The organism is Bradyrhizobium sp. USDA 4449 (assembly GCF_054056275.1).
Window position 1 is genome coordinate 1,934,940 of sequence record NZ_JBSRYD010000001.1, and the last position, 457,728, is coordinate 2,392,667.

Consider the following 457,728-nt stretch of genomic DNA (forward strand, 5'->3'; position numbering starts at 1 on the left):
CCTCGGTGAACTTGGTCGCCTCGACCTTCAGGAATGGCGCATTCGCGAGCTTGGCAAGCCGTCGCGCGATCTCCGTCTTGCCAACGCCGGTCGGCCCGATCATCAGGATGTTCTTCGGCAGCACTTCCTCGCGCAGCGAGCCCGTGAGCTGCTGCCTGCGCCAGCGGTTGCGCAGCGCGATCGAGACGGCGCGCTTGGCGTCGGTCTGGCCGACGATGAAACGGTCGAGTTCGGAAACGATTTCGCGGGGGGAGAAGTCTGTCATGGGACCCTAGCTAGGATTGGAAACCGGCGGGGACAAGCCGCTTTTTTGACTGTCAAATGATCGGCGGACCGGATTGCCATTGCTTCACGGCCTCGACCGGATGAATGAGCATCAGGACGTTGAGCGTCAGATTGTCGCGAATATGCAGCGCCAGCATGATCTCGAAGGCAAGCCCGAGCGCGACGGTCGCCGTGACGGGCAGCACGCGTGCGGTGAGGAACCCCAGCACCATGAACAGCGTGTCCGAGACCGAATTGACGATGCTGTCGCCGTAATAGTCCAGCGAGATCGTACCGGCGCGGTAGCGTTCGATGATCACAGGCGAATTCTCGACGATCTCCCAGGCGCCCTCGATCAGCATCGCGATGATCAGCCGTGCGGGCCGGCCGAGCCGCCGCGACAACAAGAGCCACGTCAGTCCATAGAACAGGAAGCCGTGGAGGACGTGCGAAAAACTGTACCAGTCGGCGAAGTGCTGGGAGTTCTCCGAACTGTTCACCACGCCGTGCCACAACTTGACGTAGCCGCAGGTGCAGATCGGCACCCGGCCCATCGCGAACAGGATCGAGGCCTGCAGCGCCAGCAGCAACAGCGCGATTCCGACCCAGTAGGCCGCGGGGATCGCCGTCCTGGTGCTGGCGGGCGCGAGGATCATGCCCAAAGAGCGGTGCGCTCCCTCTCCCGCTTGCGGGAGAGGGTTGGGGAGAGGGTGTCTCCGCTCGCGAGGGCCGCCAAGAGGCGAGAGCCCCCACCCGCGCCTTCGGCGCGACCTCCCCCGCAAGCGGGAGAGGTTAGACCGAGCGCGCCGCTACGCTGTTCATCCATCGATGGATCCTTCAACCGGCCGTCAGCGCTTCGATGGTGACGTTGCGGTTGGTGTAGACGCAGATATCGGCGGCGATGTCGAGGGAGCGGCGGACGATGGCCTCGGCGTCCTTGTCGGTGTCGACAAGGGCGCGGGCCGCCGCCAGCGCGTAATTGCCGCCGGAGCCGATCGCCATCACGCCGGCCTCGGGCTCGAGCACGTCGCCGGTGCCTGTCAGCACCAGGGAGACGTCCTTGTCGGCCACGATCATCATGGCCTCGAGCCGGCGCAGGTAGCGGTCGGTGCGCCAGTCCTTGGCCAGCTCGACCGCGGCCCGGGTCAATTGTCCCGGATATTGCTCGAGCTTGCTCTCGAGCCGCTCGAACAGGGTGAAGGCGTCGGCGGTGGCGCCGGCAAAGCCACCGATGACGTCGCCCTTGCCGAGTTTCCGGACCTTTTTGGCATTGGACTTGATCACGGTCTGGCCGATCGAGACCTGGCCGTCGCCGCCGACCACGACCTTGCCGCCCTTGCGGACCGTCAAAATCGTGGTGCCGTGCCAGACCGGCGAGCTGTTCTGCGAATCTTGCATCATAACCCTCATTGTCCTGGCTGATTTAGGCGGTCATGGCCGAGGGGACAACAGGCGCACAACGGCCGTTCCGGGCCGAATTCGCTCACCATAGGCAGAAGTAGAGGCCCGGTCAGCCGTTCCCGCAGTAGCGAAGGCGTCATTTGGCTGTTAAGAGACTGGCGTTTTCGGCTCCCAAGCTAGGATGAAAGCCAGCTTTCAATGCGCACCGCGACGATCAAGCGCAAGACCAAGGAAACCGACATCGAGGTCAGCGTGAACCTCGATGGCTCCGGCGTGGCCAATATCGCGACCGGCATCGGCTTTTTCGACCATATGCTCGATCTCCTCGCCCGCCATTCCCGCATCGACCTCACGGTCAAGGCGGTGGGCGATCTGCACATTGATTATCACCATACCACCGAAGACACCGGCATCGCGCTCGGCCAGGCGATCAAGCAGGCGCTCGGCAACATGGCGGGCATCACCCGCTATGCCGGCGTGCACATGCCCATGGACGAGACGCTGACGCGTGTGGTCATCGACATTTCGGGCCGCCCGTTCCTGGTGTTCAGGGCTGACTTCCCCCGCGACACGATCGGTCAGTTCGACACCGAACTGGTGCGCGAGTGGTTCCAGGCCTTCGCCATCAACGCCGGCGTGACTCTGCACGTCGAGACCCTATATGGCGATAACAGCCACCATATCGCCGAGTCCTGCTTCAAGGGCCTGGCGCGGGCGCTGCGCACCGCGGTTGCGATCGATCCCAGGACGGCGGGCGAAATCCCGTCCACCAAGGGCTCGCTCGGCGGCTGACATCGCCGTCTCGGCGGCCACGCGCTGCCGGCGGCATTGAGTTGAATTCTCGAGCACGGGGCATCGAAAATGCCTGTCTACACAGTTCACGCTCCCCACCCCAGGCGGGGTCGATCTGCGCGCGACCGACAAATTCGTGTTCGTGCGCGACGGATTCCATTTCTGGGCGATGGTGTTCGGTCCGATCTGGCTGCTCTGGAACAGGCTTTGGCTGGCCCTGATCGGCTGGATCGTGTGTCTCGCCGCGTTCGGTGCCGGGCTATCCAGCCTCGGTGTCGGCCGCCGCTCGATCTTCTTTGCCAACATCATCGTCGCACTGCTGATGGGCTTCGAGGCCTCGAGCCTGCGCCGCTGGACGTTGTCGCGCGGCAATTGGCGGCAACTCGACGTCGTGGTCGCCGACGATGAGGACACCGCCGAGCGTCGCTTCTTCGAGCGCTGGAGCAAGTCACAGCGCGGCATCGTCCATGATCGATGGGCCGTCGACCGCGGCGGCCCGCCGCCGACCCGGAACGTGCCGGGCCAGCCATTTTCCAGCCCGCCTCCGATGCCGGCCGGCGGCATCATAGGATTGTTTCCAGAACCGGGAGGGTCAAGATGAGCGTCGCCATCATCGATTACGGTTCCGGGAATCTGCATTCCGCAGCCAAGGCATTCGAGCGTGCCGCGCGCAGCCTCGAAAATCCGCAGAAGGTTTTCGTCACCAGCGATCCCGATCAGGCCTATGAGGCCGATCGTCTGGTGCTGCCGGGCGTCGGCGCCTTTGCCGATTGCCGGCGCGGGCTCGATGCGGTCAACGGCATGGTCGAGGCGATCACGGAAGCCGTGCGCGTCAAGGCACGGCCGTTCTTCGGCATCTGCGTCGGCATGCAGCTGATGGCAAGCCGCGGCAAAGAGCATGTCGTCACCGAAGGCCTCAATTGGATCGGCGGCGACGTCGAGAAGATCACGCCGCGCGATGAAAGCCTGAAAATCCCGCACATGGGCTGGAACACGCTCGACGTGCTGCAAGAACATCCGGTGCTGAACAAGCTGCCGCTCGGCCCCAAGGGCCAGCACGCTTACTTCGTGCACTCCTACCACCTCAACGCCGCCAACGAGGCGGACGTGCTCGCGCGCGCCGATTATGGTGGTCCCGTCACCGCGATCGTCGCGAAGGACACCGCGATCGGCACGCAGTTTCACCCCGAGAAGAGCCAGCGTTTTGGCCTGGCCCTGATCTCGAACTTTTTGCGATGGAAACCGTGATTCTCTTCCCTGCCATCGACCTCAAGAACGGCCAGTGCGTGCGCCTCGAGCAAGGCGACATGGCGCGCGCGACCGTGTTCAATCTCGATCCCGCCGCCCAGGCGCAGAGTTTCGTCGCGCAGGGCTTTGAGTATCTCCACGTCGTCGATCTCGACGGCGCCTTCGCCGGCAAGCCGGTCAATGCGCAGGCAGTCGAGGCGATGCTGAAGACGATCAAGATTCCGGTGCAGCTCGGCGGCGGCATTCGCGATCTCGCGACCGTCGAGGCCTGGCTGGCGAAAGGCATCACGCGCGTCATCATCGGCACGGCGGCGGTGCGCGATCCTGAACTGGTCAAGGCTGCAGCCAAGAAATTCCCAGGCCGTGTCGCCGTTGGCCTCGATGCGCGCGACGGCAAGGTCGCCGTCGAAGGCTGGGCCGAGACCTCGCAGGTGACGGTGCTGGAGATCGCGCAGCGCTTCGAGGATGCCGGTGTTGCCGCCATCGTCTTCACCGATATCGCCCGCGACGGCCTGCTCAAGGGCCTGAACCTGGACGCGACGATTGCGCTGGCAGACAGCATCTCGATCCCCGTGATCGCCTCCGGCGGCCTCGCCTCGATCGAGGACGTCAAGGCGATGCTGACGCCGCGCGCGAAAAAGCTCGCCGGCGCGATTGCCGGCCGCGCGCTCTATGACGGCCGGCTCGATCCCGCCGCCGCCCTCGCCTTGATCCGCGACGCGCGCAGGAGCTGACACATGTTCAAGGTGCGCGTGATCCCCTGCCTCGACGTCAAGGACGGCCGCGTCGTCAAGGGCGTCAATTTCGTCGACCTCAGGGACGCCGGCGATCCCGTGGAGGCCGCGATCGCCTATGACGCCGCTGGCGCCGACGAGCTGACCTTCCTCGATATCACCGCGACCCACGAGAACCGCGGCATCATGCTGGACGTGGTCCGGCGCACGGCGGAGGCCTGCTTCATGCCTGTGACCGTCGGCGGCGGCGTGCGTGAGGTCAACGACATCAAGACGCTGCTGCGCGCGGGCGCCGACAAGGTCTCGATCAACAGCGCCGCGGTGTCGCGGCGTGAGTTCGTCAAGGAAGCCGCCGAAAAGTTCGGCGGGCAATGTGTCGTGGTCGCGATCGATGCCAAGCGGGTGAAGCGCCCGGGCGGCTCCGAGCGCTGGGAGATCTTCACCCATGGTGGCCGCAACGCGACCGGCATCGACGCCATCGAATATGCCCAGGAAGTGGTCGCGCTCGGCGCGGGTGAAATTCTGCTCACCTCGATGGACCGTGACGGCACAAGGCAGGGCTTTGACATTCCGCTGACCCGGGCGATCGCCGACAGTGTTCCCGTTCCCGTGATCGCCTCGGGCGGCGTCGGCAATCTCGACCATCTCGTCGACGGAATCCGCGACGGACGCGCCACCGCCGTGCTGGCCGCCTCGATCTTCCACTTCGGGGAATTCACCATCCGTGAAGCCAAGGAGCATATGGCCCGGCGCGGACTACCCATGCGCCTGGATGCCTGACGACTCCAGGTCATAAAAGTGCTACATCATCCGCGGGGACTGGCCCGACCGGCCAGACGGCGTTTCGAGTGTTCAGTATGCCGCGTTTCACGATCCACGATCTCGCCGTCACCATCGAGGCCCGCGCGGCCTCCGGTGGCGAAGGCTCATACACCCGCAAGCTTCTCGACAAGGGCGCCGAACATTGCGCCAAGAAGTTCGGTGAGGAAGCAGTCGAAACCGTGATCGCAGCAGTCGAAAACGATCGCGCGCATCTGATCGCGGAGAGTGCCGACCTGCTCTACCATTTTCTTGTGCTGCTCAAGGCGCGCGGCGTAAAGCTGGAAGAGGTCGAAGCCGCGCTGGACAAGCGGACGAACATGTCCGGGTTGGAAGAAAAGGCGTCGCGTAAAAACGGCAACTAGCCGAGGTGGAGAGATCGCGTCATGGATATCCGCGCACCGGAGCAGCAGTATAATCCATACCGCATCTATACGCGCGAGCAGTGGGCGCGACTGCGCGACGACACGCCGATGACGCTGGAGCCGGGCGAGTTCGACCGGCTGCGTTCGCTGCATGATCGCCTCGATCTCAAGGAGGTCGAGGACATCTATCTTCCACTGTCGCGCCTGCTCTCGATCTATGTCGATGCGATGCAGCGCCTGTATTACGCCGAACGCCAGTTTCTCGACATCCGCGACCGCAAGGTGCCCTACATCATCGGCGTCGCCGGCTCGGTCGCCGTTGGAAAGTCCACCACCGCTCGCGTGCTCCAGGCGCTGCTGGCGCGATGGTCGCCGCGGCCGAAGGTCGAGCTGATCACCACCGACGGATTCCTCTACCCGAAGGCTCTGCTGGAGCAGCAAGGCATCCTGCAGAAGAAGGGTTTTCCCGAGAGCTACGACCTGCCGCTGCTGCTCAACTTCCTGTCCGACATCAAGTCGGGCCGGCGCCACGTGCGCTCTCCGGTCTATTCGCATTTGACCTACGACATCGTGCCGAACGAATGGGCGGAGATCGACCAGCCCGACATCCTGATCGTCGAGGGCGTCAACGTGCTGCAAACCGGCAAGCTGCCGCGCGACGGCAAGGCGGTGCCTGTGGTTTCCGACTTCTTCGACTTCTCGGTCTATATCGACGCCGACGAGGCGGCGCTGCGGCGCTGGTACATCAAGCGGTTCCTGGCACTGCGCGACACCGCGTTCACCAACCCAAAGTCCTACTTCAACCGTTATGCGCTGCTGTCGGACGAAGAGGCCACCGCGACCGCGACTGCAATCTGGGAGCGCACCAACCTTGCCAATCTCGAGGACAACATCTTGCCGACCCGTCCCCGCGCGACGCTGATCCTGAAGAAGGGCGCGGATCACGCGGTGGAAAGCGTGGCGTTGAGAAGGTTGTAGGCGCGGCGGCCGCGGCCTTTGAAATTTCGGGCCGAGTATCTTTTGTTACCGACCGACGAAGGGTATTCAGCTATGGTTCCGAAAACGCGAGGGCCTCCATGGTTGATCGTCTCAGAAGCGCAGCGGAACAGCTCGAAGCACCGACGTGCCCGGACTGCCATATCGAAATGAGATGGTACCGCTCAGAACTCCTGGCCGACGAACCCACCCCTGTGATCGCCCATCTTTTCGTGTGCCCCCATTGCAAGCGCGCGGCGCAGGCAGATACCGTGTTCAAGGGCACCAGACCGTCGCCTGACAGGCTTTCGGCACCGCGGTTTCTTGCCGCTTAGCCTAGAGCATGATCCGGAAAAGTGTGAAGCGGTTTTCCGAAAAGATCGTGCTCAAACAAGGAGCTGAAGCGCGATGACGATTCGACCCGATCTCATCGCGCTTTAGTGGCACTGTCGATCCCAGCTACACCGCCAACTGCCGCGTCCGAGCCAGCCCGGCCAGCGCCTCGTTCAGCTTCTCGCGATCGAGCGGCTTGATCAGAAATCCGTTCATGCCCGCCTCGAAGCAGGCGGAGCGATCTTCCGCCAGCGTGTTCGCGGTGAGGGCGAGGATCGGTGTGTGGTGGCGGCCGGTCGCAGCCTCGTGCGCGCGGATGCGCTTGGTTGCCTCGATGCCGTCGAGCTGCGGCATCTGGATGTCCATCAAGACCAGATCATAGGGGCTGCCGGCAGAGTGGGCCGCCAGCCAGGATTCCAGGGCGGCCTCGCCATGAACAGCGATGACGACTTGGTGACCGAGCTTGGTCAGCAGCGACCGCATCAGCATCGCGTTGATCTCGTTGTCCTCGGCGACCAGGATCGACAGGCCGCCGGCCGGCATTCTGCCAGGCGCCGGCTCGACCGGCTCCGGCGCGAGGTCGGGCGAGGCGACGTCCGGTGTCAGCGCGAGACGTGCGGCGAGCGAGGCTGCACGCAGCGGCTTCACCAGGAAGCCGGTGAAATCAGGCGAGAGCTTGTCGTGGCGCGAGCTCGGCGTCAGCAGCACCAGCCGCTGCGCCGCATGGGCGCGGGCGGCCTCGCCGAGGCGATCGGCCACATCAGGGCCGAGCGCGCGGTCAACCAGTACAGCATGCCACGAGCGCTCCGGCAGCAGCGCTTCGGCCTCCGCCGCATCCGTCACCAGGCAGGTCTGGCCGCCCCAGCGTTCCAGCCGCCGCGCGATCAGCGACGCCTCGATGCCGTCGGCCAGCAGCAGGATCGACTTGCCGGTGAGGTCCGGGTTCGGAAACGCGGTCCGTCCGGCGTCGGCTTGCGAGGGCGCGAGTGGAACCGCGACCTCGAAGGTCGAGCCCTTGCCGGGTTCGCTCTCCAGGGTGATGCGGCCGCCCATGCGCTTGACGATGCGCTCGCTGATGGCAAGGCCCAACCCGGTGCCGCCATAGGTGCGGGAGACGCGGTCGTCGGCCTGTTCGAACTCGCGGAAGATACGCGACTGCGCTTCCGGCGCGATCCCGATGCCGGTGTCGCGGACCAGGAGGCTGATCTCGTTCGGCCGGATGCCTGGCTCGACGATCAGTGCGACGCCGCCTGATGCGGTGAACTTGATCGCATTGCCGGCGAGGTTGAGCAGCACCTGGCGCAGCCGTGCGGCATCGCCGGTGACCTCGAGCGGCAGTCGCTCGTCGACGTAAGCCGCGATCTCGAGGTTCTTCGCCTGCGCGCGCGGCGCCAGCAATTCGGTGACCTCTTCGATCAGGGTCGAAAGCGCAAACGCGCGCTGCTCGAGATCGAGCTTGCCGGCTTCGATCTTGGAATAGTCGAGCAGCTCCTCGATCAGCGCCATCAGCGCTTCGCCTGATGTCTTCACGGCGCGGGCGTAAGTCGCCTGCTCCGGCGTCAGATTGGTGTCGAGCAAGAGGCCGCCCATGCCGATGATGCCGTTGAGAGGTGTGCGGATCTCGTGCGAGGCCATTGCGAGGAAGCGCGATTTGGCACGGTTGGCGGCGTCGGCCTGGTCGCGGGCGTCGGCCAGCGCGCGTTCGGTCTCGGTGCGATCGGTGACGTCGCGGCCGACGCTCTGCAATTCGGCGGGCTGGCCGGCATCGAGACGCACAAAGCCTTCGCGCCAGGCGATCCAGCGGGCGCCGAGCGGGGTCGAGATCCTCTGGTCATGGATGCGCGTGCCGTTGCTCTCGCGCGCGCTGTCGCCCTGCTCCAGCACGTCGAAGTCGAACCGCGTGCCCACCAGCGCGCTGCGCGCCTGTCCGGTCAGCGCGCAATAGGCGTCGTTGGCGAAGGTGATGCGGCCCTGATCGTCGCGCAGCACGATGAGATCGCCCTGCTGCTCGAACAGGCTGCGCGCGCGTTCTTCGGCTTCCTTCAGCTCCCAATTGCGGTCGATCAGTGCCTCGTTATGGGCCGCGAGCTTGCGCATGCGCTTGTTGACGAAGCGCAGCCGCATGCTGAGCGTGGCAAGGCCAAGGCAGGCCAGTGCGAACAGGAAGCTCGCACCGATCGCGAAAGTATTGGGATCGTAGCCGGAATTCTCCGAGCGGCTGCCGGTGACGAAGCCGTAGGCACCGCCGAACGTCGCCGAGAAGATCATGAAGGAGCGGATCGCGAAGGCGACGCGCGGATGCTGTCGCCTGAAGCGGCGCATGTGCACCTTGATCCGGAACGTCCGACCCATCGCCACCGACCCTTGTCCGAAACCCGCCACCGCCATGCGCGACGATGTCTTGACCACCTTGCGAACAGCTTGAGGCTTTGGGGTCGCCTCGAAACAGGGTTGACGAGGTGTTAACGTCTCTTAGAGCGAAGCGGCCTGGAGATGGTGGTGGCCGCCGCGGGCCCCGACGATCAAGGCTGCGGCTTCCCTCTGCGAGAACGTCTTCGAGCGCACATAGATGCGGTAATCGGCCGGGCCTTCGCTGCCGAGATAGATCGTGGGGCGGTTGCCGCCGCCTTGCCCTGCTATGGCGACCAGCTGCGTGGACGGATTGCCCTGGCAGGCGCCGGGCTCATCGCTTTCGCCATCGTCGACGACGGCAAAGTCGGCCGCGTCGGCGTCGTCGGTGATCTGCACCCGCACCGTCGCCTGCGCGGGATCGTCGGTGAAGGCGATCTGGATGCCGGCGGTCCAGAACAAGGAGGTGAGCTCGACGGAGGTATCGCCGACGGCGACGCAAGGGTGCGAGATCGATCCGATCTCGTTGCGGGCGAATACCGCAGCCGCCAACAGGGGAACCACCGAGGCCAGGATCTTGAAACGCAACATGACACGCTACTCGCCGGGCCCTTAGAGGAACGTTTGGGCCTCATGGTTTGCAGATCGTAAAGGAAACTCGTTACCGCCGGGTTGACGCGCGGGATGATCACGCCGGCTGGCGCACATCCTCCGCGAGTGCGCGGTAGGACAGCGCCTCGGCCAGATGCAGCCGGCCGATCTTGTCAGCGTTGTCGAGATCGGCAAGCGTGCGCGCCACCCGCAGCACGCGGTGATAGCCGCGCGCCGACAGCCGCATGGTATCGGCAGCATCGCGCAACAGCTTTTGACCCTGGGCGTCCGGTTTGGCGATGTCTTCGAGCACCGCGGCCGGTGCCTCGGCATTGGTGCGCACCTTGGGCAGGCCGGCTTCGGCATAGCGTGCGCGCTGGATGTCGCGCGCCGCCGCCACGCGCGCCGCGACCTCGGCCGAGCCTTCCGCCGGCGGCGGCAGGATCAGATCGGCGGCGGTGACGGCCGGGACCTCGATGCGCAGATCGATCCGATCCATCAGCGGGCCGGAGATGCGGGCCTGGTAATCGCCGGTGCAGCGATCGACGCGGCCGCGCTTGCAGGCATAGCCCGGCTCGAACGCATTGCCGCAGCGGCAGGGATTCATCGCCGCGACCAGCATGAAGCGGGCAGGGTAGGTGACGCGGTGATTGGCGCGCGAGACCGAGACTTCGCCGTTCTCCAGCGGCTGGCGCAGCGAATCCAGTACGCGCGGATCGAACTCGGGCAGCTCATCGAGGAACAGCACGCCCTGATGCGCCAGCGAGATCTCGCCGGGCTTTGCGCGCGCGCCGCCGCCGGTCAGCGCCGCCATGCTGGCGGAATGATGCGGCGAGCGGAACGGCCGCCGCGATGTCAGGGCGCCGCCTTCGATCTCGCCGGCGACGGAGGCGATCATCGAGACCTCGAGCAACTCGCCCGGCGACAGCGGCGGCAGGATCGAGGGCAGCCGCGCCGCGAGCATCGATTTGCCGGCACCGGGCGCGCCGATCATCAGGATATGGTGGACAATTAAAATTCTTTAATGTATAAATTTCAGATGGTTACCGAAGCTGTCCGTCCCCAAGCCTACTCTTACATCCGAATGTCCACCGTCGTTCAGCTAAAGGGCGACAGCCTACGTCGTCAGCGCGAGCTGTCCCGCAGGTACATCGAGAAGCACGGACTCGAACTCAACAAGGATTTCGACGACACCGGAAAATCCGGCTTCACCGGCGAAAACATCGAAACAGGAAAATTCGGTGAGTTCCTGAAGGATGTTCGGAATGGCAAAATCGCGAAAGGGTCGTATCTCCTCGTCGAGTCGTTCGATCGGATGAGCCGCCAAGAGCCGATTGTCGCCCTAAAGCCATTCATCGAAATCGTAGAAGCTGGGCTGGTGCTAGTCACACTGGACGATGAACGCGTCTTCAAAGGCAAGATCAGCTTTGAGGACCTGATCATTTCGATTGCCAAGATGAGCCGAGCGAACGAAGAATCAGCCCGGAAGAGCGAGCGCCTTTCGCACGCCTGGAAAGCAAAAAGGGCCAATGCTGGCCAGAAGAAGCTCACGGCTCGCTGTCCAAGCTGGCTTCATCTTACTCCCGACCGGATGGCGTTCGAGATCATCGAGGACCGTGCCGCAACCGTTCGAAGAATTTTCAAGGAAGCTGCGTCAGGGTACGGCACATATACAATTGTGCGTCACCTGAACAATGATGGCGTCCCAACCTTCATGGGCAAAGGAGGCTGGCAAAGCTCGACGGTCAATAAGATCCTCAGCAGTCCTGCAGCGATCGGAACGTTCCAGCCCAATCGCTTGGAGGGCAATAAACGGATTCCCGATGGAGAGCCGATCCTCAATTACTTTCCTCAAATCGTGAAACAGGACGTATTCGAAGCGGCCCAGCGCGGCCGGCTTGAACGCTGGCGCGAAGCGCGACCCGACAAGAAGAAGGAGGCGGGGCCGCGTGGCGGGCGACACGGTAAGCAGTACTCAAATCTGTTCTCGAAGCTGGCCGTCTGCGACTACTGCGGCGAGTCCATGTACTATCAAAACAAGGGTGCACCTCCCAAAGGGCGAACGTATCTCGTGTGCTCTAACGCAGTTCAAGGTGGCGGTTGCCGGATGACGGGCCGGTGGCGCTATGACCAGTTCGAAAAGACATTCCTCTCGTTCGTCGAGCAACTTGATCTGGCGTCGCTGGTCCAGTCCAGTGAGCATTCGAATAAGCGGAGTGAGTTGGCGCTCAGACTTGAGGCCGCCGAAGGCAAGATCAAACTTCTTCAAGAGAGGGTGCGGCGTGCCATCGAGACCAGCATGGCACTGGGGGACTTCCGGAGTGACTTGCTGGCGGAGAGCATCAAGATTGGCGAGGAGGAGCTGACAGAGGCAAAGAAGCAGCAGCAGCAACTCCGCCACGAGGTTGCGATCCTCGACCAGACGGCATTGACGTATTATCGCAGCCCCGATCAGGTCGCGGAGCTGATAGAACGAGTGCGGGCCGCCAGAGGCGGGGATGTTTACAAGCTCCGCGCCCAGATAGCCTCGAGGCTACAATCGTTGATCAGCGAACTGCGCCTGACTGTTGACCCCGATACTCAGCGCTTTGAGGTGGTTTTCCGAGATGGCCAAGGAATGACACTGTTCGTCGATCCTGAAGAACCGGCAAAGTTCGTCCAGAAGGTCAGCGGGAAGGCACCGGTTTACGACGTGCTTTCCGCTGATAGCACCGTCGCACAGCTGCCAGCCGATGAACCGGCGATCGACGAGAAATAATGATTCCCGAACGGGTCACTCAGAGAACTTAAATTCCTCCGCTGGAAAACCCCAGCGGGTCGGGTGAGGAGAGCCGACATTTCTTAAGCCGGCCGAGGGAGCGCCGGCGCCAAATCTGATCATCGAGAGAAGATAATCCACTTTCTTCTTTCTTTACGCAAAAATATATGGCAAAAATCGTCGATAGCGCACGAATCAAGGATTCTCGATGCCTGCCATCCGAACCCGCCTTCGCAAGGTGCTGCCCCGTGGTCTGTTTATCGATCTGGACGACATGATTCGGGCCGGCTCGCTCAAAGCTCACGAGGTCGTCCGCGATCACGCTGGATTGAAGAAGAAGCGCAACGCACGTGGAGCCGAAGGGCAGCTACGCTTCCGGATCCTTGAAGAAGACTTTGAGGCGACGTGCGCGCTTCATGGAGGCCGCCTGCTTGATGGCGGCGTGATGCCGAACACCGATCTCAAGATTCATCAGCCCTTTATGCGCTTCGAGCAAAACGGGCAGGGGGTCATCTTGGCCCTGGCCACGATGCCGGCGACTGGCGAGCTGCCGGCAAAAAACAAATCACGCTTTGCCGGCGTCACGATCAATTACGATTTATCGCTGCGGCTCGATCTCGACGGCACTGGACCTAAGGTCGGCGATATCTTCGCAGTGTTATTGGTAGCGCGCGATCGAGAGCGAGCCGGAAAGATTGAGGAGATTGCGCTCGGCGTGATCGAGTCAAACTTCGAGAGCTATCTTTACTATGAGGCACTCGATGGTGTGCTTGCCGATGCCGCCGACGCGGAGCGTGACGATCAGAGGACGTCGCCGACGGCGGAGACCGAGGCGCCGCGTGTGACCTTGAAGAAAGTGGTCAAGCGGTTTGTGCCGCCCGAAACTCCGAAAGAGGAGGATGAGGGTGGCGCCGAAGGCTAGCAACGCTTTCTCTGAGCTAAAAACTCCTTGGTTGGTGAAACGATGCGTGTTGGTACCCCTGGATTCATTCCCGAGCGGTTGACCGAAGTGCGGGCAGCGCGGCGGTTAACGAGCATGTCTGCGCTTGCCCGGCGTCTGTGCGTGAGCGCGAGCACGGTGGCACGTTGGGAGGATGGGTCGAGCGCTCCCGATGCGGATGCGATGACGGCGCTGACCACGGCACTGCAGGTCCGTCGCGAGTACTTCCTGCGGCCCGTTATCGATAATCCGAGGGCGATTTTTTATCGGTCGCTGTCGACGACACTCGTGCGCGATATCGATTATCAGGAATCGCAGCTTCGTTGGCTGCAGGAAATCAGCTCGATTCTGCAGCATTACGTCGACTTGCCGGCGATCGATATCCCAAATGTCCTTGGTGATGCCAGTTACAAGCAGCTTCGCAATGAAGACATTGAGCGAATCGCGCTCGATTTACGGCGTCATTGGAAGATTGGCGAGGGGCCTTGCACGGACATCGTACCCTTACTTGAGCGGGTCGGCATGGTGGTCGGCTCAATTGAGATGGGTACATCAAAGCTTGATGGGGTTTGTACCTGGTCGGTCACCGAAGATCGTCCGCACATCTTGTTGGCGACCGATAAGATGTCATTCCCGCGCCGGCAAATGGATGCAGCCCACGAAATGGCGCATGCGGTGCTCCACAAGAATGTTTCGCAGGAGGAGCTGAAGCGCGATTTGAAGCAGATAGAGGCCCAGGCCTTCCGGCTTGCAAGCGCCTTTCTGTTGCCGTCGACCACCTACCCGTACGAGGTAAAACGTACGTCGCTTGCGATGTTGCTATCGCTCAAGGAAAAGTGGCGTGTCTCGATCAAAGCCCAAATAAAACGGCTGTCCGATCTGGAGATCATTCCGGAGGGTTATCAGACGGATCTCTACAAGCTTTACTCCGCCAAAGGCTGGAACCGCGAGGAGCCGCTCGATCAGGAATGGCCGCTCTCAGAGCCGCGAAGCTTGGCGAACGCGATGAATCTGATCGCCGATTCCGGTGTGTGTACGAAGGCCGATCTCCTTGCAGTCGAGTTCACGATGTCGGCTGGCGATGTTGAAAATCTAATCTCCCTGCCGCCGGGCTGGTTCACGTCCCGCGCGGCCGATGTTGTGCAATTAAAGCATGGCCTAACGCGTAGCATATCCTCGACAGATAGCCCCGGCGTCGTCGTGCCCTTTGGTCGTATCAAAGATCGGTAGCTTGAAGCGAAGGAAAAACAACTGCTACTCTATCAGGAACCTGCAATGCGAGAGACTAAAGATCGTGCGTGATAGGATACAAACGTGTCGTCCTCGCCACATCGGTACCCGAAAGTCCCGGGCGGGTAAGATAGTTCTTGACCGTCTGAGGGTAGAATTTCCGCCCGGTCGCCGTGGTAACTCCCGCATCGTTTAAGTGGCGCGCAATCTCGCTGTAAGATCGTCGCAATAGATCCGCATCCAATTTCGCCCTGAGTTGGGATGCAAATTCGTCAGCGGCCTTGCGATTCTTCGCGGCCAAATTCCTTCCGTTTGATCCAAGAATTTTGCCTCGGCGTTTCGCCTCGGCCAAAGCCGCCTTCGTTCGTTCGGAGATCAGCCGGCGTTCCTCCTGTGCGAGCGCCGCGAATATGTGCAGCTGGAAATCAGTGGCATTGGGCATTTCAGCGCAGACCAAGCCGATACCCTGTTCAAGGATACTGGCGATAAAGCTGACCCGGCGGGAGAAGCGGTCGAGGCGGGCAATGACGATTTTTGCGTTCTCGCGTTTGGCCAGCTGGATCGCTCGTTGCAATTCCACACGCGAATCGTCCCTGCCCGATTGGACGTCACAGAATTCGGCGATGAGTGTGCCGGCGCCCGCTACGAACTCGGATATCTTGCGGTGCTGAGCTGCCAATCCGAGCCCAGACTTACCTTGGCGCTCAGTAGATACGCGGAAATATGCGATGAATTTAGCCATATGGCGCCCAATCGAATGGTCGCCACCGCCATCAAGGAAACGCACAAACCGGACAACAGGCTGATAGGACGGCTGGTCGCAGACCTAAGATCTGGAGTTCCGGAAGCACCGTCCGGTTCAATTACTACTCGGAAGCTGGATCGAGCGCTGGAACTAGGGATTTCTACATAAGACCCGTCCCTCTGCGAAAAAGCGGGGGACTTCTCCAACAACCGGTTGGCCGCAACCGATGCTCGATGAAATACTCAGGAGGAGGCATACAGTGGCCACGATGACCGGGATAGATCCCAAGCGCAGCGCTAATATGGCGCGGATCGGTCCTCGGGACACCAAGCCCGAGATCGCCGTCCGTCGCGCGCTTCACCAGCTGGGCTACAGATTCAGGCTCCACCGGACCGATCTTCCGGGAAAACCTGACGTTGTTCTCCCTCGCCACCGGACGATTTTTCTGATTCATGGGTGTTTCTGGCATCGGCACCCGGGCTGTCGATTCGCCTACATGCCCAAATCCCGCGTCGATTTCTGGCGTCGGAAGTTTGACGGCAATGTGGAGCGAGACGCACGGGTCCGGAAAGCGCTTCAGGAGGGCGGATGGAAAGTTTGGATCGTGTGGGAGTGCGAAACCCGCGATCAGGGGGCGTTGAACCGTCTGCTGGAAAACGCGCTTCGGGACACCGAGTAACGGCGCCCCGAGCGATCGCCGCAAAACTCAAGCGCTTTACCTCTGACGCGGCAGCCAAGCCACGGGTACTCGACCTATTTGCGGGCTGCGGTGGTCTGAGCCTGGGGTTTCAAGCAGCGGGGTGCCAGATCGTCGGAGCGATGGAAATTGACGAGTTTGCTGCGCGCTCGCACGCGGTGAACTTCTGCACGGGGCAGCCTCAGGAGGTGATCGACCATCACGCGAAACCTCGGGACATTACAAAGATCGATCCTGAAGCGCTTGTCGAAGACTTTGGTCTTGGGCCAATCGAGCAGGCAGTCGACGTGATTATCGGTGGCCCGCCCTGTCAGGCCTACGCTCGCGTCGGCCGCGCCAAGCTGCGGGAAGTCGCGGAGCATCCAGAGGCGTTCAAAGTCGATCCTCGCGCGAACCTGTATTTAAGGTACCTCCACTACATTGAGGCTCTGCAGCCGCTCGCACTGCTCATGGAGAATGTGCCCGACATTCTGAACTACGGCGGTCACAACATCATGCAAGAGATCGTTGAAGCGCTCGACACAATGGGCTACGTCGCGCGCTATTCGCTCATCAACAGCGCGCATCATGGCGTGCCGCAGATGCGCGACCGAGTGTATATGATCGCATTCCACAAGTCGCTCGGAGCACAGGTCACATTTCCGGCCGCTACACGTTTCTGTAAACTCCCCTCGGGGTATGAAGGCACTCGTGCCGTCGCCCTTAAGTTCATCGAAGATCTGTTTGGTGGCACTGCCTACGTCGCGCCGGATACTGGAAACCGAAGCTTGCCGCCGGCAGTAACTGCGGCAGCAGCTATTGGTGACCTTCCTCCAATAACACTTCATCGAGAGGGAAAGCTCCGACGTGGCGCACGTCGCTTTACCGAACTCGTGCCCTATCGAAACATTCGATTCGATCGACTTTCTGAATATGCGCGTGAGATGCGTACATGGCCGGACTTCGATGCTGGCGAAGGTGTGTACGATCATGTGTTGCGCTACCTACCTCGGGACACAGCGATTTTCGAAGCTATGCAAGAGGGCGATGAATATCCGGCGGCGCACCGTGTGGCGAATAAGCTCTTCGAGCAGGAAGCTCGGCGGCAGCACATCAAGCTAGACAGCGCAGCGTGGAAACGGCTTCATAGGGAAATGGTCCCACCATACGACCCGAGCAAGTTTCCTAATCGATGGTGGAAGCTCCGTAAGGACAAGCCGGTGCGCACGCTCATGGCCCACATCGGCAAGGATACGTATTCGCATATCCACTATGATAGCGCGCAAGGCCGGGTCATCTCAGTGAGAGAAGCAGCGCGTCTGCAGTCGTTTCCAGACGGTTTCGTCTTCTCTGGCACGATGAACCCGGCATTTCGTCAAATAGGCAATGCCGTGCCACCGATCATGGCACGTGCATTGGCCGTGCAGATAGTAGCGGATCTACGGGCAGCTATTGCGAAGGAAGACCATGTCGTCGAGCGAGCGGCAGCAGCAATTTGAGCAGGCAGTGCGTGCAGTGCCGGGCATCCGACCGGATGCGCGGATCGCGAGTAATTTCGGTTTCTCCAACAGCGCACGTGTATTGGAGGGCGGGCTTTTCGCTTGCACGAACAACCTTCAAACTTATTCAGAGAACTTGTCTGCTGGAACGATAACAGCGCTCCAGCAGATGGTGTTCTTATGTGTGCTTACGTTCCCGCCTCAGGACGAAGTCTATTTCGCCATTTCGGTCGGGGGTGAGAGCTCCAAGCTGAACGACGGGCTCCTCAAACTCTTCCGTGAAGGACAAGCGAGAAACAGCGCCCTTGTCGCTGCTTCAAAGAAGCCGGGGAGCATCAGCAACAACGTCAAGTTCTATATCACAGATCACGGAAATCTGTTCTTTCACAATTACGACTTCAAAGAGTCGCTCTCAGAAGCTAAGCAGAAGGGTGATCTCGACCCAGACTGCCAAGCTAAGATAGATGCTATCCACTTCGCCATCTGGCCACCAGCAGCCTCTGCGCGACGCAGCCTGCTTGCGCGGCAATTCGTCGGTTACCTCGGCAACCTTGTTGGGCGCGAAAAAGTCCACGAAATCCGGGTGTGGGATGAGGCAGGGGCAGTTAGTCCCGGGATGCGCCGAATGCCCTCGACCATACCAATCGAAGAGATTGAGAAAGCGGTGGAGGCCCTTGGCGGCTATTATCGCGGTGGCGAGGTGCCCCGAATCCACGCCGCGCTTAACTTTCTCCAGCATAAGCACTTCATCATCCTCTCTGGACTCTCCGGAACAGGGAAGACGCAGCTAGCGCTCAAGTACGCGCGTGCGGTGCATCAAGTGGGTGTCAAGGAACCGGACCCGTTCCTCTTCGTCTGCGCCGTGCGACCCGAGTGGACCGACCCTACAGGCCTCACCGGCTATTACGATGTGCTGTCGAATCGATACGTTGTGCCGCCCTTTTTAGAAGCGGTGCTGCTCGCCACCGCGCACCGAGATTCGCCGGTGTTTGTCATACTCGACGAGATGAACCTTGCTCGTGTCGAGTACTATCTGTCGGATATTCTCTCAGCCATCGAAACTGGAGAGGCATTGCAGCTGCATTCGAGTGGCGTACCACTTGAAGGGTCGACCGGAACCAGCGTTCCTGCCGAATTGCCCGTGCCTCAAAACATCTACTTGATCGGAACGATCAATATCGACGAAACAACGAACCCGGTGAGCGACAAGGTGCTCGATCGAGCGATCGTCATCGACATGTCGACCGTGGATGTGCCTGGATTTATCGCAAATTTGCGGGTCCGCGAACCAACTCTCGTCGATGCATGCAATGCGTGCGAAGCGAATCTCAGAACGGCCCACGACATTATGGCTGCCCACGGCCTCGCCTTCGGCTATCGCGTTGTCGAAGAGGTGATCCGTTATCAGGCGTTTACGGCGAACCACCTGAAGCAGAACGCGACAGCCGTTCTCGATGATCTCATGGTCCAGAAGGTCCTGGTGAAGCTGCGGGGAGCCGATCGGCAGCGGTCACTTCTGACAGGGCTTGTTAAGGCGAGTGCGTCCCTGCCGCGATCGCAGGCGTTTCTAAACAGGTTGCTCGCTGATCTCGATGAGTTCGGGTCGTTCCAAGCAAGCCGGTGATCTATGACGGCGCTCGTCCTGGTCGATGAAGCAACTAGCACTACATGGCGGGTCTGGCCTGACCCCGAATCGATAACGCCGGGAGCCGTCCACGAGACCGGAAGCTATCTCTTTGAACTTCGCGATTGCGCAGAGGCTCTCCAGACGGATCTCGTCATCGACGATTTTCCGCTTGAGGCGCTACGGGCATCCACGCCGGATGCGGCACGCTGGCGCTGGTCACCGGGCTTTCATGCCGGCACAGTCGAAGTCGAGCTACGAGTGCAAGGACGGACACCACGCCGGCTTGAAATTATTACAGATCCCGATTGCCGAAAGCTCGCCCGAGCTGAATTTGACACCATGGTGCAGGAGATCCTTGCGGACACCTTTGCCCTGTTCTCGGTCAGTGCCTTCCGCAAGAGCGTCGCCCGGGGTTTCGGCGAAAAGCCGCCGGCGATCGCCCGCCTAGAGTTTCTGCGCTCGCGGATCGACGAGCTCGAAACAGTGATCGGGGCTATTGTGAAGAGCCCACGGCGAAGGCTCGCAGCGGAACAGGAGGTGTTGCCGTATCATCGCGCGACACGTGCAAGTGGCCTCGAGATAGTACGTTCGCTACACTCCGGCCGCGTCCTGAAAGAGCGAGCACAACCATCTCGTCTACCCAAGGCGCTTAAGGGCTTCCTTCCAGAGCAGATACGCACGCGCAGAAGAGTCAGTTCACTCGATCTGCCCGAGCATCGGCAGATGGGGGCCTGCCTACGGTTCTGGAGCACTTGGCTCGACGCTGCGGCGGAGCGGATCGAGCGAGGGGCGGTCGGTATGGACACTGAAAAGCGCCGTAGGTGCGCTGTCTGGGCGCTGCGTTGTCGCCGACTGGCGAGGCGAGTTGCCAGTCTCGCGACCGCTCCGCCTTTTGCAGAGGCTCGCGAAGATCGCCCCTACCTGACGGTCTCTGCAATCTTTCGAAATGACCCCGCCTACCGCCTTTTCTATCGGCTTTGGCAGGACATGAATCTCGGCATCGCATCCATATTCGGCGACTACCTCGATCTTTCCATCGCACGTACGTACGAACTTTATGAGCTATGGTGCTTCTTGCGCCTCGTTCATGCAGCCGTCGAGGAATATGGAGCGAGCGGCGTCGAAACCAAAGACCTGTTTATCACGGATGCCTCAGGCGGGCTTACGGTAGCAAGCGGTGCTGTAACCGTTTCCGTGGGAGAAGGGTTCAAGCTCTGTTTTCAGAAACAGTACAGGGAATTTTGGCTCGAAGCGGACGGTCGGGGGTCCTACAGCCGCACGATGACGCCCGATGTCGTCGCTGCGCTCAATCCGGCCGGTGAGGACAGAGTGGAGCGACTGATAGTTCTCGATGCCAAGTACCGTATCGATGAGAGCCTGAACGAGGCGCTGAACTCGATCCACACGTACCGCGATGCGCTTGTTCGAGAGGTGGAAACGGGAAAGATCGAAGGGATCGTGTCTGCCACCTACCTTCTGAGCCCCAGTGCACCGGCTACAAGTGCTTCGTATCATGAGACTGCTCTACCGGGCCGTCTATTTCACCCCGAATACCGGTCGACATTTCGATTTGGTGCACTGACGATGCGGCCGGGAATGAGCACCGACGAGGTGCGCGCTGCTTTGCGTCTTGTCATCGCTGATAGCGCCAAGTGATGGCATAACATCGATCTTGCGAGTCGAATTCAGCGATCGATTATAGCCGTTTGAGTGATCACAGCGCTACATGCGGCTGTCATGGCCGATAGCGAGCGCCCTGGGTCGACTGCTTGGTTGCAATGACGCTGTCTTGTGTAGTAACGGATGTGAAGCTAATCTGACAAGATGCTTAACAGGCGGGGGCGCTATTGGGCATCGAGCGAATCCACACGTACCTTGTGCATCCACACAAGGGCTCCAAGGACAAGCCAAACATCGGCGGCACCACCGTGTCGCTGAGCGGCAAGCTGTTCCGCCTACTCGATAACATCTTCTCGAACTCTGATGCGGAGCTGAATATCCAGATCGCGTTCAATCAGAGCGCAGATGGTAAGCAGCAGAATGCATGCCGGGACCTGCTGATTGCATATGTTCAGAAACCGACGCTTCCGAACGGGCGGCGGCTTGCTGAGCGGCTCGCGAGCGTATCAGACCAGCGCACCGGGCTCGGTTTGCTGTTTCTCATTGTTGGGAAGGAAGGACGAAACCACAAGATCGTCATTTCCAGATTTCCGACCGACACAGCAATTCTTGCAGAGGAGAAGCGCGCTTCGCTAACAGTCGAATTCCTCGAACGCGTATTCATGAAGAGCGCAAACTCATACAAGGCCGTGGCGTACGTGGACTCTTCTTCGGGTTCCGGCAGTTTCTGGCTTGGGCGCGCCGTTGACAAACAGATCAATAGTCCGCTGACGGAGGTGTCGAACTATTGGATCGTCGACTTTCTGGATTCAGGTTTTCAGGTCACTGGTGCAGCGGGAACCAGACGCCTCGCGGCGGCAATTCGCGAAGCGGCCAAGAAGGTCGACGACATCGACATCAAAACCGAGATTGTAGCGGCGGCGACTCTAGCTCGCGGCCTTCGCGGAAGGCGTACGAGTATCGCTGAGTTCTTAAGCCAGTTTCATCTTTCGCCAGCCGCAACGGACGCCATTCTAAGCGAGCTGAAAGGAGATAGTGTAGCGACAGAACAATTTCAGTTTGATGCAGAGGAGTTCAGGACGCAGGTAGGGTTTCGATCTGTCGAACTTAACAACGGCGGAATGCTTACCGCTGAAGCCAACGAATTCGACAACGTGTTTCGCAAAGAGGAAACTGGTCGAGGAAACGTTCGGTTCTCGACCGAAGGGCGGATTGTGAACGATAAACTTAGGAAGTCGCGATGAATCTCGCTGACGCTTACAGTGCGCGATACCACGTGGCGCTAGCACCCGTTGCAAAAGCGTTGGAGGCGCATTTGGGTGATCTGCTCGGAAGTGAGCCCCGAGTGGATCGAATTTCAGCACGTGCCAAGTCGATTGATCGGTTCTTGGCGAAGGCTGAAGCGGTTGTGGAAGGCAAAATTAAATACGCTGATCCGCTGCTCGAAATTCAAGATCAGCTGGGCGCCAGAATTGTTACTTTCTACAGGCCTGACGTAGACCGCGTGGCAGAGCACGTTCTCAAATACTTCCGAGCAATTGAATCGAAGGACTTGGTGCCCGATTCAGAATGGGAGTTTGGATACTTTGGTCGGCACTTTGTGTTGGTTGTTCCGTCCGACGTAATCGACGGGTCTATCGATAAATCGCAAGTACCGCGATTTTTTGAACTTCAAATCAAAACATTATTCCAGCATGCTTGGTCGGAAGCCAATCACGACCTTGGATACAAGCCAGGGCTGACCCCGCTCAATTCGGATGAGAAACGGCGACTGGCGTTCACTTCAGCGCAGGCATGGGGCGCGGATCGCGTATTCGATGAACTCTTTCGCGAACGCCAGCAGAGAGACGAAGCGCCACATTGAGGGCTCGCCTCTTATTCCGTCAATGGCAGACCAGCGTTTATGTTTGACGACTGCTCAAGACGGCGCATTCCCCAGCGTCCGCTCTGCTGCTAATTGCAGACCATAGCGCCTTCATCTGCAATGTCGCAGATGGGCCAGAACCGGGCTCGTGCGCCGCAACAAAGTCCGGGCTCATTCAATCACCTCGTCCGCGCGACCGATCAGCGTGGCAGGCATTGTGAGACCGAGAGACTCCGCCGTCTTCAGGTTGATCACCATGTCATAGTCAGTTGGCTGCTCCACCGGCAGTTCCGCGGGCTGCGCCCCTTTCAGGATTTTATCGACGTAAGTTGCGGATCTGCGAAAGATCGCCGGGATATTGGGGCCGTAGGAGATCAACGCGCCTGCCTTTGCCATCAAGCCAATGAACACCATCGTTGGAAATCTCCCCTGGGTCGCATTTTCCGCGATCTGTGCGCCGGCATTGAGCATCATTGGGTCATTGTTTATAACGATGCCGGTGACCCCGGAAGGCTGGATGGATGCAAAAGCCGAATCAAGATCTTGAGACTGCCTGATCTCGATGATCTGAACTTCCAGCTTGAGTCGTTCGGCAGCAGCCTTGCTCTGTGCCACGTACAATTTCGCGAGACCGGCATCGCTGGGATTTACGAAGACAGCAACCTTCTTCAGTCCTGAAACGGCTTCGTTCAAAAGCTCCACTCGTTTTGCGGCAAGGTCGATCCCCATGTTGGAGAAGCCGGTAATGTTGCCGCCCGGCTGTGCAAGACTCGCCACGAGGCCGCTGCCGACCGGATCGGGCACGACAACGGAAACAATTGGAATGGACTTCGTCGCCCTCTGCGCAGCAAGCGCCGCTTGTCGGGTGACCGCAACTATCAAGTCGACATTTTGAGCAACAAGCGCCGCGGCGTTCTCAGCAAATCGATCGTAGCGTTCGGCGGCATACGTATTGATGAGCCTTATGTTCTTGCCTTCGACATAGCCAAGATCCTGTAAGCCATGGCGCACCTCCCCAAGAAACAAGGCCTCTTCCTGTTCGCTGCCGGCATGCCATAGAATTCCAACGGTAGGGAGCAGCCTGCTTCGCTGCGCGCGGGCAATGTGAGGCCAAACCGATGCTGCACCTAGGCCTGCAATGAGTGCGCGCCGTTGCATTTCCGGTTACTCCCTTTCTTGTCAGTCAGTTCTTATCGCCTATCAGCACTGCAGCTCATCAGGCCGCGTGCGAAATCAGCATTGGAGCGTTTCTAGCTATTATCGTACCAACTGCCTGCTCCGCGTCAATTCTCAACGACTTTGGCTAATAGCTCATGCGGGGAGCTCCAAACAACCGCGAGGCTCGAAGGAACCAATGTCCGAGTTGGGTCAAAAGGCGGCCAAGGCGACATGGGTAGAGCCGCAGTTTTATGCGGAGGTCGAGTACCGCGCCATCACGTCGGAAGGGCTGTTGCGCGCCAGTTCGTTCAAGGGGCTGTCGAGGAAATCAGGGCGTCGGTGAGTGCATTATCGAGGAAGGTCGGCTGACTGCGCCAGAGCGGACCAGAATTGCTCAATCTGAGCTCTTCGCATTTTGACCCCCTCCGGAAGTCGAGCGGTCAAGTTTGTTGCAGCGCGGTACCGCGATACTTGTGCGAAATTCGATGCTAGGCTTTGGCAGGTTCTCGCCAAGGGAGACCAAACTCGTGAGAAGGCGCGAGTTCATCAGCTTGGTCGGCGGTGCGGCTGCGTCACCGGTTCTCCAGGCTGTCAGTCTGCGCGCCCAGCAGACGGCAATGACGCGCGTTGGAATCGTCACCATCCAATCTCCGACGTCAGCGCCTTATGTCGCACTCCGTCAACGCCTGCGTGAACTTGGATACATTGAAGGTCAGAACCTCACTCTGGACTTCGTGAACCCGACACGGCAATCCGAAGGTAGCGCTGGAGCGATTCAGGAGCTCATTCGTCGAAAAGTCGATATTGTCCTGGCGATCTATCCGGCCACAATGGCAGCCGTCGTCGCAGCGGCACCCGGCACGCCTGTCGTGATGGTGGCGGTGGATTATGATCCGCTCGCGCTCGGCTACGTTAAGAGCCTCGCTCAGCCAGCAACAGAAGTGACCGGCCTGTACTTGCAACAAATCGATCTCGCTAAAAAGCGCGTGGAGCTTCTGACGCAGGCTCTGCCGGACGTCCATGCGGCGACTGTGTTCTGGGACACCGTGTCGGAGGACCAATGGAAGGCGACAGCCAGTGCTGCGCCGGAATTTGGGTTGCTGCTTGCCGATGTCCAATTGCTGGATCAGCCCTATGACTACGAAAAAGCGCTTGCAAAGGTGCCGCCCGATTTCCGCAGCGTTGTTATTTTCCCGGCATCGCCGGTGTTTTACCGCGACCGGGAACGACTCGCAGAATTTACAGTTCGGCAGAAGGTCGCAACAATATTTGCATTTCGCGAATGGGTCGATGCGGGTGGCCTATTTTCCTATGGTGTAGACTTCCCTGCAATGTTCAGACGAGCCGCAGAATTTGTTGACATGATCGCGAAGGGCAGCAAACCGGGTAACTTGCCAGTTGAACAGCCGACCAAATTCGAACTGGTTGTCAACCTGAAAACTGCTAAAGCAATTGGAATTGCAATTTCGTCATGGATCCTCGTGCGAGCCGACGCCGTGATCGAATAGAACCTTGTTTGCTGCTGCGGCGCAATGGTCTTTTCGTCGCCCATCAGCGAAGTAGCTTAGCTGGATTTGCTGACGCTCAGTTCTTCGCATTTGGCCCATAGCTGCTCTCGGCGATACGTGCCCATCGCGGCGCAGCAATTGCCAGAGCGCCCTCTCTTGGTAGTCTCAACTGCTCATCATTTAGCGAGGGTTCGAGTGAAGCGGCGGGAGTTCATTGCAGTGTTAGGTGGTGCTGCGGTGTGGCCAATTGCAGCGCGCGCCCAGCTTGCACAGAAAATGGCGCGTATCGGAGTTGTCAGCATCGGTGGGTCGACTGCTGACATGATGGGGCCGCTGCCGCCCAATCGCACCGTGCGTGCACTCCTGCGCGGAATGGCGGAACTGGGTTATGTTTACGGCCGCGATTTCGTGACCGAGCCGCGCGGCACCGACCGCATCGCGACAGTAGGTGAACTGGCTAGTTCCCACGTCGATGTCATTGTCGCCACCGGCGGCGGAACGGCGCTTTCCGAACTCAAGCAGGCGACGACGACGATTCCTATCGTTATGACGGCTGCTTCCGATCCCGTGCGCCAAGGGTTTGTCCAGAGCTTTGCCCACCCGGGTGGAAACTTTACCGGGATGAGCATGCAGACGCTGGAGCTCACGGGCAAACGTCTGGAGCTGCTCAAGGAACTCGTCCCGGCCGCCGAGGTTGTGGCCGTGTTGTGGGATTCGACCGACAGCGGTTTGTGGCCAGCAGCCTCAGCTGTCGGCCAGGCACGAGGCTGGAAGCTTCTGTCAGTCGAGATTCGCGATATCACGGAAATCAAGGCAGCCTTCAAGACAATGTCCAACGCGGGCGCCGGCGCACTCCTCATTCCGGCATCGGAGCTTTTCTTCAGCCGGGCCAGCCACATTGTCGAACTGGCCGCGTTGAACCGCATTCCAACAATGTATGAGCTGAGGCCATTCGTCGATGTTGGTGGCCTCGTCTCTTTTGGCGCCGATATCGAGCATATCTGGCGGCGTGCGGCCACCTACGTTGATAAGATATTGAAGGGCGCTAGTCCCGCCGAATTGCCAATCGAACAACCGACGAAATTCGAGCTTGTGATTAACAAGCGAACAGCGGCAACGCTCGGTCTGATCATGCCGCCCTCGATCCTGATCCGCGCCGACGAGGTGATTGACTAGCCACCCAACACGTTGCTGCAAATGCTCAGGTCTCCTCCTGGCCCATCGCTGCCGTATCCCACGGCGGAGTCTATGTCGGCTGTCAGAGGTAGACCGGACCTGCCGGGTCAAACCGTCCAAGTTATTCAGCGGCACCTTGCGCAGCATCCGACGTGGGCTCCCCTGATTGGCACTCTCAAGGTATTGACTGCTAAGGCTGCGAGGAACAGGCTTTTCACCTCATCGCCCGAGTCCTGACCTCAATGCTAACGCGAGAAGAATATCTCGAACGGAGCAAGGAAAACGCTCTCGCACTTCTCCGCGACGGCCGCATACGCGAGGCCGTTTCTTCGATGATGATGGATATCCTCAAACAGCCCGAGCCCCTCAAGGCCTCATGAAATCCATGCACTCGGCATCTGTGTTGCCGCGGCTGGCGATAGAAGGGCGGTGCGGGAATACATTGAAGGCTTTATCTGATATCCTTGGCAAGCGAACCTTGTCGATAGCGGCTCCGACGACTGGCAGCTTGCCGCCAACGTGGTGAGACAAGGATGATCTAAGCCCGCGTTCGAGCTAGTTCGAGAGCCTGTATCCGGCGTTCGCCGCCCTGATCGAGGTAAACCCTGCAAAGGTCCCGTCCTTCGGCGCACGTTCCGGCGGCGACGGCAGTTTGGCTTCCGCCGGAGCGACCAGCATCAGCGTGAAGGCCGTGGACGACATGATGGCTTGTTCGCTTCCCGATGCCAATCTGGTGCGGTCGGGTGGTCAGCGCGACTCCGCCGCAGGGGGCTTTTTGCGCGCGACCTGATTGAGCAATCCGGTCGGACCGCCGTCGTTCCTCCTGGCCGGGCAACGAGAACTCGGAAGCACGAATGTTGCAGACTCGCGCTCCGGAAAGCGTATGATCTGTTTCTGGGGTCAAGGGATGACTGCGCCAACAAACGAGCGGCCGATGTGTCCGGTATGCAAGCACCGGATGACCTTGGCACGCATCACTCCCGGCAAACGCGGATTCGAGAAGCGCACGTTTGAATGCTCGACGTGCGAACGTATTGAAGTGGTTTCCTTTGCTGTGGATCCTATGAAGACAGATGCGGTCGGCTGGCTCGCAGGCGAGTTGAAGCGGCCTCAATGAAGTTTGGTTGCAGATTTGCGTGAGGGAAGTGGTCTGATGGACGAGGACTTCTGCAGAGAGCAGCTACAGCGCATTCAGGCTCTGGCCGAGCGAGCCGATCCTTTCACGAAGCGGCGTCTGCTGGCGCTGGTTAGCCGATACGACGCGAAAGCAGACGGTTCGTCGAGAGGCTCGACGATCGGCCAGCCACCGCCTGTGCGCACTGCGCCACCGGCATCGATCTTCAGGGGGTCTGGCGAGGGATGATGATAGAGCGGCTGCCGGAGTGCCGCCTGAATGTCCGTAAATGCTAATGTATCTATCCCATACGGAAGAGTTACGGAGTATCCGCCCGCTTATTGCGATACATCATGGGGTTCTTAAGAGCGGTGCGATTTCAGCCGCCTTCTTTTCCAGATACGAGCCATGGCATGGCGAATAGCCGCCGGACTCAACACCCACCCACTCCGCCGGCAGTAAGCAGGTCAAGGGTCCTGACCCCGACCCATATTGTCCTACAGAGTCTATGTCGGCCTGAAGCTCTTGGGCTAGGAAATTCTCCAGCCCGATCTTGATAGCCAACTGAGTCAGGCCCTGATCAGTCAGGTCATCGACCTTAGAAGCAGCGGCTTCCTTTAGCTTTATGGCATTGTTGAGCATCTTTCCATTGAGTGCGCCCAACTGATCCGCGTAGAATCCGCTCGACGCATTGGCGATAGCCAGCGAAGCGACAAACTGCTTGACACACGCGACCGTCGAAGCTGCGCCCCTCTTTGCTGCAAGTTCTTCTTTAGCGGTACGAATGCGAAACTGTTCGCTTTTCGATGTTGCTCCAGCTTCGGCAAACTGCAATCGGCCCATCACCTTATCTTGGTAGAGACCCACGACCTCACGACATTGGGCGAATGCCTGAGCAAAGACTGGTTTAGCCAAGATCGCCGTGTTCATCCACTCAGCAAAGTCCACTACCGATCTATCAGGGCCGCCGATAGCGGGGCGGGTCACGGAAGCCTCTCCGGCTGGACTGCTACAAAACTCTCTAAACCCCTCAAATCTCGCATCCGACGGAGTAATACCGGCCGCTATTAGAGCTTCGAGGGTCGAGCCCTGCTGCTGACGAAGCTGATTATCAATGCAGATGCGATAGGCGGGTGGAAGAGCATTCCAGGACCGAGATGCAATGTTTGGCGGTTGCGCAGACGCAAAGGTCCCACAAAGCGCAAGAGATAAGAGCAGCGGAATCGATCGGTTAAAATGCATGAATGCCTCCGTTGAGCGCATTTTGTCGATTTAAAGCGGTGGGTCAATAAGCGACATCCTGATCACTTTGGCGCATGGACTGGCGCCAAGTGGTTGCGGCTAATCTGCGGAGGATTCGACGAGAGCGTGGCTTCTCGCAGGAGACGCTTGCCTATGAGGCTGACGTCAACCGCACCTACATCAGCAAGTTGGAGAAGGGCTCGACGTGGGTCGGCCTGGAGGTTCTCGTGAAAATCTCAAAGGTGCTCCAGGCCGAGCCGGCCGACTTCCTCGAGCGCCCCGCCCGTAGGGCCGCTAAGAAGGCCTAAGGGAGCTTGACTAAGTTCAGGCGGGACCGCTTCTGGCCCGGACCGCGTCGTGGAAAACCCTCCTCGGAATCAACCGAAGGAGGGTCTGACCAAATCCGATGGATAACGTCAGCGCTAATTCTTCGCCGCCTTCTTATCCTTCGCCCTGAAGTTCGCCTTGACCGCGCTCGCACAAGAGGACAAGGCGTCGTCTAGGCCGCCAGCCACCGCGAGGGTCTTGATCTGTTCCAACTGCTCGACCAAATCATCCCATGCGGCGTTACCGGTGCCAACAGCCTTAAGAGTCGATTTCCCGCGCTCCAGCTCCAGAGGCTGCTTTCCGTAACGAAGCTGGAAGAAGATTCCGCCATTCGCGTCGACCCAGAACTGCTCGCGAGAGATCCGCTTTCCCTCGCGAAAGAGCCCGATCTTCGTGATCTGCTGATCGATGCTGGACGTGAACTTGTTGCGCCTCTGAAGGACCGGAGTGTTGGCGGTCGGCTTCTGAACGGAAACTAGAGAGATCGTCGCTCGTGCCATGATGGGCTCCTCATTGTTCATGGAGCCGCCGTCTTCTGAATTCGGCACTTGGGCAACAGTGACATAGCAGCCAATGCCTATACTGGGTTAACCGATTGGGATTTGCGCGAGTTTCTGGGAGGTCTTTTCAAGCGATTAAGCAGACATTTGCGCGTCCGCTTTCGGCAGCCAACCGGACTCTCTAAAACGCCTGCCTGACAGCTGCTTTTGACCCATTTCGGACATCCTCCTCGCCCATGGGCATAACTTTCAGCTAAGTATCTCGCTCGGAGAGACAGCCAGTTCAATCACTCTGGGTGCTTCGCTCGCGGTGTTTTTGGGCGTATTGGTTCACGCTTGCGCTGCGTAGGATTGGATATTCTTAGTCAACGTTTCTAACAAGCTGTCGCGGAGCGCATCACGGGAGTTTCGCATCCAGACTGCCGCTAAAGGTAAGCGGCTTACGCTAGCCGATCTCTCGATCTTCAAAGGAAGGTAGGAAACCCCTTTGATCGCCATGCGAGACGCCCACCGCGGCACAATCGCGACACCCAGACCTGCTGACACAAGATTTATAATGGTCTGTTTTTCGTCCGCGACCTGAGCAACGCGGGGTTCATACCCACTTTCCTCGAACACCTTAATCGTCAGATCGTGGCTATGGGGCCTGGATCGGCGGTCCGGAACGATGAGCGGCTCATCTGCGATATCCTTTACGGAGACTTTCTTTCGGCGGGCCAATGGGTGCGCAGATGTCATCGCCACAACTGGTGTTTCGTAGAGCAGATGTCTGTACACAAGATTAGGGTCGCGGCCTCTCGGGGGGCGGACGAAAGCAAGATCCAAACGACCTGAAAGCAACCGAGGCAGAAGCCGAATGGTTTTGTCCTCCAACAGCTGGACTTCGACGTCAGGTCGCTCTTTTCGGAAGTCATTGAGTAGGAGAGGGATTAGGCCGGCCGCAGCACTATCGATTGCGCCAACTCTCAGCTTCGCAGCCTTCGCACGAACATCCTCTCGGAAGCGGGATTGGATTGCGTCCGCAAGGACAATGAGCTTGCGAGCGTCGCGCACCAGTTGCTCTCCGTCTTCGGACAGAGCGATACTCCGCGTGGTACGCAAAAATAACTTCGTCCCCAAGTCTTCCTCGAGAAGCCGCACGTGGCGTCCAAATGCAGATGGAAGGATTTCTAGCCTCCGAGCAGCCCGGCCAAAATGGAGTTCTTCGGCTGCGACTACGAAGCATCGCAATTGATAGAGGTCCATGTGCGCTCTCCGTCGCCCACATTATATCAAATGTTTATATAATCCTACATCAATAGGCCCGCGCGCTAACAGGTCTTAAGACGTCAGCAGATCAATAAATCTGGGAACGGAGACGCCTTATGACCAGTTCGCTGGAACGGCAAGTCTTGCGCAAAATCTCGTGGCGCATAGTGCCGTTTATCATGTTGCTCTACTTCATCTCCTTTATCGACCGCGTGAACATCGGATTCGCGTCGTTGACGATGAACAAAGACCTGGGGTTCTCTTCCTCAGTGTTCGGTTTTGGAGCAGGCATTTTCTTTCTCGGTTATTTCATATTCGAAGTGCCATCGAACATCATCTTAGATCGCGTCGGCGCTCGTCTCTGGATCGCGCGTGTCATGGTCACATGGGGCATCATCTCCGTTGCGTTTGCCTTCATCCAGGGCGAAAACAGCTTCTATACGTTGCGCTTCCTGTTGGGCATTGCCGAGGCAGGCTTTTTCCCGGGCATCATTCTCTACCTCAGCTACTGGTTTCCCGCTCGTCGAAGGGCGCAGGTCGTTTCTTTCTTCATGGCGGCAGCCCCTATTTCGACAGTTCTTGGCTCGCCGTTGTCTAGCGCGCTACTAGAAATGGACGGCATTTTGGGCCTGAAGGGATGGCAGTGGATGTTCATCCTCGAGGGAATTCCTGCTGTTCTTCTCGGCTTCGTCGTGCTCGTCTATCTAACGGATCGCCCTGAAAAGGCCGGCTGGCTCGCCGACGATGAGCGCAAGTGGCTCGTCGACACGATGAACGCGGAACATTCCGCTAAGGGATCGAAGGCGCATCACAGCATTTGGCGGGGGCTCGCGGATCTGCGCGTCCTTGCGCTGTCGCTGATCTACTTCGGAACCTCGGCGGGCCTTTACACGCTTGGTATTTGGGCTCCTCAGATCATCAAACAATTTGGCCTCTCGACCATGAGCGTGGGTCTCCTCAACGCTGTACCGCCGACTATGGCAATCCTCGCGATGATCCTCTGGGCACGTCATTCCGATCGCACAGGTGAAAGAACTTGGCACGTCGTCATTGCCTGCCTTATCGCCACCGTCGGTCTTGCACTCGCCGGTGTGGCGACCTCCGTCACAGCCGTCGTGTTAGCACTCAGCCTCGTGAACGTAGGCATCAGTTCTGCGAAGCCTCCGCTCTGGAGTATGCCCACGATGTTCCTGTCCGGTTCGGCTGCGGCCGCCGGAATCGCCACGATCAATTCTATCGGTAACCTCGGAGGTTTTGTTGGTCCCACAGTGATCGGCTGGATCAAGGACACGACAGGAAGCTTTCTCGGCGGTTTGTATGTCGTGGCGGGCCTGTTGTGCTTGTCTGCGGTCCTCACTTTAGTACTCGCAGGCTCACAGCGCGTGTCTAAAAGTGTCGCGGGCTCAACGAACTCATGAACTTCGATGACTTCAACCTGGATACGACAAACCCCCACAGGAGATTCGACGATGAAGACGTACAACATTGCAGCGATGGGCGGGGACGGAATCGGCCCTGAAGTTGTAGATGCGGCGATCGAAGCGCTGAAGGTCTGCGCTGAACGCGATGGTGGCTTCCAGCTGAATTTCACCGACTTCGACTGGGGATCCAACTATTACAAAAAACACGGCGTGATGATGCCGGAGGACGGCGCCGCCCAACTGAAAAAGTTCGACGCGATCCTGTTCGGTGCGGTCGGCGCACCCGATATTCCCGATCACATCACGCTTTGGGGTCTTAGGTTGGCGATATGCCAGCCGCTCGACCAATACGCAAACGTTCGGCCGACCCGCATTCTGCCGGGTATCACCAGCCCGTTGCGCCACGTTTCTGGCCCGGAGCTCGATTGGGTCATCGTTCGCGAAAACTCCGAAGGTGAATATTCCGGCGTAGGAGGTCGAGCCCACCGCGGACTACCCATTGAAGTGGCGCAGGACGTGTCCGTGATGACGCGGCCGGGCGTCCAGCGAATCATCCGATATGCCTTCGAATTGGCACAGTCACGTCCACGCAAGCTGCTCACCGTGGTTACGAAGTCAAACGCGCAGCGGCACGCCATGGTTATGTGGGACGAGATTGCAGCTGAGGTTGCGAAGGAATTCCCTGACGTGACCTGGGATAAGATGCTGGTGGATGCCATGACAATGCGAATGGTGATGAAGCCGCAGACGCTAGATACCATCGTAGCAACCAACCTTCATGCCGATATCCTTTCAGACCTTGCGGCGGCCCTCGCTGGATCTCTCGGAATAGCGCCGACCGCGAATATCAATCCTGAGCGCGATGCACCCTCGATGTTTGAACCGATCCACGGCTCCGCCTTCGACATCACCGGAAAAGGTGTCGCCAATCCAGTGGCAACGTTCTGGACCGCAGCGATGATGCTTGAGCATCTCGGTGAGAAGAGGGCGGCCGATCGGCTGATGAAGGCGGTGGAGCGCGTGACGGCGAATCCAAAGTTGCACACGCCAGATCTCGGCGGCAACGCAAAAACGAGGCAAGTGACTGAGGCCGTCTGCGAGGCGCTTCGTACCGCGAACGACTGAAAGTAGATGTCAGTGTCACCACGTCACGTATTAAGATCGATGTTCGATGCGGCGGTCGACGCTGCATCGCCATCCCTGCGCCTCCCCGCTCATCTGCCCGCTCCGCCTAAGGGGCGCACGATCGTCGTTGGAGCGGGCAAAGCCTCGGCGTCCATGGCCAAGGCGCTGGAAGATAATTGGTCGGGGCCTCTCACTGGTCTCGTCATTACGCGGGATCATCATAATGTGCCCTGTAAGCGCATTGAGATCGTCGAAGCCTCGCATCCGGTCCCCGACGTAAGGGGCATGAAGGCGGCGGAGCGCATACGAAGGATGGTGGAGGGGTTAGGCCCCGACGATCTCGTGATCGCTCTGGTCTCGGGAGGTGGATCAGCCCTTCTCACTCTTCCACCCCCTGGACTTACTCTCGCAGATAAGCAGGCTGTGAACGCAGCGCTGTTGCGCTCGGGTGCTTCGATCGGCGAGATGAACGTCGTGCGCAAGCACCTGTCGGCGATCAAAGGCGGACGTCTGGCGGCATCGGCGTACCCAGCTCAAGTTGTGACCTTGGTCATTTCGGACGTACCCGGTGATGACCCAGCCCTGATTGCATCTGGACCTACAGTTGCGGATCCTTCGACGTTCGCAGACGCGGCTGTGGTCCTGAAAAAATATGGTATCGATGAACCAAAATCGGTGATCGACCATCTGGGGCGCGCTGAGGACGAGACGCCGAAGCCAGGCGATGCTCGGCTCGCCACTGCCCGGATAACGACCATTGCGACACCCCAGCTCTCGCTCGAGGCGGCAGCCGACGTGGCTCGAAGAGCCGGCTTAACGCCGCTGATCCTGGGCAACTCACTAGAAGGGGAAGCGCGGGAAGTCGGCCGCGTGATGGCCGGTATCGCCAGGCAAGCAGCCGTATGGGGCCAGCCAGTGCGCCCTCCCGCCGTACTGCTATCTGGGGGCGAAACGACTGTGACGATTAGGGGCACCGGTCGTGGCGGTCGCAACGTCGAATTCCTGCTCTCTCTCGCGGTGGAGCTGGATGGCTTCCAGAATGTATTCGCGCTGGCGGGGGACACCGATGGGGTGGACGGCGCGGAGGAAATTGCCGGGGCATTTGTCGCGCCAGATACGCTGGCCCGCGCGGCAGCCCTGGGCATCGATGCCAAGGCATCGCTGGCTAACAATGACGGCCACGGCCTCTTCGAAGCCTTAGGCGATCAAGTCATCACTGGCCCAACTCGCACCAACGTCAACGACTTCCGCGCAATCCTGATTACCGCGGGTAACCATGGGACGGCCGGAAGGCCGCAGTAGCCATGCGCCGACAACGCAATGCCAAGATCGTCGCCACACTAGGTCCGGCGAGTTCGACGCCTGAAATGATCCGAGCGTTGTTCGAAGCCGGAGCTGACGTGTTCAGGCTTAACTTCAGCCACGGCACGCACGAAGACCATCGCGAACGCTACGACGTTATCCGCGCTCTTGAAAACGAGGTAGGCCGGCCTATCGGAGTGCTGGCTGATTTGCAGGGCCCCAAATTGCGGCTCGGCACGTTCGCCGATGGCCCTGTCCAGCTTGCCAAGGGCGAGACATTCGCGCTCGACTTGAACGGGGGCCCCGGCATCCAGCAACGGGTCAGCTTGCCGCATCCGGAAATCTTTCAGGCGCTAAGGCCCGGTGTGCAGTTGCTCCTTGATGACGGCAAGGTGCGGCTGGAAGTCGAAACTTCCGACGGGGAGGCCGCCCAAACGCGGGTCGTGGTCGGCGGCAGGCTGTCGGACCGAAAAGGTGTGAGCGTCGTTGGAGCTTTGCTGCCGCTATCCCCCCTGACGAAAAAGGATCACCTCGATTTAAAGTACGCGCTCGACCTTGGCGTTGACTGGATCGCGCTGTCGTTTGTGCAGAAGCCGGAAGACGTTCAGGAACTTCGAAGCATTGTGGGCGAGCGCGCCGGCATCATGTCCAAGCTGGAAAAGCCAGCTGCCGTCGAGCATCTCGACGACATTGTCGCACTGTCGGACGCGGTGATGGTCGCGCGTGGCGATCTCGGGGTCGAAATGGATCCTGAGCAAGTGCCGCCCATCCAGCGCAGGATCGTTCGCGCCTGCCGGCAGGCCGGCAAGCCCAGTATCGTCGCCACCCAGATGCTCGACTCCATGATCAGCGTGCCCACGCCAACGCGCGCGGAAGCCTCTGACGTGGCATCCGCGATCTATCACGGCGCAGATGCAGTGATGTTGTCTGCCGAGTCTGCGTCCGGGCAGTTCCCACTCGAGGCAGTGGCCATGATGAACAGGATCATCAAAGTCGCGGAGAATGACCATAGCTATTACCGGTCTATGAACGATGCCGCTCGACCGGCACCCAGCGCCACAATACCCGACGTGATTTGCTCAGGGATACGCGAAGCAACCCGTCTGCTCCCGGTCGCGGCCGTCGTGACCTACACGACGTCCGGATCAAGCAGCCTCAGGGCGTCACGGGAGCGACCTTCGGCTTCGATCCTCAGCATGGCCACAACCATGAGAACAGCACGTCGCCTGACCCTCGGATGGGGCCTTCATTCGATCGAAGCCCCCCCGGTCTCCTCGGTTGATGAAATGAGCATGCGGGCCTGCGAAACGGCTATCCGCGAAGGCTTCGCCAAAACAGGCGACACCATCGTTGTCGCGACCGGAACGCCGATCGGGGTGTCCGGAACCACCAATACCCTCAAAATCCTGACGGCCTAGCTGAAGTCGCAAGAGGTAACAATGACTGCAATCACTTCGGTTCGAGCTCGTGAAATCCTGGATAGCCGCGGCAATCCTACCGTTGAGGTTGACGTTGTGCTGGAAGACGGTTCGCTCGGCCGGGCCGCGGTACCATCAGGTGCGTCTACCGGTGCGCATGAGGCGGTTGAACTGCGGGACGGGGACAAGGCTCGCTATCTCGGAAAGGGCGTGACCAAGGCCGTGGCGGCGGTCAACGGTGAAATCTTCGAGGCATTGAGCAACATCGACGTCAAGCAGCAGGTCCAAATCGATGAGATTATGATCGCGCTGGACGGGACTGCGAACAAGAGCCGGCTCGGCGCAAATGCGATCCTGGGCGTGTCGCTCGCCTGCGCGAAAGCGGCCGCAGAATCGCTGGCTATGCCGCTGTATCGCTACGTCGGAGGCATCTCGGCCCGGGTGCTCCCGGTGCCTATGATGAACATCATCAATGGTGGCGTGCATGCCGACAATCCGATTGACTTTCAGGAGTTCATGATCCTCCCGGTGGGCGCCTCCAGCTTCTCCGAAGCGCTGCGCTATGGAGCCGAAGTTTTCCATACGCTCAAGTCGGAGCTGAAGAAGGCCGGCCACAATACCAATGTCGGTGACGAGGGAGGCTTCGCTCCAAATCTTCCATCAGCCGATGCCGCGCTCGAGTTCGTCATGAACGCGATCGGCAAGGCCGGGTTCAAGGCTGGCAGCGACATCATGCTGGGGCTCGACTGCGCCTCCACCGAGTTCTTCAAGGGTGGCAAGTACGTCTATGAAGGAGAGGGCAAGACCCGTTCGATTTCTGAACAGGCGAAATATCTTGCGGACCTTGTCGCGCGCTATCCCATCGCGACGATCGAGGACGGCATGTCGGAAGACGACATGGATGGCTGGAAAGAATTGACCGACCTGATCGGCAGGAAGTGCCAACTTGTCGGGGACGATCTTTTCGTCACCAATGTCAAACGCCTGGCTGAAGGCATCAGGGCGGGTCGCGCCAACTCGATCCTCATCAAGGTCAACCAGATCGGGACACTGACCGAGACTTTGGCAGCGGTCGAGATGGCCCACAAGGCCGGTTACACGTCCGTGATGTCGCATCGTTCCGGCGAGACCGAGGACTCCACAATCGCGGATCTCGCAGTTGCTACCAATTGCGGACAGATCAAGACCGGCTCGCTATCCAGGTCCGACCGGCTCGCAAAATACAATCAGCTTATCCGCATTGAAGACGAACTCGGTAAATCGGCGATCTATTCGGGGAAATCAACAAACCTCCCTAGAATGAGCTGACCGCGTCACTGCGATCAGCGCCAACCCAGCTAGTTTGAAGTCCCTACTCACCTTTGCAGGGCGGCTCATATAACCGGACGTGTAGCACGAGAAAAAGCACTGGGGATCGCATGGGCGACGTTGAGGACACCGAGCGACAAGGGACGATGGCCGTCTACTGCGTACAGATGGCGATACGTTGCTTAATGGCGGCAGAGCATATGCCGATCGATGTAGATCGGGCGAGGATGATGGAAATTGCGGAGCGCTGGTCGACGCTTGCTAGCGAAGCCGAGTCCCGGAGGACATAAGCAATGCCGCGCCCAGACGGCGAAACGTGCGGGTCTCTGCCCAAAGGATCATAATGTCCTCTAATGACCCACTTCAGACATCAGGACACGCCTCATTTACGGTTGCGAAGCTGGTTTCCGCCCTATCAATGTACTCGCTTTGGCCGATATGATGTTGCTCCCCGACTCTGAAGGATACCCATGAAGCGGCGAGAACTTCTTGGTGTTATTGGCGCAGCGGCGGCTTGGCCGCTCGGGGTTTGGGCGCAGCAGCCCAAGAACGTACCTCGAATTGGCTTTTTGGTGACGGGCTCGATCGAATCTCCCGAGGCACGCGCAGCCCTCAAAGCGTTCAATCAAGGACTGCGCGAATTCGGCTATATCGACGGTCAGAACGTGTTCGTAGAGGTTCGAGCTGCGGACTTGAAGGTCGAACGGTTTCCGGCTCTGGCGAGTGAACTGATCGGTCTTAACGTCGATCTCATCGTCGCATCGAATACGCCCGCCGCGCGAGCCGTACAACAAGCTACCACCACTATTCCCATCGTCGTGCCGGTTATGGGCGATCCTGTGGGAGACGGGCTGGTCGCTAGCCTCGCTCGACCGGGAGGGAACATCACCGGGCTGACCTTTCTCGGCCCGCAGCTTGTTCCCAAGCGCCTAGCCCTGCTGAAGGAAGCGCTACCTTCTGCTTCGCAGGTGGCCGCTCTTTGGCATCCCGGCGCCTATGGCGAGCGCACGATGAATGACATGATGGCGGAAGCAAAAGAGGCGGCACTGACCCTGGGAGTGCGGCTTCGACTTGTTGCGGTGCACGGTCCCGACGATTTGGATCGCGCATTTTCTACGATCACGGGAGAACCTGCGGATGCCATTCTGATATTTCCGAGCCCGATGCTTTTCAATCAGCGAAGACGCATTGTCGACCTCGCGCAACAGCATCGGCTGCCTATAGTGGCTATGGGAAAAGAGTTTGTACAACTCGGTGGGTTCATGTCTTACGGAACGGACATCATGGACTTCAACCGGCGATGCGTTGCTTATGTGGACAAGATACTGAAAGGCGCGAAGCCGGCTGACCTGCCGGTTGAACAACCCACCAAGTTTGAACTTTTCATCAATCTCAAAACTGCAAGGACGTTTGGAATCGACATTCCACCTTCGCTTGTCGCTCGTGCTGACGAGGTGATCGAATAGTCCGCCGCGGCTGCGAGGGCCGCTTATGGCCCGTGGCTGACCGCAGCGCAGAGCGTTGCCGCGTCTGCTTCCGAAGGGTGACCGGCCCAAATCCTGCTGGCCAGCGAGGGCAATTCGCTCTCTGAGACATGGCGTGCTCCTTGTCTTTGGCGCCCCTTGCCAGCTTCGCTTGCTGGCAGGGCGGGAGCACGGCCGGACCATCCCATTAGCGGACATTTTTGGGCCCGCCCGTCCTAGTCGATCCAATAACCTTGTGATTTGATGAGGGAAAGCTGGGCAAGCGAGGACTCGGTGTCAAACGATAGGACAGAACGGCGGCTGGCGGCGATCCTTGCGGCTGATGTGGTTGGCTACAGCCGGCTCATGGGCATGGATGAAGAGGGTACCTTAGCTCGTCTAAAGACCCTGCGGCGCGACCTTGTAGACCCGGCCATATCCTTGCATCGAGGACGGATCGTCAAAACGATGGGCGACGGGCTTCTAGTCGAGTTCGCTAGCGCGGTAGACGCGGCGCGCTGTGCGGCCGAAGTCCAACGGGACATGGCGCGCCAAAATGCCGAGGTCGCTCCAGACGGGCGGATTGACTTTCGTATCGGCCTGCACATCGGTGACATCATCATCGACGACGCTGATATCTTCGGCGATGGCGTGAACATCGCCGCTCGGCTTGAGGGTATTGCCGAGCCTGGAGGCATCTGCTTGTCGGACGATGCGCAGCGTCAAGTTCGCGCCAAGATCGACCTCGGATTCGAGGACATGGGTCTGCAAGACTTGAAGAACATCGCCGAGCCGATACGGGCGTGGCGCGTCCGACTCGATGGCGTGAAGTCCGCGCTAACGCCAAGCATAAAGGCTCCCTTGGCGTTGCCAGACAAGCCCTCAATTGCTGTTTTGCCCTTCCAAAATATGAGTGGCGATCCCGAGCAGGAATACTTTGCGGATGGCATGGTCGAGGACATCGTCACTGCTTTGTCCCGATTCAAGTCGTTGTTCGTCATCGCACGCAACTCAAGCTTTACCTACAAAGGCAAGGCGGTCGACATCAAGCAAGTTGGACGTGAACTTGGCGTTCGCTACGTGCTTGAGGGAAGCGTACGAAAATCCGGGACGCGCTTGCGGATATCAGGACAGCTTATCGAGGTGGCTACCGGCGCCCACGTTTGGGCCGACAAGTTTGACCGCGAATTGAATGATATATTTGTACTCCAGGACGAGATTACAGAGAAAGTTGCCGCTATCATCGAGCCGAATATTACGCGAGCAGAAATTGAACGCGCAGCCCTCCAGCGCCCAGGCAACTTGACTGCTTACGATCTTTATCTTCGTGCGCTGCCTCAATACTACACGATGAGTGAGGAAGGGTTCGCGCAAGCTATACTTTTGTGCTCTCGTGCTCTCGAAATAGACCCTCGTTACAGCGCGGCGGTTCGGCTCTTGGCGGATATGCATGGTCTAAAGCCTGCCCAAGGATGGTCAAAAGACGTAAAATCCGATTACGCTGATGCCATGCGCTTTGGCAGGCGAGCCTTAGAGATTGATGGCGCAGATCCCGACACGCTAGCTATGTTTGGGAGGGGCCTAGCCGCTTTCTCAAATGATTATGACACAGCAAAGGGAATGGTTGACCGCGCTGTTGCGCTGAACCCGAATTCGGCGCGTGCGTGGTCCGAGCGGGGGTGGACCTATCGTTATATGAAGAAGGCTGACGAGGCGCTTGTGAGTTTCGAGCGTGCAGTACGTCTTAGCCCAGTAGATCCGAAAATCTACGACACACTGACTGGAGTGGCGAGCACGCTCATCATTATGAGGCGAGATGATGAAGCAGTTGAAAACTCGAGAAGGGCTCTGGCGCTCAACTCGCGTTTCACATCGGCTTATCGTTGCCTTGCCGCAGCCTTGGCTCATCTGAATCGTGAAGCCGAGGCAAAAGAGGCTGCGTCTGCTCTGCTCGAAATCGAGCCCTCATTTCGCATAAGCGCGTGGGCCAACTACGGGGGACAATGGCAAGGTGAACGATTTCTGGAAGGACTTCGCCTCGCAGGACTGCCAGCATGATTATTCAGAATGGGCTGAGGTCCGCTTATGGCCTGTTCAGAGACATGGCAGGGCGATGCAACGAGGTCCGCTCGTCAGGCTAAAGCAGACGACTTGCGACAGCGCGCGTCGGTGTCGTCAACAGTCTACTCAAGATTCTGCGGTGACGCTTGACTCTTTGTTCTTACTTCGTTCTATTGGGCAAAATCCCAGGTGGACCATGCCCTCACTCGAATTCCTTCGATCGGAGATCGAGCATATGCGCTCGCAGATTGGCCGCCAGCGCAAGGAGATCCTTCAGCTTCAGCGCGCTGGTATCTCGACCGCATCGGCCGAAGCGCTTCTCTCCCGAATGCAGGCAAAGGTAGAAGGGCTTTGCACTGAACGGGATCGACTTGCGAATGAGGAGAAGGCGAGGAGACCCACGTACGCCTCCGGTAAATCTATGCCGAGCTATCGGCGTCTGCGAGAACCATCCCGACCGGGCCTGGAGTGGAGAGCTCGGTTACCGGTGCGGAGCCGGTGAGCCGTGCGCATGTAATCGCTCGTCAGACATCGATGCTGGGATCGAGGAGCCCGACTTCAGCCGATTACAGCGAGATTAGCGGGACCCAACCGCGCCGCGACAGCCAAGCAAGGGCCCCGGAACAAACGACAGAGATCACACCGGACCAGAACCACGAACGTCCGCGTGCGGCGCTAATCGAACGCAAATACAGAAACGCACCGAGCAGCGTTCCGTAGTTCCTCCTGAAGTCACCATTGAGCTTGGCAATCTTTGATAGCTCAGAAGACGTTTCGTCTGTCACGGTGCTGGCTCCTATGGCGACTACCAGCACCCCATAAACCACTGTTTTGCCCGACGGCGCAAGCGATTTTTCGGTAAAACAAAAATGATCTTACCGGGGATAGCTCGGAGCAAATCAGCAACAGCAACCGATAATTCTCCCAACCTGCGGAACCCAACGAACAGCCCGTCTAAATATCTCCATCGTGCAGCCAAAGCTGCATCCCATTCGCACGAACGGAGATATCATGGCTCAAAGGCCAACACGCTGGAAAAATCCGGCTCTTAACCTTCCAAACCTTACAAGCATCGAAGAACGCCTTATTGGCAACTATCCCTCGCACCTTCGAGGAATGGCCACGAATCGGTATGGCGGTAACAACCTACAACACGAGCGCGGGCTGCGAGGTGGGACTTACGGAGCGGCAAGCCCAGTTCGCGTCTACACTGAAGATCAACGGAAGCGCTACGAGGCCGATCTCCGTCAACGGGGGGACCTACCGTGAACGATCTAAGTGCGAACAGCGCAAACACGAATTCAGAAATCGACGCGGGTCCTATATCGCGTGCTGAGTTCTTGTTGCGTCTTCCTCCGGCTCCTTCGTTGGGCGCCAAGGCTTTGGCGAGATACAAGCGGCGACTCCAAAACGCCATTAGCACCGACCTGATCGCATGGCTTCGAGAGAACGATCCGACGGACTTCGCCGAATTGATGGATTTGCGTCGCGCTCTGTATAGCCTGTCGTCCAAAGGAAGTTATCGCGTATTTCTATTCGGACTCACCCAAGCCGGAGAGCGCAAGATCAAACTGGTCGGCCCCAAGAGCGCCGTCATGATCGTGAGCGAGAAGTCACGCCACTATCTATTGCGTGTACTTTGCCGTCTCAGGAAGGCACGTGGATGGCCGCCAATCAGATACTGATACCTGCGACTCAACGGGAAGAGCGCGACGTTCTGGCTACCATCATCAACGCAGTGCCATTCGACAATCCTGTCGCCGTGACTCTAACGATGAAGAAGCGTGCTGGACCGAGAGTCGCCGACGACATCGTCGCCTCTGAAAACCTGCGGCTGTTCCGGGTTCGTTTAGAGAATAGGGTTCTGGGTCGCGCGGCCAAGGTCCACGGCAAGCGACTGCGCATGATTTGCGTGTTGGAAATGAGTGCTGACCATCGTTTGCATTACCACTGCATCTTTGAGCGACCACGCCACTGCTCATTCGAGCGATTCAGGGCGATCATCAGAGACCAATGGCCGAAAACTGATTTCGGCTATCACCAGGTGGACATCCAGGACCGGCCCGATTCCGGTTGGACCGACTACCTCCTAAAGCTGCGACAGAAGCGCTCGCTGCTTGACTCCATAGATTGGACCAACTGCCAACTGTGACTGCTGGGCGAAAGGCCCCTCTCAGGCAACCGATCATTTCGAACAGTACGGAAGGCGTCTCATGTCGAGGCGCTTTAATAGCTAACTGTACTCCAACAGAAGCAACCAGCGTAATGAGTTGACCATAGGATGCCGAAGGCGCAGTCTTTGAAGGCTTAAGATCACCGGCTTGATCAGAAAACCGCAGGTGGCGGGTGACCCGAAAAAAGCTGAGCTGCTCTGATCGGAAGAGCGGGATTATCGAAGCCAAGGCTCCAGGATATCGCCGCAGAAATTTAATCACTGAACTCAATCGGCCTTAGGGCTCGGTAGGGAACGAAACCGCCTAATTGATGTTTCACGAGTCTTATCCAGAGGAGGACATCGGTATGGATTGGAATCGTGTCGAAGGTAACTGGAAGGAAATGAAGGGCAAGGTTAAGGAGCAGTGGGGTAAGCTCACTGACGACGATCTTGACGTCATCGCAGGCAAACAAGACCAATTGGAAGGTCGTTTGCAACAGCGGTACGGTTACGCGAAGGACCAGGCGAAGAAGGAAATCGACGCCTGGTACGGACGCCAGAAGTGGTGAACAGTAAGGGCCCTGCCTAGGCGGGGCCTTCCTTCTTATGGAGCTATTCGGGGAGACAGACCGTGACCACACCAACCGAAGAAGAGATACGCGCGAAAGCGTATCAGCTCTGGAAGGAAGCTGGCGAACCCGAAAGGCAAGCAGAGGCATTCTGGCATCAAGCCGAAGAAGAACTAGGCCGGGAGTCAACCGAACCCGGAGAGCTACCTCCCGGTATGACAGACAATCTGCCAATCTGATTGGGCGGTGAGGTTCTAAGACCCCTAGTCCTTCGTGTGGCTTGCGGCATTTCGTTTCCTAAGTGCTGCAAAACGACTTTCGCATGACGCCTGCGTTCTTCCGAGCGCCTTGGCGACAACGGTCCAAGGCGAACCTTTCGAACGTAATTCCCACAACTTGGCTTCGTCTTCCGAAGACCACACCTTGGCGCCATTTGGCGAAGGCGTAACTTGAGTTACGGGCATTGGCTGTGACCTGAAAAGCGACCAGCGTACGCCGCAAAGCAATCTTCAACCGTTCACTTTGGAACACTGCGCGGAGGCGAATGGGAATGCTTGGCTACCAGCTTCCTTAACCAGTTCCCTTTATCTTCGACAGGCCAAGGGACAGGTGGAAGCATGACTGGTAAGTGCGCGGGGTGTGCAAGCGGAACTGAATTGCCGTTCGCGTTTAAGATGGCATTTCAACCGATCATTGATGTCACTCAAGATCGAATTTGGGGCTATGAAGCGCTCGTACGTGGCCCAAATGGTGAAGGTGCGCACAGCGTCCTCAGCCAACTAACTGATGATCAGATTTATCGGTTTGATCAGGCCGCGCGAGTCATGGCGATCGAAACGGCTGGAAAGCTGTTCAACGATCCGGCAGCACGTCTCTCGATCAACTTCATGCCGAACGCGGTATACGAACCAAGAGCGTGCATCCAGAAGTCGCTTGAGGCAGCCAGAAGGGCGAATTTTCCCTCCCGCAACTTGATGTTCGAATTCACCGAGAACGAGCGGATGAACGATCCCGCCCACGTGGAAAACATTGTCGCCAGCTACAAAAAGCTCGGGTTTCTGACGGCCTTAGATGACTTTGGGGCGGGGTATGCCGGGCTGAATCTTCTTGCACGCCTGCAACCGGATCTGATCAAGATTGACATGGAACTTCGTAAGCATGCGGCGTAGGCCGCGGGCGGGCTGGTTTGTCCGGTTAGCGGCTAAACCTCGGGCTTTTCGGCCTTCGGCTTAACGATCGCCGCGAGTACCTGGCGGCGTTCTTCAATAATCCAAGGAGCGTCCTTGTGGATTGCGATCAGCTCTTTGAGGTTCTCGATCCCGTCATCGGTGAACGCCATCACCCCGTCTTCACCGACGCCGACGACCCATAGCTGGCCATCCTCGGTGTCCATTTCTTCGGCGACCTCGAACAGCCATTCCCCGTCTTCGCCGAGCATCTCAGCAACATGGCTGAGAGTGAACACGTGGCTAACCTTGTTGACGTGTCCCATCAAGCCGCCTGTGCCGCAAGGCCTTGCTGTTGCGCTGTCTTCCAGTTCCAGGGCAGCAGCTCATCGAGCCTGTGGGCGGAGTGGGTGGCGATGCGAGCGAGTACATCGGCGAGCCAGGCCTGAGGATCGACGTCGTTCATCTTGGCAGAGACGATGAGGCTATACATGGCGGCGGCTCGGCGCCCTCCGCGGTCGGACCCACAGAATAACCACGACTTTCTGCCCAATGCGATGCCGCGCAGCGCTCTTTCGGCTGCATTGTTCGAGAGGCAGACGCGGCCATCGTCGAGGAAGCGGGTGAAGGAGGTCCAGCGCTTGAACATGTAGTTCATGGCCTTGGCCAGATCGTGACCGCGGGTGAGCTTGGCGCACTGCTCGCGCATATAGGCTTCCAGATCGGCGACCAGCGGCGCGCTCTGCGCCTGGCGAACAGCTCTTCGGTGATCGGCGCTTTGGCCATTGATAGAGCGCTCTATCTCGAACAGAGCGTCGATGCGGCGCACGATCTCCATGGCGACGGGCGAGATGACGATCTCCTGCTTTCCGGCCGCTTTGCGCCGCGCGTTCTCCTCAAGATCCGCCATGGCGAAGAACGGCCGCCGGGCATGGACCCAACAGGCCGCTTCCCTGATAGGCCCAGGACTTCGCTGGGGCTCGTAGAGTTTGGTGTATCCACCGAAGGCGTCGGCCTGCAGGATGCCGCTATAGTTGGTCAGATGCGCCTGCGGATGCTCGCCCCTTCGATCGCGCGAGTAATAAAACATTGCTGCCGGCGGATCTGAGCCGCCGAAGGGGCGGTCGTCCTTCACATAGACCCAGCATCGAGCGACATCGCACTTGCCCAAGGCCAACACGGGCACGGTGGTGTCGTCGCCGTGGAGGCGTTCAGCTGCCATGACGTGGGCTTCCAACAGGCGCGATAGCGGCTCCAATACCGTGCAGCAAGCCCCAACAGCGTCGGCTGCGGTCGACAGACTGACGGGCACGCCCTCCAGCGCGTAACGCTCAGTCTGCCGGTTCAGAGGCTGATGCTGGCCGAACTTCTCATAGAGGAGCATGGCCAGCAGGCTCGGCCCCGCCCATCCTCGCGGAATCACATGGAATGGCGCCGGTGCCTGACTGATTTTCTCGCAGTCCCGGCAGGTGAACTTTTCCCGCACCGTCTCGACCACTTTCCACTGGCGCGGTATTGATTCCAGGGTCCGGGTCACATCCTCACCAAGCTTGCGCAGGCGATTGCCGCCGCAGCATTCACACGTCGTTGGCGAATCGATCACCACGCGCTCGCGGGGAAGATGATCAGGGAAGGTATTGCGTTCGGGACGCGTGCGCGTAAATCCGCGCACGGTCGTTGTCCTGGCGACAGCTCTCTCGGCCGCAAGCTCGTCTTCGGTGGCGCTGGATTCCAGCTCTTCAAACGTAAGCGCTAACTGGTCGATCAGACGAGACGAGCGTTCTGATCTTTGCCCGTGGACCTGGCGCTCAAGCTTGGCGATCCGCAGCTTCTGGCGGGCAATCAGCGCACTGTCTTCCGACGCCTTGGCACGGGCGACCGCAAGCTCCGCTGCAATATCCAGAGCCTTCGCGCGTTCGCTCGCCAACGCCTCTTTCAGAGCGGCTATGTCTTCGGGAAGAGCGTCGCGAGGCGTGTCCATGCAACCAGAGAATCACAAATTCAGTGCTTTGTGGTGCCCCAAAATGCGCATGATCTCATATTTTATTTCGCTCAGCCGGCGCTCTGCGGTCGCCATGTTAGTTGCGGATTCCTCCAGTCGATCCCTTCCAGCATATAAGCCATCTGAGCCGCTGAGATCGATACCGCATCTCCCGACGTCGCAGGCCAGATAAACTTGCCGCGGTCCAAGCGCTTGGCATACAGCGACATGCCTAACCCGTCGTGCCAAAGAATCTTGAGCAGATCACCGCGGCGGCCGCGGAAGATGTAGAGATCCCCCGCATGCGGGTCACGCTTCAAACTCTCCTGGACCGCGAGCGCCAGGCTTTGCATGCCGCGGCGCATGTCTGTGTGACCGGTGGCAATCCAGACCCTGACGTTGCTTGGGATCGGAATCATCACCGCCTCAGAAGCTCGAGGACCCGCTGCAGTGCTTCAGTGTCCACGTCACGGTCAACGCGGACCCGACAGCCGCTAAGCTCGATCTCGATTATGCCTACCTTCGCGCGCTCTTTAGCCGGCGATGGCCTTGTCTGCGCGACCACGGCCGATGCCGGAGTTGGTGTCGAAGTGATCTCCACAGGAACAAGCAATGGCGCTGCATCCCCGCCCAGCCGACCCTCGCGCGCCAACCGTCGCCACGTGAACAACTGGCTCGTGGACAACCCGTTGCGCCGCGCCGTCGCCGACACCAACCGGGAACCATCATAACTCTCAGCAACGATCCGCTGCTTCTCGTCCACTGTCCAACGACGGCGGGCGCCAGTCGAAACTACTTCCAATCGGGAGACCTTCGAAATAGGCGTATGGTCAGTCATACGCCTATGTCTTCATCCTCCGTCCTCAGCGCGCAAGGCGGCCCTCGCCGGAGCGATACGGAACTTCTAAGGGACATCCATATCAGTCCGTCGAAACAGGTGATCGTGTCCGGCCTGACATCAATTGCTCGCCAGCTAGGTATCACCGTGCTTGCCGAGGGTGTTGAAATCGAGGCTGAACTAACTGTGCTGCGCGCTGCTGGTATCAAGCTTTTCCAAGGATACTACTTCGCAAAGCCGGCGTTTATGTCTCTGCCGACAATAACTAGCTCAAGCGGGAAGCTCGCGGTCGGCTGATATCTTCAGAGCGGTGACGCTAAGTTCTTGCACCTTGCGAGCCACAAGTCGTTGGCGTTCGACATCGGTCTTGGGCATCAACGATGATCGTCAACGACGGCAAGCCGGCTGCAGGTTGAGTTTGCTCATCAACGAACCGATACCATCCGTTCGGCAGTCTTGGGTCTCAGCAACCTTGGTGGTGGAAAGATCATTCCGGGGTGTGCTTCTGGATCGCTCGGGTTTCGGCTTGCTCGCACTGGGTCGCGTGTCATGCGGATCGTGCCAGTGGCGAGGAATGAAGTCTGGAGCCTTGGCCTTCGCTGGTTCCTTTGGCTGAGGCTGAGCGGAAACGGAAGGCTCGGGAGGAGGTGTGAAGGCAAGCTCGGCCTTGCCGACCGTCGGCTGGACGTCAAGCGCGCTGACTAGCGATAGCCGATCGGCCTTATTGCCAGCTACAGCAGGATAGGTGATTAGAGGTATCGGCACCGCAGAAGGCTTGGACGTGGCGGCAGCAATAGCCCCAACGCCACCTACACAGACTAGTCCAAGTAAGACGATCTTGATCACAACGATGTCCCCACACCGAGGCATCAAGCCTAGACGACTTTTGGCCCGGATTAAGGCGACTTGATTGTGTGGTTAATGCTCGGCACTCACCACCCGTGGCTTCGGCTGGTAGCGTATGATGTTGCCGATCTTGATAGCGGTGTCGGTAGCACCCGGATCGTATTTTCTTCTGCGTACTAACGGTCGACGAGAACGTGATGACAACGGTCTAATTGAATGTCATCAAGTGCAGAGATCCTATTCGAGTTGTAAGGACGTCAGAGCGCTCGTTCATTTTGAACAAGCCAAAGGCGATACACCGCATTTGTAATCTGAACTTTAGAAAATATGTGACCGACCCCTTGGTCAATCACGGCTTGTTCAACAGACAACCTTAGCAATTTGGCTGCAAACAAAACCCGCAGCCCGGAATTGATAAAATCAATATCCTGCACCGACACGAAGTACTTCGCTGCTAGCACCCCTCCACGGATTGCGATCATGCGCTTAATGCCAACAAACGAATGGCCGATGAGGGATTCCGCTTCGTCAAAATTTTCGATGAGACGTTTCTCAAACGCCTGGTCGTAATCGGCAAGATCGTGATCATCTTTCAATTTGGGCACCTTCCTAAGGACTTTCGAGCGAGTTACGTTTGACCGCCCGTGATCATTGGCCGCACTTAATCTTCAAGCCCATATTCCCGCCGAGTCAGCCAGATTAAGCGCTGGGGCGGATCGATAAAACCGCGAGGCTGCTCGAATACTCGCTTGATTTCGGAGCTCGGCTGGAATGTGGGCCTCAAATGCCCAACTCCTGGGATCGTAATTCCCTGATAGTAGGCATCGCTTCGCCCTTGAAGCTCGCTATACGGCCGTCGTCGCGGCTTGATCGTGGCAATCGCCGCATGAGTTGTGCAAATAGTGTCCGAGACCAAATCCGGAAACAGTTGCTGCAACTTACCAATGGCAGCTAAGACGCTGTCGGTCGGGGGGGCGCTGTTCGGTGCAAAGTGCTGCTTGCTACCATTCTCGACGTTGGCCCGGCTGCACGGAATTCCACACGTAGTCAGAATATCCGCAAAATGCTGCGCACTTTGTACGTTGGGATTGTCCCGCAGGCCGAGAGCCCTGCCGTGCCAACCAGCACAGAGTATTTGACGGAGACGCTTCAAATCCCCGGAGCGCTTGCGGAGATAGCGTCGCTCGTCTTCGGAAAGCTGCATGCAAGAATCAACGTACACGGAGAAGGAGTCGAAGTCCCCGACAGACTTGATGCAATGAGGATCGGAATCTAGATATTTCTCAAACAGCTCACGCACCGTTACGAACTGTTCGACCGTTTCCCACGGCACTGTCGAAAATGCACAGTGCTTATATTCGTCGTGCTCAAAGAGGATGTCGGGTTTCCGCTTCCAATCATATTCCATATTCACGCGCCGGGTGACCTCCTTCGGGACGAGGTCTACATCAAACTCAACGATCTCACGTATTCCTGTAAGGCTCTCGAACGTCAGAACATCATCAGGCTTGCGGTCGAAAAACATCCGAACGATTTCCGCGTTCCGAAGCTCATCGGTATGGAATTTATCGTTCAGTCGCAGGCCACCTTTCGCCAGGACGATATTCATCGGTTGATCGACAGTTCCTTCGACTAGGGTGGCTTGACCGCGGGTCCTCCAGCCAAGCGGGCATCGAATCTGATGCTTTATTTCGACGACGCGCGGGTCACCGGTTAGTGACTCTCGAGCAGCGCTAAACGCGCTGGCGGCAGGACGCTGAAGCGCGGCATCGATATCGGTGTTCGTAGCGTTCGTAAGGAATCCATCGGTCGTACAGCTAAACACACAGACACGATCTGGCAGCGCATTTAGGATTTCACCAATGACAGCGCGAACAAAGGACGTGATGTATGCAGCGAAATACGGATTCGTTATCTTGCTCGGCGGTAGCGGAGCCATGTCCATCGAACGGCTGTCATACACGCGTTTCTCACGCAGGCCCTGTGCCGTCTTTCCATAGGTCGAGTTGCTCAGTTCCTTCCAGAACAAGTCATCAAGCGATTTCTTTGGATGCTTCCGGCGCTCCGCAATACAATGTTTGATGTAGTCGGAAAAAACGGGGTTGCTGCTGTCCGACGCGATCACCACACCGTGCCGAATTTCGAGCGTCGCCCCGAGCGAGTGAGCCAACGCAATTTCCGGCGCAGCGCAGAACGATTGACCTTTGCGTGGAAATACAAGGCCATTGTCGGTCCTGACGGGCAAGGACGGAAATCGAACACTGTCAGGGAATTCAAAATCGACGAGAGCATAACCTAGAGTGCGGATGCCGAAATCAGCAACATCGAGGGTATGCTTAAATTGTTTCCAGTCGGGCGTACCGATCAGTGCCATGCCAGTGGCATATGCACTCGATAGATCATAGTCCGTCCAGTCGTCCAAGAACGCTGGCCCAAACCAGTACTGTTCATTTCTCCCACCGTGATAGGACTCAGTCGCAAGGGCCTCATAGAGAGCGTAGTTGAGTTGGGCTACTTCGCGGTTTTCGGTTTGATACCGGTTGAGCCGCTTCTTCCATCGCTTTTCCTTTACGGTCTCCCGGCCAAGGATTGCGTCAGGATCTCGCGCCCCGTCTTTCCAACTCTTGAGCAGCAAGTCGACGCCGATCGCGGTTAGGGTGACCGGCAGCCGAACCTTCCCGAGGTGCTGCTCGCACAAACGAATAATCCGCTGGGCATATTCCGCGCAGATGACGGCATCTTGAATCGCGTACCGCCGGAACAGGGGCCATTTCTCGGACCGCAGTCTGTCCATCCGCCCTTTGATATCGCGCTCCGTTGCGGGATCATCGCTCAGCACGACCTTCGGTATTCCGAGGATGTCACCGATAGAGGCGAGCGACTGCGAGCCAGCTGGCGCAAGAAGGAAGGTATCGCGAAGCAACACCTTTAGTTCGACATCACCATTATCGGCTTGGACCAAGAAGTCGAAGCTGGCGTCCGTCGAAACAAACGAGCTACGAACCGCCGATGCGATCTTCTTAATGGTATCGAAATCACTGAATGCCGGAAGGTCAGCCTTTGTGTAGTGGCCAACGAGGTAAATCGTGTGCGGCAGCAAGGCGCTCGAATCAGGCGGACGAGACCCAAGCGCGAAGACGATCAGCTCGCCCATCGACATCCGTTCCCCGTCAGGCGGAACGGCTATCCCAGACCAAGCTTCCCCGGAGGGCAGAAGGCAGTGGAACTGGTACGATAGGACGCGGTACTTCGCTCGACCCTCACGAATATCGTCGCGGGTGGAGCTTGATTCGGGTGTCACGTACTCGGTATCGAAACCGATGATCGCATAATCTGTCGCCCCCGAAACTTTCCTCTCCGGCTTCGGCAGAAACCTGCGCGCGTCGATTGAAACCGTGCAGGCCTCCGAAGAAACTTCCGGCGGCGTCAGATTAAGCGTGACAGAACCCGGGATGGATTTGAGCTCCTTGGGACTACGTTTTTGCATTCCGGGCAACGAGGTTACGCTTCAGTAAATGTATGACCTCTTCTCCCATAGCAGACATTTACTGAAGTTCACGGGGGGGGGGCGAGGGCCAGGGCACAACCTTCAGTAATTGAATGAACTCCTCTCCCATAGAGCAGATTTACTGAGGTTTCCGACGCATCGGACCACATCCGGACAGTGGCACAATTGTCCACCATTTGAAGATGAGGTGGCCAATCAATCTTAGATCAAAAGGACATCACTTAAGCAAATGATGCCCGCCGGCAGCTGCGATCTCCAGCGCCCGCTTGGCGCTCTCCTGGCCCTTGATGTCGCGCAGATCGAGCGGCGAGGTTGCCGCTTCATGCACTTTCGGCACCGGCCGCGACAGCACCTGGGTGCCCTTGAAATGGTTGGCGATCTGGATCAGCGAATGTGCGGCGACGATCTGGATGTCAGGGCTCGCCCACGCGGCCTCCGATCCGCAGGCCGCGGGACAAATCAAGCCCTCCTCGCGCACATTGGCCCCGATCGCAGCGGGCAGAACACCGGCCACAGGCGCGATCGACCCGTCGAGGCCGAGCTCGCCAAGCACGGTGAAACCGGTCAGCGCATCCGGCGGGATCGCGCCGATCGCCGCCATCAGGCCCAGTGCAATCGGCAGGTCGTAATGGCTGCCTTCCTTCGGGACGTCGGCAGGCGCGAGATTGACGGTGATCCGCCGCGCCGGCAGCGCCAGCCCCGAGGCGATCAGCGCCGAGCGAACCCGCTCGCGCGCCTCCGACACCGCCTTGTCCGGAAGACCGACAATGGCGAACGCGGGCAGGCCTGGCGCGACCTGCACCTGCACGTCGACCGCGCGGGCCTCGATCCCTTCAAAGGCGACTGTCGAAACCCGCTGGACCATATGCTGCCCCCTCGCACAGCTTGGGGTAGCAGAGCCCGACGATCCTGGCAAGAACAATACAGGAACGGCGGCGGCGCCGATCCCTAACCGGTCGTAAACAGGCTCCAGACACTACGCCTCGAATGCGAGCGGCTCTCCTCAGCACATTCCAACGAATGTCCGCTACTCCTGAGCCTGCGGGATGGGCCGTGATCCAACGGGTGAACAATTCAAATGCTTGCAAATCGCCGGAGAAGCGAACGACGGGTGTGCACCAGGCTTGCCAAGATCCATTTTGGCGCCGGCTCGCTGCCACGGGACTGCACGATCACTGACATCTCGGACGGAGGTGTGAAGGTCGTGGCGGAATTCATCGAGGTGCCGCCGCAATTCACCATCATCTTCGCGCCGGATTATTCCCGTCAGTGCCGCCTGCGCTGGCGCATCGGTTGCGAATTCGGTGCGGAATTTACCGACTGAGCCCAACAGGGGCGCGTCCTTAACCGGACTTTAGGGTTAATCGGCAAAGCATCTCTGATCAGTCCGCCGGCGGTGATCAGAGTATGTCCAAGCGTTCGTCCCTTGCCTTTTCCCCGGCGAGATTCCTGCTGCCCGCGCTCGCGGTGCTCGCCCTCGGTGGCTGCCAGACCACAGGCCTGGAGGACGTGACCGGCGCGCTCGGCGGCCGGTCCGAGCCTGTCGCCACGGCCGACGCCAAGCCCGATATGAACGCCCTGCGCGAGCGCTATCGTGCCAATCCCGGCGATCCCAACGTTGCGCTCGACTACGGCAAGGCGCTGCGCGAGACCGGCCAGCGGGCCCAGGCGGCGGCGGTCATGGAGCAGGCCGTCCTTCTCCATCCCAGCAACAAGGCGCTGCTCGCCGGCTACGGCCGCGCGCTCGCCGACAACGGCAATTTCCAGCAGGCGTTTGACGTGCTGGGCCGCGCGCATACGCCCGAAGATCCCGACTGGCATATCCTGTCGGCTCAGGGCGCCGTGCTTGATCAGCTCGGCCGCAACGAGGAAGCGCAGCAATATTACGCAAGCGCGCTGAAGATCGTGCCGGACGAACCGTCGGTGCTGTCCAATCTCGGCCTGTCCTACATGCTCCAGAACAACCTGCCGCGCGCCGAGGAAACCATGCGCCGCGCCTATCAGCGCGATCCGGCCAATCCCCGCGTGCGGGCCAATCTCGCGCTGGTGCTGGGGCTGGAGGGCAAGCAGACGGAGGCCGAGACCATCGTGAAGGCCGATCTGCCGCCGGACCAGGCCGCGGCAAAGGTCACGGCGCTGCGTCAGTTGCTGTCGAAGAAGCAGCAGCAGCACGCGGAGAAATGATCTCCGCCGCTTTTGTTCGCTCGAAAACGCTCCCGTGCTTTACGACGCCTTGCGATGCGGCGCTGATGCGCGTCCGCTCTTGCCCTTCAGCTTCTTCAGGAGAGGTCCGAGCAGCGAACGCTTCGGCTTCTTCACCTCGCCGCGCCCGGCGAGCCGGTTGGCCATGGTCTGGAACAGCTCGGTGGTGCGGTGGCTCGTGGAGACCTCCGCGATCATCTGGCCGTTATTCGCAGCGGTCGAGAACAGCTTCGAATCGAACGGGATCACCGCGAGCGGCTGCCCCTCCATCGTCTTGGCGAAGGATTTGACGTCGATCTCGGCCCGCTTGTGCATGCCGACCTGGTTGATGCAATAGAGCGGGGGCCGGTCGTTCGGCCGCGCCGCCTTGAGCACGGTCAGCATGTTCTTGGTGTTGCGCAGGTTTGCGAGGTCAGGCTCGGCCACGATGACGATGTCGTCGGCGTTGACCAGGGCGCGCTTGGTCCAGGCCGACCATTGGTGCGGCACGTCGAGCACGATGCATGGCGTCGTCATGCGCAAGGTGTCGAAGATCGCGTCGAACGCTTCGGCGCCGAAATCATAGACGCGGTCAAGGGTGGCGGGTGCGGCAAGCAGGCTGAGGCGCTCGGTGCATTTGGCGAGCAGACGCTCGATCAGCGCCGTATCCGGCCGGTCCTGCGACAGCACCGCGTTGGCGATGCCCTGCGCCGGATCCTGGTTGTAGTCGAGACCGGCGGTACCGAAGGCGAGGTCGAGATCGATCACGACGGAATCGAGCGCCAGATCGCGCGCGATGGTCCAGGCCACATTGTGCGCGACCGTCGACGCGCCGACGCCACCCTTGGCGCCGACCACCGCGATGATGCGGCCGGTGATGATGGCCTCGGAAGCCGAGAACAGGCTGCAGATCGAGCGCACCACGTCGATGGTCTGGACCGGGCCGATCACGTAGTCGTTGACGCCGCGACGCACCAGCTCGCGATAGGGCGCGGTGTCGTTGGGATTGCCGATCACGACCACGCGCGTGCCGGGATCGCAGACGCCGGCGAGGTCGTCGAGGCCTTCGAGAATGTCACGCGTGCCGTCGGATTCGATCACGATGACGTTCGGTGTCGGCATCGTGTCATAGACGTCGATGGCTGCGGCCAGACCGCCGCTCCTGGCGGTGAGATGCGCCTTGGCGAGACGGCGGTCCTGCCCGGCCGCGGTGATCGCGGCGAGCGTCTGCTCGGTCTCGCAAAAGGCCTGCACCGAGATGCGGGGAACCGGCGCAATGTGTTCGTCGGGGCGCTGCCGATCGTCCGCCTCGTCGTCGTGAATCCCAGTCATTTGCCTGTATCGCTGAGTTTGGCCTTGTCGGCCTCGGGATAGGTGGTCGCGGTCGCGTTGCCCTTGCGGTAGCGGTCGAAGGCGATGTCGCGCCGCGCGGTGTAAGCGGGCGTCTCCGCGCGCGGCTGCTCGAGGTCGGCGGGGTTGTCGATCATCGCGGCGAGATTGCGCTGGGTGGCGCAGCCGAGATTGAAGTAGGGCCTGTTCTCGTTGTAGCCGGGATCGACGATGGACGGTCCCATGTCCTCGGGCCACAGCCCGCAGGGGCCGGCGACCGCAGTGATCTTGGAATAGCTCAGCCGGATGGTCGGCAACAGGCCGGGATCTTCGGGGCGATAGGGATGCTGGACGATGGCGCGCGACGGCACGCCGCCACTGCCGAGCACGGCACGGATCTCGTGATAAGTCGCTGCTGCTGCGCGCGAATTCGCGGTGTCGATGGGCACGTCGACGACGACGGAGCCGGTGCCTTCGCGCACCCAGTCGCGGGCGATGCCCATCACGTCCGCGGCTTGCGGGGCCGAAAGACCGCCTCTCGCCTTGCCGACGAAGATCACGATCGAGCGCGTGCCTTCCTGCACCGCGATCGGGTGGCGCATGCGGTAATCGGTCGGCACCGTCTGCGTGGTGACGACGTCGCCGGTGGTGTTGCAGGCTCCCAGCATGACGGAAAGCCCGGTCAGCGCGAGCGCGATGCGCGACTTGCGAAATCGATCTTCTGTCGTCTTCGTCATCGCCTGGTCCCCTCCTACCGCTATCCCGGTCCCCAAACCGTTCGTTCGTGTCAGTCGATGATGAAGCCGAAATCGCCGCTGATGCCGTCGATCGGATCGACGCGGCGCGCGATGCCGTAGAGGCGGTTCATGCGGCCGAGCAGCGCCGACTGCGCATCCGAAGAGGGTGCGAACCCGTCGTCGGGCCGCGACAATTCCTTCTGGGCGACCGCGCGCACCACATAGGGGGTCACGATCACCATCAGCTCGGTCTCGTTGTTGACGAAGTCCTGGCTGCGGAACAGCGCGCCGAGGATCGGGATCTGGTCGACGCCGGGCAGGCCGTTGACGGCCTGCTTGGTCTGCTGCTGGATCAGGCCGGCCATTGCCATCGAACCACCGGAGGGAATTTCCAGCGTGGTCTCGGCGCGGCGGGTCTGGACCGAGGGAATGGTGATCGAGTTGGTCGAATTCGCGGACAGCGCCTGCGACACCGTGATCGCGTTCTGGCTCGACAGCTCCGAAACCTCGGTCATCACGCGCAGGCTGATGCGGCCCTCGCTGAGCACCACCGGCGTGAAGTTCAGGGAGATGCCGAACTTCTTGTAGGTGATCTGGGTGGTGCAGACATGCGTGGCCGGATCGCAGGCGTAGCCGCCGGGGATCGGGAATTCGCCACCGGCGATGAAAGTCGCTGACTCACCCGAGATCGCGGTCAGGCTCGGCTCGGCCAGCGTCCGCATCACGCCCGCGCTCTCCATCGCGCGCATCGTGGCGTTGACCGTGGCGACGCCCTTGGCAAGCCCTGTGACGCCGAGGCCGTTGCTGCCGACCAGCGGTCCGCCGCTGGCAGTGAACGGGTTGGAATTGTTGAAGTTCACCACCGCGGTGCCGGCATTCAGGCTGGCGCTGAGGTCGACGCCCAATTGCTTGACGATGTCGCGGCGGACTTCGCCGACGACGACTTTCAGCATGACCTGGTCGCGGCCACGGACCACGATGTTGTTGACGACCTTGTCGCTGCCGCCGACGAGCTTCGCGGCGACGTCGCCGGCCTGCTGGGCCTCGACCGGGCTCGACACCGAACCGGTCAGCATCACGCTGTCGCCGACGCCTTCGATCTGCACCCCCGGCAGCGACTGATGCAGCGCCGCCCGCATGCCGTTGAGATCGCGCTTCACCGCGATGTCGTAGGAGGCGACCTGCTGGCCGTCGGCGCTGAAGAACACCACGTTGGTCTGGCCGACCTGTCCGCCGATGATGTAGGCGCGCTGCGACGACCGGATCACCGCATTGGCGATCTTGGGATCAGCCACCAGCACGTCCTTGACCTCGCGCGGCAGGTCGATGACCACAGATTTGCCGATTCCAAGCGACAGCGAACGCGTCCGTGCGGGCGCGACGGTCGCGGCCGGCGCCACGCCGAGGTCCGGCGCCTGCATCGGCGCCTGGTCTCCGACCGGCGCATCCGCGGCGCGGACGAGATCGGGGCCTGCGACCAGCCCCAGCATCATCATCGCCCCTGCCCAGAACGAGCCAGCGCGCTTCCCCCGAATGCGCAGGCCCATCCGATAATCCCCGTAATTCATCATGTCTCCATCACTTCTGTGACGTTAGTTGTCGCGTCTGCACGCCGTAGCGGATCACGTTGACGCCGCTCTGACGCTGCTTGAGCGCCTGGTCTTCGGGCGCGCCGTCGGTGGCGCTGGCATCGGCGATGCTGCGCAGTGCGAGCGTCAAAGTTCCGCCCTGGCGCGAGGCCGACAGCGTAGCGACCTGCTCGGGCTTCAGCTCCAGCGTGACGGTCTTGCCGATCACGGCGGTCTGGCCGTCCTTTTCCTTCGGCGCCTGGTCGATCGCGAGCACGCGGATATTGGACAGGACGACCTCCGACAGGATCAGGTCATTGCCGCCGGTCGCACCGCTGGTGTCGGGGTTCTTCAGGCGGCGCGTCAGCACGACGTCGACGCGGTCGTTTGGCAGGATGAAGCCGCCGGCGGCGGTCTCTGCCGAGATCTCGGTGGATACGGCCCGCATGCCCGAGGGCAGGATCGCGGCCATGAAGCCGGAGCCGTCCGCCCTCACCAGCTTCTGCTCGCGGATCGGCTCGCCCTGCATCAACGGCACGCGCGCGATCGACCCGGCGATCTCGGTTTGTGCGTTGGGCCTGCTGTCGCGCCGGACGAAGGCGCTGCTGGCGGTCGCTTGCGGCCAGGTCTGCCATTGCAGATCCTCGGCCTTCACGGCCTGGCCGAGCTGGATGTCGGATTTGGCGACGAGCACCTCGGTCGTCGGCAGCTTCTCGGCCACCGGAGCGACCGGCGCGGGCTTGTTGTCGTAGCTGCTCGCCAGATACGCAGCGACGCCGCCGGCGCTCAGCGCGATGACGAGAACGACAATGCGTGCGGTGTTCATACGCTTCTACTCTCACGCGGGGCACTCGAACCGCACGTAGCGTGTTCCCCCGCGTCGATGAGTAGGGAGTAAAAGTATAAGGGGTGTTGCGAGGCCGAGTGTGATGCCCTGTGACGGTGCGGGTTTTGGGCGGATGGTGAATGCCGCGTTATCCCGGTCGGTCAGTGGCCCCGTAGATTCACGCAGGCGAACTACGACCTTCGGAGGAAGCGCGGGAGCGTCATGGTGAATGGGTGGTTAGTAAAGGAGGTGCGTCGCGAGATGGAAGCAGCGCGCCACAACATCAGTGTCGTCCCGGCGAAGACTGCGCGCGTCCGGGACGACGTGGAGAGAGAGACGAGGCTCCCCAACGCCATCATTGCGGAACTACCTCGTCCGCTTCTGCTCGATCACGTCCCAGATTTTCGCCGCAACGTCGGGGCCGCCAAGGCGTGCGATGGCGCGAATGCCGGTCGGCGACGTCACATTGATCTCGGTGAGATTGCCGTTGATGACGTCGATCCCGACGAACAGGAGGCCGCGCTCGCGCAGCGCCGGGCCGACGGTGGCGCAGATCTCGCGTTCGCGCGGCGTCAGCTCGGTCTCCTTGGCGGCGCCGCCGCGCACCATGTTGGAGCGGAGATCGTCGGCCGCCGGCACGCGGTTCACGGCGCCTGCGAACTCGCCATTGACCAGGATGATGCGCTTGTCGCCGAGCTTCACCTCGGGAATGAACTGCTGAATCACCCAGGACTCTTTGAACGTCACCGAGAACATGTCGAACAGCGAGCCGAAGTTCATGTCTTGCGGCATCACCCGGAACACCGCGGCGCCGCCATGGCCGTGCAGCGGCTTCATCACCACGGCACCGTATTTGTCGCGGAACGCGTTGATCTCATCTAAGTCGCGCGAGATCAAAGTCGGCGGCATCAGCTGCGGAAAGTTCATCACGAACAGTTTTTCGGGCGCGTTTCGCACCGCGGCGGGATCGTTGACCACCAGCGTCTTTGGGTGAATGCGTTCGAGCAGATGCGTCGAAGTGATATAGGCGAGGTCGAACGGCGGATCCTGCCGCAGCAGGACGACGTCGAAGCCGTTGAGCGCTTCGCGCCTGGGCTCGCCGAGGGTGAAATGATTGCCGGGCTCGTCGCGCACCGTCAGCAGCTGCACCGGCGCGACGATCTCCTCGCCGACCATCGAGAGCTTGTCGGGCGTATAATAGGACAGGCCGTGGCCGCGCTTCTGCGCCTCCAGGAGCAGCGCGAAGGTGGAATCGCCCTTGATGTTGATGCGGGCGATGGGGTCCATCTGGACGGCGACGTTCAGTTTCATGGGCTGCCTTTCAGGTCGAGGCGTCGAATGCCGCCAACACATGGCGTGGAAGTGACCGCGGCGCAATCAGCATGGCGTCGAATCGCAGCTCGAATTCCGCATGCTCGGGATGCGCTGCGAGCCAGCCCTGCGCGGCATCGATGATGCGCTGCTGCTGGCGTGGCGTGACCGCATAGGCGGCCTCGTCGAGGCTGGCGCGCGCCTTGACCTCGACGAAGGCGATCAGGTTGCGGCGGCGCGCCACGAGGTCGATCTCGCCATGCGCCGTGCGGTAGCGTTTGGCGAGGATGCGGTAACCCTTGGCCATGAGAAAGGCGGCGGCGCGGCTCTCGGCCGAGATGCCGGTGCGGAACGCGGCGACACGCTCGGGCGAGGCGACCTTTGGCTCCGGTTTGGGTTCTGCGACGCCCCTAGTCTTCGCCATCGCCGCCCCGCAAATCCTCGTGCGGACTCTTGGCGAGTTCGAGCGCGCGGGCATAGATCTCGCGGCGGGGCCGCCCAGAAAGCGCGACGGCATGCGCGACGGCGTCCTTGACGCTGTTCGTGGCGAGCTGCGCGCGCAGGAGATCGTCCAGTGCATCTGATGTCAGCACGTCGGCGTCGGCCGCGGGCGGTGCGATCACCAGCACGAATTCGCCGCGCGTCTCCAGCGCGTCGGCTTCGCCCGCGAGCTCACTCAGCGTCGCCCGCGAAATCTCCTCGTGCAATTTCGTCAGCTCGCGGCAAATCGCGGCTTCGCGCGTCCCCATGATCTCGGCGAGCTCGGCAAGCGTGTCCTGCACGCGATTGCCGGATTCGAACATCACCAGCGTGGCATCGATGCGCGCGAGCTCGGCCAGGCGCGATTTTCGCGCGGCCGATTTGGCGGGTAGAAAGCCCTCGAAGAAAAAACGGTTGGTCGGCAGCGCCGCAACCGACAGCGCCGCCAGCACCGACGAAGGGCCGGGCAGCGCAAAGACCGCGTGGCCGGCGGCACAGACCTCGCGCACCAGCTTGTAACCGGGGTCGGAGATCAGCGGCGTCCCGGCGTCCGACACCAGCGCGACCGAGCCGCCTGCCGCGAGTGCCTCCAGGATCTTCGGCCGCGCAGCCTCGGCATTATGCTCGTGATACGGCTTGAGCTGCGCAGAGATGTCGTAACGCTCGGTCAGGCGCCGCGTGATGCGGGTGTCCTCGCAGGCGATGACGTCGACCCCGGCCAGCGTCTGGAGCGCCCGCAAGGTGATGTCGCCGAGATTGCCGATGGGGGTCGCGACCAGATAGAGGCCGGCCGCGGGCTTCGGAGCTGACAGCCGATGGGCGTCGATGGAGAAACCGCGCGAGGCGGTGTCCGCAGCTTCAGTCGTATTTATCGGAGCCGGCTTTGCGCGCATAATGAATCGAACTTAGGCATGATCCCGGTGGCTGGGAACCAGTCCCCGGAAAAAGATCATATTGGGAGAGGGACTGGAATGTGATCCATCCGGCATCACATTCGAGGGGGAATGAAGCGTCAGCGCCATATTCGCGGCGGAAACCGCGCCTTGATGCTGCGTGACGGACGGCAAACAGCTGGCCGGAACGAAGGGCAGCCGCGTTAAGCGGTCATTATCCTTTTGTTTTGGTTAACTATTTGTGGACAACATGCCTGAATCCGCGGCTTGTGTTGCGGACAAGAGTGAAGTGACGGGCCGCCTGCGGCCGGTCAGAAGAGAAGCTGCCATGGTGGGCCCGCGTGATCCGAAGTCTCCCGTTCAGGGGCCCCTGATGCCAGGGGCGACCCGGCGGAGTACGCTTGGCCTGCTGCTCGGCACGCCCTTGCTCTCGGCCTGCGCCGGCGTGCAGCAGAGCCTCAGCCAGTTTTCCAGCCCGTTCTCCAGCTCCTCGCCGCCTCCGGCCCAGCCGGCCGGTCCGCCACAGCAGGCGACGACCGCGGGCACCGGCGGCGTGAAGGTCGGGGTGATCCTGCCGCTCTCGGCCGCGGGCAATGCCGGGCTTGCGGCGCAATCCATGCGCAACGCCGCCGAGATGGCGCTGGCCGAGTTTCAGAACCCGAATATCCAGCTCCTGATCAAGGACGACAATGGCAGCCCGCAGGGCGCGCAAGCCGGCGCGCAGCAGGCGGTCGACGAAGGTGCCGAGATCATCCTGGGGCCGCTGTTCGCGCAGTCGGTGCCGGCGGTGGCGCAGGTCGCGCGCGCGCGCGGCATCTCGGTGATGGCGTTCTCCACCGATTCCAGCATCGCCGGCCGCGGCGTCTATCTCCTGAGCTTCCTGCCGGAGTCCGACGTCAACCGCATCATCGAATATTCCGCCGGCATCGGAAAACGCGCCGTTGCCGTGCTCGTGCCCGACAATGCCTATGGCAATGTCGTCGAAGCCGCGGTGAAGGCCACGGTGCCCAGGCGCGGTGGGCGTGTCGTCGCGTTCGAAAGATACGGCGCCGATCGAGCCACGCCGGCGCGCAACGTGGCACAGCAGCTCGGCAGCGCGGACGCATTGTTCATTGCCGATGACGGCGATGCCGTCGTTTCGGTCGCAGACGCGATGACCGCAGCGGGCGCGAATCTGCGCAACATCCAGCTGCTCGGGACCGGCCTGTGGGACAGCCCGCGCGTCTATGCGAGTCCGGCGCTGCAGGGCGGCCTCTATGCCGCGCCGGATCCGGCCGGCTTCCGCGCGTTCTCCGGCCGCTACCGCACCAAATATGGCGCCGAGCCGATCCGCACCGCGACGCTCGCCTATGATGCCGTCGCGCTTGTCGCAGCGCTTGCGCGCACGCAGGGTACGACGCGCTTCTCGGCCGACGTGCTCACGAATCCATCTGGTTTCGCGGGCATCGATGGCCTGTTCCGGTTCCGTGCGGATGGCACCAATGAGCGCGGCCTTGCGGTGATGAAGGTGACGACGGGCGGCGGTGTCGCGGTCGCGGGCTCGCCGAAGAGTTTTGGGGCGTAGTCCTACGCCGCGAGATCCGCGACCACGGCGTCCAGCACCGGAAAACCGCTGCTCGTCACCCGCAACCGTCCCGCCGCATCGACCGTGATCGCGCCTTCCTCACGCAGCAGCGCGATACGTCTGGGATCGAGCGGACGGCCGGACAAGGCCTTGTAGCGCTCGGGGTCGATGCCTTCGGCCAGGCGCAATCCCATCAGCAAGAATTCGTCGGCCCGCTCCTCGCTGTTGAGGAGATCGTCGGTGACGATTCCATCGCCGTTGCCCTCGACCCGCATCAGCCAGGCTTCGGGACGCTTCTCGGTGGCGGTGGCGTGCCTGATGCCGTCGATGTCGAGGCGGCCATGGGCGCCGGGACCGATGCCGGCATATTCCTCACCGCGCCAGTACACCAGATTGTGCCGGCACTCGGCGCCGCGTCGCGCGTGATTTGAGATCTCGTAGGCGGGCAGGCCGAGCTTGTCGCAGGTCTCCTGCGTCACGTCGTAGAGCGCGCGCGCGACCACTTCGTCCGGCGTCTTCAATTTGCCCGCCTGGTGCAGGCCGAAGAACGGCGTGCCTTCCTCGATCGTCAATTGGTAGAGCGACAGATGCTCGGCCGCTTCATCGATCGCAAGGCGCAGCTCGTCCGCCCACATCGCCGGGGTCTGGTCGGGACGGGCGTAGATCAGGTCGAACGAATAGCGATCGAACGAGCGGCGCGCGATGGCGACGGCGTCGAGTGCCTCGCGCGCACTGTGCATGCGGCCGAGCGCTTTCAACGAGGCATCGTCGAGCGCCTGCACGCCGAGCGAGACCCGATTGACACCGGCAGCGCGATAGCCGGCGAAGCGCGTGGCCTCGACGCTGGTCGGGTTTGCTTCCAGCGTCACTTCGACGTCGTTGGCAACGCGCCAGTGCTTGCCGATCGCATCGAGCACCGCGCCGACGGTGGCGGGCTGCATGAGCGATGGTGTGCCTCCGCCGAGGAAGATCGAGCTGACTTCGCGACCGGGCGAGCGCTGCGCAGTCGTTTCGATCTCGCGCGCGAAGGCGGCCGCAAAACGCGCCTGGTCGATGGCGGCGTGGCGGACGTGGCTGTTGAAGTCGCAATAGGGACACTTCGACAGGCAGAACGGCCAGTGCACGTAGACGCCGAACGCATCTTTATCAGCGCGGCTCAAGGCAGATCTCCGCCAGTTTCACGAAGGCCCGGGCGCGGTGCGACAGGCCGAGGCCGAGCGGCGGCAGGCCATGCTTCTCGATGCTGGTCATCTCACCGAAGGTGCGGTCGTATCCGTCGGGCAGGAACATCGGATCGTAGCCGAAGCCGGCGGTGCCGCGGGGTGGCCACACCAGCGTGCCGTCGACGCGCGCCTCGACCTGTTCGAGATGATCGTCGGGCCAGGCGACGCAGAGCGCCGAGACGAAATGCGCTTTGCGCTTGTCCGGCGTGGTGGCGCCGCGCTCCTGCAGCAGGCGCTCGATCTGCGCCATGGCGGCGGCAAAGTCCTTGGACGGACCGGCCCAGCGCGCGCTGTAGATGCCGGGCGCGCCGTCGAGCGCGTCGACGACGATTCCGGAATCATCGGCAAAAGCCGGTAGCTTGGTCGCCTGCGCGGCCGCGATTGCCTTGATCGCGGCGTTGCTGCGGAAATCGCTGCCGGTCTCGTCAGGCTCGCCAAGGCCGAGCTCGCCGGGCGACACCACCTCGATGCCGTGAGGCGCGAGCAGCTCTTTCATCTCGGCGAGCTTGCCGGGATTGTGGGTCGCGATGACGAGCTTTCCGGTGATTCGGCGGTGCATGGGGCTATTGACTACGCGACAGCCAGTTTCTGCAAGTCCACCAGACGCGCGATGCCTTTTTGCGCCAATGCGATCAGCGCCAGGAACTCGTCCTGCGTAAACGGCTCGCGTTCCGCAGTGCCCTGAACCTCGATGATGCGGCCATCACCGGTCATGACGAAATTGGCGTCGGTTTCGGCGGCCGAGTCCTCGGCATAGTCGAGATCGAGCACCGGCGTGCCCTTGTAGATGCCGCATGAGATCGCGGCGACGTTGTCGCGCATCACGTTGGCCTTGATCATGTTGCGCGACTTCATCCAGTTGATGCAGTCGGCGAGCGCGACCCAGGCCCCGGTGATCGAGGCGGTGCGGGTGCCGCCGTCGGCCTGGAGCACGTCGCAATCGACGGTGATCTGGCGCTCGCCGAGCGCTTCGAGATCGACGATGGTGCGCAGGGAGCGGCCGATCAGGCGCTGGATCTCGACGGTGCGGCCGCTCTGCTTGCCGGCCGAGGCCTCGCGGCGGGTGCGTTCCGAGGTCGCACGCGGCAGCATGCCGTATTCGGCGGTGACCCAGCCGCGACCCTGGCCCTTCAGCCACGGCGGCAGGCGGTCTTCCAGCGTGGCGGTCACAAGCACGTGGGTGTCGCCGAATTTCACGAGGCAGGAGCCTTCCGCATATTTGACCACGCCACGCTCAAGCGTTACGGGGCGCAATTCGTCGGGCGCACGGCGGCTTGGCCGCATGGGAAATCCTCCAAAACTCGCAAGGTCAGGCTGTTCGCGGTGCTTGTAGGTGGGGTGAGGGTGGGCAGCAAGGCTTTTTCGCCCCTGATATCTGCCCCGCAAACGCCCCGCTTGTCAGACGCGCCCGGGATGGACAAATTACGAGGAACTGACAGGAGTTAACGTCTGTGGCCCATCACGATCCGATCCATCTGATCGCGCCGCGCGCAGGCCTCGCCCAGCTCAACGAGCGTTCCCGCGACATCTTTCGTCAAATCGTCGAAAGTTACCTCGCGACCGGAGAGCCGGTGGGCTCGCGCAACATCTCGCGCCTGATCGCGATGCCGCTGTCGCCGGCTTCCGTGCGCAACGTCATGGCCGATCTGGAACAGCTCGGTCTGATCTACGCTCCGCATACCTCCGCCGGCCGGCTGCCGACGGAACTCGGCCTGCGCTTCTTCGTCGACGCCCTGATGCAGGTCGGCGATCTCAACGAGTCCGAGCGGCAATCGATCCAGAGCCAGCTCGCCACCGTCGGCCACGCCCAATCGGTCGAGGCGGCGCTGGATCAGGCGTTGACCCGGCTCTCCGGCCTGACGCGCGCCGCGGCGGTGGTGCTGACGCCGAAGTCCAATGCGCGGCTCAAGCACATCGAATTCGTCCGGCTGGAACCCGAGAAGGCGCTGGTCATCCTGGTCGGAGACGACGGCCAGGTCGAAAACCGTGTGCTGGCGCTGCCGCCGGGGGTTCCCTCCTCGGCCATCACGGAAGCCGGCAATTTCCTCAATGCGCGGATTCGCGGGCGGACGCTCGCCGAGGCGCGGCTGGAGCTGGAAACCGCGCTCGGCGAGGCCCGCGCCGAGCTCGATCAATTGACGCAAAAGGTGATCTCGGCCGGGATCGCGAGCTGGTCGGGCGGCGAGAACGAGGACCGCCAGCTCATCGTGCGCGGGCACGCCAATCTGCTGGAAGATCTGCACGCGCTCGAGGATCTCGAGCGTGTCAGGCTGTTGTTCGAGGATCTCGAGACCAAGCGCGGCGTGATCGACCTGTTGGGGCGCGCGGAAACCGCCGAAGGCGTCAGAATCTTCATCGGCAGCGAGAACAAGCTGTTTTCGCTGTCCGGCTCCTCCACCATCATCTCGCCCTATCGGGATGCCGCCGGCCACATCGTCGGCGTTTTGGGCGTCATCGGGCCCACACGGCTGAACTATGCCCGTGTGATCCCGACCGTGGACTATGCCGCCCGCATCGTCAGCCGCCTGCTGGGCGGGCTGACCGGCATTGAGCCGATCACGGGCGCTTGATTTTCGGCGTCCGAAGCACGATATCCGGGCCAGCAAACCTCCCCTTGAGACGAGTTCGAGAAGCAGCCGATGACCGATCCCACCCGGCAACCCGAAGACACGGCCGCGCCGACCGGCGAACCCGTGGTGTCAAAGCCCTACATCATGCCCGACGATCCCGAGCCCGGCTCGGTCGAAACGTTGCAAAAGGAAGCTGCCGAGGCGCGCGACCGCATGCTGCGGACGCTGGCCGAGATGGAGAACCTGCGCAAGCGCACCGCCAAGGAGGTCGCCGACGCCAAGCTCTACGGCATCACCGGCTTTGCCCGCGACGTGCTCGACATCGCCGACAATCTCCAGCGCGCGCTCGATGCCGTTCCGTCCGAAGCGCGTGCTGCGGCCGATCCCGGCCTGATCGCGCTGATCGAGGGCGTCGAGCTCACCGAGCGCTCGCTGCTCAATGCGCTGGAAAAGCACGGCGTGAAGAAGCTCGATCCGCAGGGCCAGAAGTTCGACCCGAACTTCCATCAGGCGATGTACGAGGTGCCTGACGCATCGGTGCCCGCGGGCACCGTCGTGCAGGTCATGCAGGCCGGCTACACCATCGGCGAGCGCGTGCTGCGTCCGGCGCTGGTCGGCGTCGCCAAGGGCGGCGCAAAGCCCGCGCCCGCGGCGAACAGCAACGAAGCGAACTGAACGATATCGAGGAGCGCGCTCGCGCGCGTCTCCTCCTCTTCCTCAAGGTCTGGCAGAGGTGAGCGCTTTATGCGCTCACCGCGATATCCGCGGACTGAATCCGCTTCACGCCGGCCTTGGCCATGTCGGCCCAGGCCTTCGCGAGCGAGCCCTGATTGTCGATGCCGCGGCAGGCGTCTTCCACGACGTAGACTTCAAAACCAGCCTTGCGCGCATCGAGCGCAGTCCAGGCGACGCAGAAGTCCGTGGCGAGGCCCGCGACAAAGACGCGCTTGATCTTGCGGGACTTCAAATAGGCGGCGAGCCCCGTCGTTGTCTTGCCGTCGGCTTCGACGAAGGCCGAATAGCTGTCGACATCCTTGTGGAAGCCCTTGCGGATGATGAGCTCGGCCTGCGGGATCGAGAGGTCTTTCGACAGCGAGGCGCCATCGGTGCCCTGCACGCAATGGTCGGGCCACAGCACCTGCTTGCCATAGGGCAGGTCGATGGTCTCGAACGGCTTCTTGCCGGAATGCGCTGACGCGAACGAGACGTGGCCGGGCGTGTGCCAGTCCTGCGTCATCACCACGTTCGAAAATGCTTTGGCCATCTTGTTGATCACAGGCACGACCTGCTCGCCTTCCTTCACCGCGAGGCTGCCGCCCGGCAGGAAGCAGTTCTGCACATCGATCACGAGCAGCGCGGATGCATCGTCCGGCTTGATCGAGGCTGCTGCGAAAAGTGCCGATGGCGCGAGGCTCGCGAGCGTGGTGGTCCCCAGCGCGGCCAAGATCTGTCGTCGATTAATCATCGTCCGCCTCCCTCAAGGTTGATCCGGTGGAGGCAAGCCTAGTTCCGTTCGTGTACAAACGAAAGCCCGAAAATGCAGCCGGCCCTGGTGAGGGGATGGGCGCTACCCCTTCGGCTGGATGCCGTCGCGGACGGCGCGGAAGCGGGTGAAGGCGTCGGACCACTGGTCGCGCGGAGCGCTGGCGATGATGCGCAGCGAGGTGCCGCCGCCGAACCGGATCCATTGCACGACCGTGACCGGGGTCTTGTCCTTGCCGCTGACGCCGTCGATCCGGGTCTCAAAGCCGGGCTGGCTGTTGATGCGGATCGGCTCGGACATGGTGACGCGGGACTCGCGCAGGCCGGGGATCTGGAGCGCGGCCTCCTGGGCGAAGCGGGCGCGGTCGTCGGCGGCTTGCGGAGTGGCGCCGATCAGGCCGAGGATCATGAACGGCTTCGATTCATAGCCCGCGCTCTCGTCACCGTCGGCCAGGATGATGCTCGAGCCCGGCACCAGCGTGCGGATGTCCTTGAAGCCGGCGAGATCGGTGATCTTGAACGGCATCAGCCCGAGCTGCTCGTCAGCCGACACCTCCTTGCGCAGGGTGGCGGTCGCAAACATCTGCCGCACCGCCTCGTCGGTGTAGATCTTCGAGGCGTTCTCCGGGACCTGCACCGCGACATAGCCGGAGAAGCCAGTGCCCGGCACGATCATCGAATAGCGCTTCACCAGCGTGTCCCCGGCCTTGCCGCTCTCGGTGGTAACATAGGCAAGGCCCGCCGGTGTCTCGATCTTCTCCGGCTTGACGCCGTTGACGCCGCCCGGATTGGCGTTGAAGGCCGTTGCAACCTCGTTATAGGCCGCCGGCGGCAGTTCGGTGACCAGCACCTTGACGCTGCCGTCCTCGTTCTCGAAGCCCGGGAAGGTCTTGGCCTTGCTCAGCCCGACCAGCGGCACCATGCCGAGACGCAGACCCGGCGGATACACGGCGTCGGCAGCAAGCGCCGGAAGCGCGGAGACAACGAGAAGGGCGAGCGCGGCGAGGGGGCGGATCAGCTTCATGGGCACTCTGATTGGTTCATATTGAGGCCGTACGATGGTCGGCCGTTGGCCGCCTTGTCGCGCGAAGCGGCCCCGTGACGAGGCCGTCCGGCCGGTCCGCCTTTTAGCGGGTTTGGTGCGCCGGCAACAGGGCCGGGCCGATCACGGCAGCGGAGACGGCCTGAGCACTGAACCTGTTAACAAATCCTCACCCGCAAGGGCGGTGAAGCCCGGATATGATCTTCCAAAACCCAATGTTTTCACGGTCCAAACTTGCGTTCGGTCCTTGCGGGCTCCTCCCCCCCTCCTATATGAGCCTCAACCATCGCAATATCGCGAATGTTTGATCTTAGGGGGTTTCGGTTCGGGTGCCTTCTGGGCCCAGCCAACCTGCCGCAAAAAGAAGGATATCAGGACCATGGGAAAGGTCATTGGGATCGACCTCGGCACCACGAATTCGTGCGTCGCCGTGATGGACGGCAAGAACGCCAAAGTTATCGAGAATTCCGAAGGCATGCGCACGACGCCTTCGATCGTCGCCGTGACTGATGACGGTGAGCGCCTCGTCGGCCAGCCCGCCAAGCGCCAGGCCGTGACCAATCCAGAGCGTACGTTCTTCGCAGTGAAGCGCCTCATCGGCCGCCGCTACGACGACCCGATGGTCGAGAAGGACAAGAAGCTCGTTCCGTACAAGATCGTGAAGGCTTCGAACGGCGACGCCTGGGTCGAGGCCGACGGCCAGACCTACTCGCCCTCGCAGGTCTCTGCGTTCATCTTGCAGAAGATGAAGGAGACCGCGGAAGCCCATCTCGGCCAGAAGGTCGACCAGGCGGTCATCACCGTTCCCGCTTACTTCAACGACGCCCAGCGCCAGGCGACCAAGGACGCCGGCAAGATCGCGGGCCTCGAGGTGCTGCGCATCATCAACGAGCCGACCGCAGCCGCGCTGGCCTATGGCCTCGACAAGACCAAGGCCGGCACGATCGCCGTGTACGATCTCGGCGGCGGCACGTTCGATATCTCCATTCTCGAAATCGGCGACGGCGTGTTCGAGGTGAAGTCGACCAACGGCGACACCTTCCTCGGCGGCGAAGATTTCGACATGCGGCTGGTCGGCTATCTCGCCGACGAGTTCCAGAAGGAGCAGGGCATCAACCTGCGCAACGACAAGCTCGCGTTGCAGCGCCTGAAGGAAGCCGCTGAAAAGGCCAAGATCGAGCTGTCGTCGACGACGCAGACCGAGATCAACCTGCCCTTCATCACCGCGGACCAGACCGGTCCGAAGCATCTGACGATGAAGCTCACCCGCGCCAAGTTCGAGGCGCTGGTGGACGACCTGGTTCAGAAGACCGTCGAGCCCTGCCGCAAGGCGCTCAAGGACGCCGGCGTCACCGCCGGTGAGATCGGCGAAGTCGTGCTGGTCGGCGGCATGTCGCGCATGCCGAAGGTCCAGGAGGTCGTGAAGCAGCTGTTCGGCAAGGAGCCGCACAAGGGCGTCAACCCGGACGAAGTCGTGGCGATCGGTGCCGCGATCCAGGCCGGCGTGCTCCAGGGCGACGTCAAGGACGTGCTGCTGCTGGACGTGACCCCGCTGTCGCTGGGCATCGAGACGCTGGGCGGCGTGTTCACCCGCATCATCGACCGCAACACCACGATCCCGACCAAGAAGAGCCAGGTGTTCTCGACCGCCGAGGACAACCAGAACGCGGTCACCATCCGCGTCTTCCAGGGCGAGCGTGAAATGGCGGCCGACAACAAGATGCTCGGCCAGTTCGACCTGATGGGCATCCCGCCGGCGCCGCGCGGCATGCCGCAGATCGAGGTGACCTTCGACATCGACGCCAACGGTATCGTCAACGTCTCGGCCAAGGACAAAGCCACGGGCAAGGAGCAGCAGATCCGCATCCAGGCGTCCGGCGGCCTTTCGGAAGCCGACATCGACAAGATGGTCAAGGACGCCGAGGCCAATGCCGCGGCCGACAAGCAGCGCCGCGAGGCGGTCGACGCCAAGAACCATGCCGATGCGCTGGTGCACTCCACCGAGAAGGCGCTGGCCGAGCACGGTTCGAAGGTCGCCGAGACCGAGCGCCGCGCCATCGAGGACGCCGTCAGCGACCTTAAGGAAGCGCTGAAGGGCAGCGATGCCGAGGCGATCAAGGCCAAGACCAACACGCTGGCGCAGGCCTCGATGAAGCTCGGCGAAGCCATGTACAAGCAGCAGGCTGAGGCCGATGCGGCCAAGGACGCTGCGAAGGACGACGTTGTCGACGCGGAATTCACCGAAGTCGACGACGACAAGAACAACAAGAAGTCCGCTTAAAGCCCGAGAGGGTATGATGCGGACGGCTTGGACCCCACACGCTACGTCGGCCTCCCCCCTAAGGGGGGAGGCTTTCGTGTCGGGGCAGACGGGCGATGCGCCCGTTACGATCAATCAATTCCCAGCACTTATGCTCAACGCTCCCATGCGGTCCGCTGCCACGACGCGGAAGGCCGCCCATATCGTCGCGTGGCGACGTCGTTTCGCTCCGACTTGAATCGCGATCGGATAGACCTGAGTCAGACATGTCCACGTCCACCAAGCGCTGCTACTACGAAACCCTCGAAGTCGAACGCACGGCCGACGAGAGCAAACTGAAATCGTCGTTCCGCAAGCTGGCGATGAAGTTTCATCCGGACCGCAATCCCGGGGACGAGACCAGCGAGGTCAAGTTCAAGGAGATCAACGAGGCCTACGAGGTCCTGAAGGACAAGGACAAGCGCGCGGCCTACGACCGCTTCGGCCATGCCGCGTTCGAGCAGGGCGGTCCCGGCGGCGGTGGCGCCGGCTTCGGTGCGGGCTTCGCCTCCTCCTTCTCCGATATTTTCGAAGATCTGTTTGGCATGGCCGGCCAGCGGGGCCGCGGCGGCCGCGAGCGTGGCGCCGACCTGCGCTACAACATGGAAATCACCCTCGAGGAAGCTTTTGCCGGCAAGACCGCGCAGATCGAGATTCCGGTCTCCGTCACCTGCGAGGCCTGCTCGGGCATCGGCGCCAAGGCCGGCACCAAGCCGAAGGCCTGCTCGACCTGCGGCGGCGCCGGCCGCGTGCGACAGTCGCAAGGCTTCTTCACCCTCGAACGCACCTGCCCCGCCTGCCAGGGCCGCGGCCAGATGATCGAGGACGCCTGCCCGTCCTGCTCGGGCCAGGGCCGCGTCACCCGCGAGCGCACGCTGTCGGTCAATATCCCGCAAGGCGTCGAGGACGGCACCAGGATCAGGCTCGCCGGCGAAGGCGAAGCCGGCGTTCGCGGCGGCCCGCCCGGCGATCTCTACATCTTCCTGTCGCTGGCCCAGCACCAGTTCTTCCAGCGCGACGGCGCCGATCTGCATTGCCGGGTGCCGATCTCGATGGTGACAGCGGCGCTCGGCGGCGAATTCGAGGTGCCGACCATCGACCAGACCAAGGCCAAGGTGAAGGTGCCTGCCGGAACCCAGTCCGCCCGTCGATTCCGCATTGCATCAAAAGGCATGCCGGTCCTGCGCTCCCGCCAGATGGGCGACATGTACGTTCAGGTCGTGGTTGAGACCCCCCAGAACCTCACCAAGAAGCAGCAGGAATTGCTGGTCGAGTTCGAAAAGCTCTCCTCCGGCAACACCCAGCCGGAATCCGAGGGCTTCTTCGCCAAGGTCAAGGATTTCTTCGGCAATCGGGCGAACTGAGCCGGCTTGACCGTATCGGCTTCGGCCTATACGTCTTTATGACCTTTTTCTGACACGCCGCTGTCACGCGGTCCCGTCCGGTCCTGACATGCCATTGCCATCGTCCGCGCGTGCGTTGAAGAAGCCCCGTCTAGATGACGAGGTGCGCTTTCTCAGATCGTGGATCGAAAAGCCCCTCCACATGGGCGCGGTGATGCCGTCGGGCAAGCTGCTGGCCCGGACCATGGCTCACTATGTCGATGTCGATTCCGACGCTCCGGTGGTCGAGCTCGGGCCCGGCACCGGCGCCATCACCTCGGCCCTGGTCGAGCGCGGCGTCGACCAGAAGCGTCTGGTGCTCGTCGAATACAATCCCGGCTTCTGCGCGCTGCTGCGCGACCGCTATCCGCAGGCGACTGTGGTGCAGGGCGACGCCTATCGCCTGCGCGACACGCTCTGGAACGTTCTGAGCGCGCCGGCCTCGGCCGTTGTCTCCGGCCTGCCGCTGGTCACAAAACCGATGCTGACCCGGCTGCGGCTCATTCGCGATTCCTTCATGGCGCTGGCGCCCGGCGCGCCCTTCGTCCAGTTCACCTATGCGGTGGTGCCGCCGATCCCGAAATCGCTGCCCGGCGTGTCCACAGAGGCTTCGGAACGGATCTGGATGAACCTTCCGCCGGCCCGCGTCTGGGTGTATCGCAAGGACTAATTCCGCCGGCTTTCTTCTCTGCGCGGCGGGCTTGTTTCGCCGAACGTAGGGAAGCGGATGTCCGCACCGAAAATCCTGGTCATTCCCGGCTCGCTGCGCACCGGCTCGCACAATGCGAAGCTGGCGGCGGTCGCCGCCTATGAGTTCGCCCAGGCCGGTGTCGACATCACCCGCATCTCGCTCGCCGATTTTCCGCTGCCGATCTATGACGGCGATCTCCAGGCCAAGTCAGGCATCCCGAAGCACGCCATCAATCTCAAGCGCATGATCGGCGCACATCATGGCGTGCTGATCGTTTCGCCCGAATACAACGCCTCGGTGCCGCCGCTGCTGAAGAACGCGATCGACTGGGTGAGCCGCGTGCACGATCTGCACGAGGCGCGCGGCGATGTCTTCCGCAACCGCGCCTTCGCACTCGCCGGTGCTTCGCAGAGCCGGTTAGGTGCCGCCCGTGCGCTTCAGGCATTGCGGCTGATCCTGACGTCCTGCCAGGCCAATGTGATCGCCAGCCAATTCACGCTCGCCTTTGCCGACCAGGCCTACGACGATATGGACAGGCTCAAGAGCCAGACCGATAGCGACGGGCTGAAGGAGATGGTGCGGCAGTTGATCGACATTTCCCAACGCATGATGTGAGGTGACATGACGCACGCCGAAATCGCCCCCAAGGACCGTCTGATCGTCGCGCTCGATCTGCCCAGCGTCGAGGCCGCGGAGGCGATGATCGCCGGGCTCGGCGACAGCGTCACCTTCTACAAGATCGGCTATCGGCTCGCTTATGCCGGCGGCTTGCCGCTGGTCGCCAGGCTTGCCGACAAGGGCAAGAAGGTCTTTCTCGATCTCAAGCTGCACGACATCGGCAACACGGTGGCGCAAGGCGTTGAAAGCATCACCAGGCTGGGCGCAACCTTCCTCACCGTGCATGCCTATCCGCAGACCATGAAGGGCGCCGTCGAGGGCCGCGGCTCCTCGAAGCTGAAGCTTCTCGCCGTTACGGTGCTGACCTCGTACAATCAGGACGATCTGCACGCCGCCGGGTTCCGGCTCGGCGTCTCCGAGCTCGTCGAAGCGCGCGCGGGGCAGGCACAGACGCTCGGCATCGATGGCCTGGTATCGTCGCCCGAGGAGGCGGTAGCCTTGCGCAAGATCGTCGGACGCAAGATGCATCTCGTCACGCCAGGCATTCGTCCGGCAGGATCGGCCGCCGGGGACCAGAAGCGCATCATGACGCCGGGCCGTGCAATCGCCGCGGGCGCGGATTATCTCGTCGTCGGCCGGCCGGTGGTGGAAGCCGCCGATCCGAAGGCGGTCGCGGAAGCCATCCAGGCCGAGATCGCGCAGGCACTCGAAGCATGATCCGCAACAGTGTGAAGCGGTTTTTTCTCGCGACAAACGCGGAACGCGTTTGCGCGGAGATCATGCTCAAATAGAACCACCAACAACCAGGGAGAAGAACAATGGCAAAAGGCTACTGGATCGGTCGCGTCGACGTGAGCAATGACGAGGGCTACAAGCCCTACGCTGTCGCCAACGGTCCGATCTTCAAGAAATGGGGCGGCCGCTTCGTCGTCCGCGCGGGCAAGTTCACCACTGTCGAAGGCGCCAGCCGCACCCGCAACGTCGTGATCGAATTTCCGGACTATCAGACCGCCATCGCGTGCTACAACTCGCCGGAATACCAGGCCAACATCAAGGTGCGGCAGCCGCACTCGATCGCCGACCTCATCATCATCGAAGGTTACGACGGACCGCAGCCGTCGGACGGTTGAGGCGTCCTCTCTTGCCGCCCCCTGGAGAGGAGCATGCCGCGGGCTCATGGGGCCTCGGTTGCCGGAACTGCATCCCGCCGCTACAACGGCGCTGAGAGGATCACACCATGTCAGACATGCGCTTGATTGTTGCCGGAGCCGGTGGCCGGATGGGCCGCGCCCTGGTGCGGGCGATTGCCGACAGCAAAGGCGCGGTGCTGGCTGGCGCGCTGGAGGCGCCGGGCTCGGAGCTCTTAGGCAAGGATGCCGGCGTGCTCGCCGGTCTGCCTGAAAACGGCATCAAATTGTCCGCCGACCTCTGGGCGATGTCCAAAGACGCCGACGGCATCCTGGATTTCACTGTGCCGGCCGCAACCATCGCCAACGTCGCGATCGCGGCCGAGCGCGGGCTGGTCCACGTCGTCGGCACCACCGGGCTTTCGGCCTCGGACAATGCCGTGATCAAGAGCGTCACCAACCGCGCCGTCGTGGTGCAGTCGGGCAATATGAGCCTGGGCGTCAATCTCCTCGCCGCCGTGGTCAAGCGCGTCGCCAAGGCGCTCGACCAGAGCTTTGACATCGAGATCGTCGAATCCCATCACCGTATGAAGGTCGATGCGCCCTCCGGCACCGCGCTGATGTTGGGCCAGGCGGCAGCGGCCGGTCGCGGCATCCCGCTCGACGAAGAGCATTCTGAACGCGGCCGCGACGGCATCACCGGCGCGCGCAAGCCGGGGGCCATCGGCTTTGCCTCCCTGCGCGGCGGCACCGTCGCCGGCGAGCACAGCGTCACCTTCCTCGGCCCGTTCGAGCGGCTGACCCTGTCCCATCTCGCCGAAGACCGCATTCTGTTCGCGCACGGCGCGCTGAAGGCGGCGCTGTGGGCGCATGGCAAGAAGCCGGGGCACTACTCCATGGCCGACGTGCTCGGCCTCGCGGACATCTAACCGATAACCCGAACGGAAGCAGTCAATGAGCGAACGTCTTCTCGTGCTCGTGCGGCACGGCCAGAGCGAATGGAATCTCAAGAACCTGTTCACCGGCTGGAAGGATCCTGATCTCACCGAGCTGGGCATGAAGGAAGCCTCGGAGGCCGGCCGCAAATTGAAGGCGGAGGGCCTCGTCTTCGACGTCGCCTACACCTCGGTGCTGAGGCGCGCGCAGCACACGCTCGATCTCATTCTCGGCGAGCTCGGCCAAAGGGACCTGCCGACTTCGAAGAACCTCGCGCTGAACGAGCGCGACTACGGCGATCTCTCCGGCCTCAACAAGGACGACGCCCGCAAGAAATGGGGCGAGGAGCAAGTGCTGATCTGGCGCCGCTCCTACGACGTGCCGCCGCCCGGCGGTGAAAGCCTGAAGGACACGCTGGCCCGCGCGCTGCCTTATTACGTGCAGGAAATCCTGCCCGGCGTGCTCAACGGCAAGCGCACCCTGGTCGCCGCACACGGCAATTCGCTGCGTGCGCTGATCATGGTGTTGGAGAAGCTGTCGCCCGAAGGCATCCTGAAGCGCGAGCTCGCGACGGGCGTGCCAATCATCTATCGGCTCAACGCGGATTCGACCGTGGCGTCGAAGCTGGATCTGGCGGGCTAGGTTTCGCCGCAGGCGCAAAATTGGAGGATGGGTTACGCTGACGCTAACCCACCCTGCGGCAGCGGAGCTACTGCAGCCCCAGCTGCCCGGCTTCCCAGCCCAGCATCGCCTGTTTCCGCGTGATGCCCCAGTGATAACCGGTGAGCGTGCCGCTCTTGCCGAGCGCGCGATGGCAGGGCACGACGAACGAGACCGGGTTCTTGCCGACCGCGGCACCAACGGCGCGCGACGCCTTGGGCCTGTTGATGTTGCAGGCGATGTCGGAATACGACACCGCGCGGCCCATTGGAATCTTCAACAGCGTCTCCCACACCCGCACCTCGAAATCGGTGCCGATCATCACCACGCGCAGCGGCTGGTCGGGGCGCCACAGTTTTGTGTCGAAGATGCGTGCCGCGAGCGGCGCGGTGCCCTCGTGGTCCTCGACATAGGTTGCGTTCGGCCAGCGCCGCATCATGTCGGCGAGCGCGATTTTCTCCTCGCCGTGATCGGCGAAAGCGAGACCCGACAGCCCGCGATCAGTCGCGATCACGATCGCCGTGCCGAATGGCGAGGGATGGAAGCCATAGCGAAGCGTCAGCCCCGCGCCGCCGTTCTTCCATTCGCCCGGCGACATCGCTTCGTGCGTGACGAAGAGGTCGTGCAGCCGGCCGGGACCCGACAGCCCTGAGTCGAGTGCCGCGTCGAGGATGCTTGCGGAGTCGCGCAGCAGGCCCTTGGCGTGGTCGAGCGTCAGCGCCTGCATAAAGGCCTTGGGCGTGATCGAGGCCCAGCGGCGGAACAGATGGTGCAGCTCATCCGGCGTGACGCCGGCCGCATCCGCCATCGCCTCGATGGTCGGCTGCGCGCGCCAGTTCTCCGAGATGAACGCGATCGCCCGGCGCACGGAATCATAATCGCGTAGCGCGGCGTTCTGGGTGCCCGGCTTTGCCAGGCGCTGGTCATGTATGGCGAGTGTCATCATGACCGGAAATGTAGGCGCGGCGAGGCGTCGAAACCACCCGATTTCTGACTGCGTTCAAGCCACCGGATTGTAGGTCGGGCCGCGCTTGGCGGCGTTCAATGCTTCGATCAAGCCTTTGTAAAAGCTTGCCTTTTCATCAGGTCCGAGGAACCTTGCAATCTGGATCTGGCGGCCGCGCGAGATCAGATAGAGATGCTCGATACCAAAGTCCTCGTCCACCTCCATGTCGAGGCGAACCCAGAGCGGATTGAAGGTCCATTCGGCGACCTGACCGCGATGGCTGACCCGCCGCACCCGCAACTCCGACGTCGTGACCGTGATCTCCTCGCGCGCCCGCGCGCTGCGGAAATTGGCCTTGAAAGCCCACCAGACCACGAGCACGTCGAGGCCGAAAAAGCCGAACACCGGCCAGGCACCCTTCATCAGGAAGACAATTCCGGTGACGAAGCTGACGACGCTCAGGAACAGCATCACGGCCAGGAAGCCGGTGCGGTTCAGGGAGCGGTGCGGCGTCAGCAGCGCAGAGAAGATCTGCACGTCATGACCTTCAGAGTCTGCGCGCTCAATTTGGTTGCCTGTGCTCATCGTCCCTCAGTATATCCCGATCATGACGAAAATCACCCGCAAGCCGGCCCCGGGCAAAGTGGCGCTGCCGAAGAAAAAGGCAAAATCGGCTACCGCGAAGCCGAAGCCCACGAAGAAATCGGCCACGGCCAGCAAATCGTCCAGGGCGATAAAACCCTGGACACCGGCGGAGATCCACGAGGTCTTCAGCCGTTTCCGCAAAGCCAATCCCGAGCCGAAAGGCGAGCTCGAGCACGTCAATCCGTTCACGCTGCTGGTCGCCGTGGTGTTGTCTGCACAGGCGACCGACGCCGGAGTCAACAAGGCGACACGCGAATTGTTCAAAATCGCCGACACCCCGCAGAAGATGCTCGAGCTCGGCGAAGAACGTCTGCGCGACTACATCAGGACCATCGGTCTCTACCGCACCAAGGCGAAGAACGTCATCGCGCTATCGGCCAAGTTGATCGGCGATTTCGGGGGCGAGGTGCCGCGCACGCGCGCCGAGATCGAGTCGCTGCCGGGCGCGGGACGCAAGACCGCCAATGTCGTGCTCAACATGGCCTTCGGCGAGCACACCATGGCGGTCGACACGCATGTTTTCCGCGTCGGCAACCGCACTGCCCTTGCGCCGGGCAAGACGCCGCTCGAGGTCGAGCTCGGTCTCGAAAAGGTGGTTCCGGCCGAGTTCATGCTGCACGCCCATCATTGGCTGATCTTGCACGGTCGCTATACGTGTCTCGCGCGCAAGCCGCGTTGCGAGGTTTGCCTGATCAACGATCTCTGCCGGTGGCCGGAGAAGACGGTGTGATGGCGGTGGCCTCTCCCCGCGAGCGGGAAGAGAGAGCGCGCCGTCACCGCATCTGCCGCGCGGGCTCGATCAGCCCCGGCCGCGGTCCTGATAGCCGCTTGTGCATGTGGACCATGAAGGCCATGCCGAAGATCGGCGTTGCCAGGTTCACGACCGGGATCGAGACGAAGGCCGCAATGAAGAGGCCGGCGGTGAAGATGGTCGCGGCATTGTCGCGGCGCATCGCCTTGGCATCCTCGGGCGAGCGGAAGCGCATCGCAGCGAGCTCGAAGTATTCGCGTCCCAGCAGCCAGGCTGCGGCGAGGAAGAAGATCAGGAAGCCGGCGCCGGCCAGAAACACCAGCGGCAACGCGACGAGATAGACCACAATGGTCAACAATGCGGTCTTGATGCCTTCGAGGATGGCCTGATTGAACGGCAGCGCCATGCCCAGCCGCTCGGTGGGATAATATTCGCGCTCGACGATATCGGCGACGTCGTCGACGAAAAAGCTCGCGACCAGCGAAGTGATCGCCGGCATCAGGAATACGCTGCCGAACACGACGCCGAAGCCGGCCGCGATCGAGATGATCCAGGCCAGCACCTCCAGGGACGAATGCCATCCCGGCCCGAGCAGGCCCTCGAGCCACACCTCGCCGTAGGTCGCGAACCAGCTCAGCAGCCGCTGCAGTCCGATCGCCAGCACTGTGACCAGCACCAGCGCCAGCCCGATCGATCGCCACAGGATCGAGCGCATCGGCGGCGACATCATTTGCGACAGCGCCTTGACGGCGGCATCCAGCATGGGAACCTCTCACGAAATCACCAGCGAGAGGTAGACACCCAGGGCTGTTTCGGCAAGGGACGCTGACTTGCCCAAACTGCGGCGTGTATCGTCTCTGCCAATTGATCTTTGACAAACGTCTCTCGCCGGCCGGCCAGAGGGCCTATTCATGCCGATGCGCGTGCTTCCTCATCCTGGCCGGCTTCCCTTCGCCCGTCGGGATCATCACCACACGCCCATAGCGCACGCCACGCTCCGCGATGATGTGATCGGCGAAGTGCCTGACCTCGGCGGCGTCGCCGCGCAGGGCCGTCATCTCCATGCAATTGAAGTCGTCGAGATGGACGTGCAGCGTCGCGAGCGCGAGGTCGTGATGGCCGTGGAATTCCTGCACCAGACGCTTTGAGAGATCCCGCGCGGCGTGGTCGTAGACATAGACGAGGCCTGCAACGCAGGGGCCGCTCTGCGCCGCGTCCTCGCTCGCTTGCTGCAGCCCGGCGCGCGCGAGATCGCGGATGATCTCGCTGCGGTTCTGGTAGCCGCGCGCCTCGGCCGCGGCATCGATCTCCGCCAGCAAATCGTCCTCGATCGTGATCGTAATCCGCTGCATCGGGTCCTCTCCGCCGGCTGCCGAATGGACCCGTTCTACACGGATTTTGACGTTCTCACAGCCGCGTCGCACGCAGCCTCAGCGCATTGCCGACCACGCTCACCGAGGACAGCGCCATCGCCGCTGCCGCGATGATCGGCGACAGCAGCACGCCGAAGGCCGGGTAGAGGATACCGGCGGCAATAGGAATGCCGGCGGCGTTGTAGATGAAGGCGAAGAACAGGTTCTGCCTGATATTGCTCATCGTCGCCTGTGACAGTTTTCGCGCACGCACGATCCCGGTGAGATCGCCCTTCAGCAGGGTGACGCCGGCGCTTTCCATCGCCACGTCGGTGCCGGTGCCCATGGCAATGCCGACCTCGGCCGCAGCCAGCGCCGGCGCATCGTTGACGCCGTCGCCGGCCATCGCCACGCTGCGGCCGGCCTTCTGCAGCTTCGTCACCACGGCGCTCTTCTGGTCCGGTAGCACTTCGGCCTCGACATCGGCAATGCCGAGCCGCCGTGCCACGGCTTGCGCGGTGGTGCGGTTGTCGCCGGTGAGCATGATCACCTTGATGCCCTCGGCGGCGAGCGCCTTCAGCGCTTCCGGGGTCGAGGCCTTGACCGGATCCGCGATCGCAAACAGGCCGGCAGGTGCGCCGTCGATTGCCATGTTGATCACGGTCGCGCCGTCGCCACGCAGGCGTTCGGCTTCACTGTCGAGCGCCTTGGTCTCGATGCCGATCGACGCCAGATATTTGGCGTTGCCGAGGACGATGCTCTTGCCATCGACCTTGCCCGTGGCGCCCTTGCCCGTCGGCGAATCGAAATGTTCGACGCGGCCCAATGCAAGCTGCTTCTCCTTTGCGGCGCGCACGATGGCATCGGCGAGCGGATGTTCGCTGGCGCGCTCGACGCTGGCTGCAAGCCGAAGGATGGCGTCTTCGGCAAAGCCTGCTGCCGGCACGATCGCGACGACCCGTGGCTTGCCTTCGGTCAGCGTCCCCGTTTTGTCGACCACCAGCGTGTCGATCTTCTCCATCCGCTCCAGCGCTTCGGCGTTCTTGATCAGCACGCCTGCCTGCGCGCCGCGGCCGACGCCCACCATGATCGACATCGGGGTCGCCAGGCCCAACGCGCAGGGGCAGGCGATGATGAGGACGCTGACGGCGGCGACGAGGCCGAAGGCGAGCCGCGGCTCCGGCCCGAGCCAGGCCCAGGCGGCAAAGGCGGCGATGGCGACAGCAATCACCGTCGGCACGAACCAGCCCGCAACCTGGTCGGCCAGCCGCTGAATCGGCGCGCGCGAGCGCTGCGCATCCGCGACCATCTGCACGATCTGCGACAGCAGCGTCTCGCGCCCGACCTTGTCGGCGCGCATGATGAAGCTGCCGGACTGGTTCAACGTGCCGGCGATGACCTTGGCGCCTGGCTCTTTGGTGACAGGCATGGATTCGCCTGTGACGAGTGATTCATCGAGCGAGGAGCGCCCCTCGAGAATGACGCCGTCGACCGGCACCTTTTCGCCCGGACGAACGCGCAACCGATCGCCGGGACGCAGCGCGTCGATGTCCACCTCGCGCTCGTTACCATCGGCATCGACGCGCCGCGCCGTTTTTGGCGCAAGCTGCAACAGCGCCTTGATGGCGCCCGACGTAGCGTCGCGAGCGCGGAGCTCCAGCACCTGGCCCAATAGCACCAGCACGGTGATGACGGCGGCCGCTTCGAAATAGACGGCGACCGCGCCCTCATGGCCGCGGAAGGTTGCCGGGAAAAGCTGCGGCGCCGTGGTGCCGATCAGGCTGTAGACATAGGCAACGCCGGTGCCCATCGCGATCAGCGTGAACATGTTGAGGTTGCGCGTGCGCAGCGATTGCCAGCCGCGCGCCAGGAACGGCCAGCCGGCCCAGAGCACCACGGGCGTCGCAAAGGCGAGCTGGATCCAGTTCGACACGACAGGGTCGATCCAGTTGTGCGGACCTGCGAGATGGCCGCCCATCTCCAGCACAACAGGCGGCAGTGCCAACGCGCCGCCAATCCAGAACCGGCGCGTCATGTCCGCCAGTTCCGGATTCGGTCCGGTTTCGAGGCTCACCACATCAGGCTCGAGCGCCATCCCGCAGATCGGACAGCTGCCGGGTCCAACCTGGCGGATCTCCGGATGCATCGGACAGGTGTAGATGGTGCCCTCCGGCATCTCCGGCTCGGATGCTTTCTCCCTGGCGAGATACTTTGCGGGGTCGGCCGCGAATTTGGTGCGGCACCCGGCCGAGCAGAAATGGAAGGTCTCGCCGTGATGTGTGAGGCGGTGCTTGGAGGTCGCGGGATCGACCGTCATGCCGCAGACCGGGTCGAGGACCTTTGTCGCGGTCGCGTTGTGGTCATGAACATCATGATGGGCATGGTCGGCGCGATCGCCATCTCCGCCGCAGCAGGACGAGGCGGCCGGCCCGGGAACCACTGAATTCGCGGAACAACCGCATCCGGACTGCGTCTTCCCATTGTGGTGTGTGTGGTTCGCGTCGTTCATTCCTGCACTCCGGCCTTGTAACCCATACCCGGTAGGGGTATATAGGCCGCATGCGCAAGGACATCAAGGCATCCGTCGGAAAACGCCTCGGCCGGATCGAGGGCCAGGTTCGCGGCCTCCAGAAAATGGTCGAGGAGGACCGCTACTGCATCGACATCGTCACGCAGATATCGGCCGTGCGCGCCGCACTGCGGCGGGTCGAGGAAGAGGTTTTGAAGGACCACGTCGCCCATTGCGTCGAGCACGCGATTGCGAGCGGCGACAAGGCCGATCAACGGGAAAAGATCGCGGAGTTGATGGCGGTGATCGGGCGGGCGGAGCGGTAGGGCGCGGTTCTCGCCGCCGCCATTGCAATAACGGTTGCTGATGCGCGATCGCGCAACATTCAGCGCTGTCGTCCCTGCGAACGCAGACGACAGTGGAGCTAAGCCGCCCGCTCTCGTGCACGTCCCCGGCGCCGTGGCCGGTACATCGCGAGCTTTTTCAGCAACGCGAACTGCTCTGAGCCAGGTTCCACAGCCTCCCCGCTCACTTGCTCAGCCGGAACTTCAGCCGGCGCTTCTTCGTCAGCCGCTTCAGGAACGAGCGGCGGCGAACGGACCGTTTCTGGAAACACACCGAATGAGCCCGCTACCTCCTCGAGCGGCTTTTGCTTGTCGGCCCAGTGCAGGGCCGTGTAGTCGAAGCCGTGCACGATGGTGGGTTTGACGACTTCGAAATAGGGCGAGATGTCGAAGTCGCGGGGCATGTAGAGCGAGGAATCGCGGATGTGCAGGATCTCGCGGCGGGCGGCGCGGCTGCCGGCCTTGGTGATCTTCGGCAGGATCGGGTAGCGTACCGCATCGAAGGCCTGTGCGATCAGCGCCGAGCAGATGATCTTGGTTGGATCGCCGGAGCCGATCGCGATCATGCGCCGCCGCCAGCGCTGCGGCACCGGCAGCGGGATCAGGAAGCGCATCAGATCGATGATGTTTTTGGTATCGTAGCCGAACCCGATGCGGTTGATCGCATAGCGGCACACCGTGGTGCGGTCCTCATAGGACAGTCCGACCGGACGGCAGAGGCGAGTGTGATACGGGAAGTATTTGGAAAGGGGCGCAGAGGTGACGCCCTCGCCGATATTGGCCTCGATCAGCACATGCGGCTCGCCGTCGTGCTCGACCGCGCCCTCGATGGGGCCGACATAGAGCGCCGCATGCGACCAGGTCGACTGCGTCAGATATTTGATGATGCCGGAGATACGGTTGTTACCCTCGACCAGCATGACGTCGCCGGGCTGGATCACGCCGCGCAAATGCTCGGGGTCGCTCGGCGTGAACGGCTCATAGCCCGGCACCTCTTTCGAGAGGTACGCGGCTATCACCTTGCCGACTGAATCTAGGACCGTCCCCATGAACTCCCCCGGGGCCTTTCTGGCCATCTTTTTTCCATCTGTATCATGGTCCCAACCTGTTGCAATTCGGTTCATGGCTCCGTGAGGTCAAGCACGATTGATTCACCATGACGGTTGCTGCGCAACATCAGATGCGGCAAGGTTCTGGGGCTGTTCCCATCCGCCGCAAGTCTCCGGAAACCATGACATGACAATCACGCGCCGCGGCTTCCTCTCGGTGTCGGCGGCTCTTGCTGCGGCGCCGGTCCTGCGCGCAACGGCCGGGCCCTTGCCGCGCGAGGCTGACATTGTCGTGATCGGTGCGGGAGCGGCCGGCATCGCTGCAGCGCGGCGTATCATGGCGGCCAATCGCAGGGTCGTGGTGGTGGAGGCAACGTCGCAGATGGGCGGCCGCTGCATCACCGACAGCATGACCTTCGACGTGCCGTTCGATCGCGGCGCACGCTGGATGCACAATCCTGATAGCAACCCGATGATCCGGCTGGCGCGCGGCGCGGGGCTCGATGTGTCGCCTGCGCCGTCGGGCCAGAAGATGCGCATCGGCCGCCGCAATGCGCGGGCCGGCGAGACCGAGGAGTTTCTCGCGGCGCTCGTGCGCGCCAACAGGGCCATCGACGAGGCTTCGCGCGGCAAGCTCGATACCTCCTGCGCTGCGGTGCTGCCGAAAGATCTCGGCGATTGGGCAGGGGCTGCGGAGTTTGTGCTCGGCGCAAGCTTTGCCGGCAAGGACCTGAAGGAGCTGTCGGCGATCGACAAGGCGCGTGCGCAGGACCGCAATGCCCCGATCGCCTGCCGCCAGGGTCTTGGCACCCTGATCGCCAGGCTCGGCGAGCAGGTGCCAGCAGTGCTGTCGACGCCGGCAAGCCGGATTCTCTGGAGCAACCGCGACGTCAGCGTGGAAACGCAAGCCGGCAAGATCGCCGCGCGCGCCGCCATCATCACGGTCTCCACCAATGTGCTCACGTCAGGCGCGATCAAATTCGCGCCTGACATTCCCAAGCGCACGCTGGATGCGGCCTCCAAGCTCGGTCTTGGCAGCTACGATCACATCGTGCTGCAGCTGCCGGGCAATCCGCTCGGGCTGTCGCGCGACGATATCCTGATCGAGCAGAGCAATTCGACGCGCACCGCGCTGATGTTCGCCAATATCGGCGGATCCTCGCTGTGCTCGATCGACGTCGGCGGCTCGTTCGGACGCGACCTCTCGGAGCAGGGCGACAAGGCGATGGCCGCCTTCGCCAAGGAGTGGATCGCGAAGCTGTTCGGCAGCGAGGCGGCGGCCGCCGTGCAGAAGACCGCGGCGACGCGCTGGAACGCCTCCCCCTACGTCATGGGCGCGATGTCGGCGGCGTCACCCGGCGGCCAACTCTCGCGAAAGATTTTGACCGAGCCGATCGGCAATCTGTTCCTCGCCGGCGAAGCCACGCATGAGACGCTGTGGGGCACCGTCGACGGCGCCTGGGACAGCGGCGAGCGCGCCGCGGACGCCGCGCTCCGCAAGATCGGTGCGCTCAAGGCCGAGCCGGCCGACGTGCCGACGCAATCGACGAAGAAGCGTCGCGCGCCGCGGCGGTAGGACAGAGGCAGCGAAGCCGCACAAACTCCGCCGTCGTCCCGGCGCAGGCCGGGGCTCATACTCCGGAGCAATAGTGTTGCGAAGTCTCGTCGTTTCCAGCTCGCCTTGCAATGGCTCACCGGGATCATGGCGGAGCATGACGCGGCCCGAAAACCGCGTCACGCTTTTCGGCGTCATGCTCTCAACGTGCCGCCGGTCTTCTTCGTGACCTCGGCCACGATCTTCGCGGCCACGGCCTCGATCTCCTGGTCGGTCAGCGTCTTCTCGCGCGGCTGGATCGTCACCGCGATGCCGATCGACTTCTTGCCGTCGTCGATGCCCTTGCCCTCATAGACGTCGAACACAATGACGCCGGTGATCAGCTTCTTGTCGACGCCTTGCGCGGCGCGCACGATGTCGCCGGCCTTCACAGCGCGGTCGACGATGAAGGCGAAGTCGCGCGACACAGGCTGGAACGCCGACAGCTCGATGAGCGGCTTGGCGCGTGTCGGCTTCTTTTTCGCCTCCGGAATCCGGTCGAGGATCACCTCGAACACGACAACGGGGCCGTCGGCGCCGAGCGCTTCCAGCGCGCGCGGATGCATCTGGCCGAAATGGCCGAGCACGTTCTGTGGTCCGATCTGGATCGTGCCGGATCGGCCCGGATGCAGCCAGGCTGGACCGCCGGCGACGATTTGCAGAGCCTGCATCGGCGCGCCGGCTGCGGCCAGCACCGCGAGCGCATCGGCCTTGGCGTCGAACACATCGGCTTGCGCCGAGCCCGACCAGTGCCGCCCCAGCCCGTCCGACGAAGCGAGGCCCCGGCGCACACCGCTCGCCGCCACGAACTGGTCTTGCGGGCGGTCACCCCTGAACACCTGTCCCACCTCGAACAGCATGACGTCGCCATAGCCGCGATCGGCATTGACCTGCGCGGCTGCGACCAGTCCCGGCAACAGGCTTGGGCGCATGTCGGAGAGGTCGGCGGCGATCGGGTTCGCGACTTCGAGCTCGCGCTGGCCGCCGCCGAACAATTGTGCCGCCGGCTTGGTGATGAACGACCACGTCACCGCCTCGATCATGCCGCGGCTCGCCAGCGCCCGCCTTGCGCGACGGGTGCGAAGCTGAAGCGGCGTCAGCACCGATTTGCGCGCGTCCTCGCCGCGCTCGAACGGCGTCATCGGCACCTTGTCGACGCCGTAGATGCGGACGACTTCCTCGACGATATCGGCCTTGCCGTGCACGTCGGTGCGCCATGACGGCACCGCGACCTTCACCACCGGGCCCGGACCCGCCATCATGAAGCCGAGCCGGCTCAGGATGAGCTTCATCTCGACCTGCGGCACCTCGATGCCGGAGAGGCGCTTCACCTCGGTGAGCGGGAAGTCGATGATGCGGTCGTCGCCAAAGGCGTTGCCGACCACGACGTTCTCCGACGGCGTGCCGCCGCACAGCTCCATCACCATCTTGGTGGCAAGCTCGAGCCCGGGCACCATGAATGCCGGATCGACGCCGCGCTCGAAGCGATAGCGCGCGTCCGAATTGATGCCGAGCTTGCGGCCGGTCTGGGCGACGTTGATCTCGTTCCACAGCGCCGATTCGATCAGCACGTCGGTGGTGTTCTCATCGCAGCCCGAGGCTTCGCCGCCCATGATGCCGGCAAGGGATTCGACGCCCTGCTCATCCGCGATCACGCAGATCGACGGATCGAGATTGTAGGCGCGGCCGTCGAGCGCGAGCAGCGCCTCGCCCGCGCGGGCGCGGCGCACCACCAGATTGCCCGCGACCTTCTTGGCGTCGAACACGTGCAGCGGGCGCGCGCGGTCGTAGGTCATGAAGTTGGTGATGTCGACCAGCGCGTTGATCGGACGCAGCCCGATCGCGGTCAGCCGCTTCTGCAGCCATTGCGGTGACGGGCCGTTCTTGACGCCGCGCACGAGGCGCAGCGCGAACCCCGGACACAGCGCGGCATCCTCGATCGTGACCTTCACCGGGCAGGGGAATTCGCCCTTGACCGGCTTGATCGAGGGATCTTTGAACTTGCCCATGTCGGCAGCTGCGAGATCGCGGGCGATGCCGTGTACGCCGGTGCAGTCCTGTCGGTTCGGCGTGAGGTTGATCTCGATCACGGGATCGCCGAGCGCGGCCCATTCGGCGTAACCCGCGCCGATCGGCGCGTCTGCCGGCAACTCCATGATGCCGTCATGGTCGTTGGAAATCTGCAGCTCGGCCGCCGAGCACAGCATGCCGCGGCTCTCGACGCCTCTGATGGTGCCGACGCCGAGCGTGATGTCCTTGCCGGGAATGTAGGTGCCGGGCGCCGAGAACACGCTGACGAGGCCGGCGCGCGCATTCGGCGCCCCGCACACGACCTGAACCGGCGCGCCGCCGTCCCCGGTGTCGACCATGCAGACGCGCAGGCGATCGGCGTTGGGATGCTGCTCGGCCGAGATCACCTTCGCAATGGTGAACGGCTTCAGCACCTTCGCCTTGTCCTCGATGCTCTCGACCTCGAGCCCGATCATGGTGAGCTTGTCGGCCAGCTTTTCCAGCGGCTCGTCGGTGTCGAGATGATCCTTCAGCCAGGAGAGGGTGAATTTCATGGCTTTTTTTTCCCCACGGAGACGGTCTGCTCCCTCTCCCGCTTGCGGGGGAGGGCTGGGGTGGGGGCTCTCTCCGCGATGGTAGTCGCGATGGTTTCGAGAACGCCGCCACAATTGGTCGTGATGTCGAGATTGCTGAAGCGGATTACTTTGAATCCCTTCGCCTCGATCGCCGCTGAGCGACGAGCGTCGGCGCGCTCGCCTTCATCCGAGAAGTGTTGGCCGCCATCGAGCTCGATGACGAGCTTGGCCGCGTGGCAGATGAAATCGGCGACGTAGCGCTCGATTGGCACTTGGCGGCGGAAGCGCGCGCCATTCAGCCGGTTGCCGCGCAGCTCTGACCACAGGATGCGCTCTGCGTCAGTCGAGTTGCTTCTGAGCGCACGTGCGTTGGCGCGCAGTTTGGCCGACACTTTCCAGTCCGGATGCTTGGGATCGACCATTGGCAGCCCCATTGCGGAGAAACCCTCTCCCCAAACCTCCCCCGCACGCGGGGGAGGGAGCTCGACCTGTCGAGCGGGCAGAGAATGTGTACCCATGAAACAGAGGCCACGCCCTCGCTCCATCCGTTCCCTCCCCCGCTTGCGGGGGAGGGTCAGGGAGAGGGCTGTCTCCGCGAAGGGAACGGAGAGAATCTGCGTGAGAGCGAGCGTCACGAGCTCAGCCCTCCCGCCAGCGTCGGCACCTCCAGCGGCTTGAAGCCGTAGTGGTCGAGCCAGCGGACGTCGCTGTCGAACAGCTGGCGCAGATCGGCGATGCCGTATTTCAGCATGGCGATGCGGTCGATGCCCATGCCCCAGGCGAAGCCCTGGTACACGTCGGGATCGATGCCGCAGGCGCGCAGCACGTTCGGATGCACCATGCCGCAACCGAGGATCTCCATCCAGTCCTCGCCTTCGCCGAAGCGGATCTCGTTCTTGTCGCGGCGGCACTGCAGGTCGACTTCCAGCGACGGCTCGGTGAACGGGAAGAACGACGGGCGGAAGCGCATGTTGAGGTGGTCGACCTCGAAGAACGCCTTGCAGAACTCGTGCAGGATCCATTTGAGGTGGCCGAGATGCGAACCCTTGTCGATCACGAGGCCTTCGACCTGGTGGAATTGCGGCGTGTGGGTCGCGTCCGAATCGATGCGATAGGTGCGGCCCGGGCAGATCACGCGGATCGGCGGCTTCTGGGTCAGCATGGTGCGCACCTGCACCGGCGAAGTGTGAGTGCGCAACAGCATGCGCGAGCCGTCCTCCTTGGGATGGAAGAAGAACGTGTCGTGCATCTCGCGCGCCGGATGACCTTCGGGGAAATTCAGCTTGGTGAAGTTGTAATCATCGGTCTCGATGTCTGGACCTTCGGCGACCGAGAAACCCATGTCGGCGAAGATGGTGGTCAGCTCGTCCCAGACCTGGCTGAGCGGATGGATGCGGCCGGCCTCGGCCTGCGCATCGCGCAGCGGCAGGGTGACGTCGACGGTCTCGGAGGCCAGCCGCGCATCGAGCGCTGCCGACTTCAGCACGTCACGCCGTGCGGCGAGCGCCTCGGTGACCTTGTCCTTGGCCTGGTTGATCGCCGCGCCTTGCGTCTTGCGTTCGTCGGGCGGCATCTTGCCGAGCGTGGCGAGCAGCGCCGAGATCGAGCCCTTCTTGCCGAGGGCTGCGACGCGTACGGCTTCAAGGGCGGCTTCGTCGCCCGCGGCGGCGATCTGGTCGAGGATGGACGTTTCAAGCGTTGCGAGGTCGGACACAGGCAAATCCTTGGCTCCAAATTCGGCTGGGTTGTCGCCGCCCGAAGGCCGTAACGTCAAGCAAAAAGCCGGTCATTTCGGCACCTCGAACGGCTGGGTTGAACCTCGCGCGGGGGCCCGGCACCAAGGGAGGATCAAGAGGAGACCTGCGATGCTTTCGAAACGCGATCTGGCTGCCCTGGCCATCGTTCTGTCCGTCGCCGCCACGCCTGCGCGCGCCATGGTCTGCATGGACAAATCCATGACGCTGGACGAGGTCGCGGACACCATCAGCAGCCGGAAGAGCTGCGAAAGCGCGATGAAGGTCTTTAGGGATTGCGAACTGACCGCGAGCGGCGATGTTCAGCTCGGTGCCGCCGTCGAAAAGAAATGCGAGGCGGACTTCAAGCCTGGCCTCAGTGCTGCGCAGACCCAGGCGTACAAAGGCGAGATGCACGCATGCGACGTCAAGTACCGGAACAAGTCCGGCACCATGTATCTCTCGTTTACGGCATTCTGCCGGGCGGAGGTGGCCCAGCGTTACTCGCAACGCGCGCTGAAGGCTGCGGGCGCGAACGCCCGCTAGCGCTGGCGCTATCAGGCCGCGAGAGCGGCCTTGGCCTTCTCGGCGATCAGCTGGAACGATGCGGGCTCGTGGATCGCGAGATCCGAGAGCACCTTGCGGTCCACGGTGATGCCCGACTTGGCGAGACCGTCGATAAATCGGCTGTAGGTCAGGCCGAACGGACGGACAGCGGCGTTGAGACGCTGGATCCAGAGCGCGCGGAAGGTGCGCTTCTTACGCTTGCGGTCGCGGAAGGCGTACTGCTGGGCCTTCTCGACGGCCGGCTTGGCGGCGCGGATGGTGTTCTTGCGGCGGCCGTAGAAGCCCTTGGCGGCCTTGTAGACTTTCTTGTGCTTGGCGTGGGCGGTCACACCGCGTTTGACGCGAGACATGACGAAATCCTTCAGAGATGACTTGGTTTTTCGGATCGCCGCGCATTAACGCGGCGCAGATGGCAATGATCTTCGACGATCTTGGACGCGATCAGGCGTTCGGCAAGAAGTACTTCTTGACGTTGTCGCCGTCGGTCTTGAACAGCACAGCGGTGCCGCGAAGCTGACGGATCTGCTTCTTCGTCCGCTTGATCATGCCGTGACGCTTGCTGCGATGGGCGAACATCACTTTGCCGGTGGCAGTCACCTTGAAGCGCTTTTTAGCGCCCGATTTGGTCTTCAGCTTGGGCATTTGGCTCTCCTAATGGCCACAGAATTCCGCCCGCAAAGGCGGCTGGCCGTCAAAAATGCTCGTTAGAGCGTTGATTGTGCTCAGGTTTTGCGAATAAGCGCATAACCCGCACGAAACACCGCCACGGCAGCCCTTAATCAGCCGGGCGATGAAGGCTGGGCTTATGACAGAGGAAAGGCCGGATGGCAACGATGAACCGCGGGAACCGCCGCGCCGACTATTTGGAGTTACCCATTATTCACGCCGTCCCGTCCGGAGCAGGACCAAAATGGCCCATTTTTCTCAATCGATTTTGTCTGTTGTGGTCAATCCCCGCCACCTCGCGTTGTTCGCCGTGGTTGCCGCGGCCGTTATTCCCTCGACCGCCGATGCCCGCATCGGCGGCTATGACGGCGTCTGGAATGTCACTTTCGCCACCACCCGCGGCGCCTGCAGCTCGGGCTATAGCGTCCCCTTCACCGTCACGGGCAGCCGCGTGTCCTCCGCCGGCGGCGGCCGGGTCTCCGGCACGGTCAATCGCGGCGGCGCCGTCGCGGTCGCGGTGTCGGTCGGCGCCTCCCATGCCACCGGCGGCGGCCGTCTCGGCGGCTTAGCCGGGGCCGGATACTGGAGAGGGGTCATCTCCGGCGACCAATGCAGGGGCACTTGGCAGGCTTCGCGAACCTGAAAACACAAACGGCCCGCCGGACAATCCGGACGGGCCGTTGAATTCTCGGCCTTGAAAAGCTGCGCTCAGCGCGGCGCCAGCACCATGACGACCTGGCGGCCTTCGAACCGGGCGTCCTGCTCGACCTTGGCGAGCTCGGCGACGTCGGTCTTGATCTTGTCCAGCAGCTTGGTGCCGATTTCCTGGTGCGCCATTTCGCGGCCGCGATAGCGCAGGGTGATCTTGACCTTGTCGCCTTCTTCGAAGAACCGCAGCATCGCGCGCATCTTCACGTCGTAGTCGTGGTCGTCGATCATCGGGCGGAGCTTGATCTCCTTGATCTCGACAGTCTTCTGACGCTTGCGGGCCTCGGCGGCTTTCTTCTGGGCGGAATACTTGTACTTCCCGTAGTCCATGATCTTGCAGACGGGAGGGCTGACATTTGGCGAAATCTCAACCAGATCCATGCCGGCTTCCTGGGCCATCTTGATGGCAAGCATGGTCTCGATGATGCCTTTGTTCTCACCGGCCTGATCGATCAGCTGGATCTGCGCGTTGCGAATATCATCATTGATGCGCGGCCCATCTTTGCTGGCAACGGGCGGGGCTCTATTGGGACGGCGAATGGGTGGTTCTCCAACATTGTGAAAGGAAGCGGCTATTTTGCAGGAAGATGCTGATGGCGGCAAGCAAGTCGCCGTTGCGAGCAGCGAAAAACCCTCAAATGCGAGGCATTTTGGCCACGCTTTTCGGCACGGTGCACGACATAGACACCTTGCCCCTGTTCCGCAAGCGTCCCAAAGGGACAATAGCAATATTGGGTTGCTTCGCGAACGCGCCCGAACAGCTCAAACCGCACAGCCGGAGTAAACGTTCCATGACCACAGCAATTCCCGATGCCGTGCTCGACTTCATCGAGGTGGGTGAGGGCGCGTCCGCGCGCAGGATCGCGGTGCGCCACCGTACGGGTCAAGGATCTGGCCAAGGTCCCGGCGTGATCTGGCTCGGCGGTTTCAAGTCGGACATGCAGGGCGGCAAGGCAGTGGCGCTGGATGCCTGGGCCGCAGAGCATGGGCGTGCCGCCGTCAGGTTCGACTATTCCGGGCACGGCGAATCCAGCGGCGAATTCGCCGATGGAACCATCGGCAGCTGGCTCGAGGACAGCGTCGCGGTGTTCGAGCGGTTCTGCGCCGGTCCGCAAATCCTGATCGGCTCCTCCATGGGCGGCTGGATGGCGCTGCTGCTGGCGCGCGAGATCAGGAAGCGTCAGGAGAAGGCGCAAGCCAAGGCCTCGCTCGCGGGCCTCGTGCTGATCGCGCCGGCGCCCGACTTCACGGAAGAGCTGATGTGGAAGACCTTCTCGCCCGCGGTGAAGAAGGAAATCGAAACCAAGGGCTTTTGGCTCAGGCCATCCGAATATGGCGACGGCACGCCGTATCCGATCACACGCAAGCTCATCGAGGAGGGCCGCAACCATCTCGTGCTCGGCAGCGCCATCGATCTCGGTTGTCCCGTCCGCATCCTGCAGGGTGCCCAGGACCCTGACGTCCCGTGGCAGCATGCATTTGCGCTGACGCATCGGCTGCCGGCTGACGACGTCGTGCTCACGCTGATCCAGGACGGCGACCATCGCCTGTCCCGTCCGCAAGACATCACGCGCATTCTTGCCGCAGTGGCGGAGATCGGGTGATTGTTTTCTTCCTTCTCTCCTTGCGGGAGCGATGATCGACGACTGGTTTGTCGCACGGCCACGGATTTCCGATGGGACATCAAGGGAGAGGGAGCGCAGCGGAGCAAACTGCTGATGTCTGTGACTCCAGCTAAGGCGGCGGTGGTTTCGCCATCGGCTTGCGTTGCGCCAGCGCGGCGACGGTCGCGGTGCCGATCGGGCCCTTCTCGTCGTAAAGCCAGCATTCGCCGATCGCGACGCCATCCGTGGCTTGATGGTTGACCACGTCGAAACCGATCCAGTTCGTCACCGGCAATCGGTGCAGATAGATCGTCACGTCGCTGTTGATATAGCCGAGCCCCTTGTCGCCGGCATTGGCAAATGGGCTTGCGAAATCGGCACCTGTGGCGACGTGGACGAACGGCGTCATCCGCACGCCTGCAACGAGCTCGCGCACCTCACTCATCCAAAGTCGCCGCGGCCCGAGCGAGCCCATATGGCCGACGATGGGTCGCGTCGTCCATTTGCCGTTCATGCCGAGCCGGGGATCGGTCGGCTTTGGAATCTCCGATGGCTTCGGCACGTCCCAGTTCGGCGGCGACCAGACATTGCCGTCAGGATTTTGCGTCCGCCGCAACAGCTGGCACGAAGCACGCGCCATGCTGACGCCGCCGGAGACAAACTCGGCTTCCACAACGCGGATGCGCAGGCCGTCTCGCACCAGCCGGGTCGTCACTTGGATCGGCTTGTCGATGGCCGGCAGCCGAAACATGTCGACTGTCAGCCGCGCCGGCACGAATTCTGGGCCCGAATGGCGCTCCTCGATGGCAAAGCCGAGCAGGCCGATGATGACGCGGCCGTGCAGCGATTTCGGATCCCAGGGGCCATTGGCCACTTCCGTCGGATGGAATGTATCGCCGTCGCGGGTGAAGAAAGGGATGCTTGTTGTCATGATCGGCGACTTTGCGGGAATGGGTGGGGAAATCAAGGGCGGCGAGCGCGAGAGCTAGGACGCGGCTTGCCACTCCAGACGAACGTTCTCATCGTGCTCGTTGCTCAATGCAGCTCTCTTCATCGCTTCGAGCTCATCTCGAGGCAGCAACTGCGCCACCGCCCACACCGCAGCCCCGCGCACCAGCGGGCTCGCATCGTCAAGCAATCGCCGCGCTGCCTCCGCCAGTGCGGCCTCGCCGGAATTGCCGATCGCGATCAGCACATTCCGCACAAAGCGGTCACGGCCAATCCGCTTCACGGGTGATTTCGTGAACAGCGCGCGAAATGCGGCATCGTCGAGTCGCGAAAGCTCGGCCAGACCAGGCGCACGCAATTCATCACGCGCAGCGAGTTTGGCCTCGCGTCCCTCCTGCGCAAACTTGTTCCAGGGACACGCGGCGAGGCAATCATCGCAGCCATAGATACGGTTGCCGATGGCCTTGCGGAATTCCGGCGGGATCGGTCCCTTGTTCTCGATGGTGAGATAGGAGATGCAGCGCCGCGCATCGAGCTTGTACGGCGCGGGAAATGCCGCGGTCGGGCAGATCTCGAGACAGGCCCGGCACGAGCCGCAATGATCGATCTCGGCGGGATCGCGCGGCAGCTCGAGCGTGGTGTAGATCGCGCCGAGGAACAGCCATGAGCCGAATTCGCGCGAAACGAGATTGGTGTGCTTGCCCTGCCAGCCCAGATGCGCGGTCTGCGCCAGCGGCTTCTCCATCACCGCCGCTGTGTCGACGAACACCTTCACTTCGCTCGGCGCGATCGCAACCAGCCACCGCGCCAGTGCCTTGAGTCGCTTCTTGATGAGGTCGTGATAGTCGTCGCCCCTCGCATAGACCGAGATCGCCCCACGCGTGCGCTGTTGCAGGATCGCGAGCGGATCCTGGTCGGGTCCGTAATTGACGCCGAGCATGATGACGCTGCGCACGTCCGCCCACAGCCCGCGCGGATCGACGCGGCGCTCCGGCTGGTTCGCGAGCCAGTCCATGTCGCCATGGCCGCCCGAGGCGATGAATTCGAGGAAGTTCGCGCCGGCCTTGTCGATCGTGCCGGGCTCGGTGACGCCAATGCAGTCGAAGCCGAGCGCGTGCGCTTCGCGCGCGAGCGCCGCCTTCAGTTCAGTCGGATCGGGGTTCAGAAATCCAGGTCCACGTAGGTCCGCGACGCCGGCACGCCCGCCAGCCATTCGCTCAGCAGCGGGCGGAACGACGGGCGGGATTTCACCCGCGCGTACCACGCCTTTGCCGCGTCGTCCTCGCTCCATGGCACGTCGCCCAGATAGTCGATCGCCGAAAGATGCGCCGCGGCGGCGAGATCCGCGTAAGTGAGCCGGTCGCCGGCGAGGAAGTTGCGCGTCTGCGCCAGCCAGCCGATATAGGCCAGATGATAGCGCACGTTGGCCTTGGCGGCGCGCATCACGTCCGCCGAAGGCGGGCCGCCGCCATTCTCCTCGCTCATGAAGCGCTTGTAGATGCGCTCGGTCACGAGCGGATGCGAGACTTCCTCGAAGAACTTTTCGTTGAACCAGGTCATCAGCCGGCGCACCTCGACGCGCTCACCGATCGTCTCAGGCATCAGGCGCTTGGGTCCCATTCCGGCCCCATAGGCTTCGTCGACATATTCGGCGATGATGGCCGCACCCGGGATCGGCGGCTGCTCGTCGTCCAGCAGAACGGGCGTGGTGCCGGCCGCATTGAGCAGCAGAAATGCCTCGCGCCGTTCCCAGCTGCGTTCCTCGACCAGTTTCAGCTCGAGCCCGTATTCGCCCGCGATCAGGCGAATGAAGCGCGAATGTGGACAGAACGGATGATGAAACAGCGTAAACATGAAGCCTTTGACTATTTGATGGTGCTTAAGAATCCATCAATGTTTGTGCGGCGCCACAGTAGTCTTTCAAAACCGCGCGGCAAGGGCGCGATAGCGCATTTTGCGATTGCGAGCGAGAGGCGAATAGGCGAGAAGAGCCCCGCTTTTCCAGCGGAAATGGACCGTAAATATGTCAGACGCAATACGGGCAGTGATCCTCGGCATCATCGAGGGTGTGACCGAGTTCCTTCCCGTGTCCTCGACCGGCCATTTGCTGCTTGCGGAGCGCTTCTTCGGCCTCGGCGAGGGCGCATTCTGGGATTCGTTTACCGTCCTGATCCAGCTCGGCGCGATTCTCGCGATCGTCGTGCTGTACTTCAAGAAGCTGTGGGACGTCGCGATCGGCATGTTCACGGGCGATGCCTATGCGCGCCGTTTCGTGGTCGGTCTGCTGGTGGCATTCCTGCCGGCTGTCGTCGTCGGCCTCCTCGCCGGCAAGTATATCAAGAGCCTGCTGTTCAATCCGTGGGTCGTGTGCTTCTCGCTGATCGTCGGAGGCGCCATCCTGTTGTGGGTCGACCGGATCGAGCTCAAGGCGCGCGAGTATGACGCCACGCGATTTCCGCTGCTGATGTACCTCTATATCGGCATCGCGCAGTGCATTGCGATGATTCCGGGCGTTTCGCGTTCCGGTGCCAGCATCGTCGCAGCAATGTTTTTGGGCGCCGACAAGCGCGCGGCGGCGGAGTTCTCGTTTTTCCTCGCCATCCCCACCATGATCGGTGCGTTCGCCTATGATTTCTACAAGAGCCGCGCCGAGATGACGATGGACCACATGGGCATCGTCGCGATCGGCTTCGTGGTGTCGTTCGTCACGGCGATCATCGTGGTGAAGACGTTCCTGGAATACGTCACCCGCCACGGCTTCGTGGTGTTCGCCTGGTGGCGCGTCATCGTCGGCACCCTGGGACTGATCGCGCTGGCGCTCGGCCATTAAGTTCCCGGCAAGTTGCCGACGGGCCTCAACGCAATATCAGCTTTTCGCCGCTAGTCAGTTTCCGGGAGCGGGGCGGCCCGCAGGTGGAGCTGAACGATGACGACTGTCAGCGGCTGGGGGCGCTTCCCGGTCGTCGATACCGAAGTGCTGCGGCCGCGCTCGTTCGAGGCGGTGGCGGACGCCGTCGTCGCCGGCTCGGTGGCGCGCGGCAAGGGCCGCGCCTATGGCGATGCCGCGATCGGCACGGTCAGGACCATCGGCATGACCGGGTTCGACAGGATCAGGTGGTTCGATCCGGCGACCGGCCGCATCCGCCTGGAGGCCGGCGTGCTGCTGTCCGACCTGATCGATACTTTTGGCCCGCGCGGCTTCCTGCCCTTCGTCGTGCCCGGTACGCGGTTCGTATCGGTGGGCGGCGCCATCGCCGCCGACGTGCACGGCAAGAACCATCATGGCGAAGGCGGTTTCGGCCGCTATGTCGACAGCATCCTGCTGCGCACGGGTGCAGGCGAGACCATTGAAGTCTCGCGCGAGCAAAATCCCGATGCCTTCTTCGCGACGGTGGGCGGCATGGGCCTCACCGGCGTGATCCTCGAAGCCACGATGCGGCTGCGCCGTGTCGAGACCGGCTGGATCCGTGAGCAAGTGGTTTCCGCATCCGATCTCGATGCCGCGATGCGCGCGCTCGAGGCGAGCGAGTCTGCGACCTATTCGGTGGCGTGGATCGATTGCGTGGCGCGCGGGCGCGATCTCGGGCGCTCGCTGATCTATCTCGGTGAGCACGCAAGCGCCGATGAGCTTGCCGAAGGCGCGGATCGTTTTGCCGTTGGCAAGAAGCCTGGGCTCGCCGTGCCGATCGACCTGCCCGTGATGGCGCTCAACCGCGTCACCGTCCGCGCCTTCAACGAGCTCTATTACCGCATGGGCGCGCGACGTGCAGGCAGCGACCATTTGGTCTCGCTCTATCCATATTTCTTTCCGCTCGACAGCGTCGCCGACTGGAATCGCATCTATGGCCGGCGCGGCTTCCTCCAGCATCAATGCGTGATCCCGGAAGCCGGCGCGCGCGGCGTGCTCGGCGATATCCTCGATCGCGTCTCCAAGCGCGGCGATGCGTCGTTCCTCGCGGTGCTGAAAAAGCTCGGGCATGGCGACGGCCTGCTGTCGTTTCCGCTGCCCGGCTACACGCTGGCGCTGGATTTCCCGGTCAACGGCGACATCCTCAGTTTCCTCGACGAGATCGATCGTCTCGTTGTCGCCGCCGGCGGCCGGCTCTATCTCGCCAAGGACGCGCGGCAGTCGCGTGCGACGTTCGAGGCCGGCTACCCCGCGCTGTCGCGCTTCAAGGCGATTCGCAAAGCGCTCGATCCCGCCGGAAACATCCGCTCCAAGCTTTCACAGCGTCTGTTCGATGAGGTTAGGCCGTGACATCACGCAGGTCAGTTCTGGTGCTCGGTGGCTCCTCCGACATTGGTCGCGCCGCGGCGCGCGCCTTTGCCAAGGCGGGTTACGACGTCGGTCTCGCCGGCCGCGACGTCGCGGCGCTTGAGCCTGACGCCGCAGATCTGCGCGCGCGCTACAATATCGAAGCCGGCCTCTTCAAATTCGACGTGCTCGACGCCGCTTCGTTCGATGGCTTTGTCGCAAGCCTTCCCGCGCTGCCTGACGTCGTCATTTCGACCGTCGGCCTTCTGGGTGTGCAGCAAAATGCCGAGAGCGATCTTGGGCACGCCACCACGATCATGCGCTCGAACTATGAAGGACCATCGCTGATCCTCGGCCTGTTCGCCGAAAGGTTCTTAGCTCGCGGCAATGGCACCATCGTCGGCGTGTCCTCGGTCGCCGGCGATCGCGGCCGCGCCTCGAACTATGTCTACGGCTCGGCCAAGGCCGGTTTCTCCGCCTTCCTCTCGGGCCTGCGCGCCCGTTGCAGCCGCAGCGCCGTGCACGTCGTCACGGTGAAGCCCGGTTTCGTCCGCACGAAAATGACTGAGGGTATGAAGCTGATCGGCCCGTTGACCGTCGATGCGCCTGTCGTCGGCGATGCGATCCTGAACGCGGTCGAGAAGAAGACCGACGTCGTTTATGTCAGTAGCAAATGGCGTCTCGTGATGCTCATCATCAAGACGCTGCCTGAGGCGGTGTTCAAGAAGCTGAAGTTTTGAGCTGTCGCCGACTGACGCTCCCTCTCCCGCTTGCGGGGAGGGACGCGGGAGAGATGAAACCGACTCACACGCCCATGCGCTGGAACTGGCCCTGCGGGCGGAAACGCCAGAGATATTGCGGGGCGATCGCTTCCAGCGAATCCGCCGCGATGCCGAGGCCTTCCAGCGTCAGGCCGGCGGCCTTCGCGGCTTCCGAGACGACATTGTCGCGCTCGAGCAGCGTGACCTGGTCCGGCGTCAGCTTGAAGGCACCAGGCGCGAATTGCAGGAAGGCGGCCTTGAGGCGCGCAAGGCCAAACGACAACGGCACCAGCGTCGGCTTGCGCTCGGCGATCGCGACGATGGCCTCGATGATCTCGCGCATCGTCAGCACCTCAGGACCGCCGAGCTCGTAGGTCGCACCCGCCCTGGCCTTGCCGTCGACGGCGTCGGCAATCGCGGTGGCGACGTCGCCGACATAGACCGGCTGCATCTTGGTCGCGCCGCCGATCAGCGGGAGCACCGGCGACATCCGCGCCAGCGCCGCAAAGCGGTTGGTGAACTGGTCCTCGGGACCGAACATCACCGAGGGGCGGACAATCGTGGCCGACGGCACTGCCGCGCTCACCGCGGCTTCACCGGCCGCCTTGGCCTTGGCATAGCGCGACGGCGATTCGGCATCGGCGCCGAGCGCCGAGACATGGATCAGGCCGGCGCCCACGGCCGCCGCCGCCTTGGCGACGGTCTCGGCGCCCTTGGCCTGGACGGCGTCGAAGGTCTGGGCGCCGCCTTCAGTGAGGATGCCGACGAGGTTGATCACGACCTGCGAATCACGCACCGCCGCCTCGACCGACGCCGGATAGCGCAGATTGGCCTGCACGGTGTGGACCTGGCCGACCTTGCCCGAGGGCTGGAGGTATCCGGCCAGTTCCGGCCGCCGCACCGCGACCCTGACACGGTAATCCCGCCGGCACAGCGCGCGGACGACATTCCGGCCCAAAAACCCCGATCCGCCGAAAACCGTGACGAGAGTTTCCAGATTCGATGCCATGGAGGTCCATTCCTGCGGAAGAGTGCGAGATATCAGGCTTGTATCGGGGTGGTGTGCGATGCGCAATCGGCATCCCGAACCATGAATTGACAACGGCGTCACCGAACCGTAGTAACCGCCTCCGTGCCCCAACGGCATGCCCAGGTGGTGGAATTGGTAGACGCGCTGGCTTCAGGTGCCAGTGGCTTAACGGCCGTGAAGGTTCGAGTCCTTTCCTGGGCACCATCGTTCTTCGATGTTGTTGATTTCGCTGAAGTCCCTGTTATCCAAGGGTGATCGACCGTCTCAACTGGTACACAGAGACGGTACACATGCTTCTGCGAATGGCCTCACCTATCCGCCGCGACGGCTCCTCCGTTCACTACCTCCGAAAGCGCGTTCCTTCCGATCTGATCGACAAGGCGGTCGGCTTGGTGCTGCACGTCCCCGTGGGCGATGCGGCTGCTGCGGTGCAGGTTGGGCGCAACGGCACAATCAAGTTGTCGCTGCGCACCCATGACCCTCGGGAGGCTAAAGCACGTCAGGCCAAGGCACTCGCCTATCTCGACGACATGTGGCGGTCGCTGCGGGATGGTCCCCGCCGCTTGAGCCACAAGCAGGTCATCGCTCTGGCTGGAGACTTCCGGCGGCGAGCACTTGCGAGGTTCGACGAAGAGCCCGGCTCGGCGGGTGTATGGGCGCGGCTGCTCGAACTGTCGGCGGGCTGGGATGAAGCAGCCCGGCTACGGGAAGCAGCTCCCTTCGTAGAGGAACACCTTGCCCGGCATGCTTTGAACGTCGATAACGACACCAAGGCTGCTCTTACCCGCGAAATGTTCAAGGTGGGTACGGAGATCGCTGGGGTTCTGAAAGGCCGCGCGGAGGGCAGCTACGGGCCAGACGAAGGGGCAAACAGGTTCCCTGTGTTGCAGCTTGACGCGCCAAAGGATGCCGCAAGCGTCTCTCTCCGCGAGTTGTTCAAGGGCTGGAAGCGAGAGGCGCAGGCCGCTGGGAAGGCCGAAAAGACGTTCGACGAGTACGGTGCCGCCGTTGAGCGGTTTGTTGCCTTTCTCAAACACGACGACGCAACGCGCGTTTCGCCGAAGGATGTCGTTGCCTACAAAGACATGCGGCTCGCGACGATCAACCCCCGCACGGGTAAGCCGCTTTCCGACAAGACGGTCAGGGATGGCGATCTCGCAGCTCTCAAGGCTGTCTTCAAATGGGCTGTCGGCAATCACCACATTCCGAGCAACCCCGCCGTAGGCATCACTGTGATGCGCAGCAACCCCGAGAAGACCCGGTCCAGTGGCTACCTGGACGAAGAGGCCATTGCCATTCTCACGGCTGCGCTGGCCTACAAGAGTTCAGGCCGCGAACTGGACAAGACCTCCGCAGCTAAGCGATGGGTGCCGTGGCTTTGCGCATTGGCCGGGGCTCGCGTCGGGGAGATGGTACAGCTTCGCCGTCAGGACGTACGGCGATGCGGCTCGCACTGGACGATGACAATCACTCCAGAGGCTGGGCCGGTGAAGAACAAGAAGAGGCGTGACGTTCCACTTCACCCGCAGCTCGTTGAGCTTGGCTTCATCGCCTTCGTTGAAGCGTCAGCGGACGGTTATCTTTTCCTCAGGGCGAACGGGAAGGAAGAGGTGCGCGGACGCCTCAATGCCATCAAGAACAGGCTCTGCGAGTTTGCGCGATCCATCGTCGATGACGAGCGCATCCGCCCCAATCATGCATGGCGGCATCGGTTCGTAACGCTCTCCCGCGAACATGACCTGTCTCAGGAGCTGCGCCGAATGATCTTGGCGCAGGGCGGGAAAGGCGTTGACGAAGAGGTCTACGGAGAACCGGCAGGGCTCTACCGCGAGATATGTAAGCTGCCTCGCTACGAGCTGTGACAGCATCACGACTGGCGAAGCTGCCTGAACGTCAACTCCGCGATGGCGACCGCGTTGCTAACGCCGCTTGTCCCGATTTCAATTACCTTCCGAGCGACGATCTCACAAATCGGATCGTTTCGATCCACCAAGTCCAGTTTGCGAAGCGCGTGATTGAACGCCAACTCAAGCGTATGCTGTTGTTCTCGCGTTAGATTGAGGTTGCCCATTAGGCGCGTGATCGGCATGGCGCACTCCCTTGATCGGGCGGGAGCACAACGGTCTCTCAGTCATCGGTAAGAGCCATAGGACCGAACGATGATGGAACGAGTGTGCGTCTTAGTGGAACTCCCGTCAACGGGTGCAAAAACACTGATCGGGCAGGGAAGATGCACTTAGAGTTGGCCGCCTAAGCAGCCCAACTCCTCAGCGCCGCTTCGGCTCCGGCCGGGTCTTCCTTGATACGATAGATCGTCTGTCGGCTCAGACCCGTTGCTGCCGCGATCTGCCCGACGCCTGCGGACTGCTCAAGCATGTTGCGCACCGTTTCAAGCTGGTCCGTGTTGAACGTTGGCTTCCGTCCCCGGTATTTCATCTCGCCCGCTGTCGCCTTGGCGAGCGCGATACCGCCGCGCTGGGCTTCCTTGATGGCCTCGGCGTTCGCCTGTGCGGTAGCGGCCATGAAGGCAATGAGCGCATCCCTCACGGCCTGCTGCATGGGGTCCTTCGTTGCGCCGTCGAAGGTGAGCCCGTTGATCACCGTGCGGATGACGACGCCACGCCGCATGAATTCCCTGATGGTGTCGCACACGTCACCGTAGTTGCGCCCGAGGCGGTCGATCCAGCGAACCACGAGGGTGTCGCCAGTGCGGAGGATGTCGAAGAGCCGCTTGCCTTCGGGACGTTCGGCAAGGCGGGTGCTGATCCCCGACACGCCATGGTCCGCGACGACGCGGTCGATCTTGAAGCCTGCGGCCTCCGCACCTGTCCGCTGATGCTCGACGGTCTGGTCGGTAGTGGATACTCGCGCGTACAAGATCGTAGCCATGGACGTCCCCGTTGTCCGTTAGGGTAATGTCCGTTGTGTATCGTGTCCGTTGAGCTAAGTCAACCCTAACGGACGCATTTTGGACGCTGTCCCGATTGTCCGCACGGGCATACCCTTACGGACCCACGATGTCGGGTCCACAACTGGAACCGAGCGGTTCAGGCGGGAATTGTTGATAGTCACCGGCAGCGACCGTTTGGGCGTCGGTGGCTGAGAGACTGATCGCGCTCCCGCCTGCACAAGCAAGGGTGCTACGCCATGCTGAGACGGCGTCGTGTCAAGCAGAGCAGAACATTGGAAGAGCGGCTCGCAGACGAAGCGGAGCGCATGCGCCAACAGGCCGAGCACGCCGCACCCGGCGAGCGAGAGCGTTTGATCCGTAAGGCTCGCCAAGTCGAGATCACAGTACACTTGACTGAATGGTTGAACTCGTCGGGCCTCCAACCTCCCAAGGGTTAGACTGAAGCGCATTGCCTCAGACGAAGCTCCGCAATCCCGCAGGTCACCTGAGCACGACCCCCGTGGGGGAAGCCCGCCACAAGATGGGATCGAGTGGGGGCTTCACAGTTTTCTGCTCAACTATCGGGGTTCTGGTGGAGCGAGGGCTTGCGCGATGCGCTGCCGGGCGCTGGGGGTCTTCAGCGGCACGCCCCCATGACAGCGACCATCGCCCCACCGAACGTCGGGGTTCGTGTATCCTGGTCCCCGCGCCGTCTCGATAGCTGCTTGCCTGATGAGGGCGCGTGAGATCGCAACGATGTTCGCAAGCCTGATGTCGAACGGGTTGCCGTTGCGGTGGCGAACTACATGGTTGCCTGAGCTACCGAGCAGGAAGCGCGCCGCTGCGAAGCCCGTCCCTCGTCCCTTGCCAGCAGCGTAGAGGGTCCCCCGAGCAACCCTGAGACTTGTCAGCTTCCAGCGTTGGAGGGCGGCCCAGCCCGTGGGGCAGAGCACGACGGTGTAGCCGGTGGGGACGGTCCCGACGAGGACGACCGGCTGGCCGTCCAGTTCTGCTTGGGTCACCGCACCGGGCATCATCGTTGCTGGGATGCCGGCCAAATTGCCATTTGTATTCAATGGCGTATCTCGTGTTTTGGCTGGTAGAGTGTCCAATCTGGACAGTCTTTAGAAATCATTATTAATTTCAGTGGCTTCCGGGGCAGTCTGTGGCTTGGCGGGCTCCAACAGTGCCTTGGCGAACTCTTGAACGAGTGCCCTCCGTTTGCCCCAGCAGTGGACCCCTCGGGCTTCCGCAAGGGCCAGCGTAAGGGCATCCCGAACGCGCACCTCAGCGGGACTGATGTCCCTTCTTTGGTCGCGTGCTCCGGCGTTGTCGTCGCGCCCTGACCGCATCTTGGCTGCGATTTTCGGGAACGCCTTCTTCATCCAGTTCTCGATGGAGGACTTCGACGCGAGGCCCCCAAGGTCCTTCGCGATCTCTCGGTACGACTTCAAGCCGCGCCGACCAACGCGATTGCGCCCTTGTCGCATGTACAGCTCGAAGACCCTGCGCTTCTCACTCTGACGGGTCAGCCGTGCGCCGTTGCGGGTGTTCGCCATCGCGGCTTGCCACTGGGCGTCCGCTTCGTTCAGCTCCTCGATAGTGGCCTCTACGGCATCGCGGCCGAGTTGCCTCTGAGCCAAGAGCCGGTGCCATCCGTCGATGAGGACGAGCACTCCGCCCACGTCTGCAAGCCGGAGCGGGGTCATGTTCGCGCCGTGCACGTAGTGGGTGACGTAGTCCCTCACGAGTGCGCCGTTGATCTGATCACGCACCTGCCAATCAGCTCGTGTCGCGATGTCAGCAATCGGGACCACGACGATGGGATTTGGCTCGGAAGCCACTTCCTCGCACTCGAAATCGTACTTTGGTGGCGCTGCGGTGATCTTGCCGGTGTTCCACGGAGCGACCTTCCCGGCTCCGGTCGGTTCATTTGAAGAGTTCTGTTGTGTGTTGTTCTGTCGCATGTTCAGGAATGCTTGAAGCGCCCCCAAAAGGTGCCCGTCCTGAACGGCTGAAATCATCAGCCACGGACGCCTATGGGTGCGCGGGTGGATTGGGTTGAAGTGTTTCCCGGAAGGGGCAACCTATTCGCACGAGGCAAATTGGCGCCGCTTCCTTCTCCCAGACATGCAACCTATTACTCACCGTGCGGCACGGTGCCCCATTGTTTCATCGCGTTGATGGTTCGAACGGCATGTGGCTTCTACCTCGCACAGGTTCGCAAGGGGGTGGGGTTTGTATCAATGGTTGTCCGCTCGACCCACAGGACCGGCGCAACAGCGGACGCGCCAAGATCGACGCGATGAGCCACAAGTGGCGACGTGGCCTAACAGGAGCGTGGCCGCCAATTGAGGAGGCCTTACTTCTTCATGGCTTTCTCTATTGCCTCAAGCGCTTTGGTGGAACGGTCTAGGACCGCAGTGCTCTTGGCAAGAACCATGTAGCTCTTGGCGAGCATTTCGAGTTGGTAACGCGAATATTGATCACGCGCCGCTTCCGCCAGCCTCTCGTACTTGGCTGCGAGTTCCCCATAGTCTTGCGGCGTCATCATGCCGAGCAACGATAAGGCCAGTTGACCGTTCCTAGAATCAGGAAAGCGGACATTGCCAGATTGGTCAGATATCCGCTTGCGGTTAACATCGGAAACGATGCGGCCCATTTCCAATCGACGCGATGGACCAAAACATGACACTTCTCGCATCGTTTATCCGCCGCACCGAGCTGACATCGACGGGCAATAGGATGCCTTAGCGGCCCTCGTCAGCCTCCTCGATGGCCCTGATGATCAGTTCGCGGTGCTCGCGCATGACCTGAAGATTGGCCTCGAAGACCCTCATGGTCTCCTCTGCAAGCTTCGTGTCTTGCCCGTTGCAACGCAAGCTCGCGATCAAGGCCACTTGCTCCCTGACCACACGTTCAGCTTTTGCTACGTGTTTATCGGCAACAGATAGATGTTGCCTCTCAAGAAAACGCCGCTCGCCTGCAGCCTTCCTCTTTATGCTGGCCGCTGTTTGCATCTCAAAGCTGTAGTGCTGAGGCGATGGCTTTTTGATCTCATGCTGGGTGATCTTCGGGATTTTGGGTCGAGGATTATCACAAAGCACTTTGCGGCCCAGAACGATGGCCGCCCGCGCCAAAGCCAAATGACGCGCCTCTAGCTCTTTCTCGAATCGGGAAAGACGGAAAATTCGGACAGCGGGCAACATAGCAACGCTCCCGACGTGCAGGCGGGCGCGTGACCCGTCTCCCTGTTAACGGGACACGATCAACCGCCGTTTGCGAAGGCATTCTACTGGAACCGGTACACTCTAGACCAGAGGCGGATGGGGCTGGCTGCTCTCTTGCGGCGCCTTCGCCGGAACGGCACCCCCCTTCCAACGTTATCCGCCATGGCACAAGATGGTGAGACACTCTTCGCACGTGCCCAAGCCGCTATACTGCGTTCCAAGCAATTAGCGGAGGCTATTTCTGCATCGCACAAGCGCCTGCTGGAACAGATTGCCGCAAGACGAGCGGTGCGCTTCAATCCCGCTGATCGGAAGATGGGGTATCCGCAGGATTTTCCTGAAAAGCGCCCTGCCTTTCAGGGTTTTTCGGCCCAAGATGACGATAATGAGATCTAGTGCTTGCGGCGCGAACGATAGTTGCTCTCACCTCACGGGCCGCCCTTCTGGCTCGTACTAGGTGCTCTATCGCCTCTTCCTTGACGCGATAGCCGTCCTCAATAGCCCGGTCGGCCCGCTTGAGCAGATCATCCATCACTGCAAAAGGCGCCGCGGAATAGATCGTTCCTATTCCGGGTAGGGACGAGGATTGCTCCCCGCCCCACCTTCCTCAAGTCCATGGTGGGTCATTCTCGACTGAGCGAGCCGATCCTGTTGCCATCTGATGTCCGCTCCTGCATCGCTGGACGATGACAACTGCTGAGGGCGATTGACTCGGACACGTCACTGGTACACAACGCGGCCTCGACGGTTCGAAAACCTGAGTGATTTCAAGGCCTGCGGTCGCGAAACGCCCAATCCTTTCCTGGGCACCATTTGTCCCTTGGGGCGCAGTCCCAAGGTCGGCAGCGGGGCTCCGTCGGTAGTGCCAATGCGCCCGATGCGCAACAATGTTGCGGTATCAATCCAGGAATCGATTTGCGCTTCGTAAGCCGCCCCTCTTTCATTGCCGCGGCGATGGCAACATTGGTCTCGACGGGTCCGTGAGGATCAGGATTCCGCTCGCCAAAGGGGCTCGAGACGATGGCAACGCGCGGCATCTTTTGATGCAACTGGGTCCTGACCCGGCAGCGCCTGAGGGTCGACTATCCGATGTCACGTAATGTACGCGAGGTCAGACCGTAGAATTTCAGATGAACCCGATTCATCTGCTCGACTGACCCGAAGCCGCATCTGGCCGCAACCGTCTTGAGCGGCAAAGTCGAGGTCCGAAGATGGTGACGTGCCGTATCGGCACGAAGCCGTTTGACCGTCTCGGCGGGCGGCACACCGATCAGCGTTCGATATTTGCGTGCGAATGTTCGCTCGCTCATGCCCGCCTGCGCCGCAAGCACGGGAACGCTCAGGTCGCGGCTGATATTGCCCAAGATCCACTGGTGAAGCTTCGCAAAGGCTCCCGCCTTTTCGTGGTCAATGGTCTCGATGAATTCGCTGAATTGCGACTGGTTGCCGGGTCGCTTGACGTAGAGGACCATCCACTTGGCCGTGACTGCGGCGGCTGCTTCGCCGTGATCGTCAGCGACGAGCGCGAGCGCGAGGTCGATGCCGGCGCTTACGCCTGCGGAACTCCAGATTTTGCCGTCGCGCACATAGATGGCATCGCGGTCGATGGTGACATCGTGGAAGTTCCGTTGGAGCTTGTCGCAATCGGCCCAATGCGTTGTCGCTCGCTTGCCCGCAAGCAGCCCGGCCCGCGCAAGCACGCGTGCACCGTTGCAAACGGAGCAGATCCGCTCCGCCTCGTCCATGTGGCTCCGCAACCAGTCGATCAGGAGGAGGTCCTGCGACGCGGCTTCAACGCCCTTTCCTCCGACCACCATAACCGTCGTTCTGGGCATCAACGCGGACGGCAAAGGCTCAGCCTCGATCGAAAGTGACAAGGAGCCCTGCACCCGAGTGGGACCGGACGACACGACGGAGACCCGGTAATCGATCGGCAGCCCTGTTGCGGCATCCCGCGCATGTTCGCTCGCCGAAAGGAACACCTGCATCGGGCCGGCGAGATCGAGCACTTGGAAGCGCTCAAACGCCAGAAAGACAATATGCCGAGGGGTTGCCGAGGCCGGTGTGAGCATTGGCAGGAAATACGAGAAGTTTGGCAAATATGCCAGTCGCAATCGGCGTAATTCGGATCAGGCTTGAACCGAGCGAGGATGGAAGATGATCTACGAGTTGCGCACCTATCGCACCCTGCCGGACCGGATGCCGGCACTGCTGAAGCGTTTTGAGACGCGGACACTGAAGATTTGGCAGCGGCTGGGCATTCGCCAGCTTGGCTTTTGGCGGACCACGGTCGGACCGTCACACCTTGATCTCGTCTACATCCTTGTCTGGGACTCGCTCGCGGAGCGGGAGCGTCTGTGGGGTGCCTTCGTGGCGGACCCCGAATGGCAGGAGGTCGCCGCTACCTCGGAGGTCGACGGGCCGATCCTCGCGAATATCTCGAGCTCCTTCATGAGCCCCACGAGCTTCTCGGCCCTGCAATAACAGTGGCCTCGGACGGGAGCGTATCGTCTGCGATGTCTCCGGAGCCATCGTCGTGAGGGACACCGGATTCGGTCCCCATCGAGCTGCTTCCAATCATCGGAGCTGGCCGGACGGCGATATCGACATCGCCGCCACGCGGGGGACCGGCTCTCACACCACCCGCTTCCCCGTTCTCTCCGCCACCGATTTCTGCACGAAATACATCGCGACCAGCGTGATAACATTGGTCATGACGACGACGTATCCGATCCGCTCGAAATGGAGCAGAGAGCCGTCGGGTTGCTGCGAGATGATCGCGGCCGCGAGCACCGAGCCGAGGCCGCCGGAGAGCTGTTGCAGCGAGGCGCTGACCGCGCTGAACGAGCCGCGCTGGCTCTGGTCGGGGATCGCCGACATCAGCGCCTGCGACGGGATCATGCGCGAGAAGATACCGACGAACAGCAGCACGTTGACGGCGATCGCGGTCACCAGCGAGACATGGCCGAGATGGGTGTAGATCAGGACCATCAGGACGGTCATCACGCAGCCGAACACGAAAGTCGGGTATTTGCCGAAGGCGTCGCTGGCGCGGCCGACCATCGGGCCCGTGACGATGCTGAACAGGCCGGAAACCAGATAGATCGTCGGCAGATGCACGATGTCGATGCCGACATTGTTCACGGTGAAGGCGCTGGAGAACGGCATCAGCATGTAGCCGCCGGTCGCCAGCAATGTCGTGACCGAGAAAGCCAGCGTGTAGCGCGGCTCAAACATGGTGGCGGCCAGATGGTGGAACGGATTTCGGTCCTGCTTCAGCTTCAGATGCGCGTCGACCGGCTCCATGGCGAAGGCGATGATGGCGATCGCCAGGATCGACAGGCCGACGATGGCAAAGAAGCAGACATGCCAGCTCCAGTGGTTGGCGAGAAACAGCCCCGCCGGCACGCCAAGCACCTGGCTCGCCGCAAAGGCGGTCTGGACGAAACCCATCACACGGCCGCGCAAATGCAGCGCGAACAGATCGGTGACGATGGCGAGCACGATCGAGCCGATCACGCCGCCGAACAAGCCGGTCACGATGCGGCCGAGCAGCAGCACGTGGTAATTTTGCGCGAATGCGCAGAGCGCGGTGCCGAGCGTGAAGCCGACATAGAAGAACAGCAGCAGGCGCTTGCGGTCGAAGCGATCGGCAAAGCCGGCGGCCAGGATGCCCGACAATCCTGCGCTGAACGCGTAGGCCGACACCGCGACGCCGAATTGCCCGGCCGTGATGTCGAGCGAGGGCATCATGATGGCGCCGAGCGGCGACATGATGATGAAGTCGAGGATGATGGTGAACTGCGCGAACGCGAGCAGCGCCACGAGAAGCGACTGGTAGCGCGTAAAGCCGCGCTGGCGTTCCTGCTGATCGTCGATCGGCGCGGCGAGCGTCTGGTCTGTCATGGCACCTGAGGCTGTGGTGGGAAGCTGGGCTCAGATGGGGTGCCCGCCGCCGATTACCACCGGCACGAGCCTCATGTTCCGCTGGTATATTCCGCGCGCTCCGGATTGTGGGATCCGTGCAACAGCCGGCCACGGGCTTCCCCGCCGGCCGAATTAAGCCGCTTTTAGCCAATGCCGCCTAGGCTCGCGGCCGTCCTTTTCCCGCTTCCTCCCCCAGTCCCTGGGCCGGCCGTGTCGCGGCAAGTCGGAGCGTTTTCGGATGGAGCAGCCAGCCTGGCAGTACGATCGGAGTGAGGCCGTGCCGGATTCTGTCCCGCCGCCGGCTCGCACGCTCATGATCGATCTCGAAGGCGCCCTGCTGCGCTCGGACTTGCTGATGGAGGCGCTGTTCTCGGCCCCTGCCCGCATGCTGGCGCGCTTCGGCGCGCGCGGACGTCCGGGCGTGGCTGTTCTCGCGGAGGTTCTGTCACGCGCGAAGCTCGACCACGCCCATCTGCCCTATGACGCCGATGTGCTGAACCGGGCGCTGGCGGCGCGGGCGCGGGGGGCGAAGATTTATCTGGTCGCGGGCCGCTTCCCCGATCAGGCCGCCGGCATTTCGGCGCATCTCGGCTTCGACGGGGTCGTGACCCCTGCTGATCTTGCCGCCGGCGACAATCTGCCGTTCGACCGCGCTGCGGTCGAGCGCATCGACCACGTCGATCGTGATCGCGCCAGTCTTCGCACCTGGGCGAAAGCGCTGCGCCTCTATCAATACGCCAAGAACACGCTGGTGTTCGTGCCCGTTCTCACCGCGCATCAGGTGAACATCGCGACACTCGGCGCCACCTTGCTGGCATTCCTGGCGTTCTCGGCCTGTGCGTCGGGCGCCTATCTGATGAACGATCTGCTCGATCTCGCCGCCGATCGCCAGCATCCGACCAAGCGCCACCGCGCGCTGGCCGCGGGGACGTTGCCGATCTCGTCGGCGCTGGCGGCGATCCCGGTGCTGTGGCTGTTCGCCTTCGGGGCCAGTCTTTGCATCTCCTCGACGTTCCTCGGCGTGCTCGTCGCCTATCTCCTCACCACCATCGCCTATTCGCTGGTGCTCAAGCGCAAGATGCTGGTCGACGTCGTCACGCTCGCCGGCCTCTATTGCCTGCGCATCGTCGCCGGCGCGGTCGCGGCCGGCGTCATGCTGTCGGAATGGCTGATGGTGTTCTCGCTGTTCGTGTTCACCTCGCTCGCGTTGATCAAGCGCTTCAGCGAGCTCAGCCTGCGCCAGGGCGAAGGCCTCGCCGCTCCCTCCAACCGCGACTACCGCATCAGCGACCTCCACATCATCGCCGCGATGGCGGCGGCGAGCGCCATGAATGCCGTGACGGTGTTTGCGCTCTACGTCTCGTCCACGGCGGTGACGCCGCTCTACAGCCGCCCATGGCTGCTGTGGCTGCTCGCGCCGCTGCTGCTCTACTGGTTCGGCCGGGCCCTGATGATCGCGCATCGCCGCGAGATGCCCGACGACCCCATCATCTACGCCTTCCGCGACGGCGCCAGCCGCACCACGGTTGCGGCGATGGTCTGCATCATGCTTGCGGCGATCTGAGCCATCGCTGCTTGCGCAGGTCCCCCCCAGGGGCTAAATCGCGGACCATCCGAAGAGCTTACGATACCGACGCGACCGATTCGACTGAGGGTTTGAAACGCCATGACCGTACGCCTGCATCGCGGCGACCTGCCTGACCTCTCCCGCTACACCGGCGCGGTGGCGATCGACACCGAAACCATGGGGTTGAACCCGCACCGCGACCGGCTCTGCGTGGTCCAGCTTTCGCCCGGCGACGGCAGCGCCGACGTGGTGCAGATCCCCAAGGGTCACATCGATGCGCCGAACCTGAAGGCGCTGCTGGCCAACCCCGGCATCACGAAAATCTTCCATTTCGCCCGCTTCGATGTCGCTGTGCTGTACCAGAGCTTCGGTGTCATGACCGGGCCGATCTACTGCACCAAGATCGCCTCCCGCCTGACTCGCACCTATACCGATCGCCACGGCCTCAAGGACCTCGTGCGCGAGGTGCTCAATGTCGACCTCTCCAAGCAGCAGCAATCCAGCGATTGGGGGTCCGACAGCCTGACCGAGCCGCAGCTCGCTTACGCCGCCTCCGACGTGCTGCACCTGCATGCCCTGCGTGAGCGGCTCGATGCGATGCTGGTCCGGGAGGGCCGCACCCAGCTGGCCATGGCCTGTTTCGACTTCCTGCCGACCCGCGCCCTGCTCGACCTGCAGGGCTGGGAGGAAGAGGACATTTTCGCGCATTCCTGAGCCGTTGACGCGGAGCATGACCCGGGCCGCCGCCCCGTTTCGGACACTTTCCTGCGGCCAGTCGCAGGCTGCATATTCCTGAGGTCGCGGGTACAATGGGGCGCCCGCGATTGGAGCCATCTGACCAGGCAAGCGATGCCCCCGGAGCAGCGGTGAACTCGGCCCAGTTTCCCATCTACGACGCCGCGCTCGCGGCGAAGTTTGCCCAGGCGGCGCGCCACAGCCGCCTGGTGCGGATTCTGCGCATCGCGGTGCCGGCGACGGTGGTTCTGGCCATGGCCTCGATCGTCGCGGTCTCGACCTTCCTCAACCCCTTCACCATGATCCCCGTGAAGGTCGATTCCGGAAACATGGTGGTGACCGGGACCAAGATCACGATGGAAACGCCGCACCTTTCCGGTTTCACCCCGGATCAGCGGCCCTACGAGCTCTGGGCCAAAACCGCCACGCAGGACATCACCGACCCCGACCATGTCGACCTCAACGCCCTGCGCGCCAAGGTGCTGATGGAAGATCAATCGACGGTGTTCCTCGATGCCCGCACCGGCCGCTTCGACAACAAGCAGCAGCAGCTCGATCTGCACAAGGACATCTTCCTGCGCACCTCCACCGGTTATGAGGCGCGGCTGAACTCGGCCTTTGTCGACATGAACAAGGGCACGGTTTCCTCGGATGAGCATGTCGACGTCAAATTGACCAACGGCACGCTGACCGCGGACAGGCTGCGGATCACCGGAGGCGGTGAGGTCGTTCGTTTCGAAGGCAATGTCGTGATGCATCTGGACAAGATCAGCACGGATGAGCCCGCTCCCGCGCCGGTCGAGCCGCCCCCGCCACCAGCGGCGAAATCCCGGAGCAAGTCCGGCAACGCAAGATGATTTTGATGACTCATTTTTCTTCGCGTCACGACACCAGGCGTCACGCCATCGTCGCGGCGATGGCGCTTGCCGGCGCCGCGCTGATCACGGCGGGTGCTGCCGTCGCGCAAAGCACGATGCAAGGCGTGCCCAATGCGATGCAGGGCTTTTCGCAGAATCGCGATCAGCCGATCCAGATCGAGGCCGCCTCGCTCGAGATGCGCGACAAGAAGAAGGAAGCCACCTTCTCGGGCAATGTGAAGGTCGTGCAGGGCGACACCACCATGACCTCGAAGACGCTGGTGGTGTTCTACGAATCCTCTGGCGACAAGCAGGCCGCGCCGCAGACGGCTCCAACCGCGGCGCCGGCCAAGGGTCAGAAGAGCGCGCCGCCGATGCAGGCGGCGGCGCCGGGCCCCGGCGGCGCCTCGTCGATCAAGCGGCTGGAAGCGCGCGGCAATGTCGTCGTCACCCAGAAGGACCAGGTGGTGACCGGCGAGACCGCCGTGTTCGACACCAAGACCAACCTCATCACCATGCTGGGTGGGTCCGGGGGCCAGGTGGTTCTGACCCAATGCCAGAACGTGTTGCGCGGCGACCGCCTCATGGTCGACATGACCACCGGCGTTTCGCGGGTGGAATCCGACAGCGGCAAGGTGCAGGGCCTGTTCATCCAGTCCCAGGGCGGCGGGAACGGCAAATGCGGAACGCCCGTGGCTCCGGGCGCGGGTTCGCCTCTGCAACTGCCCGGTGGAAGTAAACAGAAGTGAATTCAATCACTTGTCGCTGATGCTGATGATCCGAGGTTGAAGCGTGCCCGGTGAGGCTGTATCTAGCGCGCAGGGCTTTCGAAGCGGGGTCGGCCGCTTTTCGGGCGTGTTTCACTGGGCATGAGACATCCCTTCACTCACGCTGCGTCGGCGAATCGAATTGCTGGCGTGGCAGATTGCGTGAATGTCGCGCAGAATCCGTAGAAGGCTGGAAGGCGGGGATGGTCGATCTGTTCAGCATGTTCCGTCGTCGCCCCGCCAAGCGCGGCCCGCGGGGATTCGCCCGTCGGGACATCACGGCGCTCGGGGACAGCATCGGCGGGCTGGTGGCGAGTCCTGTCAGGGATGCGCCGCCGCTTGCCCGTGACCAGCCCATTCAGGCCTCGGACCCCTATGGCCTCGAGGCTCCGCCGCGGCCGCGGCCAGCGGTTGCTCAACCGCCTAAGGCCAGGCCCGCCGCCCAGTCCAACGGCACGGGCGGACCGCAGCTGTTGCGGCGGCCGGGCTTCCTGGCTGTGCATAGCGTGGAAAAGAGTTTCGGCAGCCGCCAGGTCGTGCGCGGCGTCAGCATTTATGTCCGGCGCGGCGAAGCGGTCGGCCTGCTCGGCCCGAACGGCGCCGGCAAGACCACCGTGTTCTACATGATCACAGGCCTGATCAAGGCCGATCGCGGCGCGATCGAGCTCGACGGCCACGACGTCACCAAGCTGCCGATGTATCAGCGCGCGCGCCTCGGCATCGGCTACCTGCCGCAGGAAGCCTCGATCTTTCGCGGCCTCACCGTCGAGCAGAACATCCGTGCCGTGCTCGAAGTGGTCGAGCCCTCGCGCAAGGAACGCGAGCAGCAGCTCGACGCGCTGCTCGACGAATTCAACATCACGCGCCTGCGGAAATCGCCGTCGATCGCATTGTCCGGCGGTGAGCGTCGCCGCGTCGAGATCGCGCGCGCGCTGGCCACGCGTCCGAACTACATGCTGCTCGACGAGCCCTTCGCCGGCATCGATCCGATCGCGGTCGGCGACATTCAGGACCTCGTCCGCCACCTCACCAATCGCGGCATCGGCGTGCTGATCACCGACCACAATGTGCGCGAGACGCTCGGCCTCACCGATCGCGCCTATATCGTCTATGCCGGTGAGATCCTGACCGAGGGAAGCCCGGACGAGATCGTCGCGGATCCCGATGTTCGCCGGCTTTACCTTGGCGAGGAATTCCGCCTCTAGCCGTTTTTTCCGTCTCGTCAAGGCGTGTACATCGGGCCGGGACTAAGATAAGCAAGAATCGGACCAATTTTGGGAACGGTTCTTGTTAGATGGCGCTTTCGCAGAGATTAGAGTTCCGGCAATCGCAGTCGCTGGTCATGACGCCGCAGTTGATGCAGGCGATCAAGCTGCTGCAATTGTCCAATCTCGATCTCACGACCTTCGTGGAGGAGGAGCTCGAGCGTAATCCCCTGCTGGAGCGGGCCAATGACGAGGCTCCCGGCGGCGACGCCGCGGCCGAGGCCGCCCGGTTCAGCGACACCGATGGCGACGAATCAGGCAGCCAGGGAGACGGTCTCGGCGGCGACGACGGCTTCGGCGGTGGCGGCGACGCCTTCGAACCCGGCCAGGAAGAATGGATGAGCAAGGATCTCGGCACCCGCGCCGAGATCGAGCAGACCCTGGATACGGGCCTGGACAACGTGTTCTCCGAGGAGCCCGCCGAGGCGGCGGCACGCAACGCCCAGGACGTCGCGCCGACGACCTATACCGAGTGGGGCGGCGGCGCCTCGGGTGACGAGGACTACAATCTCGAGGCTTTCGTCGCGGCCGAGATGACGCTGTCCGACCACCTTGCCGAGCAGCTCTCGGTCGCCTTCACAGGCGCGGCGCAGCGCATGATCGGGCAGTATCTGATCGACCTCGTCGACGAGGCCGGCTATCTGCCGCCCGATCTCGGCCAGGCCGCCGAGCGGCTTGGCGCAACGCAAGAGGACGTCGAGGGCGTCCTTGCCGTGCTGCAGAAATTCGATCCGCCCGGCGTCTGCGCGCGCAATTTGAGCGAATGCCTGGCGATCCAGCTCCGCGAGCTCGACCGCTACGATCCCGCGATGCAGGCCCTCGTCGAGCATCTCGATCTCCTCGCCAAGCGCGACATCGCCGCCTTGCGCAAGCTCTGCGGCGTCGACGACGAGGACATCGCCGACATGATCGGCGAGATCAGGCGCCTCAATCCCAAGCCCGGCATGAAGTTCGGCTCGGCGCGGCTTCAGACCGTGGTGCCCGACGTCTATGTCCGGCCGGGTCCTGACGGCGGCTGGCATGTCGAGCTCAACAGCGACACCCTGCCGCGCGTGCTGGTGAACCAGACCTACTATTCCGAGCTGTCGAAGAAGATCGGCAAGGACGGCGACAAGTCGTATTTCACCGACGCGCTGCAGAACGCGACCTGGCTGGTGCGCGCGCTCGACCAGCGCGCCCGCACCATCCTGAAAGTCGCGACCGAGATCGTGCGCCAGCAGGACGGCTTCTTCACCCACGGTGTCGCGCATCTGCGGCCGCTGAATCTGAAAGCCGTCGCCGACGCCATCCAGATGCATGAATCCACGGTGTCGCGCGTCACCGCCAACAAATACATGGCGACAAATCGCGGCACATTCGAGTTGAAATATTTCTTCACGGCCTCGATCGCGTCCGCCGACGGCGGGGAGGCGCACTCGGCCGAGGCCGTGCGTCACCACATCAAGCAGCTGATCGATTCGGAAGAGCCGTCCGCGATCCTGTCGGATGATACCATCGTGGAACGATTGCGCGCCTCGGGCATTGATATTGCCCGCCGCACGGTCGCGAAGTACCGCGAAGCCATGCGCATTCCGTCCTCGGTGCAACGCCGTCGCGACAAGCAGAGCGCTCTTGGTAACGTCCTTTCCACCCCGATGTCCGATCGCTCTCGCAACACCGAACCGGCCTGATTGCGCTGGCACAGAATCGCGCTACTCTCATTCTCCCATCGCGACCGATCCAAGCACGCGCATGATCCGGAAAGGTGTACAGCGGTTTTCCCTGCCGACAAACGCCGTAGGCGTCTGCGGGGAGATCATGCGCAGGGGAACGACCCCAGCTCCGATGCCGCGTCATCGGAGCTGGCCGATTGAACCAAGCGAGGCATCACATGACTCTTCGGATCTCGGGCAAGAGCGTTAGCGTCGGCGAGGCCCTTCGCGGCCGCGTCACCGATCGGACGGAAGAGGTCCTGCGTAAATATTTCGACGGCAATTATTCCGGCCACATCACGCTCAGCAAGGACGGGTTAGGCTTCCGCACCGACTGTGCGCTGCATCTCGATTCCGGAATTACGCTGGAGGCCGATTCGAACGCGCAGGACGCCTATGCCAGTGCCGACCAGGCGCTGATCATGATCGAGAAGCGGCTCAAGCGCTACAAGAGCCGGCTCAAGGACCGCTCGGCCCGCAAGGCCCATGTCGCCTCCGCGGCGCTGGCCGCGCTGGATGCCACGGCTTACGTCCTGGAGGCGCCGGGCGAAGGCGACGACGAGGACGAAATCACCGGCTACAACCCCGTGATCATCGCAGAGGCCACGACATCGCTGAAGCGGCTCTCGGTCAGCGAGGCAGTCATGGAACTCGACCTCAGTGGGGCGCCCTGTCTGGTATTCCAGCATGGTTCCTCGGGCCGGGTGAACATCATTTATCGCCGGGCCGACGGCAATGTTGGCTGGATTGATCCGCCGGGTGACAAATCGGGCGGCTAGACCGGCGAAAGGGCACTCCCGTATCAACCACAGGCCTTAACAATGACGGGGGCAAAGCCGCACGCGGGAGTTGGCACCGGGATTGCGTTGGAGTAGAAGCGCCCCACATCAGGATCGGGGCTAAGTCCCCCTCCTGCTTCACCTTCTTGACGCCGGCCGGGCTCGGTTCAATCGAGGCGGCCAATTCGGAACCTGACGGTTTAACTCACCTCGGAAACCTTCCATGCCGATTACCGATCTGGTCGCACCCGAGGCGATTCTCCCGGCATTGAAGGTCAACAGCAAGAAGCAGGCGCTGCAAGAGCTCGCGGCCAAGGCTGCCGAGCTGACCGGACAAAACGAACGCTCGGTGTTCGAGGTGCTGCTCCAGCGCGAGAAGCTCGGCACCACCGCGGTCGGCTACGGCGTCGCCATTCCCCACGGCAAGCTGCCCAAGCTCGAGAAGATCTTCGGCCTGTTCGCCCGCCTCGATCGCCCGATCGATTTCGAGGCGATGGACGGCCAGCCGGTCGATCTCGTCTTCCTGCTGCTCGCCCCTGAAGGCGCCGGCGCCGATCATTTGAAGGCGCTGGCCCGCATCGCCCGCCTGCTGCGCGACCAGGACATCGCCAAGAAGCTCCGCGCCTCGCGCGACGCCCAGGCGATCTATTCGGTGCTGGCCCTGCCGCCGGCCAGCGCGGCCTGATCTCTCCCTTCTACATCGAACGTTAGCCCCGGCACCTGCGACTTATGTCACGGCGGGGCCGCGAAGCGGTCCGCGAGGCTTCTCCTCGTGCGGACCCGCATCCTGCGAACGGCATGGATTCGATGCGGAGATCTTGAATCATGAGATGCGGTTCGACAGTGCGCGTCTTCGCTGTGCTTTGCACCGTCACGATGGTCGTGACGAGCATGGCCCGTGCCGACGAGGCGTCGAACGATCGCATCATCGCGGAAACATCCGGAATCATCGCGGCCGACCAGGGCAATGCCGCGGCTTATGAGAAGCGCGGCGAAGCCTATTTCGGCAAGCGCGACAGGGACCATGCCTTCGAGGATTGCAGTGCGGCGATCCGGCTGGATCCGAATTTCGCGCGGGCCTACCAGTGCCGCGGGCGCGCTTACTCCGTCAAAGGCGACCGCGATCGCGCGCTGGCCGATTTCAACGAGGCCATTCGCCTCGATCCGAGCTACGGACCGCCTTACACCTGGCGCGGTATCGAATATTACAACAGGCGCGAATTCGATCTGGCGATCACGCATCTCACCGAGGCGATCGAGCGCAATCCCGCGCAGGCGTATCTTGCCCTCATAAGCCGGGGCGAATCGTATGCCGCGAAGGACGATAACGACCATGCCGTCGCCGATTACGAGGAGGCGATGCGTCGTAACCCTGCTGCCGCCTGGCCCTACGAGCTGCGGAGCCTGATCCGTTTCAACAGGGGCGAGATCGACGCCAGTCTCGACGATTGCGGTACCGCGGTTCGCCTGGAGCCCAACAGCGCCGGCGGCCACTATTGCCGGGCCACCGTCCTCCTCAAAAAGGGCGATACCGAGAACGCCATCAGGGAGCTTGATGACGTCATCAGGTTCAGCCCGACTTTCGAAAAGGCATATTTCGTCCGCGCCGCGGCCTGGCGCAAGAAGGGCGATGATCGTCGCGCCATCGCCGACATGGATCAAGGCATCCGGCTTCAGCCGGGAAATTCGATGGCCTGGCAAAACCGCGCAAGCACGTATCGCGATCTCGGAGACAACACCCGCGCGCTCGCCGACTATGCGGAGGCGCTGCGGCTGGATCCTGCAAACCGGATCGCCCTGGTCAATCGCGCCCTCCTCTATATGACGCTGTCCGACCGCAAACATGCGCGCGAGGATTTCAACAGCGTGCTCGCGCTGCCGCCGAACGACAAATGGGCCTACGACACCGCGCGCGAAGGGCTTGGGTTTCTGAAGTGATGCGGGAGTGGGCGCGAGCTCCCGCCTCGCACTTCGTCATTGCGGAGCGCAGGCGCCGCCTGCGCGCGTCAGCACACCGTCGGCAGCAGGCGCCGGACTTCGTCGAGCAGTTCGGGAATCGCCGTCTTGTCGGCCGCGAGATGCTTGAGCAGCGCACTCTGGAATAGACCGTCGAACAGCGCATAGAGGGCGGCGGGCGACGACACCGGTCGCTTGCCGCCGAGCTCGGCGTAGCGCGATGCGATGCGCCAGATCATCGACTCCAGGTTCTTGTCGATCTCGAGCACGTCCTTGCGAAACGCCGCCTCGAACATCGCCTGCGAACGCAAATCGTACCAAAGCCGGTGCATGCGGGCTTCGTTCTGCAGCGTGGCCGCAAGCTTGGCGAGGAAACCTTCCGTCAATTCGTCGCGGCTCGTCGCTGTTGCGACGACCTCGTCATATCGGGTCACGCACTTCGCCTTGTAGTGGCGGACGCAGCAGCAGATCAGGTCCAGCTTGTCGCTGAAATAATAGTGGAACACGCCGTGCGTGAACGCCGAGTTCTGCGCGATCTCGCGCAGGCTGGTGCGTGCGAAGCCGAGCTCTCCAAGCGTTTCGAGCGCGGCTTCGGCGAGCTCGATGCGCCGTGCGTTGAACTTCTCGTCGCGCAGCACCTCGGCCGCTTCAGCCACACGCCGGGCCGCGCCCGTCACCTGCCGCGCCATCTCGTTCCTTCCCCAGTCCCATTCTTTCAACGACTTATGCCGGCTCGACCGCCTGACAACTCCATCCCCTCACAACCATCTTCTTTGACGACTGTCAAATTCGTTCTTGACAAGTGTCAAGTTTCTGGCGGAGGTTCCGCTTCAAGAATTTGGACAGTCGTCAAGACGTCCGGTCATGGAGGAACGCTTCGCTGGGTGCGGCCGAAGGCCTGCGCCCATCGACCTGGCGCGCCTGTTGGCGCAGCCCGAATCGATCACCAGCAACGGAGGAGTGCGTCATGAGTGGGAAGAGTCTTGCAGGCAGGAAAGCCCTGGTCACCGGCGGTGCCCGAGGGATCGGCGCGGCGATCGCGCAGGCGTTGGCGCGCGCCGGCGCCGCGGTCATGATCGCCGATATCCTCGAGGATGCCGGCAGTGCGACCGCAAGCGCAATCGCGAAGGAAGCAGGCGTCACGACCGGATTCGCCCAGCTTGACGTCGCCGATGACGCCCAATGGGAGCGGGCGGTTGCCAAGACCGTCGCAACCCTCGGCGGCTACGACATCCTCATCAACAATGCCGGGATCGAGATCACCGCCCTCGTCAGCGAGGTCAAGGCCGAGGACGCACGCCGGATGTGCGACGTCAACATCGTCGGCACCGTACTCGGCATGAAGCACGCTTTCCGCGCGATGCGGCCGGGCGGACCGGCGGGCAAGGGCGGCGCGGTCGTTAACATCGCCTCTGTCGCCGCGACGATCGCCTTCCCGAGCATCGCGGTCTATTCCGCCACGAAGTCCGCGGTTGATCGCATGACGCGGGTCGGAGCGATGGAAGCCGGCAAGCTCGGTTACGGCGTGCGCGTCAACTGCATCTATCCCGGCTTGATACCGACCGACATGGGCCTGCAGCTGGCGAACGACATCGTCAAGATCGGTCTCGCCGCCGACGTCAACGCCGCGGTCGGCTCAGTGGTGGAGCAGACGCCTCTCGGCAAGCTCGCGGAGGTCGGCGACATCGCCGATGCCGCGGTGTTCCTGTGCTCGAACGAGGCGCGTTTCATCACCGGCATCGGACTGCCGGTCGATGGCGGCATGGGCATGTAGCAAACATCTTCACAACGAGAATTTCGGAGGAACACAATGAGTGCGAAGAAGCCCGTCATCGTCTATGGCGCTTCCGGCTACACCGGCCGTCTCGTCTGCGAATACTTGCGCGAGTACAACATCCCCTTCGTCGCCGCCGGCCGCAGCGCCGAGAAGCTCAACGCTGCAATGAAGGCGAACGTGGCCGGCATCGAGACCGCCGACTACGAGGTGGTGGAAGTGCCGCATACCGTAGGCGCGCTGACGGAATTGTTCAACGGCGCCTCGGTGGTGCTCAACACGGTCGGCCCCTTCGCCAGGTTCGGCGGCGAGGTGGTGCAAGCCTGCTGGGCTTCCCGATGCCACTACACCGACACGACAGGCGAGCAGGACTGGCTGATCACGCTCGAACAGGAGTGGGGCACGAAGTTCGCCAATGCCGGCCTGCTGCTGGCGCCCGGCATCGCGCAGATGTACACCACCGGCGAAATCGCAGCTCAGCTGTGCCTGGAGACGCCAGGCCTCGATACGCTCGATATCGCCGTGTTCTGGGGCGGCAGCCCGACCATCGCCTCGACGCAGACCATCCTGGTCAATGCGGCGATGGCCAAGGCCTACTACCTTGAGCAAAACAAATACGTCGAGCATCAGCCTGATGCCGGCCTCACCAACCTCGTCATCCCCGGCCAGCACGAACTGGCGCTGGCACTCCCCTGGGGCGGCACCTCGCACCCGGTGTGGTTCAAGCGTGATCCCCGCGTGGCCAACGTCAAGGTGTTGGGCGGCGTGTTCAACCGCGCGCTGATGCTGGGGGTGCCACAGATCGTCGCCGCCGCGCTGGACGCGACCAAGGACATGAAACCCGACGATCGCTACGCCGCGCTGGCGCAGACCGCTGCGGGCGTCATGAACACCATGCCGCCGCGCGAGAACCCGCGCGTCAACAAGTCGTTGGATTCGGTGCATGCCTCCGGCCCGCTCGGCCGTGCGCACTGTGTCATCAACGGCAACAGCAACTACAAGCAAACCGGCATGCTGCAGGCCTATGCCGCCGCGCATCTGCTGCAGCAACCGCCGAGGCGCGTCGGCTTCGCCTCCGCCTGTCAGGCATTCGGCCACCACGAGCTGCTCGGGCAATTGCGCAGTTTCGGGCTGGTCGGCAAGCCTGTCCTGACTGTGCACGATTAGCCAAATCGCGGGTGGCGCGGTTCTCTGCGTCACCCGCTTCCGTCTGCAGGATTCGACCATGCGCTTCATCGATTACCTCGATAAAGGTGCCTCGCTGGGCCCCGACGCGCCGTGCCTCACCATGGACGGACGCGATCTCAGCTATCGCGACGTGCAACGCTTGAGCTACCGCGTCGCGCGCGGACTTGCAGCATCGGGCCTCGCGGCGGGCGAGAAGGTTGCGATCCTCGCTGGCAACGACCCGCTGGCCTTCGCCTGCGTGTTCGGCATTTCGCGCGCCGGTGCGGTCTGGTGCCCGATCAATCCGCGCAACGAGGCGGCCGAGAACAAATTCATACTCGATCAATTCGACTGCTCCGCACTGCTGTTTCATTCGAGCTTCGCTCCGATGGTCGAGGCGGTCCGGTCCGACCTGCCGAAGCTGCGCGTGCTCGTCTGCCTCGATGCCGAGCTGCCGTTTGCATCTTCCTGCGACACCTGGCTCCGCAACGTTTCGGACGACGACTACCAGCGGGCGCCGGTCGACGACCTCGCGATGATCCCGGGCACCGGCGGAACCACCGGCAAGCCCAAGGGCGTCATGCTGTCGGGCCGTAACATCGAGGCCATGACGGCCCTGACGCTGATCGGCTACCCCTTCAAGGGCCGCCCGGTCTACCTCGCATTGGCGCCGCTGACGCACGCCGCCGGCGTGCTGTGCTTCCCGATCATGACGCTCGGCGGCCGCATCGTGATCATGCATCACCCCGACATCGCCGAATTCCTCGCTCTGATCGAGCGCCATGGCGTCACCCACACCTTCCTGCCGCCGACCGTGATCTACATGCTGCTCGATCATCCCGGACTCGATTCCGCCAACCTCGAATCGCTGCAATGCTTCTGGTACGGCGCGGCGCCGATCTCGGCCACGCGGCTTGCGGAGGCGCTTCGACGCATCGGGCCGATGGCGCAGTTGTTCGGTCAGACCGAAGCGCCGATGATGATTTCGATGATGGCGCCCGACGAGCATTACAATCCAGACGGCACGATCGCGATGGACCGACTGGCGTCGGCCGGGCGGATCAGCCCGCTGGTGCAGGCCGGCATCATGGATGGCGAGGGCCATCTGCTGCCATCTGGCACACGCGGGGAGATCGTGGTGCGCGGGTCGCTGGTGATGGAGGGCTATTACAGGAACCCGCAAGCGACCGCCGAAGCATCTGCGCACGGATGGCACCATACCGGCGATGTCGGCTACATCGACGGTGACGGCTACCTCTACATCGTCGACCGCGCCAAGGACATGATCATCACCGGCGGGTTCAACGTCTATTCGATCGAGGTTGAAAACGCATTGCGCGCGCACGAGGCGGTGCAGGATTGCGCCGTGATCGGCCTGCCGGACGAGAAATGGGGCGAGCGGATCGTCGCGGTGGTGCAGCCCCGCGCCGGCCAGAGCATCGATGCGACGGCACTTGCGGCCTTCGTCAAGCAGCAGATCGGCAGCGTCAAGACCCCGAAGCAGATCGAGATCTGGGACGATCTGCCGCGCTCCAAGGTCGGCAAGGTGCTGAAGCCGGACATTCGTGCGCGGATGGCGGGTCGCGCGACCAGCTAATCCATAAGCCGCTCCAGCACGTCGCGCAGCAGCCCTTGCAGAAGATCGAGCTTGTAGCCCGTCATCGGCAATGGCTTGGCCCCCGAGGTCGCCGCTGTCGCCGCTTCCGCGATCGATGCCGCATTGGCGATCTTGCCGTGAAGCGCGACTTCCGCGGCGGTGAGCCGAAGCGGCACGGGCGCAACACCACCGGCAGCGAGCCGCACGAGCCGGAAGCTGCCGTCGGCGATCACGACGCGGGCGCAGAGTTCCACCAGCGGCCATTCCGCAGAGGTCCGGCTGATCGCGCGCCTGTAGGAAGCGCGCTCGCCCTGAACCGGAGCCGGAAGCGCAATGCTCTTGATCATCTCGCCCGCTGCGAGTGCATGATCGGCGTGCGAGATCGAGCCATCGCCGAGCAGGCCGGCAATGGTCAATCCGCTGCGCCGGTCCGTCACGATGGTCGCATCATAGGCGAGCAGAGCCGCCGCCATGGTGGAGGGATGCGGCGCGACACAAGGCCCGAGATCGAAGGCGACGCCGTAGAGATGATTGCCAGACCGGGCAGGGCAGGTGCTGCCGCTTTTCTTCAAGCAATCGATGTCGGCCCGGCGGAAATACCAGCAGCGCGAACGCTGCGCGAGATTGCCGCCGAGCGTTGCAACCTGGCGCACCTGTGGCGTGGCGAGGCCTCGCGCGCTCGCCGCAATGCCGGGATAGCCGGCGGCGATGCGCGCGTCCGACGCGATCGTGGCGATGGTGGCAAGCGCGCCGATCTGGGCTGATCCGCCGGCGTCCCAGGTGATCGCCCTGGAGCCGCTGGCCGAGATATCGATCAGCGTGCCCTGCGACACGCCGCTGCGGCGGCGTTCGCTGAAGTCGGTGCCTCCGGCGCGGAATTCAGGCGTGGGCTCGGCGCTCGTGACGGCGACACTCATGCTGCATCCCTCCCTTTCAGCGCGGCCAGCAGGCGATCGGGCCGGAACGGAATTTCGGTCAGTCTCACGCCGATCGCATCGCGGATGGCGTTGGCGATCGCGGGCGAAGTCGGCACGGTGGCGACTTCGCCGATGCCGACGCTGCCGCCCGGCACGTGCTCGAAACCGGCCTCGTCGAAATGCACCTCCAGTTTCGGCATGTCGCCGATGCCCGGAATGCGGTAATCCTCCATGCTGCCGCTCAGGATGTGGCCGCTCGAAGGATCGGTCTCCCGCGCCTCATAGAGTGCGTAGCCGATGCCCTGGATCACGGCGCCTGCGGCCTGGCTTCGCGCCAGCATGGGCGCGGCGAGCTTGCCGATCGCGAGGCCCGTATAGGCGTTGAGCACGCGCACATGGCCGAGCCAGGTATCGACCTCGACCTCCATTACCTGCACCGAGCTCGGCACGCCGGCGCCGACCACCATGTGGTTCATCAGGCGCAGCACCCAACCGAACACCCGGCCCAAGATGCCCGCCTCGTGCAGAGCGGGCCTGACGCCGGGCGGCGGCTTGCCGTCCTCCTGGCGCTTCGCCGACACGGCGATGTCAGGAGACGCCGCGATCATCTCGCGCCACGGCGCGTTCGAGCCCGGAGCAGGTGTGCGCGAGGCGGTGCGCTTGATTTCCGCTTTCAGCCTGTCGATCGCGAGCAGGGTCGGCGGCACCACCGAGGCGGTGACGCGGCTGCCGCCGGACCCCGGCCCTCGCGGCAGGTTCGAGCGGCCGATGCGAACGTCCACATCCTGCGGCTCGAGATCGAACGCCTTCGCGACGGTGTTCGCGATCACGCTGCGCGTGCCCGTGCCGATATCCTGGACCGCGCAGCTTGCGACGATGCGGCCGCCCTTGACCGCGAGCTCGACCGAGGAGCCGGTCTGCCAGAGATAGAGCCAGTAGCCGGTGGCGACGCCGACGCCGCGCCGGTAGCGGCCTTCTTGCGAGCCGGCCGGCATGCGGTTCTTCCAGACGTCGAGGCCGGCGGCCCAGTCGTACAGTCGCTGGCGGTTGGGGTCGGTATCCCAACGCTTGCGCAACTGGATCGGATCGACCTTCATGCGCAGCGCCGCCTCGTCGACCGCCTGCTCCAGCGCAAACGACATCGGCGGACCCCCGGGGCCGCGGAACGGCGCGCCCGGCGGCAGGTTGCTGAGCACGTCGAAGTCGACGAGCTCTTTTGCCTGGGCTGGATAGATCAGCCGGGCCAGGCCGGCGATCATCGAGTTCACGGCGGCTCCGGTATCGGCATGGGCGGTGAGCGACAGCGCCTTGAGGCGGCCTTCCGCCGAAGGCAGCAAGGACAGCTTCAGCTCGGCGGCCGGACGATAGCCTGTAACGGAAAGCTCCTCTTCACGATCGAAGGCGACACGCACCGGCGCCTTCGCGGCGCGCGCAAGCTCGATCGCGGCGATGGTCTCCAGCCCAACGCTGCCCTTGGAGCCGAACCCGCCGCCGACATGATCGGCGATCACACGCACCTTGTCGTGCGGCAGGCCATAGCGCTTGGCGATCTTCTCCATGCTCTCGTGAATGGCCTGGGTCGAGATGTGCACGGTGAGTTGATCGCCATCGAACCTGGCCACGGCGGCATGGGGTTCGAGGCTGGCGTGCTGTTGCGTCGAGACGCGGAAGGTTTCCTCGACCAGCAGCGGATTGCGTTGCGCCCGCGCCTCGTCAAGCCAGTGCCTGGCCTGCCTGGCTTTCTGCGAGAACGGCGCCGAAGGCCCGCGGACATTGCCCTTCCACGACACCGGAGCGCCGCCGGCGCCCTCGGAGACGTTGCCGGCACGCTTGCGGTCCTGCTTTTCGAACACCACGGGCGCATCGTCGCGTCGCGCTGCATCGAGCCCGATCACCGCCGGTAATGGCTCGGGCCTGAAGGTGATCGCGGCGATTGCCTTCAGTGCGGTGCGGCGATCCCTGGCCGCGACGGCTGCGATCGGCGCGCCGACGAACCGGATCATGTTGTCATCGTCGAGCAGCGGAACGACCGCGGCAACACCGGGAATAGTGCGCGCCGGCGCCAGATCGAGCCCGGTGATCCTCGCATGCGCGACGTGCGCGCGCAGGATGACGCCTTCGAGCTGGCCGTCATGGTGGATGTCGACGGTGTAGCGGGCCAGCCCCGTCACCTTGTCGCGGGCTTCGAGCCGCGGCGCGACCGGATCGTTGCCGTCGAAGCGGCCCGCGCATGCTTCGGCGACGGCGCGATAGATGCCTTCATAGGCGCCGCAACGGCAGAGATGTCCCGAGAGCGCGGCGGCGATTTCCTCGCGCGAGGGCGTCGCCGTGCCCTTGGCCGCGCGCCAGCTGTCGTGGAAGGCGGTGGCTTCGACGACAAAGCCCGGCGTGCAGAAGCCGCATTGCAGGGCGTCGTGCGCCATGAACGCCTTCTGCACCGGATGCAATCCGGTTGCTCCGACCCCCTCGATGGTCGTCAGCGATTTGCCGGCGGCCGCCTGCGCCGGCAACAGGCAGCTCACGACCGGCATGCCGTCGAGCAGCACGGTGCAGGCGCCGCAGACGCCGGAGCCGCAGACGAGCTTGGTGCCGGTGAGGCCGCCGTCGCGGATCACGTCGATCAACAGCGCCTCCGGATCGTCGGGCAGCACCAGGGGCGTTCCATTGACGGTCGTGGTGGTCATTTCCGAACTCCCGTTTTGCGTGGGGACTTCTTCGCAGGCAGCGCCATCGCGCCGGCGATCAGCATGCGCAGCATGGTCTCGAGCTGTTTCAGGAACGCGTCGACCGGCTGCATGGCAGGGAAAGCGGATTTGGTGCCGTGGATCGCCATCTCGACGCAGCGCGCGAGCTCGCGCACCGTGATGCCGCTTTCGAGCGCGAGCTTTCGCTTGCGGCACACCCGCGCGATCGTGGTTGCGATCTCGTCGGCGAAACGGCTGGCGTAGCTCTGGTAGAGGTCGCGCGCCTGCGCGAGGTGCTCGGAAAACAGCTCCTCGATGTGGGGCGAGTCCTTGAGGGAGGCGAGCAGCGACTGCATCCGCGCGCCGATCTCGGCGACCAGGATGTCGGCAAGCTCGAGGCCGGCTTCTTCCGCCGCCTTTGCTGCCGCGATTTCCGCAGCGAGTCCCTGCTCGTAGAGGCGCTCGAGCACGGCGCGAAACAGCGCCTCCTTGGAGGCGAAGTGATGATAGAGCGCCTGCCGCGTCAGTCCGGCTTCCTCCGCCGCCTGCTCGATCGAGGAACGGCGGAAACCGTGGCGCCGGAACACGCGCATGGCGGCGTCGAGGATACGGTCCTGGGGAGGGGTCCTGGGAGGAGCCTTGGCCTGCATTTTGTCAGATTTGACGAACGTGAATGAAATGCCAAATCACGGACCGATGACGGTCTCGTGCGCGCATGAGCCGAGGCCGCCGCACACGGGTGGGGACATCGCCGAATTCGTGATCACCCTAGTATGTCGATCGCCATAGTGGCGTCAGGCGCTGGCCGCCTTCGTCAAGCAACGGATCGGCAGTATCAAAACAATGAAGCAGATCGAGGTCTGGGACGACCTTCCGCGTCGAATGTCGGCAAGGTTCTGAAGTCGGATGATCGGTGCGCGGCTGGCGGGTCGTTTCGGCGGCTAGCTACGGCGTCAACGTCGCGCGGGCCGTGCTTGATGCATGCCAGCGAAAGCGGACATTCAGGCTAGCCACTCAGTGGAGAGTTAAGGAAGTGGCGCCTAGGAAGGATTCGTTGACCCGACACTTATCTAATTGACCTTACTATCAATTTCGGCAAGCTGTCGAGCGCTTCTTACACAGTCGAGATGCACAGTAGAACATGCTACTGGTTGTCCAAGAAAAGAAAGCAACCAGAGAGGCAGGAAGCATGACGACCACCAATCCACAAAGCATAACGGGCAGCTGGTTAAAGGGGTTTGCGCTGGACATACACACGCTGAGTAGCGTGAAAGTGGGCGTGAACGAGGCGGGTCATGACGTATTCGATACCAAACGATCCGAGTTGGGCCAGTTGCTGTACCGGCTCAAATACTCCGGCGACCTCCAAGCGGCCCAGGAGATTATCGATACCGCTGCCGCATATCTTCAGCCCAGTCTTTCAAAATTTGACCTGATTGTCCCGGTTCCCCCGTCGGCACATCGAGCGGTTCAGCCGGTCCTAACAATAGCGAACGGGCTCAGCGCAAAGCTAAAACTTCCATTGAGCCAGTGTATAACTGCCACGCGCCCGACGGCTCAGCTGAAGGGTGTGACTGACCCCGAAGAACGGAAGAAGCTACTCGATGGCCTCTATACCGTCGATGCAAAGCAGACAGCCGGTAAGAACATCTTGCTCTTCGATGATTTATTTAGATCTGGTTCGACGATGAACGCAATCACCGATGTACTGCGAAAGGATGGAAGGGCGTCGAACGTCTACGCCCTCACAATAACAAAGACCCGGAGCAACCGTTGACTACAGTCTTTCTTGGAGGATCACGGAAAATAACGAGGTTACCGGCGACCCTCGCGCAGCGATTGGAAACAATCATCGCCAGCGGCTTCGACATCATCGTCGGCGACGCGCCGGGCGCAGATAAAGCTTTGCAAAAATATCTGCTGGATGCGTCGTATAAAAAGGTGACCGTTTATTGCTCCGGCGATGAATGCCGTAACAATCTCGGTGAGTGGCACCAGAAATTAGTAAGTCCGGGCAAAGAGACGAAGGGCTTCAAGTTCTTTGCAGCGAAGGACCGGGAAATGGCATCGAGCGCCGATATCGGCCTTATGGTTTGGGACGGGCAAAGTCCAGGCACAGTTCTCAACGTTCTTCGGCTAATCAAGGCCGGAAAGAAGGCTGTGCTTTTCGACACACCGCAACGGGCTGCGTTTAATTTTACTACGTTAAACGATTGGTCGGCCTTTATTGCAGGATGCGACCAGCGCTTTGTCGATAGCCTGCGCGAGCGAGCGGTCGGCGATGAACGCAAACTATTGTCCGGGTCGCTCCAGACGGACTGGCTCGATCAGGCGGCGGCAGGGGCACCTTCAGACGATGTGACATCGCCTGAGCAGGCGGAGGGGCCCGCTAAGTCCCCCATCACTGTCGAATTGGGCGCAACTGCTAAGGTCGAAGTCAAAGCAGAAATTCCTAAGGAATCTCTGGGTCGGACACTGGATGCTCTCGTCGATATCATTCGACCGTTTACTGAGGCTCGTGGTCTGCGAGCCGACCAGCTTAGGCTGCAGCGTGCGGAAGTAGCTTATGAGATCGCACAGATTGCTAAGAGAGCCGCTGAGCTGAACAAAGAAGAGCTTTCACCACCACCCGTCAAATTCCTTGTTCCGTTTTTGGAGCATGCCTCACTAGAGGATATGGACACGGATTTGCATTCTCGCTGGGCGGCACTTTTAGTCTCCGCTTCAAAAAGCTATCACGCTAGACATCTGACCTACATCGACATTCTCAGTCGCTTGAGTTCAGACGAGATAGCCTTACTAGACGAGGTCTGCGCGAGAGACCCGAACTTTCCTCAGAAGTGGCAACCCGATAATCACTTGCAGCAGAATCGTCGCATTGCCGAGAAGGTTGCGGTGAGATTCAATGTGCCCGATGCCTCAACAGAAAAGAGTCGGGCTATCTTTCAAAAATTGCTAGCTGATCAGCCATTCACGTATGGCCGCATTTTGCATGCGATTACAGGGGGCCTCCCGAACCTCGAGGCCTTCTATTCGGAGTTTGGCGATCCCGGAAAAGCGAAATACGAGTCGTTGGAGATCCTAGAGCGAGAGCGATTGATCGAGTTTGGTCGCTCCAAGCCATCGGGAGCTGCAGCAGAGGTTAGCTGGTTCTCCGTCAGCAATTTGGGCTTAGACTTCGTTAAGGAGTGCTCGCCGCCACAAGCAGCAACGAGCAAAGAACTTAGAAGCTCAGCCTCGCACGCTTAAAGGAAACCATCGCCTGCGTGACGACGCGGGGCTTCTTTCACGCACCTTGTGTATACGTCCATCCAGATTTCGTATGTCTCAGCGACCATAGACTCGAGCTCATCGAAGCCATATAGCGGAACGCCTTGATCCATATGCACGACGGGAACACGAGGTCCCTTCTCTGGAGCCGAGAATTGAAAAATTGCTAGCTTCACATGAGCAAAATCCGGGTCCGAAAGACGAATGCGCTCATGCATCGTAGAAAACACAAACCTACGCGCTTGATGCGTCAGTCGTGTAGTGGTTCGTCGAGGATCGAAGACTGGAATCATAGGCTCGCCCTCTCTAATTACGAAGAAGGAGTACCAGAAAACGAGCTTAGTTCCTGTGCCTCCCGAGAGTGAATGCACCTCCATGCTGCGTCCGTCCAACTGAGTGAGCTACTTTGAGGTTGGCCGCCAGTTCTTCAGCAGATCGGCATTCGGCAGCAATCGCTCGGGCGATTAACGAAAAGGGAGGACGATCAACTGGTTTGAGAAATCCAGTCTGCACATTCAGAATTTCCGCCAGCGATTTGCGAAGTGGGACATAGCGATATGGTGGGTGAGATACTTTGAAGCAGCCCCAAGGCGAGTCCCGCTCTGGGTTTGTCGACCACGAAGTGCCAGGGCGCGCCCTTAGCTACTAGTTGTCCAGGGGTTAATGCCCCGTATTGCGCCATGATGCGGCAAATGTGCCGCCGAACGGTTGGCTCGTCTGGCAGCGGGATGTCCTCAGTGGCGCCCGTTACGATATTCCGCCGTTGAGCACGAAAAGAGATAGGCCTCTCGCGTGCTGCCTTGAACGACTGATACACGGCGGGATGGACAGGTCCAAATTCCCATGCCTCAAAGTAGCCCGACACGAGCGGCTGCTTTCGCTCTATGAGAAAAAGGGCATGCGCAAAGTAGAGCAGCTTTTGGAGGGCGAGATTAGTGATCGGCCTTCCGTTCCGATGCCCCTCATCAAGCATCAGGTTGGCAATTGCTCTTGGGTCATACGGCTGGTCGATCACAGCTCGCTTCTATTCCAGTTGGATTCCCCGGCCACCATCCGAGTGGATATTCCCCCAGGTTTCTTCGGCAGGAAGACACGTTAGCAAAATGTCAGATCGCGGGAAGCGGATGAGGCGTCGGTATCTGGCGAAGTTTGAAATAAAGCTGCTTCGCTCGGTCCAGCCGACCTCCTTCCGCCTTTTCCGGCTTCCGCCGGGCTGTCTCCGCCCACGGATCAGGGAAGCGCTCATAGGCGAGGAATGCAGCCGTGGCAGCCAATTCTAGTTCCACGGCATCAGCGTTTGCCATTTCGTGCGCAAGACGCACGCGAGCAGGATGCGAAGAGGGATCGCTCGGCATCTGGGTGTGAAAGGTTGAATACAGTCCACCCCAAGCGGCGACAGACTCATTTTCTACGATAAGACGTAACGCCGCAGCGTGTTGAGTTGCTGAAGCAAGCAGCTCTGAATAGGGACCGTAGTGCTTATAGCGAAACGGAAACCCCGATCCGACGCCAGCCGCTTCGAGAAAGAACGCGATCTTCTGAAGCTTCGTGCGGCCCACAATGTGGCCACCTGCATCACGAACGATGGCTGCCGCGCCATGCGCTAGATCTATCCCGGCCATTTCGATATCCCCGCATCCACAATTTCCGTCGCTTTCTTTCTGGCCTCTTCATCGCCGTCGGCGTGATAGAGGCGGAACGCCTTGTAAGTCTTCAGAGCGGCCACAACGTTCGACCGCGTTGACAGGTCCGCCAAATGATCGCCTTCAGTTCGAATATTGATTTGACTGAGCGGCCCTTTCGCTCCCTCAGTAAGCTCCTTGTAGGGTGATCGCTCCACCTCATCGATTAGAATGCGTGGAGGATCATCAGGCGATGAAGCCGACCATTGATCCAAGCACTTTACAATCTCGTCTCGTATGCCCGCACATACTTCATCGGCCTCCGACGACGAGGCTGCGCCATCGCCTTTGTCATGCGCAATCTTCGCTCGTACATCGATGCATTTATACAATTTGCGGTCGCGCAGGCGGGCGGACAGATTTGCGATCCACCTATCGCTGCTCTCAGCCATCAGTGAAAGCCCGCCCCAAATTACGGTATCATCAAGAGATAGCGCGCAATCTATGTCGTCGGGCGTCTGTGCAAATTTAACCAATGGATGAGACTTCGGAAGACCAGTCTTCTCGACCGATCCATTCTTGATCAGAGTGATAATCCGAATGAGAAGCTCAGTGTAGATTTTTTCAGCACCGCGTGTCGCTTTATGAAAATATACAGTTGGATAAAGTTGAAATAAACCGAGTACGTAGGCTTCAGCAGCGAAGATTGCCTTACGACCGAGAACAAATGTCTGGACAGGTTTGAGCGAGGTCTCGTCAACACCGTGCTGAACTTCGCCTATCTCAATATTGGCCATCAGCCATTCGAAATCGATGCCAGCATGATGGCTGCCGACCATAAGACGATCACGCCGCATGTAGTCGAGGCGATCAGCATCGAACTGACTTGAAACGACGGCGGAATAGATGGTTGGCGCACCACTTCCGCTCACCATATCGGCGACGTCGTTAGCGAATCCGCTTCCCATATCACGCAACACTTCCGATACCTCACCGCTCCGAATGAGTATGTCACTCACTGCCTCATGGTTCGCCATCTTCAGATCAAAGCGCTCGCCGATCTTTTCGAAGGCATGACTGAATGGGCCGTGACCCAGATCATGTAGCAACGCAGCAGCTAAAGCTTGATCCCCCCGGGCATTAGCGGGGACATACTTTTCGATTACGCGTAGCAATCTTCGCGCGGTGTGAAACACTCCGACACTGTGGAGCAGCCTTGAATGGGTTGCCCCCGGATAGACGAAGTCCGAAAAGCCGAGCTGCTTGATCCGGCGCAACCGTTGGAATGGACGGGTCTGTAGAACACGCCATAGGACTCCCTCGACCTGCGACCTCTCAACATCGAATTCAATTAGGTCGTGCAAAGGGTCGCGAATACGCTGCTGCTTTGGCATTCCGGCGAATCACCTCTGGGAGCAGCGAAGTTGTATCATAGAACAAAACAAGAACATGTCAATTCTTATTCTGATCCTGCTCTTTTACGATGGACGACGGTTTCTTCGGGGAGCGCACCCCGACCTCGGCAGACGTTCCATTACGATCGCATGGGAGAAGTGACCTCGGGCAGCAGCATGTTGCCTCCCCCAAAGGTCCCGCTCAAGTTCTGAGATAGCACTCAAGTCTGCGCTTCGGGGTCAGAAGCACCCAATCAAAGCACCTTCTATCCTGCCGGCGCCTGATCCCTTCGGATTCTTGCGGCCCCACTTGCCGGGCGAGTTCTCCAAAAATATGGTGACAACGCTCTAAGGTTTTCGCGGACCGTCATCGAAAGAGAAATAGCTATGAAGCGCTGCGCCCCCTAACCTCTCGCGCAGCCAGCAGGGGGCTGAAGGGCCCGTGAGGTCGATCGAGGCAATATTAAGCAGCGTCGACTCTGAAGGGGGTGCGTGTCCAAAACAAAACGGGCACGCCTTCGTTCGAAGGCATGCCCGTCAAAACTCTCTTCGTGCGACGCTTGTAGCGCTCAGTGCACGCTGACGGCTTGCAGCTCGTTGCTCCAGGCGTTGGCGATGGCGGCTTCGCGGCTGTCGGTCAGCATGATCGGCGTGCCGTCGGCGGCATGGAGTGCGAACAGCTTGAGGCCGGGCGCGATCTTCGGGGCTTCGGGGAACAGGCCGGGCACATCCTCGGAGCGGATCTGCTTCACATAGGCGATGTGGCCTTCACCGAGGTTCGCCAGCGTCTCGGGCGAGGCGTTCCTGGCTTCATATTCGAACACAACTTGACCTTCACTCATGGTCTCGACTCCTTCAGGAAAACTAAGCGGTCGAGTCCGCTACTCGTTCCATTATTCGTGCTCATTGATAGCGATTGTCTTAACGATCCTCTCCGGTTCAGGCCGGGCCAGGTCGACCGACAACAACCCGTTCTTCAGATCCGCACCCAGCACCAGCATCCCCTCCGCCAGCACGAAGGTGCGCTGGAAGTGGCGCGCGGCGATGCCGCGATGGATGTATTGCCGGGTCTTGTCGTCCTGCTGCCGCCCGCGAATCACGAGCTGGTTTTCCTCAATGGTTACATCGAGTTGGTCGCGGGTGAATCCGGCGACCGCCAGCGTGATGCGCAACCGCTCGGGCTGGCCGTCCGATCGCTCACACCTCTCGATATTGTAGGGAGGGTAACCGTCGGCGCCCTTGACGACGCGATCGAGCACGCGCTCGATTTCGTCGAAGCCCAGAAGGAACGGACTGGAAAGCGTTGGAACACGAGACATAGTTTACAAAGTCCTCTCGAAGCGACTTTGGTGTGTCGGGGCCCGCGGTGGCGCCCCTTGGTCAGCAATATGGGCATATCGCGGTGGGGGTTCAAGCAGCTAGCCCAGGGCTGTGGATTCACTTCTTACGGGTCGCGTTGCGATGGTGAATTTTCCGGGCAATTTTTCCCAATGAAAACAGAGCCCGCTTTCCTGTGCATGGGGTTGTTTTCGCGGCCTGGGCTGCAGGACCTTTCGGAACCGGTCAGGCCTCGATCCGCTTCCGCCCGTCGCCGCTGAACAAATGCAGCTTGGAGCGGACTGCGGCGACGCGGATCTTCTGGCCGATGGCAGGCGCCTCGGTTCCGGGAATGCGGACGATGATGTCACCGGGCGGCAGTTCGCCCGGAGTGGCGGCCACGCGCTGCGCGTCCTGCGCGCGTGAGCCGTAAACGAAGGTCTCGGCGCCGACACGCTCGATCGCTTCCACCGCCAGCGGCAGCGCAACGCCGCCTGATGGTGTCTGGTCGGTGATGACGAAGTCTTCGGGACGGATGCCGAGAATGCCGGCGTCCCCCGCATTGCCGAGCTGCGACTTGATCTCGTCCGCTCGCGCCGACATCAGATTCATCGGCGGCGCGCCGATGAACGAGGCGACGAAGGTCGTGGCCGGCTTCTCGTAGATCGCGAGGGGATTGCCGACCTGCTCGACCTGGCCGCCATTCATCACGACGAGAACGTCGGCGAGCGTCATCGCCTCGAGCTGGTCATGGGTGACGTAGATCGACGTCGTGTTGAGCCGGCGCTGCAATTTGCGGATCTCGACGCGCATCGCGATGCGCAGCTTGGCGTCGAGGTTCGACAGCGGCTCGTCGAACAGGAACACTTTGGGCTGACGCACGATGGCGCGGCCCATGGCGACGCGCTGGCGCTGGCCGCCGGAGAGCTGGCGCGGCTTGCGGTCCAGCATCGGTGCGAGCTCGAGCACGCGCGCGGCTTCCTCGACGCGAGCCTTGACCTCGGCCTCCTTCATGCCGCGGTTGCGCAGGCCGTAAGCCATGTTGTTGAACACGCTCATGTGCGGATAGAGCGCGTAGTTCTGGAACACCATCGCGATGTCGCGGTCGGCGGGCTCGACCTGGTTGACGATACGGCCACCGATGTCGATCTCGCCGCCGGTGATGGTCTCGAGCCCCGCGACCATGCGGAGCAGCGTCGACTTGCCGCAGCCGGAGGGACCGACCAGCACGCAGAACTGGCCGTCGCCGACCTCGACGTTGACGCCTTTGATCGCCTCGAAGCCGCCGGTGTAGGTCTTGCGGACGTTGCGCAGGGTGACGTTAGCCATGGGTTTTTCCAGCGAATAGCGAATGGGGAGTGGCGAACAGGGAAGTTGCGTATGCGAGAGCGCTCAAAGGGCTTTCCATTCGCCATTCGCTACTCACCACTCGCCTCCTCACTTTTCCGTCTCGACCAGACCGCGCACGAACAATTTCTGCATGGCGACGACGACGAACACCGGCGGCAGCATGGCCAGCACGGCGGTCGCCATCACGATCGGCCATTCGGTCAGCGCATCGGTGGTGGTGATCATCTTGCGAATGCCGACCTGGATGGTCTGCATGTCGTCGCGCGTGGTGATCAGCAGCGGCCAGAGATATTGGTTCCAGCCGAGAATGAAGAGGATCACGAACAGCGCCGCCATGTTGGTGCGCGACAGCGGCAGCAGCGTATCCCAGAAGAAACGCAGCGGTCCGGCGCCGTCGATGCGCGAGGCCTCCAGCAATTCATCCGGCACGGTCATGAAGAACTGGCGAAACAGCAGCGTCGCCGTCGCCGACGCGATCAGCGGCAGCGCGAGGCCCGCATAGCTGTCGAGCATGTGCAGGTCCGCGACGATCTTGTAGGTCGGATAGATGCGCACCTCGACCGGCAGCATCAGCGTGATGAATATGATCCAGAAGATCGCCATCCGGAACGGGAAGCGGAAATAGACGATCGCATAGGCCGAGATGATCGAGATCGCGATCTTGCCGACCGCGATCAGGAGCGCCATGATCAGCGAGTTCAGCATCATGTTGGCCACGGGCTCGCGGGTCGAGCCGCTCGTGCCGACGAAGATGGTTTGGTAGTACACCTCGAAGAAATGGCCGCCGGGCAGCAGCGACATCTGCCCGTTGGCGATCAGCGCGTTGTCCTGGGTCGAGGCGACGATCGCGATGTACACGGGGAATGCGACGATCGCGATCCCGATCCAGAGAATGACGTGAGCGACGTAGCGTCGAAAGCCCTCCTGCTCGACCATCAGTAGGTCACCTTGCGTTCGACGAAGCGGAACTGGATTCCCGTGAGCACGATGACCAGGATCATCAGGATCACCGATTGGGCCGCCGAGCTGCCGAGATTTCCGCCGAGCAGGCCGTCGGAGTAGACCTTGTAGACCAGCGTCACCGTCGACGTGCCGGGGCCGCCGCGGGTCATGGTGTCGATGATGCCGAAGGTGTCGAAGAAGGCGTAGACGATGTTGACGACGAGCAGGAAGAAGATGGTTGGCGACAGCAGCGGAAATGTCACGGTCCAGAACCGCCGCATCGGGCGCGCACCGTCGATTGCGGCGGCCTCGAACACGCTCTTCGGGATGGCCTGCAGCCCGGCGAGGAAGAACAGGAAATTATAGGAGATCTGCTTCCAGGCCGCGGCGACGATGATCAGCGCCGCAGCCTGATTGCCGTCGAGGAGCGGATTCCAGTCAATCCCGGCGGCGCGCAGATAACGCGAGATCACGCCGAGCGAGGGATGCAGCATGAAGATCCAGAGCACGCCGACGACCGGCGGCGCCACCGCGTAGGGCCAGATGAGCAGCGTGCGGTAGAGCATCACGCCGCGCAGCGGCTTGTCCGCCATGACGGCGAGCAGCAGCGCAAACGACAGCGACGACACCGCGATCGCGAACGAGAAGAAGAAGGTCCGGACGATGGACTCGAAATAGGCGGGGTCCTTGAACAGCTCGATGTAATTATCGAACCAGACGAAGCTCGTTGATAGACCGAAGGCATCCTGCAGCAGGAAGGACTGCATTACCGCTTGCAGCGCCGGCCAATAGAAGAAAATCAGGACGACGGCGAGTTGCGGGGCAACCAGCACGTAGGGCAATAGCTTTGATTTGAAAATGGCTTGCTTTTGCATGATCTGAGCCGAGTGGCAGGCCGGCGTCCCGGCCCGCCACTCATCGCCTCACTTGACGGCGGTCTTTTCGAACTGGCGCAGCATCGTGTTGCCGCGCTCGACGGCGGCATCCAGCGCCTGCTTGGCGGTCTTCTTGCCGGCGAGCGCCTGCTCGATCTCTTCCGCCCAGACATCGCGAAGCTGCGCCATGTTGCCGAGCCGCAGGCCGCGGGAGTTCTCGGTCGGCTCCTTGTTGGTCAGCTCGAGCAGCGGCGTCTCGAGATAGGGCTGGTCCTTGTAGAAACCTTCGGCCTTGGCCTTCTCATAGGCCGCCTTGGTGATCGGGAGATAGCCCGAGGCCTTGTGTATCCAGACCTGGCGATCGGTGTCCGACAGGAAGGTCAGGAATTTCGCCACGCCCTTGTATTCGTCGGCCGATTTGCCGCCCATGATCCAGAGCGAAGCGCCGCCGATGATCGAGTTCTGCGGTGCGTCCTTGACGTCGGGATAATAGGGCATCGGCGCGGCCGTGAAGTTGAACTTGGCCTGCGCCTTGATGTTGGCGAACAAGGACGAGGAGCTCAGGAAGATCGGGCACTCGCCGGAGGTGAAGCGGCCTTCGCCGGTGTTGGTGCGCCCGGCATAGTCATAGGTCTTGTCCTTCTGCAGCTCGATCAGTTTCTCCAGATGCCTGATCTGGACCGGCCCGTTGAACTTCAGCACGGTGTCGAAGCCGTCAAGGCCATTGGCCTTGCTGGCGAGCGGCACGTTGTGCCAGGCCGACAGCTGCTCGAGATTGACCCAGGTGACCCACGCGTTCGAGAACCCGCAGGTCGGATGGCCGTTGTCGTGCAGCTTCTTGGCCGCCTCGAAGGTTTCAGGCCAGGTCTTCGGGATCTCGACATTGGCCTTCTTGAGTTCGTCCAGGTTGACCCACATGACTGTCGACGACGAGTTGAAGGGGAATGACAGCATCTCGCCCTTCGAGGTCGAGTAGTAGCCGGTGATCGCCGGCAGGTAGATCTTGGGATCGAATTTCTCGCCGGCGTCGGCCATCAGCTTGTAGACCGGCTTCACTGCACCGGTCGCAGCCATCATGGTCGCGGTGCCGACTTCGAACACCTGCATGATGTGCGGGGCGTTGCCCGCGCGGAATGCCGCGATGCCGGCGTTCATCGTATCAGGGTAGCTGCCCTTGTACGTCGGGATGACCTTGTAGTCGCTCTGCGATGCATTGAAGTCGTTGGCGAGCTTGACGATGACGTCGTTGTTCGCGCCGGTCATGGCGTGCCACCACTGGATTTCAGTGACGGCAAGCGCCGGCGAGACGCCCATGCCAACCGTGACTGCAAATGCGGCAGCCGCTCCAAAATGTCGAAGAGCCATCTAGAAAACCTCCCTCAGGCGTCAAAAAGAAGCGCTTGCGCTAGCAGCGCCACATGACGTTCACATGACTGTGTAAGCGGCCGAAACGAAAGCGGCAAGCGCTGCAGAAGGGAAGCCATCAAATAGGCGAAGAGGCGGTTGGGCAGCCTCCTCCGTTCGCAGTGCACATGCGTGCATGCGCCGCACTGCGGCATTGGATGACGTGAGTCGAAATCGAGCAGCTCGAAAACCTCTCCCGCTTGCGGGAGAGGTCGGTGCGAAGCGCCGGGTGAGGGCTTTCTCCTCAAGGGAATGTCCCGCTGCGGCGAGACCCTCTCCCGCGCGCGGGAGAGGGAGCGCACCACTCAGCGCTTGCGCTCGGACCCGCAGACCGTGCCCTTCTCGACCATCGCGCCGATCTCTGCCTTTGAGTAGCCGAACTCGGCCAGCACCTCCCGGGCGTGCTCGCTGAATTTCGGCGGCAGGCGGCGCAGGCTCGGCTTGCTGCGATCGAGCCGGATCGGCGAAGCCACGCCCTTGTACCAGTCCTTCTCGATGACATCGCCGCGCGCGATCGTGTGCGGGTTGGTCAACGCCTGGTCGATCCTCTGCACGGGACCCGCGGGCAGGCCGGCCGCGAGCAGGCGATTGCACAGCGGCTCGGCCTCGTGCTGGCTGAACACGGCGGCAAGCTCGGCGCGCAGCGCCTCGCGATTGGCGATGCGGTCCTTGTTGCGGGCGAAGCGCGGATCGGTGCCGAGCTCCACCTTGCCGATCTCCTTACAGAGCTTGCGGAACGTGCCGTCATTGCCGACGCCGATGAAGATGTCGTCGGTCTTGGTCGGGAAGATCGCGTAAGGCACGAGGTTGGGATGCTCGTTGCCCGTGAGCGAGGGCGGCTTGCCATGCATGAAATAATTCGCGGTGTGCGGATGCATGATGGCAAGGCCCGTTTCGTACAGCGTCGTCTCCAGGAACTGGCCCTTGCCCGAGCGCTGCCGCTCCGACAGCGCCATCAGGATGCCGATTGCGGCATAGAGCCCGGTGGTGATGTCGACCAAGGGCACGCCGATCCGCATCGGGCCGCTCTCTTGCGAGCCGGTGGCGGCGATCATGCCGGTCATGGCCTGGATGATGGCATCATAGCCGGGATTGCCGCCGCGCGGGCCGTCGGCGCCGAAGCCGCAGATCCGGCAATGCACGAGGCGCGGGAATTTCTGGCTGAGCACATCGTTGCCGATGCCCCATTTCTCCAGCGTGCCCGGCTTGAAATTCTCGATCAGGACGTCGGCCGTCTCCAGCATCCTGAGCAGCACGACGCGGCCACCTTCGGAGGCGAGGTCGAGGCCGATCGAGCGCTTGTTTCTGTTAATGCCGACGAAATAAGCGGCGTCCTCCTCGTGGAAGGGAGGGCCCCAGTCGCGCACCTCGTCGCCTGCGGGCGGCTCGACCTTGATGACGTCGGCGCCATGGTCGGCGAGGATCTGGGTGCAGTAGGGGCCGCCGAGCACGCGCGTGAGATCGACGACGCGCAGTCCGCTCATTGCGCCCAAAACGGCTTCAGTCATGCCTTCACATCCCCTGTGTCGATGTTGGCCACAGGCCTAGCGAGGTTCGTGCGCCCCAGCAATGCCTCGCTGCGGAGGGGGATATGCACGCGCGCGCCGCATCCCGCGGCACGGCAAAAACGGGCGGAAGCGGCCGGCCCAAGGGACCTCGCGCGGGGATCCCGGGCCAGCCATTCCACCGTCGGATCAGACGACCGTCAGGCGGACGTCGACATTGCCGCGCGTCGCGTTGGAATACGGGCACACCTGATGCGCCTTCTCGACCAGCGCCTCGGCGTCCGCGCGGGACAGGCCCGGCAGCGAGACGGCCAGATCGATGTCCAGGCCGAAGCCGCCGGCCGAGCGCGGGCCGATGCCGACGGTCGAGGTCACGGAGGCGTCGGCGGGAACCTTCGGGCCACCCTGCGACGACACGAACTTCATCGCGCCGATGAAGCAGGCGGCATAGCCGGCCGCAAACAGCTGCTCGGGATTGTTGCCGGCGCCGCCGCCACCGCCGAGCTCCTTCGGCGTGGTGAGCTTGACGTCGAGTGCGCCATCGAGGGTCGCGGCATGGCCGTCGCGGCCGCCGGTGGCTTTTGCGCTGGTCTTGTAGAGCACGTTCACGGACATTTTCGTCTTCCTTGGGATGTTCGGGTTGGCGTGCGATGTATATTGCAAACAATTAGATTGTGCGCAATCGATATTCGCATGCCTCACATTTAATTGTTTGCAATTGAATGTCCGCCGGCCCGGCCCCACAATGCGGGTCAGTCTCGCGAGATTCTGCATGGCCCGGAAATCATCGACCCTCGATCCGCAACGCCTCGACAACCAGATCTGCTTCGCGGTCTATTCGGCCGCGCATGCCTTCAATCGCGTCTACAAGCCGCTGCTCGACCGCCTCGGACTGACCTATCCGCAATATCTGGTGATGCTGGTGCTGTGGGAGCGCGATGACGTCCCGCTCAAGGACATCGGTGAAAAGCTGTTTCTGGATTCCGGCACGCTGACGCCGCTCTTGAAGCGGCTGGAAGCAGCCCATCTGGTCAAGCGAACGCGAAGCAGCGAGGACGAGCGTCAGGTGCTCATCGCGCTGACTCCGCAAGGCCATGCGCTGAAAGACAAGGCGCGCAGCGTGCCGCAGTCGATCCTGGCGGCGTCGGATTGCTCGGTGTCGGAACTGGTCGCGATGAAGGACGAGATTGTGGCCTTAAGGGACCGGTTGAATGCGGTGATTGGGGCGTAGGGGGCTAGCAGAGCCGCAAGGAAAATAGAAGCTGAAACAGCCCGTCTTCGCCCTTCAGGCTCCTCGTGGCTGCGCCACGCGTAACCCCGAAGGGCGAAGCGTGGTGGAGCCAGGCGGGATCGAACCGCCGACCTCTTGCATGCCATGCAAGCGCTCTCCCAGCTGAGCTATGGCCCCTTTAGTCCAGATGGGACGATCCTGGGGGGATCCGTCCCGGCCGTCGAGCCGTCCAAGCGACTCGCGCGGTGCACCCTTTTTCACAGATCAGGGCTGATCTCAAGTCTCTTCATCACCTCCGACGTCACCAATGATGTCGGTCACGTCCTCATCGCCCTCTTCTTCGTCGGCAATGAAGGTCGAATCATCGTCATCGTCGTCGTCGAGCGTATCGTCGACCTCGATATCGTCCTCGGATTCGGGGACGACAGCCTTCACCTTGCCGGTGTTCTCCTCGGCATCGGCCTCCTCGAGCGAGACCTCTTCGACCTCGGCCGGCTCCGGCGTGGCGTCCGCGGCGGCTGCGTGGCGGGCCTCGGCGCCGCGTCCGGCGCGGGCGGGCGCAAGGGGCGCGATCGGCACCACCTCGCCGGTATAGGGCGAGATCACCGGATTCTTGTTCAGGTCGTAGAACTTCTTGCCCGTGGTCGGGCAAATACGTTTGGTTCCGAGTTCGGACTTGGCCACGGCAGAGGAATCCTGGGAATGTCTGAAAAGCGGTGCTTCACTTGGCTAGTTGGCGGCCCGCTGTCAATAGCGCATTACGAGAGAAAGACATGCTCGTGACGGCGGGGAGGGCATGTGGTACCTGCCCGCAGCCGCTATCAGGCGTATCCAAGGACACAATCTTGACCCATTCCGACAAGCTGGCGCCGCTCAAATCGCGCTCAAGCGGTCCCCTGACCGGAAAAGTACGGGTGCCCGGGGACAAGTCGATCTCCCACCGTGCCCTGATCCTGGGCGCGCTCGCGGTCGGCGAGACCCGGATTACCGGCCTGCTCGAGGGCGAGGACGTCCTCAACACCGCCAAATCCATGCAGGCCCTCGGCGCCAAGGTCGAGCGCACCGGCGATTTCGCCTGGAGGGTCCAGGGTGTCGGTGTCGGCGGCTTTGCCCAGCCCAAGGCAGCGCTGGATTTCGGCAATTCGGGCACCGGCTGCCGGTTGGTCATGGGCGCCGTCGCCGGCTGCCCGATCTCGGCCGTGTTCGACGGCGATGCCTCGCTGCGCAGCCGACCGATGCGCCGGATCCTCGATCCGCTCGAGAAGATGGGCGCCAGGGTCGTGTCCGGCGGCGAGGGCGGCCGGCTGCCGCTGACCGTGCAGGGCGCGCGCGATCCGTTGCCGATCAGCTACAAGACCCCGGTTGCCTCGGCCCAGATCAAGTCGGCGGTGCTGCTGGCGGGCCTCGCCGCGCCGGGCACCACGACCGTGATCGAGAGCGAGGCCAGCCGCGACCACACCGAACTGATGCTGAAACATTTTGGCGCTGACATCACCTCGGTCCGGGAAGGCCAGCACGGGCGGCGCATCACGCTCGCGGGTCAGCCCGAGCTGCATGGCGCCACCGTCATCGTGCCGGCTGATCCCTCATCTGCGGCATTTCCCATCGTCGCGGCGCTGATCGTCGAAGGCTCAGATGTCGTCCTCTCAGACGTCATGACCAATCCGTTGCGGACCGGCCTTTTCACGACGCTGCGTGAAATGGGCGCCTCCATCGAGGAAAGCGAAGTGCGTGGCGACGCCGGCGAGCCGATGGCGCGCTTGCGCGTGCGCGCCTCGAAGCTGCGCGGCGTCGACGTGCCGCCGGAGCGCGCGCCGTCGATGATCGACGAATATCTGGTGCTGGCCGTTGCGGCGTCCTTTGCCGAAGGCACGACCATCATGCGCGGCCTGCAGGAGCTGCGCGTCAAGGAATCCGATCGTCTCGAAGCCACCGCCGACATGCTTCGCGTCAATGGTGTGAAGGTGACGATCTCCGGCGACGATCTGATCGTCGAAGGCCGCGGCCATGTGCCTGGTGGCGGCACCGTCGCCACGCATATGGACCATCGCATCGCGATGTCCGCGCTGGTGATGGGCTGCGCCTCCGACCAGCCGGTGACGGTCGACGACACCGCCTTCATCGCCACCAGCTTCCCGGATTTCATTCCGATGATGCGTTCGCTTGGGGCCGAGTTCTCATGATCATCGCCATCGACGGACCCGCGGCCTCGGGCAAGGGCACGCTCGGCAAGCGCCTGGCCCATCATTACGGCTATCGTCATCTCGATACCGGCGTCATCTATCGCGCCGTCGCGTACGAATTGATGCAGTCCGGCCGGGATCTCCGGGACGAGGCGGCGGCGGTCGCGGCTGCGCTGGAACTCGACCCGGAAAAATTCGGCAATCCCGCGCTGAAGACGCAAGCAGCCGGCGAGGGCGCTTCGATCGTCTCGGCGATCCCAAGGGTCCGCGAGGTCCTGCTCAATTTCCAGCGGCAATTCGCCGCCGATCCGCCGGGCGCCGTGCTTGATGGCCGGGACATTGGAACGGTGATCTGTCCCCATGCCGACGTGAAGATCTTCGTCGTGGCCGATCCCAAGGTGCGTGCCCGCCGCCGCACCATGGAGGCCAAGGCGCGGGGTGAGGAGGCGGATGAGGCGGCCGTGCTCGCCGACATCATTCAGCGCGACGAACGGGACAAGAATCGGCCGATAGCGCCTTTGAAGCCGGCCGCGGATGCTTACTTGCTAGATAACTCCCAACTGGATATAGAAGGCGGCGTCCGGGCCGCCATCGACATTATCGAGGCCGTCCGAGCGGGCCGGTTGCGGGGTTAAGCCGCTGCCGTCATTGGAGGAAGTGCCCGCTCCCGCTCTTTAAGGTCGATACTCTCGGTCCCTGTTTGGGGCCGACGCGATCCAGGTTCCGGACGACAGATTTCAACGTATCGAACGTGCGGGCCCAGCCGGCCCGCTTCCGCTGTTTCGGTCGCAAGATCGAGCAGCGAGCGGTCGCTCGAAGGTCTTGCGGACCTTCCGACACTGCGCGCGCGATACGCCCATGAACCCAACGGCCGGCAAGACATCCGCAACTGGAGAACAAATGGCTTCGACTTCCGCTGATACCTATAGCCCGTCGCGTGACGATTTCGCCGCGATGCTCGACGAGTCCTTCGCAGGTGGCAACCTGCAGGAGAGCTCCGTCGTCAAGGGCAAGGTGGTTGCAATTGAAAAGGACATGGCCGTCATCGACGTCGGCCTGAAGACCGAAGGCCGCGTTGCGCTGCGCGAATTTTCCGGCCCCGGCCGTGACAGCGAGATCAAGGTTGGCGACGAGGTCGAAGTGTTCCTCGACCGCATCGAAAACGCGCTCGGCGAAGCCGTGCTGTCGCGCGACAAGGCGCGCCGCGAAGAGAGCTGGGGCAAGCTGGAGAAGGCCTTCCAGAACAACGAGAAGGTCACGGGCGTCATCTTCAACCAGGTCAAGGGCGGCTTCACGGTCGACCTCGACGGTGCCGTGGCCTTCCTGCCGCGTTCGCAGGTCGACATCCGTCCGATCCGCGACGTTGCGCCGCTGATGAACAACGCGCAGCCGTTCCAGATCCTCAAGATGGACCGTCGCCGCGGCAACATCGTCGTTTCCCGCCGTACGGTTCTCGAAGAGACCCGCGCCGAGCAGCGTCAGGAGCTGGTGCAGAATCTCGAAGAGGGTCAGGTCATCGACGGCGTGGTCAAGAACATCACCGATTACGGTGCGTTCGTTGATCTCGGCGGCATCGACGGCCTGCTGCACGTCACCGACATCGCGTGGCGCCGCGTCAACCACCCGACCGAGGTGCTCTCGATCGGCCAGACCGTGAAGGTCAAGATCATCAAGATCAACCACGAGACGCACCGCATCTCGCTGGGCATGAAGCAGCTGCTGGACGATCCGTGGCAGGGCATCGAAGCCAAGTACCCGCTGGGTGCCCGCTTCACCGGCCGTGTCACCAACATCACCGACTACGGTGCGTTCGTTGAGCTCGAGCCGGGCATCGAAGGCCTGATCCACGTCTCCGAGATGTCGTGGACCAAGAAGAACATGCACCCCGGCAAGATCGTGTCGACCTCGCAGGAAGTCGACGTGCAGGTGCTGGAAGTCGATTCCGTCAAGCGCCGCATCTCGCTCGGCCTCAAGCAGACCATGCGCAACCCGTGGGAGGTCTTCGTCGAAGGGCACCCGACCGGTTCGGTGGTCGAGGGCGAAGTCAAGAACAAGACCGAATTCGGTCTGTTCCTGGGCCTCGAGGGCGACGTCGACGGCATGGTCCACCTCTCCGACCTCGACTGGAAGCTTCCGGGCGAGCAGGTGATCGACAACTACAAGAAGGGCGACATGGTGAAGGCCGTGGTGCTCGATGTGGACGTCGAGAAGGAGCGTATCTCGCTCGGCATCAAGCAGCTCGAAGGCGACCCCTTCGCCGAGCCGGGCGATGTCAAGAAGGGCGCGGTCGTGACCTGCGAAGTGCTCGAGGTGAAGGAAAGCGGTATCGAGGTGAAGATCGCCGGTACCGATTTCACCACCTTCGTCAAGCGCTCGGAGCTCGCGCGTGACCGCAACGACCAGCGCGCCGAACGCTTTGCCGTCGGCGAGAAGGTCGATGCCCGCGTGATCCAGTTCGACAAGAAGGCCCGCAAGGTCCAGGTGTCGATCAAGGCGCTCGAAGTCGCCGAAGAGAAGGAAGCCATCGCGCAGTACGGCTCCTCCGATTCCGGAGCTACGCTCGGCGACATCCTGGGCACCGCGCTCAAGAACCGCGACAACAAGTAAGCGAAACGCACGTTTTGCCGACATCAAAGCCCCGGCCTGCGCCGGGGCTTTTTTGTTGCGGCTCGCAAGGGGCTGCGCGGGGCCTTGTTTTCTTCAAATTGCGCCGCAATTGGTGTATCCAGACGAGCGTTGGTCACGTCGTGACGGCACGACCCAAGCGGTCCCTTCACCTGGAGATATCTCGATGTCGCTCGATTCGGACATCATCGTCGATCGCCGCAGGATTCGCCGCAAGCTGACGTTCTGGCGCGTCGTGGCCGCGCTGATCGCGATCGCTGCGGTCGCGGCTTTTGCGCTGGTCGCGACGCCAGGTGCGCGCGCGGTACCTTCGCCTCCGCTGGCGCCATCGCCCGTGTGCAGATCGACGGCCTGATCCGCAGCGATGCCGAACGTACGCGGGCGCTGGAGCGGCTGGAGAATTCGCAGGCTGCGGCCGTCATCGTTCACGTCAATTCGCCTGGCGGCACCACCGCCGGCTCCGAGCAGCTCTACGACTCGCTGATGCGGCTGAAGGCGAAGAAGCCGCTGGTCGTCGTGGTCGAAGGCCTTGCCGCGTCCGGCGGCTACATCACCGCGATCGCGAGCGACCACATCATCGCCCAGCAGAGCTCGCTGGTGGGCTCGATCGGCGTGCTGTTCCAGTTCCCCAATTTCAGCGAGCTGTTGAAGACGATCGGCGTCAAGGTCGAGGAGGTGAAGTCCACGCCGCTGAAGGCCGCGCCCAACGGATATGAGCCGACCAGCCCGGAAGCCCGGGCCGCGCTGGATGCGCTGGTGAAGGATTCCTATGCCTGGTTCAAGGATCTGGTGAAGCAGCGCCGTGGCATGGATGACACGCAGCTCGAAAAAGTGGTCGACGGCCGCGTCTTCACCGGCCGCCAGGCGATCGATCTCAAGCTGATCGATCAGCTCGGCGACGAGAAAACCGCGGTGACCTGGCTCGAGGAACAGAAGGGCGTCAAGAAGGGTCTTTCCGTGCGCGACTACAAGCTCGAGCCGCGCTTTGGCGACCTGCCGTTCATCAAGGCGGCGGCCTCAGTGACGCTGGAAGCGCTTGGATTCAGTGCGATTGCGCATCAGATCGAGCAAACCGGCGTTGCGCAGGCGGTCGATCGCGCCGGGCTGGATGGAATGCTGGCTTTGTGGCAGCCGGCCGCGTCGAACTGACCGAAAAATTTGGAACCGCGCGAGCTCGTGACCTTTTTCCCGTTCAGCGGGTGGCCGTGCAGCCTGCTTTTTCGGCATTTGTCACGCATTTTCACGACGCCGGGCGTTCATTTAGCGACTTGACAGATCAAGGCATTTTCACGGAAATGGTCATCCGCACGCTTCCGGGTCCTATCTCTCGATGATCAAATCCGAACTTGTTCAGCGTATCGCCGAGCACAACCCGCATCTGTACCAGCGGGATGTCGAGAACATTGTGAATGCGATTCTCGAGGAGATCGTAGCGGCACTCGCGCGCGGCGACCGCGTCGAGTTGCGCGGCTTCGGCGCTTTCTCGGTCAAGCACCGCCCCGCGCGCGCCGGCCGCAATCCACGCACCGGCGCCCATGTCCCCGTCGATCAGAAGAGCGTTCCGTTCTTCAAGACCGGCAAGGAAATGCGCGAGCGCCTCAACCGGGACCATCCGGATCCGGGCGCCCCGGACTAACGCTGCCGTCCGGGCTTTACCTGATGGCCGCAAGATGCGGCAGCAAGCTTGATTCAAGACGAGCGCTCGCGATGCGAAAGTTCCTGACCGCGCTGATCGTGATTCCGCTGGCCCTGATCCTGGTGACCTTTGCAGTCGCCAACAGGCATGACGTCACGGTCTCGTTTGATCCCTTCATGGCGGCTGATCCGGCCTTGTCGCGCACCATCCCGTTGTTCCTCCTCCTGATCGTGGTGGCTGCCTTGGGTGTCATCGTCGGCGGCTGTGCCGTCTGGTTCGGCCAGCGGCACTGGCGGCGCGCTGCGCGCCGGCATGAGGCGGATGCCAGGGCTGCCCGGGTCGAATTGGCCGATCTGCGGGCCCAGGCGGCCCCGGCCAAGCCCGAGGCCCAGCGTCTCCCGGTACCCTCCGGGATGGGCCTTTATGGGCCTGTCGGGCGAGACAAGCAGCGCGCGACGTTGTAGAAGCGGCCCCAACCGAAAAGCCCGTTTCCTGGCCGCCATTTGCGGCCTCCATTTGCATTGAGACCATGTCCCTGCTCGTCAAGATCTGCGGCCTGTCCACGTCGGAGACGCTCGAAACGGCGCTCGACGCGGGTGCCGACATGGTGGGGTTCGTGTTCTTTCCGCCGTCGCCTCGGCATGTATCGCTGGAGACGGGGCGTGAGCTCGGCCGCCAGGTGAAGGGACGCGCGCACAAAGTGGCGCTCACCGTCGACGCCGACGATGCCACGCTCGACAACATCATGGACGCGCTGTCGCCCGACATCTTCCAGCTTCACGGGCAGGAGAGCGTGGCGCGGCTGCGCGACATCAAGCAGAGGTTCGGCCGTCCGGTGATGAAGGCCGTGCCGGTCGCATCAGCCTCCGATCTCGCCGTGCTGCCTGGCTACGCCGCACTCGCCGACCGTCTCCTGTTCGACGCGCGCGCGCCGAAAGACGCAACTCGTCCCGGCGGATTGGGCGCCCCCTTCGACTGGCACCTGCTGGAAAATCTCGATCTGAAACTGCCCTACATGGTTTCGGGCGGGCTTCACGCCGACAACGTTGCGGAAGCCGTCCGCGTCACGCGCGCCGGCGGCGTCGACGTGTCCTCCGGCATCGAGAGCGCCCCGGGCGTCAAGGATCCGGAGCTGATCAAGGCCTTCATTCGCGCCGCGCGCGCCACCCAAGAGTTGAGCGTTCGATGAACATCGCCAAACCAAATTCCTACCGCAGCGGCCCCGACGAGCGCGGCCATTTCGGCATCTTCGGCGGACGATTCGTCGCCGAAACCCTGATGCCGCTGATCCTCGATCTGGAGAAGGCCTACACCGCGGCCAAGGCCGACCCGGCGTTCCAGGCCGAGATGAACGGCTATCTCAAGAACTATGTCGGCCGGCCCTCGCCGCTCTATTTCGCCGAACGCCTGACCGAGCATCTCGGCGGCGCCAAGATTTACCTCAAGCGCGAAGAGCTCAACCACACCGGCTCGCACAAGGTGAACAATGTACTCGGCCAGATCATGCTGGCGCGGCGCATGGGCAAGAAGCGCATCATCGCCGAAACAGGCGCCGGCCAGCACGGTGTCGCCACTGCGACGCTGTGCGCGCGCTTCGGTCTCGAATGCGTCGTCTACATGGGCGCCGTCGACGTCGAGCGGCAGCAGCCCAACGTCATCCGCATGGAGATGCTGGGCGCGACGGTGGTCCCGGTGCAGTCGGGCACGCGCACGCTGAAGGACGCGATGAACGAGGCGCTGCGCGACTGGGTCACCAACGTGCACAACACCTTCTATTGCATCGGCACGGTGGCGGGTCCGCATCCCTATCCGACCCTGGTCCGCGACTTCCAGTCGATCATCGGCAACGAGACCAAGACGCAGATGCAGGAGATCGAGGGCCGCCTGCCGGATTCGCTGGTCGCCTGCATCGGCGGCGGCTCGAACGCCATGGGCCTGTTCCACCCGTTCCTCGACGATCCCTCCGTCGAGATCTTCGGCGTCGAAGCCGCGGGCCACGGGCTCACGCAGCTGCATGCAGCCTCGATCGCGGGCGGCCGCCCCGGCGTGCTCCATGGCAACCGCACCTATCTGCTGATGGATGCCGACGGCCAGATCCAGGACGCCCATTCGATCTCGGCCGGCCTCGACTATCCCGGCATCGGCCCCGAGCATTCCTGGCTGCATGAGGTCGGCCGCGTCAATTATCTCTCCGCGACCGATGACGAAGCGCTCGCCGCATTCCAGCTGCTCTCGAAGCTCGAAGGCATCATTCCCGCGCTCGAGCCCGCCCACGCCATTGCCAAGGTGATGGAGCTCGCGCCGAAGCGGCCGAAAGACCACCTGATGGTCGTCAATCTCTCCGGCCGCGGCGACAAGGACGTCCCCCAGGTCGGCGACATCCTGAAGGGCAAGAGCAAGTGATGAGCGTGTCGCGCCTTCTTCACCTCTCCCCGTCGGGGAGAGGTCGGCTGCGAAGCAGCCGGGTGAGGGGTCTTTCCGCTCATTCGAACCTTCGCGATGTCTGGATGAGCTCGAGGACGCCCTCAATATTTTCGTACACATCCGTGTTCGAGACGCGAATGACGAGGAAGCCGCAGGCCTCAAGCACTTTGGTCCCGGCTTCATCGCGCTCGATCTCGGACGGGCTGGAATGCGTTACGCCGTCGACCTCAATGATGAGCTTTCCGTCGAGGGCCGCGAGATCGACGACGTACCGGTCGACCGGATGCTGGCGGCGAAACTTCCACCGGGCGAGCTGCCGGTTGCGGAGCGCCTGCCAAAGCTTTGCTTCCGCGCTCGTCTGCGACTCGCGGAGCCTTCGCGCTCTAGACTTGAATCTTTCCATCCCCCTCACCCGGCTGCTTCGCAGCCGACCTCTCCCCGGCGGGGAGAGGTATTAGCACAGCGGCCGCGAAAACATGACCACGCGTATCGACACCCGCTTCGCCGAGCTTAAAAAGCAGGGCCGCGCGGCCTTCGTCACCTATGTGATGGCCGGCGATCCCGATCCCGCGACGTCGCTCGAGATCGTCAAGGCGCTCTCGAAATCGGGCGCCGAAATCATCGAGCTCGGCATTCCCTTCACCGATCCGATGGCGGATGGTCCGTCGATCCAGGCTGCCGGACTTCGCGCGCTCAAGGTCGGCATGACGCTGAAGAAGACGCTCGATCTCGTGCGCGACTTCCGCAAGGAGGACAACATCACGCCGCTGGTGTTGATGGGGTATTACAATCCGATCTACATTTACGGCGTCGACAAGTTTTTGGCTGATGCGAACGCATCAGGCGTTGACGGCCTCATCATCGTCGATTTGCCGCCTGAGGAAGACGATGAGCTCTGCATTCCCGCGCTGAAGGCGGGGCTGAACTTCATTCGATTGGCGACCCCGACCACCGACGACAAGCGCCTGCCTGCGGTGCTCGCGAACACATCGGGATTTGTCTATTACGTCTCCATCGCCGGCATCACTGGTGCAGCGGCGGCGGACTCGAATACCGTCGGCCAAGCCGTCGCCCGCATCAAGCAGCATACCAAGCTGCCGATCTGCGTTGGTTTTGGTATCCGCACGCCGGAGGCGGCGCGCGCCATTGCCGAGAAGGCCGATGGCTCGGTGGTCGGCACCGCGCTGGTCGATGCGCTCAACAACAGTCTCGATGCGGAAGGGCGGGCGACCGCCAAAACCGTTAACGCGGTGGCTGAGCTGACGGCGGCCCTGGCCCAGGGCGTGAGGGCTGCGAAACAGGCGGCCGAATAGGCCATAATTCCGCTTTAGCTCTTTAGTTGAGCATGATCTTGTCGGAAAACCGCTTCACACTTTTCCGGATCATGCTCTAACGCGGACGACACGGCGGCTTGCCGGGTAGCAGCCCGGCCGCCATATATCTCTTCAGGCGGCCCCCAGCGGGTCAGCACATCGGAGCAAACCATGAACTGGCTTACCAATGTGGTGCGGCCGAAGATCCGCAACATGCTGCGGCGGGAGACGCCGGAGAATTTGTGGATCAAGTGCCCGGATTCCGGACAGCTCGTGTTCTACAAGGACGTCGAGGCCAACCAGTTCGTCATCCCCGGCTCGAACTACCACATGCGCATGGGCGCGGTGGCGCGGCTGAAGTCGATCTTCGACAACGAGACCTGGTTCGACGTGGCCTTGCCCGATGTCACGCCGGATCCGCTCAAATTTCGCGACGAGAAGAAGTACGTTGATCGCATCAAGGATGCGCGTGCCCGCACCAATCTGAACGATGCGGTCAAGGTTGGCTACGGCAAGCTCGAAGGCGCTGGTGTCGTCGTCGCCGTGCAGGATTTCGATTTCATGGGCGGCTCGCTCGGCATGGCCGCAGGCGAGGCCCTCGTGCGCGGTCTCGAGCTTGCGGTCGAGAAGAAGTCGCCCTTCATCGTGTTCGCCGCCTCAGGTGGTGCGCGCATGCAGGAAGGCATCCTGTCGCTGATGCAGATGCCGCGCACCACGGTTGCCGTGCAGATGCTGCGCGAAGCCAAGCAGCCCTACATCGTCGTGCTGACCAATCCGACCACGGGCGGCGTCACGGCGTCCTATGCGATGCTGGGCGACGTGCAGATCGCCGAGCCCGGCGCGCTGATCGGTTTTGCCGGCGCGCGCGTGATCGAGCAGACCATCCGCGAGAAGCTCCCCGAGGGTTTCCAGCGTGCCGAGTATCTCAAAGAGCACGGCATGGTCGACATGGTCGTGCATCGCCATGAACTGCGTCCGACCCTGGCGCGACTTTGCCGCCTGCTGACCAGGGCGCCGGCGCATGAGAACGCGTCCAGGCCGACGCAGCCTGTCGTCAGCCCCGCGCAGAGCGTCTCGGCGGCTGAGACGGCGCCGGCTGCGCCCCACGCGTGAACGCGACCTCGGACAGCACAAGGCAGTCGCTCGATGAGGTGATCGGGCGGTTGTCGGCCTTGCATCACAAGCGCATTGATCTCGGGCTGGAGCGGATGTACCGCCTGCTCGAGCGGCTCAGCCAGCCCGAACGCAAGCTGCCGCCGGTGATCCATGTCGCCGGCACCAACGGCAAGGGCTCGACGGTGGCCTATCTGCGCGCGACGCTGGAGGCCGCTGGCCTGCGCGTCCACGCCTACACCTCGCCCTATCTGGTCCGGATCAACGAATGTTTCCGGCTCGGCCGCGCCGGCGGCGGCGTGCTCGTCTCCGACGATGAATTGCGCGCGGCGCTTGAAGAGGTCGAGCGCGTCAATGCCGGCGAGCCCGCGACACTGTTCGAACTCAAGACCGCGGCGGCGTTCCTCTTGTTCGCGCAAAATCCTGCCGATGCGGTTCTGCTCGAAGTCGGCCTCGGCGGCCGGCTCGATTCGACCAATGTGGTCGATATGCCTGCGGCCTGCGTGATCACGCCTGTCAGCATGGACCACATGGATTTCCTCGGCGACACGCTGGCGTCGATCGCCACCGAGAAGGCCGCAATCATCAAGCGCGGCGTGCCCGTGATTTGCGCCGAGCAGTCGCCAGAGGCCATGGCTGTTATCGAGGCGCAGGCCAAGCAGATGCGAGCCCCGCTGTTTACCGCAAACGAAAGCTGGCACGTCAATGTCGAGCATGGGCGTCTGGTCTATTCAGACGAGCATGGCCTGATGGATCTCGCCGCGCCGCGCTTGTTCGGCCGCCATCAGTTCGACAATGCCGGCCTTGCGATCGCGACGCTGCGCGCGGTCAAGGCGTTCCGGGTCAATCAGGCTGCCTTCGAAGCCGGCATCGTCGGCGCCGAATGGCCGGCGCGGATGCAGCGCCTCACTTCCGGTGAGCTGCTCGCTCTCGGTCCGCAGGGCAGCGAAATCTGGCTCGATGGTGGGCACAATGCCGAAGGCGGCCGCGTCGCAGCCGCCGCGCTCGGCGATCTCGAGGAGCGGGTGTCGCGACCGCTGGTCGTGATCGCGGGCATGATGGCCAATAAGGACGCGCAGGCGTTTCTCGCCAATTTCGCAGGTCTCACCCGTCACATCATCGCCGTGCCGATTCCGGATGCCGAAAACGCGATGCCGGTGGACCGCCTTGCGGATGCCGTACGCAGCCTCGGCATGCGCGTCGAGATCGCGCCCGGCATCGAGGCCGCACTGCGCGCATTGTCGAAGCTCGCCTACGAGGTGCCGCCGCGCATCCTCATAACTGGCTCGCTCTATCTCGCCGGCCACGTTTTGGGTCTCAACGGCACGCCTCCTGCATGACTCGCGTGTCCCGGACGCGCAAAGCGCGAGCCGGGACCCGGAAGCCGCATGGGCCCCTGCTCTGCGGCGCATTACTGCGTGCTGCGCCGCATCAGGGGCACGAGAGGGGGAGAGCAACAATGCGCTTTGCCGCGATTGCCGACGTCCACGGAAACTATCTCGCGCTGGAGGCGGTGCTATCAGACATCCGCGCACTCGGCATCTCTGACATCGTCAATCTCGGCGACATGCTGAGCGGCCCGCTCGACGCGCGGCGCACCATCGAGATTCTGATGCCGCTCGACACCATGCATGTGCTCGGCAATCACGATCGCTATCTGCTCGATCGCCCACCGGAGAAGATGGGCTCCTGGGATCGCCCAGCGCATGCGCAGCTCAATGCGACGCAGCTCGACTGGCTGCGTGCGCAGCCGATGACGCGTGTGTTCCGTGACGAGGTCTTTCTCTGTCACGCGACGCCCGGGGATGACGAGGTCTATTGGCTCGAGACGGTGCACCCTGACGGCACGGTCGCGCTATCGCCGCCGGGCCGGATCGAGCAGTTCGCGCAAGGCATCACGCAATCGCTGATCCTCTGCGCCCATACGCACCTCGCCCGCGCCGTGAGGCTTCGCGATGGCCGCATGATCGTCAATCCCGGCAGTGTCGGCAGCCCCGGCTATCGCGACACGCATCCGTTTCCGCATGTCGTCGAGGCCGGCACGCCGCACGCGCGCTATGCGATTCTGGAGCTGACGAATGGCAATTGGCAGGTCACGTTCCGCAACGTCGCCTATGATCACGAGACGATGGCCGCGCTGGCACGCAGCAACAATCAGCCGGAGCTCGCGAACGCGCTGGCGACGGGCTGGATCGAGTAGGGCAAAGCAAAACGGCCGGCGATGAGCCGGCCGTTCAGAACACTTCGTCGCGCCGCGTGGATCAGACCGCCGAGGTGATCCACTGCTGAAGCTTCGCCTTCGGTGCGGCGCCGACCTGGCGGGAGGCCATCTCGCCGCCCTTGAAGATCATTAGGGTCGGGATCGACATCACGCCGTATTTCGACGCGGTCTTCGGGCTCTCGTCGACGTTGAGCTTCACGATCTTGACCTTGTCGCCCATCGCGCCGGCGATCTCGTCGAGCGCGGGTGCGATCATGCGGCAGGGGCCGCACCATTCGGCCCAGAAATCGACGACGACCGGGCCGTTCGCCTTGAGCACTTCGGCTTCGAAATCGGTGTCAGAAACCTTGCCAACGGCCATTGGAGTACCTCACTCGCTTGAAAGAATGGGCGCATGGGAATCGCGCCCGGGATCATGCCGTCAACCTATGAACGGCCCCTTGCCGGGTCAAGGACGCTCACACCGAGATGAAGGGATGCCAGCGCCGCGTCCAGCGCGGGGGCAGAAATCTCCATATATTCAAGGGCCTCTGTCCAGAGCAGGACGGCACGGATGGTCTTTTGGGGATAAAGCCGCGACAGCACCGCCCGGTACAGCGCAAGCTGCCTGACATAAGCAGCGGGCGCCTCGGCCGCGCTCTTCGGCGCGGTCTGGTTGGTCTTGAAATCGACGATCAGAACCTCGTCCGGCGTCACCACCAGCCGGTCGATCTGTCCCGACACCAGCGCCGGGGCGCGGCCCGGCCGCTCCAGCCGGCCGACGATGGCGGCCTCCGCCCGGCTGCCGGCGGCAAAGACGGCTGCGAAGCGCGGCTCGGCGATCAGGGCGAGCACCTTGTCGGCCAGCGCGGCACGATCGGCCTCCGGCCATGCGGCGGCATTGCGGCTCATAAAGCCGAGCGCGGCCGCACGCCGCCGCTCAATGGCGATATCAGGGAGGGACTGCAGCAACCGGTGAACCAGCGTGCCGCGCTGCAGCGCCAGCGCGCGCGACTGCACCGATTCGCCCGATCGCACGCTGCGGCCTTCCTCGGCCGGCTGGCCGGACGGGCGCACCGGATCGTCGTCGACCGTCTCCTGCGCCGCCGGTGTCCGCAGCCAATCCGGCAGCGTGACCGTGTGGTCGACGGAAGTCGCCGGCGTGCCGAGCGCTACGACATCTTCCGGCCGGGTGAAGCGGGTCACCTTGCCGAGCGGCGTCTCGATCGTCTGCTTGTCCAGGCCGGAGCCTGATAGCCCGGTGTCGATGAGGTCATACCAGCTCAGCTTGCGGACCGAGCGCATGTTGCCCGGCAGGCAGCCGCCGACGATCAGCCGGTCGGCCGCGCGCGTCATCGCGACATAGAGCAGGCGGCGATATTCATCCTCGGTCTCCTCCAGCATCGCCCTGCGCGCGTCGGCGACCGGCTTGGGATCATCAGCCTTGCGCCCGGCCCAGACCACGACTTCGCCGCCATTGCCGCGCGGCACGTGGATCAGCCTGACACGCTGCGAGTCCGCGGGCGACGATGTGGTGTCGACCATGAACACGACGGAAGCTTCCAGGCCCTTGGCGCCGTGCACGGTCATCACGCGCACCTCGTCGCGCGAAATCTCCATGTCGCGCTTCACCTCGGTGTCGGCCGAACGCAGCCAGGCCATGAAGCCCTGCAGCGAGGCCGGTGCCTTGCGCTCGCAATTCAGCGCCAGCTCCAGAAACTCGTCGAGCGCGTCATTGGCCTCGTGGCCGAGCCTGCGCAGGATGCGCGCGCGACCGCCATCGCCGCCGAGCAGCCACGCATAGAAGGCGAACGGCGTCTCCTCGCGTGCGCGAATCTCGCAAGCTTCCAGGCGCCGCAGCACGGCCGTGAATTTTTCGTTGTCCGCGGCGTGTTCGCCGAGCGCCCGGCGCAGCGATCCCTTGCGGTCATGGGCAAGCGTAAAGAGATCGTCGTCATCGAGACCGAACAGCGGGCTCTTCAGCGCCACCGCCAGCGCGAGGTCGTCTTGCGGCAGCAGCAGCGCGTCGGCGAGGTTCATCAGATCGATGATCGCGATGTGTTCGGTCAGCTTCAGCCGGTCGGCACCGGCGACGGGGACGCCGGCGTGCTTCAGTGCCTGGATCACCGCGTCGAAGGCATTGCCGCGCCGGCGCACCAGGATCAGCATGTCACCGTAGCGCAGGGGGCGGCGTTCGCCTTCGTGCCCGGTCAGCGTGCCGCTCTCGACCAGCCGCTTGATCTCGGCCTGGATGCGGCGCGCGAGTTTTACTTCGGGACTGGTGACGGCGACGCCGTCGAACGGCGCGCGCCAACCCTCGATCTCCTGCCGGTCGTCGGCTTCGGCGAGGTCCCAAAGCTCGATCACACTGGGGCCGGCATCGGCGAGCGCATTGTGCAGGGGATGGCCGATCTCGACGGAATGAATGCTCTTGTAGATCGCGGGCTCGCGGAAGACGTGGTCGACCGAGTGCAGGATCGCCGCGCCCGAGCGGAACGAATAGGTGAAGGCAACCGGATCGAATTTCAGCCCGGCCGCGGTGAACTTGCGGTGCAACTCGCGCCGGCGCGCATCGAACTCGTGGGGCGCCGCGCCCTGGAACGAGAAGATCGACTGCTTCTCGTCGCCGACGGCGAACACGGTGCGGTTCAGTCCCTCGCGGGCGCCTTCTCCGGTCGTGAATTCCGAGATGATGTGCGCGACGATGTCCCATTGCCGCGGGCTGGTGTCCTGCGCCTCGTCGATCAGGACGTGATCGACGCCGCGGTCGAGCTTGTAATGCACCCAGCCCGAGGAGATGCGGTTCAGCATCGCCAGCGTCTTGTCGATGAGGTCGTCATAGTCGAGCAGGCCGCGTTCCAGCTTCTCGCGCCGGTAGTTTGCGGCGGCGGCGGTCGCGATATGCAGCAGCGCGGCGGTGCGGTCGCGCATGGTCACCGCGCGGCGCTTCTCGACCAGTCCACAGAGGCGCGATGCCTCATTGTCGAACAGGCGCGCGACGGACGGATTGTGCTCGCCGAACTTCTTGGTCAGGACGGCCTTGCGCGGCAGCTTTTCGTCGGTGAGGAAGACGCCGAGGTAAGCGTCGACCTGCGCCGCGCCGGAAAACGCTTTTGCCTCGCGGAGCCGGCTCGCCTGGTCGTTGTCGGACTTGCTGCCGTCCTCCAGCGCAAAGGCGATGTCGTCCCAGCGCGAGCGCGGCAAATAAGGGCCGTCGAGAATCTCGGCCTCCACATCGTCGATGCGGTCGCCCGCATCGACGCCCAGCACGGCCGCCATCTGCTCGGCTGCCGCGCCTGCGTTGCCGGCTTCATCGGTCCAGGCCATGAAATGGTCGCGGCTCAGGCACGCTTCGCGCACGACCTCCTTGAACGTCACGTCGGCGGCGCTCGCCATCGCGGTCAGCAGCGCGCGGCCGGTGACGCTGTCCGGATCGCGCGCGGCCTCCAGCAATACCTTCAGATTGGCGCGCTCCATCATCTCGGACTGGTCGCGGTCGTCCATCACGGCGAACCGCGCCGGCACATTGGCCTCGAACGGGAACTGCTGGAGCAAGCGGGTGCACAGCGCGTGGATGGTCTGCACCTTCAGGCCGCCCGGCGTCTCCAGCGCGCAGGCGAACAGCTTTCGCGCATCGCGGCGCAGCTTTGCATTGGGATGCGAGATGCCGACGGCGCGGATCGCGGCATCGAGTCCGGTGTCGTCAAGCGTGACCCAATGGCCAAGCGTGGTGAACACGCGCTCGGCCATGTTGGCGGCGGCTGCCTTGGTGAAGGTGATGCAGAGGATCTTTTCCGGTGGCACGCCGGACAGCAGCAGACGGATCACCCGCTGCACCAGCACATGGGTCTTGCCCGAGCCCGCATTGGCCGACACGAAGGCCGACGCGGTCGGATCGGACGCACGCTGCTGCCGCGCGCGCACCTCGTCGGGGATGGGACGGGGCAGCTTCACCATTCCTCGATCCCCAGACCGCCGGCCGCGGACCATTCCTTGATCCGGGCGAGATCGTCATAGGCGCCGTAGCGGTTGGTCCACATCGGCAGGTTCAGCGAGGTGTAGGGCTGGTTCTCGTCCTCGAAGGCGCGGATCAGCGCCTCGAGCTTGGCCCGCGCTTCGGCGGCTGCGGTGTCCGGCGGCTGCGGCTCATCGCCTTGCTTGTATTTGAGCTCCAGGATGCGTTCCTCGCCCGGCGGATTGTTGCCGCTCAGCCGGACATAGACGAGCTGGCTCACCGACGCGCCGGCATCGATGCCGGGAAAGCCGCCCTCGCGCAGGATCGCGGCTTCCAGCGTCAGCTGTGGCGACAGGCCCATGCGGACCTGCTTGCCGGTCGGCGGCTGGCCGGTCTTGTAATCGAGAATGGCGTAGCCGCCGCCCTGGCGCCGCTCGATCCGGTCGGCGCGGGCGGAGAGGCGGAAGCTGCGCCCGTGATCGAGCGGGATCGAGATCTCGCCGCGGGTCTCCGCCGTGATCGCCTCGATCGCGTCGCGGCGCGCGGTCTCCCATTCGGCGAACCAGTGCGCGATCCGCTGGAAGCGCGGCCACCACAGCGCGCGCGCTTCGGGCCGCTCCATCAGCGGCGCAAAATGCTTCTCGCCGATCGCGCGCAGCACGCGGGCGGGATCGGGAGGCAGATGTGCGGCGAAAGTCTCGGTGAACTCACCGAGCGCCTCGTGGATCGCCGAGCCGCGGTCCGCCGCCGACAGCGGCATGTCGACGGGATCGAGCGCATCGAGCCGCAGGATGTGCTTGGCGTAGATCGTGTAGGGATCGCGCAGCCAGTCCTCGATCGCGGTCACCGACATTCTCAGTGGCCGGGTGGCGCGCGGCGGGCGCGGCTCGGGCTGCTTGATCGGCTTGACCTCGGCGGGCTGGTCCAGCGCGGCCGCGAATTGCACGTATTTTTCGCCGGCGCGGACAGCCGCTTTCCAGAGCTCGTCGCCGGCGACCGCCTCCAGCCGATGCAGGAAGCGCGAGGCCACCGCCGGCGCGCCGCCGGCCTTGGCGGAATGCGTGAGGATCACCTCGTCGCCGCCGAGCAGCTGCGCGAAGTCGTGGGCGGAGAGGCCGATGCGGCGCTCCGGCAGGTCGAGGCCGAGCTCGTGCCGCATCGGCCGGCTCAGCCAGGGGTCGATGCGCGGCGCCGGCGGCCAGACGCCCTCGATCAGCCCGCCGATGATGATGCGGTCGGCCTGCATCAGGCGCGATTCCAGCGGGCCATAGATCTGCAGGCGCGCGCCGGGCTTGTCGCGTCGCCGCACCGCGCGATCACTGAACGCGGTCTGGAACGTCTCGGCATAATCAGGCAACGTCACCATGAGCCCGCTGGTCGTGCCGCCGCGCAGGAGATCGTCGAAGGCGCCGGCGAGCGCGATGCCTTCGCGCTCCTCGAAGGCGAGCGGAATGCCCTGTTCGTCGCGCGACAGCTCGATCATGATCTCGCGATGCCGGTGCGCGAGCTCGGCGAAGTCGAACGGTTTTGGTGATGCGAGGCTCTCGATCGGCGCCAAGGCCTGCCGTAACGCGTCGATCAGCGCCTGGACGCGGTCGAGATCCTCGGCCCTGAGACGTGCGCGCGGCTCGGCCTTGTGCAGCGCGGAGGCTTCGCCGCGCCCCAGCTTCGTCAGTTCTTCACGAAAGCGATTGAATTCCCGCAAAAGACCGCCGGTGCCCGCGGGAGGGCGTGTACCGCGCAACACCGCAAGCTCGAGGTCTTCGATCGCGGCCTTCCATGCACCGCGTGCGCGGCCGAGCCGGCACAACGGATGTTTCAGGATCGCCAGCAGCGTCGGCGGCTCCAGCCCCTTGGTTGCGGCTTCCGCTGCGAGGCGAGCAAACACACCGGCGGCGGTTTCCATCAGCACGTCGCCGCCGGAATCATCAAATGCGAGATTCCATCTCGTCAGCGCGGCCATCACCCGTCGCGCCAGCGCGCGGTCGGGCGTCACCAGCGCCGCCGATTTGTCGAGATGCCGCGCCTCGCGCATGGCAATGGCGATCGCGAGCGCTTCCATTTCAGGGTTTGGTGCTTCGACCACCGCGAGATTTTTCATCCCGCCCGATATCCTTGCAGCGACATCCGGTCGCTTGAGCCGGTCGTGCCAGACTTCGGTCTTCGCCGACGGCCGCATCGATTCGGATGCGAGCAGGTCGCGGCCGCCTTCGGCGGGCGGCTGGAGAATCTCGACATCGCCGCGCTTGATGCCGAGACGATCCAGCAGCGCATGCATGGCGTATTGCGGATGGTTCGACGCCGGATGCTCCGCGAACTTGCCGAGCGAATCGCGCACCCCCCCGATGCTGCGCCAGGAATCCTCGTCGAGATCGGTGTCCAGGCCCGGCAGCACCACCGCGCCATGCGGCAGGGAGGCCACCGCGTGGAGGAATTTTGCGGTAGCCGGCATCGAGCCGGTCGAGCCCGCTGCGATCACGGGCCCGTGGAGATGCGCGGTGAGGCGCTTCGCTTCCGCCGCGATCAGCAGGTCGCGCCGTGCCGCGGGCTCGATCCGGTTGATCTCGGCGAGATGGTTCGGCCATGTCTCGCTGGCAATGTTCAAGAACTCGAGTGAATGCTGCCAATATTGATCGAGCTGATCTGGCACCAGTCCTCGGAGCTTGCTCCATTCGACGCCGCGCGTCACCATGTCGTCGATCAGACGGGCGAGGTCGCCGGCCAGCGCCAGCGTCGAGGCGGGGCCGCCGACCACCAATGGCGCCAGCACCGGGCCCTTGGCCCACGCCGCGACCAGCTGCGCCAAGGTCAGCCGCCGTTCGAGCTCGCCGAGCCGCGGCGGAATGTCGAGCGGCGTTGCGCCGGAAAACTGTTCGCCCTCGTCCGCGAAAGCGAGCTCGTCCTCGTCGATGTCGCCGAGCGCCACGATGCGCGGCAGCACCACGGCATCCGCCGCCATCTCGTCGAGAAATATCTCGCGGACGACGCGCATGGCGCGCCGCGTCGGCAGGTAGAGCGTGGCATCCGCCAGCCGCGCCGGTTCCTTGCGCGCCTCGAATCCCTCGACCAGCCGGCCGTCGAGCAGGCTTGCGACGATCGTGCGCAGGAAGGGAACTGAAAGGGGAACGCTGAAGACGCGCATGGGCCGCCTGATTCGGGGATCAGGGCAATATAGGCAGGCGCGCTCGAATGGTCATGGGTGGGGATGAAATCGTCCCCGCTGTTCGCTGCCCTACGCCACGCTCTCCAAAAACGCCTCTTCCGCGGCATGCACCGCATCGGGCGTGCCGACATGCATCCAGACTCCGTCGAGGCGGAGGCCGAACAGGCGCTCCTGCTCATTGGCGCGGTCGAACATCTTGGTCAGCGAGAACTCGCCTTGCGGTGCGCCGTCGAAGATCGTCGGCGACAGGATGGCCGCGCCCGCATAGACGAACGGAACGATCTCTTTTTCCTTGCGCTTGCGCAAGGCGCCGTCGGGCAGCATGCCGTAATCGCCGCGGCCGCTATAGCCGATGCTGGTCGCGGTCGGCGCCATCAGCAGCAGGATGTCCATGCGTGCGGCATCGAAATTTTCCGCGAGCCGCGTCAGATTGGAGCGCACGCCGTCGATCCACAGCGTGTCGGAATTGACGTGGAAGAACGGCGCATCGCCGAGCAGCGGCAGCGCCTTGACGACGCCGCCGCCGGTGCCGAGCACCTGGTCGCGCTCGTCCGAGATTGTCACGCGCGGATGCTGGCGTGTTGCGGTGTGATTGATGATCTGGTCGGGCAGATAGTGCACATTGACGACCGCCTCCGTGACGCCGGCGCGACCGAGCTTGTCGAGCACGTGGTCGAGCAGCGGCTGGCCGGCCACCGGCACCATCGGCTTCGGCATTTTGTCCGTCAGCGGCCGCATGCGCAGGCCGAACCCTGCGGCGAGCACCATGGCTTTGGTCGGTTTGACGGACATCCTAAAGCTTTCTCGAAACCTCTGATTTCGCGTTTGCAGCAACCCTAGCACGATCACGGATGGGCCGCACCGCCTCTCGACCGCCTTAGCCGCCCGCCGTGACGGTTGTACGACGTGTGTTGCCCTCACGCCTCGACGGCTGTGGAACGCGCCGTTTTCTTCCTGTCACCCGGCTTGAGGAAATTGACGCCGATCTGGTCGCCATTCACCCAGGCCAGTTCGCAGCGCCGGTACGCCAACCCGGTGGACGACAGCAGCAGGAAAAATTCCTTCAGGTGCAGGCCTTCGACCGAACCGTCGATGGTCAGCTTGGCGCCGGTCTCGGAGACGTCCTCCATGGTGCATTCGCGCCGCCATGTGCCGTCGATGCCCATCATCTGGGCCGAAATCCCGCGTTCGAAAACAACCCGGCTGTTCCCGCGCTGGTCCGTCTTGACCGCCATCCGCCCTTGCTCCAGCCCCGTATTTGTCCGGCTGCCCGCGGGCGATGATACCGGTGTGATGGCTAACAGCCGGTAAACCGCTCCCACTCAGGATCGCGGCGGCGGGACGTTGGCGAGATACCAGTCGCGCAAATGTTCGAGCGCCGGATGCGCCAGGGAGCGCTGGAGATAGGTCCAGATCCGCGGCTGGTGACGCAGATAATGCGGCTTGCCGTCGCGGCGATTGAGCCGGGCGAAGGTGCCGAGCAGGCGTGTGTTGCGCTGCGCCGACATGATGGCATAGAGCTCGGCAAAGCCGGCCGGATCGAAGCTCGCATCGCCTGCCCGGCGCGCCTTGATGTAGCGCGACAGCAGCGTCAGCTCGAGGGTCTCAGGCACGTCGATGCGTGCATCCTGCAGCAGCGACACCACGTCATAGGCGTGCGGCCCGAGCACGGTGTCCTGGAAGTCGATCACGCCGACACGCGCCACGCCGCTACGATCGCCAAGCCAGATCAGATTCGGCGAGTGATAGTCACGGATGATCCAGGTCTTCGGCGCGGCCAGCGGCTTCTTCAAGAGCTCGCGCCACATCGCAAAAAATTCCGCGCGCGTCTCGTCGCTCAGGGGCGCGTTGCGGTCGGGCAGGTACCATTCCGGCATCAAGCCGATCTCGATCAGCAGCGCCTCGGTGTCGAAGGCGGGAATGGTGTAGGTCTGCCCGTCCACGGGCAGCGTCTCCGGCAGGGTCTTGCCGTGCAGCACGGCCAGCACGTCGGTTGCGGCTTGGTAGCGCTCGGCGATCGGGCGCGGCGGATCGCCTTCGATCACGCCTTCGCTGCCGAAATCTTCCGAGATCAGAAAGCCGTGCTCGAGGTCGCAATGATGGATCGCGGGCGCCGAGATTCCCGCCGCGCGCAAGCCTTCGTCGATGGCGACGAAGGACTTGACGTTCTCGGCAAGGTGCACCGCGGCGCTGTAGGACTTTCCGTTGTAGATCGCCGCGCCATCGGGGCGTTGCGGCGAGTTCATCAGGATGACGACGCCATCGTCGCGGATCAGCCGCGCATAGGAGCGTGTCGAGGCGTCGCCGGGCATGCGCTTGCGCGTCGCATCCGAGTAACCCGAGAAGTCGAGGAATTCGCGTAACGCCTTCAGCCGCGCGATGGCGACAGCGGCCCTGCCATGGCCGGTGATGTCGGCGGCCCGCGCATTCGCGCCCAGCGCCGGGCGATGCGTCAGCGCGATATCGATGCGGTCGGCGGGCATCGCCGACGGGGCGCGCTCGGGCCATTCGATCAGCGCCAGCGTCGCCTCCGGCAACGGCGAGAGCCCGATCTCCTCGAGCTCGCTCTCGTCCTCGACGCGATAGAGATCGGCATGCATCACGGGAAAGGCCGGCAGCTCGTAACTCTGCACCAGCGTGAAGGTCGGGCTCGGCACTTCCAGCTCGTCGTCGCCGGCGAGATAGCGGATCAGGCTACGGGCCGCGGCGGTCTTGCCGGCGCCGAGATCACCCGTCAGCGTGATGGTATCGCCCGGCCCGACCAGCAGCGCGAGATCGGCCATCAATTGCGCGGTGGCCGTCTCGTCGACAAGCGCGACGGAGAATGTGGCCGGTTCGCTCATTCGGCGGCGTCGCGGTGCGCCGCCTGGTCGGTCGGGAAGTCGCAGATCACGACCGTGCCCTTGCCGACGGCCGAATCCACCTGCACCTTGCCGCCATGCAGCTCGACGAAGGAGCGCACGAGCGACAATCCGAGCCCGGCGCCGCGATGACGCGAGCCCTGGGAGCGGCTTTCGAACCAGTTGAACACCTTGTCCTTCATGTCGGCGGGTATTCCAGGTCCGGAATCTGTCACAATGAAGACCACGCTGCGCTCGGTGCGGCGCGCGCTGATCCCGACGGTGGAATCCTGCGGCGAGAAGCCGACGGCATTCGCAAGCAGGTTATAGAGCACCTGCACCACGCGCTTCTCGTCGCCGACGAAGCTGCCGACATCGGGGGCGATCTCGACCTTGAGGCGGATGCGGTCGGTGGCGAGGCGGTCCTGGATGCCTTCGGCGGCGAGCTCGATGGTCTTGCTGACGTCGACCGGGCCTAGCTCCAGCTTCATCGCGCCGGCATCGATGGTGGCGAGATCGAGGATGTTGTTGGTCAGCGCCAGCAGCGCATTGGTCGATTTGGTGACGTAGTCGAGATATTCGGCCTGCTTCGGCGTCAGCGGTCCGGTCGAGGGGTCGCTGAGGAAATGCGCGAAGCCGATGATGGTGGTGAGCGGCGAGCGCAGCTCGTAGGAGACGTGATGGACGAAATCCACCTTCATCTGGTCGGCCGTCTCCAGCGCCTCGTTGCGCTCGCGTAGCGCGCGCTCGACATTCTCGGTGTCGGTGATGTCGAGGAAGGTCAGCATGGTCGCGCCGTCATGCAGCGGACGGATCATGCCGTCGAGCACGCTGCCATCCTTGCGCTCCAGCTTCAGCGGCACGTCGGCGCGGTTCTCGATCGAGGTGATGGCCTCGCGGATCTGGCGCCAGACCACCGGGTCGTCGAACAGCTGATGACACCAGCCTTCGACCGTCTGGATATGCGGCTGCTCGCGCATCGAATCGTTGGACAGCTTCCACATCCGCAGGAAGGCCGGATTGAACAGCTGCGCCCTGCCGTTGCTGCCGAACACGGCGACACCCTCGGCGAGGCTGTCCAGCGTCTCGCGCTGGACCCGGATCATGCCGTCGAAGCGGCGGGCGAGCTCGAGGCTCGCGGTGACGTCGTCGAACAGATAGGTGACGCCGCCTTCGGGGTTCGGCGTGGTGACGACGGAGAGGGCGCGGCCGTCGGGCAGGTACCAGGTGTCCTTGGCGGCCTCGACGGCACGGTAGGCCTCGTGCAGCTTGGCCTTCCAGGCGCGGAAGTCCGGCTGCTCCGGCAATTTGCGCGCGGCGCGAAGCTGGTCGAGCACGCTGGAATCGTCTGGATTGGCGTCGAGGAAGCTGCGGTCGAGGTCCCACAGCCGCCGGTAGGAATCGTTGTAGAAGGCGAGCCGCCGCTGGCCGTCGAACACGGCCACACCTGAGGAGAGCTGGTCGAGCGTGCGGCGATGCGCCTCCGCCATCCGCACCAGCGCGGCGCTGAGCGCATCCGCCTCGCTGGCATCGATCGCGACGCCGACACTGCCGTTGCCGACATTGACGGCGCGTACGTCGTACATGCGCCGCTCGCCGCCGGTCACGATCGGCAGGCGCGAGGTGAAGCCCGCGGTGTCCTTCAGGCTGCGTTCCATGGCGGCGCGGTCGGCGCTGTCGAGCAGCTCGAGCTTGCGCTCCTGGGCATCGATGATGCTGGTCGCTTCCGTGGCGCGCACATAGGCCGGATTGGCAAAAGTCAGCGCGCCGTTCTCGCCCTTGGCCCAGATCGGCCACGGCGCGGCAGAAGCGAAGCCGCGCAGCATCTCGGTTTCGTCGGAAAGCGCCCTGTAGCGCAGATTGGTTTCAGCCAGATCGCGCCGCAAGCCGGAGAGTTCGCGGATCCGGACAATGGCCTGGCCGCCGATGGCGCGGCCGAGCGCTTCCAGCGTATGGCCGTTGGCCGTGCTCAGCGTGAGCTGGAAGCCGTCGCCGCGTTCGCGCAAGCCATCGACGGCGTGATCCATCTGCAGCGCCGGTTCCGGCGGCAGCCAGGTTCCGAAGGCAAGCACGCGCTGCGGCGACGAATCGCGCGGCAGCACCATGGAGATGTCACCCGAGATCTGCGCGCGATCGTCGCCGGCGGGCCAGGAGATCAGGATCTGCGGTTCGGCAAACAGCAGCGCACCAAAGCGGTCCGCCTGCAGCTGAAGTTCCCTGATTCGCCCGAGCAGCGCCGCTTCGTTCTTCGCGGTACGGACCCGCGTGCGCATCAAGAGGATCGCGGCCACGACCGTGAAGCCGAGCAGAGCCAGCGCGGTGGCCAGCACCGCGAGTTCCTGCCGGTTGAAATCCAGCAATATCGAGAGTGTGTCGACGAGGTCGGCGGCATCAGCCGGCTCAGCCGGCAGTAGCGCTGCGAGAGCGCCTCCCAACAAGCTGTTCCGCGCCAAGGATGTGCACGACAGCAGCGTCCGACGCATCGACACGATCACGCCTGACATAGTTGCCCCAAGACCGCACGAATTGACGCGCGCGGCGACCCCCGTCGCGCGCGAATCAAACGACAATACCCTCACCGCGACTCCACCGGTAAGAGTCCAGATCGTGAACGCAAACGCGGTCCCAAAAAAATGCGGAGCGCGGGGTTCCCGTCACAGTCGTTCTGCGGGTGAGAAGGCGCGTCAGCTGCTGACGGACGAGACTCGATCGCGCTCCAACACCGGTGCGTTCCCTGCCCCCACAAGGGGGGAGGGAACGGAAAGAGCGCCGCTGTGGATCGATTCGACGCGACGTCTGTCCGCGCTATCGCCCCGTCGAGCCGAACCCGCCGGCGCCGCGATCGGTCGAGGACAGCGTCGCCACCGGAACCAGCGCGGCCTGCAGCACCGGCGCGATCACCATCTGCGCGATGCGCTCGCCGCGCTTGATCACGAAGGGCGAGGGGCCGTGATTGATCAGGATCACCTTGATCTCGCCGCGGTAGTCGGCGTCGACGGTGCCCGGGGAGTTCAGCACCGTGACGCCGTGCTTGGCGGCAAGTCCCGAGCGCGGCCGCACCTGGGCCTCGTGTCCCGGCGGCAACGCGATTGCCAGCCCCGTCGGCACCAGCGCATGCTGGCCTGCTGCAAGCGTCATCGGCTCGCCCTCCGGCACCGCCGCCATCAAATCGAGGCCGGCGGCTTCGGCTGTTTGATAAGCCGGCAGCGGCAGGCCTTCGGCGTGGGGCAGGCGCTGCAGTTCGACCGTGACTTTGCTGCTCAAGAGGCGGGCTCCAAGGGTTTGTCCAAGGGTTTGTCGGCGGATTTGTCGGTCCCGCTTTCGGCGATATGCGCGACCAGTTCGATGGCGACCTGTTCCTTGGTCATGACAGGCCAGGAATCAACTGTGATCTCGCCGTTGTTCTCAGCATTCTTGCTGATGAGGTGCACGGTGTTGCGGTCGCCGCCCATCACGCCTGACGCGGGCGAGACGTCGTTGGCGACGATCCAGTCGCAGCCCTTGCGCGCGAGTTTTGACTTCGCGTTGTCGATGAGGTGCTCGGTCTCGGCGGCAAAGCCGATCACCAGCGGCGGGCGCTTCTCGGCGAGCTTCGAGATCGTCGCGAGGATGTCGGGGTTCTCGACCAGCTGAAGCGGCGGCATGCCGGCCGACGTCTTCTTCAGCTTCTGCTCGCCCTCATTGGCGACGCGCCAGTCCGCGACCGCGGCGGCGAAGATGGCGATGTCGGCGGGAAGCGCTGCCTGCACCTGCTCCAGCATCTGCCGCGCGGATTCGACGCGCTTGACCTTGACGCCGGCGGGATCGTCGAGATCCACCGGGCCACTCACCAGGATCACTTCGGCGCCCGCGGCTTGTGCTGCGGCGGCAATGGCAAAACCCTGCTTGCCCGAGGAGCGGTTGGCGATGTAGCGCACCGGATCGATCGGCTCGTGGGTCGGGCCTGCGGTGATCAGAACACGCTTGCCGGCGAGCGGGCGCGGCACCGGCGGCCGCAGCAGTTTCTCGGCCGCATTGGCGATCTCGATCGCCTCGGACATGCGTCCGATTCCGGCCTCGCCTGCCTCGGCCATCTCGCCGGAGTTCGGCCCGATCAGCAGAACGCCGTCGCGCTGCAGCTGTGCGAGGTTGCGGCGGGTCGCGGCATTGTTCCACATCAGCGGGTTCATCGCCGGCGCCAGCAGCACCTTGCGGTTGGTCGCGAGCAGGATCGCGCTGGCGAGATCATCGGCATGGCCGTTCGCCATCTTCGCCATCAGATCGGCGGTGGCAGGCGCCACCACGATCAGATCGCAGTCGCGCGCGAGGCGGATATGGCCGGCGTCGAACTCGCTCTGGGGATCGAACAGATCGGTGTAGACGCGCTCATGGGAGAGGGCGCTGACCGAGAGCGGCGTCACGAACTGCGCGGCGGCCTTGGTCAGCACGCAGCGCACCTCGATCCGCCGCTCCTTCAGCCTGCGGATCAGGTCGAGCGACTTGAAAGCCGCGATGCCGCCGCCGATGATCAGCGTGATGCTGGCCTCGGGGACGGCGCCTGGGCGTAGGGTCGCAGGAGCAGGCGATGCCTCGGGCGGCACCGCGAACGGTGTCAGCGCCTGCTCGCGGCCCTCGATCAGCTCCCTGAGGATGACCCGGACTTCTTCCTCGACCGACCTGTGGTTCCTGGCCGAGCGCAGCCGCAAATAGGTTTTGACGGCGTCGTCGAGCTTGCGGATGGTCAGGCTTGCCATGGCGCCCTCCAGCACGGAATGATAGCGATGCTATCACTGACATGCTTGCAGTGCAATCAAGCTTTTGGCGATCATAGATTCCGGACAGCGATCAGGATGCCGATGAAGGTCACGGCGATGATCCAGACCGCCACGGTGCGCCAGCGGTTCTTGCGGCCCTCGCTGCGCCCCATCGCGGCGATGCTCTCCGGCGAGAGCCTTAACCCTTCCCGCGTCATGGTCTCCAGCTGCTCGAGCACCGCGACCGAGCGCTGCGCGATATCGGGCAGGCGCATCAGCACCTTGGCGAGATCGCCACCGCCGGCGAGCGCGCCCTGCACGCGGCCAACAGGTCCGAGATTGCGCTCGATCCATTCGCGCACCACGGGATCGGCGACCTTCCAGATGTCGAGCCTGGGATCGAAGCCACGCGCCACGCCTTCGACCACCACCATGGTCTTCTGCAGCAGGATCAGCTCGGGCCGCGTCGTCATGTCGAACAGGCCGGTGACCTCGAGCAGCAGCGTCAATAGCCGCGCCATCGAGATTTCCTCGGCGGTGCGGTTGTGAATGGGCTCGCCGATGGCGCGGATGGCCTGCGCGAAGTTCTCGACCGAGTGATGCGAGGGGACGTAGCCCGCCTCGAAATGCACTTCGGCGACGCGGCGATAGTCGCGGGTGATGAACCCCAGCAGGATTTCAGCGAGGAAGCGTCGCTCCTTCATGCCGAGCCGGCCCATGATGCCGAAATCGACCGCCACGAGGCGGCCGGCATCGTCCAGGAACAGATTGCCCGGATGCATGTCGGCGTGGAAGAAGCCGTCGCGCAGCGCGTGGCGCAGGAAACTCTGGATCACCTTGCGGCCGAGATCGGGCAGATCGACCTGTGCTTCTTCCAGGCGCTTGTGATCGTTCAGCGCGATGCCGTCGATCCACTCCATCGTCAGCACGTTGTGCGTGGTGCGATCCCAGTCGACCTCGGGCACGCGGAAATCAGGATCGTCGCGCGTGTTCTCCGCCATCTCCGACAGCGCGGCAGCTTCGAGGCGCAGGTCCATCTCCATCGCGACCGAGCGCGACATGGTGTTGATGACCTCGACGAGCCGCAGCCGCCGCGCCTCGGCGGAATAAGCCTCGGCCTTGTGCGCGACATAGAAGAAATCGGAGAGATCGCGGCGGAAGCGGGCGGACACGTTCGGCCTGAGCACCTTGACCGCGACAGGCTTGCGGATGCCGTCGCGCATCACCTCGCCACGATGCACCTGTGCGATCGACGCGGCCGCTACGGGCGCACTGAGACTGACGAAGACATCGTTCAGCGGCCGTTCCAGCGACGTTGCGATGGCGGCTTCGGCTTCCGCTTGCGAAAACGGCGGCAGGCGGTCTTGCAGGCTTTCGAGATCATGCGCCATCACGACGCCGACGACGTCGGGTCGCGTCGCCAGGAATTGCCCGAGCTTGAGATAGGCCGGGCCCATCCGGGTCAGGGCGCGCGACAGCCGCGGACCATGCTTCGGACCGCGCCGCTCGACGAGGCGCGCAAGCTTCAGCGCAAGCTGGCCGGGCGGCGGCACCAGGCTCGGATCGACGGAGCCGAACACGCCTTCGCGCGCAAAAACGAACGCGGCGCGGATCAGGCGCGAAATGTGGGTGATGGCAGAGATCACAAACGCCAGCCCGAATGCAGTGCGACGATGCCGCCGGTCAGGGTTTGAAAGCTCACGCGCGAGAAGCCGGCGGCGCGGATCATGTAGGCGAAGGCGTTCGGCTTCGGAAACTTGCGGATCGATTCGACGAGATATCGGTAGGATTCGGCATCGCCCGTGACCATGCGGCCGAGCGGCGGGATCACCTTGAACGAGAACAGATCATAGAGCTTGTCGAGGCCGGGCATCTCCACAGTGGAGAATTCCAGGCACAGGAAGCGGCTCCCGGGCTTGAGCACGCGATAGGCCTCGCGCAGCGCCTTGTCGATTTGAGGGACGTTGCGAATGCCGAAAGCGATCGTATATGCGTCAAAGCTGCGGTCGGCGAAGGCGAGCGCTTCGGCGTTGCCTTCGACGAAATCGACCTGCGTCCCGAGATGGCGCTTGGCGGCACGCTCGCGGCCCACCGCCAGCATGTCGGAATTGATGTCGCAGACGGTGGCGTGGAAGCCCGCGCCTGCCGCCTTGGCGGCGCGGAACGAGATGTCGCCGGTGCCGCCGGCGACGTCGAGCAACGCAAAAGCCCGGTCGCCGCGGGGCGGGGCCAGCGTGTTGATCATGATGTCCTTCCAGACCCGGTGCAGGCCGCCGGACATCAAATCGTTCATCAAATCATAGCGGGACGCCACGCTGTGAAACACATCGTTTACCAGCGTCTGCTTGTCCCCCAGGGGAACGTCCTTGAAGCCAAAATGCGTGGTTTCGCCCGGCCGATCCATTAGTCTACTCCACTGGGCGGACCATAGCCCGCCCGCCGCAATGGCGCTATCACACCGCCCTCATAAGGTGAATGCCTGACCATGCCTGAATTGCCCGAAGTCGAAACCGTTCGCCGCGGCCTTCAGCCGGTCATGGAGGGCGCGAAGATCGTGGCGGCCGAGGCCCGCCGGCCGGATCTCCGCTTTCCGTTCCAGCCCGATTTCGTCGCCCGGCTCCAGGGACAGATCGTCACGGGGCTCGGCCGCCGCGCAAAATATCTCATGGCCGATCTCGCCTCCGGCGACGTGCTGCTGATGCATCTGGGCATGTCGGGCTCGTTTCGCGTCATCAAGCCCGACAACGAGGCTGTATCAGGCGAGTTTCACTATCCGAGGGGCAAAGACTCCGCGCACGACCACGTGCTGTTTCGGATGTCCTCGGGCGCCGACATTATTTTCAACGATCCGCGCCGCTTCGGTTACATGAAAGTGATCGCGCGCAATGCGCTCGAGGAAGAGCCGCTGTTGCGCGGGCTCGGCCCCGAGCCGCTCGGCAACGAATTCGACGCGGCGATGCTGGCGCGCGCCTGCCGGGACAAGGCCACCAGCCTGAAGGCAGCACTGCTCGACCAGCGCGTTGTCGCGGGCCTCGGCAACATCTATGTCTGCGAAGCCCTGCACCGCTCGCATCTGTCGCCGCGCCGGATCGCCGCGACGCTGTCGACCAGGGCCGGACAACGCAAGGGCGTTGCCGGGGGCGAGCCGACGGATCATGCCGAGCGACTGGTCCGCGCCATCCACACCGTGCTGAACGATGCGATCAAGGCCGGCGGCTCGTCACTGCGCGACCACCGCCAGACCTCGGGCGAGCTCGGCTATTTCCAGCATTCCTTCAAGGTCTATGACCGCGAGGGCGAGACATGCACCACGCCGCGCTGCGGCGGCACGATCAAGCGGTTCACCCAGAACGGCCGGTCGACCTTCTGGTGTTCGAAGTGTCAGAAGTAGCAGGCCATGCAGACGCCGCAGCTCGAGACCGAACGGCTGATCCTACGTCCGCTCGCGTCGTCCGACGCGCCTGCGATCCAGCGCCATTTCGACAATTGGAACATCATCCGGCATCTCTCGACCGTCGTGCCCTGGCCTTACCCAGCTGACGGGGCGAAGGCCTTCATCAAGCTGCAGCTCGACAAGGTCTCGGCCGGCGAGGAGATTCATCTCTGGGTGCTGGTGTTGAAGGGCGGCGACGGCGAGGCGATCGGCAACATACACCTGCGGCCCGGCGCCGAAGGGTTGAAAGGCAATCGCGGCTTCTGGCTGGCCGAGCCCTACTGGCGGCGCGGCTTGATGACGGAGGCGATCGCCGCGGTGAACGATTTCGCCTTCCTCACCCTCGGCCTCGATCATTTCTACGTCTGCAACGCCGCCACCAACCAAGCCTCGCGCCGGGTCAAGCAGAAGACCGGCGCGGAGTTCGTCGGCTTCATCGAGCTGCCGCATCACGGCGGACAGTCGAGATCCGAGCGTTGGATCGTGCGGCGTGAGGCTTGGTTGCGCGGCAGGGTGTGAGGCCCGGCCCAGAGCTGGACGAAATTCGACATGAACGAAGCCGTTTTCGTCGCACGGCCGTTTTCGCACGAGGAGACAAATGCCTGCATGTCGCCACCGGCCGCCATGGCTCGGAAGCGCGTCTACTGTGCATGGGGTTGTTTTCAAAAAACGCGAAGCGAAGCGATCCGGCCGGGCTGCCGGCCGGATGGCTTCGTCGCCCAGGCGTTCACCGGACAGCGAAGAGCCCTCTCCCGGCCAGAGCGATCGCCCCGCTCAGGAGGGAAGAACGCTGGTCTCGTCGGCCGAAAGCTCGCCGGCCGCATGCAGCATTCCGCCGGCCGCCGACAGACCCTGATCGATCGGGAGATGGCCGGCGGAAAGATCGAGGCGCGCCTCGATCCAGCGCCACAGGCCGCGGATCTCCTCGGTCGACTTGCCGTTCGGCGCGAACTCTCTGACGGCGAGGCCGGAGGCGAGCGAGTCCTGGTGGTCGTTGCGCATCGCGATCAGCGGACGTGCGAGCACCTCAGTGAGATCGAGCGCGGCTTCCTCGGCGAGCGTGTTGGCGGCGTTGTCGATGCGCTGGCCGCGGATCGGCGTCTGGTTCAGCACGAAGCTGAAGGGGCGCCTCCAGGCGCGCGCGACGCTGACGGTGGAGACGGTCGCCTCGATGTCGGCGACGCTCGGGCGTGCCGGGATGAGGCAGAGATCGGAATGGCGGATCGCGGCGGTGGTCGCGGCGGAAAGGCCGGCCGCGGTGTCGACGATCGCGAGCTGCAGGCCACTTTCGGCCAGCATCTTCAGCCGCGGTGCGAAATCGGCGGCGTGATAGATCGGCTCGACGACGACATCGTCATTGTTGCGGCGGCGCTGCCAGCTGGAGAGGGTGCCCTGCGGATCGGTCTCGATCAGGCGGACCGTGAAGCCGGCCTGCTTGGCCGCCAGCGCAAGGCCGATGGCAAGCGTGCTCTTGCCGCTACCACCCTTGTTGGGTGGCCAGTACGATCGTGTGCATGGAAAATCGAATCCTTTGGAGTGCTTGGGTCTTAAAAGGGTAACGCCACGCGAACGTGCATCGAATTTCGATGCTGAGCTCTTCTCGCTCAGGACGTGCCCTGCCCGATCCAAAGGGGACCGCGGATGTCCGAATCAACTGATACGATGATGGCAGAATCGGGAATGCCGGCTAATCCGTACCAATACTGGACCGGTAATTGCGCCTGTGGTGGCGCTCAACCTACTTTCGCACGCAGATGACGCGCACCACGGCGGCCTTTGCATCCCTCGAGGTGCCGTTTGCGGTGACCGCGTTCGCCTTCAGGAAATCGCGCACCGTGTCCGCGGACACCATCACCGCTTGTGACGCGGGCGCGGCGGTCGCAGGACCTGCGACCATCGCCGGCTTCAACAGCGCGACGCCGGCGAACTTGCCGTCGCCGTCAATGGCCGGGCTGCCGGAGAAGCCGACGGCCGGCGGTGGAGACAGCGCGGAATCGCTGGATGTCACCTGCGCCAGCGCGCTTGTGATGCTCGACACGCCGGCTGCGCCGCCTTGGTTTTGCGGATCGGCGATGCCGACGACATCGACAACGGTGTTCGCCGCGCCGCCGGCGAGGCTGAGCGGCGTCAGGCGGCGGGCGCCATAGATGTGCAGCAGCGCGAGATCGTGCTCCTTGTCCTCGGCGATGCGGTCGGCATTGCCGTAGCCGCCGATGGTGATGGCGAGACAGGAATCGGTGACGAGACGATCCGCCAGAATCGCGCCGTCGTCGCTGACGACGACGCCGGTGCCGTATTCGACGGCCTTGCGTGGCGGCGGTCCGGCTTGTGGGCCCGATGGAAACGCGTTGAACGCGCTCGACATCGCGATCACGACCGGCTCGACCGTGTTCTCGGTCGCCTGGTCGTACAGGATCGTCATGATGCGGACTTCGTCGCCCTTGAAGGTGCCGCGCACATAAAACTTCTTCAGGCCCTGCAACCCCGACAGCACGAAGAAGTCGGGCTTCACCACGGTGTAGTCGACCTTGCGGCCGGCCGGCTCCTTCTTCTCGGTTTCGGCGAGCTTTGCCGTGGACGGGTTCGCCTCCTTGTGGCGGCTCAGCAGCACCTGCACCGTGCCGGTCGGCGAGGTCCATTTCGAGCCGTTGGCGTCGGTGACCTGCTGCGGCACCAGTTTGGAGGGGATGCCGAGCCGCGCGCCGCTCGTCATCTCTGTCACGATTTTCCAGCCGACGCTGTCCTGCTTGCGCCGCGCCGTTTCGGCGAGCGCCGCGCGCTCCTGCGGATTGAGCACGCCGGTCGGCTTGCCGCCCTTGGCCTTCTGGTACTCCTTGATGGCGTCGACCATGCGTGAGCTGACATCGCCAGTAATGGCGCCGTTATATTCGCCGACCCAGGCGAGGTCGGATTGCAGCGACAGCCGCTCGGCCTGCGCCATCGCGTCGGCCGTTTCCGCCGGCGTTTGCAGGGCGGGCGGCTTGATCGGAACGGTCTGGACGACCTTCGGCCTGGTGCCGGGGAGTTGTGGCGCCGTCATCTGGGCGCTGGCGCCTGTGGCAGATGCCAACATCAGTGTTGCCGCAAGCATCGATCTCATGACAAATCCAGTCGGCCCATTGAACGCGCTGCGATTGAAGGACATCTCGTTGGTCGCGAACAATGTTGGGGTGGTTCAGGAGTAAGAGAAGGTGCTGAGCCCGGACGAACTCGAACGCTATGCCCGCCATATCGTGCTGCGCGATGTCGGCGGCCCCGGCCAGGCCGCGCTGAAGCGGGCCTCGGTGCTGGTGATCGGCGCCGGCGGTCTCGGCGCGCCTGCTCTGATGTATCTGGCCGCCGCCGGCGTCGGAACGCTTGGCGTGGTCGATGACGACGTGGTGTCGCTGTCCAACCTTCAGCGCCAGGTGATCCACACGACACCTGATATCGGCCGGCACAAGGTCGAGAGCGCGGCCGAGCGGATCGCGGCGCTCAATCCGCATGTCCGCTTCGTCGGCCACGCCACCTGGCTCAATGCCGACAATGCGCTGAGCCTGATCGGCGACTACGATCTCGTGCTCGATGGGTCCGACAATTTCTCGACGCGCTATCTGGCCTCCGACGCCTGCTTCTTCGCGAAACGGCCGCTGATCACGGCGGCGCTCGGCACCTTCGATGGTTCACTCACCACCATCCGTGCGCATGAAAAGGACGAACAGGGCGAATTCAATCCGACCTATCGTTGCCTGTTTCCGGAAGCGCCGCCGCCGGGTGCCGTGCCGGCCTGCGCGGAGGCCGGCGTCATGGGCGCGCTTGCCGGCGTGATGGGATCGATGATGGCGCTGGAGGCGATCCGCGAGATCGTCGGTTTCGGCGACGGCCTGGTCGGCCGCCTCCTGATGATCGACGCACGCGCGATGCGCTTCGAGACGCTGCGTTACGCGCGCGATCCGGCCAATCCGCTCAACGGCGATGGGCCGGTGATGTCAGATCTCACGGCCCATCGCACCTGAGCGCGACAGGTCTTTGCGCACCCTCAGAGCATGCTCGGCAGCACGCGATCCGGCGGCTTGTGGGCGTCGAGGAAGGTGCGGATATTGATGATCACTTTCTCGCCCATCTCGACGCGGCCTTCGATCGTGGCCGAGCCCATGTGCGGCATCAGCGTCACCTTGCCGGCTTTCGCAAGCCGCACCAGCTTTGGGTTGACCGCAGGCTCGTGCTCGTAGACGTCGAGGCCGGCACCGCCGATCTCGCCGCCTTCGATCAGCTTGATCAGCGTGTCTTCGTCCGTCACGCCGCCGCGCGCCGTGTTGACGATGTAGGCGTCTTTCCGGATCAGCTTCAGCCGACGCGCCGAGAGCAGATGATAGGTCGCCGGCGTGTGCGGACAGTTCACCGAGATGATGTCCATCCGCGCCAGCATCTGGTCGAGGCTTTCCCAGTAGGTCGCCCCAAGCTCTTCGGCGATGACGGGCGCCACGGGACGGCGGTTATGATAGTGGATCTGCAGGCCGAAGGCGCGGGCGCGGCGCGCGACCGCCTGGCCGATGCGGCCCATGCCGATGATGCCGAGGCGTTTGCCGCCAATGCGGTGGCCGAGCATCCAGGTCGGCGACCATCCCGCCCAGGGTTTTCCCTCCGTCAGCACCATGGCGCCTTCGATCATCCGGCGCGGCACGGCCAGGATCAGCGCCATGGTCATGTCGGCCGTGTCTTCGGTCAGGACTTTCGGCGTGTTGGTGACGGTGATGCCGCGAGCATGCGCGGCCTCGACGTCGATATTGTCCACGCCGTTGCCGAAATTGGCGATGAGGCGGAGCTTGCAGTCGGGTTGATTGACGATCTCGGCGCCGATGTGGTCGGTAACAGTCGGAACCAGGATGTCGGCGGTGCGTGCGGCTTCGGCGATCTGCTCGGCCGACATTGGTGTGTCGTCGAGATTGATGCGTGCGTCGAACAGCTCGCGCATCCGGGTCTCGATCGAGTCCGGCAGCTTGCGCGTCACCACGACGAGGGGCTTTTTCTTCACCGACATGTCCTGCCCTCATGAGGCGTTGCAGGCCGCCTCTGTCGCCAAAGGCCGGCCGTTGAGGCCTCATTAACCCGGTTGTTCGACACTGTCCTGGCCGTGTCGTCCCCGGCGTTTCCTTCAAGCCGTCCCCTACTTTCCGGCGGGAAAATCGGGGCAAACTGGTTGTTCAGATGTCCGTCCTCTCTAGCAGAAGGCCGGGCCAAGACAAGTTGGCTTAGGGAACACCCGCGTGGGCGGGAGGGAATTGCGCGGCAGGTTTTGGAATTCGGGGTGAGGACCTGGTTTAGCCGGTTCCTCGACGGGAGACAGGTTGATGGCGTTGGGGCGTTTTTGTTCGGTGATGGCGCTCGTTTGCACCTGGTGGAGCGCCTCGGTCGGCCCCGGGCATTCGGCGAAGGACGCCGCGACGCCCCAGACCGCCAGCGGCCTGCCGGTGCCGCGCTATGTCAGCCTCAAATCGGATCACGTGAATGTCCGGGCCGGTCCAACCAAGGACAATGACGTGGCGTGGGTCTATACCCGCGCAGGCCTGCCGGTCGAAATTACCGCCGAGTTCGAGAACTGGCGCCGGGTGCGCGATTCCGAAGGTGCCGAAGGCTGGGTCTATCATTCGCTGCTGTCGGGTCGTCGCACTGCGGTCGTCACCATGAAGCACAAGGACGAGCTCGCGCCGATCTATGACCGCGCCGATGCCGACAGTGCAGTGGCCGCAAAGCTCCAGGCCGGCGTCGTCACGCAGGTGAAAAAGTGCACCACCAGCTGGTGCCACGTCACCGGCAACGGCTTTGACGGCTGGATCCAGCAGGAGCGCCTGTGGGGCGTCTATGCGGACGAGCAGGTGAATTGACGGCCTGAAACGACAATGGCCGGGCATGGGCGAGCGCAGCTCGTCCTTCGGACCGCTTTGGTCCGGCCATCACGATCTCAGATTTCGGCGAATCTCAGCGCTTCTTGCGCAGGCGGACGACCATGTCGATACGCGCGATCTCGTAACCATCAGGCACCTCCGGCATCTTGGACAGCGCCAGATGCGGATCCTCGATATCGACCAGCTCATGGCTGTTCTCGAGGTAGTAATGGTGGTGGGTGGTGACGTTGGTGTCGAAATAGGTCTTGGTGCCATCGACACTGACCTGGCGCAGCAGGCCGGCATCGGTCAGCTGGTTCAGGGTGTTGTAGACGGTCGCGAGCGAGACCGGGACCTTGGCCAGCGTCGCTTCCTCGTAGAGCATTTCAGCCGTGAGGTGGCGTGCACCCTTGCCGAACAGCAGCCAGCCCAAAGCCATGCGCTGGCGCGTCGGGCGCAGGCCGGCAGACTGCAGCATTTCATTGACGTCGTGCCAGGGGCAGCCGGTCAGGGCCGGCTGACGGCCCGCCAGAAGGGCCGCATGGGCGTCTTCGTCGTGATGGATCGCGTTGTTTTCGCTCATTTCCAGAATTCGGGCACGCGTGAACACTATCTGTCCGCAATATATGGACAGATAGATGCAGATGCAAGTTTCTCGCAACTAGAGCGGTTCTAACCCGAGGGGAACCGCTCGTACCTGCCGTCATTCTACCTTCATGGGACGGCTTTGCTACCCGAAAAGGCCTGTGTTAGAGAGCGCGCGGTTCCGCCTAACCGATTTGGCGCAGCCAGGTTTTGGGTGTCCGGCCACCGGTCGATCCGGCTCTCGGGACTGGCGCCTCGGCAATTGGTGTTGCCTCCAGGCAGCACGGGGCTCATTTTGCCAGAAACGCCACGCGATCGGGGTTAGAACAGAGGCTTCCGCATGCTGAACAGGCGCAACGGTTACGACTACGAGGATTTGCTGGCGTGTGCTCGCGGCGAGATGTTCGGGCCGGGCAATGCTCAGCTGCCGCTGCCGCCGATGCTCATGTTCGACCGCATCACGGAAATCAACGACAATGGCGGCGAGTTCGGCAAGGGCGTGGTGCGCGCCGAGCTCGACGTGAAACCCGACCTCTGGTTCTTCGGCTGCCACTTCAAGAACGATCCCGTCATGCCCGGCTGCCTCGGCCTCGACGCGTTGTGGCAAATGGTCGGATTCTATCTGGGCTGGACCGGAGGCGAAGGTCGAGGCCGTGCACTCGGTTTGAACGAATTAAAGTTCAGCGGCCAGGTGCTGCCTGAGGCCCGCAAGGTTGTGTACAACGTCGATATCAAGCGCGTGATGCGCTCAAAGCTCGTGCTCGGCATCGCCGATGGATGGCTTTCGGTCGATGACCAGATTATTTATCGCGCGAAGGATCTGAAGGTCGGCCTGTTCAAGCAGGGCACGAGCCTGGGCTAACGCGCATCACCAAGAAGACAACGATAGAGGCGAGGGTGTCATGAGGCGGGTTGTGGTCACCGGGATGGGTATCGTCTCGTCGATCGGAAACAACACCCAGGAAGTGCTTGCGAGCCTTCACGAGGCGAAGTCCGGGATTTCACGAGCCGAGAAATATGCCGAGCTTGGCTTCCGTTCGCAGGTGCAAGGTGCGCCGACGCTCGATCCCTCGACAGTGGTCGACCGCCGCGCGATGCGCTTCCTCGGTCAGGGCGCCGCGTGGAATCATGTCGCGATGGAGCAGGCGATTCAGGACTCTGGTCTGTCGCCCGACGAGGTCTCCAACATCCGCACCGGCATCATCATGGGTTCCGGTGGCCCTTCGGCGCGTACCATCGTCGAAGCCGCTGACATCACCCGCACCAAGGGGCCGAAGCGCGTCGGTCCCTTTGCCGTGCCGAAGGCGATGTCGTCCACCGCGTCGGCGACGCTCGCGACCTGGTTCAAGATCAAGGGCGTGAACTATTCGATCTCCTCGGCCTGTGCGACGTCGAACCATTGCGTCGGCAACGCCTATGAAACGATCCAGATCGGCAAGCAGGACGTGATCTTCGCCGGCGGGTGCGAAGAGCTCGACTGGTCGCTGTCGGTGCTGTTCGACGCCATGGGCGCGATGTCCTCGAAGTATAACGACACGCCCGCCACCGCCTCGCGTCCCTACGACCTCAACCGCGACGGCTTCGTCATTGCCGGCGGCGCCGGGGTGCTGGTGCTGGAAGAGTTCGAGCATGCCAAGGCGCGCGGCGCACGCATCTACGGCGAGATCGTCGGCTATGGCGCGACCTCGGACGGCTACGACATGGTCGCGCCGTCGGGCGAAGGCGCCGAGCGCTGCATGCGCATGGCGATGTCGACGGTGAAGACCAAGGTCGACTACATCAATCCGCACGCCACCTCGACGCCGGCCGGCGATCCGCCTGAGATCGACGCGCTGCGTCGGGTATTCGGCGCCGGCGAAAAGTGTCCGCCGATCTCGGCGACCAAGGCGCTGACCGGCCACTCGCTGGGCGCCACCGGCGTGCAGGAGGCCATATACTCCCTGCTGATGATGAACAACGGCTTCATCTGCGAGAGCGCGCACATCCAGGAGCTCGATCCCGTGTTCGCGGACATGCCGATCGTGCGCAAGCGCATCGACAACGTCAAGATTGGCACCGTTCTGTCGAACTCGTTCGGCTTCGGCGGCACCAACGCCACGCTGGTGTTCAGCCGGATGGACGTGTGACGGCGTCGTTGTCGCATCGTAGATTTTCTCGTCATAGCCGGCAAAAGCGCGAAGCGCGTCTTCGCGCTTTTGCTTGGGCATGCCGAAAGCGGAGGTGATCCCGAGATGGAAGGTTTGATGAAAGGCAAGCGCGGTCTGGTCATGGGCATCGCCAATGATCATTCGATCGCCTGGGGCATGGCGAAGACGCTGCATGCTCACGGCGCCGAGCTTGCCTTCACCTTCCAGGGCGAGGCCCTCGGCAAGCGCGTCAAGCCGCTCGCGGAATCGCTCGGCGTGGAATTGGTGCTGCCTTGTGACGTCGAGGACATTGCCGGCGTCGATGCGACGTTCGACGTCTTGCGTGAAAAATGGGGCAAGCTCGATTTCGTCATCCACGCCATCGGCTTTGCAGACAAGAACGAGCTGAAGGGTCGCTACGCCGACACCAGCCGCGAGAATTTCTCGCGCACCATGGTGATCTCCTGCTTCTCGTTCACGGAGGTCGCAAAGCGCGCGGCCGAGCTGATGACGGACGGCGGCAGCATGATCACGCTGACCTTCGGCGCCTCGGAACGCTCGATGCCGAATTACAACGTGATGGGCGTGGCCAAGGCGGCGCTGGAAGCGTCGGTGCGCTATCTGGCCTCCGATTTCGGGCCCCGCGGCATCCGCGTCAACGCGATCTCCGCGGGCCCCATCCGTACGCTCGCCGGTTCCGGCATCGGCGAAGCGCGCGCGATGTTCGCGTTCATGCAGAAGCATTCGCCGCTGCGCCGCGGCGTCACGCTCGACGAACTCGGCGGCTCGGCGCTGTATCTGCTGTCTGATCTCTCGGGCGGCGTGACCGGCGAGATCCATTATGTCGATTCCGGCTACAACATCGTGCTGATGCCGCGGCCGGACGATTTGAAGGCGGAAGGTTAACCCGCCGCGATCGTCTCCGCGCGCTGGAAGGCGGGCCGCGCCATGCAACGCGCGATATAGGCGTCGAAGGCCGGCCGCGTCGGCACCATCTTGAACAGGCGCACCGCGAAATTCAGCCCCGATCCGATCGTGACGTCGGCGGCGGAAAATTCCTCTCCGAGAATCCAGGGCCCCTTTTCGAGCGCGGCCTCCAGGACATCGAACACTTGCGTCGCACTGCCCCAGGCCGCAGTCGAGGTCGGCACCTCGATCTTGGTGAAGATCTGGATGATCGCCGGCTCGATGCAGCTGGGCGAGAAGAACAGCCATTGCAGATAGCGCGCGCGGCGCGGATCGGTGATTGCGGGCGCGAGCTTCGTCTCGGGGTAACGGTCGGCGATATAGGCGCAGATCGCGGCGGCCTCGCCAAGCGCGGCTTCGCCGTCGGCGAGCGCCGGCACCTTGCCCATCGGATTGACCTTCAAATAATCCGGGGCCTTCTGCGCACCCGTCGAAATGTCGGTCAGCACCCGCTCGTAGGGCAGGCCGCTCTCTTCCATCAGCCAGAGCGTCGAGAACGAACGCGAGCGGGGCGACCAATAGAGCTTGATCATGGGAGCGGGCCTTTCCTCTTCCACCGGTAGCACTTCATCATGAACCCGTTCGACGGCTCGACCTCTTCGTTCTCGAACACAAAGCCTTCGCGCTCGTACCAGCGCCAGGCCTTTTCGTTCTCGCGGACGCAGCGCAGATACATCTCGTCGGGCAATTGCGTGCGCGTGAAGGCAAGCAGTTTTCGTCCGAGCGATTGTCCCTGATAGACCGGCCCGACGAACAGCATGTCGAGATAGAGCTTCGGCAGATGCAGCGCGAGCATCGCGGCGATGGTGCCGTGATCGTCGGCGACGAACAGGCTCCAACCGTTTTCGATCTCGCGCCGGATGCGCGCACGCAAATTGGCCAGCAGGAATTGGCTGGCCTCGGCGAGCCCGGTCGAGACCCAGCTTTCCATCCAGACGCGGCCGATCTCGTCATATTCCTCACTGCGGGCGGGGCGGATGATCGGATCCGACATCGTGGTCTCTCAAGCCTTCTGGCTGCGCACGGCGTGGCGCGGGCGTGCCTTGCCGGCCGACAGGCATACGACTTCGGAGATTTGCAGCAGCTGGCGGGCCAGCGGGCTGGTCTTGCGCCAGACCATGCCGATGGTGCGCGACGGTTCGGGGTCGCGGAAGCGCGACAGCGAGACCGAGGCCGATCGCGTCTCCACCGACACCGCCATCTCGGGAATAAGCGTAACGCCGATGCCGGCGCTGACCATCTGGACCAGCGTCGACAGCGAATTCGCATCCAGCATCTCGCGCGGCGGCGCCGACTGCATGTTGCAGAACGACAGCGCCTGGTCGCGGAAGCAATGGCCTTCTTCGAGCAGCAACAGCCGCATCTCACGCATCATCTCGCGTGATGGCGCCGGCGTGCCGGCATCCGTGCCCGGCCGCACCAGCAGGAATTTCTCCTCGAACAGGGCGACCTCGGTGAGCGAGGGTTCGGAGACCGGCAGCGCGACGATCGCGGTATCGAGCCGGCCTTCCAACAGTTCCTGGATCAGCCGCGGCGTCATGGTCTCGCGCACCCGGATGTCGAGCTCCGGATGCATGCGCGTGAGGTTCTTGGTGATCTTGGGCAGGAGATACGGCGCGATGGTCGGGATCATGCCGATGCGCAGCCGGCCCGCAAAACGGTCCTGCGAGGCGCGGGCAAAGTCGCCGAGCTCATCGACCGAGCGCAGGATATCGCGGACGCGCTGGGCGAGCTCCTCGCCGAACCGGGTCAGCGCCACCTGGCGCGCGCTGCGCTCCAGCAGCAGCCCGCCGAGCGCCTCCTCCAATTCCTTGATCTGCATCGACAGCGCCGGCTGCGAGATGGAACAAGCCTCCGCGGCGCGGCCGAAATGGCCATGGCGCGCCAATGCGTCGAAATATCGCAGCTGGCGCAGCGTCAGATTGATCATCAGAAAAACCTATCGCAGCGATCATTAAAGTCAACTTCCCCTGATCGAAGGCGGCGCCTAGAGTGGTTCGACCTGGTCAATGGCGCTGATGCGGCGCACCAGAGGAGGTATTCATGGACGACACTTCGAAGTGCCCGTTTTCGGGCGGCAAACGCGTGCCAGCAAACCGCGACTGGTGGCCCACCAATCTCAGCATCGAGATGCTGCACAAGAATTCCAGCCTGTCCGATCCGATGGGCAAGGAATTCGACTATGCCAAGGAATTCAAGACGCTCGACCTGAACGCGGTCATCAAGGACCTCACCGCCCTGATGACGGATTCGCAGGAATGGTGGCCCGCCGATTTCGGTCATTACGGCGGCCTGATGATCCGCATGGCCTGGCACAGCGCGGGGACCTATCGCATCACCGACGGCCGCGGCGGCGCCGGTGCCGGTCAGCAGCGTTTCGCGCCGCTCAACTCCTGGCCCGACAATGCCAACCTCGACAAGGCGCGCCGGCTGCTCTGGCCGATCAAGCAGAAATACGGCCGCAAGATTTCCTGGGCCGACCTGATGGTGCTGGCCGGCAACGTCGCGCTGGAATCGATGGGCTTCAAGACCTTTGGCTTCGCCGGTGGCCGGGCTGATGTCTGGGAGCCGGAAGAGCTCTATTGGGGTCCGGAAGGCACCTGGCTTGGCGATGAGCGCTACAGCGGCGAACGCCAGCTCGCCGAACCGCTCGGCGCCGTGCAGATGGGTCTCATTTACGTCAATCCGGAGGGCCCGAACGGCAAGCCGGATCCGGTCGCCGCGGCCAAGGACATCCGCGAGACCTTCTTCCGCATGGCGATGAACGACGAGGAAACCGTCGCGCTGATCGCCGGCGGCCACACCTTCGGCAAGACCCATGGCGCGGGTGATCCGTCGCTGGTCGGACCCGAGCCGGAAGCCGGCGCGCTGGAAGATCAGGGCCTCGGCTGGAAGAGCAAGCATGCTTCGGGCCTCGCCGGCGATTCCATCACCAGCGGTCTCGAAGTGACCTGGACGACGACGCCGACGAAGTGGAGCAACAACTTCTTCGAGAACCTGTTCAAGTACGAATGGGAGCTGACGAAGAGCCCCGGTGGTGCGAACCAATGGGTGGCCAAGGGTGCCGAGGCGATCATTCCGGATCCGTTCGACAAGTCGAAGAAGCATCGCCCGACGATGCTGACCACCGACCTCTCGCTACGCTTCGATCCGGCCTATGAGAAGATCTCGCGCCGCTTCCTCGAAAACCCCGACCAGTTCGCGGACGCGTTCGCCCGCGCCTGGTTCAAGCTGACCCACCGCGACATGGGTCCGGTCCAACGCTACCTCGGCCCGCTGGTGCCGAAGGAGACGCTGATCTGGCAGGATCCGATCCCGAAGGTCGATCACGAGCTGGTCTCCGATCAGGACATCGCGTCGCTCAAGAGCAAGATCCTGGGTTCGGGCCTCTCGGTGCCCGAGCTGGTGTCGACCGCCTGGGCGTCGGCCTCGACGTTCCGTGGTTCGGACAAGCGCGGCGGCGCCAACGGTGCGCGTATCCGCCTTGCCCCGCAAAAGGACTGGGAGGTCAACCAGCCGGCCCAGCTCGCCAAGGTGCTCGGCAAGCTCGAAGCGATCCAGAAGGACTTCAACGCCTCTTCAGGTGCCAAGAAGGTCTCGATCGCCGACCTGATCGTGCTCGGCGGTTCTGCCGCGGTCGAGAAGGCCGCCAAGGATGCCGGCGTCGACGTGAAAGTCGGCTTCACGCCGGGCCGCATGGATGCGTCGCAGGAGCAGACTGACGCCGCCTCCTTCGCGCCGCTGGAGCCGCGGGCTGACGGCTTCCGCAACTATGTCGGCAAGAAGCATCAGTTCATGCGGGAAGAGGAAGCACTCGTCGATCGCGCGCAGCTTCTCAAGCTCACCGGTCCCGAGCTGACGGTGCTCGTCGGCGGCCTGCGCGTGCTCGGTGCCAATGCGAACGGGTCGAAGCACGGCGTCTTCACCTCCAAGGTCGGCACGCTGTCCAACGACTATTTCGTCAACCTGCTCGACATGGGCACGGCGTGGACACCTGTTGCCGACGGCTCCTATGAGGGCCGCGACCGCAAGACCAATGCGGTGAAATGGACCGGCTCGCGCGCCGATCTGATCTTCGGCTCGCACTCGCAGCTCCGCGCCTTCGCCGAGGTCTATGCCTCGTCGGATGCCAAGCAGCAGTTCGTGCAGGACTTCGCCAAGGCCTGGACCAAGGTGATGAACCTCGACCGCTTCGACCTCGCGGCGTGAGGTGTTGCTCCACCTCTCCCGCGTGCGGGAGAGGTCGACGCGCGAAGCGCGGCGGGTGAGGTTTCTTTCCTCATCGGGAATCGCTCCGCGGAGAAACCCTCTCCCCGCCCCTCTCCCGCAAGCGGGAGAGGGAGCACAGCTCTCTCAGCGAACACAAACAAAAAGGGCGGCCTCTCGGCCGCCCTTCGTGCTTCTGAGTTGGCTTTGAGCGACTACTCGCCGGCCGCTTCGCGCGGGGCCTTCTCGCCCTCGCCGCCCCTGTCCTTGCCTTCGAGGTCTTCGCCGGTGGTCTGGTCGACGACCTTCATCGAGAGGCGGGTCTTGCCGCGATCGTCGAAGCCGAGCAGCTTGACCTTGACCTTGTCGCCTTCCTTGACGACGTCGGAGGTCTTCTGCACCCGGTTGGCCGCGAGCTGGCTGATGTGGACGAGACCGTCCTTGGAGCCGAAGAAGTTCACGAAGGCGCCGAACTCCATCACCTTGACGACGGTGCCGTCATAGATCTGGCCGACTTCCGGATCGGAAGCGATCGACTTGATCCACTTGATCGCAGCCTTCATCGCTTCGCCGTCGGAGGAGGCGACCTTCACGGTGCCGTCGTCCTCGATGTTGACCTTGGCGCCGGTCTTCTCGACGATCTCGCGGATCACCTTGCCGCCGGTGCCGATCACTTCGCGGATCTTGTCGGTGGCGATCTTGAAGGTCTCGATGCGCGGCGCGTATTCGCCGAGTTCGGCGCGGGCGTTGGTGAGCGCCTTGGCCATCTCGCCGAGGATGTGGATACGACCATCCTTGGCCTGGGCCAGCGCGACCTTCATGATCTCCTCGGTGATGCCCTCGATCTTGATGTCCATCTGGAGCGAGGTGATACCCTGTTCGGTACCCGCGACCTTGAAGTCCATGTCGCCGAGATGATCCTCGTCGCCGAGGATGTCGGAGAGAACCGCGTAGCGCTTGTCTTCGAGGATCAGGCCCATCGCGATGCCCGCGGTCGGCCGCTTCAACGGCACACCGGCATCCATCAGCGCGAGCGAGGCGCCGCAGACCGAAGCCATCGAGGACGAGCCGTTCGATTCGGTGATCTCCGACACCACCCGCGTGGTGTAGGGGAATTCGTGATGCGGCGGCAGCACGGGGTGGATCGCGCGCCAGGCGAGCTTGCCGTGGCCGATCTCGCGGCGCTTGGTGCCGCCGAGGCGACCGGTCTCACCGACCGAGTAGGGAGGGAAGTTGTAGTGCAGCAGGAACGTCTCTTTGTACGTTCCCGACAGCGCGTCGATGTACTGCTCGTCCTCGCCGGTGCCGAGCGTGGTCACGACCATCGCCTGGGTCTCGCCGCGGGTGAACAGCGCCGAGCCGTGGGCGCGGGGCAGCACGCCGACTTCGGCGACGATGTTGCGCACGGTCTTCGAGTCACGTCCGTCGATGCGCTTGCCGGTGTCGAGGATGTTCCAGCGAACGATCTTCGCCTCGAGCTCCTTGAACACGGCGCTGATGCGCAGCTTGTCGTATTTCGGCTCCTGCCCTTCGGGGAAGTAGTGGGCGATCACCTTTTCCTTGACCTTGCCGACCGCCGCGTAGCGATCCTGCTTGACCGGAATGGCGTAGGCGGAGCGCAGCTCCTGCTCGACGAGGCCGAGCATTTCCTTCTCGAGCGCGGAATTGTCGATGACGGTGACCTCGCGCGGCTCCTTGGCGGCCTTCTCGGCGAGCTCGATGATCGCCTTGATGACCGGCTGGAAGTGGCGGTGACCGAACATCACGGCGCCGAGCATGATGTCTTCGTTCAGCTCCTTGGCTTCCGATTCCACCATCAGCACGGCGTCGGCGGTGCCGGCGACGACGAGGTCGAGCTGGGTGTCGACCATCTCGTCGAGCGTCGGGTTGAGGATGAACTCGTCGTTGGCGAAGCCGACGCGGGCGGCGCCGATCGGGCCCTTGAACGGCGCGCCCGACAGTGTCAGCGCGGCCGAGGAAGCCACCAGCGCGACGATGTCGGGATCGTTCTCCATGTCGTGCGACAGCACGGTGGCGATCACCTGGGTCTCGTTGCGCCAGCCGTCGACGAACAGCGGACGGATCGGACGGTCGATCAGGCGGGAGACCAGCGTCTCCTTCTCGGTCGGTCGGCCCTCGCGCTTGAAATAGCCGCCGGGAATGCGGCCAGCTGCGTAGGTCTTTTCCTGGTAATCGACGGTCAGCGGCAGGAAGTCGACGCCTTCACGCGGCGCCTTCGCCGCAACGACGGTGGCGAGCACCACGGTCTCGCCATAGGTGGCGATGACGGCGCCGTCGGCCTGGCGTGCGATCTTGCCGGTTTCGAGCTTCAGTGGGCGTCCGCCCCAGTCGATCTCGACTGAATGCTTATTGAACATAGAGGTCTTCTTTCATGGGTTCTCGAAAGAAGGGACGGCTCGAAAAACAAAAACCATGTCAAGATTGCAGGACGCTGATCGGAGCGGGCGATCAGCGTCCTGCGATCCTGCCATGGTTTTTGGATGTCGGATGGCGTCCATCCTTTCGGGTCATACGGGCACCTTGCCCGTTGCGCCCAGCCGCCGGATTGCTGCTGGACTGTCAGTCGGCACGTTCACGAACACCGAACCGCGGTCTTCGCGGATCATGCCCCGGATGCGGAGCCTCATTGGCCCGCACCGGACGCACGCGTGAGCCTCGATCAAAAACCTTAAAACAAGCGCTTTCGCTCGAAACCACGCGCTAAAACGCGCGCCGGTGGCGCGCGCAAGAACTCTTAACGACGAATGTTGTGCTTCTCGAGCAGCGCCTTGTACCGCGCCTCGTCCCGCTTCTTCAGGTAGTCGAGGAGCGAACGGCGGGTCGAGACCAGCTTCAGGAGGCCACGACGCGAATGGTTGTCCTTCACGTGGGTCTTGAAGTGGTTGGTCAGGTTGTTGATGCGTTCCGACAGGATCGCGACCTGAACCTCCGGCGAGCCGGTGTCGCCGGCCTTGGTGGCATTCGTCTTGATGACTTCCGCTTTGCGTTCTGCGGCAATCGACATCGTCAATTTCTCTCGTTGCGACCGGTTGAGGCAGTCAAGCCGGTCAGGTTGAACACACGCTTGGGGATGATTTCGCCATTGCCAACTTCGGCAAGCGCCAAAAGACGGCCTGCCACCGTGACATAGACTGTGCCGCTACTTGTGGGCGCATCCCGTCCGCGCAACAAAACGGCTTGGCCCCGATGGAGCCTTGCCGCATCAGCCCGAGTGACGGCCAGTGCCGGGATGTCGTCCAGCGCGGTCTCAACAGGCATCAGCGCGTCGGCGAGGTTTCCCTCACCGGACGCGGCTCTATCGCACAAAGCCTCCAACTGATCCAGCGGAATCATGTCATTTTCGTCAAACGGGCCGACCAGGGTTCGCCTGAGCGCGCAGATATGGCCGAAAGTGCCAAGAATCCGGCCCATATCGCGGGCCAGCGCGCGGACATAAGTCCCCTTGCCGCACTCGGCCTCGAATACAGCTCGATCGTTATCTGGTTGATCTACAAGGGTTAAATGGTGAATTTCGACCGGACGCGCAGCCAGCTCCACCACCTCGCCGTCACGGGCGAGATCATAGGCCCGCTCGCCCTGGACCTTGATCGCCGAATAGCGCGGCGGAACCTGCTCGACCACACCGGTAAATCGAGGCAGCAGGGCGAGGATGGCCTCACGGGTCGGGCGCTGGTCCGATGTTGCGGTGACCTGGCCCTCGGTATCGTCGGTATCGCGCTCCTCGCCCCAGCACACGGTGAAACGGTAGCGCTTGCGGCCGTCCATGACGAAGGGAACAGTCTTGGTGGCTTCGCCGAGCGCGATCGGCAGGCCACCTGATGCGAGCGGATCGAGCGTGCCGGCATGGCCCGCGCGCTTGGCGTTGAACAGGCGCTTGAGCACGGCAACGGCCTGCGTCGAGGTCATCCCGATCGGCTTGTCGAGCACGACCCAGCCGTGCACGTCGCGCCGGTCGCGGCGCGGCTGATTGCCCTTCGGCTTGCCCGCGCGCGGATCGTTGTTGACGCGACGCGTCTCGTGATGCGGTTGAGCATTGCCCCCGGCATCTGCAAAATTATTTCGCTGCAGGTCGCGCGTATCGGCCTCGTCGCTGTCGATCGCGCCGTGAGCGGGGTCCATCATCATTGCTCTTCTTCCCGATCCGTCTCCGGATCCTGTTCCGGATTCTTGTCCAAGTCCTTCTGCACCGCAGGTGTTCGCAAAAGCTTCTCGATCCGTTCCGCTTCGTCGAATCGCTCGTCGACGCGGAAGCGAATGTCAGGTGCAAATTTCAGGTTAACGCGCCGCGCGACCTCGCCGCGCAGGAATTTCTTGTTGCGCTCGAGCGCAGCGATGACGAGCTCGGTGTCGCGGCCACCAAGCGGCATCACGTAGATTGTCGCGAGCTTCAAATCAGGCGACATCCGCACCTCCGGCACGGTGATGATGTGACCTTCGAGGTCCGCATCATGCACGCTGCCTTGCGCCAGAATCTCGGCTATCGCGTGGCGAACCTGCTCGCCGACGCGCAGCTGACGCTGCGAGCCGCCGGGCGCGGAAGTCTTTTTCTGATGATGGCGCGGCATGGTCGAAAATCACCTCGTCGTGCCCGCGTTGGGACACGAGCATTGTCGTTTGTCCTGTGAAACGAATGAGGCGCGGATGGCCGGATAAAATCCGGCCATCGCACTCCCGCAATTTCAGCTCAAAAAGATCCGGACGCTTCGGTAAGATTTGGACTTACAGGGAGCGCTGGATCGTCTCCACGCGATAACACTCGATGACATCGCCTGCGCGCATGTCGTGGTAGTTCTCGAAGGCCATGCCGCATTCCTGACCGGACTGGACTTCCTTCACTTCGTCCTTGAAGCGCTTCAGCGTCGACAGCTTGCCTTCGTGCACGACGACGTTGTCGCGGATCAGGCGCACATTGGCGCCGCGTTCCACGGTGCCATCGGTGACGCGACAGCCGGCCACCTTGCCGACCTTGGAGATGTTGAAGATCTCCAGAATCGAGGCATTGCCCAGCATGGTTTCGCGCAAGGTCGGCGCGAGCAGACCGCTCATCGCCTTCTTCACGTCGTCCACGAGGTCGTAGATGATGTTGTAGTAACGGATCTCGATGCCGTTGCGCTTGGCGGCGGCCGCCGCCTCCTTGTTGGCACGAACCGAGAAGCCGATGATCGCGGCGTTGAAGCCCTCCGCGAGCGTCACGTCGGATTCCGAGATGCCGCCGACGCCGGCATGCAGGATGCGGGCAGCGACCTCGTCGGTGCCGAGCTTCTCCAGCGAGCCGAGGATCGCTTCCAGCGAGCCCTGCACGTCGGCCTTGATGATCAGCGGGAATTCCTTGCGGCCCGCCGTCTTCAGCTGCGACATCATCTGCTCGAGCGAGCCGCGCATGCCGGAGATCGAAGCAGCCGCGTTCTCGCGCTTCTGGTGCGCGCGGTAGCTGGTGACCTGACGAGCGCGGGCTTCGTTCTCGACCACCGCGAGACGATCGCCGGCTTCCGGCGGACCGTTGAAGCCGAGCACCTCGACCGGCACCGAGGGACCGGCTTCCTGCACCGTCTCGCCCTGATCCGAGATCAGCGCGCGGACGCGGCCCATCTCGGCACCGGCGACGATGATGTCGCCGACGCGGAGCGTGCCGCGCTGGACCAGCACGGTCGCAACCGGACCACGGCCGCGGTCGAGCTTGGCCTCGATCACGGTACCTTCGGCCGGACGCTCCGAATTGGTCTTCAGCTCGAGGATGTCGGCCTGCAGCGCGATCATCTCGAGCAGCTTGTCGAGATTGGTCTTGTTCTTGGCGGACACTTCGACGTCGACGACGTCGCCGCCGAAGGATTCCACCTGCACCTCGTGCTGGAGCAGCTCGGTGCGCACGCGCTCGGGCTTGGCGTCGGGCTTGTCGATCTTGTTGATGGCAACAATGATCGGCACGCGGGCCGCCTTGGCGTGGTTGATGGCCTCGACGGTCTGCGGCATGACGCCGTCATCGGCCGCAACCACCAGCACGACGATGTCGGTGACCTTGGCGCCGCGGGCGCGCATCGCGGTGAACGCGGCGTGGCCGGGCGTGTCGATGAAGGTGATCTTCTTGCCGCTTTCGGGCGACAGCACCTGATAGGCGCCGATATGCTGGGTGATGCCGCCGGCTTCGCCGGAGACAACGTTGGCATGGCGGAGCGCGTCGAGCAGCGAGGTCTTGCCGTGGTCGACGTGACCCATCACCGTCACCACGGGCGAACGCGTCTCGGTGTCGGTGGAATCGTCGACGGCGTCGAACAGGCCTTCTTCAACGTCCGACGCGGCGACGCGCTTGACGGTGTGGCCGAGCTCTTCGGCGATCAGTTGCGCGGTATCGGCATCGATCACGTCGGTGATCTTGTGCATCGCGCCTTGCTTCATCAGCATGCGGATGACGTCGACCGCGCGTTCGGACATGCGGTTGGCGAGTTCCTGGATGGTGATCGCTTCCGGGATGACCACCTCGCGGACGAGCTTTTCCTTCGGCTCGTTCGCGGCATGACCCTTCAGGCGCTGGGTGCGGCGGCGGAACGAGGCGATCGAACGCTCGCGGACCTCGTCGGCATTGAGCGCGGTCACGACCGTGAGGCGGCCGCGTTCCTTTTGCGGGCCGGGCTTGTGCGTGGGCTTGGGGGCGACCACGGGACGTGCGGCGCCGCCGGGGCCACGGCGGATCTGGCGCGGACCATCGTCCTCGTCCGGTCCGGCTGCGACGGCCGGCGTGCGACCCACAGGGCCTCCCGGCCTCGCGGGGGTGGTTGCCGGACGGGCGGTGGTCGTCGCGCCGGGTCGGGTGGTGGTCGGCGCGGGGCGCGGAGCGCTGGGGGTTGCCGGGGCGGCTGCCGCAGGACGCGCGGCCGATGCCGGCTGCTCGCCTTCGCCAAAGCGCTTCTTGGCTTCTGTCTCGGCCTTGCGCTTGGCTTCGTCCTCGTGACGGTGGCGCTCTTCCTCGGCCTTGCGGCGCGATTCAGCGGCTTCGCGCTCGGCGCGCTCGGCGGCCTCGCGGACGGCGCGGCGCTGCGCCTCTTCCTCGGCCTGGCGACGCTCTTCGATTTCGCGCACCTTGGCATCGGCCAGCGCACTGGCGCGGGCGGAGCGTTCGTCCTCGGTCAGCGTTCGGAGCACGACGCCGGAGCCGGAGTTGCGGGGCGGAGCCGGGCGCGCGGGAGCGGGTGTCGGCGCGGCCGGCGCCGGCTTCGCGACAGCCGCGGGCGCCTGCGGCTCCGGGCTGCCGTCGATACGGCGCTTGCCGCGCTTCTCGACCACGACCTGCTTGCTGCGGCCATGGCTGAAGCTCTGGCGCACAGTGCCCGTTTCGACGCGCGGCTTGAGCGATAGCGTCTTGCTCGGAACGCTCAGCTTCTTGTCGTCTGGGGTCTTGGTATCAACCATTCAGCAGTCCTAATCCTGATTTATTCAGTGTTGTGCGTTGCCGCACCGTCCTATCGGGTCGTCGTGTCTCTCAGAAATCCTAGCCGGGCTTTTCGGCAGTCTTGTCAGCGTCCGCCATCCGGTATCGGACCAGCATCTGGCTACGCGACAGGAATGACTTGCTCGCCGGGCCTGCGAGCAGGGCAGCATGTATCACATTTGACCGGGTAAGTGCCAAATCCAATTCTTCAGATTTCAATGCGGTGATGACCGGAATCGAGGGCTGGACCCCGTCATTTCCGGCTTTTTGCCGCGCCAGCATGTCCAACTTGCGGATTCCGTCCCCGGCCCCGTCGCTGGCATGGATCAGGACCTCGGCCGTGCCTTCCCGCAAGGCGCTTTCGACCTTGCCGAAACCGGCGACGATCTGCCTCGCCTTGGCGGCGATCCCAAGGGCTTCGGTCACGCTCCGGACCAGGAGCGCCTCGATGTCGGCGGGAAGCGTCGGAGAAACGCGCAGGTCGCGTTTGAAGGCTTTGGTAAATTGGTGACGCCGGACCGCTTCCGCAACCACTTGCCGCGACGCCGTGACCCACATGCCCCGTCCGGGCAGCTTGCGCTTGAGATCGGGAACTATATCCCCGGTGGGCGATACGACGAAGCGGATGAGCTCGTCGATCGGCCGGACTTCGCGGCTGACCGCGCACATGCGCATGGTCGCGGACCTTTCGGCCCGCGGTCCATGGTCAAGTTCGTTGTCAGTGCTGGCAAGCATCCGGGCGACATTCTCCTTCGTCCTTAAGCCGGCTGATCTTCGGCGGCGTCAGCCTCTTGGGCCGGCTTGGCGAGGTCAGCCTCGGTGATCCAGCCGGCCTTGACGCGGGCCTGCATGATCATGGCTTCCGCGTCGTCGCGGGAGATGCCGAGGCCGTCGAGCGCGCCGGCAAACTTGGCCTGCTCGCCGCCGTCCTTGCGCTCGGTCCAGCCGACCAGATCGTCGGTGGCGCAGCCTGCGAGGTCTTCGACCGTCTTGATGTCGTTCTCACCGAACTTCACCAGCATCTTCGAGGTCACGCCGGGCACGTCCTTGACGGCGTCCTCGACGCCGAGTTCCTTGCGCTTGGCCTCGATCTCGGCTTCCTGCTGATCGAGATATTCGCGGGCGCGGCTCTGCAGTTCCTGCGCGGTCTCCTCGTCAAAACCCTCGATACCTGCGAGTTCCTTGAGGTCCACCATCGCGAGTTCCTCGACCGAGGTGAAGCCTTCGGAGGCGAGCAGCTGGCCGACCACCTCGTCGACATTGAGCGATTCCATGAAGACGCGGGTGGAGTTCTCGAAGTCGGCCTGGCGGCGCTCCGATTCCTCCTGCTCGGTCAGGATGTCGATATCCCAGCCGGTCAGCTGCGAGGCCAGACGCACGTTCTGGCCGCGGCGGCCGATCGCCAGCGAGAGCTGGTTGTTGGTGTCGGGCACCACGACCTCGATGCGCTCGCGGTCCTCGTCGATGACGACCTTGGAGACCTCGGCCGGCGCCAGCGCGTTGACCACGAAGGTCGCGATGTCCGGCGACCAGGGGATGATGTCGATCTTTTCGCCCTGCAATTCGTTCACCACGGCCTGCACGCGCGAGCCGCGCATACCGACGCAGGCGCCGACCGGATCGACGGAGGAATCGCGGGAAATCACGCCGATTTTCGCGCGCGAGCCCGGATCGCGGGCCACCGCCTTGATCTCCACGATACCGTCGTAGATCTCAGGCACCTCCTGCGCGAACAGTTTCGCCATGAACTGCGGATGGGTGCGGGAGAGGAAGATCTGCGGGCCGCGGGTCTCGCGGCGGACATCGAAGATATAGGCGCGGACGCGGTCGCCATTGCGGAACACTTCGCGCGGCAGCATCTCGTCGCGGCGGATGATGGCCTCGCCGCGGCCGAGATCGACGATCACGCTGCCATACTCGACGCGCTTGACGACGCCATTGACGATGTCGCCGATGCGGTCCTTGAATTCCTGATATTGCCGGTCGCGCTCGGCCTCGCGCACCTTCTGCACGATCACCTGTTTGGCCGACTGCGCGGCGATGCGGCCGTATTCCAGCGGCGGCAGGGTGTCGGCGATGGTGTCGCCGACCTGGGCGCCGGGGTTGGCACGCTGCGCGTCGACCAGCGAAATCTGGTTGGAATGGTTTTCGACCTTGTCGACCACCAGCATGTGCCGCGACAGCCGCAGCTCGCCCTTCTTCGGATCGATCTCTGCGTGAACGTCCGTCTCGCTGCCGTAACGGGCGCGCGCTGCCTTGGCGATGGCATCTTCCATCGCCGCAATGACGATGCCGCGATCGATCGATTTTTCGCGAGCGACGGCGTCGGCGATCTGGAGCAATTCAAGTCGATTGGCGCTGACTGCCATGGCTAGTCTCCTTCGTCAGGCTCGATCTCGCCGCGCCGCGCGCGTTCGGCGGCAAGGCGATGTTTCTTCGTATTGGTCGGGGCCGGCTTCTTCTGCTTTTGCGGCCTGGTGTTCCTGGTGGTCTTCGCGCTGATCTCGGCGTGGGGCGCCTGCGGCGGCTCGATACCGAGATCCCGGCGCATCCGGCGCTCCTCGGCCTTGCCGCGGCGCATGGATTCCGCGATCAGCTCATCAGTCAGCACCAGCCGTGCCTCGCCGATATCTTCCATCGTCAGCAGCACATCGGCGTTGTCGGTCGCCTTGGCGTCATCGCGATGCAGGTGCACGCGGTCGCCTTCGACGGCGCCAAGCGTGCCACGGAACCGCTTGCGGCCTTCATGGGCGACGGCCATTTCGACCTTCACCAGATGCCCGGAATAGCGCTCGAAATCAGAGCGGCGCACCAGCGGACGGTCGATCCCGGGGGAGGAGATTTCCAGCCGGTAGGCGCGGTCGATGGGATCGGCGACGTCGAGCACGGGTGACAGGGCCCGCGAGATCGCCTCGCAATCCTCGAGCTGCATCGAGCCGTCCGGCCGCTCGGCCATGATCTGCACGGTACAGCCAGCCTCGCCGGAGATGCGGATCCGCACGAGGCGGTAGCCCATGCCCTCGAGCACCGGGCCTGCGACCGCCGACACCCGTGCCGCCACGCCCGGCTCGACCACGAGCCTCGGCTCGGCCAGCAACTCGGCATCGGTGGAACCTGCGGTCGGTTCGGTCATATCAGGGGTCAAGGCGCGCGTTGGTTAGAGCTTGGGTTAAGGCTTGATTAAGACTGCATGGCCGCTTCGGAACTTTCCCGACTGCATCGGGCCGTCTCTTCCGCCACGCCGCGTTCAGGTAATAAAAAAGAGCGGGTCCTTTCGGGCCCACTCTCACTACGCGGATCGTATGAGAAGATGAATTGGCGCTGATATAGCTCTTTCCGCCGGCCCGGACAAGGCCCCCTCGCAGGCCGATGCGCGCTTTTTGCACCTCAGTCGGCGCCCCCTGGGTGCGCCGACAGGCGCCCCGAGGAGCAACGCTTCGTTCACAAAGCGGGCCTAAATTCCGCGCTCGTGGGGCGGCTCGAGGCATGGCGCGCCCACGGCGTGCCAGATTCGAGTTGCGTTTCATGACCGTTGCCACGTCACTCATTCCCGGACTGGACGATATCGTCAGACGCGGCGATCCACGGCGTCGCGGCGAGATCGCGAGCGCCATCGCGGCGCTGTTCTTTCAGGACGCCGCGAGGCTCCGTCCCGAGCTGATCGATCTGTTCGACAATCTCCTGATCGATCTCGTGCCGCATGCGGAGCTTGCCTCGCGCGTCGATCTCGCCGAGCGTTTCTCGCTGCTGGACAATGCACCGCCTCATCTTGTCCGCCAGCTCGCCCGCGAAAACGAGATCATGGTGGCGGCGCCGGTGTTACGCCGCTCGCCCGTGCTCGACGACGCCGCGCTCGTCGAGATTGCCCGGCTGAAGGGCCAGGGCCATTTGCTCGCGATGACCGAGCGGCCGACGCTGTCGGCCGACGTCACCGACGTGCTGGTCGAACGCGGCGATCGTGACGTCGTACGCCGGGCGGCCGGCAATGCCGGTGCGACGTTCTCAGCCGGCGGTTATTCGGAATTGATCAAGCGCGCCGGCCAGGACGGCGTGTTGACGCTCAAGATCGGCCAGCGCAAGGATCTCTCTGGCGAGCATCTCAAGCAGCTTCTGGACGGCACGCTCGACGTCATTCGCCGCCGGCTCTCCACCGTGGCCAATCCGGTGCGCCAGGCCGAGATCAAGCGCGCCATGATCGCGATCGAGGAAGCCGCACTGACGGACGGCCCGCGGCGCGATTTCTCGGCCGCACAACGCACCGTGCTTGGCCTGCATCGCGGCGGCCATCTCGGCGAGAGCGCGCTGCTCGGATTCGCCAAGGCGCACAAATACGAGGAATCGGTCGCAACGCTCTCGGCGATGTCAGGCGTCAGGCTCCCGATCCTTGACCGTTTGATCTCGGGCGATCGCTACGACCCGATCCTGATCCTGGGGCGGTTGCTGAACCTCGGCTGGCCCACGGTGCGCGCGCTCATCCTGATGTGGAATGGCCCGAATCGCACGCCGGCCGATGCCGATCTCGAGCAGGCGCGTGTGAACTTCACCCGCTTGATGCCGACCACGGCCGAGCGCGTCGTGAATTTCTGGCGCAACCGGCAGACGATCTAGAGCATGATCCGGAAAAGTGTGAAGCGGTTTTCCGAAGAGATCATGCTGCAACAAGCAGCTAGCGCGCGATGACGATTCGGCCCGATCTCATCGCGCTTCAGCGCCTGCGAAAGCGTAGATAAGCCGCCTTGCGGCCCTCGCGCGCGGCTTTTCGGCCATAGCGTGTCATGGTGTAGCCGGGCCAGGGCTGACGGAAATCATCGGCGCGTTCCGCAAGCCACAGGAAATCCGGCGCGCGCGCGAGATGCGACAGCGTCCAGGCGCAGTAATCGTCGATATCGCAGACGAAGCGGAATTCACCGCCGGCCTTGAGCACGCGCGCCATGGCGGCGATCGTTCTGTCCTGGACGAAGCGCCGCTTCCAGTGCCGCCGCTTCGGCCAGGGATCGGGATGGATCAGATCGATCCGCGACAGCGAGGCATCAGGCAGCCAGGCCAGCAGCTCGGCGGCGTCGCCCGCGAACAGGCGGATGTTGGCGATGTTCGCGGCCTCGATCTGCGCGAGAATCTTTGCCATGCCGTTGACATAGGGCTCGCAGCCGATGAAGCCGGTCGTGGGGAAGCTCTGCGCCTCCGCCGCGAGATGCTCGCCGCCCCCGAAGCCGATCTCGAGCCGGACATCTTGCACTGCGGGGTCGAAAATATCGGCGGCGGTCGCCGGCTTCTCGCTCGTGATGTCGAGCGCGAGATGCGGCAGCAGATGGTCGACCAGCTCGGCCTGGTGCTGCCTGAGCTTGTGGCCCTTGCGCCGTCCGAAGAAGGCGCGCTCGCCGTCCGCGCGATCGGGATCTGATTTGCGTTCGCTCATCGCAGCGTCTGGTACAGGCGATAGAGCAGCCGTGCGCGCGGCTCGAGCGATGAAACGTAGATCTGCTCATAATGGGTGTGTGCGCCCTTGCCGTCGACGCCGAGCCCGTCGAGGGTGGCGGTGTGCGGCGCCGTGAAATTGCCGTCGGAGCCGCCGCCAGTGCGGGTGTCGATCAGCTCGAAGCCGATCTCCGCGGCGAGCGTTTTCGCATGCTCAAACAGCGCGGCGCCCGCATTGCCCTTCTCGTAAGGCGGGCGGTTGAGCTCGCCGGTGACGGTGACGGTGACGCCGGCGGTTTTCGACGTCAGCCCCAGAATCTTTCCGACGAATTCCTCCGCGTCGCCGATGCCAGGCACGCGCAGATCGACTTCGGCATAGGCCTCTTCCGGCGTCACGTTGGGCCGCGTGCCGCCGCGCACCACGCCGACATTGACGGTGACGCCGCGCTTCAGGTCGTTCATCCCTTCCAGCGTCTGGATGACATTGGCGAGCTCGCGGATGGCGCTGCGGCCGTCTTCCGGGCGGGAGCCGGCATGCGCCGGCACGCCTTTGATGAACACCTCGAATCGTCCAACGCCCTTGCGCCCGGTGACGATCTTGCCGCCGTCCCGCGCCGGCTCCGTCACCAGCACGTATTTGGCCTTGCGCCCCTCCTGCTCGATGATCGCGCGCGAGGTGGGGCTGCCGATCTCTTCGTCGGACGTGAACAAATGGGTGATGCCGAGCGGTGGCCGCTCGGGTGCAGCGCAAAGCTCGCGAAAGGCGTGATAGGCGATGTAGGCGCCGCCCTTCATGTCGTAGATCCCCGGGCCGAACGCGCTGTCGCCTTCGATCTTGAAAGGCAGGCGCGCAATGAAGCCCATGGGATGCACGGTATCGAGATGGCTGAGCACCAGGATACCAGGCCGGTCCTGACCCCAGGTCGACCGCACCAGGAGATGATCGCCGCAGCCATCGACGCCGGCGACGCGTTCGAGCGTCACGGGCAGATCGCGATAATGATCGGCAACCACGGAGGTCAGCTTGTTGACCTGCTCTGGCACTTCGGTCGGCGTCTCGATCTCCACCCAGCGGCGGATACCAGCGAGGATAGTTTGGCAATCGAACGGATTGGAGTTCGCCATGGAGGTCTCTGTGCCTTCGAATCGCATCACTTAAGCGGAGGCGGCGCAAAGCGCATCCGCAAATGACGACATAGGCCAGATTTGGCGCAGCCTCAAATCGGAATGAAACAGCGTCAGCGCTTGTCCGGGCCTTCGCGGGCGGCAATCTGCTCGACGAGATCGACGATCGAACGGCGCAGCTTCGAATCGGTGATTCGGGTGAACGCCTTGGTCAGTGCGAGCCCTTCTGAGGTCGCGAGGAAGTCCGAGACATAGGAGGGCGAAGCACCTTCGGCGAAACCGTCCGGTCCGGCGACGCCGCTCGGTCCGCCCTCGAACAGGAACGACACCGGCACCTGCAGAATCTCCGCAATCTGCTGGATGCGGCTGGCGCCGACGCGGTTGGTGCCTTTCTCGTACTTCTGAATCTGCTGGAAGGTCAGGCCCAAAGCTTCACCGAGCTTCTCCTGACTCATGCCCAACATGATGCGGCGCATACGCACGCGACTGCCGACATATTTGTCAACAGGGTTGGGCGCTTTCGACATGTCCTCAGCCCTCCAAACACCACCCGCGGCGCAATCAAAACGTTTGCCTCAGGCGACAGCGACGTCAAAACTTCACCCTGATTGGGGAAACATTGCGGAGAAATTTAGCAATGCACCGCTGTCTTGTGCAGCCGGTGCAGAATGGGGAGCCGCCGTGCAGTCTGTCAACCGTGGGACTGCCGTTCTCAAGGGATTCCGGCCGCTGCGCCGATCTCGGTGTGATCAGGGGAGCCGTTTGGCGAAACGTCGTCGCACCGCCAGAATGACGGCCAGTGCGACAAGCATGGCTGCGGGGATGTCGCCTATCCTCGCATAGATCGTGGGCGGGATTGCCGTGGGCAGATTTGCATCCAAAATGCCCTCGACCCCGAGGCCGAGGCTGGCCACCGTGCGTCCCACCGGATCGATCACTGCCGAGATGCCGGTGTTGGCCGAGCGGACCAGCGGCAGTCCAAGCTCGACGGCGCGCATCCGCGCCTGCTCCAGATGCTGGTACGGACCGGTCGAGATGCCGAACCAGCCGTCATTGGTGAGGTTCACCATCCAGCCCGGGCGCTCGTCACGCGTGCCGACCTCATCGGGGAAGATCGCCTCGTAGCAAATCAGCGGCAGCGCGGGCGGTGCGCCCGGCACCGGCAGCACGTGCCGCACCGTACCGGGAATGAATCCGCCACGGACCCGCGTCAATTGCTCGAAGCCAAGCTTCTCCATCGTGTCCTGGAACGGGAGATATTCGCCGAACGGAACCAGATGCAGCTTGTCGTAGACGGCGAGCACGCTGCCGTCATGGTCGATCAGATAGATCGAATTGTAGGCGCGCGTGATCGGCCTGCCCGGTGGCAGATCGGGCGCACGCACCGATCCGGTGATCAGCACCGTGCCCTTGGGCAGCAACTCGGCGATCTCGGCCATCGCATCGGCTTCGCGGGTCAGGAAGAACGGAAAGGCGGATTCCGGCCAGATCAGGATGGTGGCATCGCGCACACCGGTCGATTGGGGGCCAGATGCGCGGTCCGACAGCGCGAGGTATTTCTTCATCACCTCCGCCTTGGCGGAGTAGTTGAACTTCGCATCCTGCTGCAGGTCCGGCTGCATCAGGCGCAGCCTGGTGCCGGCGACCATCGTGGTCGGATGCAGCGACAGGCGGATCGCGCCGAAGATACCCATGACGACCAGCAGGGCGAGCGCAGCGGCCGGCACGCGCCAGGGCAGGCTCCGATTGCGCGTGCGGTCGATTAGCACCGCCGGCGCCGAGAAGATCGCAATCGTGAGGAACGTCATGCCCCATTGGCCGATCAGGGACGCCGTCTGCGCCAGCGGCAGCGGCTCCGACAGCGCATAGCCGAAGGCGTTCCAGGGAAAGCCCGTGAGCACGTGCCCGCGCAACCATTCGCCGATGGTGAGGCTCGCGGCGAGCGCGAGAATGCGGGTGGCGTCCCTGGTCCAGAGCAGGCGGGCCAGCCCGAAGCCGATCGCAGTGAATATCGAGAGATAGGCGGGCAGGCCCAGCACGGCGAACGGCGTCAGCCAGGCGAACACGTCCGCCTCGACGAAGAAAGCCTTGCCGATCCAGTACAGGCCAGGGACGAAATAACCGAGCCCGAACCAGTAGCCGGTCAGCGCCGCAGCGGGGACGCCGCCATAGCGCCCCGCGCCGGCGCCGTCGATCAGCCAGACCATCACGGGGAAGGTGATGAACAGCACGGGCCACGCATTGAACGGTGCGAGCGCGAGAACGGATAACGCGCCACACGCCATCGCCAGGAGCGCGCGCTTCCATCCCCAGGTCAGGATGATGGCTAGCGCGATCTGCCGAAATCGCTGGAACGCGTTCACTGCGAACCGGTCCCCTCGCCGGGCGGCGGGGCCGGCGTGTCGCCGGCCGACGGCTGGCCGCTATCCGGCGCGGCCTCGCGGCGGCTTCTCTCGCGCTGGGTGCGCGGGGCGGGACGTTCCTTCCGTGTCGAGATGCGCAGCCGCTTGACGCGGCGCGGATCGGCATCCAGCACTTCGACCTCGTAATTGCCGGGGCCCGAGATCACCTCGCCGCGCACCGGCAGGCGGCCGACGAAGCTGACGAGATAGCCGCCGAGCGTCTCCACCTCCTCGCCGGCCTCGCCGGTGACGAAGTCTTCGCCGATCACGGTGCGGACGTCGTCGAGGCTGGCGCGGGCGTCCGCAATGAAGGCGTTGTCGCCCAGGCGGACGATCGACGGCGGCTCGTCGCTGTCGTGCTCGTCGTCGATCTCGCCGACGATCTGCTCGACGATGTCCTCGAGCGAAACCAGGCCGTCGCTGCCGCCATATTCGTCGACGACCAGCGCCAGGTGAATGCGCGTGGCCTGCATCTGCGCGAGCAGGTCGATCGCCCGCATCGACGGCGGCACATAGAGCAGCTTGCGGATGATGCGGGCGTCCTGCAGCGGCAGCGCGAGATCGACGGCGCGCAAATCGAGCCCGGCCGGCAGCGGCTTCTTGCGTTTGGTCTTGGTAGCCTCCGACACACGCGCGCGCGCCGTCATGAAGGCGAGCAAATCGCGGATGTGAACGATGCCGACGGGATCGTCGAGCGTCTCATTGTAGACGACGAGGCGCGAATGGCCTGCGCTCTCGAAGCGGTCCATCAACTCGCCGAGCGGGATGTCGCGCTTCACTGCGATGATGTCGGCGCGATGCACCATGACGTCTGCGATGCGGCGCTCGTGCAGGCCGAGGATGTTGCGCAGCATGGTGCGCTCGACCGCGGAGAAGCCGGTGTCATCGGGCGTCGACGCGTCGAGCACGACCTGGAGATCGTCGCGCACCGAGCCCGCCTTCCAGCCGAACAGCGAGCGGATGGCGCGAAGCAGCCAGCCGTCCGCCGTCGGGCGCATGACCTCGCCCGGCGCCACCACGGCCGGCAGGTTGGCCGTGTTGCGCGGATTATCGTGAATAGGCTCGGAATCCGGCATCTCAGTGCGTCCCCGCGCGGTCCGCATAGGGATCGGGAATGCCGAGATGCGCCAGGATCGCGGTTTCGAGCGCTTCCATCTCCTCCGCGTCGTCGTCGTTCTCGTGATCGTAGCCGATCAAGTGCAGGAAACCGTGCACCGCGAGATGGCTCAAATGATGATCGAACGGCTTGTGTTCCTCGTCCGCCTCGCGCCGCATGGTCTCGTAGGCGATCGCGATGTCGCCAAGCATGCGCGGCGCATCGCCCGGCTTCCACTCGCCTTCGGGCTGCAGCGCGGGAAACGACAGCACATTGGTCGGCTTGTCCATGCCGCGCCAATTGTTGTTGAGGGTGCGGATGCCGGCATCATCGGTCAGCATCACGGCCACTTCTGCCTCGGCGACGTCTTCGCCGACAGATTCAGCGGCGGCTGCAACGGCACGCTGGATCACGGCTTCGGCGTCAGGCTCGCTTTGCCAGCAATCGGCGACGACGAGGACCTCTGTGGTGGGAAGGTTGGGATGTGACATGGCTTTGTTCGGAACGATAAGGCGCAGTGTCAGCGCCCGCTTGGTCCTGATGTTGTCACGTCAGGATTTGTTGCCGGCCGGCGCCCGCTGCGGCGACCCTTCATAGGCGGCGACGATTCTCGCCACGAGCTCGTGGCGGATCACGTCCTCGGCCTTGAAATGAACTTGCGCAATGCCCTCGACGCCGCTCAACAGCCTGGTCGCCTCGGCCAGACCCGAGGTCTGGCCATTCGGCAGGTCGATCTGGGAGGGATCGCCCGTCACGATCATGCGGCTGTTCTCGCCGAGACGGGTCAGGAACATCTTCATCTGCATCGATGTCGTGTTCTGCGCTTCATCGAGGATGATCGCGGCATTGGTCAGGGTGCGGCCGCGCATGAAGGCGAGCGGCGCGATCTCGATCTCGCCGGTCTGCAGCGCGCGCTCGACGATGCGCGCGTCCATGAGGTCGTAAAGCGCGTCGTAGATCGGACGCAGATAAGGATCGACCTTCTCGCGGAGGTCGCCGGGCAGGAAGCCGAGCCGTTCGCCGGCTTCGACCGCCGGACGCGACAGGATGATCTTGTCGACTTCCTTGCGCTCGAACAATTGCGCGGCATGCGCGACCGCGAGCCAGGTCTTGCCGGTGCCGGCCGGGCCGATGCCGAACACCAGCTCATGGCGCTTCAGCGCGCGGATGTAGGAATCCTGCGCAGCCGTGCGCGCACGCACCGGGCGCTTGCGCAAGTTGATGCTGTCGAAGGCCGATTTGGCCGATTTGGCGTCGAACTCGAACAGCGACCCTTGCGCGATCACGGCACGGATCGCGCCTTCGACCTCGCCCTGGTCGACATCCTGCCCCTTCACCGCGTGCGCGTAGAGCGTCTCCAGCACGCGCCGTGCCGCGTCGCAGCCGTCACGGGTGCCGCCGATGGTGATGTGGTTGCCCTTGGAGTCCACGACGACGCCGAGCCGCCGCTCGATCTGCGCCAGGTTCTGACCATAAGGCCCGACCAGCGCGGATGCGGCGCGATTGTCGTCGAAGTCGATGACGACCTGGGTCTCGGGCGGAACTTGCATGTCGCGATCAAACTTGCGGCTGGGAGCGATAGAAGACGAATCCGATGCGCTTTTGGGCAAGGGTTCAGGCTCCCGTGGCGATGGATGATAAAGCGGGCTCGCGCGCACCGCGTGGCGTGGCGAGCTCGCCGAGGAAACTGTAACGCTCGAGACTGTCGATCCTGACAGGCAGGATTTTGCCGATGATGTCGGGAGAGGCCATGACGTGTGCGGGCTGGAGGAAGGCGGTGCGGCCGACGATCTGGCCGTCCTTGCGCGCCGGGCGTTCGAACAGCACGTCGACCGTTGAGCCAATCGCAGCCTTGTTGAAGGCCGATTGCTGGCTGTCGATCACTTCCTGGAGCCGCTCCAATCGCTGGTCCATCTCGGCGGGGGACACCGTCTCCTGCATATCCGCCGCCGGCGTTCCCGGCCGGGCGGAGTATTTGAACGAATACGCCGCAGCGTAGCCGATTTGCGAGACAAGCGCGAGGGTGGCGAGAAAATCTTGCTCGCTCTCGCCGGGGAAGCCGACGATAAAATCCGATGAAAAAGCAATGTCTTGGCGAGCGGACCGGAAACGGTCGATTACCTCGCGATAATCATCGGCGGTATGTTTCCGGTTCATGGCGGCGAGAATCCGATCCGACCCCGACTGCACCGGCAGATGCACGAACGGCATCAGGGTCTCGAGATCGCGATGGGCTGCAATCAAACTGTCATCGACGTCGCGGGGATGGCTGGTCGAGTAGCGCAGCCGCGCGATGCCGGGAATTTTGGCCAGGTGCTCCAGCAGCTTGCCGAGGCCCCAGGTTTTCCCGTCTGGTCCATCGCCGTGATAGGCGTTGACGTTCTGCCCGATCAGCGTGAGTTCGCGCACGCCGTTCTCGGCAAGCCGCTTCACGTCGTCCACGATCTTCGCGACGGGGCGCGAGACCTCGGCACCGCGCGTGTAGGGCACGACGCAGAAGGTGCAGAATTTGTCGCAGCCTTCCTGCACCGTGACAAAAGCGGAAATGCCGCGCGCGCGGATCGCATCGGGCTTGGGCTGCGCAAGGAAGCCGAACTTGTCGGCGGCGGGAAATTCGGTCTCGATCGCGCGGCCTTCATGGCCGGCGCGCTTCAGCAGTTCCGGCAGATGATGGTAGCTCTGCGGTCCCACCACGACGTCGACTGTGGGCGCGCGCCGCACGATCTCCTCGCCCTCGGCCTGCGCCACGCAGCCCGCCACGGCGATCTGCATGGCGCGGCCCTCGCGCGCGGCCCCGTCCTTGGCGACGCGCAGGCGGCCGAGCTCGGAATAGACCTTTTCGGAGGCCTTCTCCCGGATGTGGCAGGTGTTGAGGATGACGAGATCGGCGTCTTCGGCGCTGGCAGTCTCCACGAATCCTTCCGGCGCCAGCGTATCCACCATGCGCTGGGCATCGTAGACGTTCATCTGGCAACCATATGATTTGATGTGCAGCTTGCGCGGCGGCGTCATGGAACCCGGAGGTGAGGTGGAGGACGGCTCTCAAATATAGGCTGAGGGGCCGAAAATCCAGCGATTGGGGGTCATAAGGTCATTCCGGGGCGCCCGCAGCCCGAGCGAACCCGGAATCGGAAGGTTTTCGGCGAGATTCCGGGCGCAATGCTACGCATTGCCCGGGAATGACCGCGATGTTTACCCCGCCAGGGCGCCCGCTCCGGCCCGTCGAATTAGCTCGGGTAATTGCCGCATGTCGTCGAACGTCACGGCTGCCCCCGCGGCGCGCAGCCTTTCGGGGTGACCCGGCGGGCAGTGGCTGCCTCCGTGAAAGCCGAGCACCGTCATTCCGGCTGCGTGCGCGCCTGTCACTCCGGGGACGCTGTCCTCGATCACGAGGCACCGTTCCGGTGCGGCTTTCATCTGGCCAGCGGCAAACAGGAACAGATCGGGTGCGGGCTTGCCGCGTGCGACCTGGCTTGCCGAAAAGATGTGCGGAGCGAGCAGGTCGTGCAGCCCGGCACAGGTCAAGCCGTGAAGGATCTTGTTTGGTGTGCTGCTCGATGCAACGCATTTGGGTAAATCGATTGCGCCGATCGCCGCGGCTACATGGGTGATCGGTTGCAGATCGCTCGCGTAACACTGCAGCGTGGCAGCATTTACCTGTTGTTCCAGATCGTCGGGAAGATCGCGACCGATTTCCTGCTCGACTATCCGCCGCGCGTCTTTCTCGGAGACACCGAGGAAGCGCACCAACACCTGCTCGGAGGTGATCGGATAACCATGCCGGGTCAGCACCTCCGCATGTGCGCGACAGGAGATGACTTCGCTGTCCACGAGCACGCCGTCGCAATCGAAGATGATGAGATCTATCGGCACGAGGCTTAGGACGTCGGCTTGTCGTCGTCGAGCGGGACGCAATAGAGCTCGAGCCGGTGATCAACCAGCTTGTAGCCGAGCTTGCGGGCGATCTCGGCCTGAAGTTTCTCGATCTCTTCGGAGGTGAACTCGATCACCTTGCCGTCGCGCAGATTGATGAGATGGTCGTGATGGCTGTCGCGCATTGTCTCGTAGCGCGCGCGGCCCTCGCGGAAATCGTGACGTTCGATGATGCCGGCATCTTCGAACAGCTTGACCGTGCGATAAACCGTCGAGATCGAGATCTTGTCGTCGACCGCGACGCAGCGCCGGTACAATTCCTCGACGTCAGGGTGATCGACTGCTTCCGCAAGCACGCGGGCGATGACGCGGCGCTGCTCGGTCATGCGCATGCCGGTGGCGGCACAACGCGCCTCGATGCCTGTGGCCTTGGATGCGGAAGAAGGTTTAAGTCCAGTCATATCGTGTCCGCCTGACGGGGCGCTGTCCGCCACCGATGTTACGACAAGTCACGTCGCATCAGAAGCGCGTTCAATTGTTCCCCGTTGGCCTGCTTATAGTAGCGTTCGCGGCGGCCGACCACCACGAATCCGCCCTTGTCATAGAGCCGTCGCGCCGGCTGGTTGTTCTCTTCGACTTCCAGAAATATCGTTCGCACCCCGCGTCCTGCAAGGTGACCGAGATGGGTCATCAGCAGGGTGCGGGAGAGGCCGCGGCCGCGATGGGACGGGTCGACCGCGACGGAGAGGATCTCGGCTTCGTCCGCGCCGATCCGCGACACCGCAAAGCCGATGATCTTGCGCCCCAGGCGCAAGCGATGAACGAGCGTGTTGCGTTCGCTCAGCATGGCCTCGAATTCGCTTTCGCCCCAGCCCTGCGCAAAAGAGGCGCCGTGAAGCTGCGCCAGCCGCTGCGCGTCGCGCGCCGACGCGGGCTCGACGGCGGCCGTGCCGCCGCGCCACCATTCAGACAGCCATTTCATCATGAGGTGGCGGCTGGAGCTGCGAACAGCGGTTGGGCCGCCGGCTTTGCGTCGGGCGCCTTCAGATAGAACGGCCGTGCCGGAGTCGTGTCCGGATTCGCCGCGGCGCCGAGCCATGCCACCCAGCTGACGTCGGGCGCGGGCTGCGCGTCGACCGCGACGGGTCGCGGCGCATCCGCCGGCCAGCGATCGGCGAGAATCTTGGCGGCGTTGCCGACCAGATGCGGCGCGCCGAATTGCGAAGCGGCGATCGCCTCGTCGATTGCAGCAATGCTCGGCCGCACCAGCAGACTGCCGTCGCCGCCGACGATCTGGAAATAGACGTGATCATGCCGCGCATCGATGGCCGAGATCACCGGCGCGGGTCCGCTCCGGCCGACGATGGGGGCCGCAAAGGCCGACAAGGTCGTCAGCCCGACGGCCGGGCGCTTGGCCGCAAGCGCGAGACCGCGGGCCGCCGAGATCCCGACCCTCAGGCCGGTAAAGCTGCCAGGGCCGACGGTGACCGCGATGCGGTCGAGCGACGTGAAAGTGAGATCGGCCGACTGCATGACGCGCGCGATCATCGGCATCAGGGCCTCGGCATGGCCGCGCTTCATGAGCGATTGCTCCCGCGCAAGGAGCTCGCCGGCGTCGGTATCAAGCACGGCGGCCGCGCATGCCTCCAGCGCGGTATCGATGGCAAGAATCAACATGAAAAAGCGAATGGCTGATGGCGAATGGCGAATAGTCTAGCCGATCGGAATGCCATTCGCCATTCGCTACTCACCATTCGCCCACTGGTTACATCGGCCGGACTTCGACCACGTCGGGCACGAAGTGCTTCAGCAGGTTCTGGATGCCGTGCTGGAGCGTCGCGGTCGATGACGGACAGCCGGAGCAGGCGCCCTTCATGTTGAGATAGACGATCCCGTCCTTGAAGCCGCGGAAGGTGATGTCGCCGCCGTCATTGGCGACGGCCGGCCGCACCCGCGTCTCGATCAGGTCCTTGATCATGTCGACCGTCTCGGCGTCGGCCTCGTCGAAGAACTCGTCTTCGTCGTCGAGATCGGTGTCGCCCTGCGCTTCGCCGCCGGCGAGCAGCGGCGCGCCGGACATGTAGTGCTCCATGATGGCACCCAGGATCGCGGGCTTGAGCTGCTGCCATTCACCATCAGCCTTGGTCACGGTGATGAAGTCGGATCCATAGAACACCCCGGTGACCCCGGGCACATCGAACAGCTTTTCCGCGAGCGGCGAACGCGTTGCGGCTTCGCGGCTCGAAAACTCCATCGGGCTGCCGTCGGACACGGCGCGGCCTGGAATGAACTTCAGCGTGGCGGGATTGGGGGTCGCTTCGGTTTGAATGAACATGGCTTTCTCCAGACGTCGCCGGTTCAAGGCCGGCGCGTGCTCCATCCAGTAGCAGATGGCGACGGGGAACGCACGATCAAGGGGCGAATCGAGGTTCGCCCAAGGATTTCAGCAGGTTATGGAGTCCTCAGCGTCGGCGGATGAAGCCGACGATGTCCTTGGAGAGGTTCATGGTCTCCTCGGCGATGGCGCGGGCCCGGTCGGAACCGTCGTTCAGGATGGTGTCGATGTGGCCGGGGTCGGAGACCAGGCGCTTCATCTCGCCGGCGATCGGTGCGAGCTTGGTGACGCACAGCTCCGCCAGCGCGTTCTTGAAGCTGGAGAACTGACCGCCGCCGAATTCGCGCAGCACGTCCGCCTTGGAGCGATTGGCGAGCGCGGCGAAAATGCCGACGAGATTGTCCGCTTCGGGGCGCGCTTCCAGGCCCTTTTCCTCTGAGGGCAGCGGCTCCGGATCGGTCTTCGCCTTGCGGATCTTCTGCGCGATGGTGTCGGCGTCGTCGGTCAGGTTGATGCGCGAATTGTCGGATGGATCCGACTTCGACATTTTCTTGGTGCCGTCGCGCAGGCTCATCACCCGCGTCGCCGGTCCCGTGATGAAGGGTTCCGGCAGCGGGAAGAACAGGCCATCACTGGCGCCGTGGCTACGGATCGAGTCGCCGAAATCATTGTTGAACTTCTGCGCGATGTCGCGCGAGAGCTCGAGATGCTGCTTCTGGTCCTCGCCAACAGGAACGTGAGTGGCGCGGTAAAGCAGGATGTCGGCAGCCATCAGCACGGGGTAGTCGTAGAGCCCGACGGAAACGTTCTCGCGATCCTTGCCGGCCTTCTCCTTGAACTGGGTCATGCGGTTCAGCCAGCCGAGGCGCGCGACGCAGTTGAAGATCCAGGTAAGCTCGGCATGGCCCGCAACCTGACTCTGGTTGAACACGATGTGCTTCTTCGGGTCGATGCCGCTGGCGATGAACGCAGCGGTCACCTCCCGGGTAACACGGGCGAGCTCGGTCGGCCCGCCCCAGACGTCCACGCCCTGCGTGATCGCGTGCATGTCGACGACGCAATAAATGCAGTTGTGGGTTTCCTGCATCTTTACGAAGTTGACGATCGCGCCGAGGTAATTGCCGAGATGCAGATTGCCCGTCGGCTGGACGCCCGAAAAAACCCGTTCAACGAATGGCATGGCACGCCTTCCCATAGGTGGTCGGCCGTCGTTTCCAACAGCGGCGCTGCCCCGTCAAGGGCAATTCGCTAAGTGGGCCGTTTCAGGGCGTTGACCGCCGCGCGCAGGGAGGCGGCGCCAAGGATTTGCAGGAGCAGGCCATAGACGGTGAGCCCGGCCGCGATCTGCAGGACCAGCACGATGAAGCGGGCGAGGCGGTGGGTCTCTGAGGGTATCAGCCCCGTGGTCAGCCAGAGCAGGGCACCCATGGTGGCTGCGGCAAGCACGATTCGCGGCAACCGCTCGCGGGCGTCGGCATCGACTGAGAAGCCGAATTCGCTGGTGCCTTTCCGGAGCAGCGAGACGGCGCTGCTCCAGGCGCCGGCGGCGATGCTCGCGGCGATCCCGCTCGCGCCGAAGAAATGCCCGAGCACGACGGCGAGCGCGATCGCCGCCACCAGGCCTTTGGCGGTTGCGAGCAGCGGCGCGATCGTGTCGCCGCGGGCAAAGAAGGCGGGCGACAGCGCCTTGATCAGCACGTGCGCCGGCAGACCCAGCGCCAGCCAGATCAGCGCGCGTGAGGTCGCCGCGCTGTCCTGCGCGCCGAAGGCGCCATGCTCGAACAACAGCCGCACGATCGGTTCGGCCAGCACGGCGAGGCCGAGCGTAGCGGGCAGTGCGAGCCCGGCTGCGAGTTCCAGTGCGCGCGATTCCGCATGCGCGACGGCCGCGCGATCGGCGCTCCCCACCGCGCGCGTCAATTCCGGCACCAGCACCGTGCCCATGGCGACGCCGACAATGCCGAGCGGCAGCTCGATCAGACGGTTGCCGAAATAGAGCCAGGAGACGGCGGATGGCGTGGCCGAGGCGATGATCGCGCCTGATACCATCAGCCATTGCGGGCCGGAGCTTGCGATCATGCCGGGGATCGCCTTGGCGAAGAAGCCGCGCATCTCCTCGCCGAAACTCACGCGCAACGGCGTCGCAAGTTGCGCGCTTCGCTGCGACAGCAGCATCAGGAGCTGCAGCAGGCCGGCAATTCCGACGGTCGCCGCCAGCGTCCATGCCGCCAAGGACGCATCGGCGTGCCAGGCAAGCAGCGTCGCGATTGTCCCGATCAGCGCGATGTTGAACAGCAGCGGCGAGAACGCCGTGAGCGCAAATCTCCCCTGCGCGTTCAGCAGCCCCATCAGAACCGTGACCGGGCCGGCAAAGGCGAGATAAGGCAGCATCAGCCGCCCGTTCTGGACGGCGAGATCGAGCGAGGCGCTGCCGACGAAGCCCGGCGCGATGACCATGATGATCACGGGCATCACAAGCGCAATGCCGATCGAGATCACGATCAGAACCACGCTGACCGTGCCGAGCACGCGTCCGGCGAAGGCAGACGCAGCCTCTTCGCCGTCGCGCTCCCGGACGCGCAGCCAGGCCGGGATCAGGGCCGCATTCAACGCCCCTTCGCTCAGCAGCCGCCGCACCACGTTGACGAGCTGGAAGGCGGCCAAAAAGGCGTCCGCCACGACGCCGGTGCCGAGCAGCGCCGCGATCAGGGAATCGCGGGCAAAGCCCAGCAGCCGCGATGCCAGTGTTCCCGTCGAGACGGTCAGGAAGGAGCGGATCATTGCGTGGATATACCATAGCGTTTTCGAGCGAAGTGGTCTCCGGCTCGCGTGAAGAAAACGCGTCAAAAGACAACGCTCGTTGCTTGCCCGTGGCGGCCCGGTCGTGATAGGCCGCGAGCCAGATTTCAGGCCGACAGGAAGCGGATTTCCGTGGGGTCCGCAATCCGGCAAACAGGATCAAGGTGAATGGCTGACGCGAAATATGACGTTCTCGGCATCGGCAACGCGCTGTTCGACGTGCTGGTCCGGACCGACGAGGCTTTTCTCGCCAAGCACGGCATGACCAAGGGCAGCATGTCCCTGATCGACGAGGCCAGGGCCGCCGCGATCTATGCCGACATGGGCCCGGCGACGGAAGTCTCCGGCGGCTCGGCCGCCAACACCATCGTCGGCATCGGCAGCCTCGGCGCACGTGCCGCCTATGTCGGCAAGGTCAAGGACGACCAGATCGGCAAGCTCTATGTCCACGACATCCGCGCTTCGGGCGTCGCCTTCAATACGCCGGCCGCGAAGGACGGCCCCGCCACCGGCTGCTCCTACATCCTGGTCACCGGTGATGGCGAGCGCACCATGAACACCTATCTCGGCGCGGCGCAGGATCTGTCGCCGGCCGATATCGATGCGGCCGAGATCGCTTCCGCCAAGATCGTCTATCTCGAAGGCTATCTCTGGGATCCGCCGGGCGCCAAGGAAGCCTTCCTCAAGGCCTCAAAAATTGCCCACGAGGCCGGCCGCAAGGTGGCGCTGACGCTGTCGGACTCCTTTTGCGTCGGCCGTTATCGCGACGAATTCCTGGGGCTGATGCGGGGCGGCACCGCCGACATCGTGTTCGCCAACGAGTCCGAGCTGCACTCGCTCTACGAGACCTCCGATTTCGACACCGCGCTCAAGCAGCTGCGCAACGACGTCAAGCTCGGCGTGGTCACCCGCAGCGAGAAGGGCTGCGTGGTCGTGACGCCGACGGATGCTGTCGCCGCACCCGCTTCGCCGATCACGGAGCTGGTTGACACCACCGGCGCCGGCGATCTGTTCGCCGCCGGCTTCCTGTACGGCCTCTCGCGCGATCTCTCGCACAAGCAGTGCGGCGAGCTTGGCGCACTTGCGGCCGCCGAAGTCATCCAGCACATCGGCGCGCGTCCGCAGGTTTCCCTGAAACAGCTGGCGCAGCAGCGCGGACTGACGGTCTAGCGCGCGTCTCTCTCCTCGTCATTGCGAGGAGCTCGCGACAAAATTGCAAAGCAATTTTGCGCTGAAGCGACGAAGCAATCCAGACTGTCTCTGCGGGGCAGGCTGGATTGCTTCGCTACGCTCGCAACGACGATGCGGCGTCAGGTGTGCGTACCACCTCACGCCGTCTTCGCGGCCTTCAGCCCCAGCCGCTGCTCCACCGCATCCCGCATCACGAATTTCTGGATCTTGCCGGTCACGGTCATCGGAAATTCGTCGACGAATTCCACATAGCGCGGGATCTTGTTGTGGGCGATCTGGCCATCGCAGAAAGCGCGGACCTCCTCCGCGGTCAGCGTCTCGCCCGGCCTGACGCGGATCCAGGCGCAGAGCTCCTCGCCGTAGCGGCTGTCAGCCACGCCGAAGATCTGCACGTCCTGGACTTTGGGATGACGGTACAGAAACTCCTCGATCTCGCGCGGATAGAGGTTCTCGCCGCCGCGGATCACCAGGTCCTTGATGCGGCCGACGATGTTGCAATAGCCCTCGTCATCGATGGTGGCGAGGTCTCCGGTGTGCATCCAGCCATTGGCATCCAGCACATCGCCGGTCTTTTCCTTCTCCTCCCAATAGCCAAGCATGACGCTGTAACCCCGGGTGCAGAGCTCGCCGCGTTCGCCGCGCTTGACGATCCTGCCTTCGAGATCGACGATCTTCACCTCGACATGCGGATGAATTCGCCCGACGGTGGAGACGCGCCGTTCCAGCGGGTCGTCCGTCGCGCTCTGGAAGCTGACCGGGCTGGTCTCGGTCATGCCATAGGCGATGGTGACCTCGCCCATGTTCATCTCGGTATTGACGCGCTTCATCACCTCGATCGGGCAGGGCGCGCCGGCCATGATGCCGGTGCGCAGCGATCTCAAATTGAAATTCTTGAACTCGGGATGATCGAGCTCCGCGATGAACATCGTCGGCACGCCGTACAGCGTCGTGCATTTCTCCTGCTCGATCGCGCGCAGCGTCGCCAGCGGATCAAAGCCTTCGCCGGGATAGACCATGGTCGCGCCCAGCGTGACGGAGGCGAGGTTACCCATCACCATGCCGAAGCAGTGGTAGAGCGGCACGGGAATGCAGATGCGATCCCGTTCGGTCAGCCGCATCGCACGTCCCGTGAAATAACCGTTGTTGAGGATATTGTGGTGGGTCAGCGTCACGCCCTTCGGTGATCCCGTGGTGCCGCTCGTGAACTGGATGTTGACGGGATCGTCGAACTGAAGCGCCGCGCCGAGCGCGGCGAGCTGCTCGCGATGCTTCGCGCCGCCCATGCGCGCGACGTCCTCGAAGGCGACAGTCCCGGGCGCCGAAGGTCCGCCGATCTGGATCACCATCCGCAGCGCCGGCAGCCGCGCCGCCTGCAACTGCCCGGGCCTGGCGCTCGCGAGCTCCGGCAGCAGCGTGTTGAGCATCTCCATATATTGGCTGGTCTTGAACGCCGTCGCGGTCACGATCGCAGCGCAGCCGACTTTCTTCAGCGCGAATTCCAGCTCGCTGAGCCGATAGGCGGGATTGATCGTCACCAGGATCAGGCCGGCCTTGGCAGCGGCAAATTGAGTGAGCGTCCATTCCGGACGGTTCAGCGACCAGATGCCGATGCGTTCGCCGCGTTCCAGGCCGAGCGCGAGAAAGCCTGCGGCGAGCGCGTCGACACGTTCGGCGAATTCCGTCCAGGTCCAGCGCACGCCGTGGCCGGGCGCGACCAGCGCCTCGCGGCTGCCCCAGCGCCGCACCGCATGGTCGAGACTGCGGCCGATGGTGTCGCCGAGCAGCGGCGTGTCCGAGAGGCCGCAAACGTAGCTGTCGGCTTTGCCTGCAAGATCGTTGACCAAGTTCGCCTCCTCGAATCATTGCCCCGTGCCCTGGAGCCGATGGCCTTCGGGCACGAGGTTATCCCTTGCCGGGAAGGCGCGCGACGCCGCGCGCCTCATACTAAGGGGTTAGGCCGCCTTCTTGCCGCTGCCCGCATCGAGCCCGGCATAGACGCCTCGCTCGAATCCCGCGAACGCCTGTAAGCATTTTGCATCGACGAACGGCAACACCTGCATCAGGATCACGCCGGAAACATCGCGCTCCGGGTCGATCCAGAAATAAGTGTTGGCGAGACCAGCCCACGCGAGGCTGCCGGCACTGCGGCCCTCCGGCGTCTTGGCCGTATTGATCAGAAAGGACAGTCCCCACTTCTTCACGATGTCGGGGAAGAGATCGACGTCGTTGGTGTACATGGGCGCCACGGTGGTCATCTTGCCGATGGTGAGATCGCCGATGTGGTTCTGGCGCATCAGCGCGACCGTCTCGGGCTTCAGCAGCTGGTTGCCGCTGCCGCGGCCCTGGTTGAGGATCATCTGGGTAAACTTGATGTAGTCGCCGGCCGTGCTGTAAAGGCCGCCGCCGCCCATGTGGAATTCCGGGTTCTGCTCGATCTCGAACGGGATCGGTGTCAACGATCCATCCTCGCCGCGCGCATGCGTGGCGACCAGCCGCTTGCGCATGTCCTCGGTGATCTTGAACGCGGTGTCGTTCATGGCGAGCGGCGTGAAGATGTTGTCGCGCAAGTAGGCATCGAGACGTTTGCCGCTCACGGCCTCAATCGCCTTGCCGACGAAGTCGATGTTGATGCCATATTCCCAGCGCGTTCCGGGGTCGGACATGATCGGAGTCTTCAGCGCGACGTTCTGGCAGGAAAAGATGTTCGGGGTTCCGGTCTTCTCCAGATATTGCGCGCAATCGCCGTTCCACACGTTGTAGGCGAAGCCGGCGGTGTGGGTCATGAGCTGGCGCAGCGTGATCGCGCTTTTCGCCGGCCGCAGTTTCGGCTCACCCTTGGCGTCAAAACCTTCCAGCACCTGCGGGTTGGCGAGATCGGGCAGCAGCGAACCGATCGGCGCATCGAGCGACAGCTTGCCCTGCTCGACCAGCTGCATCGCGCCGGCCGATGTCACCGCCTTCGTCATCGAGGCGATCCAGAATACGCTGTCCATTGTCATCGCATCGGGCTTGGATAGATCGCGCTTGCCGAACGCGCCCTGATACAGAACATCGCTGCCGCTGGCGGCGATCGCAACGACGCCGGGAATGTCCTTGGCGTCGCTTGCCTTGCTCAGAATCTGATCGATCTCAGCTTTGCTTTGCATCGCGTTTCCTCCGGTTTGATTATCGTTGGAAGTGATCGATTGTCCTCCCGCATCCGCTGCGCGGCAAGCGTGGCGATATGCATCCTGCGGTCGCGATGTCGTGACTTGACCGCCTGCGCTCCGCGCGGGACGACTGATCTGCAACACTTCTCCACAATCTGCGGTGGATCGCTGCAGCTCACCATGACCTTGGATGGGCTCAGGCGGTATGTTTCGGGTGTTTGAAGCACTTGAAACGTTTTGTGCGATGCGGCGTTCAGCTGATGGCCCGATCGGCGGCTGACGTTAAGACTTGAAGCAAATTTGGCGACCGCCTGGCGGCCGCGGGGGACCTGAGATGATTTCGACTTGGAGCGAATGGAAGCGCTATCCCCGTCCCGGACGGGGCGACAATCTGGAAGCGCCGATCTCGCCCGGTATTTACGAGGTCCGCATCGCAGGCACCGGTGCGCTTTATTCGTTCGGCGCGGTCGACAATCTGGCGCAATCGCTGGCGCTGCTGCCGGTGGGATCGAAGTCCTGGTTCGGCCGCCGCGATACCTCCGACGCGCCTGATCTCGAATACCGGACCTGCGCGACCTCCTCGAAGGCCGGTGCCAAGGCGGCCGCCGAGCGCATGATCGGCCGGCGCGAGACCTATCTGAACGGCGCAGCGTAGTTGCTGCTGGCATTTGCTCACGCGTCCGCAATGCCCAGCGGGGAGAGGCAAGAGGCAGCGCTGCCATTTTTACTCTCAGCAGATGTGCGTTGCGGGACCCTGCATTGTGCACCCGATGTCCCTATATTCCGGGCCGATCCTGATCGTCCGAGGAGTACGCCATGACGCCGACCGCCGCACGCGCCCAGCATGCCACAGCCACCCTGCGTGACCGGTTGAAGGACCCGTCGCTGCTGAAGGAGGCCTGCTACATCGACGGAGCCTGGGTCGGGACGCCCGTGTTTGCCGTGAATAATCCCGCGACCGGTGTCGAGATCGCGAAAGTTCCGCAGCTTGGCGCGGACGAGACGACCAAGGCGGTCGAAGCCGCCCAGCGCGCCTTTCCCGCTTGGGCCAGGCATACCGCCAAGCAGCGCTCCAACATTCTGCGCAAATGGTTCGAGCTGATCGTCGCCAGCCGCGAGGACCTCGCGCTGATCCTCACCTCCGAGCAGGGCAAGCCGCTGTCCGAGGCGCTCGGCGAGGTCGATATCGGCGCCGCCTATATCGAGTTCTTCGCCGAGGAAGCGAGGCGCGTCTATGGCGAGACCATTCCGACGCAGCGCCCCGATGCACGGCTGCTCGCGATCAAGCAGCCGATCGGCGTCTGCGGCGCCATCACGCCGTGGAATTTCCCGAACTCGATGATCACGCGCAAGGTCTCGCCCGCGCTCGCTGCGGGCTGCACCGTGGTGCTGAAGCCTGCCAACGAGACGCCGCTGTCGGCGCTGGCGCTGGCCGTGCTCGCCGAGAGAGCCGGTGTCCCGAAGGGCGTGCTCAACATCATCACGGGCGACGCTCCGCCGATCGGCAAGGTGCTGTGCGAGCATCCGGCAGTGCGCTTCGTCGGCTTCACCGGCTCGACCGCCGTCGGCAAGATCCTCTACCGGCAGGCTTCCGTCGGTGTGAAGCGGCTCGGCCTCGAGCTCGGCGGCAATGCGCCGTTCGTGGTGTTCGACGATGCCGACATCGACGCCGCGGTCGAGGGCGCGATCGTCTCGAAATACCGCAACATGGGCCAGACCTGCGTCTGCGCCAATCGCATCTACGCCCAGGACAAGATCTACGACGAGTTCGTCAAGAAACTGTCCGCAAAGGTCGCGGCGATGAAGATCGGCGACGGCACGGAAGCCGGTGTCACGCAAGGCCCGCTGATCAACATGAAGGCAATCGACAAGGTCGAGCGCCACATTGCGGATGCCGTCAAGCGCGGCGCCAAGGTCGTGACCGGCGGCAAGCGCAGCGAGCTCGGGCGGTCCTTCTTCGAGCCGACCGTGCTGGCTGATGTGAAGCCCGACTCGCTGGTATCGCAGGAAGAAACCTTCGGCCCGCTGGCGCCGGTGATCCGATTCAAGGACGAAGCGGACGTGATCGCGATGTGCAATGCTTCGCCGTTCGGCCTCGCGTCCTACTTCTACTCCCGTGATATCGGCCGCGTCTGGCGCGTCGCCGAAGCGCTGGAGTCAGGCATGGTCGGCGTCAACACCGGCCTGATCACGACGGAAGTCGCGCCCTTCGGCGGCGTCAAGGAAAGCGGTCTCGGGCGCGAAGGCTCGCGCCACGGCATGGAAGAATATGTCGAGATCAAATACGTGATGATGGCGGGGGTTTAAATCGGCGGGAGGCGGCCCGAAAGCCGCCTCCTGCTCCTCTCGTTTGTGCCTTTACTGACAGCGATACATGTGGCCGTCGTCCATCTTGGTTATCGTCCCGGGTTCGCAGACCATGCCGTTTCGCCTGCGCCATTCGTCCGGCGAGTAGGCGTAAGAGGCGTAGGGACCGCTATTCGCATAATAGTCCGTGCCCGTGTAGGGGCCGGTCCCCCATCCCGGTGACGTCGCGGCCATCGCGGCGGCCGTGCCAGCGGCTACGGCGCCCGCCCCGACTGCGGCGGCACCGTATCCGTACGCGGCTCGCCGCGCCTGTCGACGCGCCACGCCGGCAACGCTCACGGGAGTCAGCGGGCGACCGACGCGCGCCTGTGCGCTGTCGACCGATACCGAGACGCCGCGCTCCCCGGACCAGCCGAAGGAGAACAGCGCCGCGCAGGTGAACGTCGAGACTGCTATTGCAATTCTTGTCGCACGTGTACGTGTCATGTTTCGTCTCCATTGCTGTCTTCCAAATACGCTTCCGATGTCCAGGGGCCGTTGCGCGGTCCCTGGCGGTCTTCTTCGCGCTGGTTCAGGAGCGACGGCAACCGAAGCCATTTGCCTTCGGCGCAGGCGGCCGCACTTGCAATTCTGACAAGCTAAGATTCATTGGAGGCACGCCCGGTCGTGCTCGAGTGCCAATGGCACACCGGATCATATTGGAAAGCGGGGCCAGGAGCTATTGTCCCAAGGGCGGCGCAATGGGTCACGCCAATTGCCCTATCAGAGGCTTTATCGGCACAAGCCGTCACGGCCGCCGCGATTGTCAGGTTCGCAAAGGTCAGCCGAAATCGGCAGCTTGTGGCTGAGCGTGGTGGCTTTTCTCAGATCGCATCGAACTGATCCGTGTTCAGACATAGAGCACGCTGTCGACCTCGGCCTGGATGGGTGGGTCCGGATATGCGCTTCGCTTGTCCAGGACGACGACAGGGCTCTTCCCACGCCGTTGCGAATTAACCAGACCGTCTCCGAGGTAAGATCCTGGATTTCTCCGCTTCGCTCGCAACGACGGAGCGAGAGGCAATGCGAGCCTAGATCTTGAGTTCGCGACCCGTCACCCGCCGATACGCTTCCAGGTACCGCTTGCTGGTGGCGTCCACCACGCTCGCCGGTAATGGCGGCGGCGGCGCGTCGCCGTTCCAGCGGCCGGCGCGGCGCTCGACGTCGAGATAGTCGCGCAAGGGTTGCTTGTCGAAGCTCGCTTGCGGCCGGCCGGGTTTATAGGCATCGACGGCCCAGAAGCGCGACGAGTCCGGCGTCATCACTTCGTCGATCAGGATGATGCGGCCGTCCTTGTCGCGGCCGAACTCGAACTTGGTGTCGGCGATGATGATGCCTTGCTCGCGCGCCAGTTCCTCGCCGAGCGTGTAGATCGCACGCGTCATGCTTTCGAGCGTGGTGGCGACGTCATCGCCGACGACCTGGCGCATCTTCGCGATGGTGATGTTCTCGTCATGCCCGGTCTCCGCCTTGGTCGCCGGGCTGAAGATCGAAGGGTCGAGCTTCTCGCTCTCGACGAGGCCGGGTTTCAGCGTCTCGCCGGCCAGCGTTCCACTCGCCGCATATTCCTTCCAGGCCGAACCGGAGAGATAGCCGCGGATCACGCATTCGATCGGGAATACGGTGGTGCGGCGCGACAGCATGGCACGGCCGAGGATTTCGTTGCGATGGGCTTTGAGCGCCGGGACGGCCGCGATGATCTCGTCGGTGTCGGCGCTGATCATGTGATGCGGCACGATGCCTTCGAGCTTATTGAACCAGTATGCACTGATCTGGGTCAGCACTGCGCCCTTCATCGGGATGGTCTCGCCCATCACGACGTCGAAGGCGCTGATGCGATCGGTGGTGAGGAGCAGCAGGCGGTCGTCGTCGACGGCGTAGACATCGCGCACCTTGCCGCGGCCGATCTTGGTCAGGGGCAGGTCGCTGGAGAGCATCGTGGTCATCGGCAGAGCTTTCGGAAAGGATATCCGGCCGCACCCGATGGCACGGCCGAAAACCGGATTAGCCTATTCCGGCAGCGGAATGAACTCATGTTCCTGCGGAACCGCCGCGAAGCGGCCGGTTTTCCAGTCCTGCTTGGCCTGCTCGATCCGCTCCTTGCTGGAGGAGACGAAATTCCACCAGATGTGGCGCGGGCCCTCCAGGGCATCGCCGCCGAGAAACATCATCCGCGTCGCCTTCAGCGCCTTCACGGTGATGCGGTCGCCGGGGCGGAAGATCAGCAACCGCGGCCCCTCGTAACGTTCGTTCGCGATCTCGACCTCGCCGTCGACCACATAGATCGCGCGCTCCTCGTGGTCGGGGTCGAGCGGCACGCTCGCGCCGGCGGCGGCGGTGACCTCGGTGTAGAACCAGGGCGAGACCATCTTGACCGGCGAGGTGATGCCGAAGGCGGAGCCGGCAATCACCCGCGCGGTGAAGTCGCGCTCGGAGATCATCGGCAGATCGCCCGCCGCATAATGCTGGAATGAGGGATCGATCTCTTCGGAGGCTTCAGGCAGCGCGATCCAGCTTTGCAGGCCGAGCATCTGCTGGCCCGAGGCACGTTGCGCATCCGGGGTGCGCTCGGAATGCGCGATGCCGCGGCCCGCGGTCATCAAATTCATCGCGCCCGGCGCGATCTCCTGCACGTTGCCCTCGCTGTCGCGATGCATGATCGAGCCGTCGAACAGATAGGTGACGGTGGCGAGCCCGATATGCGGATGCGGCCGCACGTCCATGCCCTTGCCGGAGACGAACTGCACCGGGCCGAAATGATCGAAGAAGATGAACGGCCCGACCATCTGCCGCCTGCCGTGCGGCAGCGCGCGGCGGACGACGAATCCGTCGCCGAGATCGCGGGTGCGCGGCACGATGACGAGATCGAGCGCATCGCAGGACATGGGATCGCCGAGCACGGGATCGTTGGAGGGCTGCCAGCTCATGGTGGGCTCCTTCTTTATTGGTGGGTCAGATCGTAGCAGGATTTCGCATCGCCGTCGTCCTGACAGACCATCGCAGGCGCGTGATGAGGCGCCGCTAACCCTGACAGCGCCCGGGTGCTTGAAAAAATTGTTCTGACGGACGATGTTCGGTCCGCTCAAACCCACTCGCGCAGTCTTCGATGTCCCTCGCCGCCCTCGACCTTGCCTTTCGCGCCGCCAGCGTCGCGCTGCTGCTGGTGCTGGCGGCGTCGCTGCTGCAGGATTTTCGCAACGTGCCGGCGGCCCGCCTGGGTGCGGCCTTTGCGCTGAGCTCGGTCGCGCATGTTGTAAGCTATTCGCTGGATGTCACGTCGTCGATCCCGCTCTGGCATGCGCCGCTGGTCGCAATATCGACCGGCACCATCGTGGTGTTCTGGCTGTTCACCCGCGCCCTGTTCCACGACGAGTTTCGCCTGCGCTGGTGGCACGGCCTGATCTGGGCGCTGGTAGCGGGTTTCAGCTTCGCGGGCTGCGTCTGGATTGCACCCAGCGGCCATGTGCGGTTCTCGGTGACAGTGGTCAATCTGATCTCGCTCGGCTTCATCGCGCTTGCGGTCGGGCAGATGATCGCGTCCTGGCCGGCCGATCTGGTCGAGCGCCGCCGCCGCGTTCGCGTTTTCATCGTCTGCGCCATCGCACTCTATGGCGGGCTGAACGCGGTGCTCCAGATCGCCACCGCCGGCCACCACGTCGGGGCTGCAGCCGAAACCATCAATGCTGGCGTGCTGGCCTGCACCGTCGCGGCGATCGTCTATGCCATGATGCGCATCGACGGGACGGATTTGTTTCCGGCCGAGGCGGAGCCCGCGCCACCCCATGTTTTCAGTCGGCCCGCGACCGATGATTCCGCCGATCAAAAGCTCATCGAAGCCCTGATGCGGCTGATGGCGGACGAGCGGATCTATCGTCAGGAGAACATCACCATCGGCGCCCTGGCCACCCGGCTGAAAATTCCGGAATACCGGCTCCGGCGGTTGATCAACCAGCGGCTCGGCTATCGCAACTTCAATGTCTTCCTCAACAACCACCGGATCGAGGAAGCCAAGACCGCGCTCGCTGATCCCTCTCAGGCCGAGGTTCCCGTCATCACCATTGCGATGGACGCCGGCTTCCAGTCCCTTGGCCCTTTCAATCGCGCCTTCAAGGCGGTCACGGGCGTGACGCCGACGGAATACCGGCGCCTCAAGGTCGATGCGGCCTAGATATTTAGCCCTTTGAAATCACGGAAGAATTCCAGAATCGACCAGCCTCGACCAGTTTCAACCAGGTCATTTTCCAAATCCGGCGAGCGCGTGTCGCCCGCTTCCGGCCTGCTCTCCCGCACTCGCCCCGCAGCTGGAGAAAGCCCGTGACCCGTCGCCGTAAGATCATGCTCGCTACGACCGCCATCGCCTGTGCCGGCCTCGCGCTCGGCGCGGCGCGGGCGCGTGACGTGCCCAAGATTGCCACCGGCTTCATCGCGCATACGCTCTGCTCGGAGACGTTCGTCTCCGGGCTCGATCCCAAGCGCGACCTTGCCGAGACCACCGATGCGATGCCGGGTGCCGATCTGCTCACCTGGGCGATGAATCTCCGGATCGATCGCGCCCGCAAGGACGTCACGGTGACGTTGTTCGGCATCGGCCGCAGCCATGCCGTCTATCGCGAGGGGCTCGGCTGCACGCTCGAGCACGGCCAGGGGATCGCCGACGTCGCGCTGCCGCCTGACGACAAGCAGCCGGCATTGCTGCCCGAGATCGCCGGTCCGGGACTTGTGACGCCGCAAAGCAAGGGCTTGTCGGCGGCGCTCGACCGCGCCTTCGCCGAGCCAACGCAGCCGCCTTATCGCCGTACCCGCGCGATTGTCGTCATGAAGAATGGCCGCATCATTGCCGAGCGCTATGCCGACGGCATCGGCCCGCAGACGCAGCTGCTCGGCTTCTCCATGACCAAGTCGGTGACCTCGGCGTTGACAGGCATCCTGGTGCGCCAGGGCAAGGTGAAGCTCGATGGGCCCGCGCCCGTCGCCGCCTGGCAAAATCCTGATGATCCGCGTCATGCCATCACCGTCGACCAATTGCTGCGGCATACCGCCGGCATTGCGCTTGGAAGCTCGTTGCAGGCCTCGCTGGGCTCGGTGCTCGAGCCTGTCAACACCATGAAATACGCCGAGGACGATATGGCGAGCTTTGCCGAGCGTGCGTCGCTTGCGACGGCACCGGGCACGGCGTGGAATTATCACGACGGCAACAGCATCATTCTCTCGGATCTGATCCGTCGCGCCGCCGGCGGCAAGCCGGCCGATGCGCTGGCCTTCGCGCGTCGCGAATTGTTCGCGCCGCTCGGCATGCACCATGTCACGCTTCAGCTCGATGCTTCGGGCACGATCGAGGGCTCCGGCGAGATGATGGCCTCCGCGCGCGACTGGGCCCGCTTCGGCCAGCTCTACCTGAACGACGGCGTCGTTGGCGGCAAGCGGATCCTGCCGGAGGGATGGGTGAACTACTCGGCTTCAGCCACGCGAAATGCGTGGGTCGGCATCGGGGCCGGTTTCTGGACCAATCAGGGCAACAGCTTTGGCGCGAAGTTTCGGCTGGAGCACGGCTGGCCGCGCGATGCGTTCTTTGCCAAGGGCACGATCGGGCAATACACGATCGTGATTCCGTCGGAGCAGCTGGTGATCGTGCGCCTCGGCCGTTCGCCGAACTTCCCGCCGGATGCGGACGGCGTGTTCGATCTCGTGCGCGAGGTCGTGGCGACAACGCGCGAGAAGGCGAAGCTGGCGGACGTGAATTAGGCCCCTACTGCCGCCCCAGCTCCGTCGCCTTCGCCACGCGATCGAAACGCTCCAGCGTCATGATCGCGTCGGCGAACTTGTCGGCCCGCGCATTCAGCACGGGCCGCGCCAGCGTCAGAAATTTCTGCTGCATCGTCTGCGCATCGGGGAAAGAGGTCGGCTCGCCGGAGGGATCGGCATAGAGCCGCTCGTGCACGCCGTCATCAGTCGTGATGCTGACGCGCGCGCCGAAAGGATGCGTGCGGCCAACCTCTAACCGGTCGTCCTGCACGACGTCGAACCTGTCGGCGAGGGCGTCGATGGCGGCATCGCCCAAGCGCCTGTAATCGTCCCAGCCGAACGAGCCCTGGTCGAGTGCGAGCGCGCCGGTGAAGAACATCGAGAACTGGCCGCCGACGATCGAGGTCGGATGCCGCTTGGTCGCGGCATCGCCGGTCAGGGTGATGCCGTTGCGGTGCAGGCCGATCTCGACCCGCTTGACCTGGTCGGGCGTCAGATTGTGCTCGCGCCGCATCGCGATCAGCGCGTCGATCGCGGCATGGGTGTAGCGGCAGCTCGGATAGGGCTTCACCCCGATCTTCATGGTCTCGTAGGTGTCGCCGAGCCCGGCCACCGCCTTGTCGGGATGCGCGTCGTCGGTGTAGCCGGCGAGCAGGCCGTGCTTGCCTTCGACCGATTCCGTCGCGCCGACGAAATCATTGCGCGCCAGCGTCGCTGCGATCACGCCGTTCATCGCGGCGGCGCCGACCTGGTAGCGCTTGTTCCAGGCGCCGTTGACGAGGAATTGCAGCGAGCCCGCGGCCTGGCTGCCGGCAACGCCGAAGGCGGCGATGATCTGCGCCTCGGAGAGGGCAAACAATTTTGCCGCCGCCGCGGCGGCGCCATAGGTGCCGGCGGTCGCGGTCGGATGGAAGCCGCGCGCATAATGCGAGGTCGGATCCAGCGCATTGCCGAGCCGGCAGCAGACCTCATAGCCCGCGACGACAGCCGTCAGCACATCGCGGCCGGAGGCGCCGACCATCTCGCCGACGGCGAAGGCGGCTGGAACCACCGGTGCGCTCGGATGCAGCGAGGAATCCGCATGCGTGTCGTCGAAATCGAGGGAATGGCCGAGCGCGCCATTGAGCAGGGCGGCGATCGCCGGCGTCCAGGTCTTGCTGTCGCCGAACACAGTGGAGTCGCCCTTGGTGTCGAGCGCGAGCGCTTCCAGCATCTTCAGCAGCGAAGGCGTGGATTCGGCTTCGCTCCTCGCGCGGATGGCGCTGCCCAGGAAATCCAGCGTCAGCACCTTGGCGCGCTCCAGCACCTCCGCCGGAATATCGGCGAATTTCAGCTTGGCGACATACGTTGCGAGCGTTGCGGTTTCGTGGGCCATCGTGTTTCCTCGTTTTGGCCGGCAAGTTAGGCGGGGTGATTTTGCCTTTCAAGCGGCCTCGGGGCTGCGGGCATCAGCTATGCTTTCGGCTGGCTTTGGAGAGGATCGGGACATCAGACGATGGCAGGCGCAAAGGAGCTGGTCGACCAGATCCGGTCGCGGCGAACACAATTGGGGCTGGCGATCCGGGTCACGGTCGCGGCGGTGGCGGCCTATGCGATCGCGACCGCGCTGCATCTGTTGCTGCCGCTCTGGGCGGTGCTGACCTCGCTGATCGTGACCCAGATGAGCGTCGGCCGCTCGCTGAAGGCGACGCGCGACTACATGCTCGGCACGATCGGCGGCGCCATCTATGGCGGCACCATCGCGATCACGCTTTCCTACTCCAGCGAAGCGGGCCTGCTGGGGCTGCTGGTGCTGGCCGTCGCGCCGCTCGCCTTCGTCGCTGCGATCTATCCGAACCTGAGCACCGCCACCGTGACCGCCGTGATCGTGCTGCTGGTTCCGACCATGCATCATGCCGATCCCATGGCGTCGGCGATCGATCGCGTCTGCGAGGTCGGCGTCGGCGCCATCACCGGACTGCTGGTCTCGTTCCTGGTACTGCCCTCGCGCGCCGTCAGGCAGATCCGCGCCAGCGCGGCGAAGCTGCTCGAGCTGATCGCGGAGGCTTTCAACGAATTGCTTGCTGGCCTCACGCGGGGCCGCGACAACGATGCGCTGCACCGGATCCAGGACGGCATCGGCACCGCCATGGTGGGCATGAATGCGATCGGTACCGAGGCCGAGCGCGAGCGTTCGGCGCGGCTGTCGAGCGGCCCTGATACCGGTCCCTTGCTGCGCACGATCCTGCGGCTACGCCATGACGTGGTGATGATCGGCCGCGCCACCGTGGTGCCGCTGCCGGTCGAGGTGCAGGTCAGGCTCGCCGCGCCGCTGGCGGAAGTCAGCGCGGCGATCGTACGGTTCCTGAAATCGGCCGCCGAAGCCATCCGCGAGGGCGCCGGCGCGCCGCCGATCCATCCCGTGCATCTCGCGCTCCGGCATTATTCCGAGGCGGTTGCGGCCGTGCGCCGGGACGGCCTGATCCGCGGCCAGCCCGCCGAGACCGCGGAGCGCTTTTTCGCACTCGGTTTCTCGCTGGAGCAGATGCACCAGAACCTGTGCGATCTCGATCGCGTCGTCGGCGAATGGTCGGAAGCCGCGGCGGATGGGCCGGTGAAGGTCGCGAAGTGAGTTAGCGGCAGCAAAGAAGCCGGCTCATCGCGCCGGCTGCTCGATCCTCGCCATCATGCCGCGGGCCACGAGCTTGTGGAACGGGGTGATCAGCGCGAGATAGATCCGGCCGAGCAGATTGTTTGTTTTCACCAGGGTGGTCAACGTGACCTGGCGGCTCGCTGCATCCCCGGCCACGTCGACCACAATGCGGAAATCGAGGTGAGAATCATCGAAGCCGGCGATCAGCCGCTCCGGTGTCTCGCTCAACACCGGAAACAGGCCGATAACGCCGCCGGGCGCCGGCGCGCCTTCGCCCGATGTCTTGAGCCCGAACGGCGTCACGAGAACGTTGCGCAGCCGCACCAGCGCATCGACCCAGCGCGGCCCGTTCAGGACCATCCTCGTGCAGGCTTCGCGGGCGTTCACCGCCGCTTTGCCGATATCGACGCGAAACGCGTCGATGAATTGCGCGCCTGCCAGCACGGTGCCGGCCTCGACATCAGGCGTGATTTCGCGAACAGGGCCCGTCATCCCGCGATCTTGCGCGTCAGCGTCCGGAAACGCAAGATCAGGAGTCCGGCATAAACGAACGATCCGATCGACAGTCCGATCCAGACGCCGACCGCGCCAAGGTCGGCATGGAAGGCAAGCATCCAGGCGATCGGGAAACCGACGCACCAATATCCGATCGCCGCGAACACCAGCGTCATCGTTGTGTCGTTGATGCCGCGCAGCGCGCCGCCCATGATGGTCTGGAGCGCATCGGCCACGAAGAAGGTTGCGCCGACCAGGAGCAGCGTTGCGGTCAACGCGACCGTCGGCGCGCTGGCCTCGCTGCTGCCGAGGAACAGCCGGCCGATTTCATAGCGGCCGAGGATGATGGCGATCGTCAGGCCTGCGACGAACGTGATGCCGAGCACCGCTGCGACGAGGCCCGCGCGTCGGACGCCGGCCGGCTCGTTGCGGCCGAACGCGTGGCCGACCCGAACGGTTGCAGCCATGCCGATGCCGAGCGGGACCATGAACAGCACGGCCGTGACCTGGAGCGCGATCTGGTGCGCGGCAAGCGCGGTGGTCGAGATCAGTCCCGTCAACAGCGCCGCCGAAGAGAATAGGCCGTATTCCAGCAGCAGTGAAAACGAGATCGGCGCCCCGATCACGATCAGCCGGCGCATCAAGGGCCAGTCGATCCGCCACAGATGCGCGAGCGGATGATAGTTTGCGAACGGCTTGCGCCAGGCGGCGATGGCGAGCGCGGCCACGAAGGTGCCGAGATTGACCAGCGTGGTCGCAAGCCCCGCGCCGAACAGGCCGAGCTCCGGCAGGCCGAACAGGCCATGGATCAGGCAATAGACCAGCGCGAAATTCGCGGGGATCGCCGCGAGCGTGATCCACAGCGGCGCCTGCGGCCGGTTCACCGCGCTCATCATGCTGCGGATCGCGATGAAGCCGAGCGCCGGCGCGATGCCCCAGGCGAGGCCATTCAGGTAGCGCTGTGCGAGCGCGGCCGAATGCGGCGCCTGTCCGAGCGCCGTCAGGATGTGCTCGCCATAGAGTGGCGAGGCCATCATAGGCAGCGAGATCAGCAACGCCGCCCAGAGGCCGACGCGCAAGGAGAGGCGGATGCGTCTGCCGTCACCGGCGCCGAACGCCTGGGCCGCCAGCGGCGACACCGCGGCCATCAATCCAAGCCCGAAGGTGAAGCTGACGAAATAGACGGTGTGCGCAAGTGCCGCAGCCGCCACCGAATCCTCGCCGAGCCTTCCGATCAGCACGAGATCGCTCGTGATCATCGCGATCTGCCCGAGCTGCGTCAGCATCATCGGCACGGCCAGCCGCAGCGTCTCGACGAATTCCTGCGCGAGATGGCTGCTGTGCACGCCGGCTTGCGGCGGCTGTTGTGATTGGACGCTGTCGAGCATGGCGGGTTGAGATAGCACGACCAGGCGTCGAAAACATGGCTCAGCTTTCGACCTTCTCCCACGAGGGGAGAAGCAAGAAAGCGCTCAGCCCTTGCGTTCCGGGACGCGCCGGATCTTCGCGCCGAGCGCGCTCAGCCGTTCGTCGATGCGCTCGTAGCCGCGTTCGATCTGGTCGGCGTTGTTGATGGTGGAGGTGCCCTCGGCGCACGCGGCTGCGAGCAGCATCGCCATGCCCGCGCGGATGTCGGGCGAACTCAGCGTTGCGCCGTGCAGCCGGCTGGGCCCGGCGATGATGGCGCGATGCGGATCGCAGAGCACGATGCGCGCGCCCATGCCGATCAGCTTGTCGACGAAGAACATCCTGGACTCGAACATCTTCTCGAACATCAGGATCACGCCCTCGCATTGCGTGGCGGTCACGATCGCGATCGACATCAAATCGGCGGGGAAGGCCGGCCAGGGCTGGTCCTCGAGCTTCGGCACGTGGCCGCCGAAATCGTCCTGGATCTTCAGCGTCTGGTTCGACGGCACGATGAGATCGTCGCCCTCGACGCGGCAGACGATGCCGAGCCGCTCGAAACCCATGCGGATCGAACGCAGGTGCTCGACGCCGGCGCGGACGATCCGAAGTGGCGAGCGCGTCACGGCGGCAAGTCCGATCAGCGAGCCCACCTCGATATGGTCCGGCTGGATCGAATAGCTTGCTTCCCCCAGCGTCGCCGGACCGTGGATCACCATGGTGTTGGTGCCGATACCCTCGATCTTCGCGCCGAGCGCGACCAGGAAATTGGCGAGGTCCTGCACATGCGGTTCGGAAGCCGCGTTGCGAAGATAAGTGACGCCGTTGGCCGCAACGGCGGCGATCAGCGCGTTCTCGGTCGCGGTGACGCTCGGCTCGTCCAGGAACACGTCGGCGCCCGTGAGTTTTGGCGCGCGGAATTCGAGCCGGTCGGTTGCGGTGACCTTGGCCCCGAGCTGTTCCAGTGCGAGCACGTGGGTGTCGAGCCGACGCCGGCCGATGACGTCGCCGCCCGGCGGCGGCAGCATCACCTCGCCGCAGCGCGCGAGCAGGGGGCCGGCAAGCAGGATCGAGGCGCGGATGCGGACGCAGAGCTCGGGATCGAGATCGGCGGCGCGGATGCTCTTGGCGTGGATGTGAAGCGTGTTGCGCTCCGTCCATTCCGCGGATGCACCGACCGAGCGGATCAACTCGACCAGCGTCTCCGTGTCGCGAATCCGCGGCACGTTCTGAAGCGTCACCGGATGCTCGGTGAGCAGCGCGGCCGCGATGATCGGCAGCGCCGAATTCTTGTTGCCGGCCGGCTCGATCGAGCCCGAGAGCCGGTGACCGCCCTCGACGATGTATTGGATGGGCGCCACGTGGATCTCTCCGTCCTGGTGTGGTGGGGCGGGCTGCTTTGGAGGCGGAAACTATAGCGAATTGATCGGGGTATCAATTCGAGCGTGATGGTTGCAACGGCGACGGTGCGGCTCCCTCTCCCGCTTGCGGGAGTGGGCCGGGGAGAGGGTGTCTCCGCAATGGGACAATTCCCGGGAGGAAAGAACCCTCACCCGCCGCGCTCAGGCGCGCAATTGCGCTGCCGAGCGCGTCGCCTCTCCCGCAAGCGGGAGAGGCGACGCAAGCCTCAAATGTCGATCGTCGCGCTGAGCGAATGTTCCTGGATGAAGTCGCGGCGCGGTTCGACCACGTCGCCCATCAGCTTGGTGAAGATGTCGTCGGCCTCGTCGACCTCCTTGACCTTCACCTGCAGCAGCGAGCGCACGTCGGTGTCGAGCGTGGTCTCCCAGAGCTGTTCCGGGTTCATCTCGCCCAGGCCTTTGTAGCGCTGCAGCGTGATGCCCTTGCGGCCGGCTTCGGTGACCGCCTCGAACAGATCGGTTGGGCCGTGCACCACATGCTCGCTGTCCTTGCGGCGCAGCTTGCCGGAGCGAGCGTAGACGTCCTGGAGTTTGGGCGTGTATTCGTCGAGCTTGCGGGCTTCGGCCGAGCCGAGCAGGGCGTCGTCGATCACGGCTGCTTCCTTGACGCCGCGCACGGTGCGCTCGAACACGAAGCCCTGGCCCTCGACGAACTGCCCGACCCAGCCGCGCTCGACCTCCTCGGCCTGGCTGTCCAGCCGGGTCGCGATGTATTGCGCCGCGGCCGTGGCGTTCTCGGGGTTGCCGTAGACCTGCTTGTTGAGCACGCCCGTGATGGCAGCCTGCTCGACAACCTTGCGGTTATAGCGGCTGTGGAGGTTGCGCAGGATGCTGCGGACCACGCGGGCATCGTCGACCAGCTGACGCAGGTCGCGTCCCGAGCGGTCGCCGCCGCTCCCGGGAACGTAGATGCAGTCGTCGAGGCCGGCGTCGATCAGATAATCCTCCAGCGCGCGCTCGTCCTTCAGATACTGCTCGGACTTGCCTTTGCTGACCTTATAGAGCGGCGGCTGGGCGATATAGAGATAGCCGCCGTCGATGATGTCGCGCATCTGCCGGTAGAAGAAGGTGAGCAGGAGCGTGCGGATATGGGCGCCGTCGACGTCGGCGTCGGTCATCACGATGATCTTGTGGTAGCGCAGCTTCTCGATCGAGAACTCGTCGCTGATGCCGGTGCCGAGTGCGGTGATCAGCGTGCCGATCTGTTCGGACGACAGCATCTTGTCGGGACGAACGCGTTCCACGTTGAGGATCTTGCCGCGCAGCGGCAAGACGGCCTGGAATTCGCGGTTGCGGCCCTGCTTGGCGCTGCCGCCTGCCGAGTCACCCTCGACGATGAAGAGCTCTGATTTGGCCGGGTCCTTTTCCTGGCAGTCGGCAAGCTTGCCGGGCAGCGAGGAGACCGAGAGCGGGCTTTTGCGCGTCAATTCGCGCGCCTTTCGCGCGGCCTCGCGGGCCGCGGCGGCCTGGATCACCTTGCCGACGATCATCTTGGCCTCGGACGGGTGCTCCTCGAACCAGGCCTGGAGCGCCTCGTTGAGGACGTTCTCGACCACGGGACGCACTTCCGAGGACACCAGCTTGTCCTTTGTCTGCGACGAGAACTTCGGATCGGGCACCTTCACCGACAGCACGGCCGTGAGGCCTTCGCGGCAGTCGTCGCCGGTGAGCGCGATCTTTTCCTTCTTGGCGTTGGCCTCGGCATAGCCGTTGACCTGGCGCGTCAGCGCGCCCCGGAAACCGGCGAGATGAGTGCCGCCGTCACGCTGCGGGATGTTGTTGGTGAAGCACAGCACGTTCTCATGGTAGCTGTCGTTCCACCACAGTGCGGCCTCGACGCCGATGCCGTTGGCCTCCGAACGCACCATGATCGGCGTGGGCACCAGGGCCTTCTTGTTGCGGTCGAGATATTTGACGAACTCCTCGACGCCGCCGGAATAGTACATCTCCTCGCGCTTCTCGACCGCATGACGCATGTCGGAGAGGGCGATGTTGACGCCGGAATTGAGGAAGGCGAGTTCGCGCAGCCGGTGCTCGAGCGTGGCGAAATCATATTCGACGTTCTTGAAGGTTTCGAGCGAGGCGAGGAACGTCACCTCGGTGCCGCGCCGGCCCGGCGCATCACCGACCACCTTCAGCGGCGCGACCGCATCGCCATGGGCGAACTCGATGTAGTGCTCCTTGTCGTCGCGCCAGATCCGCAGGCCAAGCTTGCTCGACAGCGCGTTGACGACGGAGACGCCGACGCCGTGCAGGCCGCCGGACACCTTGTAGGAGTTCTGGTCGAACTTTCCGCCGGCGTGCAGCTGGGTCATGATGACCTCGGCCGCCGAGATGCCTTCGCCCTTGTGGATGTCGACCGGAATGCCGCGGCCATCGTCACGCACGGTGACGGAATTGTCGGCATTGAGGATCACGTCAACGCGCGTGGCGTGGCCCGCCAACGCCTCGTCAATCGCGTTGTCGACGACTTCGTACACCATGTGGTGCAGGCCCGAGCCGTCATCGGTGTCGCCGATATACATGCCGGGACGCTTGCGGACGGCATCGAGCCCTTTGAGCACGCGGATTGATTCCGCGCCGTATTCGCTCGCGGTGGAGGGCTCGTTTTCGGCAGCAGGCTGCCGAGCAGGTTCTGTCATGAGAGGCCTTCGAAATGTCGCCCGAATCAGCGGCGCAAAAGGCGCTGATTTGGAAGCTATTTGTGCCATGAAAGAGGGCTTGCGCCTAGCGCAAAGTATCTCCCGGCAACCCTTTGAGCAGATAGGGTTTTTGGGCCCGGTTTCAAGGCCCGTGAAGGCCGATTCCGAGCCTCGCCAAAAGCCCGATTCGAGACCCCGTTTTCGGTCCTTCGAAGGCGTGGATTTGTACGGGGTCCAGAGGCCTGTTCCGAGGCGCCTTGGCGCCCGGAACGGTCCTCTGGTTCAGGAGCTCTAATCAGGCTTCCTGTCGTCCTCCCCCAATCTGAGGGACCAAGCCTCGCCTGCGGCCACTGTGATGGTACCGGTCGCCATGCCCGGCCCAGACAGCTGGTCGCGGCGGGAACGGCGCAGGTTCAATAGAGCTGGAGCGGCGACCACAAATCGCCTTCGGGACCGACCGTGACTTCCCAGGCATCGCCGGCCGCGAGCTCGATCGTCGTGTCGCGGTTCGAGCGGCCGTCGACCTTCAACGCGTATGAATATTTGCCCGGCGGCATGTTGAACAGCGGCGCCTCGGGGCGCTCCCTGCCGGCACGAGGCGGAAGCGTGACGGTGTGGTTGTCGAGCGTGAGCACGGCCTCCTTATCGCCGAGATTGGTGAACATCAGCGCCGCGCGGCCGGGCGTCGGCATCACATGCGCCATGGCGGCAGCCTCCTTGTTTCGCTGCACCAGATTGACCAGGGTGCTGCTCTCCTTGCGGTCCAGCTCCAGCGCCGCCGGTCCCAGCGGCGTGACGAAGGCGAGCCTGACGTGATCGCTGGCGATCACGGCGTCATCGTGCTGCTCCTGCCAGCCGAGCTTGCCGAGCTCGCTGCGGTAGAACGCGAGCACCTCGTCAAGTCCTGCGGGGATGCGGGCCGCGAGCTTGGTGCGCAGCGGAGTCGCGCTGCCGAGCATCTTTGTGGTGCCGATCTCGCGATAGCTGGTCCTCGTCGGCGCGGGTAACGCGGCATCGGGATCCGGCGCGAGCTCGGACGAGAACAGCGGCGGCAGATGCGGCATCCATCCGGTCGTGGTTGCCGCGGCGAGGCTGCACGCGAGCAGAGCGAGGCCGCACACGAACAGCCGCCATCGCGCCGGGACCTTGGTCCCGGGCCTGACCGTCATCATGGTTCTTCTCCAGGGATATCGCGCGTGTCGATCGCGCGATTGCAACGGCTGCGACACCGTAGGCAGCGGCCTTACAGTCCTAGTCGCGGCCCGAATAAGCGGGGTTCAAGGCATCAGGCTATCGCCGCGCGGAAACGCGTCCGCTCTCGACGTCAAAGACTTCGCCGCCTGCGCCGATCTCGGCAAACGCAGCCGGATCCGCGCCGGTCAGCCACACCTGCGCGCCGAGCTTGCGCAGCTCGTCGAACAGCGCGGCGCGCCTGTTGGGATCGAGATGGGCGACGACCTCGTCGAGCAAGAGCAGCGGCACGATGCCGGTCATCTCGGCAACCAGCGTCGCGTGCGCCAGCACCAGCCCGATCAGCAGCGCCTTCTGCTCGCCGGTTGAGGCGTCGCGCGCGGGCATGCTTTTCGGCGCGTAAATCACCTGAAGATCGGTGAGATGCGGGCCGTCGGTGGTGCGGCCGGCGATCGCATCGCGCGGGCGGTTGTCGCGCAGGATCTGGCGGTAGCGGTCCTCGACCGAGGTCGCAGTCTCGCTCAGCAGCGCATTCTCCATCCAGCCGTCGAGTGCGATTTGCGCGGAGGGAAAGACAGAGGCTTGCGCGCGCGAATTCAGCATGCCGGTGAGGCGCGCTGCGGTCTGGCCGCGTGTTGCTGCGACCGCGACGGCGAGCTCGGCGGTCTCGCGCTCGATCGCGTCACACCAATGGTCGTCGTAATTGCGCGTCTCGAGCAGGCGGTTGCGCGAGCGCAGCGAACGTTCCAGCGCGTTGATGCGGCTGGAGTGCTCGACGTCGATCGCGAGCACCAGGCGGTCGAAGAAGCGCCGCCGCTCGGACGCGGCGCCCATGAACAGGCCGTCCATCGCCGGCGTCAGCCACACCATGCGGATGTGGTCGCCGAAGGCGGAGGCGGAATTGACCGGTTCGCGGTCGATGCGGCAGCGCCGGCTCATCGCGGCATCTGCGCGCGGCGGCTCGAGGCCGGTGCCGAGCGTGGCCAGCCCCAGCGCGCCCTCGACCTGAGCCGACACGGCCCAGGAGCCATCGCCCTGGTTGTCGGCGACATCCTCCAGCGTGGCGCGCCGCAAGCCGCGTCCCGGCGACAGGAACGAGATCGCCTCGATGCAATTGGTCTTGCCTGCCCCATTCGGCCCGACCAGCGCCACCATGTCAGCCGCCGTCTCGAGCCCCGCCGCCCGATAATTGCGAAAATGCGTCAACGTCAGGCGATGGATGCGGGAGGGGGTCATGTTGGCTCGTCATTGCCGGGCTTTGCTTTTCTCCCCCCTTGTGGGGGAGGGTGGCGCCTCACGTAGTGAGGCGACGGGCGAGGGGTATCTTACCGCCCGGCAAGCTTTGCAGGAATGTCCTCCAACACGGAAGCGGGTTGCTGCAACACGTCGTTGTTCCAATAGCGGGCGATTGAGAAATCCTCACCGAAAAGTACGGCATGCCGAGCTGCGTTGCGATTCCGCATGCTGACTGCCGTCGAACTCGATCACGAGGCGCTCGTCGAAACAGACGAAATCAAGAACGTAATTCTCGATCGGAACTTGTCGGCGAAACTTGGAGGCGGATAGCCGACGATCCCCCGGCAGACGCCACATAGCTGCTTCCGCACCTGTCGGCTCGTGCCGCATGTTCTTCGCGAATTGGCGAAGATGCTTGGCGGTCGGCCGATGGTGTGGATCTGGCGAGGGACCACCCCCCCTCAGACCCGCATCGGCATCAGCACATACAATGCGCTCTTGTCGTCCTTGTCCTGCACCAGGGTCGGCGAGCCGGGGTCGGCGAGGCGGAGCACTGCGACGTCGCCTTCGATCTGGGCGGCGATGTCGAGGAGGTAACGGGAGTTGAAGCCGATATCGAGCGCGTCGGAGGCGTACTCGACCTCGATCTCTTCGGTGGCGCTGCCGGAATCCGGATTGGTCACCGACAGCACCAGCTTGCCTGGCGACAGCGACAATTTCACCGCGCGGCCGCGCTCGCTGGAGATGGTGGAGACGCGGTCGACCGCGTTCTCGAAATCCTTCTTGTCGACGACGAGCTCCTTGTCATTGCCCTGCGGGATGACGCGGCCGTAGTCGGGGAAGGTGCCGTCGATCAGCTTGGAGGTCAGCACCACATTGCCGATCGTGAAGCGGATCTTGGCCTGCGACAGCTCGATCGTCATTTCGGCTTCGGTGTCCTCGATCAGGCGCTGCACCTCGCCGACGGTCTTGCGCGGCACGATCACGCCGGGCATGCCTTCGGCGCCCTTGGGCTGCACCAGGTCGAGCTGGGCGAGGCGGTGGCCGTCGGTGGCGACGCCGCGCAGGGTCGCGGCCTTCGCCGTGCCGGCGGCATGCAGATAGATGCCGTTGAGGTAATAGCGCGTCTCCTCGGTGGAGATCGCGAACTGGGTGCGGTCGATCAGCCGCTTGACGTCCTTGGCGGCGAGGCTGAACGAGTGCGAGAGGTCGCCGGCGGCGAGATCGGGGAAATCATTCTCCGGCAGGGTCTGCAGCGTGAAGCGCGAGCGGCCGGCGCGGATCGCCAGCACCGCGCGGTCGCCGTCGGCCTCCAGCACGATCTGCGAGCCGTCAGGCAGCTTGCGCACGATGTCGTAGAACATGTGCGCCGGCACGGTGGTGGAGCCCGCGGTCGCGGTTTCCGCTGCAAGCGTCTCCGTCACCTCGAGGTCGAGGTCGGTCGCCTTCAGCGACAATTTCGCGTTCTCGGCGCGGACCAGCACGTTGCCCAGGATCGGAATCGTGTTGCGGCGCTCAACCACGCGGTGGACATGGCCCAGCGATTTCAGGAGTTGCGCGCGTTCGACCGTAACCTTCATTGCACTACTCGCCCGATCCCCAAAGATGAAAAAGCCGGGCGGAGGAGAGCGCGCCACGGCACCGAAGGCCCCAAAAGCTGGATCATCGCGGAGAGGATCGAAAAGCCGTCGGGGCCGCGTAAAGTGGCGCGGAAAGCCATCCGTTTCAAGGGATTGGGGGCTGGTTCCCCACGATTTACAGCCAAAAACACCACCGCCGCCCCGGCGTGGCCGGAGCGGCGGCAGATTGGCGGGAGCCTTAGGCGTTTATTCCTCGGCCGTTTATTCCTGCAGCTGGCGCTTGAGCAACTCGACCTCCTCGGACAGCGCGTTGTCCTTGGAAACCAGCGCCTCGATCTTGCGGACGGCGTGCAGCACGGTGGTGTGGTCGCGGCCACCGAAGCGGCGGCCGATCTCCGGCAGCGAGCGCAGGGTCAGCGTCTTGGCGAGGTACATCGCCACCTGGCGCGGCCGCACCACATTCGCGGTCCGGCGCGACGACAGCAAGTCGGAGCGGCTGACGTTATACTGCCGCGCCACCACGCGCTGGATGTCCTCGATCTTGATCCGCTTCGGCTCCGAGGGGCGGATCAGGTCGCGCACCTCGTGCTCGGCCATTTCCAGCGTCACCGGCCGGTTGTTGAGCTTCGAATGCGCCAAGAGGCGGTTGATCGCGCCTTCGAGGTCGCGGCCGTTATGCGTGATGGCGCGCGCCAGATAGGTCAGCACCTCCTCGGGCACTTCGAACGTCGCATGGTGAGTGCGGGCGGCTGCGACGCGCGACTGGAGAATGCCGTGGCGCAGCTCCTCGCCGAGCGAGCCCATCTCGACCACGAGGCCGCCGGCGAGGCGCGAGCGGACGCGATCGTCCAGGCTTTCGAGATCGGACGGCGGACGGTCGGCCGCGATCACGACCTGGCGCCCGGCATCGATCAGCGCATTCAGCGTGTGGCAGAACTCGGCCTGCGTGGACTTGCCCTGCAGGAACTGCAGGTCGTCGATCACGAGCACGTCGATGCCGCGCAGCGCTTCCTTGAAGGCCAGCGCCGTCTGCGTCTTCAGCGCAGCGACGAAGCCGTACATGAATTTTTCCGCAGTGAGATAGAGCACCTTGCGCTCGTTGCCGGAATTGCCGGCCCAGGTCACCGCCTGCAGCAGATGCGTCTTGCCGAGGCCGACGCCCGCATGAATGTAGAGCGGGTTGAACATCACGGGATCGCCGCGCCGACCTTCGGCGACCTGACGTGCGGCGGCATGCGCCAGCGTGTTGGAGCGGCCGACGACGAAGCTTGCAAAGGTCAGGCGCGGATCGAGCGGCGAGCCGCCGAGCGCATCGTGATTGGCGGACACCGGCGCGGTCGCGGTCGAACGCAGCTCCGGCGCAGGCGCGCGGCGCATCTCGACGGGGGCCGGCGCTTCCTTCGGCTGCACCACGGGGCGCACGGCGGAGCGAACGGTGAGATCGATGCGATGCACTTCCGGCATCTCGGCCTGCCAGCACGACAGCACGCGCTCGGCATAATGGGCCTGGATCCAGCTCTTCAGGAAGCGGGTGGGCACCGAGAGCCGCACGCTCTCATCCTGCACGCCCTCGAGATCCATGCGCGCAAACCAGCTCGTATAGACGTCTTCGCCAACGTTCGTGCGCAGGCGATTCTTCACGCGCGACCAGCGATCCTGTTCCGATGTCGTCATCATTTGAAAACTTTTCTTGAGAGATAAGGTTGCGTGGTGGACGCCACCCAGAGTTCCCAAGAGGACCTCTGCGGTGACGCGACCTCGAGCGAGTCCATCCTCAGGCATAGCTCAACGATCCGGCGGGAACGCCGTCGGTCAGATCAGCGATGTCAGGGATGGAGGGGTCGCGAGGTCAGCGCGTACTGTGCGCGCTCTCACAAATGGGGGGATGATCGCAGGACGGATTGGAAACGGCACCGTTGGACGATGATACTTCAGTCAACACCGCGTTGAGTCCGTAGGACATGATACCTCCCCGTCCTGCCGTGATTGCTCACGGCAAGGTCCTGCGTAAAAGAACTCCCGCGCCGTACTCCAGTCGCGGATGTCCTGCCCGTCTGCACACGTTGTCCGTTCGGCTTCGCCATCACGCGTGTCGGGGCAGCCCCAATGTGTCTCTTCTGCACAAGGCGCGAGCGGGATCACCAGGATCTCGCTTGGAGACATCAAGACAAAGAGCTACCGTTCCCATATTCCTATGGGTTTGATCCGACAATCGCTTGTTGAAGCGTCGCCTACGTGCACACCGCCGCCGATTTGCACGCTCGCCTCGTTTCTTAAACCGCGCTGGTCTCAAGATCGTGGGCGCCGCGAACGACTTAAGGAATACACTAAGCGGAAAGACTCGCAACGAAATTGATTCACACTTGAGGCGTCAAAAAACTTGACCAGCGTTAACGTCGCGCACGAGTTGTTCACAGGCTTGAGACCAAGTTTTTGGATTCGTGCACAGAATCGAAAATCGCACGCATCGTGTGACAACGACTCCCCTCACGCCAAAAAATTTTTACAAAATCGTCACGCACGCGCCGCGCGCGCGAATTTTCCAAATGCTTGTCGCTGCTATGTCGATAAGTGATTAGCGAGCCATCGTTTTTTGAGTCTCGTTTGGAAGGGTAACCCGAGCGCGAAAGCTGATCCGGTGAAACTACGGTGTGCAGAACCGCGCGCGCATGAATTCAACTTTGAGCCCGCCCTGCAGGGGTTTTTTGCACCGCGATGAGAAGTTTCCGGTGTTGCAAAAACAGCGACAGGTAAAATACGGATACCGCTCGGCGGAGACGAGAGGAGTCTTCGAGGGAATGACGTGTTGGCGAAAAGACAGAAGCCGTGAATTGTGACAGGCAACAAAAAGCCCGGCGCGAAGCCGGGCTGATTGCCGAATGCGATGTTCGCATCAACCGATCGAATGAAGCGATCGGCTTCGCGCGAACAACTTGCTTCGCGAATTTACTTCGCGAGCTTGGCGATCTGCGCCGTGAGGCGCGAGACTTTGCGGCTGGCGTTGTTCTTGTGAATGATGTTGCGCTGGGCAGCACGCATCAGCGCGGGCTCGGCACTGGCGAGCGCCTTGACGGCGGCGGCGCGATCGCCGGTCTTGATCGCTTCCTCGACGTTACGCACGGCGCCGCGCATCTGGGTGCGGCGCGACTTGTTGACAGCGGTGCGGCGGGCGATCTTGCGCGTCGCTTTCTTGGCGGAGGTGGTGTTGGCCATGGTCTCAATGTCCTTTGCGGGTACCGGTCGCGTCTTGGTCTGATAGCGCCGGCAGCTTGACCGCGGAATCGACGCTCGGATTTAGGGTGTTCGGTTGCTGGGCCGTCCCCGGAACATGAGCGATGGCTTTGCGGCCATCTCTGAGGCTCAAAAGAGCCTGCAACTGCTCAAAGAACAGCGGCGGCAGGATTGCGCCCACCGCCAGTTGGCGCCCTTATAGAGGGCGTCTTTGGCACCGTCAACGCTTTAGGGGCTGGAAAAGCAGGTCCGAGGGCGTGCCAAGGGCGGCCGTAACGCCCTGATGAGGTTGAATTTCTGCCGTCTCCCGGCTATTGGCTGACGGCATTTCCAAGGGCTCGTCCGGTCGGGCGGGCATATAGGGTGAGGCATGATCCGCGGCTTTTTCCGTCTGATTGGCTTGTTGCTGCTGGCCTGCGGGTTCTTCTTCGTGGTCTATGACGGCGCCCGCTGGGTGGCCGACCAGACCCTGCGCTTCACCCGGTTCGGCCAGTTCTGGAACGACATCAACCAGGCCAGCCAATCCGCCTTCCGGACCTGGGTCGAGGCCAAGGCGCCCTGGCTCTGGACCTCGGTGATCCGCCTGGTGCTCGACCAGCCGGTTTTCGCCGTTCTGGGCATTCTGGGCATCGTGTTGATGATCGTGTTCCGCCCGCGCAAGCCGCTGATCGGCTATTCCCGGGATTGATCTGCTCAATTCCCGCCGGGATTGATCTGCTCAATTCCCGCCGGGATTGATCTCTTCAATTCCCGCCGGGATTGATCTCGCGAATGGCGACCTAACAAGACTGCCGCTTCCTCCGTAGAGACCTATATTCCCACTCGATCGCGAGCGCGCCGCCTGAACACCTGGTTCAGGCGCGCGCCAGCTCGTTTCTCGGAGATCCCATCATGCTGTTCATGCGCAAGTCCACCACGTTGCCGAGCGCGGCCGACGCGCTGCCCGGCCGAACGCAGCCGATTCCGACTGCGAGCTTCCATTTCGTCAACGGCAGCAAGTTGCAGCCGCCTTACCCCGATGGCCTTGAGCAGGCCGTGTTCGGGCTCGGCTGCTTCTGGGGCGCCGAACGGAAATTCTGGGAGCTTGGCGAGGGGATCCATACCACTGCCGTCGGCTATGCCGGCGGTCATACGCCGAACCCGACCTATGAAGAGACCTGCTCGGGCCGCACCGGCCACACCGAAGTGGTGCTGGTCGTGTTCGATCCGAAGAAGATTTCCTACGAGAAGCTGCTGAAGACGTTCTGGGAGAACCACAACCCGACGCAGGGCATGCGCCAGGGCAACGACGTCGGCACGCAATACCGAAGTGCGATCTACACCTATTCCGGTGCACAGAAGAAGGCGGCTGACGAATCCAAGGCGCTCTATCAGAAAGCGCTCGCCGCAAAGGGCCTCGGCGCCATCACCACCGAGATCGCGCCCGCGGGTCCGTTCTATTTCGCCGAGGACTACCACCAGCAATATCTGGCGAAGAATCCCGCCGGCTATTGCGGCCTTGGCGGCACCGGCGTGTCGTGTCCCATCGGCGTGGGCGTGAGCGCGTAATTGCAAGTCGTCGAAGCGACGTCGTGCTTACCCTGCCCTGGAGGGGAGGGTGCGGCCGCGGTCTGCCCTTCAACCCTTTATTAACCATAACGGTGCATCACTGGAGCCGTCTCGTCGGTAGGGATGGTCCGGTGCCGGTTGCACGCGCGTTTCGATGGTCGATCTTGGCAGCGTCCGCCGCGCTGAACCTGGGCGGCTGCATGCAGACAACCGGCTCCGTCGCGTACATGCAGCCCCGTCCCGATCTCGACACCATGGCTTACGGCCAGCCCTACAGCGCGCCGCAGCCGGCCGTTGTTGCCAACAATGGCGGCGGCGCCATCGATGCGCTCGCCAACTCCTTTGCCGCGGGTCCCGCGCCGGTGCCGGTCGCTTATGCCGCGCCGATGGTCGCTGCACCCGTGCGCTACGACGCCTCCTATCATCTCGATGCCGGCGACAAGCTGCGCGTGGTGGTCTACGGCCAGGAAGGTCTCACCAACAGCTACGCCATCGATGCCGGCGGTTCCATCACCATGCCGCTGATCGGCGCGGTGCCGGCGCGTGGCCGCACCACGGCGGGGCTCGCCGGTGAAATCGCCGCGCGCCTGCGCAACGGCTATATCCGCGAGCCGTCGGTCGCCGTGGAGATCGAGTCCTATCGCCCGTTCTTCATTCTCGGCGAGGTCGCAGCGCCCGGCCAATATCCTTACGTGCCCAACATGACGGTCGAGAGCGCGGTCGCGATCGCCGGCGGCTTCTCGCCGCGCGCCAAGCGCGACGTGGTCACCGTGACTCACACCGAAGCCGGTGGCGCCATGCGCGCTGTCGTGCCGCTCGGCACGCCCGTCAGCCCCGGCGACACCGTGTTCGTGGGCGAGCGCTGGTTCTAGACGCTTTCCGCGCCTCGTTCAGCGTCTGAAATCAAGCCGGCCGTTCGGAAAGCAGCCGTCAATGCGCGTGGCATCGACCACGAGACCGATCCATGGCCTGACGATCGCGGGATTGGTCAGGTTGATGTATTTCCCGATCAGGCCATTGCCGCCGTCGCGCACGGCATCGATCAGTCCGTGGCGTCGGCCCTCGTCCCAATCGAAGCGCAGATAGATTCGTTCGCCGACGACACGGACCTCCGCGCGGCCCTGCTTCCATCTCTCCGGCTTATCGCCGGCAATGGTCGGATCGGCACCGCCGTTCCAGCGGCTCGCCCAGGTGCCCTCGAGCGGGTCGGACGGCGCCGGAAGGGATGCCCAATGCGCCGCATTGACGTCGTCGGCATCGCCGGCCAACGCAGCTGATACCGCGTAGTGCATGACTTCGGCGTCGCCGGGATCAGGCACGTCCATGGTGCCGAACGGGTTGCGGATGACGAGGTTGGTGTTGGGCTGCTGCATGACGATCTCCCGGCGTGAACTGGCCTGGTCAGCCAGCTCTATCGCCGCGCGCCGTGATGCAGCCACCCGATTTCCGCTCGCGGGATGACGCCTGTGGCGTCACTTCAAATGCTTGGCAAAGAACGCCATGCTGCGCGGCCAGGCGATGTCGGAACTCGCCTTGTCGTAGCTCGGCCGCTCGTCGCAATGGAAGCCATGCTGCGCGCCCGGATAGGTAAACACTTCGACGTCGGGCCGCTTCGTCTTGACGGTCTCGACGTCGGTGAGCGGGATGCCCTGATCCTTCTCGCCGAAATGCAGTTGCGTCGGCACCTTCGGGGTCTCATCCGCAAAGCGCACGACGGCGCCGCCGTAATAGCCGATCGCGGCCTTCAGGCCGTTCAGTCGCGTCGCCGCGACAAAGGCGATGCTGCCGCCGAGGCAGAAGCCGATGATGCCGACCGGGCCTGTGCTTTTCACTGCGTCGATCGCGGCCTGGGTGTCGCGCAGCATCGCCGCCCAGTCGGGATTGGCGACGAATTTGCGCGCTTCCGCGATCTCATCGGGCGTATAGCCGGACTGGAAGCCCGGCGACGTCCGGTCGAAGATCGACGGCGCGATCGCGACATAGCCTTCGCCGGCGAGGCGGTCGCAGACCGAGCGGATGTGGTGATTGACGCCGAAAATCTCCTGGATCACCACCACGGCACCCTTCGGGTGGCCTGCGGGATCGGCGCGATAGGCGCCAAGCTGGAAGTTGTCCGACGCCGTCAGTTTGATGTCTTGTCCCACGCGGGTTGTCCTTCTTTGTTGATCGTCCATGCAGGCGCTCGCGTTTGCCGCTCACTCCCACATCCAGTTGTCGCCGTAATCCTCTTTCCATCCTGCCAGCCGGCCGTGACGGAATTGCAGGAACAGGCGGTTGCGGGACGGCACCAGGCCGCTGCCGCCGAGCTCGCGAAGCGCCAGATAGATCTCGTTGCCGCGGCGTCCGCGGACATATTGCAGGGGCTGTCCGAGGGCGTGCGCGGTCTGGTCCGCGTCCATCCCGAACGCAAGCGGCGTGTTGTTCGACAGGGTCTCGACGAAGGGACGGCGCAGCGGCGCCGTGCCGAACGGTTCGGCCTGCACCGACGCTGCCACCGAGAGAAGCGCTGCGCCCGCAGCCAAGATTGTCCGCCTCATCGTCTTGATCCCCGTTCGCCGCCTACGCCGGCAAGTTCTTCAGGAAAGGCACCACGGCGTCAACAAAAGCCTCGGGCTGATCGATATTGACGGCGTGTCCGGCCGCGGGGATCACGACCTTTTGTGCGCCGGGGATCTTGGCTGCCATGTAATCCGACGCCGCCAGGAACGGCGTGTCGTCGGCGCCGACCACGATCAACGACGGCACCTTGATCTCGGGCAGCAACTCCATGACCTTGGCATCGCGCTGGGTCAGCATGCCGCGCGCGGCGAGCGCCAGTCCCTTGGCGTCGCGATGGCTGGCGGTGGCGCGCTCGCGCGTTGCCGCTTTCAGCACGGCGAGTCCTTCCTGGTCGAGCTTGTCGGCCGTGGCGAGCGCCCGCGCATTCCAGGCCTCGCGCGGCTCGTCCTTCTTGAAGCCGGGCCCAGTGTCGATGATCAGCAGCGCACGCGTGCGTGTCGGATGGGCGCGGTAGAACGCAAGCGACATGTAGCCGCCGAGCGACAGCCCGCCGATGATGGCGCTGGTGGCGCCGACAGCATCGAGGATCGCCGCGATGTCGCCGACGGTGAGTGCTTCGCTATAGGCTTTGGGATCATCGGGGTAGTCGGACTGTCCGTGGCCGCGCATGTCCCACAGGATAAGGCTGTGGTCGCGCGCGAGCGCCTCGATCTGGCCGTGCCACATCGCGGAGGTGGAGGAATAGCCGTGCGTGAGCAGCAGCGGCGGCCCCTCGCCGTGAACCTCGTAATAAATGCCGACGCCGTCGCGGTTGATCCTTGGCATGTCTCCACCCTTCCTGTTCTGGACAGTGTAGCCACAATCCCGCGGCGTGAGGCTACGAATGCGTCCGAATTAGCGATCGAACTCCGCGCGGCCGTTCAATATGCCGCGAAGAGCCACATTCGGACATTTGCATGTCAACGGGCGCCCCGAGCCGGCCATCCAGGCCCGATTCTCGAAAATCCCTTGCCCTTTCAAGACGGGTTTCGATGGGCTACGATAAGTCCTCGCGGCGATGGCGCCGCGCGGATGAGAACTCGCTCAAAATGCGCTGGTTTCGGGATAGTGCCAGACTGGGTTCATGGCTTGCGCTTTTCGCGCTTGCCGTGAACTTTGCGCTGTCCTTTGGGCATGTTCACGTGGGCAATGCGTCGGAGCGCAGTTCCATCGTGGGCGCTCTTACTCTCTCCGACAACGGTAAGGCCCAGGGGCATTCCAGCGACTCCCACCCCGACCATCTATGCCCGATTTGCGTGGCGACCGCTGCGCTGGCCAACGCTTTGGCCCCGACGCCGCCCGCAATCCTGCTGAAGTTTGACGAGACCGCTGTTGATCGCAGAGCGACGCCCATTCGCCTCGTCATTGCGCTCCATCGCTCGCCATTCCAGTCGCGCGGTCCTCCCGTTTCCTGACCCTCTTGCCCGCTATGCCGCTGCGTGCGGAGCCCCGCCACCACGAGTGGTCAAGCTCCTTTCCCTTTCGGGATGGCCGCACGGCATCTGTAGCAATTCAAGTGCAGATCTGGTCAGGCCGTCATGGGTCTTCAGTTTACGTCGAAGCGCCGAAAAGCGCTGGTCTCTGTATCATCATTGAGCTTGCTCGCCCTTGCTGGCACGGCAGCGCCGGCACAAGACAGGGCGCCTCAACCAGCCGCCACAGCGGAGCCGCAACCGTCGAACGCAATCCCTGCGCCCGCCGCTACCCCTGCGCCGCAGGAGACGCCGCAGCAGAGTGCCACCCCTCCGCCGGCTGCACCTGAGCAGGCGGAAACCGGCAAGCCTTTGCCGGAGGTGCGCGTCGCCGCCCCGGTCGAACGGCGCCGGGCGCCCAAGCCGCCGACTCCGCAGGTTGTCGTCAGGAGCCAGCCGCCGGCGCCGACGCAGGCTCAGGTCGTCACCGAGCAGAACCAGCATTTCGATGCAGCTCGCCAGACCATTGTGGCGCCGACCGGTACGAGCCCCTATCAGATGACGCAGCAGGCCATTGAGGCCCTGCCGCAAGGCGAGAATACCTCGCTCGATCGCGTGTTGCTGCAGGCACCCGGCGTCAGTCAGGACTCCGCGGCCGGCGGCGATCTGCATGTCCGCAACGAGCACGCCAATGTTCAATATCGAATCAATGGCATCATGCTGCCCGACGGCGTCGGTGCATTCGGCCAGATTCTCGACACCGGGATTGTCGGCAATCTCGCACTGATCACCGGCGCGCTGCCGGCACAATACGGCCTGCGCACCGCAGGCGTGGTCGACATCCAGACCAAGTCGAGCGCCTTCGACAACACCGGCAAGGTCGGCATTTATGGCGGCAGCCACGAGACCATCACGCCCTATGCCGAATGGGGTGGTACGGTCGGCAACACCCGATATTTCGTCTCCGGGCGCTACTTCGGCAGCAATCTCGGCCTGGAAAATCCGACCCCCTCCAACAACGCGATCCACGATCATACCGACCAGGGCAAGGGGTTTGCCTACCTCTCCACTGTCGTCGATCCCACCACTCGGATCGTCTACATGGGCGGTGTCTCCAACAGTCGCTTCCAGATTCCCAATAATCCCAGCCAGACGCCTCAGTACACGGCCTTTGGCGTGTCCGACTTCAATTCCGCCAATCTCAACGAGAACCAGCGCGAGTTCAATTCATTCAACGTGCTGGCGCTGCAATACTCCAGCAACGGGCTGGATCTGCAGACATCCTATTTCAACCGCTACAGCAGCGTCCATTTCGTGCCGGATGTCATCGGCGATCTCGTCTTCAATGGCGTGGCGTCGGATGTCTACCGTAGCAGCCTCACCCACGGCGTTCAGACCGATGCGGCTTACCGCGTCTCGGACGCTCATACATTGCACGCAGGCTTCACGGTCAGCGCCGAGAATGCGTTCGTGGGCAACGGGTCGGTTCTGCTCCCCCTCGACGTGACCGGGGCGCCGTTCGATGCTCCCTTCAACGTGCTCGATCAAAGCAGCAAGACCGGTTTTCTCTTCGGAACCTACATTGGCGACGAATGGAAGGTGACGAACCGGATCACTCTGAACTACGGGCTGCGGTTCGATCAGATGATGCAGTACACGGATGCGAACCAGCTCAGCCCGCGCATCAGCATGAGCTATACCCCGTGGGACGGCACGGTGTTCCACGCCGGCTATGCCAGGTATTTCACGCCGCCACAGCTCGTGCTGGCGGCACCGACCAACCTCGGCCTGGTGCAAAACACCACGCAGCAGCCGGAGGTGAACCTCGCCGATCCGGTTCGCCCCGAGCGTTCGCATTATTTCGACGTCGGCGTCACGCAGAAGCTCTTGCCGGGTCTCGAAGTCGGCGTGGACGGCTACTACAAGATGGCGAGGGACCTGCTGGATGATGGGCAGTTCGGCGCCGCCTACGTGCTGACCGCGTTCAACTACGAAAAGGGCGACAATTACGGTGTCGAGCTTTCGGCGAAATACAGCGACACGCATTTCCGCGCCTATGCCAACATCGCTTATGCGCGACAAACTGCGACCAACGTCGTGTCGAACCAGTTCTTGTTCGGTGCCGACGAGCTTGCCTATATCGCCAGTCACTACGTCTACACCGATCACTCCCAGTGGGTCTCGGGGTCGGCGGGCGCATCGTACAAGTGGGACAATGGCACTCGTCTTTCGATGGACGTGCTCTACGGCAGTGGCCTACGCAGCGGTTTCGCCAACACCTCGTCGCTTCCATGGTATTCGCAGGTGAATCTCGGCGTCTCGCACGAATTCAAATGGTTCGACGACAAGAAGCCGACGACGTTGCGCTTCGACGTCGTCAACCTGTTCGACACGGTTTACGAAATCCGGGACGGATCCGGCATCGGCGTGTTCGCCCCGCAATTCGGGCCGCGCCGCGGCTTCTTCTTCGGCATGTCCCAGAAGCTTTGAGCGAAGCGATGCGAAACTACGATAGAGACGAGAACCAGATGCGTCACACCGATCGCAAATCACGGACCGCAGCCCACGGCCTGGCACGGCTGCTCGCGCCTGCAAGTGCCCTCGTCGCGTTGCTGGCGACGTCCACCGCTGCGCTGGCCCAGAGTGACGCCCCAAATCCGCTGTTGCCGCGAAATTTGTCGCCATGGGGCATGTTTGTGAATGCCGACATTGTCGTGAAGGCGGTGATGATCGGGCTCGCCTTTGCCTCGCTCGTGACCTGGACGATTTGGCTCGCCAAGACCATCGAGCTGCGCTTGGCAGCCAGCCGCGTGCGGCGACGGCTGAAGATGCTGGAAAGCGGCCCGCAATTGTCGGAGGCGCTTCGGGACTGCGAGGGCGCACGGGATGCCGTGGCGCAGCTCGTGCTTTCCACGGCGCGCGAGGCCGAACTTTCCGGCTTCATCGTCGATGACGGGCTCAAGGAGCGTGTCGCCTTGCGATTGGAGCGCGTCGAGGCGGCAATGACCCGGCAAGTGTCGCATGGCGTCGGCATCCTGGGGACCATTGGCGCCACGGCGCCCTTCGTCGGCCTGTTCGGCACTGTATGGGGCATCATGAACTCCTTCATCGGCATTTCCGAGGCCCATACCACCAATCTCGCCGTGGTCGCGCCCGGCATTGCCGAGGCGCTGCTGACCACGGCGGTCGGCCTGGTCGCGGCGATCCCCGCGGTCGTCATCTACAACCATCTTGCGCGGGTGATCAGCGGCTACAAGGTATTGCTCGGCGATGCCTCGGCGCAGCTTCTTCTCATGATCAGCCGCAGTGCGAATGCCCCGGCGTCGATGCGGTTCCGGGCGGCGGAGTAGGCCATGGCCATTCGACTCGGTTCCAAGGGCAGCGAAGATCTCGAGATCCAGCACGAGATCAACGTCACGCCGTTCATCGACGTCATCCTGGTGCTGCTCATCATCTTCATGGTGGCTGCGCCGCTCGCAACCGTCGACATCGGCGTCAATCTGCCGGCCAGCACCGCTCCCGAGCAGCCGCGCCCGGACAAGCCGGTGTTCGTAACCATCAAGTCGGATGGGACGATCGCCGTCGGCGACGTCACCGCATCGCGCGATGAGCTCGCGACCACGCTCGACACGGCGACCGGCGCGCACAAGGATGAGACGATCTTCATCCGCGGCGACAAGGCGCTCAGTTACGGCGAACTGATGGGGATCATGAACGTTCTGCGCGACGCCGGCTATCTCAAGCTGGCGCTGGTCGGACTGGAGACGCCGGCGCAGAAACCATGAACGCATTCGCACTACACTTGCCGGACAAGCGGGGAATTTCGCGCTGGACCCTGGCGGCGTGCATCGTTGTGGCTGCGCATGTGGCGATCCTTGCCTCGATCGCGCTGTGGTACGCGCGTCGGCCGGCCCCGCCTACGATCATTCCGGCCATCGCCGTCTCGCTTGCGCCGATGGAGGCCTCTTCGCCCCAGGTTCAGACGCAGGATCTGGCGGTCGGACCGGCCATGCAGCAGGCCGAGGAAGCGCCAAGGCAGCCGCCCAAGCCCGAGGAGCAGAAGATCGAGCAGGAGGTGCCACCGCCGCCGCAACAACAAGCTGACGTGACGCTGCCGAAATCCGAGCCCAAGCGGGTCGAGGAGCCCAAGCCGGAAGCGCCGCCGCCCGCCCCGGAAACCCGCGCGCCGCCGAACAGCGAGCGGGTCGGCCAGTTTACGCAAGCCGCTTCGAACCGCTTTGATGCTCTCGTTGCCGGTCATCTGGAACGCTTCAAACGCTATCCCGCTGCGGCACGCGGTGAGGTGGGCACGGTCGTTGTTCGCTTCGTGCTGAACCGCAAGGGTGACGTGACGCGAAGCGAGGTGACGAAATCGTCGGGCCACAAAGTGCTCGACCAGGAGGCCCTCGCGATCCTCCGTCGAGCCAGTCCTTTCCCAGCCTTTCCGTCCGAAAAGCCGGGCGACCTCGAGACTTACAACGTCCCGATCAGCTTCCATCACTGAGCTGTTCTGCGGGGCTGGCTGGCCAATATGCTCGCGCTCCGACGCGATGTCAGAACCAATGGCATTCAGTCACCGCCGTAGTAGCTTCGCTGGAGCCGGTAACGACCGCCCCTTGAGATGTATACTTGCCGCAGGCAATTGCTGGTCCTGCAAACCCGCGCTTCATCGCACTGCAGATATTCGAAGTGCAGCTTTATGATCCGTGAATTGTCCAAGAACGTCGCAAAATAGTGGGCGGCGCGCGTCTCATTCCCGCACATGCGCGTGACGGCGGTTCGAATCTCGGGCGGCAAACGATCGATACGTTCCGAGCTCCAGGGAGGGTCCCGACTTGCCAGAGCGCCGAAAGCGGATGCTGGTGAATGGCAGGCAGGCAAGAGCAGCAGGGCTGCGGCTGAAACCGGCAAAGACCGTGTGTAGCGCATCCACATGCCAGCTCCGGTTCAAGAGTAGCAAGATCTCGCAAATGCACTTGTGCGGCCAAAGTTATCAGGAAATGAAGGGCGCGCCAGCCGCGAAGTATTGTCCGGCGTAATCCGGTGCATCAAGTTTGAGTGCTTTCTTGATTTGCTCCTGGCCGGATGTTCGTTCCGCAAAATTCCAAAACTGGGGATTCGAGCAGTGCGAAGAACTCGCGGGCCGTTGATTGACCGCGATCAGGCCGAGGACAAGCCGCGTGGCGCTCCTCTGGTCAACGACCGTCGTGTCCTCAATGGTATCCTCTGGATATTGCGATCAGGGACCAGCTTGGCGTGATCTACCGGACGTGTTCGGTCTATGCGCCACCTGTTCAACCGGTTGGCCGCAAGGTTACTTGGAGGAAACCGTCACGGTTGCGATGGATGCATGTCTCGCCACGCTGCCTGTTTGTGTCCAGTCGCTAACGTCAGCGCCGTTGTCGCAACGCACAACAAGCGACTGCCGACATTGTTTCGATCGATTCCAAATTGCATTTGCCTCCGCGCACGAACCCGATCATTGTTCCGCGCAAGGCGGAGGCCAGCCCGGTGGGCGTCCGCCATTCAAGTCGCCGCCGTAAGCGGCTTCATTGCACCGGCAGGGGAAGACGCCTATGCCAACGCTCACGATCAACGGGCGGAGTATGTCCGTGGACGCGGCAAACGACACGCCGCTCCTTTGGGCCATCCGCGAACAATTGCAGATGACCGGCACGAAATTCGGCTGCGGTGCCGGCCTGTGCGGTGCCTGCACCGTGCACGTCAACGGCGAGGCCGTACGGTCGTGCCAGACCATGGTCGGCGACGTCGCCGGCAAGAAGATCACCACCATCGAAGGCCTCTCCGCCAAGGGTGACCATCCCCTGCAGAAGGCATGGATCGCCGAGCAGGTGCCGCAATGCGGCTATTGCCAGTCCGGGCAGATCATGCAGGCGGCTTCGCTGCTGGCGAAGAACGCCAATCCGACCAAGGAAGAGGTCGTGGCGCATATGGACGGCAATCTCTGCCGTTGCATGACCTATTCGCGGATCCAGAAGGCAATCATGCGCGCCGCCACCGAGATGCGCACCGCATCCGCCGCCGGCAACGAGCGGAGGCCCACATGAACGAGCACGTGAAGACCATCACAGCCGAGACGACGGAGCTCAGCCGCCGCTCCTTCCTGGTCGGCACCGCCGCCGCCGGCCTCGTGCTCGGCTATGCCGGCGTGCCCGGCATTGGTGAAGCGCTCGCCGCGGCGCCGGCCAATTTCGAGCCGAGCGTCTGGTATGCGATCTCGCCCGATGGCCTGGTCACCGTGACCTGCGGCAAGGCCGACATGGGCCAGCACATCGCCTCCACCATGGCGCAGATCGTCTGCGAGGAGCTGGGTGCGAAGTGGAGTGACATGCGGGTCAATCTCGCCTCCAACGATCCGAAGTTCAACGATCCGGTCCTCGGGGCGCAGATCACCGGCGGCAGCTGGTCGACCATGATGAACTTCGACGCGATGAGCCGGGCGGGTGCGGCCGGACGCATGGCGTTGACGGAAGGCGCCGCCACTGCGATGGGCGTGCCGGCTTCCGAGCTCGTGGTGCGGGATTCCGTGATCTCGCATGCCAAGTCGAAGAAGCAGATGTCGTTCGCCGATGTCGTCAGGAGCGGCAAGGCAACGAAAACCTTCACGCCCGACGAGCTGAAGGCGATCAAGCTGAAGACGCCGGATCAATACACCATGATCGGTGTCTCGGTGCCGCAGCTCGACATCCCCTCCAAGAGCAACGGCACGGCCAAATACGGCATCGACGTGATGATCCCGGGCATGGTCTATGGCGCGGTGGTGACGCCGCCGGTGCGCTATGGCGCCACGGTGAAATCGGTCGATGACAGCAATGCGAAGAAGGTGCCGGGCTTCATCAAGGCCGTCACCCTCGACGACAAGACCCAGACCACGACGGGCTGGGTCGTTGCGGTCGCCAATACCTATGCCAACGCGAAGAAGGCCGCGGCAGCGCTGAAGGTCAGCTATGACGGCGGGCCGAATGCAAAGCTGTCGAGCGAGTCGCTGCTCGATGAGGCCAAGCGGCTTCAGGGCCTCGACGATTCCGGCCAGTTCTTCGTCAAGGATGGCGATGTCGGCGCCGCGCTCGGCACGGCGGCGAAGGTGCTTGAGGCGGAATACACCACCAGCATCAACATCCATGCGCCGATGGAGCCGATGAACGCCACTGCGGAGTTCAAGGGCGACATCCTGCACATCTATTCCGGCAATCAGTTCGCGACGCGCTCCGGCGCGATTGCGGCGGGTGCTGCCGGGATCGATCCGAAGTTCGTGGTGATGCACCAGATGTGGCTCGGCGGCGGTTTCGGCCGCAGGTTAGATGCCGACATGATGGTGCCGGCAGTGCAGGCGGCCAAGGCCGTCGGCAAGCCGGTGAAGGTGATCTACACGCGCGAGAACGACATGACGATGGATTTCTCGCGTCCGCTCACCTACCAGAAAGTGAAGGCCGGCATTGACGGCGACGGCAAGCTCGTCGCGCTCAGCCACGACGTCGTCTCGGCGTGGCCGACCCAGCGCTGGGGCATCCCCGACTTCCTGTCGCCTTCGGTCGACAAGAAGGGCCCGCTCGACGCGTTCACCGTGAACGGTTCGGACTTCTTCTACACCGTGCCGAACCACAATGTGCGCGCGATCAAGAACGAGATGGCGCACAACGCCACTCCGTCGGGCCAGCTCCGCTCGGTGGCGCCGGGTTGGACCTTCTGGGCGGTCGAGAGCATGATCGACGAGATCGCGGTCGCGGCCGGCAAGGATCCGGCGCAGTATCGCATCTCGCTGCTCGACGGCGCGGGCAAGAACGACGGCGGCGCGCAGCGGTTGCGCAACACGCTACTCGCCGCGATGGGCCTTGCAGGCTACGGCACCAAGAAGCTGCCGAAGGGTGAGGGCATGGGCGTTGCCTGCGTGTCGTCACAGGAACGTGCGACCGCAAGCTGGACCGCTTGCGTCGCGCATGTTGCTGTCGCGCCCTCAGGCGAGGTGACCGTGAAGAAGCTCACGGTCGCAACCGATGTCGGCACGCAGGTGCATCCCGACAACATCCGCGCCCAGGTCGAGGGTGCGGCGCTGTGGGGCCTGTCGCTGGCCTTGTACGAGAAGGCGACGCTGAAGGACGGCGGCATCGAGCAGACCAACTTCGATAGCTACACGCCCTTGCGCATGAGCCAGATGCCGGAGGTCGCGGTCGCCGTGATCGCCAATGGCGAGAAGGCCACCGGCGTCGGCGAGCCGGCGGTGACGGTCGTCGCGCCCGCCATCGGCAACGCCATCTTCAATGCCTCCGGCGCCCGCGTCCGCGCGCTGCCGATCACGGCGGAGGCCGTGAAGGGGGCGATGAAGGCGTAAGGCGGGGCGTCCTGCCGCACCAAGAACGATCCGCCGGAGGGCGACCTCCGGCGGATTTTTGTTGCGAAAAAGCGAGTGTTTTCAAGGGCCGTTCTACTGCGCATGGGGTTGTTTTCGCGTTCGTGGGGAGGCGATCCGTAAAATTGCGTGGAATTCCGGCAGCCTCCGTTGAGCATGCCTCTTAAGGGCCGGAGAACCTGATCCGGCTTAGGCTGATGCCAAATACCCTCCCGTGCTTTTGGGGAAGCCATGAACGCGCCAGCCAAATCCGCCACCAAACGCCAGCTTCTGCTGGCTTCGGATCGCAGCGACCAGAGCAGCGAGCTCGCCAGCATCTTGAAGGCGGTCGGCGACGTCGCGACGGTCTCGACGCAGGAGATCCCCGAGCAGCCGTCACGCGCGCTCTCCGGCCTCGTGGTCGACATCAACCTGCGCTCGCCCGAGAGCGTGCAGCGGGTGCGCAACAAGCTGCGGGGCGACGCCTATCGTTCCATGCCGCGGCTGTTCGTGCTGGCGGACGCCCTGCACCACGGCACCATGCAGGCCTGGGCGCTGGGCGCCACCGACACCATCTCGCGACCGCTGCAGCCGGAAGACATCCTCCAGCGCATCCGCGCTGCATTCCCCGATACCGCGACCTATGACGCGACCGATCGCGGCAAGACGCTCAACCGCGGCGTCGAGGCGGCGCATACGGTGCTGAAGAAGATGTTCGAGAAGCTGCCGCTCGGCATCCCCTTGACGTTCGACGACGTCATCGCCGCCGAGAACAAGATCCTGAAGGCGATCAAGCACTCCTCGCTGCGCGAATGGCTCACCACCGTCGGCTGCCATCATGTCGGCAGTTACCGGCACTGCCTGTTCGTCACCGGCTTTGCGGTCGCCTTCGCGCAGCACCTCGGCATGCGCGAGGACGACCAGCGCCGGCTGACCCGCGCCGCGCTGCTGCACGATGTCGGCAAGGCCTTCGTTCCCTCTCATTTGCTCGACAAGGCCGGCAAGCTCACCGACGAGGAGATGGCCGAGGTTCGACAGCATCCGCGCCGCGGCTATGACGCGCTCGCAGCCCAAGGCGGCTTCCCGCCGGAGATGCTCGACGTCGTCTTGCATCACCATGAATTCCTCGACGGCTCCGGCTACCCCAACGCGCTGTCGTCGAACCAGATCAGCGACATCGTGCGCCTGACGACGATCGTCGACATCTATGCGGCTCTGGTCGAGAAGCGCGCCTACCGCATGCCGTTCACGCACTCGCGTGCTTTCACGATGATGGAAGGCATGGGCGGCAAGCTGGACCAACAGCTGCTGCAGGCGTTCCGGCCGGTGGCGCTGGGATCGTTCTGATCCGGCTGCCGTCACTCGACCGGCTTCCTGAGTTCCGCCTTCGCCGCCGTCTCCAGCGACGCTAATCCTCCGACGCCGGCGTCGCGCGGCCGGACATCGATCTTCTGTTGACGAGCTGGAGCGACATCCGCGGCGCTTTGCCGCTCGCCAGCGCTTGCGGACTTCCGGTGCATAGCGGGCTTTGTTACAACGCCGCCGACGCCGCTATCAAGAACAACACTTGGGAGAACCCTCGAGATGATCACCCGCCGTTCCGCGCTCGGCCTGCTCGCCGCCACGCCGCTTGCGGCCAGCCCGCTGTCGAAAGCCTTCGCGGCGGATTATCCGTCCCGGCCGGTGAAGTTCGTGGTCGGCTATCCGCCCGGCGGTGCAACCGACATTCTCGCCCGCCTGATCGGCCAGCGGCTGTCGGAGCGGCTCGGCCAGCAATTCGTGATCGAGAACAAGCCGGGCGCCGGCAACAACATCGGCACCGAATCCGTCGTGAATGCCGAGCCAGACGGCTACACCGTGCTGCTGGTCAATCCGGCGAACTACATCAACTCGACGCTCTACACCAATCTCAAATTCAACTTCGTTCGCGACATCGCGCCGATCGCCGCCTTTCAGCGCGTGCCGAACGTGATGACCGTCAACAAGGACGTGCCTGCCAAGACCGTTGCCGAGTTCATCGATTACGTGAAAGCCAACCCCGGCAAAGTGAACATGGCCTCTTCCGGCAACGGCACCTCGGTGCATCTGTCCGGCGAAATGTTCATGGCGATGACCGGCTGCAAGATGCAGCACGTGCCCTATCGCGGCGCGGCGCCCGCGATCACCGACATGCTCGGCGGACAGGTGCAGGTGATCTTCGACAACATGCCATCGATCATCCAGCACATCCGCTCCGGTTCGCTGCGCGCGCTCGGCGTCACCACCGCGCAGCGCTCGCCACAGCTTCCCGACGTGCCGGCGATCGGCGAGACCGTGAAGGATTATGAGGCAAGCGCGCTGTTCGGCATGGGCGCGCCGAAGAACATGCCCAAGGACGTGATCGCCAAGCTCAACGGCGAGATCAACACGATCTTGAAGGAGCCCGACATGACCAAGCGCCTGGTCGAGCTTGGCGGCGATCCGCTCGTCTTGACGCCGGAGGGGTTCGGCCAGCAGATCGAGGCGGAGACCGCCAAGTGGAAGAAAGTCGTCGAGTTCGCCGGCCTCAAGGTCGAGTAGCGTTTCCTAGATCGACCGGGAATTGAGCCCCGCCGCAAGGCGGGGCTTTCCTGTTGCGCGAGTTCCTGCTTGACGGGCTGACGTCAGCGCCTATACTAAACCTTATGGTTAAGTATCAAGACGAGACGCTCGATCGCACCTTTGCGGCATTGTCGGATCCGACGCGGCGCGCATTGCTGGCCCGCCTCGGCGAAAAGGATAGCCTGTCCGTGAGCGAGCTGGCCGCGCCCTTCTCGATCTCGCTGCCGGCGATCATGAAGCACCTCGACGTGTTGACGGATGCAGGCCTGATCGTGCGGGAGAAGACCGGGCGCACGGTTTCCTGCCGGCTCACCGCGCAGCCGATGGAGCAGGCAATGGACTGGCTCAATCGCTATGCCCAATTCTGGTCCGAGAGTTTCGACCGCCTTGCCGCCTTTGTGGAGGACAAACCATGGTCAACGCCGTCGCCAACGTCGCCGGACGCGCAAACGAAGGCCCAAGCCTCACGCTCACACGCCGGCTCCGCGCGCGGCCGGAAAAGGTCTTCGCCGCGTGGACGCAAGCCGCGCAGCTAGTGCAATGGTTCGGGCCGCCGAGCATGAAGCCGGCGACGCTGAACGCCGAACTCGACGTCCGCGCCGGCGGCCGCTACCGCATCTCGTTCACGCGCGACGACGGCGAATATTTCGAGGCGGGCGGCCTCTACCGTGAGGTCGTACCGAATGAGCGGTTGGTCTTCACCTGGGCCTGGCATTCGACACCGGAGCGCGAATCGTTGGTGACGATCACGCTGAAGCCCGACAGTGCCGGCACGCTGATGATTTTTCATCACGCTCAGTTCTTCGACGAAACTGCACGCGACAACCATCGGCGTGGCTGGGACTCGTTCTTCGACAAGCTCGACGCCTTCATCGGCTGATCCGGACAGAGGAGGATATCATGCAGCAACATCAGATCGTCTCGCGCGAGCAATGGGTCGCGGCTCGCAAGGTCCATCTGGCGCGCGAGAAGGAGTTTTCACAGGCACGCGAGCGCCTCGCCGAGGAGCGCCGCGCATTACCCTGGGTGAAGGTTGACAAGAGCTACATCTTCGACGCGCCGGACGGCCAGGCGACGTTGGCTGACCTCTTCAAGGGCCGCCCGCAGCTCGTGGTCCAGCATGTGATGTTCGCGCCGGACTGGGAAGCTGCCTGCAAGAGCTGCTCGTTCTGGGCCGATGGCTTCGAGCGCATGGTGCCGCATCTGGCGGCGCGCGACACCACCATGGTCGCGATCTCGCTGGCCCCGGTCTCGAAGCTCGAGGCGTTCAAAAAACGGATGGGCTGGAGTTTCGATTGGGTGTCGTCAGGCCGCAACGACTTCAACTACGATTACGAAGTCTCGTTCACGCGCGAGCAGATTGATCGGGGCGTGCCGAAATACAATTTCGGCACCACGCCGTTCTACGGCCCGGAGCTGCCCGGCATCAGCGTGTTCTTTCGCGACGAGGCAGGCGAGATCTTTCACACCTATTCCTGCTTCGCCCGCGGCCTCGACCTGATGAACGCGGCTTATCAATATCTCGACCTCACCCCGCTCGGCCGACACGAGGAAGGCCTGCCCTATCCGATGGACTGGGTCCGCCTGCGCGACCAATACGAGTCGCAGGCAAACAGCGCGTGCTGCCACGGGTGACGGCGGCTACTTCTTCGCGTCGGCCTCTTCCGTGCCCTTGCACGAGATCAGCATCGTATAGGCGCGGGCGTTGCCGGCGATCTCGGTGGTTTTGAGCTCGCCCTTCGGCTCGGCCGTCTGGTATGGCACCACCGAATTGTCGAGGAAGTCGCGCAGCGCGCCGGTCTTGATCGCGAAGTTGATGTTCTCGGGGATGTCGCCTGTCAGCGCGGCAATGCGCAATCCGGGGAGCTTGCCGGTGACCACGCCAACGATCTGACCGCTGGTGTCGAACAGCGGGCCGCCGCTGTTGCCGGGCTGCACCGGTGCGCTGATTTGCAGGAATCGGGTGTCGTTGCGCATGCCGCTGAGCGAGCTCACGATCCCGGTCGTCACGGTGAAGTCGGACGTGAGCAAGCCGTGATAGGGAAAGCCGATTGCAACGACAGAATCGCCGGAGCGGAAGGAGCGGTCACGGATCCGGGCATACTCGTTGAATGTCGCCGTCGACGGCGCCTGCAAAAGAGCGAGATCGTTGTTCACGTCGGCAGACACCACGCGCAATAACATCGCTGCCTGGCCAGTGAGATTTCCTTTGAGCTCGCTGCAACCTTCGATCACGTGGTTGTTGGTGACGATGTGGCCGCTCGCGCTGACCACGAAGCCGGTGCCAAATCCGGAACTGGTCTTGGTGCCTTTGGCGGGCTTGCCCGCCGCCGGTGACGCCTGCTTGTCCGCCGTGACGGCCGGCTTGGCGGCACCCTTGGTGAAGTCGCCGGCCTTGTCGAGGCCGTCGGCCTTCACCTTGGTCACGCAATTGGCCAATGCAGCGATCACCGGTCCGGTCGAGGTGAGGTTAAAATTCAGAACGGCGCTGCCGGCCGTCGCCACCATCAGGCTCGCTTTCTGGAACGCACGCACGACATTCGGCGGCAAAATGGCAGTGAGCATGTTGGGCTGGTAGGCCGTGGCGTACAACCTGGCTTGCTCCTGCCCGTCAAAGGTCACGTCGATCGCGGCACTCTCGCCCTTGTTGAAGTGATAGTTGGGGCTCGCAAAGGCGAGCGACCATGTGCCGGCGGCATTTTGGCTCACGACCAGGCTGACACCGCTCGCATACGGCGTCGTTGCGGCGCAATGGGAGAAGGCGCCGGTCTGATCGTTGCTGAAGGCGCCTCCGATCCAGTTGCCGACATTGACTGAGCCGAACGGCCCCGCCGCGTGTGCCAACCCCGCAAAACCAAGCTGCAACAGCGCCGCAGCAACAAACGACGTCAACCGCATAACTTCCCCCGAACTGCTTTGACCTCATCTTACCTGCGTGCTCGCGTGTTGTGCAACCAACAGTTGCGGGAAGCGCCCGGGACCTGCCGGGGACTTTCGGACTTGCCTTTAACTTTGTGAAGCGGTATACTTTGCGTTACAAAGTGATCGGAAAAGCCGCCGCGGGGCGTGGGTGGAGCAGAGTTTTGGCGTTGCCAATGCGCGATCTCGACAAGGCACTGGCCGACATCGTGGCGATCCGCAGCCAGATTGCGGCCGGCACGGCGTTCCGCGGCTATGGTCCGGCCACGATGGCGGCGACCGGAGCTGTGGCGCTTGTCACCGCCATCCTGCAATTCTGGCTGCTCCGCGATCCCACCGGCGAGCCGCTCGGCTTCTTCTTCGGCTGGTTCATCGCGGCTGCGTTGTCCGGCCTGATCATCTGGATCGAGATGCGCGCGCGCTCGCGCCGCCATCATTCGGGTCTCGCCGACGCCATGATCCATCAGGCCGTCGAGCAGTTCCTGCCCGCGGGCGTCGCGGGTGTCCTGCTTGCGGTGGTGATGTGGAAGTTCGCCGCGGAGACGCTGTGGCTGCTCCCGGGGCTATGGCAGATCCTGGTGTCGCTCGGCATCTTCGCCTCTGTCCGTTGGCTGCCGCGCAGCGTGGCATTCGCCGGGGCCTGGTACTTCATCTCGGGTTTCGTGGTCGTGGCGCTTGCGAGCCGGACCCACATGCTGTCGCCTTGGACCATGGGCCTGCCCTTCGTCATCGGCCAATCGGTCATGGCGGCGATTCTGTATTTCGCGTCCGGAGACAATGATGTCGAAGAGTGACAGTGCGCCGTTCTCTTATGAGGGGCTCGACCGTGTGATCCACGAGAAGGCGAGGCTTGGGCTTCTGACCTCGTTGATGGCTCACCCGAAGGGGCTTGCGTTCGCCGACCTGAAACAGCTCTGCGGCCTTACCGACGGCAATCTCAGCCGGCACCTCGCGGTGCTCCAGGAGGCTGGCCTCGTCGAGGTCACGAAGGGCTATGAAGGAAATCGCCCGCACACCACCTGCCGTCTGACCAAGACCGGCCGGCGCCGCTTCCTCGACTATCTCGCGGTGCTCGAGCGGCTGGTCCGCGACGCCGCCAAGGCCGCGGGCCGCGAAGCCTCGCCGCTCGGCCGTCTCGGCATTCTCCCGACCTGACCTGTCCCCCATTTTTGACTGGAGACTTTGCGATGCAAAGTGAGATCACGTGCCACAACGAAAAACTTCATGTCGGCATCATCATGGACGGCAACGGGCGATGGGCGACGCGGCGCGGTCTGTCGCGCGTGCGCGGCCACGAGGCCGGGGTGGAGACGATTCGGCGAATCGTCGAGGCCGCGCCCAAGCAGGGCATCGGCACGCTGACGCTCTATGCGTTCTCGACGGACAATTGGCGCCGGCCCAAGGCCGAGGTCGCCGCGCTGATGACGCTGCTTCGCTTCTATCTCGCCAATGAGGTGCAGAGCCTCGCGAAGAACGGTGTCCGCCTCAACGTCATCGGCCGCCGCGACCGGCTGCCGGATGGTATCGCCAATGCCATCGCGCGCGCGGAGGGGGCCACCGCCCACGGCACCACGCTGAATCTGCGCATCGCCGTCGACTATTCCGCGCGCGACGCCATCCTGAATGCGGCGGCGAAGGCGGCTGCGCTGACCAGCCTGACCCGCGAAGCCTTCTCACAGCTCGTCACCGGCGAGGCAGGCTTGCGCGACGTCGATCTCATCATCCGTACCTCGGGCGAGAAGCGCCTGTCGGACTTCCTGCTCTGGGAAGGCGCCTATGCCGAGCTGCATTTCACCGAGCGGATGTGGCCGGAATTCGATGCAAGTGATCTCGCCGCTGCGCTGGCCTCCTTCCACGGCCGCGAGCGCCGCTTCGGCGGCCTCAAGGCCATCATGCCAAAGGAGGTGCCGTCGCTCTCGCGGGCGTGAGGCTGGACCGCATCGCTGAATTCTGATGTCGTGGAGCACCACCATTCGTGAGTGATCGCATGACGTCCTTCAAAACCATTCGTGCCCGCGCAGAGAAGCGCAAGGGCGGGCCCAAGGCGCTCGAGAAGCTGATGCCTGACAAGCCCGGCCTGAAGGGTCTGGCAAGACTCGGCGACGACCGCATTCTCGCCGAGATGACGCGGCGGGTGTTTTGCGCAGGCTTTGCCTGGAACGTGATCGAGGCGAAATGGGACGGTTTCGAAGACGCGTTCCTGCGTTTCCAGCCGGGCAAGCTCAGCTTCCAGCCAGAGGATTATTGGGAAGCCCTGCTGCGCGACGCGCGGATCGTGCGCAATGGCGCCAAGATCATGTCGGTGCGCGACAATGCAGCCTTCGTGCAGGAGATCGCGACAGAGCACGGCAGCTTCGGCAAGTTCCTGGCGAAATGGCCGCCCTCCAACCAGATCGGCCTGCTCGATCTGCTCGGCAAGCGCGGCTCCCGACTCGGCGGCAACACCGGCCAGATGCTGCTGCGTTTCGTCGGCTGGGACGGTTTTGTGACATCGCGGGATGTCGTCGCTTGCTTGCGCGATGCCGGTCTCGACATCGCCGAAGAGGTCAAGTCGAAGGGCGATCTCGCAAAGGTGCAGGCGCAGTTCAATGCCTGGGCCGAGGAGACCGGTCTGCCCTACACCTATCTGTCACGCATCTGCGCCCTCTCGGTTGGCGAGAACAGGATCGAGCACTAGTTCACGGCGAAGTCACGCATGATCGGGCGGATCGTGGGCATCGTGTGGCGATCCTGCGCCGTCCGCGCGGCAGATGAAACGCGCGATCACGAATTGACTTTCGCAGGAACATTTGTGCGCAGCACCCGTTCGGGAGTTTGAGCCAGGCGGTACAGGCGCCCGCTCAGTTCCATGAACAGACAGAACGGAGCAGCTCATGAAGCTCACATCCGAACAGGTGAAGCAGACCGTCAACCAGCTCGGGGCCCAGGTGCTGCCCGATGAGCATCCCGCCATTCCCCAGCTCAACAGCATGTTCGGCGACCACACCTTCTTCGTCGACGAGATGGGCCTGAAAGTTCTCGAGCCGACCCCGTCGCTCGGCGCGGAGCGCGAGACCGGCGAAGTCGTCAGCCTCGCCGACTGGAGTGATGCCGATCTGACCCGCTTGATGGCGCACGAACCGGAGCCGACCGGCGTGATCGTCGTGTTCGAGCACGTCAGGCACTGACTGGGCCGCGCCAAGCAAGACCACCCTTCGGGCGACGAAGGGTGGCTCGATCAGACGTGCGGTGAGCCGCTGATGTCCGATCCGCCCCTGTGCAGAACGGCCTAAGCAGTTTAGGCTCTTCGATGTGGGTGCATCACCCAAAATGATCGAAGCGACTTGCAGGAGGTGACGATCATGGACGTCGACAAGGCTACTGCCGTGATTTCCGCAGCCGGGATCGAACTGACCGGCCGGCGCCGGAACGGCGCCGATGATGGCTGGTCGCTCAGCTTCTCCAATGGCGCCGTCGTGGAAGTCGGGGACAAGGGAGACATCTCCGCTTCGGGCAAGGGTGCCGAGGTGGTCGCAAGCCTGCTCGGGTTGCCCGACAAATCGGCTTGAGGCCGCAGGCCCTGAGCCCTTCACTTCGCCGGTTGATATCCGTCGGACAGCGTGCCGAGAAAGGCGACGACGTCGTCGATCTCGACCGCCGTCAAGGCGGGTGCATCACCGGCCCTGCGGTCAAACGGCGCATCCATGTTGACATTGGCCTTGGGCCGTTCGGGCAGATCATCATATTTATCGACGCTGCCGTTCGCCTTGCGCGGATACCAAAGCTCGGGCCGCGTCTCGCGTTCGACATAGAACCGCACGGCGTCGCGCAGGGAGTGCACGGAGCCGTTGTGAAAGAAGCTTTGGCGAAGCGCGACATTTCGCAGTGTCGGCGTCCGGAACAGGCCGCAATAATCCTCGCGCTTCAGGAAATCGTTGCGCAGCGGCCCGCACAGGCCGAGGTCGAAATAGGCCGGGTCCTTGTTGGCGGGAATGTCGCGATTGCGCGGCACGCCGAGCGCGATCAGTCCGTAATCGGTGAACTGGGGCGGGGTGCCGTCATTGCCCCGTTTGCTGATATGGCAGGAGGCGCAATTGCCCTTGTTCGGCGCGTTGAACAGCTCGAGCCCCCGCGCTTCCGCAGGCGCAAGCTCGGCCTCGCCGGCCAGCACCGCGTCATATTTGCTCGAATAGGGATAAAAGGTCCGGTAATCCTGCTGGTAGACTTCGAGCGCCTTGAGCGCGATCCTGTACACGGTGGCAGGATCGGCAGCTGCCTTGGATCCGGCGATGGCCGCGATCTCCTTGCCGTGGCCGGCAGCGAGCACCCGGCGTGCCACCTCGAACGCGTCCCGATTGCCCATCTCAAAGCTCGAGAGCAGCGGAATTGCCGCCTGATCGGCGCCACGGTCGACCCGTCCATCCCAGGTCAGGCCTCCGGTCGGGCCGTTGTCGATGCTTTCGTCGGCCTCGTCCTCGGAATCGTGGAAATGTTCGGTGAAAGGCGGCACCGCTTGCAGGTATTTCAGGGAGGGGGCGGCTCGCATCCCCGGTTGCTGCAGGTCGCCACCGCCCATCTGCACCGCGCGTGAATTGGCCGGTCCGAAGCCGTGGGCGGGATCGTGGCAGGACGAACATGCAAGCTTCCCCGACGGCGAGAGCGAGGGATCGAAAAACAGGGCCCGACCGAGCGCGCCGAGTCGCTCGGCCTGCCGGCGCGCCTCGGCGCGCGACATCTCCGCACGGGCCTTGCCGGGACCGAGGGCGAAAGCGGTGAGGACAATCACCGATACCAAAACCCAGTGCGTCATCCGCATGTTGCAACCGTGCCTATGGCGAGGCATCGTCATGACGATTAAACCGTGCTTTCGAGGGGCGTCCACGCTATGACGAATGGAACGAGAGCATCAATCAGGTAAGACAGGGGGGCTTTGAATGCGGGCGAAATCGGCGATTGTCCTTTGTGCATCGAGTTTGGTCATCGGTGCGTTCGATCCGGCGCTCGCGGCGGGGAACGCTCCCGCCGCCAGGAAGGATGCTCCCGACGATCTGACGCTGATCGATACGGTGGTGGTGATTTTTGCCGAGAACCGCAGCTTCGACAATCTCTATGGCAATTTCCCGGGCGCGAACGGTGTTGCGAACGCGTCCGCCCGGACGACGACGCAGCGCGATCGCGACGGCAAGCCGTTCCGCGAATTGCCGCCGGTCTGGGGCGGCCTGACCGCCAAGGGTGTGACGCCGCCGGTGACCGAGGCGCAGACCGAGCATCTGCCCAATCGTCCCTTCTATCTGGACGATCCGAAGGGCTTCAAGCTCGGCTACGGCACCATCACGCACGACCTCTGGCACCGCTTCTACCAGAATCAGATGCAGATCGATGGAGGGCGCAACGACAAGTTCGTCGCCCACGCCGACTCCGGTGCGCTGGTGATGAGCCTGTGGGACGGATCGAAGCAGGCGATGTGGAAGGTTGCCGAGAAATATACGCTGGCCGACAATTTCTTCATGGGAGCGTTCGGCGGCTCTTTCCTGAACCACCAATGGCTGGTCTGCGCCTGCGTCCCCACCTATCCCAAGGCCGACATGAGCCCGGCCAAGCCGTCGATCTCCGTTGTGGAAGCTGACGGCGTGACGTTGAAGGAGGCCGCCAACTCGCCGAAATCGGCCATGGATGGCATCCCTAAATACGTCAGCGACGGCAATCTCACCCCCGATTTCTATGCCGTGAATACCATGCAGCCGCCGTTTCAGCCGAGCGGCAACGAACCCGCGAAGGATGGCGACAAGGCTTATGCGGATCCGATGAAGCCGACGACGTTGCCGCCGCAGACCGAGCCGACGATCGGGGATTTGCTCAGTCTCAAGCGCGTCAGCTGGGCCTGGTACGGCGGCGCCTGGCAGGACGTGCTGGAGCATGGCAACAATTCACCGGTCCCGAACTTCCAGTATCACCACCAGGCCCTGAACTATTACGCCAGCTTCGCGCCCGGCACCGCGGCACGTGCCGAGCATCTGCTCGACGGTGGCCTTGGGGGTACCGAGTTCATCAAGGCGATCGACGACGGCAAGCTGCCGCAGGTGAGCTTCTACAAGCCGCAGGGCGACCTCAATGAGCATTCGGGCTATGCCGATATCCAGGCCGGCGACACGCATATCGCCGACGTGATCGCACATCTCGAGAAGAGCCCGCAGTGGCAGCATATGCTTGTCGTCGTGACCTATGACGAGAACGGCGGCCTGTGGGATCACGTCGCGCCGCCGAAGGGCGACCGCTGGGGCCCTGGCTCCCGCGTCCCCGCCATCATTATCTCCCCCTATGCGCGCCACGGCTATGTCGACCACACGCCGATGGACACGACCTCGATCCTGCGCTTCATCACGCGCCGCTTCGAGCTGCCGACCCTGCACGGCATCACCGTGCGCGATGCGGCGATTGCCGCTCACGATCAGAAGCCGCTCGGAGACCTGACCAGCGCGCTCGCGCTCAAAGGAAAGTAGGAGCGGCGCGCAAAGACTGAGATTCGTGTCAGAACCCCTGGGGATCACCACCAAGCCCATGCCGGCTGACCGCCTTCTTCTCCTCCAAGACGCTCTCATCAGGACCGCTGAAACGCATGTCGACCCTGGAAGCCGCGCTGCGAGGAGGAGCAGTCGTCATTCTGCTTTTCCGCGTAGTGGTGGCCGCGCGCGATGCGCGGCGTAATCCCATCAGCCGCTATTCCGCATTTCTGGCCTTGACCATCGCGGCCTATATCGTCGATTCGGCGCCGGGCTTCGGTGTGCTGGCTCTGCCGCTGCGCATGTCGGTTCATCTCGTCAATGCCGGCATGCCGGCGGCGTTCTGGATTGCGATGAGCGCCATCTTCGTCGATGATTTTCGCCTGCGATGGTACCATTGGCTCGGCGGGCTCGCGTTGATGGGGTTCGCGCTGATCGACATGTCCAGACATCCGATGTCTGTCGATGTGGCGCGCAGCTGTCTGTCGGTGTCCCTTTTGCTGCTCGGAATCTGGAGCGTCCTGTCGGGGCGCGCGACTGATCTCGTGGAGAACAGGCGACGGCTCCGCGTCTGGTACGCAATGGTCACCGCGCTCTACTCGCTGTTCACTATCGGCTCGGATTGGCTTTGGCCCGGGGGTCTTTCGGCGGCATCGGTCAGCCTCGCCAACGCGGCCGGCCTGACGGCGCTGATTTTTCTGTTCGCCGTGCTGGGTACGCTGGCTTCGGCCGAGACATCGCTGGTTCCTGCGCCGGTGCTGGCTAGGACGCTGGCAAGCGAGCCGGTCGCGATCCCGCGAGATCCGCCGTCGGCGGCAGTCGCCATCGAGCCCGATGCGGCCGAGCTCGCCGCGCTCCGCCGCCTGCTCGACCGCGACAAGGTCTTTCGTGAGCCGGATTTGAGCATCGCGACACTGTCACAAAAGCTCGACATTCCGGAATACCGGCTGCGTCATCTGATCAACCGTCAGCTCGGCCATCGCAACTTCAGCGCCTTCGTCAACGGCTATCGCTTGGCGGAGGCCGAAGCCGCGCTGGGCGATCCTGCGCAAGCCGCCGTGCCGATCCTGACCATTGCGCTCGATGCCGGCTTCGGCTCGATCGGACCGTTCAATCGCGCCTTCAAGGCGCATACCGGCGTGACGCCGTCCGAGTATCGGCGGGGCCCGTGCTGCCGGCGCGACCGGTGCCGAAACCTAGCCGTTTCGCGATTTTGACTGGCCTATTGCAGGAATCGGCCAGTCGTCTTTCAGGTTTCGGCGCGCCGGCGCGCTGTCCTCGTGCAATCCACTGTCCTGCAGGCGGGCAGCCCGCCGATGTGAGATTGCCATGAAGCTATTGATCCAAGTGTTGCAGTTCTCCCTTCCCGCCGTGATCGCGATCGCGACGCTGGAGGGGCTCGTCCTGGCGCTGGTGATGCGGCGGGACTACAATTGGCGCGCCTATGGGGCCTCGCTGGCCGACGCTCTTGGCCGGCAATATCTGGTTTACACGCTGCTGCCGCTCAGTATCGCTCAGCCGCTGGTCGATCTGGCCTGGCGCCACCGGCTGTTCACCGTCCCGCTCGACGGCGCGCTGTCGGTGATCGTCCTCGTGATCGCGCAGGACTTCTCCTATTACTGGTTCCACCGCGCCAGCCACCGTGTTCGCTGGTTCTGGGCGACGCATGCGATCCACCATTCCTCGAACGAGTTCAACCTGGCGGCCGCCTACCGCTTTGGCTGGACCGGAAAACTGACCGGTGCGGCGATCTTCTACGTGCCGATGATCTGGCTCGGCTTCGCGCCAGGCCCGGTGTTCATCGCCGCCGGCATCAACCTGCTGTACCAGTTCTGGCTGCACGCGGAGTGGATTCCGAAACTCGGCTGGCTGGAATATGTGCTCAACACGCCGTCGCATCATCGCGTGCACCACGCCTGCAACGCCGAGTATCTCGATCGCAATTACGGCGGCATCTTCATCGTGTTCGACCGGATGTTCGGGACCTTCGTCGCCGAGCGCGACGACCTGCCGTGTCACTACGGCCTGGTGAAGCCGCTGCGCTCCAACAATCCAGTCGTCATCGCGTTTCACGAATGGGCGGCACTGGCTCGCGATCTCTGGCGCTCACCCACGTGGCGCGATCGGCTTGCCTGCCTGATCGGCCCGCCCGGGGATGGTGCTGAGCCTGCGTCCGTCACGCCGGCGGTGCACGATGCCGGTCAAAAGATCGAGGTTGCAGTGGGATGAAATGGCGCACCCGACACGATTCGAACGTGTGACCTTTGCCTTCGGAGGGCAACGCTCTATCCAGCTGAGCTACGGGTGCAACGAGGCCTCATTTAGCCTAATGGCGGGAGGTGGGCAACCGGTCTTGCCGCGACAATCGCTGCGCTTCAGGCCGATTTGCGCGGGACCAGGCCAGGAACTTGACTGCTGTCAGGCATATTGTCCCGCCCCAGGCCGGAAAATTCGGCCAGCACCCGCTCGGAGCAGACGACTCGGTTGCGGCCGAGCCGCTTGGCCGCATAGAGCGCCTGGTCGGCCGCACCGAGCAGCTGGTCAGGGGCGCCGTCGACCTCGCCGGGGACGTGACTGGCGACGCCGACACTCAGGGTGACATGCTCGCCGGCCCCGTGGGCGCCATGGCTGATCCGCAAGGCCATGACCGCCCGGCGGATCTCCTCGGCGATGACGCAGGCATCGTCGCAGCCCGTCTCGGGCAGGATCAGCGCAAATTCCTCACCGCCATAGCGGCTGGCGAGATCGAGCGGGCGCACGGCATGGCGGCTGACGACGCGCGCGACCTCGCGCAGGCATTCGTCGCCGCTCTGGTGGCCGTGCTCGTCGTTGAACAGCTTGAAATGGTCGACGTCGACGAACAGCAGCGCCAGCGGCCTCTGCGTTCGCTGCGCGCGCCCCCATGCGGTCAACAGCATCTGGTCGAACGAGCGGCGGTTCGATAGCCCAGTGAGCCCGTCCTTGGTCGCGAGCTCCTTCAACGCCATCTCGGCGCGCTTCTGGTCGGTGAGGTCGCGCAGCGTCTCCACCACGGCGATGAGATTGCCGGCCTCGTCATGGATGGGACCCGCGTCGATCGCGAGATAGAGCTGGCTGCCGAGCTTCGGCATCACACACCAGTTCTCCGCGGAAAAGCCGAGCCCGTTGTGGCCGCGTGCGGTGTATTCCGAATAGAACTCCGGCAGTTGTTCGGGGCGGTCTTGCGCCACGAGGTCGGCAAGGCAAGGGCGCTTGGTCTCGTAGAAGGCCTGCCAGTGCTTGGTGGTGCCGATCACCTCGGAAGCGGCAACGCCCGTCAGCCGCTCGCAAGCCCTGTTCCAGATCACGACGCGACGCTTGGGGTCGATCACGAAGGTCGGCACCACCAGATGCTGCATCAGGCGCACGGCGTAGGAATCGGCGACGCCGACGATTTTGGAAGATTTTGTCATCTCAGGCCACCGCCGCGACAAGCATGCAGTCATCAGGGCCGAACAAGCCGCGCACCTCGATCGCAGGCCTGGGTCTGCTGAAGAGATAGCCCTGCATCTCCGTGCAGCCGAGCCCGCGCAGCATTTCGCGCTGGGCTTCGGTCTCGACGCCTTCGGCAACCGTCGTCATGTTGCTGGCGGAGGCGATGTTCACCACCGCCTGCACGATCACGGGCGATCCGCCGGGATCGGCAATGTCGGCGACGAAGCAGCGGTCGATCTTGATCTTGTCGAACGGGAAGCGCTTCAGATAGCTCAGCGAGGAATAGCCGGTGCCGAAATCGTCAAGCGCGATGCGCACGCCGATCGAGCGGAGCTGATGCAGGATCGAGAGCGCCGCCTCGTCGTCGCGGATCAGAACGGCCTCGGTGATCTCGATCTCGAGCCGGTGCGGCGCGAGGCCGGAGGCGGCGAGTGCGCCCGCGATCCGCAGCGCCAGCGTGTCGCATTTGAGCTGCACCGGCGAGACGTTGACCGCGACGCGCACGTGCGTCGGCCAGGTCGCGGCCTCGTTGCAGGCGGTGCGCAGCACCCAGTCGCCGAGTTCGTTGATCAGGCCGGTATCCTCCGCGATCGGAATGAACTCGGCCGGCGAGATCATCCCGCGCTCGGGATGGCGCCAGCGCAGCAACGCCTCGCAGCCGGTGACCGCGCCCGAGTGCAGGTTGACCAGCGGCTGGTAGTGAATCTCGAAGCCGCCCTCGACCAGCGCCTGGCGCAAATCCTGCTCCAGCGTGAGGCGGGCCTTGGCGCTCGCATCCATCTCGGGCACGAAGAACCGGTGGGTGCGCCGCCCTCCGGCCTTGGCGCCGTACATCGCGAGATCGGCGTTCTTGATGAGCTGGTCAAGGTCGGCGCCGTCCTGCGGCGCCAGCGCGATGCCGATGCTGGCATCGGTGGAGAGCTGGTGGCCGAGGCAATGATAGGGGCGGCGGATCGCCTCATGGATAATTGTCACGAAAGACAGCGCGTCAGCGGCCGTTTCGATTCCCGTCTGGATCACCGCAAACTCGTCGCCGCCGAGCCGCGCGATCAGATCGCCGGACTTGAGACAAGCTCGGATGCGGCCGGCGATGGCCTTCAGGAGCTCGTCGCCGACATGGTGGCCAAGCGAATCGTTGATGCCCTTGAATTCGTCGACGTCGATATAGAGCAGTGCGAACCGCTCGCCGTCCGCGACCTTTGTCAGCTCCCGCTCGATCTGCTCGCGGAACAGCGTGCGGTTCGGCAGGTCGGTCAGCGCGTCGTAATGCGCCAAATGCGCGATCTTGTCATGGGCGCGCCGGCGCTCGGTGACATCCTCGACGACGTTGATGAGGTAGCGCGGCTCGCCGGACGTGTCGCGGATACCGATCCGGGTCGAGGTGATGTAGCGCGGTCCCATGGTCAGGCTCGTCCAGGCATGTTCGTCCCTGAACAAGCCCTCGGTCATCTGCAACGCCCTGCTGTCGTCTTCAGTGACTTCCCTTGCGATGTCACCCGGATAGATGTCGAAGGGAGTTTTGCCGACCACGGTTTCGCGCGATTGGCCGAACTGCTCTTCCGCCGTGCGGTTGATCAGCAAATATTGGCGTGTTCGGGCGTCCTTCACCGTAATCTGCGAGGGGATATGATCGACGATCTCGCGGAGGAACGTGTAGTTGCGGTCGCGCTCCTGCTCCAGATTGCGCCGCTCGGTGATCTCCTCGATCGTGGCGACCCATCCGCCCTGCGCGAGCGGGGTGTTGATGACCTGGAAGGCGCGGCCGTTCGGGAGTTCATGTGTTTTTACGGCGACCTTGCCTTCGGCGACTTCCCTCAGGACGTCGGCGCAAAACTCTTCGACGTTGCCGCTGAACGCGTTGCGCTCCTGGCGATGGTACATCGCCTGTTGGATGTGACAGCCGGGCTTGATGACATCATGGGAAAGCCCGAACATCTCCACATAGCGGCGATTGCAGGTGACGATATATCCGTCGGCGTCGTGCAGGATCAGCCCTTGCGACATATTGTTGAGCGCGGTGTCGAGCCGCAGCCGTTCGGCCTCCAGCCGCTGCTGGGCCTCGCGGTTCTGCCGGTTGATCTGGCGGATGATCAGGAACAGGATCAGCGCGATCACGGCCGCTGAAAGCGTCGCGGTTGTGACCATGAACCGCGTTTGCTCGCGCCAATCCGCAAGCGCCGATTCCATCGTATTGGTTGCGATGATGATGATCGGGAAATGCTGGAGCCGCGCCCCTGCACCGAGGCGCCCCTGACCATCCGTCGGACTCTTCTCGATCCGCAGGGTCTGCCGACCACCCTCTGCAACGATCTTTTGCAGCAGCGGTCCGCTGGCGTAGCTCTTGCCGACGAGCTCCTCGGCGTAGGGATGGCGGGCCAGCATCATGCCGCCACGGTCGTACAGCGAGATGGCAGCGCCGTCTCCGAGCGCCAGCGATGAGAAATATTTCTGATAGCTGCCCGGATCGATTCGCCGCACCATGACGCCGACGAGTTCGCCCGCCGGATTGGTCAGGCGGCGCGCAACCACAGTGGTCCATTTGCCGAGGAGAAAGCTCTTCACGGTTTCCAGCAGCACCGGCTCGGACTGGGGATTGGATTTGAAGGTTTGGAAGTAGGCTCGCGACGAGATGTTGATCTTGGGCAGTGGCTCGTTTCGCGACCAGTTGATGATGTCACCGTTGATGTCATAGATCGCGATGTCGCCGAGATAGTTCACGGCACTGACCTTGTTCGCGAGCATGCGGTGTGCGTCGTCGCTCGTCATGCGTTCGCGGAACATCTCGGGCGAGGTGATGCCCGCCAGGTTCATCTGCGCGATCAGGTCGGCGGCGACGGACTCCGAATCCTCGAACTGCTGGTCGAAGTGACGGGTCAGCAGGAGGATCGTGTTTTCCAGCTCGCGCTCGTTGTTGACGAGCGCGCGTTCACGGAAGTCGCCGACTGCCATCGCGGTCGCCGCGAAGATCCCGGCGACGAGGAGCATGCCCGACAGAGTCAGCCATAGCACCGGGCCACGCCGCAAGGCAGCGTCCCAGCTAGCCTTCGCGGCTTGCGCCAGTCGGGCTGCCGTCTCGGAAAATACGTTGCGCATCTCCTCCCCCCCTGAGGGACAGAAATACACCGCACAAATGGCGTAAGGCTTAGGAAAACCAGTTAGCTAAGGATTAATCCGGTTGTCGCCTCGGAACCAAGCCAGGCGGCAATCGCCTGGTGATTGCGCGATTATCCGGACCATCGCTGCGTTGCATCGTGAATCGACGCTTAATGGGAAGCGGCCGGCTGCTTGGCGCTGCCGCCGCGGCGCAGCCGTCCGACCACGCCGGTGGGGAAGAAATAGACGCTGGCGATGAACAGCAGCCCGAGCCAGAGCAGCCAGCGGTCCGGGTGCAGCAGCCCCGGCAGCAGCGGCAGGCCGGCTTCGGACGCCGCTTTCGAGGCGGCGCCCATCAGCGACTGCAGGTAGTTCTGGGCGAGGATGAAGATGGTGGCGCCGATGATCGCGCCGTAGATCGTGCCCATGCCGCCGATCACCACCATCAGCAGGATGTCCAGCATGATGGAGAAGCTGAGTGAGGTGTCCGGACCGGCATAGCGCAGCCACAGCGCATTCAGGATGCCGGCGCTGGCGGCGACCAGGGCCGCGAGACAGTTTGCGTAGGTCAGGTGGAACACCGTGCGGAAGCCGAGGGCCTCGGCTCGAAAGCGGTTCTCGCGGATCGCCTGCAGCACCCGACCGAACGGCGAGTTCACCACACGCAACAGCGCAAGGATCATCAAGGCCGAGACGGCGAACACCAGATAGAAGGTCAGGATGCGGCCGTTGATCTCGAAGCCGAAGGCGCTTTTGGGGATCAGCACCGTGCCGGGGCGCAGCAGCTCGGGCAGCTGGAAGCTGCGCCCGTCCTCGCCGCCGGTGAGCCAGGACAGCTGCGAGGCCAGCACCTGAAAGGCGGAGGCGACCGCGAGCGTGATCATGGCAAAAAAGATCGCGGCCACCCGCAGCGAGAACAGGCCGATCGCCAGCGCAAGCAGCGCGGCCAGCGGCAGGCCGACGACGATCCCGGTTGCGACGGCGGCCCAGCTCGGGCCCATGCCGTACAGCGCGATCGCGATCGCGTAACTGCCGATGCCGTAGAACATGGTATGGGCGAACGAGACCGTGCCGGTGTAACCGAGCAGCAGGTCGTAAGAGGCCACAAGCGCTGCGAACACGCAGATCTTGGCCGCGACGTTCAGTGCCTTGGCCCCCGGAAACAGGAACGGCGTCGCAGCCAGCGCCAGGATGATGACGACGAGAACGAGTGTAAGAACGCGGCTGCGCGGCGGATCGCCCGACAGGATCATCATCGGCTGGTCACCGCATAGAGGCCGCGCGGGCGCCACATCAGGATGGCGACCATCAGCAGAATGTTCGAGACGAGGGCGAGTTTCGGCACCAGGAAGCCGCCATAGTTGGCGACCATCGCCACCAGGATCGCGCCGATGAAGCAGCCGCCGATCGAGCCGAGGCCGCCGATGATGACGACGACGAAGATCAGGACCGTCAGCTCGTCGCTCATGGAGGCATGGACCTGCTCGCGATAGAGCGCCCACATCACGCCGCCGAGGCCGGCGAGCGCCGAGCCGGTCATGAACACGCCGAGGAACAGCCGCCGGATGCGATAGCCGAGCGCCTCGACCATCTCGCGGTTCTCGACGCCGGCGCGGATCAGAAGCCCGAGCTTGGTGCGATTGAGCACCAGCTGGATCGTGAGGAAGACCGCGAGCCCGATCAGCATCGCCAGCACGCGGTACTTTGCGATCGCGACGTCGCCGAGGATGAAAGAGCCGCGCAGCGACGCCGGCAGCGGCATCGGGATGATCTGCGGCCCCCACAGCGCATAGAGCGTCTGCTCGGCGACAATCAGCCCGCCCGTGGTCATCAGGATCTGCTTCAGATGCTGGCCGTAGACCGGCAGGATCAGCACGCGCTCGACGACCAGGCCGAGCGCGCCTGACACCGCCATCGACAGCAGCGCCGCCGGCGCCAGCACCGCCAGGTTCACCCACAGCGAATCCGCCTGCACCGAGGCCACGAACGGCGCGAACACCAGCGTCGCAACATAGGCGCCGACCGCGATGAAGGCGCCGTGACCGAAGTTCAGCACGTCCATCAGGCCGAACACCAGCGTCAGCCCTGAGGCCATGATGAAGATCATCATGCCCATCGCGAGGCTTGCGGCCGTCAGCGTCAGCCAGGTCGAGGGCGAGCCGACCAGCGGGATGGTGAGGAGCGCGAGCGCGACCGGCAGCAGGATCGGCGCGATGTCGCGCTTCGGTTTCGGCAGCGGATCTGATGCCGTGAGTTCAGTCACTGATGTGCCTCCAGGCTCAGGCCGAGCAGCCGCTCCTGCAGCTGCACGTCAGCGGCGAGCGCCGCCATCTCGCCGCGATGGACGATGGTGCCGTTGTCCATGACCAGCACGCCGTGGCCGAGCTCGCGGGCGGCAAAGAAATTCTGTTCGACGAGGAGAATGGTCGCGCCGTTGCGCTTGATCTCCTTCAGGCACTCGATCAGCGCCATGACGATGGCGGGCGCCAGCCCCTTGGTCGGTTCGTCGATCAGCAGCAGCTTGCGCGGCTCTATGATCGCGCGTGCGATCGACAGCATCTGCTTCTGTCCGCCCGAGAGGCTTCCGGCCCGCGACAGCCAGAACCGGCGCAGCGCCGGGAAGAAGCCGAAGATCCACTCCAGCTGCTTGTCATCCATCTCTGCGTCGCGGGCGGCGAGGACGAGGTTTTCCTTGACGGTCAGATCGGAGAACACCGCCATGCTCTCGGGCACGTAGCCGACGCCGAGCCGTGCGATGTCGGGCGTGGCGCGGCTCTCGATGCGCTCACCGCTCATCGTGATCTCGCCCGAGGAGGCCTGCCACAGGCCCATGATGGTGCGGAGCGTCGTGGTTTTGCCGGCGCCGTTGCGGCCAAGCAGCATCGTGACCTGCCCCTCGGGCACCGCGAAGTCGATGCCCTGGAGAATGTGGTAGCGGCCGATATGGGTGTGCACGCCGGCGAGTTTCAGGAGGTCCCTCATGCCGCACCCTCTGCAGAACTCTTGGGAGCAACGCCGAGATACGCTTCCTGCACGATCGACGAAGCGATGACGTCCGCCGGCGGCCCGTCGGCCACAAGCTGCCCGTTATGCAGCACGATGATGCGGTCGGCGAGCGAGCGCACCACGTCCATCTTGTGCTCGACCAGCAGGATGATCTTGCTCTTGTCCTGCTTGAGCTGCGCGATCAGGTTCAGGACGACGGGCACCTCGTCGATGCTCATGCCCGCGGTCGGCTCGTCGAACATGAAGGCTTTGGGCTCCAGCGCGATCATCAGCGCGACCTCGAGCTTGCGCTGGTCGCCATGCGACAAGGCCGTCGCGGCCACACCGCGGCGATTGCCGAGCGCGACCTGGTCGAGGATGGCATCGGCGCGCGCGATCAGATCGCGGCGGACCATCCAGGGCCGCAGCATGTCGTAGTGGGTGCCGCTTGCAGCCTGCACCGCGAGACGCACGTTCTCCTCGACGGTCAGGTTCGGAAACAGATTTGTCAGCTGGAACGCACGCCCGAGACCCGCACGGGTCCGCAGCGGCGCGGAGTGCTGCGTGATGTCGGTGCCATCGAACAGGATGTGGCCAGCGGAGGCGCGCAGTTGGCCCGAGATCAAGTTGAAATAGGTTGTCTTGCCCGCGCCGTTCGGCCCGACGATAGCCGTGAGCTCGCCCGGACGGAACGTACAGCTGACGTTGTTGACCGCGACATGCCCGCCGAAGCGGATGGTGAGGTCGCGGGTTTCGAGGGAGAGCGTCATTGAAGCCAAATTCGTCGCTGGTTGTGACACCTCTCCCAACGGGGAGAGGTCGGTTTGCGCAGCAAAATCGGGTGAGGGGGCTCAGGTCCCACGAGAGGGCGGTATCCCTCACCCGGCGCTTCGCGCCGACCTCTGCCTATGGGAGAGGTGGACAGCTCACCGCTTGTTGCGGATCGGAACGTCCATGTCCTCGATCTTCAGCTCGCGGACCGGCTCGAGGATGGCCCAGGCAACGTTCGGATCGACCTTGACCTTGAAGTGATACATGCTCTGCAGCGCCTGATGGTCCTCTTTGCGGAACACCATCTTGCCCTTCGGCGTGTCGAACTCCATGCCTTCCATCGTCGATATCAGCTTCTCGGTGTCGGTCGATTTGGCCTTGCTGACCGCAGTGACGATGGACATCGCAGCCGCAAAGCCGCCCGCGGTGAAGAAATCAGGCGGGGCGTTGAAGCGCTTCTGGTGCTCGGCGACGAGCCAGTCGTTCACCGGGTTCTTCGGGATGTCGTAGTAGTAATACGTCGCGCCCTCCATGCCCGGCAGGCTCTTATAGGCCGCGAGCGCCGGCAGGATGTTGCCGCCGGTGGAGAGCTCGATGCCGTAGCGCTTCGGGTCCATGTCCTGGAGCTTCGCCAGCGGATTGCCGGCGCCGGCCCAGATCACCCAGATCACCTTGCGGCCCGGCTTGTCCTTCAACTCATCAAACAGACGCTGGCCGACCGCGGTGAAGTCTGTGGTGTTGGCCGGGGCATATTCCTCGGCGGCGAGTGTCGCGCCGGTCTTGGCCAGCGCCTCCTTGAAGGCGGCGACGCCGTCGCGGCCGAAGGCGTAGTCCTGCGCCAGCGTCGCTACGGTGACGCCCTGCTTGCCGATCGCGACGGCGTTCGAGATCGCGTCCTGCGAGGAATTGCGCGCTGTGCGGAAGATGTAGCGATTCCACTTATCGCCGGTAATCTGGTCCGCGACCGCAGGCTCGACGACCAGGATCTTCTTGTTCTCTTCCGCGACCGGAAGCATCGCCAGCGCCGCGGCCGATGAGGTCGTGCCAACCGCGATATCGACCTTGTCATCCTGATAGGCTTCGGCGAGCGCGGTCTTCGCAAGGTCCGGCTTGCCCTGGTCGTCCTTGGTGATGATGACGATCTTGCGACCGTCGATCGTCATGGTGCCCTTGGTGGCGTATTCGAAGCCCATCTGCAGGCCGGTTTCGGTCTGCTTGGCGTAGGCCTCGAGCGGACCGGTCTTGCCGTAGATCAGCCCGATCTTGAGGTCGTCGGCGCGCGCCGAGGTAACCGCGGCGGCGGCGATAATGGTTGTTGTTATGATGAGTGATCGGCGCACGATGGTCCCTCCTGTCTCGGATTTTCTGGGCAATAGCGATTTGCACAGCCTGACGAACATTGCAATTCGACCTTCCGGCTGATGTTGTGCATGCGGCGGCCGCATCATTTTTGAGCCAGCCACGGCGCGTGTTGCGCGTCGGTAGCGGAGGCGGCGCCCTGGATCTGGCGCCAATCCGACTGCGCCTCTTCAGCGCTTTCGAAAATATGCGGCGCGACGCCACGCCGTTCGAGCGCCTCGCCAAGCTTGATGCGGAGGAAGCCCGAGGTCGTGTAGCGCGACACGCCGGAATAGAACCGGTCGACCAGGCTGCGCACCATGGCTGAATAGTCGTCCAGCAGCTCCGGCAGAATGGAAAAGTTGTCATAATTGACGATGGCGTAAACCTTGCGGCCGAGCGGGCCGAGCCTCGCCGCGACAATCCGCCCGATCTCGTCGATCTCGGCCTTGCTGCGCAAGGGATAGCGCTCGAGGTTGATGAAGAACAGGTTCTGGTCCGCATCGAGCGTGAAGCGCTGGTCGAGCGGGATGGTCAGCAACCGTTCGCGCAGGTCCATGGGGCCGTCGCGGAAGATGCGCGCATCCATCAGGCCCGGTTCGCGCGGGATCAGCGGCGTGAAATCCATCAGGCGCAGGATGTCGTGCCCGATGTCGATGCCGGGCGCGACTTCGGTGAGCTCGAGCCCGTCGGGCCGCAGCGTGAAGACGCAGCGCTCGGTGACGTAGAGCACGCGCTGCCCGCGCGCGGCAGCAAACGGGCCGCTGAAGGTCACGTGCTCGACGTGATCGACGAATTTGCGTGACTTCGCCTCTTCGATAATGGTGAGCTGCCCGTCGTTGACGGCGATGCGCTGCCTGCCGGCGGCAAAGGTGCCGACGAACACGACCTCCTTGGCATTCTGGCTGATGTTGATGAAACCGCCGGCGCCCGCCAGCTTCGGCCCGAACTTGCTGACATTGAGATTGCCGGTGCGATCGACCTGCGCGAGCCCGAGGAAGGCCGCATCCAGTCCGCCGCCGTCATAGAAATCGAACTGATAGGGCTGGTCGATCACGGCCTGGGTATTGATCGCCGCGCCGAAATCGATGCCGCTCGCGGGAATGCCGCCGATCACGCCGGGCTCCGCGGTCAGCGTGATCAGGTCGATGATGCGCTCTTCGTTGGCGACGGAGGCGATCCCTTCGGGCATGCCGATGCCGAGATTGACGACGCTATTGGCCTTCAGCTCGAAGGCCGCGCGGCGCGCGATGATCTTGCGCTCGCTCAGCGGCATGTCAGGCAGCGATGCCGCGCGCACTCGGATCTCGCTGGAATAAGCCGGATTATACTGCGTGCCAAAGGTCTGCCAGTGATGCTCGGGCTTGGCCACGACGACGCAGTCGACCAGCACGCCGGGAATCTTGACCTGACGCGGATTGAGGCTGCCGCTCTCCGCGACGCGCTCGACCTGGGCGATGACGATGCCGCCGGAATTGTGCGCGGCCATGGCGATTGCCAGCGCTTCCAGCGTCAGCGCTTCCTTCTCCATGGTGAGGTTACCATCGGGATCGCCTGTGGTGGCGCGGATGATCCCGACATTGATCGGGAAGGTCCGATAGAGCAGACATTCCTCCCCGCGCAGCGTGATCAGTTCCACCATGTCCTCGGTGGTGCGCGCATTCAGCTTGCCGCCGCCATGCCTGGGGTCGACGAAGGTGCCGATGCCGACGCGGGTGATATGACCGGGCCGGTGGGCCGCGATGTCGCGGAACAGGTGCGTGATCACGCCCTGCGGCAGATTGTAGGCCTCGATCTGGTTGGCGATCGCGAGCTGCTGCAGCTTCGGGGCAAGGCCCCAATGCCCGCCGATCACCCGGCGGACCAGGCCTTCATGGGCGAAATGGTTGAGGCCGCGATGCTTGCCGTCGCCCTGGCCCGCGGCGTAGACCAGCGTCAGATTGCGCGGCTTGCCCTGCGTGTAGGGCGCATCGCCCTCGTTGGAGAGATAGAGCTCCTCCAGCGCCACCGCGATCTCCTCGGCAAAGCCGATGCCGACGAAGCCGCCGGTGGCGACCGTGTCGCCGTCGCGGATCAGCATCACGGCCTCGGCGGCCGTGACGATCTTGCCCTTTTCGGAATTGGGCAGGTAAGCCAAGGCTGGGTGCTGGCTCACGGCGTGTCCTCCCATGTTGGTCTCATCAGGAGCGGCCTTGCGGCGACCGCTCCATCATTTGCGATCGGCTCGTTCGAAACTAGCCGACCTTGCGGGTTTCGGTGGCGAAATAGACCGAGACTACAGTGATGATCGCGAGCGCGATCATATAGAGCGAGATCGGCCAGGTCGCCGGCGCGTAGGCCGTCATCAGGCCCGTCGCGATCAGCGGCGACAGCGCGCCGGCGAAGATCGAGGCGAGGTTGTAGCCGAGCGAGACGCCGCTATAGCGCACCTTGGTGCCGAACAGCTCCGACAGGAAGCTCGCCTGGGGGCCATACATCGCGGCATGCCCGATGGCGAGACCGAGCACGATTGCGATCCAGGCGAGTTGCGGGTTCCTGGTCGACAGCAGCATGAACAGCGGGAACGACATCAGTGCGGAGAACACCGCGCCGAAAATATAGATCGGCCGCCGCCCGACCTTGTCGGACAGCGCGCCGAAAGCCGGGATCGTGAAGGTCTCGATCGCAGCCGCGATCAGGACGCCGTTCAGCATGTCCTGCTTGTTCATGCCGAGCGATTGCGTCGCAAAGGCGAGCACGAACGTCGCGTAGATGTAGAAGTAGCCGTTCTCGGCAAAGCGGGCGCCCATCGCGAGCAGGATGTTCTTGGGATACATCCTGAGAGCCTCGAGGATCGGCATCTTCACCTCCTGCTTGGTGTCCTTGACCTTCTGGAACTCCGGCGATTCCGCGATGGTGAAGCGGATCCAGAGGCCGACCAGCACCAGCGCGATCGAGACCAGGAACGGGATGCGCCAACCCCAGGCGAAGAGCTGCGCGTCGCTCAGTGTCGAGGACACCACCGTGAACACCAGCGTGCCGAGCACGAGGCCGAGTGGAGCCCCCAGCTGCGGCCAGCTGCCGTAGAAGCCCTTCTTGTCCTCGGGGGCGTGCTCGACCGCCATCAGCACGGCGCCGCCCCATTCGCCGCCGAGGCCAAAACCCTGGACCAGGCGGCAGGTCACGAGCAGGACCGCGGCCCAGATGCCGGCGGTATCGTAGGTCGGCAGGAATCCGATCGCCGCCGTCGCCGCGCCCATGATCAGCAGCGTGAGATACAGCATGGTCTTGCGGCCGATCTTGTCGCCGTAGTGGCCGAACACGACCCCGCCGAGCGGGCGTGCGATGAAGCCGAGCGCGTAGGTCGCGAACGCCAGCAGCGTGCCGATCATGGGATCGAAGGTCGGAAAGAACAGCTTGTTGAAGATCAGCGCCGCCGCGGTGCCGTAGAGAAAGAAGTCGTACCACTCGATGGCCGTGCCGATCAGGCTCGCAGTTGCGACCGTGACATGCGACGGCTGCTTGGCCCCGAGTTCATTGACGGTGATCGCTCCACTCATCTGGCGTCCTCCCTGTTTGCGAATGCGCATGTGCGTCATGCGTCATTGTGCAAAGCGAAAAGCAAGGGCCGCGCCAGATGCGACACCGTTGAGCAAACTGGCTGAAATCCCGGCAATTCCTGCACTCGCGCCAGGAACGAGCGCTGAACAGCATGTCCGGAGTCTGAGACTCCGGACAGTCTCCGTCTCGAAACTCAGACCAGGGGATCGCATATGGGGCGCGAGCTTGGGGCACTGAATCCGCAGCATCGTCATGGCCGGGCTTGGCGGTCTGAAGGACGGCGTCGCTTATGCTCGCCTATGTCCCGGCCATCCTCCTCTTGCCACGCCGCACAAAGAACGTGGATGCCCGCGACAAGCCCGGGCATGACCACTTCCTGTTGAAACTCAGACGGACGCGGGCCCCGAGGCGAGGCCCAACTTGGCGAGCTTCTTGTAGAAGGTCGCGCGCGAGATCTGGAGCAGCTTGGCGGCTTCGGAGATCTGACCGTTACTGGCGGCAAGCGCCTGCTCGAGCGTTTGCTTCTCGAACTCCGCCTCCGCCTCGGCATAGGGCAGCACGGGGCCGGCGGCCCGCGCGGTCGCAGCCGGCCTCGCATCCGTGCCGACGGGGAGGATACGGGCGAAATCGTCACCGCTCAGCCGCCCGGAATCGCTCAGGATCAGAGCGCGTTCCAGAACGTTGCGAAGCTCGCGGACATTGCCGGGCCAATCGTAGCGGGCAAGCACGGACAGCGCGCTCGGAGTGATCTTGGCGCTGACATGATCACCGGAGGCGCTGATATCCTCGAGCAGCCGGGCGCTGATGTCGGGGAGATCGTCAAGACAGTCGCGCAGGGGCGGCAGGTCGATCGAGAGCACGTTGAGGCGGTAATAAAGGTCGGGCCGAAAGGTGCCGTCGCTGACGCGCTTGCGTAGATCGACATTGGTGGCGGCGACCACGCGTACATCAACCTTCGAGATCTTGTCCGATCCGAGCGGCTCGATCTCGCGCTCCTGCAGAACACGCAGCAGCTTGGCCTGCAATTGCAACGGCATCTCGCCGATCTCGTCGAGAAACAGGGTTCCGCCGTCGGCAATCCGGAATTTCCCCTCGCGCCCCTTGCGATCGGCGCCGGTATAGGCGCCCGGCGCGGTGCCGAAAAATTCCGATTCGATGAGCGTGTCGGGGATTGCGGCGACGTTGACACTGACGAACGGCTTCTCGGCGCGGGAGGAGGCATTGTGAATGGCCTGCGCCAGCATCTCCTTGCCCGTCCCGGTCTCGCCGGTGAGCAGGACGGTGACGTTTTGCCGGGCGGCGCGGCCTGCGAGCTCCTTGGCCTGCGCGATTCCAGGGGTCCTGCCGACGAAGTCGGCGAAGGTGAAGCGCGCGGCGCGGGCGTTGGACAATTGCCGCCGCGCCAGCCGCAAATCGCTCTCGAGCTGGGCGACGCGCGCAAGCAATGGCTTGAGGCTTTCGAGACGGTCATACAGCACGAAGCCGATCGCTCCGATGACGTTGCGCCTCTCGTCCTCGATCGGCATGCGCGTCACGACCAGCTGCTCGCCGCCGAGCTCCATGATGTCGAGCAGGATCGGCTCGCCGGTTTCGACGACCTTCCGCATCATGCTGTTCGGAATGACCTCCTCGATCGGCCGCCCCATCGCCTCGGAGGTGTGCTTGAGCCCGAGCGAAGCGAGGTACTTCTCGTTGACATAGATCACGCGTCCGCCGCGATCGATGGCGATCGCGCCCTCGCACAGATGCTCCAGCCGCTCGAACAGCGTCACCATCGCCCGCGCGCGGACATAGGCGGGATCGCTGACGTCGGGGGAGATGTGGGCCATGACGTGCCTCGGGAGGTCCGCCTGTGTATTACCAAAAGGGCTGTGATTTCAAAGGGGAAATGGCAGGTGAGCGAGATCAGAGAATGCTGACGTTCCGGGGCGCGAAGCGAACCCGGGACCCATACCCACGGGGAGTCGTTTGACGACGACTCGGATTGGGCATCTCGCACCGCAACTGCTGCCTGTGGTGATGGATCCCGGGTTCGCGCTTTGCGCGCCCCGGGATGACAGCGGTGGGTGCCGCGCCGCCGCGCCCCTACCGCCGATACCCGCTCGCCCGCGAATAGCCCTGTCGGTTCTGCTGCATCGGGCGGGCGGACACGCTGGCGCGGGATTCGCTGGAGGCGGGGGTGGCGAGCTTCAGCTCTTCGAGGAAGATCGGGCGAGCGAAATAATAGCCCTGCGCGTAGCGGATCTTGGTCGCTGCCTGGAGATAGGCGAGCTCCTCGTAGGATTCCAGGCCTTCGGCGATCACGGTCATGCCAAGCGCCTCGCTCAGGGATTCGATCGCGCGCAAAATGCCCTGGCTGCGCGGCCGCTTATGGATGTCGGTGATGAAGGAGCGATCGATCTTGATCTCGTCGGCAGTGATGTCGGCGAGCGCCGACAACGACGAATAGCCGGTGCCGAAATCGTCGATGGAGATGCCGACCGCCGAGCTTGCGGAATATCGGCAGGATCTCGTCCTGGAAATGATTCTTGGCGACGAAGGCGTCTTCCGTCACCTCGATCATGAATCTCTGTGGAAAGCCGGTGTTCTCCAGCGCCCGCGCAAAATCGTGCATGAATTCGGGATTGCCGGCCTGCTTGGCGGCGACATTGATGCTGATGGTCGCGTCCGCGCCAAAGGTGTCGTTGATCAGGTCGATCGACTTGACGATCTCAGCCAGCACGAGATGGGTCAGCTCGTCGATCAGCCCGAGCTCGACCGCCAGGTTGATGAACGAACCCGGTGCCTGGATCACGCCCTCGTCGTCGCGCAGGCGTACCAGCGCCTCGATACCCTTTACTTTCTGGGTACGGATGTCGACCTTGGACTGAAAGGCGCAGCAGAAACGCTTCTCGAGGATGGCCTGCCGCAGCGACTGCTCGATCTTCATCCGCGCGAGCGCCTCGCGCTCCATGCTGGAATCGAAGAAGGCCGCGGATCCCTTGCCATTGTTCTTGATGCGGTACATCGCGATGTCGGCGTTCTGGCGCAGCGTCTCGAAGCTGCTTCCATGGTCGGGAAAGAGGCTGACGCCGACGGAGGTCGAGGCGAACACTTCCGAATTGCCTATGAAGAACGGTGCGGTCAGCCGCTCCAGCGTCGATTGCATGAATTCGGCGACTTCCTCCTGGCTCTGGATCGGGGAGAGCAGCAACAGGAATTCGTCGCCGGAGATGCGCGACAGCATGTCGGACTCGCGCAGGTCGCGCCCGAGACGCTTCGACAGCTCGACCAGCAGCGCGTCGCCGACGGCATGGCCGTAATAGTCGTTGATGTGCTTGAAATTGTCGACATCGAGAAAGGCGAGGGCAAAACGGTCATCGCCGCGACCGCGGGAGAGCAGGCTCGAGGCGCGATGCTCGATGACGCGTCGCGAGGGCAGGCCGGTCAGCTCGTCGAAATAGGCCGAGCGGAACAGCTGGTCCTCGAAATTCTTCTGTTCGGTGATATCGGCAGAGGCCGAGATCAGGAGCTCGCGGCCGGCGAGCTGGACCGGCCGATGGGTGGTCAGCAGCACCTGACGCGCGGCGCCGTCCTGGAGCGCTTCCTCGGAGACGACAGGCTGTCCCGCCTTGAACGCGCGCTCGCAGGCTTCGCGGCGTCGTGTGAGATCCGGCGACGGGCGGCTGCCGTCCATGCCGAGCTGGGCGGCGGCGACGTCGTTGATCAGGAGAAGCTTGCCCTGCGCGTCCTGCACGGTCAGGCCGGCAGGCAGCATTCTAACGATTTCCTTGAGAAATCCGAGTTCGGCTTCATTCGCGCCGCTATATGCATTGTCGTTCATAGAAGCCATGAATCTTGTTGTTCAGCGCGCGTCCGCAATGGGCGCGATCATGCGCAGTTCCCTCTTAGCTTTGGTTAAGGGGTCCGCAGAAATACGGGGGTGTTTTGCGAGAAACCTGCGATGATCCCAGGCGCCCCGCCGATCGTCATTAACAGAAGGTCAACAGCGCATGCGCAAGCGTGCGCGGACTGCGCGGACCTGTTTCGTTTCTGGCAACCAGTCGCGAGATGGCTTGTCGACAACCTTTCCCCCACCGGGGAGAGGTGAACCACCGTCACCCATTCCGGGGAATGCGGCACTGCATGATGCAATGCAGTCCGGTCTTCAAATAGGAAACCTCGGTCTTGCCGTCGAAGGCCGAGAGCGCCGATTTCAGGAGCTTGGTGCCGAAGCCGGGCGCCGAGATCTCACCGATGGTCGGTCCTTCGGTTTCATCCCAGGTGATGGTGAGGCGATCGTCGCTGACCGTCCACGACACCTGCAACAATCCGCGCGGCGAGGAGAACGCGCCGTATTTGCCGGCGTTGGTGGCGAGTTCGTGAAACATCAATGACAGCGTCACCGCAAGCTTCGGCGGCAGGAACAGCCGCTCGCCATTGAGGGTGAAGCGGACATGGCCGTAAGGGCCGAGCTCCGAGATCAGGAGGTCGCGGATGTCGCAGCCGGCCTTGTCGACCTGCGAGATCAGGTCGTCGGTTGCCGCCAGCGAGCGGAGCCGCGGGTCGATCCGGGCCCAGACCTGAGGCTCATCGTGCAGCACCTGGTGCAGCACGGCATGCACGGTCGACAGCTTGTTTTTCAACCGGTGCTGCAACTCCTCGACCAGCACCTTGCGATAATCTTCCTCCTCGATCAGGCGTCTGGAGATCCGGCGCTGCTCGGCCAGGATGGTGCGATAGTGCTCGACGCCCCAGATCGTCAGCGCGGACACGCCCCAATAGAGTGTCAGCAGCGCGAAGCGCGCGCGATCGGCATAGGCATCGCCGAAATTCACGACGACGCCGAGCACGCCGCCGACCAGCGCCGTCACGACACCGATCCGCAGGCCGCCGAAGGCGGCAGCAAAGAACACGGCCGGAAAGTACGGTGAGAAGAAGACGTCGGGGCGCACATGCGCGAGGCCCCAGCGCGCCAGGGTCGCGAGCAGCAGGCACGCCACCGCAAAGGCGATGCTCAGGCCGAGCGATGGCGGCGCTGCGCCCTGCCAGCCCCTGCGGAATTCCTCGATCAGCTTCCCCATGGCGGAAGTCTTCGTTGCCGAAGGTGCCAAAATTGTGATCGCTGGCCGGCGCAACTGGAGCCAGCAGCAGCGCTACGAGCTGCGGCGCGCCCGGGACACGAGAGCCGAGCGTTAAACCGCCTTCACCCGCACTTTGAGCCCGTCCCGCGGCTTCGGGATAGGCCACATCTGCCAGTCCGGCTTGTAGCCAGGCTCGAGCGACACCTCGATGTTCTGCAGGACGTGCCGGGCAAAACATTTCGCCTGCATATAGGCGAAGTGCAGGCCGAGGCACATATGCGCGCCGCCGCCGAACGGCACCCAGGCGAAGCGGTGACGGTTGCGCTGGGCCTCCTCGGTGAAGCGCAAGGGATCGAACCTGTCAGGCTCCGGCCAGATGTCCCTCATATGATGCGTGTAGAGCGGGTTGATGCCGACCGCGGTGCCGCCGGGAATCGTAAATCCCTTGAAGGTGAAATCGCGCATCGCGCGGCGCGGCATCGAGGGCACCGGCGGCTTGATCCGCAGCGCCTCCTTGAAGGCCATCTCCGACAGCGGCATTTTGTCGAGATCGTCGAAGCTGGTCGGCGCGTCCGGGGCAAGCCCAAGCGCAACAACCTCGTCGCGCAGCCTGGTCTGCCACTGCGGATTGGCGGCGAGCTCGCCGATGAAGGACGTCAGCGACGAGGTCAGGGTGTCGTGCGCCGCCATCATCAGGAAGCTCATATGGTCGATGATGTCCTGCTCGGACAATAATGCGCCATCCTCGTGGGTGGCGCGGCACAGATGCGAGAACAGATCGTCGCCACCATGGTTGCCACGGCGCAGCGGAATCTGCTCGCGGAAATAGGCGACGATGCGCTTGCGCCCCCGCACGCCGGCTGCCATCTGCGTGCCCGGCAGGGGCCTGCGGACCGGCGCGACGGCGGCGGCCACCATGTCGACGAAGGCGCGGTTGATCTCGTCGACCTCGGGTCCGATGTCGGCGCCGAGGAAAGACGCAGCCGCGAGATCGAGCGTGAGCTGCTTCATCGCGGGATAGAGCTGCATCTCGCCAGGCTTGGCCTTCCACTGCGCGACGCGCGCGGAGATGCCGCGATCAAGGTCGCTCAGATAGGACTTCATCGGTCCTGACTTGAACGCGACCGAGAGCGCCTTGCGGTGCAGCCGGTGCTCGTCGAAGTCGAGCAGCATCAACCCGCGCGGAAACAGCAGGCCGAGCACCTTGTTCCAGCCATGGGTCGACGAGAACAACTTCTGCTGGTCGAACAGCACGAGCTCGTTGGCCTCCGGGCCAAGCAGCACGACATTGGTCTCGCCGAAGATATGAGTGCGGTAGACAGGCCCGTATTTGGCGCCGTTCGCCTCGACGTGTCCCTTGGGATCGGCGAGCACCTGGAAGGTCTTGCCGATGATGGGCCAGCCCTCGTCGCCGGGAATGTGTGTCAGCTCGTTGCGTTTGGGCGCCGTGTAGGCGAGCGCAGGTGCGGCCACATTCTGCATGGACATGACGATTGCTCCCGTTGGCCGTGCCTACATAGCACAATTCGGGTCGCCTTGCGCGGAGTACACACGGCGGAAACCGGCCTATCGCTTCGCCGCTTCCGTCTGCAGATCCGGCGCATTGACGGCGGGAATGGCGACGCGGCCGGGGCCGGTCACTTTGAGTGCCTCGGCGGCCTTTTCGTTCTGCATGATCTTGGCCATCACGGCCTGCCCCGCACGCTCGAAGATGGCACGATTCTCGATCACGAATTTTTGCGATCTGCGCAAGCCGTCGATATAGCCGTTGATCTCCGGCACGACGTACCGGGCGACCATATCCCAGCTCCGGCGGGTGCCTTCGGGATTGGCCCAGTCGTGCACGAAGCCGATGATGGCACCGACACCGCCCGACACCTCCATCACGTGCTTGATGGTTTTGACGAGATCGTCGGGCGTGCCGATGGTGGACGCGGCGTCCTCGACGAAAGCGGTCTTGTCCACGGCCTCGTCGGGCGAGGAGAATGCGGTGAGGCCCGGCCGTTGCAGCGTGCCGACGTTATATTCATTGTGCCAGCGCATGAGGCCGGCGCCGGCCTCCTTGCGCGCCTGTTCGCGGCTCTCGGCGATATGGAAAGCGAGCAGCACGCGCCAGTCGGCTCGGCTGACCGTGGTACCGTGCTTCCTGGCGGAGTCCTCGGCGAATTGCCATTGCTGTTGCAACGACATCAGCCCCTGCGTCGTCGTCGAGCCCAGCGAGATGATGCCGATGCCGTATTTGCCCGCCAGGGTCATGCCTGACGGCGAGATCTGCGAGGCCACCACGAACGGCATGTCTTCCTGCAACGGCAGGATCTGGAGCGCCGCGTCGTTCATCGTGAACCAGTCGCTCCTGGCGGTGACGCGTTCGCCGTTGAACAGGCGGCGGATCACGCCGATCGCCTCGTCCTGGCGGTCGCGCTGCGTCATCGGGTCGATGCCGAGCGTGTGCGCGTCCGACGCGAGCGCCCCCGGGCCGGAGCCGAAAATGGCGCGGCCGCCGGTCATGTGGTCGAGTTGCACCATGCGCTGCGCCACGTTGAAGGGATGATGATAGGGCAGCGACACCACGCCGGTGCCGAGCTTGATCCGCTTGGTGCGCTCGCCCGCCGCAGCCAGAAACATCTCCGGCGAGGCGATCATCTCCCAGCCGGAGGAATGATGCTCGCCGCACCAGAACTCGTCATAGCCGAGCGCATCCAATTGCTCGACCAGGTCGAGATCGCGCCGGAACTGGAGCGTCGGATGTTCCCCGATCGGGTGATGCGGGGCGAGGAAAGCTCCAAATTTCAGGCGCGCCATGGCGTTCTCTCCGGCTGTCTTTTCTGTTCGTTGAGGCAAAGGCTAGTTGGTGGCGCACGCGAACGCAATCGCGCGATGTCCCGCGCAGCGGAATGCGGGCATGTCCTACCTCAGAGGTAATCGCGACACCGTGCGCGGTCTGGAATGATCGGGCGGCCATCATACCGGGGCCGCGCGAAATGCATCAGACCGTCACAAAGCCCGTCGATACGACCCGCCGTTGGTGGGTGCTGGCGATCGTCGTCGCCGCGCAATTCATGTTCGGCGTCGACGCCTTCGTCGTCAACGTCGCGATCCCGACCATCGCCGTGGATCTTCGTGCCACGCCGGCGCAGATCGAATCGGTCATCGCGATCTATCTGATCGCCTATGCGACGCTGGTCGTCACCGGCGGTCGCCTCGGCGATATCCATGGCACGAAGAGCGTGTTTCTCGCTGGTGTGCTCGGTTTCGCCGCGACCTCGTTGTGGTGCGGGCTGGCGCTTTCAGGCACGGAGCTGATCATCGCCCGGCTGGCGCAGGGCGCGACCGCGGCGCTGATGGTGCCGCAGGTGCTGGCGACGCTGCATCTCTTGTTCACCGACGAATCGCGCAGCCGCGCCTTCGGCATCTACGGCATCGCGCTCGGGCTCGCCGGCGCCGCCGGCTTCCTGCTCGGCGGCCTGCTGGTCACGATCGATCTTGCGCATACCGGCTGGCGCTCGGTGTTTTTCGTCAACGTGCCCTGTGGCGTCGTCATCGCCGCGGCCGCCTGGTGGATCATGCCGTCGGTGCCGCGCCGCGCTGGTACAAGGCTCGACATCCGGGGCAGCGTGGTGCTGTTCGCAGGATTGCTGTGCCTGATCGGGCCGCTGCTGTTCGGCCACGATGTCGGCTGGGCGTGGTGGCTGTGGGCGGTCATGGCGATCGGCGGCGGGATCCTGTTTGTCTTCATCAAGCTTGAGCACGCGGTTGCCCGCGCCGGCGGTATGCCGCTGATCGATCTGACGCTGCTGGCGGATGCCCCGTTCCTGCGCGGCCTGGGCGCCGCGTTCTTCTTCTTCGTCGCCAATCTGTCGTTCTATCTGGTGATGACGCTCTTCATGCAGCGTGGCCTGAAGATTGCGCCGCTTGCCGCGGGCCTCGCATTCATTCCGCTCGCGCTCGCTTTCGTCGTGGCCTCGCGCCACAGCGGCGCGCGGTCGAAGCATCGCGGCACCAAGGTCCTGATCGAAGGCTGCGCGTTGCAGATCGCAGGCCTCGCCGCGCTTGCGCTTGTTGCGGGCTCCATCAATGCTCCGGCCCCGGTCCTGCTCGCGCTCATCATGATCATCTTCGGCTACGGTCAGGGCCTCGTGATGGCGCCGCTGTCAGGCGCGGTGCTCTCGACCGTCAAGCCTGTCGCGGCAGGCTCGGCGTCCGGTCTGTACGGCACCATTGCGCAGATCGGAAATGCGGCCGGAGTGGCCGCAATCGGCGCGGTGTTCTTCGCGATCGAAGCGCTGCAATCAGCGCGTGCAGCTTTCCTCGTCTCGCTCATTCTATTTGCCGCGTTAATCATGACGTCAGCCGCATTCCTGACGTGGATGCGCCGCGCATGTGCACGAAGTTGAGGCGCTAAGGTTAATACCTGCGGATTCCTGCGGGATTCGGCGCGTTCCGGGATTGAGCGACAGCACACGGGCTTTTCATTTTGCACCGCAGCAACTATCTGGTCTGGGTAAACGTTGAAAGCCGCCCACCAGGAATTTGCCGTGTCGCTTGCCCGCAATGTCGACTTCTTGAGACGTCTGCCGAGGTTGGACGGTCTGCGCCTGCCTGATTTCGGCGCAGGCGCCGGCAGCTCCAGCCCGCTGGAAGAAGTGACCGGCTTCGGCGACAATCCAGGCGACCTGCGCATGTTCGCGTTCGTGCCGGCGCAATTGCAGAAGCCGCACGCGCTCGTCGTCGTGCTGCATGGCTGCGGCCAGACGGCGGCGTCTTACGATCTCGGTGCGGGCTGGTCGACGCTCGCGCGTCACTATGGCTTTGCGCTTGTGATGCCCGAGCAGCAGCGTATCAACAACGGCAACACCTGCTTCAACTGGTTCAATCCCGAGGACACCGCACGCGACAGCGGCGAGGCGCGTTCGATCCGCGAGATGATCGCGCATATGGTCGCGACGCAGCGCATCGATCCCAGGCGCATCTTCATCACCGGCCTCTCCGCCGGCGGCGGCATGACCTCGGTGATGCTTGCGACCTACCCGGAACTATTCGCCGCCGGCGCGGTCATCGCTGGATTGCCGTATGGTATCGCCTCGAATCTGCGCGAGGCGCTCGACGGCATGTTCCATTCGCCTGAGCGACCCGAGCGAGAGCTCGGCGACTTGGTGCGGCGGGCCTCCAACCATCGCGGGCCCTGGCCGAAGATCTCGGTGTGGCATGGCAGCGCCGATCGCACCGTCAATCCCGGCAATGCCAACGAGATCGTCAAGCAATGGCTCGACTTGCACGACCTGCCGATGACGCCGATGGCCGAGACCAATGTCGACGGCTATCCGCGCCAGTCCTGGTGGAACAAGGATGGCGAGACGCTGGTCGAGTCCTACGCCATCACCGGCATGGCCCACGGCACGCCGCTTGGGCTTGCCGACAACGACCAGCGCTACGGCGTCGAAGGTGCGTTCCTGATCGAGGCCGGCATCTCCTCATCCTATCACATCGCAAAGTTCTTCGGCCTCACCGGTTGGATTCAGGACGCGAAGAAGGCGGACGCAATGCCTGCGCCCGCACGCTCGGCCGCCCCGCATCTCGCCCGCACCATCCGTGTGAAAGTCGCCGAAGAGAAGGCCGAGGCGACGCGCGACCAGGGGCGCGGCTTCGATCTCGGCCAGATCATCACCCGCGCGCTCACGGCCGCGGGCTTGATGAAGTAGCGCGCCGGTTGCTCACATCTCGCCGGTGATGAACGGATTGGTCATCCGCTCCTGGCCGATGTTCGAGCCGGCGCCGTGGCCGCAGATGAAGCCGACATCGTCGCCGAGCGGCAGCAGCTTGGCCTTGATCGAGTTGATCAACGTGGCGTGATTGCCGCCGGGCAGATCGGTACGTCCGACCGAGCCGGCGAACAGCACGTCGCCGACATGGGCAAAGCGCAGAGCCTTGTTGAAGAACACCACGCTGCCCGGCGAATGGCCCGGGCAATGCAAAACATCGAATGTCAGGCCGCCGATCGACACGCTGTCGCCTTCGCTGAGCCAGCGGTCCGGCGCGAAATTGCGCACGCCGGTCATGCCGAAGCGCGCGCCGCTCTCGACCACGTTATCCAGCAGAAACTTGTCCGCGGCATGCGGGCCTTCGATCGGCACCTTCAGCGCATCGCGCAATTCCGCCGCGCCGCCGACATGGTCGATATGGCCGTGGGTCAGCCAGATCTTCTCCACGCTGACGCCGGTCTGCTTGATCGCCTCGAGGATCTTCGGCACGTCGCCGCCGGGATCGATGACCACGGCCTTCTTGCCGGGTTCGTCCCAGATGATGGTGCAGTTCTGCTCGAACAGCGTCACGGGGACGATGATCGCGCCGGCCTTGGCCTGTCGGGTGTCATTTTGCTCGGTCATGGCCGCACAATGCCGATTTTTGCTGCGCCGCCAAGCAAAATAGTGGTGGGGGACCATACGGAACAGAAGCCGGGAAGGTCACACGGCCGTCCCAATTCGCTTGCCAGTTTGAACCGGGGCGTTGCTGCCGCGTTCTCCCGCGCGAGACGCAGATTTGGATGGTCTTTCCGGCATGGCACAGGGCAGCGATATCTGGTGGCGCGATGGCATCTTTTATCAGATCTATCCGCGCTCGTTTCAGGACAGTGATGGCGACGGCGTCGGCGATCTCGCCGGCATCCTGCGTCGATTGCCTTACGTGAAATCGCTCGGCGTCGACGCGATCTGGCTGTCGCCGATCTTTCCGTCGCCGATGGCCGATTTCGGCTACGACATTTCCGACTATACCGGCATCGAGCCGCTGTTCGGCACCATGGCGGATTTCGATGCGCTGCTCGCAGCCGCGCATGACAATGGTCTGAAGCTGATCCTCGACCTCGTGCCGAACCACACCTCCGACCGGCACCCCTGGTTCGTCGAGAGCCGCGGCTCGCGCGATAATCCCAAACGCGACTGGTACATCTGGCGCGATCCGGCGCCCGGTGGCGGCGTGCCGAACAACTGGCTGTCCGAGTTCGGCGGCAGCGCGTGGCAGTTCGATGAGGCGACGGGCCAATATTATTACCACGCCTTCCTCGCCCAGCAGCCCGACCTGAACTGGCGCAACCCGCAAGTTCGCGCCGCGATTTACGACGTGATGCGGTTCTGGCTGGAGAAGGGCGTCGACGGCTTTCGCGTCGATGTGATCTGGCATCTGATCAAGGACGCGGAATTCCGCGATAATCCGCCGAACCCGCGATATGTCGAGGGCCGGCCGCCGAACGAAAAGATTCTCACGCAATATTCCACCGACCAGCCGGAGGTGCACGATGTCATCGCCGAGATGCGGCGCGTCACGGATGCCTATGCCGCGCGCGTGCTGATCGGCGAGATCTATCTGCCGCTGCACCGCCTGATGGCCTATTACGGCAATGATCTCACCGGCGCGCAGATGCCGTTCAATTTCGCACTGCTCTCGACCTTCTGGAGCGCGCGTTCGATCGAGAAGATCATCGAGGAGTATGAGAAGGCGCTGCCCAAAGGCGCCTGGCCGAACTGGGTGCTCGGCAACCATGATCGCCCGCGCGTCGCCAGCCGTGTCGGGCCCGAGCAGGCCCGCATCGCCGCCATGCTGCTGCTGACCCTGCGCGGCACGCCGACGCTTTATTACGGCGACGAGATCGGCATGCATCAGCTCGCGATCGCTCCGGAGGATGTTCGCGACCCCTTCGAGAAGAACGTGCCCGGCATCGGCGTCGGCCGCGATGGCTGCCGCACGCCGATGCAGTGGGATGCGTCGCAGTTCGCCGGCTTCTCGGACGTGAAGCCGTGGCTGCCGCTGCCGGAGGATCATGTTCACGAGAACGTCGTCAATCTCGAGGCCGATACGCGCTCGATCCTCAGTCTCTACAAGCGGCTGATCGCGCTGCGCAAGAGCTCGGCGCCGCTGGTCGCCGGCAGCTATTATCCGATCGCCGCGCAAGGCGATCTGTTGATCTATCGCCGCGAAGCCGAGGGCAGGGCGCTCATTGTCGTGCTCAATCTCGGCCCCGAGCCGATCGCAGTCACCACCAGCGCCATCAGCCTCGGCAGCGAGATTTTGCTCTCGACGTTCCTCGATCGTGAGGGCGAGCGGCTGGAAGGCGTGCTGGATTTGCGGGGCAATGAGGGCGTGGTGGTGGTGCCGCCAAGCTGAACGAGGGAGTACGGCGCCAGCGTCATTCGCCACTGTCGTCCCCGACGAGCGAAGCGCAGATCGGGGATCCATACCCACAGGGAGAAGCCTGGCGAGGAGTCGGAGTTGCCGGCCCGCCCCAAACTCCTCCCTGGGATTATGGATCCCCGCGTTTCGCGGGGATGCCAGCGGTTTGTAGTCCTACCTCCCGCGCCCGTTCACTCTCTTTCCGTCCACATCGCTCCGCTTCAGCAGATAATCCAGCCCGCCGACGCGGTACCAGCGATAGCCATAGGGCTCCAGCACGACGCGGTGCCGGCCGCGTTTGTCGGCATGGCTGTGGTCTTCGGCGAGCAAATTGATCAGGTCCTTGCCGGCGCCGCCGGGCAGACCCACCGAGAACGCGATCTCGCGCGGCTTCTCGTCGAGATTGTGCACGAACAGCACGGAATTGTTGCGCCAGTCATAGCGGATGATGAACACGGCGGGGTCGCGTGCCGGGATCACCGTGAAATCGCCCCAACCGATTTCCGGCACCTCCTTGCGCATGCGGATGATGCGCTCGGTCCAGTTCAGCATGGAGTTGGGATCGCGCCGCTGCTTGGCGACATTGACGTGCGGGTAGCCGTACGGACCCTTGTCGATGACGTGGGTCGCCGGCTTGTCGCTCTTGGTGAAGCCGCCATGCGGCTCGGTCGACCATTGCATCGGCGTGCGCGCGCAATTGCGCTCCGGCAGCGAGAGATCGTCGCCCATCGCGATCTCGTCGCCATAGCGGATCACGGGTGTTCCCGGCAGCGTGCACATCAGGCTGTAGGCAAGCTCGAGCCGCCGGCGATCGCCGCCGAGCATCGGCGCGAGCCGGCGGCGGATGCCGCGATCGTAAAGCTGCATGTCCTTGTCGGGGCCGAACGCCTTGAACACGCAGTCGCGCTGCGCCCTGGTGAGCCGTCCGAGATCGAGCTCATCGTGATTGCGCAGGAACAGGCCCCATTGCGCGGAGGCGGGCCGCGGCTTGGTCGCTTTCAGCGCCTTCGCCAGCGGCCGCGAATCGGCGGAGGCCAGCGCATAGAACAAGTGCTGGTTGACGTGGAAGTTGAACATCATGTGCATGCGGTCGGCGTCCCTGCCGAAATACTCCATGTCGGTACCGGGCAGCACATTGGCTTCGGCCAGGATGATGGCGTCGCCCTCGCGCCATTGCAGGAATTCGCGGAAAGTGCGCAGCATGTCGTATTGCTCGACCGGCGTCTTCACCTTCGCGCCCTTGGTCGCGATCACGAAGGGCACGGCGTCCATGCGGAAGCCTGAGACGCCGAGCTGGATCCAGAAGCCCATGATCTTCAGAAGCTCCGCCTGCACTTGCGGGTTGGCAGTGTTGAGATCAGGCTGGAAATCGTAGAAGCGATGGAAGTAGTAGGCGCCTGCTTCCTTGTCGCGTGTCCAGGTGGATTTCTGCACGCCGGGAAACACCATGCCCTTGTTGGCGTTCGCAGGCTTCTTGTCCGACCAGACGTACCAGTCGCGGTAGGGCGAATTCCGGTCGCGCCGCGCTTCCTTGAACCAGTGATGCTGATCGGAGGTGTGGTTGACGACGAGGTCGATGATGACGCGGATGCCGCGTTGCTTGCAGCCTTGCGCGAACTCGACGAAATCGCCGAGCGTGCCATAGCGGGAATCGACGCTGTAATAATCGGCGATGTCGTAGCCGTCATCACGGCCGGGCGAGGTCTGGAACGGCATCAGCCAGATCGTGGTGATGCCGAGCCCGTGCAGGTAATCGAGCCGGCGCTGCAGGCCCTTGAAGTCACCGATGCCGTCGCCATTGGCATCCATATAGGTGCCGACGGAGAGGCAATAGATGATGGCGTTCTTGTACCAGAGATCGTCGATCATGGGTCGCAGCCTCGGTGGTTCCGCCGAGGTGCGGCGGCTGCGTGATAAGTTTTGGGCACCAACGCGGTTCCGCATTCCCTCGTCCTGGCTTGCGCCGGGACGACATTGAGGGGGGAATCGGCTACTTTCCTCCAATGGACAACCCCGCCCGCAACATCGCCCTCGTGCCGCCGCCGGATCGTCGTCAATCAGAAACGGCGCTCGCGATCGCGCGCGGCACGGCGCGGCTGTTGCGTTCGCTCGGGTTTTCCTGCATCAGCGAATTGCCGTTGCCGTCTGGCCGGCGCGCCGATCTGGTGGCCTTGAACGAGCGCGGCGAGATCTGGATCGTCGAGATCAAATCATCGGTCGAGGATTTGCGCGCCGACCAGAAATGGCACGCATACCGTGCCCATTGCGACCGCCTGTTCTTCGCCTTCACGCAGGATCTGCCCTGCGAGATTTTTCCTCAGGACACCGGCCTGATCATCGCGGATGCCTATGGCGCGCATCTGCATTGCGAGGCGCCCGAGCACAAGATCGCAGCTGCAACGCGCAAGCAGATGACGGTGCGGTTTGCGATGGCAGCGGCCTTGCGGATCAACCGACTGGTCGATCCGCAGGGCCACGCGGATTTCTGGGAATAGCGGCGCCGCAAACGCAGCTGCCGTAGGGTGGGTTGGCCGAAGGCGTAACCCACCACTTTCGAGGATATGAAAGAGGTGGGTTACGCTTCGCTAACCCACCCTACGAAACCCGTCACCTGGGCGCGCGCTTGGCCAGAATTCGCTGCAACGTCCGCCGGTGCATGTTGAGGCGGCGCGCGGTTTCCGAGACGTTGCGGTTGCACATCTCGTAGATGCGCTGGATGTGTTCCCAGCGGACGCGGTCGGCGGACATCGGATTTGCCGGCGGCTCCGATTTTTCATCGCTGGTCGAGAGCAGCGCGGCGACGACGTCGTCGGCATCCGCGGGCTTCGAGAGATAATCGATCGCCCCCATCTTCACTGCAGTGACGGCGGTGGCAATGTTGCCATAACCCGTCAGCACGATGGCGCGGGCCTCGGGGCGCTTCTTCTTCAGCGCGGAGACGACATCGAGCCCGTTGCCGTCGCCGAGCCTGAGATCGACCACGGCGTAGGCGGGTGCGGACTTGCCGATCTGCGCCAGACCATCCGAGACCGTGTCACATGACGTCACCGCAAAGCCGCGTGTCTCCATGGCGCGCGACAGGCGCTCCAGAAACGGCTTGTCGTCTTCCACGATGAGAAGCGAGCGGTCGGTCTGTTCGTTCAGCTCAGTGATGGCGTTCAAGGTTTTGTCCTCTCTCCTGCGCATCTCCATATGGCGTCGCAATCAGGCGGTGCCAAGGCCGCCAATAGTCGACCGGGCCTCGCATGCGACGCAAAGGTCGCGGCCTATCCTATTGTTTCCTCGAGGCTCTCGATAGCCTCAAAACGCCGGCGCGGCCACGCGATCTGGACCACTGCACCGTGGTCCGGAAAGGTCCTGTTGGTAAACGAGACCTTGGCGCCGGTGCGTTCGAGCAGTGTGCGGGCAATGAACACGCCGAGCCCGAGGCCGCCGCCGGCATCCTGGGTGCGGCGCCGCGACAGGTAAGGCTCGCCGATGCGGTTCATGAGATCGGGCGGAATGCCCGGGCCGTCATCGGAAATCATGATCTCGATGATGTCGTTGTTCCACCACGCATTCACTTCGACCGTGGTATGCGCGAAATCGACGGCATTCTCGACGATGTTGCCGACACCGTAGAGCACCGCGGGATTGCGCGATCCGACCGGCTCGGTCGCGGCGGCCACCGCGATCCGGACCTTGATGTCGACGCCGAAATCGCGGTGCGGCGCCACCACCTCCTCGATCAGCTCGGACAATTTCATGCGGTCGAACGGCGCGCCGGCCGAGGAGAGCTGCGTGATCTTGCTCAATATGTCGCGGCAACGTTGCGTCTGTTCGCGCAGGGTCTTGAGATCAGCGGCAAAGCTCGGGTCCTTCACCGTCTTCTCGAGCTCGCGCGAGATCAGGAAGATGGTGGCGAGCGGCGTGCCGAGCTCATGCGCGGCGGCGGCGGCGAGACCGTCGAGCTGGGTCAGATGCTGCTCGCGCGTCAGCACCAGCTCGGTCGCGGCGAGCGCGTCGGCGAGCTTGCGCGCCTCCTCGGTCACCTGGAACGAGTAGAGGCTGGTGACGCCGATCGCGAGCACGATCGAAAGCCAGACGCCAAGGAGATAGATCGGCGGCAGCACCACGGGATCTTCGGAGTCCCAGGGCAGCGGGAAATGAACGAAGAACAGGATCGAGGCGCAGGCCACGGCCAAAAGGCCGAGGGCGAAAGTGAGCCGGGCCGGCAGCGCGGTAGCCGAGATCAAGACCGGCGCAAGGAACAGGAACGAGAACGGGTTCTGCAATCCGCCGGTGAAGAACAGCAGGCCCGCCAGTTCCAGGATGTTCAGCGCCAGCAGCGCGGCCGCATGGATCGGCTCCAGCCGCCGCATCGGATTGATCGCGGTCTGGAGCACCAAATTGAGCATGGCCGACAGGCCGATGATGCTGACACAGGGGACGATCTCGACCTCGAACTCCAGCCCCTGCGCCACGATGAAGATTGCGGCGAGCTGGCCCAGCACCGCGAGCCAGCGCAGTCGCAGGATGGTGTCCAGGCGGATGTGACGTTGCGAAGGACGGAAGTCGGAAGCAGCGGTCTCGGTCATCACGGTCAATCTAGCGATGTACGTGTCCGATCACAAACACGCTTGTCCCATGTCCATGCCAGTGCGATCGCATATGGTGTGCATCATATGGCGGCATCGGCGGCCGGCTCCCTCTCCCGCTTGCGGGGGTTGGAATGGGGGTGTCTCCGCATCGGGATTGCGGAGGATGTCCCCGCGTGGCTCACCCGCCGTGCTCTGCGAGCACGTCGGCCTCTCCCGCAAGCGGGAGAGGCGGAGCAAGCCCGAAGAGTCGTGAAATCCATAGGCGATCACCGTGCAGTCCACGGAACGGAAGTCTCGGACGTCAAGTCTTGCGCTCCACCGCGCAATGGCGGAAGAACGCCTCCAGCATGACCGGGAATGACAACGCTTCAAGCCCGCCGACTGTCGCGGATGACATTTCGTCCGCGGCCATCGCGGTCGATCGCCTCGTCAAGGTCTACAAGCAGACCCGCGCGGTGGACGGTATCTCCTTTTCGCTGCCCCGCGGCAGCATCACCGGGTTGCTCGGCGGCAACGGCGCCGGCAAGACCACCACCATCGCGATGATCATGGGGCTGGTGCTGCCGACCTCCGGCCGCGTCCGCGTGCTCGGGCATCGGATGCCGGAGGACAGCGCGGCCGTGCTGGGGCGGATGAATTTCGAAAGCCCCTATGTCGACATGCCGATGCGGCTGACGGGTGCGCCAGAACCTCACGATTTTCGGCAAGCTTTATGCGGTCAGGCACCTCGCCGATCGCATCACGAAGCTGGCCGACGACCTCGATCTCAACGACTTCATCGACCGCGCCAACGGCAAGCTCTCGGCCGGACAGAAGACCCGCGTCGCGCTGGCGAAGGCGCTGATCAACCAGCCCGAACTGTTGCTGCTGGACGAGCCGACCGCCTCGCTCGACCCTGATACGGCCGACTGGGTCCGTGGCCATCTGGAGCGCTACCGCAAGGACAACAACGCCACCATCCTCTTGGCCTCGCACAACATGCTCGAGGTCGAGCGGCTCTGTGACCGCGTCATCATCATGAAGCGCGGTCGCATCGAGGACGATGATACGCCTGATGCCATCATGGCCCGTTACAACCGCACCACGCTGGAAGAGGTGTTCCTGGACGTCGCGCGCGGGCGGGTGAACGGCGCAAAAGAGGGGGCGAGATGAGCGAACTGTCCCTCCACGGCGGTATTTCCGTGCAGCGCATCGGCGCGATGATCCTGCGCTACTGGTATCTGCTGATGTCGTCCTGGCCGCGGCTGCTCGAGCTGCTGTACTGGCCGGCGCTCCAGATCATCACCTGGGGCTTCCTGCAGCTCTACATCGCGCAGAACGCCAATTTCTTCGCGCGCGCCGGTGGCACGCTGATCGGGGCCGTCATTCTCTGGGACATTCTGTTCCGCGGCCAGCTCGGCTTTTCCATCTCGTTCCTGGAGGAGATGTGGGCCCGCAACCTCGGCAACCTCATGATGAGCCCGCTGAAGCCGATCGAGTTTCTGCTCTCGCTGATGGCGATGAGCCTGATCCGGCTCGCGATCGGCGTCATCCCGATGACGCTGCTCGCGCTGATCTTCTTTCACTTCAATGTCTACAGCCTCGGCCTGCCGCTGATCGCCTTCTTCTGCAATCTGATCTTCACCAGCTGGTCGGTCGGCATCTTCGTCTCGGGGCTGGTGCTGCGGAATGGCCTGGGCGCCGAAAGCATCGTCTGGACATTGATGTTCGGAATCATGCCGCTCGCCTGCATCTATTATCCGGTCAGCGTGCTGCCCGGCTGGTTGCAATACGTCGCCTGGTCGCTGCCGCCGACTTACGTGTTCGAGGGGATGCGCGCGCTCCTGATCGAGAACACTTTTCGGACCGATTTGATGCTTGAAGCGTTGGCCATCAACGCAGGTCTTCTGGTGGCTTCTTTCGGGGCATTCCTTGCCCTGTTGCGCAGCGCCAGGAAACACGGCTCGCTGTTGTCGGGTGGCGAATAACCTCACTTTCCCGTGGATTTAGTTCGATTTGGTCGCTTCGCCCCCGTAGATGTACGGAACCATGCATTGACGCAATATTGCGCATTCGGCAGTATGCTGCGATGCGAAGAGGATTTTATCATGCCGATTGGTGAGTTTGGCGGCGCGCCGCCCCTGGCAGCAGAAGGCAGCCCGGTCCTGACCACGCCGATGTACTGGATGTACGAGATGGCGCAGGCCTCTCTCAATCCGGCACGTGCGGTAACCGATGCGACCAAGCTTCTGTTTCAGAATCCGCTGAATCCCTGGGCGCGCACCGAGGTTGGCAAGTCGGTGGCCGCGGCCTGCGAATTGTTCGAGCGCACCACGCGCCGCTACGGCAAGCCGGAATGGGGCCTCGACGACACCGACGTCAACGGCACCCGCGTCCCCGTCGAGGTTCGCTCGGTCTGGGAAAAGCCGTTCTGCCGATTGCTCTACTTCGATCGCAAATTCGCCCGCCCCTTGCGCAGTCCGCAGCCGCGGGTGCTGATCGTGGCGCCGATGTCCGGTCACTACGCGACGCTGCTGCGTGGCACGGTCGAGGCCTTCCTGCCGGCGCATGAGGTCTACATCACCGACTGGGCCGATGCCCGCATGGTGCCCTTGAGCGAAGGCCGCTTCGATCTCGACGACTACATCGACTACGTGATCGAGATGCTGCATGTGCTGGGCGGCAACACCCATGTCATGGCGGTGTGCCAGCCCTCCGTCCCCGTCGTCGCCGCCGTCTCGATCATGGAAGCGCGGCGCGATCCCTTCGTGCCGACCTCGATGACGCTGATGGGTGGTCCGATCGACACCCGACGCAATCCGACCGCAGTGAACAATCTTGCCCAGCAGCGCGGCATCGATTGGTTCCGCAATCACGTCATCACCAAGGTGCCGTTTCCGCATCCGGGCATGATGCGCGACGTCTATCCGGGTTTCCTGCAGCTGAACGGGTTCATCAGCATGAATCTCGACCGGCACATGGACGCCCACAAGCAGCTCTTTGCCAATCTGGTGAAGGGCGACGGCGACCTCGTCGACAAGCATCGCGAGTTCTATGACGAATACCTCGCGGTCATGGATCTCTCGGCCGAATATTATCTGCAGACGGTCGACACCGTTTTCGTGAAGCACTCGTTGCCGAAGGGCGAGATGATGCATCGTGGAACTCGCGTCGATCCTTCCAAGATCACGCGCGTCGCGTTGATGACGGTGGAGGGCGAGAACGACGACATCTCCGGCCTCGGTCAGACTGAAGCAACGCACGGATTGTGCAGCTCCATACCCGATCATCGCCGCGTTCATTACGTCCAGAAGGGTGTTGGACATTATGGCGTGTTCAACGGCTCGCGCTTCAAGTCGGAGATCGTGCCGCGGATTCACGACTTCATGGTCTCGGCTGCGAATCCGACTTCATTGCAGGCGCTTGCGGCGGAATAAGCTCTGATTTCGGCTTTCCCGTCGAAATCAGGGGTCCTCTCGGCGGCTCCGGGAGGGTCAGGCTTCCGCCAGATTCGCGGTATTTAGGTAGCGATGTAGGAGTGAGTCAATCCTCACCCCTTGGGGGCGCCGCATGCATCCGGCGGGGGAGAAAAAAGCCGGTTCCAACCCCAGTCTGTAGGGTCTCCGGACTGTAGAACCCCTGTATATTGGGCAAATGATTTGTTTTTGCGCCGAGCGCTTTCCCTGGCGGCGGTTATGGCAGAATCCGGGCGATCTCCTGCTCCCTGGACTGACAGACATGGCCACTCGCGCGCTCCTCTACCGTCGGCCTCACGAACCGAAGACCCTCGTCATCACCCATGGATCGCAATTCTTTGCGATAAGGCTGCGCAGGCATCGCCGTGCGCGGCGTTACACGCTCAGAATTCATCCGAGTGATCGCGAAGCCATCCTCACCATCCCACCCCGAGGCACGCTCGCTGAAGCCAAGGACTTCGCGCAGCGTCACGGTGCGTGGATCGCGGCACGTCTCGGTCGTTTGCCGAAGGCGGCGCCGTTCCAGCCTGGCACAGTGATACCGCTCCGCGGCGTTTCCCATCGCATCGTGCATCGCGCAGGCAGCCGCGGCACCGTGTGGACCGAAATTCGCGACAGCGGCGAACGCATTGTCTGCGTCGCCGGCGGTCTCGAGCATGTCGATCGCCGCATCAGCGACTTCCTCAAGCGCGAGGCGCGCAAGGATCTGCAGCGTTCGGCGGAGACCCATGCCGCCGAGCTCGGCGTCAAGGTGAAACGGCTCTCGATCCGCGATCAGTCGAGCCGCTGGGGCTCCTGCACCTCGGCCGGCTCACTGTCGTTCTCCTGGCGCCTGATCCTCGCCCCACCCTACGTGCTCGACTATCTCGCCGCGCATGAGGTCGCCCATCTCGTCGAGATGAACCACTCCGCCCGCTTCTGGCGTGTCTGCGGCAAGATCTGTCCGTCGATGGAGCGCGCCAAGAAGTGGCTCGACACGTACGGCAATGACCTGCACCGGTACGGGGTCGAGGATTAGGCCCTCTACCCATAAACCCAGCGGCCTGATGCGACGAAGGCTACGTCCGCTTTGCCCGTCACGACGAAGCTCGTGCGGCATCGCAATATCCAGCGATGGGCCAATACAGGACCTTCGCGGAGAACCGACTATTTGGCGCAGCCGGCGATGATCACTTCACCAAGTGGATGGCCGGATGCAGCGTGCCCAGCACTCCGATCACGGCAAAGATCGCAAATCCTAACGCGCTCTCGATGAGCGTGTTGCGTGTGAGCGCTGCAAGCGCGTTGGTATGCGGCTCGGTCTTCGTGACCGATGCGAGTTGAGGCATCAGCCAGAACCGGTTGACTACGGCCAGGCCGACCATGAGCACGAAGACCGCGATCTTGAGGAGCAGCAATTGTCCATAGTCGGTCACGAGCAAAGCGTGGAACGATCCGACGAGAATCCACGCATTCACGATTCCCGATGAGATCAAGGCAGCGACGCTGATCATGCCGAGGATTGAAAACCTGCCAACGGCGTCAAGTTGCACGGGTCCCCACTCGGAAGCCGAACGGCGCCGCCCGACTGCGAACAGAATTGAAAGGCCAGACAGGCCTCCGATCCAGGCCGAGGCGGCGACCAGATGCAGCACGTCGGCGGTGAGGTGCAGACTCCCTAATTCTCCCGGCGTCGAGCCGGCGTGCCCGGTCCAGGCGATGGCCCCGACCAGCCCCAACGCAGCCAGGATCGCAAGCAAACGCGACAGGACAAACTGGTTGACCACCAGCGAGGCCGCCAGCAGGAGCGCCAGCATGGCGCGGACTTCCGAGACCAATCCGAATTGGGTCTCCGTGGCGACGGTGAGCATCGCGCCCGATCTCAACGCGTCTGCGCCGGCAAGGCCCGTCATCGACATGGCCTGAAGGACAAACCAAACGAGACCGGTCACGACTGTGACAGCGAGCCCTGTCCAAGTGAGCGCCGCGATGCGGGCTCGGACCATGGTATGGCCAGCCGGTGACGACCGTAGTGCAGGTTCGACGACGAAGGCACGAAACATCACCACGCCGGCCGTTATCGCCGACGCGGCGAAATGGATTGCACGGGTGACCACCATCGGACCGTCAATCCCCGCCTCGAACCAACTCATCGAATTTCCCGCTGGCGTTACTGGCCGACCTGGAAGGTGAAGTTGCCCTCTGTGGTGTGCGTATCCACGGAAAGCACATGCCAGTTCACACGATAGGTTCCTGCACCCCCGGCACGCAGCGAGATTGACATCTGCTCGCCGCTAACGCGGGGTTTCCCGCTGTCGACGCGCTCACCGGCCGCATTCGTTACAGTGACGCTCGAGAAGGCGGGCTCCAGCTTCTGGGTGAACCAGAGGGTCACCTCTCGCGGGGGGCTTGCGACCTTGTTTCCGACGCGCGGTTCGGCGTGGTCCAGAAAGGCATGCGCCTGCGCGGCGCTGGTTGCCAGCACAAGCAAGAGCGGAGTGATTCCAATCAAAGATGAGCGTTGCATGGTCAATTACCTCGGAAACGGGCTGGCGGGCTGGACCGCGCTGCCGAACAGCGGCTTACCGATCCCATGCGGGTCGATGTCGTCGAGGTAGTAGTGCAGTTGCGCGATGACGCCGACATTGCTGCCGCTCTGCCGGTTGATCGGGATCAGCGCCTCGATGCCGAACTGGAAATAGGTGCCGGCCCAGATCACCCCGGGATTGATGGTGCCCGTCGTCAACCTTCCCGAAGTCAAGGTGTTCGCGACCGGCGTCTGCAAGTTGGCCTCGACCAGCGGGATCAGGTGATTAAGGAAATCCGGCAGGCCGAGATCAACCACGGCGGATTTCAGATAGGGCATGCTGTATTGAATGCTCCCGCCCCAGTTCAGCACTCGCGGGTGGAACTCGGTATCCGCGGTCTGAAAACCGGTGTCGGGATCGATGCCAAAGGTCGTCGTGAAGTTTCTGGCCGGAATCGAATAGCCCACCTGACCGGTGATCGCGACCGGTCTGATCCAGGACAGCGTGTCCGGCAGATCGCCGAGCCCTTTGCCGAAATAGATGTTCGGTACGTAGTGATTGAACGGCTCCGCGCCGACGGTCGAGGACCCGGTCCCGCCCCATTCCACGCTGAGCCCAGCCGACAGCACGAACTCATGCTCGGCGTTCTTGAACACCCGATACTTGAACGTGGTGTCGAGATTCTGGAAGCCGTTGGCTCCGGGCACCGTCGGATCGATCGGACCAAGGAAGGTGTAGGTCGTGCCAAACGATATCGCGAAATCCTCGGTGATCCGTTTGGCGAACTCGCTGGACACGTCGCGCTGCCTGACCGGCGGAACGTCGCCGGTGTGGAAGCTGTCGACGGTCGGTAGCGCCAGCTCGTCATTGACGCCGGGATCGTCGATGGTCAGCGTGGCCGGAAAGAAGCGATTGCCGACGATCTCGTGGGCGGTGCTTCCAGAAAGGGGAACGAGCGCGATGGCGAGCCCTGGCAAGGCTGCACGCGCATGACGGATAAGCATGGGAATCTCCGCAAGCGTTGATGCGTAAAGGTCTCAGCGGCCAGTGGCCGCGCGGCTTTACGACAGAAACGGCGGTGCACGCGCCTGGGCCTCGGAAGCTGTTCTCGAACCGGAAGCGCCCAGCGCGAAATCCTGCCAGGCGACCTGGCTCGTCGGGCGATCGATCACGATCGCGCTTGATATCTGTGTGGTGTCGATCGGCGCGCCGGTCTGGAGCACGCTGCAAGCAGCGCAGCAGCCATCGTGCGCGCGGTGGCCAGTCTGATCGTCCTGCCCGGCCCCGTCTGTCGGACCACCGTGGCAGATGATCGCGTCTGCAACTGGATCGGAGGCCGTAAAGCTCGCCGCCCAGCACGCGCCGATCGGCGCAAAGATCTGCACCAACAGGGCAATCAGGACTATAGGTAGAAAGTTCTTCAGCCGTCGGCGCATCGGTTCACCCTGCGGCAATCTATCGCAACGGAGAGCTGCCGTCGAGGTGAGCGATTCGATAACCCCGCCTACTGTGCATGGGGTTGTTTTCGCGTTTTGTTTTAGGGCCTATCGATTTCCACCAAACAGCCGGTCCATCAGCCAGCCATCAAGCCCGGCAGCCGCTTCCGGCCGTGCATTGACATTGGTGCGCGTCGGCAGCGGCGGCGCGCGATAGCCGCTCGTGCCGACCGGCGCCGGTGCAGGTCCAGGTGAATATCCGGGCGCGGCCGCTGCCTGTATCGGCGGCGACACCTGCGAGGAGACCTGCACGAGGTTCGACGGCGCCCAATTGCTTTGCGGGTTCGGCAGGGCCACCGCCTGCACGCCCTCGTGCGCGGCGCGCATGAAGCGGGTCCAGACTTCGACCGGAAGGCCGCCGCCGGTGGTCTTCTTGGTCGGCGAGTTGTCGTCGTTGCCGAGCCAGACGCCGGTGACGAGGTTCGCGGTGTAGCCGATGAACCAGGCGTCGCGGTAATCCTGGCTGGTGCCGGTCTTGCCGGCCGCCTGCCAGCCCGGGATCTCGGCCTTCTTCGCCGTGCCCGAGATCAGCGTCTCCCGCATCATCGTGTTCATCATGCCGACGTAACGAGGCTCGATCACCTGGCTGTGCTCGTCGGCAGGCCGCATGTAGAGCAGCTTGCCGTCGAGCGTCTTGATCCGCGTCACGACATGCGGCACCGCCGCAAAGCCGCCATTGGCGAACGGCGCATAGGCGCCGACCAGCTCGAGCACGGAGACTTCGGAGGTGCCGAGCGCGATCGAGGCGTTGGGCTCGAGCTTCGAGGATATGCCGAGCCGGTGCGCGGTGCGCACCACGTTCTTCGGCCCGACCTCGAGGCCGAGGCGGATCGCGACGGTGTTGAGCGACATCGCCAGAGCCTGCGTCAGCGTCACCGGGCCGAAATATTCATGCGTGTAGTTCTCGGGCTTCCAGCCCTTGACCTCGATCGGCGCGTCCTGGCGGATGGTGTCGGGCGTCAGGCCCTGCTCCATCGCCGTCAGATAGACGAACGGCTTGAACGAGGAGCCCGGCTGGCGCTTGGCGTTGACCGCGCGATTGTACTGGCTCTCGGAATAGTTCCGCCCGCCGACCATTGCGCGCACCGCCCCGTCGGGCGTCATGGCCACCAGCGCGCCCTGGCTGACATTGAACTTCACGCTCTTGGCCGCAAGCTCGTCGATGATGGCGCTCTCCGCCACGGCCTGGAGCTTCGGATCGATCGTGGTCTCGACCTTGATGCTGTCGTCGATCTGGCCGACCAGATCGTCCAGCACCTCGCCGATCCAGTCGGCGATGTAATTGACGGTGCCGGCGCCGACAGGTTTCACATTGTAGGAGGGATGGCCGATCGAGGCCTGGGCCTGCGCTTCGGTGATGAAGTTGGCGTCCGCCATCGCCGCGAGCACGACTTTTGCGCGCGCTTCCGCGCCTTCCGGATTGCGGTTCGGCGCCAGGCGGGACGGCGATTTGACCAGGCCCGCCAGCATCGCGGCTTCCGCGATCGTGACGTTCTTCGCCGGCTTGCCGAAATATTTCTGCGCGGCGGCCTCGACGCCGTAGGCGCCGGAGCCGAAATAGACGCGATTGAGATAGAGCTCCAGGATCTCGTTCTTGGAGTGCTTGCGCTCGAGCCAGATCGCGAGCTCCGCCTCCTGCAGCTTGCGCTGCACGGTGCGCTCCTGGGTCAGGAACAGGTTCTTGGCGAGCTGCTGCGTCAGCGTCGAGCCGCCCTGCGAGACGCCGCGATGGAGCACGTTGGTGACGAGCGCGCGCAGGATGCCGACGGGGTCGACGCCGAAATGCGAGTAGAAGCGGCGGTCCTCGATCGCGATGAACGCCTTCGGCAGATAGGGCGGCAGGTCCTTCAGCGACACGTTGGCGCCGGCCATCTCGCCGCGCTGCGCGAGCAGGCTGCCGTCCATGCCAACGATCTGGATGGTCGGCGGGCGTTTGGGAATTTCAAGCGACTGGATCGGCGGCAGGTGCGCGCCGACCCAGATCACGACGCCGATCACGGCGATCACGCCCCACAGGCTCAGCACGACGCCCCAATAAACCAGGCGCCCGAGGCCCGCGCTGATGGATGATTTCGACCGGCGCTTCCCGCCGTTGTTTTTGGCCGGTGCCTTGCGCTCGCGCGGCGGCTCGTCGTCGGCAGGTTCGCTTTTGCGCTTGTTGGGCTTTTTCGGCTTGTCGTCGCCGGCGTCGGGAATGCGGTCGGCCGCCGTGAGGCGCAGATCGGCGAGCGCCGCGGGCAGGCCGAACAACGGCTCCTTCCGCCCCCCCTTTTTCTTTGCCGACCCCATACGCAAAACGCCCGGTCACCCCGCCCCGCTCCCACGCTAGCGACCGCTGTTTAAGGCCCGGTTACCCCGTGCTTAATGTCTGGTTAGGAGATGAGGCATTCCCCGGCCGCAGTTCCGCTGGTTCAGCCGCGCAGCTAGGATCGCAGCCACAAAGAAGAGGGAACACGCATGGGCCACGTCGATCCGACCAAGGAAATCTTTGCGCAATTTCGGGACAACGACCGCCCCGGCCCGATCCACATGCTGAACCTGGTGCGGCTGCGCAAGGAGGCGGCCTATCCCGATGGCAGAAAGGCGAGCGGCGCGGAAGCCTATGCGGCCTATGGCCGCGAGAGCGGCCCGGTGTTCACGCGCCTCGGCGGCCGCATCGTCTGGCAAGGCCGGTTCGAGTTGATGCTGATCGGACCGCAAGACGAGCGCTGGGACCACTGCTTCATCGCCGAATATCCCGGCGTTGCCGCCTTCGTCGAGATGATCCGCGACCCTGTCTACCGCGAGGCAGTAAAGCACCGCCAGGCTGCGGTGGAAGACTCCCGGTTGATCCGCCACTCCGTGCTGCCGGTTGGAAAGAATTTTGGAGAGATACCGACCTGAGTCTCGTCATGGCCGGGCTTGACCCCGGGGCATGCAGCCTTCTCCCGCCTCCAAAACGTGGATGCCCGGGACAAGCCCGGGCATGACGTCGTTGTGGCAATGTTTTCGAGAACTAACCCGCCGGGCTCGAATCCTCCAGAATCGGGCCGAACAGCTCCCACCGCTCGCCATTGAACTTCATCATCTGAAGCTGCTTGTTGACGCGATAGTCGGTCGGCGAGGTGTTGGCCTTGATGCCGGGCAACGCGGTGTCGGTCGCAAAGTCCTTCAGTGAAGTGGCCTGCTTCATCACGTTCTCGCGGGTCAGGTCGTCGCCGCACTGCTGCAGCACATGCACCAGCAACTGCGCGGTGCTGTAGCCGTAGGTGTTGAAGTTCGAGTCCTTGTCGCCATCGGGATAGTACTTCGCCATGAAGTCGAAATACTTCTTCAGGCCCGGATCGTCCTTCCAGGTCGGATCGAGTGGTTCCTTGCCGTAGTTGACGCTGATCAGGCCCTTGGCGGCATCAAGGCCCGCCGGCTTCAGCACGGCGCCGACCGAGGTGGCGTTAATGTCGACGATCTGGGTCGGATGCCAGCCCATTTCAGCGATCTTCTTGATCGCCTGCGCAGCCTGCTTCGGCGTTGTCGCGCTGAAGAACAGATCGGCGCCGGCATCCTTGATCTTGAGGATCTGCGAATCGACCGTGGGGTCAGAGACCTCATAGGACGCCTCGGTCACGATCATCTTGGCGGCCTTGTCGCCGAGGCCGGCCTTGAGGCCATTCAGATAGTCCTTGCCGAGGTCGTCGTTCTGATAGAGCACGCCGATCTTGGCGTCCGGATGCTCCTTCAGAATGTACTGACCGTAGATACGGCCTTCGACGAAGTAGTTCGGGTTGAATCCCATGGTCCAGGGGAAGTTCTTCGGATCGGTGAACCTGGAGGCACCGGTCGCCGCAAACAGCTGGGGCACCTTCTTGGAATTGAGATATTTCTGCACGGCCGCGTTCACGGGCGTGCCGATGATCTGGAAGGTCAGGAGCACCTCGTCGCTCTCGACCAGCTTGCGGATCTGCTCCACCGCCTTCGGCGGCGAATAGGCATCGTCATACTGGATCAGATTGATCTTTCGGCCGTTGATGCCGCCCTGGTCGTTGATCATCTTGAAATAGGCGGCCTGGGTCTTGCCGATCGACGAATAGGCCGACGCCGGTCCCGAGAACGGCATGGTCTGTCCGATCTTGATCTCGGTGTCGCTGGCGCCAGGATCGTATTTCTTCTGGGCATTGGCAGCGGAGACCGATAGCGCCAAGGTCAGCGACGCTGCCGTGGCCAGATGCAGGATTCCGTTCCTCATTCGCGATTCCCTCAGCTTGTTATTGCAGACGGTCTGCCGGGCGCACTGTGCCTCCGACGCCATCGCTGGGGGAGAGTGTGGAAGAGTGCCTGCTGCAAGGCAAGGTGGGGAAGCGCTGACCGTTCGTAGGGTGGGACACATCAATCGGACGGTCATTCGATGGCTCAATTAACTTGTTCCTCCTGGCGGAATTTCCGGCCGACGGTCTTTTCCCGCTGGTTACAACGGTCGCTATCGCTGCCGAAGCGTGTGGAGGACGGGCAGGCCGCGCCCGGGGATCGCGGCGTTGCGCCGTCTCAGGGCTTGGGCCGAGAGTTCAGGTTCAGGCCAAGAACAAGGCGGCCAGTGCGATCGCCGCCGGCAGCGCCTGCACGATCAAGATGCGCGGGCTGACGGTCGCCGCACCATAAGCGCCGGCCACGATCACACAGGCGAGGAAGAACAGCTTGATCTGGAATGCGAAGGCCGGGTTGCCGTGGACAACGCCCCAGATCAGGCCGGCGGCGAGGAAGCCGTTATAGAGCCCCTGATTGGCGGCCAGCACTTTGGTGATCGCGGCCTTGTCAGGCGTATTGCGGAATGTCTTCAGGCCAAGCGGCTTGTCCCAAAGGAACATCTCCAGGAGCAAGAAATAGGCGTGCAGCGCGGCGACAAGCGCCACCAGACAATTCGCGACCAGAACCAAGTTGAGCTCCCCCAAAAGCGTCAGCTTTCGGGTGGACCTTAGCATATCAGGCGTGGCAAGTGCGAAACGTGTTTCGCTGCAATGGTGTCGCGATGGCCGCTCGGTCAACCAAAACCCCTGAAAGCTTCGGCCTCGACCGGCTGGTGACGCCGATCGGGATCGCGCTGCTCGTCACCGATAGCGCAGGCGCGTTGCGTGCGCTCGACTGGGATGACCACGAGCACCGCATGCGCGAGCTGTTGCGCCTGCATCATGGCGCCGTGAACCTGCTTGATCGACCTGCGCCGACCGACATGAAGACCGCGCTGTCAGCTTACTTCGAGGGTGATCTCGGTCAGCTCCTGCGCGTCGAATGGCGCATCGCCGGCACGCCATTCCAGCAAAAGGTCTGGACCGCACTCGCGAGGATCCCTGTAGGCACGACGATGAGCTACGGGGCGCTTGCGGCGAAGATCGAAATGCCCAAGGCTATCAGGGCGGTCGGCCACGCCAACGGCTCCAATCCGATCAGCGTGGTGCTGCCCTGCCATCGGCTGATCGGCGCTGATGGCTCGTTGGTGAAATATGGCGGCGGTCTCGAGCGCAAACGCTGGCTGTTGCGGCATGAAGGGGTGGAAGTCTGAGCCGATAGCGCACCAACATCTCTTGGTCGTTCCGGGGTGCGCGAAGCGCGAGCCCGGAAGCCATATCCACCGGCCGGGGCGCCATCCGGCGACGAGTGGAGAAAGATACGCAGCCTACGCCGCCGGCTGAACCGCCTTGTCACCCGCCATCACGTGGGTCAGCGCGCTCTTGATCGCGGCCTGGCGGGTCGGCGCGTTGATCTGCGCGCCCAAGAGGTCCGTGACGTAGAACACGTCGCGGGCACGCTCGCCGAAGGTCGCGACATGGGCTGAGGCGATGTTGAGGTTCAGCTTGGAGATCGCCGTGGTCAGCTCGTAGAGCAGGCCGGGTCGATCGAGGCCGGAGACCTCGATCACGGTGTAGCGATCGGACCATTGGTTGTTGATGGTCACCTCAGGCTCGATCACGAAGGGCTTTGCCTTGCTGCGCACGGTACGCCGCGCCACCACTTCCGGCAGGCGCAGCTTGCCTTCGAGCACATCCTCGATCATCTCGCCGATGCGCGTGGCGCGCCTTCCCTCGTCCTCATCCCGGTCGTATTCCCTGGAGATCGAGATCGTGTCCAGCGCGCGGCCGTCGGTCGTGGTGTAGATCTGGGCGTCGACGATGTTGGCGCCGGCCGAGGCGCAGGCGCCCGCAATGATCGACAGCAGCCAGGGATGGTCGGCGGCGAAGATCGTGAGCTCGGTGACGCCACGCACTTCGTCGAAGCCGACATTGATCGCGAGCTTGTGGCCGGCCTGTTCGCTCGAACGTACGAAGCGCGCGTGGCGGATCTTGCGCGGCAGCTCGACCTTGAGCCAATAGGCCGGATAGTGCCGGCCGATATAGGCGTCGAGCTCGTCCGCCGGCCATTCGGCGAAGGCGTTCCGGAATTCGGCGTAGGCAGCCGTGAGGCGCTTGCCGCGGTCGACCTCCGAGAAGCCGCCGGTCAGCACCGGTTCCGTCTCGTAATACAGCGAACGCAGCAGCTGCGCCTTCCAGCCGTTCCAGACGCCCGGACCGACGCCGCGGATATCTGCGGTGGTCAGGATGGTGAGCAGCTTCATCTGCTCGACCGACTGCACCACGGCAGCAAAGTTCTCGATGGTCTTGCGGTCGGAGAGGTCGCGCGATTGCGCGACCGTCGACATCGTCAGGTGCTCCTCGATCAGCCAGGCCACGAGCTCCGTGTCCGCCGCGCTGAAGCCGAGCCGCGGGCACAGCCGGCGCGCGACCTTGGCGCCCGCGATCGAGTGATCTTCGGGCCGGCCCTTGGCGATGTCGTGCAGCAGCGTCGTGATGTAGATCACCGCGCGATGCTCGGGGCGAATTTTGCGCATCAGATCGCTGGCGAGCGTGAACTCCTCGAAGCCGCCGCGCTCGATGTCCTGGAGGAAACCGACGCAGCGGATCAGATGCTCGTCGACGGTGTAGTGATGATACATGTTGAATTGCATCATCGAGACGATCTTGCCGAAGGCGCGGATGAAATGACCGAGCACGCCGGTCTCGTTCATCCGGCGCAGCACGATCTCGGCGTTGTCGGAGGTCAGGATCTCCATGAACAGCCGGTTGGCCTCGGGATTCTCGCGCATCTGCGCGTTGATCAGCCCGAGCGAGCGCGTCACGTCGCGCATTGCATCGGGATGGAAGGCGAGGTTGTTCTTCTGCGCGAGACGGAAGATGCGGATCAGGTTGACGGGATCGTGCTTGAAGACGTCGGGCGCGGCGACGTTGATGCGGTTGTTGTCGACGATGAAGTCGTCGCTGTCGGGGACGCGCCGCTTTGCCGGCGTCGGGCGCAGGCGCGCCATCATCCGGCTCAGCACCGGTGCGGGCTTGGCCTGCTGGTCCTCGAGCTTGGCGCAGAGGATGGCGGTGAGGTTGCCGACTTCCTTGGCGACGAGGAAGTAGTGCTTCATGAAGCGCTCGACGTCCTGCATGCCGGGATGCGAGGTGTAGCCGAGCCTGACGGCGATCTCGCGCTGGAGGTCGAAGGAAAGGCGCTCTTCGGCCCGGCCGGAGTAGAAATGCAGATTGCAGCGCACCGACCAGAGGAAATCGGCGCAGCGGCGGAAGCTGCGATACTCCTGCGCGTCGAATACGCCGCGCTCGACCAGCTCGTCGGTATCGTGGACGCGATAGACGTATTTCGCGATCCAGAACAAGGTGTGCAGGTCGCGAAGCGCGCCCTTGCCGTCCTTGACGTTGGGCTCGACCAGATAGCGCGACTGGCCGCCGCGGCGGTGACGTTCCTCGCGCTCGGCAAGCTTTGCGGTGACGAATTCGGACGCGGTACCTTGCACCACTTCCTTGTCGAAGCGCGCGACCAGCTCGTCATAAAGCGGCTGGTCGCCGGTGAGAAAGCGCGTCTCCAGGATGGCGGTGCGGATGGTCATGTCGCCGCGCGCCTGCCGGATCGATTCATCGACCGAGCGCGTGGCGTGGCCGACCTTCAATCCCATGTCCCAGAGGCAATAGAGAATGGCTTCGGCGACCTGCTCGCCCCAGGCGGTCTGCTTGTAGGGCAGGATGAACAACAGATCGATATCGGACTCGGGAGCCATCAGGCCGCGGCCATAGCCGCCGGTCGCGACCACCGCCATGCGCTCCGCCCCGGTCGGGATCGGCGACAGATAGAGATGTCGGGTCGCGGCCGAATAGAGGATGCGGATGATCTCGTCCTGCACGTGGCAGAGTCGCTCGGCGCAGCGGCGGCCGTGGCGGTCCTTCAGGAGGATCGCCTGCGCTGCGGCGCGTGCCGCGAGCAGCTCGCTCTTGAGCAGTTGCGCGGTCGCGGTGCGGAACGCGTCCTCGCGCCCCTGGTACTTTTCGGCAAGCGCATCGATCGCGGCGGTGATCCGCGCGGTATCGAAACGATCATCCACCTGTGGCTTGGGCTCGGTCGCAACGCTATCCATGTCTCACCCGATATAAGAGGTGACAGGCGCTGTCATCAGCCATTCTCAGGCAATAGTCGTTCCATGCTGGAAAGGTCGGTCCTCGGGCAAAATTGTTCTCGGGTCGCGCGCTTTCAAGGGGCTGATTTTCCCGTTGACCTCCAGATATAACTCATTGAAAAGCAAAGAAATTCTGAAGGAGTTTGGGCATGAGCAACGTGACACGACGCATTCTTCTGGCGGGAGCCGCGGCCCTCGCCATGACCGCCGCGGCTCGGGCTGCTGATCCGCTCAAGGAGATCCGCATCGATTGGGCGACTTACAATCCAGTGTCGATGGTCCTGAAGCAGAAGGGGCTGCTGGAGAAGGAGTTCGCCAAAGACGGCATCGCCATCACCTGGGTGCAGTCCGCGGGCTCCAACAAGGCGCTCGAATTCCTCAATGCCGGCTCCATCGATTTCGGCTCGACCGCCGGTTCAGCCGCGCTGGTCGCGCGCATCAACGGCAACCCGATCAGGTCGATCTATGTCTATTCGCGTCCGGAATGGACGGCGCTGGTCACGGGCAAGGACTCCAAGATTGCCAGCGTCGCTGACCTGAAGGGCAAGCGGGTCGCAGTGACGCGCGGCACCGATCCGCACATCTTCCTGGTGCGCGCCCTGCTCAGTGCCGGTCTCACTGAAAAGGACATCACGCCGGTGCTGTTGCAGCACGCCGACGGCAAGACCGCGCTCATCCGCGGCGACGTCGATGCGTGGGCCGGTCTTGATCCGATGATGGCGCAGGCCGAGGTCGAGGAGGGCGCGAAGCTGTTCTATCGCAAGGCCGATGCCAACACCTGGGGCATCCTCAATGTGCGCGAGCAGTTCCTGAAGGACTATCCCGACGCCGCCCGCCGCGTGCTCGCGGCGTATGAGGAAGCGCGAAAGTATTCGCTGGCGAATTACGACGAGCTGAAGAAGACCTTCATCGCGGTGACCAAGCTGCCCGATGCGGTCGTTGACAAGCAGCTCAAGGAACGCACCGAGCTCACCCACAGCCGCATCGGCGCGTCCCAGCGCGAGTCGATTCTCGCGGCCGGCCTCGCGCTCCAGCAGGCCGGCGTCGTCGATGCCAAGGTCGACGTGAAGGCGACGCTGGATGCCCTGATCGACGACCAGGTTCCGCTACCGGCGAATTGATCTCTCTTCCTTTCCAGGGGAGGGTAAGAGGCTCCTTGCATTCCCGCCCCGGACGCGCTTCCTACCTGCCATGATCTCCGACGCGCCCGTCCTGCAACAGTCTTCGGAACCAGCCGAAAACGTCGCCGCGTCCTCGCGGCTGTCGCGGTATGCGCGGCCGATGCTGGGGCTGTTGCTGCCATTTCTGCTGGCAGTTGGCTGGGAGCTCGTGGTCTGGTTCGGTTGGTCCAACGGCCGCCTGGTGCCGCCGCCCTCGCGCGTCCTTGCCACCATCGCCGATCTCGCTCGTTCCGGCGAGTTGATCCGCCACATCGCCGCGACGCTGTGGCGCGTCGGCCTCGGCTTCGCCTTCGGCGTGGTCGCGGGTACGCTGCTTGGTGCCATCTCCGGCTATTGGTCGCTGGCGCGGCGGCTGCTCGACCCCACCGTGCAGGCGCTGCGCGCGATTCCTTCGCTCGCCTGGGTGCCGCTGTTCATCCTCTGGCTCGGCATTTTCGAGACGTCCAAGATCGCGCTGATCGCGGTCGGCGTGTTCTTCCCTGTCTATCTCGGTGTGATGGGCGCGATCCTCTCGGTCGATCGCAAGATATTCGAGGTCGGACGCGTGTTCCGGCTCTCCGGCCCGGCCATGATCCGCCGCATCCTGCTGCCCGCCGTGCTACCGGCCTATGTCGTGTCCTTGCGCGTCGGTCTCGGTCTGGGCTGGATGTTCGTCGTCGCGGCCGAACTGATCGGCGCTTCCGAAGGCCTCGGCTATCTGCTGCTCGACGGCCAGCAGCTCGGCAAGCCCGCGCAGATCATGGCCGCGATCGTGATCTTCGCCATCCTCGGCAAGCTCACTGACTGGCTGATCGAGGTCGCGGCCGCGCCGTTCCTGCGCTGGCAGGACGCGTTCGGCCGCACGAAGGGAGCTTGAGGCAATGCTGGCGCTCGATCGGGTCAGCAAGACTTATCCCAATGGCGTGCAGGCGCTGGCGCGCTTCTCCGCCGACGTCAAGCAGGGCGAGATCCTCGCCATCATCGGCGGCTCCGGCTGCGGCAAGTCGACGTTGCTCCGCGCCATCGCCGGCCTCGATCGCGCGAGTTCGGGCACGGTGACGCTCGACGACGAGGCGATCAGTTCGCCACATGCCAAGATCGGCATCATCTTTCAGGAGCCACGGCTCCTCCCCTGGCTCAGCGTCGCCGACAATATCGCTTTTGGACTCGCCGATGTCCCGGCGGCCGAGCGGCGCGAGAAGGTGGCGCGCGCTCTCGAACGCGTTGGCCTTGCTGACAAGGCGCAGGCCTGGCCGCGTGAGCTCTCCGGCGGACAGGCGCAGCGCGTCGCAATCGCCCGCGCGCTGGTGCCGCAGCCGGAGGTGCTCCTGCTCGACGAGCCGTTCTCGGCGCTCGATGCCTTCACGCGGCGCGACCTTCAGGATCATCTGCTCGACCTCTGGGCCGACACGCGCCCGACCTTGATCCTCGTCACACACGACGTCGACGAGGCCGTGGTGCTGGCCGACCGCGTGCTGGTGATGCGGCCCAGGCCGGGGCGCCTGTTCGACCAGATCGAGATCAATCTCGGCCGGCCGCGCGACCGCAATTCGCCGCTGTTCGAGAATTTCAAGCGCAGTGTGCTGACGTCACTCGACCGTTCGCTCGACCGCAACGTGCCCGACCGTGACGCAACCCAGGGTCCCGGTCAGGCCATGTGGTGGTGACATTTTCGCTCTGAGCCGGTACATCGAGAGCGATTTTTCCGGGAGAGAACAAGATGGACGCCGCAGAACTGCGCCAGATGCAGGCCCCGATCAAGGAGCGTTACAAGACCGATCCCAAGACCGCGATGATCACGCTGAAGGCCAAGGGCTCGACCGACAGCGAAGGCATCGCCTGCAAGGTCGAGACCGGCCGCGCCATCGCGATGGCTGGTCTGCATCCCGCCACCGGCGGCTCCGGCCTCGAACTCTGCTCCGGCGACATGCTGCTCGAGGCGTTGGTCGCCTGCGCCGGCGTCACGCTGAAATCGGTCGCGACTGCGATCGAGGTGCCGCTGACCACCGGGAGCGTCTATGCCGAGGGCGATCTCGATTTCCGCGGCACGCTCGGCGTCGACAAGGAGACTCCGGTCGGCTTCGCCGAGATCCGCCTGCGCTTCGAGGTCGATACGCCGGCGCCGCAGGACAAGCTCGACCTCCTGCTGAAACTCACCGAGCGCTATTGTGTGGTCTATCAGACCATCAAGAACGGCCCGAAGGTTTCGGTCTCGATGCAGCGGATGTAGTGCCGCCTTCCCCCTCGACGGGGCGGGCAAGAAGAAAAAATGCCGGCCGAACTCTCCTACATCCTTTTCCTCGTGCTGCGCATGGCGGTTGCGGCCGCCTTCGTGGTGTCGGCGTCCATCATCACCGAGCGCTCCGGCCCGGTGATCGGGGCACTTGTGGCGACGCTGCCGATCTCGGCGGGGCCGTCTTATGTCTTCCTCGCGATCGACCATGACGCCGCTTTCATTGCGCAGGGGGCGCTGTCGAGCCTGCCGATCAACGCCGCGACGATTTTCCTGGGGCTGACCTACGTCGTGCTGGCGCAGCGGCATAGCTTTGCCGTGAGTGTCGGGAGCGCGGTAGCGGTATGGATCGTGCTGGCGTCGATCATCCGTCTGTTCGACTGGACGTTGACGGCTGGGCTCGCCGTCAACCTGGTGGCCTTCGGCGTCTGCATTCCGCTGCTCGCACGGTACCGGCATGTGAAGATGCCGCTGGTGACCCGCCGCTGGTACGACATCCCGTTCCGCGCCGCGCTGGTCGCAACGCTGGTTGCGATCGTCGTCTCGACTTCGGGCTGGGTCGGCCCTCGCGTCTCCGGAGTCATCGCGCTCTACCCGATCGTCTTCACCAGCATGATGGTGATCCTGCATCCCCGCATCGGCGGCCCTCCGACCGCTGCCGTGCTCGCCAATTCCGCCTGGGGCCTGCTCGGATTCGGCATGGCGATTGCGGTGATGCACGTCGCAGTGGTGAACTTTGGATCGGCGGTAGGCCTCCTGCTTGCGCTTGCAACTTGCGTGACGTGGAACCTGACACTGTGGTGGAATGGACGCAGAACTCGGCGCCTTCAAGCGCAAGCATCCGGTCCCGATATTTTGCGGTGATCAGCCGCGTAGTTCTGCGGTGTTCGGCTGCGCGATCCCGCTGCCATCGTTAATTTAATCTTTGTGACTTGCCCGTAAATGTACGCTTCAGCTGTCGAGGCACCCAACCTTGAACGTGGGCCAGTTCGACCGGTGCACCGTGAGTTTAGGACGAGTCGAAAACTCTCGAGCGCGAAGGCGATGCCGCCCCGTGGTGCGAGACGATTTCTCAACGAGGAGATATTTGGATGTTCGGGCGCAAGTCCCATGCTGATGCACAGGCGCGGCTCGACGCCATCGGCCGTTCGCAGGCGATGATCGAATTCAAGCTTGACGGCACCATCATCACCGCCAACAAGAACTTTCTCGACGCACTAGGTTATCGGCTCGACGAAATCCAGGGCAGGCATCACTCGATGTTCGTGCCCGTCGGGCAGCGCGACAGCGCCGAGTACAAGGCGTTCTGGGCTGCATTGAACCGCGGCGAGTATCAGGCACGCGAATTCAAGCGGATCGCGAAGGACGGTCGCGAGGTCTGGATCGAAGCATCCTACAATCCGGTGCTCGACGGCGATGGCAAGACTGTGATGGTTGCCAAGATTGCGACCGACATCACCGCGAAGAAGATCCGGAGCATGACGGACGCATCGAAGATCGCCGCCATCAGCCGTGCCCAGGCCGTCATCGAGTTCAAGCTCGACGGCACCATCGTCTCCGCCAACGAAAATTTCTGCAAGGCGCTCGGCTATTCGCCTGCCGAGATCCAGGGCAGGCATCACGGCCTTTTCGTGGCCGAGGCCGACCGCAACGGCACGGCCTATCGCGAATTCTGGGCCGCGCTCAACCGCGGCGACTACCAGACCGGCGAATTCAAGCGAATCGCCAAGGGCGGCAGGGAAGTGTGGATTCTCGCTTCCTACAATCCGCTGCTCGACGAGAACGGCAAGCCCTATGGCGTCGTCAAGTTTGCAACCGACGTCACCGCGGAGAAGCTGAAGAATGCCGATCTGGCGGGTCAGATCTCGGCGATCGACAAGGCGCAGGCCGTGATCGAGTTCAACATGGACGGCACGATCATCACCGCCAACGAGAACTTCCTGCACACGGTCGGCTATTCGCTGGCGGAGATCAAGGGCAAGCATCACAGCATGTTCGTCGAGCCCGGCGAGCGCGACGGCCCCGCCTATCGCGAGTTCTGGACCGCACTCAACCGCGGGCAGTACCAGGCGGCCGAATACAAGCGGATCGGCAAGGGCGGCAAGGAGATCTACATCCAGGCCTCCTACAATCCGATCATCGATCTCAACGGCAAGCCGTTCAAGGTGGTGAAATATGCCACCGACACCACCAAGCAGGTGCTGGTTCGCATGGGCAACGAGCGCGTCCGCGGCATGATGGAATCGGTCGCCGCCGGCTCGGAAGAGCTCAATGCCTCGGTGCGCGAGATTTCCGAGGCGATGACCAAGTCGCGCGAAACCGCGATGAGCGCCGTGGACCAGGTCGCCGCCGCCGATGCTCAGGCTCAGCGCCTCACCGAAGCGGCGCAGGCGATGAGCGGCATCGTCGAGATGATCAACAGCATCACCGGTCAAATCAACCTGCTCGCACTCAATGCCACGATCGAGTCGGCCCGTGCCGGTGAAGCCGGTCGCGGCTTTGCCGTTGTGGCATCCGAAGTGAAGAGCCTCGCCAACCAGGCCAAGCAGGCGACCGACAAGATCGCCCAGGAGATCGGCAGTCTCAACGGCATCTCGGGCGATGTCGTCGGCGCGCTCGGCTCGATCAAGCAGGCGATCAACAACGTCAGCGAATACGTCACCTCCACCGCGGCTGCCATCGAGGAGCAGAGCACGGTCACCAACGAGATGTCGACCAGCATGCAGCGTGCCGCCGCAGAGGCCGCGGCGATCACGGCAAGAGCGTAACCGGCCCAGTCACTGCTTCGGCAGCTTGGCCTTCAACGCATACAGCGCATCAAGCGCCTCGCGCGGCGACATCTCGTCGGGGTGCAGCGCCTTCACCGCGTCCATCAGCAGCTCGGCCTCGGTCGGCGGCGCGGCTTCGGCGGCCGCGCGCGAGGGGACGGCGAACAGCGGCAGATCGTCGGCAAGCGCCCGGGCGGTCTGGCCGCGGTCCTGTGCCTCCAGCTTTGCCAGTACGGATTTGGCGCGCGTGATCACGGCCGGCGGCAGGCCGGCGAGCTTGGCGACCTGGATGCCGTAGGAGCGGTCGGCCGAGCCCGGCAGCACCTCGTGCAGGAATACGACATTGCCTTGCCACTCCTTCACCCGGACCGTCGCGTTGAACATGCGCGGCAGCTTGGTCGAGAGCGCGGTCAGCTCGTGATAATGCGTTGCGAACAGCGTGCGGCAGCGGTTGCTCTCGTGCAGATGCTCGATCGCGGCCCAGGCGATGGAAAGGCCGTCGAAAGTCGCGGTGCCGCGGCCGATCTCATCGAGGATGACAAGCGCGCGTTCACCGGCCTGGTTGAGGATCGCGGCGGTTTCGACCATCTCCACCATGAAGGTGGAGCGGCCGCGCGCGAGATCATCGGCGGCGCCGACGCGCGAGAACAGGCGGTCGATGATGCCGATCCGCGCGCGCGTCGCCGGTACGAAACTGCCGATCTGCGCGAGCAGCGCAATCAGCGCGTTCTGGCGCAGGAAGGTCGATTTACCCGCCATGTTCGGACCGGTGAGCAGCCAGAGCTGGCCGGACTTTTGCGCTGGCGTGGGCGAGAGATCGCAGGCATTGGCGATGAACGGCTCGCCGTTACGCTTCAAGGCCTGCTCGACCACGGGATGGCGGCCGGCCTCGATGGCAAAGCCGAGCGAGCCATCGACCTCGGGCCGCACATAGTGCTCGTCGACGGCGAGCTTGGCCAGCGAGGTCGCCACATCGAGCAGCGCAAAGCCTTGCGCCGCCGCGCGCAAATCGTCGCTGATCTCGAGCGCCCTGGCGCAGAGCCGCTCGAAGATCTCGAGCTCGAGGTTGAGCGCGCGATCACCGGCATTGGCGATCTTAGCCTCGATCTCGCCAAGCTCGGAGGTCGTGAAGCGCACCTGGCCCGCCAGCGTCTGGCGATGGATGAAGGTCGCGTTCAGCGGCGCCGACATCAGCTTGTCGCCATGCTGCGCGGTGACCTCGACGAAATAACCGAGCACGTTGTTGTGGCGGATCTTGAGGCCCTTGACGCCGGTGTCGTCGGCGTAGCGCGCCTGCATCGAGGCCACGACCAGGCGCGAGGCATCGCGCAGGTTGCGCGCTTCGTCGAGCGCCGGCTCGTAGCCGGCACGAACGAAACCGCCGTCCCGCTTGATCAGCGGCAATTGTTCGTCGAGCGCGCGGGCGAACTCGGCGGCGAGCTCGCGCGAAGGCCGCTGCAAAGCGGCCATCACCACGGCGATCTCCTGCGGCGGCTGGTCGAGCTCGGACAACCGCGCCAGCACCTGGTCGGCGGCGAGGATGCCATCGCGCAGGCCGGCAAGATCACGCGGTCCGCCGCGGCCGACCGAGAGACGGGCCAGTGCCCGCGACATGTCAGGCGCGCCGCGCAGGATGCTGCGGATGTCTTCGCGCGTGGCTGCGTCAGCGACGAAAGCGCTGACGGCATCGAGCCGCCGCGCGATCGCCGGCGCGTCGGTCAAAGGCGCCGCCAGCCGCTGCGCCAGCAGGCGCGAGCCGGCCGAGGTCACGGTACAGTCGATCGCATCGAGCAGCGAGCCGCGGCGTTCGCCCGCGAGCGTCCGTGTCAGCTCGAGATTGGCGCGGGTGGCCGGATCGATCGCCATGGTCGCGCCCGAGGCTTCGCGCGCGGGCGGCGACAGCGGCGGATGCTTGCCGACCTGGGTGCGGTCGACATAGGTGACCGCGGCGGCGGCAGCCGTGGCTTCCAGCCGCGACAGCTGCGCCAGCCCGTCCATGGTCGCGACGGCAAAGTAATCGCAGAGGCGCTTTTCGGCTGTGGCCCCATCGAAGACGTCGCGGGTCACCGGGGTCACCGCCGGCAGCTCACGCAAGGTCTGTCCGAGTTCGCTATCGCTATAAAGAGCGTCGCTAACGATGGCTTCGTTCGGATTGATGCGCGCCAGTGTCGCGGCGAGCTCGCCGCCCGAAACTTCGGTGACCGCGAATTCGGCGGTGGAGATGTCGATCCAGGCAAGGCCGAAGCGATCGCCGCCGGTGGACGAGCGCGCCCGCGCGATCGCCAGCAGGTAATTGTTGGCGCGCGCGTCGAGCAGCGTGTCCTCGGTGAGCGTGCCCGGGGTCACCAGCCGCACCACGCCGCGGCGCACGACGCTCTTGTTGCCGCGCGCTTTGGCGGCGGCGGGATCCTCGGTCTGCTCGCACACCGCGACCCGGTGGCCGGCGCTGATCAGGCGGTGCAGATAATCCTCGGAGCGCTCGACCGGTACGCCGCACATCGGGATGTCGTTGCCCTGATGCTTGCCGCGCTTGGTCAAGACGATGCCGAGTGTTTTCGAGGCGATCTCGGCATCCTCGAAGAACAGCTCGTAGAAATCGCCCATCCGGTAGAACAGCAGCAGACCCTGATGTGCCGCCTTGATCTCGAGGTACTGTTCCATCATCGGCGTGACGCGCGGGGCGGCTTCCGCTGGCTGCGCGGGAACGTCGTCGGGCGGCGGTAGGGGTATCGGCTGTTGGACTGTCATGAGCGGCGCAACCTACAAAATTTCGCCTCCTGCTCCTATGGCTTTGGCCTGCGAGGGGAGGTTTTCCACGTTGTCCGCACCGCGGCATGCGTTGCCGGCGTGCGCACCCCGGGGAAGACGCAGAAAACCGTCAATTGACCTGCCGCGGGCGCCCTCCTAAAACTCCGCCGACATCAAGGAATTCTGGCCGAACCGCGGCATTCAGGGAGAACAGCGATGCGTGACGTCTTTATCTGCGATGCCGTGCGGACCCCGATCGGCCGTTTCGGCGGCTCGCTCGCCAAGGTGCGCGCCGATGACCTCGCCGCGGCCCCGATCAGGACGCTGATGGCCAAGCACCCCAATCTCGATTGGGCACAGGTCGACGAAGTCTTCTTCGGCTGCGCCAACCAGGCCGGCGAGGACAACCGCAACGTCGCGCGCATGGCGCTGCTGCTTGCCGGGCTTCCGGACTCGGTTCCAGGCCAGACGCTGAACCGGCTCTGCGCCTCCGGCCTCGATGCGGTCGGTGCCGCGGGCCGCGCCATTCGGTCGGGCGAGGTCGAGCTTGCGATTGCCGGCGGCGTTGAATCCATGACCCGCGCGCCTTTCGTGATGGGCAAGGCGCAGGAAGCGTTCTCGCGCTCCGCCGAGATCTTCGACACCACCATCGGATGGCGCTTCATCAATCCGCTGCTGAAGGCGCAGTATGGCGTCGATGCGATGCCGGAGACCGGCGAGAACGTCGCCGAGGAATTCCAGGTCTCGCGCGCCGACCAGGACGCCTTCGCAATCCGCTCGCAGCAGCGAGCGGGCAAGGCGATTGCTGCTGGCTATTTCGCGGAAGAGATCACCCCGATCACCATTCCCGGTGGCAAGGCCGGCCCGACCACTGTTGACAAGGACGAGCATCCGCGTCCCGAGACTACGCTGGAAGGTCTGGCGAAACTGAAGCCGATCGTGCGCAATCCCGGCACGGTCACGGCCGGCAACGCCTCCGGCGTCAATGACGGCGCCGCCGCGATGATCCTCGCCTCCGAAGCTGCCGTGAAGAAGCATGGTCTGACGCCCCGCGCGCGAATCCTCGGCCTCGCCTCGGCCGGCGTGCCGCCGCGCATCATGGGCATCGGCCCCGTGCCCGCGACCCGCAAGCTGATGGAACGGCTGGGCAAGAAGATCACCGATTTCGATCTGATCGAGCTCAACGAAGCGTTCGCTTCGCAGGGCATCGCCTGCATGCGCCAGCTTGGCGTCGCCGATGATGCCGATTTCGTCAATCCGCATGGCGGTGCCATCGCGCTCGGCCATCCGCTCGGCATGAGCGGCGCGCGCCTCGCGCTCACCGCCGTGCACGGCATGGAAAAGCGCGGCGGCAAGCTCGCGCTCGCCACCATGTGCGTCGGCGTTGGCCAGGGCGTCGCCGTCGCAATCGAGAAGGTGAATTGAACTCTTTCCTCGCCTCTCCCCCGCACGCGGGGAGAGGTGAGGAGTCCTGGTGAGAGGCGAGCATGATCATCGAACGCGAGCAGGACGTCACGACCGCCGCTCTTGCGGTGATGGAGCGGACGTCCGATCCGCGGATGCGTCAAATCATGGTCTCGCTGGTCAAGCACCTGCACGGCTTCGTGCGTGACGTCAGGCTGACCGAGAAGGAATTCCGCGACGCCACCGCCATCATCGCCGAGCTCGGCAAGCTGACCACCGACACGCATAACGAAGTCGTGCTGATGGCGGGCTCGCTCGGTGTCTCGCCGCTGGTGTGCCTGCTCAACAACGGCGATCAGGGCAACACCGAAACCGACCAGTCGCTGCTCGGCCCGTTCTGGCGGTTGAACTCGCCGCGGGTTGAGAACGGCGGATCGATCGTCCGCTCCGAAACCCCGGGCGCGCCGCTGTTCGTCAGCGGCCGCGTCGTTGACAGGGACGGCCGTGCGGTCGCCGGTGCGGAGGTCGACGTCTGGCACGCCTCGCCGGTTGGCCTCTACGAGAACCAGGATCCCGAGCAGGCCGACATGAACCTGCGCGGCAAGTTCACGACCGACCAGGATGGCCGCTTCGCCTTCCGCTCTGTGATGATGATCGGCTACCCCATTCCGACCGATGGCGTGGTCGGCCGCCTGCTCGAGGCGCAGAGCCGGCACCCTTATCGTCCCGCGCACCTGCATGCCCTGATCTTCAAGCCGGGCTTCAAAGTGCTGATCTCGCAGGTCTACGATCCCAACGACCCCCATATCGACAGCGACGTGCAGTTCGGCGTGACACAAGCGCTGATCGGCAAATTCGTGCGTCACGAGACGCCGCATCCGACCGCGCCTGATGTCGCAACGCCCTGGTATTCGCTCGACCACACCTACCGGCTCGAGGCCGGGGAAGCCGTGTTGCCGCGTGCGCCGATCAAATAGGATGCCGGCCGAATGCCGGGTTCGGGAAGGCGCTGAACCCGCTTCCCCAAATTAGTTATATCCTATAATGATTGGCGCAAATCTGGTTCGGCTGGCCCAGAATGGCCGGGGAGGAGTTCGCCAATGACATTCATCTATCCCACAGGCAGCAACAAGGCCCATCCGCTGCCGCTGTCGCCCGAGTACAAGAGCTCGATCAAGCGCGCACCGAGCAAGCCCTTGATCCCGATGCGCCACACGCTGTCGGAACTCACCGGCCCGGTCTATGGCCACGAGACCGTGCGCGAAGGCGACGGCGACCTCACCACCCAGCACAAGGGCGAACCGCTCGGCGAGCGCATCATCGTGCATGGCCATGTCCGCGACGAGGACGGCCGCGGTGTACCCGATTCTCTGGTGGAGATCTGGCAGGCCAACGCCTGTGGCCGCTACGTCCATGTCCGCGACCAGCATCCGGCGCCGCTCGATCCCAACTTCACCGGCGCGGGCCGCACCGTGAGCGATGCGTCAGGCTATTACCGCTTCGTCAGCATCAAGCCGGGCGCCTATCCCTGGGGCAATCACCACAATGCCTGGCGCCCTGCCCATATCCACCTCTCGGTGTTCGGCCATTCCTTTGTCAGCCGCCTGGTGACGCAGATGTATTTCCCTGGAGATCCGCTGTTCCCGTTCGATCCGATCTTCAATTCGGTGCCGGACGAGAAGGCGCGGATGCGCATGGTCTCGTCGTTCGACCTGGAGAATACCAAGCCCGAATGGGCGCTGTGCTATCGCTTCGACATCGTGCTGCGCGGCAAGAACGCCACCCCCATGGAGAACCACTAACGTGCAGGATTCTGTGAAGCCCGACGGGATCACGCCGTCGCAAACCGTCGGCCCGTTCTTCAAATACGGCCTGACGCCGACCGGCGAATATTCCTGGAACGACGCCTTCACCAGCTCGACGCTGACTGCAGACGTCTCCGGTGACCGCGTTCGTATCGAGGGCCGGGTGCTCGATGGCGACGGCGCCACGGTGCCCGACGCCATGCTGGAGATCTGGCAGGCGGACGCGCAGGGCCGCTACGCCGATCCGCAGGACAAGCGCGCGCTGCCGAACGCCAGCTTCCGCGGCTTCGCCCGCTGCGGCACCGACAAGGACGGCAATTATTCCTTCGACACCATCAAGCCGGGCGTCGTGCCCGATCCTGACGGTAAGCCGCAGGCGCCGCACATCGTTCTGGCCGTGTTCGCGCGCGGCATGCTGCGGCACCTCTATACCCGCATCTATTTCAGCGACGAGGCCGGCAACGCCGCCGATCCCGTGCTGGCGCTGGTTCCAGCCGATCGCCGCGCCACGCTGACTGCGGTGCGCGAGACCGGCAAGGCCGTCTACAAGCTCGACCTGCGCTTGCAGGGCGACAACGAGACGGTGTTCTTCGACATGTGACGCGCTGTCCCGGTGAAGGCCGGGCCGCAGCAGTCATTGTTGCGCGAGAGTCATGGCCTGCCTTCGCCAAACTATGCTGCCGTGATGGGGTCCCGGATCTGCGCTTCGCCTGTCCGGGACGCAAACAGAGGGTGTAGCGCTTCCCTGGGTGATCGTGCAGAATGTGCGCGGCACCGGGGGGCGCGACTCATGACATCCTCACAATTGCCGGCGGTCGCTGAGCCCGGTTACCTGACGGCTGCGCTGCGCAAGGCCGGCGCGCTGGACGCGGGCGCGGTGCGCGAGGTGAAGGTGCTGCATGAGCGCGACACCGTGGTCTCGCACATCACCAGGCTTGGTCTGCGCTATGTCGGGGAGTCCGCCGGTTCGCCGCAGACCCTGGTTCTGAAGATGGCGCAAGCTGGCTTCGCTCGGACGCTTGCGGATCGCGGCGAGCACGAAGTCGCCTTTTACACGCAGCTCGCCCCGAACATGCCGCCGGGATTCGTGCCGCGCTGCTTCGACGGGCATTTCAATGCGGAGAGCGGGAAATGGCATCTCCTGCTCGAAGATCTCACCGACAGTCATGAACTCGCGACTGTCCCGACGGTGCCACCTTCGCGAGATCAGTCGATGGCCATCGTCACGACCTTGGCGCGCATGCATGCGGCATGGTGGAATCATCCTCGCCTCGGCGAGACCGTCGGCACCTGGGCGAGCGCCGAGGACAGCGCAGCGCATTTGGAGACCTTCGCCGGGCATTACGATCGCTTCGCCGACGAGCTCGGCGATCGCTTGAGTGAGGAACGGCGCATCCTTTATCGCCGTCTCATCGAACAGTCAGCACGGCTGTCGCAGCGCTATCATTCGCACCGCCACGTCAGCATTGTCCATGGCGACGCGCATACCTGGAATTTCCTGCTGCCGCGCGCGGACGTCGCCGACACCGTGCGTATCTTCGATTTCGACCTGTGGGGCATCAATGTGCCCACCCACGACCTCGCTTACATGATGGCGATCCAATGGTATCCGGAGCGCCGGCAGGCGCTCGAGCGGCCGCTGCTCAATCGCTACCACGAGACGCTGCTCGCACATGGCGTGGCCGGCTACACGCGCGGCGCGCTCGATCAGGATTACCGCTGGTCGGTGCTCTGGCACATCACCAAGCCGGTCTGGCAATGGGCCATCAACATCCCGCCGGGGATCTGGTGGAACAATCTGGAGCGGGTGATGATGGCGGTCGAGGATTTGGGGTGCGAGGAGTTGCTGTAGGGGCGGCGCGCGTGCAGCAATCCAGACTGCTGCTGCGGAGAAGGTCTGGATTGCTTCGCTGCTCCAACGACGACAAGGCTCGAGCCGCGCCCTTTACTCCATCACCGCATGTTCCGGCCCCGCCGCCTGCTTGCGCAAGGACGCCTTGGTCGAACCGATCATCAGCGCCAGCGGGATGGTGCAGAGGATGAAGAACATCACGAGCTGGTAGTCGCGCGCAAACGCGATGATCTGCGACTGGATGCTGACCATGCGGTCGGCCATGGCGCGGCCGGCATCGGTGGAGAGGTCGATCATGCTCCGCACGTTCGGCATCTGCAGCGCATGGTTGAACGGGTTGATGGACTCCGAGAGGATCGCATAGGTCCTGCGCGTGCCCTGCGTCAGCTGGGCGATGACGACGGAGATGCCGACAGAGCTGGCGACGTTACGCATCAACGTCAGCATCGAGGTGCCGTCGGTGCGCAGATGGTTCGGCAGCGTCAGGAACGCCACGGTCGAGAGCGGAACGAAGACGAGACCGAAGCCAAAGCCCTGGATCACGCTGACGACGACGATCTCCGGCACCTGGGTTTGGTCGGTCCAGCCGGTCATCTGGAACAGCGAGGCGGCGGTCAGCGTCAGGCCGCAGATGATCAGCGTACGGGCCTCGATGTAGCGCATGATGCGGCCGACCATCATCATGGCGAAGAAAGTGCCGAAGCCGCGGCTCGCAAGCAGGCCGCCGGCGGTCATGATGGGATAGCCTATGACGTTTTGGAGGTAAGGCGAGGCCAGTGCCATGGTCGAGTACAGCACCAGACCCATCACGGTCATGAAGATGCAGCCGGTCAGGAAGTTGCGATCCCGAAACAGCGCGAACTGGATGAAGGGCCGCGAGGTCGTCAAGGAGTGCGCGAAGAAGTAATAGAAGGCGATACCCGAGACGATGAACTCGGTCACGATCTCGGCCGACTCGAACCAGTCGAGTTGCTCGCCGCGGTCGAGCGCGAGTTGAAGCGCGCCGATCGCAATCGCCAGCGCGCCAAAGCCGAACCAGTCGAACTTCAGGCTGAGATTCTTGTCGGTCTCGTCCATGAAGATGCCGAGCCCGAGCACGGTGACGACGCCGAACGGCAAATTGACGAAGAACACCCAGTGCCAGGAATAGGTCTCGGTCAGCCAGGCGCCGAGTGAAGGCCCCATGATCGGCCCCATCATCACGCCCATGCCCCAGATCGACATCGCCGTGGCGCGTTCCTGGAGCGTGTAATAGTCCAGCATGACGGACTGCGACAGTGGTACCAGCGCCGCGCCGAACACGCCTTGCAGCAGGCGGAACAGCACCATCTGGTTGATGTCCTGCGCCAACCCGCACAGCACGGATGCGAGTGTAAAGCCGGCCGCGCAAATGATGAAGATGCGCTTGCGGCCGAAGCGATTGGAGATCCAGCCCACCGGCGCCGTCATGATGGCGGCGGCGACGATGTAGGAGGTCAGCACCCAGTTGATCTGGTCCTGCGAGGCCGACAGCGTGCCTTGCATGTAGGGCAGCGCGACGTTGGCGATGGTCGTGTCCAGCGCCTGCATGATGGTCGCCGTCATGGCGCAGATCGTCACCATGTTCCGGCGCAGGCCGGGGACCATCAGGCTGGCATTGGGACCGGACATCGGATCAGTCCTGCTCTTTGTCTTGGCTTGCGTTCGCCGACAGGCCGAGCAGGCCGGCGAGCGAGCGCCGATGGCCGGTGTCGATGGTGGCATAGACGCTCATGCCGGCCTTCAGCTTCTTCACGTAGTCGTCGCTCTCGTCGAAATAGATGCGGATCGGGACGCGCTGCACCACCTTGACGAAATTGCCGGTGGCATTCTGCGGCGGCAGGATCGCGAATTGCGCGCCGGTGCCGGGCGAGAGCGAACCGATCTTGCCCCTGAAGACGTGGTTCGGGAACGCGTCGACCTCGAGGGTGACAGGCTGTCCCGCGGTGACGTAGGTGAGATCGCTCTCCTTCGGATTGGCATCGACCCAGGGATGGGCGACGTCGATGATGGAAAACACCGGCGTGCCGGCGGCGACGTAGCGGCCGAGCTGGATCTGGTCCACCTGGGTCGCAACGCCATCCATCGACGCCCGCACCACGGCATGGTCGAGATTGCGCTGGGCATTCTCGAGCTTGGACTTGGCCTGGGCGTAGGCCGGGAATTTTTCCAGGGGCAGGTCAGGGTCGCCGAGCAGCTGGGTCTTGGCGGTCGAAATCTGCTGCTTGACGTATTGTGCGATCGAGCCCGACGTGACCAGCGCGTTCGAGGCGTTGTCGAGATCGAGCTGGGAGCCGTAATTGTTCTTCACCAGCGCCTGCTTGCGCTCGACGTCGCGCTGCTTCAGGTCGACGCCCTTCTGGGCGAGATCGAGCATGTCGCCATAGATCTTGATGTTGGCGACGAGATTGTCATAGGTCGACTTGGCCTGCATCAGCTGGGCCTTCGCCTCGTCCACGGCGAGCTGGAACGGGACCGGGTCGATGTCGAACAGCTCGTCGCCCTGCCTGACGAGCTCGCCCTCCTTCACGACGACCTTTACGATCTTGCCCGATATGTCGGGCGTCACCAGCACCTTCTGCGCGCCGACATAGGCGTCGTCGGTGCCGACATAGCGGCCGCCATTGAGATAGAAGGTCAGGCCTGCGATCAGGGCCACGATCGGCAGCACCACCATCAGCAAAAAGCGACGATGACGGCGCAGCCCGGCGACGAAGCGACGGCGCGGATCGGTTCCGGCCTTCTTGCTGGGTTTGCCGCCGTCGATTTTCTGCTCGGGCTGGAATTTGAGGACTTGTTCAGCCATAGCGCTGCTCCTTACGCGCTTGTTCCGCGCCTGATGTCTGGATCGCGGTTCGCACGTTTTCTTTGATGGTTTCGAGTTGGGTGAAGAGACGATGGGCGTCCGCGGGGCTGATGCCGTCGAGCGCGTTGGCGGTCAGCTCGGATTTGAGGCCGCTCATCTTGCCAAGCAGCGCCCGGCCGGCCTTCTTCAGGTAGAGGCGCTTGACCCGACGGTCGGTGGCGTCGTTGCGACGCTCGATCCAGTCGCTGTCACAGAGCTTGTCGATCAGCCGCGTCAGCGTGATGGGCTGCATCTCCAGCAACTCGGCGAGTTCCGACTGCTTCATGCCCTCGCTGCGCTCGACTTTGGCCAGCACAGCCCATTGCGCGCGGGTGATGCCGAAACGCGAGGCCTCCTTGTCGGCATAGACGCGCAAGAGGCGGTAGAGCTCGCCGAGCGTGAACAGGAAGTTCTGGTCGACAGACCCGCGGGTCATAAGCTTGGTCTCCAATAAGCTTGGATATAATAAGCTAGCTTATGATTATTTCATGGCAGGTAGATGCGATGCTGTCCCGCGGCAAAAGCATGGCTGACCGCCATCGTGGCGGTCGTGCTTTGGGTTCCCTGGCCGAAATGCTAGAACGCGGGTCGAATGACCCTCGCAAAGCCGGCATTTCCGACGCCCGACCACGATCACGGCCGCTGCACCGCGGACGCGCTGGCGCATGCGGAGGCGGTTTGCGACGCCCGCGCGCAGAAATTCACGCCGATCCGCCGCCAGGTGCTGGGCGCGCTGCTCTCCAGCCATCGCCCGCTCGGCGCCTATGAGGTGATCGACGAACTGGCCAAGTCGATGCCGCGGCCGGCGCCCATCACCGTCTATCGCGCGCTCGATTTCTTGATGGCGAACGGCCTCGTGCACCGCATCGAGAGCCGCAACGCCTATCTCGCCTGCGCTGCCCACGACCACGACGCGACCTCGGCGGTGGCGTTCCTGATCTGCGAGCGCTGCGGCCTCGTCGGCGAAATCCCGTCAGGATCCTTTGCCGGGGATCTCAACGCCGCGGCGCGCGCCTCGGGCTTTGCACCAAAGCTGTCCGTGGTGGAGATCACGGGCGTCTGCACTCATTGTCAGAAAGCATCTTAAAGCAACAACGGCGCAAGCCGGGACTCAGGAAGACATGCCCCCACTCCAAGCCATTCCGTCCGCCGCGCGCCCGCTGAGTGCCGGCGCCATCGCCCTGATGCTCATGCTATGTCTGACCTGGGGCTTCAACCAGATTGCGGTGAAGCTGGTGTTGCCCGATATCCCGCCGATGCTGCAGGCGATGATTCGCTCGACGGTCGCGTTGCCGGTGCTGTTCCTCATCGGTACATTTCGGGGCGTCAAATTTTTCGAGAATGACGGCACGTGGAAGCCGGGCCTGATCGCCGGGTTGATGTTCGGCCTCGAGTTCGTGCTGATCTTCCAGGGCCTGCGCCTCACCACGGCCTCGCGCGCGGTCGTGTTCCTCTACACCGCGCCCTTCTTCGTCGCGCTCGGCTCCTACCAGATGCTCGGCGAGCGCCTTGGCAGCACGCAGTGGTTGGGACTGGCCGTGAGCTTTGCCGGCGTCGCGCTCGCGATCGGCGTCCCGCAGGCCAATGTGGATTCACATGTGCTGCTCGGCGATCTCATGATCGTCGGCGGTGCATCGCTGTGGGCCGCGACCACGCTCGTCGCCAAGGGCACGCGGTTGCGTTTCGCCGCGCCGGAGAAGGCGCTCGGCTATCAGGTCGCAACCTCGATCCCGATCCTCGGCACCGCCGCCCTGTTATCAGGGGAAACCATCAGCCACACCCCGTCGCCGCTGTCGTTCGCCTTGATGGCCGTTCAGGCTGTCTGGGTGGTCGGAACCACGTTCACGCTTTGGTTCGCGCTGGTGAAGGCCTATTCGGCCAGCAAATTGTCGGCTTTTACCTTCATCACCCCTTTGTTTGGCGTGGTGGGTAGCTATTTCATCATGCACGACAGCCTGAGTCTGGCCTTTGGGGCGGCAGCCGTCCTTGTAATTGCTGGACTTTTTCTGGTTAACCGTCCGAGCCAAACGGCCGCGGCGCCGGCTGATGCATTGCTGAACGTCACCAAAACCTGATATTTGGACCCCATGAACAAGCTCGAGAACACCATCGATTCCGACCTCGCAGGCCCCGCGCCCCGGCACAAGACCACCCAGGTCAAGGTCGGCAACGTCAGCGTGGGCGGCGGCGCGCCGATCGTCGTCCAGTCGATGACCAATACCGACACCGCCGACATCGACGGCACCATCGCCCAGGTCGCAGCGCTCGCGCGCGCCGGCTCCGAAATGGTCCGCATCACCGTGGATCGCGAAGAGGCGGCGGCCGCCGTCCCGCATATCCGCGACGGCCTCGCCAAGCGTGGCATCACCACGCCGCTGATCGGCGACTTCCACTATATCGGCCACAAGCTGCTCGCGGCCTATCCGGCCTGCGCCGAAGCGCTGGCGAAGTACCGCATCAATCCCGGCAATGTCGGCTTCAAGGACAAGCGCGACACCCAGTTCGCCGACATCATCGAGATCGCGAACAAGAACGGCAAGCCGGTGCGCATCGGCGCCAATTGGGGCTCGCTCGACCAGGAACTGCTGACCAGGCTGATGGATGAGAACGCCGCGTCCGCCAATCCGCGCGACGTGCGCGCGGTGACGCGCGAGGCGATGGTGCAGTCGGCCCTGCTGTCGGCCGCGCGCGCCGAAGAGCTCGGCATGCCCAAGGATCGCATCATCCTCTCCGCCAAGGTCTCGGCGGTGCAGGATCTGATCGCGGTCTATCAGGATCTCGCCAGCCGTTCCGATTACGCCATCCATCTCGGCCTCACCGAAGCCGGCATGGGCTCGAAGGGCATCGTGGCGTCCTCGGCCGCACTCGGAATCCTGCTGCAGCAGGGCATCGGCGACACCATCCGCATCTCGCTGACGCCGGAGCCCGGCGGCGATCGCACCCGCGAGGTGCAGGTCGGCCAGGAGCTGTTGCAGACCATGGGCTTCCGCACCTTCGTGCCGCTGGTTGCAGCGTGTCCCGGTTGCGGCCGCACCACATCGACCACGTTCCAGGAGCTGGCGCGCTCGATCCAGGATTTCATCCGCGACGAGATGCCGAACTGGAAGAGCAAATATCCTGGTGTCGAAGAGCTCAACGTCGCGGTGATGGGCTGCATCGTCAACGGCCCCGGCGAATCCAAGCACGCCAATATCGGCATCTCCTTGCCCGGCACCGGCGAAGCGCCGGCCGCGCCTGTTTTCGTCGACGGCAAGAAGTTCCGCACGCTGCGCGGCCCGACCATCTCGGCCGACTTCAAGGCACTGGTGATCGACTACATCGACCAGCGCTACGGCCAGGGCGCCAAGGCGCCGGTCACTGCGGCGGAGTAAGCGTCGTTCGACATCGAAATTGTAGGGCGGATTGGCGCAGCTAATCCGCCCTATTTTTTGCCCGAGCGAAGTGGCCGGTTACGCTTCGCTAACCCGCCCTACATTGCTACGATAATTCCCGATCAGAACGCGGACCCGCTCGGGGGCGCGCGTGACGGTGAAGGGGGAAGGGCCGGTGTGAAAAATGCGTGGCGCATCACCGCCGCTCTTGCTGTGTCGCTGATCCCGCTATTGGTCTTGCCAGGTCACCATGGCGAAGCGGTCGCGGCGCGCAAGGCCGCGAGAGCAAAGCCCAGACCCTCGTCGATCAAGCCGCCTGCGCCGAAGACATGCGATCCGCGCAAATTCAAGATCATTCTCGATGTCGGACACACCTCGGACTCGCAAGGCGCGACCAGCGCGCGCAACGATGTGGAATTCGGCTTCAACCTGCATTTGGCGCGGCTGATCGGGGAGCGCTTGACCTCGGCAGGCTTCGCCGCGACCCGGGTGCTGGTGACCGAGGGCAACGCGCGCGCAAGCCTGCTCGAGCGCGTCGGCACGGCCAACGCCGCGCATGCTGATTTCTTTCTCTCGATTCACCACGATTCCGTGCCGGACAAGATGCTCGAGCCTTGGGAGTTCGAGGGCGCGAAGAGCTATTTCAGCGACCGCTTCAGCGGTCACTCGCTGTTCGTGTCCGAGCGCAATCCGCACTTCGCCGCCAGCCTGCTCTTCGCCAGGCTGCTGGGCCGGGAGCTGAAGGACAAGGGCCTGCACTACGCCACCCAGTACGCCCTGCCGTTGATGGGCCATTACCGCCACCCATTGCTCGACAAGGATGTCGGCGTCTACCGCTACGACGGCCTTGTCGTGCTGTCGCAGACCCGGAGCGCCGCGGTCCTGCTGGAAGCCGGCTCCATCATCAACCGCGACGAGGAGATGGCGATGAACTCGCCGGAGCGGCAGGAGTTGATCGCGACGGCCGTGGTGGCGGCGATGCGGACGTATTGCGAGCGTCGGTAGACCGTTCAACACCGGTCATTGCGAACGCAGCGAAGCAATCCAGAATCTTTCCACGGAGACAGTCTGGATTGCTTCGTCGCCAGCGCAAGATTGCTTCGCGATTTTGTCGCGGGCTCCCCGCAATGGCGAGAAAGCCGCTATAGCGGCCCGCCCCGATACTCCCGGTTCGCCAGGCTCGCCTCTTCCAGATCGAGATCGCGCTCGATCCTCCGCCGCGTTTCGTCGGTGATCCGGCCGTCGCGCAGGAGATCATGGATGAATTTGCGCTCGGCTTCGATCAACTCGCGGGTCAACGCGGTGCCGGCGGCGGAGACGTCGTGGTGGGCGGGATCCAGTGAATCGGGAAGCTGGTTGAGGCGGATTTCGTGGCGGGCGCGCAGGAGCCGCATCACCTCGTCGGAGACCTCCTTCTCCTCGGTCAAGGCATCGAGCGATTTCAGCGCGGCGTCCAGCGCCTGGCGCCGTGCCGCGATCTCGGCCTCGTGTTCGGCGACGTGCTCAACGCGGCCGGCTTGCGCGATGCCGAGCCAGCGCACCACCGGCGGCAGCGTCAGGCCGACGCCGATCAGCGTGATGAAGATGACGCCGAAGGCGACGAACAGGATCAGGTCGCGATAGGGGAAGGCGTCGCCCCCAGGCAGCGTGAACGGCAATGCCAGCGCGGCAGCCAGCGACACCGCGCCGCGCACGCCGGTGAACGCGAGCGCGAACGGCCATTGCCAGGGCGGCGATGGATCCCGCATTCGCAGCGACTTCGAGAGCATTCGCGGCAGATAGGTCGCGGGATACAGCCAGGCGAAGCGCGCCAGGACGATGATGGCCATGACCAAGGCGGTCGCGATCATGATGTCGTCGAGCGGGAACGCCTTCGATTTCTCGTACAGCGCCCGCATCTGGAAGCCGGTGAGCAGGAACAGCAAGCCCTCGATCAGATAGATGATGAGATCCCAGAAGAAGATGCCTTGCAGCCGCGTCGATGCCGATATCAGCAGCGGCCCGTTCCAGCTGACATAAAGGCCGCAGGCAACGGTCGCGATCACGCCGGAGCCGCCGACATGCTCCGGCAGCCAATAGGAGACGTAAGGCGTGATCAGCGACAGCGTCAGCTCGACCTGCGGATCCCCAGACCATTTGCGGAAGCGCAGGGACAGCCAGCCGACGCCGATGCCGAAGGCGATTTCGCCCGCGACGATGAGGGAAAATTCACCGGCCGCCAGCGGCAACGAGAAATGTCCGACCATGATCGCTGCGAGCGCGAAGCGGTAGAGGATCAGTGCCGTGGCGTCGTTGGCGAGCCCTTCGCCCTCGAGGATGACCAGGAGGCGGCGCGGCATGTTCAGCCGGCGCGCGATCGCGAGCGGCGCCACCACGTCGGGCGGCGCGACGATTGCGCCCAACAGGAAGCCGACGTCCCAGGGCAGGCCGATCAGATAATGGGTCGCGGTTGCGACCATGGCCGCAGTGAAGATGACCGCGCCGACCGCGAGCAGCACGATGGGGCGCAGATTGTTCCTGAACTCGCGCCAGCTCATCGCGACGCTCGCCGAGTAGATCAGCGGCGGCAGCACCATCAAGCACCAGCTCCGGCGGCAGCTCCACCGGCGGCATGCCCGGCACGAAAGCCAGGCCGACGCCGGAAAGCATCAGCAGAATGGCAGGTGCCATGTTGAAGCGGCGTGCGACCAGCGCCGTGCCTGCCAGCACCGCAAGCAGGATGAGGAAGGTCTGGAATTTCGCTGCGATCATGACCTGTCTTGGCCCGGAAGCGGCCAAGAGGTCAATGCAGACGGCTTACACCAGCCGCTCGGCCACCATGCGCCCGATCCGCGCGAACACGGCCTCGAGCTGCGCCGCATCAGGTGTGCCGCCCTGGGTGTAGGCGGTGATCAGGATCGGTGCACCGGGTTTAGGCCAGGCGACCGCGATATCGCCCGATGCGTCCTTGCCGTTGTTGCCCGTCTTGTCGCCGATCGTCCAGCCTGCCGGCAGACCGCCGCGCAGCCGGTTCGCGCCGGTCTTGCAACCCACCATCCATTCGGTGAGTTGGGCTCTTGAGGCCGCCGACAGCGCCTCGCCTGTCACCAGCCGCTTGAGATTCCCAGCCATCGCCGCCGGCGTCGTGGTGTCCCTGACATCGCCGGGCGGCGAGCGGTTGAGCTCGGGTTCATTATGGTCGAGCCGCGATGTGGTATCGCCGATCGAGCGCCAGAACGCGGTGAGCGCGGCGGGGCCGCCGATCCGCGCCAGCAACAAATTGGCGCAGGTGTTGTCGCTGAGCTCGACGCTCGCCTTGCACATGTCGGCCACCGACATCGCGCCGGCCGAGAGGTTCTGTTTCGCGACCGGTGCGTACTCCAGGAGATCGGCCTTGCCGTAGGAGATCGTTGCGGCGAGCTTCTCCTCGCGGCGATCCACCCGCGCCAGCACGCACGCCGCGAGCGATGCCTTGAACGTCGAGCACATCACGAAGCGCTCGTCCGCGCGCCAGGCGAGCTTCGCGCCGGTGACGAGATTCTCCGCATAGACCCCGATCCGGCCGCCGCTCTCGCGCTCATAGGATTCGAGATCTTGCGGCGCGTCAGCTGCAAATGCGGGAGAGGCGGCCATCCAGCACAGCGAGGCGAGCAGGGAACGACGATCGAGATTCATGGGTGACTTTCGGGGGGAAGGAGGTGAGGTGCGGATGCGTCATCCGCACCGTCATTGCGAGCGCAGCGAAGCAATCCAGGCTGTCTCCGGGACGGGATACTGGATTGCTTCGACCCGCAATGACGGAGAGTGAGGGACGAGTGGGCTCGATTCGGGCAGCGGCCCCTCATTCCTTCAGATCATACCGATACGATTTCGACACGATCTGCCAGCCGCCGGCGAGTTTCATCGCCACCAGATAATCCGTGAAGAACCGCGGCGGCAGCTGGCATTTGACCTTGATGAAGGCGGTCTTGTCGTCCGAGCGGTCGATCGTGACGATGAAATCCTCGCGCGGCTTGCCTTCGGCCTTGGCCGAGGGACGTTTGCGGACCCAGGCAAGCCAGTCCGGCACGGTCAGGATCTTCAGCTCGCCGTTTTCCACCCAGCGCAGATCGGCGGACGGATGAAAGACGGCGCCGAGCTTGTCGGCGTCACCCTCGTAGAGCCCGTCGAAATAGGATTGCACGACGGCTTCGACGCTGGACCGGTTCTCGCTCATGGGTCATCCTTTCGCATGATGGCTGCGCGGAAACTTAGTCGTACACGTCAAATCGCGCTATGGCTGTCTTCTGCCATTTTCGCGAGGGCATCATGACCGGTTCACAACATCGGAACGCTCGTATCCTTGCCGGCGAATGCTTTTGCCGCGCCGTCCGCTACGAGGTGGCGGACGCGTTTTCCTATGCATTGAACTGCCACTGCTCGAATTGCCGCCGCACCACCGGTTCCGCCTTCAAGCCGTTCGCCGGCATCGCGTACGGCCAGCTCCGCCTCATCGGGGGTGAAGACCAGCGGATGATCTACGGGGACGACACCACCCATGACGCGCACTGCGCCCGTTGCGGCTCGCTGCTTTATTCCCGGGTTCGCGAAGGACAATGGATCCATGTCACCTTGGGAACCCTGGTCGACGCCCCCTCGATCCGCCCGAGCGCCCATATTTTCGTCGGCTCCAAGGCGCCATGGCACGAGATCACGGACAATCTGCCGCAGTATCGGGGCCATATCGGGGACGGTTAGGGAAGCCGGCCCGCGCCGATTCGGCGGCGAACCGCCAACGCGCTGGCGCGACTAACAAAAGGGGCTCCTCAACCTGCTAGGGTGCCGTCTTCGTGACCCCCATCACAAGCGCGGATGGCGGAGCTTGCTAAGGTCGTCCCGGAGGGTGTGAACTGCTCCGGATTTGGAAGTCTCGTCATGCGCAATTTGTTCAGACCATTGCTCCTCGCTGTCGCGCTGATGTTTGCCGCCGGGCCAGCCTTCGCCGGAAAGCGCGTCGCGCTGGTGCTCGCCAACTCGGACTATCAGCACGCTCCCTCGCTCGCCAACCCCGTCAATGACGGTGCGGTGATGGCGACGACGCTGAAGGATGCCGGCTTCGATGTCGTCGATTCCCGCCACGACCTGACGGCGCTCGATACGCGGCGCGTGCTGCGCGAATTCGCCGACTCTGCACGTGATGCCGATATCGCCGTCGTCTATTACGCGGGCCACGGCATCGAGGTCGACGGCGCCAACTATCTGATTCCGGTCGACGCCAAGCTCGAACGCGACACCGACGTGTATGACGAAGCGTTGTCGCTCGACCGCATCCTTGTCGCGATCGAGCCGGCCAAGCAGCTTCGTCTGGTGATCCTCGACGCCTGCCGTGACAATCCCTTCGGCAAGGCCATGAAACGCACGATCGCCTCGCGCGGCATCGGGCGGGGCCTGGCGCAGGTCGAGCCGGGCAGCCCCAACACCCTGATCGCCTATTCGGCCAAGGCCGGCTCCACCGCGCAGGACGGTGACGGCAGCAATAGCCCATTCACGGTTGCGCTGTCGAAGCATCTGACGACGCCGGGCCTCGATGTCCGCCGCGCCTTCGGCTTCGTGCGCGACGACGTCTTGAAGATCACCAACAACAAGCAGGAGCCGTTCGTCTACGGCTCGCTCGGCGGCGAAGACGTGCCGTTGGTGGCGGTCAAGGCCGCGGCGGCGCCCGCACCTGCGATCAATCCGCAAGCCGATATGCGCCGCGACTACGAACTGGCGCTTCAAATCGGCAACAAGCCGGCGTGGGAAGCCTTCCTGGCCCAGCACCCTGATGGGTTCTACGCGAGCCTCGCCAAGCTCCAGCTCGACAAGATCGAGGCCGAGCAGGTTCACGCTGTCGCGATCGAGAAGGCGAAACAGGCGGAGGCCGAGCGCGACCGTCTCGCCGCGCTCGGCGCGCAGAAGGATGCGCAGACCAAGGCTGCTGCCGATGCGAAGGCGGCCGAGCAGGCCCAGCTTGCCGCGCAGAAAGCCAAGGAGCAGGCGCAGCAGCAGGCTGCGGCTGCCGAGCAGCAGCGCGTCAATCTCGCCGCCTCGGCGCCGGGCGCTGCGCCTGCCAGCTCGGCGAGCCTCTCCGGCACCGATGTCGCCGCGTTGACGCCAGCAAGCGCGCCGGCCGATCTCAGCCGCGCAGTTCAGACCGAGCTCGGTCGCGTCGGTTGCTTCTCAGGCCAGGCCGATGGCAACTGGAACACGTCCTCGCAGCGGTCGCTGTCGCAGTTCAATCGCTATGCCGGCACCAAGCTCGACGTGAAGGTGGCGAGCACCGATGCGCTCGACACGATCAAGTCAAGGCAGTCGCGCGTCTGCCCGCTGGTCTGCGATCACGGTTTCAAGTCCGACGGCGACAAATGCACCAGGATCGTTTGTGGCGACGGCTATGTGCTGAACGACGACAATGAGTGTGCCAGGAAGCGCGACGCAAAGCCCGCAACCGCCAAGCGCGACGATCGGGACGAGCGTCCGGCAAGACAGCGTCGCCAGCCCGGCGGTGCGGCTGCCGGAGCGGAGGGCGGCCACGGTGCCGCTGCGGGCATTGCCGCTGCCGCCGGCGCTGGCCGCGGCACGGGCAGCGGTCAGATTTTCTGCAACACCCTCGGCTGCCGTCCGGTCTCGCGTGGCTGTCATCTCGAATATCGCGGCGGTGGCGGCCCCCACAATGACGCAAATGTCGAGGTTTGCAATTAGGGGGCACTGCGTCAGCGCCGTCATGCGCGACGGTTACGGACGGCGGTCAAGTCGAGATCGCGCTCGCCGCGATGTTCACCGTCAGCGCCAGCAGCGCGGTGTTGTAGATGAAAGACACGATGCCGTGCGCCGTGGCCGTGCGGCGGATGGTCTTGTCGGTGATGCCGACATCCGAGACCTGAGCGGTCATGCCGATCACGAACGAGAAATAGACGAAGTCCCAATAGTCGGCGTGGTCTTCCTTGTCGCCGCTCGGGAACTGCAATCCGCCGGACGGCGGACGGTAATAGTCATGGGCGTAATGCAACGCAAAGGTCGTGTGCACGGCGGCCCAGGACAGCGCGATCGTGGTGATGGCAACGGTCAGCTCCATCGCGCCGCGGTGGGGCGTGCCGAGCTCATAGACGATCGCGGCAATGCTCGCGAAGGCACCGGTCGCCGTCACCAGCAGGATCACGAAGCGGCCGTCGTCCTGCATCGCGGCCGCACGGCGAATGTGCTGGTGGTCGTTGCACAGCATCATCGTGTAAACCAGCACGAGATAGGCCGCGATCAGCGCATCCCAGCCGAACAGCAGCCGAGTCACCAACCGGTACGAGCCGGGCATGAGCAGGCAGACGAAGATGCCGACGCCGAGCGAGATGAAGGTCCGCGGCCGCGAGTAAATCAGCCGCATCGGCCGCGACATCTGGCGGAAGCGGGCGAGGACGGGATCTTCTTTGCCCTCGGTCGCCATGAACGCGTCAGTTCTTGCGTTCAGCCACAAACCGCGCAGCGGCTTGCAACACGGCGGCGCGGTCGCCGAAGATCGAGACTGCGCTGTCGGCGCGCGCGAGCAGATCGCGCACCCGCTGCTTGGCGCCTTCGATGCCGAGCTGGGTGACGAAAGTGGTCTTGCCGAGTGCAGCATCGGCGCCGGCCGGCTTTCCGAGCGCGGCCGCATCGCCTTCCACATCGAGCAGGTCGTCGGCGATCTGGAAGGCTTCGCCGAGCGCGCGGCCGTAATCGTCGAGCGCCTGATATTCCGCCTTCGAGGCCTGGCCGAGGAGCGCGCCGGCGATGCAGCCGTAGCGCAGCAGCGCGCCGGTCTTCATCTGCTGAATGCGGGCGACGTCGATCGGCTCGTTGCCGCCGAAGCGGCCTTCGCCGGCCAGATCGAGGATCTGACCGCCGACCATGCCGCCGATGCCGGCGCAGCGGGCCAGCGCGCGGGTCAAGAGCAGTCGCACATTGGCGTCGCGATGGACCTCGTCGCGGGTGATGATGTCGAAGGCGATCGTCAGCAGGCCATCGCCGGCGAGGATCGCGGTGGCGTCGTCGGTCTGCTTGTGCAGGGTGGGGCGGGCCGCGGCGCAGGTCCGAATTGTCCATCGCCGGCAGATCGTCATGGATCAGCGAATAGCAGTGGATGCATTCAAGCGCGGCGCCGACCAGCAGCGCGGCCTCGCGGGGAACGCCGAACACGGCCGCGCTCTCGACCACCAGGAACGGCCGCAGGCGCTTGCCGCCGCCGAGGCTCGAATAACGCATTGCGTCCATCAGTCGCTTGGGGCGGGCGATCTCATCGTGCAGGATGTCGTCCGACAGCAGGCGAGCGAGCAAGGCCTCGGTGTCGTCAGCGGTCTTGTCCAGACGCTTGGCGAAATCGGACGGGGACGTGCCGGTCATCAAGAAAGGCTCCAGGACTAAAATTCGGCCGGACAATCCTTTATGCGCCCGCCCCAGTCAATCGTTTGGAAGGCCTAAAAAGTGCTGGAAAACGCCCGAATTATCACAGACTTAATGCCGGGATCCGTGGCCGCGTTTGATTTCCCGCCGGAAAGGTCGATTTGCGCATCGTCAAAATCCTGCTGGTAGCGCTGGCGGTCGTGGCTCTCGCACCCTACGTGGTCGCGCCGTTCTACCGCAGCGGTCGTCCGGTTTCGACGCTGATGGCCTGGCGCTCGCTGACGGGCGCGCCGATGCATCGGGAATGGATGGATCTGGCGGCGATGTCGCCCTATTTGCCGCGCTCGGTGGTGGCGGCCGAGGACGCCCATTTCTGCAAGCATCACGGCATCGATTGGGGGGCGCTGCGCGAGGCGATCGACGACGCTCAGGAGGACGGTACGCCGTTCCGTGGGGCCTCCACCATCACCCAGCAGGTAGCAAAGAACCTGTTCCTCTGGCAGGGCCGGGATTTCGTTCGCAAGGCGCTGGAATTTCCGCTGGCGCTCTGGATCGACCTCGTCCTGCCCAAGCACCGGATACTGGAAATTTACCTCAACATCGCGGAGCTCGGCCCCCAGGGCCAGTTCGGAGCGGAGACGGGGAGCGCCTATGCCTTCGGCAAGTCGGCCGCGAGCCTCTCCCCGCGGGAAGCGGCGCTTTTGGCCTCGATCCTGCCGAATCCGGTCAAGCGCAGCGCCCGGACCCCGGGGCCTGGCGTTCGTCGGCTGGCCGGGACCTATGTGGCGAGGGCGCAAGCCTCCTCGCTTTTGACCTGCTGGCGGGAAAATCGCTGATTTCGGGCCATTTCCGGGCGCATTTTCCGTCCCAGAACCCTAGCTTTACGGCCAGCCTTCCTCTATAAGCCCGGCCTTGATCGGCATTCAGCTCGCCTCGTATTTGCGGGTGCTGAGCCGTCCCTCCGCGGACGATGCCCGGATGAACACCAATCCCTAGAGGATACTGAAATGGCCGTTCCGAGAAGAAAAACCTCGCCGTCGCGCCGTGGCATGCGCCGCTCGGCAGACGCCATCAAGAAGCCGACCTATGTGGAAGACAAGGACTCCGGCGAGCTCCGTCGTCCGCACCATCTCGACCTCAAGACCGGCATGTACAAGGGCCGTCAGGTCCTGAAGAAGAAAGAGTCCTGAAGTTTAGGACCTTTCTCCGGGCAGAATGATTTCACCTGCCTGATTTCGGCCAACCCATGAGATATGACAGTGACGGCGGCGGAGCCAATGCTTCGCCGCCGCATTGTCCTGCCTGGACATCTTGATCGAGAAGGCGATTTGCCGATGGTCGGTTTCCCGCTGCTCCTGATTCCGCTCGCGGTGTACAATATCATCGCCTTCCTGATGCCCAGCGTGTCCTTTTCGGACGTGCTGTTCAAGGTGCCGATGATCACGGGCGAAACCTGGCCGGTTACCCTGGCTGATCTGCTGCTGGCGCTCGGCGTGTTGCTGCTGCTGCTCGAAGTGGTCAAGGGCGCGCGGCCCGGCGCCAAATTCCTGATGGATCATCTGCTGTCGCTGATCATCTTCGGCGCGGCCGCGGCCGAATTCGTGATGTGGCCCAAATTCGGCAACTCCACCTACTTCCTGCTGGTGCTGCTGGCGATGGCCGATTTCCTCGGCGGCATCGCCCAGCGCGCGCGCCGGCGCATCGCCTATGTCGCCGCCGAGACCGTCGCGGTGCCGCGCAAGACGAAGCGCCAGGTCGAGGCGCCGCCGCCGGCGACGGCGTTCGAGCCGAAGCTCGATCCGGTGTCCGCGCCGCAGCCCGAACGGCCGCCAGCGCCCTCGGCCCAATCGGTTGCGGAATCCGTTTTGATGGATCACCCCGCGCCCAAGCCGGGCATCGTCCCGTCGCCGGAAATTCCCTCGCCGCATTTGCAGCCGGGCAACGGCACGCCGCCCTCGCCCGAAGAGCCGCGCTGATCTTGCGGCAGGGCCAGTGTGCTCCCCGGCCCCGCTCTAACGGGCAGAGGTGAAGGGGAGAAGGCCTCGCTTGCTCAAGCCACCTGACGCGTACGTGCGCTGACGCTGGGCAGCGGGAGCTTGCTGCCATAGGCCATGCGCGCGTCCTCGGAGGAGCCGCGCCGCAGCCGGCTCGCCTGTGGCACGTGTTCGGCATTGGCGATCAGCTGGGCGACGAAGCTCGGATCGGGGCGCGTCAGCGGCATTTTGCGGACCCACTGCAAAACCGGCGTCAGCGGGACCAGCGCGGTACTTGCTTCCCGCGTTGTTTCTTCGATCTGGTCCGCATTCACCATCGCCACACCGCTGATCCGGTTGAACTGGCGCATTTCGGGACGCTGGCGCCGGTGCATGTGATGGTCTCGCAAGGCCTATGCCGGCCGAGCCTATTCCGTTCCCAGGGCCTCGGGAACGTGGTTTCCAAATTGTTTATGAACTTTGCCTAGGTTGGAGGACGAATCTGGCCGTATCCTGTGCCGGCTCAGGACTCCCCGCTGTCCCGAAACGAGGCGCTTTTGACCCCAGCATTGCCGCAAGCCTCCGAGATCCTGGCCGCCCTCGGCCAGGCGGTCTTCGTCTGGGATATCGCCAGCGATGCCATCGTCTGGGGCGAGCAGGCCGGCGCCATCTTCCCCGGCATCCCGGCCGAGCGGCTCGCGACCGGCGCCGAGTTCGCCAAGCTGATCGAGCCCGCGCAGACGCTGCGGAGTGCCGCGCTGACGCAAACCTCCGCCGTGCATGGCGCCGAGGGCACGCCCTACCGGATCGAATATGGCGTGCGCCTGAGCGCGTCCGATCCCGTGGTCTGGATCGAGGAGACCGGCCGCTGGTTCGCCGGTGCCGACGGCCGCCCAACGCGTGCGATCGGCTCCGTCCGCATCAACAATGAGCGGCACGCGCGCGACGAGGAACTGACCAAGCTTGCGCGGCTCGATCCGCTGACCGGCGAGCTCAACCGCTCCCATCTGCTCGCGGCGCTGGCCGAAGCGATCGAGGAGACGACCCGCTTCCGCTCGACCGCGGCCTTCATGCTGGTCGGCATCGATCACCTTGCCCGCGTCAACGATGCTTTCGGCTTCGACGTTGCCGATGCCGTGATCCTCGATATCGCCAGGCGCATTCGCGCGCGCCTGCGTGGCGGTGACGTGCTCGGCCGTTTCTCCGGCAACAAGTTCGGCCTGATCCTGAAGAACTGCACCGTCGACGACATGAACGTTGCCGCCGAGCGATTTCTCGCCGGCATCCGTGACGAGGTGGTGCCGACCAAATCGGGACCGGTTTCGGTCACCGCGTCGATCGGCGCGGTCAGCCTGCCGCGCTATGCCCGCAATGCCGGCGAGGCGGTCAACCGCGCCCATGAGACGCTGGATGCCGCCAAGCGCCGCCGCGCCGGTTCGGTCGCGGCATGGCGCCCGGACGCCGCGCGCGATGCGCAGCGCCGCGTCAACATCCGTGTCACCGACGAGATCGTCACCGCGCTGAACGAACGGCGCATCAAGCTCGCCTATGAACCGGTGGTGTCGGCGGTCTCGCGCGAGGGCGCGTTCCACGAATGCCTGGTGCGCATGGACCAGGGCGACGGGCAGGTGCTGCTCGCGCCCGACATCGTGCCGGTGGCCGAGCGGCTCGGCCTGATCCGGCTCGTCGATCACCGCGTGCTCGAGCTCGTGGTCGCCGAGCTCGCGGCTGCGCCGGATGTCAGGCTCAGCCTGAATATTTCGCCCGATACCACGATGGATCCCGATTGGTGGGCCGGGATCGAATCGCTGATGCGCGCCCATCCCGGCGTGGCCGAGCGGTTGATCGTGGAGATCACCGAGACGGTCGCGATCCAGGACATCGACGATGTCCGCGCCTTCGTCGGCCGCCTGAAGAATTTCGGCAGCCGCATCGCCATCGACGATTTCGGCGCCGGCTACACCTCGTTCCGCAATTTGCGCAAGCTCGGCGTGGACATCGTCAAGATCGACGGCGCCTTCGTGCAGAACATCACCCATTCCGCCGACGACCGTGCCTTCGTGCAAACCCTGATCGATCTCGCCCGCCGCCTCGACATCAAGACCGTCGCCGAATGGGTGCAGGACGAGGAAGCCGCGAACATGCTGCGCGACTGGGGTTGCGACTACATCCAGGGCCGGCTCATCGGATTGGCGTCAGCCGAACGGCCGTGGAGCGCGACATCGGACAGCGCGCTACCCGCGGCGGGGTGAGGTGCCGTCGGCTGGGCAAAGGCGCCCTTGCGCCGGGTCCACCATCTCGCGGCGGATGCGACGAATTTCTCCTTTGAAATCAACGCCCGTTCTACTGTGCATGGGGTTGTTTTCGAGGACATCAACGAGAACCGCGCCTATGGCCCGTAAAGCACGAGTTCCGTATCGGTGAGATCGGCCAATCGCGGGCGGTGCGGGCCCTTGAAATATTTGCGGCCGCGTCGCTCGGTATAAATGCCAACAAGGCCGCGGATCGGCTCGTTGGAATCGGCGAGCACCAGGATCTTGCCGAGCCTCAGCAGCAGCCGGCCGATGCGGCCGGCGCAGGCGGCGTATTCGGCCGCGCTGCGGCAATAGATCAGCTGCATCACCGGGGGTGCGATGAAACCGCGCCGGATACGCACCGGTTGCAAGATGAAGGGGAATACGCCCTTCGGCGTGCGGCAGATCAGGCTGAGGCAGTTGTAGCGCGCATGCCGTGTCAGCAGTTCCGTCTCAGCCTCGGAAAGTCCCTCGATCGTCTTGGCGTGCTGGGAGATGACCTCGATCTTGCTCCAGCGCGGCGCCCGCGACAGCGCCGGCACCGAGATGAAGATGCCGCGGCAATAAGCGCGAAAGCCCTGTGTCTCCACGATCGGCCAGGTCCACGGCGCCGGGCTGATGTTGAGGTAGGTGACGTGCTTGTGCCGCTGCGCGATCTTGGTCAGCAGCGGCGCGTAGTTGCGATAGGCCGGCTCGACATACCAGCTCGAAAGGTTGCACTGGATGGCGGTCTCCTCGCCATGCCCGCGCGTGGTGTAGATCAGCAACAGCACGCCCACCGGCTCGCCGTCGTTGTCCAGCATGTAGCCGAAGCGCGGATAGCCGTCCGGCACCGGCCGGAACGCTTGCCGTCGCAGGCCCTGGATCCAGTAATCCCGCGAGCGGCCGACGAAGCCGCGCGTCAGCAAGTCCGCGATGGCTTCAACATCGGACTCGGTGATCTCGCGACATCGGACCTTGGTGTGGATCACGCTCGTTTTGCCCGTGGAAATGGTCGGCCTCTCAGCTCAGCGCCAGCCTTCGCCGTGGGCGTCGGCCGGAGCGAGCGGCTGCATGCCCATGATGTCCCGCACTTTGCCGGGCCACGCGGAGAGATCGGCGCCGTGGGTATGGAACATCGCGACGGCCAGGCGATCCATGCCGAACGCGACGCAGCCGGTGTGCGCCGGCTCGCCATTGGCGTCCCAGATGCCCCAGGTCGTGCCGAAGTGCTCGCGGTGATAGTTGAAGCTCATGCAGGCGGTCGGCTGCTCTTCCGAGCGCAGCGGGATCAGCAGCTCGAACTTGAGCTGCTGCTGCTTCTGGCTCACCGCCTTCATCTGACCGACGCGGCCGAAGAAGGGATCGCTCGCATAGTCGACGCGGAAGGTCAGGCCGAGGTCGGTCGCGATCGCCTGGGCGCGCACCATCCAGCGCTCGCGGAAATCGGCGACGTCGTCGGGGGTCCCGATGCAGACATATTCGCGCATCCGAAACGATTGCAGGCGGTCGAGATGCTTTGACGGCTCGCGGCGGAAGCAGTCGGCAGCGACGTCGAAGCGCAGGCCGCCTTTCGGCAACTGGCCGCGGCTCGCCGCGATCGGATAGACGGGATAGCAGGCGGCGGGCGATAGCACGAGATCGGCCGGCGAGAGCGAACTGGTCCAATCGCCGCCGGCGTCGAAGCGGCTCACCGCGGCGTTGATCTCGCGTTCGGTGCCGTGCAAGCCGCAGACGCAGCCGAGCAGGTTCGGAAAGCTCTTGAGGTAGCCGGACTTTTCCAGCTGCGCGCGGCTCATCACCGGCGGGAAGCGCATCACCTCCGTGCCGGCCTCGCGATTGCTCGTGATCAGCGCGGCGAGCTTCTCGACGACACCCTCATAGAGCGCAGTGCGCGCGTAAACGCCGTCCGCACCCATGCGGTGGAACAGCTTGTCGGCGAGATGATCGAGCGGATCGACGACCTGAGGGGCCGTCTCGGGTGAATCGGGGAGGACTGCGATGTTCATGGGTCGGATGTCCTGCTATCTGAAGATTGTTCTTGTTGATTTAGTCACGAAGGCTTGCCGGCACGCCGCTCATCAGGGTGGCGGTGCCGGCGTTGGCCAGAATGCGGTCATTGTTGATCATGATCGGCGAGGACAGCACGTCGCGCAGATGGCGGCCCATGGTGAACTCGCCGTCATTGCGGTAGCCGGAAAGACCCGCCGTGCGCATCGCATGCATCACGGTCTCGACCGCGAGCTCGGAGGCCTGCACCTTCAGCAGCGTGATCGAGGACTGGAAGTCGAGCGACCCGAGCGCGCGCTCATCATGTTCGACCCGGGCGAAGGCATCGACGTTTGCGGCAATCAGTGCACGCAGCTTCGCCAGCGACATTTTTGCGGCGGTGAAATGCGCGGCCGCCGGCGGCATCTGACCGCCGGAGCTACGGGCGGCCTTGCGGACGAACGCCTGCGCACGCGTGACCGAGGCGGCGGCAATGCCGGCCCAGGCCGACGACCAGCACAGATGCGCGAACGGTGTCATGGTCTGCGCGTGGATCTTGTCATAGGCTTCCGGGAAGACGCGGTCGGCGGGGCAATCGACCTTCAGCTCGAATCCGGTCGAGCAGGTCCCGCGCATGCCGAGCGTTTCCCATCCCAGCGTCTGCTTCAGCGAATAATCGTCCTTGGCGAGCGCCAGCAGCACCTGGTCGGAGGCGGCCGCCTCGGTGGCGCGGCGGGCGATGGTGACGAGGCCGTCGGCTTGGGCCCCGTAGGAAATCACGGTGGCGTCGCGCAGCAGCGAAACGGTGTCGCCGGCGACGTCGACGGCGGCGGCGCTGGCGCGGATGTTGCCGCCGTTCTGGCCTTCAGTGGTGGAGGAGGCGAGCAGCCACTGGTCGCGGGCGACCCGCCGCATCATGGTTTCCATCCAGGGAATGCCATGGCCGTGCCTGACGACGCAGGCGACCTTGGTCTGGTGCATCGCGTAGATCATCGCGGTCGACGCGCAGGCGCGCCCGAGCGTGTAGCAGATGTCGGTGACGTCGTAGATCGATGCGCCGAAGCCACCGAATTCGACCGGGATCATGACGCCGAGCAGCTCTTGTTCACGCGCCGCGTCGAATGCCTTGTGGGGGAAACGGGCGTCGCGATCCACTCCGTCGGCGTCGGCCGCAGCCACGCTTGCGGTGCGCGCTGCCCGCTCGATCAATGACGGGCCCTGCCCGAGAGGGCTCGGCTGCGCTTCGTCGACAGTGAGGACTGCTTCACGCACGTTCATGCTCGTCCGCCTCCGTTGCGTCGTGATGGATCGCCGCCATCATTCGCGACGGCGTATCAGCGATGCTCCGACCTTCTTTGCTTGTGAGATGAGGCTACGGATTTAATTCAAATTCGTCGATCAAATAGAGGGTAAACGAACTGCAATTCGGAATGAACAGTTAAGGTCCGGTTGTTTGCAGGATGAAATTTTCAGCGGTCGCGTTAGGGATCCGGAAGAGGCCGGGATTCCAGACGATCTGAGGCGTCGTTTACTAAGAAACGCGAAGTAATGGTGGCGCCCATTGTGAGATCGGCCCGTCGCGCCCATCGTACCGGGCGACCGGTTCGACCTATGATGGACAGACGGGAACTTAACCATGCAGGCCTTCGACACTGACGTGCGTAACCGCATCATCAAGCTGGTGAAAGATATCCTCGAGCAGAACTCGCTCACCGCGGACGTCGCACCGTCGACGAAGCTCGTCGACGCCGGCCTGACCTCGATGGACATGGTCAATCTGATGCTGGGTGTCGAAGCCGAGTTCGACTTCACGATTCCGCAAACCGAGATCACGCCGGAGAATTTCCAGTCCGTCGCGACGCTGGAGCGCATGGTCGCAACCCAGCTGAAGCTGGCAAAGGCGGCTTAACGTCCGCTGTCGTTCCGGCGAACGCCGGGACCCATAACCCCCAGGGGGAGTTTGCGAAGGCTGGTCGTTCGGGACTAAGGGCACCGGCCAACGATTCGCGGTCTTGATCCCGGCCTTCGCCGGACGGCACCGATGCGCGGTCGAGGCCGGTCACATCTCACAGTGTCGACATCGCCGCCTTGCCATCACCCCGTTCCAAATCCGTCCCAAAACTGGCATAGCTTAACCATGTCGCGCGAGGCGGACAGGGTGGAGCAGGCATGACGCAGGCGGTATTGGGCATCATCGGCGGCTCCGGCATCTACGATTTGCCGGGTCTCGAGGGCGCGCACGAAGAGGTGATCAAGAGCCCTTGGGGCGACCCGTCGGCACCCCTGCGGCGCGGCACCATTGCAGGCCTGCCGATCGTGTTCCTGCCACGACACGACAAGGGCCACCGGCTGTCGCCCTCCGACATCAACTATCGCGCCAATATCGACGTGCTGAAGCGGGCCGGCGTCACCGACCTGATCTCGCTCTCGGCCTGCGGCTCCTTCAAGGAGGAGCTGCCGCCCGGCACCTTCGTGCTCGTCGACCAGTTCGTCGACCGCACCTACAAGCGCGAAAGCTCGTTCTTCGGCAAGGGCTGCGTTGCGCATGTCTCGATGGCGCATCCGGTTTCGCCGCGGCTGCGGATTCACCTTGCTGCGGCCGCCGAGGCCGAGGGCATAGCGATCGCGCGCGGCGGCACCTATGTCTGCATGGAGGGGCCACAATTCTCCACCTATGCGGAGAGCATGACCTACAAGACATCAGGCTATTCCGTGATCGGCATGACCAACATGCCCGAGGCGAAGCTCGCCCGCGAGGCGGAGATCTGCTATGCGACCGTCGCGATGGTGACGGATTTCGACTGCTGGCATCCCGATCACGACGCCGTCACCGTGCAGGACATCATCCGCGTGCTGACGTCGAACGCCGACAAGGCGAAATCACTCGTGGCGCGACTCGCCAGGGATTTCCCGCGCGAGCATGAGCTGTGCCCGATCGGCTCGGACCGCGCGCTCGACACCGCGCTGATCACCGCGCCGGAGGCGCGCGATCCCGAACTCCTGAAGAAACTCGACGCGGTAGCCGGGCGCATCCTGCGCGGTTGAAGTGAGAGGCAGAAGGCCATGAAGGTCGACGGCAAGCATTTCCGCAGCATCTGGCGCGAGCGTGACGGCTGGTCGGTGGGCGCCATCGACCAACGCCGGCTGCCGCACGACTTCGTCGTCGCCCGCCTGACTTCGTGTGAGGACGCGGCGGTCGCGATACGGGATATGCTGGTTCGCGGTGCACCGCTGATCGGCGCGACCGCGGCCTATGGCATGGCGCTCGCTATGCGCGAGGACGCCTCCGATGCCGGCTTAAAACGCGCCTATGACACGCTGGTCGTGGCGCGGCCGACGGCGATCAACCTGAAATGGGCGCTGGACGAGATGCGCACGGCGCTCGCGCCGATCGATCCGGTCGAACGGGCGGAAGCGGCGTATGCCCGCGCCGACGAGATCGTGGAACAGGACGTCGAGATCAACCGCGGCATCGCTGCCAACGGCCTTGCGCTGATCGATGCGATGGTGGCCAAGAAGAAGCCGGGCGAGACGGTCAACGTGCTGACCCATTGCAACGCCGGCTGGCTCGCCACCGTCGACTGGGGCACCGCGACCGCGCCGATCTATCTCGCACATGAGCGCGGCATCAAGATCCATGTCTGGGTCGACGAAACCCGGCCGCGCAACCAGGGAGCCTCGCTCACGGCGTGGGAGCTCGGCCATCACGGCGTGCCGCACACGGTAATCCCAGACAATACCGGAGGGCACCTGATGCAGCACGGCATGGTCGATCTCGCCATCGTCGGCACCGACCGCGTCGCCGCCAATGGCGACGTCTGCAACAAGATCGGCACCTATCTGAAGGCGCTCGCCGCGCACGACAATGGCGTGCCGTTCTATGTCGCATTGCCGTCGCCGACGATCGATTTCGCGGTTGACGACGGCATCCGCGACATCCCGATCGAGCAGCGCAGCGGCACCGAAGTGACCGACATGACTGGCCGCACCGTGGATGGAAGGCTTGAGACTGTGCGGATCGTGCCCGAGGGCTCACCGGTCGCGAACTATGCGTTTGACGTGACACCGGCGCGGCTCGTCACCGGCCTCATAACCGAACGGGGGGTGCTCAAGCCGGATCGCGCCTCGCTCGCAGCTGCGTTCCCAGAGCGCATCGCCGCCGCGGCGGAATAGGGGTTCGCGCGAGGCGAGGTCGCCACGCGCCGTCATTGCTTCGTCGCTTCGCTCCTCGCAAATGACGAGAATGATAGACTACCCCAGCATAAGCCCCGTTGCGGCCTCCAGCTCGGCGATCGCCTGCGTGCCGCCGGTGACCTTGATCGTGGTCATGCCCATCTCGCGCGCCGGCTTCAGGTTCACGCCAAGATCGTCCAGATAAACGCAGTTCTTCGGGTCGACCTTCAACGTCTCGACCATCAGCTGGTAAATCCGCGGATCCGGTTTGCGCAGGCCGATCTTGGCGGATTCGATGACGTGATCGAACAGCACCATAACCTCGGCAACGTAGAGCGAGCGTCCGGTCATGCTGCCGATGGCATTGGCCGGCAGATTGTTGGTGATACAGCCGGTCTTGAATTGCGCCTTGATGCGCTTCAGCGCTTCGACCATCTCGGGGCGCAGATCGCCCTGCAGCAGCGGCAGCACCTCGCGGCCGCGAACTTCCGCCCCGAGGGCGAGTGATTCCGCCGCGAACAGTTTGTCGAATGTCTCGATATCGACCTCGGCGCGCTCAAATTTGGCCCAGGCATTTTCCAGATGATTGGCCGCGTTGGTGCGTCGGATGATGTCGGCCGGCAGACCGCGCTCTGTTTCGAATCGCGAGAATGCCTCGAACGGCGAACTCGTCAGCACGCCGCCAAAATCAAAGATCACAGCCTCGATCGCCACCAATTCCGCCCTCGTCAATTGCTTTCCAGGAGGGCTAGCATGCGCTATCGGCAAGGGCCAGTCCTGCCGATGCCAGAGCATGTTCCCATGAAGAAGGTCGTCACTCTCCTCGCAGCCGCGCTGCTGCTCACGATGCCCGCTCATGCCATCGTCGGCGGCGGGACGCCGCAAACCGAAGGTGTTGCGCGTGCCGTCGTCACCATCGTCGGCTCGCGCGGCAATTTCTGCACGGGCACCCTGATTGCGCCGAAGCTTGTGCTGACGGTCGCCCACTGTGTGCAGCCCGGCGCGGACTACAAGATCGTGGATCGCGGCGCCGACGGTCAGCCCCAATTGCTGAACGTTCGCACGGTCGCGATCCATCCGAACTTCAACATGCAGGCGATGCTGGCGCATCGTGCCACGGCAGACGTGGCATTGCTGCAACTTGAAATTCCACTCAAGGGAAAATCGACGGTGCCGGTCGGAATGCCGAATATTCCAATCCAGGTCGGCAGCCGTTTCACCATCGCCGGGATCGGCGTCACCATGCGCGGCGATGGCAAGAGCGGTGGCGCAATTCGCGTTGCCGGCCTTGTTGCCACCGGCCAGCCCGGCACGTTCCAGATTCGCCTGGTCGATCCCGTAACCAACGGCGTTCGCGACGGAATTGGCGCCTGCACCGGCGATTCCGGTGGCCCCGTGTTCGAGGACAAGCCTGATCGTGCCGTGCTTGTTGGGGTCATCAGCTGGTCGACGGGGCCGAATGGCGCCGCCGGCTGTGGCGGGCTGACCGGCGTCACGCCGTTGACGCTCTATCGCGACTGGATCTTGCAGACGGCGCGGAGCTGGGGCGCGGCGTTGTAGTTTGATCGCGACTTGATCTATGTCATTTTGCAAGGGAAGCGCGATGGGTGACCCTGCCCGTCGCAGAGGAAACGCGCCGCCATCAAGGCGGCCTGACCAAGACAAGGCATAGAATCAACAATGAATGTCGCTGTTCGCAATCACGCCTCGGCTAAACAGGCTTCAGAACATTTCGACGTGCTGATCGTCGGTGCCGGCATTTCCGGCATCGGCAGCGCCTATCACGTCAGCAAGCAGCTTCCGGGCACGAGCTACGTCATCCTGGAGACGCAGGCGACCTTCGGCGGCACCTGGAGCACGCATCGCTATCCCGGCATTCGATCGGACAGCGATCTCCATACCTTCGGCTACAGCTTCAAGCCTTGGGTCGGGCCGCCGATCGCGACGGCCGAGGAGATCCTCGCTTATATGAACGAGGTGATCGACGACAACGATATCGCCCGCCACATCCGCTACAAGCACAAGATCGTCTCGGCGAACTGGTCCAGCGAGCAGAATCTCTGGACCATCGAGGCGGTGACGACCGACACAGGCGAGGCAAAGACCTTTACCGCGAACTTTCTCTGGATGTGCCAGGGCTATTATCGCCATTCGGAAGGCTACACGCCGGAATGGAAAGGCACGGACCGGTTCAAGGGCCCCATCGTCCATCCGCAGACCTGGCCTGACGACATCGATCTCGAGGACAAGAAGATCGTCGTTATCGGCTCAGGCGCCACCGCGGCGACGCTGGTGCCGAATATCGCGGACAAATGCGCGCATGTCACCATGCTGCAGCGCTCGCCGACCTATTTCCGCCTGGGGCGCAACGCCATCGAGATCGCGGAGGAACTGCGCCGGCTCCAGGTCGACGAAGCCTGGATCCACGAAATCGTCCGCCGCAAGATTCTGTTCGAGCAGGATGCGTTCACCAAGCTCTGCCTGTCCAAGCCGGAGGAGGTGAAGAAGGAACTGATCGGCCAGATCAGCGCCGTGCTCGGTCCTGACTACGACGTCGAGACGCACTTCACGCCGAGCTACCGGCCGTGGCGTCAGCGCATCGCCTTCGTGCCGGATGCCGATCTGTTCAAAGGCATTGCCAGTGGCAAGGCCTCCGTCGTCACGGACGAGATCGAATGTTTCGTCGAGAACGGCATCCAGCTGAAATCGGGCCGGCTGCTGGAGGCCGACGTCATCATCACTGCAACCGGCTTCAATCTCTCGGCGCTCGGCGATATTGCCTTCGAGATTGACGGCAAGCCGCTCGCTTTCGGCGAAACGGTCACCTATCGCGGCATGATGTTCACGGGCGTGCCGAACATGGCCTGGGTGTTCGGCTATTTCCGCGCCAGCTGGACCTTGCGCGTCGATCTCGTCGCGGATTTCGTTTGCCGCCTGCTCGGCCACATGAAGGCGAAGGGCAAGAAGAAGGTCGAGGTGTCCTTGCGTGCCGAAGACCACAACATGCCGATCCTGCCCTGGATCGATCCGGAAAACTTCAACCCCGGCTACATCATGCGCAACATGAACTTGCTGCCCAGGCGCGGCGACAAGCCGGAATGGCAACACAGTCAGGATTACTGGACCGAGAAGGACGAAATCCCGAAGACGGATCTGGATGACAAGGCTTTTGTGTACGGGTGAGGTTTTCGAACGTCACGCGCTCCAATGCCGGCAAGGGGCGTCGTGCGCTACAATTGGTGGGCTCTAACGCTTCTGCTGGGCCGGCTTGCGCGGTGGGCGCGGAGCGACGGCGGCTGTAGGCATGCCGCTCATCTTGTTGCCGGCTTCGCTGAGGTCGAGCAGCGAACGCCTTGTGTCTTCGAGGAAGCTCGCCGATTTCTTCTTCATGGTGTCGGCGAGGTCGTGCAGCCCCTTCAGTTTTTCGAACAACTCGTCGGTCTTGCCATCGATGAAGCCGGGCACCGCGCCCTCGATCTTGGCGACGGCCTTGTCGAAACCGGCAAATGCATCGTCGACCTTGAGCATCACCGTGTCGATCTCGTCACCCCTGCCCCTGAGATCGGCGGTATGATCCTCGAACGTGCGCAGGCCATCCTTGATCGCGGGCGCATTGCTGACGATCGTGCGATCGACGCTGTGCAGCGTATCGACGATGGATTCGGCGTCGCTGAGATCGGCGATCAGTACGGGGATGCCGTCGGCATCGAGCGGCACCGGCGGCGCGGAGGGGGCACCGCCGATCAGCGAGACCGCGGCGACGCCGGTGAGGCCCTGGAACTCGATGCCGGCCACTGTGTCCTTGCGCAGCGGCGCGGCGTTGTCGAGCGACACCAGCGCCACGACCTTGCGCGGACTCTCCAGCTTGATCGAGAGGATCTGGCCAGCCGGCACGCCGTCGAAATCAACCGGGCCGCCGCTGCGCAGGCCGCTCGCGGAACCACCTTCGAAAACGACGCGCAACTGGCTGCGGCTCTGGCTGGCGCGCCATTTCTGCACGCCGAGTAGGCCGCCGAACGCGACGGCGATCACCGTCAGCGTCGCCGTGCCGATCACCAGATTGCTTGCGCGTGCCATGCGGGTGACTCTACGACCAAAGCCGGGAAGTTGGAAGCAGGCCGCATGGTACGCAGGGCGGCTTAGCGGAGCGTGACCCGCCGTCGTCTCAATCAGTTTCAGTTGGCGGATTACGCTGCGCTAATCCGCCCCCGTGCCACATCAATGCTTGGCGGCGCGTTTGGCGGCGGCATTGTTCAACACGATCAGCGCATCGACAGCGACACCCGTCCTGGCATTGATCAGGAACGGATTGACGTCGATTGACGCGATCCGGTCGCCGGCGTCCGCAATCAAATTGGAGAGCCCGACCAGCGCCTTCACGGCGGACGCCTCGTGCAATGCCGGCTTGCCGCGATAGCCGCGCATCTTGATGCCGGCCTTGGTGCGGCCGATCAGGAGCCGCGCCTCGGCCTCGTCCAGCGGTGCGCCCGCCAATGCCACGTCCTTCATCAGCTCGATATCGATGCCGCCGGTGCCGAACAGCACGACGGGTCCCATCTCGGCATCGAGCGAGGCGCCGACCACGAGCTCGAGGTCGGCCTTGACCTGCTGCGCGATCAGGATGCCGTCGACATCAGGCTTGCCCTTCAGCTTCTTCACCCGCGCGATGATGTCGGCAAACGCCTTCTTCACCTCGGCCGCGCTGGTGAGGTTCAGCACCACGCCGCCGATGTCGGATTTGTGCAGGATCTCGGCGCTGACGACCTTGGCGACGACCGGGAAGCCGATCTGCCTGGCGATCTTCACGGCCTCCGCCGCCGTCTGCGCGATTCCCTCCTTGGAGACCGGGATACCGTAGGCTTTCAGCAGCTTCTTCGAGGCGACCTCGTCGAGCGCGGCGCCACTCGCGGATTTCAGTGCCTTCTCCAGCACGGCGCGCGCGGCGGGCTTCGAGCTCGAGACGATGTCGGGGATTTCCTTGCGCAGCTTCGCATAGGCGAGCAGCGATTTGATCGCGGTCACCGCGCGGTCCATGCCCTGCATCACGACGAGATGCGGCAGCGATTTGCGCAAGCCTTTGGTGAACTCGGTGAAGCCGATCGACATCGCGCTGATATAGATCACGGGTTTTGAAGCACGGCTCGCCATGTCGTTGACGATGCGCAAATTGCGCTCGCGCTGCTCGTGCGGCGTCTTGGGAAACTCGGCGTCGACAATGACGATGTCGATATCAGGGTCGTCGATCATCAGCTTGATCGACTTCATGTAGACGGAGGGATCGACCACCGCGGCAAAGCCGGCATCGAGCGGATTGCCGATGATCGAGCCGGGACCCAGCATCTTTGCCAGCTCGCTGCTGACATGAGGGCTCAGCGGCGCAAAATTCAGGCCTTCGGCATAGAAGGCGTCCAGCAGCATGCCGCGCTTGCCGCCTGATAGCGTGACTGCCGCAAGCCGGTCGCCCCTGGGGACAGAGGCGTGGACGAAGCATTCCGTAGTCTCGATCAGCTCGTCGAGCCCGCTCACGCGGATCACGCCTTCGCGGGTTGCTATCGCATCGAATGTCTCGATCGAGCCCGCAAGCGCGCCGGTATGGGCCATCGCGGCGGCGCGCCCACCCTCTGACGATCCGAGCTTGAGCGCTATCACCGGCTTGCTTGCGGCGCGCGCAGCCTTGCAGGCGTCGCGAAACGCCTTGGTGTTGCGCACGCCTTCGAGATAGACCACGATCACCTTGATGCTCGGATCCTCGGCGAAATAGCGCATCAGGTCCGGCGTCTCCAGCCCGGCCTCGTTGCCGGTTGTCACCATGTAGCCGACGCCGACGCCGCGATCTTCCAGCGCCTGACGGATCGCCATCACGATGGCACCGGATTGCCCGGCAATCGCCACGGGGCCTTGTTCCATGCTGACGATTCGGTCGTCGATATTGGTGAAGAGCTTTTCACCGGCGCTCAAATTGCCCAGGCAGTTCGGGCCGGTGACGGCGAGCCCGGTCTCGCGCACCGCCCGTCGCAGCTCGACGGCGAGCTTCTGGCTCTCCTCGTCCTGCAACTCGCTGAAGCCCGAGGTGACGATGGTGGCGGACCGCGCACCGGCTGCGGCGGCGTCGCGGATCACCTGCACGGCAAAGCGTGCGGGCACCAGCACCAAAACGTGATCAGGCTTTTCGGGGAGGCTCGCAAAATCCTTGTAGCAGGGCACGTTCCAGATGGTCTCGCGCTTGGCATTGAGCGGATAGAGACCGCCCTCGAAGCCGTATTTGACAAGATTGTTCCAGATGCGCTCGGCGTAATTGCCCGGCTTGTCGGTCGCGCCCACCAGGACGATATTGCGGGGATGCAGCATGGCGTGGATGCCTTTGACGACGTCGCTGGCATCGGGCGAGGGAGACCATGGGTGGGCAGGACCCGACGCGGCAGAGACCCGAGCTTCCATGGCATGACCTCTTCTGTTGTTCTTTTTGATCGGTTGTTCTTTTTGGCGGCGTGTCACTTGATCGTATGGGGAGTTGCGTGGAGTGGCAACCAGCAGCGCTGCATGCCGCACGGCGGAATGAGCGGTGGGCTGCAATGTTGTGAGCGCTGAATCGATACCGGAGCGACCGATTGCGGGCAGCTATTCACGTTCTCCGATCAAGGTGGCATGCAGCAGGTAGCGTTCGAGGCCTGGCGTGACCGCGTCAAACGGCCAGCAAGTCGCAAGCACCAGCTCGAAGCCTTGAGGCGAGGGATCGATGCCCGATGCGTCGAAATGGACGACCGCCGTGGAATCCGCGCGATAACGAAAGCGTTTGCCGTCACTGCGCGTGACGTCGATCACGTCGCCAATGGCAACCCTGCGCAAGAAGCGGAAGTGGGTATCGCGATGAGCCGCATACACGGCGACGCCACGCTCGCCGGCGTCAACCGTGTCGCTGATGTGCCCGGGCCCGAAGGCGAGCGCCTGGCCGCTTGTGCCTTCCAGAACGATGGCACTGGCGCCGATCCGCTGCACCTCGATCCTTGCCACCGGCCATGTGTCGGCCCACGACCACGGTTTGACCGGTCGGCCGATCGCAATGCTGCTGTCGAACGCACGTTGCAGCAGCACCTGTGCAAGCCAGGCCTTGGCGTGAATGTAGGCGCCGTTGCCGAACAGGATGGCGCCGATCAGCGCGAGGATGAGGGGCGAGATGAAGCGGGGCATTACTTCCACCACGGTCATTGCTTCGCTGCGCTCGCAGTGACAGCAGAAAAAATACGCGCGCGGCCGTTGGGTTCGGGACGGGCAGCCGCGCGCGCAAAGGAAGAGGAGTTCGGGGGACTCCTCTCTCAAGCGGCGCCAGCGAGCAAGCTCTGACGCCGGTTGAACAGGAACAGGAGCAAGGCGAGCACGATCATGATCAGGCCTGCGATCATCTTCAGCCCGGCCGAGGTCGCGGTCTTGGGCAGGCGGATCGCATCCGATGTGACCGGTGCCGGTCGCCTTGCGGCAGGTTGGCCCGCATCGGCGTGGCGTTCGCGCAATTGCGTCGGCTGCGGCCGTTCGCCAAGCACTTTCGCGAAATCCCAGCCGGCAGGCAGGTTGACCGGCAGCTCGCTGAGCTCGAGCGGCGCGCCTTCGGGGCGGCTCGGCGTTTTGTCGACAGCGACGAGACTGGTCAGCCGCGTGACGATCTGATGCTCGAGCGCCAGGGCAAGGATCGTCTTGTCGGTATCCTCAGGCGTCATCTCGCGGAGCGTCCGCGCCACTTCGGCATCGCTGACCTTGCGCCTCGCCCAGAGCTTCGACAGGCCCTTGCCTTCGGCGGCATTTTGCAGCGGGAGCGTCACGGACCACGGGCGGTCGCCGACGCGCCCCTTGATCTCCAGCGAGCCCGCGAGCTTGTCGAGCTTCGCCGCCAGCACGAGCGGCTCGTCGCGATAGACGTCCGGAATGATCGCGGGCGTGATGTCGGCTTGGGCCTGAGAGAACTTTGCGGTGATGCCGGTGACGGCGGGATTCTCCAGCCTGGCGAACAGGCCGCGCATGCGCTCCTCGACCTGCTCGACGGACCCGATATGGGTGAAGGCGCCGCGGCCGAGTTCGGAAGCGCGCGTCATCAGATAGGTGTTCGGCGCGGAGCCGATGCCGACCATGAAGATTCGCGAGCGGCCGCGCATGGCCGTGATCGTCTCGAACAATTGCTGCTCGTTGCCGATCGCGCCGTCGGTCAGGAAAACGATCTGGCGAACCATGTTGATGTCGCCGAGCCTGTCGGTCAGCGCCGCGCGCATCGCAGGCACCATCTCGGTGCCGCCGCGCGCCTGCAGTGCGCTGACGAACGAGGTCGCTGCACCGACATGCGCGGCGTCGGCCGGAACCGAGGCCGGAAACAACACGTCCATGGTGTCGTCGAAACGGATCACGTTGAAGCGGTCGTCCGGCTGGAGGCGGCCCAGCGCATAGAGCAGGCTCGCCTTGGCCTGCTCGATCGAGGTGCCGCCCATCGAGCCGGAATTGTCGATCACGAACACCACTTCGCGCGGCAGCGGCTTTTGCGTCGCTTGCTCCGCGGCCGGCGGCGTGACGAAGGCAAGCAGGTAATCGGCATCGCCGACATGTTCGCGGAACAGCCCGACCGACGGCGCCTTCTCGGCAGCGGGCTTCCAGGTCAGCTCAAAATCGCGGTCGGCGGGCACGGCGCCGTCGGCAAGCGTCACCACGCGCGTGGTGTTATCAGGGCTCTCGATCTTGACATCGTGATGGTGGCTCTTCACCTCGCCGAGCGCGAAGCCGGCTTTCAGGTGCACCGTGATGCTGGTCGGATTGACCGGCGCGTTATTCGCGGGATCGACAACCGGCGGCGAGATGCGGTCACGGTCGGGCACCGGGTCCGAACTGGTCGAGCCCCAGCCGGAGCCGTCCTTGCCGAAGTCGACGCTCTGAACGATCGGCGCCGGATTGTAGCGCGGCCCGACGACGAGCGGCACACGCAGCGAATATTCGCTGCCGGATTGATGGACAGGCTCCTGATATTCGATCTGCACCAGGACGGTCTCGCCCGGACCGATATTGGCGACCGAATTGGTGAAGATGTTGGGCCGTTCCTGCTCGGTCAGCGCCGCCTTCTGTCCGCTGCGACGCGCCTGCTGGTAGATCACGCGGGCCTGCTGACGCTCCTTGATGTCGCCGACGATGATGCGGCCGCCAACGATCATCTTCAGCGTATCGACGGCACCGTCACCGGCGAGCGGATAGACATAGGTCGCCTCGACCCAAGCCTTGCTCGGATTACGAAACACCTGCGTGACGCGCGTGCGCAGCGTCGGGCCTGAGACCGTGATGTCGAAATCGGTCCCGAGGCGGATGGCTTCGGTCGTGATGCCGTCCTTCCGGAGCAGGAGGGTGCCGGAATTGGCGTCGCCGGGCTGGAGCAGGCTCGCTTGCTCTGTCGTCGCCGACCAGGAGGTCTCGAAGCTCACCAGCAGGGCGACGAAACTGACCAGGAGCACGGCAATGCTTTGCGCCAGAAGGAAAAGTCCGATCTTGATCAACCTTTTGAGCCAAGGGCTCTCGTCTGGGTGGTCGTCGCTGTCGACTGTGTCGTAAGTGTCCATTTGGCTTGCTCCCGAACGGTGTTGGACGTCGCTGAGCATCGGTCGGGCGGGGGCGATTTCGCGAGCAGAATGATCGGCAATGTTCCGCCGCGGTTGGCCTCCCCGGGCCGCCGCTTTGGCGGTCATGTCCGGTTTTGTGCTGATTGGTCCGCCCTGCTACAGTAGCGGGCGTGGAGCGGGGTTAACGATGCAGACGCAAGACAAGCTCTCCGACAGGCAGCTTTCGGACGAGCAGAGCCGGGAGGTCGCGGAGACGATCCGCGAGGAAATCGCCAGACGCCGGATTTCGCGGCAGGCGCTGGCCGAGCAGGCCAAGCTCAGCCTGTCGACGCTCGAGAAGGCGCTCGGCGGCCGCCGCCCGTTCACGCTGGCCACCACCGTCCGGCTGGAGCAGGCGCTGGGCGTGTCCTTGCGCAAGAGCATCGTTGCGCCGGCGCCCGCTGTTGGTAGCGATGTCGCGCCCGACAGTCTCGGCTCTTATTCGCATCGTGCGGTGACCTGGATCGAGGGCGTCTACATCACGCTGCGTCCGTCGTTTGGCGACAAGGATGCGATTTTTGCCTACCGCACCGAGATCGTCTGGGAGCCGAAGGTCTCGTCGCTGGTTTTCCGCGAAGGCGAGCGGACGGATACGGCCTATGAGCACACGGGTGAAGTTGCCGTGCCGCACCAGTCCGGCTTCATCTATCTTGTCATCAACAAGCATGGCCAGCACCGCGTGATCACGGTGTCGCGGCCGACCGTATCAGGCGCGATGTATGGCATCATTTCGACGCTACGCGCCGGCGCCGGCTCGCAACTGACGCCGGTCGCGGCGCCGATCGCCTATGTACCGGCACGAATTATCGCCGATCCGGCTGTGGGCCGGATCTCACAGGACCACGCGAACTACAAGCTGTATCGAGATCATCTTCGGCGTACCGTCGACGACTCCTTTGCGCTTTTCCTGCCGGCTTGATCTCGCCCGCTGACGCATGGAAAGATAGCGGCCTGTCGACCGCTATCCTGTGTCAGTTGCCTCCGGCCGAAACTAGCCGCTCGGCTCGGCGCTGATGATGGGGCCGAACAGCTCCCACTGGCCGCTCTTGAACCGCCACATTTTGAGCTGCTCGATCGGCGCGAAGTCGGTGGCCGAGGTGTTGATCGTAATCCCCGGGATCAGCGTGTCGGGGGTGAAGTCCTTCAGGCTGGCGGCCTGCTTCATCACGTTCTCGCGGGTCAGATTGTCCCCTGCCTGCTTCAGCACCTGCACCATGGTCTGGGCTGCGGCATAGCCGTAGACCAGATTGGCGTCCGAGATGTTCGCGCCCGGCATGTACTTCTCGATGAAAGCCATGAACTTCTTCATGCCGGCATCGTCCTTCCACTGCGGATCGGACGCATCCTTGAGGTAACCGGCCGACAGCACGCCCTCCGAGGCCTCGAGCCCGGCGGGCTTCATCACCGCGCCGATCGAAACCGAGACGTCGGTCATCAAATGCATCGGTTTCCAGCCGAGCTCGGCGATCTTCTTGATGGCTTGAGCGGCAAATTTCGGGGTCGCAATGTTCACGAAGACATCGGCGCCGGTGTCCTTGAGCTTGACGATATGGGCGTCGATCGAGGGCTCCGACGTCTCATAGCTCTCTTCGGCCACGATCAGCTTCGAGGCCTTGTCGCCGAACACGTCCTTGATGCCGGCGAGGTAATCCTTGCCGAAATCGTCGTTGGCGTAAAAGATCGCAACCTTTGCGTCCGGCTTCTCCTTCAGGATGTATTTGGCGAAGATCCGCGCCTCGACCCGGTAGCTCGGCTGGAAGCCCATCGTCCAGGGGAAATTCTTCGGATCATTCCACTTGCTGGCGCCGGTGGCGAGGAAGAGCTGCGGCACCTTCTTGGCATTTTGGTATTTCTGCACGGCGGTCTGGGTCGGCGTGCCCAGCGCGTTGAAGACAAGAAATACCTCATCGCTCTCGATCAGCTTGCGGATCTGTTCCACCGTCTTCGGCGGCGAGTAGCCGTCATCGTAGGAGATGAAGTTGATCTTGCGGCCGTTGATGCCGCCCTGGTCGTTGATCATCTTGAAATAGGCGTCTTCGGTCTTGCCGATGATGCCGTAGGCCGAGGCCGGGCCGGAATAGGCCTCGACATTGCCGATCTTGATCTCGGTGTCGGTGACCCCGGTGTCGTACGCCTTCTGCGCGAAGGCACCCTGGGTCGTGAGCAGCGTCAACGCGGTTGCTGCGGCAAGCAGGGAGAGTTTCCTGTTCATGAAAATTCCTTGCGGTTCGTCTGGATTGGAGCAGGCACGTCGAAAAACAAATGCGCCCGAGAGGAGCGCTTCGATCAGGCATTGGCGACTTTCTTGTCCACTTCGGAAGCAACGGAGAATTGCTTGCGCAAGGTCGGCTTGTGGATCTTGCCGGTGGCGTTGCGGGGCAGCGCATCGACGAAACGAACCTGGCGCGGGCATTTGAAGCGTGCGAGATTGGCGGCGCAGTGCGCGAAGACGTCAGCTTCCGTCAGCCGCTGGCCTTTTTTGGTCGCGACGATGGCGAGGCCGACCTCGCCCCATTGCGTATCAGGGATGCCGATCACCGCCGCTTCCGCAATCGCGCTGAGCTGGTGCAGGACGTTCTCGACCTCGGCTGGATAGACGTTCTCGCCGCCGGAGATGTACATGTCCTTCCAGCGGTCGACGATATAGTAGAAGCCCTCCTCATCCACGCGCGTCGCATCGCCCGTGTGCAGCCAGCCATCGGTGAAGGATGTCTCGTTCGCCTCCGGCCTGTTCCAGTAGCCCGGCGTGATGTTCGGCCCTTTGACCCAGAGCTCTCCGAGCTCGCCGACCTCGGCATCGCTGCCGTCGGGGCGGACGATGCGCACCTCGGTGTGCAGGACCGGCTTGCCGGCAGAGCCCGCTTTCCGCGCTGCGTCCTCGCGGTCGAGCACCAGCACGGCCGGCGAGGTCTCGGTCATGCCATAGCCCTGCTGGAGCGCGACGCCGCGCTCCTCCCATGTTTTCAACAGCGGCACCGGCATCGGCGCGCCGCCGACGCCGCAGACGATCAATCGGCTGAGATCGGTGGTCGCGAAGGCCGGATGCTGCGCCATGAATTGGTAGATCGCAGGCACGCCGAAGAACACATTGATGCCCTGCGCGGGATCGTTGATCAGGCCGAGCGCGGTGCCGGGATCGAAGGCGCGCATGATCATCACCGTGCCGCCGGCATGCAGCACCGGGTTGGTATAGCAGTTCAGCCCGCCGGTATGAAACAGCGGCAGCACGGTGAGCAACACCGATGCCGGCCCGATGCAGGCGGGGCCGCCGAGATTGACGCAATTCCAGAAGGTCATGCCGTGGGTGATGGTCGCGCCCTTCGGATGTCCCGTCGTGCCCGACGTGTACATGATGGTCGAGATATCATCGAGCGTGACCTGCTCGGTGCGGTCGAGCAGCTTGGCCCCGGCGATGCCGGCCTCATAGGTGCCGTCGGCACCGAGCAGCAGGCTGGTCGCGACGTTGCAGAGCTTTGCTACGGTGATCGCCGTCTCGGCGAGATCGGCATCGTGAATCATCACCTTCGGCGCACAATCGCCGGTGATGAACTGAAGCTCCGGAATGGTGAGGCGGGTGTTCAGCGGCACGAACACGGCGCCCACGCGTCCGCAGGCGAATTGTACCTCCAGCGTATCGGTCGTGTTCAGCGCCAGCACGGCGACGCGGTCGCCGCGCGAAACCTTCAGCGTATGACGGAAGAACGAGGCGAGGCGTGAGACGCGGGCGTCGAACTGCGCATAGGTGAAGCGGCGCTCGCTCGCGAGATCGACGGCCGCGATCTTGGAGGGCGCGCGACGGGCATGATGGGCGATCCAGTCGTAGTAACGAACGGCCAACAATCCCTCCCTCGGCGGTGTTTGCCGCCTGAATTTGAGTGCTGTGCACCATGCCCGGCGTGGCCTGGGAGGCCAGCCGGGAGTTTTTGTGCAGTAGTCTTTTTTGTTTGGAGTTGGCCTGCGAGGGACGAAAACCTCTTGCGTTGAGTTGCTAGGCGAGGACCTGCACCGGCAGGCCTTTCGGGTCAGCCACTCCGCGCAAGTGGCCCGCGAATGTTCCGGCCATGGTGCAACGACCGGAATCGCCGAAGGCGCAAGCCATGAAGAGCCCGTTCTATACCGCCGAGCACGATGCCTTCCGCGACGTCATGCGCCGCTTCGTCGACAACGAGATCACCCCGTTCGCCCATGAATGGGACGAAGCCGGCGAATTCCCCCGCGCGCTCTACCGCAAGGCGGCAGAGATCGGTCTGTTGGGGCTCGGATTCCCCGAGGAGTATGGCGGGATCCTTGCCGACCAGTTCATGAGGATCGTCGCGACCCAGGAGTTGGCGCGGGCCGGGGCCGGGGGCGTCAGCGCCAGCCTGATGAGCCACACCATCGGTTCGCCGCCGATCGCACGCGCAGCGCGGCCGGAGGTGAAGGCGCGCGTGCTGCCGCAGGTGCTCTCGGGCGAGAAGATCTCCGCGCTCGCGATCACCGAGCCCGGCGGCGGCTCTGACGTCGCGAGCTTGCGCACCAAGGCGCGGCGCGACGGCAATCACTACGTCGTGAGTGGCGAAAAAACCTTCATCACATCAGGCGTCCGTGCCGACTATCTGACCGTTGCCGTGCGGACCGGCGGCGAGGGCGCCGGTGGCGTCAGCCTGCTCCTGATCGAGGGCGATACGCCCGGCCTGTCACGCACGAAACTGAAGAAGATGGGCTGGTGGGCGTCCGATACCGCGACATTGCATTTCGATGAGTGCCGCGTGCCGGCCGAGAACTTGATCGGTGAGGAGGGCCAGGGCTTCAAGATCATCATGCAAAATTTCAACAGCGAGCGCATGGGCATGGCCGCAGGCTGCACCGCCTTCGCGCGCGTCTGTCTCGATGAGGCGATCGCCTATTCCAAGGAGCGCAAGACGTTCGGCAAGCCGCTGGCCCAGCATCAGGTCATCAGGCACAAGATCGTCGACATGGCGCAGAAGGTCGCGGCGTCGCAGGCGATGCTGGAGATGCTGGCCTGGCGGCTGGAGCAGGGCGAGAGCCCGGTCGCGGAAATCTGCATGATGAAGAACCAGGCAACCCAGACCATGGCGTTCTGCGCCTCGGAAGCCGTCCAGATCTTTGGCGGCGCTGGCTTCATGCGCGGCATCAAGGCGGAGCGCATCTACCGCGAGGTCAAGGTCAACGCCATCGGCGGCGGCACCGAGGAGATCATGAAGGATCTGGCCTCGAGGCAGATGGGGCTGTGAAGGACGAGGCTGAAAGAATGCTATTCACCGCCGACCACGACGAGATCCGTCGCTCCCTGCAAAAATTCATAGCCAACGAGATCAATCCGCATGTCGATGAATGGGAGAAGGCCGACATCTTTCCGGCGCATGCGCTGTTCAAGAAGATGGGCAGTCTCGGCTTCCTCGGCCTGAACAAGCCGATGGAGTTCGGCGGCTGCGGCCTCGACTATTCCTACGCGCTGATGATGGCGGAGGAACTAGGGGCCATCACTTGCGGCGGCGTGCCGATGGCGATCGGGGTGCAGACCGACATGGCAACGCCGGCGCTGGCCCGATTCGGCTCCGACGAGGTGCGGCGCGAATTCCTCAGCCCGTCGATAGCAGGCGATTACGTCGCCTGCATCGGCGTCTCCGAGCCGGGCGCGGGCTCGGACGTCGCCTCCATCAAGACCCAGGCGCGCTCCGACGGCGACGACTACCTCATCACCGGCGGCAAGATGTGGATCACCAATGGCACCCAGGCCGACTGGATCTGCCTGCTCGCCAATACCGGCGATGGCCCGGTTCACCGCAACAAATCCCTGATTTGCGTGCTCATGAAGAGCAAGGGCGTCACCGTGGCCCGAAAGCTCGACAAGCTGGGCATGCGCTCCTCCGACACCGCGCAGATCTTCTTCGACAATGTCCGCGTGCCCAAGCGCAACCGGATCGGCGAAGAGGGCAAGGGCTTTACCTACCAGATGATCCAGTTCCAGGAGGAACGGCTCTGGGGTGCGGCCGCCTGCCTCAAGGCGCACGAATACATCATCGATCAGACCATCGAATACACCCGCAACCGCAAAGCCTTTGGCCAGAGCATCCTCGACAACCAAATCGTCCACTTCAAGCTCGCGGAGATGCAGACCGAGGTGGAGCTCTTGCGCGCGCTGATCTATCGCGCCGCCGAGCAGCTGGTCGCCGGTGAGGACGTGACGCGGCTTGCGACCATGGCCAAGCTCAAGGCCGGCCGGCTCGGCCGCGAGCTCACCGACGCCTGCTTGCAATATTGGGGCGGAATGGGCTTTACCAACGAGACGCCGGTCAGCCGCGCCTATCGCGACAGCCGCCTGACCTCGATCGGCGGCGGCGCCGACGAGGTCATGCTGATGGTCCTGTGCAGGATGATGGGCACGTTGCCAGGTAGTAAAGGGAAGGCATGATGATCACGCTCTATCATTGCGACGCCGCGCGCTCGTTCCGTCCGCTCTGGATGCTGGAGGAGATGGGGCTGTCCTATGAGCTGAAGATGCTGCCGTTCCCGCCGCGCGTCTTCGCCAAGGACTATCTCGCGCTCAATCCATTGGGCACGATTCCGTTCATGGTCGACGGCGAAACCAGGATGACGGAGTCATCGGGCATCTGCCATTATCTCGGCGTCACGCACGGGCCGACACCGCTGATGGTCAACCCCGAAGATCCCGCCTATGGCGCTTTCCTGAACTGGATGTATTTCAGCGACGCGACGTTGACCTTCCCGCAAACGCTGGTGCTTCGCTACAGCCAGCTCGAGCCGGAGGAGCGCCGCAATCCGCAGGTCGCCACCGACTATGCAAAGTGGTTCCTGGGGCGGCTGCGCGCCGTCGAGGCAGCGACCGCCAATGCCGAAACCTTGTGCGCGGGCCGCTTCACCGCCGCTGACATTGTCATCGGTTACGCGCTCCGCCTCGCCCACACCATTGGACTCGCCAAGGATTTTGGACCGAATGTCGCAGCCTATTGGGCGCGCCTGCAGCAGCGCGACGGGTTCAAGCGCGCTGTGGCTGCCGAGCAGAAGGCCGGCGCCGAACAGAATGTTGCGCCGCGCGTGAGACCGTAAACATTCCGCACGGCGGGACTACGATCTCCGCGCGGTTCCGGGAAGACAGATCGTCGTACCGGAATGGTAATCTTTTGCGCGCCATGACAGCGCTACCCGCCGTGACAGCGCCCAAATTTCCGCTAAGCTGACCTCCGTCCGCAGCGGCCGAAGAGCCGCGCGAGGAGGATACGCAATGGAAGACACGGGTCGCGAATCCGACCATCTGATGCTGATCACGCCGGAGCGGGTGTTCTATGCCGGTTTGCTCGGCAGGCCTCGCAAGCGGACCCCGGGCTGCTGCCACGTCTATGTGGCGGTGAAGGGTAGCCTGCATCTCACCATCGACGACGTCCTCGCCTCCGCGGAGCTGTTCGTCACCCTGCCGAACCAGCGGCATTCCATCGCCGGCGACTACCGCACCGCAATCAGCGTGACGCTCGAGCCGGAAAGCATGCCAGATGGCGTGCTGGAGGCCTTGGCCCGGCGGCTGATGGGGCCGGATCGCGCTGCGTACGCCAGAAAAGTCCTCGCCGCCTATGCGCTGCTGCGGCAGCGCCGCTATGGCGACATCACCACCGCTGAATTCGACGAGATGTGCTTTGGCGAAGCACTGCCGCGCCGCGTGCTCGACCCGCGCGTCACGCGCGCCGTTGCCCGCATCGAACGCTTCTCCGGTGAGCCTGTCACCGCGGATACCTGCGCGGCCGAGGCGGGCCTCTCGACCTCGCGCTTCCTGCATCTCTTCAAGGAGGAGACCGGCATCTCGTTCCGCTCCTTCCGCGCCTGGAAGCGCGCGCGGCATCTGCTGCACTTCGCCAACCAGGACCTCAACCTCGCTCATCTCGCGCAGGACATCGGCTACCCCGATAGCACCCATTTCAGCCACTCGATCCGCCGCTTCTACGGATTGAAGCCGCGCGCGATCTTCGTCGGCTCGCGCGATCTTGCGATCTATCGCAGCACCGAGACCGTGCGGCTCGATATCGCTTCGTAGGGTGGGTTACGCCTTCGGCTAACCCACCCTACGGCATCTCGTTTCTCAGCTTCTCCGCGCAAGAAGCTGCATGCCCTGCATCACATGATTGCATCGTTGAATTCTCAACGTGCGAGATAGCTGTGGCATGAGCGACAAGGCCGTCATCACCTGCGCGCTGAACGGCGTGCTCACCGACCCCAAACAGCACAACGTCCCTGTCACGCCCGAGCAGATGGCGCGCGAGGCAAAGGCTGCGTTCGATGCCGGCGCCTCCATCATGCACATCCATCTGCGCCAGCAGGCGCCGGGCAAGGGCCATCTGCCGTCCTGGGAGGTGAGCGTCAGCAAGGAAATCCAGCAGGCGATCCGTGAAGCCTGTCCCGGCGTCATCATCAACCACACCTCGGGTGTTTCTGGCCCGAACTACAGCGGCGCCCTGGATTGCATCCGCGAAACCAGGCCGGAGATCGCCGCCTGCAACGCGGGCTCGCTCAACTATCTGAAGGTCAAGGCCGACAACAGTTGGGCCTGGCCTCCGATGATGTTCGACAACGCGGTCGAGAAGGTGAAGGACTATCTCGACGTCATGGACGAAGTCGGCACCATTCCCGAGTTCGAGTGCTTCGACGTCGGCATCGTGCGCTGCGTCGGCATGTATACCCAGGTTGGCATGTACAAGGGCCCGCTCGAATATAACTTCGTGATGGGTGTCGCGTCGGGAATGCCTTCGGATCCGGAGCTGCTGCCGATCCTGATCAAGCTGAAGCGCCCCGAGGCGCAATTCCAGGTCACGGCGATCGGCCGCGAGGAGATCTGGCCGCTGCACCAGCGCTGCGCCGAGCTAGGCGGTCACTTGCGCACCGGTCTCGAGGACGCCTTCTATCTCGCCGACGGCAAGAAGGTGACATCAAACGGCCAACTGATCGAGGCCATTGCGGCTTGCGCCCGCCGCGCCGGCCGCGAGGTCGCGAGCCCCGCCGAGGCGCGGAAGATCTTTGGGACGAACAGATAGCCCCAGCCGTCATATCGAGCGAAGCGAAGCAATCCAGAGTGCATCCGCGGAAACAGACTGGATTGCTTCGTCGCCAGCGCAAAATTGCTTCGCAATTCTGTCGCGGGCTCCTCGCGGTGACGGGTAGGAAAGAATCATGTCCATTCTCGAAAACACCATTTCCACCGGCAGCGCCGCCTACCGCGCAAACCGCGACGGCATGCTCGCGCTGATTGATCGCATGCGCTCGCTCGAAGCGCGCACGCGTGCCGCGTCGGCCGCGGCAAAGGATCGCTTCCACAAACGCGGCCAGCTCTTGCCGCGCGAGCGGGTCGCGCTGGTGCTCGACCCCGGCGCGCCCTTCATCGAGCTCTCGACACTCGCCGGCTACATGTTCGATGTGCCCGATGCGAGCAAGAGCGTGCCGGGCGGCGGTGTCATCGCCGGTATCGGCTTCATCTCAGGCATCCGCTGTATGGTCAGCGCCAGCGATTCCGGCATCGATGCCGGTGCACTCCAGCCCTACGGCCTCGACAAGACACTGCGGGTGCAGGAACTGGCGCTGGAGAACAAGCTGCCTTACGTCCAGCTCGTCGAAAGCGCCGGCGCCAATCTCCTGCGCTACCGCGTCGAGGACTTCGTCCGCGGCGGCAATATTTTTCGCAACCTTGCGCGGCTCTCGGCCGCAGGCCTGCCCGTCGTCACCGTCACGCACGGTTCGTCCACCGCCGGCGGCGCCTACCAGACGGGCCTGTCCGACTACATCGTCATGGTCCGCGGGCGTACGCGCGCCTTTTTGGCCGGGCCGCCGCTGTTGAAGGCTGCAACCGGCGAGATCGCCACCGAGGAGGAGCTCGGCGGCGCCGAGATGCATACGCAAATCTCCGGCCTCGGCGACTATCTCGCCGAGGACGACCGCGACGCCCTGCGCATCGCGCGCGAGATCATGGCGGCGCTGGAATGGGAGCGGCCGGGCGGGGCGGCTCGAGAGTTCGAGCCGCCGCGCTACGATCAGGACGAGCTGCTCGGCATCATGCCGATGGATCACAAGCGCACCGTCGACATGAAGCAGGTGATCGCCCGCATCATCGACGATTCCGATTTCACCGAGATGGCCTCGAATTACGGTCCGGCCACCGTCTGCGGCCATGCCCGCATCGAGGGCCATGCCATCGGCATCATCACCAACAACGGTCCGCTCGATCCTGCCGGCGCCAACAAGGCGACGCATTTCATCCAGGCTTGCTGCCAAACCCGCACGCCGATCCTCTATCTCAACAACACCACCGGCTACATGGTCGGCAAGGCCTATGAAGAAGCCGGCATGATCAAGCACGGCTCGAAGATGATCCAGGCGGTGACCTCGGCGACGGTGCCGCAGATCACGATCTATTGCGGGGCGTCGTTCGGCGCCGGCAATTACGGCATGTGCGGCCGTGGCTTCCATCCACGCTTCTGCTTCTCCTGGCCCAACGCCAAGACCGCCGTGATGGGCGGCGAGCAGGCCGCGGAAACCATGGCGATCGTGACCGAGGCGGCGGCGGCGCGCCGCGGCAAGCCGATCGGGAAGGACAAGCTGGATGCCATGAAGGCCGAGATCGTCGGCGTGTTCGACGGCCAGATGGACGTGTTCTCGACCAGCGCGCGCGTGCTCGACGATGGTGTGATCGATCCGCGCGACACCCGCGCGGTCTTGTCCGAGGTGCTGGCCATCTGCCGCGAGGGCGATCGTCGCGCGCCCCAACGCATGCAGTTTTCGGTGGCGCGGCCATGAGGAACGGATCAGTGCCGCACCGGCCGTTCCACAGGGTCCTGGTCGCCAATCGCGGCGAGATCGCGCTGCGCGTGATGCGTAGCGCGCGGCGGCTGGGCCTCGGCGTTGTGGCCGTCTATTCGGATGCCGATCGTGATGCGCTCCACGTCCAGCGGGCTGATCAGGCCGTGCGGATCGGTGAAGCCTTGCCGGCGCAATCCTATCTCAACATCTCCGCGATCATCGCAGCTGCCAGGGCCAGCGGCGCGGATGCCGTTCATCCCGGCTATGGTTTCCTCGCCGAGAATGAGGACTTCGCACAAGCCTGCAAGGACGCCGGGCTCGTCTTCATCGGCCCATCGCCGCAGGCGATCGCGGCGATGGGCAACAAGGCCGGCGCCAAGGAGATCATGAAGAAGGCCGGCGTGCCTGTCGTGCCCGGCTATCAGGGCGCCGACCAGAGCGACGAGGTCATGCTCGCGGAAGCCGGGAAGATCGGCTTTCCCGTGATGATCAAGGCGGTCGCGGGCGGCGGCGGTCGCGGCATGCGGCTCGTGACTGATGCCGCATCGTTCCCTGATGCGTTGCGCAGCGCGCGGTCAGAAGCCAAAGCCGCATTCGGCGATCCGACCGTGATCCTCGAACGCGCCGTCGAGAATCCGCGCCATATCGAGATTCAGGTGTTCAGCGACATCCATGGCAACGCCATCCATCTCGGTGAGCGCGATTGCTCGGTGCAGCGGCGGCACCAGAAGCTGATCGAGGAGGCGCCGTCGCCGGCCGTCACGCCGGAGCTGCGCGCGAAGATGGGCGAAGTCGCCGTCGCTGCGGTCAAGGCGCTGCGTTATGAGGGCGCGGGCACGCTGGAATTCCTGCTCGATGAGAGCGGCGAATTCTACTTCATGGAGATGAACACGCGTCTTCAGGTCGAGCATCCCGTCACCGAGGCGATTACCGGGCTCGACCTCGTCGAGCTGCAATTGCGCGTTGCGCGCGGCGAGCCCCTGCCGGTGAAGCAGCAGGACATCAAATTGTCCGGTCACGCCATCGAGGTGCGGCTCTGCTCGGAAGATGCCGCGCAGGATTTCATGCCGCAGTCCGGCCGCATGGCGCGCTGGCAGGTACCCGATGGCATCCGCGTCGAGCACGCGCTGCAATCGGGCTTGGAGATTCCGCTATTCTACGATTCCATGATCGCCAAGATCATCAGCCAGGGCGCCACGCGCGAGGAGGCGAGGGGGCGGCTGATCGTCGGCCTGGAGCAACTCACCGCGCTTGGCGTCACGACCAATCAGGCATTTCTGCTGACGTGTCTGCGCCATCCCGGCTTTGCCAGGGGCGAGGCGACGACGGCCTTCATCGGCGCGCATCGCGACCAGCTGCTGCGGCCGGAGAATGCTGCATTCGATACCGCGCTCGCGGGCCTGCTGCTCTACGTTACCAATCCGCGCGCACCGTCATGGCGGCGTGGCCGGAGCCTGTCGGCAACGTTTCCTCTGCCCGCGAAAATCGAAATCGCCGGCCATGCGGTCGAGCTCGAAATCACCCGCGAGCGCGATGGCAGCTACACCGTCGCCACCGGCAGCCGAGAGGACAAGTTCGAGATCGAGCACGTCGATCCCGATGCCGTCCGCTTCCGCCGCGACGGCGTCACGGACAGCGTAAAATTCCTGCGCGATGGCGACAGGCTCTATCTCCAGCACCGCGGCATCGCGCTCGCGGCCACCGACCTCACCCTCGCCCCACCGAAGGCCGCGGCAGGCAACGGCGGCGACGGCAAAGTCCGCGCGGCCATGAATGGTCGCGTCGTTGCGGTGCTGGTCAAGCCGGGTGATCGCGTCACATCAGGCCAGCCGGTGTTGACGCTGGAAGCGATGAAGATGGAGCACGTCCACAAGGCCGGCATCGACGGCGTGGTCGCCGCGATCGAGGTCGCCGAGGGCGAGCAGGTCACGACGGGCAGGATCGTGGCGGAGATTGGGGCGGGGTAGCGGCTGTCGTCGTCATCGCCGGGAGCGAGAGCAAGAGCTACCCGCTCCGTCCCATCCCCTCGTTGAGCAGGCACGCCACCTGATGCCCGTCGCCGGTATCCTTCAGCGCCGGCCGCTCGGTCCTGCATCGCTCCATCGCAAACCGGCAGCGCGTGTGAAAGGCGCAGCCGGGCGGTGGATTGACCGGGCTCGGCACGTCGCCGTCGACCAGCGGCGCGAGCTTTTTCGCGAGCGGATTGGCGATCGGCACGGAGGCGAGAAGCGCCTGCGTGTAGGGATGGCGCGGATTGCCGAACAGCTCGTCCTTGCCGGCGATCTCGACGATGCGGCCGAGATACATCACCGCGACGCGGTGGCTGATATGGGCCACCACCGCGAGGTCGTGCGCGATGAAGAGATAGGAGAAGCCGTGTTCACGCTGCAAATCGACCAGCAGGTTGATCACCTGCGCCTGGATCGAGACGTCGAGCGCTGACACCGGCTCGTCGCAGACGATCAGCCGCGGCTCCAGTGCCAGTGCCCGCGCGATGCAGATGCGTTGGCGCTGGCCGCCGGAAAATTGATGCGGAAAGTTGCGCATCTGGTCGGGCCGCAAGCCCACCTGCTCGAACAGCTTTGCGACGCGCACCTCCAGCGCCCTGCCGGTGGCAAGACCATGCACGGCCAGCGGCTCGCCGACGATGTCGCCCGCGGTCATGCGCGGATTGAGCGAGGCAAACGGATCCTGGAAGACGATCTGCATCGAGCGGCGATGCGGGCGCAGCGCGCTCTTGGACAGATGCGTGATGTCCTCGCCGCCGAGGCGGATCTTGCCGGACGTCGGCTCGACCAGCCGTAGCACGCTGCGCGCCACCGTCGACTTGCCGCAGCCGGATTCGCCGACGAGACCGAGCGTCTCGCCCGCGCCAAGCGAGAACGAGACGCCGTCGACGGAATGCACGGTGCCCACCTGCCGGCGCAGCACGCCGGCGCGCACGGGATAATGCTTCTTGAGATCGGTAACTTCGAGCAGCACTTCAGTCATGCCACCTCCGCCACATCGGCCGCGCGCCAGCAGGCGGCGAGGTGGCCGCCGCCCCAATCCATCAGCGGTGGATATTCCTCGCAGCGCTTGATGGCGAGCTTGCAGCGGGGCGCGAAGGCACAGCCCTTCGGCAGCCGCACCAGCGATGGCACCGTGCCCGGAATTTCGTTCAGCCGCTCCTGTGCGGCGACGCCTGATGCCGGCACCGCGGGGATCGAGGCCATCAGACCGCGCGTATAGGGATGCTTCGGCGCGGCGAACAGCGCCTCGACGCTGGCTTCCTCGACTTTTCGTCCCGCATACATCACGATCACACGCTGCGCGGTCTGCGCGACGACGCCGAGATCATGGGTGATCAGGACGAGGCCGGTGCCGAGCTCCTTCTGGAGATCGAGGATCAGCGCCAGGATCTGCGCCTGGATGGTGACGTCGAGCGCGGTGGTCGGCTCGTCCGCGATCAAAAGCGCCGGCCGACACGCCAGCGCCATCGCGATCATGGCGCGCTGGCGCATGCCGCCGGAGAGCTGGTGGGGATACTCCTGCGCACGCCGCGCCGGCTCGGGAATGCGCACCAGCCGCAGCATCTCGACGGCAATGTGTCGGGCTTCTTTCGACGAGATGTTCCGGTGCAGCCGCACCGCCTCCACGATCTGGTCGCCGATCCGCATGACGGGATTGAGCGAGGTCATCGGCTCCTGAAAGATCATGGACATGCGATTGCCCCGGACCTTGCGCATCTCCGCCTCGTCAAGCGCCAGCAGATCGGTGCCTTCGAGCGTGACGGAGCCGCCGACGATGCGCCCGGGAGGATCGGGCACCAGCCGCATCATTGACAGCGCAGTGACGCTCTTGCCGCAGCCGGATTCGCCGACGATGGCGAGCGTCTCGCCACGGCTTACGGTGAAGGAGACGTCGTCGACCGCTTTGAAAAGACCGGAGTTGGTGAAGAACACCGTCTTGAGGTTCTTCACATCGAGCACGATTTTGGAGGTATCAGCCATCAGCCGCGCTGCCGGGGATCGAGGATGTCACGCAGCGCGTCACCGAACAGGTTTGCTCCGAACACCGCGAGGCTGATCGCGATGCCCGGGAAGATCACGAGCCACGGCGCGGTCCGGACATATTCGGCGGCGGATTCCGACAGCATGCGGCCCCAGGATGGATAGGGCTCGGGAATGCCGAGACCCAGAAAAGAGAGCGAGGCCTCGGTCAGAATGGTCGAGCCGAGCTGGGCGGTCGCGAGCACGATCAGCGGCGCCAGCGTGTTCGGCAGCACGTGACGAAGCGCGATACGTACCTCGCTCATGCCGATCGATTTCGCGGCTTCCACGAACGGCAGCTCCCGTAGCGCCAGGGTGTTGGCGCGGGTGACGCGCGAAACGGTCGGGATCAGCGGAATGGCAATGGCGAGGATGACGTTCGGCAGCGACGGACCGAGTGCCGCCGTCATGATCAGGGCCAGCACCAGCAGCGGCAGTGCCTGCAGGATATCGGACACGCGCTGGAACACGAGGTCGACCCAGCCCGAGAGGTAGCCGGAGGTGAGGCCGACCATGACCCCGAGCGTGCCGCCAAGCGCGGTCGAGCCGATCCCGACCGCGAGCGAAATTCGCGCGCCATGGATGATGCGGCTGAACACGTCGCGGCCGAACGAGTCCGTGCCCATCCAGTGCGCGAGACTCGGACGCATCAGCGCGTGGGCGGAATCGACGCTCAGGGGATCGTAGCGCGCGATGAAATCGGCGAAGATGGCCGTCAGCACGAACAGCGTCATGATGAAGAGTCCCGCCGCGCCCAGCACGTGCCGCTGTGCCAGGAACAGCACCCGCCGCCAGCCGCCGGTCGCATGCGCGCCGGCACGCCGGAGTTCAACATCGTAGTCGATTGCGGCCATGCAAGCTCTATCTTCTCCCTCTCCCCGCTTGCGGGGAGAGGGTTGGGGTGAGGGGGGCGCTCCGAGGGGGAGGTGGGAGTCGGACTCGCGGAGACTCCCCCTCACCCGGATTGCGGCGCAATCCGACCTCTCCCCGCAACCGGGGCGAGGTGAATGGGACTGCGCACGCCTCGTGAACAACAATCATGAATCAATCCGTATATCTTATGCGGGGATCGAATACCGCGTACAGCATGTCGACGATGAAATTGGCGCTCACCACCACGACGGCAATCAGCATCACGAGGTTCTGCACGATCGGATAATCGCGCCAGCGAATCGCCTCGACCAGGAAGCGCGCGACGCCGGGAATGTTGAACACGGTCTCCGTGACGATCAGGCCGCCGATCAGGAACGCCGCCTCGATGCCGATCACGGTGATGACGGGCAGGATCGCGTTCTTCAGCGCGTGATGATAGTTCACGGCGGCATCGGACGCACCTTTGGCACGCGCGGTGCGGATATAGTCCTGCCGCAGCACCTCCAGCATCGACGAGCGGGTGATGCGCATGGTCAGCGCCGCGCTGCGGAAGCCCACGGCGGCCGCGGGCACCGCGTATGTCGCGAACGCCTCGAGCCAGGTCCGCGGATTCGGATTGAAGATCGGGATCTCGCCGAACATCGCCACCGCGGCGGTGAGAATGAGCAGACCGAGCCAGAACGAGGGCAGCGACAATCCGCTCAGACTCACCACGCGCAGCGCATAATCGAGCCGCGTGCCTTGCTTGACCGCGCTGATGACGCCCAGGGGAATGCCGATCGAAGCCGAGAACAGCAGCGCAAGACCAGCGAGCCGCGCCGTGATCGGGATCCGCGGCAGGATCTCCTGGAGCGCCGGCTTCTCGGAGACATAGGAGTAACCGAGATCGCCGTGCAACAGGCCGCTGATCCAGTGCAGATATTGCATCACCAGCGGCTGGTCGATGCCGAGCTGCTTCTCGAGATCAACCTTGTCGGCCGGATCGACGTAGCCGGCCGCGGCAAACAGGATGTCGACGATGTTGCCGGGAACGATGCGCAACAGGAAGAAGATGACGACCGAGATCCCGAACAGGGTCACGAGCATCAGGAACAGGCGCCGCACCAGATAGGCAAACATCCTTCGCCCTCCGCGAGCCGCTGCTACAGGTTAGCGTAAAGTGCGTCGCGGTTTTCCGACAAGATCATGCTCAAACCAAAACCGCCTTCAGCCTGACATGCTACTTGTCGAGCCACACATCCTCGAAGCGAAAGCCGTTATAGGAGCTGTTCGACATGATCGTGATCCCCTTGACATAGGGCTGCCAGCAGGTGCCGGCCCGCGCATGGAAGATGATCGGACGGGCGACATCCTCCTGCAGCTTCCTGTCGATGTCCCAGACCAATTGCTTCCGCTTGTTGATGTCGATCTCCTGCGACTGCACGTCGAAGAGCTTCTCGATCTGCTTGTTGCAATAGTTGGTGTAGTTCCGCTCCGAGCCGCAGGAATAGTTCTCGTAGAAGGACTGGTCGGGATCGTCGACGGAATTGCCGGTCAAATTGAGACCGAGCATGTAGTCCTTGCGCGCCACTTTCGGGAACCAGTTTGCGGTCTCCACGACGTCGAGTTCGCCGTCGATATAGATGCTCTTGAGCTGGTCGATCAGGATCACCGCGGGATCGCGATATTCCGCGAGATTGCGCGTCGAAACCTTCACGGCGAGATGCTTGTCGGGGCCATAGCCCGCCTTCTGCATCAGCTTCTTCGCTTCCTCGCGATTCGCATTCACGTCCGGGCCGTAGCCCGGAATCGTCTCGAGCTTGTCCTTGGGCATGCCCCAGATGCCTTGCGGCGGCGGCAGCATGGTGCCGCCGATGTCAGCCTGGCCTTCGAACAGGATGTCGATGAACGCCTTGCGATCGAGCGCCAACGACATCGCGCGGCGGATATCGATGTTGTCGAATGGTGGGGAGCTCGAATTGACGATGATGTTGGTCGAGACGTTGGTCGGCTCGACGACGCAGACCGCGTTCGGCGCCTGCGACTTGATGTCCTTCAGGAGCGGGATGGTGATATGGGTCGGAAAAGTCATATCGAACTTTCCGGCGACGAAGGCGAGGATCGCGGTCGAGCGGTTCGGGATGATCGTGTACTCGATGCCGTCGACATAGGGCAGACCCTTCTTCCAGTAGTCCGGATTTCGCGTCAGCTTGATGGATTCATTGGCCTTGAACTCGAGGAATTTGTACGGCCCGGTTCCGATCGGATGGGTGCGCATGTCCGCCGGCGAGACGTGACAGGGATAGATCGGCGTATAACCGGAAGCGAGCATCGCCAGCAGCGATGGCTGCGGCCGCTTCAGGTCGAAGGAGACCTCGAAATCGCCGTTGGGCGTGACGTCGTTGACCTCGCTGTACCAGGCCTTGCGCGGATTCTGCCGCAGCTTCTGCTGCGATTTGCCCATCAGGAGATCGAACGTGCACTTGACGTCAGCCGACGTGAACGGCTTGCCGTCATGCCATTTGACTCCCTGTCGGAGCTTGAACGTCAATTTCTTGTTGTCGCTGCTCCATGACCAGCTTTCGGCCAGCTCCGGTCTGAGGGTATCAGGGCTGTTCTGCGCGATGTGCTGATCATAGATGACGAGATTGTTGAAGACCCCCATGAAGGGCACGTTGACCGAATAGGTCGCACCCTCGAGGATGGACGCGTTCGCCGGGCTGTCACGGTGATATATCCGCAGGATGCCGCCCTGCTTGGGCTCGCCTGCGAATGTCATGGTCGAAAACGCCAGCAAAGATAGCGCCGCCGTCGCGGCAAGCGCCCACACGCTCCGCATCCTCGTCCTCCCTGGACACCGGCCATTAGTGGCCTGTTTGACCTCACGATAGCCGAGGCGCGTGGAGGGAAGCAACCGGCCAAGGCGTTTTAGAGCCTTGGCAATTGGGATGACGGTTCGCTCCCTCGCCCCGCTTGCGAGGAGAGGGTCGGGGTGGGGCGATGACAACAACAGTCGGACGCGCGGAGGTTCCCCCTCACCCAATCGCGCTCAAGGCGCGCATTCCGGCCTCTCCCTGCACGCGGGGAGAGGCGAAGAAGGCTCACACAATCCGCGACGTCTTGTTGCCCCAATACCGGTCCCGCAGCAGCCTCTTGTAGAGCTTTCCCGTCGGCAGCCGCGGCAATTCCTTCTCGAAATCGACCGAGCGCGGCACCTTCTGCCGCGACAGCGACGCTCCGCAGAAGGCGATCAGCTCCGTGGCGAGCGCGTCATCAGGCATCACGCCCGGCATTGGCTGCACCACCGCCTTCACCTCCTCGCCGAGATCGGCGTTCGGCACGCCGAACACGGCGGCGTCAGCGACCTTGGGATGGGTGATCAGCAGATTCTCGCACTCCTGCGGATAGATGTTCACGCCGCCGGAGATGATCATGAAGGTGGCGCGGTCGGTGAGATACAGGAAATTGTCGTGGTCGACATAGCCGACATCGCCGACCGTGCTCATACTGCCGTCGGCCGAGCGGGCCTCCCTGGTTTTGTCGGGGTCGTTGAAATATTCGAACGGCGATCCGGTCTTGAACCAGACCTGGCCCGGCGTGCCGGTCGGACAGGGCTGCATGTTCTCGTCGAGAATGTGGAGATCGCCCAGCAGCACCTTGCCGACGGTGCCGCGATGGCTGAGCCATTCCTCGCTGTTGCAGGCCGTGAAGCCGAGGCCTTCCGTAGCGCCGTAATATTCGTGGATGATCGGCCCCCACCATCTGATCATGTCGTCCTTGACCAGCGCCGGGCAGGGCGCTGCGGCATGGATCGCGATCTCGAGCGATGACAGGTCGTAGCGGCGGCGCGCCTCCTCCGGCAGCTTCAGCAAGCGCGAGAACATCGTCGGCACCAGCTGCGTGTGCGTGATGCCCCATTGCTGGACGAGTTGAAGGTAACGCTCGGGATCGAACGTCTCCATGATAATCGCGGTACCTCCCATGCGGATGGTGAGATTGACCGCAGCTTGCGGCGCCGAGTGATACAGCGGGGCGGGCGACAGATAGACCATGCCTTCGCGGTAGTGCCAAAGTTTTGTCAGGAAATCGAACAGCGGCAGATTGTGCTTCGGTGCCTCCTCCGGCAGCGGCCGCAAAATGCCTTTCGGCCGTCCCGTCGTGCCCGACGAATAGAGCATGGCGGTGCCGAGCCATTCGTCCGCAATCGGCGTCCTCGGCAGACCGGCGGTGACATCGGCAAGTCCCACGATCCGGTCACTCTCGCCCGGTCCGTCGGCGACGATGCAGAGCTTGATATCAGGGCAGGCCTGGATCGCCTCGCGCGCAATGTCGAGCTTTGCAGCGGACGTGATCAAGATTTTCGACTGGCTGTTGACCAGGAGATAAGTGAGCTCGCCCGCCGTCAGGAAGGAGTTGATGCAGGTGTAGTAGAGCCCCGAGCGCTCGCCCGCGCTGCAGGCTTCGAGATAGCGCGAATTGTTCTCCATGAAGATCGAGTAGTGGTCGAGCCGCTTCAATCCGTGCTTCCGGAACAGGTGGGCCAGCCGGTTGCTGCGTGCATCGAGCTCGCGATAGGTGACGGCCTCGCCGGTTGCCGCCATGATGAAGGCGGGCTGGAGCGGGCGCAGGCGGGCATGCAGGCCTGGGTACATCAGAGCTCCGGGTTTGACATCATGCGGCGAGATCGAGGATTTCACGCACCTCGGCCGGGCTCTCGATCTTGCGCGGATTGTGCGGGATCCAGTTCGTGCGCATCGCCTGTTCCGCGATGACGTCGAAATGCTCCGGAGAGACGCGCATTTCGGCGAGCCTGCGCGGCATGCCGAGCGAGCGGATGAAGGCATCGAGCACGTCGGCGGCATTGTGCCCGGGGAAACCCATCGCGGCGGCGGCGATCATCTGGCGCTCGGCGTTGGCGCTGGCATTCCAGCGCATCACCGCCGGCAGCATGATGCAGGAGGTGTAGCCGTGCGGCACGCCGAAGGCGGCACCGAGCACATAGCCGATGCCGTGGCTCGCCCCCATCGGCACGCCGGCCGCGAGCGCGCCCATGGACAGCCAGGTGCCGATCTGGGCATCCATGCGCGCGTCGAGATCGGTGGGGTCGGCCTTCACCCGCGGCAGCGCGTCCGCGAGCATCGCGAGCCCTTTCACCGATTGCGCGTCGGCATAAGGGTGGGTCTCGTGCGAGCAGATCGCCTCGACGCAATGATCGACGGCGCGGATGCCGGTGGACAGAAACAGCCATTCCGGCGTGTGCATTGTGATGGCAGGATCGAGGATGGTGGCGCGCGGCACCGTGAGCGGATGCCGCAGCATCTGCTTCACATGCGTTCTGCCGTCGGTCACGCCAGCGATCGATGAGAACTCGCCGCCGGCGATCGTGGTCGGCACGCTGATCTGACGCACCTTCGGCGCTGTCATCTCTGGTGTGACGCCCCTGTGCACGCGGATGCGGTCGATGCCTTCGATCGTGTCGATGCCATTGGCAAGGCAGAGCTGCACCGCCTTGGCGCCGTCCGTGATCGAGCCGCCGCCCACGGTCACGATCAGATCGGCGCCCGCCCCGCGCGCGGCATTGGTGGCGGCGATCACCGCTTCGCGCGGGGTGTGGGGCGGCATCGCATCGAACAGCCCGGCGCAGCGCGGCCCGAGTGCCTGGACGATCTTTGCGATTTCGTCGGTCTCGCGGTTCAGGGTGCCCGAGACCATCAGGAAGGCACGCCGTGTTCCCAGCCGGTCCATTTGCGCGACGATCGCGTCAGCCGCCGGATGGCCGAACACGACCTCCTCGATCGCACCGTAGACGACACGTCCCTGATGCACGCCTGTCCTCCCCGGACAATTCGTCTTGTTTTGTAAGGACTAATCTAGCTGAGCATCCGCCGCCCGTCATGTGCGAAGACGCTGGCTCCTTCTTACCCCCTCCAGGGGACGGTCGTGAATGCCGCTGCGCCATTGCCAACCTAACGTTGACCGATCGCCGCCGTCGCCCATCTCTTCGTGTCAACCCGCCATCCGGCCAGGGCACCGTTCCAGTCCCTGCGCATCCTTTGGTCTTGAAGAGTTCATCAACTCCAACCATCTTGGAACGCCCGCGGGTAAAGGCGTACCCTGCCTTTTCCGCGGCTTTTGAGGCGAGGACTTCGGATGACCGGACCGGACGGAAGCGAGCGACTTGTCAAACAGCACGATTTCGTTCAACCGAGGCACCCTGCGGTAGCTTGCCTCCTCGCCGCCGCCTTCGCGCTCAGCGGCTGCGGCCAGCCGGCCTCGCAAGCGGCCGCGCCGCCGCCTCCGCCTGTTACCGTCGCCCAGCCGGTCAAGCGCACCGTCACCGATTGGGACGAGTACACCGGCCGCTTCGAGGCGGTCGAGGAGGTGCAGGTGCGCCCCCGCGTCGGTGGCTTCGTCAACTCCGTCGAATTCCAGGACGGCGCGATCGTGCATCAGGGCGATCTGCTCTATGTGATCGATCCCCGCCCGTTCGAGGCCGTGGCCGAGCAGGCGGACGGCCAGCTCTCCGACGCCCGCGCCAAGGTGGAGCTCGCCAAGCGGGAGCTCGATCGCGGCTTGAACCTGGTGCAGACCAGCGCGGTCTCCGAGCAGGCCGTCGACCAACGCCGCCAGGCTTTGCAGGCCGCGCACGCCGCCGAGACCCAGGCCGAGGGTGCACTGAAGGCCGCCAAGCTCAACATCGAATTCACCCATGTGACCGCGCCGATCACCGGCCGTGTCAGCCGCCATCTCGTCAGTCCGGGCAATCTCGTGCAGGGCAGCGACGCCGGCTCCTCCACCTTGCTGACCTCGATCGTGACGATGGATCCGATCTACATCTATTTCGACATGGATGAGACGACCTTCATCAAATACAGCAAGCTGTGGTTCGAGGGTAAGCGCCCAAGCTCGCGCGACACAGCGAACCCGGTGCAGGTCACGCTCGCCGGCGAAACGAAGCCGTCGCATGACGGCTCCATCAACTTCCTCGACAACCGCCTCGATGTCTCCACGGGAACGCTGCGGAGCCGCGCCGTCGTCAAGAACACCGATCTGTCGATCCTGCCCGGCCAGTTTGGCCGCGTCCGCCTGATCGGCAGCGCACCTTACGAGGCGCTCTTGATCCCGGATGCCGCGGTCGCGACCGACCAGTCGCGCAAGATCGTGTTCGTGGTGAAGCCTGATGACACCGTCGAGGCGCGGCCCGTGGTGCTGGGGCCGCTCGACGAGGGCCTCCGCGTGATCCGCGAAGGGCTGAAGGCCGAGGACCGCGTCATCGTCAACGGCATCCAGCGGGCCCGCGTCGGCGCCAAGGTCGCCCCGTCTCCCGCGCCAGCGCCGGCCGGTGGCAAGGCTGGTGACAAGTCATGAATCTTGGTCGTCTGTCCATCAACCAGCCCATCCTCGCGATGGTGCTGTCGATCGTGCTGCTGATCGTCGGTACGCTCGCTTACTCGACGCTGCCGATCTCCGAATATCCGCAAGTGGTGCCTCCAACCGTCGTCGTCACCACGCAATATCCGGGCGCCTCGGCGCAAACCGTGTCCGACACCGTCGCCGCTCCGATCGAGCAGCAGATCAACGGCGTCGAGGACATGCTGTATCTCTACAGCCAGGCGACCTCGAACGGCCAGCTCACGATCACCGTCACCTTCAAGCTCGGCACGGACCTGGATAAGGCCCAGGTGCTGGTGCAGAACCGCGTTGCGATCGCACAGCCGCAGCTGCCTGACGAGGTCCAGCGCAACGGCGTCGTCACCCGCAAGAACTCGCCCGACATCCTGATGGTCGTGTTCATGTTGTCGCCGGACGACACGTTCGACCAACTCTATATATCCAACTACGCGCTGCTGCAGGTCCGCGACCAGCTGCTGCGCATCGACGGCGTCGGCGACATCCAGATCTTCGGCGCGCGCGACTATTCGATGCGGCTGTGGCTCGATCCTGACCGCATCGCCAATCTCGGCCTGACCTCGACCGAGGTGCTGGCCGCGATCCGTGCCCAGAACGTGCAAATCGCCGGCGGCCAGATCGCCGAGCCGCCGATCGCCGACCGCGCCTTCCAGCCCAACCTCGTCTTTACGGGGAGGTTGAAAGACAAGAAACAGTTCGAGGACATCCTGATCAAGGCCGGCTCCGACGGCCGCACCGTGCGTTTGCGCGACGTCGCCCGCATCGAGCTCGGCGCGCTCGCTTATTCCACCAACAGCTTCCTGCTGCGCAAATCCGCAGTCGCCATGCTGGTGACGCAGCGGCCGGGGTCGAACGCGCTCGCGACGGCAAAGAGCATCTCGGACACGATGGAGAAGCTCAAGACGAGCTTCCCGAAGGGCCTCGACTACAACATCGGCTACAACCCGACCGAGTTCATCGCACAGTCGGTCCACGAGCTGATCAAGACCATCTACGAGGCGATGCTGCTCGTGGTCGTCGTCGTGTTGGTGTTCTTGCAGGGCTGGCGGCCTGCGATCATCCCCATCATCGCGATCCCGGTCTCGCTGGTCGGCACCTTCGCGGTGATGGCTGCACTGGGCTTTTCCATCAACAACCTCACGCTGTTCGGCCTCGTGCTCGCGGTCGGCATCGTCGTCGACGACGCCATCGTCGTGGTCGAGAATGTCGAGCGGCATCTCGAGCACGGCCTCAGCCGGCGCGACGCGGCGTTGAAGACCATGGAAGAGGTCGGCGGCGCGCTGGTCTCGATCGCGCTCGTGCTGTGCGCGGTGTTCGTGCCGACGGCGTTCCTCGGCGGCATCTCCGGGCAGTTCTTCCAGCAATTTGCCGTCACCATTGCGGTTGCGACTGCGATCTCCTGTTTCTGCTCCCTGACGCTGTCGCCGGCGCTGGCCTCGCAGATACTCGTCCCGCACGAGGAGAAACGGCCGCCAGCCGCCTGGAATCTGATCGCACGCGCCTGGGGTACCTTCACCGCCGCCTTCAACCGCGTGTTCGACCGATTGGCGCACGGCTATGCCGGCGTCGCCAATTTCGTGATCCGGCACGCGGTGGTGATGCTGCTGATCTATGTCGTGTTGATCGGCAGCGCAGGCTGGCTGATCGGGACGACGTCGCAGGGCTTCATCCCCGCGCAGGACCGCGGCTACGTCATCATCTCGGTGCAATTGCCGGGGGCGGCGTCGCTGGCGCGGACCACCGAGATCGTGCGTGAGATCGAGCGGATCTCGCTGGATACGCCGGGTATCATCCGTGTCGCCGCATTCGCCGGCTTCTCCGGCGCCACGCGCACGCAGGCGGGCAATGCCGCCGCGCTGTTTCCGGTGTTCGATGAACCCGAGGCGCGTATCAAGAAGGGACTGACGGCGAATGCCATCACGGCGGAGCTGCGCAAGCGCCTCGCCGCGATCCAGGGCGCCTTCATCATCGTGATCCCGCCGCCGGCCGTGCCCGGCATCGGCACCGGCGGCGGCTTCGCCATCCGCATCCAGGATCGGCAGGGCCGCGGGCCCGAGCTGCTGGCGTCTGCAACCGACGAGCTCGTCGCCGCCGCGCGCAAATCCCCGGCGCTCCTCGGGCCCACGGTGTTCTCGCCGTTCTCGGCCAGTACGCCGCAGCTGTTCGTCGACATCGATCGTACCAAGGCGCAAAAGCTCGGAGTGCCGATTGCGAACATCAACGACACGATCCAGACCTATTTCGGATCGACCTATGTCAACGACTTCAACCTGTTCGGCCGAACCTATCACGTCACCGCTCAGGCGGATTTCCCGTTCCGCAAAGAGCCTGCCGATCTCGCGCGGCTGCGCACGCGCAATGCCTCGGGCGACATGGTGATGCTCGGCAGCGTGGTCGACTTCAGGGATGTCTCGGGCCCCGACCGCGTCGCGCGCTACAATCTCTATGCGGCGTCCGAATTGCAGGGCGAGCCGGCGCCGGGCGTGAGCTCGACCACCGCGCTCAACACCATCAAGAAGCTCGCCGACGAGACCTTGCCGAGCGGCTTCTCCTTCGAGTGGACGGACCTGTCCTATCAGCAGATCACCGGCGGCAATGCCGGCCTCTACGTGTTCCCGATCTGCGTGCTGTTCGTCTATCTCGTGCTCGCCGCGCAATATGGCAGCTGGACCCTGCCGTTCGCGGTGATCCTGATCGTGCCGATGTGCCTGCTCGCCGCCACCATCGGCGTCCGCATCATGGGCCAGGACGTCAACATCCTCACCCAGATCGGCTTCGTCGTGCTGGTGGGCCTGGCGGCAAAAAACGCCATCCTGATCGTCGAGTTCGCACGCGATATCGAGAAGGAAGGCAAACCGCGGCTGGAGGCCGTGATCGAAGCCTGCCGGCTGCGGTTGCGGCCGATTCTGATGACGTCCTTCGCCTTCATCCTCGGCGTGCTGCCGCTGGTGATCTCGTCCGGCTCCGGCTCCGAGATGCGTCAGGCCGTCGGCGTCGCCGTCTTCTTCGGCATGATCGGCGTCACGCTGTTCGGCCTCCTGTTCACCCCGATCTTCTATGTGGTGGTGCGGAACCTGGCGGACGGGCGCAACGAGAAGGGGGCGATCTCGTCATCTTGAGGTATTCGCGATACCCATGGGCACGGGCCGTCGTCTTCACTACACTCCGCGCGATTTCAAAACAGAACAATGCTGGGAGATAACAGATGAAATCAGTCCTTTTGGCCGCTGTCGCTACGTCGGCTTTGCTGCTGGCCGCGCCCGCCTCCGCGCAAGGAACGGGACAAGCCGTCAAGATCGGCATCCTCAACGATCAGTCCGGCGTCTACGCCGACTATGGCGGCAAATACTCCGTCGAAGCCGCGAAGATGGCGATCGAGGATTTTGGCGGCGAGGTGCTCGGCCACAAGATCGAGATGGTGACCGCCGATCACCAGAACAAGCCGGATTTGGCCACCTCCATTGCGCGGCGCTGGTATGACGCCGAGAATGTCGACATGATCACGGAGCTGACCACCTCGTCGGTCGCGCTCGCCGTGCAGGAGCTGTCGAAGGAAAAGAAGAAGATCGACATCGTCGTCGGCGCGGCGACGTCGGCCATCACCGGCAGTGCCTGCGTGCCCTACGGCTTCCACTGGGCTTTCGACACCCATGCACTCGCAGTCGGCACCGGCGGTGCGTTGACCAAGACCGGTGGTGATACCTGGTTCTTCCTCACCGCCGATTACGCGTTCGGCTACGCGCTGGAAAAGGACACCAGCGAGATCGTCACGGCCAGCGGCGGCAAGGTTCTGGGCTCGGTCCGCGTGCCGCTCAACTCGTCGGACTTCTCCTCCTTCCTGCTGCAGGCGCAGAGCTCCAAGGCGAAGATCGTCGGCCTCGCCAATGCCGGCCAGGACACCACCAACTCGATCAAGCAGGCGGCCGAATTCGGCATCGTGCAGGGTGGCCAGAAACTCGCCGGCCTCTTGATGACGCTTGCCGAGGTAAACGGTCTGGGGCTCCAGGCGGCGCAGGGCCTGGTCCTGACCGAAGGCTTCTATTGGGATCAGAACGACACGACGCGGGCCTTCTCCGAGCGCTTCTTCAAGCGCACCGGGCGGATGCCGAGCATGATCCACGCCGGCACCTATTCGGCGACGCTGAGCTATCTGAAGGCCGTGAAGGCCGCGGGCACCAAGGACTCCGAGGCAGTGGCCAGGAAGCTCAAGGAGCTGCCGGTCGACGACGCCTTCGCCAAGGGCAAGGTGCTCGAGAACGGCCGCATGGTCCATGACATGTATCTGTTCGAGGTCAAGAAGCCCTCGGAATCGAAGAAGCCGTGGGACTACTACAAGCAGCTCGCCGTCGTTCCCGGCGACCAGGCCTTCTCGAGCGCCAAGGACAGCGGGTGCCCGCTGACGAAGTGACGGTCTCGTCATTCCTCAATGCGAATGCCGCGCTCACGCGCGGCATTTTGTTTATGAGGCAATCCTCACACCAGCCGGTGCACCACCGCACCCAACGCTCCCGCCCACAGCGCAATGGCAGCGATGGCCTGGATCGCAAAGCCCGGACCGCGCTTGGCGGCGGCCCGCGAGTAGCCGACGAAATAGACGATGCGGCCGATGATCCAGACCGCGCCGATGCCGGCCGCGATGGCATCGCCGATATAGATCGCGAACAGCCACAGCGACGGCAGGAAGATCGGCATCCATTCCAGCGTGTTCATCTGAATGCGGAAGGCGCGCTCGAAGTCGGGATGGCCCGACATCGCCGGCACCTTGATGCCGGTCCGGGCCCGCGACCGCGAGACGTTGATGCAGGTGAAGAAATAAAATGCAAGCGCCAGCAGCGTGACGAGGGCGGTGAAATGGTACATCGCGCGTTCCCCAGAAAGACCGCGCTTCAATACCCGGTCAGCTCGAGATAGCCAACGCCATCATGCGTGCCGGCGAAGCTGATCGGTCCCTCCCAATAGGAAAAGCCGGTCCCCATCCACGCCCCGGGATTGAGCGGCTTGCAGGTGATCGAGAGGGATCGCGAGGGGATCGCGATCTGCCACTCCAGCGGCAGCTTGCGGCCGGCGACCTCGGCCGTCGCTTTCGGGGTCATCCGGATGTCGCTGCCCGCAATCATCTGCGTGCTGCCTGAGGCGCTGATCCAGTTGCCGAACGGATAATCGTGCCCGTCTTTCTGGCGCAGCCGGTACAGCATCAGCTTGTCGCCCGACGCCAGATGCAGCGACAGCCAGTCCCAGCCGGTCTGGTCGGCGTCGAGCGGCTGGCTGCTCCATTCGCGGTCCATCCAGGCCTGGCCTGAGACCTCGACCTGGACGTCGTCGATGGTGAGCGTGCCCCGCGCGCGGTAGAAAGGCTGGCTGTAATAGTAGGACGCCTGCCCGCGCTCCGACTTGCGGCTGTATCCGCCGTCACCCTGCAAGACGACGGGACGATCGGCGTCCAGCGTCAGCGCATAGCCGAAGTCGGTGCCGGAGGCTTTCAGCGTCACCGGCGCCAAGGTCCGATCGTCGGTACGCTCGGTCCCCTTCATCTCCCAATCGTCGATCCATGCCGCCAACGGCTTGGCCTCGACGCCGGCCTGCCCGATGCCGCCGCGCGAAAACAGCTCGTTGAAACGATGGGTGTCGGCGCGAGTCACCGCGGCATGCGCCATCCATATCTGCTGATTGGCCCAGCCTTCGGCTTGTGGTCCCGGCTTTTCTGCCTGGCGGAATAATGTCCATTGCAGCCCGCAGGCAGCGCCATTGCTGTCGACCAGGTTCGCCGTCAGATACCACCACTCGATGCGATAATCCGGATGCGGCCCGTGATCGCCAGGGAAGGTGAACGTCCTTCCGGGTGTGACTATCGCAAAGCCGTCGGCGGTCTCGCCGAGCCCGGCATAACCTTGCGCGCTGGCGCGGCGCGCGAAAGCCAGCGCGGCGATGCCGCCGGCAAACGCGCGGCGCGAGAGTTTGTCAGCGCTCATTGGCAAACACCTTGACGAGGCTCGCCGGCTGCATCCTTGCCAATCGCAAGACGGGCAGCAGCGCGGCGAACGACGATGCGACCAGCGCGACCGCGATCAGCTCGGCCAATTGCAGCGGAAACACATGGAACGGCAGCCGCCAGCCGAACGCCTTCACGTTGACGATCGCGATCAGGCACCACGCCACCAGCAGCCCGAGCGGCACCGCCAGCAGCGAGGTGAACAGCGCGACCGAGAGCGTCTTGGTCAGCTCGATCGCCGCAAGGCGTGGCCGGGTCATGCCGATCGCCCAGAGCGGCGCAAGCTGCGGCAGCCGTGAGTTCGCGAGCGTCAAGAGGCTGGTCAGCAGTGCGATGCCGGCGACGCCGAGCGTGAACGCATTCAGCGCCGACGTCACGGCAAAGGTGCGGTTGAAGATGCGGATCGATTCCGCCTTCACCGTGGCCTGGTCGGCCACGGCGCGGTCGTCGAGCGCGAACTGCTTTTGCAAGGCCGCGATCAATCCGGGGACCTTGTCGCGCGGGACAATCAGCCCGATCCGCGTTTGCGGTGTCTGTGGAAATTGCCGGATCAGCGCCGCGACATTCACCGCCAGCTGCCCCTTGGGATTGCCGTAATCGGCATAGATGCCGACAATGTCGAGCTCCCAGGTCCCCTCAGGCGCCGGCACCTCGATGACGTCGCCGACGCGGACATTGAGGCGACGGCTCAGCTGCTCGCTGATGAAGGCGGCATTGCCGGGCACGAGTTGCTCCCAGGCGTGCGGCGCGCTTTCCAGCAGCGGCCAGCGCTCGCGATAGAGCGGGTGATCGGGCAGGCCGAGCAGCTCCACCGGCTGCCCCTCGACCAGCGTCTCCGCGCGTCCGCCCGACAGGATCGCCTGGACCTCGCTGCGGTCCTTGAGCCAGTTGCGGACCGCGATCGCTTGCGCATTGTCGGCGGCGCTGATGTAGACGTCGGCGGCGAGCCGGCCGTCGAGCCAGCCGACAAAGGTGCGGCTGAACGTTTCCACCATGGTGGACACCCCGACATTGACTGAAAGCGCGAGCAGCAGCGCCATCAGCGCCAGCGACAAGCCGGAGAGCTGCTGCCGGCTGTCGGCCCAGAACCACAACGCCAAAGGTCCGCGCGCAAGACGCTGGCCAGCGAGCAGCAGCATCTCGAGGAAGGCCGGCAGGATCAGCGCCGCACCGAGCATCAGCGCGGCCAGCAGGCCAAAACCAGCGATCAGCGATTGGCCGTACTGGAGCAGCAACAGCGCGGCGGCGAACACGGCACAAGCGGCGAGGCTCTGCAGCACCAACCAGCGGCGCTGTCGTTGCTGCCAGGCCCGCGGCTGCGCGGTCGCGAGCACCGGCATCCTGACCGCCTTGATCAGGCTGGTCGCGGCCGCCACGATCGCACCCGCCACGCTGATGCCGATCCCGGCGAGCCACCATTCGGGCTGAAGCGACAGCTGCCCTGGAATCTGCGCGCCATAGAGTCCGCGCAGGGAGGCTGCGACATCAGGCAGGAGCGCAGCCGCGATGAAGTAACCGCAGACGAGTCCGATCAGCCCCGCGACCAGCGCCAGCGCCACCAGCTCCAGCACCAGCACGCTGTTGACGAGCCGCGCCGAGGCGCCGCAGGCGCGCAGGGTTCGCAGCATCGGCAGCCGTTGCTCGAAGGCGAGGCCGACGGCCGAGTTGACGATGAAGAGGCCGACGAAGAACGACAGCAGGCCGAAGGCGGTGAGATTGAGATGGAAACTGTCGGTGAGGCGCTCCAGCTCGGTCTCGGCGCTCGGCTCGACGCGCTGCAGTCGATCGCCGACGACGCTTTGCAGCGGTGCGGGCTTGCCCTTCGGCTTCCCGATCAGCAGGCGTGAGACCTGGTCCGGCTTGTTCAAAAGCCGCTGCGCGACCCCGATATCAACCACCAGCACATCAGGCACGAGCTGAGGCAGCACATGCAGCGGCGGCAACTTTGCCCCGCCGCTGGTCGATGGCATCGCGCCTTCGTCCTCGTGCAGATCGCCCAGCGTCTCCCGCGCCACCAGCGTCTGGCCGGGTGCGGCCACGAAACGACTCAAATCCCCCGCACCGAGGCGCGGTGCGTTGCCGACATCGGCGGGCAGCGTCACCGGCTCGATGCCGAGCAGCCGCATCGAACGTCCATTGATCTGAACCCGGCCTTCCAGCACCGGCGAAACCGGCCAGCCCGCGCGACGGAGTTTGATGAACAAGTCCTGTGGGAACGTCGCCGCATTGGGCGCGACCAGCGTGGCGGTGCGGACGCCGCCAAACGTCGCGGCCGCGCGATCATAGGCGGTGCGGGCCTGCTGGTTGATCGCCTGCACCCCGCTCCACAGTGCCGTTGCGGCGATCAAGCCGATCAGCAGCGTCGCGAACTGCATCCTGTGCCGCCGCCAATGGCTGAGCAGCACCGCGAGCACCCACAGCGCGCGCCTCATGCGATTCGTCCCGCATGGAGGACGACGTGCCGGTCGAGCGTGCCGGCCAGATGCAGGCTGTGCGTCACCATCAGGAAGCCGCAGCCGGTGCGCGCGACGAGATCGCGTGTCAGCGCCAGCACGTCCTCGGCGGTGGCTTCATCCAGATTGCCGGTCGGCTCGTCCGCAAGCAGCAGCGATGGTTTTGTCGCCAGCGCCCGCCCGATTGCGACGCGCTGCTGCTGGCCGCCGGACAATTGCTCGGGATAACGCTTGAGCAGGCCGCCCAGCCCGAGGCGTTCGACCAGCTCCCTGGTCCAGGCTGCATCATGCCGGCCGGCGATGCGCGCCTGGAAGGCGAGGTTGTCCGCCACCGACAGGCTCGGGATCAGGTTGAACTGCTGGAACACCAGCCCGATCCTGTCGCGGCGCAGCTCGGCGCGCCCGGCGTCGGAGAGGCCCGTGACCTCGGAATCCCCGAGCCGGATCGCGCCACCGTCGGCGGCATCGAGCCCGGCGATCAGGTGCAGCAGCGTGCTCTTGCCGCTGCCGGATTCGCCCGTGAGCGCGACGCGTTCGCCGGGCCTGAGATCGAGGTCGACGCCGCGCAGCACATGGACCAGCTCGCCGGCCGAGGTGAAGCTTTTGGAGAGGTTTCGGATGCTGAGCAAGATTAATGCGCCGGACGGAATGAACTCAATGCTGCGTAGCACACTTGCTGCGGAAATACCGGGGTTGCGTTGCCGTTCAAGCCGTTGTTAGCTCCCAGGACGGCCATGCAAAAAGTGCCGAAAAATGACATGTGGGGAGAACTATGAGCGCTCAGGCAACGCCGTCGGCGGCGGCTAAGACGGCAGAGGCATCCATGGCAACGCCGAAGGGCGCCTGGACCGTCACTTTTCTCCTCTTTCTCTTCATGGTCGTGAATTTCGCCGACAAGATCGTCGTCGGCCTCGCCGGCGTGCCGATCATGACCGATCTGAAGCTCGAGCCCGAGCAATTCGGCTTGCTCGGCTCCTCGTTCTTCTTCCTGTTCTCGATCTCGGCCATCGTGGTCGGCTTCGTCGTCAACAAGGTGCCGACGCGATATGTGCTGCTGACCCTCGCGGTGATTTGGGCACTGGCGCAGTTTCCAATGGTCGGCACCGTCTCCTTCACCACGCTGCTGGTCTGCCGCGTCGTGCTGGGCGCAGGCGAAGGCCCGGCATTCTCGGTGGCCGCGCACGCGATCTACAAATGGTTCCCGGACGAAAAGCGCACGCTGCCCACCGCGATCCTGTCGCAGGGCTCGGCCTTCGGCGTCATCCTCGCCGTGCCGGCGCTGAACTGGGTCATCGTCAATCACTCCTGGCACTACGCCTTCGGCGCGCTCGGCGTGACGGGCCTGATCTGGGTCTGCGCCTGGCTGGCCTTCGGCAAGGAAGGCCCGCTCGAGGACACGCAGGCGCTCGCTGCCACCGAGCCGAAGATTCCCTACGTCCAGTTGCTGACCTCGCGCACCTTTCTCGGCTGCGTGATCGCGACTTTCGGCGCCTATTGGGCGCTCTCGCTCGGACTCACCTGGTTCACCGCGTTCATCGTCACGGGGCTCGGCTTCTCGCAGCAGCAGGCCGGCTTCATCTCGATCCTGCCCTGGATATTCGGCGCCACCGTCGTGATCTTGACGGGCTGGATCTCGCAGGTGATGACAGCGCGGGGCTACAGCACGCGCATTTCGCGCGGCGTGCTCGGCTCGGCACCGCTGGTCCTCGGCGGCCTGATCCTGGCGACGATGCCGCATGCCTCGGGCGCTGGTCTTCAGATCGCGCTGCTCGTGGTGGGCGCGGGCCTGTGCGGCGCGATCTACGTCGTCTGCCCGCCGATGCTCGGCGAGTTCACGCCAGCCTCGCAGCGCGGCGCGGTCATCGCGATCTACGGTGCGCTCTACACGCTCTCGGGCATCATCGCGCCGATGGTGATGGGAAGCGTGATCCAACGCGCCGGCAGCATTCTGGACGGCTACATGACCGGCTACACCATCAATGCACTGGTGATGATAGGCTCCGGCGTCGTCGGCCTGCTGCTGCTCTGGCCGAACACCGAAAAGGCCCGCCTCACGCGCAGCGCGGCTCCGCGGCAAGCCGGGCTGAAGGGCGTGGTGTCGCCGACGTAAGGTTTGGCTGACAACTGACCAAACGCGGCTGTCGTCCCGGCCTTGGCCGGGACGACAGTTGAATTCCTGGTTACGCAGCCTTGGCCTGCGGCTTCCGTTCCGTGAGCGGCGACAGCACCACGGTCGCGACCATGAAGATCACGGAGGCGCCGAACACCCAATGCGGTGCGCTCTGGTCCATGATCCAGCCGAACAGCAGCGGCGAGACGATGCCGCCGAGATTGAAGCCGGTGGAGACGATGCCGAAGGCACGCCCGGCGGCACCGGGAGGCGCCGCATTGCGCACCAGCATGTCCCGCGACGGCGCGATCACGCCGGAGAGGAAGCCTGCGGTCGCCATCGTGCCGGTCAAGACCCAGCCCGGCAGCGCGACCACCGCGATCAGCAGCACGATCGCGGCATTCGCAGCAAAGCAGGCAGCGGCGACATAACCGTGGCGCTCGGTATGGTCGGCGAGGAACCCGCCCGCGAGGACGCCCACAGCGCTTGAGCCGAGGAACGCCGTCAGCGCGACGTTGGCGGCGGAGTAGGTTGCGCCGTAGCCGCTCATCAGCGCGACCACGCCGAAATTATTGATGCCGGCCACCGACAGGCTCAGCAGCATGAACAGTGCGGTCAGCGTCATCAGTGCCGGCGTGATGACGGGCTGTTTCGGTGCGTTTGCGTGTTCAGGCTTGGCCTTGTGCGCGCCGGCATCCGGAATGCTCATCGCCACCAGCAGCAGCGCGACCAGCACGCCGATCGCACCCGACGCAAGGAGGGCACCTGTCCCGCCGGACAGTGTGACGAGGGCCGCGACGATCGCCGGCGCGACGGCGCCACCAAAATAGCCGGCAAAGGTGTGGACCGAGAAGGCGCGACCCATCCGCGCCTCGTCCATATGCTCGGCGAGGATGGCGTAATCGGCGGGATGATAGACGCTGTTGGCGAGACCGAGCAGCACGCCGCAGGCGATCAGCGATGCGTAGCTGAGATGCAGGCCGAGCATGATCAGCGCGAGACCGCCGAGCGTCAGTCCGCCGAGCAGGATCTTGCGCGCGCCGAAATGGTCGACGAGATAGCCGGTCGGCGCCTGCGTCAGACCGGAGACGACCGCCGACACGGTCAGCGCGAAGCCGAGTTCGACATAGCCGACGCCGAGCTGATCTTTGAGGAACGGGAACAGCATCGGCAGGACCAGCAGATGGAAATGGCTGACCCAATGCGCGATCGAGATCCCGGTCAGCGTGCGCAGCGCGCTGTCCGCCTTGCCTTGTTCCGGTGCGGCGAGAACGTCGACCATTGCAGTTCCGTTTTGCCTCCGAGGGAAAGGCAAAATATCGACCAGGCAGCTTATTTGTCCATGAACGCAGGCGCATGGCAGGTAGCGCGGGCGGGCGCGAGGCCATCAATAAGGGCTCGATAGAGCCGCGTAGCACAACTGCGCTCCCTCCCCCACAAGGGGGGAGGGAACGTACGGTTCGTGTGGCAAGATCACCCTCTCAACACCTCATCCCCTCACAACGGCTCGTCATCAGGCCCATAGCGATCACGCTTCGGCGTGGCGATGTCGCCATCTTCATAATCGTCGTCGGTGTCGGGTGGCGGCTGGGGCTTCTTCGCCTTGTCGGCCGCGCTCTTCGTCTTCGGCGGTTCGCTCGGCTCGACGGTCTTGCTTCCGATCTTGCTTCCGATCTTGGCCATGGCTGGTCTCGGACGGTGATGCATCATCCGCTTCTAGTCTGAAAACAGGTGCGCTTCCTGACTTATCTCAAGCCTTCAGTGCACCACCGGCCCGCCCGCCTTTTTCCAGGCATCGATGCCGCCGGCGATATGCGCTGTATTGCTGAGCCCGGCCTCCTTGGCGGCGGCAACAGCCATCGCCGAGCGCTCGCCAAAGGCGCAGAAGAACACAACGCGGCGACCGGTGGCGGCTGCGACCTCGCGCAGCATGCCGCCCGGCTTGAGGCTTTCCTCGACGCTCGGATAGGGCGTGTGCAGGGCGCCTTCGAGCATGCCGTGTTTCATTCGCTCATTGGTCTCGCGCAGATCCACCAGCAGCATGTCGGGCCGGCCGAGAATGCGGATCGCGTCGACCGCGCTGAGCGCACGGCCCTCCTTCTCCAGCTCTTCCTGATGCAGGCCGACATGCATGTTGGCCGGCACCGCCACATCCATCATCTTCGGATTGGGCAGCTTCAAATTCGCCATCAGCTCGATATATTCGTCGACCGAGCGGACCTGGAGCCGCGGATTGTAGCGCTTCTCCTCGCCGATGGTGGAGACCGTGTCGCCCTTGTAGTCATGCGCCGGGAACACCATCGTCTCATCAGGCAGCTTGAGCAGCCGGTTGAAAATTGACTCGTATTGTGCGCGCGAAGAACCGTTCTGGAAATCGGTGCGTCCGGTGCCGCGGATCAAGAGCGTGTCGCCGGTGAAGACGCGGTCGCCCATCAGGTAGGAATAGGAATCGTCGGTGTGGCCCGGCGTATACATCACGTCGAGCGAGAGGCCCTCGATGGTCACCTTGTCGCCGTCGGCGACCCGCATCGCCACCACGTCGGCCTTGGTCTGGTCGCCCATCACCGTCATGCAATGGGTGCGGTTGCGCAGCTCGCCTAGCCCGGTGACGTGGTCGGCATGCAGATGCGTGTCGACGGCCTTGACCAGCTTGAGGTCGAGCTCGCGCAGCAGCTGGCAGTAGCGGTCGACCTTCTCCAGCACGGGATCGAGGATCAGCGCCTCGCCGCCGGGGCGGCTGGCAAGGATGTAGCTGTAGGTGCCTGAAACGCTGTCGAAGAGCTGGCGGAAGATCATGGCAGAACCCCGGCGTGCAGTGGTTTCGAGGATTCTACTACGTCGGAGGGCTACAGGAGAAGTAATTCACTGCGGAGAGAAGAGATTTTAGAAAATTTTTATTGCGGCGCAGGGACGACGGCGGCGTGTGATGCGGCAGAAGGGGCTACGGCCTGACCAATGTGTACCCGTTCTCCGCCAGAAACAGGATCTGCCCCACGCCGACCTGCACCGGTGTCGCCCCCGGAATGAACTCAGGCCTTTTTCCCGTCTCGCGCTCGACCGTATCCACTGTGTTGAGGCAGATGTCGAAGCGCACGCCCTGTGCGATCAGGCTTTCGACCTGCTTGCGACGCTCGTTGCCCGACAGCAGCAGATCGATGCCGGGACCGAAGGCGACGACCTCCACCGCGATCTTGTCGGGGTCATAGGCCTTCAGGAGATTGTTGGCGACGCTGAGCACCAGCGCCTGCTTCCTGGCATCGCCGTCGGAGAGCTGCAGCACGATCTTGTGCTCGGCGAACGGTTTGTCCTGGAGCGCCGCCTGCTGCGCGAACGCGAGAGGCGCCGCCGCCCAGGCGAGCAGCGCCAGCAGCATCGTGCGAAAGACTTGCGAGCGCATATCCTATCCTGCAATGCCCGGGTTGCCGTCCACACCCTTCAGCGTGACGCCGGCGCCGAGGCGCTCCTGAAACATCCGGCCCGATCGCAGATATCTGCCGACGACGTCCCACACCGGCGCGCCCTGCTGGCCGTTCACCGAGGCCCAGCCCGCGACCTTGTAGTGACGGCTTGCCGAGATCGCCCTGCCGTTGTCGAGCTTGAGTTCGGAGATGCGGCTGCCCATGCTGTTCGCAGGCGCGCAGGTGTAGCTCAGTCCGCCCGCGCGGACCATGTCGCCGCCCTGCTGATGATAGGGATCGGTATTAAAGAGATTGTCGCAGACGTCTTCCAGCACATCCTTGATTTGCGCGCCGGTCATCTCCTGCACGTAAGTGTCGGGATAGGTGATCGCGGTTTCCGCGAGCACATCTTCCATGGTGATGGGCTGGCCGGACAAGGCGGTGAGGCCCCAGCGGAAGCCCGGCGACAGGGCGATCTCGGCGTTGAGCTCAGTGCGCAACGCAGTGCAGATCAACTCGTCGACAGGGCCGGCGAAATTGTCGCGGCGATAGAGCAGGCGGTCGGGCGTTGCGATCTTCTCGGACCAGTCGGTCACAACTGGCGCGCGCAGCTTTCCGATCAACTCGGCCATGGCGGGATCGGGCTTCAGCAGCTCGGAATAGACAGGCAGCAGATGATATCTGACGTCGCTGACCTTGCCCTTGTCGAGTGCGAGATCGAGCACACCCAGGAATTTTCCGTTCGAGCCGGCATTGGTGACGAGCGTCGTGCCGCCGGCGTTCTTCATCGGGACGGGCTGCGGCACGGCGTCATGGGTGTGGCCGCCGAGAATGACGTCGATGCCGGTGACGCGGGTTGCAAGCTTGAGGTCGACGTCCATGCCGTTGTGCGACAGCAGGATCACCGCGTCGACCTTGTCGGTGCCGCGCAACGCGTCGACATGCTTCTGCAGCTCCTCCTCGCGGATGCCGAAGGTCCAGTCCGGCGTGAACCGCTTGGGATGCGCGATCGGCACGTAAGGGAAAGCCTGGCCGATCACCGCGACGCGATGGCCACTGAGCTCTTTGATGATCGACGGCTTGAACACGCGCCCGCTAGCCTTGTCGAAGGCGGGGGCGTCGTTGAACGCGGCTTCCTCGGTCAGGAAGACGTTCTGCGCGAGGAACTCGCCCTTGAAGTGCTCGAGATTGTCGCGCAGCGCCTGCTCGCCATAGGTGAATTCCCAATGCCCGGTCATGGCCTCGATGCCGAGCAGATTGGCGACCTCCACCATGTCGCGGCCCTGCATGATGTTGGCAAGCCCCGTGCCCTGCCAGAGGTCGCCACCGTCGACCAGCATGGCACGCTTGTCGCCGACATCGGCGCGCAGACGGTCGATCAGTGTCTTCAGATGGGCGAAGCCACCGAGCTTGCCGAACCGGCCGGCAGACTTCTCGAACTCGATGGAGGTGAAAGCATAGGCATCGGCACTGTCGGGCCGGATGCCGAAGCGCTCCAGGAACGCGCGCGCGACCAGATGCGGCGGCCGTCCCGACATCTCGCCGACGCCGATATTGACGCTGGGCTCGCGGAAATAGACCGGGTTGAGCTGCGCATGGGTGTCGGTGGTGTGCAGGATCCGCGCGTTGCCGAAGCGCTCGATGTCGTAGATGCTGGCGGCTTCAGCACCGTGCGCACGCCACGGCAGGCCGAGCGAGGTGGCGACAGCGGCTGTACTCTTCAGGAAATCGCGGCGGCGGATCGCCATCACACATTCTCCGCGCCGGTTCTCGGCAGTTCCACTGGGCGCTAGTCTAGCGGATTTCCATTGCCTTCCAGGCTTCTTTTTCGGAGCTCGCCTGGACAATCGACGCCTTCGCCAGCGCTTCGGCTTCTTTTGCCGCAGCCACGGCGCCGTCGAAATCGCCGCCATCGCCCGCCTTCTTGGCAGCCGCCAGCGTCGAGACGGTCGTGGTCCACTGGTTGCGCATCCCTGACGCCTCCTTGGAGGCTGCCTCCGCGGCGGCATAGGCAGCCTTGTAGTCTGCTTCATTTGCCGCGCGCGCTGAAGGCGCGAGGCTCGAGAGAACCAACATCGCCAAGACAAGTGACCGCTTCATGGCCGCGCTCCCGGGCCTGAGATCGGCAGGCCGTTGGCGACGTAGGACAGGAAATATTCGACGTCGCGATATTCGTCCGCCTGCGGCTCCAGCGGAACCGCGCGGGTCTGGCTGTTGCAGGTGATGAAGCGGCGGCTGATGGTGCCCATGCCGCTCCATTCGGAGCGATAGATCGGCATCGCGTTCAGGATTCCGAGTGCCGGCGCCAGGATCTCGGCGCGGATGCGCTCGCCCGGGCTTTGGACATGGCAGCTCGCACAGGAGAAATTCAGCTGGCCGCGGCGGGTGTAGAAATAGCGCTTGCCGTTCTCGAACGCTTCGAGCGCGCGGGGATCGTCGGGGATCCTGATGTCCATCGGCTTGCCGCGCGAGGTGAAGGCCATGTACGCGGTGAGCGAGGCCATCTCGTCCTTGACGTAGGAGTAGGGCGCTTCGCCATTGGCCTCGCGGCAGCGGTTGAGCGCGAGCTCCAGCGTGACGACCTTGCCTTCCTTCGTGTCGAAATAAGGATAGTTCTGGCGAATGCCGATGCCGCCGTTCGGGAAGCAGTCGGCGTAGGTCTTGCCGTTCTTGAACGGCGTCGCAAACATCTCCTTGCCGGCGTCGAGCGAGAACTCGTAAGGCGGGAATTCTTCCTTCTCCTGCCACTGCCGCTTCATGTCCTCGTTCATGGAATAAGGACCGTTGACGAAATCGTCGTGCTTCACATCGGGAAACTTCTTGAAGAAGAAGTTCTGGAACGCCTTGGCGTCGGCCGCGGGATCGACCTTGTCGGCGGCGCTCACGCGGGGAACGGCGAGCGCAAACGCGACGAACGCGGCACCCAACGAACCACGCAGGAGGGAGATACCGGCTTTCATCACGTGATCTTCGCGGTGATCTCGTCGGAGCCGCCCTTGTTGTCGGTCCAGGAGATCTTGAGGTCGTCGCCCTTCTTGCCGCCCTTGAAGCTGAACTTGACGTAAGGGTCCTTGGAGACGGCCGGGCCCCAATCGGCGACGAAGACCTCCTTGCCGTTACAGGCGAACTTCAGCTCCTGGATGAAATGCGGCGGGATCAGCTCGCCCCTGGCGTCCTTGACGAAGCCGGAATCCATGGGGTGCTGGATCAGCGCCTGCACCTCGGTGATGTCGCCGTTGGCGGTGGCGCGGACGCGAATGCTGGATGCCATCTCGATTCTCCTAGCCGCCGCAGCCACCGACGGTGACTTTGACTTCCCTGGTCGCGCTGAAGAGCTTGCCGTCGGCCTCGACGATCGCGACCACGTTGGTGGTCTTGGCCATCTTCAGGCGATTGGCGATGCTGGGCATCGTACCGTCGGGAATCCTGTAGCTCGCCGCGAGCGCGTTCGGGTTTTCGGCGACGAAGAACGAGATCGAGGTGACCTTGTCCAGCGTCGTCGTCACCGAGATCGGCACCACCGCGCCGTTCTCGGCGATCTCGGGCGCATCGAGCTTGACCTTGTCGGAGGGTTCCGCGGTCTTGCCGTAGAGCGCCTTGATCGCGTCGGCCTCGCTCTTTTGCTTGAACGCGGCGTCCGGGTATTTGTCATTGGCCGCGGCGCGCGCCGGCGCGAATGCGAGATTGCCGAGGCCGAACAGCACGACCGAGGCTGTGCCCTGAAGGATCAGGCGCCGCGTCGCGTGAGGGCCGGTGGTCGTGGTCATCAAAGGTCTCCTTGCCCACCGTTACAGCGTTTGCAGGAAATCAACGATCGCGTTGATCTCCCGTTCGGTCAGAATCCGGTTGCGACCGAACGGCGGCATCATGGTCTGCGGGTTGCGCTTGGTCTCGTCGATCAGGATCGCGACCAGATCGTTGCGGTCGGGATACTTGGCCTTGAGGTCTTTCAGCTCGGGCCCGATCGTGCCCGGCAAATCGCCGCCCTTGATGACATGGCAGGTCAGGCAATTGCCCTTGCCGCGGTCGAAGGCGAGCTTCTCACCCTCGGCGACGGTGGATTGCGCGCACGCCGGGCGCGCGGCGAGGCCCGTGAGCACGACCAGCGCGAGGAGCAGGGCGGGCTTGTGAGGAAAGGCGGTCAAGGCGTCGTTCCGAGGCTTATGACGTCCGGAAAAGATAATGTTCAAAAGCACAAAGGACATGCCCTGACAATCAAGACTATGCAGGCCGCAAAATGGCGTTAATATCTTCCGCATTGCAACTGAAGTGAAGGATCGTTCATCAAGCCGGCCTTGTCAGGCAAGGTCCGGGGCGTTTGGCCCTTGTTGCGTTTTGGTCTGCTTTCTCATTTCCGGGGACACCATTTGGCTGAATATGTCGTTGAATTTGGCAGGGACGGCGGCAGGGTCGAATCCGACGGCCGGCTCGATGCGCCGGCTTTCCATCGCAATCACGGGCCGCTCTGGGCAGCGCTCGACAAGCATCTCGCCGGGCGGACGGGCGACGTGGTCGAGGTCGGCAGTGGAACCGGCCAGCACGTGGTCCATTTCGCCCGCCATACGCCGGGTCTCGTCTGGTGGCCGAGCGACCTCAACCAGCGCCACGTGAAGAGCATCGAGGCCTGGCGCCTGCATTCGGGCCTGCCCAACATCCGTTCGCCGCTGCGGATCGATCTCTCCGATCCGGACTGGTGCCCGGAGATGAAGAACGGGCAGGGGCCGAACAACCTTGCCGCGGTGTTCTGCGCCAATGTCATTCATATTGCGCCCTGGAGCGTGGCCGAAGGCCTGTTCGCCGGCGCCGGCCGCTATCTGCGCGCCGATGGCCAGCTGTTCCTCTACGGCCCGTTCAAGCGCGACGGCAAGCACACGGCCCTGAGCAACGCCGTGTTCGACACCTCGCTGCGCGAAGGCAATTCCGATTGGGGCGTGCGCGACGTCGGCGATGTCGAGACACTCGCGCGCGGCGTGGGTCTTCGTCTCGTCGATGCGATCGAGATGCCCGCGAACAATCTGACGCTGGTGTTCGCGCGCGGGTGAGGCCATCAGGCCTCACCCTCCTTCCACCCGATCTTCTCCTTCAGAAACTGAAACCCGAGCACCTGGAAACCGGCGCGCTCCTTGTTGTCCTTGCCGTAGCCGTGGCCGCCGGCTTCAGGCTCGTAGAACCAGGCCTCATAGCCCATCGCCCGCAGCTTGGCCGCCATCTTGCGCGCGTGGCCGGGATGGACGCGGTCGTCGCGCCGCGTGGTGGCGATCAGGATCGGCGGATAGGGCTGGCCGGGCCTTGCGTTGTGATAGGCCGAATAGGTCTTGAGCCATTCCCACTCTTCCGGCTTGTCGGGGTCGCCATATTCTGCAATCCAGCTCGCGCCCGCAAGCAGCTTGGTGTAGCGGCGCATGTCGATCAGCGGAATGGTGCAGAACAGCGCGCCGAAACGCTCGGGGTATCGCACCAGCATGTTGGTGATGAGGATGCCGCCGTTCGATCCGCCCTGGGCTGCGATGCGCTTCGGCCTGGTCACGCCGCGACGGACGAGGTCGGCTGCGACCGCCGCGAAGTCGTCGTGCGACAGCTTCTTGCCGGCGTAACGGCCGGCATCGTGCCAGCGCGTGCCGAACTCGCCGCCGCCGCGCAGATTCGCCTGTACGGTCGTGCCGCCGCGCTCCAGCCAGAGCTTGCCGAGCGCGGAATTGTATTGCGGCTTCACGGCGAGCCCGAAGCCGCCATAGGCGCTCATGTAAACAGGCGCATCCCCTGACGCGCCGGCGGGTCCGGTCTGCACATAGGGAATGCGCTCGCCGTCAACGGAGATCGCCTCGTGTTGCGTGACCACGAGGCCGTCGGCATTGAAAATCTTGGGCGCCTGCTTCAATACAACAGGACTCTCGACGCCGCGCTCGATCAACAGCAGCGATGGCGGCGTGAGCGGGTCCTGCACATTGGCGAGCAGGTCGCCATTGCTCTCGGACTGGTGCGCATCGAGGCTCCAGACCTCGACCACGCCGATGTCGGGGAGCCCGGGCAGTGTCTGCCGAGACCAGCCGTTCGGTGATGGCGTGCAGATCTCGTGGATCGGCCGCAGCTCGTCGAGAATGGAAAGCAGGAGCTTGCCGTCGCTCCAGGAGAAACCCTGCAACGCGCGTCGCGGCCCCGGCTGGAACAGCACCGCGAAGTCGCGGCTGCCAGCCAGGAATGCAGGGAGCGAAATGCCGAGCATGGCATCGGCTTCATAGCGATGCCCCGCGACCGACCAGGTTTCCCGCGGCTTGATCGAGAGCCAGTCCCCATGAACCTGCATCCAGACGTTGCTGGGCAGATCGAGCCTGGTGGTCGCGCCTGATGTGGTGCCGATCGAGCTGCGGAAATTGAAGAAGTCGGACTGGTCGATGAACCAGATGCGTTGGGGCTGCACGGTGTCGTCGACAAAGCTGTACACCCGCATGTGGTCGGACGTCGTCTCGAACACCACCGGCGCCTGCTCGACGCTGGTTCCCCGGCGCCACAGCCGCACGGTCCTTGCATAGCCCGAGGTCGTGGCCATGCCGTCGCCAAGCGCGCTCGACAGCAGCAGCGTGTCGGCATCGACCCATTCAGCGCTGCCCTTGGCTTCCGGCAGAAAGAATCCGTCCGCCACAAAACTCTTCGTCTCGGTATCGAACTCACGCAATGTCACGGCATCGCTGCCGCCCCGCGACAGGCTCAGGATGACCCGCGCAGCTCCGGGCCGCGACGATACCCAGCTGATCAGCCAGTCCTCGCCTTCCGTCGCGGCGAGCTGGTCGACGTCGAGCAGGATCTCCCAGGAAGGCCTGGCCTTGCGAAAATCATCCAGCGTGGTCCGCCGCCACAGACCACGCGGATGGTCAGCGTCCTTCCAGAGATTGTAGAGCCGGCCGCCGCGCCGCCGCACGTCGGGAATATTGTCGGGACGGTCGAAGATCGCCGCGAGGATATCACGGTCACGCGCGAACGCCGCGCCGCCGAATGTGTCCAGCGTCATCAGGTTCTGCCGTTCGACGAAATCGAGCGCGCGGGCGCCTTCGATCTCCTCCAGCCAGAGCCAGGGGTCGTCGTCGGGAGCATCGAGCGCAGGCCGGTCGTCGATGGACATGAACGTAACTCCCTGAAAAGCGGCGGGATAGGATTTGATCGAAGCGCAAGCCGTCAAGAGCGGGGGCCGCTATCATCGGCCCGATTGCGTCGGAGGCATGGCCTGCGCCCGTTTGCGCCGGTTGCCCGGCCCTTTCGGCCCCTCCATAGTGCCGGGAATCAACAAGGCCCTTCCGGGCGGAAATGCCGATGATCGACGTGACTGCAGCCGATGAGATCGCCGGGGACGCTCGCGTGCGTGCCAATGTGGTGCGTCTTGCCGCCGCGCAGGCGCTGACGGGTGCCAATTCGGCCGTGATCTTCGCCACCGGTTCGATCGTCGGCGCTACGCTGGCGCCCGACATGTCGCTCGCGACCGTGCCGTTGTCGATGTACGTCGTCGGGCTCGCGGCCGGCACGCTGCCGACAGGCGCGATCTCGCGCCGCTTCGGCCGCCGCTGGGCCTTCGTCATCGGCACCGGCCTCGGTGCGCTCACCGGCATGATCGGCTCGTTTGCGATCCTGCACGCATCCTTCGCACTGTTTTGTCTGGCGACGTTCCTCGGCGGCCTCTACGGCTCCGTAGCGCAATCCTATCGCTTCGCGGCCGCCGACGGCGCCAGCTCGGCCTACCGGCCGAAAGCCGTGTCGTGGGTGATGGCGGGCGGCGTGTTCGCCGGGGTGCTCGGTCCGCAGCTCGTGCAGTGGACCATGAACATCTGGTCGCCCTATCTGTTCGCCTTCAGCTTCCTGGTCCAGGCCGTGGTTGCGCTTGTAGCGATGGGCATCGTCGCCGGCGTCGATATGCCGAAGCCCGCGCCGGCGGATCTGCATGGTGGCCGGCCGCTGCTGACCATCGTGACCCAGCCGCGCTTCATCGCGGCCGCGCTCTGCGGTGTCATCGCCTATCCCATGATGAACCTGGTGATGACCTCGGCGCCGCTCGCCATGAAGATCTGCGGCTTAAGCCTCTTCGATTCCAATTTCGGCATTCAATGGCACATCGTCGCGATGTACGGGCCGAGTTTCTTCACCGGCACGCTGATCGCCCGCTTCGGCGCACCCAGAATCGTTGCCGCCGGATTGCTGCTGGAAGCAGGCGCCGCCGCCATCGGTCTCTCCGGCATCACCGCGATGCATTTCTGGGCGACGCTGATCGTGCTCGGGATGGGGTGGAATTTCTCTTTCATCGGCGCCTCCGCGCTGGTGCTGGAGACGCACCGGCCGCAGGAGCGCAACAAGGTGCAGGCTTTCAACGATTTCCTCGTTTTCGGCATGATGGCGATCGGCTCGTTCTCATCGGGGCAGCTGCTTGCGAATTACGGCTGGTCCGCCGTGAACATGGTGGTGTTCCCGCCTGTTGCCGTCGGCCTCGTCGCGCTCTCGCTCGCGTCCTGGGCCCGCCGCCGCAGGGCGCGGCTCGCAGCAGCGATGGGCGAGTTCCCGGACGCGATTTGAATTGGCGGCAGGCTGTCAGCAGCGTTGATGGTTCGATCGCGGTCGAAGTGATTTTCGGAAGTCGGGTTGTTACATGATGCTCGTCATGAACAGGCGAGCGTGAAGGCGCTCGCGGGGGAGAAGAAGGACAAAGCGCAAATGCTCGACAATCCCCGCTCCACCACGTCGATCGACGAATCCTCGCTCCGTTACGAAGGCTGGCGCATCGTCGCCGTTTGCTTCCTGCTCGCGACCTTCGGCTGGGGCCTCGGCTTCTACGGCCAGAGCGTCTATGTCGCCGAGCTCCAGCGCGCACGGGGCTGGCCGGCCTCGCTGGTCTCGTCCGGCACGACGTTCTTCTATCTGTTCGGCGCGCTGCTGGTGGTCTTCGTCGGCGAAGCCGTCCGGAAATATGGTCCAAAACTGTGCCTGATATCAGGCACGGTGGCGATGGCGGCAGCTGGCGTCGCGATCGGCGCGGTGCGCGAGCCCTGGCAGCTCTATCTCGCGGATGCCGTGCTCGCCTTCGGCTGGGCGGGCACCAGTCTCGCCATGATCACCAACACGATCAGCCTGTGGTTCGATCAGAAGCGCGGCATGGCGATCAGCCTGGCGTTGAACGGCGCCAGTTTCGGCGGCATCGTCGGCGTGCCGCTGCTGGTGAACATGATCGGCCATGTCGGGTTTGCCAACGCGATGTACGCGGCCGCGGGCGCCATGCTGGTGCTGCTGGTGCCGGTGATCCTGATGGTCGTGGGCCGCCCGCCCGATCTTCATGGCTGGCATGGGGCGACGAAAGCAAAGCCGCAATCATCGGCGCAGATCCGCGGCAATGCACTGCGTGACGTCGGCTTCCTCACGGTGACGATTGCCTTCGCGCTGGTGCTGTTCGCGCAGGTCGGCTTCATCGTGCACTTGATCGCGTTCCTCGATCCCGTGATCGGCCGTGAGCGCGCCGCCGCAGCGGTTGCGGTGCTCACCGCGATGGCGGTGATCGGCCGGGTGCTGTTCTCGATGGTGATCGACCGCCTCAACCAGCGGCTTGCTTCCGCCCTGTCATTCCTGAGCCAGGCCGCCGCGCTGTGCGTGGTCATCAACCTGCACAATGACTATGTGCTGATCGCGGCCTGCGCGGTGTTCGGCTTCTCGGTCGGCAATCTCATCACCTTGCCGTCGCTGATCGTGCAGCAGGAGTTCGATTCTGCCTCGTTCGGCGTGCTGATCAGCCTCAACACGGCGATCAACCAGGTGACCTATGCGTTCGGCCCCGGTGTCGTCGGGGCCTTGCGGGATTGGTCCGGGAGCTACGCGTTGCCGTTCTATCTCTGCATCGCGCTGGAGGTGGCCGCGGCGGCGCTGATCATGGTGCGGGGGAAGTCGCGGTCAAGGGCTGCGTAGGGACGCAGCGATGTCTCCACGCACTCCGTCATTGCGAGGAGCTCGCGACAAAATTGCGAAGCAATTTTGCGCTGAAGCGACGAAGCAATCCAGACTGTTTCCGCGGAGACGGCCTGGATTGCTTCGCTTCGCTCGCAATGACGGGGAGAGAGTGGAGTTTACCTCTCCCGCTGTCTCAGCAACGCCTCCACATCCAGCCGCTTCGTGAACATCGCGAGCTTCCCATCCGGCCCGAGCGGCCATTGCTCCCGCGGCTTGTCCCAATACAGCTCCACGCCGTTCTGGTCCGGATCGCGCAGATAAAGCGCTTCGCTGACGCCGTGGTCGCTGGCGCCATCCAGCGCAATGCCGGCCGAGAGCACGCGATGCAGCGCATCCCCGAGCGCCGGCCGGGTCGGATAGAGGATCGCGGTGTGAAACAGCCCGGTCGTGCCTGGCGGCGGCGGCGAGCCGCCCTTGCTCTCCCAGGTGTTGAGCCCGATGTGGTGATGATAGCCCCCGGCCGAGATGAAGGCCGCGCCGGAGCCCATCCGCTGCATCAGTTCGAAGCCGAGCACGCCGCAATAGAAGCCGAGCGCGCGATCGAGATCGGCGACCTTGAGGTGGACGTGGCCGATCCGTGTGCCGGCGGCGACGGCTTTGTTGTCCGACATGGTGGTGCTCCCTGATGAACTCCACATAAGGCGGGCTCCGGGGCAGCGCCACTGGCCGATCCCGAAACCCAGCGTTTCCTGATGCGCAATTGCGCATCGGGGCCGGAGCTACGAAAGCTCCGGCACCTCGCCTTCGGGCAGCTCGAACTCAAAAGCATTCAGCGTCATCGACACCATGGTGTAATAGCCGCACAGGCCGATCACCTCGACCACGCCGCGCTCGCTCAGCAATGCAACGGCTGCATCATAGAGGCCCTTCTCGACGCCGTGCCCCTCGTGCAGCGACTTCGCGAGATCGTAGATCATCTTCCCCTTGGGATCGTCAAACTCGGGCGTGCGGCGATCGCGGATCGCATCGATGATTTCAGGCTCCATGCCGGCCGCGAGCGCGAGGCGCTTATGCGCATACCATTCGTAATGCGCGGTCCAGTGCCGCGCCGTGACCAGGATCGCGATCTCCGACAGCTTTGCCGGAAACATCGTGTCATAGCGCAGCACCTCGCCGAGTCTCGTGGCGTGACGGGCCATGTCGGGGCTGTTGAGCCAGGCCATCATCGGCGCCGGTGGCTTGCCGCGTTTGCCGGCAATCGACTCCTCATAGGTCTGCCGCTGGCTCTCACTCATTTCGCCAGGCGAAAGAAGTTTCAGGCGCATTGTCGTTTCCTCTTTGTTTTCAAGCGCCACTATAGCTGAATGCGGGCTGCGGAAGAGGTTGAATTCCACGGTGCGATGGCCCAGAATCGCGCCCAACAAATCTGATCTGACTGATGGAAACGACCATGAGCGAGACTGAAGCCGCCGATCTCGAACAATTCCGCAAGGAGACGCGGGCTTGGCTGGAAGCCAATTGCCCGCCGGAAATGCGCAAGCCCGCCACTGCTGACACGGATGTGTTCTGGGGCGGGCGCAACGCAAAATTCTCCTCCGAGCCGCAGCGCATCTGGTTCGAGCGGATGCGCGACAAGGGCTGGACTGTGCCTGATTGGCCCAGGGAATATGGCGGTGGTGGTCTCAGCCCCGCCGAGCACAAGGTGCTGCGTTCCGAGATGGCCAGGATCGGCGCGCGTCCGCCGCTGTCGAGTTTCGGCATCTGGATGCTCGGGCCGGCGCTGTTGAAATACGGCAACGAGGCGCAGAAGAAAGAGCATCTGCCAAAAATCGCGGCGGGCCTGATCCGCTGGTGCCAGGGATATTCCGAGCCGAACGCCGGCTCCGATCTGGCCTCGCTGCAGACCCGCGCCGAAAGCGACGGCGACGATTTCGTCATCACGGGCTCGAAAATCTGGACCTCCTACGCCAACTACGCCGACTGGATCTTCTGCCTCGTCCGCACCGATCCCACGGCGAAGAAGCACGACGGCATCAGCTTCATCCTGTTCGACATGACCTCGAAGGGCGTCACCACCAAGCCGATCCTGCTGATCTCAGGCTATTCGCCGTTCTGCGAAACCTTCTTCGACGGCGTCCGCGTGCCGAAATCGCATGTGGTCGGCACCGTCAACCGCGGTTGGGACGTCGCCAAATATCTGCTGCAGCACGAGCGCGCGATGATTTCAGGCATGGGCGAACGTGGCGTCGGCCGTCCGCTCGGTCAGATCGCCGCGGATTCCGTCGGCTCCGATGCGCTGGGGCGGCTCGACGATTCCATGCTGCGCGGCCAGATCGCGACGTTTGACGTCGATGAAGCCGCGCTCGCGGCTTGCGCCGAGCGTGCAGTCGATCTCGCCAAGGCGGGGCAGGCGCATCCGGCGTTCTCCTCGGCGATGAAATATTACGGCACGGAGCTCAACAAGCGCCGCTACGAGATCCTGATGTCGGCCGGCGGCGTCGATGCGCTGGAATGGGAGAGCGAGCGCTCGCGGCAGGGCGCCCGCCCGCGCGCCTGGCTGCGCACCAAGGCCAACTCGATCGAGGGCGGCACGTCCGAGGTCATGCTCGGCATCGTCGCCAAGCGCATCCTGGATTTGCCGGGGGCGTAAGCCACGCTCTCACCACACCTCGTTCCGGGGCGCGCAATGCGCGAGCCCGGAATCCATACTCCCGATCGTGGTTATGGATTCCGGGCCTGGCCCTTCGGGCCATCCCGGAATGACGGAGAATGTCTAGATTTCGAATCGGAAACACACCCATGGCCCTCGTCCTCACCGAAGAACAATCGATGCTCCGCGACAGCGCGCGCGGGCTGATCAGCGACAAGGCGCCGGTGTCGCACCTGCGCAGCTTGCGCGATTCCAAAGATCCCACCGGCTTCTCGAAGGAGCTGTGGCATTCCTTCGCCGAGATGGGCTTTGCCGGCTTGCTCGTGCCGGAAGAATTCGGTGGCAGCGGTCTCGGCTTCATGGAGGCCGGAATCATCATGGAGGAGATCGGCCGCACCCTGATGCCGTCACCCTTCCTCGCCACCTCGGTGGTCGCGGCCTCGGCCCTGAACCGCGGCGGCAATGCCGCGCAGAAGTCGGAATATCTGCCGAAGGTTTCCAACGGCTCGCTGCTCGCGACGCTTGCGATCGACGAAGGCGCCAAGCATCGTCCGCTGCAGACGAACTTGCAGGCCGTGCGGGCGGGCAACGGTTTCAAGCTGTCCGGTGCCAAGGCGCTGGTGGTTGACGGCCACGTCGCCGATCTCTTCATCGTTGCCGCGCGCACGGCCGGATCGGCCGGCGAGCGCGACGGGTTGACCCTGTTCCTGGTCAATCCGAAAGCCAAGGGTGTGTCGGTCGAGCGCACCATCATGGTCGACGCGCACAATGCGGCGCGGATCGAGCTCGCCAATGTCGAGGTCAACGCCGACAGCGTTCTCGGCGAAGTCGATCAGGGCGCCGCCCTGCTTGACGGCATGCTCGACATCGGCCGCGGTGCGCTCGCCGCTGAGATGGTGGGGTTGAGCGATGAGGTGTTCAACCGCACCGTCGAGTACCTCAAGAACAGAAAGCAGTTCGGCAAGCTGATCGGCGAATTCCAGGCGCTGCAGCACCGCGCTGCGCAGCTCTACATCGACATCGAGATCACCCGCGCCGCGACCATGAAGGCGCTGCAGGCGTTGGACGCCGACGTCGCCAAGGCCGCTTCAGCCGTCGCGGTGGCAAAAGCCCGCGCCGGCACCACCGCCACCCGCGCGGTGCAGGAAGGCGTGCAGATGCACGGCGGCATGGGCATGACCGACCAGTTCGACATCGGCTTCTTCATGAAGCGCGCACGGGTCTGCGAGGAGCTGTTCGGCGACGCGAACTACCACACCGAGCAGCTGGCGCGGGCGCGGGGGTATTGAGGCAAACGGAGGCGCGAGGTGCGCGCCTCATCTCCGGTGTCGTCGCCCGCGCAGGCGGGCGATCCAGTACGCCGCGGCGCCTCGACATACGATTGACGTCTCGTAATACTGCATCGCCCGGTCAAGCCGGGCGATGCCATGGAATGTGTGGAAGGCGCTTGCCCCGCGTCGTCATTGCGAGCGGAGCGAAGCAATCCAGAATCTTCCGCGTGGGCAGTCCGGGTGATTCGTCGCTTCGCTCCTCGCACTGACGGCCGATAGACTGCCCTACCGCATCGGCGGCGCATACTGCACACCACCGGCATTCCAGAGCTGGTTCATGCCGCGCGGGATCTTCAGCAGCGACTTCTCGCCGATATTGCGCTCGTACATCTCGCCGTAATTGCCGACGTGGCGGATGATGCGCACGGCCCAGTCCTTGGTGAGGCCGAGCTCTTCGCCGTAATTGCCCTCGGTGCCGACCAGTCGCATCACTTCCGGCTTCTTCGACTTCAGCGCTTCGTCGATATTCTGCGAGGTGACGCCGAGCTCTTCGGCGTTGATCATCGCGTAAAGCGTCCACTTCACGATCATCATCCAGTCGTCGTCGCGCTGGCGCACCACGGGGGCGAGCGGCTCCTTGGAGATCATGTCGGGCAGGATCATGTGGTCGCCGGGCTTGGACATGTTCAGCCTGAGCGCATAGAGCTGGGACACGTCGGCGGTGAGCGTGTCGCACTTGCCGGTGTCGTAGGCCTTCACCACGTCGTCCAGCTTGTCGAACTTCATCAGCTCATACTTCATGTTGTTGGCCTTGAAGTAGTCGGCGAGGTTGAGCAACGTCGTGGTGCCTGATTGCACGCAGACCTTGCTGTCGGCGAGATCGAGCGACGTCTCCTTGTTGCGCGACCGCGGCACCATGAAGCCTTCGCCATCGTAATAGGCGACAGCAGGGAAGTAGAGATCGTAGTCGAGTTCGCGCGACATGCTCCAGGTCGAGTTGCGCGACAGGATGTCGACCTTGCGGCTCTGCAATTCCTTGAAGCGCTCGCTGGCGTCGAGCGGAACGAACTTGGCCTTGCTCGGATCGTCGAAGATGGCGGAGGCCACGGCGCGGCAGAAATCGACGTCGAAGCCGGTCCAGTTGCCCTTGTCGTCGGGAATCGAGAAGCCCGGCAGGCCCTTGTTGACGCCGCACAGCACTTCGCCGCGACGCACCGTGCGCTTCAGCGTGCGGGTGTCATAGAATTCGTAAGTGATGGCCAAGGCGGCGACCAGCACGGCGACCGCGAGCCCGATCAGCAGGCCGCCTCGAAATGTGCGCATCATGTTGCTCTCTCGAAAAAAACGGGAAGAAAAAAGGAAGGTGTCGCGAAGGCGGGAAGCATGATCCGGAGCATATCATGCTGGGATGACAGGCTCAGAGCTCAGGCTTCTGCCGGATGACCACCTTGGTGCCAACAGGGACCCGATCGTAGAGATCGGCGACGTCATTGTTGACCAGACGGAAGCAGCCCGAGGATACCTTGGTGCCGATCGTGTCAGGACGGTTGGTGCCATGGATGCGGTAGACCGTGGTGCCCAGATACATGGCGCGGGCGCCGAGCGGATTGCCGGGGCCGCCGGCCATGAAGCGCGGCAGATAGGGCTGGCGTTGGATCATCTCCGGCGGCGGCGTCCAGTCCGGCCATTCCTTCTTGTTGGTGATCTGCACCAGGCCCTGCCACTGGAAGCCGTCGCGGCCGACGCCGATGCCGTAGCGGATCGCGCGCCCGCCGGGCTGCACCAGATAGAGGTGACGCTCGGAGGTCGAGATGATGATGGTGCCCGGCGCTTCGGTGGTGCGGTAGTAGACGACCTGCTTCTGCCATTCCGGATCGAGCTGGTAGCTGTCATCGGCGATCAGGCCGGGCTCGTCGCCCCGGTCAGGCTGCTGGGCGAACGCGTGCGATGCCGACAGGATCAGCCCCATCGCAACCAACCAGGTCCCCGTCAGGCGACGAAAATCCGTCATGTCATAGCTCTCCCCGCTGCCACGGCGCAAATCGATAGGAACCATCTGAACTCAGGGGCAGCTTCGTGGCAAGTTCAAGGCGCGCCCGGTTGGTACGTCATGAGAATGCTTTGGTTTTTTGACGTGAATCAACACCATGAACAGGGTGGGCTGGCGCGAAAAGCCAAGGCTGGGCCCGGTGCGCGCCCCTCTCCCGCTTGCGGGAGAGGGTTGGGGAGAGGGTGTCTCCTCCAGGGAGACTCCCCAAGAGGATAGAACCCTCACCGGCGTCGCTTCGCTCCGCGACCTCTCCCGCAGGCGGGAGAGACTCAGACCGAGCCAGCGGTGAGATCGACGTCGCCAAAGGCTAGATCTGACTTGCCTCCGCCCCGACCCCGAGCCGCCGGACGATCTCCGCACCCACGGCGCGGGCCTCGTTGCGCGAGCCGATACGGGGACTGCGAAAGCGCCTTCCGGACAGCGACCGGATCACGACGATGCAGTGCTCGTCCTCGGACCGGCCGCGGCGCTCGACCGTGATCGCCTTTACCTGGGGGCCTTCGATCCGGTCCACGCGCGGCTGGCCGTTGCCCCAGAGACGTTCGACCTGAATGTCGCCCTCGCGGATGATCCAGAGCGACCCGGTCAAGAGATTGGCAAATCGGTAGACGCCGAACGCCGCGACCACGCCGAGCGGCAGCAGCATGTAGTCGATCCATTGGGGCTGCAAGCCGCGCCAGAGCTTGTAAGCATAGGGTGCGACGCTCAGCGCGACGACGATCAAGGCAGCGATCCCGATGTCTCGCTGCGAAAACGGCTCGACGGGATCGCCGAGACGCATTTCGGGATTGCTGGCGTCGAGCGGATTGACCGGCGCCTCGACATCATGAACGTCGAACTGAGCCGCAATCCGCGTGACCGTGTCACGAACATGGGTGACGTCGGAGAGGGGTGGGGAGATCAGGCGTTCGCCCGAGGCCAGGGTGAAGGCCAGCTGGAAGCGGGCTTTTGCGGCTTTGCTGCCGGCAACCCGTAGTCCGAGGATATCGTCCTTCCCGACGATTCTGGTCTGGAGCTTCCCGAACGGACGCTGCCGTCCGATCAGGATCTCATCCGGCGTGATGATCCACACCACCGCCGGCATCAGCATGACCACGCCAACGAAGGCGGCGCCTGCCAGCAGGGCGACCAGGGAGATCGTCACTTCGAGGATGTCGTGCGTGAACAGGCCGGGCGTGAAGCAGAGCGCGACCGCCGCCGCAGAGCCGGCCACGACCAGCCGCTGCGCGATCGAGGAGCCTTCGCGAAGGCGGATGTCGTTGCTGATGGTCGCGTCGTCCATTGCGGCGGCTGTTTTCGAGGTTCGCGAAACTCCACGGACGGGTCCGTGGAGTCAAGCACAACGCCGCCGGGGGCGGCATCAACTCTCGGCGTTCAGCAGCTTGGCGACCGTGCGGTCGATCTCGTCGTAGCGGCCTTCGCCCGCGTGCTGGAACACGATCCTGCCGGTCTGGTCGATGACGTATTGCGCCGGCCAATATTGGTTGTTGTAGGCGTTCCAGGTTTTGGAATCATTGTCCTGCGCCACCGGATAGGTGATGCCGTGGCGCTTCAGCGCGGCCTGCACATTGGAGGCGGAGCGTTCGAACGGGAATTCCGGCGTGTGCACGCCGACCACGACGAGGCCCTTGTCCTTGTACTTGGCGTAGAGATCGGTGACGTGCGGCAGCGTATTGACGCAGTTGACGCAGCCATAGGTCCAGAAATCGACCAGCACGACCTTGCCGCGGAGATCGGCGATGTTGAGCGGCTTCGAGTTGAACCAGTTGCTGATGCCGGTGAAATCAGGCGCGGTCGCAGTCTGGTTTGCCGCCGCGACCTTGACCGGCGCCGCTTGCGTGGCCTCGTCGCAGATGCCGGGAATCACCGCACCGGTGACGGCGATGCCGATCAACGCGGCGCCCACAGTGAGCAGCTTGAAGGTCATGGACTTGTTCTCCGTTGAGAGGGGAGGGATCACAGGCCGATCTGGCCGGTGGGGTAGAAGCCGGTGAGCCACGCCACGATCAGCGTGTCGTACTGGAAGTAGGCGGCGAGCGCGAAGGCGATCACGACCACCCCAAAGCCCTGCTGCAGCCGCGGCGAGACGCGGGCGAGGCCGCGCACGCGCGTGGTCGCGGCCTGCCCGCCATAGGCGATCGCCAGCATCGGAACTGCCGCGCCGATCGCATAGGCGACCAGCAGCGTGCCGGCCCAGGCCAGATTCTTCGACGTCGCGACCAGCGTCAGGATCGAGCCGAGCACGGGGCCGGCGCAGGGCGTCCAGACCAGGCCGAGCGTGGTGCCGAGCATGAGGCCGCCGAGCGCGCCCTCGCGCTGCACGCCGCTCGTCGTGCCGAGATTGAGCCAGCCATTGAGCCGGATCGACAGCCATTCGAACGGCGCCGGCCACAGCATCAACAGGCCGAAGCCGAGCAGCAGGACGGCAGCCGCCTCGCGCAGCACATTCGGATCGAAATCGAAGGTTCGCGTCAGGGCGCCAAGCAGCAGCGCGACCGCGGAGAAGGAAACGACGAAGCCGAGCGCGATCATCGCCGGCCGCAACTGCGAGCTTCGCCCGATCGAGGCGCCGAGCAGGATCGGCAGCACCGGCAGCGTGCACGGCGCGGCAATGGTGAGGATGCCGGCAAGGATAGCGAAGAGAAGCTCGATCATGGGGCACTCGCGAATGAGGTCACGAGGGCAGTTCGGGATGGACGTCCCGGTCGTTACGCGCCGTCACGCGGTCGTGACGGGGAGGGCCACCTCAAACATGAAACGACCCGGAAGGGGGGCATCCCGTCCGGGTCGCTGGAGGTCTTGGGAGGTTTAACGAAACCGTATGCGAGCTTTATAGGGAGGATGTTTTTCCGCCTGATGTTGTGCTTTGTTTCATTTGTTTCGTCGGCGGTAACGTTTTGGTGCCTCGGGACAGGCCGCCAGTTACGCCCCATCCCATTGAAATCATTAGACTTAAGCCGCGAAACGGTCGACCCCGCACCCCTTAAGCAAATCGGCGAGTTGCTTGCGGGCATAGAACATCCGGGTCTTCACCGTGCTCTGGGGGATGCCGATGATCTGCCCGACCTCCTCCACCGACTTCTCGTGGTAGTAGATCAGAGTTATGATCTCGCGATGTGCGGGTGACAATTTCTGCACGCAGGCGCGCAGGATCGCGCTGGTATCGCTGCGGTCGAGCGACGCCTCGGGCGTATCCGATCCATCCGGAATCTCGCGTACGTCTTCCTGGTCGATGTCCTCGAAGCGGCGCTGGCGCATCGCGGTCAGGGCCTTGAAGCGGGCGATCGAGAGCAGCCAGGTCGAGACCTGCGAGCGGCCCTGGAACTGGCCGGCGGTCCTCCACACGTCCAGGAAGACCTGGCTGACCAGGTCTTCCGCGGTGGTGGCGTCACGCACGATGCGCAGGATGAACCGATAGACCCGCACATTGTGCCGGCAATAAAGGATGTGCATCGACGTCCGGTTGCCGTCGGCAATGCTCTCCAGAAGCATGTCGTCCGAAGTCGCCTGAGCGGCAATGATGCTCTGATTGGCCTGGGCGTTGATGGCGATGACGTTCGGCATGACTTGGCTCCCCGGTGCGCCGCAACCGAGCGGCGTTTCCTTGGATCAAAGTGTTAATGAGCCAAGGTTTCGGGACGTCTGCACGACAAGAGGAAAATGGTTTCGTGCGCGGCCAAATTGTTTCGTCACTCACGCCGCGACGAAACATTCGGACCAAAAAGGGCGTGTGATTTCAATGTGTGGATATTACGGCGTCGCTGATTTGGACTGGGCGGAACCGATTTCCGGGGCTTGCGTTTGGTCGCGCCGAACACCACCGCGCGTGGGCGACGCGCTTTACGTCTTCTCGCCCGCGGGTGAGAACAGATAGCCGCCGCCGCGGATGGTGCGGATCACGGCGGGCTTGGTGGGGTCGGGCTCGATCTTGCGGCGGATGCGCATGATGCGCAGGTCCACGGCGCGGTCGAAGGCTTCGGCGTCGCGCGCATTGGCCAATTCCAGGAGGCGCTCGCGCGACAGCACGCGCTTCGGATTGGCGGCGAACACTTTCAGCAGCCCGAATTCGGACGCGGTCAGCGGATGCTCGTTGCCCTCGTCGTCGCGCAGCGCCTGGGCTTCGAGGTCGAGCCATTTGGTGCCGAAGCGTACCAATTGATCCTTGTCGGATTTCGCTGGCCCGGCGTCGCTGGCTGCTGATTTCGCCGGCGTGCTCCGGCGCAGCACCGAGCGGATTCGCGCCATCAACTCGCGCAGCTCGCAGGGCTTTGCGACGTAATCGTCGGCGCCGAGCTCGAGGCCGACCACGCGGTCGATCGGGCTCGCGGTCGCCGTGAGCATGATGACGGGGACGTTGATGCGGCTCTTGAGGTCGCGGATGATCGAGAGACCGTCTTCCTCGGGCATGTTGAGATCGAGCACGACGAGATCGGGCATGCTGCCGTCGATCGCGGCGCGCAAGCTCTTGCCTCCGTCGCACAGCGTCACGGTGAAGCCGTGCATCTTGAGGTAATCACCGACCATCTCGCGGGCGGGGGCCTCATCGTCGACGATCATGATGTGCTGGCTTTGTGTCATGTCACTTCAGATTCTTGCAGATCTCAGGACGCAAATCACGGCATCTCGGTCGCGGGCAGGGTGATGGTGAAGGTCGAGCCCTTGCCCGGACCGTCGCTCTCGGCGGTTACCTCGCCGCCGTGCATGTCGATAATACGCTTGACGATGGACAACCCAAGCCCCGTCGAGCTCTCACCTGCCGTCGGTTTTGCGGATAGCCGCTGAAACCGGCCGAACAGCCGGCCGAGGTCTTCGGGCGAGAGGCCGGCGCCCTCGTCGTTGACGCGGATGATGGTGTCGCTGCCCTCATGGCTGACCACGACGCCGATCTTGCCTGAAATCGGCGAGTATTTGATGGCGTTGCTGATGAGGTTGTCGATCGCCTCGCGGATGCGGTCGGTGTCGCACATGGTGACGATATTGGCCGGCGCGGTGACGCTGATCGTCTGCTGCTTGTTGACCGCGAGCGGCTGGTTGGCCTCGGCGACCTCCTTCACCAGGGCCGCGACGTCGACCGGCTCGCGGCGGATGGTGATGTCGAAGGCATCGGCCATCGCATCCGAGATCAGATGGTCGACCATCGTGGTCAGGCGCTTGGTGGCGTCGCGGATGTGGTCGACCTGGGCGACCACCCCCGAAGACGAGGCGCCGGTCGAGATCAGCTCCTTCAGCATCTCGGTGCGACCGAGAATGACGCCGAGCGGGTTCTTCAAATCGTGCGCGACGGTGCCCAGGATCTCGTTCTTGAAGCCGTTGGCGCGCTGCAGCCGCAACCATTGCGCCGAGAGACGGCGGTTGGCCTGCATCAGCGCGCGGGTGCGTTGGGCGACGCGGTCTTCCAGCTGCGCGTTGGCGGCCTGGAGCTGCTGGTAGAGGATGACGTTGTCGAACGCGATCGAGAGCCTGGAGGAGAATATCTCGACCAGCGAGCGGTCGGTCTCGGACAGATCGCGCTCCGACTGCAGCAGCACCACGACCTCGCGGCCGGATCCGGTGCGCAAGTAGATCACGCTGCGGTGGTCGGCGAATTCGTTCTTGCGGCGCTGGAAGGCGTCCTCCACCAGCTGGCGCAAATCGGGGTCGAGCGCCTTCGAGGAGGTGGTGCCGATGAAGCGGCTGTAACAGCCGCTGCCCGCGAGCACAGAGAGTTCAGGGTCGATGCCGCCATTGTCGCGCAAAACCAGGATGCCCGCGCAATCGACGTTGAGCAGCGAGGCGAGCTGGGTCAGCACGCCCTCCGCGAGCCGCTGCATCGACTTGAAGTCGTACAGCGTCGAGGCCGCGTCGATGATGATCTCGAGCCCGCGCCGCGTCTGCACCATGCGCTCGAGCTGCTGGTAGGAACGCAGCGCCGCGGTCAGCGAGGTGAACAGCTTGTCGGCGGTGAGCTCGGTCTTGGCCTTGTAGTCGTTGATGTCGTACTGCACGATCACGCGCCGCTCCGGCGCCTGGCCGGGCTGGCCGGTGCGCAGGATGATGCGCACGGTCTCGTTCTTGAGCACGTTGCGGATGTATTCGACCAGCTCGAGGCCTGCGACGTCGGTCTCCATGATGACGTCGAGCAGCACCGCGGCGATGTCGCTGTGCTCGGCCATCAGCTTGCGGCCTTCCGCCGCGGAATGGGCGGAGAGGATCTCCAGGCTCTGGCCGTTCAGGCTGTAATCGGACAGCGCAAAGCGGGTGCCGTCATGCACGGCCGGATCGTCGTCGATGACCGCGATCTTCCATTTCCGGGCGTCCATATCCTCCGGCGCGGTACCGGTGTCGTCGATCAGGTGGAGGACATCGTCCTGTTCGGCCATTGAGAAGTCCCGTCAGTTTCTGTGTTTTGCGCGCCGCCCTTGGCGATCCGCGGCATGATAATGCGAAAAGTAGTGCCTTGTCCCAGCTTGGATTCCAGCATCATCCGTCCGCCGAGCTGCTGGGTGACGAGGTTATAGACGATATGCAGGCCCAGTCCCGTGCCACCTTCATTGCGCCTCGTGGTAAAGAATGGGTCAAAGGCCTGGCGCTGCACGTCAGGGGTCATGCCGGCCCCGTCGTCGGCGAAGCTGATCTCGATATCGTCGGTGCCGCGGGGGCGGGCGGAGACCGTGATGGTGCCGGCGCGGCCGTCGGCAAAGGCATGGTTGGCGGCGTTGAGGAACAGATTGGTCAGGATCTGGCCATAGGAGCCGGGGTAGCCGTCGAGCAACAGCCCCTCGGGCACGTCGACATCGAGCGTGATCGGCGAGCGCTTGAGCACCGGGCGCAGGCTCGCGATGATCTGGTCGGTGGCTTCGCTCAGCGAGAATTGCCGCCGCTCGGCGTGGGAGCGGTCGACCGCGACCTGCTTGAACGACTGGATCAGCTCGCCGGCGCGGGTGAGGTTGGCGACGAGCTGCTGCGAGGCATCGCGCGAGGATTGCACGAACTCCTCGAGCTGCGAGCGGCGAAGCCCGCCGTCGCCCCTGAGCTGGGCCTCGAAGATCTCGCTGCGCCTCGCAAAACTCGAGGCGACCGTCAGGCTGATGCCGATTGGGTTGTTGACCTCGTGCGCGACGCCGGCGACGAGGCCGCCGAGTGCCGCGAGCCGTTCGGCATCGATCAGGTTCTGCTGTGCGGCATTGAGCTCGAGCAGCGCGCTCTCGGCCTTTTCCTTCGAGGCCCGCAGCTCGTCCTCGGTCTGCCGCTTCGCGATCGCGTTCTCGCGGAACACCTCCACCGCGCGCGCCATCGCGCCGACCTCGTCGCGTGCCTTGGTGCCCTGCACCTCCCGGCCGAGATCGCCGAGCGCGATCGCGCGCATCGCCGCCATGATCTGCTGCAGCGGCAGCCGGATCGACAGCGCGATCAGCACGCCGGCGCTGAGGATGATGCCGAGAAAGATCACCGCGATCGACAGCACGCGCCGTGAAATGTCGGCGAGCGTACGATCAAACGTCTCCTGCGCCTTCTGCTCGCGCTGGCGCATCTTGGTCGAGAGATCGTCGATGGCGCCGATCGCCTCGGCCTGGCTGGCATCGATGGTGTTGCGCAGCAAGTCGGTGCGGTTGGTCAATTGCTCGCTGAGCTTTGCGAAGCCCTGGCGCAGCGCCGTCGTGCGGGTCGAAAGCTTCTGCAGCGCCATCTTCTGGAGATCGTTGTCGGCCAGATCGATCATGACGGGAATGGTCTTCTCGATCGTCTCGGTGTTGCGCCGCGCTTCCTCGGCCGCACCCGGCGACAGCGACAAATAATAGGAATTGGCTGCGACCAGCATCGCCGTGAAGGCCTCGCGCGACTTGCCCAGCGACGGCCAGATCAGCGCATCGCGATGGCCGGTGGCGCCCTCGATGATGGAGTAAAGACCCGCCATGTCCCTGGCCGGCCCCTGCACCTGCTCTTCATAGGTCTTGGCGATGGTGGCCTGCACGGTGCGCAGCTCGCCGAAGCCGTTGAGAAAGCGGTCGGTGGTGCGCTCCAGCTCCTCGACCGAGCCTGACAGCATCGGGTCCTTGGCGGCGCGGTCCGTCAGCGTGCCGAGCACGGCCTCGCGCAGCAGCAGGATCTCGGCGAACAGCTCCGGGCTCGGCTGGTTGATGTAGCGGTGGATCAGGTTCTGCAGCCGTCCGGTCTCGCTTTCGAGCAGCGCCAGGACCCGGTCCGATTGGCGCACCTGGCGCACGTCATCCCAGGCCGAGCCCAGCACCTGCGCGCCGTTCCAGATCATCGCCACCAGCACGATCACGACGGCCGAGTTCAGCGCCGCGATGGAGAGGATGCGCCAGCGGATCGGCACCGCGCGCAGCACGCCGACGAGCCGGGCTCGCAGCCGTCCGATCGGGCCGGGCGGCCGCTCTGCGCTCTCGCTGGTGCCGGGCGCGATCAAGCGGCCTCACTCCACCTTGCGAATGCGTTCGAGCAGCGCGGCCGTGGCGGGGTCCTGCGCGGCCTTGGCGTATACGGGCGCCATCGCGTCCTCGAACGGCTTGCGGTCGATCGTCTTGATCACGGTGATGCCGGCGGCCTCGGCCCTGCGCTGCGATCGCTCCTCGAGGTCGCGCCATTTCTCGCGCATGAACAGGCTCGAGCGCGCCGCGGCCTCCCTGAAAATCGTCTGGTCTTCGGCCGACAGGCTGCGCCAGGCCTTGAGCGAGATCACCAGCACCTCCGGGCTCATCGTATGCTCGGTGAGGGTGTAGTAGCCGGCATATTTGTAATGGTCCGTGGTCACGAAGGACGGCCAGTTGTTTTCGGCGCCGTCGATCAGATGGGTCGCGAGCCCCGTCAGCACCTGGCCGTAGGGCAATTCGACCGGCTCGGCGCCGAGCGAGCGGATCATCTGGCTCATCAACTCCGATTGCTGCACCCGGATCCGCAATCCCTTGAGATCGGCGATGCTCTTGACCGGACGGACGCTGTTGTAGATCGAGCGTGCCCCGGAATCGTAAAAGGCGAGCCCGACGAAGCCATAAGGTTCGAAGCTGTCGAGGATCTCCCTGCCGATCGGACCATCCAGCACCTTCTGCATGTGCTCGATGGACCGGAACAGGAACGGCATGGCGAGCACGTTCATCGCCGGGACGAAATTGCCGATCAGCGCCACGTTGGTACGGTTGAGATCGATCGCACCGGCGCGGGTCTGCTCGATGGTCTCCTTCTCCTCGCCGAGCTGGCGGGAGTGAAACACCTTGATCTCGTGCCGGCCGCCGGTGCGCTCGGAGATCAGGACGCTCATGTAGCGTAGAGCCTGGACGGTCGGGTAATCCTCGGTCTGGGTGTCGGCGGCGCGGAATTCGCGCGCAGCAGCATCCGTCGCGCACACGTCCATCGCGAACGTGGCGAGCAGAAATGCGACGAAGATCACCCCGGTCCGTGTGGGTTCGGCACGGTTTAACACTGGCACACTCAACCCCTCGGAGATGGAGTCTATGGCGAGACCGAATGGTTCAATGCAATCTAGCAGATGGTAAAGAGAAGGCCATCCCGCCGGGCTATTGTGCAGCGCGACGGGCTCTTCTTCCCGGTTGAAACGGCCTGTGCCGCGCCTTAAGCAGGGTTTGGTCGCCTTTTGCTGCTTGATCCGGGAAAAGCCATCGTGACTTCAGCATTGCGTCTATCGCAGGTCGCCGCCATCATGGCCCTCGCATGGAGCTGCGAGGCGCGCGCCAAAACCGATATCGCCTGGTGGCATGCGATGTCGGGCGAGCTCGGCAAGCAGGTCGAGAAGCTCGCCTCCGACTTCAATGCCTCGCAGTCGGATTATCGCGTCGTGCCTGCTTACAAGGGCAATTACACCGAGACGGTGACGGCCGCGATCTTCGCCTTCCGCTCGCGCAGCCAGCCCGCGATCGTCCAGGTCAACGAGGTCGCCACCGCGACGATGACCGCCGCCAAGGGGGCGATCTACCCGGTGTACAGCATGATGCGGGACATGGGCGAGCCGTTCTCGATCGAGGATTACCTTCCGGCGGTCTCCGGCTACTACAGCGATGCTTCGGGCAATCTGTTGTCCTTGCCGTTCAACTCGTCGACGCCGATCCTCTATTACAACAAGACCATGTTTCGCGATGCCGGGCTCGATGCGGAGACGCCGCCGAAAACCTGGCCCGAACTCGGCGCCGTTGCAAGGCGCCTGCGCGAGCACGGCGCTGTCTGCGGGTTCACCACGTCGTGGCCGTCGTGGATTCACGTCGAGAATTTTTCGGCGTTTCACAATCTGCCGCTTGCGACCCGGGCCAACGGCTTTGCGGGCCTTGATGCCGAGCTGACCATCAACAATCCGGCCGTGGTCAAGCACATTGCCCAGCTCGCCGAATGGCAGAAGACAAAGCTGTTCGACTATGGCGGCCGCGGCCAGGCCGCCGAGCCGCGCTTCCAGAACGGCGAATGCGGCATCTTCATCGGATCCTCGGCGACGCGCGCCGATATCAAGGCGAATTCGAAATTCGAGATCGGCTACGGCATGACGCCGTATTGGCCCGACGTGAAGGGCGCGCCGCAGAACTCCATCATCGGCGGCGCCACGCTGTGGGTGCTGCGCGACCGGCCGCGCGACGAATACAAGGGCGTGGCGCGATTCTTCGCGTATCTGTCGCAGCCCGGCGTGCAGGCCGCCTGGCATCAGAACACCGGCTATTTGCCGATCACCCGCGCCGCCTTCGAGGTGACCCGCGCACAGGGCTTCTACGAGCGTAATCCGGGCTCGGCGATCTCGTTCGAGGAGATCACGCTGCATCCGCCGACGGAGAATTCGAAGGGCATCCGGCTCGGCTCCTTCAACCTGATCCGCGGCACGATCGAAGAGGAGCTGGAGCAGGCCTTCTCCGGCCAGAAGAGCGCGCAGGCCGCCCTCGATGCCGCGGTCGAACGCGGCAACAAGCTGCTGCGCCAGTTCGAGCGCGCCAGCCCGGAGCAGTAGGAATTTCAGATTGGGCCCCTCCGTCGCCGCAGATAAGGTGCGCCCCCTCTCCCGCTTGCGGGGGAGGGCTGGGGTGGGCGTCTCTCCGGTTGCGAGAACCCCCCAGTGGAAAGAGCCCTCACCCGCGCCTTCGGCGCGACCTCTCCCGCAAGCGGGAGAAGTGCACCGTCTGCTTGGTTTGCACCGATGACCATCGCGCCATCGCAAAAGTTGCCGGCCTTCGCCGACACGCTGGCCTTTCGCACCTGGCGCTCCAGCCCCCAGCAATGGTTGCCGATCGCCCTCGACATCGCTCGTAGCCACGGCCTCGATACCAGCGCGCCGCACTTATTCTCGACCGGCACCAATCTCGTGGTCGGACTCAACGACAAACTGATCCTGAAGATCTTCCCGCCGCTATTGCGCGCGCAATTCGTCGCCGAGCGCGGCTCGCTGACGCAGCTCGCGGGCCGGCTTCATTTGCCGATCCCCGAGATCGTCGCAGACGGTGAGCGCGACGGCTGGCCCTATCTGATCATCACGCGGTTGGCAGGCACGCTCGGCTCGGAGGCCTGGCCCTCATTGCCGGAGGCGCAGAAGGAGCGCGTGCTGCGCCAGATCGGCGAGACCATCGCCGCCGTGCAGCGCGTGCCGCTCGGCCCGATCGCCGAGATCGAGCCGCGCTGGGATGCGTTCATGCGCGCGCAGATGCAGGGATGCAGGGCGCGGCACAGGCGTCTTGGCCTCGCGCCGAAATTCCTTGAAGGCCTCGACGATCTCCTGCGCGACGCCGCGACGTTGATCCCGATGGACGACCCGCCGGTGATCCTGATCGGCGAATACATTCCCGAGAATTTTCTGCTCGCCTGCGATGGCGGCAACTGGTCGCTTGCCGGCCTGTTCGACTTCGGCGACGTCCGGGCCGGCTGGCGCGATTACGATCTGCTCGGCCCCAGCGCCTTCATGGCGGCGGGCCGGCCGGGCAGGGTGCGCAGCCTGCTCGAAGGCTTCGGCTATCCCAATCCCGATTTCGCGCTGAAGCGGCGCCTGATGGCTCTGATGCTGCTGCACCAGGCCAGCGACCTCAACAGCCACATCTGCATCGAGGGCTGGCAGGCGCAGGCGAACGATCTGATCGAGCTTCAGGAGCTGATCTGGGCGTGATGGCGTGCTGCGCCTCCCAAATAGGCCAAATCGAGATTGGCCTACTATTTGAGCAAATACGTATCTTTGTATGCAATGTGCGCAGCTCGAGCGCTGACGATGCATCCGCCGGTCTCGGATATAAACGCGTGATATCAAGGTATTAATCCCTCGCTAACCCTTGGCACGAACCTTGCGAGTCCTGTTCCAACCAGAAGCATCCGCGTTGGAGCAGGCTCATGCAGCGCCGCGATTTCCTGAAATCCGTGTCCGGATTGGCCGTCGGCGCGGCGCTACCGGCCGCCCCCCACATCATCTCCCCGGCCCATGCCGATGCGCGCTCGGAGACGCTGCTGATCGTGTCGGAGGGCGGCCCCAACAATCTCGACATCCACGGCGTCGGCACCAACGTTCCGGGCTACGAGGTGTCCTGGAATTGCTACGACCGGCTGATCAGCCATGAGATGAAGACCGGTCCCGGCGGCGTGCCCTATTACGACCGCGACAAGTTCAAGGGCGAATTGGCCGAAGACTTCAGGATCGACGACATGTCGGTCACGTTCAAGCTGCGCAAGAATGCGAAATTCCACGATGGCGCGCCGGTGACGGCCAAGGACGTGAAATGGTCGCTCGACCGCGCGGTCAGCGTCGGCGGCTTCCCGACCTTCCAGATGAGCGCGGGATCGCTGACCAAGCCCGAGCAGTTCGTCGTGATCGACGACTATACCGTGCGGGTCGACTTCCTGAAGAAGGACAGGCTGACGGTCCCCGATCTCGCCGTGATCGTGCCCTGCATCGTCAACTCCGAGCTGGTGAAGAAGAATTCAAGCGAGAAGGACCCCTGGGGTCTGGAGTTCACCAAGCAGCAGACCGCGGGCTCCGGCGCCTACAAGGTGACGAAGTGGACCGCCGGCACCGAAGTGATCATGGAGCGCAACGACGACTGGGTGTGCGGTCCGCTGCCGAAGATCAAGCGCGTGATCTGGCGCATGGTGCCCCAGGCCGGCAACCGCCGCGCGCTCCTGGAGCGCGGCGACGCCGACATTTCCTACGAACTTCCGAACAAGGATTTTCAGGAGATGAAGGCCAACGGCAAGCTCAACGTGGTGTCGCTGCCGTTCTCCAACGGCATCCAATATATCGGCATGAACGTCACCAGGCCGCCGTTCGACAATCCCAAGGTCCGTCAGGCCGTCGCCTATGCGCTGCCCTACCAGAAGATCATGGACGCCGTGATGTTCGGGCTGGCGAATCCGATGTTCGGTGCCGCGAAGGACAAGCCGACCGAAGTCGCCTGGCCGCAGCCGCACAAATACAACACCGACATCGAGAAGGCGAAGGCGCTGATGGCGGAAGCAGGCCTCGCCGGCGGCTTCGAGACCACGATCTCGTTCGACCTGAATTTCGCCGGTGTCAACGAGCCGCTCTGCGTGCTGGTGCAGGAGAGCCTCGCCCAGATCGGCATCAAGACCATCATCAACAAGGTGCCGGGCGCCAACTGGCGTACTGAGCTCAACAAGAAGGAGATGCCGCTCTTCACCAACGTGTTCTCGGGCTGGCTCGATTACCCCGAATACTTCTTCTACTGGTGCTATCACGGCAACAATTCCGTCTTCAACACCATGAGCTACAAGTCGGCGGAGATGGACAGGCTGATCGACGGCGCGCGCACCGCTGCCGCCAGCGGCGACACAGCCGCCTACGGTGCCGACGTCAAGGGTTTCGTTGACCTCGCCTACACCGACATCCCGCGCATCCCGCTGTACCAGCCCTTCGTCAACGTCGCGATGCAGAAGAACATCAGCGGCTACCAGTACTGGTTTCACCGCAGACTGGACTATCGCGCGATGGCGAAGGGGTGAGTGGCGACTAGCGAATAGGGGGTAGCGAATGCGGATTGTCGGCCATGAGTAAGCCATTCGCCACTCGCTATTCACCATTCGCACGAGCGGAGCGAGCCCCATGCTCACCATGATCGGCAAGCGCCTGATGTTTGCGATTCCCTCGCTGATCGGCGTCGTCATCGTCACCTTCCTGCTGACGCGCGCGTTGCCGGGTGATCCCGCCGCTTATTTTGCCGGTCCCGCAGCGACCAAGGAAGCCGTCGAGCAGATTCGCAAAAAGCTCGGCCTCGACAAGCCGTTGATCGAGCAGTTCTTCCGCTACACCAACGATCTCGCCCATGGCGATTTCGGCAACTCGCTGACGACGGGGCAGCCGGTCGCAGCCGAAATTCGCAACCGCCTGCCGGCCTCCGCCGAGCTGACGCTGCTGGGCCTGATCGTCTCCGTCGCGATCGCCATTCCGCTCGGCGTATTGGCCGCAACACGGCCGGGATCGTGGATCGACCATCTCTGCCGGGTGACGACGACAGCGGGCGTCTCGCTGCCGGTGTTCTTCACCGGTCTCGTGCTGGTCTATGTCTTCTACTTCCGGCTCGGCTGGTCGCCGGCACCCCTCGGCCGCTTGGACGTGTTCTACAGCGCACCGCCGGCTGTCACCGGCTTCTATCTGGTCGACACCCTGATCGCCCGCGACTTCGAGGCGTTTCGCTCGGCGCTGGGCCAGCTCATCCTCCCTGCGACGACGCTCGCGATCTTCTCGCTGGCGCCGATCGCGCGCATGACGCGCGCCTCCATGCTCGCGGTGCTCGCATCCGAATTCGTTCGCACCGCGCGCGCCAGCGGCCTGGCACCGTCGACAGTCATCGTCACCTATGCCTTCCGCAATGCGATGCTTCCCGTCGTCACCACGCTCAGCATGGTGTTCTCGTTCCTGCTTGGCGCCAACGTGCTGGTGGAAAAGGTGTTCGCCTGGCCCGGCATCGGCTCCTACGCGGTGGAAGCGCTGATCTCGTCGGACTTCGCGCCGGTCCAGGGTTTCGTCCTCACCATGGCGGTCATGTACGTGCTGCTCAATCTCGTGATCGACATCTTGTACGGCGTGATCGATCCGCGCGTGCGGCTGGAGGGTTAGCGCATCATGATCGCGGTCGATGCGAGTCACGCGAGCGGTGCGCTCCCTCCCCCGCTTGCGGGGGAGGGTTGGCGAGACGGGAGAGGTGAAGCCAACTCCCGGCTCGCTACCCAAAGTCATGATGCTCCAGGAGTGAAACAATGAGCTCCGTTGCGCCTGCTGTCGAACCCGTCGGCCCTGCGCGGACCTCGGGGCTTGGTGCCGTCCTCGAACAGACCCGCTACGTGCTGAGCGAGAACAAGGTCACGGGCTTCGCTTTCGCTCTGCTGATCCTGATCCTGATCGCCGCGATCTTCGGCCCCTCGGTGGTGCCCTACGATCCGCTGGCCTCCGACACCGCCGCGGCGCTGAAACCGCCATCGGCCGCGCACTGGTTCGGCACCGACCAGCTTGGCCGGGACATTTTCAGCCGTGTCGTGGTGGCGACGCGGCTCGATACGTTCATTGCAGTCGCTTCGGTCGTGCTGGTGTTTTTGATGGGCGGGCTCGCCGGCATCGCGGCCGGCTATTTCGGCGGCTGGACCGACCGCATCGTCGGCCGCATCGCCGATACCATCATGGCCTTCCCGCTGTTCGTGCTGGCCATGGGCATCGTTGCGGCGCTCGGCAACACGGTTCAGAACATCATCCTCGCGACCGCCATCGTGAACTTCCCGCTCTATGCCCGCGTCGCCCGCGCGGAGGCGAACGTCCGTCGCAATGCCGGTTTCGTGCAGGCGGCGCGCCTCTCCGGCAACGGCGAGTTCCGAGTTCTTCTGGTGCACATCCTGCCGAACATCATGCCGATCATGATCGTGCAGATGTCGCTGACCATGGGCTATGCCATCCTCAACGCCGCGGGTCTCTCCTTCATCGGCCTCGGTGTTCGCCCGCCGACCGCCGAATGGGGCATCATGGTCGCGGAAGGCGCGGGCTTCATGGTGTCAGGCGAGTGGTGGATCGCGCTGTTCCCCGGCCTTGCGCTGATGACCGCCGTGTTCTGCTTCAACCTCCTCGGCGACGGCCTGCGCGACATCGTCGACCCCCAGCGGAGGACATGATGGTCTGGCAGAAATTCTCCAATGATTCCAACCTTCGTTCTACGGTGCATGGGGTTGTTTTCGATATCTTGAGCAACGTGAGCCGTCCATGACCGCCCAACCGCTGCTCGACGTCCAGGATCTCACCGTCGAATTCACCACCCGCCGCGGCATCGTCAAGGCCGTGCAGCACGTCAACATCTCCGTCGCCAAGGGCGAGACGCTCGCGATCGTCGGCGAATCAGGCTCCGGCAAGTCGGTGACGTCCTATGCGGTGATGCGCATCCTCGACCGCGCGGGGCGGATCGCCGAGGGCTCGGTGATGTTCTCGGGCATCGACGTCAAGGCGGCGAGCGAAGGCCAGATGCGCGATTTGCGCGGCCGCGAAGTCTCGATGATCTTCCAGAACCCGCGTGCCGCGTTGAACCCGATCCGCAAGGTCGGCGATCAGATCGAGGATGTGCTGCGCACCCATGTGCAGCAGGCGATGGTTTCGGACCACGGCGAAAAGGCGATCGAGGCGCTGGAGCAGGTCAAGATCGCCCGGCCGCGCGAGCGCTATCACGCTTATCCGTTCGAGCTGTCAGGCGGCATGTGCCAGCGCGTCGTCATCGCGCTCGCACTCGCCTGCAATCCGCAGCTCTTGATCGCGGACGAGCCGACGACGGGTCTCGACGTGACGACGCAGAAGGCGGTGATGGATTTGATCGTCGAGCTCACAAAGCGCCGCGCGATGTCGACCATCCTGATCACCCACGATCTCGGCCTCGCCGCCGCCTATTGCGACCGCGTGGTCGTCATGGAGAAGGGCCGAGTCGTCGAGACTGCCAAGGCCGCCGACATCTTCGCGAGCCCGCAGCACCCCTACACCAGGAAGCTGATGCGCGCGACGCCGCGGCTCGGCGTGAGCTTGCGGGATCTGCTGCCCGAGGAAGAGGGCGCGACTGTCATGCCCGGGCTCGACCCGGCCATCCATCACGCTTCGCAAGACTCATCTCGATCGATGGACCCCCGGGTCAAGCCCGGGGGTGACGAGACTCTCAAGCCCCTCCTGCTCATCGAAAAGCTCGTCAAGGAATATCCCCGCCAGGGCGCCACCGCGACGCTCGGAAAGCTGTTCGGCCGCAAGCCGCGCCTCGAGCCCGACATGTTCCGCGCGGTCGACGGGATCAGCTTCTCGATGCGCGCCGGCGAGAGCGTCGGCCTGGTCGGCGAATCCGGCTGCGGCAAATCGACCACGTCGATGATGGTGATGCGGCTGCTCGACCAGACCTCGGGCCTGATCCAGTTCGACGGTGAGGACATCTCCGGCATCGCGCCATCAGCCTTTGCCCGGCTGCCGCAGCGCAGCCGCATCCAGATGGTGTTCCAGGATCCGACCGACAGCCTCAACCCGCGCTTCACCGCGGCGCGCGCCATCGCGGACCCCATCATGCAACTCGGCGACAGCAGGGGCCGCGATGCGCTTCGTGCTCGCTGCGAGGAGCTTGCGACCATGGTCGGCCTGCCGCACGATCTGCTGGATCGCTTCCCACACCAGCTCTCCGGCGGCCAGAAGGCCCGCGTCGGCATCGCCCGCGCGATCGCGCTGCATCCCAAGCTGGTCATCCTGGACGAGCCGACCGCGGCCCTGGACGTCTCGGTGCAGGCGGTTGTCCTGAACCTGCTTCAGGATCTCAAGCCGCGGCTAGGTATGAGCTATCTGTTCGTCTCTCATGATTTGAATGTAGTGCGCTTGTTGTGCGATCGTGTCATTGTGATGCGGGCGGGGCGGATCGTCGAGCAAGGCGCTTCCGAGAAGGTCTTGAGCGATCCGCAGGATGACTACACCAAGGAGCTGCTGACGGCGATCCCGCATCCGCCGTTGCCGGTGCACTGATTGTTTGGGAGCGTGATGGCCGAGCCGCTGGACGACTATATCGACGCCGTATCGAAAGCGCTGGCGCTGCCGGTGGAAGAGGCCTGGCGGCCCGCTGTGCGTGCCAATCTCGAAGTGTCGCTGCGGCTTGGTCGCCTGGTCGACGAATTCGCGCTGCCGGACGAGACCGAGCCCGCGCCTATCTTCACGGCCTGATGCTGCCATGACCACCAATCCACAGATGACGGCCGCGGGAATCGCAAGTTCGGTCGCCGGCGGCAAGATGACCGCGCTCGACGCCACTGAAGCCGCTCTTGCGCGCATCAAGCAGCACGACACTACCCTCAACTCCTTCACCGACGTCACCGCCGATCGCGCCCGTGCGAAAGCACGCGCCATCGACGCCGACATTGCGGCCGGCAAGACAGTCGGCCCGCTCGCCGGCGTTCCCTTCGCCGTGAAGAATCTGTTCGACGTCGCGGGCCTGCCCACGCGAGCCGGCTCGAAGATCAACCGCGACCTCGCGCCGGCGACACGCGATGCCGCGCTGATCGAGCGCATGGAAGCCGCCGGCGCCGTTCTCGTCGGCGCGCTCAACATGGGCGAATATGCCTATGACTTCACCGGCGAGAACATCCACGACGGTCCCTCGCGCAATCCGCATGACACCACGCGGATGAGCGGCGGCTCCTCCGGCGGTTCGGGTAGCGCGGTCGGCGGCGCGCTGGTGCCGATCGCGCTCGGTTCGGACACCAATGGCTCGATCCGCGTGCCGTCGTCTTTCTGCGGCATCTTTGGCCTGAAGCCGACTTATGGCCGCCTGTCGCGGGCGCGCTCGTTCCCGTTCGTGGCGAGCCTCGATCATCTCGGCCCGTTCGCACGCGATGTCACCGATCTCGCGCTTGCCTATGATGCGATGCAGGGCCCGGATGCGGACGATGACGCCTGCACCACGCGTGGTTTGGAGCCGACATTGCCGCTGCTTGCCAATCCGATCTCGGATTTACGCATCGCAATCGCCGGCGGATACTTCCAGAAGAATGTATTTCCGGAAGCCGTCGAAGCGGTCAGCCGCGTTGCCAAAGCGCTTGGCGCGACAGAGGTCGTGAACGTGCCCGAAGCCGCGCGTGCCCGGGCCGCGGCCTATGTCATCACCACCACCGAGGGCGCCTCGCTGCATCTCGATCGCCTGCGCAAGCGTCCCAACGATTTCGATCCGGCCGTGCGTGACCGCCTGATCGCCGGCGCGATGGTGCCTGCGCCGCTGGTCGATCGCGCGCAAAAATTCCGTCGCTGGTATCGCGCGCAATTCGCGGAGATTTTCAGATCCGTCGACGTGCTGATCGCACCGGCCACACCCTGCACCGCGCCGAAGCTTGGTCAGGTCAATTTCAATCTGGACGGCGTCGAACTGCCAGTGCGCGCCAATATCGGCATCCATACCCAGCCGATCTCGTTCATCGGCCTGCCCGTGGTTGCGGTGCCGGTGCCGCTCGAGCCATTGCCGATCGGCGTGCAGATCATCTGTGCGCCCTGGCGCGAGGACATTGCGCTCCGCGTCGCGTACGCATTGGAGAAGATGGGTGTCGTCGCAGCGCCCGACCCAAGAGGAATTTGAGATGGAGATCGATCTCCCCGACGTGATCGCGGAAGTCAAAGCCGCATTCGAGCGCTATGAGCAGGCCCTCGTCAGCAACGACGTTGTCGTGCTCGGCGAACTCTTCCGCAATGATCCTCGTACGCTGCGCTACGGCATCGGCGAGAACCTCTACGGCTATGAGGCGATCTCCGGCTTCCGCGCCGGCCGCTCGCCGGTTGGTCTCAACCGTCGCACCGCCAAGACGGTGATCTCGAGCTATGGCCGCGACACGGCGGTCGCCTCCACCCTGTTCTATCGCGACACGGCTCCCGGCAAGGTCGGGCGGCAGATGCAGACCTGGATTCGTTTCCCTGAGGGCTGGCGCGTCGTCGCTGCCCATGTCAGCATCATCGACGAGTCGAAAGAGACCTGACCGTATGACGCTTGACGATTTTCCGCCCGGGATACTGCCGGCCGAACCGGTGGTGCCGCGGGTCGACCGGGCCTCGCCATCGGTGCTGAAGGTCACGCGCGCCGAGGAAATCCGCCTCCAGCTTGCCGACGAGATCGTGCGCGGAACCTTGGCACCGGGCGCGCCGCTGGACGAAACCGACATCGCGCGACGCTTCAGCGTCTCGCGCACGCCGGTGCGCGAAGCCTTGCGTCAGCTGGTCGCAAGCGGCCTGGTCGAGGCGCGGCCGCATCGCGGCGCGGTCGTCGCGCAACCCTCGATCGAGCGGCTGACGAGCATGTTCGACGCGATGGCCGAGCTGGAGGCACTGTGTGCCGGCCTCGCCGCCGAGCGCATGTCGGCCGCCGAGCGTCACGGCCTGGAGGCCATCCACGAAGAGCTGCGCGTTCTCAGCTACGCCGGCAATCCCGATCGCTTTCACGAGGTCAACGAGCGTTTCCACAACGCGATCTATGCCGGATCGCAGAACGGCTATATCGCCGAGATCACGCTGGCAACGCGAGTTCGGGTGCAGCCGTTCCGCCGCGCCCAGTTCCGCAATCTCGGCCGATTGGCAAAATCTCAAGCCGAGCACGACCGTGTCGTCGTCGCCATCATGCGTGGCGACAAGCAGGGCGCCGCCGCCGCGATGCGCGCCCATATCGAACTCGTGCGCGGGGAGTACGAGATTTACGCAGTGTCGGTGTAGGCTCTACGCCGTCGCGGCCTCCGCCATGAACTTCCGCCATCCCCCAAACGCGGTGATATCCCGCGCCTCGCCCAATACCTCCGGCTCGACGAGAAACCCCTTGACGGTGCGGCCATCCGCCAGCCTGATCGTACCGATCGCCATCGGCGCGGGAATCGCGTTGACGAACTTGCCGAACGCGGACGGTGACAGCGACCAGATCTCCAGCTCGATCGATGCGCCTTTTCCAGCCCCGACGCGCAGCATGCCGGGCTTCGGCGGCGTGGTCTCGAGTGCGTAGAGCTTGTAGTCCGGCGCAGTCTCCGACGCCTCGACAAGCTTTGCATTCAGCGCCTTCAGTTCGCCGTTGAGCGCCATGCCGGAGAGATGCGCGCCGACCACCGCAATCGGAATCCCGTCGTCGCTACCACCCGGCAAAGGGGCGAGCGGCGCTTGCGCCGCGCCCTTCGCGCCAACCGTCAGCTTCGTATCCGCATGGAACACGCGGCCGATGCTCGCAAGCAGCGCATCGCATCCGGCCGGCGCGAGCAGCGTGATCCCGAACGGAATGCCGTCCGCACGCATTGCGGCCGGCACGGCGAGACCGCAGAGGTCGAGCAGATTGACAAAATTGGTGTAGGTGCCGAGCCGGCTGTTGAGCTCGATCGGATTGGCCAGCACCTGCGCGGTCGTGTAGGGCGTCGGCGCCGTCGGCAGCACCAGCGCGTCGATGTTTGCAAACGTGCGCTCGGCGATCTTGCGTAGGCCCTGCAGGCGGTAGAGCGCGGAGAAAGTGTCCGCTGCCGTGAGCCGCGCGCCGGCGGCAGTGATCTCTCGTGTCACTGGATGAATAGCATCGGGTGCCGAAGCCAGCAGATTCTTGATCACGAGATACCGCTCGGCAACCCAGGGCCCCTCATAGAGCAGCCGTGCCGTCTCGTAGAACGGCTCGAGATCGAATTCGACCAGCGCGGCACCGAGAGCCGTCCAGCGTTTGAGGGCTTCGCCGTAAGCAGCTTCCGATTTCGTGTCGCCGAAGAAGATCAACTGCCCATTCCGCGGCACGCCCAGCCGCAAATTCGCTGGAAAGCGTGTGAGCGCCTGAAGCGGCCGGTCGCGCGAGAACGGATCGGCCTGGTCAGGTCCGGCCATGACCGACAGCGCAAGCGCCGCGTCATCCACCGTCAGCGCGAATACCGAGATGCAGTCCAGCGTTCGGCAGGCCGGCACCAGGCCAGCAGTCGAGATCATGCCGAGGCTCGGCTTCAGTCCGACGATGTTGTTGATCATCGCCGGCACGCGCCCGCTGCCGGCCGTGTCGGTGCCAAGCGCCAGCGGCACGAGCCCTGCGCCGACCGCGACCGCCGAGCCTGAGCTCGATCCGCCGGGAATCAGATCCTCGCGGATCGAATTCCTGGGAATGCCGTAGGGCGATCGCACGCCGACGAGGCCGGTTGCGAACTGGTCCAGATTGGTCTTGCCGATGATGATCGCGCCCGCTGCCCGCAGCCGCTCTACGGCGGTCGAGTCCTGCGCCGGCGTGTAAGAGAACGCCGGGCAGGCCGCCGTGGTCGGAAATCCCAGCGCGTCGATGTTGTCCTTCACCGCGACCGGCACGCCGGAGAGCGGCAAGCTGGCGGGGTCCTTGGCGGCAAGCTTTTCGGCTTCCGCGATCGCGTCCTTCTCGTCGCGCAGGCTGATGAAAACAGCGGGATCATTGTGGTCGCGGATGCGCTGATAGGTTCGCGCGATCGTCTGCGCCGGCGTGATGGTGCCCGCGCGATGCGCGGCCACGATCGCGGCGATCGTTTCAGGCTGTTCAGCCCCCATGGCGACAAAACTCCGGCAACTGGTCTCACCCGGATTGAAGCAAGCGATGTGCCATTGTGTACATTATCCGGGCGGTGCAGTCGTTCCAGATATCGTCGTGAGATCATAGGCTTGACGGATGGGCTGATGCGCGGGAAGCCGTCCCGCAAACGCCCTATGCAGGGCACTTGCGCAAATATTGGGCAGTCCCGATCAGGTGAAGCCAGCAAGCATCTGAAGCAGCCGCTCCCGGTTCGTCTTGCCGATCTTCTCCTCGACGTGCCGCTCGTGCTCGGCGGCGAGCCGCTTCAATGTGGCCAGCGCCGCGTTGCCCTGCGCTGTGAGGTGGAGCGCGTGGGAGCGCCGATCTGATTTCGACTTGATTCGCTTCAACAGCTTGCGTTCCTCGAGGCCGTCGAGCAGACGGACCAGCCGAGCGCGCTCGATACCAAGCCGGTTGGCCACCGCCATCTGCGACAGGCCGGGATTGGCGCCGACAACGGTGAGCACCGAGTACTGCGTCGGCCGGATGCCGGCGTCGCCGAGCGTCTTGATGAAATCCTGAAAGATCCAGATCTGGAAGCGCCGCACCGCATAACCGGCATGGCCGACCAATGCATCGAGGCCGATCCCGTCCGCGTCGATCGGCCGCGCCGCGCCGTAGCCGCCGCGTTTGCGGAGGGAAGTCCGGGTTGCGCTGGCTGTCACATCGCGTCTCCTGCCACGCCACCTTAGCGCTCCGGCGGCTTCAGTGGAAGATTGTTGTTGACGACAACAATTGTCATGCCCAACCTTGTGGCCAAGGCAGCCCGAAACGAGGCTGTGACCGATCCCTGACAGGGGCGAGGAGGAAACCATGACGTCAGCCCCACCCGGTGATCCCTCGAGCCTGTTCGCAGCGCCAAAAACGGTCGCCGCGCATCGCGCCGACGGCAGCATCGTGCTGCGCTCGCCGGAGCCCCTGCGCGAGAGCGCGCGCTGCATCGGCGACTGGCTGGAGCATTTTGCGCGGCAGACGCCGGACAAGATTTTTCTCGCCGAGCGCGACAGCGGCGAGACGCCTTGGGCCACCTTGACTTACGCGGGGGCCCTGCGGCGGGTGCGTGCGGTGGCGTCGTGGATCCTGGCGCAAGGGCTCAGCGCCGAGCGCCCCGTCGTCATTCTCTCTGACAATAGCATCGATCACGCGCTGCTGGCGCTCGCCGCCCAGCATGTCGGCGTGCCCTCGGCCGCGATCTCGCCGGCCTATTCGCTGATGTCGAAAGATTTCGACAAGCTGAAAAGCATGATCACGCTGCTTGAGCCCGGCGCGATCTATGTTTCCGGCACCAAGCCGTTTGCGGCGGCACTCGCTGCGATAAAGCCGCTGCACAAGGCACAGATCATCAGCCGCGTCGCCGGCGATGCCGATGCGCTTGCGTTCCGCGTCATCGCGGCAACGGCCGAGACGCCCGAGGTCGCAGAGGCCTTTGCCGCGGTGACGCCTGATACAATCGCAAAATTCCTGTTCACCTCGGGCTCAACAGGCACGCCGAAGGCGGTCATCAACACGCAGCGCATGCTCACCTCGAGCCAGCAGGCAAAGGCACAGACCTGGACATTTCTTGGACAGAGCGGCGACGATCTCGTCATCCTCGACTGGCTGCCCTGGAGCCACACCTTCGGGGCCAACCACAATTTCAATCTCGTGCTGCGCAATGGCGGCTCGCTCTACATCGATGGCGGCAAGCCCGCCCCCGGCCTCTTTGCGACATCGCTCGCCAATCTGAAAAGCGTGATGCCGACGGTCTATTTCAACGTGCCGCGCGGTTTCGATATGCTGATCGCGGCGCTCCGCGACGACGAAGAACTGCGCCGTCGTTTCTTCAGCGAGGTGAAATTCGCCTTCTACGCCGGCGCCGCACTGCCGCAGAATCTCTGGGATGCGCTGGAAGAGCTGTCGATCAAAACCATCGGTCATGCCATGCCGATGGTTTCGGCCTGGGGTTCGACCGAGACCTCGCCGCTGGCGACCGACTGCCATTTTCTCGCGGAGCGCTCCGGCAACATCGGCGTGCCCATACCCGGCACGGAATTGAAGCTCACCGCCTCCGGTGGCAAGCTGGAGGTGCGGGTGCGCGGTCCCAATGTCACACCCGGCTATTGGAAGGCGCCGGAGTTGACCAGGCAGGCCTTTGACGAAGAGGGTTTTTATATCATCGGCGACGCCGTGAAGTTCGCCGACGCCGAGCGTCCGGAGCGCGGCCTGTTCTTCGACGGGCGCGTCGCGGAAGACTTCAAGCTCAATTCCGGCACCTGGGTCAGCGTCGGCACGCTGCGCGTCGCCGGCATCGCAGCGCTTGCGCCGCTCGCACAAGACATCGTTGTGACCGGCCATGGCGGCGATGAGGTGCGGTTTCTGGTGTTCCCGAACGTCGTCGCCTGCCGTGCGCGTGCCGGCCTGCCTGTCTCGGCAAGCGTGAGCGATGTGCTTGCGCATGACAAGGTGCGGTCCGCGATTGCACAGGGTCTGGCAAGACTGAAGCAGCAGGGCACCAATTCCTCCGGCCACGCCACGCGCGCGCTGCTGCTCGCCGAGCCGCCGTCGGTGGATGGTGGCGAGATCACCGACAAGGGCTACGTCAACCAGCGCGCCGTGCTGACGCGGCGGGCGGAAGTGGTGGCGCGGCTGAATGATGATGCATCGGTGGAGTGGATTGGCTGCGCTGCCTGAGTGTGGATCGGCTGCACGCCTGAGTTCATCGCATGGTATTGCTCTCTCGTGCCCCGGCTCTGCGCAGCAGCGTTGCACGCTGCAGCGCGTCCGCGGGACACGCGGCCCCAAATATGCCAGCCATTCTGCCGCAATATCTCGCAGGATTCTTCTGTTGCCGAAGCAACTAATTTGTGCGAACCGTTTCGGTCAGGAATGACGGCGGACAAACCGCCGCGACGGATCGGAGGAGACGATGCTCGGCAGAAAGCGTGCTGCGGGCAAATGCCGCCGGATGTCTGGAAGTGATGCCGGATCGCGCCTATCGCGGATTCCGTCAGGCGTCGCTGCTGCCCGTCACCGCGCCGAGATTTTCGTGCAGCCGGCGCAGCAGGTCGATCAATACCTCGCGCTCGTCCTTGTTCAGGCAAGACAACAACCGGCGTTCGCGCTCGAAGGCGGCGGCGATCACCTTGTCATGGGTGGTCCGGCCCTTCGCCGTCAACGAGATCGAATGGGTGCGGCCGTCGTTCGGATCGGGCCGGATCGACACATGGCCGCGCTTCTTGAGGCCGGCCAGGGTCCGGCTCACCGGGCCCTTGTCGAAGCCGATGACGTGGCAGATGCGCGAAGCGGGAATACCGGGCTCGATCGCCAGCAGCGACATGATCCGCCATTCCGTGACGTTGACGCCGAACTGCCGCTGGTAGAGCGCGGTCGCGCTGTTCGAAAGCTTGTTGGCAATGAAGGTGATGAAGGCCGGAACGTACCGATCGAGATCGAGCGTCGGCCTGACGTCGGCGGGCGCAGGCTTTTGGCGGAATCGGGTCGAAGGCGGCATGTCGGGTTCTGTCTCGCGGCGCTGCTCATGACCTAAGTGCAAGCGCCGCCCTTTCACAAGATCAAAATGAGAGAGAACACTTATGAGCCCACCCGCCTCGACCGCATCAGGCGTCCCGCATCTCGACGTCGATCCCTTCGACATGAACTTTTTTGCCGACCCCTATCCCACACATGAGCTGCTGCGCGAGACCGCGCCCGTCGTCTATCTCGACAAATGGAAGCTCCATGGCGTGGCGCGCTATGCCGAGGTCCATGCCGTGCTGAACGATCCCGCGACGTTCTGCTCGAGCCGCGGCGTCGGCCTGAGCGACTTCAAGAAGGAGGCGCCGTGGCGACCGCCGAGCCTGATCCTCGAGGCCGATCCACCCGAGCACACCCGCACCCGGGCCGTGTTGTCAAAGGTGCTGTCGCCGACGGTGATGAAGGGACTGCGCGACCGCTTTGCCGCGGCGGCCGAGAAGCGCGTGGACGTGCTCCTTGAAAAACGCAGCTTCGATGCGATCGCAGATCTCGCCGAGGCCTACCCACTCGCGATCTTCCCCGATGCGCTCGGTCTGAAGCCTGAGGGGCGCGAGCATCTCATTCCCTATGCGAGCCTGGTGTTCAACGCCTTCGGTCCGCCGAACCAGCTGCGCCAGGGCGCGATCGCGCGCTCGGCGCCGCACCAGGCTTACGTCACCGACCAGTGCCAGCGCGACAACCTGACGCCGGGCGGCATCGGCGCCTGCATTCATGCCCATGTCGACGAGGGGCGCGATCACGGCCAGTGAAGCGCCGCTGCTGGTGCGCTCGCTCTTATCGGCCGGCCTCGACACGACCGTCAACGGCATCGGCGCCGCGGTCTATTGCCTCGCGCGCTTCCCCGATCAGTGGCAGCGCCTTCGCGGCGATCTCACGCTTGCGCGCAATGCATTCGAGGAGGCCGTGCGGTTCGAAAGCCCGGTGCAGACCTTCTTCCGTACCACGACGCGTGAGGTCGAACTGTCAGGTGCGAGCATCGGCGAAGGCGAGAAGGTTCTGATGTTCCTCGCCGCCGCCAACCGCGATCCCAGGCGTTGGGACAAGCCTGACAGTTATGACATCACGCGGCGCACCTCCGGCCATGTCGGCTACGGCTCCGGCATTCATATGTGCGTGGGCCAGCTCGTGGCGCGGCTCGAAGGCGAGACGATGCTCTCGGCGCTGGCCCGCGGTATCGCCAGGATCGAGATCACGGGCGAACCGAAGCGCCGCTTCAACAACACGCTGCGCGGGCTCGACAGCCTGCCGGTGACGATCACGCCCGCCTGACACGGCGGGCGACGCGATTGCAATTGCGGGCGCTGATCATGCCCTCGCGGCCATTACCTCCGCAGCATCCGCAATTCCCCGCGCCGTCGACACAAACTCGCTGGCATCATCACCGGGATTCCTCGGACTCTCCACGCTCTTGATCTGCAAGTGATAGCCTCCGGCGCAATGTTTTTGATCGGGGCCTTGACGTCTAGCCCACCACCTTGCTGCTCCCTTGCGTGATCAGCCGCGCCGCGCGTTGGTCGCGGGCGTAAATCCACAGCCAGCTCAGCGCGACGCTGAGCCGATGACGCAGGCCGATCAGGAAGTAGATGTGCGCGATGCCCCAGATCCACCATGCGATGGCGCCGCGCAATTTGACCTTGCCGAAATCGATCACGGCGAGCCGCTTGCCGATCTGGGCTAGGCTGCCGGCGTGCTTGTAGCGGAACGCACCCTTGCTCTCGCCGCGCAGGCGGGCCTTGATCGTTTCGGCGACATGCTTGCCCTGCTGCTTGGCAGCCGGCGCGATCCCGGGCACCGGCTTGCCCTCCCAGGCATTGATGTTGATGGTGTCGCCGATTGCAAAGATCTCGGGGTGGCCGGGGATGGTGAGATCGTTCTCGACTTGCGCGCGCCCGGCACGATCGGCCGGTGCGCCCAGCCATTCGGCGGCGGGTGAAGCGCGCACGCCGGCGGCCCAGATCCGCGTCTTCGCCTCAAGCAGCCTGCCGCCGAAGACGACGCCTTCACAGTTGATTTCGGTGACGGCCTGCCCGAGTACGACCTCGACACCGATCTTTTCGAGCGAGGCCTGGGCATAGGCGGAGAGGTCGTCGGGAAAGCCCGCGAGCACGCGGGGACCAGCCTCGATCAGCACGACGCGAGCCTTGGTCGTATCGATGTTGCGAAAATCATCGGGCAGCGTGTGATGCGCCATCTCGGCGATGGTGCCCGCGAGCTCAACGCCTGTAGGACCGGCGCCGACGATGACAAAAGTCAGTCTCGCGGCGCGCTTCGCCGGATCGGTCTCGCGCTCGGCGCGCTCGAACGCCACCAGGATGTGACGGCGCAGCGTGGTCGCGTCTTCCAGCGTCTTCAGTCCCGGTGCCCATGTCTCCCACTCATCATGGCCGAAATAGGCGTGACGCGCGCCGGTGGCGAGCACCAGGGTGTCGTAGGGCACCTCGCTGCCGTCGTCGATCAGCACGCAGCGCCTGTCGGCATCGACGCCGTTGACGGTGGCAAACAGCGTCGTCACCTCGCGCCTGTGGCGCATGAGATGGCGCACGGGCCAGGCGATCTCGCTGGGCGAAAGCGATGCGGTCGCGACCTGGTAAAGCAGCGGCTGAAACAGATGATGGTTGCGGCGGTCGATGAGCGTAATTTCGACCGGCGCGCCCGCAAGCCGGTAGGTCGTCTCCAGCCCGCCGAAGCCGGCACCGACGATGACGACGCGATGGGGAGTTGTGGCCATGATGCACCCTCGAATCTCGCTGCTCACTGTCCTTCATTTAAGTGCGGATTGGGTGCCGCGGTCCAATAGTCGTCATCAATCAGGGAATAGGGGCGAGGCATCGATCAGGCGCGGAAAAGCGCCGCAGCCTCGGAGTGGCGTTGGCCGAAGTGAGTAGAATTATATTGGGACCTATATACGAGTTGACACAGGTAGACTTTTATCGAATCGCGTCCTACATTGCTCGGTGACGCGATGCCGGAACGGTGAACGGGTCGGCTTTGAAAACCGTAGCACCCTGTGGTGGGGTAGTGGGTTCGACTCCCACTCGCGTCTCCAGTTCTCTGGACGCTAGGAATACGGGGCGAGGTGCCACATAACTCGCCCCACTCCTCTCTCCCAAGTTCCCTTCCTTCTTTCTTTTTATTTCTTCAGATACGTTTGCCGTACAGGCACGTATCTAGCCTTCACCCCTTGTTCACGAAAATCGTGGTCTATATGATTCACTGCGTCATGGATGACAACACCACCGGGCTTGCCCGTGTCGCCGTGACATTGTTGGGCTTCTAGCTCAGCTGGAGACGCGAGTCTTAATACGCAAAACCCCGCTCAAAAGGCGGGGTTTTGTTGTTTAAGCATCCGACACGCTTTCCGGATCGAGGATAGTGATCTGCAACATGTCCGGCTCCTCGTCCTCAAGATGAGGAGGACGCCCGCCCTCGTATTCAGCAGCCAAATATGGAAGTTCACGAAGCCAATAGCCGTGCCCCGCGAGACGGATGAAGTCCTGCGGCATTCGCCACATCATGGTGCTCAGGACCATATCCGGGTTCTTGCCGCGGATGACTACTCCGCGCTGGTTCAGGGCTTCCATCAGTTCTCGACGCGTGACCGGCTTGCCGCGCTCTCGGATGATCTGCTGTGCTAAGCGGCCAACCTCAGCTCGGTCTGGGTTTTTGCGAGTCGTCTTTGGCGGCGGTAACGGCGGCGAATCGACCTTGGCATTAGCCAGAAGCCCAGCGAAAGCAGTCCCGATCATTACATCTTCCTTCAAATGCCCGTGATCAGTATCCGGTGAATTACGGGGATTGGTATCTTCATTTGTATCCGTAGTTGCCCGGATGTTCGCGAAGTGGTGCCAGCTATTGATGAAGATTTGCACCGCCGCCAGTTCTTTACGTAGTCCCTCAAGCTTCTGATTATGCTTGTTAATCTCGGCGGCGATCTCGTCGCGCCGTCTTTGGGCATTATCTAGGACATGATCGGACATAGCGCCTCTCCGTGTTCACCCATTGTACTGCAATGCGGTGGATACGTGCAAGCGGAACCAGATTCAGTTTTGAAAAGTGTATCTTCGCCGGTATATTGATGAACGCCGTCCTAAACGACTTCGGCTCGCCGAGGGGAATTGCAGTCCCCAGAGCGAGCCGATGTTTAGGTTCCGAAGCGGTGTCCGTAGCACTACCGCAACGGATGGAAGCAGGAAGTGACCCCCTAAGTTCCGTTGGGGAATATACCACTTCCTGCTCATCGGCTCAAGTGTGCGTAACGTCACACTTGAAAAGGAACACCCATGCCAAAGGTTTGGGTCGAAACTTACTACCGCGTGCGTGATGGCAAAGTTCAACACGTGCGCGGACACTGGCGGCGCTGGCCTCAGCGTTGCGGATCAGCCACCGTCATTTCGTTTCCGCATCCTTCGGCTGCGTAAGGAGACGACGTTTTTCTGATCTACCTTCTTGCCGCCGGGCCTCGTGCCCGGCGGTTTCTTTTTTTTAGACTTGTCGATGTTGGCCTGCACTTCCCTCGGATCGGTCCCGATGAAGCGCTTCAGAGCCTCGTCAAACGGCATATCAAGACCGAACGGCGGCTCTGGCGGCTGACTTCGAATCTTCGTCTTTTTCACGAGATCAGAACCTTGTACGGGAGCGCCCCGGCAACGCCTTCGAACAAGTCGTTCATGCGTTCGGCCGCCGTCATGCTACGCCGATTGAGCCGCCAAGTCATTTCCTGCACGTACTGTTGCAGATGCTTTTCGCTCACCCAATGGTGGGTACCGACGATTTGACGTTTAAGAAGCGCCCAAACGCTTTCGATGCTGTTTGTGTGAGCCTCGCCGCGCTTGTACTCGCCATGCTGATGGTTGACGATCTCGTGGTTCTGGTAGCCCTCAAGGCGTTGGTAGACAGGATGGCCATCGGTCGCGAGCATGGTCGCATCCTTCGCCACGGTCTCATTGACGAACTCGTGCATGGTCTTTTTGTTGGCGATCGGCAGAACCTTGGCGACAATCTCGCCATCGCGCTCGACCGCGCCAATGACCGGCGTCTTGTCTTTCGGGCCGCCGCCAGCACCACTGCGGCGCTTGTGACGGTTGATGGCCTTGCCGCCCACGTAGGTCTCATCCACTTCAACAACGCCAGTGAGCGGCTTATTGAACGAGCGAGTGCGCGCGGCGTGACGCAGGCGATGCAGAACGAACCAGGCTGACTTCTGAGTGATCCCCAAGTCCCGCGCCAACGTGGTTGAAGCAATCCCTTTCGGATGGTTGGTGATCAGCCAGATCGCGCCGAACCAAACGCGCAGCGGGAGCTTGGTATCCTCAAAGATAGTGCCGACAGTCACCGAGAAATTGCGCAGGCAATCCGAGCATCGGAACTTGTTCTTCCGGCTCAGAGTGTAGGTCTTGGCGCAATCGCAGTAGGGGCAGACCGCGCCTTCCGGCCAACGGATGGCAGTGAAATGGTCAATCGCAGTCTGTGGGTCCTGAAAGGCGATCATCAGATCGGTCAGAGTTTTGAACTGCGTGAGCATCTGCTTTCCCCTTATGATGAGAAAGATAGGGGAATTTTAGTTCTGTGTCAACTGGTATATAGGTCCCATTATATTTCTTGCCATCTCCGTTTAGGGCGAAATATGGTGCAGGAGCCGGCGCCGACCCATTTGGCCGCGCGACAGATTTTGCGTTCAATCGAGACAGACCCGAAGGCGGCGATCACCCCGTTTCCGGGATCGATAATAAGGAGGGGAGTGGCTATGAGGACGGCATTCTGGCTGGCGGGCGCGGCGGCGCTTGTGCTGGCGAATCAGGCATTCGCCGGCGACACCATCAAGATCGGCTTCGTCTCGACTTTCAGCGGCCCGACCGCCGTGATCGGCAACGACATGCGCAATTCGTTCGAGCTCGCGCTGGACCACATGGGTCGCAAGATGGGCGGCAAGCCGGTCGAGGTGATCTACGAGGACGACGGCCAGAAGCCCGATGTCGGCAAGCAGAAGACCGAGAAGCTGGTGCAGTCCGACAAGGTCGATTTCCTGGTCGGCTACATCTGGTCGAATGTGCTGCTCGCCTCGCTCAAGACCGCGGTGGATTCGGAGACCTTCATGATCTCGGCCAATGCCGGCCCGTCGCAGCTCGCGGGCGAGCTGTGTTCGAAATACGTGTTCTCGACCTCCTGGCAGAACGACCAGACGCCGGCCGCCATGGGCCTCTACATGAATGCGAACGGCGTCAAGAGCGTGTTCCTGATTGGTCCGAACTACGCCGCCGGCAAGGATATGCTGGCCGGCCTGAAGAGCACGTTCAAGGGCGAGATCAAGGGTGAGGAATACACGGTCTGGCCGAGCCAGCTCGATTTCTCGGCGGAGCTGGCGAAAGCCCGCGCCTCCGGCGCCGAATCGATCTTCGTGTTCTATCCCGGTGCGGCCGGCGCGCAGTTCCTCAATCAATACGTCCAGGCCGGCATGAAGAGCACGATGCCGCTCTACACCGCCTTCACCGTCGACGAGACGACGTTGCCGTTACAAAAGGAGAATGCGTTCGGTGTGCCCGGTGCGCAGGAATGGGTGAACGATCTCCCGAACGAGCAGAACAAGAAGTTCGTCGCCGACTACCGCGCGAAATATCCCGGCGCCCGGCCGAGCTATTACGGCGCGCAGGCCTATGACGCGGCGCAGCTCATCAACAGCGCGGTGATCGCCGTCGGCGGCGACACCTCCAAGAAGGAAGCGATGAAGGCCGAGATGGAGAAGGCCAACTTCAAGTCACTGCGCGGCGCGTTCAAATACGGCAACAACCACATCCCGATCCAGAACTTCTATCTCCAGGACGTGGTGAAGGGTGCAGGCGGCGAGCTTTCGCTGAAGACCGTCGCCACCATCGTCACTGCTGATCAGGACCGCTTCCACGACAAGTGCCCGATGAAATGAGGTCCCCACCTCTCCCCGCACTTGTCCCGCCGGATCGGAAGGCGGATGCGGGGAGAGGAGTTCACCGCGCTGTCTTTTCCGTCAGTGCTTCGTCGCGACGCTCCTCGCAATGGCGGGTGGATGGAACCTACAGCCGCGGTATGCTCGCGGGCCGCACCTCGCGGGCCTGCGCGGCGAGCCTGATGCCGGCATTGGCCGCACCAAAGCCCTGATAGTTCCGCCGCTCGACGATCTCGAAGAAGAAGCGCTCGTCGAAGATGTGGGTGTAGACCTGGAAGAATTCGCCGTCGCCCTCGCGGTCATAGAGGATGTGGTTGGCGCGGAGCTTGGCCATGACATCCGGGGCAAGGTCGTATTTGGCTTCGATATCGTCGTAGTAGTTATCAGGAATATCCAGGAAGCCCGCGCCGCGGGCGCGCATGGCTGCGACGGCGGCGAAGATGTCCTCGCACGCAAAGGCGACGTGTTGCACGCCTGAGCCGAAAAACTCCGAGATGAAGCGCGCCGGCAGCGTGCGGTTGGCGGAGGACCCGTTGACGACGAAGCGCAGGCTCTGGTCGCCATTGACGAGGGCCTGACTCTGCACGAGGCCGCGGGGGTCCGCGATCTCCATCTGCGGCAGCCGCGCGAGGTCCAGGATGCCGGTATAGAACAACAGCCAGGACAGCATCTCGTCATAGGGCATCGACTGCGCGATGTGATCGACCGCGAGCAGCGCATCCGCACCTGCGTCGCCCGCGACGGGTTCGAAATCCGTGTCCCAGTTCTTGCCGGCTTGGTCGAGGAAATAGAGCAGACTGCCGCCGACGCCGTGGATCGCGGGGATCTCCAGCTCGCCCGGCCCGACCGGCTGATAGAAGGTGCGCGCTTTCAGGGTCTCGGCGCGCTGCATGGCAAGGCCGGCATTGTCGACGTCGAGCGCGATGGCGCAGACGCCGGGGCCGTGCGTGACATAATGCGAATGCGCAAAGCCGTCGGTCTCGGAGTTGATCACGAGCTCGACCTTGCCCTGGGACCAGCGCTCCACAGCCTTGCTGCGGTGCTTGCCGCTTTTGCGGAAGCCGAGCTGTGACAACAAATGCGCGAGCTCGCCGGCCTTGTTCTCGTTGACGGCGAACTCGATGAAGCCCGTACCGCTGCTTTTCGCCTTCGGCGCCAAGGGCTCGCCGACGAGCCTGGGCCAATGCGGGGCGAGCTGATCCTGTAACAGGATCAGCGAGCGCAGGCCGTCGACCGCGGTCTGCCCGGCCGAGCCGGCGCGGAATTGGTCGTTGAAAATCTCCAGCGACCACGGACCGGAATAACCGGTCGCGGCAATCGCCTGCATGAACTCGCTGACCGGCAGATCACCCTGGCCCGGGAAGGAGCGAAAGTGTCGGCTCCAAGACAAAACGTCGAGTTCGAGCTTCGGCGCGTCGGCGAGCTGGACCAGAAAGATCTTGTCACCGGGGATCGAGGCCATCGGCCGTACCGGGAAGCCGGGCGCCAGCGCGTGAAAAGAGTCGAGGATGACGCCGATCGCGGGATGATCGGCGCGCCGCACGATCTCCCAAGCGTCCCGATAATCGTTGACGTGCCGGCCCCAGGCCAGCGCCTCGTAGCCGATGCGCAAGCCCCGCCTGGCGGCGTGGTCGCCGAGCTCGCGAAAATCATCCGCGGCGCGGTCGATGCCGCCGAGCGAGGCAGGCGAGACGTTCGAACAGATCAGCAGCAAATCGGTGCCGAGCTCCTGCATCAGGTCGAACTTGCGTTCGGCACGGGCGAAATTGCGCGAGCGCTGCGGCTCCGGCATGCCTTCGAAGTCGCGGAACGGCTGGAACGCGCAGATCTCGAGATTGAGGTCCTTGCAGAGTTTTGCGATCTCGCGCGGGCTCGCACCGAACGACAGCAAATCGTTCTCGAAGATCTCGACCGCCTCGAACCCGGCGGATGCGATGGCACGCAGCTTTTCGTCGAGGGCGCCTGAAAGGGAAACGGTTGCGATCGAGCGCTTGTTCATGCGGCCTGCTCCATGATGTGGCCCGGCGATATTTTTTGACCCGTGCGCGCGGCTTCGCCGACGGATTCGACGACGGCGAGCGTGGCCATCGCGTCTTGCACCGAGATCAAGGGCTGTTCGCGACCCGCGATCACCGCGCAGAAATGCCGGAGTTGCTCGGCCAGGGGATCGAATGCGGCGGGCGCGATCGTCGCGCGCGACAGCGGCGCGTACCAGCCGGGCTGCTGCGCATAGGTCCACAGCTCCATATTGGGCACCGACAGCGAACCCGCGGTCCCGGAGAAGATGTAGCAGGGCTGGTCTTGCTTCGGGTATGCAGCGTTCTCGCCGGACGCGAGCTCCCAGCTCCACGGCGCCGGCGTCGCATCCGACACGGTCACCGTTCCCAGTGCGCCATTGGCAAAGCGCAGCAGCAATGCAGCGGTGTCCTCGACGGCAAAGCCGCGAACCTTGTTCGACGTCAATGCCTGCACTTCGCTGATTTCGCCGCAGATGAAGCGGAGATTGTCGATGTCGTGGATGAGGTTGATGAGCAGCGGGCCGCCACCGTGCTCGCGCCGCCACGCCACATCAAAATAATCGTCGGGCTTTTTCAGCAGCCACAACCCGACCACGGCCGTGAGTTGGCCGAGCTTGCCGTCTGCCACCGTTTCGCGAGCGGCCTTGATGATGGGATTGTGCCGGCGGTGATGGCCGACCAGCATCGGCACGCCGGTCCGTTTGACGGCTGCGCACAGACGTTGCGCGGCAGCGACGGTGTCGGTCACCGGCTTCTCGATCAACGCCGGCACGCCGGCCTCGGCGCAGTCGAGGGCCATCCGGAGATGCAGGGCGTTCGGGGAAGCAATGATCAGACCGTCGGGTTGTTCCTGCGCCAGCAATGCGCGGTGATCTGTGTAGCATGGCACGTTGCGCGCCCGCGCATGATCGGTCGCAGCGGGTGAGGGATCGGCGATGCCGGCCAGCACGCAGTCTTGCGAGGCCTCGATCAGTTCTGTGTGGCGGCGGCCGATCAAGCCGGCGCCGGCGACCGCAATGCGCTTTCGCGGGCTCATGCTGCGTTCTCCTCCATGACGCCACCGACGAAGAGCTGGCCGATCCTCGGATCGTTCAGGATGGAGGCGGCCTCGTCGACCATCCGCCTCAAGCTGCCTGATAGGCGGCGCTACGTGCCGCCATCACGGCATCAAAAGCCTCTCCCATGACTTCGGTCGAGGGGGTGAGGCCCGTGAACAGTTCGAAGGCGTCGGCAGCCTGGTAGATCGCAAGCTCCCGCCCGGTCATGATCCGGGCACCCTTCTCTCGCGCTGCGGCAAGAAGCGGCGTGATCAGCGGCGAATAGACGGCATCGGCGACCCACAGATCGGCTCGGAGCAGCACCGCAGGCACCGGTGTGTTGCGGTTCGGCAGCATGCCGACCGGCGTTCCGTTGATAAGCCCGGTCGCACCATCGAGCGCGTCCTCGACGCTTCGGGCCACCCGTGCGCCACCGTGCTCGGCCAGCAGGGTGGCGAGCTTCTCGGCTCGCGCCGATTCGCTGTCGAAGATGCGGAGGTCGGCGACCTTCAGGCTCGCCAGCGCAAACGCAATCGCTTTGCCGACGCCACCGGTGCCGATGACGGCCACCGCATTTCCGGAAGGGGCCAGCAGCGGCTGAACGGCATGTGCAAAGCCCGTGGTGTCGGTGTTGTGGCCGATCAGCCGCCCGTCCTTGACGACCACGGTATTGACCGCGCCCATGGCGGCCGCGCCCGGTGCCAGCTCGTCGAGCAGCGGCACGACGGCCTCCTTGTAGGGGAAGGTGACGTTGACGCCGGCAAAGCCGAGCCGCCGCACGCCCTCCAGCATCATGCTGAGCCCGGCCGTGTCGGCGCCCGCGACCTCAATGAGCTGGTAGTGGCCGCGCAGGCCCAGTGCCTCGGCTGCGCGCTCATGCATCGCGGGGGAGGCGGAATGGGCGATCGGCGCGCCGATCAGGCCGGTCAGGAGCTTTTGGGAGGCGGCAGGTCCGCGGTTAGACATGATCCGTTATGGTCTCTTGGTCGTCTCTTCGGGGCGCGTTGATGTCAGGCCATTAGCGGGAAAATCCGCGCAATTCCAACAGGAACGATAGTCAATCTCCTGCCTGACTCAATTACCCTTTCGTCCCGCAAGCCTAACATAATGTTATTTCTTCCGGGTCCGCGCGGCCGCGGCCTTGCCGTTGCCGCGGGACGGCTCGACGGCGCGCATCTCGGCGCGCAGGGACTCGATGAAATGTTCGACATGGAGCGACAGCGGCGCGCCTCGCTTGACCGCGATATAGGTCTCGAAACGGGTCGGCTCGGTGATCTTCAACAGCTCGACCCCGGGATAGCCGCCATGCGCCACCGTGAACTGGTCGATGATGGCGATGCCTAGCCCCGCTTTCACCAGCGCGCAGACCGTGGTGCCGAACCGCGCCCGGATGGTGATGTTGTAGTCGAGCCGGTGGCGGGCAAACATCTCGGCCATG

Annotated in this window: 402 protein-coding genes, 4 tRNA genes and 15 pseudogenes (2 of these 421 running past the window's edge); 193 read left to right on the forward strand and 228 right to left on the reverse strand. The window is 63.7% G+C overall.

All coding sequences use genetic code 11. The features are described from left to right. From hslU to hslV, 3 genes are all read right to left on the reverse strand, one after another. Nucleotides 1-265 carry the start of an ATP-dependent protease ATPase subunit HslU gene (hslU, locus tag ACVIIW_RS09210; protein ID WP_456700451.1) on the reverse strand. The gene continues 1,040 nt to the left of window position 1, outside the view, so only the first 265 of its 1,305 coding nucleotides appear in the window; its start codon is at nt 263-265; the stop codon falls past the left edge of the window. Nucleotides 266-317: 52 nt separating this feature from the next. After that, nucleotides 318-920 (reverse strand): DUF2585 domain-containing protein, encoded by a 603-nt coding sequence (locus tag ACVIIW_RS09215; RefSeq protein WP_456705120.1) that lies wholly within the window; start codon nt 918-920, stop codon nt 318-320. Nucleotides 921-1,101: 181 nt separating this feature from the next. After that, complete coding sequence (gene hslV, locus ACVIIW_RS09220; RefSeq protein WP_456700452.1) at nt 1,102-1,662, reverse strand: ATP-dependent protease subunit HslV; 561 nt, start codon at nt 1,660-1,662, stop codon at nt 1,102-1,104. A 201-nt stretch (nt 1,663-1,863) separates the two neighbouring features. Here hslV and hisB point away from each other — a divergent pair, with 201 nt between their 5' ends. From hisB to coaA, 7 genes and pseudogenes are all read left to right on the forward strand, one after another. Further along, nucleotides 1,864-2,457, forward strand: coding sequence for an imidazoleglycerol-phosphate dehydratase HisB (gene hisB / locus ACVIIW_RS09225; RefSeq protein WP_456700453.1), 594 nt, complete (start codon nt 1,864-1,866; stop codon nt 2,455-2,457). Nucleotides 2,458-2,526: 69 nt separating this feature from the next. Next, a pseudogene (locus ACVIIW_RS09230) lies at nt 2,527-3,058 on the forward strand (DUF2628 domain-containing protein). After that, on the forward strand, nt 3,055-3,705 hold the full coding sequence (gene hisH / locus ACVIIW_RS09235; RefSeq protein ID WP_092232381.1) for an imidazole glycerol phosphate synthase subunit HisH: 651 nt from the start codon (nt 3,055-3,057) through the stop codon (nt 3,703-3,705). The pseudogene ACVIIW_RS09230 and the gene hisH overlap by 4 nt, the downstream one beginning before the upstream one ends. Beyond that, nucleotides 3,702-4,439, forward strand: a complete 738-nt coding sequence (gene hisA, locus ACVIIW_RS09240) for a 1-(5-phosphoribosyl)-5-[(5-phosphoribosylamino)methylideneamino]imidazole-4-carboxamide isomerase (protein WP_456700454.1) — start codon at nt 3,702-3,704, stop codon at nt 4,437-4,439. Before hisH ends, hisA begins: the two co-directional genes overlap by 4 nt. Before the next feature lie 3 nt (nt 4,440-4,442). Then, a complete protein-coding gene (gene hisF / locus ACVIIW_RS09245; RefSeq protein WP_456700455.1) occupies nt 4,443-5,219 on the forward strand; it encodes an imidazole glycerol phosphate synthase subunit HisF in 777 nt (258 codons plus the stop codon). A 77-nt stretch (nt 5,220-5,296) separates the two neighbouring features. Beyond that, nucleotides 5,297-5,623, forward strand: a complete 327-nt coding sequence (locus ACVIIW_RS09250; protein ID WP_456700456.1) for a phosphoribosyl-ATP diphosphatase — start codon at nt 5,297-5,299, stop codon at nt 5,621-5,623. 21 nt (nt 5,624-5,644) lie between these two features. After that, complete coding sequence (gene coaA, locus ACVIIW_RS09255; RefSeq protein ID WP_456700457.1) at nt 5,645-6,601, forward strand: type I pantothenate kinase; 957 nt, start codon at nt 5,645-5,647, stop codon at nt 6,599-6,601. A gap of 456 nt (nt 6,602-7,057) precedes the next feature. Here the strand turns inward: coaA and ACVIIW_RS09260 are convergent, their stop codons facing one another. The 3 genes and pseudogenes from ACVIIW_RS09260 to ACVIIW_RS09270 all read right to left on the reverse strand — a co-directional run. Further along, nucleotides 7,058-9,283, reverse strand: coding sequence for an ATP-binding protein (locus tag ACVIIW_RS09260; RefSeq protein WP_456700458.1), 2,226 nt, complete (start codon nt 9,281-9,283; stop codon nt 7,058-7,060). A gap of 120 nt (nt 9,284-9,403) precedes the next feature. Beyond that, nucleotides 9,404-9,871, reverse strand: coding sequence for a hypothetical protein (locus ACVIIW_RS09265; RefSeq protein WP_456700459.1), 468 nt, complete (start codon nt 9,869-9,871; stop codon nt 9,404-9,406). A 97-nt stretch (nt 9,872-9,968) separates the two neighbouring features. Continuing rightward, nucleotides 9,969-10,877 (reverse strand): annotated as a pseudogene (locus ACVIIW_RS09270) (YifB family Mg chelatase-like AAA ATPase); the annotation flags it as partial. Nucleotides 10,878-10,895: 18 nt separating this feature from the next. Here ACVIIW_RS09270 and ACVIIW_RS09275 point away from each other — a divergent pair. The 3 genes from ACVIIW_RS09275 (at nt 10,896) to ACVIIW_RS09285 (ending at nt 14,799) form a co-directional block, all read left to right on the forward strand. Continuing rightward, nucleotides 10,896-12,629: a recombinase family protein gene (locus ACVIIW_RS09275; protein ID WP_456700460.1), complete on the forward strand. Its 1,734-nt coding sequence runs from the start codon at nt 10,896-10,898 to the stop codon at nt 12,627-12,629. A 208-nt stretch (nt 12,630-12,837) separates the two neighbouring features. After that, nucleotides 12,838-13,551 (forward strand): hypothetical protein, encoded by a 714-nt coding sequence (locus ACVIIW_RS09280; RefSeq protein WP_456700461.1) that lies wholly within the window; start codon nt 12,838-12,840, stop codon nt 13,549-13,551. Nucleotides 13,552-13,593: 42 nt separating this feature from the next. Further along, nucleotides 13,594-14,799, forward strand: coding sequence for a helix-turn-helix domain-containing protein (locus tag ACVIIW_RS09285; protein ID WP_456700462.1), 1,206 nt, complete (start codon nt 13,594-13,596; stop codon nt 14,797-14,799). Between the two features lie 55 nt (nt 14,800-14,854). Here ACVIIW_RS09285 and ACVIIW_RS09290 read toward each other — a convergent pair whose 3' ends face one another. Further along, nucleotides 14,855-15,541 carry a recombinase family protein gene (locus ACVIIW_RS09290; protein ID WP_456700463.1) on the reverse strand — a complete coding sequence of 229 codons (687 nt, stop codon included), beginning with the start codon at nt 15,539-15,541 and terminating at the stop codon, nt 14,855-14,857. 271 nt (nt 15,542-15,812) lie between these two features. On the opposite strand from ACVIIW_RS09290, the gene ACVIIW_RS09295 reads away from it, so the two are divergent. The 6 genes from ACVIIW_RS09295 (at nt 15,813) to ACVIIW_RS09320 (ending at nt 22,830) form a co-directional block, all read left to right on the forward strand. Next, nucleotides 15,813-16,223, forward strand: a complete 411-nt coding sequence (locus ACVIIW_RS09295) for a very short patch repair endonuclease (protein WP_456705121.1) — start codon at nt 15,813-15,815, stop codon at nt 16,221-16,223. Then, complete coding sequence (locus ACVIIW_RS09300; RefSeq protein WP_456700464.1) at nt 16,133-17,719, forward strand: DNA cytosine methyltransferase; 1,587 nt, start codon at nt 16,133-16,135, stop codon at nt 17,717-17,719. The genes ACVIIW_RS09295 and ACVIIW_RS09300 overlap by 91 nt, the downstream gene beginning before the upstream one ends. Next, nucleotides 17,688-19,343 (forward strand): McrB family protein, encoded by a 1,656-nt coding sequence (locus ACVIIW_RS09305; RefSeq protein WP_456700465.1) that lies wholly within the window; start codon nt 17,688-17,690, stop codon nt 19,341-19,343. The genes ACVIIW_RS09300 and ACVIIW_RS09305 overlap by 32 nt, the downstream gene beginning before the upstream one ends. Nucleotides 19,344-19,346: 3 nt before the next feature. Next, the gene (locus tag ACVIIW_RS09310; RefSeq protein ID WP_456700466.1) at nt 19,347-21,002 is read left to right on the forward strand and encodes a DUF2357 domain-containing protein; all 1,656 of its coding nucleotides are present in this window, start codon (nt 19,347-19,349) and stop codon (nt 21,000-21,002) included. A gap of 191 nt (nt 21,003-21,193) precedes the next feature. After that, on the forward strand, nt 21,194-22,210 hold the full coding sequence (locus tag ACVIIW_RS09315) for a hypothetical protein (RefSeq protein ID WP_456700467.1): 1,017 nt from the start codon (nt 21,194-21,196) through the stop codon (nt 22,208-22,210). Next, nucleotides 22,207-22,830: a GTP pyrophosphokinase gene (locus tag ACVIIW_RS09320; protein WP_456700468.1), complete on the forward strand. Its 624-nt coding sequence runs from the start codon at nt 22,207-22,209 to the stop codon at nt 22,828-22,830. The genes ACVIIW_RS09315 and ACVIIW_RS09320 overlap by 4 nt, the downstream gene beginning before the upstream one ends. Nucleotides 22,831-23,001: 171 nt before the next feature. Here the strand turns inward: ACVIIW_RS09320 and ACVIIW_RS09325 are convergent, their stop codons facing one another. Then, nucleotides 23,002-23,988: an ABC transporter substrate-binding protein gene (locus tag ACVIIW_RS09325; RefSeq protein WP_456700469.1), complete on the reverse strand. Its 987-nt coding sequence runs from the start codon at nt 23,986-23,988 to the stop codon at nt 23,002-23,004. Nucleotides 23,989-24,184: 196 nt separating this feature from the next. Here ACVIIW_RS09325 and ACVIIW_RS09330 point away from each other — a divergent pair, with 196 nt between their 5' ends. The 3 genes from ACVIIW_RS09330 (at nt 24,185) to ACVIIW_RS09340 (ending at nt 26,672) form a co-directional block, all read left to right on the forward strand. Next, complete coding sequence (locus ACVIIW_RS09330) at nt 24,185-24,331, forward strand: ATP dependent DNA ligase (RefSeq protein WP_456700470.1); 147 nt, start codon at nt 24,185-24,187, stop codon at nt 24,329-24,331. Nucleotides 24,332-24,515: 184 nt separating this feature from the next. Continuing rightward, nucleotides 24,516-25,496 (forward strand): ABC transporter substrate-binding protein, encoded by a 981-nt coding sequence (locus tag ACVIIW_RS09335; protein ID WP_456700471.1) that lies wholly within the window; start codon nt 24,516-24,518, stop codon nt 25,494-25,496. A gap of 195 nt (nt 25,497-25,691) precedes the next feature. Further along, the gene (locus ACVIIW_RS09340) at nt 25,692-26,672 is read left to right on the forward strand and encodes an ABC transporter substrate-binding protein (RefSeq protein WP_456700472.1); all 981 of its coding nucleotides are present in this window, start codon (nt 25,692-25,694) and stop codon (nt 26,670-26,672) included. Nucleotides 26,673-27,227: 555 nt separating this feature from the next. Here the strand turns inward: ACVIIW_RS09340 and ACVIIW_RS09345 are convergent. Continuing rightward, on the reverse strand, nt 27,228-27,374 hold the full coding sequence (locus tag ACVIIW_RS09345; protein ID WP_456700473.1) for a hypothetical protein: 147 nt from the start codon (nt 27,372-27,374) through the stop codon (nt 27,228-27,230). Between the two features lie 763 nt (nt 27,375-28,137). Then, a complete protein-coding gene (locus ACVIIW_RS09350; RefSeq protein WP_456700474.1) occupies nt 28,138-29,028 on the reverse strand; it encodes a hypothetical protein in 891 nt (296 codons plus the stop codon). Between the two features lie 74 nt (nt 29,029-29,102). Between ACVIIW_RS09350 and ACVIIW_RS09355 the strand changes: the two genes are divergently transcribed. Further along, entirely contained in the window at nt 29,103-29,336 is a 234-nt protein-coding gene (locus ACVIIW_RS09355; protein WP_456700475.1) for a helix-turn-helix domain-containing protein, read from the forward strand. A gap of 114 nt (nt 29,337-29,450) precedes the next feature. Here the strand turns inward: ACVIIW_RS09355 and ACVIIW_RS09360 are convergent, their stop codons facing one another. Both ACVIIW_RS09360 and ACVIIW_RS09365 read right to left on the reverse strand, forming a co-directional pair. Then, nucleotides 29,451-29,855: a hypothetical protein gene (locus tag ACVIIW_RS09360; protein WP_456700476.1), complete on the reverse strand. Its 405-nt coding sequence runs from the start codon at nt 29,853-29,855 to the stop codon at nt 29,451-29,453. A gap of 330 nt (nt 29,856-30,185) precedes the next feature. Next, the gene (locus ACVIIW_RS09365) at nt 30,186-31,100 is read right to left on the reverse strand and encodes a LysR family transcriptional regulator (RefSeq protein WP_456700477.1); all 915 of its coding nucleotides are present in this window, start codon (nt 31,098-31,100) and stop codon (nt 30,186-30,188) included. A gap of 119 nt (nt 31,101-31,219) precedes the next feature. On the opposite strand from ACVIIW_RS09365, the gene ACVIIW_RS09370 reads away from it, so the two are divergent. The 11 genes from ACVIIW_RS09370 to ACVIIW_RS09420 all read left to right on the forward strand — a co-directional run bounded on the left by ACVIIW_RS09370 (nt 31,220) and on the right by ACVIIW_RS09420 (nt 44,164). Beyond that, a complete protein-coding gene (locus ACVIIW_RS09370; protein WP_456700478.1) occupies nt 31,220-32,521 on the forward strand; it encodes an MFS transporter in 1,302 nt (433 codons plus the stop codon). A gap of 51 nt (nt 32,522-32,572) precedes the next feature. Beyond that, complete coding sequence (locus ACVIIW_RS09375) at nt 32,573-33,649, forward strand: tartrate dehydrogenase (protein ID WP_456700479.1); 1,077 nt, start codon at nt 32,573-32,575, stop codon at nt 33,647-33,649. 6 nt (nt 33,650-33,655) lie between these two features. Further along, complete coding sequence (locus tag ACVIIW_RS09380; protein WP_456700480.1) at nt 33,656-34,951, forward strand: glycerate kinase type-2 family protein; 1,296 nt, start codon at nt 33,656-33,658, stop codon at nt 34,949-34,951. Nucleotides 34,952-34,953: 2 nt separating this feature from the next. After that, a complete protein-coding gene (pyk, locus tag ACVIIW_RS09385) occupies nt 34,954-36,369 on the forward strand; it encodes a pyruvate kinase (RefSeq protein ID WP_456700481.1) in 1,416 nt (471 codons plus the stop codon). 21 nt (nt 36,370-36,390) lie between these two features. Then, nucleotides 36,391-37,677 (forward strand): phosphopyruvate hydratase, encoded by a 1,287-nt coding sequence (eno, locus tag ACVIIW_RS09390; RefSeq protein ID WP_456700482.1) that lies wholly within the window; start codon nt 36,391-36,393, stop codon nt 37,675-37,677. A gap of 470 nt (nt 37,678-38,147) precedes the next feature. Further along, nucleotides 38,148-39,143: an ABC transporter substrate-binding protein gene (locus ACVIIW_RS09395; protein WP_456700483.1), complete on the forward strand. Its 996-nt coding sequence runs from the start codon at nt 38,148-38,150 to the stop codon at nt 39,141-39,143. A gap of 291 nt (nt 39,144-39,434) precedes the next feature. Then, complete coding sequence (locus tag ACVIIW_RS09400) at nt 39,435-41,198, forward strand: adenylate/guanylate cyclase domain-containing protein (protein ID WP_456700484.1); 1,764 nt, start codon at nt 39,435-39,437, stop codon at nt 41,196-41,198. 1,268 nt (nt 41,199-42,466) lie between these two features. Beyond that, nucleotides 42,467-42,886, forward strand: a complete 420-nt coding sequence (locus tag ACVIIW_RS09405; RefSeq protein ID WP_456700485.1) for a hypothetical protein — start codon at nt 42,467-42,469, stop codon at nt 42,884-42,886. Next, complete coding sequence (locus tag ACVIIW_RS09410; RefSeq protein ID WP_456700486.1) at nt 42,865-43,353, forward strand: rolling circle replication-associated protein; 489 nt, start codon at nt 42,865-42,867, stop codon at nt 43,351-43,353. Before ACVIIW_RS09405 ends, ACVIIW_RS09410 begins: the two co-directional genes overlap by 22 nt. 368 nt (nt 43,354-43,721) lie before the next feature. Continuing rightward, a complete protein-coding gene (locus ACVIIW_RS09415) occupies nt 43,722-43,925 on the forward strand; it encodes a CsbD family protein (protein WP_456700487.1) in 204 nt (67 codons plus the stop codon). Nucleotides 43,926-43,987: 62 nt separating this feature from the next. Then, on the forward strand, nt 43,988-44,164 hold the full coding sequence (locus ACVIIW_RS09420; RefSeq protein WP_456700488.1) for a DUF2934 domain-containing protein: 177 nt from the start codon (nt 43,988-43,990) through the stop codon (nt 44,162-44,164). 24 nt (nt 44,165-44,188) lie between these two features. On the opposite strand, the gene ACVIIW_RS09425 is transcribed toward ACVIIW_RS09420, so the two are convergent. Next, complete coding sequence (locus tag ACVIIW_RS09425; RefSeq protein WP_456700489.1) at nt 44,189-44,389, reverse strand: Myb-like DNA-binding domain-containing protein; 201 nt, start codon at nt 44,387-44,389, stop codon at nt 44,189-44,191. 153 nt (nt 44,390-44,542) lie between these two features. On the opposite strand from ACVIIW_RS09425, the pseudogene ACVIIW_RS09430 reads away from it, so the two are divergent. Beyond that, nucleotides 44,543-45,076, forward strand: a pseudogene (locus ACVIIW_RS09430) (EAL domain-containing protein); the annotation flags it as partial. A 50-nt stretch (nt 45,077-45,126) separates the two neighbouring features. Here the strand turns inward: ACVIIW_RS09430 and ACVIIW_RS09435 are convergent. The 4 genes from ACVIIW_RS09435 to tnpA all read right to left on the reverse strand — a co-directional run bounded on the left by ACVIIW_RS09435 (nt 45,127) and on the right by tnpA (nt 47,910). Next, on the reverse strand, nt 45,127-45,417 hold the full coding sequence (locus ACVIIW_RS09435) for a hypothetical protein (RefSeq protein ID WP_456700490.1): 291 nt from the start codon (nt 45,415-45,417) through the stop codon (nt 45,127-45,129). Further along, nucleotides 45,417-47,072: an IS66 family transposase gene (tnpC, locus tag ACVIIW_RS09440; protein WP_456700491.1), complete on the reverse strand. Its 1,656-nt coding sequence runs from the start codon at nt 47,070-47,072 to the stop codon at nt 45,417-45,419. Before tnpC ends, ACVIIW_RS09435 begins: the two co-directional genes overlap by 1 nt. A 71-nt stretch (nt 47,073-47,143) precedes the next feature. After that, entirely contained in the window at nt 47,144-47,491 is a 348-nt protein-coding gene (gene tnpB / locus ACVIIW_RS09445; protein ID WP_141340086.1) for an IS66 family insertion sequence element accessory protein TnpB, read from the reverse strand. After that, the gene (tnpA, locus tag ACVIIW_RS09450; protein ID WP_310880253.1) at nt 47,491-47,910 is read right to left on the reverse strand and encodes an IS66-like element accessory protein TnpA; all 420 of its coding nucleotides are present in this window, start codon (nt 47,908-47,910) and stop codon (nt 47,491-47,493) included. The genes tnpB and tnpA overlap by 1 nt, the downstream gene beginning before the upstream one ends. Before the next feature lie 54 nt (nt 47,911-47,964). On the opposite strand from tnpA, the pseudogene ACVIIW_RS09455 reads away from it, so the two are divergent. Further along, a pseudogene (locus ACVIIW_RS09455) lies at nt 47,965-48,207 on the forward strand (EAL domain-containing protein); the annotation flags it as partial. An 806-nt stretch (nt 48,208-49,013) separates the two neighbouring features. Here ACVIIW_RS09455 and ACVIIW_RS09460 read toward each other — a convergent pair. The 3 genes and pseudogenes from ACVIIW_RS09460 to ACVIIW_RS09470 form a co-directional block, all read right to left on the reverse strand. Continuing rightward, nucleotides 49,014-49,352 (reverse strand): hypothetical protein, encoded by a 339-nt coding sequence (locus tag ACVIIW_RS09460; RefSeq protein ID WP_456700492.1) that lies wholly within the window; start codon nt 49,350-49,352, stop codon nt 49,014-49,016. A gap of 65 nt (nt 49,353-49,417) precedes the next feature. Further along, nucleotides 49,418-52,243: a DNA polymerase gene (locus ACVIIW_RS09465; RefSeq protein WP_456700493.1), complete on the reverse strand. Its 2,826-nt coding sequence runs from the start codon at nt 52,241-52,243 to the stop codon at nt 49,418-49,420. Nucleotides 52,244-52,487: 244 nt separating this feature from the next. Continuing rightward, nucleotides 52,488-53,129 (reverse strand): annotated as a pseudogene (locus ACVIIW_RS09470) (magnesium chelatase domain-containing protein); the annotation flags it as partial. 213 nt (nt 53,130-53,342) lie between these two features. On the opposite strand from ACVIIW_RS09470, the gene ACVIIW_RS09475 reads away from it, so the two are divergent. Both ACVIIW_RS09475 and ACVIIW_RS09480 read left to right on the forward strand, forming a co-directional pair. Further along, nucleotides 53,343-53,588, forward strand: coding sequence for a PilZ domain-containing protein (locus ACVIIW_RS09475; protein ID WP_092232357.1), 246 nt, complete (start codon nt 53,343-53,345; stop codon nt 53,586-53,588). An 83-nt stretch (nt 53,589-53,671) separates the two neighbouring features. Further along, nucleotides 53,672-54,448, forward strand: a complete 777-nt coding sequence (locus tag ACVIIW_RS09480; protein ID WP_456700494.1) for a tetratricopeptide repeat protein — start codon at nt 53,672-53,674, stop codon at nt 54,446-54,448. Between the two features lie 39 nt (nt 54,449-54,487). Here ACVIIW_RS09480 and ACVIIW_RS09485 read toward each other — a convergent pair whose 3' ends face one another. The 7 genes from ACVIIW_RS09485 to rsmI form a co-directional block, all read right to left on the reverse strand. Further along, on the reverse strand, nt 54,488-55,777 hold the full coding sequence (locus tag ACVIIW_RS09485) for an AAA family ATPase (RefSeq protein ID WP_456700495.1): 1,290 nt from the start codon (nt 55,775-55,777) through the stop codon (nt 54,488-54,490). Next, nucleotides 55,774-56,511: a CpaD family pilus assembly protein gene (locus tag ACVIIW_RS09490; RefSeq protein ID WP_456700496.1), complete on the reverse strand. Its 738-nt coding sequence runs from the start codon at nt 56,509-56,511 to the stop codon at nt 55,774-55,776. Before ACVIIW_RS09490 ends, ACVIIW_RS09485 begins: the two co-directional genes overlap by 4 nt. Nucleotides 56,512-56,561: 50 nt before the next feature. Next, nucleotides 56,562-58,079 (reverse strand): type II and III secretion system protein family protein, encoded by a 1,518-nt coding sequence (locus tag ACVIIW_RS09495; RefSeq protein WP_456705122.1) that lies wholly within the window; start codon nt 58,077-58,079, stop codon nt 56,562-56,564. Nucleotides 58,080-58,089: 10 nt separating this feature from the next. Then, a complete protein-coding gene (gene cpaB, locus ACVIIW_RS09500; protein WP_456700497.1) occupies nt 58,090-58,905 on the reverse strand; it encodes a Flp pilus assembly protein CpaB in 816 nt (271 codons plus the stop codon). A gap of 366 nt (nt 58,906-59,271) precedes the next feature. After that, nucleotides 59,272-60,216: a glutathione synthase gene (gene gshB / locus ACVIIW_RS09505; RefSeq protein WP_456700498.1), complete on the reverse strand. Its 945-nt coding sequence runs from the start codon at nt 60,214-60,216 to the stop codon at nt 59,272-59,274. A 10-nt stretch (nt 60,217-60,226) separates the two neighbouring features. Further along, on the reverse strand, nt 60,227-60,640 hold the full coding sequence (locus tag ACVIIW_RS09510; protein ID WP_456700499.1) for a YraN family protein: 414 nt from the start codon (nt 60,638-60,640) through the stop codon (nt 60,227-60,229). Then, entirely contained in the window at nt 60,627-61,589 is a 963-nt protein-coding gene (rsmI, locus tag ACVIIW_RS09515) for a 16S rRNA (cytidine(1402)-2'-O)-methyltransferase (RefSeq protein ID WP_456700500.1), read from the reverse strand. The genes ACVIIW_RS09510 and rsmI overlap by 14 nt, the downstream gene beginning before the upstream one ends. 328 nt (nt 61,590-61,917) lie before the next feature. Between rsmI and ACVIIW_RS09520 the strand changes: the two genes are divergently transcribed. Next, nucleotides 61,918-63,153, forward strand: a complete 1,236-nt coding sequence (locus tag ACVIIW_RS09520) for a penicillin-binding protein activator (RefSeq protein ID WP_456700501.1) — start codon at nt 61,918-61,920, stop codon at nt 63,151-63,153. Nucleotides 63,154-63,155: 2 nt separating this feature from the next. On the opposite strand, the gene hemW is transcribed toward ACVIIW_RS09520, so the two are convergent. The 3 genes from hemW to rph are packed head-to-tail and all read right to left on the reverse strand — an operon-like array spanning nt 63,156 to nt 65,660. After that, entirely contained in the window at nt 63,156-64,313 is a 1,158-nt protein-coding gene (gene hemW, locus ACVIIW_RS09525) for a radical SAM family heme chaperone HemW (RefSeq protein ID WP_456700502.1), read from the reverse strand. Continuing rightward, complete coding sequence (gene rdgB / locus ACVIIW_RS09530; protein WP_456700503.1) at nt 64,300-64,935, reverse strand: RdgB/HAM1 family non-canonical purine NTP pyrophosphatase; 636 nt, start codon at nt 64,933-64,935, stop codon at nt 64,300-64,302. The genes hemW and rdgB overlap by 14 nt, the downstream gene beginning before the upstream one ends. An 11-nt stretch (nt 64,936-64,946) precedes the next feature. After that, entirely contained in the window at nt 64,947-65,660 is a 714-nt protein-coding gene (rph, locus tag ACVIIW_RS09535; protein WP_092232324.1) for a ribonuclease PH, read from the reverse strand. A 167-nt stretch (nt 65,661-65,827) separates the two neighbouring features. Here rph and hrcA point away from each other — a divergent pair, with 167 nt between their 5' ends. Continuing rightward, nucleotides 65,828-66,946: a heat-inducible transcriptional repressor HrcA gene (gene hrcA, locus ACVIIW_RS09540; protein ID WP_456700504.1), complete on the forward strand. Its 1,119-nt coding sequence runs from the start codon at nt 65,828-65,830 to the stop codon at nt 66,944-66,946. Between the two features lie 69 nt (nt 66,947-67,015). Continuing rightward, a complete protein-coding gene (gene grpE, locus ACVIIW_RS09545) occupies nt 67,016-67,621 on the forward strand; it encodes a nucleotide exchange factor GrpE (protein WP_456700505.1) in 606 nt (201 codons plus the stop codon). A gap of 67 nt (nt 67,622-67,688) precedes the next feature. Here grpE and pncA read toward each other — a convergent pair whose 3' ends face one another. Then, the gene (gene pncA, locus ACVIIW_RS09550) at nt 67,689-68,411 is read right to left on the reverse strand and encodes a bifunctional nicotinamidase/pyrazinamidase (protein ID WP_456700506.1); all 723 of its coding nucleotides are present in this window, start codon (nt 68,409-68,411) and stop codon (nt 67,689-67,691) included. Nucleotides 68,412-68,513: 102 nt separating this feature from the next. After that, the gene (locus ACVIIW_RS09555) at nt 68,514-69,452 is read right to left on the reverse strand and encodes a hypothetical protein (RefSeq protein ID WP_456700507.1); all 939 of its coding nucleotides are present in this window, start codon (nt 69,450-69,452) and stop codon (nt 68,514-68,516) included. Between the two features lie 397 nt (nt 69,453-69,849). Between ACVIIW_RS09555 and dnaK the strand changes: the two genes are divergently transcribed. The 8 genes from dnaK (at nt 69,850) to ACVIIW_RS09595 (ending at nt 77,165) form a co-directional block, all read left to right on the forward strand. Continuing rightward, a complete protein-coding gene (dnaK, locus tag ACVIIW_RS09560; protein ID WP_092232313.1) occupies nt 69,850-71,751 on the forward strand; it encodes a molecular chaperone DnaK in 1,902 nt (633 codons plus the stop codon). A 245-nt stretch (nt 71,752-71,996) separates the two neighbouring features. Beyond that, nucleotides 71,997-73,133: a molecular chaperone DnaJ gene (gene dnaJ, locus ACVIIW_RS09565; RefSeq protein ID WP_456700508.1), complete on the forward strand. Its 1,137-nt coding sequence runs from the start codon at nt 71,997-71,999 to the stop codon at nt 73,131-73,133. Between the two features lie 88 nt (nt 73,134-73,221). Further along, the gene (locus ACVIIW_RS09570; RefSeq protein WP_456700509.1) at nt 73,222-73,821 is read left to right on the forward strand and encodes a class I SAM-dependent methyltransferase; all 600 of its coding nucleotides are present in this window, start codon (nt 73,222-73,224) and stop codon (nt 73,819-73,821) included. Between the two features lie 57 nt (nt 73,822-73,878). Continuing rightward, the gene (locus tag ACVIIW_RS09575) at nt 73,879-74,457 is read left to right on the forward strand and encodes an NADPH-dependent FMN reductase (RefSeq protein WP_092232307.1); all 579 of its coding nucleotides are present in this window, start codon (nt 73,879-73,881) and stop codon (nt 74,455-74,457) included. 6 nt (nt 74,458-74,463) lie between these two features. Beyond that, the gene (gene pyrF, locus ACVIIW_RS09580; RefSeq protein WP_456700510.1) at nt 74,464-75,177 is read left to right on the forward strand and encodes an orotidine-5'-phosphate decarboxylase; all 714 of its coding nucleotides are present in this window, start codon (nt 74,464-74,466) and stop codon (nt 75,175-75,177) included. 101 nt (nt 75,178-75,278) lie between these two features. Continuing rightward, entirely contained in the window at nt 75,279-75,590 is a 312-nt protein-coding gene (locus tag ACVIIW_RS09585; RefSeq protein ID WP_456700511.1) for a DUF1330 domain-containing protein, read from the forward strand. A 107-nt stretch (nt 75,591-75,697) separates the two neighbouring features. Then, on the forward strand, nt 75,698-76,516 hold the full coding sequence (gene dapB, locus ACVIIW_RS09590; RefSeq protein WP_456700512.1) for a 4-hydroxy-tetrahydrodipicolinate reductase: 819 nt from the start codon (nt 75,698-75,700) through the stop codon (nt 76,514-76,516). A gap of 25 nt (nt 76,517-76,541) precedes the next feature. Further along, nucleotides 76,542-77,165: a 2,3-bisphosphoglycerate-dependent phosphoglycerate mutase gene (locus ACVIIW_RS09595; RefSeq protein ID WP_456700513.1), complete on the forward strand. Its 624-nt coding sequence runs from the start codon at nt 76,542-76,544 to the stop codon at nt 77,163-77,165. Nucleotides 77,166-77,232: 67 nt separating this feature from the next. Here ACVIIW_RS09595 and ACVIIW_RS09600 read toward each other — a convergent pair whose 3' ends face one another. Both ACVIIW_RS09600 and ACVIIW_RS09605 read right to left on the reverse strand, forming a co-directional pair. Beyond that, a complete protein-coding gene (locus ACVIIW_RS09600) occupies nt 77,233-78,129 on the reverse strand; it encodes a methylated-DNA--[protein]-cysteine S-methyltransferase (protein WP_456700514.1) in 897 nt (298 codons plus the stop codon). A gap of 54 nt (nt 78,130-78,183) precedes the next feature. Beyond that, nucleotides 78,184-78,714 carry a DUF2244 domain-containing protein gene (locus ACVIIW_RS09605; protein WP_456700515.1) on the reverse strand — a complete coding sequence of 177 codons (531 nt, stop codon included), beginning with the start codon at nt 78,712-78,714 and terminating at the stop codon, nt 78,184-78,186. Between the two features lie 22 nt (nt 78,715-78,736). Here ACVIIW_RS09605 and nth point away from each other — a divergent pair, with 22 nt between their 5' ends. After that, the gene (gene nth, locus ACVIIW_RS09610; protein WP_456700516.1) at nt 78,737-79,504 is read left to right on the forward strand and encodes an endonuclease III; all 768 of its coding nucleotides are present in this window, start codon (nt 78,737-78,739) and stop codon (nt 79,502-79,504) included. A gap of 43 nt (nt 79,505-79,547) precedes the next feature. Here the strand turns inward: nth and ACVIIW_RS09615 are convergent, their stop codons facing one another. The 3 genes from ACVIIW_RS09615 to ACVIIW_RS09625 form a co-directional block, all read right to left on the reverse strand. Further along, nucleotides 79,548-80,288 carry a sulfate transporter family protein gene (locus ACVIIW_RS09615; protein WP_456700517.1) on the reverse strand — a complete coding sequence of 247 codons (741 nt, stop codon included), beginning with the start codon at nt 80,286-80,288 and terminating at the stop codon, nt 79,548-79,550. 142 nt (nt 80,289-80,430) lie between these two features. Next, nucleotides 80,431-80,877 carry a nickel-responsive transcriptional regulator NikR gene (gene nikR / locus ACVIIW_RS09620; protein WP_456700518.1) on the reverse strand — a complete coding sequence of 149 codons (447 nt, stop codon included), beginning with the start codon at nt 80,875-80,877 and terminating at the stop codon, nt 80,431-80,433. 55 nt (nt 80,878-80,932) lie between these two features. Continuing rightward, entirely contained in the window at nt 80,933-83,386 is a 2,454-nt protein-coding gene (locus ACVIIW_RS09625) for a heavy metal translocating P-type ATPase (RefSeq protein ID WP_456700519.1), read from the reverse strand. A gap of 50 nt (nt 83,387-83,436) precedes the next feature. Between ACVIIW_RS09625 and ACVIIW_RS09630 the strand changes: the two genes are divergently transcribed. After that, entirely contained in the window at nt 83,437-83,712 is a 276-nt protein-coding gene (locus ACVIIW_RS09630) for a metal-sensitive transcriptional regulator (RefSeq protein WP_092239390.1), read from the forward strand. Between the two features lie 98 nt (nt 83,713-83,810). On the opposite strand, the gene ACVIIW_RS09635 is transcribed toward ACVIIW_RS09630, so the two are convergent. Further along, nucleotides 83,811-84,779: a YiiX/YebB-like N1pC/P60 family cysteine hydrolase gene (locus tag ACVIIW_RS09635; RefSeq protein WP_456705123.1), complete on the reverse strand. Its 969-nt coding sequence runs from the start codon at nt 84,777-84,779 to the stop codon at nt 83,811-83,813. A gap of 187 nt (nt 84,780-84,966) precedes the next feature. On the opposite strand from ACVIIW_RS09635, the gene ACVIIW_RS09640 reads away from it, so the two are divergent. Further along, nucleotides 84,967-86,355, forward strand: coding sequence for a flavin monoamine oxidase family protein (locus tag ACVIIW_RS09640; RefSeq protein ID WP_456700520.1), 1,389 nt, complete (start codon nt 84,967-84,969; stop codon nt 86,353-86,355). A gap of 173 nt (nt 86,356-86,528) precedes the next feature. Here the strand turns inward: ACVIIW_RS09640 and pheT are convergent, their stop codons facing one another. From pheT to pheS, 3 genes are all read right to left on the reverse strand, one after another. Next, nucleotides 86,529-88,937: a phenylalanine--tRNA ligase subunit beta gene (pheT, locus tag ACVIIW_RS09645; protein WP_456700521.1), complete on the reverse strand. Its 2,409-nt coding sequence runs from the start codon at nt 88,935-88,937 to the stop codon at nt 86,529-86,531. Beyond that, complete coding sequence (locus ACVIIW_RS09650; protein ID WP_456700522.1) at nt 88,934-89,380, reverse strand: endonuclease domain-containing protein; 447 nt, start codon at nt 89,378-89,380, stop codon at nt 88,934-88,936. The genes pheT and ACVIIW_RS09650 overlap by 4 nt, the downstream gene beginning before the upstream one ends. Before the next feature lie 209 nt (nt 89,381-89,589). Next, the gene (pheS, locus tag ACVIIW_RS09655) at nt 89,590-90,672 is read right to left on the reverse strand and encodes a phenylalanine--tRNA ligase subunit alpha (RefSeq protein ID WP_456700523.1); all 1,083 of its coding nucleotides are present in this window, start codon (nt 90,670-90,672) and stop codon (nt 89,590-89,592) included. Between the two features lie 151 nt (nt 90,673-90,823). On the opposite strand from pheS, the gene ACVIIW_RS09660 reads away from it, so the two are divergent. Further along, nucleotides 90,824-91,237 carry a hypothetical protein gene (locus ACVIIW_RS09660; protein ID WP_456700524.1) on the forward strand — a complete coding sequence of 138 codons (414 nt, stop codon included), beginning with the start codon at nt 90,824-90,826 and terminating at the stop codon, nt 91,235-91,237. Between the two features lie 11 nt (nt 91,238-91,248). On the opposite strand, the gene rplT is transcribed toward ACVIIW_RS09660, so the two are convergent. Both rplT and rpmI read right to left on the reverse strand, forming a co-directional pair. After that, nucleotides 91,249-91,608 (reverse strand): 50S ribosomal protein L20, encoded by a 360-nt coding sequence (rplT, locus tag ACVIIW_RS09665; RefSeq protein WP_092239381.1) that lies wholly within the window; start codon nt 91,606-91,608, stop codon nt 91,249-91,251. 91 nt (nt 91,609-91,699) lie between these two features. Further along, a complete protein-coding gene (gene rpmI, locus ACVIIW_RS09670; RefSeq protein WP_007598540.1) occupies nt 91,700-91,900 on the reverse strand; it encodes a 50S ribosomal protein L35 in 201 nt (66 codons plus the stop codon). A gap of 268 nt (nt 91,901-92,168) precedes the next feature. Between rpmI and ACVIIW_RS09675 the strand changes: the two genes are divergently transcribed. After that, nucleotides 92,169-92,567, forward strand: coding sequence for a hypothetical protein (locus tag ACVIIW_RS09675; RefSeq protein ID WP_456700525.1), 399 nt, complete (start codon nt 92,169-92,171; stop codon nt 92,565-92,567). 65 nt (nt 92,568-92,632) lie between these two features. Here ACVIIW_RS09675 and infC read toward each other — a convergent pair whose 3' ends face one another. After that, nucleotides 92,633-93,172: a translation initiation factor IF-3 gene (infC, locus tag ACVIIW_RS09680; protein ID WP_456705124.1), complete on the reverse strand. Its 540-nt coding sequence runs from the start codon at nt 93,170-93,172 to the stop codon at nt 92,633-92,635. 251 nt (nt 93,173-93,423) lie between these two features. On the opposite strand from infC, the gene ACVIIW_RS09685 reads away from it, so the two are divergent. Further along, a complete protein-coding gene (locus ACVIIW_RS09685) occupies nt 93,424-94,236 on the forward strand; it encodes an alpha/beta hydrolase (protein ID WP_456700526.1) in 813 nt (270 codons plus the stop codon). Between the two features lie 130 nt (nt 94,237-94,366). On the opposite strand, the gene ACVIIW_RS09690 is transcribed toward ACVIIW_RS09685, so the two are convergent. Genes ACVIIW_RS09690 through ACVIIW_RS09700 form a run of 3 tightly spaced genes read right to left on the reverse strand, consistent with a single transcriptional unit; the run spans nt 94,367 to nt 97,038 of the window. After that, nucleotides 94,367-95,167 (reverse strand): acyl-CoA thioesterase domain-containing protein, encoded by an 801-nt coding sequence (locus tag ACVIIW_RS09690; protein WP_456700527.1) that lies wholly within the window; start codon nt 95,165-95,167, stop codon nt 94,367-94,369. Nucleotides 95,168-95,221: 54 nt separating this feature from the next. Further along, nucleotides 95,222-96,397: a tRNA epoxyqueuosine(34) reductase QueG gene (gene queG / locus ACVIIW_RS09695; protein WP_456700528.1), complete on the reverse strand. Its 1,176-nt coding sequence runs from the start codon at nt 96,395-96,397 to the stop codon at nt 95,222-95,224. Further along, complete coding sequence (locus tag ACVIIW_RS09700) at nt 96,346-97,038, reverse strand: glutathione S-transferase family protein (RefSeq protein ID WP_456700529.1); 693 nt, start codon at nt 97,036-97,038, stop codon at nt 96,346-96,348. The genes queG and ACVIIW_RS09700 overlap by 52 nt, the downstream gene beginning before the upstream one ends. 169 nt (nt 97,039-97,207) lie before the next feature. Between ACVIIW_RS09700 and ACVIIW_RS09705 the strand changes: the two genes are divergently transcribed. The 3 genes from ACVIIW_RS09705 (at nt 97,208) to ACVIIW_RS09715 (ending at nt 100,179) form a co-directional block, all read left to right on the forward strand. After that, on the forward strand, nt 97,208-98,014 hold the full coding sequence (locus tag ACVIIW_RS09705) for an undecaprenyl-diphosphate phosphatase (RefSeq protein WP_456700530.1): 807 nt from the start codon (nt 97,208-97,210) through the stop codon (nt 98,012-98,014). 96 nt (nt 98,015-98,110) lie between these two features. Next, on the forward strand, nt 98,111-99,442 hold the full coding sequence (locus tag ACVIIW_RS09710) for an FAD-binding oxidoreductase (protein WP_456700531.1): 1,332 nt from the start codon (nt 98,111-98,113) through the stop codon (nt 99,440-99,442). Then, nucleotides 99,439-100,179 (forward strand): SDR family oxidoreductase, encoded by a 741-nt coding sequence (locus ACVIIW_RS09715; RefSeq protein ID WP_456700532.1) that lies wholly within the window; start codon nt 99,439-99,441, stop codon nt 100,177-100,179. Before ACVIIW_RS09710 ends, ACVIIW_RS09715 begins: the two co-directional genes overlap by 4 nt. 64 nt (nt 100,180-100,243) lie before the next feature. Here ACVIIW_RS09715 and ACVIIW_RS09720 read toward each other — a convergent pair whose 3' ends face one another. Beyond that, nucleotides 100,244-101,209 carry a complex I NDUFA9 subunit family protein gene (locus ACVIIW_RS09720; RefSeq protein ID WP_456700533.1) on the reverse strand — a complete coding sequence of 322 codons (966 nt, stop codon included), beginning with the start codon at nt 101,207-101,209 and terminating at the stop codon, nt 100,244-100,246. A 138-nt stretch (nt 101,210-101,347) separates the two neighbouring features. On the opposite strand from ACVIIW_RS09720, the gene ACVIIW_RS09725 reads away from it, so the two are divergent. Both ACVIIW_RS09725 and ACVIIW_RS09730 read left to right on the forward strand, forming a co-directional pair. Beyond that, nucleotides 101,348-101,434: transfer RNA gene (locus ACVIIW_RS09725), tRNA-Leu, on the forward strand. An 86-nt stretch (nt 101,435-101,520) separates the two neighbouring features. Next, complete coding sequence (locus tag ACVIIW_RS09730) at nt 101,521-103,092, forward strand: DUF6538 domain-containing protein (protein ID WP_456700534.1); 1,572 nt, start codon at nt 101,521-101,523, stop codon at nt 103,090-103,092. 5 nt (nt 103,093-103,097) lie between these two features. Here the strand turns inward: ACVIIW_RS09730 and ACVIIW_RS09735 are convergent, their stop codons facing one another. From ACVIIW_RS09735 to ACVIIW_RS09755, 5 genes are all read right to left on the reverse strand, one after another. After that, complete coding sequence (locus ACVIIW_RS09735) at nt 103,098-103,319, reverse strand: hypothetical protein (protein ID WP_456700535.1); 222 nt, start codon at nt 103,317-103,319, stop codon at nt 103,098-103,100. A gap of 161 nt (nt 103,320-103,480) precedes the next feature. Beyond that, nucleotides 103,481-104,119, reverse strand: a complete 639-nt coding sequence (locus ACVIIW_RS09740; RefSeq protein ID WP_456700536.1) for a recombinase family protein — start codon at nt 104,117-104,119, stop codon at nt 103,481-103,483. A 1,125-nt stretch (nt 104,120-105,244) separates the two neighbouring features. After that, nucleotides 105,245-106,144, reverse strand: coding sequence for a hypothetical protein (locus tag ACVIIW_RS09745; RefSeq protein WP_456700537.1), 900 nt, complete (start codon nt 106,142-106,144; stop codon nt 105,245-105,247). 338 nt (nt 106,145-106,482) lie between these two features. Continuing rightward, on the reverse strand, nt 106,483-106,782 hold the full coding sequence (locus ACVIIW_RS09750) for a hypothetical protein (RefSeq protein ID WP_456700538.1): 300 nt from the start codon (nt 106,780-106,782) through the stop codon (nt 106,483-106,485). An 88-nt stretch (nt 106,783-106,870) separates the two neighbouring features. Further along, nucleotides 106,871-107,329 carry a hypothetical protein gene (locus ACVIIW_RS09755; protein ID WP_456700539.1) on the reverse strand — a complete coding sequence of 153 codons (459 nt, stop codon included), beginning with the start codon at nt 107,327-107,329 and terminating at the stop codon, nt 106,871-106,873. Nucleotides 107,330-107,512: 183 nt separating this feature from the next. Here ACVIIW_RS09755 and ACVIIW_RS09760 point away from each other — a divergent pair, with 183 nt between their 5' ends. Continuing rightward, nucleotides 107,513-107,746 (forward strand): hypothetical protein, encoded by a 234-nt coding sequence (locus tag ACVIIW_RS09760; RefSeq protein WP_456700540.1) that lies wholly within the window; start codon nt 107,513-107,515, stop codon nt 107,744-107,746. Between the two features lie 686 nt (nt 107,747-108,432). On the opposite strand, the gene ACVIIW_RS09765 is transcribed toward ACVIIW_RS09760, so the two are convergent. Continuing rightward, complete coding sequence (locus ACVIIW_RS09765) at nt 108,433-109,422, reverse strand: GlxA family transcriptional regulator (RefSeq protein ID WP_456700541.1); 990 nt, start codon at nt 109,420-109,422, stop codon at nt 108,433-108,435. 85 nt (nt 109,423-109,507) lie between these two features. Between ACVIIW_RS09765 and ACVIIW_RS09770 the strand changes: the two genes are divergently transcribed. Continuing rightward, nucleotides 109,508-109,834, forward strand: a complete 327-nt coding sequence (locus tag ACVIIW_RS09770; protein ID WP_456700542.1) for an NIPSNAP family protein — start codon at nt 109,508-109,510, stop codon at nt 109,832-109,834. A 150-nt stretch (nt 109,835-109,984) separates the two neighbouring features. Here ACVIIW_RS09770 and ACVIIW_RS09775 read toward each other — a convergent pair whose 3' ends face one another. Further along, on the reverse strand, nt 109,985-111,256 hold the full coding sequence (locus ACVIIW_RS09775) for an MFS transporter (RefSeq protein ID WP_456700543.1): 1,272 nt from the start codon (nt 111,254-111,256) through the stop codon (nt 109,985-109,987). 298 nt (nt 111,257-111,554) lie between these two features. On the opposite strand from ACVIIW_RS09775, the gene ACVIIW_RS09780 reads away from it, so the two are divergent. The 9 genes from ACVIIW_RS09780 (at nt 111,555) to ACVIIW_RS09820 (ending at nt 120,876) form a co-directional block, all read left to right on the forward strand. Next, on the forward strand, nt 111,555-112,841 hold the full coding sequence (locus ACVIIW_RS09780; protein WP_456700544.1) for a UbiA family prenyltransferase: 1,287 nt from the start codon (nt 111,555-111,557) through the stop codon (nt 112,839-112,841). 102 nt (nt 112,842-112,943) lie between these two features. After that, a complete protein-coding gene (locus ACVIIW_RS09785) occupies nt 112,944-113,558 on the forward strand; it encodes a ribonuclease D (protein ID WP_456700545.1) in 615 nt (204 codons plus the stop codon). A gap of 152 nt (nt 113,559-113,710) precedes the next feature. Next, a complete protein-coding gene (gene lptC / locus ACVIIW_RS09790) occupies nt 113,711-114,436 on the forward strand; it encodes an LPS export ABC transporter periplasmic protein LptC (RefSeq protein ID WP_456700546.1) in 726 nt (241 codons plus the stop codon). Further along, nucleotides 114,433-115,185, forward strand: coding sequence for an LptA/OstA family protein (locus ACVIIW_RS09795; protein ID WP_456700547.1), 753 nt, complete (start codon nt 114,433-114,435; stop codon nt 115,183-115,185). The genes lptC and ACVIIW_RS09795 overlap by 4 nt, the downstream gene beginning before the upstream one ends. Before the next feature lie 221 nt (nt 115,186-115,406). Then, complete coding sequence (gene lptB / locus ACVIIW_RS09800) at nt 115,407-116,408, forward strand: LPS export ABC transporter ATP-binding protein (RefSeq protein ID WP_456700548.1); 1,002 nt, start codon at nt 115,407-115,409, stop codon at nt 116,406-116,408. 89 nt (nt 116,409-116,497) lie between these two features. After that, a complete protein-coding gene (rpoN, locus tag ACVIIW_RS09805) occupies nt 116,498-118,138 on the forward strand; it encodes an RNA polymerase factor sigma-54 (protein WP_456700549.1) in 1,641 nt (546 codons plus the stop codon). 200 nt (nt 118,139-118,338) lie between these two features. Next, the gene (gene hpf / locus ACVIIW_RS09810; RefSeq protein ID WP_456700550.1) at nt 118,339-118,938 is read left to right on the forward strand and encodes a ribosome hibernation-promoting factor, HPF/YfiA family; all 600 of its coding nucleotides are present in this window, start codon (nt 118,339-118,341) and stop codon (nt 118,936-118,938) included. 223 nt (nt 118,939-119,161) lie between these two features. Then, nucleotides 119,162-119,623, forward strand: a complete 462-nt coding sequence (gene ptsN / locus ACVIIW_RS09815; protein ID WP_027528272.1) for a PTS IIA-like nitrogen regulatory protein PtsN — start codon at nt 119,162-119,164, stop codon at nt 119,621-119,623. A gap of 206 nt (nt 119,624-119,829) precedes the next feature. Next, on the forward strand, nt 119,830-120,876 hold the full coding sequence (locus ACVIIW_RS09820; protein WP_456700551.1) for a tetratricopeptide repeat protein: 1,047 nt from the start codon (nt 119,830-119,832) through the stop codon (nt 120,874-120,876). 68 nt (nt 120,877-120,944) lie between these two features. Here ACVIIW_RS09820 and ACVIIW_RS09825 read toward each other — a convergent pair whose 3' ends face one another. Further along, nucleotides 120,945-121,583 (reverse strand): TetR/AcrR family transcriptional regulator, encoded by a 639-nt coding sequence (locus tag ACVIIW_RS09825; protein WP_456700552.1) that lies wholly within the window; start codon nt 121,581-121,583, stop codon nt 120,945-120,947. Between the two features lie 278 nt (nt 121,584-121,861). Between ACVIIW_RS09825 and ACVIIW_RS09830 the strand changes: the two genes are divergently transcribed. Genes ACVIIW_RS09830 through ACVIIW_RS09840 form a run of 3 tightly spaced genes read left to right on the forward strand, consistent with a single transcriptional unit; the run spans nt 121,862 to nt 125,432 of the window. Beyond that, entirely contained in the window at nt 121,862-122,668 is an 807-nt protein-coding gene (locus ACVIIW_RS09830) for an SDR family NAD(P)-dependent oxidoreductase (protein WP_456700553.1), read from the forward strand. A gap of 36 nt (nt 122,669-122,704) precedes the next feature. Beyond that, a complete protein-coding gene (locus ACVIIW_RS09835) occupies nt 122,705-123,835 on the forward strand; it encodes a DUF5938 domain-containing protein (RefSeq protein ID WP_456700554.1) in 1,131 nt (376 codons plus the stop codon). Between the two features lie 58 nt (nt 123,836-123,893). Further along, on the forward strand, nt 123,894-125,432 hold the full coding sequence (locus tag ACVIIW_RS09840) for an AMP-binding protein (protein ID WP_456700555.1): 1,539 nt from the start codon (nt 123,894-123,896) through the stop codon (nt 125,430-125,432). Here ACVIIW_RS09840 and ACVIIW_RS09845 read toward each other — a convergent pair. From ACVIIW_RS09845 to ACVIIW_RS09855, 3 genes are read right to left on the reverse strand one after another with little or no spacing between them, the layout of a single operon-like run. After that, entirely contained in the window at nt 125,429-126,349 is a 921-nt protein-coding gene (locus tag ACVIIW_RS09845; RefSeq protein WP_456700556.1) for an FAD binding domain-containing protein, read from the reverse strand. The two genes, ACVIIW_RS09840 and ACVIIW_RS09845, sit on opposite strands and share 4 nt — an antisense overlap. Beyond that, nucleotides 126,346-129,033: a molybdopterin-dependent oxidoreductase gene (locus tag ACVIIW_RS09850; RefSeq protein WP_456700557.1), complete on the reverse strand. Its 2,688-nt coding sequence runs from the start codon at nt 129,031-129,033 to the stop codon at nt 126,346-126,348. Before ACVIIW_RS09850 ends, ACVIIW_RS09845 begins: the two co-directional genes overlap by 4 nt. Beyond that, nucleotides 129,030-129,683: a TetR/AcrR family transcriptional regulator gene (locus tag ACVIIW_RS09855; RefSeq protein WP_456700558.1), complete on the reverse strand. Its 654-nt coding sequence runs from the start codon at nt 129,681-129,683 to the stop codon at nt 129,030-129,032. Before ACVIIW_RS09855 ends, ACVIIW_RS09850 begins: the two co-directional genes overlap by 4 nt. 539 nt (nt 129,684-130,222) lie before the next feature. Between ACVIIW_RS09855 and ACVIIW_RS09860 the strand changes: the two genes are divergently transcribed. Continuing rightward, a complete protein-coding gene (locus ACVIIW_RS09860; protein ID WP_456700559.1) occupies nt 130,223-130,810 on the forward strand; it encodes a ComF family protein in 588 nt (195 codons plus the stop codon). Beyond that, entirely contained in the window at nt 130,807-132,282 is a 1,476-nt protein-coding gene (locus ACVIIW_RS09865; protein ID WP_456700560.1) for an Abi-alpha family protein, read from the forward strand. The genes ACVIIW_RS09860 and ACVIIW_RS09865 overlap by 4 nt, the downstream gene beginning before the upstream one ends. 601 nt (nt 132,283-132,883) lie before the next feature. On the opposite strand, the pseudogene socA reads toward ACVIIW_RS09865, so the two are convergent. The 11 genes and pseudogenes from socA to ACVIIW_RS09920 form a co-directional block, all read right to left on the reverse strand. Then, a pseudogene (socA, locus tag ACVIIW_RS09870) lies at nt 132,884-133,318 on the reverse strand (type VI toxin-antitoxin system SocA family antitoxin); the annotation flags it as partial. 91 nt (nt 133,319-133,409) lie between these two features. Next, on the reverse strand, nt 133,410-133,925 hold the full coding sequence (locus ACVIIW_RS09875; protein WP_456700561.1) for a hypothetical protein: 516 nt from the start codon (nt 133,923-133,925) through the stop codon (nt 133,410-133,412). After that, entirely contained in the window at nt 133,913-135,319 is a 1,407-nt protein-coding gene (locus tag ACVIIW_RS09880) for an HD domain-containing protein (protein ID WP_456700562.1), read from the reverse strand. The genes ACVIIW_RS09875 and ACVIIW_RS09880 overlap by 13 nt, the downstream gene beginning before the upstream one ends. Before the next feature lie 569 nt (nt 135,320-135,888). Further along, nucleotides 135,889-136,161, reverse strand: coding sequence for a BQ00720 family protein (locus tag ACVIIW_RS09885; RefSeq protein WP_456700563.1), 273 nt, complete (start codon nt 136,159-136,161; stop codon nt 135,889-135,891). Between the two features lie 51 nt (nt 136,162-136,212). Then, nucleotides 136,213-136,638 carry an Hsp20 family protein gene (locus tag ACVIIW_RS09890; protein ID WP_456700564.1) on the reverse strand — a complete coding sequence of 142 codons (426 nt, stop codon included), beginning with the start codon at nt 136,636-136,638 and terminating at the stop codon, nt 136,213-136,215. Nucleotides 136,639-136,882: 244 nt separating this feature from the next. Continuing rightward, a complete protein-coding gene (locus tag ACVIIW_RS09895; RefSeq protein ID WP_456700565.1) occupies nt 136,883-137,965 on the reverse strand; it encodes a sn-glycerol-3-phosphate import ATP-binding protein UgpC in 1,083 nt (360 codons plus the stop codon). Between the two features lie 108 nt (nt 137,966-138,073). Continuing rightward, nucleotides 138,074-138,922, reverse strand: coding sequence for a sn-glycerol-3-phosphate ABC transporter permease UgpE (ugpE, locus tag ACVIIW_RS09900; protein WP_456700566.1), 849 nt, complete (start codon nt 138,920-138,922; stop codon nt 138,074-138,076). Then, nucleotides 138,922-139,803, reverse strand: a complete 882-nt coding sequence (gene ugpA / locus ACVIIW_RS09905) for a sn-glycerol-3-phosphate ABC transporter permease UgpA (RefSeq protein WP_456700567.1) — start codon at nt 139,801-139,803, stop codon at nt 138,922-138,924. The genes ugpE and ugpA overlap by 1 nt, the downstream gene beginning before the upstream one ends. A gap of 48 nt (nt 139,804-139,851) precedes the next feature. Then, entirely contained in the window at nt 139,852-141,168 is a 1,317-nt protein-coding gene (gene ugpB / locus ACVIIW_RS09910) for a sn-glycerol-3-phosphate ABC transporter substrate-binding protein UgpB (RefSeq protein ID WP_456700568.1), read from the reverse strand. Between the two features lie 344 nt (nt 141,169-141,512). After that, nucleotides 141,513-142,715 (reverse strand): CaiB/BaiF CoA transferase family protein, encoded by a 1,203-nt coding sequence (locus ACVIIW_RS09915; RefSeq protein ID WP_456700569.1) that lies wholly within the window; start codon nt 142,713-142,715, stop codon nt 141,513-141,515. A gap of 186 nt (nt 142,716-142,901) precedes the next feature. Further along, nucleotides 142,902-143,327 carry an organic hydroperoxide resistance protein gene (locus ACVIIW_RS09920; protein WP_027531600.1) on the reverse strand — a complete coding sequence of 142 codons (426 nt, stop codon included), beginning with the start codon at nt 143,325-143,327 and terminating at the stop codon, nt 142,902-142,904. A gap of 157 nt (nt 143,328-143,484) precedes the next feature. Here ACVIIW_RS09920 and ACVIIW_RS09925 point away from each other — a divergent pair, with 157 nt between their 5' ends. Continuing rightward, a complete protein-coding gene (locus tag ACVIIW_RS09925; protein ID WP_456700570.1) occupies nt 143,485-143,943 on the forward strand; it encodes a MarR family winged helix-turn-helix transcriptional regulator in 459 nt (152 codons plus the stop codon). Between the two features lie 101 nt (nt 143,944-144,044). Here the strand turns inward: ACVIIW_RS09925 and ACVIIW_RS09930 are convergent. Continuing rightward, a tRNA-Ala gene (locus ACVIIW_RS09930) sits at nt 144,045-144,120 on the reverse strand. A 99-nt stretch (nt 144,121-144,219) separates the two neighbouring features. Further along, nucleotides 144,220-144,627, reverse strand: a complete 408-nt coding sequence (locus tag ACVIIW_RS09935; RefSeq protein ID WP_456700571.1) for a TIGR02300 family protein — start codon at nt 144,625-144,627, stop codon at nt 144,220-144,222. Between the two features lie 161 nt (nt 144,628-144,788). Here ACVIIW_RS09935 and aroA point away from each other — a divergent pair, with 161 nt between their 5' ends. From aroA to trpB, 8 genes and pseudogenes are all read left to right on the forward strand, one after another. After that, the gene (aroA, locus tag ACVIIW_RS09940) at nt 144,789-146,126 is read left to right on the forward strand and encodes a 3-phosphoshikimate 1-carboxyvinyltransferase (protein WP_456700572.1); all 1,338 of its coding nucleotides are present in this window, start codon (nt 144,789-144,791) and stop codon (nt 146,124-146,126) included. Further along, nucleotides 146,123-146,761: a (d)CMP kinase gene (gene cmk / locus ACVIIW_RS09945; RefSeq protein ID WP_456700573.1), complete on the forward strand. Its 639-nt coding sequence runs from the start codon at nt 146,123-146,125 to the stop codon at nt 146,759-146,761. Before aroA ends, cmk begins: the two co-directional genes overlap by 4 nt. 265 nt (nt 146,762-147,026) lie before the next feature. Further along, entirely contained in the window at nt 147,027-148,733 is a 1,707-nt protein-coding gene (rpsA, locus tag ACVIIW_RS09950; RefSeq protein WP_456700574.1) for a 30S ribosomal protein S1, read from the forward strand. 184 nt (nt 148,734-148,917) lie between these two features. Then, nucleotides 148,918-149,900: pseudogene (gene sppA, locus ACVIIW_RS09955) on the forward strand (signal peptide peptidase SppA). 181 nt (nt 149,901-150,081) lie between these two features. Continuing rightward, on the forward strand, nt 150,082-150,387 hold the full coding sequence (locus ACVIIW_RS09960) for an integration host factor subunit beta (RefSeq protein ID WP_007598410.1): 306 nt from the start codon (nt 150,082-150,084) through the stop codon (nt 150,385-150,387). Between the two features lie 71 nt (nt 150,388-150,458). After that, on the forward strand, nt 150,459-150,851 hold the full coding sequence (locus ACVIIW_RS09965) for a lipopolysaccharide assembly protein LapA domain-containing protein (protein WP_456700575.1): 393 nt from the start codon (nt 150,459-150,461) through the stop codon (nt 150,849-150,851). A 65-nt stretch (nt 150,852-150,916) separates the two neighbouring features. Beyond that, nucleotides 150,917-151,576 carry a phosphoribosylanthranilate isomerase gene (locus tag ACVIIW_RS09970; protein ID WP_456700576.1) on the forward strand — a complete coding sequence of 220 codons (660 nt, stop codon included), beginning with the start codon at nt 150,917-150,919 and terminating at the stop codon, nt 151,574-151,576. Beyond that, nucleotides 151,573-152,790: a tryptophan synthase subunit beta gene (gene trpB / locus ACVIIW_RS09975; RefSeq protein ID WP_456700577.1), complete on the forward strand. Its 1,218-nt coding sequence runs from the start codon at nt 151,573-151,575 to the stop codon at nt 152,788-152,790. The genes ACVIIW_RS09970 and trpB overlap by 4 nt, the downstream gene beginning before the upstream one ends. Before the next feature lie 79 nt (nt 152,791-152,869). On the opposite strand, the gene ACVIIW_RS09980 is transcribed toward trpB, so the two are convergent. Next, complete coding sequence (locus ACVIIW_RS09980) at nt 152,870-153,214, reverse strand: endonuclease domain-containing protein (protein ID WP_456700578.1); 345 nt, start codon at nt 153,212-153,214, stop codon at nt 152,870-152,872. A gap of 73 nt (nt 153,215-153,287) precedes the next feature. Here ACVIIW_RS09980 and trpA point away from each other — a divergent pair, with 73 nt between their 5' ends. The 4 genes from trpA to ACVIIW_RS10000 all read left to right on the forward strand — a co-directional run bounded on the left by trpA (nt 153,288) and on the right by ACVIIW_RS10000 (nt 157,437). Continuing rightward, nucleotides 153,288-154,124, forward strand: a complete 837-nt coding sequence (trpA, locus tag ACVIIW_RS09985) for a tryptophan synthase subunit alpha (protein ID WP_456700579.1) — start codon at nt 153,288-153,290, stop codon at nt 154,122-154,124. A gap of 171 nt (nt 154,125-154,295) precedes the next feature. Next, the gene (gene accD, locus ACVIIW_RS09990) at nt 154,296-155,237 is read left to right on the forward strand and encodes an acetyl-CoA carboxylase, carboxyltransferase subunit beta (RefSeq protein WP_456700580.1); all 942 of its coding nucleotides are present in this window, start codon (nt 154,296-154,298) and stop codon (nt 155,235-155,237) included. Next, entirely contained in the window at nt 155,234-156,577 is a 1,344-nt protein-coding gene (locus ACVIIW_RS09995; protein ID WP_456700581.1) for a bifunctional folylpolyglutamate synthase/dihydrofolate synthase, read from the forward strand. Before accD ends, ACVIIW_RS09995 begins: the two co-directional genes overlap by 4 nt. Before the next feature lie 119 nt (nt 156,578-156,696). Next, entirely contained in the window at nt 156,697-157,437 is a 741-nt protein-coding gene (locus ACVIIW_RS10000) for a metallophosphoesterase family protein (protein ID WP_456700582.1), read from the forward strand. A gap of 61 nt (nt 157,438-157,498) precedes the next feature. Here ACVIIW_RS10000 and trxA read toward each other — a convergent pair whose 3' ends face one another. The 11 genes from trxA to ubiE form a co-directional block, all read right to left on the reverse strand. After that, nucleotides 157,499-157,819, reverse strand: a complete 321-nt coding sequence (gene trxA, locus ACVIIW_RS10005; RefSeq protein ID WP_007598398.1) for a thioredoxin — start codon at nt 157,817-157,819, stop codon at nt 157,499-157,501. Nucleotides 157,820-157,884: 65 nt separating this feature from the next. Then, on the reverse strand, nt 157,885-161,394 hold the full coding sequence (addA, locus tag ACVIIW_RS10010) for a double-strand break repair helicase AddA (RefSeq protein ID WP_456700583.1): 3,510 nt from the start codon (nt 161,392-161,394) through the stop codon (nt 157,885-157,887). Next, the gene (gene addB / locus ACVIIW_RS10015) at nt 161,388-164,534 is read right to left on the reverse strand and encodes a double-strand break repair protein AddB (protein ID WP_456700584.1); all 3,147 of its coding nucleotides are present in this window, start codon (nt 164,532-164,534) and stop codon (nt 161,388-161,390) included. Before addB ends, addA begins: the two co-directional genes overlap by 7 nt. 90 nt (nt 164,535-164,624) lie before the next feature. Further along, a complete protein-coding gene (locus tag ACVIIW_RS10020; protein WP_456700585.1) occupies nt 164,625-165,347 on the reverse strand; it encodes a nucleotidyltransferase family protein in 723 nt (240 codons plus the stop codon). A 125-nt stretch (nt 165,348-165,472) separates the two neighbouring features. After that, nucleotides 165,473-165,790 (reverse strand): PilZ domain-containing protein, encoded by a 318-nt coding sequence (locus ACVIIW_RS10025; RefSeq protein ID WP_456700586.1) that lies wholly within the window; start codon nt 165,788-165,790, stop codon nt 165,473-165,475. Nucleotides 165,791-165,877: 87 nt separating this feature from the next. Next, the gene (tsaE, locus tag ACVIIW_RS10030; RefSeq protein ID WP_456700587.1) at nt 165,878-167,398 is read right to left on the reverse strand and encodes a tRNA (adenosine(37)-N6)-threonylcarbamoyltransferase complex ATPase subunit type 1 TsaE; all 1,521 of its coding nucleotides are present in this window, start codon (nt 167,396-167,398) and stop codon (nt 165,878-165,880) included. Next, a complete protein-coding gene (locus tag ACVIIW_RS10035) occupies nt 167,395-169,899 on the reverse strand; it encodes an ATP-binding protein (RefSeq protein ID WP_456700588.1) in 2,505 nt (834 codons plus the stop codon). Before ACVIIW_RS10035 ends, tsaE begins: the two co-directional genes overlap by 4 nt. Before the next feature lie 301 nt (nt 169,900-170,200). Beyond that, nucleotides 170,201-170,659 (reverse strand): dUTP diphosphatase, encoded by a 459-nt coding sequence (dut, locus tag ACVIIW_RS10040; RefSeq protein ID WP_456700589.1) that lies wholly within the window; start codon nt 170,657-170,659, stop codon nt 170,201-170,203. After that, on the reverse strand, nt 170,656-172,128 hold the full coding sequence (gene coaBC / locus ACVIIW_RS10045; protein ID WP_456700590.1) for a bifunctional phosphopantothenoylcysteine decarboxylase/phosphopantothenate--cysteine ligase CoaBC: 1,473 nt from the start codon (nt 172,126-172,128) through the stop codon (nt 170,656-170,658). The genes dut and coaBC overlap by 4 nt, the downstream gene beginning before the upstream one ends. 71 nt (nt 172,129-172,199) lie before the next feature. Beyond that, nucleotides 172,200-173,774: a 2-polyprenylphenol 6-hydroxylase gene (ubiB, locus tag ACVIIW_RS10050; RefSeq protein ID WP_456700591.1), complete on the reverse strand. Its 1,575-nt coding sequence runs from the start codon at nt 173,772-173,774 to the stop codon at nt 172,200-172,202. Continuing rightward, on the reverse strand, nt 173,771-174,532 hold the full coding sequence (gene ubiE / locus ACVIIW_RS10055) for a bifunctional demethylmenaquinone methyltransferase/2-methoxy-6-polyprenyl-1,4-benzoquinol methylase UbiE (protein WP_456700592.1): 762 nt from the start codon (nt 174,530-174,532) through the stop codon (nt 173,771-173,773). The genes ubiB and ubiE overlap by 4 nt, the downstream gene beginning before the upstream one ends. A gap of 81 nt (nt 174,533-174,613) precedes the next feature. On the opposite strand from ubiE, the gene mutM reads away from it, so the two are divergent. Together mutM and ACVIIW_RS10065 are read left to right on the forward strand one after the other, a co-directional pair. Continuing rightward, nucleotides 174,614-175,519, forward strand: coding sequence for a bifunctional DNA-formamidopyrimidine glycosylase/DNA-(apurinic or apyrimidinic site) lyase (mutM, locus tag ACVIIW_RS10060; protein WP_456700593.1), 906 nt, complete (start codon nt 174,614-174,616; stop codon nt 175,517-175,519). A 6-nt stretch (nt 175,520-175,525) separates the two neighbouring features. Beyond that, the gene (locus ACVIIW_RS10065) at nt 175,526-176,080 is read left to right on the forward strand and encodes a GNAT family N-acetyltransferase (RefSeq protein ID WP_456700594.1); all 555 of its coding nucleotides are present in this window, start codon (nt 175,526-175,528) and stop codon (nt 176,078-176,080) included. Nucleotides 176,081-176,335: 255 nt separating this feature from the next. Here the strand turns inward: ACVIIW_RS10065 and ACVIIW_RS10070 are convergent. Beyond that, nucleotides 176,336-177,077 (reverse strand): annotated as a pseudogene (locus ACVIIW_RS10070) (nucleotide-binding protein). Between the two features lie 222 nt (nt 177,078-177,299). After that, on the reverse strand, nt 177,300-178,661 hold the full coding sequence (locus ACVIIW_RS10075; protein WP_456700595.1) for a serine protease: 1,362 nt from the start codon (nt 178,659-178,661) through the stop codon (nt 177,300-177,302). A gap of 91 nt (nt 178,662-178,752) precedes the next feature. Between ACVIIW_RS10075 and ACVIIW_RS10080 the strand changes: the two genes are divergently transcribed. Beyond that, nucleotides 178,753-179,556: a HesA/MoeB/ThiF family protein gene (locus ACVIIW_RS10080; RefSeq protein ID WP_456700596.1), complete on the forward strand. Its 804-nt coding sequence runs from the start codon at nt 178,753-178,755 to the stop codon at nt 179,554-179,556. A 23-nt stretch (nt 179,557-179,579) separates the two neighbouring features. Here the strand turns inward: ACVIIW_RS10080 and ACVIIW_RS10085 are convergent, their stop codons facing one another. Beyond that, a complete protein-coding gene (locus ACVIIW_RS10085) occupies nt 179,580-180,581 on the reverse strand; it encodes a 2-hydroxyacid dehydrogenase (RefSeq protein ID WP_092236756.1) in 1,002 nt (333 codons plus the stop codon). Between the two features lie 310 nt (nt 180,582-180,891). Between ACVIIW_RS10085 and ACVIIW_RS10090 the strand changes: the two genes are divergently transcribed. After that, the gene (locus tag ACVIIW_RS10090; protein ID WP_456700597.1) at nt 180,892-181,425 is read left to right on the forward strand and encodes an SH3 domain-containing protein; all 534 of its coding nucleotides are present in this window, start codon (nt 180,892-180,894) and stop codon (nt 181,423-181,425) included. A gap of 94 nt (nt 181,426-181,519) precedes the next feature. Here ACVIIW_RS10090 and irrA read toward each other — a convergent pair whose 3' ends face one another. Then, nucleotides 181,520-182,008 (reverse strand): iron response transcriptional regulator IrrA, encoded by a 489-nt coding sequence (gene irrA / locus ACVIIW_RS10095; RefSeq protein ID WP_456700598.1) that lies wholly within the window; start codon nt 182,006-182,008, stop codon nt 181,520-181,522. 342 nt (nt 182,009-182,350) lie between these two features. Between irrA and fabA the strand changes: the two genes are divergently transcribed. The 3 genes from fabA to fabI all read left to right on the forward strand — a co-directional run bounded on the left by fabA (nt 182,351) and on the right by fabI (nt 185,042). Further along, nucleotides 182,351-182,872: a bifunctional 3-hydroxydecanoyl-ACP dehydratase/trans-2-decenoyl-ACP isomerase gene (gene fabA / locus ACVIIW_RS10100; protein WP_092236766.1), complete on the forward strand. Its 522-nt coding sequence runs from the start codon at nt 182,351-182,353 to the stop codon at nt 182,870-182,872. Nucleotides 182,873-182,912: 40 nt separating this feature from the next. Continuing rightward, entirely contained in the window at nt 182,913-184,136 is a 1,224-nt protein-coding gene (gene fabB, locus ACVIIW_RS10105) for a beta-ketoacyl-ACP synthase I (protein WP_456700599.1), read from the forward strand. A gap of 105 nt (nt 184,137-184,241) precedes the next feature. Further along, a complete protein-coding gene (gene fabI, locus ACVIIW_RS10110; protein ID WP_456700600.1) occupies nt 184,242-185,042 on the forward strand; it encodes an enoyl-ACP reductase FabI in 801 nt (266 codons plus the stop codon). Here fabI and ACVIIW_RS10115 read toward each other — a convergent pair. The 3 genes from ACVIIW_RS10115 to ACVIIW_RS10125 are packed head-to-tail and all read right to left on the reverse strand — an operon-like array spanning nt 185,039 to nt 187,032. Further along, nucleotides 185,039-185,635 carry a glutathione S-transferase family protein gene (locus ACVIIW_RS10115; RefSeq protein WP_456700601.1) on the reverse strand — a complete coding sequence of 199 codons (597 nt, stop codon included), beginning with the start codon at nt 185,633-185,635 and terminating at the stop codon, nt 185,039-185,041. The genes fabI and ACVIIW_RS10115 overlap by 4 nt on opposite strands. Beyond that, a complete protein-coding gene (locus ACVIIW_RS10120; protein WP_456700602.1) occupies nt 185,632-186,096 on the reverse strand; it encodes an N-acetyltransferase family protein in 465 nt (154 codons plus the stop codon). The genes ACVIIW_RS10115 and ACVIIW_RS10120 overlap by 4 nt, the downstream gene beginning before the upstream one ends. A 9-nt stretch (nt 186,097-186,105) precedes the next feature. Next, the gene (locus tag ACVIIW_RS10125; RefSeq protein WP_456700603.1) at nt 186,106-187,032 is read right to left on the reverse strand and encodes a LysR substrate-binding domain-containing protein; all 927 of its coding nucleotides are present in this window, start codon (nt 187,030-187,032) and stop codon (nt 186,106-186,108) included. 113 nt (nt 187,033-187,145) lie between these two features. Between ACVIIW_RS10125 and katG the strand changes: the two genes are divergently transcribed. Then, nucleotides 187,146-189,311 (forward strand): catalase/peroxidase HPI, encoded by a 2,166-nt coding sequence (gene katG / locus ACVIIW_RS10130; protein WP_456700604.1) that lies wholly within the window; start codon nt 187,146-187,148, stop codon nt 189,309-189,311. 212 nt (nt 189,312-189,523) lie between these two features. On the opposite strand, the gene pnp is transcribed toward katG, so the two are convergent. The 8 genes from pnp to rimP all read right to left on the reverse strand — a co-directional run bounded on the left by pnp (nt 189,524) and on the right by rimP (nt 199,885). Beyond that, the gene (gene pnp, locus ACVIIW_RS10135) at nt 189,524-191,686 is read right to left on the reverse strand and encodes a polyribonucleotide nucleotidyltransferase (RefSeq protein ID WP_456700605.1); all 2,163 of its coding nucleotides are present in this window, start codon (nt 191,684-191,686) and stop codon (nt 189,524-189,526) included. A 377-nt stretch (nt 191,687-192,063) separates the two neighbouring features. Further along, the gene (gene rpsO / locus ACVIIW_RS10140) at nt 192,064-192,333 is read right to left on the reverse strand and encodes a 30S ribosomal protein S15 (RefSeq protein ID WP_018644188.1); all 270 of its coding nucleotides are present in this window, start codon (nt 192,331-192,333) and stop codon (nt 192,064-192,066) included. 2 nt (nt 192,334-192,335) lie between these two features. Then, nucleotides 192,336-193,454 carry a tRNA pseudouridine(55) synthase TruB gene (gene truB / locus ACVIIW_RS10145; protein WP_456700606.1) on the reverse strand — a complete coding sequence of 373 codons (1,119 nt, stop codon included), beginning with the start codon at nt 193,452-193,454 and terminating at the stop codon, nt 192,336-192,338. Beyond that, a complete protein-coding gene (gene rbfA, locus ACVIIW_RS10150; protein ID WP_456700607.1) occupies nt 193,451-193,894 on the reverse strand; it encodes a 30S ribosome-binding factor RbfA in 444 nt (147 codons plus the stop codon). Before rbfA ends, truB begins: the two co-directional genes overlap by 4 nt. A 154-nt stretch (nt 193,895-194,048) precedes the next feature. Beyond that, nucleotides 194,049-196,733, reverse strand: a complete 2,685-nt coding sequence (infB, locus tag ACVIIW_RS10155; protein WP_456700608.1) for a translation initiation factor IF-2 — start codon at nt 196,731-196,733, stop codon at nt 194,049-194,051. A gap of 79 nt (nt 196,734-196,812) precedes the next feature. Next, on the reverse strand, nt 196,813-197,487 hold the full coding sequence (locus tag ACVIIW_RS10160) for an RNA-binding protein (RefSeq protein ID WP_456700609.1): 675 nt from the start codon (nt 197,485-197,487) through the stop codon (nt 196,813-196,815). Between the two features lie 23 nt (nt 197,488-197,510). Then, nucleotides 197,511-199,121, reverse strand: a complete 1,611-nt coding sequence (nusA, locus tag ACVIIW_RS10165; protein ID WP_456700610.1) for a transcription termination factor NusA — start codon at nt 199,119-199,121, stop codon at nt 197,511-197,513. Nucleotides 199,122-199,123: 2 nt separating this feature from the next. After that, nucleotides 199,124-199,885: a ribosome maturation factor RimP gene (gene rimP, locus ACVIIW_RS10170; RefSeq protein ID WP_456700611.1), complete on the reverse strand. Its 762-nt coding sequence runs from the start codon at nt 199,883-199,885 to the stop codon at nt 199,124-199,126. Between the two features lie 392 nt (nt 199,886-200,277). Here rimP and ACVIIW_RS10175 point away from each other — a divergent pair, with 392 nt between their 5' ends. Beyond that, nucleotides 200,278-201,360, forward strand: coding sequence for a DUF2336 domain-containing protein (locus ACVIIW_RS10175; RefSeq protein WP_456700612.1), 1,083 nt, complete (start codon nt 200,278-200,280; stop codon nt 201,358-201,360). A 97-nt stretch (nt 201,361-201,457) separates the two neighbouring features. Here ACVIIW_RS10175 and trmB read toward each other — a convergent pair whose 3' ends face one another. The 15 genes from trmB to murJ all read right to left on the reverse strand — a co-directional run bounded on the left by trmB (nt 201,458) and on the right by murJ (nt 215,779). Continuing rightward, the gene (gene trmB / locus ACVIIW_RS10180; RefSeq protein ID WP_456700613.1) at nt 201,458-202,168 is read right to left on the reverse strand and encodes a tRNA (guanosine(46)-N7)-methyltransferase TrmB; all 711 of its coding nucleotides are present in this window, start codon (nt 202,166-202,168) and stop codon (nt 201,458-201,460) included. Continuing rightward, complete coding sequence (locus ACVIIW_RS10185) at nt 202,165-203,292, reverse strand: M20 family metallopeptidase (protein ID WP_456700614.1); 1,128 nt, start codon at nt 203,290-203,292, stop codon at nt 202,165-202,167. Before ACVIIW_RS10185 ends, trmB begins: the two co-directional genes overlap by 4 nt. Before the next feature lie 113 nt (nt 203,293-203,405). Next, entirely contained in the window at nt 203,406-203,819 is a 414-nt protein-coding gene (locus tag ACVIIW_RS10190) for a helix-turn-helix domain-containing protein (protein WP_057746952.1), read from the reverse strand. 222 nt (nt 203,820-204,041) lie between these two features. Beyond that, a complete protein-coding gene (gene lnt, locus ACVIIW_RS10195) occupies nt 204,042-205,655 on the reverse strand; it encodes an apolipoprotein N-acyltransferase (RefSeq protein ID WP_456700615.1) in 1,614 nt (537 codons plus the stop codon). Continuing rightward, nucleotides 205,652-206,770, reverse strand: a complete 1,119-nt coding sequence (locus tag ACVIIW_RS10200; RefSeq protein WP_456700616.1) for a hemolysin family protein — start codon at nt 206,768-206,770, stop codon at nt 205,652-205,654. Before ACVIIW_RS10200 ends, lnt begins: the two co-directional genes overlap by 4 nt. A 1-nt stretch (nt 206,771) precedes the next feature. After that, complete coding sequence (gene ybeY / locus ACVIIW_RS10205; RefSeq protein ID WP_092236831.1) at nt 206,772-207,281, reverse strand: rRNA maturation RNase YbeY; 510 nt, start codon at nt 207,279-207,281, stop codon at nt 206,772-206,774. A 60-nt stretch (nt 207,282-207,341) separates the two neighbouring features. Next, nucleotides 207,342-208,340: a PhoH family protein gene (locus tag ACVIIW_RS10210; RefSeq protein WP_456700617.1), complete on the reverse strand. Its 999-nt coding sequence runs from the start codon at nt 208,338-208,340 to the stop codon at nt 207,342-207,344. Between the two features lie 64 nt (nt 208,341-208,404). Beyond that, nucleotides 208,405-209,802 (reverse strand): tRNA (N6-isopentenyl adenosine(37)-C2)-methylthiotransferase MiaB, encoded by a 1,398-nt coding sequence (gene miaB / locus ACVIIW_RS10215; RefSeq protein ID WP_456700618.1) that lies wholly within the window; start codon nt 209,800-209,802, stop codon nt 208,405-208,407. Between the two features lie 180 nt (nt 209,803-209,982). Next, nucleotides 209,983-210,663 carry an HAD family hydrolase gene (locus ACVIIW_RS10220; protein WP_456700619.1) on the reverse strand — a complete coding sequence of 227 codons (681 nt, stop codon included), beginning with the start codon at nt 210,661-210,663 and terminating at the stop codon, nt 209,983-209,985. A 5-nt stretch (nt 210,664-210,668) separates the two neighbouring features. After that, nucleotides 210,669-211,124: a Fur family transcriptional regulator gene (locus ACVIIW_RS10225; RefSeq protein ID WP_057746941.1), complete on the reverse strand. Its 456-nt coding sequence runs from the start codon at nt 211,122-211,124 to the stop codon at nt 210,669-210,671. A gap of 38 nt (nt 211,125-211,162) precedes the next feature. Next, a complete protein-coding gene (rimI, locus tag ACVIIW_RS10230; RefSeq protein ID WP_456700620.1) occupies nt 211,163-211,648 on the reverse strand; it encodes a ribosomal protein S18-alanine N-acetyltransferase in 486 nt (161 codons plus the stop codon). After that, nucleotides 211,645-212,340, reverse strand: coding sequence for a tRNA (adenosine(37)-N6)-threonylcarbamoyltransferase complex dimerization subunit type 1 TsaB (tsaB, locus tag ACVIIW_RS10235; RefSeq protein WP_456700621.1), 696 nt, complete (start codon nt 212,338-212,340; stop codon nt 211,645-211,647). Before tsaB ends, rimI begins: the two co-directional genes overlap by 4 nt. Before the next feature lie 88 nt (nt 212,341-212,428). After that, a complete protein-coding gene (locus ACVIIW_RS10240; protein WP_456700622.1) occupies nt 212,429-212,998 on the reverse strand; it encodes a NifU family protein in 570 nt (189 codons plus the stop codon). A gap of 127 nt (nt 212,999-213,125) precedes the next feature. After that, nucleotides 213,126-214,178, reverse strand: coding sequence for a tryptophan--tRNA ligase (gene trpS, locus ACVIIW_RS10245; protein WP_456700623.1), 1,053 nt, complete (start codon nt 214,176-214,178; stop codon nt 213,126-213,128). A 68-nt stretch (nt 214,179-214,246) separates the two neighbouring features. After that, nucleotides 214,247-215,779: a murein biosynthesis integral membrane protein MurJ gene (gene murJ / locus ACVIIW_RS10250; RefSeq protein WP_456700624.1), complete on the reverse strand. Its 1,533-nt coding sequence runs from the start codon at nt 215,777-215,779 to the stop codon at nt 214,247-214,249. Between the two features lie 186 nt (nt 215,780-215,965). On the opposite strand from murJ, the gene ACVIIW_RS10255 reads away from it, so the two are divergent. Beyond that, nucleotides 215,966-216,967 carry an adenosine kinase gene (locus tag ACVIIW_RS10255; protein WP_456700625.1) on the forward strand — a complete coding sequence of 334 codons (1,002 nt, stop codon included), beginning with the start codon at nt 215,966-215,968 and terminating at the stop codon, nt 216,965-216,967. Nucleotides 216,968-217,125: 158 nt separating this feature from the next. Here ACVIIW_RS10255 and ACVIIW_RS10260 read toward each other — a convergent pair whose 3' ends face one another. Together ACVIIW_RS10260 and ACVIIW_RS10265 are read right to left on the reverse strand one after the other, a co-directional pair. After that, the gene (locus ACVIIW_RS10260; RefSeq protein ID WP_456700626.1) at nt 217,126-218,832 is read right to left on the reverse strand and encodes an AMP-binding protein; all 1,707 of its coding nucleotides are present in this window, start codon (nt 218,830-218,832) and stop codon (nt 217,126-217,128) included. A gap of 108 nt (nt 218,833-218,940) precedes the next feature. Beyond that, entirely contained in the window at nt 218,941-220,134 is a 1,194-nt protein-coding gene (locus tag ACVIIW_RS10265) for a serine hydrolase domain-containing protein (RefSeq protein ID WP_456700627.1), read from the reverse strand. 337 nt (nt 220,135-220,471) lie between these two features. Here ACVIIW_RS10265 and ACVIIW_RS10270 point away from each other — a divergent pair, with 337 nt between their 5' ends. Continuing rightward, nucleotides 220,472-220,792 carry a hypothetical protein gene (locus tag ACVIIW_RS10270; RefSeq protein WP_456700628.1) on the forward strand — a complete coding sequence of 107 codons (321 nt, stop codon included), beginning with the start codon at nt 220,472-220,474 and terminating at the stop codon, nt 220,790-220,792. Between the two features lie 161 nt (nt 220,793-220,953). Further along, on the forward strand, nt 220,954-222,444 hold the full coding sequence (locus ACVIIW_RS10275) for an NAD-dependent succinate-semialdehyde dehydrogenase (protein ID WP_456700629.1): 1,491 nt from the start codon (nt 220,954-220,956) through the stop codon (nt 222,442-222,444). Nucleotides 222,445-222,495: 51 nt separating this feature from the next. Here the strand turns inward: ACVIIW_RS10275 and ACVIIW_RS10280 are convergent, their stop codons facing one another. The 3 genes from ACVIIW_RS10280 to ACVIIW_RS10290 all read right to left on the reverse strand — a co-directional run bounded on the left by ACVIIW_RS10280 (nt 222,496) and on the right by ACVIIW_RS10290 (nt 225,410). Then, complete coding sequence (locus tag ACVIIW_RS10280) at nt 222,496-222,930, reverse strand: hypothetical protein (protein ID WP_456700630.1); 435 nt, start codon at nt 222,928-222,930, stop codon at nt 222,496-222,498. A gap of 584 nt (nt 222,931-223,514) precedes the next feature. Beyond that, nucleotides 223,515-224,429, reverse strand: coding sequence for a phosphoribosylaminoimidazolesuccinocarboxamide synthase (locus ACVIIW_RS10285; RefSeq protein WP_456700631.1), 915 nt, complete (start codon nt 224,427-224,429; stop codon nt 223,515-223,517). Nucleotides 224,430-224,492: 63 nt separating this feature from the next. Continuing rightward, nucleotides 224,493-225,410 (reverse strand): pirin family protein, encoded by a 918-nt coding sequence (locus tag ACVIIW_RS10290; protein WP_456700632.1) that lies wholly within the window; start codon nt 225,408-225,410, stop codon nt 224,493-224,495. Nucleotides 225,411-225,589: 179 nt separating this feature from the next. On the opposite strand from ACVIIW_RS10290, the gene ACVIIW_RS10295 reads away from it, so the two are divergent. Together ACVIIW_RS10295 and ACVIIW_RS10300 are read left to right on the forward strand one after the other, a co-directional pair. Beyond that, on the forward strand, nt 225,590-226,651 hold the full coding sequence (locus tag ACVIIW_RS10295) for a helix-turn-helix domain-containing protein (protein WP_456700633.1): 1,062 nt from the start codon (nt 225,590-225,592) through the stop codon (nt 226,649-226,651). A gap of 146 nt (nt 226,652-226,797) precedes the next feature. Next, entirely contained in the window at nt 226,798-228,225 is a 1,428-nt protein-coding gene (locus ACVIIW_RS10300; protein ID WP_456700634.1) for a serine hydrolase domain-containing protein, read from the forward strand. A gap of 4 nt (nt 228,226-228,229) precedes the next feature. On the opposite strand, the gene ACVIIW_RS10305 is transcribed toward ACVIIW_RS10300, so the two are convergent. Then, nucleotides 228,230-229,600, reverse strand: coding sequence for an MmgE/PrpD family protein (locus ACVIIW_RS10305; RefSeq protein ID WP_456700635.1), 1,371 nt, complete (start codon nt 229,598-229,600; stop codon nt 228,230-228,232). Between the two features lie 120 nt (nt 229,601-229,720). Between ACVIIW_RS10305 and ACVIIW_RS10310 the strand changes: the two genes are divergently transcribed. Beyond that, a complete protein-coding gene (locus tag ACVIIW_RS10310; RefSeq protein WP_456700636.1) occupies nt 229,721-230,836 on the forward strand; it encodes an FUSC family protein in 1,116 nt (371 codons plus the stop codon). A 24-nt stretch (nt 230,837-230,860) separates the two neighbouring features. Here the strand turns inward: ACVIIW_RS10310 and ACVIIW_RS10315 are convergent, their stop codons facing one another. The 10 genes and pseudogenes from ACVIIW_RS10315 to rpsT all read right to left on the reverse strand — a co-directional run bounded on the left by ACVIIW_RS10315 (nt 230,861) and on the right by rpsT (nt 244,042). Next, a complete protein-coding gene (locus ACVIIW_RS10315) occupies nt 230,861-231,349 on the reverse strand; it encodes a DUF2867 domain-containing protein (protein WP_456700637.1) in 489 nt (162 codons plus the stop codon). Then, nucleotides 231,346-232,740, reverse strand: coding sequence for an MATE family efflux transporter (locus ACVIIW_RS10320; protein WP_456700638.1), 1,395 nt, complete (start codon nt 232,738-232,740; stop codon nt 231,346-231,348). Before ACVIIW_RS10320 ends, ACVIIW_RS10315 begins: the two co-directional genes overlap by 4 nt. Nucleotides 232,741-232,824: 84 nt before the next feature. Continuing rightward, nucleotides 232,825-234,120, reverse strand: coding sequence for a UDP-N-acetylglucosamine 1-carboxyvinyltransferase (gene murA / locus ACVIIW_RS10325; protein ID WP_456700639.1), 1,296 nt, complete (start codon nt 234,118-234,120; stop codon nt 232,825-232,827). A 266-nt stretch (nt 234,121-234,386) separates the two neighbouring features. After that, entirely contained in the window at nt 234,387-236,822 is a 2,436-nt protein-coding gene (gene gyrB, locus ACVIIW_RS10330; RefSeq protein ID WP_456700640.1) for a DNA topoisomerase (ATP-hydrolyzing) subunit B, read from the reverse strand. Nucleotides 236,823-237,235: 413 nt separating this feature from the next. Next, nucleotides 237,236-237,994: a hypothetical protein gene (locus ACVIIW_RS10335; protein WP_456700641.1), complete on the reverse strand. Its 759-nt coding sequence runs from the start codon at nt 237,992-237,994 to the stop codon at nt 237,236-237,238. A gap of 118 nt (nt 237,995-238,112) precedes the next feature. Next, nucleotides 238,113-239,249, reverse strand: coding sequence for a DNA replication/repair protein RecF (gene recF, locus ACVIIW_RS10340; protein ID WP_456700642.1), 1,137 nt, complete (start codon nt 239,247-239,249; stop codon nt 238,113-238,115). 89 nt (nt 239,250-239,338) lie between these two features. Then, nucleotides 239,339-239,714, reverse strand: a pseudogene (locus ACVIIW_RS10345) (endonuclease domain-containing protein). After that, nucleotides 239,711-240,829: a DNA polymerase III subunit beta gene (gene dnaN / locus ACVIIW_RS10350; RefSeq protein ID WP_456700643.1), complete on the reverse strand. Its 1,119-nt coding sequence runs from the start codon at nt 240,827-240,829 to the stop codon at nt 239,711-239,713. The pseudogene ACVIIW_RS10345 and the gene dnaN overlap by 4 nt, the downstream one beginning before the upstream one ends. 261 nt (nt 240,830-241,090) lie before the next feature. Further along, complete coding sequence (gene dnaA, locus ACVIIW_RS10355) at nt 241,091-242,503, reverse strand: chromosomal replication initiator protein DnaA (RefSeq protein WP_456705125.1); 1,413 nt, start codon at nt 242,501-242,503, stop codon at nt 241,091-241,093. A gap of 1,272 nt (nt 242,504-243,775) precedes the next feature. Continuing rightward, nucleotides 243,776-244,042 (reverse strand): 30S ribosomal protein S20, encoded by a 267-nt coding sequence (rpsT, locus tag ACVIIW_RS10360; protein ID WP_084808323.1) that lies wholly within the window; start codon nt 244,040-244,042, stop codon nt 243,776-243,778. A 388-nt stretch (nt 244,043-244,430) separates the two neighbouring features. On the opposite strand from rpsT, the gene ACVIIW_RS10365 reads away from it, so the two are divergent. From ACVIIW_RS10365 to ACVIIW_RS10375, 3 genes are all read left to right on the forward strand, one after another. Further along, nucleotides 244,431-244,748, forward strand: a complete 318-nt coding sequence (locus tag ACVIIW_RS10365) for a hypothetical protein (RefSeq protein ID WP_092231981.1) — start codon at nt 244,431-244,433, stop codon at nt 244,746-244,748. A 203-nt stretch (nt 244,749-244,951) separates the two neighbouring features. Beyond that, nucleotides 244,952-245,608 (forward strand): peptide-methionine (S)-S-oxide reductase MsrA, encoded by a 657-nt coding sequence (gene msrA / locus ACVIIW_RS10370; RefSeq protein ID WP_456700644.1) that lies wholly within the window; start codon nt 244,952-244,954, stop codon nt 245,606-245,608. A gap of 131 nt (nt 245,609-245,739) precedes the next feature. Continuing rightward, nucleotides 245,740-246,480 (forward strand): polysaccharide biosynthesis/export family protein, encoded by a 741-nt coding sequence (locus ACVIIW_RS10375; RefSeq protein ID WP_456700645.1) that lies wholly within the window; start codon nt 245,740-245,742, stop codon nt 246,478-246,480. 18 nt (nt 246,481-246,498) lie between these two features. Here ACVIIW_RS10375 and ACVIIW_RS10380 read toward each other — a convergent pair whose 3' ends face one another. The 4 genes from ACVIIW_RS10380 to ACVIIW_RS10395 all read right to left on the reverse strand — a co-directional run bounded on the left by ACVIIW_RS10380 (nt 246,499) and on the right by ACVIIW_RS10395 (nt 248,932). Further along, entirely contained in the window at nt 246,499-246,981 is a 483-nt protein-coding gene (locus ACVIIW_RS10380; RefSeq protein WP_456700646.1) for a hypothetical protein, read from the reverse strand. Nucleotides 246,982-247,080: 99 nt separating this feature from the next. Beyond that, entirely contained in the window at nt 247,081-247,752 is a 672-nt protein-coding gene (locus ACVIIW_RS10385) for a dienelactone hydrolase family protein (protein ID WP_456700647.1), read from the reverse strand. Between the two features lie 51 nt (nt 247,753-247,803). Beyond that, nucleotides 247,804-248,145 carry a hypothetical protein gene (locus ACVIIW_RS10390; RefSeq protein ID WP_456700648.1) on the reverse strand — a complete coding sequence of 114 codons (342 nt, stop codon included), beginning with the start codon at nt 248,143-248,145 and terminating at the stop codon, nt 247,804-247,806. 22 nt (nt 248,146-248,167) lie between these two features. Further along, the gene (locus ACVIIW_RS10395) at nt 248,168-248,932 is read right to left on the reverse strand and encodes an alpha/beta fold hydrolase (protein ID WP_456700649.1); all 765 of its coding nucleotides are present in this window, start codon (nt 248,930-248,932) and stop codon (nt 248,168-248,170) included. Nucleotides 248,933-249,138: 206 nt separating this feature from the next. Here ACVIIW_RS10395 and ACVIIW_RS10400 point away from each other — a divergent pair, with 206 nt between their 5' ends. The 13 genes and pseudogenes from ACVIIW_RS10400 (at nt 249,139) to ACVIIW_RS10460 (ending at nt 262,120) form a co-directional block, all read left to right on the forward strand. Beyond that, nucleotides 249,139-249,561, forward strand: a complete 423-nt coding sequence (locus ACVIIW_RS10400; protein ID WP_456700650.1) for a DUF2946 domain-containing protein — start codon at nt 249,139-249,141, stop codon at nt 249,559-249,561. 378 nt (nt 249,562-249,939) lie between these two features. Next, a complete protein-coding gene (locus ACVIIW_RS10405) occupies nt 249,940-252,048 on the forward strand; it encodes a TonB-dependent receptor (RefSeq protein ID WP_456705126.1) in 2,109 nt (702 codons plus the stop codon). A gap of 38 nt (nt 252,049-252,086) precedes the next feature. Further along, nucleotides 252,087-252,908 carry a tonB-system energizer ExbB gene (gene exbB, locus ACVIIW_RS10410; protein ID WP_456700651.1) on the forward strand — a complete coding sequence of 274 codons (822 nt, stop codon included), beginning with the start codon at nt 252,087-252,089 and terminating at the stop codon, nt 252,906-252,908. Between the two features lie 3 nt (nt 252,909-252,911). Then, nucleotides 252,912-253,343, forward strand: coding sequence for a TonB system transport protein ExbD (gene exbD, locus ACVIIW_RS10415; protein ID WP_456700652.1), 432 nt, complete (start codon nt 252,912-252,914; stop codon nt 253,341-253,343). Next, entirely contained in the window at nt 253,340-254,062 is a 723-nt protein-coding gene (locus tag ACVIIW_RS10420) for an energy transducer TonB family protein (protein WP_456700653.1), read from the forward strand. The genes exbD and ACVIIW_RS10420 overlap by 4 nt, the downstream gene beginning before the upstream one ends. 612 nt (nt 254,063-254,674) lie before the next feature. After that, nucleotides 254,675-254,852 (forward strand): annotated as a pseudogene (locus ACVIIW_RS10425) (transposase); the annotation flags it as partial. Nucleotides 254,853-255,134: 282 nt separating this feature from the next. Beyond that, a complete protein-coding gene (locus tag ACVIIW_RS10430) occupies nt 255,135-255,626 on the forward strand; it encodes a (2Fe-2S)-binding protein (protein WP_092231998.1) in 492 nt (163 codons plus the stop codon). Beyond that, complete coding sequence (locus tag ACVIIW_RS10435; RefSeq protein ID WP_456700654.1) at nt 255,623-257,908, forward strand: molybdopterin cofactor-binding domain-containing protein; 2,286 nt, start codon at nt 255,623-255,625, stop codon at nt 257,906-257,908. Before ACVIIW_RS10430 ends, ACVIIW_RS10435 begins: the two co-directional genes overlap by 4 nt. A gap of 249 nt (nt 257,909-258,157) precedes the next feature. Continuing rightward, nucleotides 258,158-259,252 carry an HD-GYP domain-containing protein gene (locus ACVIIW_RS10440; protein ID WP_456700655.1) on the forward strand — a complete coding sequence of 365 codons (1,095 nt, stop codon included), beginning with the start codon at nt 258,158-258,160 and terminating at the stop codon, nt 259,250-259,252. Nucleotides 259,253-259,489: 237 nt separating this feature from the next. Beyond that, on the forward strand, nt 259,490-260,464 hold the full coding sequence (locus ACVIIW_RS10445) for a Bug family tripartite tricarboxylate transporter substrate binding protein (RefSeq protein ID WP_456700656.1): 975 nt from the start codon (nt 259,490-259,492) through the stop codon (nt 260,462-260,464). Nucleotides 260,465-260,517: 53 nt separating this feature from the next. After that, a complete protein-coding gene (locus ACVIIW_RS10450) occupies nt 260,518-261,021 on the forward strand; it encodes an ArsR/SmtB family transcription factor (protein ID WP_456700657.1) in 504 nt (167 codons plus the stop codon). Beyond that, nucleotides 261,021-261,365 carry an SRPBCC family protein gene (locus ACVIIW_RS10455; protein ID WP_456700658.1) on the forward strand — a complete coding sequence of 115 codons (345 nt, stop codon included), beginning with the start codon at nt 261,021-261,023 and terminating at the stop codon, nt 261,363-261,365. The genes ACVIIW_RS10450 and ACVIIW_RS10455 overlap by 1 nt, the downstream gene beginning before the upstream one ends. 20 nt (nt 261,366-261,385) lie before the next feature. Continuing rightward, complete coding sequence (locus ACVIIW_RS10460; RefSeq protein ID WP_456700659.1) at nt 261,386-262,120, forward strand: DUF899 domain-containing protein; 735 nt, start codon at nt 261,386-261,388, stop codon at nt 262,118-262,120. A 6-nt stretch (nt 262,121-262,126) separates the two neighbouring features. On the opposite strand, the gene ACVIIW_RS10465 is transcribed toward ACVIIW_RS10460, so the two are convergent. Further along, entirely contained in the window at nt 262,127-263,383 is a 1,257-nt protein-coding gene (locus tag ACVIIW_RS10465; RefSeq protein WP_456700660.1) for a S1C family serine protease, read from the reverse strand. A 197-nt stretch (nt 263,384-263,580) separates the two neighbouring features. On the opposite strand from ACVIIW_RS10465, the gene ACVIIW_RS10470 reads away from it, so the two are divergent. The 6 genes from ACVIIW_RS10470 (at nt 263,581) to ACVIIW_RS10495 (ending at nt 266,952) form a co-directional block, all read left to right on the forward strand. Beyond that, on the forward strand, nt 263,581-264,198 hold the full coding sequence (locus ACVIIW_RS10470) for a hypothetical protein (RefSeq protein ID WP_456700661.1): 618 nt from the start codon (nt 263,581-263,583) through the stop codon (nt 264,196-264,198). Then, nucleotides 264,185-264,559, forward strand: a complete 375-nt coding sequence (locus tag ACVIIW_RS10475) for a transcriptional regulator (RefSeq protein WP_456700662.1) — start codon at nt 264,185-264,187, stop codon at nt 264,557-264,559. The genes ACVIIW_RS10470 and ACVIIW_RS10475 overlap by 14 nt, the downstream gene beginning before the upstream one ends. Before the next feature lie 32 nt (nt 264,560-264,591). Then, nucleotides 264,592-265,332 (forward strand): di-trans,poly-cis-decaprenylcistransferase, encoded by a 741-nt coding sequence (locus ACVIIW_RS10480; RefSeq protein WP_456700663.1) that lies wholly within the window; start codon nt 264,592-264,594, stop codon nt 265,330-265,332. A 59-nt stretch (nt 265,333-265,391) separates the two neighbouring features. Then, on the forward strand, nt 265,392-266,081 hold the full coding sequence (locus ACVIIW_RS10485) for a DNA-3-methyladenine glycosylase I (RefSeq protein ID WP_456700664.1): 690 nt from the start codon (nt 265,392-265,394) through the stop codon (nt 266,079-266,081). A gap of 196 nt (nt 266,082-266,277) precedes the next feature. Beyond that, complete coding sequence (locus ACVIIW_RS10490; protein ID WP_456700665.1) at nt 266,278-266,571, forward strand: hypothetical protein; 294 nt, start codon at nt 266,278-266,280, stop codon at nt 266,569-266,571. 174 nt (nt 266,572-266,745) lie between these two features. Further along, nucleotides 266,746-266,952, forward strand: coding sequence for a hypothetical protein (locus ACVIIW_RS10495; protein ID WP_456700666.1), 207 nt, complete (start codon nt 266,746-266,748; stop codon nt 266,950-266,952). 20 nt (nt 266,953-266,972) lie between these two features. Here the strand turns inward: ACVIIW_RS10495 and ACVIIW_RS10500 are convergent, their stop codons facing one another. Further along, nucleotides 266,973-268,199 (reverse strand): cytochrome-c peroxidase, encoded by a 1,227-nt coding sequence (locus ACVIIW_RS10500; protein WP_456700667.1) that lies wholly within the window; start codon nt 268,197-268,199, stop codon nt 266,973-266,975. 118 nt (nt 268,200-268,317) lie between these two features. Here ACVIIW_RS10500 and ACVIIW_RS10505 point away from each other — a divergent pair, with 118 nt between their 5' ends. The 3 genes from ACVIIW_RS10505 to ACVIIW_RS10515 all read left to right on the forward strand — a co-directional run bounded on the left by ACVIIW_RS10505 (nt 268,318) and on the right by ACVIIW_RS10515 (nt 272,112). Further along, nucleotides 268,318-269,883 carry an acid phosphatase gene (locus tag ACVIIW_RS10505; RefSeq protein ID WP_456700668.1) on the forward strand — a complete coding sequence of 522 codons (1,566 nt, stop codon included), beginning with the start codon at nt 268,318-268,320 and terminating at the stop codon, nt 269,881-269,883. Nucleotides 269,884-269,999: 116 nt separating this feature from the next. Beyond that, nucleotides 270,000-271,100: a helix-turn-helix domain-containing protein gene (locus ACVIIW_RS10510; protein ID WP_456700669.1), complete on the forward strand. Its 1,101-nt coding sequence runs from the start codon at nt 270,000-270,002 to the stop codon at nt 271,098-271,100. A gap of 112 nt (nt 271,101-271,212) precedes the next feature. Beyond that, nucleotides 271,213-272,112, forward strand: a complete 900-nt coding sequence (locus ACVIIW_RS10515) for a sterol desaturase family protein (RefSeq protein ID WP_456700670.1) — start codon at nt 271,213-271,215, stop codon at nt 272,110-272,112. Between the two features lie 2 nt (nt 272,113-272,114). On the opposite strand, the gene ACVIIW_RS10520 is transcribed toward ACVIIW_RS10515, so the two are convergent. The 15 genes and pseudogenes from ACVIIW_RS10520 to ACVIIW_RS10590 all read right to left on the reverse strand — a co-directional run bounded on the left by ACVIIW_RS10520 (nt 272,115) and on the right by ACVIIW_RS10590 (nt 292,928). Beyond that, nucleotides 272,115-272,191, reverse strand: a tRNA-Arg gene (locus ACVIIW_RS10520). Between the two features lie 67 nt (nt 272,192-272,258). Next, the gene (locus ACVIIW_RS10525; protein ID WP_456700671.1) at nt 272,259-273,314 is read right to left on the reverse strand and encodes a sensor domain-containing diguanylate cyclase; all 1,056 of its coding nucleotides are present in this window, start codon (nt 273,312-273,314) and stop codon (nt 272,259-272,261) included. 1 nt (nt 273,315) lies between these two features. After that, nucleotides 273,316-276,429 carry an EAL domain-containing protein gene (locus tag ACVIIW_RS10530; protein ID WP_456700672.1) on the reverse strand — a complete coding sequence of 1,038 codons (3,114 nt, stop codon included), beginning with the start codon at nt 276,427-276,429 and terminating at the stop codon, nt 273,316-273,318. Between the two features lie 170 nt (nt 276,430-276,599). Then, nucleotides 276,600-277,685 (reverse strand): branched-chain amino acid ABC transporter permease, encoded by a 1,086-nt coding sequence (locus tag ACVIIW_RS10535; RefSeq protein ID WP_456700673.1) that lies wholly within the window; start codon nt 277,683-277,685, stop codon nt 276,600-276,602. Next, nucleotides 277,682-278,692: a branched-chain amino acid ABC transporter permease gene (locus tag ACVIIW_RS10540; protein WP_456700674.1), complete on the reverse strand. Its 1,011-nt coding sequence runs from the start codon at nt 278,690-278,692 to the stop codon at nt 277,682-277,684. The genes ACVIIW_RS10535 and ACVIIW_RS10540 overlap by 4 nt, the downstream gene beginning before the upstream one ends. After that, a complete protein-coding gene (locus tag ACVIIW_RS10545) occupies nt 278,689-279,411 on the reverse strand; it encodes an ABC transporter ATP-binding protein (protein WP_456700675.1) in 723 nt (240 codons plus the stop codon). Before ACVIIW_RS10545 ends, ACVIIW_RS10540 begins: the two co-directional genes overlap by 4 nt. Further along, nucleotides 279,408-280,184 carry an ABC transporter ATP-binding protein gene (locus ACVIIW_RS10550; protein ID WP_456700676.1) on the reverse strand — a complete coding sequence of 259 codons (777 nt, stop codon included), beginning with the start codon at nt 280,182-280,184 and terminating at the stop codon, nt 279,408-279,410. Before ACVIIW_RS10550 ends, ACVIIW_RS10545 begins: the two co-directional genes overlap by 4 nt. Nucleotides 280,185-280,340: 156 nt before the next feature. Continuing rightward, complete coding sequence (locus ACVIIW_RS10555) at nt 280,341-281,525, reverse strand: substrate-binding domain-containing protein (protein ID WP_456700677.1); 1,185 nt, start codon at nt 281,523-281,525, stop codon at nt 280,341-280,343. A gap of 104 nt (nt 281,526-281,629) precedes the next feature. Beyond that, nucleotides 281,630-283,678, reverse strand: a complete 2,049-nt coding sequence (locus ACVIIW_RS10560; protein WP_456700678.1) for an acyl CoA:acetate/3-ketoacid CoA transferase — start codon at nt 283,676-283,678, stop codon at nt 281,630-281,632. Nucleotides 283,679-283,757: 79 nt separating this feature from the next. Then, complete coding sequence (locus tag ACVIIW_RS10565) at nt 283,758-285,062, reverse strand: MFS transporter (protein WP_456700679.1); 1,305 nt, start codon at nt 285,060-285,062, stop codon at nt 283,758-283,760. A gap of 387 nt (nt 285,063-285,449) precedes the next feature. Further along, complete coding sequence (locus tag ACVIIW_RS10570) at nt 285,450-286,892, reverse strand: sigma-54 interaction domain-containing protein (RefSeq protein ID WP_456700680.1); 1,443 nt, start codon at nt 286,890-286,892, stop codon at nt 285,450-285,452. Between the two features lie 256 nt (nt 286,893-287,148). Then, nucleotides 287,149-288,886, reverse strand: a pseudogene (locus ACVIIW_RS10575) (putative bifunctional diguanylate cyclase/phosphodiesterase). A gap of 274 nt (nt 288,887-289,160) precedes the next feature. Next, nucleotides 289,161-290,126 carry a sensor histidine kinase gene (locus tag ACVIIW_RS10580; protein WP_456700681.1) on the reverse strand — a complete coding sequence of 322 codons (966 nt, stop codon included), beginning with the start codon at nt 290,124-290,126 and terminating at the stop codon, nt 289,161-289,163. A 111-nt stretch (nt 290,127-290,237) separates the two neighbouring features. Next, entirely contained in the window at nt 290,238-291,614 is a 1,377-nt protein-coding gene (locus ACVIIW_RS10585; protein WP_456700682.1) for a cytochrome P450, read from the reverse strand. Between the two features lie 78 nt (nt 291,615-291,692). Then, nucleotides 291,693-292,928, reverse strand: coding sequence for an LLM class flavin-dependent oxidoreductase (locus tag ACVIIW_RS10590; protein ID WP_456700683.1), 1,236 nt, complete (start codon nt 292,926-292,928; stop codon nt 291,693-291,695). 179 nt (nt 292,929-293,107) lie between these two features. Between ACVIIW_RS10590 and ACVIIW_RS10595 the strand changes: the two genes are divergently transcribed. Together ACVIIW_RS10595 and ACVIIW_RS10600 are read left to right on the forward strand one after the other, a co-directional pair. Next, nucleotides 293,108-294,520, forward strand: coding sequence for an MFS transporter (locus tag ACVIIW_RS10595; protein ID WP_456700684.1), 1,413 nt, complete (start codon nt 293,108-293,110; stop codon nt 294,518-294,520). Nucleotides 294,521-294,661: 141 nt separating this feature from the next. Further along, complete coding sequence (locus tag ACVIIW_RS10600; protein WP_456700685.1) at nt 294,662-295,825, forward strand: extracellular catalytic domain type 1 short-chain-length polyhydroxyalkanoate depolymerase; 1,164 nt, start codon at nt 294,662-294,664, stop codon at nt 295,823-295,825. Nucleotides 295,826-295,837: 12 nt separating this feature from the next. Here ACVIIW_RS10600 and ACVIIW_RS10605 read toward each other — a convergent pair whose 3' ends face one another. Further along, complete coding sequence (locus tag ACVIIW_RS10605) at nt 295,838-296,509, reverse strand: MBL fold metallo-hydrolase (RefSeq protein ID WP_456700686.1); 672 nt, start codon at nt 296,507-296,509, stop codon at nt 295,838-295,840. A 172-nt stretch (nt 296,510-296,681) separates the two neighbouring features. On the opposite strand from ACVIIW_RS10605, the gene ACVIIW_RS10610 reads away from it, so the two are divergent. Beyond that, nucleotides 296,682-298,283, forward strand: a complete 1,602-nt coding sequence (locus ACVIIW_RS10610; protein WP_456700687.1) for an alpha-amylase family glycosyl hydrolase — start codon at nt 296,682-296,684, stop codon at nt 298,281-298,283. A gap of 180 nt (nt 298,284-298,463) precedes the next feature. Here the strand turns inward: ACVIIW_RS10610 and ACVIIW_RS10615 are convergent, their stop codons facing one another. Beyond that, the gene (locus tag ACVIIW_RS10615; RefSeq protein ID WP_456700688.1) at nt 298,464-300,158 is read right to left on the reverse strand and encodes an alpha-amylase family protein; all 1,695 of its coding nucleotides are present in this window, start codon (nt 300,156-300,158) and stop codon (nt 298,464-298,466) included. A gap of 134 nt (nt 300,159-300,292) precedes the next feature. Between ACVIIW_RS10615 and ACVIIW_RS10620 the strand changes: the two genes are divergently transcribed. Continuing rightward, a complete protein-coding gene (locus tag ACVIIW_RS10620) occupies nt 300,293-300,784 on the forward strand; it encodes an MmcB family DNA repair protein (protein ID WP_456700689.1) in 492 nt (163 codons plus the stop codon). Between the two features lie 112 nt (nt 300,785-300,896). Here ACVIIW_RS10620 and ACVIIW_RS10625 read toward each other — a convergent pair whose 3' ends face one another. Beyond that, nucleotides 300,897-301,451, reverse strand: a complete 555-nt coding sequence (locus ACVIIW_RS10625; RefSeq protein ID WP_456700690.1) for an ActR/PrrA/RegA family redox response regulator transcription factor — start codon at nt 301,449-301,451, stop codon at nt 300,897-300,899. 104 nt (nt 301,452-301,555) lie between these two features. Then, entirely contained in the window at nt 301,556-302,866 is a 1,311-nt protein-coding gene (locus ACVIIW_RS10630; RefSeq protein WP_456700691.1) for an ActS/PrrB/RegB family redox-sensitive histidine kinase, read from the reverse strand. A 458-nt stretch (nt 302,867-303,324) separates the two neighbouring features. On the opposite strand from ACVIIW_RS10630, the pseudogene ACVIIW_RS10635 reads away from it, so the two are divergent. From ACVIIW_RS10635 to ACVIIW_RS10650, 4 genes and pseudogenes are all read left to right on the forward strand, one after another. Next, nucleotides 303,325-304,021 (forward strand): annotated as a pseudogene (locus ACVIIW_RS10635) (ABC transporter ATP-binding protein). After that, nucleotides 304,018-304,836 (forward strand): ABC transporter permease, encoded by an 819-nt coding sequence (locus tag ACVIIW_RS10640; protein ID WP_456700692.1) that lies wholly within the window; start codon nt 304,018-304,020, stop codon nt 304,834-304,836. Before ACVIIW_RS10635 ends, ACVIIW_RS10640 begins: the two are co-directional and overlap by 4 nt. 120 nt (nt 304,837-304,956) lie before the next feature. Then, nucleotides 304,957-306,285, forward strand: a complete 1,329-nt coding sequence (locus tag ACVIIW_RS10645) for a polyhydroxyalkanoate depolymerase (RefSeq protein WP_456700693.1) — start codon at nt 304,957-304,959, stop codon at nt 306,283-306,285. Nucleotides 306,286-306,502: 217 nt separating this feature from the next. Beyond that, nucleotides 306,503-307,342, forward strand: a complete 840-nt coding sequence (locus ACVIIW_RS10650; RefSeq protein ID WP_456700694.1) for a M48 family metallopeptidase — start codon at nt 306,503-306,505, stop codon at nt 307,340-307,342. 151 nt (nt 307,343-307,493) lie between these two features. Here the strand turns inward: ACVIIW_RS10650 and copD are convergent, their stop codons facing one another. The 5 genes from copD to ACVIIW_RS10675 form a co-directional block, all read right to left on the reverse strand. Next, the gene (copD, locus tag ACVIIW_RS10655) at nt 307,494-308,456 is read right to left on the reverse strand and encodes a copper homeostasis membrane protein CopD (RefSeq protein ID WP_456700695.1); all 963 of its coding nucleotides are present in this window, start codon (nt 308,454-308,456) and stop codon (nt 307,494-307,496) included. Between the two features lie 17 nt (nt 308,457-308,473). Continuing rightward, nucleotides 308,474-308,830 carry a copper resistance CopC family protein gene (locus ACVIIW_RS10660; RefSeq protein ID WP_456700696.1) on the reverse strand — a complete coding sequence of 119 codons (357 nt, stop codon included), beginning with the start codon at nt 308,828-308,830 and terminating at the stop codon, nt 308,474-308,476. Nucleotides 308,831-308,836: 6 nt separating this feature from the next. Continuing rightward, nucleotides 308,837-309,835, reverse strand: coding sequence for a hypothetical protein (locus ACVIIW_RS10665; protein ID WP_456700697.1), 999 nt, complete (start codon nt 309,833-309,835; stop codon nt 308,837-308,839). A 57-nt stretch (nt 309,836-309,892) separates the two neighbouring features. Next, nucleotides 309,893-310,267, reverse strand: a complete 375-nt coding sequence (locus ACVIIW_RS10670) for a DUF2946 domain-containing protein (protein WP_456700698.1) — start codon at nt 310,265-310,267, stop codon at nt 309,893-309,895. A gap of 108 nt (nt 310,268-310,375) precedes the next feature. Further along, a complete protein-coding gene (locus ACVIIW_RS10675) occupies nt 310,376-312,616 on the reverse strand; it encodes a transglycosylase domain-containing protein (RefSeq protein WP_456700699.1) in 2,241 nt (746 codons plus the stop codon). Nucleotides 312,617-312,784: 168 nt separating this feature from the next. Here ACVIIW_RS10675 and ACVIIW_RS10680 point away from each other — a divergent pair, with 168 nt between their 5' ends. Then, on the forward strand, nt 312,785-313,210 hold the full coding sequence (locus ACVIIW_RS10680; protein ID WP_456700700.1) for a DUF1330 domain-containing protein: 426 nt from the start codon (nt 312,785-312,787) through the stop codon (nt 313,208-313,210). 112 nt (nt 313,211-313,322) lie between these two features. Here the strand turns inward: ACVIIW_RS10680 and ACVIIW_RS10685 are convergent, their stop codons facing one another. Continuing rightward, complete coding sequence (locus tag ACVIIW_RS10685; RefSeq protein ID WP_456700701.1) at nt 313,323-314,549, reverse strand: ABC transporter substrate-binding protein; 1,227 nt, start codon at nt 314,547-314,549, stop codon at nt 313,323-313,325. Nucleotides 314,550-314,871: 322 nt separating this feature from the next. Next, the gene (locus tag ACVIIW_RS10690; RefSeq protein ID WP_456700702.1) at nt 314,872-315,279 is read right to left on the reverse strand and encodes a DUF1304 domain-containing protein; all 408 of its coding nucleotides are present in this window, start codon (nt 315,277-315,279) and stop codon (nt 314,872-314,874) included. Between the two features lie 47 nt (nt 315,280-315,326). Between ACVIIW_RS10690 and ACVIIW_RS10695 the strand changes: the two genes are divergently transcribed. Beyond that, a complete protein-coding gene (locus ACVIIW_RS10695) occupies nt 315,327-315,857 on the forward strand; it encodes a methylated-DNA--[protein]-cysteine S-methyltransferase (RefSeq protein ID WP_456700703.1) in 531 nt (176 codons plus the stop codon). 114 nt (nt 315,858-315,971) lie between these two features. On the opposite strand, the gene ACVIIW_RS10700 is transcribed toward ACVIIW_RS10695, so the two are convergent. Beyond that, nucleotides 315,972-318,761, reverse strand: a complete 2,790-nt coding sequence (locus ACVIIW_RS10700) for a [protein-PII] uridylyltransferase (protein ID WP_456700704.1) — start codon at nt 318,759-318,761, stop codon at nt 315,972-315,974. Between the two features lie 188 nt (nt 318,762-318,949). Here ACVIIW_RS10700 and ACVIIW_RS10705 point away from each other — a divergent pair, with 188 nt between their 5' ends. From ACVIIW_RS10705 to ACVIIW_RS10730, 6 genes are all read left to right on the forward strand, one after another. Continuing rightward, nucleotides 318,950-319,921 (forward strand): aliphatic sulfonate ABC transporter substrate-binding protein, encoded by a 972-nt coding sequence (locus ACVIIW_RS10705; RefSeq protein ID WP_456700705.1) that lies wholly within the window; start codon nt 318,950-318,952, stop codon nt 319,919-319,921. A 70-nt stretch (nt 319,922-319,991) separates the two neighbouring features. Next, nucleotides 319,992-320,837, forward strand: a complete 846-nt coding sequence (locus tag ACVIIW_RS10710; protein ID WP_456700706.1) for an ABC transporter permease — start codon at nt 319,992-319,994, stop codon at nt 320,835-320,837. A gap of 4 nt (nt 320,838-320,841) precedes the next feature. Then, the gene (locus tag ACVIIW_RS10715) at nt 320,842-321,627 is read left to right on the forward strand and encodes an ABC transporter ATP-binding protein (protein ID WP_456700707.1); all 786 of its coding nucleotides are present in this window, start codon (nt 320,842-320,844) and stop codon (nt 321,625-321,627) included. A 53-nt stretch (nt 321,628-321,680) separates the two neighbouring features. After that, entirely contained in the window at nt 321,681-322,190 is a 510-nt protein-coding gene (locus tag ACVIIW_RS10720) for an OsmC family protein (protein WP_456700708.1), read from the forward strand. Nucleotides 322,191-322,229: 39 nt separating this feature from the next. Continuing rightward, nucleotides 322,230-323,057, forward strand: a complete 828-nt coding sequence (locus ACVIIW_RS10725; RefSeq protein WP_456700709.1) for a hypothetical protein — start codon at nt 322,230-322,232, stop codon at nt 323,055-323,057. Between the two features lie 227 nt (nt 323,058-323,284). Beyond that, on the forward strand, nt 323,285-324,961 hold the full coding sequence (locus ACVIIW_RS10730; RefSeq protein ID WP_456700710.1) for a methyl-accepting chemotaxis protein: 1,677 nt from the start codon (nt 323,285-323,287) through the stop codon (nt 324,959-324,961). Between the two features lie 9 nt (nt 324,962-324,970). Here the strand turns inward: ACVIIW_RS10730 and mutS are convergent, their stop codons facing one another. Then, nucleotides 324,971-327,709 carry a DNA mismatch repair protein MutS gene (mutS, locus tag ACVIIW_RS10735; protein WP_456700711.1) on the reverse strand — a complete coding sequence of 913 codons (2,739 nt, stop codon included), beginning with the start codon at nt 327,707-327,709 and terminating at the stop codon, nt 324,971-324,973. A gap of 216 nt (nt 327,710-327,925) precedes the next feature. On the opposite strand from mutS, the gene pcaF reads away from it, so the two are divergent. The 5 genes from pcaF (at nt 327,926) to ACVIIW_RS10760 (ending at nt 332,770) form a co-directional block, all read left to right on the forward strand. Then, complete coding sequence (gene pcaF / locus ACVIIW_RS10740) at nt 327,926-329,134, forward strand: 3-oxoadipyl-CoA thiolase (RefSeq protein ID WP_456700712.1); 1,209 nt, start codon at nt 327,926-327,928, stop codon at nt 329,132-329,134. A gap of 62 nt (nt 329,135-329,196) precedes the next feature. Further along, nucleotides 329,197-330,090 (forward strand): dioxygenase family protein, encoded by an 894-nt coding sequence (locus ACVIIW_RS10745; protein ID WP_456700713.1) that lies wholly within the window; start codon nt 329,197-329,199, stop codon nt 330,088-330,090. A gap of 123 nt (nt 330,091-330,213) precedes the next feature. Next, on the forward strand, nt 330,214-330,915 hold the full coding sequence (pcaH, locus tag ACVIIW_RS10750) for a protocatechuate 3,4-dioxygenase subunit beta (protein ID WP_456700714.1): 702 nt from the start codon (nt 330,214-330,216) through the stop codon (nt 330,913-330,915). Nucleotide 330,916: 1 nt separating this feature from the next. Next, nucleotides 330,917-331,519: a protocatechuate 3,4-dioxygenase subunit alpha gene (gene pcaG, locus ACVIIW_RS10755; protein WP_456700715.1), complete on the forward strand. Its 603-nt coding sequence runs from the start codon at nt 330,917-330,919 to the stop codon at nt 331,517-331,519. 189 nt (nt 331,520-331,708) lie between these two features. Further along, on the forward strand, nt 331,709-332,770 hold the full coding sequence (locus ACVIIW_RS10760; protein ID WP_456700716.1) for a phosphotransferase family protein: 1,062 nt from the start codon (nt 331,709-331,711) through the stop codon (nt 332,768-332,770). Between the two features lie 93 nt (nt 332,771-332,863). Here ACVIIW_RS10760 and ACVIIW_RS10765 read toward each other — a convergent pair whose 3' ends face one another. Genes ACVIIW_RS10765 through ACVIIW_RS10775 form a run of 3 tightly spaced genes read right to left on the reverse strand, consistent with a single transcriptional unit; the run spans nt 332,864 to nt 336,069 of the window. Next, on the reverse strand, nt 332,864-334,420 hold the full coding sequence (locus ACVIIW_RS10765) for a DHA2 family efflux MFS transporter permease subunit (RefSeq protein ID WP_456700717.1): 1,557 nt from the start codon (nt 334,418-334,420) through the stop codon (nt 332,864-332,866). 4 nt (nt 334,421-334,424) lie between these two features. Beyond that, complete coding sequence (locus tag ACVIIW_RS10770; RefSeq protein WP_456700718.1) at nt 334,425-335,594, reverse strand: HlyD family secretion protein; 1,170 nt, start codon at nt 335,592-335,594, stop codon at nt 334,425-334,427. Further along, nucleotides 335,587-336,069: a MarR family winged helix-turn-helix transcriptional regulator gene (locus ACVIIW_RS10775; protein WP_456700719.1), complete on the reverse strand. Its 483-nt coding sequence runs from the start codon at nt 336,067-336,069 to the stop codon at nt 335,587-335,589. The genes ACVIIW_RS10770 and ACVIIW_RS10775 overlap by 8 nt, the downstream gene beginning before the upstream one ends. Nucleotides 336,070-336,225: 156 nt before the next feature. Here ACVIIW_RS10775 and ACVIIW_RS10780 point away from each other — a divergent pair, with 156 nt between their 5' ends. From ACVIIW_RS10780 to ACVIIW_RS10795, 4 genes are all read left to right on the forward strand, one after another. Beyond that, a complete protein-coding gene (locus ACVIIW_RS10780) occupies nt 336,226-336,720 on the forward strand; it encodes a Fur family transcriptional regulator (RefSeq protein WP_456700720.1) in 495 nt (164 codons plus the stop codon). A gap of 34 nt (nt 336,721-336,754) precedes the next feature. Next, nucleotides 336,755-337,708 carry a DMT family transporter gene (locus ACVIIW_RS10785; protein ID WP_456705127.1) on the forward strand — a complete coding sequence of 318 codons (954 nt, stop codon included), beginning with the start codon at nt 336,755-336,757 and terminating at the stop codon, nt 337,706-337,708. A gap of 12 nt (nt 337,709-337,720) precedes the next feature. Further along, complete coding sequence (gene ispG, locus ACVIIW_RS10790) at nt 337,721-339,004, forward strand: flavodoxin-dependent (E)-4-hydroxy-3-methylbut-2-enyl-diphosphate synthase (protein WP_456700721.1); 1,284 nt, start codon at nt 337,721-337,723, stop codon at nt 339,002-339,004. Nucleotides 339,005-339,181: 177 nt separating this feature from the next. Further along, nucleotides 339,182-340,009, forward strand: coding sequence for an N-acetylmuramoyl-L-alanine amidase (locus ACVIIW_RS10795; RefSeq protein WP_456700722.1), 828 nt, complete (start codon nt 339,182-339,184; stop codon nt 340,007-340,009). A 137-nt stretch (nt 340,010-340,146) separates the two neighbouring features. On the opposite strand, the pseudogene ACVIIW_RS10800 reads toward ACVIIW_RS10795, so the two are convergent. The 3 genes and pseudogenes from ACVIIW_RS10800 to ACVIIW_RS10810 form a co-directional block, all read right to left on the reverse strand. Further along, a pseudogene (locus ACVIIW_RS10800) lies at nt 340,147-341,755 on the reverse strand (Na+/H+ antiporter). Nucleotides 341,756-341,800: 45 nt separating this feature from the next. Further along, on the reverse strand, nt 341,801-342,658 hold the full coding sequence (gene bla / locus ACVIIW_RS10805; RefSeq protein WP_456700723.1) for a class A beta-lactamase: 858 nt from the start codon (nt 342,656-342,658) through the stop codon (nt 341,801-341,803). A gap of 166 nt (nt 342,659-342,824) precedes the next feature. Beyond that, nucleotides 342,825-343,199 (reverse strand): nuclear transport factor 2 family protein, encoded by a 375-nt coding sequence (locus ACVIIW_RS10810; protein WP_456700724.1) that lies wholly within the window; start codon nt 343,197-343,199, stop codon nt 342,825-342,827. A 92-nt stretch (nt 343,200-343,291) separates the two neighbouring features. On the opposite strand from ACVIIW_RS10810, the gene ACVIIW_RS10815 reads away from it, so the two are divergent. Together ACVIIW_RS10815 and ACVIIW_RS10820 are read left to right on the forward strand one after the other, a co-directional pair. Then, the gene (locus tag ACVIIW_RS10815) at nt 343,292-343,720 is read left to right on the forward strand and encodes a GFA family protein (protein ID WP_456705128.1); all 429 of its coding nucleotides are present in this window, start codon (nt 343,292-343,294) and stop codon (nt 343,718-343,720) included. 177 nt (nt 343,721-343,897) lie between these two features. Next, on the forward strand, nt 343,898-345,703 hold the full coding sequence (locus tag ACVIIW_RS10820) for a caspase family protein (RefSeq protein ID WP_456700725.1): 1,806 nt from the start codon (nt 343,898-343,900) through the stop codon (nt 345,701-345,703). Nucleotides 345,704-345,749: 46 nt separating this feature from the next. Here ACVIIW_RS10820 and ACVIIW_RS10825 read toward each other — a convergent pair whose 3' ends face one another. Both ACVIIW_RS10825 and ACVIIW_RS10830 read right to left on the reverse strand, forming a co-directional pair. After that, on the reverse strand, nt 345,750-346,439 hold the full coding sequence (locus ACVIIW_RS10825; protein ID WP_456700726.1) for a DUF1345 domain-containing protein: 690 nt from the start codon (nt 346,437-346,439) through the stop codon (nt 345,750-345,752). Between the two features lie 7 nt (nt 346,440-346,446). Further along, nucleotides 346,447-347,371: pseudogene (locus ACVIIW_RS10830) on the reverse strand (polyprenyl synthetase family protein). 161 nt (nt 347,372-347,532) lie between these two features. On the opposite strand from ACVIIW_RS10830, the gene mtgA reads away from it, so the two are divergent. From mtgA to ACVIIW_RS10845, 3 genes are all read left to right on the forward strand, one after another. Beyond that, the gene (mtgA, locus tag ACVIIW_RS10835) at nt 347,533-348,207 is read left to right on the forward strand and encodes a monofunctional biosynthetic peptidoglycan transglycosylase (protein ID WP_456700727.1); all 675 of its coding nucleotides are present in this window, start codon (nt 347,533-347,535) and stop codon (nt 348,205-348,207) included. Between the two features lie 171 nt (nt 348,208-348,378). Continuing rightward, on the forward strand, nt 348,379-348,561 hold the full coding sequence (gene rpmF / locus ACVIIW_RS10840; protein ID WP_007598106.1) for a 50S ribosomal protein L32: 183 nt from the start codon (nt 348,379-348,381) through the stop codon (nt 348,559-348,561). 144 nt (nt 348,562-348,705) lie between these two features. Further along, entirely contained in the window at nt 348,706-349,347 is a 642-nt protein-coding gene (locus ACVIIW_RS10845) for a hypothetical protein (protein WP_456700728.1), read from the forward strand. A gap of 74 nt (nt 349,348-349,421) precedes the next feature. Here ACVIIW_RS10845 and ACVIIW_RS10850 read toward each other — a convergent pair whose 3' ends face one another. Beyond that, entirely contained in the window at nt 349,422-349,682 is a 261-nt protein-coding gene (locus ACVIIW_RS10850; RefSeq protein ID WP_456705129.1) for a hypothetical protein, read from the reverse strand. 219 nt (nt 349,683-349,901) lie between these two features. Here ACVIIW_RS10850 and ACVIIW_RS10855 point away from each other — a divergent pair, with 219 nt between their 5' ends. Beyond that, the gene (locus ACVIIW_RS10855) at nt 349,902-351,596 is read left to right on the forward strand and encodes an EAL domain-containing protein (protein WP_456700729.1); all 1,695 of its coding nucleotides are present in this window, start codon (nt 349,902-349,904) and stop codon (nt 351,594-351,596) included. Nucleotides 351,597-351,733: 137 nt separating this feature from the next. Here the strand turns inward: ACVIIW_RS10855 and ACVIIW_RS10860 are convergent, their stop codons facing one another. The 3 genes from ACVIIW_RS10860 to ACVIIW_RS10870 are packed head-to-tail and all read right to left on the reverse strand — an operon-like array spanning nt 351,734 to nt 354,884. Then, nucleotides 351,734-352,609 carry an acyl-CoA acyltransferase gene (locus tag ACVIIW_RS10860; RefSeq protein WP_456700730.1) on the reverse strand — a complete coding sequence of 292 codons (876 nt, stop codon included), beginning with the start codon at nt 352,607-352,609 and terminating at the stop codon, nt 351,734-351,736. A 36-nt stretch (nt 352,610-352,645) separates the two neighbouring features. Beyond that, a complete protein-coding gene (locus ACVIIW_RS10865; protein WP_456700731.1) occupies nt 352,646-353,626 on the reverse strand; it encodes an amino acid--[acyl-carrier-protein] ligase in 981 nt (326 codons plus the stop codon). Between the two features lie 40 nt (nt 353,627-353,666). Then, entirely contained in the window at nt 353,667-354,884 is a 1,218-nt protein-coding gene (locus ACVIIW_RS10870) for an acyl-CoA dehydrogenase family protein (protein WP_456700732.1), read from the reverse strand. Nucleotides 354,885-355,242: 358 nt separating this feature from the next. Here ACVIIW_RS10870 and ACVIIW_RS10875 point away from each other — a divergent pair, with 358 nt between their 5' ends. The 3 genes from ACVIIW_RS10875 (at nt 355,243) to mtnA (ending at nt 357,779) form a co-directional block, all read left to right on the forward strand. Beyond that, the gene (locus ACVIIW_RS10875; RefSeq protein WP_456700733.1) at nt 355,243-355,515 is read left to right on the forward strand and encodes a phosphopantetheine-binding protein; all 273 of its coding nucleotides are present in this window, start codon (nt 355,243-355,245) and stop codon (nt 355,513-355,515) included. A 260-nt stretch (nt 355,516-355,775) separates the two neighbouring features. Next, nucleotides 355,776-356,651: an S-methyl-5'-thioadenosine phosphorylase gene (locus tag ACVIIW_RS10880; protein WP_456700734.1), complete on the forward strand. Its 876-nt coding sequence runs from the start codon at nt 355,776-355,778 to the stop codon at nt 356,649-356,651. Between the two features lie 18 nt (nt 356,652-356,669). Beyond that, nucleotides 356,670-357,779 carry an S-methyl-5-thioribose-1-phosphate isomerase gene (gene mtnA / locus ACVIIW_RS10885; RefSeq protein WP_456700735.1) on the forward strand — a complete coding sequence of 370 codons (1,110 nt, stop codon included), beginning with the start codon at nt 356,670-356,672 and terminating at the stop codon, nt 357,777-357,779. A gap of 78 nt (nt 357,780-357,857) precedes the next feature. Here the strand turns inward: mtnA and ACVIIW_RS10890 are convergent, their stop codons facing one another. Continuing rightward, complete coding sequence (locus ACVIIW_RS10890; RefSeq protein WP_456700736.1) at nt 357,858-358,493, reverse strand: HAD-IA family hydrolase; 636 nt, start codon at nt 358,491-358,493, stop codon at nt 357,858-357,860. A gap of 87 nt (nt 358,494-358,580) precedes the next feature. Here ACVIIW_RS10890 and ACVIIW_RS10895 point away from each other — a divergent pair, with 87 nt between their 5' ends. Beyond that, the gene (locus ACVIIW_RS10895; protein ID WP_456700737.1) at nt 358,581-359,339 is read left to right on the forward strand and encodes a S1 family peptidase; all 759 of its coding nucleotides are present in this window, start codon (nt 358,581-358,583) and stop codon (nt 359,337-359,339) included. A gap of 120 nt (nt 359,340-359,459) precedes the next feature. Continuing rightward, nucleotides 359,460-360,962, forward strand: a complete 1,503-nt coding sequence (locus ACVIIW_RS10900; RefSeq protein ID WP_456700738.1) for a flavin-containing monooxygenase — start codon at nt 359,460-359,462, stop codon at nt 360,960-360,962. 63 nt (nt 360,963-361,025) lie between these two features. On the opposite strand, the gene ACVIIW_RS10905 is transcribed toward ACVIIW_RS10900, so the two are convergent. From ACVIIW_RS10905 to ACVIIW_RS10920, 4 genes are all read right to left on the reverse strand, one after another. Then, the gene (locus tag ACVIIW_RS10905; RefSeq protein ID WP_456700739.1) at nt 361,026-361,856 is read right to left on the reverse strand and encodes an MlaD family protein; all 831 of its coding nucleotides are present in this window, start codon (nt 361,854-361,856) and stop codon (nt 361,026-361,028) included. A 141-nt stretch (nt 361,857-361,997) separates the two neighbouring features. Further along, a complete protein-coding gene (locus ACVIIW_RS10910; RefSeq protein ID WP_456700740.1) occupies nt 361,998-364,217 on the reverse strand; it encodes an acetate--CoA ligase family protein in 2,220 nt (739 codons plus the stop codon). Nucleotides 364,218-364,397: 180 nt separating this feature from the next. Beyond that, on the reverse strand, nt 364,398-364,967 hold the full coding sequence (locus ACVIIW_RS10915; RefSeq protein ID WP_456705130.1) for a class GN sortase: 570 nt from the start codon (nt 364,965-364,967) through the stop codon (nt 364,398-364,400). 125 nt (nt 364,968-365,092) lie between these two features. Next, entirely contained in the window at nt 365,093-367,360 is a 2,268-nt protein-coding gene (locus ACVIIW_RS10920) for a marine proteobacterial sortase target protein (protein ID WP_456700741.1), read from the reverse strand. Nucleotides 367,361-367,547: 187 nt separating this feature from the next. Here ACVIIW_RS10920 and ACVIIW_RS10925 point away from each other — a divergent pair, with 187 nt between their 5' ends. Then, the gene (locus tag ACVIIW_RS10925) at nt 367,548-368,318 is read left to right on the forward strand and encodes a helix-turn-helix domain-containing protein (RefSeq protein ID WP_456700742.1); all 771 of its coding nucleotides are present in this window, start codon (nt 367,548-367,550) and stop codon (nt 368,316-368,318) included. Between the two features lie 72 nt (nt 368,319-368,390). Here the strand turns inward: ACVIIW_RS10925 and ACVIIW_RS10930 are convergent, their stop codons facing one another. Together ACVIIW_RS10930 and ACVIIW_RS10935 are read right to left on the reverse strand one after the other, a co-directional pair. Continuing rightward, nucleotides 368,391-369,611 (reverse strand): ABC transporter substrate-binding protein, encoded by a 1,221-nt coding sequence (locus tag ACVIIW_RS10930; RefSeq protein WP_456700743.1) that lies wholly within the window; start codon nt 369,609-369,611, stop codon nt 368,391-368,393. Between the two features lie 74 nt (nt 369,612-369,685). Beyond that, a complete protein-coding gene (locus ACVIIW_RS10935) occupies nt 369,686-371,236 on the reverse strand; it encodes an acyl-CoA synthetase (RefSeq protein WP_456700744.1) in 1,551 nt (516 codons plus the stop codon). 260 nt (nt 371,237-371,496) lie between these two features. On the opposite strand from ACVIIW_RS10935, the gene ACVIIW_RS10940 reads away from it, so the two are divergent. The 7 genes from ACVIIW_RS10940 to ACVIIW_RS10970 all read left to right on the forward strand — a co-directional run bounded on the left by ACVIIW_RS10940 (nt 371,497) and on the right by ACVIIW_RS10970 (nt 380,163). After that, nucleotides 371,497-372,633 carry an acyl-CoA dehydrogenase family protein gene (locus tag ACVIIW_RS10940; RefSeq protein WP_456700745.1) on the forward strand — a complete coding sequence of 379 codons (1,137 nt, stop codon included), beginning with the start codon at nt 371,497-371,499 and terminating at the stop codon, nt 372,631-372,633. A 17-nt stretch (nt 372,634-372,650) separates the two neighbouring features. Continuing rightward, on the forward strand, nt 372,651-373,814 hold the full coding sequence (locus ACVIIW_RS10945; protein WP_456700746.1) for an acyl-CoA dehydrogenase family protein: 1,164 nt from the start codon (nt 372,651-372,653) through the stop codon (nt 373,812-373,814). Continuing rightward, on the forward strand, nt 373,814-374,470 hold the full coding sequence (locus ACVIIW_RS10950) for a glutathione S-transferase family protein (protein ID WP_456700747.1): 657 nt from the start codon (nt 373,814-373,816) through the stop codon (nt 374,468-374,470). Before ACVIIW_RS10945 ends, ACVIIW_RS10950 begins: the two co-directional genes overlap by 1 nt. Before the next feature lie 175 nt (nt 374,471-374,645). Beyond that, a complete protein-coding gene (locus ACVIIW_RS10955) occupies nt 374,646-375,446 on the forward strand; it encodes a helix-turn-helix domain-containing protein (protein ID WP_456700748.1) in 801 nt (266 codons plus the stop codon). Between the two features lie 127 nt (nt 375,447-375,573). Further along, on the forward strand, nt 375,574-376,440 hold the full coding sequence (locus tag ACVIIW_RS10960; protein ID WP_456700749.1) for a 3-keto-5-aminohexanoate cleavage protein: 867 nt from the start codon (nt 375,574-375,576) through the stop codon (nt 376,438-376,440). Between the two features lie 136 nt (nt 376,441-376,576). Next, nucleotides 376,577-378,193, forward strand: a complete 1,617-nt coding sequence (locus tag ACVIIW_RS10965; RefSeq protein WP_456700750.1) for an acyl-CoA carboxylase subunit beta — start codon at nt 376,577-376,579, stop codon at nt 378,191-378,193. Further along, nucleotides 378,190-380,163: an acetyl-CoA carboxylase biotin carboxylase subunit gene (locus ACVIIW_RS10970; RefSeq protein WP_456700751.1), complete on the forward strand. Its 1,974-nt coding sequence runs from the start codon at nt 378,190-378,192 to the stop codon at nt 380,161-380,163. Before ACVIIW_RS10965 ends, ACVIIW_RS10970 begins: the two co-directional genes overlap by 4 nt. Nucleotides 380,164-380,200: 37 nt before the next feature. Here the strand turns inward: ACVIIW_RS10970 and ACVIIW_RS10975 are convergent, their stop codons facing one another. The 7 genes from ACVIIW_RS10975 to ACVIIW_RS11005 all read right to left on the reverse strand — a co-directional run bounded on the left by ACVIIW_RS10975 (nt 380,201) and on the right by ACVIIW_RS11005 (nt 388,905). Further along, nucleotides 380,201-381,187, reverse strand: coding sequence for an ABC transporter ATP-binding protein (locus ACVIIW_RS10975; protein ID WP_456700752.1), 987 nt, complete (start codon nt 381,185-381,187; stop codon nt 380,201-380,203). Continuing rightward, nucleotides 381,184-382,188, reverse strand: coding sequence for an ABC transporter ATP-binding protein (locus tag ACVIIW_RS10980; protein WP_456700753.1), 1,005 nt, complete (start codon nt 382,186-382,188; stop codon nt 381,184-381,186). Before ACVIIW_RS10980 ends, ACVIIW_RS10975 begins: the two co-directional genes overlap by 4 nt. Beyond that, nucleotides 382,188-383,081 carry an ABC transporter permease gene (locus ACVIIW_RS10985; RefSeq protein WP_456700754.1) on the reverse strand — a complete coding sequence of 298 codons (894 nt, stop codon included), beginning with the start codon at nt 383,079-383,081 and terminating at the stop codon, nt 382,188-382,190. Before ACVIIW_RS10985 ends, ACVIIW_RS10980 begins: the two co-directional genes overlap by 1 nt. Nucleotides 383,082-383,271: 190 nt before the next feature. Beyond that, entirely contained in the window at nt 383,272-384,219 is a 948-nt protein-coding gene (locus ACVIIW_RS10990; protein WP_456700755.1) for an ABC transporter permease, read from the reverse strand. A 100-nt stretch (nt 384,220-384,319) separates the two neighbouring features. After that, nucleotides 384,320-385,918, reverse strand: a complete 1,599-nt coding sequence (locus ACVIIW_RS10995; protein WP_456700756.1) for an ABC transporter substrate-binding protein — start codon at nt 385,916-385,918, stop codon at nt 384,320-384,322. Nucleotides 385,919-386,180: 262 nt separating this feature from the next. Next, on the reverse strand, nt 386,181-387,731 hold the full coding sequence (locus ACVIIW_RS11000) for an AMP-binding protein (RefSeq protein WP_456700757.1): 1,551 nt from the start codon (nt 387,729-387,731) through the stop codon (nt 386,181-386,183). Nucleotides 387,732-387,750: 19 nt separating this feature from the next. Further along, on the reverse strand, nt 387,751-388,905 hold the full coding sequence (locus ACVIIW_RS11005; protein ID WP_456700758.1) for an iron-containing alcohol dehydrogenase: 1,155 nt from the start codon (nt 388,903-388,905) through the stop codon (nt 387,751-387,753). A 324-nt stretch (nt 388,906-389,229) separates the two neighbouring features. Here ACVIIW_RS11005 and ACVIIW_RS11010 point away from each other — a divergent pair, with 324 nt between their 5' ends. The 3 genes from ACVIIW_RS11010 to ACVIIW_RS11020 all read left to right on the forward strand — a co-directional run bounded on the left by ACVIIW_RS11010 (nt 389,230) and on the right by ACVIIW_RS11020 (nt 394,897). Continuing rightward, a complete protein-coding gene (locus tag ACVIIW_RS11010; protein WP_456700759.1) occupies nt 389,230-390,447 on the forward strand; it encodes an efflux RND transporter periplasmic adaptor subunit in 1,218 nt (405 codons plus the stop codon). Then, on the forward strand, nt 390,444-393,608 hold the full coding sequence (locus tag ACVIIW_RS11015; RefSeq protein ID WP_456700760.1) for an efflux RND transporter permease subunit: 3,165 nt from the start codon (nt 390,444-390,446) through the stop codon (nt 393,606-393,608). The genes ACVIIW_RS11010 and ACVIIW_RS11015 overlap by 4 nt, the downstream gene beginning before the upstream one ends. Nucleotides 393,609-393,694: 86 nt before the next feature. Beyond that, complete coding sequence (locus tag ACVIIW_RS11020) at nt 393,695-394,897, forward strand: ABC transporter substrate-binding protein (RefSeq protein WP_456700761.1); 1,203 nt, start codon at nt 393,695-393,697, stop codon at nt 394,895-394,897. A 65-nt stretch (nt 394,898-394,962) separates the two neighbouring features. Here ACVIIW_RS11020 and ACVIIW_RS11025 read toward each other — a convergent pair whose 3' ends face one another. The 4 genes from ACVIIW_RS11025 to ACVIIW_RS11040 are packed head-to-tail and all read right to left on the reverse strand — an operon-like array spanning nt 394,963 to nt 399,560. Continuing rightward, nucleotides 394,963-395,349, reverse strand: coding sequence for an MAPEG family protein (locus ACVIIW_RS11025; protein ID WP_456700762.1), 387 nt, complete (start codon nt 395,347-395,349; stop codon nt 394,963-394,965). A gap of 26 nt (nt 395,350-395,375) precedes the next feature. Next, the gene (locus ACVIIW_RS11030; protein WP_456700763.1) at nt 395,376-396,458 is read right to left on the reverse strand and encodes a lipocalin-like domain-containing protein; all 1,083 of its coding nucleotides are present in this window, start codon (nt 396,456-396,458) and stop codon (nt 395,376-395,378) included. Further along, complete coding sequence (locus ACVIIW_RS11035; RefSeq protein ID WP_456700764.1) at nt 396,448-398,910, reverse strand: FtsX-like permease family protein; 2,463 nt, start codon at nt 398,908-398,910, stop codon at nt 396,448-396,450. Before ACVIIW_RS11035 ends, ACVIIW_RS11030 begins: the two co-directional genes overlap by 11 nt. After that, nucleotides 398,907-399,560 carry an ABC transporter ATP-binding protein gene (locus ACVIIW_RS11040; protein WP_456700765.1) on the reverse strand — a complete coding sequence of 218 codons (654 nt, stop codon included), beginning with the start codon at nt 399,558-399,560 and terminating at the stop codon, nt 398,907-398,909. Before ACVIIW_RS11040 ends, ACVIIW_RS11035 begins: the two co-directional genes overlap by 4 nt. Nucleotides 399,561-399,703: 143 nt before the next feature. Here ACVIIW_RS11040 and ACVIIW_RS11045 point away from each other — a divergent pair, with 143 nt between their 5' ends. Continuing rightward, complete coding sequence (locus ACVIIW_RS11045; protein WP_456700766.1) at nt 399,704-401,041, forward strand: MFS transporter; 1,338 nt, start codon at nt 399,704-399,706, stop codon at nt 401,039-401,041. A gap of 70 nt (nt 401,042-401,111) precedes the next feature. Here ACVIIW_RS11045 and ACVIIW_RS11050 read toward each other — a convergent pair whose 3' ends face one another. From ACVIIW_RS11050 to soxX, 10 genes are all read right to left on the reverse strand, one after another. Next, on the reverse strand, nt 401,112-402,323 hold the full coding sequence (locus ACVIIW_RS11050; RefSeq protein ID WP_456700767.1) for an MFS transporter: 1,212 nt from the start codon (nt 402,321-402,323) through the stop codon (nt 401,112-401,114). A 215-nt stretch (nt 402,324-402,538) separates the two neighbouring features. After that, on the reverse strand, nt 402,539-402,724 hold the full coding sequence (locus ACVIIW_RS11055; protein ID WP_456700768.1) for a hypothetical protein: 186 nt from the start codon (nt 402,722-402,724) through the stop codon (nt 402,539-402,541). A 75-nt stretch (nt 402,725-402,799) separates the two neighbouring features. Beyond that, the gene (locus ACVIIW_RS11060) at nt 402,800-403,837 is read right to left on the reverse strand and encodes an MBL fold metallo-hydrolase (RefSeq protein ID WP_456700769.1); all 1,038 of its coding nucleotides are present in this window, start codon (nt 403,835-403,837) and stop codon (nt 402,800-402,802) included. Between the two features lie 145 nt (nt 403,838-403,982). Continuing rightward, nucleotides 403,983-404,438, reverse strand: coding sequence for a DsrE family protein (locus tag ACVIIW_RS11065; protein WP_456700770.1), 456 nt, complete (start codon nt 404,436-404,438; stop codon nt 403,983-403,985). A gap of 3 nt (nt 404,439-404,441) precedes the next feature. Continuing rightward, entirely contained in the window at nt 404,442-406,187 is a 1,746-nt protein-coding gene (soxB, locus tag ACVIIW_RS11070; RefSeq protein WP_456700771.1) for a thiosulfohydrolase SoxB, read from the reverse strand. Nucleotides 406,188-406,233: 46 nt separating this feature from the next. Then, a complete protein-coding gene (locus tag ACVIIW_RS11075) occupies nt 406,234-406,539 on the reverse strand; it encodes a hypothetical protein (protein ID WP_456700772.1) in 306 nt (101 codons plus the stop codon). Next, nucleotides 406,536-407,399 carry a sulfur oxidation c-type cytochrome SoxA gene (gene soxA / locus ACVIIW_RS11080; protein ID WP_456700773.1) on the reverse strand — a complete coding sequence of 288 codons (864 nt, stop codon included), beginning with the start codon at nt 407,397-407,399 and terminating at the stop codon, nt 406,536-406,538. Before soxA ends, ACVIIW_RS11075 begins: the two co-directional genes overlap by 4 nt. Further along, nucleotides 407,399-407,710, reverse strand: a complete 312-nt coding sequence (gene soxZ, locus ACVIIW_RS11085) for a thiosulfate oxidation carrier complex protein SoxZ (protein WP_456700774.1) — start codon at nt 407,708-407,710, stop codon at nt 407,399-407,401. The genes soxA and soxZ overlap by 1 nt, the downstream gene beginning before the upstream one ends. Nucleotides 407,711-407,720: 10 nt before the next feature. Further along, nucleotides 407,721-408,206 (reverse strand): thiosulfate oxidation carrier protein SoxY, encoded by a 486-nt coding sequence (gene soxY, locus ACVIIW_RS11090; RefSeq protein WP_456700775.1) that lies wholly within the window; start codon nt 408,204-408,206, stop codon nt 407,721-407,723. Nucleotides 408,207-408,227: 21 nt separating this feature from the next. Beyond that, nucleotides 408,228-408,584: a sulfur oxidation c-type cytochrome SoxX gene (gene soxX / locus ACVIIW_RS11095; protein ID WP_456700776.1), complete on the reverse strand. Its 357-nt coding sequence runs from the start codon at nt 408,582-408,584 to the stop codon at nt 408,228-408,230. A gap of 222 nt (nt 408,585-408,806) precedes the next feature. Here soxX and ACVIIW_RS11100 point away from each other — a divergent pair, with 222 nt between their 5' ends. Continuing rightward, the gene (locus tag ACVIIW_RS11100; RefSeq protein WP_456700777.1) at nt 408,807-409,481 is read left to right on the forward strand and encodes a DUF938 domain-containing protein; all 675 of its coding nucleotides are present in this window, start codon (nt 408,807-408,809) and stop codon (nt 409,479-409,481) included. A 5-nt stretch (nt 409,482-409,486) separates the two neighbouring features. On the opposite strand, the gene ACVIIW_RS11105 is transcribed toward ACVIIW_RS11100, so the two are convergent. Beyond that, complete coding sequence (locus ACVIIW_RS11105) at nt 409,487-411,556, reverse strand: prolyl oligopeptidase family serine peptidase (protein ID WP_456700778.1); 2,070 nt, start codon at nt 411,554-411,556, stop codon at nt 409,487-409,489. A gap of 188 nt (nt 411,557-411,744) precedes the next feature. Between ACVIIW_RS11105 and ACVIIW_RS11110 the strand changes: the two genes are divergently transcribed. Further along, nucleotides 411,745-412,992 carry an MFS transporter gene (locus ACVIIW_RS11110; protein ID WP_456700779.1) on the forward strand — a complete coding sequence of 416 codons (1,248 nt, stop codon included), beginning with the start codon at nt 411,745-411,747 and terminating at the stop codon, nt 412,990-412,992. A gap of 138 nt (nt 412,993-413,130) precedes the next feature. After that, nucleotides 413,131-414,369 carry an MFS transporter gene (locus ACVIIW_RS11115; RefSeq protein ID WP_456700780.1) on the forward strand — a complete coding sequence of 413 codons (1,239 nt, stop codon included), beginning with the start codon at nt 413,131-413,133 and terminating at the stop codon, nt 414,367-414,369. A gap of 158 nt (nt 414,370-414,527) precedes the next feature. On the opposite strand, the gene ACVIIW_RS11120 is transcribed toward ACVIIW_RS11115, so the two are convergent. Both ACVIIW_RS11120 and ACVIIW_RS11125 read right to left on the reverse strand, forming a co-directional pair. Continuing rightward, nucleotides 414,528-415,022, reverse strand: coding sequence for a VOC family protein (locus tag ACVIIW_RS11120; protein WP_456700781.1), 495 nt, complete (start codon nt 415,020-415,022; stop codon nt 414,528-414,530). Nucleotides 415,023-415,130: 108 nt separating this feature from the next. Next, a complete protein-coding gene (locus ACVIIW_RS11125; RefSeq protein ID WP_456700782.1) occupies nt 415,131-415,676 on the reverse strand; it encodes a carboxymuconolactone decarboxylase family protein in 546 nt (181 codons plus the stop codon). 125 nt (nt 415,677-415,801) lie between these two features. Between ACVIIW_RS11125 and ACVIIW_RS11130 the strand changes: the two genes are divergently transcribed. Continuing rightward, nucleotides 415,802-417,001: an acyl-CoA dehydrogenase family protein gene (locus ACVIIW_RS11130; protein ID WP_456700783.1), complete on the forward strand. Its 1,200-nt coding sequence runs from the start codon at nt 415,802-415,804 to the stop codon at nt 416,999-417,001. A gap of 149 nt (nt 417,002-417,150) precedes the next feature. Continuing rightward, the gene (locus tag ACVIIW_RS11135) at nt 417,151-418,290 is read left to right on the forward strand and encodes an acyl-CoA dehydrogenase family protein (RefSeq protein ID WP_456700784.1); all 1,140 of its coding nucleotides are present in this window, start codon (nt 417,151-417,153) and stop codon (nt 418,288-418,290) included. A 267-nt stretch (nt 418,291-418,557) separates the two neighbouring features. On the opposite strand, the gene ACVIIW_RS11140 is transcribed toward ACVIIW_RS11135, so the two are convergent. From ACVIIW_RS11140 to ACVIIW_RS11185, 10 genes are all read right to left on the reverse strand, one after another. Next, a complete protein-coding gene (locus tag ACVIIW_RS11140; protein ID WP_456705131.1) occupies nt 418,558-419,595 on the reverse strand; it encodes an amino acid ABC transporter substrate-binding protein in 1,038 nt (345 codons plus the stop codon). A gap of 94 nt (nt 419,596-419,689) precedes the next feature. Beyond that, nucleotides 419,690-420,283, reverse strand: coding sequence for a L,D-transpeptidase (locus ACVIIW_RS11145; protein WP_456700785.1), 594 nt, complete (start codon nt 420,281-420,283; stop codon nt 419,690-419,692). Between the two features lie 346 nt (nt 420,284-420,629). After that, nucleotides 420,630-421,604, reverse strand: coding sequence for a hypothetical protein (locus ACVIIW_RS11150; RefSeq protein WP_456700786.1), 975 nt, complete (start codon nt 421,602-421,604; stop codon nt 420,630-420,632). Nucleotides 421,605-421,682: 78 nt separating this feature from the next. Next, nucleotides 421,683-422,249: a redoxin family protein gene (locus ACVIIW_RS11155; RefSeq protein WP_456700787.1), complete on the reverse strand. Its 567-nt coding sequence runs from the start codon at nt 422,247-422,249 to the stop codon at nt 421,683-421,685. Nucleotides 422,250-422,278: 29 nt separating this feature from the next. Then, nucleotides 422,279-422,977, reverse strand: a complete 699-nt coding sequence (locus tag ACVIIW_RS11160) for a cytochrome c biogenesis CcdA family protein (protein WP_456700788.1) — start codon at nt 422,975-422,977, stop codon at nt 422,279-422,281. A gap of 297 nt (nt 422,978-423,274) precedes the next feature. Further along, nucleotides 423,275-423,886, reverse strand: a complete 612-nt coding sequence (locus ACVIIW_RS11165) for a sigma-70 family RNA polymerase sigma factor (protein WP_456700789.1) — start codon at nt 423,884-423,886, stop codon at nt 423,275-423,277. A 276-nt stretch (nt 423,887-424,162) separates the two neighbouring features. Next, entirely contained in the window at nt 424,163-424,900 is a 738-nt protein-coding gene (locus ACVIIW_RS11170) for a response regulator (protein WP_456700790.1), read from the reverse strand. 35 nt (nt 424,901-424,935) lie between these two features. Next, nucleotides 424,936-426,681 (reverse strand): ATP-binding response regulator, encoded by a 1,746-nt coding sequence (locus tag ACVIIW_RS11175; protein ID WP_456700791.1) that lies wholly within the window; start codon nt 426,679-426,681, stop codon nt 424,936-424,938. Then, nucleotides 426,651-428,681: an ATP-binding protein gene (locus ACVIIW_RS11180; protein WP_456705132.1), complete on the reverse strand. Its 2,031-nt coding sequence runs from the start codon at nt 428,679-428,681 to the stop codon at nt 426,651-426,653. Before ACVIIW_RS11180 ends, ACVIIW_RS11175 begins: the two co-directional genes overlap by 31 nt. 54 nt (nt 428,682-428,735) lie before the next feature. Further along, nucleotides 428,736-429,746 carry a TRAP transporter substrate-binding protein gene (locus ACVIIW_RS11185; protein ID WP_456700792.1) on the reverse strand — a complete coding sequence of 337 codons (1,011 nt, stop codon included), beginning with the start codon at nt 429,744-429,746 and terminating at the stop codon, nt 428,736-428,738. Nucleotides 429,747-429,938: 192 nt separating this feature from the next. On the opposite strand from ACVIIW_RS11185, the gene ugpB (ACVIIW_RS11190) reads away from it, so the two are divergent. The 10 genes from ugpB (ACVIIW_RS11190) (at nt 429,939) to ACVIIW_RS11235 (ending at nt 440,975) form a co-directional block, all read left to right on the forward strand. Further along, on the forward strand, nt 429,939-431,261 hold the full coding sequence (ugpB, locus tag ACVIIW_RS11190; protein ID WP_456700793.1) for a sn-glycerol-3-phosphate ABC transporter substrate-binding protein UgpB: 1,323 nt from the start codon (nt 429,939-429,941) through the stop codon (nt 431,259-431,261). Between the two features lie 186 nt (nt 431,262-431,447). Next, the gene (locus tag ACVIIW_RS11195) at nt 431,448-432,404 is read left to right on the forward strand and encodes an aminoglycoside phosphotransferase family protein (RefSeq protein ID WP_456700794.1); all 957 of its coding nucleotides are present in this window, start codon (nt 431,448-431,450) and stop codon (nt 432,402-432,404) included. A 218-nt stretch (nt 432,405-432,622) separates the two neighbouring features. Beyond that, nucleotides 432,623-434,245, forward strand: coding sequence for an ABC transporter substrate-binding protein (locus tag ACVIIW_RS11200; protein ID WP_456700795.1), 1,623 nt, complete (start codon nt 432,623-432,625; stop codon nt 434,243-434,245). A gap of 100 nt (nt 434,246-434,345) precedes the next feature. Continuing rightward, complete coding sequence (locus tag ACVIIW_RS11205) at nt 434,346-435,359, forward strand: ABC transporter permease (protein WP_456700796.1); 1,014 nt, start codon at nt 434,346-434,348, stop codon at nt 435,357-435,359. A 140-nt stretch (nt 435,360-435,499) separates the two neighbouring features. After that, entirely contained in the window at nt 435,500-436,399 is a 900-nt protein-coding gene (locus tag ACVIIW_RS11210) for an ABC transporter permease (RefSeq protein ID WP_456700797.1), read from the forward strand. Nucleotides 436,400-436,487: 88 nt separating this feature from the next. Continuing rightward, complete coding sequence (locus tag ACVIIW_RS11215; protein ID WP_456700798.1) at nt 436,488-438,257, forward strand: dipeptide ABC transporter ATP-binding protein; 1,770 nt, start codon at nt 436,488-436,490, stop codon at nt 438,255-438,257. A 15-nt stretch (nt 438,258-438,272) separates the two neighbouring features. Beyond that, nucleotides 438,273-438,452 carry a DUF4089 domain-containing protein gene (locus ACVIIW_RS11220; protein WP_128930863.1) on the forward strand — a complete coding sequence of 60 codons (180 nt, stop codon included), beginning with the start codon at nt 438,273-438,275 and terminating at the stop codon, nt 438,450-438,452. A 7-nt stretch (nt 438,453-438,459) separates the two neighbouring features. After that, nucleotides 438,460-439,854, forward strand: a complete 1,395-nt coding sequence (locus ACVIIW_RS11225; protein WP_456700799.1) for an AtzE family amidohydrolase — start codon at nt 438,460-438,462, stop codon at nt 439,852-439,854. A gap of 1 nt (nt 439,855) precedes the next feature. Next, nucleotides 439,856-440,248, forward strand: coding sequence for an oxalurate catabolism protein HpxZ (gene hpxZ / locus ACVIIW_RS11230; RefSeq protein WP_456700800.1), 393 nt, complete (start codon nt 439,856-439,858; stop codon nt 440,246-440,248). A 4-nt stretch (nt 440,249-440,252) separates the two neighbouring features. Further along, a complete protein-coding gene (locus ACVIIW_RS11235) occupies nt 440,253-440,975 on the forward strand; it encodes a GntR family transcriptional regulator (protein WP_456700801.1) in 723 nt (240 codons plus the stop codon). 3 nt (nt 440,976-440,978) lie between these two features. Here ACVIIW_RS11235 and atzF read toward each other — a convergent pair whose 3' ends face one another. Beyond that, nucleotides 440,979-442,784 (reverse strand): allophanate hydrolase, encoded by a 1,806-nt coding sequence (gene atzF, locus ACVIIW_RS11240; RefSeq protein ID WP_456700802.1) that lies wholly within the window; start codon nt 442,782-442,784, stop codon nt 440,979-440,981. A 192-nt stretch (nt 442,785-442,976) separates the two neighbouring features. Further along, entirely contained in the window at nt 442,977-443,471 is a 495-nt protein-coding gene (locus ACVIIW_RS11245; RefSeq protein ID WP_456705133.1) for a MarR family winged helix-turn-helix transcriptional regulator, read from the reverse strand. 148 nt (nt 443,472-443,619) lie between these two features. On the opposite strand from ACVIIW_RS11245, the gene ACVIIW_RS11250 reads away from it, so the two are divergent. Further along, entirely contained in the window at nt 443,620-445,476 is a 1,857-nt protein-coding gene (locus ACVIIW_RS11250) for a feruloyl-CoA synthase (RefSeq protein WP_456700803.1), read from the forward strand. Between the two features lie 316 nt (nt 445,477-445,792). On the opposite strand, the gene ACVIIW_RS11255 is transcribed toward ACVIIW_RS11250, so the two are convergent. Further along, complete coding sequence (locus ACVIIW_RS11255; protein ID WP_456700804.1) at nt 445,793-446,296, reverse strand: MarR family winged helix-turn-helix transcriptional regulator; 504 nt, start codon at nt 446,294-446,296, stop codon at nt 445,793-445,795. 82 nt (nt 446,297-446,378) lie between these two features. Between ACVIIW_RS11255 and ACVIIW_RS11260 the strand changes: the two are divergent. Next, a pseudogene (locus ACVIIW_RS11260) lies at nt 446,379-447,588 on the forward strand (cytochrome P450). A gap of 193 nt (nt 447,589-447,781) precedes the next feature. On the opposite strand, the gene ACVIIW_RS11265 reads toward ACVIIW_RS11260, so the two are convergent. Beyond that, nucleotides 447,782-449,047, reverse strand: coding sequence for an NAD(P)/FAD-dependent oxidoreductase (locus ACVIIW_RS11265; RefSeq protein WP_456700805.1), 1,266 nt, complete (start codon nt 449,045-449,047; stop codon nt 447,782-447,784). Nucleotides 449,048-449,275: 228 nt separating this feature from the next. Here ACVIIW_RS11265 and ACVIIW_RS11270 point away from each other — a divergent pair. Continuing rightward, nucleotides 449,276-449,365 (forward strand) — tRNA-Ser (locus ACVIIW_RS11270). Nucleotides 449,366-449,657: 292 nt separating this feature from the next. Here ACVIIW_RS11270 and ACVIIW_RS11275 read toward each other — a convergent pair. The 3 genes from ACVIIW_RS11275 to ACVIIW_RS11285 form a co-directional block, all read right to left on the reverse strand. Beyond that, a complete protein-coding gene (locus tag ACVIIW_RS11275; protein ID WP_456700806.1) occupies nt 449,658-450,296 on the reverse strand; it encodes a hypothetical protein in 639 nt (212 codons plus the stop codon). A gap of 399 nt (nt 450,297-450,695) precedes the next feature. Beyond that, a complete protein-coding gene (locus ACVIIW_RS11280) occupies nt 450,696-450,932 on the reverse strand; it encodes a hypothetical protein (protein ID WP_456700807.1) in 237 nt (78 codons plus the stop codon). Beyond that, nucleotides 450,929-451,840, reverse strand: a complete 912-nt coding sequence (locus ACVIIW_RS11285; protein WP_456700808.1) for an IS1595 family transposase — start codon at nt 451,838-451,840, stop codon at nt 450,929-450,931. The genes ACVIIW_RS11280 and ACVIIW_RS11285 overlap by 4 nt, the downstream gene beginning before the upstream one ends. 222 nt (nt 451,841-452,062) lie before the next feature. Here ACVIIW_RS11285 and ACVIIW_RS11290 point away from each other — a divergent pair, with 222 nt between their 5' ends. After that, nucleotides 452,063-453,235, forward strand: a complete 1,173-nt coding sequence (locus ACVIIW_RS11290) for an ABC transporter substrate-binding protein (protein WP_456700809.1) — start codon at nt 452,063-452,065, stop codon at nt 453,233-453,235. Nucleotides 453,236-453,362: 127 nt separating this feature from the next. On the opposite strand, the gene ACVIIW_RS11295 is transcribed toward ACVIIW_RS11290, so the two are convergent. The 4 genes from ACVIIW_RS11295 to ACVIIW_RS11310 all read right to left on the reverse strand — a co-directional run. Beyond that, a complete protein-coding gene (locus ACVIIW_RS11295; RefSeq protein ID WP_456700810.1) occupies nt 453,363-455,234 on the reverse strand; it encodes a bifunctional sugar phosphate isomerase/epimerase/4-hydroxyphenylpyruvate dioxygenase family protein in 1,872 nt (623 codons plus the stop codon). After that, nucleotides 455,231-456,289 (reverse strand): Gfo/Idh/MocA family protein, encoded by a 1,059-nt coding sequence (locus ACVIIW_RS11300; RefSeq protein ID WP_456700811.1) that lies wholly within the window; start codon nt 456,287-456,289, stop codon nt 455,231-455,233. The genes ACVIIW_RS11295 and ACVIIW_RS11300 overlap by 4 nt, the downstream gene beginning before the upstream one ends. An 88-nt stretch (nt 456,290-456,377) precedes the next feature. Beyond that, a complete protein-coding gene (locus ACVIIW_RS11305) occupies nt 456,378-457,256 on the reverse strand; it encodes a shikimate dehydrogenase (protein WP_456700812.1) in 879 nt (292 codons plus the stop codon). Nucleotides 457,257-457,400: 144 nt separating this feature from the next. Next, nucleotides 457,401-457,728: the 3' portion of a LysR family transcriptional regulator gene (locus ACVIIW_RS11310; RefSeq protein WP_456700813.1), read on the reverse strand. 611 nt of this gene lie beyond the right edge of the window; the window shows 328 of its 939 coding nt (coding positions 612-939); its start codon lies beyond the right edge, outside the window — the gene reads right to left on this strand; its stop codon occupies nt 457,401-457,403.

Bases quoted from the DNA above. Each gene is read 5' to 3' on its own strand.
- ACVIIW_RS09215 (WP_456705120.1), bottom strand. From the start codon at position 920: ATGATCCTCGCGCCCGCCAGCACCAGGACGGCGATCCCCGCGGCCTAC.
- hslV (WP_456700452.1), bottom strand. From the start codon at position 1,662: ATGCAAGATTCGCAGAACAGCTCGCCGGTCTGGCACGGCACCACGATT.
- hisB (WP_456700453.1), top strand. From the start codon at position 1,864: ATGCGCACCGCGACGATCAAGCGCAAGACCAAGGAAACCGACATCGAG.
- hisH (WP_092232381.1), top strand. From the start codon at position 3,055: ATGAGCGTCGCCATCATCGATTACGGTTCCGGGAATCTGCATTCCGCA.
- hisF (WP_456700455.1), top strand. From the start codon at position 4,443: ATGTTCAAGGTGCGCGTGATCCCCTGCCTCGACGTCAAGGACGGCCGC.
- ACVIIW_RS09250 (WP_456700456.1), top strand. From the start codon at position 5,297: ATGCCGCGTTTCACGATCCACGATCTCGCCGTCACCATCGAGGCCCGC.
- coaA (WP_456700457.1), top strand. From the start codon at position 5,645: ATGGATATCCGCGCACCGGAGCAGCAGTATAATCCATACCGCATCTAT.
- ACVIIW_RS09260 (WP_456700458.1), bottom strand. From the start codon at position 9,283: ATGGGTCGGACGTTCCGGATCAAGGTGCACATGCGCCGCTTCAGGCGA.
- ACVIIW_RS09265 (WP_456700459.1), bottom strand. From the start codon at position 9,871: ATGTTGCGTTTCAAGATCCTGGCCTCGGTGGTTCCCCTGTTGGCGGCT.
- ACVIIW_RS09275 (WP_456700460.1), top strand. From the start codon at position 10,896: ATGTATAAATTTCAGATGGTTACCGAAGCTGTCCGTCCCCAAGCCTAC.
- ACVIIW_RS09280 (WP_456700461.1), top strand. From the start codon at position 12,838: ATGCCTGCCATCCGAACCCGCCTTCGCAAGGTGCTGCCCCGTGGTCTG.
- ACVIIW_RS09285 (WP_456700462.1), top strand. From the start codon at position 13,594: ATGCGTGTTGGTACCCCTGGATTCATTCCCGAGCGGTTGACCGAAGTG.
- ACVIIW_RS09290 (WP_456700463.1), bottom strand. From the start codon at position 15,541: ATGGCTAAATTCATCGCATATTTCCGCGTATCTACTGAGCGCCAAGGT.
- ACVIIW_RS09295 (WP_456705121.1), top strand. From the start codon at position 15,813: ATGACCGGGATAGATCCCAAGCGCAGCGCTAATATGGCGCGGATCGGT.
- ACVIIW_RS09300 (WP_456700464.1), top strand. From the start codon at position 16,133: ATGGAAAGTTTGGATCGTGTGGGAGTGCGAAACCCGCGATCAGGGGGC.
- ACVIIW_RS09305 (WP_456700465.1), top strand. From the start codon at position 17,688: ATGTCGTCGAGCGAGCGGCAGCAGCAATTTGAGCAGGCAGTGCGTGCA.
- ACVIIW_RS09310 (WP_456700466.1), top strand. From the start codon at position 19,347: ATGACGGCGCTCGTCCTGGTCGATGAAGCAACTAGCACTACATGGCGG.
- ACVIIW_RS09320 (WP_456700468.1), top strand. From the start codon at position 22,207: ATGAATCTCGCTGACGCTTACAGTGCGCGATACCACGTGGCGCTAGCA.
- ACVIIW_RS09325 (WP_456700469.1), bottom strand. From the start codon at position 23,988: ATGCAACGGCGCGCACTCATTGCAGGCCTAGGTGCAGCATCGGTTTGG.
- ACVIIW_RS09330 (WP_456700470.1), top strand. From the start codon at position 24,185: ATGTCCGAGTTGGGTCAAAAGGCGGCCAAGGCGACATGGGTAGAGCCG.
- ACVIIW_RS09345 (WP_456700473.1), bottom strand. From the start codon at position 27,374: ATGTCGTCCACGGCCTTCACGCTGATGCTGGTCGCTCCGGCGGAAGCC.
- ACVIIW_RS09350 (WP_456700474.1), bottom strand. From the start codon at position 29,028: ATGCATTTTAACCGATCGATTCCGCTGCTCTTATCTCTTGCGCTTTGT.
- ACVIIW_RS09355 (WP_456700475.1), top strand. From the start codon at position 29,103: ATGGACTGGCGCCAAGTGGTTGCGGCTAATCTGCGGAGGATTCGACGA.
- ACVIIW_RS09360 (WP_456700476.1), bottom strand. From the start codon at position 29,855: ATGGCACGAGCGACGATCTCTCTAGTTTCCGTTCAGAAGCCGACCGCC.
- ACVIIW_RS09365 (WP_456700477.1), bottom strand. From the start codon at position 31,100: ATGGACCTCTATCAATTGCGATGCTTCGTAGTCGCAGCCGAAGAACTC.
- ACVIIW_RS09370 (WP_456700478.1), top strand. From the start codon at position 31,220: ATGACCAGTTCGCTGGAACGGCAAGTCTTGCGCAAAATCTCGTGGCGC.
- ACVIIW_RS09375 (WP_456700479.1), top strand. From the start codon at position 32,573: ATGAAGACGTACAACATTGCAGCGATGGGCGGGGACGGAATCGGCCCT.
- ACVIIW_RS09380 (WP_456700480.1), top strand. From the start codon at position 33,656: ATGTCAGTGTCACCACGTCACGTATTAAGATCGATGTTCGATGCGGCG.
- pyk (WP_456700481.1), top strand. From the start codon at position 34,954: ATGCGCCGACAACGCAATGCCAAGATCGTCGCCACACTAGGTCCGGCG.
- eno (WP_456700482.1), top strand. From the start codon at position 36,391: ATGACTGCAATCACTTCGGTTCGAGCTCGTGAAATCCTGGATAGCCGC.
- ACVIIW_RS09395 (WP_456700483.1), top strand. From the start codon at position 38,148: ATGAAGCGGCGAGAACTTCTTGGTGTTATTGGCGCAGCGGCGGCTTGG.
- ACVIIW_RS09410 (WP_456700486.1), top strand. From the start codon at position 42,865: ATGGCCGCCAATCAGATACTGATACCTGCGACTCAACGGGAAGAGCGC.
- ACVIIW_RS09415 (WP_456700487.1), top strand. From the start codon at position 43,722: ATGGATTGGAATCGTGTCGAAGGTAACTGGAAGGAAATGAAGGGCAAG.
- ACVIIW_RS09425 (WP_456700489.1), bottom strand. From the start codon at position 44,389: ATGCCCGTAACTCAAGTTACGCCTTCGCCAAATGGCGCCAAGGTGTGG.
- ACVIIW_RS09435 (WP_456700490.1), bottom strand. From the start codon at position 45,417: ATGGGACACGTCAACAAGGTTAGCCACGTGTTCACTCTCAGCCATGTT.
- tnpC (WP_456700491.1), bottom strand. From the start codon at position 47,072: ATGGACACGCCTCGCGACGCTCTTCCCGAAGACATAGCCGCTCTGAAA.
- tnpB (WP_141340086.1), bottom strand. From the start codon at position 47,491: ATGATTCCGATCCCAAGCAACGTCAGGGTCTGGATTGCCACCGGTCAC.
- tnpA (WP_310880253.1), bottom strand. From the start codon at position 47,910: ATGACTGACCATACGCCTATTTCGAAGGTCTCCCGATTGGAAGTAGTT.
- ACVIIW_RS09465 (WP_456700493.1), bottom strand. From the start codon at position 52,243: ATGCAAAAACGTAGTCCCAAGGAGCTCAAATCCATCCCGGGTTCTGTC.
- ACVIIW_RS09475 (WP_092232357.1), top strand. From the start codon at position 53,343: ATGCTTGCAAATCGCCGGAGAAGCGAACGACGGGTGTGCACCAGGCTT.
- ACVIIW_RS09480 (WP_456700494.1), top strand. From the start codon at position 53,672: ATGTCCAAGCGTTCGTCCCTTGCCTTTTCCCCGGCGAGATTCCTGCTG.
- ACVIIW_RS09485 (WP_456700495.1), bottom strand. From the start codon at position 55,777: ATGACTGGGATTCACGACGACGAGGCGGACGATCGGCAGCGCCCCGAC.
- ACVIIW_RS09490 (WP_456700496.1), bottom strand. From the start codon at position 56,511: ATGACGAAGACGACAGAAGATCGATTTCGCAAGTCGCGCATCGCGCTC.
- ACVIIW_RS09495 (WP_456705122.1), bottom strand. From the start codon at position 58,079: ATGAATTACGGGGATTATCGGATGGGCCTGCGCATTCGGGGGAAGCGC.
- cpaB (WP_456700497.1), bottom strand. From the start codon at position 58,905: ATGAACACCGCACGCATTGTCGTTCTCGTCATCGCGCTGAGCGCCGGC.
- gshB (WP_456700498.1), bottom strand. From the start codon at position 60,216: ATGAAACTGAACGTCGCCGTCCAGATGGACCCCATCGCCCGCATCAAC.
- ACVIIW_RS09510 (WP_456700499.1), bottom strand. From the start codon at position 60,640: ATGGCGAAGACTAGGGGCGTCGCAGAACCCAAACCGGAGCCAAAGGTC.
- rsmI (WP_456700500.1), bottom strand. From the start codon at position 61,589: ATGCGCGCAAAGCCGGCTCCGATAAATACGACTGAAGCTGCGGACACC.
- ACVIIW_RS09520 (WP_456700501.1), top strand. From the start codon at position 61,918: ATGGTGGGCCCGCGTGATCCGAAGTCTCCCGTTCAGGGGCCCCTGATG.
- rdgB (WP_456700503.1), bottom strand. From the start codon at position 64,935: ATGCACCGCCGAATCACCGGAAAGCTCGTCATCGCGACCCACAATCCC.
- rph (WP_092232324.1), bottom strand. From the start codon at position 65,660: ATGCGGCCAAGCCGCCGTGCGCCCGACGAATTGCGCCCCGTAACGCTT.
- grpE (WP_456700505.1), top strand. From the start codon at position 67,016: ATGACCGATCCCACCCGGCAACCCGAAGACACGGCCGCGCCGACCGGC.
- pncA (WP_456700506.1), bottom strand. From the start codon at position 68,411: ATGATTAATCGACGACAGATCTTGGCCGCGCTGGGGACCACCACGCTC.
- ACVIIW_RS09555 (WP_456700507.1), bottom strand. From the start codon at position 69,452: ATGAAGCTGATCCGCCCCCTCGCCGCGCTCGCCCTTCTCGTTGTCTCC.
- dnaK (WP_092232313.1), top strand. From the start codon at position 69,850: ATGGGAAAGGTCATTGGGATCGACCTCGGCACCACGAATTCGTGCGTC.
- dnaJ (WP_456700508.1), top strand. From the start codon at position 71,997: ATGTCCACGTCCACCAAGCGCTGCTACTACGAAACCCTCGAAGTCGAA.
- ACVIIW_RS09570 (WP_456700509.1), top strand. From the start codon at position 73,222: ATGCCATTGCCATCGTCCGCGCGTGCGTTGAAGAAGCCCCGTCTAGAT.
- ACVIIW_RS09575 (WP_092232307.1), top strand. From the start codon at position 73,879: ATGTCCGCACCGAAAATCCTGGTCATTCCCGGCTCGCTGCGCACCGGC.
- pyrF (WP_456700510.1), top strand. From the start codon at position 74,464: ATGACGCACGCCGAAATCGCCCCCAAGGACCGTCTGATCGTCGCGCTC.
- ACVIIW_RS09585 (WP_456700511.1), top strand. From the start codon at position 75,279: ATGGCAAAAGGCTACTGGATCGGTCGCGTCGACGTGAGCAATGACGAG.
- dapB (WP_456700512.1), top strand. From the start codon at position 75,698: ATGTCAGACATGCGCTTGATTGTTGCCGGAGCCGGTGGCCGGATGGGC.
- ACVIIW_RS09595 (WP_456700513.1), top strand. From the start codon at position 76,542: ATGAGCGAACGTCTTCTCGTGCTCGTGCGGCACGGCCAGAGCGAATGG.
- ACVIIW_RS09600 (WP_456700514.1), bottom strand. From the start codon at position 78,129: ATGATGACACTCGCCATACATGACCAGCGCCTGGCAAAGCCGGGCACC.
- ACVIIW_RS09605 (WP_456700515.1), bottom strand. From the start codon at position 78,714: ATGAGCACAGGCAACCAAATTGAGCGCGCAGACTCTGAAGGTCATGAC.
- nth (WP_456700516.1), top strand. From the start codon at position 78,737: ATGACGAAAATCACCCGCAAGCCGGCCCCGGGCAAAGTGGCGCTGCCG.
- ACVIIW_RS09615 (WP_456700517.1), bottom strand. From the start codon at position 80,288: ATGCTGGATGCCGCCGTCAAGGCGCTGTCGCAAATGATGTCGCCGCCG.
- nikR (WP_456700518.1), bottom strand. From the start codon at position 80,877: ATGCAGCGGATTACGATCACGATCGAGGACGATTTGCTGGCGGAGATC.
- ACVIIW_RS09625 (WP_456700519.1), bottom strand. From the start codon at position 83,386: ATGAACGACGCGAACCACACACACCACAATGGGAAGACGCAGTCCGGA.
- ACVIIW_RS09630 (WP_092239390.1), top strand. From the start codon at position 83,437: ATGCGCAAGGACATCAAGGCATCCGTCGGAAAACGCCTCGGCCGGATC.
- ACVIIW_RS09635 (WP_456705123.1), bottom strand. From the start codon at position 84,779: ATGGGGACGGTCCTAGATTCAGTCGGCAAGGTGATAGCCGCGTACCTC.
- ACVIIW_RS09640 (WP_456700520.1), top strand. From the start codon at position 84,967: ATGACAATCACGCGCCGCGGCTTCCTCTCGGTGTCGGCGGCTCTTGCT.
- pheT (WP_456700521.1), bottom strand. From the start codon at position 88,937: ATGAAATTCACCCTCTCCTGGCTGAAGGATCATCTCGACACCGACGAG.
- ACVIIW_RS09650 (WP_456700522.1), bottom strand. From the start codon at position 89,380: ATGGTCGATCCCAAGCATCCGGACTGGAAAGTGTCGGCCAAACTGCGC.
- ACVIIW_RS09660 (WP_456700524.1), top strand. From the start codon at position 90,824: ATGCTTTCGAAACGCGATCTGGCTGCCCTGGCCATCGTTCTGTCCGTC.
- rplT (WP_092239381.1), bottom strand. From the start codon at position 91,608: ATGTCTCGCGTCAAACGCGGTGTGACCGCCCACGCCAAGCACAAGAAA.
- rpmI (WP_007598540.1), bottom strand. From the start codon at position 91,900: ATGCCCAAGCTGAAGACCAAATCGGGCGCTAAAAAGCGCTTCAAGGTG.
- ACVIIW_RS09675 (WP_456700525.1), top strand. From the start codon at position 92,169: ATGGCCCATTTTTCTCAATCGATTTTGTCTGTTGTGGTCAATCCCCGC.
- ACVIIW_RS09685 (WP_456700526.1), top strand. From the start codon at position 93,424: ATGACCACAGCAATTCCCGATGCCGTGCTCGACTTCATCGAGGTGGGT.
- ACVIIW_RS09690 (WP_456700527.1), bottom strand. From the start codon at position 95,167: ATGACAACAAGCATCCCTTTCTTCACCCGCGACGGCGATACATTCCAT.
- queG (WP_456700528.1), bottom strand. From the start codon at position 96,397: ATGGCTGGCGGGCGTGCCGGCGTCGCGGACCTACGTGGACCTGGATTT.
- ACVIIW_RS09700 (WP_456700529.1), bottom strand. From the start codon at position 97,038: ATGTTTACGCTGTTTCATCATCCGTTCTGTCCACATTCGCGCTTCATT.
- ACVIIW_RS09705 (WP_456700530.1), top strand. From the start codon at position 97,208: ATGTCAGACGCAATACGGGCAGTGATCCTCGGCATCATCGAGGGTGTG.
- ACVIIW_RS09710 (WP_456700531.1), top strand. From the start codon at position 98,111: ATGACGACTGTCAGCGGCTGGGGGCGCTTCCCGGTCGTCGATACCGAA.
- ACVIIW_RS09720 (WP_456700533.1), bottom strand. From the start codon at position 101,209: ATGGCATCGAATCTGGAAACTCTCGTCACGGTTTTCGGCGGATCGGGG.
- ACVIIW_RS09730 (WP_456700534.1), top strand. From the start codon at position 101,521: ATGCTTCTGCGAATGGCCTCACCTATCCGCCGCGACGGCTCCTCCGTT.
- ACVIIW_RS09735 (WP_456700535.1), bottom strand. From the start codon at position 103,319: ATGCCGATCACGCGCCTAATGGGCAACCTCAATCTAACGCGAGAACAA.
- ACVIIW_RS09740 (WP_456700536.1), bottom strand. From the start codon at position 104,119: ATGGCTACGATCTTGTACGCGCGAGTATCCACTACCGACCAGACCGTC.
- ACVIIW_RS09745 (WP_456700537.1), bottom strand. From the start codon at position 106,144: ATGATTTCAGCCGTTCAGGACGGGCACCTTTTGGGGGCGCTTCAAGCA.
- ACVIIW_RS09750 (WP_456700538.1), bottom strand. From the start codon at position 106,782: ATGGGCCGCATCGTTTCCGATGTTAACCGCAAGCGGATATCTGACCAA.
- ACVIIW_RS09755 (WP_456700539.1), bottom strand. From the start codon at position 107,329: ATGTTGCCCGCTGTCCGAATTTTCCGTCTTTCCCGATTCGAGAAAGAG.
- ACVIIW_RS09760 (WP_456700540.1), top strand. From the start codon at position 107,513: ATGGCACAAGATGGTGAGACACTCTTCGCACGTGCCCAAGCCGCTATA.
- ACVIIW_RS09765 (WP_456700541.1), bottom strand. From the start codon at position 109,422: ATGCTCACACCGGCCTCGGCAACCCCTCGGCATATTGTCTTTCTGGCG.
- ACVIIW_RS09770 (WP_456700542.1), top strand. From the start codon at position 109,508: ATGATCTACGAGTTGCGCACCTATCGCACCCTGCCGGACCGGATGCCG.
- ACVIIW_RS09775 (WP_456700543.1), bottom strand. From the start codon at position 111,256: ATGACAGACCAGACGCTCGCCGCGCCGATCGACGATCAGCAGGAACGC.
- ACVIIW_RS09785 (WP_456700545.1), top strand. From the start codon at position 112,944: ATGACCGTACGCCTGCATCGCGGCGACCTGCCTGACCTCTCCCGCTAC.
- ACVIIW_RS09795 (WP_456700547.1), top strand. From the start codon at position 114,433: ATGATTTTGATGACTCATTTTTCTTCGCGTCACGACACCAGGCGTCAC.
- lptB (WP_456700548.1), top strand. From the start codon at position 115,407: ATGGTCGATCTGTTCAGCATGTTCCGTCGTCGCCCCGCCAAGCGCGGC.
- rpoN (WP_456700549.1), top strand. From the start codon at position 116,498: ATGGCGCTTTCGCAGAGATTAGAGTTCCGGCAATCGCAGTCGCTGGTC.
- hpf (WP_456700550.1), top strand. From the start codon at position 118,339: ATGACTCTTCGGATCTCGGGCAAGAGCGTTAGCGTCGGCGAGGCCCTT.
- ptsN (WP_027528272.1), top strand. From the start codon at position 119,162: ATGCCGATTACCGATCTGGTCGCACCCGAGGCGATTCTCCCGGCATTG.
- ACVIIW_RS09820 (WP_456700551.1), top strand. From the start codon at position 119,830: ATGGCCCGTGCCGACGAGGCGTCGAACGATCGCATCATCGCGGAAACA.
- ACVIIW_RS09825 (WP_456700552.1), bottom strand. From the start codon at position 121,583: ATGGCGCGGCAGGTGACGGGCGCGGCCCGGCGTGTGGCTGAAGCGGCC.
- ACVIIW_RS09830 (WP_456700553.1), top strand. From the start codon at position 121,862: ATGAGTGGGAAGAGTCTTGCAGGCAGGAAAGCCCTGGTCACCGGCGGT.
- ACVIIW_RS09835 (WP_456700554.1), top strand. From the start codon at position 122,705: ATGAGTGCGAAGAAGCCCGTCATCGTCTATGGCGCTTCCGGCTACACC.
- ACVIIW_RS09840 (WP_456700555.1), top strand. From the start codon at position 123,894: ATGCGCTTCATCGATTACCTCGATAAAGGTGCCTCGCTGGGCCCCGAC.
- ACVIIW_RS09845 (WP_456700556.1), bottom strand. From the start codon at position 126,349: ATGAGTGTCGCCGTCACGAGCGCCGAGCCCACGCCTGAATTCCGCGCC.
- ACVIIW_RS09850 (WP_456700557.1), bottom strand. From the start codon at position 129,033: ATGACCACCACGACCGTCAATGGAACGCCCCTGGTGCTGCCCGACGAT.
- ACVIIW_RS09855 (WP_456700558.1), bottom strand. From the start codon at position 129,683: ATGCAGGCCAAGGCTCCTCCCAGGACCCCTCCCCAGGACCGTATCCTC.
- ACVIIW_RS09860 (WP_456700559.1), top strand. From the start codon at position 130,223: ATGACGACCACCAATCCACAAAGCATAACGGGCAGCTGGTTAAAGGGG.
- ACVIIW_RS09875 (WP_456700561.1), bottom strand. From the start codon at position 133,925: ATGGCCGGGATAGATCTAGCGCATGGCGCGGCAGCCATCGTTCGTGAT.
- ACVIIW_RS09880 (WP_456700562.1), bottom strand. From the start codon at position 135,319: ATGCCAAAGCAGCAGCGTATTCGCGACCCTTTGCACGACCTAATTGAA.
- ACVIIW_RS09885 (WP_456700563.1), bottom strand. From the start codon at position 136,161: ATGAGTGAAGGTCAAGTTGTGTTCGAATATGAAGCCAGGAACGCCTCG.
- ACVIIW_RS09890 (WP_456700564.1), bottom strand. From the start codon at position 136,638: ATGTCTCGTGTTCCAACGCTTTCCAGTCCGTTCCTTCTGGGCTTCGAC.
- ACVIIW_RS09895 (WP_456700565.1), bottom strand. From the start codon at position 137,965: ATGGCTAACGTCACCCTGCGCAACGTCCGCAAGACCTACACCGGCGGC.
- ugpE (WP_456700566.1), bottom strand. From the start codon at position 138,922: ATGGTCGAGCAGGAGGGCTTTCGACGCTACGTCGCTCACGTCATTCTC.
- ugpA (WP_456700567.1), bottom strand. From the start codon at position 139,803: ATGCAAAAGCAAGCCATTTTCAAATCAAAGCTATTGCCCTACGTGCTG.
- ugpB (WP_456700568.1), bottom strand. From the start codon at position 141,168: ATGGCTCTTCGACATTTTGGAGCGGCTGCCGCATTTGCAGTCACGGTT.
- ACVIIW_RS09915 (WP_456700569.1), bottom strand. From the start codon at position 142,715: ATGACTGAAGCCGTTTTGGGCGCAATGAGCGGACTGCGCGTCGTCGAT.
- ACVIIW_RS09920 (WP_027531600.1), bottom strand. From the start codon at position 143,327: ATGTCCGTGAACGTGCTCTACAAGACCAGCGCAAAAGCCACCGGCGGC.
- ACVIIW_RS09925 (WP_456700570.1), top strand. From the start codon at position 143,485: ATGGCCCGGAAATCATCGACCCTCGATCCGCAACGCCTCGACAACCAG.
- cmk (WP_456700573.1), top strand. From the start codon at position 146,123: ATGATCATCGCCATCGACGGACCCGCGGCCTCGGGCAAGGGCACGCTC.
- rpsA (WP_456700574.1), top strand. From the start codon at position 147,027: ATGGCTTCGACTTCCGCTGATACCTATAGCCCGTCGCGTGACGATTTC.
- ACVIIW_RS09960 (WP_007598410.1), top strand. From the start codon at position 150,082: ATGATCAAATCCGAACTTGTTCAGCGTATCGCCGAGCACAACCCGCAT.
- ACVIIW_RS09965 (WP_456700575.1), top strand. From the start codon at position 150,459: ATGCGAAAGTTCCTGACCGCGCTGATCGTGATTCCGCTGGCCCTGATC.
- ACVIIW_RS09970 (WP_456700576.1), top strand. From the start codon at position 150,917: ATGTCCCTGCTCGTCAAGATCTGCGGCCTGTCCACGTCGGAGACGCTC.
- trpB (WP_456700577.1), top strand. From the start codon at position 151,573: ATGAACATCGCCAAACCAAATTCCTACCGCAGCGGCCCCGACGAGCGC.
- ACVIIW_RS09980 (WP_456700578.1), bottom strand. From the start codon at position 153,214: ATGGAAAGATTCAAGTCTAGAGCGCGAAGGCTCCGCGAGTCGCAGACG.
- trpA (WP_456700579.1), top strand. From the start codon at position 153,288: ATGACCACGCGTATCGACACCCGCTTCGCCGAGCTTAAAAAGCAGGGC.
- accD (WP_456700580.1), top strand. From the start codon at position 154,296: ATGAACTGGCTTACCAATGTGGTGCGGCCGAAGATCCGCAACATGCTG.
- ACVIIW_RS10000 (WP_456700582.1), top strand. From the start codon at position 156,697: ATGCGCTTTGCCGCGATTGCCGACGTCCACGGAAACTATCTCGCGCTG.
- trxA (WP_007598398.1), bottom strand. From the start codon at position 157,819: ATGGCCGTTGGCAAGGTTTCTGACACCGATTTCGAAGCCGAAGTGCTC.
- addA (WP_456700583.1), bottom strand. From the start codon at position 161,394: ATGGTGAAGCTGCCCCGTCCCATCCCCGACGAGGTGCGCGCGCGGCAG.
- addB (WP_456700584.1), bottom strand. From the start codon at position 164,534: ATGCGCGTCTTCAGCGTTCCCCTTTCAGTTCCCTTCCTGCGCACGATC.
- ACVIIW_RS10020 (WP_456700585.1), bottom strand. From the start codon at position 165,347: ATGTCCGTCAAACCGACCAAAGCCATGGTGCTCGCCGCAGGGTTCGGC.
- ACVIIW_RS10025 (WP_456700586.1), bottom strand. From the start codon at position 165,790: ATGGCGGTCAAGACGGACCAGCGCGGGAACAGCCGGGTTGTTTTCGAA.
- tsaE (WP_456700587.1), bottom strand. From the start codon at position 167,398: ATGAGCGAACCGGCCACATTCTCCGTCGCGCTTGTCGACGAGACGGCC.
- ACVIIW_RS10035 (WP_456700588.1), bottom strand. From the start codon at position 169,899: ATGTCAGGCGTGATCGTGTCGATGCGTCGGACGCTGCTGTCGTGCACA.
- coaBC (WP_456700590.1), bottom strand. From the start codon at position 172,128: ATGGCAAGCCTGACCATCCGCAAGCTCGACGACGCCGTCAAAACCTAT.
- ubiE (WP_456700592.1), bottom strand. From the start codon at position 174,532: ATGGATCGGCCGGGCGAAACCACGCATTTTGGCTTCAAGGACGTTCCC.
- mutM (WP_456700593.1), top strand. From the start codon at position 174,614: ATGCCTGAATTGCCCGAAGTCGAAACCGTTCGCCGCGGCCTTCAGCCG.
- ACVIIW_RS10065 (WP_456700594.1), top strand. From the start codon at position 175,526: ATGCAGACGCCGCAGCTCGAGACCGAACGGCTGATCCTACGTCCGCTC.
- ACVIIW_RS10075 (WP_456700595.1), bottom strand. From the start codon at position 178,661: ATGAGATCGATGCTTGCGGCAACACTGATGTTGGCATCTGCCACAGGC.
- ACVIIW_RS10085 (WP_092236756.1), bottom strand. From the start codon at position 180,581: ATGTCGGTGAAGAAAAAGCCCCTCGTCGTGGTGACGCGCAAGCTGCCG.
- ACVIIW_RS10090 (WP_456700597.1), top strand. From the start codon at position 180,892: ATGGCGTTGGGGCGTTTTTGTTCGGTGATGGCGCTCGTTTGCACCTGG.
- irrA (WP_456700598.1), bottom strand. From the start codon at position 182,008: ATGAGCGAAAACAACGCGATCCATCACGACGAAGACGCCCATGCGGCC.
- fabA (WP_092236766.1), top strand. From the start codon at position 182,351: ATGCTGAACAGGCGCAACGGTTACGACTACGAGGATTTGCTGGCGTGT.
- fabB (WP_456700599.1), top strand. From the start codon at position 182,913: ATGAGGCGGGTTGTGGTCACCGGGATGGGTATCGTCTCGTCGATCGGA.
- fabI (WP_456700600.1), top strand. From the start codon at position 184,242: ATGGAAGGTTTGATGAAAGGCAAGCGCGGTCTGGTCATGGGCATCGCC.
- ACVIIW_RS10115 (WP_456700601.1), bottom strand. From the start codon at position 185,635: ATGATCAAGCTCTATTGGTCGCCCCGCTCGCGTTCGTTCTCGACGCTC.
- ACVIIW_RS10120 (WP_456700602.1), bottom strand. From the start codon at position 186,096: ATGTCGGATCCGATCATCCGCCCCGCCCGCAGTGAGGAATATGACGAG.
- ACVIIW_RS10125 (WP_456700603.1), bottom strand. From the start codon at position 187,032: ATGATCAATCTGACGCTGCGCCAGCTGCGATATTTCGACGCATTGGCG.
- katG (WP_456700604.1), top strand. From the start codon at position 187,146: ATGGACGACACTTCGAAGTGCCCGTTTTCGGGCGGCAAACGCGTGCCA.
- pnp (WP_456700605.1), bottom strand. From the start codon at position 191,686: ATGTTCAATAAGCATTCAGTCGAGATCGACTGGGGCGGACGCCCACTG.
- rpsO (WP_018644188.1), bottom strand. From the start codon at position 192,333: ATGTCGATTGCCGCAGAACGCAAAGCGGAAGTCATCAAGACGAATGCC.
- truB (WP_456700606.1), bottom strand. From the start codon at position 193,454: ATGATGATGGACCCCGCTCACGGCGCGATCGACAGCGACGAGGCCGAT.
- rbfA (WP_456700607.1), bottom strand. From the start codon at position 193,894: ATGCCGCGCCATCATCAGAAAAAGACTTCCGCGCCCGGCGGCTCGCAG.
- infB (WP_456700608.1), bottom strand. From the start codon at position 196,733: ATGGTTGATACCAAGACCCCAGACGACAAGAAGCTGAGCGTTCCGAGC.
- ACVIIW_RS10160 (WP_456700609.1), bottom strand. From the start codon at position 197,487: ATGCTTGCCAGCACTGACAACGAACTTGACCATGGACCGCGGGCCGAA.
- nusA (WP_456700610.1), bottom strand. From the start codon at position 199,121: ATGGCAGTCAGCGCCAATCGACTTGAATTGCTCCAGATCGCCGACGCC.
- rimP (WP_456700611.1), bottom strand. From the start codon at position 199,885: ATGACCGAACCGACCGCAGGTTCCACCGATGCCGAGTTGCTGGCCGAG.
- ACVIIW_RS10175 (WP_456700612.1), top strand. From the start codon at position 200,278: ATGACCGTTGCCACGTCACTCATTCCCGGACTGGACGATATCGTCAGA.
- trmB (WP_456700613.1), bottom strand. From the start codon at position 202,168: ATGAGCGAACGCAAATCAGATCCCGATCGCGCGGACGGCGAGCGCGCC.
- ACVIIW_RS10185 (WP_456700614.1), bottom strand. From the start codon at position 203,292: ATGGCGAACTCCAATCCGTTCGATTGCCAAACTATCCTCGCTGGTATC.
- ACVIIW_RS10190 (WP_057746952.1), bottom strand. From the start codon at position 203,819: ATGTCGAAAGCGCCCAACCCTGTTGACAAATATGTCGGCAGTCGCGTG.
- ACVIIW_RS10200 (WP_456700616.1), bottom strand. From the start codon at position 206,770: ATGCCGGATTCCGAGCCTATTCACGATAATCCGCGCAACACGGCCAAC.
- ybeY (WP_092236831.1), bottom strand. From the start codon at position 207,281: ATGTCACATCCCAACCTTCCCACCACAGAGGTCCTCGTCGTCGCCGAT.
- ACVIIW_RS10210 (WP_456700617.1), bottom strand. From the start codon at position 208,340: ATGCAAGTTCCGCCCGAGACCCAGGTCGTCATCGACTTCGACGACAAT.
- miaB (WP_456700618.1), bottom strand. From the start codon at position 209,802: ATGACGCCGCCGCGCAAGCTGCACATCAAATCATATGGTTGCCAGATG.
- ACVIIW_RS10225 (WP_057746941.1), bottom strand. From the start codon at position 211,124: ATGACTGGACTTAAACCTTCTTCCGCATCCAAGGCCACAGGCATCGAG.
- rimI (WP_456700620.1), bottom strand. From the start codon at position 211,648: ATGATGAAATGGCTGTCTGAATGGTGGCGCGGCGGCACGGCCGCCGTC.
- tsaB (WP_456700621.1), bottom strand. From the start codon at position 212,340: ATGTTGATTCTTGCCATCGATACCGCGCTGGAGGCATGCGCGGCCGCC.
- ACVIIW_RS10240 (WP_456700622.1), bottom strand. From the start codon at position 212,998: ATGTTCATTCAAACCGAAGCGACCCCCAATCCCGCCACGCTGAAGTTC.
- trpS (WP_456700623.1), bottom strand. From the start codon at position 214,178: ATGCCATTCGTTGAACGGGTTTTTTCGGGCGTCCAGCCGACGGGCAAT.
- murJ (WP_456700624.1), bottom strand. From the start codon at position 215,779: ATGATCCGCTCCTTCCTGACCGTCTCGACGGGAACACTGGCATCGCGG.
- ACVIIW_RS10255 (WP_456700625.1), top strand. From the start codon at position 215,966: ATGGCTGACGCGAAATATGACGTTCTCGGCATCGGCAACGCGCTGTTC.
- ACVIIW_RS10265 (WP_456700627.1), bottom strand. From the start codon at position 220,134: ATGCAAAGCAAAGCTGAGATCGATCAGATTCTGAGCAAGGCAAGCGAC.
- ACVIIW_RS10270 (WP_456700628.1), top strand. From the start codon at position 220,472: ATGATTTCGACTTGGAGCGAATGGAAGCGCTATCCCCGTCCCGGACGG.
- ACVIIW_RS10275 (WP_456700629.1), top strand. From the start codon at position 220,954: ATGACGCCGACCGCCGCACGCGCCCAGCATGCCACAGCCACCCTGCGT.
- ACVIIW_RS10280 (WP_456700630.1), bottom strand. From the start codon at position 222,930: ATGACACGTACACGTGCGACAAGAATTGCAATAGCAGTCTCGACGTTC.
- ACVIIW_RS10285 (WP_456700631.1), bottom strand. From the start codon at position 224,429: ATGACCACGATGCTCTCCAGCGACCTGCCCCTGACCAAGATCGGCCGC.
- ACVIIW_RS10290 (WP_456700632.1), bottom strand. From the start codon at position 225,410: ATGAGCTGGCAGCCCTCCAACGATCCCGTGCTCGGCGATCCCATGTCC.
- ACVIIW_RS10295 (WP_456700633.1), top strand. From the start codon at position 225,590: ATGTCCCTCGCCGCCCTCGACCTTGCCTTTCGCGCCGCCAGCGTCGCG.
- ACVIIW_RS10305 (WP_456700635.1), bottom strand. From the start codon at position 229,600: ATGGCCCACGAAACCGCAACGCTCGCAACGTATGTCGCCAAGCTGAAA.
- ACVIIW_RS10310 (WP_456700636.1), top strand. From the start codon at position 229,721: ATGGCAGGCGCAAAGGAGCTGGTCGACCAGATCCGGTCGCGGCGAACA.
- ACVIIW_RS10315 (WP_456700637.1), bottom strand. From the start codon at position 231,349: ATGACGGGCCCTGTTCGCGAAATCACGCCTGATGTCGAGGCCGGCACC.
- ACVIIW_RS10320 (WP_456700638.1), bottom strand. From the start codon at position 232,740: ATGCTCGACAGCGTCCAATCACAACAGCCGCCGCAAGCCGGCGTGCAC.
- gyrB (WP_456700640.1), bottom strand. From the start codon at position 236,822: ATGACAGAACCTGCTCGGCAGCCTGCTGCCGAAAACGAGCCCTCCACC.
- ACVIIW_RS10335 (WP_456700641.1), bottom strand. From the start codon at position 237,994: ATGATGACGGTCAGGCCCGGGACCAAGGTCCCGGCGCGATGGCGGCTG.
- recF (WP_456700642.1), bottom strand. From the start codon at position 239,249: ATGACCCCCTCCCGCATCCATCGCCTGACGTTGACGCATTTTCGCAAT.
- dnaN (WP_456700643.1), bottom strand. From the start codon at position 240,829: ATGAAGGTTACGGTCGAACGCGCGCAACTCCTGAAATCGCTGGGCCAT.
- dnaA (WP_456705125.1), bottom strand. From the start codon at position 242,503: ATGACGACATCGGAACAGGATCGCTGGTCGCGCGTGAAGAATCGCCTG.
- rpsT (WP_084808323.1), bottom strand. From the start codon at position 244,042: ATGGCCAACACCACCTCCGCCAAGAAAGCGACGCGCAAGATCGCCCGC.
- ACVIIW_RS10365 (WP_092231981.1), top strand. From the start codon at position 244,431: ATGATCCGCGGCTTTTTCCGTCTGATTGGCTTGTTGCTGCTGGCCTGC.
- msrA (WP_456700644.1), top strand. From the start codon at position 244,952: ATGCTGTTCATGCGCAAGTCCACCACGTTGCCGAGCGCGGCCGACGCG.
- ACVIIW_RS10380 (WP_456700646.1), bottom strand. From the start codon at position 246,981: ATGCAGCAGCCCAACACCAACCTCGTCATCCGCAACCCGTTCGGCACC.
- ACVIIW_RS10390 (WP_456700648.1), bottom strand. From the start codon at position 248,145: ATGAGGCGGACAATCTTGGCTGCGGGCGCAGCGCTTCTCTCGGTGGCA.
- ACVIIW_RS10395 (WP_456700649.1), bottom strand. From the start codon at position 248,932: ATGCCAAGGATCAACCGCGACGGCGTCGGCATTTATTACGAGGTTCAC.
- ACVIIW_RS10400 (WP_456700650.1), top strand. From the start codon at position 249,139: ATGGGCTACGATAAGTCCTCGCGGCGATGGCGCCGCGCGGATGAGAAC.
- exbB (WP_456700651.1), top strand. From the start codon at position 252,087: ATGCGTCACACCGATCGCAAATCACGGACCGCAGCCCACGGCCTGGCA.
- exbD (WP_456700652.1), top strand. From the start codon at position 252,912: ATGGCCATTCGACTCGGTTCCAAGGGCAGCGAAGATCTCGAGATCCAG.
- ACVIIW_RS10420 (WP_456700653.1), top strand. From the start codon at position 253,340: ATGAACGCATTCGCACTACACTTGCCGGACAAGCGGGGAATTTCGCGC.
- ACVIIW_RS10430 (WP_092231998.1), top strand. From the start codon at position 255,135: ATGCCAACGCTCACGATCAACGGGCGGAGTATGTCCGTGGACGCGGCA.
- ACVIIW_RS10435 (WP_456700654.1), top strand. From the start codon at position 255,623: ATGAACGAGCACGTGAAGACCATCACAGCCGAGACGACGGAGCTCAGC.
- ACVIIW_RS10440 (WP_456700655.1), top strand. From the start codon at position 258,158: ATGAACGCGCCAGCCAAATCCGCCACCAAACGCCAGCTTCTGCTGGCT.
- ACVIIW_RS10445 (WP_456700656.1), top strand. From the start codon at position 259,490: ATGATCACCCGCCGTTCCGCGCTCGGCCTGCTCGCCGCCACGCCGCTT.
- ACVIIW_RS10460 (WP_456700659.1), top strand. From the start codon at position 261,386: ATGCAGCAACATCAGATCGTCTCGCGCGAGCAATGGGTCGCGGCTCGC.
- ACVIIW_RS10465 (WP_456700660.1), bottom strand. From the start codon at position 263,383: ATGCGGTTGACGTCGTTTGTTGCTGCGGCGCTGTTGCAGCTTGGTTTT.
- ACVIIW_RS10470 (WP_456700661.1), top strand. From the start codon at position 263,581: ATGCGCGATCTCGACAAGGCACTGGCCGACATCGTGGCGATCCGCAGC.
- ACVIIW_RS10475 (WP_456700662.1), top strand. From the start codon at position 264,185: ATGTCGAAGAGTGACAGTGCGCCGTTCTCTTATGAGGGGCTCGACCGT.
- ACVIIW_RS10480 (WP_456700663.1), top strand. From the start codon at position 264,592: ATGCAAAGTGAGATCACGTGCCACAACGAAAAACTTCATGTCGGCATC.
- ACVIIW_RS10485 (WP_456700664.1), top strand. From the start codon at position 265,392: ATGACGTCCTTCAAAACCATTCGTGCCCGCGCAGAGAAGCGCAAGGGC.
- ACVIIW_RS10490 (WP_456700665.1), top strand. From the start codon at position 266,278: ATGAAGCTCACATCCGAACAGGTGAAGCAGACCGTCAACCAGCTCGGG.
- ACVIIW_RS10495 (WP_456700666.1), top strand. From the start codon at position 266,746: ATGGACGTCGACAAGGCTACTGCCGTGATTTCCGCAGCCGGGATCGAA.
- ACVIIW_RS10500 (WP_456700667.1), bottom strand. From the start codon at position 268,199: ATGCGGATGACGCACTGGGTTTTGGTATCGGTGATTGTCCTCACCGCT.
- ACVIIW_RS10505 (WP_456700668.1), top strand. From the start codon at position 268,318: ATGCGGGCGAAATCGGCGATTGTCCTTTGTGCATCGAGTTTGGTCATC.
- ACVIIW_RS10510 (WP_456700669.1), top strand. From the start codon at position 270,000: ATGTCGACCCTGGAAGCCGCGCTGCGAGGAGGAGCAGTCGTCATTCTG.
- ACVIIW_RS10515 (WP_456700670.1), top strand. From the start codon at position 271,213: ATGAAGCTATTGATCCAAGTGTTGCAGTTCTCCCTTCCCGCCGTGATC.
- ACVIIW_RS10525 (WP_456700671.1), bottom strand. From the start codon at position 273,314: ATGACAAAATCTTCCAAAATCGTCGGCGTCGCCGATTCCTACGCCGTG.
- ACVIIW_RS10530 (WP_456700672.1), bottom strand. From the start codon at position 276,429: ATGCGCAACGTATTTTCCGAGACGGCAGCCCGACTGGCGCAAGCCGCG.
- ACVIIW_RS10535 (WP_456700673.1), bottom strand. From the start codon at position 277,685: ATGATGATCCTGTCGGGCGATCCGCCGCGCAGCCGCGTTCTTACACTC.
- ACVIIW_RS10545 (WP_456700675.1), bottom strand. From the start codon at position 279,411: ATGAGGGACCTCCTGAAACTCGCCGGCGTGCACACCCATATCGGCCGC.
- ACVIIW_RS10550 (WP_456700676.1), bottom strand. From the start codon at position 280,184: ATGACGCTCTCCCTCGAAACCCGCGACCTCACCATCCGCTTCGGCGGG.
- ACVIIW_RS10565 (WP_456700679.1), bottom strand. From the start codon at position 285,062: ATGAGTGGAGCGATCACCGTCAATGAACTCGGGGCCAAGCAGCCGTCG.
- ACVIIW_RS10570 (WP_456700680.1), bottom strand. From the start codon at position 286,892: ATGGCCCACATCTCCCCCGACGTCAGCGATCCCGCCTATGTCCGCGCG.
- ACVIIW_RS10580 (WP_456700681.1), bottom strand. From the start codon at position 290,126: ATGGGGAAGCTGATCGAGGAATTCCGCAGGGGCTGGCAGGGCGCAGCG.
- ACVIIW_RS10585 (WP_456700682.1), bottom strand. From the start codon at position 291,614: ATGTCCATGCAGAATGTGGCCGCACCTGCGCTCGCCTACACGGCGCCC.
- ACVIIW_RS10590 (WP_456700683.1), bottom strand. From the start codon at position 292,928: ATGGCGCGCCTGAAATTTGGAGCTTTCCTCGCCCCGCATCACCCGATC.
- ACVIIW_RS10595 (WP_456700684.1), top strand. From the start codon at position 293,108: ATGCATCAGACCGTCACAAAGCCCGTCGATACGACCCGCCGTTGGTGG.
- ACVIIW_RS10605 (WP_456700686.1), bottom strand. From the start codon at position 296,509: ATGACCGAGCAAAATGACACCCGACAGGCCAAGGCCGGCGCGATCATC.
- ACVIIW_RS10610 (WP_456700687.1), top strand. From the start codon at position 296,682: ATGGCACAGGGCAGCGATATCTGGTGGCGCGATGGCATCTTTTATCAG.
- ACVIIW_RS10615 (WP_456700688.1), bottom strand. From the start codon at position 300,158: ATGATCGACGATCTCTGGTACAAGAACGCCATCATCTATTGCCTCTCC.
- ACVIIW_RS10620 (WP_456700689.1), top strand. From the start codon at position 300,293: ATGGACAACCCCGCCCGCAACATCGCCCTCGTGCCGCCGCCGGATCGT.
- ACVIIW_RS10630 (WP_456700691.1), bottom strand. From the start codon at position 302,866: ATGACCGAGACCGCTGCTTCCGACTTCCGTCCTTCGCAACGTCACATC.
- ACVIIW_RS10640 (WP_456700692.1), top strand. From the start codon at position 304,018: ATGAGCGAACTGTCCCTCCACGGCGGTATTTCCGTGCAGCGCATCGGC.
- ACVIIW_RS10645 (WP_456700693.1), top strand. From the start codon at position 304,957: ATGCCGATTGGTGAGTTTGGCGGCGCGCCGCCCCTGGCAGCAGAAGGC.
- ACVIIW_RS10650 (WP_456700694.1), top strand. From the start codon at position 306,503: ATGATTTGTTTTTGCGCCGAGCGCTTTCCCTGGCGGCGGTTATGGCAG.
- copD (WP_456700695.1), bottom strand. From the start codon at position 308,456: ATGAGTTGGTTCGAGGCGGGGATTGACGGTCCGATGGTGGTCACCCGT.
- ACVIIW_RS10660 (WP_456700696.1), bottom strand. From the start codon at position 308,830: ATGCAACGCTCATCTTTGATTGGAATCACTCCGCTCTTGCTTGTGCTG.
- ACVIIW_RS10665 (WP_456700697.1), bottom strand. From the start codon at position 309,835: ATGCTTATCCGTCATGCGCGTGCAGCCTTGCCAGGGCTCGCCATCGCG.
- ACVIIW_RS10670 (WP_456700698.1), bottom strand. From the start codon at position 310,267: ATGCGCCGACGGCTGAAGAACTTTCTACCTATAGTCCTGATTGCCCTG.
- ACVIIW_RS10675 (WP_456700699.1), bottom strand. From the start codon at position 312,616: ATGGGGTCGGCAAAGAAAAAGGGGGGGCGGAAGGAGCCGTTGTTCGGC.
- ACVIIW_RS10680 (WP_456700700.1), top strand. From the start codon at position 312,785: ATGGGCCACGTCGATCCGACCAAGGAAATCTTTGCGCAATTTCGGGAC.
- ACVIIW_RS10685 (WP_456700701.1), bottom strand. From the start codon at position 314,549: ATGAGGAACGGAATCCTGCATCTGGCCACGGCAGCGTCGCTGACCTTG.
- ACVIIW_RS10690 (WP_456700702.1), bottom strand. From the start codon at position 315,279: ATGCTAAGGTCCACCCGAAAGCTGACGCTTTTGGGGGAGCTCAACTTG.
- ACVIIW_RS10695 (WP_456700703.1), top strand. From the start codon at position 315,327: ATGGCCGCTCGGTCAACCAAAACCCCTGAAAGCTTCGGCCTCGACCGG.
- ACVIIW_RS10700 (WP_456700704.1), bottom strand. From the start codon at position 318,761: ATGGATAGCGTTGCGACCGAGCCCAAGCCACAGGTGGATGATCGTTTC.
- ACVIIW_RS10705 (WP_456700705.1), top strand. From the start codon at position 318,950: ATGAGCAACGTGACACGACGCATTCTTCTGGCGGGAGCCGCGGCCCTC.
- ACVIIW_RS10710 (WP_456700706.1), top strand. From the start codon at position 319,992: ATGATCTCCGACGCGCCCGTCCTGCAACAGTCTTCGGAACCAGCCGAA.
- ACVIIW_RS10715 (WP_456700707.1), top strand. From the start codon at position 320,842: ATGCTGGCGCTCGATCGGGTCAGCAAGACTTATCCCAATGGCGTGCAG.
- ACVIIW_RS10720 (WP_456700708.1), top strand. From the start codon at position 321,681: ATGGACGCCGCAGAACTGCGCCAGATGCAGGCCCCGATCAAGGAGCGT.
- ACVIIW_RS10725 (WP_456700709.1), top strand. From the start codon at position 322,230: ATGCCGGCCGAACTCTCCTACATCCTTTTCCTCGTGCTGCGCATGGCG.
- ACVIIW_RS10730 (WP_456700710.1), top strand. From the start codon at position 323,285: ATGTTCGGGCGCAAGTCCCATGCTGATGCACAGGCGCGGCTCGACGCC.
- mutS (WP_456700711.1), bottom strand. From the start codon at position 327,709: ATGACAGTCCAACAGCCGATACCCCTACCGCCGCCCGACGACGTTCCC.
- pcaF (WP_456700712.1), top strand. From the start codon at position 327,926: ATGCGTGACGTCTTTATCTGCGATGCCGTGCGGACCCCGATCGGCCGT.
- ACVIIW_RS10745 (WP_456700713.1), top strand. From the start codon at position 329,197: ATGATCATCGAACGCGAGCAGGACGTCACGACCGCCGCTCTTGCGGTG.
- pcaH (WP_456700714.1), top strand. From the start codon at position 330,214: ATGACATTCATCTATCCCACAGGCAGCAACAAGGCCCATCCGCTGCCG.
- ACVIIW_RS10760 (WP_456700716.1), top strand. From the start codon at position 331,709: ATGACATCCTCACAATTGCCGGCGGTCGCTGAGCCCGGTTACCTGACG.
- ACVIIW_RS10765 (WP_456700717.1), bottom strand. From the start codon at position 334,420: ATGTCCGGTCCCAATGCCAGCCTGATGGTCCCCGGCCTGCGCCGGAAC.
- ACVIIW_RS10770 (WP_456700718.1), bottom strand. From the start codon at position 335,594: ATGGCTGAACAAGTCCTCAAATTCCAGCCCGAGCAGAAAATCGACGGC.
- ACVIIW_RS10775 (WP_456700719.1), bottom strand. From the start codon at position 336,069: ATGACCCGCGGGTCTGTCGACCAGAACTTCCTGTTCACGCTCGGCGAG.
- ACVIIW_RS10780 (WP_456700720.1), top strand. From the start codon at position 336,226: ATGACCCTCGCAAAGCCGGCATTTCCGACGCCCGACCACGATCACGGC.
- ACVIIW_RS10785 (WP_456705127.1), top strand. From the start codon at position 336,755: ATGCCCCCACTCCAAGCCATTCCGTCCGCCGCGCGCCCGCTGAGTGCC.
- ispG (WP_456700721.1), top strand. From the start codon at position 337,721: ATGAACAAGCTCGAGAACACCATCGATTCCGACCTCGCAGGCCCCGCG.
- bla (WP_456700723.1), bottom strand. From the start codon at position 342,658: ATGAATCTCGATCGTCGTTCCCTGCTCGCCTCGCTGTGCTGGATGGCC.
- ACVIIW_RS10810 (WP_456700724.1), bottom strand. From the start codon at position 343,199: ATGAGCGAGAACCGGTCCAGCGTCGAAGCCGTCGTGCAATCCTATTTC.
- ACVIIW_RS10815 (WP_456705128.1), top strand. From the start codon at position 343,292: ATGACCGGTTCACAACATCGGAACGCTCGTATCCTTGCCGGCGAATGC.
- ACVIIW_RS10820 (WP_456700725.1), top strand. From the start codon at position 343,898: ATGCGCAATTTGTTCAGACCATTGCTCCTCGCTGTCGCGCTGATGTTT.
- ACVIIW_RS10825 (WP_456700726.1), bottom strand. From the start codon at position 346,439: ATGGCGACCGAGGGCAAAGAAGATCCCGTCCTCGCCCGCTTCCGCCAG.
- rpmF (WP_007598106.1), top strand. From the start codon at position 348,379: ATGGCCGTTCCGAGAAGAAAAACCTCGCCGTCGCGCCGTGGCATGCGC.
- ACVIIW_RS10845 (WP_456700728.1), top strand. From the start codon at position 348,706: ATGGTCGGTTTCCCGCTGCTCCTGATTCCGCTCGCGGTGTACAATATC.
- ACVIIW_RS10850 (WP_456705129.1), bottom strand. From the start codon at position 349,682: ATGGTGAATGCGGACCAGATCGAAGAAACAACGCGGGAAGCAAGTACC.
- ACVIIW_RS10865 (WP_456700731.1), bottom strand. From the start codon at position 353,626: ATGAACATCGCAGTCCTCCCCGATTCACCCGAGACGGCCCCTCAGGTC.
- ACVIIW_RS10870 (WP_456700732.1), bottom strand. From the start codon at position 354,884: ATGAACGTGCGTGAAGCAGTCCTCACTGTCGACGAAGCGCAGCCGAGC.
- ACVIIW_RS10875 (WP_456700733.1), top strand. From the start codon at position 355,243: ATGCAGGCCTTCGACACTGACGTGCGTAACCGCATCATCAAGCTGGTG.
- ACVIIW_RS10880 (WP_456700734.1), top strand. From the start codon at position 355,776: ATGACGCAGGCGGTATTGGGCATCATCGGCGGCTCCGGCATCTACGAT.
- mtnA (WP_456700735.1), top strand. From the start codon at position 356,670: ATGAAGGTCGACGGCAAGCATTTCCGCAGCATCTGGCGCGAGCGTGAC.
- ACVIIW_RS10895 (WP_456700737.1), top strand. From the start codon at position 358,581: ATGAAGAAGGTCGTCACTCTCCTCGCAGCCGCGCTGCTGCTCACGATG.
- ACVIIW_RS10900 (WP_456700738.1), top strand. From the start codon at position 359,460: ATGAATGTCGCTGTTCGCAATCACGCCTCGGCTAAACAGGCTTCAGAA.
- ACVIIW_RS10905 (WP_456700739.1), bottom strand. From the start codon at position 361,856: ATGGCACGCGCAAGCAATCTGGTGATCGGCACGGCGACGCTGACGGTG.
- ACVIIW_RS10910 (WP_456700740.1), bottom strand. From the start codon at position 364,217: ATGGAAGCTCGGGTCTCTGCCGCGTCGGGTCCTGCCCACCCATGGTCT.
- ACVIIW_RS10915 (WP_456705130.1), bottom strand. From the start codon at position 364,967: ATGCCCCGCTTCATCTCGCCCCTCATCCTCGCGCTGATCGGCGCCATC.
- ACVIIW_RS10920 (WP_456700741.1), bottom strand. From the start codon at position 367,360: ATGGACACTTACGACACAGTCGACAGCGACGACCACCCAGACGAGAGC.
- ACVIIW_RS10925 (WP_456700742.1), top strand. From the start codon at position 367,548: ATGCAGACGCAAGACAAGCTCTCCGACAGGCAGCTTTCGGACGAGCAG.
- ACVIIW_RS10930 (WP_456700743.1), bottom strand. From the start codon at position 369,611: ATGAACAGGAAACTCTCCCTGCTTGCCGCAGCAACCGCGTTGACGCTG.
- ACVIIW_RS10940 (WP_456700745.1), top strand. From the start codon at position 371,497: ATGAAGAGCCCGTTCTATACCGCCGAGCACGATGCCTTCCGCGACGTC.
- ACVIIW_RS10945 (WP_456700746.1), top strand. From the start codon at position 372,651: ATGCTATTCACCGCCGACCACGACGAGATCCGTCGCTCCCTGCAAAAA.
- ACVIIW_RS10950 (WP_456700747.1), top strand. From the start codon at position 373,814: ATGATCACGCTCTATCATTGCGACGCCGCGCGCTCGTTCCGTCCGCTC.
- ACVIIW_RS10955 (WP_456700748.1), top strand. From the start codon at position 374,646: ATGGAAGACACGGGTCGCGAATCCGACCATCTGATGCTGATCACGCCG.
- ACVIIW_RS10960 (WP_456700749.1), top strand. From the start codon at position 375,574: ATGAGCGACAAGGCCGTCATCACCTGCGCGCTGAACGGCGTGCTCACC.
- ACVIIW_RS10965 (WP_456700750.1), top strand. From the start codon at position 376,577: ATGTCCATTCTCGAAAACACCATTTCCACCGGCAGCGCCGCCTACCGC.
- ACVIIW_RS10970 (WP_456700751.1), top strand. From the start codon at position 378,190: ATGAGGAACGGATCAGTGCCGCACCGGCCGTTCCACAGGGTCCTGGTC.
- ACVIIW_RS10975 (WP_456700752.1), bottom strand. From the start codon at position 381,187: ATGACTGAAGTGCTGCTCGAAGTTACCGATCTCAAGAAGCATTATCCC.
- ACVIIW_RS10980 (WP_456700753.1), bottom strand. From the start codon at position 382,188: ATGGCTGATACCTCCAAAATCGTGCTCGATGTGAAGAACCTCAAGACG.
- ACVIIW_RS10985 (WP_456700754.1), bottom strand. From the start codon at position 383,081: ATGGCCGCAATCGACTACGATGTTGAACTCCGGCGTGCCGGCGCGCAT.
- ACVIIW_RS10990 (WP_456700755.1), bottom strand. From the start codon at position 384,219: ATGTTTGCCTATCTGGTGCGGCGCCTGTTCCTGATGCTCGTGACCCTG.
- ACVIIW_RS10995 (WP_456700756.1), bottom strand. From the start codon at position 385,918: ATGCGGAGCGTGTGGGCGCTTGCCGCGACGGCGGCGCTATCTTTGCTG.
- ACVIIW_RS11000 (WP_456700757.1), bottom strand. From the start codon at position 387,731: ATGTACCCAGGCCTGCATGCCCGCCTGCGCCCGCTCCAGCCCGCCTTC.
- ACVIIW_RS11010 (WP_456700759.1), top strand. From the start codon at position 389,230: ATGACCGGACCGGACGGAAGCGAGCGACTTGTCAAACAGCACGATTTC.
- ACVIIW_RS11015 (WP_456700760.1), top strand. From the start codon at position 390,444: ATGAATCTTGGTCGTCTGTCCATCAACCAGCCCATCCTCGCGATGGTG.
- ACVIIW_RS11020 (WP_456700761.1), top strand. From the start codon at position 393,695: ATGAAATCAGTCCTTTTGGCCGCTGTCGCTACGTCGGCTTTGCTGCTG.
- ACVIIW_RS11025 (WP_456700762.1), bottom strand. From the start codon at position 395,349: ATGTACCATTTCACCGCCCTCGTCACGCTGCTGGCGCTTGCATTTTAT.
- ACVIIW_RS11030 (WP_456700763.1), bottom strand. From the start codon at position 396,458: ATGAGCGCTGACAAACTCTCGCGCCGCGCGTTTGCCGGCGGCATCGCC.
- ACVIIW_RS11035 (WP_456700764.1), bottom strand. From the start codon at position 398,910: ATGAGGCGCGCGCTGTGGGTGCTCGCGGTGCTGCTCAGCCATTGGCGG.
- ACVIIW_RS11045 (WP_456700766.1), top strand. From the start codon at position 399,704: ATGAGCGCTCAGGCAACGCCGTCGGCGGCGGCTAAGACGGCAGAGGCA.
- ACVIIW_RS11050 (WP_456700767.1), bottom strand. From the start codon at position 402,323: ATGGTCGACGTTCTCGCCGCACCGGAACAAGGCAAGGCGGACAGCGCG.
- ACVIIW_RS11055 (WP_456700768.1), bottom strand. From the start codon at position 402,724: ATGGCCAAGATCGGAAGCAAGATCGGAAGCAAGACCGTCGAGCCGAGC.
- ACVIIW_RS11060 (WP_456700769.1), bottom strand. From the start codon at position 403,837: ATGATCTTCCGCCAGCTCTTCGACAGCGTTTCAGGCACCTACAGCTAC.
- ACVIIW_RS11065 (WP_456700770.1), bottom strand. From the start codon at position 404,438: ATGCGCTCGCAAGTCTTTCGCACGATGCTGCTGGCGCTGCTCGCCTGG.
- soxB (WP_456700771.1), bottom strand. From the start codon at position 406,187: ATGGCGATCCGCCGCCGCGATTTCCTGAAGAGTACAGCCGCTGTCGCC.
- ACVIIW_RS11075 (WP_456700772.1), bottom strand. From the start codon at position 406,539: ATGAAGCGGTCACTTGTCTTGGCGATGTTGGTTCTCTCGAGCCTCGCG.
- soxA (WP_456700773.1), bottom strand. From the start codon at position 407,399: ATGAAAGCCGGTATCTCCCTCCTGCGTGGTTCGTTGGGTGCCGCGTTC.
- soxZ (WP_456700774.1), bottom strand. From the start codon at position 407,710: ATGGCATCCAGCATTCGCGTCCGCGCCACCGCCAACGGCGACATCACC.
- soxY (WP_456700775.1), bottom strand. From the start codon at position 408,206: ATGACCACGACCACCGGCCCTCACGCGACGCGGCGCCTGATCCTTCAG.
- ACVIIW_RS11105 (WP_456700778.1), bottom strand. From the start codon at position 411,556: ATGTCCATCGACGACCGGCCTGCGCTCGATGCTCCCGACGACGACCCC.
- ACVIIW_RS11110 (WP_456700779.1), top strand. From the start codon at position 411,745: ATGATCGACGTGACTGCAGCCGATGAGATCGCCGGGGACGCTCGCGTG.
- ACVIIW_RS11115 (WP_456700780.1), top strand. From the start codon at position 413,131: ATGCTCGACAATCCCCGCTCCACCACGTCGATCGACGAATCCTCGCTC.
- ACVIIW_RS11120 (WP_456700781.1), bottom strand. From the start codon at position 415,022: ATGTCGGACAACAAAGCCGTCGCCGCCGGCACACGGATCGGCCACGTC.
- ACVIIW_RS11125 (WP_456700782.1), bottom strand. From the start codon at position 415,676: ATGCGCCTGAAACTTCTTTCGCCTGGCGAAATGAGTGAGAGCCAGCGG.
- ACVIIW_RS11130 (WP_456700783.1), top strand. From the start codon at position 415,802: ATGAGCGAGACTGAAGCCGCCGATCTCGAACAATTCCGCAAGGAGACG.
- ACVIIW_RS11135 (WP_456700784.1), top strand. From the start codon at position 417,151: ATGGCCCTCGTCCTCACCGAAGAACAATCGATGCTCCGCGACAGCGCG.
- ACVIIW_RS11140 (WP_456705131.1), bottom strand. From the start codon at position 419,595: ATGCGCACATTTCGAGGCGGCCTGCTGATCGGGCTCGCGGTCGCCGTG.
- ACVIIW_RS11145 (WP_456700785.1), bottom strand. From the start codon at position 420,283: ATGACGGATTTTCGTCGCCTGACGGGGACCTGGTTGGTTGCGATGGGG.
- ACVIIW_RS11150 (WP_456700786.1), bottom strand. From the start codon at position 421,604: ATGGACGACGCGACCATCAGCAACGACATCCGCCTTCGCGAAGGCTCC.
- ACVIIW_RS11155 (WP_456700787.1), bottom strand. From the start codon at position 422,249: ATGACCTTCAAGCTGCTCACTGTGGGCGCCGCGTTGATCGGCATCGCC.
- ACVIIW_RS11160 (WP_456700788.1), bottom strand. From the start codon at position 422,977: ATGATCGAGCTTCTCTTCGCTATCCTTGCCGGCATCCTCACCATTGCC.
- ACVIIW_RS11165 (WP_456700789.1), bottom strand. From the start codon at position 423,886: ATGCCGAACGTCATCGCCATCAACGCCCAGGCCAATCAGAGCATCATT.
- ACVIIW_RS11170 (WP_456700790.1), bottom strand. From the start codon at position 424,900: ATGACACAAAGCCAGCACATCATGATCGTCGACGATGAGGCCCCCGCC.
- ACVIIW_RS11175 (WP_456700791.1), bottom strand. From the start codon at position 426,681: ATGGCCGAACAGGACGATGTCCTCCACCTGATCGACGACACCGGTACC.
- ACVIIW_RS11195 (WP_456700794.1), top strand. From the start codon at position 431,448: ATGACCATCGCGCCATCGCAAAAGTTGCCGGCCTTCGCCGACACGCTG.
- ACVIIW_RS11200 (WP_456700795.1), top strand. From the start codon at position 432,623: ATGCAGCGCCGCGATTTCCTGAAATCCGTGTCCGGATTGGCCGTCGGC.
- ACVIIW_RS11205 (WP_456700796.1), top strand. From the start codon at position 434,346: ATGCTCACCATGATCGGCAAGCGCCTGATGTTTGCGATTCCCTCGCTG.
- ACVIIW_RS11210 (WP_456700797.1), top strand. From the start codon at position 435,500: ATGAGCTCCGTTGCGCCTGCTGTCGAACCCGTCGGCCCTGCGCGGACC.
- ACVIIW_RS11215 (WP_456700798.1), top strand. From the start codon at position 436,488: ATGACCGCCCAACCGCTGCTCGACGTCCAGGATCTCACCGTCGAATTC.
- ACVIIW_RS11220 (WP_128930863.1), top strand. From the start codon at position 438,273: ATGGCCGAGCCGCTGGACGACTATATCGACGCCGTATCGAAAGCGCTG.
- ACVIIW_RS11225 (WP_456700799.1), top strand. From the start codon at position 438,460: ATGACCACCAATCCACAGATGACGGCCGCGGGAATCGCAAGTTCGGTC.
- hpxZ (WP_456700800.1), top strand. From the start codon at position 439,856: ATGGAGATCGATCTCCCCGACGTGATCGCGGAAGTCAAAGCCGCATTC.
- ACVIIW_RS11235 (WP_456700801.1), top strand. From the start codon at position 440,253: ATGACGCTTGACGATTTTCCGCCCGGGATACTGCCGGCCGAACCGGTG.
- atzF (WP_456700802.1), bottom strand. From the start codon at position 442,784: ATGGGGGCTGAACAGCCTGAAACGATCGCCGCGATCGTGGCCGCGCAT.
- ACVIIW_RS11250 (WP_456700803.1), top strand. From the start codon at position 443,620: ATGACGTCAGCCCCACCCGGTGATCCCTCGAGCCTGTTCGCAGCGCCA.
- ACVIIW_RS11255 (WP_456700804.1), bottom strand. From the start codon at position 446,296: ATGCCGCCTTCGACCCGATTCCGCCAAAAGCCTGCGCCCGCCGACGTC.
- ACVIIW_RS11265 (WP_456700805.1), bottom strand. From the start codon at position 449,047: ATGGCCACAACTCCCCATCGCGTCGTCATCGTCGGTGCCGGCTTCGGC.
- ACVIIW_RS11275 (WP_456700806.1), bottom strand. From the start codon at position 450,296: ATGTCCGATCATGTCCTAGATAATGCCCAAAGACGGCGCGACGAGATC.
- ACVIIW_RS11285 (WP_456700808.1), bottom strand. From the start codon at position 451,840: ATGCTCACGCAGTTCAAAACTCTGACCGATCTGATGATCGCCTTTCAG.
- ACVIIW_RS11290 (WP_456700809.1), top strand. From the start codon at position 452,063: ATGAGGACGGCATTCTGGCTGGCGGGCGCGGCGGCGCTTGTGCTGGCG.
- ACVIIW_RS11295 (WP_456700810.1), bottom strand. From the start codon at position 455,234: ATGAACAAGCGCTCGATCGCAACCGTTTCCCTTTCAGGCGCCCTCGAC.
- ACVIIW_RS11300 (WP_456700811.1), bottom strand. From the start codon at position 456,289: ATGAGCCCGCGAAAGCGCATTGCGGTCGCCGGCGCCGGCTTGATCGGC.
- ACVIIW_RS11305 (WP_456700812.1), bottom strand. From the start codon at position 457,256: ATGTCTAACCGCGGACCTGCCGCCTCCCAAAAGCTCCTGACCGGCCTG.